The sequence below is a fragment of the Pseudomonas sp. LH1G9 genome (genome assembly GCF_002949975.1).
GTDB classification, from domain to species: domain Bacteria; phylum Pseudomonadota; class Gammaproteobacteria; order Pseudomonadales; family Pseudomonadaceae; genus Aquipseudomonas; species Aquipseudomonas veronii.
The window spans coordinates 3,984,127-4,442,722 of the sequence record NZ_CP026880.1 but is presented as its reverse complement, the minus strand read 5'-3'; the positions used below and the strand labels follow the sequence as shown (position 1 = coordinate 4,442,722).

Below are 458,596 nucleotides of genomic sequence, written 5' to 3'. Positions count from 1 at the left end.
TCGCTTACTCGGTCGGTCTGCTTGGGATTATCGTGATCAAAGTGCTGGCGCCGGGGTTCTACGCCCAGCAAAACATCCGCACGCCGGTGAAGATCGCGATCTTCACGCTGGTCGTCACGCAACTGCTCAACCTGGTGTTCATCGGCCCGCTGGCGCATGCCGGCCTGGCCCTGGCCATCAGCGCTGGTGCTTGTATCAATGCCGGCCTGCTGTTTTACCAGCTGCGCAAACAGCAGATGTTCCAGCCGCAGCCTGGCTGGGGCATGTTTGCCCTCAAGCTGCTGGTGGCGGTGGCGATGATGTCGGCGGTATTGCTGGGCCTGATGCACTTCATGCCGGCCTGGGATCAAGGCCATATGCTCGAGCGTTTCTTGCGCCTGGGCGTGCTGGTGGTGGCGGGCGTGGTGGTGTACTTCGGGATGTTGCTGCTGCAAGGTTTCCGCCTGCGGGATTTCAATCGCAAGGCGCTGGGTTAGCGAGTTTGCCGCGATAAAACCGGTGTTTTATCGATTCCATCCATTTTGCCCTGCGCTGTTGCCTGTGATCCGGGGCCGGGTGTGGTTATAATCGACCACTTTATGAGCAAGAAGCGCGTTATGCAGCTGGTTCGAGGTCTCCACAACCTGCGCCCCCAGCATCGGGGCTGCGTCGCCACTATTGGCAACTTTGACGGTGTACACCGTGGCCACCAGGCTATCCTGGCCCGGCTGCGCGAGCGCGCGGTCGAGTTGGGCGTGCCCAGCTGCGTGGTGATTTTTGAGCCACAGCCGCGGGAATTCTTTACCCCGGAAACGGCGCCAGCGCGCCTGGCCCGCTTGCGCGACAAGCTGCAACTGTTGGCCGAGGAGGGCGTGGACCGTGTGCTGTGCCTGGCCTTCAACCAGCGTTTGCGCAGCCTCAGCGCCGCCGAGTTCGTCGACCGTATCCTGGTGGATGGCTTGGGCGTACAGCACCTGGAGGTCGGCGACGACTTCCGTTTCGGCTGTGATCGGGTCGGCGATTTCGATTTTCTGCAGCACGCCGGCGTAACCCAGGGTTTTACCGTCGAAGCCGCGCAAACCGTCGAACTGGACGGCCTGCGCGTGAGCAGTACCCAGGTGCGTAATGCGCTGGCCGCTGCCGACTTCGCCTTGGCCGAGCGTTTGCTCGGTCGCCCGTTCCGCATTGCCGGGCGGGTATTGCACGGCCAGAAGCTGGCGCGCCAACTGGGCACGCCAACCGCCAACGTGCAGCTCAAGCGCCGTCGTGTGCCGCTGACCGGGGTTTACCTGGTGAGCGTCGACATCGACGGCCAATCGTGGCCGGGAGTCGCCAATATAGGCGTCAGGCCCACGGTTGCAGGTGATGGCAAGGCCCACCTGGAAGTTCACCTTTTGGATTTTGCCGGTGATCTGTATGACCGGCGTTTGACGGTGGTTTTCCACCAAAAGCTGCGTGAAGAGCAGCGTTTCGCCTCCCTCGAGGCGTTGAAAACGGCGATCAATGCGGATGTCGCCGCCGCCCGTGCCCTAGCCGCACCTAGCGCCCATCGCTAACCGAAGAGCCTTAAATGACCGACTATAAAGCCACGCTAAACCTTCCGGACACCGCCTTCCCAATGAAGGCCGGCCTGCCACAGCGCGAACCGCAGATCCTGCAGCGCTGGGACAGTATTGGCCTGTACGGAAAGTTGCGCGAAATTGGCAAGGATCGTCCGAAATTCGTCCTGCACGACGGCCCTCCTTATGCCAACGGCACGATTCACATCGGTCATGCGCTGAACAAGATTCTCAAGGACATGATCGTCCGCTCGAAGACCCTGTCGGGCTTCGACGCGCCGTATGTCCCGGGTTGGGATTGCCATGGCCTGCCGATCGAACACAAAGTCGAAGTGACCCACGGCAAGAACCTGGGCGCCGATAAAACCCGCGAACTGTGCCGTGCCTACGCCACCGAGCAGATCGAAGGGCAGAAGTCCGAGTTCATCCGCTTGGGTGTCCTGGGCGACTGGGCCAATCCCTACAAGACCATGGACTTCAAGAACGAGGCCGGTGAAATCCGCGCCTTGGCCGAAATCGTCAAGGGCGGTTTCGTGTTCAAGGGCCTCAAGCCCGTGAACTGGTGCTTCGACTGCGGTTCGGCCCTGGCTGAAGCGGAAGTCGAGTACGAAGACAAGAAGTCCTCGACCATCGACGTGGCCTTCCCGATTGCCGACGACGCCAAGCTGGCCGCGGCCTTTGGCCTGGCAAGCCTGGCCAAGCCAGCCGCCATCGTGATCTGGACCACCACCCCGTGGACCATCCCCGCCAACCAGGCGCTGAACGTCCACCCGGAATTCACCTACGCCCTGGTGGATGTCGGTGATCGCCTGCTGGTGCTGGCCGAAGAGATGGTCGAAGCCTGCCTGGCGCGTTACGCGCTGGAAGGTTCGGTGATCGCCACCACCACCGGTTCCGCGCTGGAACTGATCAACTTCCGTCACCCGTTCTACGACCGCCTGTCGCCGGTGTACCTGGCTGACTACGTTGAACTGGGCGCCGGCACCGGCATCGTTCACTCCGCGCCTGCTTACGGCGTAGACGACTTCGTGACCTGCAAGGCCTACGGCATGGTCAACGACGACATCTTGAACCCGGTGCAGAGCAACGGTGTTTATGCGCCGTCCCTGGAATTCTTCGGTGGCCAGTTCATCTTCAAGGCCAACCAGCCGATCATCGACAGGCTGTCGGAAGTCGGCGCGCTGCTGCACACCGAGACCATCAAGCACAGCTACATGCACTGCTGGCGCCACAAGACCCCGCTGATCTACCGCGCCACCGCGCAGTGGTTCATCGGCATGGATAAAGAACCGACCAGCGGCGAAACCCTGCGTAACCGCGCGATCAAAGCCATCGAAGACACCAAGTTCGTCCCGGCCTGGGGCCAGGCGCGCCTGCACTCGATGATCGCCAACCGTCCGGACTGGTGCATCTCCCGCCAGCGCAACTGGGGCGTGCCGATCCCGTTCTTCCTCAACAAGGAAAGCGGCGAGCTGCACCCGCGTACCGTCGAGCTGATGGAAGTCGTGGCCCAGCGCGTTGAGCAGGAAGGCATCGAAGCCTGGTTCAAGCTGGACGCCGCCGAGCTGTTGGGCGACGAAGCGCCGCTGTACGACAAGATCAGCGACACCCTCGACGTGTGGTTCGACTCCGGCACCACCCATTGGCACGTGCTGCGCGGTTCGCACCCGATGGGGCATGCGGCCGGCCCGCGCGCCGACCTGTACCTGGAAGGTTCGGACCAGCACCGCGGCTGGTTCCACTCGTCGCTTTTGACCGGTTGCGCCATCGACGACCACGCACCGTACCGCGAACTGCTGACCCACGGTTTCACCGTCGACGAAAACGGCCGCAAGATGTCCAAGTCCCTGGGCAACGTGATCGCGCCGCAAAAGGTCAACGACACCCTGGGCGCCGACATCATGCGTCTGTGGGTGGCCTCGACCGATTATTCGGGCGAGATGGCCGTGTCGGAGCAGATCCTGCAGCGTAGCGCCGATGCCTACCGCCGTATCCGCAATACCGCACGCTTCATGCTGTCGAACCTGACCGGTTTCAACCCGGCCACCGACATCCTGCCGGCCGAGGACATGCTCGCCCTGGACCGTTGGGCCGTGGACCGTACCCTGTTGCTGCAGCGCGAGTTGCAAGAGCACTACGGCGAATACCGCTTCTGGAACGTCTACTCGAAGATCCACAACTTCTGCGTGCAGGAGCTGGGCGGTTTCTACCTCGACATCATCAAGGACCGCCAGTACACCACCGGCGTCAACAGCAAGGCGCGCCGCTCGGCGCAGACCGCGCTGTACCACATCTCCGAAGCGCTGGTGCGCTGGATCGCACCGATCCTGGCCTTCACCGCCGACGAACTGTGGGAATACCTGCCGGGCGAGCGCAACGAATCGGTGATGCTCAACACTTGGTACGAAGGCCTGACCGAACTGCCGGCCGACTTCGAACTGGGCCGCGAGTACTGGGACGGCGTGATGGCGGTGAAAGTGGCCGTGAACAAGGAGCTGGAAGTGCAGCGCGCGGCCAAGGCCGTCGGTGGCAACCTGCAAGCCGAAGTCACTCTGTTTGCCGAGGAAGGCCTGAGCGCCGACCTGGCCAAGCTGAGCAACGAACTGCGCTTCGTGCTGATCACCTCCACCGCGAGCCTGGCGCCATTCGCCCAGGCCCCGGCGGACGCCGTGGCCACCGAAGTGCCTGGCCTGAAGCTCAAAGTCGTCAAGTCGGCCTTCCCCAAGTGCGCCCGTTGCTGGCACTGCCGTGAAGATGTCGGCGTGAACCCTGAGCATCCGGAAATCTGCGGTCGTTGCGTCGACAACATCAGCGGTGCCGGCGAGGTTCGTCACTATGCCTAACGCCAGTCGTTTCGGACGTCTTGGCTGGCTCGTATTGAGCGTGCTGGTCCTGGTCATCGACCAGGTCAGCAAGGCTCACTTCGAGGGCTCCCTGGAGATGTTCCAGCAGATCGTGGTGATCCCGGATTACTTCAGCTGGACGCTGGCCTATAACACCGGCGCGGCGTTCAGCTTCCTGGCCGATGGCGGCGGCTGGCAGCGCTGGTTGTTCGCCCTGATCGCCGTGGTGGTCAGTGCGGTGCTGGTGGTCTGGCTCAAGCGCCTGGGGCGCGATGACACCTGGCTGGCCATCGCCTTGGCGCTGGTGCTGGGTGGCGCGCTGGGCAACCTGTACGACCGCATCGCCCTGGGCCATGTGATCGACTTCATTCTGGTGCATTGGCAGAACCGCTGGTACTTCCCCGCGTTCAATTTTGCCGACAGCGCCATCACCGTCGGTGCAATCATGCTGGCACTCGATATGTTCAAAAGTAAGAAAACCGGAGAGACCGTTCATGACTGATCAGGTATTGGCTGAACAACGCATCGGCCAGAACACGGAAGTCACCTTGCATTTCGCATTGCGCCTGGAGAATGGCGACACGGTCGACAGCACGTTCGACAAATCCCCGGCGACCTTCAAGGTGGGCGATGGCAACCTGCTGCCGGGTTTTGAAGCGGCCTTGTTCGGCTTCAAGGCCGGCGACAAGCGCACCCTGCAGATCCTGCCGGAAAACGCCTTTGGCCAGCCCAACCCGCAAAACGTACAGATCATCCCGCGTTCGCAGTTCCAGGACATGGAGCTGTCGGAAGGCCTGCTGGTGATCTTCAACGATGCGGCGAATACCGAGCTGCCGGGTGTGGTCAAAGCCTTCGATGACGCGCAAGTGACCATCGACTTCAACCATCCGTTGGCCGGTAAAACCTTGACGTTTGACGTAGAAATCTTCGACGTTAAAGCGCTCTAACTGACAGAACCGGCTCCTGCGGGCGCTGGCTTGTGTGGGAGCTGGCTTGCCTGCGATGGCATCACCTCGGTGTACCTGATACACCGAGTCGACCGCATCGCAGGCAAGCCAGCTCCCACAAAGACACGAGGCACAGCATGCAAATCAAACTCGCCAACCCCCGTGGCTTCTGCGCCGGCGTGGACCGCGCGATCGAAATCGTCAACCGTGCCCTGGAAGTCTTCGGACCGCCGATTTATGTGCGCCATGAAGTCGTCCACAACAAATTCGTAGTCGAAGACTTGCGCGCTCGCGGCGCCATCTTTGTCGAAGAACTCGACCAGGTGCCGGACGACGTTATCGTTATCTTCAGCGCCCACGGCGTATCCCAGGCGGTGCGGACCGAAGCGGCAGGCCGCGGCCTGAAAGTGTTCGATGCTACCTGCCCATTGGTTACCAAGGTGCATATCGAAGTCGCGCGCTACAGCCGCGATGGCCGTGAATGCATCCTGATCGGCCACGCCGGCCACCCGGAAGTCGAAGGCACCATGGGCCAGTACGATGGCAGCAACGGTGGCGCGATCTACCTGGTGGAAGACGAAAAAGACGTTGCCAACCTGCAGGTACGCAACCCTGAGCGTTTGGCCTTCGTCACCCAGACCACGTTGTCGATGGACGACACCAGCCGAGTGATCGATGCCCTGCGCACACGCTTCCCGGCAATTGGCGGCCCACGCAAGGACGACATCTGCTACGCCACGCAAAACCGCCAGGACGCAGTCAAGCAACTGGCCGATGAATGTGATGTGGTGCTGGTTGTCGGCAGCCCTAACAGCTCCAACTCCAACCGCCTGCGTGAACTGGCTGAACGCATGGCCACGCCGGCGTACCTGATCGACGGCGCCGAGGACATGCAGCGCAGCTGGTTCGACGGCGTCGAGCGCATCGGTATCACTGCGGGCGCCTCGGCACCGGAAGTGCTGGTGCGCGGTGTGATCCAGCAGTTGCAGGCCTGGGGCGCTACCGGTGCCGATGAGTTGGCCGGTCGTGAGGAGAACATCACTTTCTCCATGCCCAAGGAGCTGCGGGTGCGTTCGCTGCTCTGAGTCCCAGGATGTTGAGCGAGCCCCGGCATAATGCCTGCTCGGTTTTATCCCGGCGCAGGCTGATGCGTCCGCTGGGGGCCAGCACCACTTGAAACAGGCTTTGTGCCTGATCCGTGGCGCATACATGCACGGTGCCGGCACGAAAGCCCCCGCCGGAAAAGACCGGCTCGCCCAGCCCGCTGAAGCGTACCTGGCTCCTGACCGGGCCATTGCCCACGATCGGTACGCGCCCATTGTCCTGGTGCTCCAGCAGTACGGGGTTATCGTCGTCCAGATGGCCGCGCCCGTTCAGGTCCACGATCACCCGCCAGCCCCGGCTCCAATCGTCGTCCAAGGCATGAATGACTACCGCCCGGTTGCGTGCGATGGCTTCGCTGCGCGCATAGCGCAGGCCGCCAACCAGAGACTGGGCCGCACTGTGTCGCTGCTGGGACTCCAGCAACCCCTTGAAACTGGGGACCGCCAGCTGCGCGAGGATGCCGCTCAGGATCAGCCCGAGCAGTAGTTCGATCAGGGTGAAGCCTCGTTGTGTCATGTGCGGTCCCTCCGTGGACGCGATGAATATTCAGGTGGCATGCCTAGGTATAGCGCTCCGGTCGTGGCGTTGAATGCTGGCCTTTATGTCCAAAGTATTTCCCTTTGTTCCGGGAGCGGCACAGGCCGAAAACCGCCGCTAGTCTTGGGCCGCACAGCAGGTTTTTCCTGCTTTTTCCGGCCTCTGACAGGGATGACGACGGTAATGCTTGCTTGCTCGACTGCTTTGTTTCGACCGGTGACTTCCCGCCACCAAACCGGCATGACCCTGATCGAGGTGGTGGTGGCGGTGCTGATTCTGGTGATCGGCCTGCTGGGCGCTGCGGTGGTCCAGCTCAATGCGCTCAAGTACACCGACAGTACGCGGATGACCAGCCAGGCCAGCTTCATCGCCTACGACATGCTGGACCGCATTCGCGCCAATGCTGGCGCCGACTATTCGTGGGTGCGAACCGAGCGCGCGCCACTGTTCACGTCGACGGGCAGCGTGCGCGACCTCGACCTGCACGATTTCGAGGCCAATATCATCGGTTTCGCCGGCGACAGCGGCAGTGGCTCGGTGCTCGTTCGTGCCGATGAGGTGACCGTGAGCATCAGTTGGGATGATGCCAGGGGGGCAAAAAAAGCCGGGGCGAGGGAAACGCTCACACTCACCAGCCGCATCGCCGATGAATCGCAGGTGTCGCAATGAATCGGCGGGTGCGGGGTTTCAGTGTGTTGGAGCTGCTGCTGGCGTTGACGCTCGGGTTGGTGCTGAGCCTTGGGTTCAGCCAAATCGCCATCAGCGCTCGAACCACCGATGCCAGCCAGCAGGCCGCCATGCTGCTGCAGGATGATGCGCGGTTTGCGCTCGGCAAGCTGATTCAGGACATTCGCCTGGCGGGCATGTTCGGTTGCCTGGCTACGGCATCGATCGAAGGTGCGCCGTTGGCTTTCGATCGACCAATCAGCTGGAGTGCCACGGGTGACGCAAGGTCGCTGACGCTGGTCAGCGCTGAGGTCGGCGAGGACGGCGGCACGCCGGATTGGACCGTATTGTCCGACTGCTCCGGCTCTGCCCACGCTTATGCCGGTACGCCACCACCCGCCGTGCCGGGGCAGATACGCTTTGCGATACGCCAGCTCACCTACACCTTCGAGGCTGGCCAGCTGAAAGTCAGTACCCCGTCAGCCCCGGCCAGGGCGGTGCTGGTGGACAACGTGCAGGCGTTCGAGATCAGTTTCGGCGTCGCAGCCAAGCCTGACTCGACGCCGGTGGTGGGTTATGACCCCGGCCCGGCCGACAATTCGCTGATACGCAGTGTACGCATCCGTTTGACGCTGCAAGACCCGGACGGGTTGGTGAAGGCGCAAACCTGGAGCGTGGTTGCAGCGCTGCGCAACCGGCTGGGGTAGGGCGACCATGGCAGGGTTTCGTATTGTTGAGCGACGGCAGGCGGGCATGGTGCTGCTGATCAGCCTGGTGTTCCTGTTGCTGTTATCGCTGATCGCGTTGTCTTCGATGCAGGGTGCGGTGTCCCAGCAGAAGGTCGTTGGCAGTGTCTGGCATCGCAACCAGTCGCTACAAAGTGCCGAAAGTGGCCTGAGGCTGGGGGAGGCGGCCGTGCGGCGGGCAGGCGCCGCGTGGCCTGTGTGCGCGTCGATCATCACCTGTGCGCCGCCGCGCGAGTCGTCTTCGGTGATAGCTCCCGGAACCGATCCCGTTTCGAGGGTGAACTGGGCCGCCATGGACGGCGGTCTTTACGCGGTTCAAGCACTCGGGCCTGTCGTGGGGCTGGCTCATTTGCCTGCGCAGATGCCGGCAATGCTCTATCGGGTTACGGCGGTGGGGCTCCGTGGCCAAACGCGCACGGTGCTGGAGGCCATGTATGCGCGGGTGGATGAGGGAGGGCGCTCGCGGTTTCAGCGAGTGATGTGGCGACAACTTTACTGAGGAGCGGCGCAATGGGCATGGATAGCCAGGGTTTTACGTTGATTGAATTACTGACTGCCGTGGCGATCGTCGCGGTGCTGGCCGGTGTCGTTTATCCGGCGTATGTCGGCCATGTGAACAAGGCCTATCGCGCGGAAATTGTCGTGCTGTTGACCGAGCAAGCTCAGTCTCTGGAGCGGTATTACACGAGCAATGGCAGTTTTATTGATGCAAGCGGCGTCAGCGTCGGCAATGATCGCTATAGAATCACGGCTGCGCTGAACCCTCAGGATTTCAGCCTGCTGGCCACACCAGGCGTCGACTCTGTCATGGCAGGCGACGCTTGCGGGGCATTCAGCCTGACCAGTAGCGGTGCGCGGACCAACCCCGGAGCGGCCCCAGGCATGTCACGCAAGACATGCTGGGGGCAGTGATGGGTGTACTCCATGAGTGGGCGCCGAGTGCGCTTTTCCCTTTTTATCGGCTGGATCAAATGATGGCTAAGCAACAGCGAGTGGTGGTGGTCGGTGGCGGAGTAATCGGCTTGTTGACGGCGTTCAACCTGGCGACCCAGGGCCTGGCAGTCGTACTGCTGGAACGCTCGGGGCTCGGGCAGGAGTCCTCGTGGGCAGGCGGCGGCATTGTCTCGCCACTGTACCCGTGGCGCTACAGCCCGGCAGTCACGGCTTTGGCTCATTGGTCCCAGGACTTTTATCCACAACTGGCCGAGCGCTTGTTTGCCGATACCGGCGTTGACCCGGAGGTCCACACCACCGGCCTCTACTGGCTGGACCTGGAGGATGAAGCCGACGCATTGGCCTGGGCCGCGCGCGAAGGACGACCATTGAGCAAGGTGGATGTGTCGGTCGCCCATGATGCGGTTCCGGTGTTGGGCGGTGGTTACTCCCAGGCGATCTACATGGCGAATGTGGCGAATGTGCGCAACCCGCGCCTGATCAAATCGCTCAAGGCGGCGCTGCTGGCGCTGCCAGGCGTGACGATTCATGAACAGTGCGAAGTTGACGGGTTTGTGTTGGACGGCGACAACGTCGTCGGCGTGAATACGCCTGCCGGGCCGGTGCTTGGTGATCAGGTCGTGCTTGCGGCGGGGGCCTGGAGTGGGCAGTTGCTGGACAAGCTGGGCCTGTCGCTGCCGGTTGAGCCGGTCAAAGGCCAGATGATTCTGTACAAATGCGCCTCGGACTTTCTGTCGAGCATGGTCCTGGCCAACGGGCGTTATGCGATCCCGCGGCGTGACGGGCACATTCTGATTGGCAGTACCCTGGAACATGAAGGGTTCGACAAGACGCCGACCGGATCGGCGCTGGAGAGCCTGAAGGCTTCGGCCGTGGAGTTGATTCCCGCCCTGGCGGATGCCGAGGTGGTGGGCCATTGGGCGGGCCTGCGGCCAGGCTCGCCGGAAGGTATTCCCTACATCGGTCCGGTCCCCGGTTTCAACGGGCTGTGGCTCAATTGCGGGCATTACCGCAACGGCCTCGTGCTGGCGCCGGCATCGTGCCAGTTATTCGCCGATTTGTTGCTGGGGCACACGCCGATCATCGACCCGGCGCCCTACGCGCCCGCAGGTCGGATCAACGTTGGATAGCTTTCGGCCCTTGCTCCAGATGCGCCTGGGTGCAATACCATTCTTGCCGTGAGCTTAGTGCTCGGTCCTGCGGCAGATGTACGCCGCAGTGAGCGCAGCGCACCATTGGCGTTGCGTCGGGTTCGCCGGAGCGTTGTTGTTTGACGGCCGGGTTTTTGAATTTGCGCCAGAACCATACCGCGGCAGCAATGACGGCAATCCAGAACAGTAGACGAACCATGATGGGCAGTTTCTCGACAAGGAATGCGCCAGTTTAGCCAAGGACGTGGCAGGCGCACAGCGCAATAATGCTTGCGCATAAAAAAGGGAGCCTCGAGGGCTCCCTTTTTACGTTGCGTCGGATGATCAGTCGAACACACCGAAGGTCATGTAGCTGAACCACGAGCGGTCTTGGTTGTTGCCCAGGGCTTGCGGCGCTTGTTCTTCGATCACATCGCCATTTTCATCATGGGGCTTGAGGTCCGCAGGGATGGCTTCCTTGGCGTCCTGGAACTGTTTCATCACGTCCTGGTTGGCGCGGGTTTCACCCGGCGGCAGCGGTGGACGCGACTCGATCAGGCCCAGGGTGTACTTGCTCAGCCACGAACGGTTGTCCGCTTCGGCAACCTGAGGCACGAACTGGCCGTCTTTCAGGCTTGGGTGATCCGGGTAGTTGAGCTTCAGGGTTTCCAGGCTGGTGGCCGCCAGGGCGTCCAGGTGCAGGCGCTGGTAGGCCTCGGTCATCACCGCCAGGCCGTCACCCACGGAAGGGGTTTCCTGGAAGTTTTCCACGACATAGCGACCACGGTTGGCGGCTGCCACGTAAGCCTGACGGGTCAGGTAGTAGTGGGCCACGTGGATTTCGTAGGAGGCCAGCAGGTTGCGCAGGTAGATCATGCGCTGCTTGGCGTCCGGCGCGTAGCGGCTGTTGGGATAGCGGCTGGTCAGCTGGGCGAACTCGTTGTAGGAGTCGCGGGCAGCGCCCGGGTCACGCTTGGTCATGTCCAGCGGCAGGAAGCGCGCCAGCAGGCCAACGTCCTGGTCGAACGAGGTCAGGCCCTTGAGGTAGTAGGCGTAGTCGACGTTCGGGTGTTGCGGGTGCAGGCGGATAAAACGCTCGGCGGCGGACTTGGCGGCTTCCGGCTCGGCGTTCTTGTAGTTGGCGTAGATCAGCTCGAGCTGGGCCTGGTCGGCGTAGCGCCCGAACGGATAGCGCGACTCCAGGGCCTTCAGCTTGGCTGTGGCACTGGTGTAGCTATTATTGTCCAAGTCTTTTTGAGCTTGTTGATACAGCTCGACTTCGCTCAGGTTTTCGTCGACGACTTCCTTTGTTGACGAGCAAGCAGCAGTCATGGCGAGGATGGCGATCAGCAGCAGGTGTTTCACTTGCATGGCGGCTTGCGTCCCTATGACGGCCGCTGTCTTGGGCGGGGCCGTCCTGTTATGATGAGCGCCCCGTTGAAAGCATCGGGGCAAAAGACGCCGTATTTAACCACAAGCGCGCAGCCGAAACCAAAGGCTGTGCCACGCCTAGTCTGAGCATGTCCGATAAAATTGAACTTCGCGCAGAGGTGCCGTCCGAATTGGGCGGCCAACGCCTCGATCAAGTCGCCGCACAATTATTCGCTGAGCACTCGCGCTCGCGCCTTTCCGCCTGGATCAAAGACGGCCGCCTGACTGTGGATGGAGCGGTTATCCGCCCGCGAGACATAGTCCATGGCGGTGCGATTCTTGAGCTGACTGCCGAGCAGGAAGCCCAGGGAGAATGGATCGCCCAGGACATCGAGCTGGACATCGTCTATGAAGACGACGACATCCTGGTCATCAACAAACCCGCAGGCCTGGTGGTTCACCCGGCGGCCGGGCACGCTGATGGCACCTTGCTCAATGCTCTGTTGCACCATGTGCCGGACATCATCAATGTCCCGCGCTGCGGCATCGTACACCGCCTGGACAAGGACACGACCGGCTTGATGGTGGTGGCCAAGACCATTCAGGCCCAGACGCAGCTGGTTACACAGTTGCAGAGCCGCAGCGTCAGCCGGATCTACGAGTGCATCGTGATCGGCGTCGTGGTGGCGGGTGGCAAGATCAATGCGCCTATCGGTCGTCACGGCCAGCAGCGCCAGCGTATGGCGGTGATGGAAGGCGGCAAGCAGGCCGTCAGCCACTACCGTGTGCTGGAGCGTTTCCGGTCCCACACCCATGTGCGGGTCAAGCTGGAAACCGGCCGTACCCACCAGATTCGCGTACACATGGCGCACATCAACTTCCCGTTGGTCGGAGATCCGGCCTACGGCGGTCGCTTCCGTATTCCGCCGGCGGCCAGTGCCACCATGGTTGAATCGCTGAAGTCCTTCCCGCGTCAGGCGCTGCATGCGCGGTTCCTGGAGCTGGATCATCCGACGAGCGGTAAGCGGATGAGCTGGGAATCGCCTCTGCCGGACGATCTGGTCTGGTTGCTGTCGCTGCTCAGGCAGGATCGCGAGGCATTTATCGGATGAGTGACTGGCTGATTCCTGACTGGCCCGCGCCGGCTCAGGTCAAGGCCTGCGTCACCACCCGTGCGGGCGGCGTCAGCCTGGCGCCGTTCGACAGCCTCAACCTGGGCGATCACGTCGAGGACAGCCCCGAGGCTGTGCTTGAAAATCGCCGTCGCCTCACCGAAGTCTTTCATGTCCGGCCGGCCTGGCTCCGCCAGGTCCACGGCGTGAACGTGGTCGAGGCCGACCCCGAGCGCATTGCCGAAGCCGACGGCAGTTGGACCAGCACGCCGGGCATCGCCTGCACCTCCATGACCGCCGATTGCCTGCCTGCGTTGTTCTGCAACCGCGCCGGCACACGCGTCGCCGCCGCTCACGCGGGTTGGCGTGGCTTGGCCGCGGGCGTGCTGGAGGCCACCGCCGAAAGCCTGCAAGCCGAGCCTGCCGACATATTGGTCTGGCTGGGCCCGGCCATTGGCCCGCAAGCCTTCGAAGTCGGCCCGGAAGTGCGGGAAGCGTTCGTGCAGCAACTGCCGGGCACCGCCCAGGCCTTTGTGCCCAGCCTCAACCCTGGCAAGTTCATGGCCGACATCTACCAACTGGCCCGTTTGCGCCTGGCTGCCCGCGGTATCACTGCCGTTTACGGTGGCGGGTTCTGCACCGTGAACGATCCGCGCTTCTTTTCTTTCCGCCGCAGTCCACGCACGGGTCGGTTCGCCTCCCTTATTTGGCTGGAGCGCTAGACTCTTCTGATCTACGTCAACTGTCCGACGCTTGAATCTCCCAGAATCGACCACATCTATAGGGCTATCTGGCAGGTTTCTTCATTCAGGATGTGTTTGTAGCTCCGGCCTGCTCAAAAGGAAGGTGACTAATGCGTATTGATCGTTTAACCAGTAAATTGCAATTGGCCTTATCCGACTCCCAATCCCTGGCGGTCGGCCTCGACCACCCGGCCATTGAGCCCGCGCACTTGATGCAGGCGCTCCTGGAACAGCAAGGTGGTTCTATCAAGCCCTTGCTGATGCAGGTGGGCTTCGACGTCAACAGCCTGCGCAAGGAGTTGAGCAAAGAGCTCGACCAACTGCCGAAAATCCAGAATCCTACGGGCGACGTGAATATGTCCCAGGACCTGGCGCGCCTGCTCAATCAAGCGGACCGCCTGGCTCAGCAGAAGGGCGACCAGTTCATCTCCAGCGAGCTGGTGCTGCTCGCCGCCATGGACGAAAACAGCAAGCTCGGCAAATTGTTGCTGGGCCAGGGCGTCAGCAAAAAAGCCCTGGAAAACGCCATCAACAACCTGCGTGGCGGCGAAGCGGTGAACGACCCCAACCACGAGGAGTCGCGCCAGGCCCTGGATAAATACACTGTCGACCTGACCAAGCGCGCCGAAGAAGGCAAGCTGGACCCGGTGATCGGCCGTGACGACGAGATTCGTCGCACCATCCAGGTCCTGCAGCGCCGTACCAAGAACAACCCGGTGCTGATCGGTGAGCCTGGCGTGGGTAAAACCGCGATTGCCGAGGGCCTGGCCCAGCGCATCATCAACGGTGAAGTGCCGGACGGCCTCAAGGGCAAGCGCCTGCTGTCCCTGGACATGGGGTCGCTGATCGCCGGCGCGAAATTCCGCGGCGAGTTCGAAGAGCGTCTCAAATCCCTGCTTAACGAGCTGTCGAAGCAGGAAGGGCAGATCATTCTGTTTATCGACGAGCTGCACACCATGGTCGGCGCCGGTAAAGGCGAAGGCTCGATGGACGCCGGCAACATGCTCAAGCCTGCCTTGGCGCGGGGCGAGTTGCACTGCGTGGGTGCCACCACGCTCAACGAATACCGCCAGTACATCGAGAAGGATGCGGCCCTTGAGCGGCGTTTCCAGAAAGTGCTGGTGGAAGAACCGAGCGAAGAAGACACCATCGCGATCCTGCGGGGCCTGAAAGAACGCTATGAGGTCCACCACAAGGTAGCGATCACTGACGGCGCGATCATTGCGGCGGCGAAATTGAGCCATCGCTATATCACCGACCGGCAGTTGCCCGACAAGGCCATCGACCTGATCGACGAAGCGGCCAGCCGTATCCGCATGGAGATCGACTCCAAGCCGGAAGTGCTCGACCGTCTGGATCGGCGCCTGATTCAACTGAAAGTCGAATCCCAGGCACTGAAAAAAGAAGAGGACGAAGCGGCGAAAAAACGCCTGGAAAAACTCCAGGAAGAAATCCTCCGCCTGGAACGCGAGTACTCGGACCTCGAGGAAATCTGGAACGCGGAAAAAGCTGAAGTACAGGGTTCGGCACAGATCCAGCAAAAGATCGAGCAGTCGCGCCAGGAGCTGGAAACCGCACGCCGTAAGGGCGACCTGAACCGCATGGCCGAGTTGCAGTACGGGGTGATCCCGGACCTGGAACGCAGCCTGCAGATGGTCGACCAGCATGGTCACAGCGAGAACCAATTGCTGCGCAGCAAGGTGACCGAGGAAGAAATTGCCGAAGTTGTCTCGAAGTGGACCGGTATCCCCGTGTCGAAAATGCTCGAAGGCGAACGCGACAAGCTGATGAAGATGGAAAGCCTGTTGCACCAGCGCGTCATCGGCCAGGAAGAGGCGGTGGTGGCGGTGTCCAACGCGGTACGGCGTTCCCGTGCCGGGTTGTCCGACCCGAATCGCCCAAGTGGCTCGTTCATGTTCCTCGGCCCGACCGGTGTGGGTAAGACCGAGTTGTGCAAGGCCTTGGCCGAGTTCCTCTTCGACACCGAAGAAGCCATGGTGCGGATCGATATGTCCGAGTTCATGGAGAAACATTCCGTGGCTCGCCTGATCGGGGCGCCACCGGGCTACGTAGGCTACGAGGAAGGCGGTTACCTGACCGAAGCGGTACGGCGCAAGCCCTACTCGGTGATCCTGCTGGATGAGGTCGAGAAGGCCCACCCGGACGTGTTCAACATCTTGCTGCAGGTGCTGGAAGATGGCCGGCTGACGGACAGCCACGGGCGTACTGTGGATTTCCGCAACACGGTGATCGTGATGACCTCCAACCTGGGGTCGGTGCAGATCCAGGAACTGGTGGGCGATCGTGAAGCCCAGCGCGCAGCTGTGATGGATGCGCTGACCACGCACTTCCGTCCGGAATTCATCAACCGGGTCGATGAAGTGGTGATCTTCGAGCCTTTGGCGCGGGATCAGATCGCGGGCATCACCGAGATCCAGTTGGGCCGCCTGCGCAGCCGTCTGGCTGAGCGCGAGCTGGCGCTGGAGCTGAGCCCCGAGGCGTTGGACAAGCTGATCGCGGTCGGTTACGACCCGGTGTATGGCGCACGGCCGTTGAAGCGTGCGATCCAGCGCTGGATCGAAAACCCGCTGGCCCAGTTGATTCTGTCGGGCAGCTTTATGCCGGGCACCAGCGTCAAGGCCACGGTGGAAAACGACGAAATCGTCTTCCACTGAGTCCAGTCAGTAGGGCTATAAAGTGAAGGCCTCGCATTGCGAGGCCTTTTTTTTCGATAGGGCGTTGAACTGTAAGGCAAAGGCTTGTAAAGTGCGCCCCGCAGCAACGTCAGCCCACGGGTTTCTTCTCCCCAAGAAGAAATCAGAAAGAAGCGCAAATCATTGTCTTAAAAGCAATTTAAAGGGTTGACAGGGGTTTTTAAGATTGTAGAATAGCGCGCCTCAGAGACGCGAACGTAGCGATACGGACGCATCGAAGAGAAGGTTACACCGCAGTAAAAGTTGTACATTTGAAATGTGTAGTTCCGTGATAGCTCAGTCGGTAGAGCAAATGACTGTTAATCATTGGGTCCCAGGTTCGAGTCCTGGTCACGGAGCCAATTTCAAAACCGGGGTATAGCGCAGTCCGGTAGCGCGCCTGCTTTGGGAGCAGGATGTCAGGAGTTCGAATCCCCTTACCCCGACCATTTTTGGGTCGTTAGCTCAGTTGGTAGAGCAGTTGGCTTTTAACCAATTGGTCGTAGGTTCGAATCCCACACGACCCACCATTTTTGAAACCAGTTAACGCTGGAATCAGATCTTAAGATCAGAGGCCAAAAGCCCTGATCGAAGAAGGCGGCTGAGAGGTCGCCTTTGTTTTACCGGGGTATAGCGCAGTCCGGTAGCGCGCCTGCTTTGGGAGCAGGATGTCAGGAGTTCGAATCCCCTTACCCCGACCATATTAAAAATCCTCGTATCGAAAGATACGGGGATTTTTTTTGCCTGAAATTATCCCAAATCCAACACAACACCAATGTGGGAGGGAGCAAGCCCCCTCCCACATTGATCGCGTGTTTAGTGAAGTTTGAGACGTGGCTCAGTTCCGCGCCCAATCCGGCTGCCCAGCATCAGCATCGCCGTGCGGAAGACGCCATACAGCGCCATCTGGTGCATGCGGTACAGCGACACATAGAACATCCGCGCCAACCAGCCTTCCAACATCACACTGCCTGTGAGGTTGCCCATCAGGTTACCCACCGCCGAGAAGCGCGACAGCGAGATCAGCGAGCCGTAGTCGGTGTACTTGTACGATGGCAGGTCCTTGCCTTCGATCCGCAGCTTCAACGATTTGGCCAGCAATGAAGCCTGCTGGTGCGCGGCCTGGGCGCGTGGCGGTACGTTGCGGTCGGTGCCGGGTTGTGGGCAGGCGGCGCAGTCACCGAAGGCGAAGATGTTTTCGTCGCGGGTGGTTTGCAGTGTCGGCAGCACCTGCAGTTGATTGATGCGGTTGGTTTCCAGGCCGTCGATGTCCTTGAGGAAGGCGGGCGCACGGATGCCGGCGGCCCACACTTTCAGGCTGGCCGGAATCACTTGGCCGCTGCTGGTGATCAGCGCGTCGGCCGTCACTTCGCTGACCGCCGAGTTGGTCAGCACCGTCACGCCGAGCTTCTCCAGGGTTTTATGCACCGGCCCGCCGATCCGCTCTGGCAGGGCAGGCAGGACCCGTGGGCCGGCTTCGATCAGGGTGATGTGCATGTTTTCCGGTTTGATCCGGTCCAGGCCGTAGGCTGCCAGTTCATGGGCGGCGTTATGCAGTTCGGCGGCCAGTTCAACCCCGGTGGCGCCAGCGCCGACGATGGCCACGCTGATCTTTTCCACCACGTCGGTTTGCCCGGCATGGGCGCGCAGGTAGTGGTTGAGCAACTGCTGATGGAAGCGCTCCGCCTGTTTGCGCGTGTCGAGGAACAGGCAGTGTTGCGCCGCGCCTTCGGTGCCGAAGTCGTTGGTGGTACTGCCGACCGCGATCACCAGGCTGTCGTAGCCCAGCACGCGCGCAGGCACCAGTTCGCGGCCTTCTTCGTCGAGGGTCGCGGCCAGTTGAATTTTCTTCTGTTCACGGTCGAGCCCGCTCATGCGCCCCAGCTGGAACTCGAAGTGGTTCCATTTGGCCTGGGCGACATAATTGAGTTCGTCTTCCGAAGAGTTCAGCGAGCCGGCGGCCACTTCGTGCAGCAGCGGTTTCCAGATATGGGTCAGGTTGGTGTCCACCAGCGTGATGCTGGCGGTGCCGCGCTTGCCCAGAGTCTTACCCAGGCGGGTAGCCAACTCCAGGCCGCCGGCGCCGCCGCCGACGATAATAATACGATGGGTCATGGGGGTATCTCGCAAGGCTAAAAGAAATCGGAGCGGTTACCCCCGCGAGCGCCAGGCAGCTCATAGCGTCAGGTAACTCAAAAGGCGGCTCAGCAGGCCGAGCCCGATCACCACCACCAGCACCACACCAAGGAGCAGCCACGGCCGGAAAGGCTTGCGCTCGACTCGGTTCTGGGAGAGTTGCAGGTACTCTTCGACATGCTGTTGGTCGTCGGGGTTCAGGCGGCTGGTCATATAAGGCCTCGTCAGGTAGACGTTGCAAAAGGGCGCCACGTTACAGTCAGGGGGTTGGCGGTATCGCCATAAGCGTAGCCTGTGCTCGCGTCACAGGCTGATGCCCACGTCGAACACGATGCTGCGCCCCAGATTGTTGCGCAAGAAATCCGGCGCGTCCGGGTGGGCGAACAGTACCCGGGCAAACGTCGGCCCCACCAGCGACAGCGAGCGCCAGCCCTGGCGCAAGTATTCGGTGGGCGGCGGGAAATGACTGTTGAGGTCCAGCACCTCGCGCTTGAGGCTGGCGAAGGCGACGATATCCAGCTCGCCCAGGTCCATCCCGCGTTCTTTGTAGTTGTGCGCTTTTTTGCGCAGGGTCGGCGCCAGGCGCAGCAGGAATTCATGGGCCGGAATCCGCCGCGGCTTGGCTTCGCGCCTGACCAGCTGGCTGAGGGAAAACGCACTGCGTCGACGCAGCAATTCGTCGCGCCATTCATCGTTCAGACGGCGTCCTTCGTCCAGCACGAAAAACACTTCGAAACTGGCGTCACGAAACAGCACGTCCGGCGGTTCTTGCCCGGCGGCATGAAACTCTTCGGCGCGGTACGGCACGTTCAAGCCTTGCAGCAGGCGCTGGCAGACCCAACGCTCACGCTCCCATTTACGGGCATTGGACAGGAACGCATTGGCTTGTTCGGCTGCCACGGTGAGCAGGCGCAAATAATCTGAGTCATCCATGCGTGCAGCTTAGCGCCCAAATGATGACCTCAGGAAGTCCCGACGCGAAAGCCCGGTGTAAACTGTCGACTCGGTTTTCTCTCAAGCATGAGGTGTGCAGTGAAGTTTTTCGCCGTGCTGTTGTTGAGCCTGTTGCCCGTGTGGGCCCAGGCGGTTGAAGTGGGTGAGCGCGTGGCGCCCTGGACTCTGCTGGATCAGTTCGATCAGGCCTACACTCTGGATGACCAGGCACAGGTCCTGTTGGTGGCCCGCAGCATGGATGCCGCCAAGCTAGTGAACGCCGCCCTGCAAGGCCAGCCCAAAGACTATCTCGAAGCGCGGCATGGGGTGTTTGTCGCGGATATCCAGCGCATGCCTCGGCTGGTCGCCAAGCTGTTCGCGGTGCCGGCCATGCAGTCCTACAACTACCGGGTCATGCTGGACCGGGACGCACGCATCGCTCCGCGTTATCCCGCGCCTGTGGATAAGGTGCTGTGGCTGCAATTGGATAATGGCAAGCTGACAGCGCGCCACGAGTACGGCTCTGCGGCTGAACTGCGCGAGGCCCTGGAGCAGGTGAAACCGTGATCAGTGCCGCGGTGCTGGCGCCGGGAACCCTCGGCATCGGCTGGCTGTTGTACGCGCCGGTGCTGTTGTGGGCGATCTTGCGTTCGCCGTGGGTCGAGCTGTTTGCTGACCGGCGGCGCCAGCATTTGCTGTTCGGTACGGTGTTCGCGTTATTCATGTTGTGGTTGGTGAGGCGCGATTTCGATACTGGTGTCTCCTACCACTTTATCGGCATGACGGCCGTGACCCTGCTGCTCGACTGGCCGCTGGCAATCGTCGGCGGTTTCGCCGCGCAGTTGGGCTTGCTGTTGCTGGGTCGCCAGGACCTGGCCGCCGTGGGCATCAACGGCCTGCTGCTGATCGTGCTGCCGGTGCTGGTCACTGAAACCTGCGCGGTGCTTGTCGAGCGGGCACAACCGCGTAACCCGTTCGTCTATATCTTCTGTTCCGGCTTTTTCGCCGCTGCATTGTCGGCCTTGCTCTGCCTGTTGGCCGGGCTGGGGTTGCTGTGGTTCGACGGGCGTTTCGCGATGCCGGAATGGCTGGAGGATTTTATCGGTTACCTGTGGCTGATCATCTTCCCCGAGGCCTTCATCAACGGCATGGTCATCAGCGCCCTGGTGGTGTTTTGCCCGGAATGGCTGGAGACATTCAACCGCACGCGCTACCTCTCGGCGCCCTGGAAAGACGACAATTCGCAGACTTGACTCAGATCAAATCGCGCCCAGCGTGGCGGGCCCATGCTTTGCGAAACTTTTCCTGAGCAAGATGGGAGCACGGATCATGAGTGTGTATGAATGGGCACGTCAGGAGTTGCGCAGAAGCCAGGACGCGGCACAAGAAATCGGCTTTGATCCAGGCTTGACCTTGCGCGCGATGCTCAGCGCGGTGGTGCAGCAGAGCAAGGGCGTGCGCAGTTTCGAAGACCTGGCCGACGAGTTGCAATACCTGGCAGAGAACCTCGACGACCAGCAGGAATATGCCTTTATGCGGCCTTAATGGCGCGGTGGCAGGTCTTCGGAAAACAGCTCGTCTTCGGCGTCCGGCGCCACGGGGATCTTATGTTCCTCAGCGGCCCAGGCACCCAGGTCGATGAGCTTGCAACGGTCCGAGCAGAACGGCCGGTTGAGGTTGGTCGCTTTCCATTCCACGGGTGCGCCGCAGGTTGGGCATTCGACGGTCAAGGGTTGGCTCATGATCGGCCTCCACGCAAAGTAAGGTAAAAGTGGTGCAGTCGTTCGACCTCGCTGTGCAACCAGGCGAGGTCGCGGTCATTGACCAGCACGTCATCGGCATGGCTCAGGCGGTCTTCGCGGCTGGACTGGGCCTTGAGTATCGCCTGCACCTGTTGTTCGCTGATGCCGTCGCGCTGCAGGGTACGCTGAATCTGCAGGGATTGCGGCACGTCGATCACCAGGATGCGTTGGGTCATGCTGTGCTGGCCGGATTCGATCAGCAGCGGCGACACCAGGATCGCGTAAGGCGAGCGCGCACGCGCCAGGTGGTTGCGAATCTCTTCGCCAATCAACGGGTGCAGCAAGGCTTCCAGCCAGCGGCGTTCTTGCGGCACTTCAAAGATTAACTTGCGCAATGCGGCGCGGTCCAACTGGCCGTCGGGCTGCAGCACGCCGGCACCGAAGTGTTCGACAATGCTGGCGAGCGCCGGCCGGCCGGGTTCGACCACCCAGCGCGCGGCGTGATCGGCGTCTACCAGGTCTACGCCGAGGTCGCTGAAGTGCTGGGCCGCGGCGCTCTTGCCGCTGCCGATGCCGCCCGTAAGGCCAAGAATCCAGGGTGTTGCAACAGGAGTGGTCATTTGAAACCGACAGACTGCAAATAGAAGTCGGTTATTTGACCACCCCAGAGCACGGCAATCCAGCCGGCAATTGCCAGATAGGGACCAAACGGCATCGGCGTGGCCGCCTGGATCTTGCTCCGACGCAGCAGGATCAGCCCGCCGCACACGCCCACCAGCGATGACATCAGCAGCGTCATCGGCAGGATTTGCCAGCCACCCCAGGCGCCGAGCAGCGCCAACAACTTGAAGTCGCCGTAGCCCATGCCGTCCTTGCCGGTGGCCAGCTTGAACAGCCAGAACACCGTCCACAGGCTCATGTAGCCGATCACCGCACCCCACAGTGCATCGGGCAGGGGCACCAGCAGCTCGACGCTGTTAAGCATCAGCCCCAGCCACAACAGCGGCAGGACCAGCACGTCGGGCAGCAGTTGGTGGTCGACGTCGATCAGGCTCATCGCCAACAAGCCCCAGCTCAACAGCATCACTGCGCCCGCTTGCCAGCCAAAGCCAAAATGCCAGGCCACCACGGCCGAGATCAACCCGCACGCCAGTTCGGTCAAGGGATAACGCGTACTGATCGCTTCGCGGCAATGGGCACAGCGGCCCCGGAGCATCAGGTAGCTGAGCAGCGGGATGTTTTCCCACGGCCGAATCGGCTGATTGCAGTGTGGGCAGCAGGAATTGGGCTGCATCAGGTTGTATCTCGGCCCGACGGGGTCGCCGGGCAAACCGAGCACTTCATGGGCCTGTGCGCGCCATTCCCGTTCAAGCATTTTCGGCAGGCGCCACACCAGCACGTTGAGGAAACTGCCCACGATCAAGCCCAGCACCATTGCCATGGCGACAAAGGCCCACGGCTGCTGGCTCAACAGCAGGCTCAAAATGCCGTACCGAGTTGGAAGACCGGCAGGTACAGGGCGATTACCAAAGCGCCGACAATCCCGCCGAGCACCACCATGATCAGCGGTTCCATCAGGCTGGTGAGCTGGTCGACCAGCGTGTCGACGTCCGACTCATAGTGGCTCGCGACTTTTTCCAGCATGTGCTCCAGGGTGCCGGATTCTTCACCAATCGCCGTCATCTGGATCGCCATGCCAGGGAACAGACCGCTGGTAGCCATGGCCCGATTCAACGGCATGCCTGTGGATACATCGTGACGCATATGTTCGATAGCCTGTTTGAATAGCTGGTTGCCGGCAGCGGCGGCCACTGAATCCAGGGCCTGCACCAACGGCACTCCGGCCGCGAACGTAGTTGAAAGCGTGCGTGCGTAGCGGGCGACCGCCGACTTTTTCAGCAGTGTGCCCGCCAGGGGCGCTTTCAACAAACCGGCATCCAGCCAATGACGAAAACCCGGCGATACGCGATAGGCCCGGCGCAACCCCAGACCTCCCGCGCCCAGGCTGAGCGCCAGCATCCACCAGGCTTGTTGCAGGAACTCGGACAAGGCAATCACGTACAGAGTAAAACCAGGCAACTCGCTGTCCACGCTGGCGAACAGGTTCTGGAATTGCGGCACCACATGGATCAGCAAGAGACTGCTGACAAGGCTGGCGACCACGATGACCGCGATGGGGTAGGTCATGGCCTTCTTGATCCGGGCCTTGAGCCGTTCGCTCTTTTCCAGGTGATCCGCCACCCGTTCCAGAAGGGTTTCCAGGGCACCGGCCTGCTCACCCGCCGCCACCAGGTTGCAGTACAGGTCATCGAAGTAGCGCGGCTGTTTGCGCAGGGCCGACGCCAGGGTATTTCCGGCGCCGATCTCCTGTTTCAGGCCTTTTACCAGCCTGTACATGTGGCGGTTGTCGAAGCCTTCGCTGATCACGTCGAAGGCTTGCAGCAAGGCAATGCCGGCCTTCAGCAGTGTCGCCAGTTGGCGAGTGAACAGGGCAATGTCCGCCGGTTTGATCGGCGCAGCGAGGCTTGGCAGGCCGGCGGATTGTTTGCGCACGCGGCCAGGGCAAATCCCTTGCTGGCGCAGTTGTGCCTTGACCCGCGCGAGGTCGTGGCTGACGGTTTGCCCGGACACCCTGCGTCCCTGGCGGTTGATGCCTTCCCAAGCGTATGTCGTGGCAGCGTTGGTCATGTCTCTGTTCCGCACACAGGTCGTCGAATCTTTATAGCGTAGCCAGGTGACGGATTCGGATTGCTCGGCGTTCAACGATAAAATGTCAGATTGTGCGTCTTGGACGCGATTGGCCGCTCGCGGGTGAGTACACTGGCGCGGCTGCACGATACGGGGCGCAGGACGCGCCTTGTCATGGGTTCTGTTCTGGAGAGGAATGTGATGCGTCAGAAAGGTTTTACTTTGATCGAGTTATTGATCGTCGTGGCAATCATCGGCATTTTGGCCACCATTGGCTTGCCCATGTACACCACGCATCAGGCCAAGGCCAAGTTCACGGCCGGGCTGGCTGAAATCACCGCGTTGAAAGCCGGCTACGAGGATGTATTCAACCAAGGCACAGTGCCAACCGTGGCATTGATCGGTGGCACTAGCCCGACCGCCAATTGCAAGATCGATGTGGCAGGGGATGTCGCCACCGGCGCCGGTTCCATCAGTTGCGAAATACTCGACGCCCCGGCACCGGTACTGGGCAAGACCATTACCCTGACGCGCAGCGCCACCGCCGGCTGGAAATGCGCCACGACGGCAGAGGCCAAGTACGCCGCCAAAGGGTGTGGCGCCGACGGAGCATGACTGCCAAACCCTGCGCACGGACGTAAAGGTGGCCGATGTCGTTATCCCCGCAGCAGCGCGACAAGACGTTCCTGGTGATTGCAGCGTGCTTGCTCGCGCTGGGTATCTGCGCACCGTTCAGCGGGCATGACTGGCAGCGCGCAATGCAGGTGGCCCTGGGCCTGGGCGCGGTGGTGTATGGGCTGACGGTCGTTCCCGTCGAGCGTCTGGTGGACCGGCCGACGGCCCTGGGCCTGGTGCTGATCGTTGGGCTGGGCCTGGTGTCATCGGCACTGGCCCATCAGCCGCTCTGGGCCTTCACCGAGGTCGCGCTGTTCATCAGTTGTGGGGCGATCGCCGTCGCGGTTGCCCTGCTGCGCCGACATGCAGGTGAGCCGTTGGACCGCGTGCTGATCCTGATGGTGGTGCTGTTGTGCCTGATCAAGTCAATCCAATATCTGTATGCCGGCGCGCTCGCCTTCGCCAGTGGCGCGCGGGTTCTTGATCCGGACGCGTTGCTGTCCGGGTTTTCCAACAAGCGCTTCTACGGTCAATTCCAGACCTTCACCCTGCCGTTGCTGGCGCTGCCCTTGCTGATGCCCAAGGTCTCCCGCTCCGTGCGCGGCGCGGTGTTTGCGTTGCTGTGTGTGTGGTGGTTGATCGCTATCAGCGGCGGCACCCGCGGCACCTGGCTCGGCATGGCGGTGGCCGGGGTGGCATTGGCGCTGCTCGGGCCGTGGGGGCGACGCTGGTTGGCCTGGCAATTGGCTGCGGTGTGCGGCGGTTTGTTGCTGTATACGGCGTTGTTCACGCTGTTGACGGGTGCGCTGGGTGTCGAGGTCGGCAGTGGCGTCAGCGATCGCCTCACCACTTCGCTGTCGGGGCGTGGCCCGATCTGGTGGCAGGCCTGGCACATGATCGTCGAGCGTCCGTGGCTGGGGTTCGGGCCGATGCATTTCGCGGATATCGCCAACCCGATCGCCGCGCACCCGCACCAGGCAATCCTGCAATGGGCCAGCGAGTGGGGCGTTCCCTCGGCCTTGTGCGTGGCTGCCTTGGCGTGGCGCGGTGGCTGGGCCACCCTCCGCGTGTTGCGGGCGCGGGCTTGTTCTACAGCGCGCGTGGACTTGCTGCGCGGGTGCCTGTTCGCGGCATTGCTGGGCGCGCTTACGCAAGCGATGGTCGACGGCGTCATCGTGATGCCCAACTCGCAGGTCTGGTTGGCGCTGGTGGTGGGCTGGTTGATGGCGCTGCACGTGTGGCGCGCCGCTCCTGGCGCGTCGCTGCCGTGGGCCTGGGCAGGGTGGCGGGTGGCGGCGGTGCTGTCCGTTGGCCTGCTGGTGTGGGTCGTGATGCGTGATGCCCCGCACATCGAGCAAGCCCAGCAAGACTATCTTGAAGGTGGCAACCAACACCTGCAGCCGCGCTTCTGGGCCCAAGGGGTGATTGCCCTGCGACGTCAGTGAGTTGCCGGACGCCCGATGCGGTGCTAGCTTTAGCCCACCGCCCGTGTAGCTCAGCCGGTAGAGCAGCGCACTCGTAACGCGAAGGTCGCAGGTTCGATTCCTGTCTCGGGCACCAAAGCAACACCGTTTTCAGATGATCCCAGAATGGTTCTGAAGGCCAGGCGAGTCGGCATTCGTGCCCGCTCTTTTGTATCTGCGCAACCTTGATGACCCAGATGCATCCCCATTCCTCGATCTAAGAGAACAACATGACCACGACTGAAATGACCCAGGAAGTTCGGCACCAAGCAGCCCTCGACAAATACCTCGGGGAATCGCCGCAGCTTAAAGAAGAGATCAAGGACCTGAGCGCTGACGATCAGCGCGACCAGATCCAGTGGGCATTTGAGGACGAGGCTGAGAGCCAGGGCCTCCAGCCATGGGAGCTGAGCCTCAAGTACACCTCGTCAGCGGACGAGTTCGAAGCCGCACGGCTGGCCTTGCACCAAGAGGCGGCTGAAGTGCTCGGTGTCGAATGGGAAGAGTATTGCGAGATGAATAACCTGGTGGTCTGAACCGCTGTTGCAGGAGCCGGCAACCCGGCTCCTGCAACGGGCTTCAGATACTGAGGCGCATCGACAGGTCCACCGCTTTCACATCCTTGGTCATCGCGCCGATGGAGATGTAGTCCACCCCGGTTTCAGCGATGGGCAGCAGGGTTTTTTCGTTGATCCCGCCGCTGGCTTCCAGCTTGGCTTTGCCGCCGTTCAGGCGCACGGCTTCACGCATGTCGTCCAGGCTCAGTTCGTCGAGCATGATGATATCGGCGCCCGCCGCCAATGCTTCGCGCAATTCGTCCAGGCTTTCCACTTCGACTTCCACCGGTTTGCCCGGGGCGATCTTGTGCGCGGCCGAAATCGCCTGGGCGATACCGCCACAGGCGGCGATATGGTTTTCCTTGATCAGGAACGCGTCATACAAACCGATGCGATGGTTGTGGCAACCGCCACAGGTCACGGCGTATTTCTGCGCCAGACGCAGGCCCGGCAGCGTCTTGCGCGTGTCGAGCAACTTGACCTGGGTGCTCGCGACGCTATCCGCCAGGTACTGGGCGCGTGTGGCCACGCCGGAGAGCATCTGCAGGAAATTCAGCGCGCTACGTTCGCCGCTGAGCAGCGAACGTGCCGGGCCTTCGAGGTGGAACAGTGCCTGGTTGGGGCTGACGCGTTCACCGTCGGCCACCAGCCAATGCACCGCGACCCGCGGGTCCAGTTGGCGGAACACCGCGTCCACCCAGGCCGTGCCAGCGATAACGGCCGCATCGCGGGTGATGATCGTGGCCTTGGCCAGCCGTTCGGCCGGGATCAATTGCGCGGTGATGTCGCCGCTGCCGATGTCTTCGCGCAGTGCACGGCGCACGTTGGCTTCGATTTCGGCGGTGAGGTCGGCAAGACGGAGATTCGGCATAACAGGCTCCACAAACAAAGTGCGCCGATTATAGGGGCTGTGCGCGTTTGAACCCAGTGGCGTGCTCATTTACAGCGTTATGACAGAGTTCGCTGGCGCAACGACCCCCATTTGCAAGATAATCTCGCGCCTTGCAATTGGCGTCATAGCTTTGACGTCCTGGTGGTAACCGGATATTCGCAGTGCCCCACTGGGCCTGCCCCGACTTTGCCCTACCCACACCGCCGTTTCAGGAGGCCTGGATGCACAACGACGGAAAGGTGGTGCCGATCAATAAGGCACAGACCACGCCATCGCCGCTCGCGCGCCTACCGGTGGTGTTGCTGCAGGTTCGCGACAAGGCTGCGCAGCAACTGCAGCAAGGTTTGCAGGAGCTGTTCGATAACGCCGACGACACCCTGTTCGAAATGGCCGACAAGGCCCTTAACAACGTCGACCACCATATTTTCTTTGAAGCCATGCGCGACCTGCGTCTCAAGCGCAAGAATTTCGAGCGCGTGTTCATGGGGCAACTGTTCGAGGCCTTCGCCAACCTGGGCGGGGCAGGGCGCGGTGAACGGCAGTTGGTGCCGGTGGTGTCCTACGACAAGGTGCCCGGCATCCTCAGGGAGGACCTGGAAAAAGCCCTGGCGCTGGAGGCAATGCTCGGGCGGGTGCAGCATCGCGACGGCCTCGCCCTGGGGCAACTGACCACTCGCCTGGGCGCCTTGCTCGGCAGGTCCATGGATGACTGCGAGAACCCCCTGGGGCCGGCGCTGCTGTGCGAGTTTTTCCTACGCGCGGGGCGCAGCCTGGGCGTGGAAATTCGCGTCAAGCTGGTCATGCTCAAGCTCTTTGAAAAGTACGTGCTCAGCGACGCCGACCACCTGTACGGTGAGGCCAATCAGTTGCTGGTCGCCACCGGCGTGCTGCCTGAACTCAAGGCGGTGCCGGCCCGTCGTTCCGGCGGGCGCGTACCGTGCAAGCACACGCGTGAAGCCCGGTTGCCAAGCGCCGACCAGCCAGTCGACGAAAATGGCGAGCACGCCTTTTCTACCTTGCGAGCGCTGCTGGGCGCCGTGCGCGGCAGTGTCACGCCGACCCTGGAAGCCAGCGCCGAGCCCCAGCCCATTGCCACTCGCGACCTGCTGCGGCTGTTGTCCCATTTGCAGCAATACGTGCCGGAGCCGGATGTCGAGGACGACTTCGACCTGCGCAACCAGTTGAAGCAACTGCTGACCCGAGTCAGCGTCAAGAGCGGCAAATCCCGGGTCGTGGAAGAGGCCGACGAAGACGTGATCAACCTGGTCGCGCTGTTGTTCGAGTTCATCCTCAATGACCACGCCGTCCCGGACGCCTTCAAAGCCTTGATCGCCCGGTTGCAGATCCCGATGCTCAAACTGGCGGTGCTGGACAAGAGCCTTTTCAGCCGCGCCGGCCATCCGGCGCGGCGGCTGCTCAACGAAATCGCCGGTGCCGCCATTGGTTGGAGCCCGGCTGAGGGCAACCCGCGTGACAGCCTGTACCTGCGCATCGAGCAGGTGGTGCAGCGGTTGCTGAATGATTTTGCCGAAGACCCGGCGATTTTTTCCGAACTGCTGTCGGAGTTCTGCGCGTTTACCGCTGACGAGCGCCGGCACAGTGCATTGCTCGAACAGCACACCCGCGATACCGAGGAAGCGCGCCTGCGTAACGAGGCGGCCCGACAGCGCGTGGCCGACGTGCTGAACCGGCGTTTGCTGGGCAAGGTCCTGCCGCGCTCGGTGGTGCAGTTTGTGCAACAGGCCTGGAGCCAGGTGCTGTTGCTGGCCAGCCTCAAGCACGGTGAGCAATCTGTGCAGTGGCAGGCGGGGCTGCGCACCCTGGACGAGTTGATCTGGAGCGTTAGCCTGCACGACGACACCGAGGCCGGGCGGCATCTGCTGGAGCAGTTGCCGGCGTTGCTCAAGGCCTTGCGCGACGGGGTGAGCGGCGCGGGGTTCGACCCTTTCAGCACCCGTGAGTTCTTTGTTCGGCTGCAGGCCCTGCATGTTCAGGCGTTCGAGGGCGGCGAGAGGTTGATCGAGGTGCAGGAGCCCTTCGTGTTCGACCCAGGCCTGCCCGATGCCGCGCAGGACCTGGCCGCGGATGATCCCGACCTGCTCAAGGTGCGCCAATTGCGCGTTGGCGTTTGGCTGGAGTTCCTGGAACCCGAGAAAACCGCTCTGCGCGGCAAACTGAACGCGATCATGGCACCGGCCGATCGCTATGTTTTCGTCAACCGCGCCGGGCTCAAGGTGCTCGAGCGCAGCGCCGGCCAACTGGCCCTGGCGTTCAAGCGTGGTGCGTTGCGTATCCTGGACGAAGCCCTGCTGTTCGAGCGTGCGCTGGCGACGGTGGCGGGTAACTTGCGTCAACTCAATCGCGGCAAGTGATCGCAACCATAGGGCTGAACGCGGCATACTGGTCAGACTTAGTCACGTTCAAGGAACCTGTATGCAGTTGGACCCCGCCAGCGGTTGGTGCCAGGGTGTTCGTCATTGCCCTTCGCCCAACTTCAACGAGCGCCCCGCAGGTGAAGTCTCGCTGTTGGTGGTGCATAACATCAGCCTGCCGCCGGCGCAGTTCGCCACCGGCAAGGTGCAGGAATTTTTCCAGAATCGCTTGGATGTCACGGAACATCCTTACTTTGCAGGGATTGCCGACCTACGCGTGTCAGCGCATTTTCTGATTGAACGCGACGGAGGGGTGACGCAGTTTGTGTCCTGCCTCGACCGCGCCTGGCATGCCGGGGTTTCCAGCTTCGAGGGGCGCGAAACGTGCAATGACTTTTCCCTGGGGATCGAGCTGGAAGGCACGGATGACCTGCCCTTTACCGATGCCCAATATGCGTCACTGATCGACCTGACACGTCAGTTGCTGGCGACTTACCCGGGCATCACCCGTCAGCGCATTTGTGGTCACAGCGATATCGCCCCGGGGCGCAAGACCGATCCCGGGCCCGCTTTTGATTGGATGCGCTTTCGCAGCGCCCTGCAGGATGGAGGACACGCACAATGAGTTTCCTGATGTTGGTGCTGGCGGTCTGGATCGAGAAATTCTCGGCCTTGCGCCAAAAGTTGCAGCGCGACGGCAGATGGCTGCGCGAACTGGCCAGATTGGAATCGAGCCCGCGCCTGGGCGAACAGCCCTGGTTGATTCTGGCGCTGCTGGTGTTGCTGCCGGTGGCCGTGCTGGCGTTGTTGCTGCTGGTGCTGGAACCGGTGGCCTACGGCCTGTTGGCGCTGCCGGTGCATTTGCTGGTGCTGATCTATAGCCTGGGGCGCGGTGACCTGCTGGCCGGGCTTGGCCCGTTCCGCGATGCCTGGCGGCGCGGCGACCTGCAGGCCGCCGAGCATGTGGCCGAGCGTGACCTGAAGGTCGCTGCCGACAGTGGCGAGCAGTTGCTGGAGGGTGTCCAGGGGTATCTCTTGTGGCAGGCCTATCAGAGCTTCTTTGCGGTGATCTTCTGGTATTTCCTGTTGGGCCCGGTCGCAGCCCTGGCCTATCGCCTGCTGGCGCTGGCCAGCGAACACAGTCAGAACCCTCTGGTGGCCGAGCGTGCCGCGCAACTGCGGCATGCCTTTGACTGGTTGCCGGTGCGCTTGCTGGCGGCGAGCTTCGCCTTGGTGGGCAACTTTGTCGCGGTCAGCCGAGTGATGCTCCACGAGCTGTTGAGCTGGGACATCAGTGCCGCGCAACTGATGGACAAAGTCGGCCTGGTGGCCGCCGAAATCCCGCCGCCGGTGGTGGGGGCCGACGGCATCAACAGCCTGGATCGCCTGTGGGAACTGCTGCTGCGCGCGGCGGTGCTGTGGTATGCCGGTTTCGCCATCTGGACCGTGTTGCCCTAGCGGTCACGCTCAATCCCTGTGGGAGCAAGCCTGCTCCCACAGCGCGTTAACTTTACGTTACAAAACTCCCTTACGATTTGAGCTATACAAGTAGAGCGCCAAATAGTGGCTATCTGCCGCCGCCCTGCGCCTCAAATAAAAATAATAGGAAGGGAGTTCACCTGTGAAGAGCTTGCTCTATCCCGCCGTCGCGCTGATGAACCGCCTGAGCTTCGGCATGAAGTTCAGTTTGATCAGCGTGTTGTTCCTGTTGCCGATGCTGGCGACCAACTATTTCCTGGTGCGCGATTCCTGGCGTGAATTCCAGGGCACCCGCATCGAACTGCAAAGCCTGGATTTGCTCGGCAGCAGCCTGGCCTTGCGCCGTGACCTGGAAACCCTCAACAACCAGGTGCAGATCAACGCGACCCTCGGCCAATCCGGCAAGGCGGGCGATCTGGAGGGCGCGATCAACACCCTGGAGCAGAGTGTGCTGGCGCGCCTGCAAGGCCTGAGCGCGATGGCCACCGACCCCGAGCAAGTCGCCGTATTCGACGCCAAGCGCGACGAGCTGGTTGGCGCCTTCAAGGCCCAGCAACAGGAGTCATCGCTACAGAGCAAAAGTGCGCTGATCGGCAAACTGCTGAACAAGGCGCAGATGCTCAGCCAGATCATCGCCAGCCAATCCGGCTTGAGCCGCGACCCCCAGAGTGATCTGCGCCAGCTCAGCGAACTGATCACCGGCGTCACGCCGCAAGTCACCCAGACGTTGGGCGAAGGGCGGGCAATGGGCGCGTACTCCCTCGGCCAGGGTTTTCTCAACTCCTCCTCCAGCACGCGCTTCGACGAGCTGTTGCAGCAGTTGGAAAAACTCCAGGCCGAATACGGCTTGAAGCTGCAGGACGCCCTGGGCTCCAGCAAAGCCGCCCACACAGCGCTCGACAGCCTGGCCAAGGCCAGCAACGCGAGCCTCAAGCAAGGCAGTGAACTGTTTGAAGAGCAGGTGGTGATGGCCGAAACCCTCGACGCACCGTGGCAGGGCTTCTACGACGACGTGAGTCAACTGATGGCCCAGACCTACCAACTCAATGAGGCCACCCTGGGTTTCCTCGGACAACAGTTGGAGCAACGGCTGACGCAAAACCGCACGCACATGGTCGTACTGGTGTCGGCCCTGGCGGCGGTGTTTTTGCTGATCTTTTATCTGTACGCCGGTTTCTATGCCTCGACGCGCACCACGTTGCGGCGCTTGGGGGCGATGATGGACAAGGTGGCGGCGGGCGATATGACCGTCACGTTTGTCGCCCGCAGCCGCGACGAGTTGGGCGACCTGGGCCAAGTGTTCAATGGCACCGTGGCCAAGATCCACGACCTGATTGAGCGCGTCGGGCACACCGTCAGCCAGGTTGAGTTGCAGGCCGGCCAGGTCGAGGCGGTCTCGGCCCGCAGTAACCAGGCGGTCTCCGGGCAGCGCAGCCAGATCGAACAGGTGGCGACGGCCATGAACCAGATGTCCTCCACCGCCCAGGAAGTGGCACGCAGCGCGGCGGCGGCGGTGAGCAGCGCCCATAGCGTCAACGATGAAACCGTCAGCGGCCGTGGCCTGGTGCAGTCCCAGCAAGGCAGCATTGCGCGGTTGGCATCGGAGATCGATGAGTCGGTCCGCGTGATCAATCAACTGGCCACCGACAGCCAATCCATCAGCAGCGTGCTGGAAGTGATCAAGAGCATCGCCGAGCAAACCAACCTGCTGGCGCTCAACGCCGCGATCGAAGCGGCCCGCGCCGGGGAGCAGGGCCGCGGCTTTGCGGTGGTGGCTGATGAAGTGCGGACCCTGGCCCGGCGCACCCAGCACTCCACTGAAGAGATCGAGCAGATGATCAGCCGATTGCACAGCGGTGTCGGCGCGGCGGTCAAGGCCATGGGCACCAGCCATGCCATGGCTGAAGGCACCGTGGGCCAGTCGGAAAAGGTCCAGCAGGCCCTGGAAAATATTCTCGGCGCCGTCGGCATGATCGTGGATCAGAACCAGCAGATTGCCGCCGCCGTCGAGCAGCAAACCGCGGTCGCCCACGACATCGACCGCAACATCGTCGAAATCAACCGCGCCGGAGAGCATGCGGCCGACGGTGCGTACCAGACCGAAGCGGCCAGCCGGCAGTTGTCGCAGCAGGTGATCGAGCTGAAGCAACTGATCGGCGCATTTCGGGTGTAGGGCCTGTTAGTAGGATTTGTCCTTTGTGGTTGTGGTGTTTGTCTTAATTTTGCGGCGTATCTTTTCTGGCGGCGTGAATAGGTGAAAATTTGTTTCACCTGGTCACAGTCCCAAAGAGGCACGGCGATGATTGCTGCATTCGGTATCAGAGGGCGCTGTGCCCGATGCGACATGACGTTTGAACTCAAGCCTTGGCAGTTGAACGCGATTGCCATCGACGAGCCGTTCGAGTGCGTGTATTGCCAGTCGGGCCTGCAGTTGCGGGGTCGCAAACAGCAGCGTCAATTTCGTGCGCTGGACCAGTGGGCGCTGGTTCGCCCGAGCATGATCATCCTGACCTGCGTGACCTTGCTGGTCGCACTGGTGGCGGAGTGGGTGGGGTTGCTCAGTGTGATCGAGCAGCTCAACCTTTCACTGGTGACGGTGCTGATCCACTGCCTGGTGTTGCGTTTTGCCCGCCATCGGCAACGCATGACCCTGGACCTGCAGGCCGTCAGCCCGCTACCAATTGAACAACTCGCACGCGTTGCGTGTGCTCGCCTGCGCCAGCGATAACGGGCTCAGGCCCATACGCTCGGCCAACGCGGCGCAGATCTCGGGCAGGTGTTCCGGGCTGTTGCGCTGGCCGGGGTGCATGGCGGGGGCCATGTCCGGTGCATCGGTTTCCAGTACCACGGCTTCCAGGGGCAGTTGCGCGAGTACTTTGTGCATGCGCAGCGCCTGTGGCCAGGTGGCCGCGCCGCCCAGGCCCAGTTTGAACCCCAGCTTGATGTACTCGCGCGCCTCTTCGCGGCTGCCGGCAAAGGCGTGGATGATGCCGCCCCGTGGCAGGCGGATGCGCTTGAGGGTGGCGATCACGGCGGCATGGCTGCGGCGCACATGCAGCAGGGCCGGCAGTTGGAAATCCACGGCCATCTTGAGTTGGGCTTCGAACAGGTGTTGCTGGCGTTCGCGATCGAGGTGTTCGAGGAAGTAATCCAGGCCGATCTCACCCACCGCGCACAATTGCCGATGGCCCCGCAGGCGGGTCAGCCAGTCGCCCAGGGCCGTCAGGTCGGCGGGGCGATGCTCGTCGAGGTACACCGGGTGCAGGCCGAAGGCTGCGAACAAACCTTCATCGTCTTGCACCAGATCCCACAGTCGTTGCCAATTTTGCTGATACACCCCCAACACCACCATGCGCTGTACGCCGAGTTGGCGGCTGTGCGCGAGGACTTGCCGGCGATCGCTGTCGAAGTCCGGGAAGTCCAGGTGGGTGTGGGTGTCGATCAGCTCCACGCTCAAACCTCGTGAATGCGCTGCTTGAAGGTGCGGCCGATGGCGTTTACGCCGGGTTGATACTGTTGTTCTTCAATTGCAGCCAGGGCCAGGCGCAGCGCGGTGTCGGCGATCAGTTGATGTTGCTGGGCCATGGCATTCACCGGCAGCGGCAGGAAATCCAGCAGTTGGGTATCACCGAAGGTGCCCAGGCGCAGCGGCCGCGTCTTGAGCGGGAAGTCATGCAGTGCGTCGAACACGCCTTGCAGCAGCACGTAGGACGTGGTCACCAGCGCGTCAGGCAAATGCCCCAGGCGCTGCAGTAATTGCTCCATCAGTTGCCGGCCGCAGTCGCGGCTGAACGCCTCGCCGTGTTCGACGATCACTTCACCGCCGAACCCCTGCAGCGCTTCACGGAAACCGGCGGCGCGCGCCTGGCTGATACTCAGCTCGGGCCGCGCGCCGATCAGCGCGATCTGCTTGGGCAACGGTTGCAGCAGGCTGCTGGTCAGTTGCTGGCAGGCCTGGCGGTCGTCGCTGACCACCGAGCAGAACTGCGCGGGGTCCATCTCCCGGTCGATGGCGATGACCGGCAAACCCTTGGCTTGCAGCTCGCGATAACTGTCGTCGCTGGCCGGCAAGCAGCTGGCAACGAACAGCGCGTCGCAACGTCGGGCGCGGAACAGTTGCAGCAACTGGCGCTCGCTGTCGGCGTCATCGTCGGAGCTGGCGATCAGCAATTGATAGCCTCGCGCGCGCGCGCCCTGTTCCAACAACTTGGCAATTCGTGCGTAACTGGGGTTTTCCAGGTCTGGCAGGATGAAACCCAAGGTGCGCGTATGCCGGCTGCGCAGTCCCGCAGCCTGGGGGTTGGGCGTGAAACCATGGGCTTGGACCACCGCACGCACGCGCTCGACGGTTGCGCTGCTGATGCGTTGTTGTTCGGCTTTGCCATTGATGACATAGCTGGCGGTGGTCACGGACACACCGGCGAGACGGGCGATATCACTGAGTTTCAAACCGGGATTTCCTTGTTTTCTGGAGCTTGCCCCGACATTTTGTCCAATCGTAACCGATTACTGCAGACGACCAATGTCTCAGCTCAAGTGCCGAGTGGGTCTTCAAGGATGCGCAATTAACGCGTAATCTGCCACGAATTCTAGATTAAACGTTTCAGCAGGCGTATTTTTGCGATGTTCGCTACTGAGTGGCTACTGCCAACCGACTGCTCAGTCAGTTTGTTCATGAACGACTTTAGACTGATTTATTCAAAACAATACCTAGTGCGCCCGACGCACTAACTAGGAGAACGGCATGCTTGAGCTCACCATAGAGCAGATTTCCATGGGCCAGACGGCTGTGGATAAATCTGCTGCCTTGCACCTGCTCGCTGACAAACTGGTGGCCGACGGCCTGGTCGCCGAGGGTTATCTCAGCGGCTTGCAAGCCCGTGAAGCCCAAGGTTCGACCTTTCTCGGTCAAGGCATCGCGATCCCTCACGGCACCCCCGAAACCCGCGATCAGGTATTTTCCACCGGCGTGCGCCTGCTGCAGTTCCCCGAAGGGGTGGACTGGGGCGATGGCCAGATCGTCTACCTGGCCATCGGCATTGCCGCCAAATCCGATGAACACCTGCGCCTGCTGCAATTGCTGACCCGCGCCCTCGGGGAAACCGACCTGGGCCAGGCACTGCGCCGCGCCGCTTCCGCCGAGGCCCTGCTGAAACTGTTGCAGGGCGCGCCGCAGGAACTGGCATTGGACGCGCAAATGATCGGGCTCGGTGTGTCCGCCGATGATTTTGAAGAGCTGGTGTGGCGTGGCGCCCGCCTGCTGCGCCAGGCCGATTGTGTGAGCAATGGCTTTGCCGCCGTGTTGCAGCAGGTCGATGCGCTGCCCCTGGGCGATGGCCTGTGGTGGCTGCACAGCGAGCAGACCGTCAAGCGCCCGGGGCTGGCGTTTGTCACTCCGGACAAACCCATGCGTTACCTCGGCCAGCCCCTCAATGGTCTGTTCTGCCTGGCCAGCCTCGGCGAGGCGCACCAGACCTTGCTCGAACGCCTGTGTGCGCTGTTGATTGAAGGGCGTGGCCAGGAACTGGGCCGCGCCACCAGCAGCCGTGCGGTGCTTGAAGTATTGGGCGGCGAGCTGCCACCCGACTGGCCCAGCGCACGCATCGCCCTGGCCAATGCCCATGGCCTGCACGCGCGGCCGGCGAAGATCCTCGCGCAACTGGCGAAAAGTTTTGACGGCGATATTCGTGTACGCATCGTCGATGGTGCGGTGGGCGCCGTGTCGGTGAAAAGCCTGAGCAAGCTGCTCAGCCTCGGCGCCCGGCGTGGCCAGGTGCTGGAGTTTGTCGCAGAGCCGACGATTGCCGACGATGCGCTGCCCGCCTTGCTGGCCGCGGTACAAGAAGGGCTTGGCGAAGAGGTCGAGCCGCTGCCTGTCGCGAGTGTGCAAGCCGCCGCCGTGGTGCTTGAACCGACGCTCAGCGCGCCCCTGGCTGGCAGCCAGATCCAGGCCATCGCCGCCGCACCGGGCATCGCCATCGGCCCGGCGCATATCCAGGTGCTGCAACCGTTCGACTATCCGTTGCGTGGCGAGTCCTCGGCCATCGAGCGCCAGCGCCTGCACGCCTCACTGGCCGATGTGCGCGGCGATATCCAGGGCCTGATCGAACGCAGCCAGGCCAAGGCGATCCGCGAGATTTTCATCACCCACCAGGAAATGCTCGACGACCCGGAACTGACCGACGACGTCGACACCCGCCTCAAGCAGGGTGAAAGCGCCGAAGCCGCCTGGATGAGCGTGATCGAAGCCGCCGCCAAGCAGCAGGAATCGTTGCAGGACGCCTTGCTCGCCGAGCGCGCCGCCGACCTGCGCGACATCGGTCGCCGTGTGCTGGCGCAGTTGTGCGGTGTCGAAACCGTCCAGGAACCGAACGAACCCTACATCCTGGTGATGGACGAAGTCGGCCCGTCGGATGTGGCGCGCCTCGACCCGGCCCGCGTCGCCGGCATTCTCACCGCCCGTGGCGGCGCCACCGCCCACAGCGCCATCGTCGCCCGCGCCCTGGGCATCCCCGCCTTGGTGGGCGCCGGCCCGGCCGTGTTGCTGCTGGCCGCCGGTACGCCGTTGCTGCTCGACGGTCAGCGCGGCCGCCTGCATGTCGACGCCGACGCCGCGACCCTGCAACGCGCCAGCGTCGAACGCGACACCCGTGAACAACGCCTGCAAGCCGCCTCGGCGCAGCGCCATCAGCCGGCCCTGACCCGGGATGGGCACGCCGTGGAAGTGTTCGCCAACATCGGCGAAAGCGCCGGCGTGGCGAGCGCGGTGGAGCAGGGCGCCGAAGGCATTGGCCTGCTGCGCACCGAACTGATTTTCATGGCCCACCCCCAAGCGCCGGACGAAGCCACCCAGGAAGCTGAATACCGCCGCGTGCTCGATGGCCTCGGCGGTCGCCCGTTGGTGGTCCGCACCCTGGATGTGGGCGGCGACAAACCGCTGCCGTATTGGCCGATCGCCGAGGAAGAAAACCCCTTCCTCGGCGTGCGCGGCATTCGCCTTACGCTGCAACGCCCGCAGATCATGGAAGCGCAATTGCGCGCACTGCTGCGCTCGGCGGATAACCGGCCGCTGCGCATCATGTTCCCCATGGTCGGCAGCGTCGATGAGTGGCGCGCTGCGCGGGACATGACCGAGCGCCTGCGCCTGGAAATCCCGGTGGCCGACCTGCAACTGGGGATCATGATCGAAGTGCCGTCCGCCGCGTTGCTCGCGCCGGTGCTGGCCAAGGAAGTCGACTTCTTCAGCGTCGGCACCAACGACCTGACCCAGTACACCCTGGCCATCGACCGTGGCCACCCGACGCTGTCGGCCCAGGCCGATGGCCTGCACCCCGCCGTGTTGCAACTGATCGACATCACCGTGCGCGCCGCCCATGCCCATGGCAAATGGGTTGGCGTGTGCGGTGAGCTGGCCGCCGACCCGCTGGCGGTGCCGGTGCTGATCGGTCTCGGCGTGGATGAGTTGAGCGTGTCGGCCCGCAGCATTCCCGAGGTGAAGGCGCGGGTGCGAGAATTCAGTCTGAGCGAGGCCCAGGGCCTGGCGCAACAAGCACTCGCGGTGGGTTCGCCCGCTGAAGTGCGAGCCCTTGTGGAGGCCGTGTAGATGGCAAGGATTTTGACCCTGACGCTGAACCCGGCGTTGGACCTCACGGTACGCCTGGCGCGCCTGGAACCCGGTGAAGTCAATCGCAGCGAGACGATGCTGACCCACGCGGCCGGCAAGGGCGTGAACGTCGCCCAGGTGCTGGCCGACCTCGGTCATCAGGTTACCGTCGGTGGTTTTCTCGGCGCGGACAACCCCCAGGCCTTTGACGCGCTGATCGCGCGCCGTGGGTTTGCCGATGCGTTCATCCGCGTGCCCGGCGAGACCCGCAGCAATATCAAGATCGCCGAACAGGATGGCCGCGTCACCGACATCAATGCGCCGGGGCCGCTGGTCAGCGAGCAGGCGCAGCAGGCGTTGCTCAACCAACTCACGCTGATCGCCCCGGGGCACGATGCGGTGGTGGTCGCCGGCAGCTTGCCGTGCGGTGTCAGCCCGCAGTGGTTCCAGGGCTTATTGGTGCTGCTGAAAGACCTCGGCTTGAAAGTCGCCCTGGACACCAGCGGCGCTGCCCTGCGCGCCGGGTTGCAGGCCGGCCCGTGGTTGATCAAGCCCAATACCGAAGAACTTGCCGAAGCGCTGGACTGCCCGACCGACTCCGTCGACCAACAGGCCCAGGCCGCCGCGCGTTTGCATGCCAGCGGCATCGAGCATGTGGTGATTTCCCACGGTGCCGACGGCGTCAACTGGTTCAGCCCCGGCACGGCGCTGCATGCCACGCCGCCGAAAGTCAGCGTCGCGAGTACGGTCGGCGCGGGCGATTCGCTGCTGGCCGGGATGCTCCACGGTTTGCTCGGTTTCGATCTGCCCGAGACCACCTTGCGCCGCGCCACGGCGATTGCCGCGATGGCCGTCACGCAGATCGGGTTTGGCATCAGCGATGATGCGCAATTGGCGCGTCTCGAAAGCGGCGTCCATGTGCGCCCGCTGACAGAACAATAAGAGGGTTTGTGATGAATTTAGCCATTGTTACCGCCTGCCCGAACGGCATGGTCACCAGTGTGCTGTGCGCCCGTTTGCTCGACGCCGCCGCGCAGCGCCAGGGCTGGAGCACCAGCGTCGAAGTGGTAGACGTGCAGCGCCCGGAACGCCAGTTGTCCCAGGCCACGCTCGATGCCGCCGAGTGGGTGTTGCTGGTCAGCAGCACGCCGCTGGATATGCAGCGGTTTGTCGGCAAGCGCGTGTATCAGAGCACCCCGGCCCAGGCCTTACAGGACGTCGAGGCGGTGTTGCGGCGCGGCGCCGAAGAGGCTCAGGTGTATGTCGCCAGCGAAGCCCCGGTGGCAACGAAACAGGCCCCGCGGATTGTCGCGATCACCGCCTGCCCGACCGGCGTGGCCCACACCTTCATGGCCGCCGAAGCATTGCAGCAGACCGCCAAGCGCCTGGGCTATGACTTGCAGGTGGAAACCCAGGGTTCGGTCGGCGCGCGCACGCCGTTGAGCCCGCAAGCGATTGCCGAGGCGGATGTGGTGCTGCTGGCGGCGGATATCGAAGTCGCCACCGAGCGCTTCGCCGGCAAGAAGATCTACCGCTGCGGCACCGGCATCGCCCTCAAACAAGCCGAAGCGACCCTCAACAAGGCCCTGGCCGAAGGCACCGTGGAAAGCGCGGCGAGCGGGGCGGTGGCCAAGTCGGAAAAAACCGGGGTCTACAAACACCTGCTGACCGGCGTGTCGTTCATGTTGCCGATGGTGGTGGCGGGCGGTCTGTTGATCGCCTTGTCGTTCGTGTTCGGCATCCATGCCTTTGAAGAAAAAGGCACCCTGGCGGCGGCGCTAAAAACCGTCGGCGACCAGGCCTTCATGCTCATGGTGCCGCTGCTCGCGGGCTATATCGCCTATTCGATTGCCGACCGCCCCGGCCTGGCCCCCGGCATGATCGGCGGCTTGCTGGCCGGGACGTTGGGCGCGGGCTTTATCGGCGGGATTATTGCCGGTTTCCTTGCCGGTTACTGCGTCAAGCTGATCACCGGCGCGGTGCGCCTGCCGCAAAGCCTGGAGCCGCTCAAGCCGATCCTGATCATCCCGTTGCTGGCGAGCCTGTTCACAGGCCTGGCGATGATCTATCTGGTAGGCCCGCCGGTGGCGCGGCTGCTCACCGGGCTGACCGACTTCCTCAGCACGATGGGCACCACCAATGCCGTGCTGCTCGGCATCCTGCTCGGCGGCATGATGTGCGTTGACCTGGGCGGGCCGATCAACAAGGCCGCGTATGCGTTCTCTGTCGGCTTGCTGGCGGCGTCCAGCGGTGCGCCGATGGCGGCGACCATGGCGGCCGGCATGGTGCCGCCGATCGGCATGGGCATCGCGACCTTCCTGGCCCGGCGCAAGTTTGCCCAGACCGAACGCGAGGCCGGCAAGGCCGCGATGATTCTGGGCCTGTGCTTTATCTCCGAAGGCGCGATCCCGTTTGCTGCCAAGGACCCGCTGCGGGTGATCCCGGCCAGCATCGCCGGCGGCGCGTTGACCGGCGCGCTGTCGATGTACTTCGGCTGCAAACTGGCGGCGCCCCATGGCGGCCTGTTTGTGCTGGTGATCCCGAATGCGATGAACCATGCGCTGCTGTACTTGCTGGCGATTGCCGCCGGTAGCGTGTTGACGGGGTTGGTGTACGCGCTGATCAAACGCCCGGAAGCGGTGGAACTGGCGGTCACACCCGCCCAAGCCTGACGCTGTGGAAAATGTGGGAGGGGGCTTGCCCCCGATGGCGATGTGTCAGTCACCCATGAATGGACTGACCCACCGCCATCGGGGGCAAGCCCCCTCCCACATTAGGATCTGCAAGGCTTTGAAGGCGGTGTCATATCGGCTTCATCCCCCTATGTTCTAGTTGCCCTTTTGATACTCAAGAGGGCATCTGCATGAGCCATTTCGATCTCGGCCGTCGCCGCGTGATGCAAGCCGTCGGCGCGGGCCTGTTGCTGCCGGGGCTGGCGCCGGCGGTGATTGCGTCGGTGAAGGACCGGCCGCAACTCACCGATGGCGTGCAGTCCGGCGACCTGCTCGGCGACCGTGCGATGATCTGGAGCCGCAGCGACCGCCCGGCGCGGATGGTGGTGGAATGGGACACCCGCAGTGTGTTCAGCAACCCACGTCGATTCGTCTCGCCGCTGGCCGACAACCGCAGCGACTTTACCGCCCGCGTCGAACTCACCGGCCTGCCCGCCGACCAGGCGATTTTCTACCGCGTGCAGTTCGAAGACGCCCAGACCGGCGTCGCCAGCGAGCCCTGGTTCGGCCACCTGCGCAGCGTGCCGCAACAGCGTCGCGATATTCGTTTTGTGTGGAGCGGCGATACCGTCGGCCAAGGCTTCGGCATCAACCCGGACATCGGCGGCATGCGGATCTACGAAGCCATGCGCCTGCGCCTGCCGGACTTTTTTATCCACAGCGGCGACACCATCTACGCCGACGGCCCGGTGCCGGCGCAACTGACCACCGAAGGCGGGCGCATCTGGCGCAACATCACCACCGAGGCCAAGAGCAAAGTCGCTGAAACCCTCGATGAGTATCGCGGCAATTACCGCTACAACCTGCTGGATGAAAACGTGCGGCGCTTTAACGCCGAAGTGCCGCAGATCTGGCAGTGGGACGACCACGAAGTGGTGAACAACTGGTCGCCGAGCAAGCAGCTCGATGAGCGTTACCAGACCAAGGATATCAACACCCTGGTCGGCCATGCGCGTCAGGCCTGGCTGGAATATTCACCCATGCGTCGGCAAAGCGCCGACGGCGGCGGGCGGATTTATCGCAAGCTCAGTTACGGCCCGCTGCTGGATGTGTTCGTGCTCGACATGCGCAGCTATCGCGGGCCCAACGATGACAACCTGGGCGGCGCCAAACCCTTCCTCGGCCGAGAGCAACTGGACTGGCTCAAGCGCGAACTCAAGGCGTCCCAGGCCCAATGGAAGGTGATCGCCGCCGACATGCCGATCGGCCTCGGCGTGCCCGACGGCGAAGTCAGCCCGGGCGTACCGCGCTGGGAAGCGATCGCCAACAACGACCCCGGCCCGGCGCAAGGGCGCGAGTTGGAAATCGCCGAGCTGCTCGGGTTTCTGCGCGCGCAGCAGGTGCGCAACCATGTGTGGTTGACGGCGGATGTGCATTACTGCGCGGCGCATCACTACCACCCGGATCGGGCGGCGTTCCAGGACTTCGAGCCGTTCTGGGAGTTTGTCGCGGGGCCGTTGAATGCGGGGAGCTTCGGGCCCAATCCGCTGGATAAAACCTTTGGTCCGCAGGTGGTGTTCGAGAAAGCACCGCCGGCGCAGAACACCTCGCCGTTTGCCGGGTTCCAGTTTTTCGGCGAAGTGCAGATCGATGGGCAGACGGCGGAGTTGACGGTGATGCTGCGTGATCTGGATGGGGTTTCAGTGTTCGAGCAAAAGCTGCAACCGGTCTGATTGAGGGTGCAGTCAAAAACTGATTGGAGTGCAGTCAAAAACTGACTTGGAATACAGTCAAAAACTGACTTGGAATACAGTCAAAAACTGACTTGGAATACAGTCAAAAACTGACTTGGAATACAGTCAAAAACTGACTTGGAATACAGTCAAAAACTGACTTGGAATACAGTCAAAAACTGACTTGGAATACAGTCAAAAACTGTGGGAGGGGGCTTGCCCCCGATAGCGGTGTGTCAGTAACCCATGAGTTGACTGATCCACCGCCATCGGGGGCAAGCCCCCTCCCACATAGGTTCTTCAGTGGTTAGAGGATCTCAGTAGACATCGCGGCGATAGCGGCCCTGTTCGATCAAGCGCTCCACCGCCTCACTGCCCAGTACCTCATGCAGCACCCGATCCACCCCCGCGGCCATCCCCTGCAAACTGCCGCACACATAAATCGCCGCGCCGTCCGCCAGCCATCGACGCAACACGTCCGCCGATTCGCGCAGGCGATCCTGCACGTAGATCTTTTCCTCCTGGTCGCGGGAAAACGCCAGGTCCAGCAGCGCCAGGTCACCGCTGGCCAGCCAGCCTTGCAGTTCGTCCTGGCACAGGTAGTCGTGGGCGATGGTGCGTTCGCCGAACAACAGCCAGTTGCGCTGCTGGCCGTCGGCAATGCGTGCCTTGAGCAAGCTGCGCAAACCGGCGAGGCCAGTGCCGTTGCCCAGCAGGATCAACGGCGCAGGCGCGTCCGGCAGGTGGAAACCACTGTTGCGGCGCAGGCGCAGGCTGATGCTCGAGCCGAGGGCCGCGTGTTCGGTCAGCCAGCCCGAGCCAAGGCCGAGTGTGCCGTCCGGATGACGTTCCTGGCGCACGATCAACTCCAGCACGCCGTCGCTGGGAATCGAGGCGATGGAGTATTCGCGCATGCCCAGGGGCGCCAGCGCGTTCACCAGCGCCTGGGCATGCAGGCCCACCAGATGGGCGCGGTTGTCCGGCAGTTGGCGGGTGGCCAGAGCCTGGTCGAGGGTGTGCGCCAGGCCGTCGATCAGTACGCTCTCGCTGCCGGCCAGGCCCAGGCCCCCGAGGAACTGCGCGATGGCTCGGCTGCCGTTGCGCGGCAGGATTTCCACCAGGTCGCCGGCCGTCCAGCGTTGCCCTGACGGCACGCTCAGCTCCAGCAGGTACACAGCCGAACCGACACTGCCAGGGTTGAGCAAGGTGCGTTGGTTCAAGCTGCAGTTTTCATACTGTGCGCTCGGCCACGCCGCTGTCGGTGCGTGCCCGGTGAGTTGCCCCAGCTGTTGTTGCCAGTGCTGCAGGGCATGGGTGTCGCCGCTGTCGACTTCCACGGGGGCGAACAACGGGGTGCCGCCCTGGTTGGTCAGCCAGAAGTGCAGGCGCCGCGCAAAGCCGCAGAAGTGCTGGTACTGGCGATCGCCGAGGGCCAGTACTGAGTAGTTCAAGCCCTTGAGGGACAGGTCCTGCCCGAGCACGCTGCGCTCGAAGCCACGGGCGCTGTCGGGGGCTTCGCCGTCGCCGAAGGTGCTGACCACGAACAGCGCATTTTCTGATTGGCGCAGTTGGTCCTGGCTGACGCTGCCCAGTGGCTGCACGTTCACTGGCAAGCCCGCGGCCTGCAGTTGCCCGGCGGTCTGCCAGGCCAGTTGTTCGGCAAAACCGCTCTGGCTGGCGAAGCCGATCAGCCAGGCCGGCGCATGGCTGTGATTGGCGCTGAGGCGCTCGCGGGCATCGCGTACCTGGCGTTTTTTACGGCGACGGTCGAGGTACAGCAGCCAGCCGGTGATGAAGAACAACGGCATGCACAGCGCGCTGATGGTGAGGATGATCCGCCCCACCAGGCCGAAGTAACTGCCGGTGTGCAGCGCGTAGAGGCTGGTCAGCAATTGAGCCTTGAGGCTCTTGCTGGCGTAGCGCTCGTGGGATTTCACCGCGCCGGTGGCCGGGTCCAGGTTGATCTGGTTCAGCGCGCGGTCGTGGGGCGAGTTTTTCAGCAGGTAAAACACCGTGGCCGGCTGCCCGGCGACTGCCGGCATGCGGATGTTGTAGGCACTCAAGTCGGGGCCGGCGCTGCTGTAGATGCTGCTCCAGATCGCCGCGTAGTTGGCTTCCGGCGTCGGACCCGCGGGCGGTGGGCCGCGTTTGCGCATCCGTTCGTTCTGCGGGGCGTCCGACAGCAGCTTGTTCAGGCCCTGGTTGTACCATTCGTAGGACCACGACAGGCCGGTCAGCGCCGCCAACAGATAGAACAACAGGCACCAGGTGCCGAACACCGAGTGCAAGTCCCAATTGAAGCTGCGACCTTTTTTGCGCCAGTCCAGGGTCAGCCACACGCGCCAGTTCGCCACCTGGCGCGGCCAGCGCAGGTACAGGCCGGACAGGCAGAAGAACAGCAGGATCAGCGTGCAGGCCCCGGTGATTTGCCGGCCGGTGTCGCCCATGGCCAGGAAGCGGTGCAGTTGCAGGAGAAACCCGAACACGTCCTGGCCGACGGCGTCGCCCATGTAGTCGCCGGTGTAGGGGTCGAAGTAACGCATCTGGCCGCGCCGTTCACCCGGCGGCGGGGTGAAGAACACGCGTGCGGCGGTGCCGCTGTCGGTTTCCACCCACAGCATCGACACGCGCTTGCCTTCGCTGGCTTCGAGCTTGCGCACCAGCTCGGCGGGCGGCAGTACCCCGGCGTCGCGTTTTGCCACGCTCAGCACGCTGGGGTTGAGCGCGCGCAGTATTTCATCCTGGAACGACACCGCCGCCCCGGTGATCCCCATCAAGGCCAGCACCAGCCCGGCAGTGATGCCGAAGAACCAGTGCAACTGGAACAGGGTTTTCTTCAACACGTCGGACCGCCTCGCTCATCTGGATATCTGTAGCACGGCGCGCATTATGCCGTGGGTTGTCGAGAAACTTTGTTGTTTAACACGCAAAAGCCCCACGCATCGATGCGTGGGGCTGTTGGCTGCGGGTTGACCGTTTAGAAGTGAAAGCTGGTGGTCAACAGTGCGGTGCGCCCGGCTGCCTGGTTGGCGAAGTGGGTCGAGAAGGCCTTGTCGTAGTAGGTTTTGTCGGTCAGGTTCTGCACGTTCAGTTGCAGATCGACGTTCTTGGTCAGCTTGTAGCTGGCCATGGCGTCGTAGCGCGTGTAGGACGGTACATACACGGTGTTGCCGGCATCGCCGTAGACCTCGTCGACATAGAACGCACCGCCGCCGATGGTCAGCTTCGACGTGATGTCGTAGGTGGTCCACAGGCTGAAGGTGTTCTTCGGCGTATTGGGCATTTGGTTGCCCTCGCTGGAGCCGGCGCTGAGCACCCCGTTGCGCCCGTTGCGTCCGGATTTGACCAGCTCGCTGTCGAGGTAGCTGTAGCCGGCGAACACTTGCCATTGATCCGTGAGTTTGCCGCTGGCCGAGAGTTCGAGGCCATCGACGCGGGATTCACCGGCGTTCTCGTAGGTCAGGGCATCCACCAGAATGCGCGTGTTCTTCTTCTCGGTGCGGAACACGGCAGCCGTCAGCGAAAGGCGGTCGTGGAACAGATCCCACTTGGTGCCCAGCTCGTAGTTGACGGTTTCTTCCGGTTGCAGGTCGCTGGTGGCGGCGCCGGCGGACAGTGGGTTGCCGTCGGAGCCTTCACCGACCAGACCACCGGCCGGCGTGGCCGAGGTGGCGTAGGACGCATAGATGCTGGCGTTCTCCACCGGCTTCCAGACCAGGCCGGCCTGCCAGTTGAAGAACTGGCTGTCGTCTTTGATCTTGGTGCGCCCGGCGGTGGCGTTGGTGTTGGCCTCGGTGTCGAAGGTGTCGTAGCGCAGGCCGACGTTCAGCAGCCATTTCGGGTCCAGTTCGATGGTGTCGAACACGTAGGCGCCGCGGCTGGTGGCTTTGGTGTTGGTGCCGTTGTAGTTGCGCGCGATGCTGCCGGTCCAGGCGTCGTCCGGGTTCGGGTTGCTCAGCGAGGTGCATTGGCCGCCCAGGCTGCCTTTGGCCACGGTGCAGACCGGGTTGGCGTTGGGGCTGATGGTGTAGCTGCTGACACGGGTTTCTTCGCCGGTGAACTCGAGTCCGGTGGAGTAGGTGTGCTTGAAACCCAGCGCGTGGAAGTTGCCGAACAGATCGGTCTGGTTGGTGGTGGTCTCGGTGGTCGACACGCGGCTGTTGGCGCGGCGCCACACAGTACCGAACTTGTTGACGTTGAGTTTGCTGTCGTCCGGTTGCGTGAGGATATAGTCCTGGCCGGTGTTGCCATGGCGCAGGGTGTTTTTCAGCGTCATGTTGTCGTTCAGGTCGTGTTCGACGGAGACCGTGCTGATATCGGCGCGGGTCTTGCGGAAGTCGCGACTCTTCAGGCCGTAGAAGTTATTGCTGTCGCCGCCGTCGTTGGGTTTGTCGTGTACGTGGGCGGTGGCGGTCGCGGAGCCGTAACCGTAGGGGATCCCCGAATCCGGCAGGTCGTCGCTTTCCATGTGGTAGTAGCTGACGTTGACGCGGGTCGGCGTGCCCAGGCCAAAGGTCAGCGACGGCGCCACGCCCCAACGGTCGTAATTCACCGCGTCGCGGCCGGCGACGTTTTGTTCGTGGCTCATCAGGTTCAGGCGGAACGCGGCGCTGTCGTCGAGGAATTGGCGGTTGACGTCGAGCACGTAGCGGCGGGTCTGGTCGGAGCCGTAGGTGAAGCCGCCGTTGGTGAAGTCGCGCGCCTGGGGCGTCTTGCTCACCAGGTTGAGGCTGCCGCCGGCCGAGCCACGCCCGCCGAACGAAGAGTTCGGGCCTTTGCTGACTTCGATCGATTCGATGTCGAAGATCTCACGGCTCTGGCCGCCGGTATCGCGCACGCCGTCCAGGTAGGTGTCGCCCTGGGCGTCAAAACCGCGGATGAACGGGCGGTCGCCCTGGGGGTTGCCGCCTTCACCGGCGCCGAAGGTAATGCCGGGCACGGTGCGCAAGGCATCCTGCAACGAGGTGGCGGCGGTGTCCTTGAGCACTTGCTGTGGCACCACGGTGACCGAGCGCGGCGTGTCCACCAGCGGCGCAGTGTACTTTTGCGAAGAGGCTTTTTCGACCTGATAGGAGGTGGCGTCCTGTGCTTCCCCGGTGATGCTGGTGGCGCCCAGGGAGATGCTGTTGCGCTGGCCTTTCTGTTCGGTGTCGTCGGCCGCTTGCGCCAGATGGGCGACAGAGCTGGCGCCGAGTGCAACGCCGATGGCCGAAGCCAGCAGGCGTGGTGAACTGGCAGGTGTTTTTATGCAAGTGCGCGACATGACGTGTCCTTTCCCCAAGGATGTGAGGCCGCGGAATATAGGCTGAACAAGACTTTGTATCAATTGCGACTTATTGCTATTCGTAGCTAATTTACATTCTTTACACTTTTTCCTTACGGTTTTTACGATCTCGTTCGTCTTCGGGTTTTACAGAGAGGATAAGAATCAATACCATTAACGTCTTTCCGCTCTCAGGTAGTGCTCATGTTGCTGCATATTCCCGGCCTGTTCTCTCGTGAGGAAGTGCAGCGCATTCGCCAAGCCCTGGAAACCGCCGACTGGGCCGACGGTAGAATCACCGCCGGGCACCAGTCCGCCAAGGCCAAGCACAACCTGCAATTGCCCGAAGGCCACCCGCTGGCCAAGGAAATCGGTACGGCGATGCTGGAGCGGTTGTGGCAAAACCCGCTGTTTATGTCGGCGGCGTTACCGCACAAAGTCTTCCCGCCGCTGCTCAACTGCTACACGGCCGGGGGCAGTTTCGACTTTCATATCGACAATGCCGTGCGCCAGCCCAAGGGCAGCCAGGAGCGGGTGCGTACCGATCTGTCGTCGACGCTGTTCTTCAGCGACCCGGAGGACTATGACGGCGGCGAACTGGAGATCCAGGACACCTTCGGCGTGCAACGGGTCAAGCTGCCCGCCGGCGATATGGTGCTGTACCCCGGCTCCAGCCTGCATAAAGTCAACGCCGTGACCCGTGGTGCGCGCTACGCCTCGTTTTTCTGGACCCAAAGCCTGGTGCGCGAAGACAGCCAGCGCACCCTGCTGTTCGAGATGGACGGTGCGATCCAGCAACTGACCGCGGCGGTCCCGGACCACCCGGCGTTGATCCAGCTCACCGGCACTTACCACAACCTGTTGCGTCGCTGGGTCGAGGTCTGAGCATGGGCTTTTTATTGCGCCGTGAAGAAGTGCTCAACGTCGAGCAGTTGCAGCGCATGCTCGACGACTCGCCAGTGCGCGCGGCCCAGGCGATCCTGATCGCGGCCAGGGAGGGCGTGGCGGATGCCCAGGCCTTGCTCGGGCAGATCCTGCTGGAAGGGCGCGGCATCGAGCGCGATGAAGCGCTGGCACTGCGCTGGTTCCAGATCGCGGCGCAGGGCGGGCACCTGATGGCGCGCAACATGCTGGGGCGTTGCCGCGAGCATGGCTGGGGCTGCGTCGCCGACGAAGCGGCGGCGGCGCGGGACTATCGGCTGGCGGCCGAAGCCGGGTTGGACTGGGGGCAATACAACTACGCCAACCTGCTGGCCACCGGTCGCGGTGTCGCCGAGGACCAGGCGCACGCGCTGAGGTGTTATCGCCAGGCGGCGGAGCAGGGCCACGCCAAGTCGATGAACCTGTTGGGGCGCTATCTGGAAGAGGGCCGGTTTTGCCCGAGGGATCCGGACGCTGCCGTGGCGTGGTATCGACGCTCAGCCGAAGCCGGGGATTTCCGTGGGCAGTTCAGTTACGCGGCGGTGCTGGCCGACAGCGGCCAGATCGAGGCGGCGCTGGTGTGGTTGCGCAAGGCCTTGGCCGGCGGCAATCTGAAGTTTTTGCGGGTGGCGCACAAGGCGCTGGCGCAGGCGAATGATCCGCGGATTCGGGCGATGGCCGATGCCTATGAGCAACATGCCATGACCTGTTTCTGAGCGATAAAAAAACCCATGACAGGTCATGGGTTTTTTGTTCGTCGCCGTCTTACACGTAATACGACTTCAACGGTGGAAAGCCATTGAACTCAACCGCGCTGTAGCTGGTGGTGTACGCACCGGTCGACAACCAGTACAACCGATCACCGATCGCCAGGTTCAACGGCAGGCCGTACTTGTAGTTTTCGTACATGATGTCGGCGCTGTCGCAGGTAGGACCGGCGATCACCACTTCTTCCATCTCGCCTTTCTTCTCGGTCCAGATCGGGAACTTGATGGCTTCGTCCATGGTTTCGATCAGGCCGGAGAACTTGCCCACGTCCGTGTACACCCAACGCTCGACGGCGGTGCGCGATTTACGTGCCACCAGCACCACTTCGCTGACCAGGATGCCGGCGTTGGCGATCAACGAACGGCCCGGTTCCAGGATGATTTCCGGCAGGTCGTCGCCGAAGTCTTCCTTGAGGAAGCGGATGATTTCTTCGGCATAGGTTTCCAGGCTGTTGGTGCGGGTGATGTAGTTGGCCGGGAAGCCGCCGCCCATGTTGATCAGCTTGAGGTGGATGCCGTCTTCTTCCTTCAGGCGCTCGAAGATCACTTTGACCTTGGCGATCGCCGCGTCCCACACGCTGATGTCGCGCTGTTGCGAGCCGACGTGGAACGAGAGGCCATACGGCACCAGGCCCAGGTCGCGGGCGAGGATCAGCAGGTCCATGGCCATGTCGGTCTGGCAGCCGAATTTGCGCGACAGAGGCCAGTCAGCCGTGGTCGAGCCTTCGGTGAGGATACGCACATAGATTTTCGAGCCCGGCGCGGCCTTGGCGATGTTGCGCAGGTCGGCTTCGGAGTCGGTGGAGAACAGGCGCACGCCCTTCTCGTAGAAGTAGCGGATGTCCTTGGATTTCTTGATGGTGTTGCCGTAGCTGATACGGTCGGGGCTGACGCCGCGGGCCATGACCTTGTCCAGCTCGTAGATCGAGGCGATGTCGAAGCTCGACCCCTTGTCTTTCAACAGGTCGATGATCTCGACGGCCGGGTTGGCCTTGACTGCGTAATAGATTTTGGCGAATTCGAAACCGGCGCGCAGGTCATCGTAGGCCTGGCTGATCATCGCGGTGTCGATCACCACGAACGGGGTTTCTTGCTTGTCGGCGAACGCCTTCATTTTGTCAAAAGTGGCGCGCGCGAAATAATCTTCGACGTTGATCGACATGCTGGGAACTCCTAAGGGCAAACTAAATTGATCAATGGGTGCAAATGAACGTCCTCCGTATCCCCACTTTGGTTCGCCTACTTCCCAAGGCATGTCGCCGAAAGCAAAAAGGCCATGGGATAAGCTTCCCTTGGCCTTGCTGTCTCGTCGTCAGTACTTGAGCCGGATGGATCGTTTCCAGCATGGACGTTCGGCGCGAACTTTAGGGCGTGAGGGGCTTGAGATCAACTAAAAATGTCGCGTTTTTGCACGCGTTCGTCGCGGGACCGGGTGCAGCTACTTATGTAACCGACCGGTGTGACGGATTGATGTTCCCCGCAGGCGGATAATCAGGGGGATTTCCCTGACACACCACGGACCAAATGTGGGAGGGGGCTTGCCCCCGATGGCAGTGTGTCAGTCATGAATATATTGACTGATACACCGCCATCGGGGGCAAGCCCCCTCCCACAGTTTTAAGCGTGTTGTATCAGGTCAGGCCAGGGCGGTTTCGGCAGGCGAAACGATACTGGTCTTGCCCCCGCGCGACTTGCCGGAGCTCAGGTACTCGGCAATCGATTCCTGGGTCACTTCGCCCAAAAACACCCGCTCGGCGTCCATCACCGGCAACCATGAACGGTTGAACTCGTACATGCGCGACAACAGGATGCGCAAGTGCTCGTCATACGCGGCCGTGGCGTTGAATTCGCGCAGGTATTGACCGCAAGTGCCGGTCTGACGGTGCAGGTCGCGACGGCGCACATAGCCCAGCGCCTTGTTGTCGGCGCAGGTGACCACCACATAGCGGCGGTCGAGTTCGTCCATCAGCTCCAGGGCATCGGCCACCGGGGTTTCCGGGCTGACCGACGGGGCGTTGTCTGCCGCGTCTTCGGCTTTTACCAGCAGCAGACGCTTGAGGGTGCTGTCCTGGCCGACGAAGTTGCTGACGAACTCATCCGCCGGGTGCGCCAGCAGGGTGTCCGGGTGGTCGATCTGCAGCAGTTTGCCGGCGCGGAAGATGGCGATCTTGTCACCCAGCTTGATGGCTTCGTCGATGTCGTGGCTGACCATGATCACGGTCTTGTTCAGCGCGCGCTGCATCTCGAAGAACTCGTTCTGGATCATCTCGCGGTTGATCGGGTCGACCGCGCCGAACGGCTCATCCATCAGCAGCAACGGTGCATCCGCGGCCAGCGCCCGGATCACGCCGATGCGCTGTTGCTGGCCACCGGACAGCTCACGCGGGTAGCGGTGCAGGTACTGCTTGGGCTCGAGCTTGATCATGCTCATCAACTCGCGGGCGCGGTCGTGGCATTTCTGCTTGTCCCAGCCCAGCAACTTGGGCACGACCACGATGTTTTCCTCGATGGTCATGTTCGGGAACAGGCCGATCTGCTGGATCACGTAGCCGATGTTGCGACGCAGGGTCACTTCGTCGAGGTCGGTGGTGTCTTCGCCGTTGATCAGGATCTTGCCCGAGGTGGGCTTGATCAGGCGGTTGATCATTTTCAGCGTGGTGCTCTTGCCGCAGCCCGAGGGGCCGAGGAATACGCAAATCTCGCCTTCGTTGACGGTCAGGCTTACGTCGTTCACGGCGGAGACAGTCTTGCCGTTGCTTTGGAAAGTCTTGGTCAGGTGTTGAAGTTCGATCATTTGAGCAGTCCTTTTGGAGTCAGCGAGCGTTGCAGCCATTGCAGAAGCAGGTCGGCGAAGATGGCCAGGAGACTGACCAGCACGGCGCCGACGATCAGCATCGACATGTCGCTGCGGCTGATGGAAGCCAGAATAAGTACACCCAGGCCGCCGGCGCCGATGGTGGCGGCGATGGTCATCACGCCGATGTTCATCACCACGGCGGTGCGTACACCGGCGAGGATCACCGGTACGGCGATGGGCAGTTCGACCATGCGCAGGCGCTGGCCGAAGGTCATGCCGATGCCTTTGGCGGCTTCGCGGATGCCCGGCTCCACGCCGGTCAGGGCCAGGTAGGTGTTACGCATGATCGGCAGCAGGGAGTAGAGGAACACGGCGGTGATCGCCGGCATTGGCCCCAGGCCCTGGCCGAATTTGGAGTAGAACGGCAGCAGCAGGCCAAACAGGGCGATGGACGGCACGGTCAGCAGCACGGTGGCGCTGGCTTGCAGCGGGCCGGCCAGGCTCGGGAAGCGGGTCATCAGCACGCCGAGGGGTACGCCGACGACAATCGCGAGGATCACGGCAATGCCGACCAGGGTGATGTGCTGCCAGGTCAGGTGCAGGACTTGGGCCCAATCAAGATGGGAAAAGGCGTTTAAAAATTCCATGTCTTCTCCTCTTAGTTGAGTGGATGCTGGCGCAGGAAGTCGGCGGCGACGGCGGATGGGCTTTCATGGTCGACGTCGACCCGCGCGTTCAGCTCGCGCATGGTTGTATCGTCAAACAGTGCGGCCAGTGGCTTCAGATCGGCGGCCAGTTGCGGATGAGCGTCCAGGTACACCTGACGCACCACCGGCGCGGCGGTGTAGTCCGGGAAGTAGTGCTTGTCGTCTTCGAGCAGCTTCAATTTGAAGGCATTCAGGCGACCGTCGGTGGTGTAGACCAGGCCGGCAAACACCTGGCCGTTACGCAACGCGGTGTAGACCAGCCCGGCGTCCATCTGCCGGGTGTTTTTGCGGGTCAGGTTCATGTCGTAGAGCTTGACCATGCCGCCCATGCCGTCGGAACGGTTGGCGAACTCGGTGTCCAGGGCCACCAGGCGCGTGGCCTTGGTTTTTTCCGCGAGGGCTTGGGTCAGATCGCTGATCGTGTTGATCTGCGGGAATTCCTGGGCCACGTTCTCAGGCAATGCCAGCGCGTAGGTGTTGCTGAATTTCGATGGCGAAAGCCAGACCAGGCCTTTTTTCGCGTCGAGTTCTTTCACCCGAGCGTAGGACTGTTCGCTGTCGAGCTTCTCGTCCACATGGTTGTAGGCCACCAGCGACACGCCGGTGTATTCCCAGATCAGGTCCAGTTGCCCGCTTTCCTGGGCACTGCGCGCCAGGTTGCTGCCCAGGCCGCCGGTCACGCGGGTGTCGTAACCCTTGGTGCGCAGGTACTGGGAAGTGATTTCGGCGAGCAGGGTCTGTTCAGTGAACACCCGTGCGCCGATGCGGATGACCGGTTTTTCAGCGGCTTGCGCAACCCCTGCAAACAGCAGGACGCAGCTCAATATCAATGTCAGTTTTTTCATGTGAATTCCTTTGCCGAGCCTTAAGACGCACGCACTCCGCGTTCCAGCCAGAGGCGGCTGCCCATGGTCACCAGACCGTCGAGCAGCAGGGCCAACAGCGCGGTACACGCGGCGCCGAGCAGCAATTGCGGCTGATTGTTCAGGGCGATGCCGGGGAAGATCAGGCTGCCCAGGCTGTTGGCGCCGATCAGGAACGCCAGCGGCGCGGTGCCGACGTTGATCGCCAGGGCCACGCGCACGCCGCCGATGATGATCGGCACGGCGTTCGGCAATTCGACGCGAAACAGCACCTGGCGCGGGGTCATGCCGATGCCGGTGGCGGCTTCTTTCAGCGAGCCCTGGACGTTTTTCAGACCTTCGTAGGTGTTGCGCACGATGGGCAGCAATGAAGCGAGGAACAGCGCGAAGATCGCCGGGCCGCTGCCGATGCCGAGGACGCCGAGGGCGATGGCCAGTACGGCCAGGGGAGGGACGGTGTTGCCGATGTTGAAGATCTGCATGAAGCGTTCGGCGCGCCCGACCATGTTCGGGCGGCTGAGCAGGATACCGGCGGGGAGGCCCACAATCAGGGCGGCCAGCATGGAGACTAGGACGAGAATCAGGTGAGCTTGCAGGTAAAACAACAAATCGTCGCGGTACAGTTCGATGGTGTTGATGCCGATCCAGTGGATCAGCAGGGCCAGGAGAGCGACGACAACCGCTCCTCCTATCAGCCCTTTGCCATAGCGAATAGCCACAGGCGGACTCCTTTTTTCTTCTGTCGGCGAACACATTCCTGCGTGGCATGCCACTGCTGGCTGCCGTTGAATGTGGTCGCGAAAAGCAGCTCGCCCATGCCGGCAAAAGCGGCATGAGGTCAAGCCATGAGCGCAGCCTCGTCAGGCTAACTTGCTGATTTTTCAGCCCCTGTTTCGAGTGCGGTTGCAGGGGAGTGGACGTCTCTACCTTTTAAAAGGTTCCATACTTGGCAGTATTTAGCCACCCCCAACCGGGTGAACGGTGGTCCGGCACCCTGGGTTTGCGCTATACTCGCCGCCCTTTTTTGACTCACCTGCCAGGCGATTTCCCATGACCCACCAGGCCGCCGAAGTCGCGAAACGCCGCACTTTCGCCATTATTTCCCACCCCGATGCCGGTAAAACCACCATCACCGAGAAGCTCTTGCTGATGGGCAAGGCGATCGCAGTGGCCGGCACGGTGAAATCCCGCAAATCCGACCGCCATGCCACCTCCGACTGGATGGAAATGGAAAAACAACGGGGTATTTCCATTACCACGTCGGTCATGCAGTTCCCGTATCGCGATCACATGATCAACCTGCTCGACACCCCGGGCCACGAAGACTTCTCCGAAGACACCTACCGCACCCTGACCGCGGTGGACTCGGCCTTGATGGTCCTCGACGGCGGTAAGGGCGTCGAGCCACGCACGATTGCGTTGATGGACGTCTGCCGCCTGCGCGACACGCCGATCGTCAGCTTTATCAACAAACTCGACCGCGACATCCGCGATCCGATCGAGCTGCTCGACGAAATCGAAGCGGTGCTGAAGATCAAGGCGGCGCCGATCACCTGGCCGATCGGTTGCTACCGCGACTTCAAGGGCGTGTACCACCTGGCCGACGACTACATCATTGTCTACACCGCCGGCCACGGTCACGAACGCACCGATGTGAAAATCATCGAGAAGCTCGACTCCGACGAAGCCCGCGCCCACTTGGGCGATGAGTACGACCGCTTCGTCGACCAGCTGGAACTGGTGCAGGGCGCCTGCCACGAGTTCAACCAGCAGGAATTCCTCGACGGCCAACTGACCCCGGTGTTCTTCGGTACCGCATTGGGCAACTTCGGTGTCGACCACGTGCTCGACGCCGTGGTGGACTGGGCCCCGCGCCCGCTGGCCCGGGTCGCCAACGAGCGTACCGTGGAGCCGGTGGAAGAGAAATTCTCGGGCTTCGTGTTCAAGATCCAGGCGAACATGGACCCCAAACACCGCGACCGTATCGCCTTTATGCGAATCTGCTCCGGCAGATACGAAAAAGGCATGAAAATGCGCCACGTTCGCACCGGCAAGGACGTGCGAATCGGCGATGCCCTGACGTTCTTCTCCTCCGAGCGTGAACAGCTCGAAGAAGCCTACGCCGGCGACATCATCGGCCTGCACAACCACGGCACCATCCAGATCGGCGACACCTTCACCGAAGGCGAAACGCTGGGCTTCACCGGCATCCCGCACTTCGCCCCGGAACTGTTCCGCCGCGTGCGTCTGCGCGACCCGCTGAAATCCAAGCAACTGCGCCAAGGCTTGCAGCAACTGGCGGAAGAGGGCGCGACCCAGGTGTTCTTCCCCGAGCGCAGCAACGACATCATCCTCGGCGCCGTCGGTGTGCTGCAGTTCGATGTGGTCGCCAGTCGCCTGAAAGAGGAATACAAGGTCGAATGCTCCTACGAGCCGATCACTGTGTACTCCGCGCGCTGGATCGAGTGCAGCGATAAGAAGAAGTTGGAAGAGTTCTCCAACAAAGCCGTGGAAAACCTCGCGGTCGACGGCGGCGGTCACCTGACCTACCTGGCGCCGACCCGGGTCAACCTGGCGCTGATGGAAGAGCGTTGGCCGGATGTGAAATTCCGTGCGACCCGCGAGCACCATTAAGCTCTGAGCGGTGAACAAGAGGGCGAAGCTGTCATGGCTTCGCCCTTTTTCATGGGCGCTGCAAAACCAAAGGTAGGAGGGGCGGTGCGACGGTTCGACTTGCTCTCCCACATTTTTTGATCTCCACCCGATGTGGGGATTGGCGAGAACCCGGCATCGGGACTAGCTTCAACGCTGGCGGCGCTAAACCGCGGTCGTGCGGGATTCACCTACTGACTGGAGGGGATCAACCATGAGTATTGTTCAACGAGTCGTGCTGTTACTGAAGGTGCTGGTGCTGTTGTCATTGGGAATGTCGACGGCCTGGGCACATAACCCGGTGCAGAGCGGGGCGGCGGTGTCTGCGCTGCAGAGTGGGCAGGCCAAGGGCCTGCAACTGGCCAAGTCTGAAGCGGAGCCCGGCGATGAGGACCAGGGCGGCAGCAAGGGCGATGACGACTCCACCACCGACGAGCCGGGCGATGACAACCCGGATGATGAAGGCGATAGCCAGACGTAGACCCGGCAAAAAAAGCCCCTCCCGCCAGGCTGATGCGCAACCTGACGGGAAGGGCTGTAGAACGCTGTGTCACCGCGCCCCCCACAGGGCAGCGCGACGCTCGTTTCAGGCGACGAACTGCTCCGCATAGTGGCAAGCCACCTGGCGGTTATCCAACGCCCGCAACTGCGGCTCCTCGCTGCTGCACCGCGCGGTCGCATACGGGCAGCGCTTGTGGAAAGCGCAGCCGGACGGCGGGTTCAGCGGGTTGGGCAGTTCGCCGACGATTTTGATCTTCGGCTTGTTCGGGTCCGGGTGGATGGTCGGTGTGGCCGACAGCAGCGCCTGGGTGTACGGGTGCAGGGGGCGCGCGTAGATGTCGCCCTTGGGGCCGACTTCCACCGGGCGCCCGAGGTACATCACCATCACGTCGTCGGCAACGTGTTGCACCACCGCGAGGTTGTGGGAAATGAACACGTAGGCGGTGTTGAATTCCTGCTGCAGGTCCATGAACAGGTTGAGCACCTGGGCCTGGATCGACACGTCCAGCGCCGAGGTCGGCTCATCCGCCACCAGCACTTTGGGTTGCAGCATCATCGCCCGGGCCAGGGCGATCCGTTGGCGCTGGCCGCCGGAGAACATATGCGGGTAGCGCTGATAGTGCTCAGGGCGCAGGCCCACCTGCTTCATCATCGCCTGGACCTTTTCGCGGCGTTCGGCGGCGGACAGGTGGGTGTTGATCAGCAGCGGTTCAGCCAGTTGATCGCCGACTTTCTGCCGCGGGTTCAACGAGGCATACGGGCTTTGGAACACCATCTGCACGTCTTTGCGCAATTGCTTGCGCTGCGCCTTGTCGGCGCCGGCGACTTCCTGGCCGGCGATTTTCAACGAGCCCGAGGATGGCTCTTCAATCAGCGTCAGCGCACGGGCCAGGGTGGATTTGCCGCAGCCCGACTCGCCCACCACGGCGAGGGTCTTGCCGGCTTCCAGTTCGAAGGACACGCCATTGAGGGCGCGCACGGTGGCGTGGCCCTTGAACAGGCCTCGGGACACTTCGTAGTGACGGGTCAGGTCGCGGGCGGTAAGAACGACGGCCATTACGCCACCTCCTGGTTCAAGGGGTAGAAGCAGCGCGCGAGGCTGTTCGATTTAGGGTCCAGGCCCGGGCGGGTCTGGCGGCAGCTGTCTTGCACGTAGGGGCAACGCGGCGACAACAGGCAGCCTTGCGGGCGGTCATAACGGCCGGGCACGATGCCGGGCAGCGTGGCCAGGCGCGCGGCACCGAGGCTGTGTTCCGGAATCGCCTTGAGCAGTGCTTCGCTGTAGGGATGCGCCGGAATGTCGAACAGTTGCGGCACCTGGCCGACTTCCACGGCTTGGCCGGCATACATCACACACACGCGCTGGGCGGTTTCCGCGACGACCGCGAGGTCGTGGGTGATCAGCACCAGGCCCATGTTCTGCTCTTTCTGCAGGGCCAGCAGCAGGTCCATGATCTGGGCCTGGATGGTCACGTCCAAGGCGGTGGTCGGTTCGTCGGCGATCAGCAGCTTCGGCTCGCCGGCAATCGCCATGGCGATGGCCACGCGTTGGCTCATACCGCCGGACAGTTGGTGCGGGTAGGCATCCATCCGGCTGGCGGCGCCGGGGATCTCGACTTTTTCCAGCAGTTCGATGGCACGCTTGCGTGCTTGCTTGCTGGACATCTTCAGGTGCAGGCGCAGCACTTCTTCGATCTGGAAACCCACGGTGTAACTGGGGTTCAGCGCGGTCATCGGGTCCTGGAACACCATCGCCAGGTCTTTGCCGACGATCTGCCGACGCTGGCGGTTGCTCAGCTTGAGCATGTCCTTGCCGTCGAAGTTCAGGGCGTCGGCGGTGACGATGCCGGGGTGTTCGATCAGGCCCATCAGCGCCATCATGGTCACGGATTTACCCGAGCCCGACTCGCCCACGATCGCCAGGACTTCGCCTTTGTCGACGCTGATGTCGAGGCCATCGACCACCGGCACGGCGGTCTTGTCGCCGAAGCGCACGTTGAGATTCTTGATTTCTAACAGTGACATGGGAATCTCCTCAGGCGGCGTTCTTGAGTTTCGGGTCCAGCGCGTCGCGCAGGCCGTCGCCCATCAGGTTGATTGCCAGCACGCTGAGCAAAATGGTCAGACCCGGCAGGCTCACGACCCACCAGGCGCGTTCGATGTAGTCACGGGCCGAAGCCAGCATGGTGCCCCACTCCGGCGTTGGCGGTTGCACGCCCAGGCCGAGGAAGCCCAGCGCGGCGGCATCGAGGATCGCCGAAGAGAAACTCAAGGTCGCCTGCACGATCAGCGGCGCCATGCAGTTGGGCAGCACGGTGATGAACATCAGGCGCGGCAGGCCGGCACCGGCGAGGCGGGCGGCGGTCACGTAGTCGCGGTTGAGTTCGCCCATCACCGCAGCGCGGGTCAGACGCACGTAGGACGGCAGCGAGACGATGGCGATGGCGATCACGGTGTTGATCAGGCCAGGGCCGAGGATCGCGACAATGGCGACGGCCAGCAGCAGTGATGGCAGGGCCAGCATGATGTCCATCAGGCGCATGATGGTTGGGCCGAGCAGGCGCGGGAAGAACCCGGCGAACAGCCCGAGCAGGATGCCCGGAATCAGCGACATCACCACCGACGACAAGCCGATCAGCAGCGACAGGCGCGAGCCTTGGATCAAGCGCGAGAGCAAGTCACGGCCGAGTTCGTCGGTGCCGAGCAGGAACTGGATCTGCCCGCCTTCCAGCCACGACGGCGGGGTCAGCAGGAAGTCGCGGTATTGCTCGCTGGGGTTATGCGGCGCCACCCACGGGGCGAACAGCGCGCAGAACACGATCAGCAACATGAACAGCAGGCCGGCAACCGCGCCTTTGTTCTTGGAGAAGGCTTGCCAGAATTCTTTGTACGGCGACGGGTACAGCAGGCTCTGATCGACTGCTGACACTGGAGTAGGTGTGGTCATGGTCATGATCTCAGCGCTGGTGACGGATGCGTGGGTTGGCGAAGCCGTAGAGGACATCCACCACGAAGTTCACCAGGATCACCAGGCAGGCGATCAGCAGGATGCCGTTTTGCACCACCGGGTAGTCCCGTGCGCCAATGGCTTCGATCAGCCATTTGCCGATGCCGGGCCACGAGAAGATGGTTTCGGTCAATACCGCACCGGCCAGCAGGGTGCCGACTTGCAGGCCGACCACGGTGAGCACCGGGATCAGCGCGTTCCGCAGGCCATGGATGAACACCACGCGCGCCGGCGACAGGCCTTTGGCCTTGGCGGTGCGGATGTAGTCTTCGCGCAACACTTCGAGCATCGACGAACGGGTCATCCGCGCAATCACCGCCAGCGGGATGGTGCCGAGCACGATGGCCGGCAGGATCAGGTGGTGCAGGGCGTCCCAGAACGCATCAGGCTCGTTGGCCAGCAGGGTGTCGATCAGCATGAAGCCGGTGCGTGGCTCGATGTCGTAGAGCAGGTCGATACGCCCGGAAACCGGGGTCCAGCCCAGGCTCACCGAGAAGAACATGATCAGGATCAGGCCCCACCAGAAGATCGGCATCGAATAGCCCGCGAGGGAGATGCCCATCACCCCGTGGTCGAACAGCGATCCTCGCTTCAAGGCCGCGATCACCCCCGCCAACAGCCCCAGGATACCGGCGAACAACAGGGCGGCCATGGACAGCTCCAGGGTCGCCGGGAAGAGCGCGGTGAACTCGGTCCACACGCTGGTGCGCGTGCGCAGGGATTCGCCAAGGTCGCCTTGGGCCAGCTTGCCGATGTAGTCCAGGTACTGCGCATACAACGGCTTGTTAAGGCCAAGGCGTTCCATTGCCTGTGCGTGCATCTCGGGGTCGACCCGGCGTTCGCCCATCATGACTTCTACGGGGTCGCCTGGAATCATGCGGATCAACGCAAACGTCAGCAACGTGATGCCGAAGAAGGTGGGGATCAATAACCCCAATCGGCGGGCAATAAAACTAAACATCTTGTGGTGTACCTCAATCAGCCGGTTAGGCAGGTCCGGCACCGTCAACGTCGACGGTGCCGAGCGTTTTTTCTTATTTACTTCACCTGGGTGGTGGCGAAGTTATTGGTCGTCAGTGGGCTTTGGGTATAACCCTCGACGTTTTTGCGCATGGCGGTGAACATTTTCGGATAAGCCATGGGGATCCACGGTTGATCCTTGTCAAAGACGTCCAGTGCTTGTTCATAGAGTGCAGCGCGCTGGGTGGGTTCAGCGATGGCGCGCGCCTTGTCGATCAGGTCCTGAAATTCTTTATTACACCAACGGGCGTAGTTTTCGCCGTTCTTGGCCGCATCGCAACTCAGGTTCGGGGTGAGGAAGTTGTCCGGGTCACCGTTATCGCCGGCCCAGCCTGCAGAGACCATGTCGTGCTCGCCCGCTTTGGCGCGTTTGAGCATCTCGCCCCACTCCATCACCTTGATGTTGACCTTCAGGCCGATCTGGGCCAGGTCCGCTTGCATGCGCTGGGCGCCGAGCATCGGGTTGGGGTTGGTCGGGCCGCCGCCGTTACGGGTGAACAGGGTGAACTCGGTGCCTTCCGGCACGCCGGCTTCCTTGAGCAGGGCGCGGGCCTTGTCGAGGTCGCGTGGCGGGTTTTTCAACGTGTTGTTGAAACCCAGCAACGTCGGCGGATACGGACCGGTGCCGACAACTGCGTTGCCTTTGCCGTACAGGGCCTCAGTGTAGCCGGCCTTGTCGAACGCGATGTTGATCGCGTGACGCACCCGCGCGTCGCTCATGTATTTGTGGGTGGTGTTCAAGGCAGTGTAGCTGGTGGTCATGGCCGCCAGTTCATCGACTTTCAGGTTCGGGTCTTTCTTGATGCTCGGGATGTCGTCGGGCTTCGGATACAGCGCGATCTGGCATTCGTTGGCCTTGAGCTTCTGCAGGCGCACGTTGTTGTCGGTGGTGATCGCCAGGATCAGCGGGTCGGCCGGCGGCTTGCCGCGGAAGTAGTCCGGGTTGGCCTTGAAACGCACCTGGGCGTCCTTGGCGTAGCGGGTGAAGATGAACGGGCCGGTGCCGACCGGCTTGGCGTTGAGGTCATCGGTCTTGCCGGACTTGAGCAACTGGTCGGCGTATTCGGCCGAGTGGATCGACGAAAACGCCATGGCCAGGTCGGCCAGGAACGGTGCTTCCGGACGGGTCAGGGTGAAGACCACGGTGTGATCGTCGGTCTTCTCGACGCTCTTGAGCAGTTCCTTGAAGCCCATGCTTTCGAAGTACGGGTAGCCCACGTTGGACTTGGTGTGCCACGGGTGTTTCGGGTCCAGCTGGCGCTGGAAGCTCCAAAGCACGTCGTCGGCGTTCAGGTTGCGCGTGGGTTTGAAATAGTCGGTGGTGTGGAACTTGATGTCGTCACGCAGGTGGAAGGTGTAGGTCAGGCCATCGGCGCTGATTTCCGGCAGGGCCTTGGCCAGCGCCGGGATCACTTCGGTGGTGCCGGGCTTGAAGTCCACCAGACGGTTGAACAGGGTTTCGGCGGCGGCGTCGGCGGTGACGGCCGTGGTGTACAGGACCGGATCGAAACCTTCCGGGCTGGCTTCGGTGCAGACCACCAGCGGTTTGGCCGAAATGCCGACCGCCACGCTCAACAGCGCAGCGGCAATGGCAGCTTGTAACGGGAGCATGTTCATTCGGAGCCCTCTGCAATCGATGGAACCAGACGAGCATAGAGGGCGGGCTCGTCCTGAGCCCGCCGTCTACCTGGCGCTGATTAAAGGATGTTGAACGGGATGATGGTGACCAAACGGAACTCTTTGATGCTGCCGTCGGACTGGAACTCACTGCCACGGTGCTCAACGTAGGTCGCACGAATGCCCGTGGCTTTGAGTGGGCCGCTCTGGATTGCGTAAGAGGCGCCTACACCGTATTCCTGGTGTTTTTCGCCGTCTTGGCTCTGGATGCCGTCATAGGCGAACTTGGCCCGACCACCGTTGCCGGTGTAGTGGGTGCCGTCGATGCCCCAGCCGCGCGCTGAGTAAGCGTTGAACTTCAGGCCTGGCACGCCGTATTCGGCCATGTTGATGGCGTAGGCGATCTGGAAGGACTTCTCGTTCGGGCCGTTGAAGTCCGAGGTCAGGGAGTTGGCCAGGTAGATGCCGTTGGTTTCGTGCAGGTAGTCGAAGTACTCGTTACCGTTCACTGCCTGGTACGCGAAGGTCAGACTGTGCGCCTGGTGGGTCAGGCCGAGCGACAGCGAGTAGGTGTCGTTGTCGATTTCGCCCATCAACTTTTTGCCTTCGTCGACGGTCTTGTAGTAGTTCAGGCCGGTGGTCAGGCCCAATACCGAGCTGTCGCCCAGTTCATGGGTCGCGCCGAAGTAGTACTGGTTCCAGAAGTCTTTGACGTTGGCGGCGAAGATGCTGGTTTTCAGGCTTTTCAGCGGCTGGTAGTTCAGGCCCAGGGTCGACACCTTGTCGGTTTCAGCGCCGTTGCCGTATTCACTGCGGAATTTCGACAGGCTCTGTTCGGTACGTGGCGAAACGCGGTCGAACACGCCGCCCTGGAACGACAGGTTGCTGAACTCTTCGCTGTTGAAACTCACCCCTTCGAAGCTCGAAGGCAGCGCACGGTTGCCGATGGTATCGACGATGCCGCTGCTGAAGTTCTGGCGACCGGCGGTCAGGGTGGTGTTGGAGACGCGGAACTGCACGTTGGCCAGGCCCAGTTTGCTCCACTGGTCGACTGCATCGCCGTTGGAGTCGGCCAGGGTACGGTTGGAGCCGCCCTTGATGTCACGCTTGCTGCGGTCCAGGACCAGTGCGTTGTAGACCGCCAATTCGGTCTTGACGCCCACGGTACCCTGGGTGAAACCCGAGCTGGCGTTGAGGATGGTGCCCTGTACCCAGTTGGTACGATTGCGGTCGGTGCGGGTTTCGCCGTGCTTCTTGTACTCGAAGGTGCCCCCACGGTACTTGCTTTCATGGGAGTACCAGTTACGCGTGGTGCCGCCCAGGCTGAAGTCCTCGATAAAACCCTTGGCTTCGCTTTGAGCGCTGGTGCCGGCCAGTGTGGTGGGAACGAAGTCCTGGCTCTGGGTTTCCGCGTAAGCGGTCGCCGTGATGCTGCTGATGGCCAGGGCCAGAAGCGCTTTGCTGCTCAGTTTCATGGGTGAAGCTCCTTTGGTTCTCTTTTTTTATGCCGGTCTTTTAGGCGAACCGGCTATTGGTGTGTAACTCGTTCAAGCATTTGCAAACGTTTGCTGTAGGAAATTTCCCAACAGAAGGCTGCAAGTTTGCCGGAGAGTGTTATCCACTCCCCGCAATCCGGTTATTTTCTTATGGGGTGATACTGACGCCCGAGAACACGTTGCGGCCGAAGGGGCTCACTTGGAAACCTTCGACTTTGGCGCTTAACGGCTGGTTGACCGTCGAGTGGGCGACTGGTGTGATCGGCACCTGCGCTTTGAGCAGTTGCTGTGCCTGTTTGTACAGAACAGTCCGTTGTTCGCGGTCGGTGACGACCTTGGCTTGCTTGATCAGCTTGTCGTATGCCGGGTCGCACCACATGGAGTAGTTGTTCCCGCCGATGGCGTCGCAGCTGTAGAGGGTGCCCAACCAGTTGTCCGGGTCGCCGTTGTCGCCGGTCCAGCCGATCAGGCTGATATCGTGCTCACCGTTCTTGGTGCGCTTGATGTACTCGCCCCACTCGTAGCTGACGATCTTGACCTTGAGGCCGATCTTGGCCCAGTCGTTCTGCAGCATCTCGGCCATCAGCTTGGCGTTGGGGTTGTACGGCCGTTGTACCGGCATCGCCCACAGGGTGATCTCGGTGCCTTCCTTCACGCCGGCGGCCTTGAGCAGTTCCTTGGCTTTTTCCGGGTTGTAGGCGGCGTCTTTAATGCTGTCGTCGTAAGACCACTGCGTCGGTGGCATGGCGTTGACCGCCAGTTGCCCCGCGCCCTGGTACACGGCGTTGAGGATGCTCTGCTTGTTCACCGCCATGTCCAGCGCCTGGCGCACTTCGAGCTGGTCGAACGGTTTGTGGCGCACGTTGTAGGCGATGTAGCCGAGGTTGAAACCTGGCTTGGTCAGCAGTTGCAGCTTGGGGTCGGCCTTGAGAGCGTCGACATCCGCCGGACGCGGATGCAGGGTGATCTGGCATTCGCCGGCCTTGAGCTTTTGCACCCGCACCGACGCGTCGGTGTTGATGGCGAAGATCAACTGGTCGAGCTTGACCCGGCTCGGGTCCCAGTACTGTTTGTTGCCGGCGTAACGGATCTGCGAGTCTTTCTGGTAGCGCTGGAAGACGAACGGGCCAGTGCCGATCGGCTTCTGGTTGATGTCGCTGGGCTTGCCCTGCTTGAGCAACTGTTCGGCGTATTCGGCCGACAGAATGGAGGCAAAGCTCATGGCGATATTTTGCACGAACGCCGCGTCTACCGTGTTCAGTGTCATCACCACGGTGTGCGGGTCGGTTTTCTCGACCTTGGCGATGTTCTTGTTCAGGCTCATCCCGTTGAAGTATGGAAACTCGGTGGGGTAGGCCTTGCGAAACGGATGGTCGGGGTCAAGCATGCGGTTGAAAGTGAACAACACGTCGTCGGCGTTGAAGTCTCGCGTGGGCTTGAACTCTTTATTGCTGTGGAATTTCACCCCTTCGCGCAGGTGGAAGGTGTAGGTCAGGCCATCTGGCGAAATATTCCACTTGGTTGCCAGCCCCGGTACGACGCTGGTCGCGCCCTTTTCAAACTCAACCAGGCGGTTGTACAGCGGCTCGGCCGCATCGTTGTCGGTGGCGGTGGTGTACTGCGCGGTGTCAAAGCCCGCCGGGCTGCCTTCAGAGCAAAACACCAGGCTCTTTTTTTCGGCGGCGTGGCCCATCGTGGCCACAGCCAGCAGGCTGGTACCAAAAATTGCGGATAGAACGGTGGTATGGCGCATGACGATCCCGATCCTTGTTTGTAGTTGTCATCAGCGAGCAATCCCCCCGGCATACGGCCAGGGGGACATCACTGATTCCACGCACAGCAAGTGCCCATCAGATTGGAGCCTCTGCTGTCCTACGACGTTAGGGGTCGAGGACTTCGCAGTAAATGCGCAAAATCTGACTGACCTTGTAGGCAACGGAGCCGCGAATCGAAGTTCATTGCCGTAGGACGGCAGCGAGCGCGAATGTGGTCTGTTTCCTACTGGCCTGGCGGATGCAATAACGGCGACGTTGTGAAACGTCGCCGCGATTGGTCCTTACTTGCCGCTGACGCTCACGCCGTAGAAGGAGTTCAGGCCAAACGGGCTGATCTTGAAGTCCTGTACGGTGTTGCGCATGGGTTGATACACCGTCGAGTGCGCGATAGGTGTCATCGGGACTGCATCTTTGAGGATATGTTGCGCCTGCTTATACAGCTCGGTGCGTTTGGCCACATCCGAAGTGGCCTTGGCTTCTTTCACGATGCCGTCGAATTTCTTGTCGCACCATTTGGAGAAGTTGTTACCGGCCAGCGAATCGCAGCCGAACAGTACGTTCAGCCAGTTGTCCGGGTCCCCATTGTCGCCGCTCCAGCCAATGATCATGGCCTGGTTCTCGCCGCCTTTGGAACGCTTGATGTACTCGCCCCATTCGTAGCTGACGATGTTGACCTTCAGGCCGATCTGTTTCCAGTCGTTCTGCAGCATCTCGGCCATCAGCTTGGCGTTCGGGTTGTACGGACGCTGGACCGGCATGGCCCACAGGGTGATCTCGGTGCCGTCCTTGATCCCGGCTTCCTTGAGCAGTTCCTTGGCTTTGGCCACGTCGTGCGGGGCATCTTTGATGGTGGTGTCGTAGGACCACTGGGTCGGCGGCATGGCGTTGACCGCCAATTGGCCCGCGCCCTGGTACACGGAGTCGATGATCTGCTGCTTGTTCACCGCCATGTCCAGCGCCTGGCGCACGCGCAGGTCGGACAGCGGGTTAGGCGCGGTCTGGCCCTTGAGCACCGGCATGACGTTGTAGGCGATGTAGCCCAGGTTGAAACCGGCCTGGTGCGGCAGTTTCAAGTCCTTGTCGTCGCCCAGTGCCTTGAGGTCGGCCGGACGGGGGAACAGGGTGATCTGGCATTCGTTTTTCTTGAGCTTCTGGATACGCACCGACGGGTCGGTGGTGATGGCGAAGATCAGGTTGTCGATCTTCACGTCTTCAGGTTTCCAGTAGTCCTTGTTGCCGGTGTAACGAATGTTCGAGTCTTTCTGGTAGCTCTTGAACACGAACGGGCCGGTGCCGACAGGTTTCTGGTTGATGTCCTGCGGCGTGCCGTTTTTCAGCAGTTGCGCGGCGTATTCGGCCGACTGGATCGACGCGAAGCTCATCGCCAGGTTCTGGATGAAGGCGGCGTCCACGGTGCCAAGGGTGAACTTGACGGTGTGGGCATCGACTTTCTCGATGTTCTTGATGTTGGTGTCCATCCCCATGTCCGTGAAGTACGGGAACTCGGTGGGGTAGGCCTTACGGAACGGATCGTCTTTGTTGATCATCCGGTTGAAGGTGAACAGTACGTCGTCGGCCGAGAACTCGCGAGTGGGCTTGAAGTACGGGGTGGTGTGGAACTTGACGCCTTCGCGCAGGTGGAAGGTGTACGTCAGGCCATCCGGGGACACGTCCCAGCTGGTGGCCAGGCCAGGAACGACGGCGGTGCCGCCACGTTCGAACTGGCTCAGACGGTTGAACATGGTTTCGGCCGAAGCATCGAAGTCTGTTCCGGTGGTGTACTGGCCTGGATCAAAACCGGCCGGGCTCCCTTCGGAGCAGAACACCAGGTTAGTCGCCGCTTGGGCGAAAGGCGCTGCGGCCATAAGGCCAGCGCTAACAAGTAACGGAATGACTGCGTGTTTAAGCATGTTGGCCTCATGATTTGTTGTCATTTTTGGTAGTGAGGGCGACCTCGTGAGTCGGCCTGCGGATACTTATGCAGGGGCCATACCCATTGCAAGATGCTGAACGGTTGCAAGGATGAAAGAGTGGTACGAACGTACAGGAATGTCGCAAATATGAAAGTTTCGACATAAATGCGTACATTTGGAGGGCTTTTTCGGTGCCGCACGAGCACCAAAAAGGCCCAACCGAGGCGTGTTATGCACTCGATTGGGGCGTTGCTGTTACTTATCGAGACTCACACCGTAGAACGGCGTCAGGCCAAAGGGGCTGATTTTGAAGTCCCGCACTTCCTTGCGAAGTGGCTGGAAAACCGTCGAGTTCGCAATAGGCGTTATAGGTACTTGTTCTTTAAGGATTTTTTGTGCCTGCTGATACCACTTGATACGCTGCTCGCGGTCGCTGCTGACCTTGGCCTGTTGCACCAGCTTGTCGTAGGCCGGGTTACACCATTTGGCGTAGTTGCTGCCCTTCACCGCGGCACAGCTGTAGAGCACGCCGAGCCAGTTATCCGGGTCGCCGTTGTCGCCGGTCCAGCCGTAAATCATCGCATCGTGCTCGCCATTCTTGGCGCGCTTGATGTATTCGCCCCACTCATAGCTGACGATGTTGGCCTTGATGCCGATGTTGGCCCAATCCTGTTGGATCATTTGTGCCGACATTCGCGCATTCGGATTGGACGCGCGTTGTACGGTCATCGCCCACAAGTTGATGGTCGTACCGGGTGCAACCCCTGCTTCTTTTAGTAGCGCCCGCGCTTTGGCCGGGTCGAACGGGGCATCCTTGATCGTCGGGTCATAAGACCACTGCGCCGGAGGCAAGGCGTTCTGCGCCAGTTGCCCGGCGCTCTGGTACACGGCCTTGATGATCGCCGGTTTATCGATGGCCATGTCCAGGGCCTGGCGCACCTTGAGTTGATCCAGCGGCGGATGCGTCACGTTGTAGGCCAGAAAACCCAGGTTGAACCCTGCTTGCTGCAACACGCGCAGGTTGGGGTCTTGTTTCATCACCTCGATGTCGGCAGGGCGCGGGTAACCGCTGACCTGGCATTCGCCGGCCTTGAGTTTCTGCAGGCGCGACGCGGCGTCTGGGGTGATCGCGAACACCAGGTTGTCGAGCTTCACATCCTCGGGTTTCCAATACTGTTTATTGGCGACGTAGCGAATCTGCGAGTCCTTTTGGTAACGCTTGAACACGAAAGGCCCGGTGCCCACCGGTTTTTGGTTGATGTCTGCGGCGTTGCCGGTCTTCAGCAGTTGCGCGGCGTACTCGGCCGATTGCACCGAGGCGAAACTCATCGCCAGGTTCTGTACGAACGAGGCATCGACGTTGTTCAGGCTGAAGCGCACGGTGTGCTCGTCCAGTTTGTCGACGCTTTTGATCGTGGTGTTCAAACCCATGTCGGTGAAATACGGCGACTCGGACGGGTAGGCCTTGCGAAACGGACTGTCGGCATCCAGCAGGCGGTTGAAGGTGAACAACACGTCATCGGCGTTGAAGTCGCGGGTGGGCGTGAAGAAATCGGTGGTGTGGAACTTGACGCCGTCACGCAGATGGAAGGTGTACGTCAGGCCGTCGTTGGAGACCTCCCAACGGGTCGCCAGGCCGGGTTCGACCTCGGTGCCGCCGCGCTTGAACTGGGTCAGGCGGTTGAACACGGTTTCGGCGGAGGCATCGAAATCGGTGCCGCTGGTGTACTGGCTGGGGTCGAAGCCGGCGGGGCTGGCTTCGGAGCAGTAGACCAGGGTGCTGGCCGCCTGGGCCATGGGCATAAAGGCCAGCAGGCCGGCAGCGAGGAGCAGCGGTTTGAAGATGGTTCTTTCCATGGAGACCCCTGAAGTGGCAGGCATATAAAGCTGCGCGCACGAAAAAACGGCGGTCACCGAGGTTACCGCCGTTACGTGTTATCAGAAAGTCGCCGGTGTTATTTCACCTCGACGATACTCGAGGCGGTCAGGGTGAAGGGGGCCTTTTTATTGATGGCGTAAGGATTTGCGTCTGGGTCCAGTTCGTTGGATTCAGCAATCTCGAAGGTGCGTTGTGCGCTGACCTCCATATTGGGAATTTCAGCCGCATCTTTATCCAGATCGAGTAATGTCATTTTCGCGTCAAATTGAACCTTGGCCGTATTTGTTTCTGGATCGTAGGTGATGATGTAATGGGTGTCCTTGCCTTTGAAGCCGACATGCTCTTGCAGTTGGTTCATTTTTAACTCGACCGATGTGGGAGCGACACTGCCCTGATGAGCCACTTCAGATATGCGCGAGCGTAAGAGCGGGTCGGGGATGGCCTCTTCGAACTGCTTGAGTCGCTGGCGCAGCGTTTCACCATCCGCGCTGCCTGAGGCATCCAGCTCCACGGTCGTATAACCGTCTGGTTGTTTTATCCTTACGCTGTAATGGTCGCGGTTCAAGTCCTTCAGGAAGTTTGGCGAGTAGGGCGTTGTACTGTACTCATTAGGCTGCGACTTTTCGCTGGAATAAACTTCGAAGTTGTCTTCGTCGACGGTCCAGGAAATATTGAGTTTACGTTTAAGTACGTCCCCTTCTTTATAATTGCTGACGGATTGTTGGTAGGTGGTGTCGTTGTTGTAGTTAAAGACTTCGTCAAACTTATCGGCACCACTTGTCTTGGGATCGCCCAACGCTTCGAATCCATCCGAAAGTTTTGGCGGTATCTTGGCAGCCTCTGTGGGAGGGGACGAAGGGGCGCGATTCCAAGGCCAGCCACCTTGGCCTCTGGCGGTGGACCACTGTCCGTCACCGTTGGCATATACGGTCAATACAGGCTTCCTGGTATTGGGGTCAATGATCTGGACATAGTTATCACTGAGTTTGAAATCACTTCTGATCTCATACACTTTTTGCAAACCCGTATCGTCGGCATAGCGGATGAACCAGCGTTTTTCGTCGGTGGCCTGATAAATGCCTTTGGTGTTGGGCACTGCGTTCTCAATGAGTTTCTCGCCATTGGGCAGCGCATATTTGCTGATGTCCCCCGACTGGCTGGGGCGCAACCGGTTGATTGGCGGAATTCCATTCTGAGCGTCGTCGCTCGGCGGTAATTGTGGGTGACCCGCATCGCCTTTGTTTTTCCAGACGCCCGCCTCATCAGGCTTGGCAATAATGCCGCTATTGGCCAGCTTGGACGGATCTTCTGGGTGCTGAACACGCAGTATGTAATGCGCCCCATCCCCGGCGTCCGGCGTATTGCTGGCGAAGTATTTTCTCCCGTTAAACTCCACCTCTTGCATACCCGGAAAGGAGGCTGACGGAGGCGGCGCTGGATTTACGTTTACTTCAGGCGCGCCTCCCATTGAAACGGGAGCTTGATTTGCGGTAGATGGAAGTTCGGGGGCCCGCACCAACTCAAAATCGCTTGTCGCTGCGTTGTATCGCCAGTTGTAATTCAGGCCGATAGCCGCGGTGCCGGTATTTTCGCCCAGCCCGGCTTCTATCCCGATCGGTGTAAGTTCATGTGCAAGTTGCAGGCTGGATATAACCGCCGCGGCATTGCCGCCAACGCGATCCTGCGCCGTCATGCCATAGATGCCGTCATGTATGCCGAAGGCAATAATACCTACGTTGCCCAGGACGGGAACGTAGCCGAAGGTATTGCCCCAAAAATCTTTCGCACCCTTCCAACCTTGTTGTGAGGAGCCAAATACTTGGGTTTGGTCACTCCATACCGCATTCTTGGCATTTAAGTCTTGGTAGCTGGTAGCAATGCTGTCATTGAGGTTGCCATATTTCAAATGATAGTCGCTACCTCGTGATCGCGTGTAATTAAATACCTCGCGAACTGGTATGGCTTGATCCTTGACGAGGTTTTGATAACCTGGGTAGTTGGCGTGATTACCCTCAATCAAGTTATCGAGTACTTCCCCCGCCTTGGGCCAATGTGCATCTATGCCGCCTTGTCTGTCGCGGGCATTGAAACTTTTTTGCAAGTTGTCACGATTGCTTTTAGCCCAGTTGGCGAAATCATCATCGCCTTTTATTTCGTGGGCGGCACCGTTCTTCAAGTCGACCATCACACCCTTGTTGGGTCTGTGCTCATAATTACCGTCGTAGGGCGTGTAAGGAATAAATGCATACCCCGCCATTGGGTAGCCGTAAATGTTGGGGACGATGACTTGTCCATTTTGCTCAAGCGTGCGCTTGATGGCGGTTTGAGCTTCGGGGCTTAACAGTTTAAAACTTTCACTGTCGTTGGACAGGCTCTGCAAGGTTCCCTTCAATACATAGGCGTCCGCTTTTCCGGAGCGTTTTGCCAGGGTGCCGGAAGCGTCCCGCATCGAGCTGGCTATTTCATTTTCCCAATGATCTTGGAGTGTCTGGCCGACGGATTCCAGATTATTGATTTTACCCCGGTCGCTTGACGCGATTTCCATTTCTTGGAAGTTGATCGGGCCGCCACGTTGGACTTTATCGTGCGCAAGAGAGCCCGCAGCAATTTCCCACGCAAAGTAAGTGCGCTTTTGAGTGTTGGTCAATGTCTCGGGTTTCCCCTTGCCTGTATAAGAGCTGAACGTCACCGTGAACTTTTCGTGCGGGTCGTAGCCGGCGGATAATAAACCACCACTAAAGTATCCTGCGGGTTCCATAAACTGGCGCGCGCGCTGGAATTTGATATTTCTTTCACCTTCGCTACCGTTTTCTATTTGGCCAATCTGCGTATTTACGCGATTGGCATAGCCGTCGATACGCTGTTCTCGTTGCGTAAGTGTGTAGTTCGCGTTGGGGGCGGAAACGGTGGTTGACCCATAAATGGTGGTCGTGCGGGCCTCAAGTTCCGGATCAGGGGAAGAGGTTGCAATCGGTTTTTGTTCAACCCCTGTCTTTTTTGACTCTGGCTCACTCTCCTCTCCCGACCATTTTTTTTGTGGAGCGGATGAGTCATTAATCGACCTGGCGTGACGACTTTGTACGGAGAGTGGGGGGATTAACGAGGGTGGCTGGAGGAACGGATTGATATTCATGATCGGCTCGATGTAGGCGTGAAGTTCATAAACACTGTTCGTTTTTCGAAACGCATATGCCCGAATTAAGCCCGGATTAATCGGCGGGCGGGAAATTAAGTCAGACGTGAAATTGACCTCTGTTATGGGCTGTTGCGTAACTTCTTAATCTAGGTTGGGAGAATGATGAAAATAGGTGGTTATATAAGACTGAACAGTTCCACGTCATTGCATGGGGCTCGTGCTAGACGTCTGTATTAAAGAAAGGCTTGCAGTATTCTGAAAAAATCCTACGTTAAAGTGATTCGAACCATCATCACGTCCCTTGCTTTGAGCCGGTTGGCTGCGGTTGTGTCTGCTTCAGGTCACGCCTGCCTCGGCTCCATTCCCATGGCTGATCGACCGTCCAAAAAAAACGGCGCAAGCCCTTCGGGGCCGCGCCGTTTTCGTGTGCTTCAAAAGGCTTATTGCAGGACTTCGATCACCCCATCGGCACTCATGCTTACCTGACTGGTACCGGCTTCCACTTCCGGCGTCGGCGCCGAATCCATCATGGCGGCTTTCATCATCATCCCGCCGCGTGCGTAAGGTTGTGGATAACCATTGGTGTTGAAGTTCAGGTTGACGATCTTATAACCCTTGCCGCCCAACGCATCGGTGGCCAGTTGGGCGCGAGCCTTGAATGCGCTGACCGCGTCCTTGAGCAGGGCGTCTTCGCTGGACCTGCGCGTGGTGTCAGCGATGGCGAATTCCATGTTTTGCATTTTCAGGGTGTTGAGCAACTCGCCGGTGAGCTTGGACAGCGCCGGGAAGTCTGCGCTCTCCAGGCGCAGTTCGGCGCGTTCACGCCAACCGGTGATCTTCTGGTTCTTATTGTCGTAGATCGGGTAGCTGTTGCGGCTGCCCTGACGCAGGGTCACGGCCTTGACTTCGCGGGCCTGGCCCAGGGCCTGGTTCATGGTGGTGGTGATGTCGGCGGCGAGCTTGGCGGGGTCGGCGTTCTGGGATTCGGTATAGAGCGTCACGATCATCTTGTCGCGGGCCACTTCCTGGCTGACTTCGGCGCGCAGGGCGATCTGGTTGTAATGCAACTCATCGGCGGCGACGGCCGGGAGGCTGGCCAGGGTGCTGGCGCTGAGGGTGAGAGCGGCTGCGTTGCGAATGAAACGGGACATGGAAGCTCCTTGGATTGTTCGTATCGGTATGACTGTAGACGGTGGTGCCGGGTTCTTCGGGTTTACACATTCACTACAAGTTGTCGCAGTGCCGACGAACGGTCATTCAGCGCGCCTGCGTCAAAGAGCCACACGCGCCGTGTCTGCCGGTCGGCTTCGTTTATACTCCTGCCGATCCGCCTGCAGCGCTCACCGGGAGAGCTCATGCTCGCCGCCGTAAAACTGACTTCCGCCACCCGCCAGAACCTCTGGCGCCTGACGTTCATTCGCACCTTGGTATTGGCCGCGCAGGCCGGTTCCGTCGGGCTTGCCTATTGGTTCGACCTGCTGCCGCTGCCGTGGCTGCAACTGAGCGTGACCCTGGGTTTTTCCACCGTGTTGTGTGCGTTTACCGCCATCCGGTTGCGCACCACCTGGCCGGTGACCGAGCTGGAATACGCCCTGCAGTTGGCCTGCGACCTGTTTATCCACAGTGTGTTGCTGTATTTCTCCGGTGGTTCCACCAATCCGTTCGTTTCGTATTACCTGGTGCCTTTGACCATAGCGGCCGTGACCTTGCCGTGGCGCTACTCGGTGATACTCTCCGGCATTGCCCTGACCCTGTACACCTTGCTGCTGGCGCAGTTCTACCCGCTGCAGACGTTCCCCATCGCCCGGGAAAACCTGCAGATCTACGGGATGTGGCTGAGCTTCGCGCTGTCCGCCGCAGTCATCACCTTTTTTGCTGCGCGCATGGCCGAAGAACTGCGCCGCCAGGAAGAACTGCGCGCCATCCGCCGCGAAGAAGGCCTGCGCGACCAGCAACTGCTGGCCGTCGCGACCCAGGCCGCCGGTGCGGCCCATGAGTTGGGCACGCCCCTGGCGACCATGAGCGTGCTGCTCAACGAAATGACCCAGGACCATCACGATCCGGCGCTGCAAGAAGACCTCGGCGTGCTGCGCGAACAGGTCAAGCAGTGCAAGCAAACCTTGCAGCAACTGGTGCGCGCCGCCGAAGCCAACCGCCGCCTGGCGGTGGAGATGCAGGACGTGACCCAGTGGCTCGACGAAGCCCTGAACCGCTGGCACCTGATGCGCCCCGAAGCCAGTTACCGTTTTCACCTGCTGGGGCAGGGCAGCGTGCCGCGCATGGCGCCGCCGCCGGACCTGACCCAGGCCCTGCTCAACCTGTTGAACAATGCCGCCGATGCCTGCCCCGAAGGCCTGGAAGTGCAGCTGGACTGGGACACGGAAAACCTCACCATCAGCATTCGTGACCACGGCGCAGGCGTGCCGCTGGCTATTGCCGAGCAGATCGGCAAACCTTTCTTTACCACCAAGGGCAAAGGCTTCGGCCTCGGCCTGTTTTTGAGCAAGGCCAGCGTGACCCGCGCGGGCGGCTCAGTGAAGCTCTATAGTCATGAGGAAGGCGGCACGCTCACCGAGCTGCGCCTGCCCCGTGTCGCACGAGGAGATATCGATGAGTGATGAGATCCAAGTCGAAGGCGAAGAACTGCCGCACCTGTTGCTGGTAGATGATGACGCTACCTTTACCCGCGTCATGGCGCGTGCCATGAGCCGTCGCGGTTTCCGCGTCAGCACCGCGGGCTCCGCGGAAGAGGGCCTGAGCATCGCCCAGGCCGACCTGCCGGACTACGCCGCGCTCGACCTGAAAATGGACGGCGACTCCGGCCTGGTGCTGCTGCCCAAGCTGCTCGAACTCGATCCGGAAATGCGCGTGGTGATCCTCACCGGTTATTCCAGCATTGCCACCGCTGTCGAAGCCATCAAGCGTGGCGCCTGCAACTATCTGTGCAAACCGGCGGACGCCGACGACGTGCTGGCCGCCTTGCTCTCCGAGCATGCCGACCTCGACACCCTGGTGCCGGAAAACCCGATGTCGGTGGACCGCCTGCAGTGGGAACACATCCAGCGCGTGCTGACCGAGCATGAAGGCAATATCTCGGCCACCGCCCGCGCGCTGGGCATGCACCGGCGTACCCTGCAACGCAAGCTGCAGAAGCGCCCGGTACGGCGCTGAACCCTAGGAACAGAACGCGGGATATCGTGCTGTGCTTGAGCCTCGAACACTTGAGTTTTCAGCATTTTATCCTGTGTTGCGGGTCGGTATGGAAGGCTGAGTATTTTTGGCCTGGCGACCTTCAATACATATCGCACACGTTTTCCATGTTCACTCGGTTGAGAAAGAGTGCTCATGGCTGTTTGGGCGGGAAATACACGGGTTTATATTCAACTGTAGAATCTTCATATTTTGGGGGCTCTCCCGGCGGAGCGCTATTGATGGTGGTCGGTTGGCCGTCGTTTTTATTTATTTTTGTAACGCTATAGTCATTATGGTCGGCTTGTAGTTTCGCTTCAGCTATGCGCTCAGCCTCTTGACGCGTAATTTTTGGATTTGACGCCATGATTTGAGTGACGTACTTGTCTCGATAGTTTTTCAGTGTGGTTGAGCCAAAATTTGTGAACACCCCTCCCTCAAAAGCCTTGACGGGCTTATTGATCTCTTTTTGAAATTTTGCAGCGAACGAGCTTCCACGCCCTTCGCCTGAATGACAAACTATAAGCCGTACAGAGTCATATGTTTCTGGATCTATACCTTTGCTTTTCAATAAGGCTATTAGTTTTTTTGGTGAGTAACCTTTTCCGTCGATCACAACTTTTGAGTCTTCGCCAAAGAACGTACCGGGCCGATATGGTTTAGAACCATGTGCAACAATGTTGAGTCGTCTTCCGGCTTTGTAAGTGTCCTCAAAGGTATGGACTTCATTGCCAACAATTTTCAGATTCTTCATCGGGCCGCCCATTTTGACTTCGACAGTCGGAGCGTCCCCTTCCGCTTCGATTTCAGCAGGCGGCTCATGTTCAGGGTTCAGTTCGTTCGGTTTGGGTTCCTCGCCAGGTTTGATTTCGCTAGCGGCGGCTTCCTCCCCCGATTTGCCAGTCTTCGCGATATGTGGGAGCACGGCGATCGCGGCGTTGAAAAAACCGAATATGATGCGTTGGTTGCCAGTCGGTTTGCCATGTACTTTGTCGTCAATGCCAATCCCTGCCTCGGTTATCCCGCTGGCCAGATAGAATGCATCCAATGTCAGTGCCACTTCAGGCATTACAAAAGCCAGCGGAGTCAGGAATAGTGCAGCTTTTGCAGCCTTTTCCAGGCCGGAAATAATATTATTCTTGATGACGTCCCTGTCACTGGTGATATCCACCGCGGCATCCGAATAAGAGCGATCTTTCTGGCGTGTCGTGATTTCATCGAAAGGCGAGTGACTGGGTTCTGCCTTAATGAAGTCTTGTGGGTCCCAGAAGCCGCTGAAAGCCCGATGATCATAGGAAAGTAATCCCCCCGGAGTTTCGCGTTTTTCAGGCCAGGTACCGAGCCCGGCCAGCGTCTCGTCTATGCCTGCTTGTGCATAGCCGTTAGGTTTGTCTTTGAGCGGGAAGTGCCCGGCCATCGCTTCGCGTTTGACGGGGTCCGCCATTTGCTCGGCGAACCATGCTTTCATTTCGGTCTGGCCGTTGAAGGTGTGAATGGGGGAAGAGTTTCCCGGTATGTGCAACAGCGTGAGCGGTGGGAGTTTTTTACCGTTGGCATCAAACCTGACCTTTTTGTCCGTGATGTACATAAGGTCGGTAGACTGAAAGTTCCCGACTTTCAGCATCCCAACTTCAATGTCGGGATCCTTTGGTGGATTCTTTTGTAAGTCTTCAAGCTTGATGTCCGGCCACGACGCCTGGTTGCCTGCTAACCCGGAAGCTCGCATGACCAGATCACGGCCTTCCTTACTGAGGCTTTGTTCTTGATGCTGGCTCATGGCGGCTTTGACAAGCGACGATTTGGCCAGCAATGGATACTTCTTCTCGTGGTTGCTCCAGAACTCATTCAGGAATTGATCGTAGGGCTTTTGATAGTCCGCCTTCCAGATCAGTTTTTTGAACTCATCGGGCGTGATTGCGCTCTGGTTTCCTCCGTTGTAAACCGGAGCAGGTTCTTCCGAGGACTCTATGTAAATACCTTGGTAGGTATGGGTGATGTCCGCCTTTTCAGTGTAAGGGTTGAAGCGACTGCCGAAGTTGAAGACGCCAGGGGTATGTGTCTCCAATTCGGGTTTAACGATGACCTCAGGGCCTCCGGCGTAGAAAGGTACTTGGTAACCTGCACCCGTTGGCGTGTCCTGTGCATTGGTAATGAGCGCCTCGGTCAATGAGATTCGCTTGATGATTTTCGCGGGGTAAGGTTTTTCCCCGGTGGTGTTGTAGTCATACGTAATCAGGTAGGTGTTGTCGGGATCTATATTCCATTTTTCTTTTTCGGCTGGGGTCGCTGCCTGTGCCGCCATCTCGGCAAATTTTTTTTTCAGAAAAATAGAGGCTTCTTCTTTAACTGTTTTGAAGGCGCCGGAAATCTCCTGTGTAACCGGGTCGACGTTGATGTTGGAATCAGAGTTGACGGGCTCAGGGGCTTTCTCACCCACCCCGATGCCTTTGTTTGGATCAGGATTTACATTGACTTCGACGTATCCGCCCTTTGAAGAATTGGTGTTTGGTACGACTTCCTGCACCACTTCTTGATTGTTAGGTGGGGAGGAATCTATTGAACGTCTATGGCGCGGATGTGCGCTTGCTTCTTGATTACCGTTGCGGTCGGAAGGTAATGCAGGCTCAGTTGGCAGGTGGAGGAGATTAATGGGAGGGAGAGCAATCTGCATAAGAGCGTCCAGTAATTCAATGTGGTATCAATAGTCACCTATGTGGTTTTGTGTCGCGGGAAGGTTCCTGTTTTGGGTGGGTGTTTTTACTCTATGAGGTAGGCCCTGACTCTTTCGATTGACTCTTCAAGCTGCAAAGCGTCCGGTATGGCGCTGAACGAAGTCTGAACAATCTGCTTCAAGCTGGACGGAACCCTGAACTGATCGTCTATGATCGGTTCAAACGCCTGTTACATTTTCTTACAGAGCCTGAACGATGAATCAGAACGCTGAGTATTCCGCGGTCAACGACGCGGTGCGTGGGCACTTTTTTCGCCGAACCTGGGCGATGATCACGCCCTATTGGCGCAGTGAAGAAAAGGGCACGGCGTGGTTGCTGTTGTTGGCGGTGATTGGTTTGTCGCTGTTCAGCGTCGCGATCTCCGTGTGGATCAACCACTGGTACAAGGATTTCTACAACGCCCTGGAACATAAGGACACGGCGGCCTTCTGGCAACTGATCGGCTATTTCGGCGGCATCGCTGCGGTGGCCATCCTCGGTGCGGTTTATCGCTTGTACCTGACCCAGATGCTGACCATCCGCTGGCGGGCCTGGTTGACCGAAAAACACTTCGCACGCTGGCTCAGCGACAAAAACTACTACCAGCTGGAGCAGGGCGGTTATACCGATAACCCGGACCAGCGGATCTCCGAAGACCTCAATAACTTCACCTCCAGCAGCTTGAGCCTCGGCCTGGGCCTGCTGCGCAATGTGGTCAGCCTGGTGTCGTTTTCGATCATCCTGTGGGGTGTGTCGGGCAGCATCGAAGTGTTCGGTATCACCATTCCCGGCTACATGTTCTGGTGTGCATTGCTCTATGCCGCCGTGGGCAGTTGGCTGACGCACCTGATCGGGCGTCGCTTGATCGGGCTGAACAATCAACAGCAACGCTTCGAGGCGGATTTGCGCTTCTCGATGGTCCGGGTCCGCGAGAACGCCGAGAGCATCGCCTTGTACAACGGCGAGCCCAACGAAAATCGCCGTTTGAGCCAACGCTTCGGCCGGGTCTGGCATAACTTCTGGGACATCATGAAAGTGTCCAAGCGCCTGACTTTCTTCACCGCCGGCTACAGCCAGATCGCAATCATCTTCCCGTTCATCGTCGCCGCGCCGCGCTACTTCGCCGGCAAGATCGAGCTGGGCGAGCTGATGCAAATCAACTCGGCGTTCGGCAACGTCCAGGAGAACTTCAGCTGGTTTATCGACGCGTACACGGAGCTGGCCAGCTGGCGCGCCACCAGTGATCGTCTGCTGAGTTTCCAGCAGGCCATGAGCGATAACGAGCAGCGCCCCGCAGCCATCGACGTGCGCCCGGAAGGCGAGCGCCTGGTGGTAGAGAAGCTCGGCATGGACCTGGCCGATGGCCGCCACTTGCTCGCCGGCGCCGACATGGTCGTCGAGCCGGGCCAGCGCCTGATGCTCAGCGGGCGTTCCGGCAGCGGTAAAAGTACGTTGCTGCGTGCCATGGGCCAGCTGTGGCCGGCGGGCCATGGCAGCATCCGCCTGCCAGCGGCGCGTTACCTGTTCCTGCCGCAGAAGCCGTATCTGCCGATTGGCACGTTGAAGGCCGCGTTGAGTTATCCACAGGACGACGGCGTGTACATGGACGAACGTTATGCACAGGTCCTGGAAACCTGCCGCTTGCCGCATCTGGTCGCGCGGCTGGACGAAGCCAACCACTGGCAGCGCATGCTCTCGCCCGGCGAGCAGCAGCGCCTGGCCTTTGCCCGTGCGTTGTTGTTCGCACCGCAGTGGCTGTACATGGACGAAGCGACATCGGCCATGGATGAAGAGGATGAGGCGACGTTGTACCAGGCGTTGATCGATGAGCTGCCGGGGCTGAGCATCGTCAGCGTCGGCCATCGCAGCAGCCTCAAGCGCTTCCATGGGCGGCATGTGCGGATCGAAAGCGGCCACCTGCAAGAACAACCCGTGTCCTGAGGGCCGGACTCGGTCAGTGTGGGAGGGCGCTTGCTCCCGATAGCAGTGTGTCAGTCAGCCCATATATCAACTGATCCGCCGCTATCGGGAGCAAGCTCCCTCCCACAATGGCATCCCCGCTGGTCTGGAGATTGAGGCTCAACAAAAAGCCCGGCTGATCATCGATCAGCCGGGCTTTTTTACAGCGCCTGAAAAGACTTACTTCTTCAAGCCGTAATGCTCATCCAGCATGCCAGGGGCGTTCGGCGTTTTTGGCGCGTAGTCCCGTGGCGGCTCCTGGTTTTCCCGTGGCGGGGTCAGGCGTTCCCGTGGAGTTTGCGGTGCATCGGAATGCAGCGCGGCCAGCAGGCGCTGACGGGTGATGTCGTCGAGCGCCAGGCGGTTGGCGCCGTCGGCGAGGTGATCCTGTACTTCCTGGTAGCTCTGGGTGAGCTTCTTGACCAGGGTCGCGGTGCTGTTGAAGTGGGTAACAACCTCGTTCTGATAACTGTCAAAACGTTCCTGAATGTCATCCAACTGACGCTGCGTGCGGTTAGGCGCGGCATTCGGCAGCAAGCGAGCAACCAGGAATCCAATGGCGACACCGGCAACCAGGGCAAGAGTCGGCAACAACCAAACTAAGAGCGAGTGTTCCACGAGTCCTTCCTCTATAAACGGCTTTGCTTTACGTTAACGGCTCGGACCTGCGCTGTATACCGCGATTAAGCTCGCAATGATGCCATGCACAGACTTTTAGCTAGACGAGTCGACCCTTTGATAGGTCACGGAGTTCATTCCTTGCTCATGCGTGAAACCCCTGTTTTGATCGATGGCCCGGTAGGCCAATTGGAAGCCCTGTACCTGGATCAGCCCGCGCCACGTGGCCTGGCGCTGATCTGCCACCCTAACCCGGTGCAGGGTGGGACCATGCTCAATAAAGTTGTTTCGACCCTGCAACGCACCGCCCGCGATGCCGGTTTGATCACCTTGCGATTCAATTACCGTGGCGTCGGTGCCAGCGCCGGCACCCATGACATGGCCAGCGGTGAAGTGGACGATGCCGAAGCGGCCGCCACCTGGTTGCGCAAGAAACACCCCGACCTGCCGATCACCTTGTTCGGTTTTTCGTTTGGTGGCTATGTCGCCGCCAGCCTCGGCGGTCGTCTGGAAGCCAAGGGCGAAAAGCTCGCGCACCTGTTCATGGTCGCCGCCGCGGTGATGCGCCTGGGCGATGCCGACCTGCTGCCGCAGAACTGCCCGCTGACCCTGATCCAGCCGGAAACCGACGAAGTGGTCGACCCGCAATGCGTCTACGACTGGTCCGCCGCCCTGAAACGCCCCCATGAGCTGCTGAAAGTGGCAGAATGCGGACACTTTTTTCATGGCAAGCTCACCGATCTCAAGGATCTGGTGCTGCCGCGCCTCTCGAATTGATAGCAGTCTGATAAGCGATTACCCATGACGACTCGTACCCGTATCCTCACCGGCATCACCACCACCGGCACGCCACACCTGGGCAACTACGCCGGTGCGATCCGCCCGGCGATCCTTGCCAGTCAGGACGCCAATGCCGACTCCTTCTACTTCCTGGCCGACTACCACGCCCTGATCAAATGCGATGACCCGCAGCGCATCCAGCGCTCGCGTATGGAAATCGCCGCGACCTGGCTGGCCGGTGGCCTGGATGTGAACCGGGTGACGTTCTATCGCCAGTCCGACATTCCCGAAATCCCCGAGCTGACCTGGCTGCTGACCTGCGTCGCCGCCAAAGGCCTGCTCAACCGCGCCCACGCCTACAAGGCGTCGGTGGACAAGAACGTGGAAAACGGCGAAGACCCGGATGCGGGCATCACCATGGGCCTGTACAGCTACCCGGTGCTGATGGCGGCGGACATTTTGATGTTCAACGCGCACAAGGTGCCGGTGGGCCGCGACCAGATCCAGCACGTGGAAATGGCCCGCGACATCGGTCAGCGCTTCAACCACCTGTTCGGCAACGGTAAAGAGTTCTTCACCCTGCCCGAGGCGGTGATCGAAGAAAGCGTCGCCACCTTGCCGGGCCTGGACGGTCGCAAGATGTCGAAGAGCTACGACAACACCATCCCGTTGTTCACCAGCGCCAAGGACATGAAAGACGCGATCTCGCGGATCGTCACCGACTCCCGCGCGCCCGGCGAAGCCAAGGACCCGGACAATTCGCACCTGTTCACCCTGTACCAGGCGTTTGCCAGCAAGGCCCAGGAACAGGAATTCCGCGCCGAGTTGCTGCAAGGCCTGGGCTGGGGCGAGGCGAAGAACCGTCTGTTCCAACTGCTGGACGGGCAACTGGGTGAAGCCCGTGAGCGTTACCACCAATTGATGTCGCGCCCGGCGGACATGGAAGACCTGCTGCTGATCGGCGCCAAAAAAGCCCGCGCCGTGGCCGCGCCGTTCCTCGCCGAGCTGCGCGAGGCCGTTGGCCTGCGTTCGTTCGTCAACCAGGCCGCGGCGCCGGTCAGCACCAAGAAAAAGGCCGCGAAAGCCGCGCGCTTCGTGAGTTTCCGCGAAGACGACGGCAGCTTCCGCTTCCGCCTGTTGGCGGCTGATGGCGAGCAACTGCTGTTGTCGCGCAACTTTGCCGACGGTAAAACAGCTGGTGCGGTGACCAAGCAATTGCAAAGCGGCGCCGCGCTGGACGTGCGCCCTGAAGCCCTGAGCTTCAGCGTATGGCTGGACGACGCTGCGGTTGCCGACAGCGCGCCATTCGCCGACACCGCGTCGCGCGATGCCGCCATCGAAGCCCTGCGCGTTGCGCTGACCCCCCTCGAGGATTAACCCGACCAAGGGTTGATTGCCATTATCCGGGGCCGTCGTTACAGTGACGGCCCGTTTTTGTTGCCTTGCTAACGAAATTATGACGCCCCTAGAACGATATCAAGCTGATCTGAAACGCCCTGAATTCTTCCATGACGCGGCCCAGGAAACGGCGGTGCGTCATTTGCAGCGTCTGTACGAAGACCTGGTCGCGGCTTCGCAGAGTAAGCCAGGGATGCTCGGCAAGCTGTTTGGCAAGAAAGACCGCACGCCGGTCAAGGGCCTGTACTTCTGGGGCGGCGTGGGTCGCGGCAAGACCTACCTGGTGGACACGTTCTTCGAAGCGCTGCCGTTCAAGGAAAAGGTCCGCACGCACTTCCACCGCTTCATGAAGCGCGTCCATGAAGAGATGAAAACCCTGCCGGGCGAGAAAAACCCGTTGACCATCATCGCCAAGCGGTTCTCCGCAGAGGCGCGGGTGATCTGCTTCGATGAGTTCTTCGTCTCCGACATCACCGACGCCATGATCCTTGGCACCCTGATGGAAGAGCTGTTCAAGAACGGCGTGACCCTGGTCGCTACCTCGAACATCGTGCCCGATGGCCTGTACAAGGACGGCCTGCAACGCGCGCGCTTCCTGCCGGCCATTGCGCTGATCAAGCAGAACACCGAGATCGTCAACGTCGACAGCGGCGTCGATTACCGCCTGCGGCACCTGGAGCAAGCGGAGTTGTTCCACTTCCCGCTCAACGACGCGGCGCAAGATAGCCTGCGCAAAAGCTTCCGCGCCCTCACGCCGGAATGCACCCATGCGGTGGAAAACGACAAGTTGATCATCGAAAACCGCCAAATCATCGCGCTGCGTACCTGCGATGACGTGGCCTGGTTCGACTTTCGCGAACTGTGCGACGGCCCGCGCAGCCAGAACGACTACATCGAACTGGGCAAGATCTTCCACGCCGTGATCCTCAGTGGCGTGGAGCAGATGAGCGTCAGCACCGACGACATCGCGCGCCGCTTTATCAACATGGTCGACGAGTTCTACGACCGCAACGTCAAGTTGATCATCTCGGCGGAAGTCGAGCTCAAGGACCTCTACACCGGCGGTCGCTTGAACTTCGAATTCCAGCGCACCCTGAGCCGCCTGCTGGAGATGCAGTCCCACGAGTTCCTGTCGCGGGCGCACAAACCCTAAGCACGACGCAGTAAAAAGTGTGGGAGGGGGCTTGCTCCCGATAGCGGTGTATCAGTGCCAGATGTACTGACTGATACACCGCTATCGGGAGCAAGCCCCCTCCCACATTTTGTCTCTGTACAGCCCTGATTACGCGGCTTGCTGGAATTGCTGGCGGTACTGGTTCGGTGACAGCTCGGTGTGCTGCCTGAACAGCCGCGCAAAGAAACTCGCATCGTCGTAGCCCACCTCATAACTGATGGTCTTGATGCTCTTGCGGCTGCCCGAGAGCAGCCCTTTCGCCGTCTCGATGCGCAAGCGTTGCAGGTAATGCAGCGGCTTGTCGCCGGTGGCGGTCTGGAAGCGGCGCATGAAGTTGCGGATGCTCATGCCGTGCTCCCGGGCCACGTCCTCGAAGCGGAACTTGTCGGCGAAATGCTCTTCGAGCCAGTGCTGGATCTGCAGGATGATCACATCCTGGTGCAGCTTCTGCCCGCCGAAACCGATCCGTCCCGGCGAATAGTTGCGCTGCACTTCGTAAAGAATATCGCGGGCCACGGCCTGGGCGATGTTGGCGCCGCAGAAGCGTTCGATCAGATAGATATAGAGGTCGCAGGCCGAGGTGGTGCCGCCGGCGCAGTACAGGTTGTCGGCGTCGGTCAGGTGCTTGTCCTGGTTGAGCTGGACCTTGGGGAAGCGCTCGCTGAAGGCAGTGAAGAAACGCCAGTAGGTGGTCGCCTCCTTGCCATCGAGCAGCCCGGCTTCGGCCAGCCAGAACACCCCGGTCGCTTCGCCGCAGAGCACCGCGCCGCGGGCGTGCTGTTCTCGCAGCCACGGCAGCACTTGCGGGTAACGCGTACTCAGGGCATCGAAGTCATCCCAGAAGGCCGGCAGCACGATGATGTCGGCGTCTTCCAGGCCGCCGTCCACCGGCATGATCACATCACTGAAGCTGCGCACCGATTGCCCGTCGGGGCTGACCAGGCGCGTTTCGAACGCGGGAGTCAGGCCCAGGCCTTGTTGTTTGCCGTAACGCAGGCTGGCGAGGTGGAAGAAATCCTTGGCTTGCATGAGGGTGGAAGCGAACACCCGATCAATGGCCAAAATGCTGACGCGCCGCAAGGGCGTGGAGATTTGGTTAGACATAATTTCATTTATTCTTATAGGGGAAAGTGGTCACCAGACGGCTGGATCGTCTTATTTTTTGTCGCATGTGTCCAGTGTCCTGTGACGCCTTCGCGGCATAGGCTCTGTGGTTCGTCTTTGTCCGACAATCCACGCAGGTGACCTCATGATCCCCAGAACGTTGTTCAGCCCGGAACACGAACTCTTCCGCCAGAGCGTGCGTACCTTCCTTGAAAAAGACGCTGCGCCGTTCCATGCGCAATGGGAGAAGCAGGGCTATATCGACCGTGCGCTGTGGAACAAGGCCGGCGAGGCGGGGATGTTGTGTTCCCATCTGCCGGAGGAGTACGGCGGCCTGGGCGCGGACTTTCTCTACAGCGCGGTGGTGATCGAAGAGATCAGCCGCCTGGGCCTGACCGGCATCGGCTTCTCCCTGCATTCGGACATTGTCGCGCCGTACATCCTGCATTACGGCAGTGAAGCGCTGAAGCACCAATACCTGCCCCAATTGATCTCCGGCGAGAAGGTCACGGCCATCGCCATGACCGAGCCGGGCGCCGGGTCCGACCTGCAAGGGGTCAAGACCACGGCGGTGCTGGACGGTGATGAGTATGTGATCAACGGCTCCAAGACCTTCATCACCAACGGTTTTCTCGCCGATCTGGTGATCGTGGTCGCCAAGACCGACCCCAAGGCCGGCGCCAAGGGCACCAGCCTGTTCCTGGTGGAGGCCGCTACGCCGGGCTTCGACAAGGGCAAGCGCCTGGAGAAGGTCGGCATGAAGGCCCAGGACACTTCGGAGCTGTTCTTCCAGGATGTCCGTGTGCCCAAGGAAAACCTGCTGGGCCAGGCGGGCATGGGCTTCGCCTACTTGATGCAGGAGCTGCCGCAGGAGCGCTTGACCGTGGCGATTGGCGCGCTGGCGTCAGCCGAAGCGGCGCTGCAATGGACCCTCGACTACACCCGTGAGCGCAAGGCCTTCGGCAAGGCGATTGCCGACTTCCAGAACACCCGCTTCAAATTGGCGGAGATGGCCACCGAGATCCAGATCGGCCGCGTGTTCGTCGATGAATGCCTGGCGTTGCACCTGGAGGGCAAGCTCGACGTGCCCACCGCCGCGATGGCCAAGTACTGGGCCACGGACCTGCAATGCAAGGTGCTCGACGAGTGTGTGCAATTGCACGGCGGCTACGGCTTCATGTGGGAATACCCGATCGCCCGCGCCTGGGCGGATGCGCGGGTGCAGCGGATTTATGCGGGGACCAATGAGATCATGAAGGAGATTATTGCGCGGGCGCTTTGATTTCGATGGTGTGGCTGAGGGCCTCATCGGGGGCAAGCCCCCTCCCACGTTTTACTGGGTTCACACGGCTAAGTGTGGGAGGGAGCTTGCCCCCGATAGCGGTCTAGAGATCAATCAAGGTGCTGGATTAGGATGATCCTTCTGAATCGCCTCAATCCCCTCCAGCACCTCTTTCGACAGTTTCAGGTCAGCGCTGGCAAGGTTGCTGTCCAGTTGCTCCAGGCTCGTCGCACCAATGATGTTGCTGGTCACGAACGGCTGTTGCGTGACGAACGCCAACGCCATCTGCGCCGGGTCCAGGCCGTGTTCGCGGGCCAGGGCCACATAGCGGCTGCACGCTGCTTCCGACTGCGGGTTGAAATAGCGGCTGAAGCGGCTGTATTCGGTCAGGCGGGCTTTTGCCGGGCGCGCACCGCCTTCGTATTTGCCGCTGAGCATGCCGAATGCCAGGGGCGAATAAGCCAGCAGACCGCACTGTTCGCGAATGGCGATTTCCGCCAGGCCCACTTCAAAGCTGCGGTTGAGCAGGTTGTAGGGGTTCTGGATCGACACCGCGCGGGTCCAGCCGCGGGCTTCGGCCAGGGCGAGGAACTTCATGGTGCCCCACGGCGTTTCGTTGGACAGACCGATGTGGCGGATCTTGCCGGCCTTCACCTGCGCGTCCAGCGCTTCGAGGGTTTCCTCCAGCGGCGTCAGGTCGTCTTCGTCCTTGTGCTTGTAGCCCAGTTGGCCGAAGAAGTTGGTGCTGCGCTCCGGCCAGTGCAACTGGTAGAGGTCGATCCAGTCGGTCTGCAGGCGCTTGAGGCTCGCATCCAGGGCTTCGACGATGTGCTGGCGGTTGTGGCGCAGGTGGCCGCCGCGGATATAGTCGATGGTGTTGCCGGGGCCGGCGATCTTGCTGGCGAGAATCCAGTCGGCGCGGTCGCCGCGGCTTTTGAAGTAATTCCCGATGTAGCGCTCGGTGGTGGCATAGGTGTCGGCCTTGGGCGGCACCGGGTACATTTCCGCCGTGTCGAGGAAGTTGATCCCCGCGGCCTTGGCCCGTTCGATCTGCGCGAAGGCCTCTGCCTCGCTGTTCTGCTCGCCCCAGGTCATGGTGCCCAAGGCTATCGCGCTTACGTGCAGATCGGTACGGCCCAGCTGTCGATAATCCATCGGGTGCTCCTTCGGGGAAAACAATCATAAAAGCAGGTTGAATTTTTTTTCGCAATCTGCATAATTGCCCACCTCTTTCTGCAGTGGAAGTGATGCGCCGCCTGCCGAAGAATCTTGCCGTTGAACGGACGCGCCGACCCGAGCCCCCGATAGCGTCTGTATCCGGCTGCCTTTGACTTGTCAAAGTACGCACTATTCAGTAAGATCCGCCGTCTAATTTACAGGGCGGCCCCTGAGGCTATTAAAGAATGACAACTTTTACTGCAAAACCGGAAACAGTTCAGCGCGACTGGTTTGTCGTCGACGCCGCTGGTCAGACTCTGGGTCGTCTGGCCACTGAAGTCGCCAGCCGTCTGCGTGGCAAGCACAAGCCTGAATACACCCCTCACGTTGACACCGGTGACTACATCGTGATCATCAACGCTGAGCAGGTACGTGTTACCGGCAACAAAGCGCAAGACAAAATGTACTACCGTCACTCCGGTTTCCCAGGCGGCATCAAGTCTTCCAATTTCGAAGGTCTGATCGCCAAGAAGCCTGAGGCCCCGATTGAAATCGCGGTTAAAGGCATGCTGCCGAAGGGCCCACTGGGTCGCGATATGTTTCGCAAGCTGAAAGTCTATGCGGGCGCTGCTCACCCTCATGCTGCTCAGCAGCCCCAAGAACTGAAGTTTTAACGGAATAGTTCATTATGTCGGCGACTCAAAATTACGGCACTGGCCGTCGCAAAACCGCAACCGCACGCGTTTTCCTGCGTCCGGGCACTGGTAACATCTCGATCAACAACCGCACTCTGGACAACTTCTTCGGCCGCGAAACTGCCCGCATGGTAGTTCGTCAGCCGCTGGAATTGACCGAGACTGTTGAAAAGTTCGACATCTACGTCACCGTTATCGGTGGCGGTGTAAGTGGTCAAGCTGGCGCAATCCGCCACGGTATCACTCGCGCTCTGATGCAGTACGACGAAACCCTGCGTGGCGCTCTGCGCAAAGCTGGCTTCGTGACTCGTGATGCTCGTGAAGTTGAACGTAAGAAAGTCGGTCTGCGTAAAGCGCGTAAGCGTCCGCAGTACTCGAAGCGTTAATTCGCTTTACGTTGCACAAAAACGCCCAGCCTCCTTACGGAGCTGGGCGTTTTTTATTGCCTGCTATTTATGCATAAATTTCGGCGTGACAACTTGCCACAGCCGTAGACCCCCTATACTACAAGGCTTGGAGCTGGAGCTCCGGGTAATTCCCTTGTCAGGGGTGGGGCTTTTCATTACCATTCGGCAAAATTTTTATAAGTTCAGATTTAATACTTAGTAGACGCCTGATTTAACAGGCCAAAAAGCTGATGGGAGAGGACTGAATGAGCAATGACGGCGTGAATGCAGGCCGGCGTCGCTTCTTGGTAGCAGCCACATCCGTGGTGGGTGCTGCAGGAGCGGTGGGGGCTGCGGTCCCGTTCGTGGGGTCATGGTTTCCCAGTGCCAAGGCGAAAGCCGCAGGTGCACCGGTGAAGGTGAATATCAGCAAGATCGAGCCAGGCCAGCAGATGATTGCTGAGTGGCGCGGTCAGCCGGTCTTCATTGTTCGTCGAACGGAGGAAATCCTGGGAAATCTGAAAAAGATCGAAGGCCAGTTGTCTGACCCCAAATCTGAGTTTTCCGACCAACCCGCCTACGCCAAAAACGAAGCACGTTCGATCAAGCCAGAGATTCTGCTGCTGGTCGGGCTGTGTACCCACCTGGGATGCTCACCTACTTTCCGCCCTGAAGTGGCGCCGGTCGACCTGGGCAAAGATTGGGTCGGCGGCTATTTCTGCCCCTGCCACGGTTCGCACTACGACCTGGCCGGACGCGTCTACAAGTCGCAACCTGCTCCACTGAACCTACCCGTGCCTCCGCATAACTACGAATCTAACGACATCATTGTCATTGGCCTCGACAAGGAGAACGCGTGATGAGTAAGTTCATGGATTGGGTGGATGCGCGCTTCCCCGCCACCAAAATGTGGGAAGACCATCTCAGCAAGTATTACGCGCCAAAAAACTTCAACTTCTTCTACTTCTTCGGCTCCCTGGCACTGCTGGTGCTGGTCAACCAGATCGTCACCGGCGTCTGGCTGACCATGAGCTACACCCCGTCGGCGGAGGAGGCATTCGCTTCCGTCGAATACATCATGCGTGACGTCGAGTACGGCTCGATCCTGCGCCTGTTGCACTCCACCGGCGCCTCGGCGTTCTTCATCGTGGTCTACCTGCATATGTTCCGTGGTTTGCTCTACGGTTCGTACCAGAAGCCTCGTGAGCTGGTGTGGGTGTTCGGCATGCTGATCTACCTGGCGCTGATGGCTGAAGCCTTCATGGGCTACCTGCTGCCGTGGGGCCAGATGTCGTACTGGGGCGCCCAGGTGATCATCTCGCTGTTCGGCGCGATCCCGGTGATCGGCAACGACCTGACGCAGTGGATCCGTGGTGACTACCTGATCTCGGGCATCACCCTGAACCGCTTCTTCGCCTTGCACGTAGTGGCCTTGCCGATCGTGATTCTCGGCCTGGTGGTGCTGCACATCCTGGCGCTGCACGAAGTGGGTTCCAACAACCCCGACGGTGTGGACATCAAGAAGCACAAGGACGAGAACGGCATCCCGCTGGATGGCATCCCGTTCCACCCGTACTACACCGTGAAAGACATTGTCGGTGTCGTCGTGTTCCTGTTCGTGTTCTGCTCGATCGTGTTCTTTTTCCCGGAGATGGGTGGTTATTTCCTGGAAAAACCTAACTTCGAACAGGCCAACGCCTTCAAGACACCTGTGCATATTGCCCCGGTCTGGTACTTCACGCCGTTCTACGCGATCTTGCGGGCGATCCCCGACAAGCTCATGGGCGTAATCGCCATGGGTGCGGCCATCGCGGTGCTGTTCGTGCTGCCTTGGCTCGACCGAAGCCCGGTCAAGTCCATGCGCTACAAGGGCTGGCTGAGCAAGATCTGGCTGTGGGTGTTCTGCATTGCGTTCGTGATCCTGGGTGTGCTGGGCGTCCTGGCGCCAACCCCTGAGCGCACGTTGCTGTCGCAGGTCTGCACCTTCCTGTACTTCGCCTACTTCATTCTGATGCCGTTCTATACCCGGCTAGAGAAGACCAAACCGGTTCCGGAAAGGGTGACTGGCTGATGAAAAAATTATTCGTTGCATTGATGCTTGCGGCGCTGCCGCTACTGTCCTTCGCTTCCGAGCAAGGCCCTGAGTTGGAAAAAGTCGCTATCGACGTGTCTGACAAAGCGGCCATGCAGGACGGCGCACGCACGTTCGCCAACTATTGCATGGGTTGCCACAGCGCCAAGTTCCAGCGTTACGAGCGTGTTGCCGATGACCTGGGCATCCCGCACGAGGTGATGCTCGACAAGCTGGTGTTCACCGGCGCCAAGATTGGCGACCACATGAATATCGGCATGCAGCCAGCGGACGCCAAGAACTGGTTCGGCGCTGCGCCGCCCGACCTGACTTTGGTGGCGCGGGTTCGCGGCACCGATTGGCTCTACGGCTACCTGAAATCCTTCTACGAAGACCCTGCGCGTCCATGGGGCGTGAACAACGTGGTGTTCCCGAACGTCGGTATGCCTAACGTTCTGGTCGGCCTGCAGGGTCGCCAAGTGATAGGATGCAAGCAGGTTCAGGTAGTCGAGGGCGGCAAGAAGCAATTTGACCCGTTGACCGGCACGCCGCTGACACATGAAGCGTGCGATCAACTGACCATCGTGCCCAAGTCCGGCGCGCTGAACGAAGAGCAGTTCGACGAGAAGGTCAAGAATCTCGTGACCTTCCTGGCCTACTCGGCCAACCCGGTCAAACTGCAGCACCAGCGCATTGGTACGTATGTCTTGCTGTACCTGGCTTTCTTCTTCGTATTCGCTTATCTGCTCAAGCGCGAATACTGGAAGGATGTGCATTGATCCAACCGTAAGCAATTGCTGTTAATCTTGCGCGCCCAGCGGCATCTCTAACCCGTAGCGACCTGGTCATCAGGTACTACTGAGATGCTCTCTGGGCGCGCTCGTTTTTGAGCTTTCGATAATTTCAACAAGCGAGGAGGACCGCCATGGGCGTGACCAATCGGTTGGCCTGTTACTCCGACCCCGCCGACCACTATTCCCACCGAGTACGCATCGTGCTCGCAGAGAAGGGTGTCAGCGCCGAGATCATCAGTGTGGAGGTGGGTCGTCACCCGCCGAAGCTGATCGAAGTGAACCCTTACGGCAGCTTGCCCACCCTGGTCGATCGTGACCTGGCGTTGTGGGAGTCAACCGTGGTGATGGAATATCTGGATGAGCGTTACCCGCATCCGCCTTTGCTGCCGGTGTACCCGGTGGCGCGTGCCAACAGCCGCCTGCTGATCCATCGGATTCAGCGCGACTGGTGCGGGCTGGTGGATTTGATTCTGGATTCGCGCAGCAAAGAGGCGGCCCGTGTCGTGGCGCGCAAGGAATTGCGCGAGAGCCTGACGGGCGTTTCGCCATTGTTCGCCGACAAGCCTTTTTTCCTCAGTGAGGAACAAAGCCTGGTGGATTGCTGCCTATTACCCATACTCTGGCGCTTGCCGATTATGGGCATTGAACTGCCGCGGCCGGCCAAGCCGCTGCTTGATTACATGGAGCGCCAGTTTGCGCGTGAGGCTTTCCAGGCGAGTCTGTCTGGTGTCGAACGCGATATGCGCTAAGGCTTAAGGAGCCGTTGATGAACTCCAGTCGACCCTACCTGGTTCGCGCGCTCTATGAGTGGATTGTGGACAACGATTGCACCCCGCACATGCTGGTCAATTCTGAGTTTCCTGCGGTTCAGGTTCCGCAGGGTTTTGCCAGCGACGGGCAGATTGTGCTGAACGTATCGCCCAGCGCAGTGCGCCACCTGCACATGGACAACGAGGCAGTCAGCTTCGAAGGGCGTTTCGGCGGTGTGCCGCATACGCTGTACGTGCCGATTGGCGCCATCCTCGGGATCTACGCCCGGGAAAATGGCCAAGGCATGGTGTTCGATCTGGAGTCGCCTTTCGAGGATGACGAAGCGATCGACGGGGAAGATGGCGATGATGTGCCGCCACCGGATACCGAGCCACCGCGTCCAAGCGGCCGGCCGAGTCTGAAAGTGGTGAAGTAAGCGGCTTTTGCCTTCGGGCGCGGCTGAAAAATGCCTCGGCGGTTGCCGGGGCATTTTTTTGCCTGGCCGTTGTAGATGAAAGTCATGCCTGGAGCGGTGATCGTACAACCGCCATGGGCTATGATGCCTGTTCAGTTCACCAAGAAAGATGACCCAACATGGAAAACACCAACACCGCCCCTCGTCTTCCCCGCAAGCGCCGCAGCCTTGCCCAGGAATTGGTCACGGTGTTGTCCGAGCAGATCCGCGACGGCCAACTCAAGCGTGGCGACAAACTGCCTACCGAATTGGCGATCATGGACGCCCATGGCGTCAGCCGCACGGTGGTGCGTGAAGCCATCTCGCGCTTGCAGGCGGCGGGGCAAGTGGAAACCCGCCACGGTATCGGCACTTTTGTCTTGGATACGCCAAGCCCCAGCGGTTTCCGCATTGACCCGGCCACCATCGTGACCCTGCGCGATGTGCTGGCGATCCTGGAACTGCGTATCAGCCTGGAAGTGGAATCCGCGGGCCTGGCCGCGCTGCGCCGCAGCGACGAACAACTGGCCGGCATGCGTGCCGCCCTCGACGCCTTGAATGAAAGCGCCGCCCATGCTGGCGATGCGGTGGCGTCGGACTTCCAGTTCCACCTGCAGATTGCCCTGTCCACCGGCAACCGCTACTTCACCGACATCATGACGCACCTGGGCACCAGCATCATTCCGCGTACCCGCCTGAACTCGGCACGCCTGGCCCAGGATGACCAGCAGCACTACATGAAACGCTTGAGCCGCGAGCACGAAGAAATCTACGAAGCGATCGCGCGCCAGGATTCGGATGCGGCGCGGGCGGCGATGCGCTTGCATTTGACCAACAGTCGCGAGCGGCTGCGCCATGCTCACGAAGAAGCAGAGGCGCAGCGGGGTTAAGGGTAGGTCACGACCTCAAGTGCCACATCAGTGATGGGCTCGTTAAGATCGAACGGGACGGTGAGGAATCGTTTAACTACCTCGTATTGGGTAGCGGCACCTTCAAATTCGAGAATATCTCCTTTGTAAATCACGCCATCAAAGGTGATCTGCTTTTTTTTGCCGTCCGGCATATTGAGCTCGTATTTCATGGTCTTCACACGCCAGTGTTGGAGGGTGGAGTGTTGCTTTATCTGCATGCGCAAACGGCCGTGAATACCGGTCCAGATACGTCCCCAGGGCAGGTCTGGTGCCTGCGACGAGAGCGATGCGGTGCGGATAAGCGCTGTGTCACTGCGAGACCGTTATCATCAACGGCTTAGAATAGAACCTTCCCGATTCGCTGTTTATCGCGTATCGCACCTGCACCGTTTGGTTGACGAATGTCTTCAAGTCATCGGCAGCGATATCGAGCTTGAGATTCGACTCCTTCACGTAATCTTCCTTGTTGGGGTCGTACTGTCCGGCGTTCTTTTCCTGCCCTTCGGCTTCCGGGGACTCGGGGTCCGGTCCTACGATGATAGATACTTGGGCGCTTGCGGAAACCTCATTGGGCTCGGGGATGGAAAACTCTATGCGTGCGCCGCTTGCCAGGCTCACTTGAACCGGGCAAGAAGCGTCGCCGACAAGGCTCGGGGCTTCGATGGTCATGATTGAGTGCTCCTTTGCACAGAAGCCAGAGAGCCTGGCTCCTATGCGGGGTTATCGCCCTCGTTGAAAATCGGCGTAACTGTTAGAAATCACAGTCACGACAAACGGTACGGCTCAAGCCGGCGTATTGGGTGTGTAGTCCTTCAGCAGCAAGTACGTACTCCACCCCCACCAATCAGCAGTCCAGTGTTTGTCGTTCAGGTCATTCACGTCCTTGCGTCGCAGCACCTTGTCGCCTTCCATCTTGAACAGCGGCGAAAAGTTATTCGCCGGGTTCTGTGCTGCATTCAGGTCCGGCACATACAGCGGCGCCTTGAAGGTGGCCGGGGAGGGCGCAACACCGCTGATAAACGCGTCGAAGACCTCATCGGCCGACGCCTGCACGGCGCGTTTGACCTGCGCCCGGTTGGCCGCGTCGCCGGCGTCGAAATAGCGTTTATCGCCGTAGGCATGCCATTCGTCACCGACTGCATTGCGCACCTTGAGCCCGAACTTGCTGTCTTCATCGTGCATGAAGCGGCTGATCAGCGAGCCCAGCTCCCCAGGCGTCACCACGGCGGCCAGCTGTTTGCGCGGCACGCGCAGGTGGCCGGCGGAAAACAGATCGGTCAAGAAGTGATCGGCAAAACTGTTCATCGCGTAGGCCAGCTCCAGCGCCTGGTCGGTGCCGCTTTGATGGGCGATGACGGCTTGTTGCAGCGCCGCCGTATGCCCGGCCAGGTAAGCCGACAATGCCCATTCGCCAAAGTGGTCGGCGTTGTCCGCCGCCAGCTTCAAGTAGCGGCCCAGGGGGAACAGTGCCGAGACCGCGCTGCCGCCGCCGGTGATGCGGTTCCACTCTTCAGACAACGTATCTCCGAGCACGGCGTAGGCGTCGTGGGCGGATTTGCCGTCCTTGATCGCCTGGTTGACCGCGTTGATCTCCTTTTGCATCACCGCCAGGATCTTGTGTGCTTCCTCCCGTGACGCCGGCAGTCCTGCCAGTGAGTTGAATGCGGCGTTAAAGCGTTGCACGTGTTCGGCAGGCGAGGCGCCATCACTGATGGGTTGGCCGGGGATGCCATAAAAGTCACCGCCCAGGGCGATCACTTGCCCGTAAGTCAGCGCCAGGCCGTTGGGCAGGTGCAGCTCGACGAGTCGGGCGGCAATCGCCGGGGCGTCTTTGGCGAAGCGCAACAGTGTGTCGTCGCCGATGGCAGTGTGTTCACCGCCTTCGAAACGCAGGGAGGGTAGGTTTTTTGCGGGTGCTGCGGGTGCTGCGAGTTCAAGACCGGACATGTTAGCTCCTTGCTATGTCGTAGGAATCTTCCTTTATTGCTGTATGTATATACAGCTGTTCGAGCATAGAGGAAAAAACTCCTACGTCAATGCGCTCTCTCTCAACAGGCGGTTCGATGAATTGCAGTTGACGAAATATTTTATAGTTGTACGATGACGTATGACATAAGCAAAACCAACAACAACCTTTCGCCAGAAAGTCTTTGCCCAGGGTGTTCGAATAATGAATCCACAAGAACTGAAGTCCATCCTCTCTCACGGTCTGCTGTCTTTTCCCGTGACCGATTTCAACGCCCAGGGTGATTTTCACCAGGCCGGCTATATCAAACGTCTGGAGTGGCTGGCTCCCTACGGCGCCACTGCGCTGTTCGCCGCCGGCGGCACCGGTGAGTTTTTCTCCCTCGCGGCCAGCGAATATTCTCAGGTTGTGAAGACCGCGGTGGATACCTGCGCCACCAGCGTGCCGATCCTCGCCGGTGTCGGCGGTTCGACCCGCCAGGCCATCGAATACGCTCAGGAAGCCGAGCGCCTCGGTGCCAAAGGCTTGCTGCTGCTCCCGCACTATTTGACCGAAGCCAGCCAGGACGGGGTTGCCGCCCACGTGGAAGCGGTGTGCAAGTCGGTCAAGATCGGCGTGGTGGTATACAACCGCAACGTCTGCCGCCTGACTGCGCCTTTGCTGGAGCGCCTGGCCGAACGTTGCCCGAACCTGATCGGCTACAAGGACGGCCTGGGTGACATTGAATTGATGGTGTCGATCCGCCGTCGTCTGGGCGACCGTTTCAGCTACCTGGGCGGCCTGCCGACTGCAGAGGTTTACGCCGCTGCCTACAAGGCCCTGGGCGTGCCGGTGTATTCCTCGGCGGTGTTCAACTTCATCCCGAAAACCGCGATGGATTTCTATCACGCCATCGCCCGCGACGATCACGCCACCGTCGGCAAGATCATTGATGACTTCTTCCTGCCGTACCTGGACATCCGTAACCGCAAGGCCGGCTACGCGGTGAGCATCGTCAAGGCGGGCGCCAAAATCGTCGGCTATGACGCCGGCCCGGTTCGCACGCCACTGACCGATCTGCTGCCGGAAGAATACGAAGCCCTGGCCGCGCTGATCGACCAGCAAGGCCCGCAATAACTTATCTATAAGGCCGCTGAGCAATCAGCGGCCTTTTGCGTCAGGAGAAGATTCGTGTCCCAAGCCAAACGTTTTGAAAACTACATCAACGGCCAATGGGTGGCTGGCGCTGATTATTGCGTCAACCTCAACCCGTCGGAGTTGTCCGATGTCATTGGCGAATATGCCAAGGCGGATGTCGTCCAGGTCAACGCTGCCATCGATGCCGCCCGCGCTGCGTTCCCGGCCTGGTCGACGTCCGGTATCCAGGCTCGCCACGACGCACTCGATAAAGTCGGCAGCGAAATCCTCGCCCGGCGCGAAGAGCTCGGCACGTTGCTGGCTCGGGAAGAGGGCAAGACCCTGCCTGAAGCCATTGGCGAAGTGACCCGCGCCGGTAATATCTTCAAGTTCTTCGCCGGCGAGTGCCTGCGCCTGTCCGGCGACTACGTGCCGTCGGTGCGACCGGGCGTCAATGTCGAAGTCACCCGCGAAGCCCTCGGCGTGGTCGGCCTGATCACCCCGTGGAACTTCCCGATTGCCATCCCCGCGTGGAAAATCGCTCCGGCCCTGGCCTACGGCAACTGCGTGGTGATCAAGCCGGCGGAGCTGGTGCCGGGCTGTGCCTGGGCCCTGGCAGAAATCATCTCCCGCGCCGGTTTCCCCGCCGGTGTGTTCAACCTGGTGATGGGCAGCGGGCGGGTAGTGGGCGATGTGTTGGTCAACAGCCCGAAAGTCGACGGCATCAGCTTCACCGGTTCGGTCGGCGTCGGGCGTCAGATCGCGGTCAGCTGTGTCTCGCGCCAGGCCAAGGTGCAGTTGGAAATGGGCGGCAAGAACCCGCAGATCGTTCTCGATGACGCCGACCTCAAGCAAGCCGTCGAGCTGTCGGTACAGAGCGCGTTCTATTCCACCGGCCAGCGTTGCACCGCCTCCAGCCGCTTGATCGTCACCGCCGGTATTCACGATCAGTTCGTCGCGGCCATGGCCGAGCGCATGAAGTCGATCAAGGTCGGCCACGCGTTGAAAAGCGGCACCGACATCGGCCCGGTCGTCTCCCAGGCCCAGTTGGACCAGGACTTGAAATACATCGACATCGGCCAGAGCGAAGGTGCGCGGCTGGTGAGCGGTGGCGGCCTGGTGACCTGCGACACCGAAGGCTACTACCTGGCGCCGACGCTGTTCGCCGACAGCGAGGCGACCATGCGGATCAGCCGCGAAGAGATCTTCGGCCCGGTGGCCAACGTGGTGCGCGTGGCGAACTACGAGGCGGCGCTGGCCATGGCCAACGACACCGAGTTCGGTTTGTCGGCGGGCATCGCCACCACCTCGCTGAAATACGCCAACCACTTCAAGCGCCACTCCCAGGCCGGGATGGTGATGGTCAACCTGCCGACTGCCGGCGTGGATTATCACGTTCCGTTCGGTGGCCGTAAAGGTTCATCCTACGGTTCGCGTGAGCAAGGTCGCTATGCGCAAGAGTTCTACACCGTGGTGAAAACCAGCTACATCGGTTCGTAACACTGTAGGAGCGAGCTTGCTCGCGAAAAATTTCAACGAATACGCAGACATTCAGGGGGCACGCGGTGCCTTTGAGTTTTTCGCGAGCAAGCTCGCTCCTACAGGGGCGGCGTCCAGCAACACATAAATATCACCCGCAAAAAAAATAATTAGTGGGAGTACTTCTACATGCAAGCGACCAAGCCGACCCATGTCCGCTATTTGATCCTGCTCATGCTGTTTCTGGTGACCACGATCAACTACGCCGACCGGGCCACCATCGCAATTGCGGGTTCCAGCCTGCAAAAAGACCTCGGCATCGACGCGGTCACCCTCGGTTACATCTTCTCTGCATTCGGTTGGGCCTACGTGGCCGGGCAAATCCCCGGCGGCTGGCTGCTCGATCGGTTCGGCTCGAAAAAAGTCTATGCCCTGAGCATCTTCACCTGGTCACTGTTCACCATATTGCAAGGCTATGTCGGTGAGTTCGGTGTCTCCACGGCAGTCGTGGCGCTGTTCATGCTGCGCTTTATGGTGGGCCTGGCCGAAGCGCCGTCCTTCCCGGGTAACGCGCGCATCGTGGCCGCCTGGTTCCCCACCGCCGAACGCGGCACGGCCTCGGCGATCTTCAACTCGGCGCAGTACTTCGCCACGGTGCTGTTCGCGCCGCTGATGGGCTGGATCGTCTACAGCTTCGGCTGGCAGCATGTGTTTATCGTGATGGGCGTGATCGGCGTCCTGTTCTCGCTGGTCTGGCTGAAAGTTATCCACAGCCCGCGCCAGCATCCGCTGATCAACGAAGCCGAGTTCAATCACATCGCGGCTAACGGTGCGATGGTCGATATGGACCAGGACAAGGGCAAGGGTAAGAAAACCGACGGTCCGAAGTGGGATTACATCCGCCAGTTGCTGACCAACCGCATGATGCTCGGCGTGTACCTGGGCCAGTACTGCATCAACGGCATCACCTACTTCTTCCTGACCTGGTTCCCGGTGTACCTGGTGCAGGACCGCGGCATGACCATTCTCAAGGCCGGGTTCATTGCCTCATTGCCGGCGATCTGCGGGTTTATCGGCGGTGTGTTGGGCGGGGTGATCTCCGACTACCTGCTGCGCAAAGGCCATTCCCTGACCTTCGCCCGCAAGGCGCCGATCATTGGCGGCCTGCTGATCTCCAGCAGCATCGTGGCCTGCAACTACGTGGATATCGAGTGGATGGTGGTGGGTTTCATGGCCTTGGCCTTCTTCGGCAAAGGCGTTGGCGCACTGGGTTGGGCGGTGGTGTCCGACACCTCGCCGAAACAGATCGCCGGGCTCAGTGGCGGCCTGTTCAACACCTTCGGTAACCTGGCGTCGATCACCACGCCGATTGTCATCGGTTACATCATCAGCACCACCGGTTCGTTCAAATGGGCCCTGGTGTTTGTCGGCGCGAACGCGCTGGTGGCCGTGTTCAGTTACCTGGTGATTGTCGGCCCGATCAAACGCGTGGTGCTCAAAGAGCCGCCAAGCCAAGGGCCTGAGTTGACCAACCTTACCCAAGCGCATTCCTGAAGGGGCCGTGTGATGCAGTTGATTGAACATGCCGACTCGCCGCGCTCGATTCGTTTGCACGAGCGCGACAACGTGGTGATCGTGGTCAATGACCAGGGTGTACCGGCCGGGACCGAGTTCCCGGACGGCCTGGTGACCGTGGATTTCATTCCGCAAAGCCACAAAGTGACCCTCGAAGATATCCCCGAAGGCGGTCGGATCATTCGCTACGGCCAAACCATCGGTTACGCCCTGGCGCCGATTCCACGCGGCAGTTGGGTGCAGGAAGATCAACTGCGCATGCCCACCGCGCCGCCGCTGGACAGCTTGCCGCTGTCCACCGAGGTGCCAGCGGCCCAGGCGCCGCTGGAAGGCTTTACCTTCGAGGGCTATCGCAATGCGGACGGCACCGTGGGCACGCGCAATATCCTCGGCATCACCACCACCGTGCAGTGCGTCACCGGTGTGCTGGACCATGCGGTCAAGCGCATCAAGGACGAGTTGCTGCCCAAGTACCCGCATGTCGATGACGTGGTGGCGCTGACCCACAGCTACGGCTGCGGGGTGGCGATCACCGCGACGGATGCGTATATCCCGATCCGCACCGTGCGCAACCTGGCGCGCAACCCGAACCTGGGTGGCGAAGCCCTGGTGATCAGCCTGGGCTGCGAGAAATTGCAGGCCGGGCAGGTGATGCACGACAACGACAGCTCCGTCGACCTGAGCGAGCCGTGGCTGTATCGCCTGCAGGATTCCAGCCACGGGTTTAACGAGATGATCGAGCAGATCATGGCCCTGGCCGAGGTGCGCCTGAAGAAGCTCGACCAGCGCCGCCGGGAAACCGTGCCGGCGTCCGAGCTGATCCTGGGCATGCAGTGCGGCGGCAGTGATGCGTTTTCCGGCATCACCGCCAACCCGGCGCTGGGGTTCGCTTCGGACTTGTTGCTGCGAGCGGGGGCGACGGTGATGTTTTCCGAAGTCACGGAGGTGCGTGATGCCATCTACCTGCTGACTTCTCGTGCGCAAACCAAGGAAATCGCCGAGGAACTGGTACGGGAAATGGACTGGTACGACCGTTATCTGGCCAAGGGCGAGGCGGATCGCAGCGCCAATACCACGCCGGGGAACAAGAAGGGCGGGTTGTCGAACATTGTCGAGAAGTCCCTGGGCTCCATCGTCAAGTCCGGCAGCAGCGCGATCAACGGCGTGCTCGGCCCGGGTGAACGCTTCAAGGGCAAAGGCTTGATCTTTTGCGCCACGCCGGCCAGCGACTTCGTGTGCGGCACCTTGCAACTGGCGGCGGGGATGAACTTGCATGTGTTCACCACCGGGCGCGGCACGCCTTACGGGCTGGCGATGGCGCCGGTGGTGAAGGTCTCGACCCGCACGGAGCTGGCGCAGCGCTGGCCGGACCTGATCGATATCGACGCCGGGCGCATCGCCACCGGGCGTGCGAGCATTGAGGAGTTGGGGTGGGAGTTGTTCCACTTCTACCTGGATGTAGCCAGCGGCAGGAAGCAAACGTGGGCGGAGCAGCACAAGCTGCATAACGACATTACGTTGTTCAACCCGGCGCCGATTACTTGAGACCGAGTCGCCGTTATCGGGGGCAAGTCGAGTCGTCGCACCGCCCCTCCCACACTGAGTCTGCGTCAGACACACAACGGCGACCCAATGTGGGAGGGGCGGTGCGACGACTCGACTTGCCCCCGATAGCGGTCTATCAGGCGCCATTGGGCCGTATGGCTTATCATTAGCCCCCTAACGACGCCCACCAAGGTTCTCCCCGGCATGCTGGTTATCTTCCTCACCACCCTCACCATCACCGCGCCGGTGTTTGCCATGTTGTTCCTCGGTGTGCTGCTCAAGCGCATCAACTGGATCAACGACAGCTTTATCCACACGGCATCGTCCCTGGTGTTCAACGTCACCATGCCGGCGCTGCTGTTTCTCGGCATCCTGCATGCCGACCTGCATTCGGCGCTCAAGCCGGGTTTGCTGATCTACTTCGCCGTCGCCACGCTGTTGAGCTTTGCCCTGGCCTGGGGCTGGGCGATTTTGCGCTGCAAGCGTGAAGACCGGGGCATCTACGCCCAGGGTGCGTTTCGCGGCAACAACGGGGTGATCGGCCTGGCGCTGGCGGCCAGTATGTACGGTGATTACGGCATCTCCCTCGGCGCGATCCTCGCGGCGCTGGTGATCCTGTTCTACAACACGCTGTCGACCATTGTGCTGGCGGTGTACAGCCCGGTGATCAAGTCCGACCCGTGGAGCATCTGCAAAAGTGTGCTGGCCAACCCGCTGATCGTCAGCGTGATTGCGGCCGCGCCGTTCGCCTATTTCCAGATCGGCTTGCCGGGCTGGCTGGAAAAATCCGCGCAGTACCTGGCCGACATGACGTTGCCGTTGGCGCTGATCTGCATCGGCGGCACCTTGTCGCTGGCGGCGTTGCGCAAGAGCGGCAACATGGCGCTGAGTGCGAGCTTGATGAAGATGGTCTGGCTGCCGGTGGTCGCCACCCTGGGGGCGTGGTTGCTCGGGTTTCGCGGGCCGGAACTGGGGATTCTGTTCCTGTACTTCGGCGCACCGACTGCAGCCGCGAGCTTCGTGATGGCCAGGGCGGCGCAGGGGAATCATGAGCTGGCGGCGGCGATTATCGTGATCACCACCTTGATGGCGGCGGTGACCACGAATATCGGGATTTTTGTGTTGCAGGCGGGCGGGTGGATCTGAGCTGTGCCGGTGATAGCTACCTGACCATCACTGCTTGTCCGCCTGATACGCCTCAATCACTTCCTGCGCCGCGCGAAACGCCTCGATCGCCGCCGGCACACCGGCATACACCGCGCAATGCAGCAGCGCTTCGCGGATCTCTTCGACGGTGCAGCCATTGTTCAGTGCGCCGCGTACATGGCCTTTGAGTTCCTGCGGGCACTTGAGCGCGGTGAGGGCGGCGAGGGTGATCAAGCTGCGCGTCTTCAGCGGCAAGCCTTCGCGGTTCCACACGCTGCCCCAGGCATGTTCGTTGACGAAGTCCTGCAGCGGCTGGGTGAATTCGGTGGCGTTGCCCAGGGCGCGGTCGACGAACGCATCGCCCATCACCTGACGACGCATTTCAACTCCGGGCTTTTTCTGATCGGTCATTGCGATTCCCTCTTGTGTTGGCGGCGCCAGGCTCGCAGCGTGCTGAACAACAGGAAAGCCACCAGCACTGGCAGGACGTAATACAGCATCAGTTGTTCAAGTTTGTTGGCCAGGCGCATGCCGGTGGTGAATGCCATCACATGCAGCCCATACGCCAGGTACAAGCCCAGCAGCACCAGGCCTTCGGCACGGGTCACGCGGTAGCCGGTATAAAACACCGGCAGGCACAACACCACCACGCCGAGCATCACCGGCAGGTCGAAATCCAGGGCATTGGGCGACACCGACAGCGGCGAGGGCGCGAGCAGCGCGGTCAGCCCCAGTACGCCCAGCAGGTTGAACAGGTTGCTGCCGATCACGTTACCCACGGCGATATCCCGCTGGCCGCGCAGGGCCGCGATCAGCGAGGTGGCCAGGCACGGCAGTGAAGTGCCGACGCCGATCAGCGTCAAGCCGATGATGCGTTCCGACAGGCCCAGGTCGCTCGCCACATCCACCGCCGCACCCAGCAACAAATGCCCGGCCAGCACCAGCACCAGCAAGCCGCCGAACATCAGCAATACGCTGCTCAACCAGGGCGCCTTGGCCACCGTGTCCAGCGTGCGCGGGCGCCGTGAGTGGCGGGTCTGGTAGTGCAGCACGCCGAGGTAGGCCAGCAGGGCCGCGAGCAGCAGCGAACCGTCGAGTGGTGTCAGTTCTTCATTGGCCGCCAGGGTAAACACCAGCAGGCCGGCGAGGATCATCACCGGGATATCCAGGCGCACCAGTTGCCGCGAGACCCGCAGCGGAATGATCAGCGCCGACAGGCCCAGGGTGACGAGGATGTTGAAAATGCTGCTGCCGATCACGCTGCCCACGGCAATGTCGGTATTGCCGGCGAGGGTGGCTTGCAGGCTGACCGTCATCTGCGGCGCACTGCTGCCGAAGGCGACGATCGTCAGGCCGATGATCAGCGGGCGGACCTTGAGGCTGGCAGCCAGGCGCACCGCGGCGCGCACCAGGATTTCGGCGCCAACGATCAGCAGCAGCAGGCCGCTGATCAATTCGATCAGGCTCCAGGGCGAGAGGGCGGTTAATCCGAAAATGGCCAGGGCTCCGTCGTCAATTGCTCAGGGCTTGCACACGAACCCGTGCGGTGCCGCTGCTCAGCATGCCCAGTTGCGCGGCGGCCTGGCGCGACAGATCGATCAGCCGCCCACGGGTGTGCGGGCCGCGATCGTTGATGCGTACCACCACGGATTTGTCGGTATTGAGATTGGTCACCTTGACCTGCGTGCCGAAAGGCAGGCGCCGATGGGCGGCGGTCAGGGCGTTCTGGTTGAAAGGTTCACCGCTGGCGGTTTTTTTGCCATGGTGCTTGGCGCCATAGTAAGACGCGGTGCCGGTTTCGTCGTAGCCGTTGGGGTCGATGAGGCTGCTGGCGCAACCGGCCAGTAGTGAGAACATGGCTAAAAGGCCAAGTAAGCGCTTCATTCAAGGTATCCCCTTATCAAATGTGGGAGGGGGCTTGCTCCCGATAGTGGTGTGTCAGTCATTGATGTCTTGACTGAATCACCGCTATCGGGAGCAAGCCCCCTCCCACAGGAGGTCCGAGTCGAGCATGAAATCTCACTCGGCCCTTTCATCGCGATCAGCCTTCGAGCTTGCTTTTCAGCAGTTCGTTCACCTGTTGCGGGTTGGCCTTGCCCTTGGAGGCTTTCATGGCCTGGCCGACAAAGAAGCCGAACATCTTGCCGCGCTTGGCTTCGTCTGCCGCGCGGTACTGTTCGACCTGCTCCGCGTTGGCCGCGAGCATTTCATCGAGCACCGCCGAGATGGCGCCGCTGTCGGTGACTTGCTTGAGGCCGCGCTTCTCGATGATCTCGTCGCTGCTGCCCTCACCGCTGGCCATGGCTTCGAACACGGTCTTGGCGATTTTGCCGGAGATGGTGTTGTCTTTGATGCGCAGCAGCATGCCGCCCAACTGCTCGGCCGAGACCGGTGCTTCGTCGATTTCCAGGCCCTGTTTGTTCAGCAGGCTGCCCAATTCCACCATCACCCAGTTGGCCGCCAGCTTGGCGTCCCCGGCGATGCTCACGACTTTTTCAAAGTAGTCGGCTTGCTCACGGCTCGACGCCAGGACGCTGGCGTCGTAGACCGACAGGCCGAACTGCGCCTGGAAGCGCTCGCGTTTCTGCGGCGGCAATTCCGGCAGGGTGGCGCGCACGTCATTGAGGAACGAGTCCTCGATGACCACCGGCAACAGGTCCGGATCGGGGAAGTAACGGTAGTCGTTGGCTTCCTCTTTGCTGCGCATGGCGCGGGTTTCGTCTTTGTTCGGGTCGTACAGGCGGGTTTGCTGGATCACCTTGCCGCCGTCTTCGATCAGTTCGATCTGGCGACGCACTTCGGTGTTGATCGCCTTCTCGATGAAACGGAACGAGTTGACGTTCTTGATCTCGCAGCGGGTGCCGTACTCGACCTGGCCCTTTGGCCGGACCGACACGTTGCAGTCGCAGCGCAGCGAGCCTTCGGCCATGTTGCCGTCGCAGATGCCCAGGTAGCGCACCAGCGCGTGGATCGTCTTGACGTAGGCCACGGCTTCCTTGGCGCTGCGCATGTCTGGCTCGGACACGATCTCCAGCAACGGCGTGCCGGCGCGGTTCAGGTCGATGCCGGTGGCACCGTTGAACTCTTCATGCAGGCTCTTGCCGGCGTCTTCTTCCAGGTGCGCGCGGGTTACGCCGACACGCTTGATGGTGCCGTCTTCCAGCGGGATATCCAGGTAGCCTTTGCCGACAATCGGCAACTCCATCTGGCTGATCTGATAGCCCTTGGGCAGGTCCGGGTAGAAGTAGTTCTTGCGCGCGAACACGCTGTGCTGGCCGATCTCGGCGTCAATCGCCAGGCCGAACATCACCGCCATGCGTACCGCTTCCTGGTTCAGCACCGGCAACACACCGGGCATGCCCAGGTCTACCAGGCTCGCCTGGGTGTTGGGTTCTGCGCCGAACGTGGTGGCGCTACCGGAGAAAATCTTCGATTGGGTGGCGAGCTGGGTATGAATCTCCAGCCCGATCACGACTTCCCATTGCATAGTGTTCTCCTCAGAAGCCGGTAGGGGTGCGAGTGTGCCAGTCGGTGTTCAACTGGTACTGGTGCGCCACATTGAGCAGGCGGCCTTCCTGGAAATACGGGGCAAGCAATTGCACGCCGACCGGCAGGCCATCGACGAAACCGGCGGGCATGGACAAGCCCGGCAAGCCCGCGAGGTTGGCGGTGATGGTGTACAGGTCTTCCAGGTACTCGGCGATCGGGTCGCCGGTCTTGGCGCCGATCTTCCAGGCCGGGTTCGGCGTGGTTGGGCCGAGGATCACGTCGACTTCTTCGAACGCCGCCATGAAGTCGTTCTTGATCAGGCGACGGATTTTTTGCGCCTTGAGGTAGTACGCGTCGTAGTAACCGGCCGACAGGGCGTAGGCACCAACCATGATCCGACGCTGCACTTCGGCACCGAAGCCTTCGCCACGGGAACGTTTGTACAGGTCGTTGAGGTCTTTCGGGTTTTCGCAGCGGTAACCGAAACGCACGCCGTCGAACCGCGACAGGTTGGAAGACGCTTCGGCCGGCGCGATCACGTAGTACGCCGGAATAGCGTGCTGGTTGTTCGGCAGGCTGATTGGCTTGATCACGGCGCCGAGCTTTTCTAGCTCCTTGACGCTGTTGTGGACCAGTTCGGCGATACGCGGGTCGAGGCCGGCGCTGAAATATTCGTTCGGTACGCCGATGCGCAGGCCTTTGAGCGAGGTATTGAGGCTGGCGCTGTAGTCCGGCACCGGCTCGTCGACGCTGGTGGAGTCCTGTGCGTCGAAGCCTGCCATACCTTGTAACAATATTGCGCAGTCTTCGGCAGTGCGTGCCAGGGTACCGCCCTGATCAAGGCTGGAGGCATAGGCGATCATGCCCCAGCGGGACACGCGACCGTAGGTCGGCTTCAGCCCGGTGAGGTTGGTGAACGCGGCGGGCTGGCGGATCGAGCCGCCGGTGTCGGTGGCCGTGGCCGCCGGCAGGAAGCGCGCGGCAACCGCCGCCGCCGAACCACCGGACGAGCCGCCTGGCACGCAGTCCAGGTCCCACGGGTTTTTCACCGCGCCGTAGTAGCTCGACTCGTTGGCCGAGCCCATGGCGAATTCGTCCATGTTGGTCTTGCCCAGGGTCACGGCCCCGGCGGCGGCCAGCTTGGACACCACGGTGGCGTCGTAGGGCGCCTTGAAGTTGTCGAGCATCTTCGAGCCGCAGCTGGTGCGAATGCCCTGGGTGCAGAACAAGTCCTTGTGGGCGATCGGTGCGCCCAGCAGCGCGCCGTTCTCACCGTTGGCGCGACGTGCGTCGGCGGCCTTGGCCTGGCTCAAGGCCAGCTCCTCGGTGATGCTGATGAAGCTGTTGACCTTGGGGTCGAGCTCGGCGATACGCGCCAGCAAGGTCTTGGTCAGCTCTTCGGAAGAAAACTTTTTGTCGGCGAGACCGCGGGCGATCTCGGCCAGAGTCATGTGATGCATGAAAGGCTCTTTCCCTTTAGTCGATGACTTTCGGAACCAGATACAGGCCGTTTTCGACCGCTGGCGCGATGGACTGGTAGGCCTCGCGATGATTGACTTCGGTCACGACGTCTGCACGCAGGCGCTGGGTGGCTTCCAGCGGGTGAGCCAGGGGCTCGATGCCGTCGGTATTCACGGCCTGCATTTGGTCAACCAGCCCGAGAATGCTGTTCAGGGCTGCGGTGGTCTGTGGAAGATCGGCATCATTCAGGCCAAGCGAGGCCAGATGTGCGATTTTTTCCACGTCGGAGCGTTCAAGCGCCATGGGATTCTCCAGTGGAAAACAGAACGGAGGGCGTCCGTGTGTTAGATTGTCGGAACACTACCGCATTTCTACGGTCATATGGCCGCGATTGTGGGGGTTGGTGCGTAGAAAGTCGGCCAATTTAGCACATTGGCGCCTTGCCCAAAATCCCTGTCGTTGTTAGAGTTTGCCGCACTTTTTTACCCACGCGTTGCCTAGGGTCCTTTCCCCATGTTCAAGAAACTGCGTGGCATGTTTTCCAGCGATCTTTCCATTGACCTGGGCACTGCCAACACCCTTATTTACGTGCGCGAGCGCGGTATCGTCCTGAATGAGCCATCGGTTGTGGCTATTCGGACCCATGGTAATCAGAAAAGTGTCGTTGCCGTCGGCACCGAGGCCAAGCGCATGCTCGGCCGAACACCAGGCAATATCGCGGCCATTCGTCCGATGAAAGACGGCGTGATCGCCGACTTCAGTGTCTGCGAGAAGATGTTGCAGTACTTCATCAACAAGGTTCACGAAAACAGTTTTCTGCAGCCCAGCCCTCGTGTGCTGATCTGCGTACCGTGCAAGTCCACCCAGGTGGAGCGTCGTGCCATCCGTGAATCGGCCCTTGGTGCCGGTGCCCGTGAAGTGTTCCTGATCGAAGAGCCGATGGCTGCTGCGATCGGTGCCGGCCTGCCGGTTGAAGAAGCGCGCGGTTCGATGGTGGTGGATATCGGTGGTGGTACCACTGAAATCGCCCTGATTTCCCTGAACGGTGTGGTGTATGCCGAATCCGTCCGTGTGGGCGGCGACCGCTTCGACGAAGCGATCATCACTTATGTGCGTCGCAACTACGGCAGCCTGATCGGCGAATCCACTGCCGAGCGTATCAAGCAGGAAATCGGCACCGCTTATCCGGGTGGCGAAGTGCGCGAAGTCGATGTGCGCGGTCGCAACCTGGCCGAAGGCGTGCCACGTGCCTTCACCCTGAACTCCAATGAAGTGCTCGAGGCTTTGCAAGAGTCCCTGGCCACCATCGTTCAGGCGGTGAAGAGCGCGCTGGAGCAATCGCCGCCGGAGCTGGCTTCCGATATCGCCGAGCGTGGCCTGGTACTGACCGGTGGTGGCGCCTTGCTGCGCGACCTCGATAAGTTGCTGGCCCAGGAAACCGGCCTGCCGGTGATCGTCGCCGAAGACCCGCTGACCTGCGTCGCCCGTGGCGGTGGCCGTGCACTGGAAATGATGGATAAACACACCATGGACCTGCTCTCCAGCGAATAAGTGATTGCTGGTAAGCCCATGTTTCGCCCGCAGGCAGCACTTTGCAGTGCTGCCTGTTGGCGTTTATCTTCTTCAATCTGCATCCAGGCCGGTTAGATGCCGTATGAATAGAGAGAACATTTGCCTGGGAGGAGCGGCCTATTAAACCGCTTTTCGCCAAAGGCCCCTCATTGGGCGTGCGCTTATTGGTGCTGGTCGTGCTTTCGGTCGCGCTGATGGTGGTCGATGCTCGCTTTGCACTGCTCAAGCCTGTGCGTAGCCAGATGTCGCTGGTGTTGATGCAGACTTACTGGATCACCGACCTGCCGCAACGTCTCTACCAGGGCGTGGCCAGCCAATTCGGCAGCCGCACCGAGCTGGTCGCCGAGAACGAAAAACTCAAGACTGAAAACCTGCTGCTGCAGGGGCGCATGCAAAAGCTGGCGGCCCTCACCGAGCAGAACGTTCGGCTGCGCGAGTTGCTCAACTCCTCCGCTCTGGTCAACGAGAAGGTCGAAGTCGCCGAGTTGATCGGCATGGACCCCAACCCCTTTACCCATCGCATCATCATCAACAAGGGTGAGCGCGACGGAGTGGTCCTCGGCCAGCCGGTACTCGATGCCCGTGGCCTGATGGGGCAGGTGGTCGAGTTGATGCCCTACACATCGCGGGTATTGCTGCTGACAGACACCACCCACAGCATTCCGGTGCAGGTCAACCGCAACGGCCTGCGCGCGATTGCCAGCGGTACGGGTAACCCGGAGCGGCTGGAACTGCGTCATGTGGCCGACACCGCGGATATCAAGGAAGGCGACCTGCTGGTCAGTTCCGGCCTGGGTCAGCGCTTCCCGGCGGGTTATCCGGTGGCGACGGTCAAGGAAGTGATCCACGACTCCGGCCAGCCTTTCGCGATTGTCCGCGCCGTGCCGACGGCCGCGCTGAACCGCAGCCGCTACCTGTTGCTGGTCTTCAGCGACAACCGCACCCCGGAAGAGCGCGCCAACGACGCCGCTCAGGCCCAGGAAGCGGAAGACAAACGCAACGGCACCGCGCCGATCATCCCGGCGACCGTACCCAAACCCGCGTCAGCCACACCGCCTGCAACAGCGCCGGCGGTGACTGCGCCCGTGGCCACGCCAGCCAAGCCGGCCGCTCACAGCGCTCGCCCGGTGAAACCGGCGGCGACCAAACCGCCGGCCGCCGCGCCTGCGCCCGCGACGCCCGCCGCCCGGGCAACCACGCGGCAGAGGGAGGAATAATGGCCGGTACTCATTCGCACAATGGCTGGATCGTCTGGCTGACCTTTGCTCTCGGCTTGCTGCTCAGTGTTTCGCCGCTGCCGCAGTTCATGGAAATCCTGCGTCCGCTCTGGCTGGCCCTGCTGCTGGCATTCTGGTCGCTGAACCTGCCGCACCAAGTGGGCATGGTCACGGCAATGTTTCTGGGCTTGGCGGAAGATGTGCTCTATGGCACCTTGCTGGGGCAGAACGCGTTGATCCTGACCTTGATCACCTTCCTGGTGCTTTCATTGCAGCAGCGCCTTCGCATGTTCCCGATGTGGCAACAGTGCCTGGTGATCCTGGTGATCTTCGGCCTGGCGCAGTTGGTGCAGCTGTGGCTCAGTGCCTTGACCGGCAACCGACAGCCGACCTTGGCACTGGTGTTGCCGGCCCTGGTCAGCGCGTTGCTGTGGCCGTGGGTCAGTTTCGGTCTGCGCGGGTTATGTCGTCGCTATAAAATCAATTGAATGGATTGCGAGGCTCTGCCTGGTTATCGAACCCCACAGGGAGAGTCTGCAATGAATTCGCTTTATCTGGCCTCGGGCTCCCCAAGGCGGCGTGAACTGCTGACCCAGATCGGTGTGCCGTTCACCGTGGTCAGCGCCGCGATTGATGAAACGCCTCTTACTAACGAATCTCCTGTTTCCTACGTCGAGCGTCTGGCGCGCGCCAAGGCCGCGGCGGGTTTCGCTGCACTCGGGGAAACCTCCGGGGCCTGTGTGCTGGGCGCCGACACGGCGGTGATCGTCGACGGCCAGATCCTTGGCAAACCGCTGGATCAGGCCGACGGCCTGGCCATGTTGCTGGCGCTGGCAGGGCGTGAACATGAAGTGCTGACGGCCGTTGCTCTCACGGACGGTCAGCGCTGTGACATCCGATGTGTAAGCAGTCGCGTACTTTTTCGTGGGATTTCTGTCGAGGAGGCTACAAGCTACTGGCACAGTGGCGAACCTCAGGACAAGGCCGGGGGTTATGCTATCCAGGGGCTGGGCTCGGTGTTCGTGGCCGGGCTCAATGGCAGTTATTCCGCCGTGGTCGGCTTGCCGGTGTGCGAAACCGCGCAGTTGCTTGGCCAATTCGGCATACCCTGTTGGCAAAACCTTACCGCGCGCTGAACGCCGTACACCAGCGCCCAGCCTTAAGCGATCGGCCACTATTGTGAAAACGCCTGAACGAGACCCAGCCATGAGTGAAGAGATTCTGATCAATATCACGCCGATGGAATCGCGCGTGGCGGTGGTAGAGAACGGTGTTCTGCAGGAAGTTCACGTCGAGCGCACCCAGAAGCGCGGGATCGTCGGCAACATCTATAAAGGCAAGGTCGTGCGCGTATTGCCCGGCATGCAGGCCGCCTTCGTCGATATCGGCCTGGACCGCGCCGCGTTTATCCATGCCTCGGAAATTTCCCTGCGTGAAGGCCCGGCGGTGGAAAGCATCAGCGCCCTGGTGCATGAAGGGCAGAGCCTGGTGGTGCAAGTCACCAAGGACCCCATTGGCTCCAAAGGTGCGCGGCTGACCACGCAACTGTCGATTCCTTCGCGCTACCTGGTGTACATGCCGCGCACTGCCCATGTCGGCATTTCCCTGAAGATTGAAGACGAAGCCGAGCGCGAGCGTCTGAAAAAAGTGGTCAGCGACTGCGTTGCCGCCGAGGGCATCAAGGAAGCGGGTGGGTTTATCCTGCGCACCGCCGCCGAAGGCGCCGGTGCCGATGAAATCCTCATGGATATCCGCTATCTGCGGCGCCTGTGGGACCAGATCGGCGCACAGATCAAGACCGTCGGCGCCCCCAGCGTGATCTATGAAGACCTGGGCCTGGCCCTGCGCACCTTGCGTGACCTGGTCAGCCCCAAGATCGAGAAAATTCGCATCGACTCGCGGGAAACCTTCCAGCGCACCACGCAATTTGTTGCCGAACTGATGCCGGAAATTGCTGACCGCCTGGAGCATTACCCTGGCGAGCGGCCGATCTTTGACCTGTATGGCGTCGAAGACGAAATCCAGAAAGCCCTCGAACGCAAAGTGCCGCTCAAGTCCGGTGGCTACCTGGTGGTGGACCCGGCCGAAGCCATGACCACCATCGACGTCAACACCGGTGCGTTCGTGGGGCACCGCAACCTTGAAGAGACCATCTTCAAGACCAACCTCGAAGCGGCCACTGCGATTGCCCGCCAATTGCGCCTGCGCAACCTGGGCGGGATCATCATCATCGACTTCATCGACATGGAAGATGAAGAACACCAGCGTCAGGTGCTGCGCACCCTCGAGAAGCAGCTGGAACGTGATCACGCCAAGACCAACATCATCGGCATCACCGAGCTGGGCCTGGTGCAGATGACCCGCAAGCGCACCCGCGAAAGTCTCGAGCAAGTGCTGTGCGAGCCGTGCAGCAGTTGCCAGGGGCGCGGTAAATTGAAGACCCCTGAAACGGTTTGCTACGAGATTTTCCGGGAAATCCTACGAGAGGCACGAGCCTACCAGGCTGAAGGTTATAGAGTGCTTGCCAACCAGAAAGTGGTCGACCGCTTGCTGGATGAAGAGTCCGGTAACGTGGCTGAACTGGAAGGTTTTATCGGGCGCACCATTCGTTTTCAGGTCGAAACCATGTACTCCCAGGAACAATACGACGTGGTGCTGCTCTGATTTTCATTCATTGGCTTTCCCTGAACCCGACAGACCTGGATCTGCGGTCCGACTACTGCCTGAGGGTCGCTTGACATGGAGCGTCTGACACGCTTTTTTGCCGCTTTGACCCGCTGGGGCCTGGGCCTGTGCGCCCTGCTGCTGGTATTGGCGGCGCTGTACGTGAGCCTGGGGCGTGAATTGACCCCGCTGGTCGCCGAATACCGCGCAGAAATCGAAGCCAAGGCCCAGGCCGCGGTGGATATGCCGCTGCAGATCGGTCGCCTTGAAGGCCGCTGGAGCGGTTTCGCCCCTGTGTTGCTGGCCCATGACGTGATGGTGGGCGAGGGCAGCAATGCCTTGCGCCTGGACCAGGTGCAGGTGGTGCCGGACATCTGGGCCAGCCTGATGGCGCGCGACGTGCGTATTGCCCACCTGGAAGTCAGCGGCCTGCAACTGAGCGCCAGGGAAGACAAGGATGGCCACTGGGCGCTGCAAGGCCTGCCGGTGCAGGACGACCAGCCGCTGGACCCGGAACAGTTGCTCAAGCGCATGCAGAGCGTCCAGCGCGTGTCGTTGCTGGATAGCCAGGTCACGTTGCAGCCGTTCGACCAGGCGCCGCTGACCTTCACGTATGTGGGCCTGAGCTTGCAAACGGGCGCGACCCGCCAACGCCTGGACGCCCGCCTGACCCTGCCGGATGGCCAACCCCTGGCCCTGAGCCTGCGCACGCAGATCCGCGCCAGTGCCTGGAAAGACGCTGAGGTCCAGGCCTACCTGAGCCTGCCCCAGAGCGATTGGGCCAAATGGGTCCCGGCCAGGTTGACCCAGCAGTGGAAACTCACGCAGTTCAAGGCTGGCGGTGAATTCTGGCTGACCTGGGCCAAAGGCACCGTGCAAAGCGCGGTGGTGCGCCTCAACTCGCCGCAAGTGAAGGGCAGCTACGCCGACCGCAAGCCGGTCCACATTGAAAACCTCGCCCTGACCGCCTACCTGCAACGCAGTGAGAGCGGCCTCAAGGTGCTGTTCGATTCGTTGGCGATGAACATCGGCGATAGCCGTTGGGAATCGCGTCTGCAATTGCAGCAACGCCTGGCCACCGACAAGGCGCAGGAAGTCTGGAACCTGCAGGCCGATCGCCTCGACCTGACCCCGATCACCCCGTTGCTCAATGCCTTGGCGCCGTTGCCGGAAGGCTTCGCCAAGACGATCGAACACCTCAAGGCCACCGGTCTGCTGCGCAATGTGCTGGTGGATTTTCGTCCGCAGGACACGACCGATCAGAAAGTCAGCTTTGCCGCCAACCTCGAGCGGGTGGGCTTCGACGCCTACTTCGGCGCTCCTGCCGCACGTAACGTTTCCGGCAGCATCAGCGGCGACCTGGGGCAGGGCGAGCTGCGCATGGACAGCAAGGACTTTTCCCTGCACCTCGACCCGATCTTCGCCAAGCCCTGGCAGTACATCCAGGCCAATGCGCGCCTGACCTGGAAGCTCGATCAGCAAGGTTTCACCCTGATCGCGCCGTATATCAAGGTGCTGGGCGAGGAAGGCAAGGTCGCCGCCGACTTCCTGATTCGCCTGCATTTCGACAATAGCCAGGAAGACTACATGGACCTGCGGGTCGGCATGGTCGATGGCGATGGACGTTTCACGCCTAAATACCTGCCGGCGGTGCTGAGCCCGGCGCTGGATGAATGGCTGCGTACCGCGATTCTCAAAGGCGCGGTCGATGAAGGCTTCTTTCAGTACCAAGGCTCGCTGAATCACGGTGCGTTGCCGGCTTCGCGCAATATCAGCCTGTTTTTCAAGGTGCATGACGCTGAGTTGGCGTTCCAGCCGGGTTGGCCCCATGTGAGCAAGGTCAACGGCGAAGTGTTTGTCGAGGAGAGCGGTGTCCGCATCCTGGCCAGCAAGGGCCAACTGCTCGATACCGGCGTCAAGGACATCTACGTCAATATCCCCCACGCGCCCGCGGGCAAGGACAGCCACTTACTGCTCACCGGTGAGTTTGCCGGCGGCCTGGGTGATGGCCTGAAAATCCTCCAGGAAGCGCCGATAGGCACCGCTTCGACCTTTGCCGGTTGGAAAGGCGAGGGCGATCTACAGGGCAAGCTGGACCTGGATATCCCGCTGGCCAAGGGCACCGAACCGAAGATCGTGGTGGATTTCCAGACCGACAAGGCGCGCCTGCAATTGGCTGAGCCGCCTCTGGACCTGAGCCAGCTCAAGGGGGATTTCCGCTTCGACAGCGCCAAGGGCCTGAGTGGGCAGAACATCACGGCGCAAGCCTTCGATCGGCCGATCACCGCGCAGATCTTCGCGGATGGCAAGCCGGGCAGTATCAGCACCCGCGTTACCGCCAAAGGCCAGGTCACGGTCAAGCGTCTGACGGACTGGTTGAAAATCAGCCAGCCGCTGCCGGTGTCCGGTGATATTCCGTACCAGTTGCAGCTCAATCTGGACGGTGCCGACAGCCAGTTGAGGGTCAGCTCCAACCTCAAAGGCGTGGCAGTGGACCTGCCGGCGCCGTTCGGCATGGCGGCCAGCCAGGGCCGTGACAGCGTGTTCCGCATGACCTTGCAGGGCGCCGAGCGCCGCTACTGGTTCGATTACGGCGACCTGGCGAACTTCACCTTTGCTGCGCCGCCGGATAAATTCAGCGACGGCCGCGGCGAGTTGTTTCTCGGCGATGGCGATGCGCTGCTGCCCGGTGGCAAGGGCCTGCGCATTCGCGGTGTGCTGTCGGAACTGGATATCGATCCGTGGAAGAAACTCATCGATCACTACGCGGGCAACGACCCGGGAGGCAGCGCGAAACAGCTGTTGAGCGGCGCCGACTTCAAGGTGGGCAAGTTGACTGGTTTTGGGCAGCAGTTCGACCAGGTCAACCTCCAGCTTGACCGTAAACCCTCGGCATGGGGCCTGCAGTTCGACAGCCAGCAGGCCAAGGGCACGGTCAACCTGTCGGACGCCAAGGGCGCACCCATCGCGGTCAACCTGCAGTACGTGAAACTGCCGGCGGTGGACCCGACGGTACAGGCGGATGAAAATGCGCCGGACCCATTGGCCGACATCGATCCCAAGGATATTCCAGCGCTGGACATCAGCATTGATCAACTGTTCCAGGGGCCGGACCTGATCGGCGCGTGGTCGCTGAAGATCCGACCGACCGCCAAGGGCCTGGCCTTCAACAACCTGGACCTGGGCCTCAAGGGCATGCTGCTCAAGGGCGCTGGTGGTTGGGAAGGCGCGCCGGGCGACAGCAGCAGTTGGTACAAAGGGCGCCTGGATGGCAAGAACATCGCCGATGTCCTCAAGGGCTGGGGCTTTGCGCCTACCGTGACCAGTGAAGATTTCCACCTGGACGTGGACGGTCGTTGGCCGGGCTCCCCCGCCTGGGTCGGGCCCAAGCGTTTTTCCGGCAGCCTGGATGCAACATTCCGCAAAGGCCAGTTCGTTGAAGTGGAAGGTGGCGCCCAGGCGCTGCGGGTGTTCGGCCTGCTTAACTTCAATTCCATCGGCCGTCGGTTGCGCCTGGACTTCTCCGACCTGCTCGGCAAAGGCTTGAGTTATGACCGGGTCAAAGGCTTGCTCGCGGCCAGCAACGGGGTGTTTGTGACCCGCGAGCCGATCACCCTGACGGGGCCGTCGAGCAACCTGGAGCTTAATGGCACCCTGGACTTGGTGGCTGATCGCGTGGATGCCAAGCTGCTGGTGACATTGCCGGTGACCAACAACCTGCCGATCGCCGCGCTGATTGTCGGCGCGCCGGCCATTGGTGGCGCGCTGTTCCTGATCGACAAGCTGATCGGCGACCGGGTTTCGCGGTTTGCCAGCGTGCAGTACAAAGTCGAAGGACCATGGAAAGACCCGAAAATCAGCTTCGACAAGCCATTTGAAAAACCAAACTGAGAGCCTGTGGAGTAGCATGGCTGCATGCCATTTATGGAGTGTCGGCCCATGTCCTTTGCGGTAATTCAAATGGTCAGCCAGAGCGATGTGCTGGCCAACCTGGCCCAGGCCCGGCGCCTGCTGGAGCAAGCGGCGGCAAAGGGTGCGCGGCTGGCGGTGCTGCCGGAAAACTTCGCCGCCATGGGCCGCCGCGATGTGGCTGACATCGGCCGCGCCGAGGCGTTGGGTGAAGGACCGATCCTGCCATGGTTGAAACAGACCGCCCGCGACCTCACCTTATGGATAGTGGCTGGCACTTTGCCGCTGCCGCCCAAGGATCAACCGAACGCCAAGGCCAACGCCTGCTCGTTGCTGATCGATGAGCATGGCGAGATCGTCGCCCGCTACGACAAGCTGCATTTGTTCGATGTCGACGTGGCGGACGCGCGCGGTCGCTATCGTGAATCCGATGACTATGCTTTCGGGAGCAACGTTGTGGTGGCGGATACGCCGGTCGGCCGCTTGGGCCTGACGGTGTGTTACGACCTGCGCTTCCCGGAGTTGTACGGCGAGTTGCGCGCGGCGGGGGCTGAACTGATTACCGCGCCCTCGGCCTTCACCGCGGTCACCGGTGCCGCCCATTGGGATGTGCTGATTCGCGCGCGGGCCATCGAGACCCAGTGTTATCTGCTGGCGGCCGCCCAGGGCGGGGTGCATCCGGGGCCACGGGAGACTTATGGCCACGCGGCGATTGTCGACCCCTGGGGGCGCGTACTGACGCAACAGGATCAAGGCGAAGCGGTGTTGCTGGCCGAACGCGACAGCAGTGAACAGGCGTCGATACGGGCGCGCATGCCGGTGGTCAACCACCGGCGCTTTTTCTCGCAGGGCGCGCAGCGGCCTGCTTCAGAACGATGAATTTAAGGCCAAACCTATGAGCGAGTTGTTGTCCTCAGTCAGCGAACACCTCCTGGCACCCGGTGGCGTGACCATCGAAAGCCTGCAAACCGTGCTGGGCGATCTGGCCGGGCCGGGCATCGACGCGGCCGACCTGTATTTCCAGGGGCAGATTTCCGAGTCGTGGGCTTTGGAAGACGGGATCGTCAAGGAAGGCAGTTTCAACCTCGACCAGGGTGTCGGCGTGCGCGCGCAATCCGGTGAGAAAACCGGTTTCGCCTACAGCAACGCGATTACCCTGGAAGCCTTGGGCCTGGCCGCCCGGGCTGCCCGTTCGATTTCCCGCGCCGGCCAGAACGGTACGGTGCAGGCATTCAGCACCCAGGATGTGGCCCAGTTGTACGCGCCGGATAACCCCCTGGAAGTGATCAGCCGCGCAGAAAAAGTCGATCTGCTCAAGCGTATCGATGCCGCGACCCGCGCCCTCGACCCGCGTATCCAGCAAGTCACGGTGAGCATGGCCGGGGTGTGGGAACGCATCCTGGTGGCGTCCACCGACGGCGGCCTGGCGGCGGATGTGCGGCCGCTGGTGCGTTTCAACGTCAGCGTGATCGTCGAACAGAACGGCCGCCGCGAGCGCGGTGGGCACGGCGGCGGCGGGCGTACCGACTACCGTTATTTCCTCGCCGAGGACCGCGCCATGGGCTATGCCCGTGAAGCGCTGCGCCAGGCGCTGGTCAACCTGGAAGCCATCCCCGCACCGGCCGGCACCTTGCCGGTGGTATTGGGCTCGGGCTGGTCTGGCGTACTGCTCCACGAAGCCGTGGGCCATGGCCTGGAAGGCGACTTCAACCGCAAGGGCAGTTCGGCCTACAGCGGGCGCATGGGCGAGATGGTCGCCTCCAAGCTGTGTACCATTGTCGATGACGGCACCCTGGCCGGTCGCCGTGGCTCGTTGAACATCGATGACGAAGGCACGCCGACCGAATGCACCACGCTGATCGAAAACGGCGTGCTCAAGGGTTACATGCAAGACAAGCTCAACGCCCGCCTGATGGGCGTGGCGCGTACCGGTAACGGCCGTCGCGAATCCTACGCGCACCTGCCGATGCCGCGGATGACCAACACTTACATGCTCGCTGGCGAAAGTGACCCGGCGGAAATCATCGCCTCGGTCAAACGCGGGATCTACTGCGCCAACCTCGGCGGCGGCCAGGTGGACATCACCAGCGGCAAGTTCGTGTTCTCCACCAGCGAGGCGTACCTGATCGAAGACGGCAAGATTACCGTGCCGGTCAAAGGCGCGACGTTGATTGGCAACGGGCCGGAAGCGATGAGCAAGGTGTCGATGGTCGGTAACGACCTGGCACTGGACAGCGGCGTGGGTACGTGCGGCAAGGATGGGCAGTCGGTGCCGGTGGGCGTGGGTCAGCCAACCTTGAAAATTGACGCGATCACCGTGGGTGGCACGGGGTCGTAAGAGCGGGAGCTTCGGGTGGCGAAGACCGCCACCCGGGGAAGAGGATCAACGCAGGCCGCGTTGAGTCTCGTCCAGCTCACGGATGTACTTGAAGATTTTACGGCTGGTGGCCGGCGCCTTGTTTTGCGCCAGTTCGTGCTGGGCCTGACGGATCAGGGAGCGCAGTTGCTGGCGGTCCGCGTCCGGGTAGTCCAGTACGAATTTCTCCAGCACCGCGTCATCGCCCGAGATCAGGCGGTCACGCCAACGTTCCAGGTTGTGGAAGCGTTCGTTGTACTGGCGAGTGGAGGCATCGAGTTGATCGAGCAGGGTCAGAATCGCGTCAGTGTCCTGATCGCGCATCAGCTTGCCGATAAACATGATGTGCCGTTTACGCGCGATATTCGCGGTGTGCTTGGGTGCATCCGCCAGAGCCCGGCGCATTTCGTCGGTCAGAGGCAGTTTTGCAATCAAGTCCGGCTTGAGCGTTGTAAGGCGCTCGCCGAGGTCAACCAGAGCATGCAGCTCGCGTTTGACCTGGGTTTTGCTTTTCTCCCCATCGAGGGAGTCGTCGTAAGAATCAACCATGGTGGCAGTCCGCAAAGAAACGCCGCCATGATAACCAGTCGGGGGCCGCTTGTCCGGCCCGGTCGCTCGATGGCCTTAACCGAAAGCAGAATTTGAGTGGAGAAAACCATGAGTGCAGCCCAAAGCGTCGGTCCGCAAGCGTTACCGGCACTGCAGGAACAAGTCGAGCAGATCCTTGCCGAGGCCAAGCGCCAGGGGGCCAGTGCCTGCGAGGTGGCTGTGTCCCTGGAGCAGGGGCTGTCGACGTCGGTACGTCAGCGGGAAGTCGAAACCGTCGAATTCAACCGCGACCAGGGGTTTGGCATCACCTTGTACGTCGGCCAGCGCAAAGGCTCGGCCAGCACCTCGGCGAGTGGGCCGGAAGCGATTCGCGAGACGGTGGCCGCCGCATTGGCGATTGCCAAGCACACGTCCGAGGATGAAAGCTCGGGCCTGGCCGACAAGGCGTTGATGGCCAAGGATCTGCAGGATTTCGACCTGTTCCATGCCTGGGACATCACCCCGGAACAAGCCATCGAACAAGCGCTGACCTGCGAAGCGGCGGCGTTCGATGCCGACCCTCGGATCAAGAATGCCGACGGCACCACCTTGAGCACCCACCAGGGCTGCCGCGTGTACGGCAACAGCCATGGTTTTATCGGCGGTTATGCGTCGACGCGTCACAGCCTGAGTTGCGTGATGATCGCCGAAGCCAACGGCCAGATGCAGCGCGATTACTGGTACGACGTGAACCGTCAGGGCGAGTTGCTGGCCGACCCGGTCAGCATTGGCCGGCGTGCCGCGCAACGTGCCGCGAGCCGCCTGGGCGCCCGCCCGGTGCCGACCTGTGAAGTGCCGGTGCTGTTTTCGGCGGAACTGGCCGGCGGTCTGTTCGGCAGTTTCCTGGGGGCGATTTCCGGCGGCAACCTGTACCGCAAATCGTCGTTCCTCGAAGGTGCGATTGGCCAGAAGCTGTTTCCGCAGTGGCTGACCATCGACGAGCGTCCACACCTGATGCGGGCCATGGGCAGTTCGTCGTTCGACGGCGATGGCCTGGCGACCTATGCCAAGCCGTTCGTCGAAAACGGTGAGTTGGTCTCCTACGTGCTGGGCACGTATGCCGGGCGCAAACTGGGCCTGCCGAGCACCGCGAACGCTGGTGGCGTGCATAACCTGTTCGTGACCCACGGCGAGGAAGACCAGGCGGCGCTGTTGCGACGCATGGGGCGTGGCCTGCTGGTGACTGAATTGATGGGCCAGGGCTTGAACATGGTCACCGGTGATTATTCCCGTGGCGCGGCGGGTTTCTGGGTAGAAAACGGTGAGATTCAGTTTGCTGTCCAGGAAGTGACCATCGCCGGCAATATGCGCGACATGTTCAAGCAGATCGTTGCCGTGGGTAACGACCTGGAGCTGCGCAGCAATATCCGTACAGGTTCGGTCCTGATCGAGCGGATGACGGTCGCCGGTAGTTAATCCTTCCGACGCTTCACCAAAAGGCGCGCCATCTGCAGGATGGCGCGCCTTTTTTTGTGGCTGCATTCCAGGTTGATTGGCTTGTCACTCTTGTGTTGATTATCAATATCATTTAATAATAAATATCATTATCGAATGAGTGCGGATCATGAATGCTGTCCTGCATGAGGACCCCTACCTGGAAAGCTGGCGTTGGATGAGTCGTCAGATTCGCTGCTGCCTCGATCCCAATGAACCGCGCCTGATCGAACATTACCTCAATGAAGGTCGATACCTCGCCTGTTGTACCGCGACTCATCCGTGGACGATCGCTGAAACGGCTTTCCGCCTGCTGATCGACACCGCCACGGACATTGCCTTGCCGTGGCATTGGCGATCCCAGTGCCTGGACCAGGCCTGGCGCCCGCTGCACGACCTGGAAACACTCTCCCATTGTGCCTGCCGCCTCAAGCGCTGGCAGGCCTTTGCCTGGCAATTGGCGACGTGCGAATTGCTGCCTTCGATTTCCGTTTCTGACTGGGTGCAAGGATCTTCCGATGAGTAATAACCGTATCGAACGCGACAGTATGGGTGAACTGCAAGTCCCTGCCGAGGCCTTGTACGGCGCGCAAACCCAGCGCGCGGTGAACAACTTTCCGATCAGCCACCAGCGCATGCCGGCGCCGTTCATTCGTGCGCTGATCCTGGCCAAAGTGGCAGCGGCCAAGGTCAACGTCGATCTCAAGCAGATCAGCGAAGGGCAGGGCAAGGCCATTGTCGATGCTGCCCTGGGCTTGCTGGACGGTGACTTCATGCCGCACTTTCCGGTGGATATCTTTCAGACCGGTTCCGGCACCAGTTCCAATATGAACGCCAACGAAGTGATCGCGACCCTGGCCAGCCGTTTGCTCGGTGAGGCGGTCAACCCCAACGATCACGTGAACTGCGGCCAAAGCAGCAACGACATCATCCCGACCACCATCCACGTCAGTGCGGCGTTGGTGCTGCATGAGCAAACGCTGCCTGCGTTGCTGCATCTGGTGCAGGTCATCGAACGGAAGGCCGAAGAGGTCCACCCCTTCATCAAGACCGGTCGCACGCACCTGATGGACGCCATGCCCGTGCGTATGAGCCAGGTGCTCAATGGCTGGGCGCAGCAGCTCAAGGCCAATATTGCGCACCTGCAGGACCTGTTGCCCAGCCTGCAAGCCCTGGCCCAGGGCGGCACGGCTGTCGGTACCGGGATCAACGCGCATCCGGAGTTTGCGCTGCGTTTCAGCCAGCAGCTGAGCAGCCTGACCGGTGTGCAATTCACCCCGGGCAAGAACCTCTTCGCGTTGATCGGCTCCCAGGACACCGCCGTCGCCGTCTCCGGCCAGTTGAAAGCGATCGCTGTGTCATTGATGAAAATCGCCAACGACTTGCGCTGGATGAATTCCGGGCCCCTGGCTGGCTTGGGCGAAATCGAACTGGAAGGGTTACAGCCCGGTTCTTCGATCATGCCGGGCAAGGTCAACCCAGTGATTCCGGAAGCGACCGCCATGGTCGCCGCACAAGTCATCGGCAATGACACGGTGATCACCATTGCCGGGCAATCCGGCAACTTCGAGCTGAATGTGATGCTGCCGATCATCGCCCAGAACCTGCTCGGCAGCCTCGAACTGCTGGCCAATTCCAGCCGCCTGCTGGCGGACAAGGCCATTGCCAGTTTCAAGGTCAACGAGGCCAAGCTCAAGGAAGCGTTGTCGCGCAATCCGATCCTGGTGACCGCACTCAACCCGATCATTGGTTACCAAAAGGCCGCTGAAATCGCCAAGCAAGCCTATCAGCAAGGTCGCCCGGTGATTGATGTCGCCCTCGAGCACACCGACTTGCCGCGCAGCCAACTGGAAGTCCTGCTAGACCCGGAAAAGCTCACCGCCGGCGGTGTGTAATCACCGACCCTGCTTTGGAGGCTGACCATGGAGCATTGGAAACGCACGATCGAACGGGCCAATCGCTGCTTTATGCAGGGCGAGTTGGTCGACGCTCGCGAAGCCTATTTACAAGCCCTGGCCCTGGCTCAAGTGTTGTTCGAGCGCTGGGCAAACGCCGACGAAGCAGTGGCGGCTTGCGTCATTTCCCATCACAACCTGGCGGACCTGCACCTGCGCCTGAACCAGCCGGAAGAAAGCGCGGAATACCTCTGTGCCATCCACCAACGGCTGTTACAGGCGCTGCAGGACCAGCGCCTCAGCCCGCAACTGCGCGACGCGGCGTTGCGCCAGAGCAGCAAGACCTACGTCGAACTGTTGAATTTCATCAGCGATCACGGCGAATACCCCCGTACCCATCGCTTGCTGGGCGGTACCGCGGCGCAACCGACCCCTCCTCAATACGGAGCACACTGATATGTCCTACACCTTGCCTGCCTTGCCTTACGCCTACGATGCCCTGGAACCGCATATCGATGCGCAAACCATGCAAATTCACTACACCAAGCACCACCAGACTTACATCAACAACCTCAATGCCGCCGTGGAGGGCACCGAGTTTGCGGGCTGGCCGGTAGAGAAGCTGGTGTCGAGCGTCCAGCAACTGCCCGAGCAACTGCGCACCGCGGTGATCAATCAGGGCGGTGGGCATGCCAACCACTCGTTGTTCTGGGCGGTGATGTCGCCCAAAGGCGGCGGCAAACCCGATGGCGCGCTGGGCCAGGCGATCAATGAGCAACTGGGCGGTTTCGACAGCTTCAAGGAGGCCTTCACCAAGGCCGCATTGACCCGCTTCGGCAGCGGCTGGGCCTGGTTGAGCGTGACCCCGCAGAAGACCCTGGTGGTGGAGAGCAGCGGCAATCAGGACAGCCCGCTGATGAGCGGCAACACACCGATCCTCGGCCTGGATGTGTGGGAGCACGCCTACTACCTGCTGTACCAGAACCGGCGTCCTGAATACATCAATGCCTTCTACAGTGTCATCAACTGGCCGGAAGTCGCCGCCCGCTACCAGGCCGCCCTGGCCTGATATCACGCCGTATAACACGACCTAAGGCCGACCATGGGTACTGAAACACTGGCGATCAGCAGCGTGCGAATGTTTCGTTACGCATTTGGCTCGCTGCTGCTATTGGCAGGTATTGCATTGCTGGTGACTCAAGGATTCGCCTGGCTGGACCTGGAGCCGCGCATCCTGCGGGCCCTGCAAGGTGGGGCGATCTGTGCGCTCGGCACCGCGTTGGGCGCCGTACCGGTGTTGGTTATCCGGCGCATGCCGGCGGCAGTGAGCGATACCTTGCTGGGCTTTGGTGCCGGCGTGATGCTCGCGGCCACGGCGTTTTCGTTGGTCGTGCCGGGTATTGCCGCCGCTGAAGGCCTGGGGTTCAGCCCTTGGGGCGCGAGTGGCTTGATCAGCATTGGCATCATGCTGGGAGCGTTCGGCTTGTACCTGGTCGATCGCAAGGTCTCCGGGGCCAGCCCGGAAATGCTGGTCGGTACGTCGGAGCATCCGGTGATCCCGCCACGCATCTGGCTGTTCGTGTTTGCCATCATCGCGCACAACATCCCGGAGGGTATGGCAGTTGGCGTGTCGGCGGGCGGCGGCATGCCGGATGCCGACAGCCTGGCCATGGGCATCGCTTTGCAGGATGTGCCCGAAGGCCTGGTGATTGCGTTGGTGCTGGCCGGGGCAGGGATGTCGCGGTTCAAGGCGTTCCTGATCGGTGCGGCTTCGGGCTTGGTCGAGCCGATATTCGCAGTGCTTTGTGCCTGGTTGGTGAGTCTGGCGCAGGTGCTGCTGCCGTTAGGCTTGGCGTTGGCTGCTGGCGCGATGCTGCTGGTGGTCACTCACGAGGTGATCCCCGAATCGCGGCGCAATGGCCATGAAAAGCTCGCCAGCCTGGGACTGTGCATCGGGTTTTGCTTGATGATGGTGATGGATACTGCATTGGGCTGAAGCTGTTGCGGCTTCAGCCTCTGTCTCGTCGGGTGGGTTTATTCACCCTCATCAAAGAAGTTATTGATCAGCTTGGTCAAGGCGTCCATCGCTTCCTGCTCTTGCTCGCCTTCGGTCTTCAAATGAATCTTGGTGCCCTTGCCGGCGGCGAGCATCATCATCGCCATGATGCTCTTGCCGTCGACCATGGTTTCCGGAGTGCGTCCAGCGCGAACCTGGCAGGGGAACTGCCCGGCAATGCCGACGAACTTGGCTGAGGCGCGGGCGTGCAGGCCCAGCTTGTTGATGATTTCAATTTCCAGAACGGGCATCGCGGGGGTGTTCCTTTCAGCTAAGGTCGCGGTGGCGAACCTGGACGTTCTTGAGGGTTTGTTGCAGCATCTGGCCCAGGCGTTCGGTCAGGTAGACGGAACGGTGGTGGCCGCCGGTGCAGCCGATGGCAATGGTGACATAGGCCCGGTTGCTGGCGGCAAAGCGCGGTAGCCATTTGAGCAGGTAGCTGGAGATGTCCTGGAACATCTCCTCGACATCCGGTTGCGCGGCCAGGTAGTCCGCCACCGGCTGATCCAGCCCCGACTGGTCCCGCAACTCCGGCTTCCAGTAAGGATTGGGCAGGCAGCGCACATCGAATACCAGATCGGCGTCCACCGGCATGCCGCGCTTGAAGCCAAACGACTCGACCAGAAAGGCCGTGCCGGGCTCGGGCTGGTTCAGCAGGCGGAGCTTGATGGCATCGCGCAGTTGGTACAGGTTGAGGCTGGTGGTGTTGATCTTGAGGTCGGCGAGGTCAATGATCGGCCCCAACAGCTTGGTCTCGTCCTCGATGGCTTCGGCCAGCGAACGATGCGGGCTGCTGAGGGGGTGGCGTCGACGGGTCTCGGAGAAGCGTTTGAGCAGGGTTTCTTCGTCTGCGTCCAGGTACAGCACATCACAGTGAATGTGCTTGGCGCGCACTTCCTCAAGCAGTGCCGGGAACCGCGAGAGGTGGCTGGGCAGGTTGCGGGCGTCGATCGACACGGCGACCAGTGGCTGTGCCAGTTCGGTGTGGATCAGCGCGCGCTCCGCCAACTCCGGCAGCAGGCCGGCGGGCAGGTTGTCGATGCAATAGAAGCCGTTGTCCTCAAGAACATTGAGGGCGGTGCTTTTACCTGAGCCGGAGCGGCCACTGACGATGATCAAACGCATGATTACTGCTCGTCTTGTTCAGCCAGGACAACCTGATACAACGCCTCATTGCTGCTGGCACTGCGCAGTTTGTCGCGTACTTCCTTGCGGTCAAGCATGCTGGCGATCTGCCGGAGCAGTTCCAGGTGTGCATCGGTGGCGGCTTGCGGGACCAGCAACACGAACAGCAGGTCGACCGGGGCACCGTCGATGGCGTCGAAATCGATGGGAGCGTCCAGGTGCAGCAGGGCGCTGACAGGTGTCTCGCAGCCTTTGAGGCGGCAGTGAGGAATGGCGATGCCGTTACCAAAACCGGTCGAGCCGAGTTTTTCACGGGCAATCAGAGCCTCGTAGACATCTTGCATCTCCAGCTCAGGCACTTGTTTGCTGATCAGGTTGGCAATCTGTTCGAGGGCTTTCTTCTTGCTGCCCCCCGGCGCGTTCACAAGGGAGCGGCCGGGAGTCAGGATGGTTTCAAGTCGGATCATGGGTGGGGAGTGTTAGCGGCCGGTGCCCTGTAGGAGGCTCTGCTGCTTTTCCTTATGCTTTTTGATTTGGCGATCCAGCTTGTCGGTCAGGTCGTCAATGGCGGCATACATATCAGAATGCTCAGCATTGGCGACGACTTCTCCGCCGGGTATACGCAAGGTGGCTTCGATTTTCTGCTTCAGCTTTTCGACAGTCATAATGACTTGCACGTTGGTGATCTTGTCGAAATGCCCCTCAATTCGTTTGAGTTTTTCGCCGATATAGGTGCGCAGCGCGTCGGTCACTTCCAGTTGGTGTCCACTGATATTGACTTGCATACAGCTTCTCCTTCGTTGCCAGTGCATAAAGCGGCAGGCAGAGATGCCTGCCACTGGAACGCTGTGGCCTGCCCGTCACATCAAACGCTTACGCTCGCTGGAAGGCGCGATCCCAAGGGACTCGCGGTACTTGGCGACGGTTCGACGGGCGACCTGAATGCCTTGTGCCTCCAGTAAACCAGCGATCTTGCTGTCACTCAACGGCTTTTTCTGATTTTCCGCGGCAACCAGTTTTTTGATGATTGCGCGGATCGCCGTGGACGAGCATTCGCCGCCTTCGGAGGTGCTGACATGGCTGGAGAAAAAGTATTTCAGCTCATATATACCCCGTGGGGTATGCATGAATTTTTGCGTCGTTACCCGGGAAATCGTCGATTCGTGCATGCCCACCGCTTCTGCGATGTCGTGCAGGACCAGCGGTTTCATCGCTTCGTCGCCGTACTCAAGGAAGCCGCGCTGGTGCTCGACGATTTGCGTGGCCACTTTCATCAGGGTTTCGTTGCGGCTTTGCAGACTCTTGATGAACCAGCGCGCTTCCTGCAGTTGGTTGCGCATGAAGGTGTTGTCGGCACTGGTGTCGGCGCGACGGACGAAACCGGCATATTGCGGGTTGACCCGCAGGCGCGGCACCGATTCCTGGTTCAGTTCCACCAGCCAGCGTTCGTTGTCTTTGCGCACGATCACATCGGGGACGACGTATTCGGCTTCGCTGGACTCGATCTGCGAGCCCGGACGCGGGTTGAGGCTCTGCACCAGCTCGATGATGTGGCGCAGGTCGTCTTCCTTGAGCTTCATGCGGCGCATCAGCTGGCTGTAGTCGCGGCTGCCCAGCAGGTCGATGTAGTCGGTGACCAGGCGTTGGGCTTCAACGAGCCAAGGGGTCTTGGCGGGCAGCTGGCGCAATTGCAGCAGCAGGCACTCGCTGAGGTTGCGCGCGCCAATGCCGGCGGGCTCGAACTGCTGGATGCGGTGCAGGACGGCTTCGATCTCGTCCAGTTCGATGTCCAGTTCCGGGTCGAAGGCTTCAAGAATCTCTTCGAGGGTCTCGTCCAGATAGCCCTGGTTGTTGATGCAGTCGATCAGGGTCACAGCGATCAGGCGATCGGTGTCGGACATCGGCGCCAGGTTCAATTGCCACAGCAAGTGGCTCTGCAGGCTCTCGCCGGCGGAGGTGCGGGTGGTGAAGTCCCACTCGTCGTCATCATTGCTGGGCAGGCTGCTGGCGCTGGTCTGGTAGACGTCTTCCCAGGCGGTGTCCACGGGAAGTTCGTTGGGAATGCGTTCGTTCCATTCGCCTTCCTCCAGGTTGTCCACCGTAGGGGCGGTTTCCTGGTAAGAGGGTTCCTGCACGTCGGAATTGGGTTTTTGCTCGATGTTGTCGGCCAGCGGGTCTGCATTATCGAAGTCGTCGCCTTCTTCCTGGCGTTCGAGCATCGGATTGGACTCCAGGGCTTCCTGGATTTCCTGTTGCAGGTCCAGTGTCGACAATTGGAGCAGGCGGATGGCCTGTTGCAGCTGCGGTGTCATCGTCAGCTGCTGGCCCATTCTCAGGACTAGCGATGGTTTCATGGCAGGGGCTTAACACCTTATTCGCCGGCGCAATGCGCCATCCACGACAGGGCGCGTGAGCGCCAAACATAAGCAAATTATATGCCTGATATTGGAGGCTTTGCCTAGAGCGCGGTAACAATAAAAATCCGGAGGTTTTCATTGACTCCCGCGCACCTTGGCGAACGGCCTGCCACCGCCTTTTTTTCCAGGCAGGCCTACAGGCGGAACTCGTGGCCCAGATACACTTCCTTGACCAGTTCGTTGGCCAGGATCGTGGCCGAATCGCCTTCGGCAATCAGTTGCCCATCGTTGACGATATACGCGGTTTCGCAGATATCGAGGGTCTCGCGGACGTTGTGGTCGGTGATCAGTACACCGATGCCCTTGGCCTTGAGGTGATGGATGATCTGCTTGATGTCGCCGACCGAGATCGGGTCGACACCGGCAAACGGTTCGTCCAGCAGGATGAACTTCGGTGCAGTGGCCAGGGCGCGGGCAATCTCCACGCGGCGGCGTTCACCGCCGGACAAACTCATGCCGAGGTTGTCGCGAATGTGGTTGATGTGGAATTCCTGCAGCAGGCTTTCCAGCTCCTTGCGGCGGCCGTCGCGGTCGAGTTCCTTGCGGGTCTCGAGGATCGCCATGATGTTATCGGCAACCGACAGTTTGCGGAAGATCGACGCTTCCTGGGGAAGATAGCCGATACCGGCGCGCGCACGGCCGTGCATCGGCTGGTGGCTGACGTCGAGGTCGTCGATCAGGATGCGACCTTGGTCCGCCTGGACCAGGCCGACGATCATATAGAAACAGGTGGTCTTGCCGGCACCGTTGGGGCCAAGCAGGCCGACGATCTGGCCGCTGTCGATCGACAAGCTGACGTCGCGCACGACCTGACGGCCTTTATAGGCCTTGGCCAGATGCTGGGCTTTCAGGGTTGCCATTACTCGGCCTTCTTCTTCGGCTGGATAACCATGTCGATACGTGGACGCGGTGCAGTCACCTTGGTGCCGTTGGCGCGACCGGCGTTGGCAACCTGCTTCACGGTGTCATAGGTGATTTTTTCACCTTCCGTGGAGTTGCCGTCGGGGCTGAGTACCTTGGCCTGGTCGATCAGCACGATGCGATTTTGCTGGGCGTGATACTGGATGGTTTTACCGTAGCCCTTCATCGGGGCGGTGTCGGTGGCAGACTGCTTCTGTTCGAAGTAGGCCAGGTTGCCCACCGAGGTCACGACGTCAATGTCGCCAGCAGGGGTGCGAGTCAGCGTCACCGTGTTGCCGGTGATCTTCATCGAACCCTGGGTAATGATCACACCGCCGGTGTAGGTTGCGACGCCTTGCTTGTCATCGAGCTGTGCATCGTCGGCCGAAATGTGGATCGGTTGCTGGCTATCGTTCGGCAGAGCCCAGGCGCTCACGCTTCCCAGTGCTGCGCCCAGACTGAGCAAAATAGGGAGGGTTTTAACGAGCCTCATACTGTCCTCTTACGTTCGATAGCAGGTGTATCCTGCTTTCTTTCAAATACGCTTTCATTCCCTTGCCAGTCGATACACCGCCAGCGCCGTCGATTCTAACGTCTTGCTCGGTCTGCGCATATTGCTTCTGTGGGAATACGGTCATGCGACTGCTGGTGATGATGGTGTCGCGGTTCTGTGCGTCGGTCCGTGCGACGCGCACCGAGTCGATCAGTTCCACTTCGGTGCCGTCCGGGTTGACTTCGCCACGCTTGCTGGTGACGTGCCAAGGGAATTCGGTGCCGCGATACAGATTCAAATCGGGGTTGGTCAGCAGGGTGACTTCGGACGCTTTCAGGTGCTCGACCTTGTCCGAGGTCATTTCATACTGCACCTTGCCATCGGGCAGGAACTGCACGCTGTAGGCATTGGTGGCGTAATAGTCGATAGCGCCTTGGTCAACCTGCGCCACAGGCTGGTCGAGAAAGCGCTCCGGGCTGATATTCCAGTAGCCAACCGCCAGGAATAGCGCGGCGATGACCCCGAATAGCAGGAAGTTGCGAATCTTTTTGCTCAGCATAAAACGCTCTATAGGTAGGCGGCGTGGGCCGCTTCAAGGCTGCCCTGGGCACGCAGGATCAACTCGCAGAACTCGCGGGCGGCGCCTTCGCCGCCACGGGCCGTGGTGATGCCGTGGGCATGCTCGCGAACAAATGCCGCCGCATTGGCGACAGCCATGCCCAGGCCCACCCGGCGGATCACCGGCAGGTCGGGCAGGTCGTCGCCCAGATAGGCAACCTGCTCATAGCTTAGGTTGAGTTGGCCAAGAAGCTCGTCCAGGACGACTAGTTTATCCTCCCTGCCCTGATACAGGTGAGGAATCCCCAGGTTTTGTGCGCGGCGTTCCACAACCGGGGTTTTCCGACCGCTGATAATCGCGGTTTGCACGCCCGCCGCCATGAGCATCTTGATGCCCTGGCCGTCGAGGGTGTTGAACGACTTGAATTCGCTGCCGTCCTCGAGGAAGTACAGGCGGCCATCGGTCAGCACGCCGTCAACGTCGAAAATCGCCAATTTGATGTGCTTGCCGCGTTGCAACAGGTCGCTGGTCATTTACATCACTCCCGCACGCAGCAAGTCGTGCATGTTCAGGGCGCCAATCGGGCGGTCATTGCCATCGACCACCACCAGCGCGCCGATCTTATGGTCTTCCATGATCTTCAGGGCTTCGGCCGCCAGCATTTCTGCGCGTGCGGTCTTGCCGTGGGGAGTCATCACCGCATCGATGGTGGCGGTGTGGATATCGATAGTGCGGTCCAGGGTGCGGCGCAGGTCACCGTCGGTGAATACGCCGGCCAGGCGCCCGTCGGCTTCCAGGATCACGGTCATGCCCAGGCCCTTGCGGGTCATCTCCATGAGTGCGTCCTTCAGCAGAGTGCCGCGCTGTACGTGGGGCAGTTCATCGCCGGAATGCATGACGTTTTCCACTTTCAGCAGCAGGCGTCGGCCCAGTGCGCCGCCCGGATGGGAAAACGCGAAGTCTTCCGCCGTAAACCCACGTGCTTCCAGCAGCGCCACGGCCAGGGCATCGCCCATGACCAGCGCGGCGGTGGTGGAGGAGGTTGGCGCCAGGTTCAGCGGGCAGGCCTCAGCGGTCACATGAACATTCAGGTTCACTTCGGCGGCCTTGGCCAGCGTCGACTCCGGGTTGCCGGTGATGCTGATCATCTGGATGCCCAGGCGCTTGATCAGCGGCAGCAAGGTCACGATTTCGTTGGTGGTGCCGGAGTTGGACAGTGCGAGGATGATGTCATCCTTGGTGATCATGCCCATGTCGCCGTGGCTGGCTTCGGCCGGGTGGACGAAAAACGCCGTGGTCCCGGTGCTTGCCAGGGTGGCGGCGATCTTGTTGCCGACATGACCGGACTTGCCCATGCCGACCACGACAACGCGGCCTTTGCTGGCCAGAATCATCTCGCAGGCGCGTACGAAATCCACGTCGATATGGGCCAGCAAGCCTTCTACGGCTTCAAGCTCGAGGCGGATGGTGCGTTGTGCGGATTGGATAAGATCGCTGGATTGGCTCATGTCTGAAATCGTATAGCCTGACGAAAAGTCGACGATTATAACGATAATGATCAATTCCCTCACGCAAGTTCGTCAGTCTTTAGTCGTCAGGCGCTTCAGATTCATTCCTCGGTAACATAGCCAGCAACGGTTTTTCCCTGTCTCCAATCTGAACAAGCGCTGTTCCGGCCTTGGGGGCGCTGTACCAGCAGTGATATAGTTCGCCGCCAGTTCGGTCCACCCAGCCCATGTGGCTAACTATATGTTGGGCAACCGTTGCAAACGTTTGTCACAAGCGTGGTGTCTGAGTGAGAGGCTGCATCCCAAGGAGTTTAGATGAGTGCCGATAACGCCTACGCGGTCGAGCTGAAGGGCCTTACCTTCAAGCGCGGGACGCGCAGCATCTTCAATAACGTCGATATTCGCATTCCCCGCGGCAAGGTCACCGGCATTATGGGGCCTTCCGGTTGCGGCAAGACCACCCTGTTGCGTCTGATGGGCATGCAATTGCGCCCCAGTGCCGGCGAAGTGTGGGTCAACGGCCAGAACCTGCCGACATTGTCGCGCAGCGATCTGTTCGATGCGCGCAAGCACATGGGGGTGCTGTTCCAAAGCGGTGCATTGTTCACCGACCTCGATGTGTTCGAGAACGTAGCGTTTCCGCTGCGGGTGCATACCCAGCTGTCCGACGAGATGATTCGTGACATTGTGTTGCTGAAGCTGCAGGCCGTGGGCCTTCGCGGCGCCATCGACCTGATGCCGGATGAGCTGTCCGGCGGCATGAAGCGTCGCGTCGCCCTGGCGCGTGCCATTGCCCTCGATCCGCAGATTCTCATGTATGACGAACCCTTCGTGGGCCAGGACCCGATCGCCATGGGCGTGTTGGTGCGCCTGATCCGCCTGCTCAACGATGCGTTGGGGATCACCAGTATCGTGGTCTCCCACGACCTGGCCGAAACCGCGAGCATCGCCGATTACCTCTATGTAGTCGGTGATGGCCAGGTACTGGGGCAGGGCACGCCGGAAGAACTGATGAACGCTGACAACCCGCGCATTCGCCAATTCATGACCGGCGATCCCGATGGGCCGGTGCCTTTTCATTTTCCGGCAGCGGACTACCGCTCAGATCTTCTGGGGAAGCGCTGATGCGCAAGACATCTCTTATCGAAAAGGTGCGCCTTTTCGGGCGTTCCGGCATCGACATCATCGAAGTGCTCGGACGTTCGACGATATTCCTGTTCCACGCCTTGCTCGGCCGTGGCGGCATTGGCGGCAGCTTCGGCCTGCTGATCAAGCAGCTGCACTCCGTTGGTGTGATGTCCCTGGTGATCATCGTGGTTTCCGGGGTTTTCATCGGCATGGTGCTGGCGTTGCAGGGCTTCAATATCCTCTCCAGCTACGGCTCGGAGCAGGCGGTGGGGCAGATGGTCGCCCTGACGCTGTTGCGTGAACTCGGCCCGGTCGTCACGGCCCTGTTGTTCGCCGGGCGCGCCGGTTCCGCGCTGACCGCCGAAATCGGCAACATGAAGTCCACCGAGCAGTTGTCCAGCCTCGAGATGATCGGCGTGGACCCGCTCAAGTACATTGTTGCCCCGCGCCTGTGGGCCGGCTTCATTTCCCTGCCGCTGCTGGCGATGATCTTCAGCGTGGTGGGTATCTGGGGCGGTTCGTGGGTGGCGGTGGACTGGCTGGGGGTCTATGAAGGCTCCTACTGGTCCAACATGCAAAACAGCGTGAACTTCAGCGGCGATGTGTTCAATGGCATCATTAAGAGCATTGTCTTCGCCTTTGTCGTGACCTGGATCGCCGTATTCCAAGGCTATGACTGTGAGCCCACTTCAGAAGGGATCAGTCGCGCCACCACCAAGACCGTTGTGTACGCCTCGCTGGCGGTACTGGGCCTTGACTTTATTTTGACCGCCTTGATGTTTGGAGATTTCTGATGCAAAACCGCACTGTGGAAATCGGTGTCGGCCTTTTCTTGCTGGCTGGCATCCTGGCTTTACTGTTGCTGGCCCTGCGAGTCAGCGGCCTTTCGGCCAGCCCCACCGCCGATACCTATAAACTTTACGCGTACTTCGACAATATCGCGGGTTTGACTGTCAGAGCTAAAGTGACCATGGCCGGTGTAACCATCGGCAAGGTCACGGCGATCGATCTGGACCGCGACAGCTTCACCGGGCGTGTGACGATGCAACTGGACAAGAAGGTCGATAATCTGCCGACTGACTCCACGGCATCGATCCTCACCGCAGGTTTGCTGGGCGAGAAATACATCGGTATCAGCGTAGGCGGGGAAACCGCTCTGCTCAAGGATGGTTCGACCATCCACGACACACAGTCGTCGCTGGTGCTTGAGGACCTGATCGGTAAATTCCTGCTCAATACGGTCAATAAAGACGCTAAATGAGGAATCTGTTCATGATCTCTACCTTGCGACGTGGTCTGCTGGTACTGCTTGCAGCACTGCCGTTGATGGCCAACGCGGCAGGTTCTGCGCACGAACTGGTGCAGGACACGACCAGCAAAATGCTGGCTGACCTGAAAGCCAATAAAGAACAGTACAAGCAAGACCCTACCAAGTTCTATGACTCGCTCAACACCATTGTCGGCCCGGTCGTGGATGCCGAAGGCATTTCGCGCAGCATCATGACGGTGAAGTATTCGCGCAAGGCGACGCCTGCGCAGATGCAGACATTCCAGGAAAACTTCAAGAAGGGCCTGTTTCAGTTCTACGGCAACGCCCTGCTCGAGTACAACAACCAGGGGATCACTGTCGACCCTGCCAAGGATGAGTCGGGCGATCGCACCAGCGTCGGCATGACCGTCAAGGGCAGCAACGGCGCCATCTATCCAGTGCAATACACTCTGGAGAAGGTCAGCGGTGAGTGGAAGCTGCGTAACGTGATCATCAACGGCATCAACATCGGCAAACTGTTCCGTGATCAGTTCGCCGACGCGATGCAGCGCAATGGCAACGACCTCGACAAGACCATCAATGGTTGGGCCGGTGAAGTGGCCAAGGCCAAGGAAGAGACCGATAAAGCCGCCGGGAAGCCCGCGCAATGACCGAGGCGGCTGTTCGTATCGGCGATGCCGGCCAGTTGTTCCTCAGCGGCGTGCTGGATTACCGCACCGGGCCCGACCTGCGCAAGCAGGGGCAGGCGCTGATCCAGGCGAGCACCGCACCGTCGCTGGTGCTCGATTGCTCGGCGGTGACCAAGTCCAGCAGCGTCGGCTTGTCGTTGCTGCTGTGCTTCATGCGCGACGCCGAGGCGGCCAAAAAGCCGGTGAGCATTCGTGCGTTGCCCGACGACATGCGTGAAATTGCCGACGTTTCCGGTCTGACCGAGCTGTTGGCGCATCCTTAATACACATATTCAAGAAAGCCCCCCGTCAGAGTCCTGCTATGCGGGGTTCGCAGGCGCGGGGCTTTTTTGTATGATGTGCGACCCGCGCGCACTGGGCGCCGATAGAGGTTGAGCATGCAGGCCCTAGAAGTTAAGAGCTTCCTTGAAGGAAAGCTGCCGGAAACGAACGTAGAAGTTGAAGGCGAAGGCTGCAACTTCCAGCTGAATGTGATTAGCGATGAACTGGCGGCATTGAGCCCGGTCAAGCGTCAACAGCAGGTCTATGCCCATTTGAACCCGTGGATCACCGATGGCAGCATCCATGCGGTCACTATGAAATTTTTCAGCCGCGCGGCCTGGGCCGAGCGCACCTGAGCCCCCAAGGCGTCGAGATTCTTATGGATAAATTGATTATTACCGGTGGTGCCCGCCTTGATGGCGAGATCCGCATTTCCGGTGCGAAAAACTCCGCCTTGCCGATCCTGGCAGCGACCTTGCTGTGCGATGGCCCTGTGACCGTGGCCAACCTGCCGCACCTGCACGACATCACCACCATGATCGAACTGTTCGGTCGCATGGGCATTGAGCCGGTGATCGACGAAAAACTGTCGGTTGAAATCGACCCGCGCACCATCAAGACCCTGATCGCCCCGTATGAGCTGGTGAAAACCATGCGTGCGTCGATCCTGGTGCTCGGCCCGATGGTTGCCCGTTTCGGCGAAGCCGAAGTGGCCTTGCCTGGCGGTTGCGCGATCGGTTCGCGTCCGGTCGACCTGCACATCCGTGGCCTTGAAGCCATGGGCGCCACCATCGACGTCGAAGGCGGCTACATCAAGGCCAAGGCGCCGGAAGGCGGCCTGCGTGGCGCCAACTTCTTCTTTGATACCGTTAGCGTGACCGGTACCGAGAACATCATGATGGCCGCTGCCCTGGCCAACGGCCGTAGCGTTTTGCAAAACGCCGCGCGCGAGCCGGAAGTGGTCGACCTGGCCAACTTCCTGATCGCCATGGGCGCCAATATCAGCGGCGCCGGCACCGACACCATCACCGTCGAAGGTGTAAAACGCCTGCATTCGGCCACCTACAAGGTGATGCCGGACCGCATCGAGACCGGGACCTACCTGGTTGCCGCCGCCGTCACCGGTGGCCGTGTCAAGGTCAAGGACACTGATCCGACCATCCTTGAGTCCGTGCTGGAAAAACTCAAGGAAGCCGGCGCTGAAATCACCACCGGTGAAGATTGGATCGAGCTGAACATGCACGGCAAGCGGCCAAAAGCCGTCAACGTGCGGACCGCTCCGTACCCGGCGTTCCCGACCGACATGCAAGCGCAGTTCATCTCCCTGAACGCGATTGCCGAAGGCACCGGCGCTGTGATCGAGACCATCTTCGAAAACCGCTTCATGCACGTGTACGAACTGCACCGCATGGGCGCCAAAATCCAGGTCGAAGGCAACACGGCCATCGTGACCGGCATCGACAAGCTCAAGGGCGCGCCCGTCATGGCCACCGACCTGCGGGCTTCGGCCAGCCTGGTGATCTCCGCGCTGTGCGCAGAGGGCGACACCCTGATCGACCGCATCTACCACATTGACCGTGGCTACGAGTGCATCGAAGAAAAACTGCAGATGCTCGGCGCGAAGATCCGCCGCGTACCGGGCTAGTCCCCGCTGCACGGGCGCAGGGATGCGCCCGCCCGGGGTGTGCAATTGCGTATTCCGGCTGAATGTGTTTCAAATCGAGGCTGTAATGGCCTCGATCTGTGTCTGGCGCCGTTTGCGACCAGACCGCAATAGCCTGATGAAGGACTGACGTTTCCCATGTTGACCATCGCACTGTCCAAGGGCCGCATCCTTGACGACACTTTGCCGCTTCTGGCTGAAGCGGGCATCGTGCCGACCGAGAATCCGGACAAGAGCCGCAAGCTGATCATCCCTACGACCCAGGACGACGTTCGCCTGCTGATCGTGCGGGCTACCGATGTGCCGACCTATGTTGAACACGGTGCCGCCGACCTGGGTGTCGCCGGTAAAGACGTATTGATGGAATACGGCGGCCAGGGCCTGTACGAGCCGTTGGACCTGCGTATTGCCCTGTGCAAGCTGATGACCGCCGGCCGTGTCGGTGATGTCGAGCCTAAAGGTCGCCTGCGGGTGGCCACCAAGTTCGTCAATATCGCCAAGCGTTACTACGCCGAGCAAGGCCGTCAGGTCGATATCATCAAGCTGTACGGCTCAATGGAGCTGGCGCCGCTGATTGGCCTGGCCGACAAGATCATTGACGTGGTCGACACCGGCAACACCCTGCGCGCCAACGGTCTGGAGCCCCAGGATTTCATTGCTGACATCAGCTCCCGGCTGATCGTCAACAAGGCATCAATGAAGATGCAGCACGCGCGTATCCAGGCGTTGATCGACACCCTGCGCAATGCAGTGGAGTCTCGACACCGCGGTTGACTCACCCGCGTAGCCAAACGGCTGCGCCCGTCTATCCGCTTCATAGCCAGAATTCTCAGGTGCCCAAGCGGAAACGACTGCTGGGAAGGTGCGCTGACGTTCAATAACGAATCGCGCCTTACCCCAAAAGGCAAGTTATGTTAGTAGAAGATTTTTTTTCAATACCTAGCGACGCGTAGCAGCCTGCCTTTTGAGGCAAGGCTCTACGCGTTGGTACTGTGGCCGCGCCATGCCGCGTTGCGGGACTTGGTAAGGAAACAAACCCTTACCGGCGTCCCGCGCCTTGCCTGGCACGGCCACAGCACCAACGCGATTCGTTATTGAACGTCAGCGCACCTTCGGGCGCCTGAGTTTTTGCCAATCCTATGAGGCCCTCGCTATGACCACGTCCACTGCAATTGCCCGACTCAACGCTGCCGACCCGGATTTCGCCCATCATCTGGATCATCTGCTGAGTTGGGAAAGCGTGTCCGACGACTCGGTCAACCAGCGGGTGCTCGATATCATCAAGGCCGTGCGCGAGCGCGGTGACGCCGCGCTGGTGGATTTCACCCGCCAGTTCGACGGCCTGGACGTCAAGTCCATGTCAGACCTGATCCTGCCGCGCGAACGCTTGGAGCTGGCCCTGACGCGCATCACCGCGCCGCAGCGCGAAGCCCTGGAACTCGCGGCGGCGCGGGTGCGCAGCTACCACGAAAAACAGAAACAGGATTCCTGGAGCTACACCGAGGCCGACGGCACCGTATTGGGCCAGAAGGTCACGCCGCTGGACCGCGCCGGCCTGTATGTGCCTGGCGGTAAAGCCTCGTACCCGTCGTCGGTATTGATGAACGCGATTCCCGCCAAGGTGGCCGGTGTGACCGAAGTGGTCATGGTGGTGCCGACCCCGCGCGGTGAGATCAACGAGCTGGTCCTCGCGGCCGCCTGCATCGCCGGGGTCGACCGCGTGTTCACCATCGGCGGCGCCCAGGCTGTCGCGGCGTTGGCCTACGGCACCGAAAGCGTGCCGATGGTCGACAAAGTGGTCGGCCCCGGCAACATCTATGTCGCCACCGCCAAGCGCCATGTATTTGGCCAGGTCGGTATCGACATGATCGCCGGTCCTTCGGAAATCCTCGTGGTGTGTGATGGCCAGACCGACCCGGACTGGATCGCCATGGACCTGTTTTCCCAGGCCGAGCACGACGAAGACGCCCAGGCGATTCTGGTCAGCCCAGATGCCGAGTTCCTCGACAAAGTCGCCGCCAGCATCAACAAGCTGCTGCCGACCATGGACCGCGCCGAGATCATCGAGAAGTCGATCAATGGCCGTGGTGCGCTGATCCTGGTGCGCGACATGGAGCAGGCCATCGAAGTGGCCAACCGCATCGCGCCGGAACACCTGGAATTGTCCGTGGCCGACCCACAGGCCTGGCTGCCGTCGATTCGTCACGCGGGCGCGATCTTCATGGGCCGTCACACCAGCGAAGCCCTGGGCGACTATTGCGCGGGCCCCAACCACGTGTTGCCGACCTCCGGCACCGCGCGCTTCTCGTCGCCGCTGGGGGTGTACGACTTCCAGAAGCGTTCGTCGATCATCTTCTGCTCGCCACAAGGTGCTTCCGAGTTGGGCAAGACCGCCTCGGTACTGGCCCGTGGCGAATCCTTGAGCGCCCACGCCCGGAGCGCCGAATACCGCATCCTTGAAGACAATAAGGGGAACTGAGACATGAGCAAATTCTGGAGCCCCTTCGTCAAGGAGCTGGTGCCTTACGTACCCGGTGAACAGCCCAAGTTGACCAAGCTGGTCAAGCTCAACACCAACGAAAACCCCTACGGCCCGTCGCCCAAGGCGCTGGCGGCCATGCAGGTCGAGTTGAGCGACAATCTGCGCCTGTACCCGGACCCCAACAGCGACCTGCTCAAGCAGGCCGTGGCCCGCTATTACGGGATCGACGCCGGCAAAGTGTTCCTCGGCAACGGTTCCGACGAAGTCCTGGCACACATCTTCCACGCGCTGTTCCAGCACGACTTGCCGCTGCTGTTCCCGGATATCAGCTACAGCTTTTATCCGGTGTACTGCGGCCTCTATGGCATCAAATTCGACGCGGTGCCGCTGGATGAGCAGTTCCAGATCCGCGCGGCGGACTACGCCAGGCCGAACGGCGGGATCATCTTCCCCAACCCGAACGCGCCGACCGGCTGCGTGCTGGCCCTGGACGCGGTGGAGCAGATCCTCAAGGCCAGCCCGGATTCGGTGGTGGTGGTGGATGAAGCCTACGTCGACTTCGGTGGCGAAACCGCCATCAGCCTGGTGGATCGCTACCCGAACCTGCTGGTCACCCAGACCTTGTCCAAATCGCGCTCACTGGCCGGTTTGCGCGTGGGCCTGGCCGTGGGCCACCCGGACCTGATCGAGGCGCTGGAGCGGGTCAAGAACAGCTTCAACTCCTATCCGCTCGATCGCCTGGCGATTGTCGGCGCAGCGGCGGCGTTCGACGACCGCGAGTACTTCGAGAAGACCTGCCGGTGGGTGATCGACAGCCGCAACAAGGTGGTCGCGCAATTGGAAGGCAAGGGCTTTGAAGTGTTGCCATCGGCTGCGAACTTCATCTTCGCCCGCCACCCACGGCACGACGCCGCCGGCCTGGCGGCCAAGTTGCGTGAGCAAGGCGTGATCGTGCGGCACTTCAAGCAGGCGCGGATTGATCAGTTCCTGCGGATCAGCATCGGTACGCCGGAGCAGAATCAGGCGCTGATCGATGGCCTAGGCGAGCTCTAAGTCACACTGAAGATCTAACAATGTGGGAGGGGGCTTGCCCCCGATAGCGGCAGATCAGTCGATTAGATGTCGACTGGCACTCCGTCATCGGGGGCAAGCCCCCTCCCACATTCAGTTTTGCAATGCTGGTTAGATCAACGGCTCATCCGGCTTCTTGTGCTTCCAGCCATCATTGCCTGGCAGCAGCAGGTTCAAGCCAATCGCTACCACCGCACACAGGGCGATGCCCTTCAGGCCGAAATCGTCCGGCCCGGTGCCGGTGCCGATCAGCACACCGCCAATCCCGAACACCAGCGTCACCGAGACAATCACCAGATTGCGTGCTTCGCCCAGGTCGATCTTGTGGCGGATCAGCGTGTTCATGCCCACGGCGGCGATCGAGCCGAACAGCAGGCACAGAATCCCGCCCATCACCGGCACTGGAATGCTCTGCAGCAGTGCGCCGAACTTGCCGATAAACGCCAGGCTGATGGCAAAGATTGCCGCCCAGGTCATGATCTTCGGGTTGTAGTTCTTGGTCAGCATCACTGCGCCGGTCACTTCGGCGTAGGTGGTGTTCGGCGGGCCGCCAAACAGGCCGGCGGCCGTGGTGGCAATCCCGTCACCCAGCAGGGTGCGGTGCAGGCCGGGCTTCTTCAGGTAGTCGCGACCGGTCACGCTGCCCACTGCAATCACACCGCCGATATGCTCGATCGCCGGGGCCAGGGCCACTGGGACGATAAACAGAATCGCCTGCCAGTTGAACTCCGGCGCGGTGAAGTGGGGCAGGGCGAACCACGGTGCGGCGGCAATTTTGGCCGTATCGACCACGCCGAAGTAGAACGCCATGGCAAAGCCCACCAGTACGCCAGAGATGATCGGCACCAGGCGGAAAATGCCCTTGCCGAACACGGCCACGATCAGGGTGGTCAGCAGCGCCGGCATCGAGATCAGCATCGCCGTCTGGTAATGGATCAGCTCGGCGCCATCGCCGGATTTACCCATCGCCATGTTGGCGGCAATCGGCGCCATGGCCAGGCCGATGGAAATGATCACCGGCCCGATCACCACCGGCGGCAGCAGCCGGTCGATGAAACCGGTGCCCTTGATCTTCACCGCCAACCCCATGAAGGTATAAACGAAACCGGCCGCCATCACCCCGCCCATGGTCGCCGCCAGGCCAAACTGGCCCTTGGCGAGAATGATCGGGGTGATAAAGGCAAAGCTCGACGCCAGAAACACCGGCACCTGCCGCCCGGTCACCAGTTGGAACAGCAACGTGCCCAGACCGGCGGTGAACAGGGCGACGTTTGGATCAAGACCTGTGATCAGCGGCATCAACACCAACGCGCCAAATGCCACAAAGAGCATTTGTGCGCCAGACAGGATCTGGCGCCAAAGCGGGTCGTTGAATTCATCCTGCATGCTCACGCGTCCTTCTGCTTGGTACCGAAGATCTTGTCACCGGCGTCGCCCAGGCCTGGGATGATGTAGCCGTTTTCATTCAGGCGCTCATCGATGGACGCGGTGTAGATCTGCACGTCCGGGTGGGCCTTCTCGACGGCGGCGATGCCTTCGGGCGCGGCGACCAGCACCATGGCGCGGATGTCCTTGCAACCGGCCCTCTTCAGCAGGTCGATGGTGGCAACCATGGAACTGCCGGTGGCGAGCATCGGGTCGATGATCATCGCCAGACGCTCGTTGATTTCCGGTACGAGTTTTTCCAGGTAGGTGTGGGCCTGCAACGTTTCTTCATTGCGAGCCACGCCCACGGCGCTGACCTTGGCGCCGGGGATCAGGCTGAGGACGCCTTCGAGCATGCCGATGCCGGCGCGCAGGATCGGCACCACGGTGATTTTCTTGCCGGCGATCTTCTCGACCTGGACGGGGCCGGCCCAACCGGGGATCTCGTAGCTTTCCAGGGGCAGGTCTTTGGTGGCTTCGTAGGTGAGCAACGCTCCGACTTCCTGAGCAAGCTCACGGAAGTTCTTCGTGCTAATGTCGGCGCGGCGCATAAGGCCGAGCTTGTGTCGGATCAGCGGATGGCGGATCTCGCGAGTGGGCATGGGAAAGGCTCCGGCGGCGGGCAAAAAAACCGGCCTAGATTAATCTATCCGAGGGTGTTGTCCTATAGACATCTAGCACGTTAGTCCATTAAGGCTTGAACGTTGCGCCTCACATGCGTACCTTTGCCCGCTTTTCTTGCCACAGCACCCCCTGGAGAGCGCCATGTCCGCTGATCTCGAGCATATCCGTCAAATCATGCGCGAGGCTGACTGCCTGTACACCGAAGCGCAAGTCGAAGAGGCGATCGCCAAGGTCGGCGCACAGATCACCCGCGAAATGGCCGACACCAACCCGGTGGTCTTCTGCGTGATGAACGGTGGTCTGATCTTCGCCGGCAAATTGCTGACCCATCTGCACTTCCCGCTGGAAGCGTCCTACCTGCACGCTACACGTTATCGCAACGAAACCAGCGGCGGCGACCTGTTCTGGAAAGCCAAGCCGGAAGTCTCGTTCATCGACCGCGACGTGCTGATCATCGACGACATCCTCGATGAAGGGCACACCCTGAGCGCGATCATCGACTTCTGCAAACACGCCGGCGCGCGCAAAGTCCATACCGCGGTGTTGATCGACAAAGACCACGACCGCAAGGCGCGCCCCGAAATGAAGGCCGATTTCGTCGGCCTGCCGTGCATCGACCGCTACATCTTCGGTTACGGCATGGACTACAAAGGTTACTGGCGCAACGCCAATGGGATTTACGCCGTTAAAGGGATGTAATGCATGGCCCGCTTTCTTGATCAGACGCTGTTTGCTGAATTGGCCGAGAAGGCGGCCGCTAGCCCCCGTGGCCGACACCACCACAACTTCCACGAGATGGAAGAGCCCTGCCATCGCCTGGCCGTGGGCTTGCAACCCAGCACCTACGTGCCGCCTCATCGGCATCTGAGTGCGGACAAGGCGGAAACCTTGCTGGTGCTCCAGGGGCGCCTGGGGGTGCTGTTGTTCAGCGACAGCGGTGAAGTGATCGCCAAGCGCGTGATGCAGGCGGGCGGCGAGTGTTCGGGCATCGATCTGCCGCCGGGGGTATTCCACGGTTTGGTGGTGCTGGCGCCTGACACGGTGATGTTCGAGTGCAAGGCCGGGCCGTACCGACCGGTGGGCGAGGGTGAATTGGCCGACTGGGCACCTCGCGAAGGCGATGCCGATGTGGCCGAGTATCAACGCTGGATGCTTGCCCAGTTCGATTGAGCTACAGTGCTGGGCCATCTTTCCCGGAGCGGCCCATGAGCCTGTTGATTCGCACCTGCGCCGCCCTGGCGCTGACCCTCAGCTTGCCGCTGGCCGCCGCCCCGGCGCCGATGCACAGCCAATTCCTGCCGCCCGACGACCTGGCCCTGCGCGCCGAAGCGCCTGATCAGCAGCAACTGTTGCAAGTCACCGAGTATGCGGTGGTGGTCGGTAATCAGCGCCAATCCACGCAGCAGCCGATCCCGGTGACGTCGCCGGTGATGATTCGCCTCAAGGGCAAGTCCTTGAACAAAGGCGCAAGCATCGCCCAGGTGATCGTCAATTTCGACGCCGAAAGCAAAAGCCTGAAAAAGCCGGTGTTCGATGACAAGACCAAGACCCTGACCTTGTCCTACCCCGCGACCCAATACCGCGTGATCGTCGACCTGCTGCGCAATGACACGGTGTATGTGCAGTTCCTCAGTTATGCCAACGGGCATATCTGGGCGGATCTGCATACCGGCGTGGTACGCACCAAGTAGCCAGCACCCTGACGAACCCAATGTGGGAGGGTGCTTGCTCCCGATGACGGTGTGTCAGTCGACAGCTAATTGACTGATCCAGCGCAATCGGGAGCAAGCCCTCTCCCACAGTGGTTCTCAGCGCTTTCGCCGCCCGCGCCTCGCAGGTAGACTTCAAACCCCATGTAAATGTCCGCAGGCTGGAGTCGGTAATGCGTAAAGATAAGAAACAGGTGATTGGTGACGAGATCGGCGACGATCAGATCAAGTTGTTCCTGGACTTCGAACCCGTCGACGCGACTTCACCCTCCCTGCACAAACTGATCAAGGCCTATCGTGGCCTGCGTATCGACGACTTCGAGCGCTTCCTGGGCTTCTTCAAGGCCGCCGGCCTGGACCTCGATGGCAAGGACGAGCATGGCCAGACCTTCGTCGATCTGATCAAGGACCAGCGCAACGCCGCCGAGTACATTGAATTGATCGATAACGCCCGCGGCTGATCGCAGGCGAAAAAAAGCCCCGCGGCTCACATCGAGAAGCGGGGCTTTTTTTATTTCGAGTGGCCTTAAGCGTAGCTTTGGGCTTCGTTGTTTTGCTTAACCAGTTCCAGGCTGATGTTGTTCTGCGCGTTGATCTTGCGGTACAGCTCGGCATCGGTCTCCAGGACCTTTTCACGGGCCGGGAAGATCTCGTGCAGTTTGGCTGCCCACTCGCCGGCAGCCTTGGTCGGGAAGCAGCGTTCGATCAGTTCGAGCATGATCGACACCGTCACCGAAGCGCCCGGGGACGCGCCCAGCAGCGCCGCCAGCGAGCCGTCTTTGGCCGCGACCAGCTCGGTGCCGAATTGCAGCACGCCGCCTTTTTTCGGGTCTTTCTTGATGATCTGCACCCGTTGGCCGGCCACTTCCAGGCGCCAGTCTTCGGCTTTGGCTTGCGGGTAGAAGCGGCGCAGGGATTCCAGGCGCTGTTCCATGGACTGCATCACTTCGCTGACCAGGTACTTGGTCAGGTCCATGTTGTCCCGGGCCACGGCCAGCATCGGGCCGATGTTGCCCGCGCGCACCGACAACGGCAGGTCAAGGAACGAGCCGTGCTTGAGGAACTTGGTGGTGAAACCGGCGTAAGGCCCGAACAGCAGGGACGTCTTGCCGTCGACCACGCGGGTGTCCAGGTGCGGCACGGACATCGGTGGCGAACCCACGGCGGCCTGGCTGTAGACCTTGGCCTGGTGGTGCTTGACCACTTCCGGGTTGTCGCAACGCAGCCACTGGCCACTGACCGGGAAACCGCCGAAACCTTTGCTTTCTTCGATGCCCGAGGCTTGCAGCAGCGGCAGGGCCGCGCCACCGGCGCCAAGGAACACGAACTTGGCGTTCACGTCGCGGCTGTTGCCGCTGTTGACGTCCTTGATGCTCACGGTCCAGCCCGCGCCATTGCGCTTGAGGCCGGTCACGCGTTTGCTGTACTTGACCTGGGCATCGGGCGCGCTGGTCAGGTGGTTCAGCAACTGGTTGGTCAGGGCGCCGAAGTTGACGTCGGTGCCGTTCTGCACACGGGTCGCGGCGATTTTCTCGTCGAGCGGGCGGCCTGGCATCATCAGCGGTATCCACTCGACCATCTCATTGCGGTCTTCGGTATAGCGCATATCCGAAAATGCATGATGCTGGCTGAGGGTTTCAAAGCGCTTCCTGAGGAAGGCTACGCCTTTGTCTCCCTGCACGAAGCTCAGGTGCGGCACCGGGGTGATAAAGGACTTGGACGAGCCAAAGGTGCCTTTTTTGGTCAGGTACGCCCAGAACTGCTTCGACACCTCGAACTGGGTGTTGATGTGGACAGCTTTCTTGATGTCGATGGAACCATCGGCGGCCTGGGGTGTGTAATTCAGCTCACACAGCCCGGCGTGGCCGGTACCGGCGTTGTTCCACGGGTTGGAACTCTCCGCGGCTCCCGAGTCCATCAGCTCAACGACTTCCAGCTTGAGGCCGGGGTCGAGCTCTTTGAGCAGTACGGCCAGGGTGGCACTCATGATGCCGGCCCCTACCAGTACTACGTCGACTGCTTCGTTATGCGCCATTTAACGCGTCTCCAAAATCTGCAGCACCAAATTGACGGCATGGCTGCCAGGAGTGACGGGGCGGTTCACGTGTTGCCCCAGGTTACCCATGGCCAGGATCGCCATGTCCGATTCGCAATTCTTTGCAAGTTCAGCGCACGCTTCCTGCCGGGCTAATCCGCCTATGAACGCATTCATGGGCTGCCGTGGCAATTCGACTTATGGTCAAAGCGTGCGATCCGTGCAATCAATCCGTAGCGGACAGGCTCAAGCCCCGGAGCACTCGGTCCTGTGTGATTGGGCTGTTCCAGACGCTGATGGTGCTTGTACAAACGCCAAACTATTCATTTGCTCGCCACACTCTTGTGAAGTTGTGAAAACCCGTTTTTTCACGCTCTTTTGAAGACGTGAACCTCAAAAAAGGGCTGCCCCAGCCTGGCACCTGGCCCGGAAAACCTTGCCGGCATGCGGCAAAACGGGCAAACAACTCAAGTGGCCGAGCGCAATGGCAGCTCTGGCAGATTCGGTAAAGGTGGGTGGTTTGCAAAGAAAACAGCAAGCGCGCCAGCTTCACACGATCTGTGTGGGCGGCTCTCTGTGGGCGATCTGGGGGGCTAATACCGAAGCATTAACGATGTTGCGAGGCCCGATCAGGAGACGTCCTTATAATCGGGGGGAGATTGTAGCGAAGAACGCCAAGGAAATGGGCGTGTTTTATGACTTTTATTAGGCGTTCGGTCAGGCGGCCAACGGCTGGTGATGCGGCGACTGCGTCGCGCGTGGGCTGATACGCGCGCTGGCGGGCAGCGGGCGGTGCATCCAGCTCAAGCGGATTTCTTCGATTTCCACCCAGCCATCACCGACCGGAGGCTGGCTGCACTCTTTGAAAGCCTGGCAGCGACCTTGCACATCGAGCAGGGCAAATTGGCGAAGGGCGGGCTTGCGGGTAAACAGCGACCAGAGAAAATGCATGAAGTCAGCCTCCTGAGATTGAGACCAAGCATGCCTGCCGGGGATGACGGGCCCATGTATCGGCTGTGACATATCGGTGACATCGAACCCCTACAATGCCTGCGGGTCTTAGGTTGTAACTGACGCTAGTTCCCGGCGAGGGCCGCCCGCTATACTGCCGGCCTGTCGGTACTCGATTTCTGGAGAGAAGAGCATGTTGCAACGCCTGTTGTTCGGTTTGATCACTGTGACCAGTTTGACCCTGGTTGGCTGCGCCAATAGCCCGCAACAACTCAGCCCGCAACCGAAGCTCACCACGCAGTTGGCTCCGGTGGGTCACGGTCAGCCGGTGTCGGTGCGTGTGGTGGATGGTCGTCCTTCGCCGACCCTGGGCTCCCGTGGTGGCCTGTATCCGGAGACCGCGCTGGTGTCGGTGAGCGGTGCCGATGTGCTCCCCAAACTGCAAGCCCAGGCTGAAGCAGCGGTGCGGTTGCTCGGCTTTACCCCGGCCAACTCGCCGGGCGCGCCGCAGTTGACCATCACCCTGGCCGAGCTGAAATACCAGTCGCCCAAAGACGGCCTGTACGTGACTGAGGCCACTATCGGCGCGACGTTCAGGTCCGACGTGAGCGCCGGCACTCGTCGCTACAGCGGCCGTTATGGTGCGTCCCTCAACCAGCGCTTCGGTATGTCGCCCAACCAGGAGACCAACACCAAGCTGGTCAGCGACGTCCTGAGCGACGCCCTGACCCGTCTGTTCAAGGACCCGAGCATCGGCCAGTTGCTCAGCTCGCAATAACGCTCAATAACAAGCCGGGCTCAGCGCTGAGCCCGGCTTTTTTGTGCCCGCCGTTTCATGCCGCGGTGTCGATACCGAAGTCGAGCAGGCTTATCCCGGTCAGCAGGTCCGTCTCCGGCAGGTCCGCATGCTGGTGCCCGCCAAGGGCGCAATACACCAGCCAGTGGCGGTCCTGGACGTTGAACGCGAGGCCGCCGATCAGCGCCTCTTGCTCATCGCTTGGGGCTATCAAATACAGTCGATCCTGGTTTTGCGCGTGCAACATGACAAGCTCCCGAGCGTTCGAAGGGCCACAGAGTGAACGGTTAAGGTGACGTTCAGGTGACGCCGTAAATTACTCGATACATTAGCCGTCAATGGGGGAAGGAGCTTTTAGGCGCAGGAGGCGACTACCGTTCAGGTTTGTATCTGAATGGATACCAAGGCACTGTTTCAACGAGGTGTGTGATGGCGCTGCCCGGACTGCTGATCAATGTTGTTGCTCTATCAGTGGCCTGCTCTGGCGCTGCACTGCTATTCATTACCCGTTTGAAGGAACAGCGCGCCATGGCCAGGCTCGCCGCGCAAAGCGAAGAGCGCGCCATCGACCAACCCATGCTGTTTCTGGATGTACGCACCGAACGGGCGCATCGCCTGGCTTATCGTGTTGGTTTCGCCTGCCTGGGGCTGGCGCTGCTGGTTTCATGGATCAGCACGCGTTTTTAGTTGCACCCTGAAACGACTGTGGGAGCGGGCTTGCTCGCGACAACGGAGTTACAGTCGGTACCGCTGTGACTGAACCACCGCATCGCAGGCAAGCCCGCTCCCACAGGTTTGGCTAGGTGTATTACAGCGGGATTCCCGCCTTGACCCGATATTGATTGCGCACTGGCGTTGCATATTGCACCACCAGGAACGGCCGGTGTTCGACCGGGCACTCGCTCAAGCGGCGCTCCCACTCTGCCTTGGCCTTGGCCAACTCGTCGGCCGGGAAGATATCCGCTGCCTTGGGTACCTGCAGTTGCGGGTCGGCGTCACTCCACTGGGCGTAGGCCAGGTAGTGAACCGGGAACAGGCGATAACCTCCGAGAATCTGCCGGTCCATTTCCACGGCGAGCAGCTTGGTGTCTTCGAAGCGCTCGGTGATCGGCGGCGCAAAGTTCACATGCACCCGGCCCTTGTAGCCGGTAATGCCCAGGGCAATGCTCACATCGTCTTCACCCGGTGCCTTGGTGTAGGTGCCGGTGGTGGCGCGGATGTACAGCTCGCGAGCCTTGGCCAAGTCGCATGGGTCGTATTCGTAGCTGATGGACACGGGCGTCAGGTTCAGCGACTGGATCACCTCGGCGAACGGCTCGTCCTTGCGGCTGACGTGGAACATCTTGAGGATCGCCGATTCGGTGCGGTCATCCCCATCCTTGGCGCGGCCTTCGGCCTGGGCGATCCAGATCGACTGGCAGTCGTGGCGGATCGAATGGTTGATGTAGGCCGACAGCAACTGGTAAGCCGCCATTTTTTCCTTTCGCCCGGTGATCGAGCGGTGCACGATGAAGCTCTTGTTCAGGCGCATCAGGTCGCTGACAAACGGCTTTTGCAACAGGTTGTCGCCGATGGCGATACGCGGTGTCGGCAGGCCGGCGTGGTACACGGCGTAGTTGACGAAGGCCGGGTCCATCACGATATCGCGATGGTTGGCCAAAAAGACGTAGGCGGTGCCCGATTTGAGCTGTTCCACGCCGGTATAGGTCACGCCGTCGGTCGCTCGATCAATGGTGTGGTCGACGTAATACTCGACTTTGTCCTGCAGCGTGGCCACGGTGGTGACGCCGGCGAATTCACGGCGCAGTTTGCGGGCGATCATGGGTTTGAGCAGCCAGCCCAGCGCGCCGGCAAAGCGCGGGAAGCGGAAGTGGGTCAGGATGTCCAGAAAGGCCTTGTCACTGAACAGCCGCTCCAGCACTGCCGGGACTTCGCTGTCGTTGTAAGGTCGGATGGTATCGAATTCGCCCATCATGCTCTCTTGTTAGAAACGGCTAGGGTAAGTAGAGGGAATACCAGGGTGCGGCCCGAGTAATGGGCTCGGCCGAAATATAACCCTGTAAATAGACCGGCGATTATACGCACAAGTCACTTGGGAGACTGCGATGCTGGAAACTGCGCTGTACGATTGTCCTTATTGTGGTGAAGTGGTGGAGACGACCGTGGATTTATCCGGCGGCGACCAGACCTATATAGAAGACTGTCAGGTATGTTGCCGACCGATCATTTTCAACCTGCAGGTCCATGGTGAAGAGTGGATGCTCGAAACTCGCAGCGAAAACGAATAACAGGTACGCCCATGCAGCGAATCTACGAACCGGAAAACCTGATGGAAGGCGAGCTGCTGCAGCAGATGCTCGCCAGCGAAGGGATCGAGGCGCATTTGGTGGGGCGCCACTTGCTCGGCGGTAGCGGCGAGTTGCCGATTTTCGGGCTGCTGGGGCTAGAGGTGGACAACGACCAGGCAGCCTGCGCGCGCGAGCTGATCACCGCGTATAACGGTGCGCAACCGTTGCCCGGCGATGAACCCGACAGCTTCCCCGACGTGTTGGTCTGTTAGGCTGTCGGTCGGTTTACCCAAGAGTCGTGTTGCCCCATGTGTGGACGTTATGCCCTGTTTCGCTGGAACCCCACGTTTGCTGCCTTGCCGGGCTTTCCGGCGGATCAGCAGGCCCAGTGGAATATTTCTCCCAATGATTCGGTGCTGATCCAGCGCGCCACCGACGGCCAGCGCACCCTGGCCCGCGCCCGCTGGGGCCTGACACCGCCGTGGCTGACGGACCTTTCCCGTACTCCGGCGCATGCCCGCGCCGAAACCCTGGCTGAGCAACCGATGTTCCGCGAAGCGTTTCGCCAGCGTCGCTGCCTGTTGCCGGCCAACGGGTTCTACGAATGGCGCGGCACCCAGCGCAAGCGGCCGTACTGGTTGACGCCAGGGGAAGGTTCGACGCTGTTTTTTGCGGCCATCTGGGAAGCGTATCCGGTGCAGGAGCACGTGTGGCTGAGCACCGCGGTGGTGACCCAGGCGGCGCAGAGTCAGCGGCGGCCGTTGATTCTGGATGCGGCGGGGCAGGACGCCTGGCTGAACCCCGAGACGCCGCTGCCGGTGTTGCAGGGGCTGTTGGCCAGCGAGCCGGTCGCCTTGCGTGAACGGGTGCTGGCCAACATGGTCAACGATCCCAAGCTGAATGGGCCGGAGTGCCTGACTCCGGCTTGAGCCAGAAAATCCGCCACCGTTGTGGGATGTATCCGAAATTTAGCGTCTGCACGTCTGATGTATCTGGCGTCGATACAAATCACCGCCTAGGATACGCGCCATGTTTTCAGGGCGTCTTTTCAGGGAGAGTGTGTTGATGAAGAAATCATTGGCCGTAAGTGTATTGGCGGCAGCAGTGCTGCTGGCCGGGTGTCAGTCCGTCAACACCACCAGCGGCGGTGCCGTTGGGGTGGAGCGCAAGCAGTACATGTTCAGCATGCTGTCGAGCCAGGAAGTCGACCAGATGTATGCGCAGTCCTACCAGCAGACCCTGGGTGAAGCCAGCGGCAAAGGCCTGGTGGACAAGACCAGCGCCAACGCCAAGCGCGTGCAGGCCATCGCCAACCGCCTGATCGCCCAGGCGCCGACCTTCCGTCCGGATGCGGCGCAGTGGAAGTGGGAAGTGAACCTGATCAAGAGCGATGAGATGAACGCCAACTGCGGGCCGGGCGGCAAGATCTTCGTGTACAGCGGGCTGATCGATAACCTCAAGCTCAGCGATGACGAGCTGGCGGCGGTGATGGGCCATGAAATCGCCCACGCCTTGCGTGAACATGGCCGTGAAGCCATGTCCAAGGCCTACGGCATCGAGATGGCCAAGCAGGGCGCCGGCGCGTTGCTTGGTCTCGGCCAGGACAGCATGGCGCTGGCCGATACCGTGGCCAACTACGGCATGACCTTGCCCAACAGCCGCAGCAATGAAAACGAAGCGGACCTGATCGGCCTGGAGCTGGCGGCCCGCGCCGGTTACAACCCGAACGCGGCCATCACGTTGTGGAACAAGATGGCCAAGGCTTCGGAAGGCGCGCCTCCGGAGTTCATGAGCACTCACCCGGCCTCCGACAGTCGGATCGCCTCGTTGCAGGCGGCGATTCCGAAGGTGATGCCGTTGTATCAGCAGGCCAAGAAGTCCTGATAATCCAAGCCTCATGAAGATCCCAATGTGGAAGGGGGCAAGCCCCTCCCACATTGGATTGGGTTTGCGGCTTGGATCTTTAGATCCAACCACTGCTTTGCATGGCCTTGTACACCGCCACGATCGCCAGGACAAAAAACGCCGTAGCCGCCAGTCGACGAATCAAGGTCAACGGCAATTTCTCCGCGGCAAAATTCCCCGCCAGAACCACCGGTACGTTGGCAATCAACATGCCCAGGGTGGTGCCGATAACCACCAGCCACAGCTCAGGGTATTGCGCCGCCAGCATTACCGTGGCGATCTGCGTCTTGTCGCCGATTTCGGCGAGGAAGAACGCAATCAGGGTGGTCAGGAACGGCCCGAACTTGCGCGTGGTGCTGGCTTCGTCATCGTCGAGTTTGTCCGGCACCAGGGTCCACAGCGCCGTGGCGCAGAAACTCGCGGCGAGAATCCAGTGCAGCACCGCATCCGAGAAGAAACTGCCGAACCAGGCACCTACGGCACCCGCAGCGGCATGGTTCGCCAGGGTCGCGGCGATGATGCCGGCGATGATCGGCCAGGGTTTGCGAAAGCGTGCGGCAAGGATGAGCGCGAGCAGTTGGGTCTTGTCGCCGATTTCGGCCAAGGCAACGATTGCGGTAGGGACGAGCAGTGAATCCAGCATCAGGTAGGTTTCCAGGGGCGGGTCGACACGGCTATGACACGTACAGCCTTCCCGCCCCGGGTAAGGTGTGCGTGTCATAGGTCTTGTCAAACCCCGGTCCGTCTGAGCGGACACCTGGGTCGCATACGCCATGGTCTGCTGACCAAGTATGTTGACGTATGCCGGACGAGCGTGGCGCTCGTGGGAGACTACTCCCCTAGGACGGAGCGGATTCTGCCTAGGCAAAATCCATTCGGCAAGTGTTCTTTTGCAAACGCCGATCAGCTGCGCTTGGCGCGATAGATGCGAAAACCATTGCCTTCGGCCTTGACCGCACACACGCCCAAGTGCTCTTCGATCAGCGGCTGGTACTTCAGGAAGCTGTTGGCAACCAGTCGGAGTTCGCCGCCTTTTGCCAGGTGTTTCGCGGCTTTTCGCAGCAAGTTCTCCGTGGCGAAGTAATCGGTGTGTACCCCGACATGGAACGGCGGGTTGCTCAGGATCGCGTTCAAGCCCATCGGCGCGGCATCGATGCCGTCTGCGGTCAGCACGTCGGCTTCCAGACCGTTGGCCGCCAGGGTCAGGCGGCTGCTGGCGGTGGCGAAGGCGTCCACATCCAGCATTGTCACCGTATTGTGCGGGTAGCGACGTTTGACTGCCGCGCCCAACACACCGGCGCCGCAACCGAAGTCCAGCAGGTGGCCGCTGGGCAGTTTGTCCAAATGCTCCAGCAACAACTCGGTGCCACGATCCAGGCGACCATGGCTGAACACGCCCGGCAGGCTCACCACTTTCAGCGGGCCTTCGGCCAGCGGCACTTCGAAAACCTGCGCCAGGCTCTCCAGCTCCACCGCTTGCGGCGCGTTGGCCACGGTGACCTGCCACAACTGGCAGTGCCGTGCGTTATCGAGTTTGCGCGGCTTGCCGAAGGGGATCATCTGTTTGGCGGCGCTTTCGATCCCGCCTTTTTTCTCCCCCACCAGAAACAGCTCGGCACCGGGCAGGCGCGCGGCCACGGCGTTGAGCAGATAGTCGGTGAGGTCCTTGGACTTGGGCAGGAAGATCACTGCCGCATCAAACGTGCGCTGCGGCACATTCACGCCGAACTGGCTGCGCTCGGGGAAACGTGCGTCGAGCGCAGCCTGGTCACCGGCATGCCAGCACCAGCCGTGGGCGTTGGGCAGGCGGCCGAGCAAATCGTCGGCAGGCAACCCCACCAGCAGCAGGTTGCCTTGAAAAAGTTCGGCCTGACGAAGCAGTACTTCACTGCGCGGATCCATGGTCTGCTCCTTGAAAAGGGGCGCAGTTTATCAACTGACGACGCGCAGCGGGGCGCCGCTGAAAAAGCCGCGGGCGTTTTCCGCCAGTTGGCCGACAATCCGCTGCCGCGCTTCGCGACTGCCCCAGGCGTTGTGGGGCGTGACGATCAAGCGCGGGATATCATCGGCCAGCAACGGGTTGCCATGCACCGGGGGTTCGACGCTCAGCACATCGGTCGCCGCGCCGCCCAGGTGGCCATTGCGCAAGGCGTCGGCCAGGGCCTGTTCGTTGATCAGGCCACCGCGCGCGGTGTTGACGATAAACGCGCCGGGCTTGAGCAACGCCAGCTCGCGGGCGCCGATCAAGTCGCGGGTGTGTTCGTTGAGCGGGCAGTGCAGCGTCAGCGCGTCGACCTGCGCGAGCAGTTCATCCAGCGGCATGCGGTCGGCGCGGGCAGGGCGCCCGGGAATGGCGCCGAGTATGACGCGCATACCGAAGGCCTCGGCCAGCCGTGCGACGGCGCTGCCCAGTTCGCCATGCCCGAGCAAACCGAGGGTTTTGCCCTCCAGCTCGACGATCGGGTGGTCCAGCAGGCAGAACTGCTTGGCGGCTTGCCATTTGCCCGCGCTGACATCCCGTTGATAGTCCTTCAGCCGCGTCGCCAGGTTGAGCAGCAGCATGATCGTATGCTGCGCCACCGACGGCGTGCCGTAGCCCTGACAGTTACTGACGGTGACACCATGGGCGCGGGCGGCTTCAAGGTCGACGTTATTGGTGCCGGTGGCCGACACCAGGATCAGTTTGAGTTCGGGGCAGGCGGCCAGGGTTTCGCTGTTGAGCGCAATCTTGTTGCTGATAGCGACCTGGGCGCCTTGCAGGCGTTCGACCACATTCTGCGGGGTGGTCTGCTCAAACAGCTGCAGCTCGCTGAAACAGTTGTGCAGCTCACTGAGATCGAGATCCCCCAGGTCGAGGGATGGGTGATCGAGGAAGACGGCGCGGCGATTGTTCGTCATCAACTGTACCTTTTGTGACAGGGTTCGAAGGCGTAATCTGCCGAGCCTATCAGATGAAATAATCCGTTACTTAATGGAGTGAGTATGTACGTCGCCGAGTTTTTGACCGTGGCCTTGATTCACCTGCTGGCAGTGGCCAGCCCCGGTCCGGATTTCGCGGTGGTGGTGCGCGAAAGTGTCACCCACGGCCGCCGCGCCGGGACCTGGACCGCATTGGGCGTGGGCTCGGCGATTTTCCTGCACGTGGGGTACTCGTTGCTCGGCATCGGCTTGATCGTGTCCCAGTCCATCGTGCTGTTCAACGCACTGAAATGGGCGGCGGCGGCCTACCTGCTGTACATCGGCTTCAAGGCCCTGCGCGCCCAGCCGGCCAAGCCAGCCGCCGAGGGCGAGCTGCACCGCGAAGTCGGCGAACGCACCCCACGCGGGGCGTTTACCGCAGGCTTTGTGACTAACGGTTTGAACCCCAAGGCCACGTTGTTCTTCCTGTCGCTGTTTACCGTGGTGATCAACCCGCACACACCGCTGGCGGTGCAGGCGGGTTATGGCGTGTACCTGGCGGTAGCGACGGCGGCGTGGTTCTGCCTGGTGGCGATGTTGTTCAGCCAGCAGCGGGTGCGTGCAGGGTTTGCGCGGATGGGGCATTGGTTCGATCGGACGATGGGGGCGGTGTTGATTGCCATCGGCGTAAAACTGGCGTTCACCAGCATGAAATGAGTCGAACTCTCTTACGACCGGCACCAAGATGGAATATGGTTTTGTCCTTGGCGGAACCAGCGGGTTCGAAAGCCAATTTTTGTATAGGCGGCATCACCATCTCCTGTTGGGGAAGTCGACTTCACGTACTGGATGGGCGCTCTCCGGTAAGGGGTCGGTAAGCCCCTCGACATCTGTCTTCTCCTCGAATATTTGACCGTTGTTACCGACCAGCCTATAGCTATACGAAGGCAGTCTTTTCCCCCATTCGTCCACAATGAGGTAGCGCCCAAACCCGGGCTTATCCGGTTCTGGGAGCCAGTCGGGTAACAGCTGCGGGCGGGGGTCCCGACAATCGGCATAACGCCAGCGTGAAAAACACTCGGGGGCGCGTCCTGTGCGCAGGCTTTGTAGTTTCCAGAAGTCTGGCGTCGATTGACCATCTGCCACGACATTGCCGTCGGGATAGGTGAAAGCGGTGTGGTTTCCCTCCTTTTTTTCCTTTGGCCCCGCCGAATAAACTATGAAATCGGAATGTATGACTGGTTCGAAATATACCTGCCGCGCCTGTAATGCTTGGTAACTGAGGTAAATGCTGCCCTCGCCGGCCAAGCCCACAGTTTTTTTGTAAGGCCCCAAAAACTCTTCATCGACCCAAGGGTAGTAATCCTTCTTGATCGTCAGATCGCCTTCAACCTTGATATCAGCTCCTCCCCGTGGCGAGTCGTTGTAGTCAAATATCACAACCACGCCGCCCCCTCCCCCTGAAGTCACATTCTCGCCAAAACGCGTCGGATCGGCATAAGCCACGCCAAAGGTCACATTCGCCAAATGCCAGCGGCATGCGCCACCGCCATCTTTCGGCAGTTCGACTTGGTAGAGATCACTCTGCCCCTGGCGCTCCAGTTCCTTGTAAACCGAGTGATGACCATCCCGTTCAGTGCGCTGGCCGCTGGCGCCGTAGTCGACACGCTTACAAATGGGCGAGCGGTACATCACCCACATGGTTTCGGTTTTTAGCTCCTTGGGCAGTTTCACGGTGACGGTTATTTTTTCGCTGTTGGCAGGCGGCGCCAGACTGTAATCCTGACGGCATCCACTGAGGCTAAAAAACATCGCGCACACAACAGTGAGCAGGCGGAGAAACCGGATTTTGTTCTTTCGCGTGTTGATCGGCTTAACCATTGGTCTTCTCGTAATAAGCTTTTGGGTCGGCAATGGCGTTAAAACGCTGCAGCGCCTCGGTGCCACCTGCTACTCGCTGGGTGATATGCAGGGCTTGGTCTACCAGGCGCTGTAAGTCGAGGAACACGCGATTGCGGGTCAGTTCGTCCTCGTGAATGCTCCCGTAGTAATCCTTTAGCTGTTGTTCGAACTTGCGCCGTTGGACCTGTCGCTCCAGCAACGGATCGCGCTCTGCATCAATCGATTCCAGCAATTGGTTATGGATATAGGGTTGGTATTGCGACATGAAGTGATCGCCAATACGCGGCATTCGACCCGTCGCCGGGTTGCTGTAGCGAGGGAAGAACCGGGCCCGGCTTTCGGCGTTCAGCGATGTGTTCAGGCACTGCGTGGCCTGCTCGACTTGCTGGTCACCGTCCTCGCTCAGACTGGGGACCAAATACAGCTTGGCTTTTTCCGGCAGTTCGTAGGCGATAGTGCTGCGATAGGGCGTGCCATCGGGTTTGCGGTAAGCGGGGTATGGTGTGATCTCCTGTTGCTGGTGTTGCTTGGCCCGGAAAAACATGGCGATCTCACCGTGATGGCTGAACGGGTCTTCATGTTTGAATACTGCGCTGGAGACGGCTTGACGTAGCGACCAACTAAACCCAGCGAGCAGGCCGACAGGGCCATAGGCGTCATATAGGTAATTGTCCAGCGCGGCCTCGGGGGGCACGCGAGGAATGGCGTCCATGTCATTGACATGGCGAAAGTGCCATAGGTAGCCCAAAAACTGTATGGCGTGGAGGGTGAAGGTGCGGGGCATGCCGTAGGTGTAGAGCAGAGGGTTATGGTTTTTCAGCGAGGCCGCGTGGATGAGGCCAAGCGCGCCGCCCAGGCTATGGCCGCAGATGAACAATTTTTTATCGCGAGCACCACCAAGAATCGTCTTGCCAAAATCAGTATCAAAAACTCTTCTCGCCACCTCAAAGGCATCGCGAAAGCCAAGGTGCACACTGCCCACAGCAGTAAGGTCAGGGCAAGGAACCTTAGGCTCGCAAACCGCAGCGATCTCCGGTTTCACAGGACGAAAGGTCGCATCGGTGATGAGGTCAGCAAGCCCTTCCATCTCAGTGCCGCGCCACGCCACCAACGCCTGGGATGCACTGATAGCGTAAAGCAGCTGGGTATGACCTTCCGGCACGTCTGCCTTAGCGGTATCCAAGGCTTTGATCGTCAAATAACGATCACTAAAAGGCACATCAACCACCACACATGGCCATGCCTGGCCGTTATCCCAAACCCGAGGTGTACGTGACAAATCCAGGCATTGCTGCTCGAAAAACTCGTTGACGGAACCCAGTTCGCGTTCATCCCGCGTGCTATACGCCAAAATACTCATCAACCCCAGGTTGTAGGCATTGACCAGGCTGTACCCAGACTGGTGATGCAACATCAGAGACCAGGCGCGAAATGGGCAGACTTCCAGCACATGACGACGGTCCAGTTCATCGCCACTGACGGTGAAGCCGTTGAACTTTCGTTCCGGGAAATGAAACGGCGGTAGCTTATTCGAATCATTCAAGGGGGGCTGGAATGTTGGTTGTTGGTCACATAATTGACCGATTCGCAGATAGTGGTAACAGCGCCCCGCAGCCAGCGCCTGCTTCTCAATCGGCGAAAAGCCTGAGCGTTGCGGGCCATACAGCGGTGTACGATCCCCGATAATCGGTCGAGGCGGCTCTGCGCGCTCAGCACGCAAACGACGCGTTTGCAGTTGATCGGCCAAAGGGTTGGCCTCCATCAACAACGTGATAGGCAGCGGATGCAAGCCCTCAACGCGAATCACCCCCTCGGCATCGCTGCGGCCAAGAAACTCCGGCACAACACGCTCACGAGTGGCCTCATTCACCGCACGGTAAGGCAGGTTCGCTAGGGGCTCGCCCTGCTCATCCAGCAATTGGAACTCTATCCAATGCTGTTTCTGTTTGCCGCCGATGAAATCCTTGTTCGGGTTGAGTGTGTCCGTGCGGTGCATGGGATCGTTGTGCATAGCGGTCCTTTAGCGATGGATGCGACGAAAGTCCAAAGCGTAAAGAGTTGCTATCCGTGGCGAATGTCGGAAGGTTCGCCTTTCAGCGAAGGGTGCTTCCTGATCTAATTTGCTCATGTCCCGAAGAGGATGTTGGCGCAAAGCTATCATTCGCAGCAGGCTGCAAATCATTCCTTTGGCTGATTTGGTCGGCACCTAACGTCTCTACAGTGCAGGTCTTCAAGCCGAGACCGTGCAGTCATAAAAAGGGATTCGTATGTTGCAGACCCGTGTTATCCCGCCCGCCGAAGGTGCGTACCAATATCCGCTGTTGATCAAACGCCTGCTCATGTCCGGGGCCCGTTATGAGAAGACCCGGGAAATCATCTACCGCGACAAGCTGCGCTACACCTATCCGACCCTGATCGAGCGGGTCGCGCGCCTGGCCAATGTGCTCACCGAAGCCGGGGTCAAGGCTGGTGATACCGTTGCCGTGATGGACTGGGACAGCCACCGTTACCTGGAATGCATGTTCGCCATCCCGATGATCGGCGCGGTGATTCATACCATCAACGTGCGCCTGTCGCCGGAACAGATTCTCTACACCATGAACCACGCCGAGGACCGCTTTGTGCTGGTCAACAGCGAGTTCGTGGGGCTCTACCAGGCGATTGCCGGGCAGCTCACCACCGTCGACAAAACCTTGTTGCTGACCGATGCGGCCGAGAAAACCGCTGAGCTGCCGAACCTGGTGGGGGAGTACGAAACCCTGCTGGCCGCCGCCAGCCCGAAATACGATTTCGAGGATTTCGACGAAAATTCCGTCGCCACCACCTTCTATACCACCGGCACCACCGGCAACCCCAAGGGTGTGTACTTCACCCATCGCCAATTGGTGCTGCACACCATCGGCGTGGCGACCATCATGGGCAGTGTCGACAGCGTGCGCTTGCTGGGCACCAACGACGTGTACATGCCGATCACGCCGATGTTCCACGTGCATGCCTGGGGCCTGCCGTATGTGGCCACCATGCTGGGCCTGAAACAGGTCTACCCTGGGCGTTACGATCCGGAATACCTGGTGGAGCTGTGGCACAAGGAAAAGGTCACCTTTTCCCACTGTGTGCCGACCATCCTGCAAATGGTGCTCAACGCCAAGGCCGCCCAGGGCGTGGACTTTGGCGGCTGGAAAATCGTCATCGGCGGCAGCGCCCTCAATCGCACGCTGTATGAAGCGGCCAAGGCGCGTGGGATTCAACTGACCGCCGCGTATGGCATGTCCGAGACCGGGCCGTTGGTGTCCTGCGCTCATCTCAACGATGAGCTGATGGCCGGCACCGAGGACGAGCGCACCACTTACCGCATCAAGGCCGGTGTGCCCGGGCCGTTGGTGGAAGCGGCGATCATCGACAGCGACGGGCATTTCCTGCCCGCCGATGGCGAGTCCCAGGGCGAACTGGTGCTACGCGCGCCGTGGCTGACCGAGGGTTACTACAACGAGCCGCAAAAGGGCGCCGAGCTGTGGGAAGGCGGCTGGATGCACACCGGCGACGTGGCGACCCTCGACGCGTTTGGGGTGATCGATATCCGCGACCGCATCAAGGACGTGATCAAGACCGGCGGCGAGTGGATCTCGTCCCTGGCTCTGGAAGACCTGGTCAGCCGCCACCCGGCGGTACGCGAAGTAGCGGTGGTGGGCATCGCCGATCCGCAGTGGGGCGAGCGCCCGTTTGCGTTGCTGGTGGTGCGTGATGGCCATGTGATAGGCGCCCGTGAACTCAAGGAGCACCTCAAGCCGTTCGTGGAGTTGGGCCACTTGAGCAAGTGGGCGATTCCAAACCAGATCGCCATTGTTACTGAAATTCCCAAGACCAGTGTCGGCAAGCTCGACAAAAAACGTATCCGCGTCGACATCATTGAGTGGCAGGCCAACAACAGTACGTTCCTCTCTACCCTTTGATACCTTTCGCCGTGCCCGTTCGGGCACGGCAATGCTCTATCTCGCGGCTTTACTTGTGATTTGCCGATTTTCAGCCATCCTTGCCGCGTCGGCCTTCGTCGACGTGGCAAAAGGGCTGTGGCAGACGGGTCGGTGATGCAAATCACACTTTAGAGGGATCAAGCGGTACCCCCTGCTGGCTATAGTCCCTCTCAGAGTTTTTCAAGGATGTTGCGCTTCGAGCCATGGGGGCTCGGTTGCCGGGCGGCATTGGAATCGTTGTATTCCGGCCGTTACATGCATCACCGAAAGAACTCACTGCCATAACAATAATGCACATGGAGTAGCGTCGATGACCTCAGTAAATCAGTTCTGGCGCCGGGCAAGATTGCCCCTGGCCGTCAGTCTCGCTTCTACGCTCGCCGGGCCGGCATTCGGCGTCAGTTTCAATATCGGTGAAATCGAAGGGAATTTTGACTCCTCTCTTTCCGTGGGGGCGAGTTGGTCGACAGCCAAGGCCAACCGCGATCTGATCGGTGTCAACAATGGCGGCAAGGGCTTGTCCCAGACCTCCGATGACGGCCATTTGAACTTCAAGCGCGGCGAGACGTTCTCGAAAATCTTCAAGGGCATCCATGACCTGGAACTGAAATACGGCGACACCGGTGTGTTTGTACGCGGCAAATATTGGTATGACTTTGAACTCAAGGACGAAAATCGTGAGTTCAAGGACATCAGTGACAAAGGCCGTCCTATGGGCGCCCGGTCTTCCGGCGGGGAAATTCTCGACGCCTTCATTTATCACAACTACTCGATTGCCGATGAGCCCGGTTCCGCGCGTTTCGGTAAGCAGGTTGTAAGTTGGGGCGAAAGTACCTTCATCGGCGGCGGCATCAACTCCATCAACCCGATTGACGTAGCGGCGTTCCGTCGCCCGGGTGCCGAGATCAAGGAAGGCCTGATTCCGGTCAACATGTTCTATGTGTCGCAGACACTGACCGAAAACCTGTCGGCGGAAGGCTTCTATCAGTTGGATTGGGAGAAGACCGTCACCGATAACTGCGGGACATTTTTCTCCCAGGCGGACGTCATTACAGGCGGCTGCAATGACAACCTGCGGTTGCTCAGCAAGCGCTCTGTGATAACCGCAGGCGGTGGTTTGCCGCTGATGAATCAGTTTGGCGTCAACATCAACGAAGAAGGTGTACTGGTCAAGCGCGGCTCTGATCGCGACGCGCGTGATGGCGGGCAGTTCGGTGTAGCCATGCACTACAACTTCGAGCCGCTGGACACGGAGTTCGGCGCTTATTTCATGAACTACCACAGCCGTGCGCCGATTTTCAGCGCCAAGGGCGCATCGGCTGCGACTTACGCCGCGGCTAACGCATTGACGTTCACGCCAGCCAGTAGTCTGCGTCCACTCATCGTGGCCGGTAACTCCAGCTACTTCGTCGAATATCCAGAAGACATTCGCTTGTACGGTTTGAGCTTCTCGACGACCTTGCCTACCGGCACAGCGTGGAGCGGCGAGATCAGCTACCGGCCGAACGCGCCGGTTCAGCTCAACACCACCGACATCTTGTACGCGGGCGTTACGCCGTTGATAGGCTTGAACGGTGCTTCCCCGCTCAAGGGCGCCGCCGGTCAGGATCTGAATGGCTACCGCCGCAAGGAAATCACCCAGCTCCAGACCACCTTTACGCACTTCTTTGATCAGGTCATGGGCGCCAGCCGGCTGACACTGGTGGGCGAAGTGGGGCTGACCCACGTCGGCGGCCTGGAAAGCAGCTCGAAAGCGCGCTACGGGCGTGATCCGGTATTTGGTCCTGGGGAAGGCCCACTGTGCGCGACGCTCAACGCGGGAACCATTGCCGGTGCGGGCGCAGGTACAGACCGCAGTAACCTGACGGCCAACTGCAACAATGACGGCTTTACCACCGCCAACTCCTGGGGCTATCGCGGCCGGGCAATCTGGGAATACCCGGATGTGTTCGCGGGTGTGAACCTCAAGCCCAACGTGGCCTGGTCCCATGACGTCAGCGGTTATTCGCCAGGCCCTGGCGGCAACTTCGAAGAAGGTCGCAAGGCTGTCAGTCTCGGCCTGGATGCTGAATACCAGAATACCTACACCGCGAGCTTGGCCTACACCAACTTCTTCGGCGGTAAGTATTCCACTGTGGACGACCGTGATTTCATCGCCCTCAGCGTCGGCGCCAACTTCTAAGCACACTGCATTTCAGGAAGAACCAGAACATGAAAATAACTAAAAGTCTGTTGCACGTCGGTGTGCTTGGGCTGTCGATCCTGGCGAGTAACGTCATGGCGGCGGTGTCGGCGGATGAGGCCGCCAAGCTGGGCACGACCCTGACCCCGATGGGCGCCGAAATGGCCGGTAACGCCGCTGGCACCATTCCTAAATGGTCGCCGTTGCCGACGAATGCCGGCGCCGTCGACGCCCGTGGTTTCCTGGCCAACCCTTATGCCAGCGAACAACCGCAATTCACCATCACCGCGCAAAACGTCGAGCAATACAAAGACAAGCTGGCGCCGGGGCAGTACGCGATGTTCAAGCGCTACCCGGACACCTTCAAGATGCCGGTCTACCCGACCCATCGCGGCGCCACCGTACCGGCCGAGGTGTTCGCCTCGATCAAGAAGAACGCCACCACCACCAACCTGGTGTCCGGCGGCAACGGCCTGGAAAACTTCGAAACCGCCGTGCCGTTCCCGATTCCGAAAAGTGGCGTTGAAGTCATCTGGAACCACATCACCCGCTATCGCGGCGGCAGCGTGACCCGCCTGGTGACCCAGGCCACGCCGCAGACCAACGGTTCGTTCAGCCTGGTGTATTTCAAAGACCAGTTCGTGTTCCGCGACAAAATGAAGGACTTCGACCCGAAAAACCCCGGCAACGTGCTGTTCTACTTCAAGCAGCAAGTGACCGCGCCGGCACGTCTGGCCGGTGGTGTGCTGCTGGTCCACGAAACCCTCGACCAGGTGAAGGAACCGCGCTCGGCGTGGGTCTACAACGCCGGCCAGCGCCGTGTACGTCGGGCGCCGCAAGTGTCTTATGACGGGCCGGGTACCGCCGCCGACGGCCTGCGTACCTCCGACAACCTCGACATGTACAACGGTGCGCCGGACCGCTACGACTGGAAACTGGAAGGCAAGAAAGAAATCTACATCGCCTCCAACAGCTACAAGATCGACGATCCGAAACTCAAGTATGTCGACATCATCAAGGCCGGCCACATCAACCAGGACCTCGCACGCTACGAGCTGCGCCGCGTGTGGCATGTGGTCGCGACCCTGAAGGAAGGCCAGCGCCACATCTACGCCAAGCGTGACTTCTTCATCGACGAAGACACCTGGCAAGCGGCCGTGATCGACCACTACGACGGTCGCGGCCAACTGTGGCGCGTCGCCGAAGCCCATGCCGAGAACTACTACGACAAACAAGTGCCGTGGTACGCCCTGGAAACCCTCTACGACCTGCAGTCCGGCCGCTACCTGGCCCTGGGCATGAAGAACGAAGAGAAACAGGCGTATGACTTCGGCTTCACCGCCACCACCAGCGACTTCACCCCAGCGGCCCTGCGCCAGGACGGTGTTCGCTAAGCTGCACGCGTAGCCAAATGTGGGAGGGGGCTTGCCCCCGATAGCGGTCTGACAGCCAAGAATTCTATTGGCTGCCCCAGCGCAATCGGGAGCAAGCCCCCTCTCACATTTCTTGTCGCAGTTCTTTTTCAGGCAAATGTTGCAAAGATCTACAAAACCGTCGCTTTTACCGCTAGTCTGCGGACATCTGCAATGCCGACAACAGCCTTCTACAAGAGCCCGGCGATGACTGATCTGTCCCGAATCCAGGGGCCTGCCAGCGCGGTGATTCCGACCCTGGAAGGTCGCTTCTACAGACCTCCGCTGCCTGACGGCTACGTGCTGCGACCGCGCCTGTGCGAACGGCTGAGCGCTGGCTTGGAAGGGCGATTGCTGCTGGTCTGCGCGCCGGCGGGGTTCGGCAAGAGTTCGCTGGCGGTTGAGTTCTGCCAGAGTCTGCCCGCCCATTGGCAAAGCCTTTGGCTGGGCCTGAGCCCACGGGATAACGACCCCGGGCGTTTCCTCGAGCGCCTGCTTGACGGCTTGCAGCAATACTTCCCGCAACTGGGTGCGCAATCCCTGGGCCTGCTGAAAATGCGTCAGCGTCATCAACCGTTTGCCTTCGAAGAATGGCTCGATGGCTTGCTCGATGAGCTGGCGCTGCAGTTGTCCACGCGTGCGCCTTTGTTGCTGGTGCTGGATGACTACCATTTGGCCCAGGGCCCGGTGCTTGACCGCTGCCTGCAGTTTTTCCTCAATCATTTGCCCGATGGCCTGCTGGTGCTGGTTACCAGTCGCCAGCGCCCCGACTGGCACCTGGCGCGCTTGCGCCTGTCTCGGCACCTGCTGGAGCTGCATGAGCAAGACCTGCGCCTGACCCACGCCGAATCCCTGGCGGTGTTGGATCGCCACAGCAGTTCGCTGCGCGGCGAGGCGCTGGATAACTTGATCCGCCGCAGTGAAGGCTGGGTCGCCGGTTTGCGTTTCTGGCTGTTGGCGGCCTCCGAAGCGGGGAATGAAGGCGCCTTGCCGCAAAGCCTGCACGGCGGCGAAGGCTTGATACGCGACTATTTGCTGGAAGAAGTGATTGATTGCTTGCCGGCGGAAGTCCAGGCGTTCCTCTATGAAACCGCCTCGCAGGAACGCTTTTGCAGTGAACTGTGCGACGCCATACGCGATGCCCACGACAGCGCGGAAATCCTGCGTTACTTGCAGGCTCACCAGGTATTTCTGGTGCCGCTGGACGAGCAGGGGCACTGGTTCCGTTATCACCATTTGTTTTCCGACCTGCTGCGCACCCGGCGCGCGAGCAGCGCCGTGCTGCCGCCCGCCAGCCTGCACCTGCGCGCCTGTCGCTGGTTCAACGCCCAGGGGCTGATCGATGAAGCGGTCGAGCAGGCGTTGCGCGCCGGTCATCTGGATGTGGCGGCGAACCTGGTGCAGAACCTCTCCGAGGAGCAACTGCTGGCCGAGCAGAACGTCGGCATGCTCCTACGCTGGAAAATGGATTTGCCCGACAGCCTGCTGATCAGCACGCCCCGGTTGATCGTGCTGTACAGCTGGGCCTTGGGCCTGGCCTGTCAGTTGGATGCGGCGGAAGAACTGTCGGGATACCTCAGTCGCTTCCTGCCGGCACCATCGGCCACTGCGCAGAAGTCGATGCTGGCGCAATGGCTGGCGCTGAGCGGGATCATCGCCCGGGGCCGAGGCGACCGCGAGCTGACCCAGCGCTATTGCAGCGAAGCCTTGGAAAGCCTGCCGCAGCGCCGTTATGGTCAGCGCCTGATGTGCCTGTCGACCCTCTCCAACCTGGCGATCGTCGATGCCGACCTGTGGCGCGCCCGTGGCTTGAACCGCGAATCCCTCGAATTGGCGCAGCGTGTCGGCAACCCCCTGTTCGAGGCCCTGGCCCATTACGACCGCGCGCGGGTCTTGCAGGCGCGGGGTGAAATCCTGCGCTCGCTGGATGAAGTGCGTCAGGGCCTGCAACGCTTGCACGACCTTTCGCCCCAACGGTTGTACGCCGTGCGCGCCCGATTAGCGCTTTACGAAGGCTACCTGCTGCTCGCGCGTTGTCAGCCCGAAGCCGGCCTGGTCCGCCTGCGCGCCGGCCTGGCTGAAGCCCGCGCCTGCCGGGATATCAGCGTGCTGATCGGGCATTGCGTGATTGCCAACTTCGAAGGTCGCCGCGGCGACTTCGCCAAAGCCTTCGCCGAACTGGCCGAGGCCGAACGCCTGATGCACATCTGGGATGTGCCGCCGATTTACTACCTGGCAATGATCACCCTGATCAAATGCGAACTCTGGTTGGCCCAGGGGCGTACCGACCTGGCCGACGCCTGGCTGACCCGCCTGGGGCAAACCTACAACGGCGCACACGCGGCGGCGGCCCCGGAGTTTCACCCGCACCTGCCGCAGCATATCGAGCTGCAGCAAGCCGCGTTGGACGCGATCCGGCATCAACCGGCGGCGGCCCTGCAGCGCCTCGAAGACCTGGCGCAACACGCTCATGGCAGCGGGCGCCAGATGATTGCCCTGATGGCGCTGACCCAGCGGGCGCAGTTGCTGCTGGAGAGCGGCCAGGAGGCCAAGGCGCGCGAGGTGTTGGTTCGCGCCCTGGAAGCCGGAGCCGGCGGCGCGCTGCAACCCTTCCAGCGCCTGCTTGAAGGGTATCCCGACTGGATGCGCGATCAACTCGGCCAAGACCCCCATGGTTTATTGAACCAGAGCCTGTTGGCGCTGCTGCCGGCCGTTGCTGCCAGCGAGCCGGCGCCCAACCATGAAACCCTGAGCGCCCGCGAGCTGGCGGTGCTGCAACTGATCGCCCAGGGCTGTTCGAACCAGGAGATCAGTAACCGACTCTTCATCTCCCTGCACACGGTCAAGACCCACGCCAGCCATATCAACAGCAAGCTCGGCGTGGAGCGGCGCACCCAGGCGGTCGCGCGGGCGCAGGAGCTGCGGTTGATTGGTTAAAGCCTGAGTCCGCTGGCGAGCTTGCTTGCGTTGAGGTGCGAAGCCGCTCGAGTCTGGTTTAATAGTGCAATCATTCTGGCGACAGTCGCCCGGAAACCCTATGCCGTTTGCACGAGAGGACCGTTCATGGACACCGCAAAGCCGACCCTTATCCGCGAAACCTTCCCCGTCGGCCCGTTGCAGTGCAACTGCAAAATATAGCTTTACTGTGAACCTCTCCCTACGGGCTTTCACGGCATGAGACCCATTGGTATAAGGGTTGTAAGCGCTTTCGTGATCATCGACGATCATCCGCAATCATCCTTAGTCACAACCTGAGTGTGACAAAAATGTGCCAGGGTGGTTGAGTTGATTACTGATGATGATTAAGCTGGGGGCAATCGTACTGGCAAGGTCCGAAAATGGCCCTGGTCTCTAGATGCCTAGCAGTTGGCGCTGCGAGGCATTGATGATGAGTCGCAGGGTGCCTTGGTCCAGTATCACGCAGGCGAAAAGCGGAAGTAGCCAGCGTGGAAGAAAGGATGCCTGAGGGCAATCGCCTGATGTCACCAGCCGCCGACTTTGATGGGGTCGGATTCCAAACGGTGAGGTGCTGAGGAGAGCGAGAAGAAGCTGAGGGCACAACCCTGCGCATGAATAGATCCCGCTTGATGTGCTGAGCCAGCAGCCTCAAACGGTCAATTATCAGCGCTGCCGCGGACCCATCCAATCCCGATCCGGCGTAACCGGATTGGGGGAGGATGTCATTGTGTCTCTCGCAAAGCTTCTTACCGTTGATGACTTGGCTCAAATCTTAGGCCGCACCGCCGGCACTATCAAAAACCAGCACTCGAAAAATCCTTCTCGATTACCACCTGTTTGCCGAATTCCCGGTGCAAAGCGACTTCTCTGGCGACAAGAGGATGTTGAGTGCTGGCTGCAACGGCATGTTGTTCAACTCGATACGATTGAGCTCGTAGACCCTATGGTTAAACGAAAACCTGGGCGTCCTCGCAAGTCAGAACAATTTGTTCGAAATTCTGTTGTAGGGGCTCGATATGCATGAGTCCCAATCGCAGGAAAAGGTAACTCAAAATAACATTTCAAAGATCCAAGTAATTCTGGACCGACGCCTTCGTGAGGCATGCGAGCGTGACAGCTTTAAAGCACAGTTGCAGGGCGAGCTTACGAGGGCGTGTGTTGAGGAAGTATGCATTCAAGAGCAGTTTCCTTTATTTCCTTCGCTAGCATCCGCAATGCCGACGCAATGGACTAGGACCGGATTATTTTCCAATATAAAGAAAGGAGAGCGCCGAATATTAAGAAGCGAGGTGCTTGAAGGTCGATCAGATTATCGAGTGCGAATGTCAGGAGAAGAACTCGATATGTATGATAATGATGTTTTTCTTCATGCGGTTCAATTGGCTCAAGGACTGTCAATAGGTGAGCCGGTGTATTTTGAGCGAGCTGCTTTTTTGCGGGCTATAGGTAGAGGCAGTGATCTATCTGCAGAGAGTTATTGTCGCCTGCATGAGTCAATTGAGCGATTGGCGAGCGCCACTATTTTTGTTGATGCTAATAGTAGTGGAGAGACATTTCGATTGATTGATAAGTTAAAATGGGGGCAGGAAAATAATTATTGGATAATAATTGATCCTATGGTTGTTTCACTCTTTGCAAATAGTTATCTTGCATTTATTGATATGGAGATCCGGTTGCGTCTTAAGAGTCCACTTGCCAAATATCTGCAAAACTATATTTCAGGGCATTCTATCGGGGTACACAAGGTCGCTTGGGAGTCGCTTCGTAGGTGGAGTGGTTCCCGTGGGCGTGCCCGAGACTTCAAGACCAGGGCTTTGCCGCCAGCTCTACACGAGTTGGAAGGAGTTGGAATTATCGAGCGCTGGGGTATCAAGGATGAAGTCGTAAGTTGGACAAGAATCGCCCACGCGAGAAGTAAACGGCGATCCTGAGATTTATCCACAGGTATCGGGGTATCTGCGCAGAGTGCTTCGGGGTATCTGCGCGCTCCTTCGGGGTATCTGCGCTCATCATCGGGGTATCTGCGCGGGGCGATATCTGGAAGGCCCGCAGAACGTGGGCTCTAGAAGCGTTCGAGCTGCCTAACATGCTTTTAACATGATTTTAACATCTAGCCTTGGATGCATTACGACTCAGGTAGAGGAATTCGACAGGGGAAATGTTCGTCGTGATGCTCTATGGGCTGGCTTGCCGTAGCGAAGCTCGCGATAGGAGGAGCCAACAGAATTTGGATAAAATCGTATGCTAAGCGTGCGGCCTGTCAGGTTGAGGCGCTGTGTGAGCCGACTAGGCCAGTGATCCTGGCCAATGAGTTGAAGTCCGTGGCTGCGATCTTTGAGCAAGGCAAGGGCCATTATTCAGCGTGAAGCAGGATGAACAAAAATGATCAATGGGCCTTTTGGACGCTTGTAGATCCTTGCATAATTAACTTGCGACTTAGTCGTGTACCCTAGGGTGGTTACAGGGATCCGAAAGGATCGCACCCCGTTACTGCGAAAGCAGTTCGCCCAGCGCGACGCAAGAACGACCTGTCCCGTCGAACGCATGCAATCGACGGCTGAGAATCCCTCCTAGAGAGGGATTCGCCGTTTCTGGCCCCCGATTTTCCTCTCATCACGTTTTGGGCCGGTTCCGGACTTCTTTCGGACACTGCCCTTCGGCTTTTTCTGGGAATCGACCGCGACCTTGAAATGCTGACCCCTTTTTTTGATTGGCATTCCTGGTGAGCCTTCACCCTCGACCCATAGGAGTGCTTATCGTCGGGGTATCTGCGCGCCTGCGAGAAGGCATGCCAAATCTTTGATCAAGCGCCTGAGGCGCTTGAGAGGCCCCGGAAGGGAAGGAGGTGAGTTCAAGCATCGACACGCATCCTGGAGGCTATGAAGTGGCAGGCGAAGGGCGAAGAGATCCCGCGCGATCTAGTGAATCCTCAGCGTCCAAGCGCTTGCTAGGTGGCATCAGAACGATATTGATAGGGAGCTGAGAAGTAGTAAGTGAATCGGATAAACTGGGTAGAGCCATCCTTTGACGGAGCGTAACGGTGGCACCTGGATCTGCAGCAGAGTCAGTCCGAGCACTGGTGCCAATGCGGCTGCGGTGATGACCGCATGATCCATCGGTGGCAGATCATGCAACAGCAAAATCGAACTGCCAACATTTGCGATAGCGGCGAGAAGAGCGGATAGGGACCAACTTACGATTTTAATCTCTAGCTTCCGTGCCTGAAGCGCGATTACCAGTGCAGTAGGTAACAACACTCCAGCTACGCCATAGCTCATTACCGGACGGAGCGCGATTGTGATCAACAGGGCTAGGATCCCGCATAAGATCAGTCCGGGAGTCCGATGATGCATCGCCTGAGCGATAACTAGCCCAAGTGCTATAACGAACAGAATGTTTAAATGCCCGTTATCGAAATATCTCGAATACGGCCATTGGCTCAGGATGGCGAATAGTAATATCCCACTCAGATATTTCAATCCGACTGGACAACTGATTGGCTGCCGGGCAACATTTGCCGCAATTGCGAGGCAGAATAAGGGGTATGCAAGTCGACCGATCATCCGCATCGAGGACAGATTTTCCTGGATTTCATTTGGTAGCACGAACCAGGTGTGATCGATGATCATCGTAAATAGTGCGATCCACTTAATCAGATCGAGCGAGCTGTCTCTTTCGAAAGTATTCATCGTTAGTCTGCAGCGGTTATTTGTTGTCGTTAATTATATATGGCTTTTGGTCTTGTGATATATATTTATCATGAAGAAGTTGGCGGTTTGTTACTTGTATGTGCGGTAGTGCTGGTACATAATTATGCCTAGAAAGTAAGTAGCAGTTAATCGCTGTGTACCAAACTACCCCCGAGCAGCGATAGGGGTAGGGAGGCAATAACTAAAATAGCCCGGTCGGGTGCTCGCTGTTATTCGTATATATCCGGTTGACTCTATCAACTGGCTCGGACGCACTTTCTCCATTCTACGACTAACAATTAGAGGCCTCGACATGCAAAAAGCTATTACCTCCGTGCTGGTTACCAGCATTCTCTTCTCTCTCACTGGCTGCGCTGGTACTGGGTTGCAGGATCAGGATGGTTCCCGCAACCAGACCCTGACCTGGGGCTCCATCGGCACTATCGCAGGAGCCGCAGCAGGGGCGCTGATCAACAAGGACAACCGTGGTAAAGGCGCACTTATTGGCGCTGGTATCGGTGGCTTGGCCGGCGCAGGTTACGGCGTGTTCGCCGACCGTCAAGAGGCTGAACTCCGCAAAGCGACTGCTGGCACTGGCATCGACGTACAGCGCCAAGGCGATGACATCAAGCTGGTGATGCCTGGTGCGATCACGTTCGCTAATGGCTCGACCGAACTGTCTCCTGCTGCCCAGTTTAACCTGGACAAACTGTCTGGTTCCTTCAAGCAGTACGGAGAAAACAGCATTGAGGTCACTGGCCACACCGATAGTGTCGGTAGCAACTCTAGCAACATCGAGCTGAGCCAGAGGCGCGCTATTAGCGTCGGTAAGCACCTGATGATCCAGGGCATTGATAAGAATCGCATTCAGGTGTTCGGTGCCGGTCCGTCGCAGCCGATCGCAAGCAACAGCTCGGAGCAGGGGAGGGCGCAGAATCGTCGTGTGGAGATCAAGCTGAAGGCGCCGCTGCAGCCCGTGGCTATGGAGCGGACGCAGTAACGAATCTACGTCTGGCTCCTTTGCCAGGTCTCGATACCGCCCCGCTGTTACAGCAGGACGAGATCCTGGCACATTAAATTGAGGAATCTGATTATGAAAAAGCTGAGCATCATCGTTGTCACCATGGTTTTGGCTGCACTTGTCGGCTGTGGCGAACCTAAGATGAATAAGGTCATGCCGGCAACCGCGACGGCTGATGCTGTGTACAGCGAAAAGACCTCTCGATACTTGGATAAAGCTGTAGGGCGACCGAAGGCAGAAAGTATTCAACTCACTTTCTGGAATGAGCGAGGCAATCGCGACACCGGATATATGTCACTGCTGATAAATGGCGTTCAGAAGGTGCGTCCGATAGACAATATCGGCGGTTACAGCCGCCAAACTGCTGGTACAGATGCTTTTAAATTTGTATATGAAAATGGCAAGTGGTCAGCGTATGTTTCGGAAAATGATATAGAGACGCATTCCAACCATCCCGAAGAATTTTTCGCGGGTGTTGCGCAAATACTTCGACATTATTGATTTACGTGCTTGTTCAGAAGCCCCTTCATTGGGGCTTTTTGCTGGAATATAGGTTGGCTCTATGATGGGTTTTCTTTGTGCTCTGAAAATCAAGCTAATAGCCATCCAATTTATTCTTATGTAATTGCAAAAGCATTTTCATGTTTGTGAACAATCAATTAGATGGCTGGGCTTTAGGGTCATAGAATTATGTGTGTGAACATGAAGAGGCTTTGGTTATGTCGTATGAGCAGCTAAAAAAGGTTCTCGCAATACTGCGAGAGATACAGGTTAAAGCATGTGAGTTGCCAGAATCATGCATGCATGACGGCTATATCATTTCAGCCCTTGCTGGAACTGTAGAGGAAATTCTTTCGAAGGAGGGCGGGAACTATGTTTAAAGAGGCAAGCGTAAAGATTCCAAGAGCTATCGGCGTTTTTCTAATTATTTATTTCGGCTTGGTCTTGCCGGCTCGTGAAATGCCGCAGCTTGATAGAAGCGAAAGCACGATGCAAATCAAGGCTCCAGAAACTCCAATTCCTCCTGTTTATATGGGGAGTAGTAATCATGAGTAAGATTAAAACGGTGTTTGGTTACCTGAGTGGTTACCGTCAGACTGTCAATGCTGGTCGTGAGCTTAAAAATGCCGCTACTCTTCCGATTTATTTTATTAAAAATATTTACCATTGGGTAAGTGAAATACGGATACAGGCGAAAGCTGGTCGCCATCTCGCAGAGCTTGATGATGAGCTTTTGTGGGATGACATTTGTTTGAAGAGTCAAGTTACGAATGAGTCACTTCGGCGGGCTTATAAGTCGCTTATTTTTGTCAATTTTGTATTGGTTTTTAGTGTGGCAGCTGTGCTTGCTTATTTTGTCGCAAGCTGGGGGCAGGGCAAAATGCTTCTGTTCGCTAATGGCGTTTTTCTGAATATGGTGCTGATGTTGCTTTTTCAGAATGCCTACCGCATTCATATGGCTTATACGCAAAGCGCACCACACCCGTTGCGATTTTTGCGAGAGATTTTTAAACGACCGTCGTTGTTGATAGGGCGAGTGCTGCCTAATGATTACTGTGTGCGGGTGAGGGCTATCGAATGAATAGTTTCTCCGCACTTGTACTGACATGGCTTTTCGGTCGTTGGATATTTGATGCGGCAGAACTCCCAGGAATAGGTGCTCAGGACGTAACACCACTGACGATATTTGCATCCGCTTTTTCAACAGTCGGCCTAGCCATGTTCGGCGCCCTCGCGGCCTGGGCTATATTTCTCGGAATTTTCCGACTCAAAAACAACGGGAATTTTTTCGGTGCAAAAGATGGAAACGAGGCTTTTTTCTACCCGCTGCGGGTGATCTTCGCCTTGACTCTAATTGCACCGGTTATTCCTGTCTCTAGTGCCGGCGGGATTCAGATCACTTTGACGCCAGGACACGCTCTTGTGGCCGGTGTCTCAAAATCTGCGGCCGAATTCGGCGACACGATGCAACACAATGCATTTGAACTGATGCATCGCCATAATCTGTTTAGTGATCCGAAATTCCGAGTTGAAGTCGACGCGAAAGTCGCTTTGGACATGCTAAACAGTTGGAAAATCTCAGCGGTCCAACTCGCTGGTCTGAAAATATTCCGAGATCCGAACGATCAATTAAATTCGCTATCGAGTCGTGACCTTGCGAATGAGGCTTTAAAAATAAAATGGAATCAGGTTTACGGCGGTAAGTATCCAGCTGCGGGCTCGACTGAAGCCGCTGCTGCAGGCGTGTATATCGCAAACGCGGGCCGATCTTTACAGATACCGTTAATTCCTCCGAGCGACGAATTGGCCCGTGCTGTCAGCATGGGTGTCCAACGATTGATCGATCCCGACGCGGTTACTGGTACGGTCGAGGGGGAGATGGAAACCGAGGGGTGGTTTTGCCAATCCGGTTGGTTGTCGTCAATGACATGCAGTGATGAGTATGAACAGGTCAAGAAAAACAATGCCGCCTCTATCGAGGTCGGTATAGCCTCGGCTCAGCGTCAGATCTGGATCGGTCTGGTCGAGCATGCCGTCCAGCAGGCGATTTTGGCTCGGGACGGGACTGTGGGGGCAGGGGACGCGAAGACGTTTTTTGAGGAAAGTATCACATGGGCTAGTCAGTCCGCAGACTGGTACAAAACCATGGTTGAGCAAACCATCAGCACCACGATTGCAACTGACCAGGCCGCTCGTAGTGAAGCGTATTTTGACGAAGTAAAGAACTGGGGTTGGATGCTCGGCGGCACTTTCGTGTTGCGCGCAGCGAGCGACTTCTCACGTGCTGCTAGCTACGCAGAGGGCGCGACCGCACAGATGATGCCAAAATCCACGCTTTCGGCGATGACTCCGGGCGACTCGCTCTCAAAACTGGTCGAAAGCGAAGCCCTGGCACAGATTCAACCTGGAAATGTTGGTGCTGAAAAGTCGCTGCTGGCTAGAGTTTTTTCGCTCGACATCCTCAAGTCCACGACCAGGCCCTCGAACCAGAATATCCACAACATTGCGTCCTGGGGACGCTCGCTCGTTGGCACTGGCATTGGATTTTTTGCGGGCGGGACGATCGCGAAATATATCCCCGGTCTTAACTCAATCACTGATGGGACGCTGCCAAAAGCAATCGGAGGAGTAATGATTGTCTCCGGCGGGTTGCTTGGCTACGTGATGCCTCTATTGTTTGCAATCTATGGACTGATGGGGGCAATCAGCTGGCTCGTAGCCGTTGCTACGACCTTTTTCGGAGTGACGCTCTGGTCGGCTGGTATGGCCGCACCGAAAGGCGAAGAGCACACCTCTCAATTGTCGGCCAAAGGGTGGAACGCCTTCATCTTCATCTTCCTCTATCCTGCTTTGGCCGTGGGTGGCCTGGCAGCAGCGATTGTGATTAGCGCTGTCGGCCTGGCAATGGTCCAAGCGATGGCTATGGGACTTTGGGGGATGTTTGATCCTGGTGTCGCCGATGTCGGCCGTCCGCTGGAAAGCCTCGGAGGGATTCTGATCGGCGGATTGCTGATGGTCGTAGTGATTATCCTGCTGTCCTGGAACGTAGTTGTCACCAGTGCTCAACTGATCACCTCATTTCCCCGTAGTGTGCTCAATATGATTTCGCTCAGCGAACCGGGCCTCAATCCTTACGAGAACTCGATGCAGGGGATTATGGGGGGGCTTTCTATAAGCACCCGGCAGATTCTGACGGGATCTATAAGCCGGGCGATCACCCCATTCCGACCGCCACAGCCCCCGCAGGGCGGCGGTATCTAATACCGCACTTTATATGTCGGCGAGTCTTCCGGTCTGGAAGCTCGCCGATCGTATATGCGCGTGGTGCTGATATTGGCATGCCCAGCCACTGCTGGACCTTCGCGATTCATGGGATGCCCGGCCCTGCAGGACGACCCACCGCGTGCTCGGCCGCGACCCATTCCCAGTATTCACGGATCGACTTGTCAACTTCAGATTCTGGCACCAGGTGCTGCCAGCGCTGTTTCGCGTCCTCCAGTTGGCAGACGTACAGTTGATCTTCAAGCCGTGCGCCGGCCGCGGCGAAGCGCCGACGCGCTGCCGACCAGAATGGACCGGATGCGCCGTACTGCTGAATCGGTACGATCGGTAGCTGGTGTTCTTGCCAGAGTCGCCAGAGTACCGCCAGGCCGATCCCGCGGCGCTGATGCTCCGACTCTATCTTGATCATGCCGATATACAGCCGATCGTGTAGCGGGTTGATGCTGAAATTGACGTATCCCACGTGCTGGCAATCGCGCTGGATCGCGGCGACGCCTGTCTGCCCGGGAAACACGAAGGTATCGCGCTCAGCAGCCCGGCACTCGGTTAACAGCTGGACCGGAGACGCTTGTGCATTGAGCCATTTGGCCTGGCGACGCTGGAAGAAATCGCGGATTGGCTCGAACGTTTCCATCAGGTCGTCGTACACATCAAACTCCTCGCCAGTTATCGCCATGAACTTCACGGCACCCAGTAACAGCTTCGTCTACGAGCAAATTGCGTCGTTTAGCAAAAATCCAACCCTTTTCAAAAGGGGGAAGCGGACCGTCGATCTCGAGCACAGCATTCACCTCCAGCGAAAGCAGAATCAACGTTTTGAAGGCGTTAGGGACCTGGACTTGGTCGAATGACGCCCAGCGCCGCTTCATCGCCTCTTCAGCCTTACCCGCACGGTCCCATTCAGTCGACTTGTGGTGAACCAGAGCGTTGCGTGCTTTGACGAGGCCTTTAAGTCCATTGATGGCCGGGCCGTCCTCTCGAAGTGATCGACCGCAAACGAGCCTGGGGATGATGAGCCACTTGCCTACCAAATCCAGCTTGTCGAGATACGATTTTGCAAGGTGTTCTCCGAGCTGGATGGTCGCAAACTCATACGCCGCTGCTTCAATGGCCATCGCAGAGAAAACAATGGTCTTTAGCCCGGACACCGTTTTTCTGGACTCTTGTTCGTCGTAGGCCGTGGCGTCGCTAGGCCATTGCGGACGAGGCACAGGATTAGCCTTCTCAAACAAAAATTGGCCAAAGGCCTCCTCGGCGATTTCCGCGTAGGTTTCCACCATGGAATCCACAATGACGTAGCCATCGCGGATTTCAAACGGTTCCTTGATGCTCATCCTGAAGATTCCAAAAAATTGGTGATAACACATTTTATCGTTAGTTTTAAGAGGTTGACCAATTCGATTCAGAGCTAGGTTTTATTTTAGAATCGCAGTTGATTCATAAAATGAATCAAAGTATGGTGCTTCTACTTAACCAAAGGAGATTCAAAAATGACAAGCATCCTCTCTCTGATCGAAAACTCCAAAAAAGCCAAAAAAGAGTCGATCGCTTCCACCGTCAGAATGCCCGAGTCGCTGCATACCTTCATCGAAACGCTGGCCAATGATTTAGAGCTGTCGAAGCAAGAGATCATGCTCAAATTGCTTGAACAGGGTGCCGAGGCTGCCCAAACGGCTTTAGACGACGTAGAAAAGGCCGAGTTAGCTCAGTTAGCCCTGGCGGAGGAAGCCGAGCCACAACCAGCCGCCGGCTTCCACATTTTGAACACCAACAAGGCCCATACCGATGATGACCATGAATGGATGTTGGCTCACAAAGCGGCTGCGGCGTTCTACTCGCCCTGGAAGCTGAACATCAACCGTATCAAGAAGGATGAGGTGGTGTTTCTGTACGAGAACGGCAAAGGCATCGTGGCTTATGGTCGAGGGACCGGTGAGGTGCAAATGCGCGAGCATGAGGGTGAAAAGGACGAGTGCCATTACCAGACACTGGAGGGGTTCACGATTCTTGAGCAACCTCTTTCGGCGGCTGCCATCAAGAAAGCACTGGATCGTAATGTGGTGTTTCTGAAGACCATGTCGGGCATGCCCGATGGGCAAAAAGTGCTCGACCTCATTGAGTCGAAGAAAGCGAAGTCTTGAAAAAAGTACCGTATAGCGACTAACCGCCTTTACGCTCACTGCTCCATAAACGGCCCGCTCTTGCGGGCTTTTTTACGCATGCCGGGCGACGCACCAAGGATGCAAACCTCGCCCAGGAAGGGTGTTTTTTTGGGGCCACAATGGGGTTTAGCCAATAACGAGGTAAACGCTATGAAAATTGTGGTTCGTGAAGACGGGAAAACATATGAGGTGCATGAGCGCATCAGAGAAATGGCGTACTACACACCCTGGGGTAGGGAAATACAGGTAGAGAAAATTGTTGAGTATCGAGAATGTAGCGTGGATCAGGCAGATGATCTGACCGAATTTGAAAGGGGAGACTCAAAAAATTGAGCCCGCATAAAACCATGGATCGTCCTGTTCTTAGGGGGCAGGGGACCACTCTGAGGCATGCCGAAAAATAATTTGGTTGTTGCTTGAAAGGAGCAAGTCGGTCGTTATGGTAACTGTCGTCATCAACCACCATGAGTACGACAGATGCAAAAGTTTGACCTCCGTTCCTGGTGCCTGGGTATCTTCCATGGCGTCCTGATCAAAGTGCTGGCCAGTATTATTCTGCTCTACTGGCCTGCTCCTGAAGCACCGGTCAGCCCGCCGTGTACTGCTCCAGCACTGATTGAGGTGACCGTCCAAATGGGCTGTATCTGATGGGGAACATTCCTGGGGCCAATAGGCCCACAGGAAAATCTATAGCCCGCCGCGTGTGGGCTTTGACAGCACTTGAATGCGAATTTCGCATCCGTGAAAACTGACAAGGAAATCGGTATGACTCAGCTGCACGAAGCTCCACAGGACATCGTTGACACTTTTCTGCCGACGATTTTTGAGAATGATGCGAAGGGTATTTTGGCTGATTTGTTGGCTCAACCTGGGCTCGCCATGCACTTCATGGCCTTCTCTAAAGCCGGAACACTGAAAGCCATTCAACACGTGGTCGGCATCCTTGAAGAGTGCTACCGCGCAGGTCACCTCAAGGTTGCAGTGAGTCATGAAAACGGTCGGCTATACGGTTATGCCATATTCTTCGTGCACCCGGATCCCTCCATCTCACGTTACTGCCACAAAATCTTCGTGTTCGAGCCCTACAGAGGACATGGCATTGGCACTCAGTTGCTGAATGGCGTCTTGGACTTTTCGCAAGGCACTTGCCTGCTTTGCAATCACGATTTGATTCCGTTCTATGAGCGTGCAGGTTTGGAATTCAAAGGCGACTTCACCCCCCCGACCGCTCAGCAAGGCTTTGCTCTTACGAGGGATATGTACGTTGCCCTCGCCATCATGGGAAGCCCCGGGGTTGAAGGCTCGTCGCCGGTTTTCATGTTGAACGATGACGACATTAAACAGCTTCTAGCTGTCTGAATTCCCGTAGCTACTAGCTCTTCTGCGTAGGGAAGTGCTGCAAGGATATAAGAAAAAGGAAGAAGAAAAGGCTGCGCCCTGGTGCGAATATCCTTATATTGAATCCACTAGCCGAGGGAAACGAGGGCGAAAGCCTCCACCCGCGGACATATGAAAGTGCTTCTCGAAAAACTCACCTGACGGTGGGTTTTTTCGTTTCTATCACCGAATTTAGAGCAATTGGGTAATTGCATGGACTTGCCCACCCATTTGCATCGACCTGACCAATCATTTGCATCGGATTTGACCATCACGCTGCGTGGCCATGACCGGCAGAGAACGGCCAGAAGCAGACGCTGAGTGAAGCCTAGACAATGCATTGGCGTGGTTATGGCGGGTAGAAGGGGGCGCAACAATGGGAGATGTAACGCAGATTCAAGTCCGATCACGGTGGACAGCCTGTGACTAGACGGGTTGCTAATGCGAGTGAACCCAGCTATCACTACCCAATTGTCAGACGTAGAACGGAAATGTGCCTTGACCCACACACCGCAAAATCCCTCTCCCAGTGACCGAATAGGTGGTGGTGGCGCTGCGACCAGCGCCGGGATACGTTTCGAACAACAGCTCGGGGCGCTCTTCTCATCATGGATTCTCGCAGGCGACAGGTTAGACGACAGCTTTCGCCTTGGGGCCGCTACTCCTGAATGGGTCCGTTTCGAAACAGAGGCACCCGTCGACGATCTGCTGATCAAGACCAGCGTCGGCGGCTACATCGCCGTTCAGGCTAAGACAACTGCAAATCTTAGTGACGACCCTAGCTCACCGTTGGGGAAGACAATCTCGCAGTTCGTTCGTCATTGGCTCGTCGCTCAGCAAGGTGATGGCACTATGGGGTGGAATCGCCCCCTCGATCCGGTCCGAGACCGATTGGTGCTGGCTGTAAGCCCTCAAGCCTCAGCCCAGATTAAAAACGATTTACCGGCCGCGCTACGCCTCGTTTCACAGCCAGGCGGAGGCGCACTCAACCAGGCACAGCAACGCGCTTATCAAGTGTTCTCAAGCTTGGTCGAGCGGGCTTGGGCGAGCGTCACCAAAAGTCCATTTAACGATGATCTGCTGCTGGAGTTAGCGAAACTTGTAGACATATTCACCTTTGACGGAGACCAAGGGTACGCGTTAGCGAGCGGCTCCCTTATCAAAGTCTTTGGACCAGACGTAGATGCCGCGGCAGCGTTCGCGTCCTTGTCCGATTTAAGCGGCCAGTTGATGAAGGAGCGTGGCGGCGGTGACCTGCCCGTCTGGCGACAACTACTCGCCAGCCGTGGTATCGCGCTCAACGCACCTCCCGAGTATCTCAGTGATATCCAGGCGCTTAAGCGACACTCTAAGCAAATCGCAGAAGCGCTCGCCAGCTATGAAAAGATCGACGTAGGCAACGGCGAATCATTGTCCGTGCGTCGCGACTGCCAAACCGCGATTGAGGCGGCAGTGCGTAGCGGTCCCCTGCTCATTATCGGTGAGCCCGGAGCTGGCAAGAGCGGTGTTCTGAATGCTCTTGCTCAGAAGTTGGACGAGGACGGTTTAGATGTTCTTCAACTTGCCGTTGATCGCTACTCAATTGAAAGCCTCGAAGGCTTATCCCGTGAAGTCGGATTAAAGCATCCGATCCTTGATGTCCTTGAAGCTTGGGACGGACCGGGGAAGGCCTATCTAATTGTGGATGCATTGGACGCAACGCGCGGCGGTCATGGCGAAAACATCTTTCGAACTCTTATCGAGCGAGTTCTTGAGCGGAAGGGGCGCTGGAACGTTGTGGCATCGATTCGTAATTTCGACCTGCGCATGGGTCAACAGCTACGTGCTCTTTTCAGAGGAACACCGCCGCAGACGTCGCTCGCAGATCCATCCTTCTCAAACGTTTCACATATTCAGGTGCCCTCGTGGTCAGAAGCGGAGTTTGAGCAACTCCTCCAACAGTCACCTGCCTTGGCTACGTGTCTTGCAAACTCGCCGCCGCGTCTGCGTGACTTGGCCATGGTGCCGTTCAATACCCGACTTCTGAGCGAATTGATCTCGGGTAACGCGGTAAAGAAACTACACGCAGTCGCTTCCCAAGCCGACTTATTACGCCTTTATTGGGAGCACCGTGTGGAAGGCCACGGTTCACCAGCAACGAGTAGCCTCAGCCGCGTGGTGCAATTCATGGTTAAGGCGCGGGCGCTTCGCGCACCAAAATCTGAGGTGGCATTTGACGCCCCGGCCATGATCGACACCCTCTGCAGAGAGGGTGTACTCGTGGTCGTTGATAATGAACGGTGGGTACAGTTCCGACATCATCTCCTCTTCGACTATGCAGCCGCGCGGCTCTACCTAGACCCAAGCGCTATAAGTAACAGGACTTATCGATTCAGTAAGATTGACGCGCTGGGACTGATGCTATCACCAGCACTTGGATTCGTACTTCGCGAAATTTGGGAGTCTGACCCTGACCACGGGCGTTTTTGGGGGGCACTGGGCAACCTCATCAACGAAAAAGATGCCGACCCAATCATCCGCAGCACTGCTGGCCGATTGGGTGCAGAGTTTCCAACTTCGGCCAATGATTGCCTTCAACTCGGGAATCTAGCCATCGCGGGTAACAAGGGGGCTCTAGAGACCCTGTCACATGTCACAGGTGCTTTGGCTGTGCGGCTGGAAGACGAAAAGGAGGTAGTTCTGGGGCCATGGGTTTGTCTCGCCGATCGATTGGCGACTGCGCCGAGCAACGTCGCAAATACTCTTCGCTTTCTGCTCCACAATCTTATTGGAAGAACCGAAGATGACGCGTTCAAACCAATGCTTGGCCAAGCCGCACGCGCACTATTGACGTACGGGCTTATCCAGCCCGAGCCGGGGTTCATTGTCAGGAGCGCCATTGATTTCGTCATTGCCACCTACGGAAGTGACATCGCTGCGTCTCGAGGCTTGATAGCCCAGTTGTTCGACCGCGATCGACTAGACCGTTTCGGGCATGCCGAGGTACCAACGGTCTGTTACAAGATTGCAGCAATCGGAGAAGTCGACCCAGAGTTCGTCGCTACAGTTGTCTACCGGACGGTATTTGATTACGAAGTGACGGACGATCACCAGACCAGGATCAACCATAGCCAAATCCTCAACCTTACCTCCAATGCCCGGCAGGATTACGGGATGGCACGATGGTCACTGGGCGAGTACCTGCCAAAATTTCTACAACTGCATCCAAGAGCTGCGATTACGGCTGTCGTCAATGCGATCGAAGGATACGTCGCACGTGAGCATGCAATCTCCGACGAAGCCCTAAACATAGAGATTCAGGCTGGAGGAAGATCAATCCATCTGCGAGAAGACCGCAGCTACGTGTGGGCGCATGATCCCGACAGCACTCACGACCGTGATGCAGAGCGCCTAGTGGCCAAGTTGCGCGAGCGCCTCAAAGCCGCAACCGAGCCTGAGGCTGTGGCTTTGATCGACATCCTAATCGATGAGGCTTCTTTAGCGATCTTCTGGTCTCGGATGTTCCTCTGCGCTGTCGAGCGCTCCGATGGTCTAGTAGACCTGCTCTGGCCCATAGCAGTGACAGAGCCCTTTCTCGTTCTCCCCGATACTCGAAAGGACGCAATTGATCTCGTTGCGAAAGGCTATGTTCGACGTTCAACGGAAGAACGGCAGGCATTCGAAGAGAGTGTGCTTCACTTCGAGTTTTCGCAGTTTACACATTACGACGAAGCTCGCCTGGCCTTCTTAGAGCGCCTTTTCGGTGCGCTCGGCAGGGAAAACTTGATCACTGGCGAAGCTCGCCGAATCTGCGACGCCTCTGCCCAAGGTCAGACCGCAACAAATGACAGGCTATTCACAATCCGTTCCGGCTGGAGCACTCCGGAGGACTTTTTCTGGATGCAAGGTCTAGACAAAGATGCGCCTGAGAACTCGCCTGTCATAAACGCGATCAAAGCCGCGGAGAGACTGCTTGGGCTTGAATCGAAGTCTGACGATGCCGCAGTGACCTCCCTTAAAGACTCGCTCGCAGCGCTCAAATCCATACAAACCCTACTAGATGACGATGTAGCACACGTCGGTCTTAAGCGGCATGCGGAGGGGATCATTGGTCAAGGCTGCGAAGCCATCGTATCGCGACAGTTGCTGGTATCGAAGGAGGTGCCTCCTACGCCTGAACAAGATGCAGAATTTACAGCACTGTTGGAAATAGCTGCCAGATCCGAAAGTCCTGAGCTTGAGGCTGACACGGAGACCGAGTTCGAAAAGTCTGCTGCTTGGGGGAGCCCCGCAGCGCGGGTTGAAGCAGCGCAAGCTTATTGGGATCTCTTTGCCCAACGAGCAGATCTCTACCCCCAACTGGGTGCGCAGGCGGAGGATCTGCTTTCGGATTCCCACCCAGCCGTCCGGCTGAGCGCATCGGTCCGTCTTGTCCGAATTTGGGACCTAGATCGTGATCGATTCTGGCATCTTCTGAATGGGCACCTTACGAACGAACCTAACCTAAGTGTCATCGAGCATCTTCTTGGTGGGGTCGTCTCTCGCTTGATACATTCAGATCAGCATCGAAGTCTAGAGTTGTTGTTGATGCTGTCACAGCGGGAGACATCGGGGTCAGATCGAGAACGGCGTCTGCATAAAGCTATCGCAGATAACCTCACAATTCTTTGGGTCACCTATAACTCGACAGGGGCAAAGGCTGTTATCGATCAATGGGTAGGGGAGCCGTGGAAGCACTCCGAAGCAACAAATACAATCTTAGCCACATTGCGCGACGCCATTGTTGCCGGGATCGCTGATACCCCCGACAAGTACGTCAGCATCCGCCAGCGCTCCCAAACGCTTGTCTCTGACATTGTAAATGCTGCAAATACCCGCCTCGCCAGGTATGTCATGGCTCCAGATTTGGACGGGACAGCAAGTGAAGAGGTTCGGGAGTGCGCGCGGCTGATCGACACGGCAGGTATGCAGATGTTTTTTGCGACTGACGAGAATAGCAATCGGTCGGCTGACAACGATTCAGATTTCCGCTCAGGTCTGCAGGTGTTCCTACAAGAAAACGCAGATCTCCTAAAGCGGATCGGCGAGTATGCTCAACCGCACACCACATATTATCTGCTTCAGCTCGTCGAGCGCTTAGTCGATGTAGACGCGGGTACTACCTTCGATTTAGCAATTAGCATTCTTCAATCGAGTACCCGATTAGGCTATCAAAACGATACTTTGGGCGTGGACCTACTTGTCAAACTCGTAGGTGTCTTCCTTGCTGACCACAAGGAAATCTTTGAGGACTCAGCCAGGCGCGCAGAGCTAATTGACTGCCTAGAAATCTTCATGGACGCCGGATGGCCGGCGGCACGGCGCTTGCTTTATCGCCTGCCGGAATTTATCCAGTGAATCGGGCTGCGTTACAAAACCTCTTTAAGCGGGGGCTCAGCGACCTCCTCATTACGTTAGAGCGGGAGCTAGCAAGACCGCAGCGAGACCCTTACGCAGAGCTCGACCCGAATCGCCGTCCCCACGAGCATGATACGCGTCTGCTATTCGTGGATGAGTTGCTTACACACCTTGGGTGGCGACTTGGCGCATTGGGCAATGTCCTTGAAGAGGCACGCCTACAAGCGAACACCACGAGATTCATGGACTATGTAGGTGTCGCCGACATCAGTGGGACACCACTCTTGCTGATAGAAGCCAAAGCTTGGGACAAACCTGCGATCTCGGCTCGAGGGGACGGTCAACACAATAGTGAGGCCGCACTACTTGTCGCAGCGATCCAACATATACGGGGAGGAAAGGCCGAGGATACTTCGCCGATCATTGGAGAGTGGGACAGCTATCTGCGGCAAGTCAGCGGTTATGTCCAAACACTCAAGGAGCGTTACAGCCACAACTTACCCAGAGCCGTCATCATCAGCGGCGAGTGGATGGTGGTGTTTAAGACGCCAGTTGAAACTTTCCTAGGCGCTGCTCGGCCAGACGATATCGCGACCTTCACACGCGCACAGCTTAAGGAGCGGGCGGAGGAAATCTTCGACCTTCTCCATCGTTCGACGTTGACCATAGACGCACCGGTGCCTTTGCGTCCGGCACAACTGAGGCGATACTTGGAGCTGGGCGAAGTCTCCGGCGCCTTTCAGGGTGTGCATGTCCACTATGAGCGAACCGGCAGTAAGCTGTTCACCCCCAGACCGCGTATCCTGATCTACCCAGCACTATTCGTTACCCGCAAAGATGGTGCTCTATTCACAGTGATCCACAACGAGACCCCGGTCGAACTCGACTATCGACGGAATAATGATGACGTCGAAACGCTTGCGCCGCACCTGGATGAAGTTCGCGCCCATGGTGCCGCGCTGGTTGCAGCATGCGCTATGGAACTTGGTGGCGAACTGACCCTAGCTGAGCTTTCAGCCTTTCCGGGCTTCCGTAGCGATCGTTTGTCGAAAGCGCCGGTGGATTCACTACCAGAAGCGGACGAATGGCTCGTTGCCACTGGTAGTGCGACGCACTTTCTCCTCGCAGAACCCCGAGTGCAAGAATGCCGATATCATAGCTGGGCCGAATGCGGAGCTGATGCCACGATGCATTCCGCAATCAGTGCTCGTACGGTCGATCCTCCAGCGTTTTTTGTTGATACTCAGCGCCACCACTGTGCACACCAAGTTGTTCAGGACCGTCGCGAAGCGCGGTGCCTCATCCAAGCTATCGACAGCCGGACCTGCTGCCAAGCATGTATATTTCTGGAGCGGTGCTGGACAGAGGAGGAGCGAGCGGCTTTGCCTTGTGGTCGATAGCAATATCTCAGCGCAATAGCTCGAAATTAGCCCTTGTGAATGGCAGCTATTGGCCGTTCTCTGCCGATCATGGTTACAAAGCGTGCTGGTCAAATCCGATGCAATCGGTGGTCAGAACGAATGCAAATGACTGGTCAGATCGAATGCAAGCGGATGGTCAAGCGGAGTGCAATTTCGCAGCAATCCTTCAAATCCTCCATTCCCCGTGACAATGTTCGCTGGTGTGCAGGGACATGTCCCGCCCCGGCGCTCACCGTTTCCCTTCTGGGCTCGGCCCGCGCAGCGGGCATAAAGATCCCGGCCGAGGCCGGGATCCTTTGAGGTGCGAGCCGGCCAGACTACCAATCCATGACCTGGATTTTGCCAGGCACGCCAGTCGGCGCCGTGCGCGGTTTCGTCGCCGGCGAAGGCCCCGGCGTTTCCAGCCGAATGACCGGATCCGGCGCTACAGGCACAGTCGGCACAGAGCGAGAAGCAGCGGGTTGCGTCGGGGACACGGGAGCCTTCAGCTCCAGTGCCTCATTAACGTAGCGTAGGTATTCAGCACCTGCCTGGACTTTCGCCCGTTCAGCCTGGTAGTGCTCATCGAGCTTCGGGCTTGTCCCGGTAGCGATCCAGCTTTCGCGATCGAGATCAATGAATGACTCGAATGCGACGGGATCAATTCCTTGGAGCGGCTTGTACGGTGCTGGATACCGGCGCAGCATTTCGGCAACGGCGGGATCCTTGTCTTTGTCTGCCAACAGCCGCTGGAAACGCTCCTGCAGCGCATCACGCTCAGTACTGACCTGAGTCTGCATGGCAATCATGCGCTTCTGTAGTCCGGCAACTTTTACCGTAGCGATGCGTTTTTCCTCGGCCAGGCGTTCCGCCTCGGCTTTCTCCGCAGCCGCTACGCGCGCAGCTTCTTCGCGGATCCCCTGGGTAACGTGGCCCGAGCCGGCTGCAACGGCGATGCAGAGCGCAGCGACGCCGATCGCTTTCAGGAAGCGTCCGGCCTTGTCGTTTGTGGGCTCGCCGGTGATAACAGCGCTGACCTGGAGCAGTTCGCCGTGCTGGGCGAGGAGATGAGCGGAAGAGTTTTTCATGCTGCCACCTCCTCAGCGGCGAGTACGTTTTCCGATTCGCTCGGGAATGCGAACATGGGATTGAGCCGGATCTGGGCGCGACGAATTGTCCCGCAGCGATTGACCGACGCGAGCGCTGTGAATTTATTCATCGTCAGCGACCGGATCTCATCCGCCGACACGAGCGGGATCTCGCCAATTTTTACGCTGCCAGCCGGCCGCTCCCGACGAATTGCGGCAGGCAGCTGCTGCCATGCCTGTTCAGCGCCCAGCTTCTTCGCTAACTCAGATACAGTGCTAATAGCTTGGCCGACATGACTATACGAGCGCCCCACTTTGATCATCTCGTCTGTTGTCTGCGCTTTGGCAGCCAAGGTTCCGGTGGAGTAACCGCCAGCATTGGCGCCGTAAAGGTTCGCGGTGGCCACCGGATCGGTTGTGTTCGCAGCGACTTCAGAAAACACCACGCGAGGTGCAGCCCCCAAGCGCTGGGAAACGTAGTCGAGGGTCATCTCAGAGCCGACTTGCATGCTCACCACAGAACGATATTGATCTAGGAGCATGATCGTGGCCTGTTCGTCCTGCAGTGCAACCTGCAGGCCATCGAGGCCCTGAGTCGAGTACAACGCGCACAGACCGAGCGAGCGGGCTTTAGGCAGGATCGCCAGCTCTTCATGCGAAACCAGATCCTGTGCCTCGTCGACGACCAGGAGCACAGGCTCCTGACCTTCGGTTTTCCAGTTGTCGCCACGGCGCTTGATCGCGCTATAGAAGCGACGCTTAGCCAGCGCCGAAATGGCAATGCCACTCTGGGTATCAGGTAGAGCCAGCCCAATCATTGCGCCGTAGAGGCAGTCCTCGATCTCGACACCCTCAACGCAGTCAGCCCACGCACCAAGCTCTTGATCATTGATGAGAGTACCGAGCCAGGTTTCCAAATTGAGTTCGATGGACGAACGGGTTTCGGTGGCTTTCTGCAGGTGGCGCACCATGAACGAGTTATAAGCACGATGCAGGTGTCCAGGGAGAAGATGCATGCAATCGCCTTCGATCAGTTCTTTTGCGCGATCACGGCTACTTGGCTCAAATGCGAGTTTGTAGATTGAGCTGAGATTCCATGGCCACTCGACCGGCTCCAAGGCATTCATGAGGGCAAGAACTTTCGCCGTGCTGCGCAGCAGCTCACGGGCGAATTGCTCCCACTCGCTGCCCGAAACGTCGCCCGCGTTACCTTTATCGGAGCTGAATAGCTGGAAAAGAGTATCGGCGACTTCATCCGGCTGGAGATTCTGGATGGCGTTGAAGTTCGACGATTCGGGGCTGATAACCTGGTAACCGGGCAGGCCGGCGAGCTCTTTCGGAAGTTGACCCTTGCCGTCCAGTACCAGCAGGCCGCCTGCTTTTGCCTCTTGCCATTGCCAGATCACTGGCCTAATCACCGCTGCCGTTTTACCGGTCCCGGTTTGGCCCAGCACAAGCATGTGCGTCGAAAGGTCCCCCACGGACAGGCCGAAAGGCATGCCCGCTTGGGCGGGGCTATACGGATCACGTCGTTCAGCAAATAGATCAGTTGCAGTGCCCAGGTTGATGAACGAAGACTTTTCGCTCATTGCTCGTTCGATCTGTTCATTCAATGCGCGATCGAAGTCCGCGAATTTGCTCTTACCTTCCTGCTCAATGAGTTTGGGATAGGCAGAGACCGCCAGGGCCTCGCGGGCCGCCGCAGCTCGGGTCTTAGCGATCGAGGACAGATCGAAGATCGCTAGGAACGACCAAGCTGCAGCGCCGCCGGCGGCGACCGGCGCGATGAACCAGCTCAGGGAATCGGAAGCGACGAATAGACCGGCCAGCAGAATGGCGATTCCGGCGACAGCCATTGGCATCGACTCATCAACCAGGGCTTTGCGCAAGTAGGACACCGATAGGTCATCGGGCACGATCTGGCCATCAACAGGATTGCCGTCGCGATCGTACGTCCATGATCGATACGAGCCTACCAGATCGGCAGGAGTCCGAGGCGGAGTTACGCGCAGCAACACGCGAGAGCCGAACCTTTTCACATCCTGGATTTCATCCTCAGTCAGCAGCGGGCCGGCAGGGACCATCAGGCGCCAAGCCGCAGGCGTCAGACCGAGTGAGCAACGGAAAACGTACCCCCCCCCCACAGCGATGCAGAGACCGGCAGTGATCGAACCCCATTGCCAGGCGAGGCTGGAACCGTTGCGACCCAAGAGGTAGGCCGTTGCGGATACCAGGAAGAACGCACCGACGCTCAGCGCGAAATTCCGGGCGCGTAGGCGCTTCTGGAGTCGAGCGCCCGCATGGAATGCAGCGCGGCCATAGAAGGCGCGGCGCGTAAGCGACGCACGATCCGATGGGAGGGCCTCGATCACATCATCGTGGAGGATCTGATTGGCCGGCCAACCGCGAGTATCCGCGCTCAGTTGTGGGCCAAGCGCTATGCGAATGGCCTGTGTACGGCGCTCTCGCCAGGCGCGTTTTGCTGCTTCAGGATCTGTGACCCAAAGAAGCAGATTTTCCATGTAATTACGGAATTGCGTTACCATACAATTTCTTCCTTTCGTGGGTTTTTCCTGCCGCGAAACCGGCTCACCTGAGTTGCCGCTCAGGTGAGCCACCCTTTCACTGCGCTTGCTTAGTTGCGTTCGCCGCCGCAGCAATTTGAGCGCTCTCGATTACCAGCGCCCGCGACGCATCAGCAATTTTTGCTCGGGTGTCCGCATTGCGGATCCGTTGCTCAAAATGACGCAATTGCGGCATCCGGCCAGTTGTTTCTGTCTGAATCAGGTCCGATTTCATCGCGTCTAGAAAACTGTTCAGGCTCGGATAAAGCTTGAGGCTGCTGACGTCAGGTGGAGTGCCAGTTGCCAAGGCCAGACGAAGAGCGCGATTCTCAGTTTCGAGTAGTGCGATTCTGAAATCAGCGGCGATTAGCCCAACGTGCATTGCCGCTTGTCCAGACTGCTTCAGGTCATACACACCGAGCATGTCTTGGTCACGAGACTGAAACTGAGGCTCGCTCAATCCAGGCAGGCAATCTTCAAGAGGGCAAGCGCCCACCTGGCCAGTAAACACTGCGACCAGTGCCGATGCTGCAATGAGGGTTCTGTTATCCATCACATTGATCTCCCGGCGTGTTCGCTCTGTTTTTCCTGGTTGACCTGCTGATCAGTCAGCTTTTTTTGCTCCTCCTGGACCACCTCCTGGGCATCTTTGCGCTGCTCAGCGTGGGATGCTGGAGCGTCGTCCCGCTGCTGATGTTGCTTATGCAACTCCTCCATGCGCGGATCCTTGGCCAGTGTGTCCAGCTCATGAAGGTCGCGCCCCTCAAGGCGCTTGAACTCTTCGCGCTCCTCGCGTCGGGCACGGATAAACGCCTCCGCGTCACTGCCAAGCAAGCTCACCTTCTTTTTTCGGGCACGAAAATCCCCGTCATCGCTATGGTTGCTCATGCGATTTTCTCCGTCAGTAGTGGTTGCGCGTTAGCGCTATTGGTGGTGGTTTTGGGTAGATTGCTTGAGATACTGCTCAGCCGCCGGCACAAGTGTGGTCAGAGATACAACGACACCGATAACCAGGCCGGCGCATAGGTCGAGCAATCGGGCCTTGCCGGCGCGATTGCTCGCGGCGGCAAAGTCGGCCGAGATCAAGCGAAGTGCGTTGTCTTTGTCCTGCTCGAAGTACTTCATTCGTTGGACCAGCACGGCGTTCTTCTCTCTCTCTGCTTCGAATTTGCCTTTCAGCTGATTCCGCTCGGCAAACAGATTTGCCGAGCTCTCACCTACATTGGCCATGGCAAGGTTAATCTTCATGCTCAACTCATCGATCGCGATCTGAGCCGCTTCGTCTTGCACATGGCGTTTGGCGTCAACGATCGAGTCAGCCAGTACCTGCGCGATCGACTCACGCAAGGCCGCCCTGAACTGCATGTCATCTGCCGACCGCAGCAGGCGGTCAGGCAAGGCCCCCAGTTGTTCGCTCAACAGGGAGGCGCTGGCAAGATAGCCAGCAACACCGTCCAGCTTATCGATGAGTTTCACAGACTCTTCCAGGATGCCTGGATAATCGCGATTGCCGCGCAGGAGAACGTGGAGTCGCGTCACTTCATCAACGAGCTCATCAATCGAGCGGATTGCGCCGCCGATGTCACTCATGGCGGCCACCCAACGAATAGAGCAGGTACGGCGCGATCAGCTGCTGTGAGGTAAACGATTTGCCGACCCCGCCCTTGGTCGAAACGACCATCATGCGCAGGCGATCGCGTTGACCGAGGATCTGATCGAGGCGCTTGAACACCACATTGATCATTTCACGCACGGTTTTCGAGCCGGTCACGGCACGCATCAGGCGGGTATTGAGCTTGGCGCGGTCGAGGTCACCAGCCTGCTCGGCCTCGATGATGATGCTGCGCAGGCGATCAGCGATCGCTTCGCGCTCTTCGGAGATCTCCCACTGAGTCAGACCGATGCGCCGACTACGGCCATAGCGTTCGATTCGAGGCATGACAAGGAGCTCGGTGCCGGTCTGCTCAGCCAAATCGAACACTTCGGCAAACGCTTCGCGCAGGGCGAGATCCGTGGTGTCCTGGGTGCGACTTGTGATGTCGTTGAGCAGGATGGCGATCGGGGTTTGCTTATCGAATTCGCGGATCAGCTTGATGGTTTTGAAGGCGTTATCAACATCCTGGCCTTCGTCGCGTACGGGAATCAGAGTCAGGTCGAAGTGCCGCAGTAACATCTGCTCACCGATGGCCATGATGGTCTTGCTCGCTGTCTCATTGCCACCGATGTCCAAAACGAAGCTGTCCAGCCCGCTGCCGTAGATCAGGTGTTCAATCGACGCGCCAGGGTCACTACCAACTGGGAGTTGCAGCGGGCGGATTCGCGATGCAGTGAGCCACGACGAATCGAGGTTAAGGTCGTCCATTTCCACCAGGTGAGCAACTGCTGCTGCTTTTGCCATTTTCTCTTCCTTCTTGCTCATGGGTTTTCCCGTTGATTTCTAGAGAAACTTTCGAGGGGTTGCCGCCCGCTCTAAGTCAAGATTTCCTGCAGTTGAACCGCTTTCTTCGTTAATGCTTGTTGTTTCTGCTGGTCGCTTATCGAAGGCTTCAGGGGTGTTCTTGCGGATGACTTCAGGGTGTAACTCACGCCCAAAATCAGGATCAGCTCCAGTCGTTCGTACGTTCGCCAGAAACTCTCGGTACTCGCGAGCCAGGAATTTCTGGATGAACTTGCGCAAGCTGTTGTAGCTAACAACGATTCCTGCCCTTTCCAGCATTTCCTGCTGTTGCGTGATCGGTGTTCCTAAGCGCGTTGCCTCGCGGAGGATTTCGATCCTCGGCAGCAAAGCTTTGGTGACGCTTCCCCTTACGTTCTTCTGGCCACTGCCAGATTCAGCGGCGGCCTTCATACGCTCCAGCTCGGCTTTCAATGCCGCCGTTTTGCGATCGGCCTCTTCCTGCTGCATCCGCATCCACTCCAGCTGGTCCTGCTCATCACGGGCGCGTTCGGCGTCTGTGCGTCGGTCAAACATGGCATTCACCTATGGTCGCTGCGTTTGTTTAAAACTGCTTGCTAACTCTACCAAAGGTTCGGCTTCTAGTTGGCGGTTTGTTGCAAACAAGATGCAAAGGTTGACCGCTTAGGGCTCATGTTAGTTGTAAACTAGTGCGAGTAAAGCAAAACTTGCTTAAAGTGATGCGAGATGCTTGTATATATACGGCTTTCGTTAACACATCTGCACCCTTCGGGTGCTTCGCGTCGGCCCAGAGCCCGCGCAGTACGCGAACTCCAAGCCGGAAAGACAACAAAGCAAAAGCAAGGTACGCCGTCATAGAACCGGCTACCTGAGAAGCGTTCTCAGAAGGGAAAAGGAAAATGGCGCGGAAGAAGGCAGGAGCAAAGACCTCGACCCAGTACCTGGATGAAGTTGCGGCAGTGCGTTTGGAACGCCTTTCGGCTCGCCTGGGCGTTGCTCAAGGCCGCGTGCTCGATGCCCTCATGTCCCTGCGCACAGACGAAGAAATCGCCGGCTTCATGGCGGCGCAGCGTTTCAGCGCCGAGCCTTCCCGACCTGTTCCCGTTCTCCTCGATGGCCCGGTTGTGGCTTCGATGGCAGGCGCAATCACCCAGTCCGTTTCTTCCCTTCTGGGCTCTGCTCTTCCTGATCTGCTGTTGCAGGTTCTTGCCAGCCAGGCTGAGCGCCGGCCTGAACTGCTCGCCGGCACCATCGAGCCGATGCTCAACCGGCTCGTGCCGATGGTTATGGATCGCATCATTGCCGAGCAGACAGGCATGGAGATCGAGCGATGAGCCACTACGGGATGAGCAACCAGAAGACCACGGCCGGCAACTTTGCAGCCAAAGCCAGCTACTTCGAGAAGAAACTGAAGGAACTCCAGGCCTTACGTGAAGAGCGCATTACTCTGGGCGCAGAGCGTGGCGTGACAGATGAAGTAATGGCTGCCGAACTGGCGAAAGTCGATGCCGAGATCGCAGCGATCGTCAGTCAGGTGGAGGGCGACCAGGGCACAGGGCGCGAGGACTACTACCACAAGTCCGGCAACGACACTTTGGCATCGGGTATTGCCGGCCCATTGGCCAACAAGCTGGGCCTCGGTGAGCATCCTCAGGACGGTGATTACCTAGCTCTTTTCCGTGGAATCAACCCGCGCACTGGTGAGGCGTTCCTCGATGAGAAACGCCACAACGCCATCGACAAGGCTATTCAGGAAGCTGAATCAAAGAAGGCAAACCCGTCCTCGAAAAAGCAGCTTGACGCCGGTGATCTGGAGCGACTGGAGAAGGAGGGCAAAGAAAAATCGGCAACGGATCCTGTCCTTGGCTTCAGCTCGTGCGTGTCCTTGCAGAAGTCCATCAGTATCTACTGGGCACAGGCCGACGACCAAACCCGTCGCGTGATCCAGGAATGCATGATGGAAGCCGTCAACGATGCGATTGAGCGCGAGCACCGTGCTGGTCGGATTCGCGGACGTGAAGGCGCTCAGGGCGCAGAGTCTGTAACCGGCGAATGCGTCACCCTGACATATGCTCATTGCACAGCACGTCGCGCCCCTGGGCAGGACTTCCCCGATCCCCAGTTGCACGTGCACCTGGAGCGGCCGAACTTCGTTCGCACCGTCGATGGCAAGTACCTGACCCTCGATGCGGGATGGCTATACAAGACCCAGAAGGAGTTCGGGGCCGTCTTTGACGTGTCCTTTTTTCAGCGTCTCCAGGCACACCTACCCGAGTTGGCATCGGCGATGGTCGTTGATTGGAGCGGTCACGGCCTGCGCCTCAATGAATCTTCAGTGTCGAAGGAACTTGTCGCCGAATTTTCTAAGCGCAGCGAGCAGATCCAGGCCGAGAGGAAGACTATGGCCACCTCTGGCCAAGCTGCAGCTCAGGCGATCGCTGTCAGAAGCCGCGATGCGAAGGACATTGAGCTAGGTCACAGCTTGGATGCCCATTGGCGCGAAGCGATTCCTACAATCAAGCTGAGAGCATCTACAGCTAAAGAGCTCCAGGCTCCGAGTCTCGCTGAACTGCAGCGCATGGTGTTTCGTGGATCCACCGTGATCGATGAGTTCGCGATCGACTCTGCAGCTGCGCACCTGACCATTGGCAAAGGTGGACTCGATGAAATCGAAGCAACCAAGTCGGAGATTTTCCAACAACTCGGACTCATCGAAATCCCCCAGCAGCCCGACGAACACGGTCGAATGCCGTCGAAGCGGTACACGACGAAAGAGCTAATCACCCTCGAGGCTGACTGCCTAAAAGCCGTTCATGCCGGCCTTGATGATCCGAGTTGGAACGTCGACCGGACCCTCGTAGACCTGGTGATCGATGGCTACGAGAAAGAAAAACAGTCGACCCAGAAACCGGGTGAAAAGCCCTTCCGGCTTAGTCTGGAGCAACGCCAAGCTGCTTACGATCTGACTGGGCCAGGCCAGTACACATACCTCAAGGGGGCCGCTGGCGTGGGCAAGTCGGCCACCATGGCGCCGACTTTCCGCGTATACGCCGAAGCGTTCAAGGCGCAGGGGCGCCGCGTCATTGGCGTTGCTCCTGCAAACAAGCAGGCGACGGAGTTGGCGAGGTCGACCGGCATCCAGGCTCAGACTGTCCATTCGTTGCTCATTAAGCACCAGGAGGGCTTGGCCGCTCAGCAGGCCGGCGAGCGCTTCAAAAAGCAGGACCTCATTGGACGTGGTGATATCGTCGTGTGTGATGAGGCCGGCATGCTGGACACATATCAGATGCATAACCTGGTAGTGGCTTGCCATCAGGCCGGCGCCCGCCTGATCTGCGTGGGTGACAGAAACCAGCATGACGCCGTAGAAACCGCCGCACTATTCGGCCTCCTGCATGACGCTGTTGGCGACCGCTGCGCGAAGATCGAAATGATCGCCCGTCAAATAGACCAGTTCAAACCGACTGCCCAGGCCCTCTATGAGGGCAAGGTGAACGATGCAATTCGGCATATGCAGAGCGACGACCAGCTCAGGGTTTTCGCGGACGGTGTGAACGAGGCTGACGAGCTGGTTGGCGATGTTTTCGGTGACATGGAAGCCGGCCTACCAGGAAAAGATGGCGTCGTTCGAGAGTTGGACTGGTCCCAGATCCTCGTTCTCGCCGACACCAATGAACAGGTTCGAGCGCTCAACGACAAAATCCGCGATGCCCGATTCGCCCGTAGTGAATTGAGTGTTGGGGGCAGCGTTAGCATCGAAACCGAAGTGCTGCCGGGCGAGCGTTTCACGATCCAGGTCGCGATTGGCGATCGCCTGCTGTTGCGCAAAACGGCCAAGGATGCCCAAAAAGAGCCCATCTATAACGGGGATCTCGGCACCGTACTGGGTATCGAGCCAATCGCCCGCGAAGTCGACGGCGAGCCGATCGAGGATATTCTGTTCACGATCGCCCGTGACGATGGGAAGACAGTCAAGATCAACTCCAGCGAGTACGAGTCGCTGCAGTACGGCTACACCATGACCGGACACAAGGCCCAGGGCATGACTGTCATGCAGTCCTACTACCTGCCGTCCTCCTACGCCTCTCTACAGGCATGGTATGTCGCCTATACCCGCGGAATCCACGGTTGCAAAACGTACCTGAGTGAAGCGAACTGGCTCCCATTCAAGAAGTCGGCGTCGCAATTCATCTACAAAGAAAACGCCCTCGATCTTATGCCTCAAGTGCGCGAAGCAATTCGCGCATCCGTGCACACCGGCCAGCCGTTCAAGCTAGCCCCTCAACAACTATCTGTCCTCGATCGCCTCCAGGGTGTTTCACCACTCTTCCAGTTCCCCGGCCAAGCGAAGGAGCAGCCTCAAGAAAAGCCCCGTCAGTCCGTCACGGTTCTGCCGCCCGCTCAAACCGAGATCGACCACGCCAAGGCCTTCGGCGCTGCCGTGGTCGACCTTCGCGCCAACGAACAGACATGGCCGCTCGACGCCCGCCGCGTTGCTGTTGTAGCTGCAGAAAACCCCGCTCCAGGTATTGAAGTTGAACCTTGGACAAACCCCGGCTCATCCGTGCCCCTGGAGCAACGCCGCGACCTTTGCGAAACGCTCCAGGGAATGAAGCCCGCCTTATTCACCACGAAGCTGAAACTGATCAAGCCTGAGCCTCAGGAGGCCCGCTATGTCCGAATTGATCCTGCCCGACCTGCCACCCTTGCCTGCCTCGGCCGGTACTCCCGCGTTGATGGACGACCTGTCGCCGCCGTCGATGGAGTTCCCCGACCCGAGTCCCGAGCCGGCGCCGCAGGCCAGCGAGTCGCCGGCAGCCTCGGCCAATTTGACCGCGCCACCGACGCCGGTGACGCCGCAAACGAAGAAGCCTTCTCCCGTACGCTCGGCAACATTAAACGCCCTGCAGGGCGAGCTTCCTCAGACGGTCTGCGTACGTTGTCCAAATGCGATCTGGCAGCAGGTCCCGGAAGGGGACGTGAGGGTCTATTGCCCGATCACACACTCGCTGATCGACAGCCTCTTGGTCGAGTGCGACGGCAGGTACCTGGTACTGATGTAGGGCGTGTCATGAAATTCGACAAAGCCGCCGACGCCCGCGAAGTCGCAGCGATGAAGCTTGATGTAAACCTGGTTGAGTACGCCGCTCATCTGGGTATGGAGTACGACAAACAGGCCTCTTACAAGGGGCATGCGGTCTTTCGCCACGGTGCGGGGAAATACGACATCTATCAGGCCGCTGATGACAACTGGATCTGGCACGACCGTCATGCGGGTAAGAGCGGTGACATTTTCAAGCTCTACCAGGAAGTCAGAGGTGGGAGCTTCGCCCAGGCCAAGGACGATGTTCGTGCATTTCAGGGTGGCGTGCTCCCATCGCTGGGTAATTCACCGGAAGACCAAGCTCGTACCGATCGGGCACGCGATGAAGCGCGTCAGCAGAAGGAGCGGGAACGCCAGGAGGCAATCGCCTCCAGCACGAAAGACCACTATCGGACTTTTGGCTTCATGGGCCGGCGCGATACCTATTTGAGCCAAGTGCGAAGAATCTCGTCCGAAGTGTTGGCCGAAACGCGCTGGCGTACGAGCCGGCATGGCTCCGCTGTGTTTCCTCACATTGATGCTAATGCCAAGTTTTGCGGGTATGAGTACCGCGGCGCTCAGGTGATCCATGGCGAACGACATGAGTTCAAGGGTTTTACGACAGAAACTGAAAAAGGTGTCTACCTCGCCAACCCGAAATGCGCGAACCCCACCGAAATCCGCTTCAGCGAGGGCGGCGTCGACACCTTGAGCACCTACCAGTTGGCTAGCCCAGAAGAGCGGCGGCGGATCCTGTTCATCGGCACCTCTGGCGAACCTGGTCCAAATACTGAGGCGGCAATCATCGCCTTGGCCGAGCGCTATAAAATTCAGTGTTTTTCGCTTGCATACGATCGCGACCAAGGCGGCGATAGCCTTACCGCGAAGCGTCACGCCCGACTTGCCGGCCAGTTCCCTTGCGCGCAGATCGAAGATGTTCGTAAGCGTATTGGTCTTCTGCCTGGAGAGGATCCCAACGAGGCCCTGAAGCGTATGACGCGTATCGAAGAGATGAGCGCCCAGCGTAAAGTGCAGAATTTTCAAACTGTTGCTCCGGTAGAGCCGACAATAAGGCCGGTTGCCCAGCCAGACACCCAGCCTTCGCATGGCGAGGATGAAGCAATTTATAGCCGCGGGAGATTGATCTAATGTTTCGGAATTCTGAAAAAATCCTCTTTCGTAATCGCCTTTTCGACGACGGCGCTCGCATCAATTATGCCGAGCATCTAGGGCAAGCGATGGCCATCGGCATCCAGATCCCTCTGTTGGAGTTACATCATGACTAAACGCTTGAGCTTCAGCTTAGACCTGAACGCAAATGACTTCGATGCTCTGCAAGCCGTATTGGCAAACCCTAGAGCAGTCGCGGCGGCGGTTGCACCAAATGACCCGTGGGAACGTGCGCGCATTGTCGATGTGTTAGTGGAAATGGCTGGGAGTGTTGCCGCTGTAATGGAGCCCGCCGTGGATAACGAATCGTCAGATTGAGTTGAGCCACAAAACTAGGGCTGACTCATGTCGCAGGTGAAGTATTTATGCACGGTGCATAACTAGCTCAAGTGAATGACAAACTGGGTCCTTGAGCCCCACAGAGCTATGCACGGTGCATAGCTCGCCAAGCCGGTCTGACTTTCGGGATGGCAATACTTGGACTTGATGGCTGAGAGTGCCTAGCACGAAGCAGATACCGGGGCTTGCGATCAGGTTCCGCGGGCAGCTAGTAGAACAGCGTCGCCAGCGGCCAGCGCCCGCCGTCCTCGATCTGGATCGTTCCTTGGGAGATGGGCCTTACTCCGCTTCCATTCTGGCCTTGATGGCCGAGCATTCCTGCGAAGCTTTCAGTTCATGAATCAAGCGTTCGTGTTCGGGCACCAGGTGCTACCAGCGTAGCTTCCCAGCGTCCATGGCGGGCTCGTCCCGAATCTCATCTCAGTCGCGACATCGACGGTGGCGAATCGCCGGCGAGCCAGCGTCCAGAGTCCATCGGCAAAGGTCCATTGATCGAGCGGCACAATTGGTGTCTGGTGTTTGAGCCACAGGTACCAGGGCACGCCTATGGCGCCGCCTTGACGCCGATGCCCAAGTGTTTGGAAATCAACGGTGGCAGATGCCCTTGAAATGCGGGCGAAAAATGGAGTTGCGACAGATTTAGCGTTGTTGTATTATTTTAGCAACGCTAGATTAAATTAACAACGCTAAATTGAGTGATGATATGAACAGGACGGAAAAGGCTATTTTTGAACTGCATTTTGCAGAACTTTATCACACGGGGATGACGCTGATTCCGGCTTGGAAGGTACTTCACATGTTCGCCAAAGATCAGGGGCGATTGACAAAAGCTTTTTTTCGAGACGAGATTTTTTCGCTATGGAGTGACTACATCAGCGAAATCGACAACATCCACATCACGGTCAATGTTGTGCGCGCTGATCACGGTGTCTTGAAGCCAGCTGCGTACCTGCTGACGCGCAACGATTTCCGCTACACCGTTACCGATGATGAGAGCGACGACTGAACCCGCAGACGATGGAAAATCCCGCCCAGGTACGACCAAGCCCCGCCGTTAAACGTGGGGCCGCGACCGTAGAAGAGGCGCGGTTTTCGGGTCCTCGAAACAGGTAGGCGCCATGTTCAGCGAACGTAAGCAATTGCTAGATACTCCCGACCTAGATGCAATGGATCGTATGCTTGATTCGGTGTTTGAAGCAGTCGCAAGTGGCGAGCTAGCTCCAGAAAAAGCTTCTAACGGTTTGAAAGAGGTGATCGGTCTCATCGACTGCGGGAACCTTGGCGGCGCGCAAGATTGGTTCGAAAAAGGCTTGTCGCACATGAAGGAAGCGAAGTAGGAAAAGTAATGAGGACTATTGATTCGGCAGAGCTGGAAAAGGTTGCAGAAGCTTGTCGGCAAGGGCTTCTGAGCCTTGCCTGTGTCAAGGGTTCAACCTTCAGCGGATTCCCTTCAGGCGCGTGTGGAGTCGCTGCCGATATCGTTGGCCGCATAGTGTGGGAAACGCTCCAGTGGGAGGGTCAATACGTTTGTGGTTGTCATCATCCTCAGCTGGAAAGTGAAGTGTCACACGCATGGTTTGAGGTTGGTGAATTCATCATCGACATCACCTACGACCAGTTTCACGGGACTGGGCTGACTGGCTGGATATTCGAGCGAGGCGCTGGATGGCATGCACAATTCCCATCACAGAAGAGACGTGATGGGTTTTGCTCACCTTCCCAGTGGCCTGCTTACCCCTATGACGGATACAAAGCGGCCCTGGAAGAAGCAAAAAGGGCAGGCCTGAGCAGAAAAACAGATTGTCCCGTATGAATGGAAACTTCGCAGCTGCCACGCCTTCCCCCCTTGATTGGGGGTTTGGCAGTAGGAGAGGCGCGGTTTCGCCTCATCGGTACAACTGGAGAAAACCTCGCCATGACTCGCATCTTGGAACAGATCGACGCTCAAGTAAGCACTACCCGCGACTTGGGCCGTGCTGCCTTGCCACCGCCCCTGGCCGCTGTGGTAGATGCACTGAAAGTTGGTAGTAGCCTGTTGCAAACCTGGGCATGATGAGCAGGTGGCTTGGGAAGAATATCTCGATACCCCCGCAAACCGAGCGGAGGCCTTCACGATCAGCGCGATGATTTACGGCGACTTATCCCATTCCGACTGTGATGCCTTGGATAAGCACATCCGTGAGCGCGTTGCAGCCCGCCGTGCGTTTTTGGAGAGCGAGTTCAGCGCGGCTAACAACAACCACAATTAACGGAATTGCCGCCCAGGTACAACTATGACCCAGCTTGATAGAAGAATCTTCAGTACCTTCAAGTCCAACCTTTCAGCAATCACCACGCTGATGGGTACGGGGCACCATACCCATGCAATAGCCTTAATTTATTCGGCGATCGACCAGATGTCTTGGCTGAACGCAGTAGGCGAACCTGGTGGCCCAGGCTTTAAGGATTGGGTGAACCGATTTCTGTTCAATGGCAACACCTTTGCCTTCAACGCTGAGGATCTGTGGGCGGCAAGATGCGGACTCCTGCATACCGGAGCAGCCGAGTCCAACCTCTACAGGGACGGTAGAGCGAAGCTGGTCTATTACGTTGTCGGCGAATCACAACCGGATGAAAGCATGCTCAATCCCGTACTGACGGCGCATGGTATTACTCGCAGCCAAGTAGTGATCGTCGACTACCACTGGCTCTCGACAGGGTTCGTTGATGCCTTGAACCGCTTTCACGAGTATCTACTGGCAGACGCAACCGCGCATGCTCGGGCTGCTCAAAAAGCAGCAATGCAGATGGTTTTCCAAGTCTCCAGCGATGTCTCCACGTGACCGAGGAAAGGAGAATGCGTATGTCGTTTGGAAGTGCCTGTCGCAACTCCTGCTTCTTAGCAGTTGTGTACTTCCTGTACCTAGGCTTCCAGCAGGGGTTTGATGTCTTTGGCTGGTACGGCGTCGGGTGGTCGCGCGGTGATTGGATTGTATTCGTGCTGCTGACTGGCTTGTTTCCGGTCGTACTGTTTAGCGAGTGGTGGCATCAACGTAAGTGTGCCCTGGCTAAAGCCGCTGAGGCGAAGGTGGGTAACAAGTGAACTGTTCAAGGAATTTGCCATGGACGAAATGCCGGACGATCAGTTGATGCCTATTTTGCTGGAGGCCATGATGCGATTGTTCAGTCGGGACGGTAGGTGGCCTATTACGTGGGTGATTGGCGATCCCTGGGGCGTTCACCACGGTATCGGCGAATGGTCGATTGGGCCCGATGAGACCGCAACGACCGAACAAATACGTGAGCTGATGGTGCGGTCTGGTGGGATTTTTGAATTGCAAGACTATTGAAGGAAATTCGCACCAGGGACACCCAAGCCCCGGCCTAACACCTGGGGTTAGCTCAGTAGGATAACCACAGGAAATTGGGCGCTGAAGTTGTCGGAAGGTGAAAACATGGAAGCAATGGATGAGGTTTATCAAATTCTTCGCGACGCGAAAATACTTGCCCGTCGCTATTACCACCTTACTGGCAAACCTCTGGGGGTCACGGGCGAGGTTGCTGAGTATGAGGCAGCCCGGATCCTTAATCTCAATCTGGAGCTTGCTAGGCAAGCCGGGTATGACGCGACTGAAACACGGGATGGGTTGACTGTCAGGATCCAAATCAAGGGTAGGTATTTCTCCAATCCTCGAATGCGTGGTGGTCGGGTTGGATCGATCGACTTAAAGCAGTCCTTCGATACTGTTCTCCTAGTGCTGCTCGATGCCGATTACAACGCCTTTCAGATTTATGAAGCAGCGAGGCCGGCGGTAGAGGCACTACTGACTAGGCCTGGATCAAAAGCTAGGAACGAGCGTGGATCAGTCGGGATCAGCCAATTCAAAGCAATCAGCTCGCTACGCTGGGCGAAGGCAGGATCATAGGAAAAGCGTCACCCACGGCCTGCGCACCAGACGCGGAACCTGCTACGTGGCCTGCCGCGAAGTGATGCGCGAAGTCGATGCAGCCAAGTTCGAACTGATGGTCGAGCAGACGGCAAATAGTTGAAGGAAAATCCAATGCCACACAGTAATGTTTACCTGTCGAAGGGAGGTGTTCGCACGGCAGTGAACGCTGATCTTCCATACATTCAGAAATGGCTCAAACATGAGGTACGCAATGGGTTTGGCTTCATCAACAACTGGAGGATGATCCAGGAAGCGTGCGACAAAAAACTGATGACTGTCTTTGTTGAGTCTGAGGGACCAGTCGGCTTTCTCATCTACGGTATTTCCCATGACACCATTTTGCAGACAAAGAGCGATTGTCAGCGGCGCGGGATTGGTCGAGCACTGGTGGAGGACGCCATTCGCAACGAAGAAGCTCAAGACAACGCAGTACTCGTTGTTCAGTGCGCGCCTCAAAGCTCAGTAGAGTTCTGGTCAAGAATGGGCTTTGAAGTGCATAGGGACACTGAAAATTTTAAACACCAGAAGTCAATCTACATGCAGCGCCTTTCGAAGAAGTTACATGCCCACGTGCGAGGCGATGAACTTGAGATAATCACTGTTCGCGTTTATCCCGAAAACGCCCTTTACTCGAAAGAGCCGGTAAGGCCAGATCGCGTGCATTACGTGATGGCAAAACTCGACGAAAAAACGCGCACGCTGGAATTAGCCCACCGCGTTTCCGTCGCTCACGAATCCATGCTGAAAGATCCGGTGGTTGAAGTCAGCTGGGGCGGCTTAGATATCGTCAAGGGCAAGGCCAAACACGAGCAAGCGGCAGCTGTCGGATTTAGGCGCACACCAAACTACTGCGGCTGGTATCTGGATAACATCACAATCCCTGAAAAGTTTTAGCCATCAATTTGTCGAAGTGGCCAGTTCACGCTGATACGTTAGGATTTCCAGCGACCTGATAGCATAGTGCCTTATTTGTAGAAGCACACAGCATGCACGGGCTGAATTTGAATAAGGGCAATTGGATGCGCAACGCGATCAAAGCAAACCTCGAAGCATGGGTTGAGAAGCTGGAATCACAACAAAACGTCGATGGGGATTATCTAGATCACGACTTTTTCCTGGACTACAAACTGCTGGGCGTAGCGACCTTTCTTAAGCAGATCGCCTTTGAAGAGGACGACATGGAGCTGCTGGCCATTGCTTCAAAAGCAGAAATGCTGGTCACGAGGAAAATTCAAGCTGACGAGGAGGCAGAGGAGGAGGGGGATCTGCTGCGGCAGCAGCAGTACGACGCGGACGAACGAATCAGGACAGCTTGCTATCACTACTTCTACACTGAACCTGCTTTCGCCGTGGACATGTCTAAATACGAGGCGCTGATCGAAGCGTCTGCTAAAAACTTCTCTGACCCCTACAAGCTGTCGAGCCTGCGCCGCTATGTCGAGCAGAGCCAAGTGCTAGCAAAGCTGTATGACAAAGTGAAAGCTCGCCTGCTTCGCGGTTGCGACGAGCAAGCGACGCCGACATTTGAAGACGTTGCGCGAGCATTCGACGCGGAGCTCCCGGTAATCTATCGCCGCGCCGATGCTCATGTCGAGCGGACGATTGCTCAATACGCGGCGGCACCTGCGCCAGCTAGCCTGGGCTGACGTCATCTCACCTGGGCTACTTGCATCGCTTCATTTCAACGCAGATCCGTTGCCGGGCTTGCAGGATCCCATGGGGAACATACGTTTCACGTCAACGTTTACTTCAGCGATAGTCTTTAGAACATGAGCGAAAAAATCGAAAAACACCTCGAAAGCATTCATCGTGAGCTGCGAGGGACAGAGCAGGACCTGTCTCGGGAACGTCAGAAGTCTTTGAAGTATTACGTTCGCGACATCCACCACCGCTTTGGGGAATGGCTGAGCGCCCAAGGGCATGAAAAAGCCAGGCAGCGATATGAGCTCAGTTGGGCCCTTGGCTTGATTGGCATTGTGGGTGTCTTGTTGGCAATCACTCGATCAGCTAGCAGCGATATGGACTGGGTACGCGAGCATACCTTGGCATTTCGCTTATGGGCTGTGGTCCTATGCACGATCTTCATTGGGGTGTCTTTGGAGCGCTCGGCGGTGGTGAGGTCGCTATGGAGCTTTGCCATTACCAAGTTTCTGGTTTCAATCATCCTCTCGGTTGTGGTTCTCTGCGCCCGTGGTAAAGCTGCGAGTTACCTCAATGGGGTTTTCCACGTTGATGCTTCCGCCTTACCCATTACCTTGGTTCTCACCACTGGTCTATTGGTACTCAAGTGGCTGGTGCCGTTCATACTCACCGTGGCCGTGGCGCTGTCATTGGTTCACGGCCTAATTGGTGCCGGCTGGATCAAAGGTAAGCTTGATGGCTCATCCGTTGATGAGCCTCCCCTTTACTCGCTACTGTCCTTCTTGGTGTCCGGTGTGATTCTCTATTTCGGATGGGGCTGGTCCAGTGATCAGATCGCTGATTCCCGCGTGCCGGAGAAAGTCTATCTGATGGCACATGCATTGGACTTTAATTACTCCCACGAGTGCGCCAACGTCGCGGCGAACCAACCGGTGGTTTTCCTCGGGAATTCCCAAGAGTCCGTGCTTGTCGCCCCTTATAGGCTGGCCGATTTCGACTTCGAGGAGTTCTTTGAGGCGTTCGTAACAGTACCGACTGACTTCGTGCGGCAACGGTGCGAATACAAACCATTGTCGGCGGTGGGGGATGGGGGTCAGGGTTGACTTGATTTGCTCAAAGCGGGACCAGTTTCCTGCTTTGTTACGCTAACGAATGGCTAGAACTTCCTACGTGGCGATTGTTTGCGACTATTGGGCTGGGTGAGTCACTCATGCGAAATTGCAGACCATTTAACCACCTGATTGAGCCGGTATTGACCACTCGCTTGCGCTGCACTTGACCAGGCTGTTGCATTCGATCAGACCACCGATTACATCGGATTTGACCCGCACGCTTAGTAACCGTTATCAGCTGAGAGTTGCGCATTGCTGCCGGTGGCGACAGGCAGAAATCGGCCGACTCTGTAGAAAAAGACGGTCATCCAAAACTGCCTAATCATTGACCGGTGGAAAGTGAAATCTGCGTCTGGAAACCTCAGCCGAAAAGTAAAGATTTCAAAGTCGGGCGCGTACTTTTCAGCTGCGAAAGCCGTGACCGACTTTTTCAACAGAATCGGCAGAAGCAGCCGTTTGAGGAAGGGGACTCAGATCCGGTTTGAAATGCGGCTTATTAATGGCAGTGCACAACGGAGCTAAGGGCGTACTGCTCCTGTTGCTATGGGTGGTAGATGCATCCCCTGCAATGACCGAGTCACTCGAAGCCGCTATAGTTACCTCCACCTCACTACTAGAAATTCATAATGAATCAGACTCAATACATAGCATCGAACTCCAGAGACCGAATATCTCCCGGATTGATTCGATTGCTTGAGCCAGGTGTTCTAGGTCACTACCAATGGTTCGAGGTTGTTGAAGTAGGCTGTTCTGACAGTAAGGGCTTTCTGAACGTTTTTACCATCTGTGTGGCAATCGAGGGAACACCTTCAGAGGAGCAAAAAAAAACCTTATTCCTAAATGGGAGTAATAGAACAGTCAATGGCATAGCCAACCGCGCTTTTGGGGTGGTCAGGAGATATATTTCATTAGAATCGTTGCTCCAGGCGGCAGGACGGTTCGACACCAATGGGGAATGGCGACCCCACGACGCTCCCTTATTGCATGGAAAACTGAAGGCGAGTGCACCTGCTTTTTATGCGGTGGATGGAAGCATTCCCGTCCCGCTGAATCGTGTATTAAAGAATAATTTTTGGAATGGCTCATATGTTGTTGAACTGGCTGATTCAACAAAAGATAGTTTGCGGTTTATTACCGATAGCCCGAGCTATGTCGAGGCGGTTGGTACTTGGGTAAAACAGTTTTCCAAAATTGATTTATCTATGATTCCAGACAGACTCGGAAATATAGTGATTCAATTGCCGGTAAATTCAATAGCAACAAATTTTTCCGGCTCGCAAGATAATATGATTGGTGTCACTGTTGCATGGCATCCAGATGTAGAGCCTCGTCGCATTAGTGGATCCATTCAACTCGTTTTTGATGAGGCGATCGTAGCTTATGGACAACAAGAATTGACCGAGGGAGATAACTCAATCGTTGCAGACATATCAAATAGACCATTCAGGGGGATAGTTTGGGATCTTGAAAAAAACATTATTTTAGCTGCACACCCTCCGACGACATTTATTGGTGGAGGTGGTATGCGCGGAACAGTGTCAAGTGTGGGTGACTCTTTTCGAGTTTTTCATGATGTTGGTAGTGATGGCTCTAAAATTCGCAGAGAAGTACCGCTAGTATCTGTTCAAAGAACTTGGTCTCATGGGGAAGCGTTAATCCGTCCAAATGGAGTGTGGACTGAGAGGCGAATTAGTGACACTGAAATTAGAAAGCTGGTAAGTTTGAAGTGTTTTGTACAGTACGGGGGTAAGGTTCGTGGTGAAACAGAGCATCAGAGATCTTTGGCAGATATAAGAGAACTGGTGAATATGCATGGTGAAGATGCCGTTTATCTCTGGGATCCCTACCTTTCAAGTGCAGATATTTTAACAACATTTTTTTATTGCAAACATGAGAAGTCTAAGTTGCGAGCAATAACCTCCACCAAGGTGTGTGGGAAGATCGACAAGCCGAAAGGTAAGGTGTGCGAGACCTCCAAGGATATAGCGCCAAGCTTATCAGAGGAGTCGAGCCAGGAACCGGATTCGTCAACACGAGAGCATTGGATAATAGAACAAGTAAAGTTACTATCTGAGTCCATTGAGGGAGAATCTCATATTGATCTTGAATTTAGAATTAGCTTTGGTCCGAAAGGTTGGCCCTTTCATGACCGTTTTCTCATATTTCCCAACGGAAGTGGTAATGGTCCCGAGGTATGGTCTTTAGGTGCATCCGTGAATCATCTTGGTTCCGTTCACGCAATAGTGCAGCAGGTAGCTCACCCTCAGCCTGTTGTAGATGCATTCGATACGTTATGGGCGCACTTGAATTCAAGCGAGCACTTGATATGGAAGTCGGTGTAATGGAAGAGCGTATTGGATTTCTGAAATATATTGGAGCAAGGGCATGTGATACTCCTGCCTTAGAGCCTAAGGTAATAGTCCAGTCGAGATATTTTCATGACCCTAATGACCTTGAGTTCTTACAATTTAATCTTGAGCAAGAGTTTCCTTTTCTTTTCAATTTTTCAACACTTTCACTAGAGGACGCTGAGAAGCTGTATGGCATCTTTCAGTGGTTAGTTGCTCAGCTTGTTAAGACACAAATCGATAGTTCTAGTGCATCTCTAATTCAGGTGATTACGGTGGCTGCTGCTCTTGATCTCGGCGATGGTCAACTTTGGAGAGAGCTTAAAAGTGCTGGCCCTCTCAGAAGTGATCGATTGGATCAATTGATGCAGCTGATAATGGCGTATAAAATTACAATAACGCGCCATCACCGCCATATGGAGCATATCGATACGGTTTTTCTTTCTGGCTGCATGCTTCACAATTGGGAGGGCGTTGATCAGTCACTTCGTTATGTTACCGATTATCTATATGATCCCCTGCTTTCATGTGCTGTTAGAATGCTGAGTGTTTTTTCGGAATCTTCGCTCGAGATTATTCTGAGTGAGTTGCAAGACGTTGTCGTATTAATAGCTGTGATTGAGGTTTTGAATCCTCTGCAAGCTGCTAAAACGCTTCAGGTCGCCGTTAATTCTAATTCTTGGCCTTTGAAATTTTGCGCATTGCGACTCTCGTTAAATTGGATAACTTCCGGTGTGAATGACGAATTCCAGGTTCTTTGGGAGCAACTCTTGCGCCAAAGTGCTGGCAATAGTCAAGAGTGGATCAAGTGGGTTGCAGTATTCAACAGTTATCCATCAAGATATCCAGAGCTACAGTGCGCTATGGGGGAAGCTCTGCTTAGTATGTCCGAAGCGGCGATCACCCAGTATTTTAATGCTATTCGCTTGTCAATCGCGAGCAGCAGAAAGGATTTAATATTCGCGTTTGAGAAGGTACAGAAGTGCAGCGACGAAGTTCAGCGTAACCTTATTTGGACGCTTGCGCATAAACGGTGGAGTGCATGGGATTTTGATAGCGATGACGCAGATAAACATGTCTTTTCGATGCAAACATCTGCGTTGGATTTTGCAGTTGCTATGTATTATCTAAATTGTTTAAGCGATGACGATCGAGGCTGTGTCGAGAGTAGGCTTCGATCCGAATTTCATAATGTTAGAAATTCATGGTACGAATCTATTACAGATTATATATCGGCATACAATCGGCATATTTCGCGCTATCAACCCTTCGGGCATGCAAAACACAATTTACATGAAGGTCACGAATGGCTTGAGGGGCGTCATTGGTACAATCCCGACTGGATTTCGAAGCATTTGTATTGGGAGATAAGAAACCGCTTGTAATACGAAAAGCACTCTGGGGTTTTTCTCAGGATTCGAGGTTATATGCTGGTCGTGAATCGATCCTCATTATTTAGAAGAGCCTGAAACTATCGCTATAGGGTGAGCGTTGCATTTACGAATGGTTATCCCTATTCTCATTACGGCTGTTAGGTAGGTGACGCATGGCGTAAAAAGATGGCAAGTTGCGTTTTTTTGTCTGGGTGAGCAGGCTCGCTTAACGAGGTTCCTGCTTGGCAGTGAGCGTCTCTAATGTCTGCTATTGGCCCGGTAACTGCAATTTTGGTGGGCTGGGTTGCGTTCGGCCATCGGTCAGGGGTTGATGCAGCGGCTCGGTGGTGAAAGCAACCCCTGTCTCGACAGCAGGTATGAAGCGTGGCTGGTGGTTGCATTTGACGATCAGCGAAAAAGCTCATTGGATCTGATTGCGCGTGCTTATCCTCAAGACGCTCTGATTCTTTTGCTCGCGTAGTGTAATTAGGGATCGTGAATGTCTGTGGTGCCGGGGGCAGTCCAGGAGCAATTCGAATGCGTCTTGAAAATTAGGTACAATTCAGTAATGTCTGGCCAGGCGTTGATGCTGATGCCCGTTAATACCAACGAATGAGGTTTTCGCGTCATACCCTGTTCGTGTCTCATGTTTTCCCAGTCAAAAAACGAAATTGAATCACCTTAGGTAGTTTATTCACATGCCAGAGGCGCCGCTCCATACAAATATGGGCTTTCAACTCTTTTCGTGGCACGTAACGCCTCCGAGCACCTACTTTATGAGGTATTAACACTACAATTTTGTTTGTTTGGTAGTCGCAACGTGCAGCCCGAGCAATTGCGGTGGCAACACCGAATTTTTGGATCAGGGGTAGCGCATATCTCGCACCTGATCCGATGCCGTCAATTTGATGAGTCACGTCGAGGTGATGTGGCTGAAATTTATAGACCCAAACTTTCCAGCATGCTTTCTGCGTTAGAATCAGTAGGCTCTGATGAGGCGTGTTAAACGCAACGTGTAAAACCATCTTCGCTTTAAGATCTCCCATAGTTCTTGAGGTCTCGAACAAGTAGTCCCGCCAACCATTGACCATGCTGACGTTGCCTGCACCAGCTACAGCAATCAAAGGTGATCCATTAAACAACGTTGGAGTAGGAGGAGTGAAGATTTTTGGGCCATCAGGAGATAAGTGTTTCCCTACAGTGTGGCGGGTATCACCAGCTAGGACCTTCGTATCCCAAACAATCGTTGTCAAACTATGATCTCCTTTGTGTATTATTGGCTAGCTACTGCCATCCCCCCCCCCGATTTCATTCGCAGCAATGTACTATGAAAGTCTTTGGACGAAGAATAACGCCATCGAATGTGGAAACTCCTACAATCGCGACTGTGCTAACGATGGTAATATCCTAAAGCGTCCGCCTGCAAAAAGTCCTGCCCGACTTACAGAAGCTAGCCAGGTTTCGCACTAAACTGTTAACGGCTAGCAGTCGCCATCGTGATGCAATTCTATTTGCTGCTTTTTTTTCGGCTTACTCGAATTTCACTCGGGTTTATCTCTTTTGGCTGCCGAGGTTTAAAACTCAATACAATCTCATTGTCGAGTGAGTTTAATTTATCTACCACTGCGATTTCTGCGGCGCGTTTTTTTTCCACCACTAGCCAAATCATCTTGTCAATCAGCGTCAGCAATGCAAATCCATTACCATTATTTAATATTACGCGGCTTGAGCCCGGTAATAATCCGTAAATTTTCTCGAGCGAGCCATCGTTAAAATGGAGGTCGACATTTGCGTAGCAGTCTTCATAGTGATTGACTGAGTGAGCAAGATGTTTATCGCGAAAGTCTTTCAGAAAATTATGAGCTTCGACGACCTCGTCTCCGAGTTCTTCCATATCTTCCGATTTGAGAGAGCTGCGCACCCCAGATGAAAAACACCGCATGTATCTGATTAACGCAGCGCTCAACAGTCCGTCGACAGCGACTCCCTGATTGGCATCGTCATTGCCTAAATCTTTGGCTATTAGACACAATTTCCGAGCCATCTCAAAATCTCTCGAGATTCCATGAAGGTCCTCAAACTCACTAGCAATGTTAGAGGGTACCTGTACTTTTTTTACTATAATAGACATGAAATACTTTCCTGCGGTTGCGTTATCGTTCGGAGAAGTAGCACATTGCCATTATATAAAAAATTTAGGCAACAGTAATTTTATCTTCGCTGAGGGCTGGTCTCGAAGCGCCTCAGCGGAGTAACCATTTCTTTCTGTCGAACGCAGGCGGCCGGCGATGAAATAGGCATTCACAATCGGCCATTGGCCGGATAGCGACAGTCTGGCCTCGACAGTCGCTGGGGAGGATCAGGCCTCAGTCTGCTCCGCCATTTCCAGGGCTAGCATTTTCTAACTCAGTTTTTTGGCTAGGTCCTCGACTCGCGGATGGTAGTAGCGCATCAGCATGCGGGTATCTTGGTGCCCCGTGATCTTGGTCAATTCGTGTAACGGGAAGACATCAGCCAGGCGTGAAGTCGCCTCGTGACGCAGATCGTGGAAGCGTAGGTCCATGAGGAAGGGGTCCTCGTTGATTCGTTTATCGATCTTGTCTTGGGGGAGCTTCTTTTCTTTGAAGTGCAATTTCAGCCCTTTGAGGTAAGCCTGGCGAGCGTCCTCGATAGCGTCAGCGAATGCCTTGGTGATGGTGTCAGGTCTGCTCTTGAAGTAGGTGTCCTCTCTATCGCGTTCGGGCAGGCTTTTAAGTACCTCTACTGCTTTGCTAGATAGCGGCACTCCTCGCGCAGATCCGTTTTTGGTCATCGGGAGTAGAGCGACCCGTTTCTCCAAATTTACATTGGTGCGCAGAAGGCTACAGATTTCCCCCCGGCGCATGGCTGTCTCCACCGCGAAAGTCACAATCTGGGGCAGCTCAGTTGATCGAGAGTAGCGTCGAATCATCTCTAGCTCGTCGATGTGTTCTTTTACGAGCTTTCCTGCTTCGAGAGTCCAGACGTCAGTGCTGAGGATACGGCGATCGCGCGCGTCGTCGACGCTAGGTTGGCGTATCAGTTCGACGGGATTGCTTAGCGACTCCATGCGCCATTCTTTGCGGGCAATGGTAAAGACGTGAGAGATCAAAGCTAGCTCTCGGCGCACAGTTGCCGGAGCTAGGCCTTCAGCGAGCCGACTATCACGGTAGCTGGCCAGATCGGCACCACGAATGCTTGCCAGCGATCTCAGGGCTAGCGGATGTCGCTGCATGGCCTGAATCCGAGAAAGTTCCGAGGCACTGCTCCTCTTCTTGCTAGTCACTTCGCTAGCATACGTCTCCAGAGCCGTAGAGAATGAGGTTGATTCGGCCTCATTTCGGCTGACAAACGCGCCCGCGTCCATCTCGCGCTCGATCATGGTCGCCCATGTCTTTGCTTCGGCCTGGGTATTGAATGTCTTGGTTTGCAGGGGCCATCCTTTTCGTCTGACCTGAACCTGCCACTGAGCCGGGCCACGCTTTCGAAGTGTCGCCATTTTTATTCTCGGTGTGACAAAATTGTGCCAATAATTATATAGGAACACCTATGGAAGCCGCAAAATATAAGCTTATACGCGAAACCTTCCCTGTAGGCCCGTTGCAGTGCAACTGCACCATCATCGGTGACCCCATCAGTAAAAAAGCCATCGTGGTCGACCCCGGCGGCAATCACGAGCTGATTCTGGCGCGGCTCGAGGCGCTGGGCCTCAAGGTGGTGAGCATCATTCACACCCACGCCCACCTGGATCACTTCCTGGCGTCCGGCCAGTTGAAGGAGAAGACCGGCGCGACCCTGCATTTGCACAAGGCCGACCAGTTCCTCTGGGATAACCTGGAGATGCAGTGCCAGACGTTTGGCGTGCCATATACGCCGGTGCCGTCGCCGGACCGTTGGCTGGCCGACGATGAAGAGCTGGCTTGCGGTTGCGGTGTCGCATTGCATACGCCGGGGCACACGCCGGGGTCGATGAGTTTCTGGTTTGCCGATGCCAAGCTGCTGATCGCCGGGGATACGTTGTTTCGCCGGGGCGTAGGCCGCACGGATTTGTGGGGCGGGGACCAAGCGGCGATTGTGCGCTCGATCAAGCAGCGCCTGTATACGCTGGATGAGGCGGCGACGGTGGTGACCGGTCACGGGCCGGAGACGCGACTCGGTGACGAGATGCGCGAGAACCCCTTTGTGCGCGCATGATTGCAGCTTGGGCGGTCAAGCCCTGTAGCAAAAAACTCAGCGTGTGTTCAGAGTGTGTCTGCTACGGTTTGTGCCGCGACGATAGTCCTGCGTTTTTTGTTACAGGTTAAGATACGTCCACGGAATTTTTACCGTTTGTCGCGTTCAAAACCCGGCAAAGATCCATTGTCCATATCCTCTGCACCCAGAGTGCAAAAGTAGGAGCTTCTCCATGTTCACTCCGCGTCGTCTGCTCGTTGTCGCTACTGCCGTAGCCATGTTATCTGGCTGTGCTTCACCCAATCCGTATGACGGTAGCAGCCAGGGACAGGCGAGTAATGAATCCGGTGGCATGAGCAAGACCGTCAAGTACGGCGGCCTCGGCGCTCTGGCCGGTGCGTTGGCCGGTGCAGCCATCGACCATAACAACCGTGGCAAGGGCGCACTGATCGGTGCCGTCGTCGCGGGTGCAGGCGCAGCGGGTTATGGCTACTACGCCGACCAGCAGGAAAAGAAACTGCGCGAAAGCATGGCCAATACCGGGGTTGAGGTTCAGCGCCAGGGCGATCAGATCAAGTTGATCATGCCGGGCAACATCACCTTCGCCACCAACTCGGACGCGATCGCCAGCAGCTTCTATACGCCGCTGAACAACCTGGCCAACTCGCTCAAGCAGTTCAGCCAGAACACCATCCAGATCGTGGGTTACACCGATAGCACCGGCAGCCGTCAGTTGAACATGGACCTGTCCCAGCGTCGTGCGCAGAGCGTGGCCAACTATCTGACCTCCCAAGGCGTCAGCGCTGCCAACCTGAGCGCTCGTGGTGCCGGTCCGGATAATCCGATCGCCAGCAATGCCGACGTCAACGGTCGCGCGCAGAACCGTCGTGTAGAAGTGAACCTGGGCCCAATCCCAGGCCAGCAGTATGGCCAGCCGGGCGCCCAGCAACAGGCGCCGCAGCAGAACAACCAGTTCCAGGGCAACCCGTACTCGCAATACCAGTAATCTGCAGCCAATAAAAAGGGCGCCGTGCAATCAATGCACGGCGCCCTTTTTTTGTGGCCTGTCGGTTACATCAATCGATGTACTCGAACACCTTCACGATCTTCTGTACGCCGGACACGCCCTGTACCAAGTTCGCCGCACGGGTCGCTTCTGCCTGGGTCAGCAGGCCCATCAGGTAAACGATGCCGTTGTCGGTGACGACTTTGATGCGCGAACCGGGAATGGCGTTGTCGGTCAGCATCTGCGCCTTGATCTTGGTGGTCAGCAGCGCATCGTTGCTGATGGCCAGCAGGGTGATCGGGTCCATTACCTGCAATTCGTTGTGGACCTTCTTGACCCGCTGCACGGCCGAGGCGGCTTGTTCGGCCTGGGCCTTGAGTTCGGCACGTGGCGTTTGGCCGGCGAGCAGTACCACGCCGTTGAAGCTGGTCACGACGATGCGCGACGCGCCATTGCCCAGGTCCGTAGCGGCCTTGGCGACGTTGACCTCGACCTTGGTTTCGATCAACGAGTCGTCAATCTTGCTGCCGAAGGTGCGGGTGCCCTTGTCGTCCTGGATGGGGGTGTCACGTGTCGCGGTGATTGCCGTGCTGCAGCCGCTGATGCCGAGGCACAGCGCAATCGCCAATAGGCTGAGGCGTTTAACGGTCATTCTTCACTCCCGAACAGTTGGCTGTCGATCAGATCGCACAGGCAGTGGATCGTCAGCAGGTGGACTTCCTGAATACGTGCGGTGACATTGGCCGGGACGCGAATCTCCACGTCCTCGGGCAGTAACAGCGAGGCCATGCCGCCGCCGTCGCGACCAGTCAATGCTACGACAATCATTTCGCGATCATGTGCGGCCTGGATCGCCTGAATAATATTCGCCGAGTTGCCGCTGGTGGAAATCGCCAGCAGCACGTCACCCGGTTGCCCCAGGGCGCGGATCTGTTTGGAGAAGATTTCGTTGTAGCTGTAGTCGTTGGCGATCGAGGTGATCGTCGACGAATCGGTGGTCAAGGCAATGGCCGGCAAGCTCGGACGCTCGCGCTCGAAGCGGTTGAGCAACTCGGACGAGAAATGCTGGGCATCGCCGGCCGAGCCGCCGTTGCCGCACGAAAGCATTTTGCCCTCGTTGAGCAAGGCATTGACCATGACCTGACTGGCTTGCTCGATGTGCGGTGCAAGTACGTCCATCGCCTGTTGCTTGGTGTCGATGCTGGCCTGGAAAAGCTGGCGAATTCGGGATTGCATGTCCATCTGTGTGACCTTAAGTAGCGCGGCTATTTGGCACAGGAATGTGCAGCCCGCAAAGCAAAGAGCAAAAGTGTGTGGTGAAGATGTCCGGCGAATCAGCTGTCGAAGGCATCTTTGAGCCAGTTCAAATCAGCTTTGCCAGACGGTGTGCTTTCAATGGCAACCACATCGAAACGGCAGGGGGAGTCAGCCCAGCGATGCTCCTTGAGCAGGAAAAACTGCGCGGCGAGTATCAGCTTCTGACGCTTGCGCCCGTCGATACTGGCGAGCGCGCCACCCCATTGTGCGTGTTTTCTGTAGCGGACTTCGACGAATACTACTGTATCGCCGTCAAGCATGACCAGATCAAGCTCGCCGCGTTTACACAACCAGTTCTGCGCCAGAAGGCGCAGACCCTGTTGTCGAAGGTACTCAAGCGCTTGAAGTTCGGCATCCTTGCCGCTTTGTGCGCTGGACCGTTCGGGCATCAGCGTGGGGTATCGGGCAGACGTTGGACTTCGCCGCCGACGAACTTCGCCCACGGCATCTGGCGGTCAACGCGCTGGTGGGCGCTGATGCCCAGGTTGCCCGAGAGGCCGTCAATGCGCGTATCCGGCAATGCCTTGAGTTGGCCCACGCGTGGCGCCAGGCGGTAGGCATCGACGCCCATCGCGTACAGGCGGCCAAGGCTGCCATTGGCTTGCGGCCATTGTGCAGCGACCTGGTTGCGCAGCGGGTCGGTAGTGTTGAGCAGCCAGGGGGTTTCGCAGAACATCACGTTGGTCATGTCCAGGTACTGGTTCTTGTCGCCGCTGGCGCTGAACACGTGAGACGTCGCATACACCGGCACGTCGCCGGCGTACTGGAAGTTCAGGGTCGGCTTGATCTGCTGGGCCAGTTGCGGGGTGACGGCCAGGAAGATGAACTCGATATCCTGGCGACGCGAAGGTTGTGCGGCGACGTCGGTGCCGACGGCGCTTTGCAGGCTCTTGGCACGGCCTTCACTTTTACGCAGTTGGAACAGATCGGCAATCTGCTGGGCGAGGGCGACCGGCTGGTCGACGTACTCGACGCCGACAACGGTGCCGCCGTTGGCTTCCCAGTCCTGGCGGAAGGCCTTGTAGACACGCTCACCCCATTCGCCACGGGGCACCATCGCAGCGGCGCGGTGCAGGCCGTCGGCACGGGCGCGGCGCGAGACTTCGCGAGCTTCGTCTTCAGCCGCCAGGCCGAACTGGAACAACTGCGCTGGGTTTTGATCGGTCTCGCTGTAGTTCAACGCCAGGGTGGTAATCGGCAATTGCGGGCGTGCGCTGAGCTGTTTGACCAGCGGCTTTTCCAGCGGCCCGACGACCAATTGCACGCCGGCAGCCTTGGCCTTGGCGTAGAAGTCGTCGAGGGAGGTCAGGCGCGAGCTGTCATAGAACTCGATGACCGGCGGCTTCTGCCCGGCTTGTTCAGCCTGGTAATGCGCGGCCATGAAGCCTTCGCGCAGGGCCTTGGCCACGTTGGCCAGTGGACCCTCCTGCGGCAGCAGCAGGGCGATCTTGTTCAGCGGCTGGCTCGCCAGTTCCTTGAGTTTGGTCAACGGCGTCGGCAGTTGCACGGCGGCCGGATGGCCGGGGTTCTGCGCACGCCAGGTGTCAATGGCGGCTTGCTGTTGCTCCAGCGTGCCGGCGCCCTTGACCGCCTGGGCCAGGGTGATCCAGCCGTCGAGCGTCGGGTTGCCGCTGGCTTGCAGTTGTTCGGCCGGCAGCGCGGCAATCAGCGCCCAGATGGCTTCATGGTTGCTCTTGGCGGCGTCGCCGGTCAGCAGTGGCGCCATGGTCACGCGCTCGCGAGCGGCGGCCAGGGTCTGGCCGTCGGCTTCATAGGCGCGTGCATGTACGGTGCCGGTGCGGACCTGCTGTTCGGCCGGCAGCTCCTTCAGGTTCTGCAGGCTGGGGTGGTTCAACGCCGCCAGCGCGGCCTTGGGCTGGTTGCGCGTCATGGCCAGTTCGGCGGCCAGGGTGTTGGCGAACACCTGCGCGGCGGGCTTGAGAGCATCCAGCGGCACCTGCGCAAGAATCTGCGACGAGCGGCCAGCGTTGTTCTGGTGGTAGGCCATGTCGGCCGCACTCAGGCGCAGTAACGCAGCTTTTTCGGGCGTGTTGGCGGTAGTCGCCTGTTCGAGCAGTTGCTCGATACTGGCATCCGGGGTCCGTGGCAGGTCGCCAAGGCGGGACGAGGGCGAGCTGGCACAGGCGCCCAGCAAGGCAGCGAGGCAGAGGGCGGAGAGCAGCCGCAGGCAAGGGATCATGTAAGTGTTCCTGATACCGATCAAATTAGCGTGGAATTGTACCCAAGCACTGGCCCAGGCGCGATGTTACTGGCGTGAAACCGTCAATTTAGGTGGTGTAAATGTTGCGTTTGGGTGGCTAGGGCCGACCGACGGCTGAAACGGCATCCATCTCGATGGCATATTTCCGCGGCGTCGACGCGCTACAATGTGGCTTTTGCCAACCATTGAGGTGTGCGTTTTGACTGCTCCAGGTCCTTTGAATTCCACAGCAGGCTCGCTTTTTGTCGTGGCGACGCCCATTGGCAACCTGGACGACATCAGCGCCCGGGCGCTTAAAGTGTTGCGCGACGTTAAATTGATCGCTGCGGAAGACACTCGGCACTCCCAGCGCTTGATGCAGCATTTCGGCATCAGTACGCCATTGGCGGCCTGCCACGAACATAACGAGCGCGAAGAAGGCAGCCGTTTTATCACGCGCCTGCTGGCCGGTGACGATGTGGCGCTGATTTCCGATGCCGGTACCCCGCTGATTTCCGATCCCGGTTACCACCTGGTCCGTCAGGCGCGTGCCGCGGGTATCAATGTTGTGCCGGTTCCGGGCGCATGCGCGTTGATTGCGGCGTTATCCGCCGCGGGGTTGCCATCGGATCGTTTCATCTTCGAGGGTTTCCTGCCGGCCAAGGCGGTGGGGCGTCGCGCACGTCTTCAGGCGCTTAAGGAAGAACCGCGCACGCTGATCTTCTATGAAGCCCCGCATCGTATCCTCGAATGCCTGCAGGACATGGAGCTGGTGTTCGGTGGCGAGCGCCTGGCGCTGCTGGCCCGCGAGTTGACCAAGACCTTCGAGACGCTCAAGGGGCTGCCGCTGGAAGAACTGCGCGCGTTTGTCGAAGGTGACAGCAATCAGCAGCGTGGCGAGTGCGTGGTGCTGGTGGCGGGTTGGACAGCGCCGGAAAATGAAGACGCCGTCGGTGGCGAAGCCATGCGCGTCTTGGATCTGCTGCTCAAGGAAATGCCCCTTAAGCGAGCGGCGGCGCTGGCGGCGGAAATCACCGGGGTGCGCAAAAATGTGTTGTATCAGGCCGCGCTGGATAAACAGAAAGCCGAATAGTTCCGGGGTTAAACCGGTATTCCGTCTGAACGTGATGGCATTGCTGCACTTTTAATACTTGTCCTAACTCCGTCGTGCCGTTAACCTGCGCGGCGGAGAGTCGATTGGACAGTCGCTGCCCTCTATGAAAATTAGGGGGGGGAGGAAAGTCCGGGCTCCATAGGGCGAAGTGCCAGGTAATGCCTGGGAGGCGTGAGCCTACGGAAAGTGCCACAGAAAATAACCGCCTAAGCACTTCGGTGCCGGTAAGGGTGAAAAGGTGCGGTAAGAGCGCACCGCACGTCTGGCAACAGTTCGTGGCTAGGTAAACCCCACTTGGAGCAAGACCAAATAGGGTCCCAAGGCGTGGCCCGCGCTGGGACCGGGTAGGTTGCTAAAGATGTCCAGTGATGGCCATCGTAGACGAATGACTGTTCAAGACAGAACCCGGCTTATAGATCGACTCTCCACCTTTTTTCCTTCTGTCCGAATCTCGTGCAGAAACCCGGTAGTAACGCAAGAATCCCTCCCTGCCAAATCATTGGCAGATGCATCTTGGTAATACCAAAAAAATCTTACTCTTAATAAATTACTTTAACTTTGAAGCATAGCTCTTTGAGCTATTTGTTCTTATTGAGCCAAAAATACCGCTGAACTCTGATTTCTCCTCCTCTTGCGCTCCTAAATCTCCGTTCTGTAAGGCTTTTCCTTGAATCCGCGCCTTGACGGTGTGGTGGGCGCATTCCTATAGTGTGCGCAAGTGGCGGAAAGTGGCACAAAGTGGGTTTTTTGAACGTAAAGCGCTAAAATTTGGAGAAACGCATCTGTGTTTCGCGGAGCTAACGCTATCAGTCTCGATGCAAAAGGCCGTCTCGCTATGCCGAGCCGGTATCGTGACGAGCTGATTTCGCGAAGTTCCGGGCAGTTAATCATCACGATCGATGCCGTTGACCCTTGTTTATGCGTTTACCCCCTCGATGAGTGGGAGTTGATTGAAACCAAACTGCGTGCCTTGCCTTCATTGCGTGAAGAAAACCGCCGTCTGCAGCGTTTGCTGATCGGTAATGCCGTCGACCTCGAACTCGATGGCAGTGGTCGTTTCCTGGTGCCCCCGCGTCTGCGCGAGTACGCCAAGCTCGACAAGCGCGCAATGCTGGTGGGCCAACTGAACAAGTTCCAATTGTGGGACGAAGATGCCTGGGATGCTGTTTCTGCAGCTGACCTGGCTGCTATTCAACAACCGGGCGCCATGCCTGATGAACTGCGTGATTTGATCTTGTGACTATTGATAGCGGCTTTAACCACATCACCGTACTGCTTGACGAAGCCGTTGAGGCTCTCGCCGTACGCGCGGATGGCTGCTATCTGGATGGTACCTTCGGCAGGGGCGGGCACAGCCGGTTGATACTCAGCCAGCTCGGGCCCGACGGTAAACTCCTCGGGTTCGACAAAGACCCCCAGGCGATTGCCACCGGGCAAGCGCTAGCGGCCGAAGACGGCCGCTTTGTCGTTGTACAACGCAGCTTTGCCGAGCTGGGTGCCGAAGTCGCCGAGCGCGGCATGGCAGGCAAGGTGGCCGGGGTTTTGCTCGACCTGGGCGTGTCCTCGCCGCAGCTCGATGACCCGGAGCGCGGTTTCAGTTTCATGAACGACGGCCCGCTGGATATGCGTATGGACCCCACCCGTGGTGTCAGTGCCGCCCAGTTCATCGCCACCGCGCCGGTGGAAGAAATCGCCCGTGTGTTCAAGGAATACGGTGAAGAACGCTTCGCCGGCCGCATGGCGCGCGCCGTGGTCGAGCGCCGCGAAATCCAGCCGTTCGAGCGCACCGCCGATCTGGCTGAAGTGCTGAAAGTCGCCAACCCTGCCTGGGAAAAGGGCAAGAACCCGGCGACCCGTGCGTTCCAGGGCCTGCGTATTCACGTCAACAATGAATTGGGCGATCTGGAAGCCGGCCTCGAAGCCGCGCTGGAAGCCTTGGAAGTGGGCGGGCGCCTGGTGGTGATCAGCTTCCACTCCCTGGAAGACCGCATCGTCAAACTGTTCATGCGTCGCCTGGTCAAGGGTGAATCCGACAACCTGCCACGCAACCTGCCGGTGCGTTTCGAAGCCTTCGTGCCGAAAATCAAAATCCATGGCAAGGCGCAGTTCGCTTCCGAAGCTGAACTCAAGGCCAACCCACGCTCCCGTAGCGCCGTCATGCGCGTCGCGGAGAAGTTGCGGTGAGCAGGCTCTTCGCCAAGCCCCTCCCGGGCGGCAGCTTCTTTATGTTGTTGCTGTTTATCGGCGTGCTGGTGTCCGCGATTGCGGTGTCCTACAGCGCCCATTACAACCGCCAACTGCTCAATACCCTGTACGGCGAATTGAGTGTGCGTGATAAAGCGCAGGCGGAGTGGGGCCGGTTGATCCTCGAGCAAAGCACCTGGACCGCCCACAGCCGCATCGAAATACTGGCCACCGAACAGCTGAAGATGCACATCCCTGGCGCGGCCGAAGTTCGAATGGTGGCGCCATGATGAAACTCGAAGGCGCACTTTACCCGTGGCGCTTCCGCCTGATGCTTGGCTTGCTGGCCTTGATGGTCGGCGCCATCACCTGGCGGATCATCGACCTGCAGGTGGTCGACCGCGACTTCCTGATCGGCCAGGGCGATGCCCGTAGCCTGCGACATATTCCGATTCCTGCACACCGCGGCCTGATCACCGACCGTAACGGCGAGCCCCTGGCCGTCAGTACGCCGGTGACCACGCTGTGGGCCAACGCCAAGGAATTGCAGGTGGCCAAGGACAGGTGGCCACAACTGGCTGCCGCGTTGGGTCAGGACCCGAAAGCCCTGGCCGAGCGCCTGGAAGCCCAGGCCAATAAAGAATTCATCTACCTGGTTCGCGGCCTCACCCCCGAACAGGGCCAGCAAGTGCTCGACCTCAAGGTCCCCGGTGTCTACGGCATCGAGGAATTCCGCCGTTTCTACCCGGCTGGTGAAACCACCGCGCACATGGTTGGCTTTACCGACATCGACGACCATGGTCGCGAAGGGGTTGAGCTGGCCTACGATGAATGGCTGGCCGGCGTGCCCGGCAAGCGACAGGTCATCAAGGATCGGCGCGGCAGACTGATCAAAGACGTCCAAGTCACCAAAAACGCCAAGGCCGGCAAGCCCTTGGCGTTGTCGATTGACCTGCGCCTGCAATACCTGGCCAACCGCGAGCTGCGTAACGCGATCATCGAGAACGGCGCGAAGGCCGGCAGCCTGGTGATCATGGACGTGAAGACCGGCGAGATCCTCGCCATGGTCAACCAGCCGACCTACAACCCGAACAACCGTCGCAACCTGCAACCGGCGATGATGCGCAACCGCGCGATGATCGACGTGTTCGAGCCGGGTTCGACCATGAAAGCCATCTCCATGAGTGCCGCCCTGGAAACCGGGCGCTGGAAGCCCAGCGACAAGGTCGAGGTCTACCCCGGCACCCTGCAGTTGGGCAAATACACCATTCGTGACGTGTCGCGTACCGAAGGCCCGGTGTTGGATCTGACAGGTATCCTGATCAACTCCAGTAACGTGGGCATGAGTAAGGTCGCCTTCGATATCGGCGGCGAAACCATCTACCACCTGGCGCAAAAGATCGGCCTGGGCCAACCCACCGGCCTGGACTTCCCGGGTGAGCGCGTGGGCAACCTGCCGAACTACCGCGACTGGAAAAAAGCCGAGACCGCCACGCTGTCCTACGGCTATGGCCTGTCGGTTACCGCGATCCAGCTGGCCCACGCTTTCTCTGTATTGGCCAATAACGGTCGGATGGTTCCTTTGAGCCTGATCCACGTCGACGAAGCGCCGAAAGCGACCCAGGTGATCCCGGAAAGCGTCGCCAAGACCATGCAAGGCATGCTGCAACAAGTGATCGAAGCACCGCGCGGCGTATTCCGCGCCCAGGTGCCGGCGTATCACGTGGCCGGCAAGTCGGGTACTGCGCGTAAGACCTCGGTCGGCACCAAAGGCTATGCCGAGAACTCCTATCGCTCGCTGTTCGCCGGTTTCGGCCCGATGAGCGACCCGCGCTACGCCATCGTCGTCGTGATCGATGAACCGAGTAAAGCGGGCTACTTCGGTGGCCTGGTGTCGGCGCCGGTGTTCAGCAAAGTGATGTCCGGCACCCTGCGCCTGATGAACATCACGCCGGACAACCTGCCGCCGACCCAACAAGCGAACGCCGGACCACCGGCCGCCGCGGTAAAAGCCAATGGAGGGCGCGGCTGATGTCTCTTAGCCTGAACAAGATTTTTGCCCATGCCGGTCGCGATCTGCTGATCCGCGAGCTGACACTGGACAGTCGTAATGTACGCGCCGGGGACCTGTTCCTGGCGGTGCCTGGCGGCAAATACGATGGCCGCGCGCACATCGCCGATGCCCTGCAACGCGGTGCCGCCGCCGTGGCGTATGAAGTGGACGGTGCCACCGTGCTGCCGATCACCGACGTGCCGTTGATTCCGGTCAAAGGCCTGGCCGCGCAACTGTCGGACATCGCCGGGCGTTTCTACGGCGATCCGAGCCGCCATCTGAACCTGATTGGCGTGACCGGCACCAACGGCAAGACCAGCGTGACCCAACTGGTCGCCCAGGCGCTTGACCTGTTGGGCCAGCACTGCGGCATCGTCGGCACCCTGGGCACCGGTTTCTATGGCGCGCTGCAAAGCGGCCTGCACACCACGCCGAACCCGATCGCCGTGCAAGCGACCCTGGCCGACCTGAAAAAGGCCGGTGCCAAGGCGGTTGCCATGGAAGTGTCGTCCCACGGTTTGCACCAGGGCCGCGTTGCTGCGCTGGCTTTCGATGTGGCGGTGATGACCAACCTGTCCCGCGATCACCTGGACTACCACGGCACCATGCAAGCCTACGCCGCCGAGAAGGCCAAGCTGTTTGCCTGGAACGACCTGAAGTGCCGCGTGGTGAACCTGGATGACGCGTTCGGCCGCGAGCTGGCTGCCCAAGACAGCGAAGCGCGCCTGATCAGCTACAGCCTGGAAGACTCCCGCGCCTATCTGTATTGCCGCGAAGCCCAATTCAATGACGAGGGCGTGCGCGCCACGTTGGTGACGCCGCAGGGCGAGCACCATTTGCGCAGCACCTTGCTGGGTCGTTTCAACCTGAGCAACGTCCTCGCGGCGATCGGTGCGCTACTCGGCCTGGATTACGCGCTCGATGAAATCCTGCGTGTGCTGCCGAAGCTGGAAGGCCCGGCCGGTCGCATGCAACGTCTGGGCGGCGGTTCGCAGCCGCTGGTGGTGGTCGATTACGCCCACACCCCGGACGCACTGGAAAAAGTCCTGCTGGCCCTGCGCCCACACGCCAAGGGCAAGTTGCTGTGCCTGTTCGGCTGTGGCGGTGATCGCGATCGCGGCAAGCGTCCATTGATGGCCGAGATTGTCGAGCGTCTGGCCGATGGCGTGCTCGTCACCGACGACAACCCGCGCAGCGAAGACCCGAGCCAGATTTTCGACGACATCCGCGTCGGCTTCAAAGACCCATCCAAAGCCAGTTTCATTGCCGGTCGCGGCGCGGCCATTGCCCAATTGATCGCCAGCGCCAGCGTCGACGATGTCGTGGTACTGGCTGGTAAAGGTCACGAGGACTACCAGGAAATCAACGGCGAACGCCACGCTTTCTCCGATCTGGTCGAGGCCGATCATGCCTTGACCGCCTGGGAGGTCGCCCATGCTTAAAGCGATGAAATTCAGCGAGCTGACCCAGGCCCTCTCGGCGCGCATGCTGTCGGGTGATTGCAGTTTCAATGGCGTCAGTATCGATAGCCGTGCGATCAATCCGGGCCAACTGTTTGTTGCCCTGGCCGGTCCGCGTTTCGACGGCCATGACTACCTGAATGAGGTCGCCGCCAAAGGCGCGGTCGGTGCCCTGGTGCAACGCGAAGTGGCGGACTCCACCCTGCCGCAATTGCTGGTGGCCGACACGCGCCTGGCCTTGGGCCAACTGGGTGCGCTGAACCGTGCGGCGTTCACCAAGCCGGTGGCCGCGATCACCGGCTCCAGCGGCAAGACCACGGTCAAGGAACTGCTCGCCGGTGTCCTGCGCACGCGCGGGCCGGTGCTGGCCACCCGTGGCAACCTGAACAACGATTTCGGCGCACCGCTGACCCTGCTCGAACTGGCCCCGGAACACACGGCGGCCGTGATCGAGCTGGGCGCTTCGCGTATTGGCGAAATTGCCTACACCGTGGCGCTGACCAAGCCTCACGTGGCAATTATCAACAACGCCGGGACCGCCCACGTCGGCGAGTTCGGCGGCCCGGAAAAAATCGTCGAAGCCAAGGGCGAAATCCTCGAAGGCCTCGATGCCTCGGGCATAGCTGTGTTGAATCTTGACGACAATGCCTTCGAGACCTGGCGTGTACGCGCCGCCGGTCGCAAGGTGCTGACGTTCGCCGTGCTGAATGCAGCGGCCGATTTCCACGCGTCGAACATCGCGGTCGACGCCCGTGGTTGCCCGTCCTTTACCTTGCATTCGCCGCAAGGTGAGCAGCATGTGCAGTTGAACCTGCTGGGCAACCATAACGTCGCCAACGCCTTGGCGGCCGCGGCTGCGGCTTACGCCCTGGGCGTGTCGCTGTTTGGCATCGCCACCGGCCTGGGCGCGGTGCAACCGGTCAAGGGCCGTACCGTCGCGCAATTGGCCAGCAATGGCATGCGCGTGATCGATGACACTTACAACGCCAACCAGTCCTCGGTCTGCGCCGCCATCGACCTGCTCAAGGGTTTCGACGGGCGCAAGGTGCTGGTGCTGGGTGATATCGCCGAACTGGGCGATTGGGCCGAACAGTCCCATCGGGAAGTCGGCGCTTACGCCAGCGGCAAAGTCGACGCGCTCTACGCCGTCGGCCCGAACATGGCTCATGCCGTCAATGCCTTCGGCCCCGGTGCGCGGCATTTCGCCACCCAGGCCGAGTTGATCCAGGCGCTGCGTGCGGGCGAACAAGACAAACACACAACCATTTTGATCAAGGGATCGCGCAGCGCGGTGATGGAAAACGTCGTCGTGGCCTTGTGTGGCTCAAGTACGGAGAAACATTAATGCTGCTGCTGCTGGCTGAGTATCTGCAACAGTTCCACAAAGGCTTCGCGGTCTTCCAGTACCTGACCCTGCGCGGGATTCTGGGCGTGCTGACTGCGCTGTCTCTGTCGCTGTTCCTGGGGCCGTGGATGATCCGCACCCTGCAGAGCCTGCAAATTGGTCAATCGGTTCGCAATGACGGCCCGCAGTCGCACCTGTCCAAATCCGGCACCCCGACCATGGGCGGCGCGCTGATTCTGTCGTCCATCGGCATCAGCACCTTGCTCTGGGCCGACCTGTACAACCGCTACGTCTGGGTGGTGCTGCTGGTGACCTTGTTGTTCGGCGCCATCGGCTGGGTCGATGACTATCGCAAAGTGATCGAGAAAAACTCCAAGGGGCTGCCAAGCCGCTGGAAGTATTTCTGGCAGTCGGTGTTCGGCCTGGCCGCCGCGATCTTCCTCTACATGACGGCTCCAAGCGCGGTCGAGACCACCTTGATCATCCCGATGCTCAAGGATGCGAGCATTCCGCTGGGCATCGGCTTCGTGGTGCTGACCTACTTCGTCATCGTCGGCTCCAGCAACGCGGTGAACCTGACCGACGGCCTCGACGGCCTGGCGATCATGCCGACGGTGATGGTGGGCGGCGCATTGGGCATCTTCTGCTACCTGTCGGGTAACGTGAAATTCGCTGAATACCTGCTGATCCCGTATGTGCCGGGCGCCGGTGAACTGATCGTGTTCTGCGGCGCGCTGATCGGTGCCGGGCTGGGCTTCCTGTGGTTCAACACCTATCCCGCGCAAGTGTTCATGGGCGATGTCGGCGCACTGGCGCTGGGCGCGGCCCTGGGCACCATCGCGGTGATCGTTCGCCAGGAAATCGTGCTGTTCATCATGGGCGGTGTGTTCGTGATGGAAACCCTGTCGGTGGTCATCCAGGTGGCTTCCTTCAAATTGACCGGGCGCCGCGTGTTCCGCATGGCGCCGATCCACCACCACTTTGAACTCAAGGGCTGGCCTGAGCCGCGTGTGATCGTCCGATTCTGGATCATCACCGTGATTCTCGTGCTGGTCGGTCTTGCCACCCTGAAACTGAGGTAGAAACGAGTGTCCCTGATCGCTTCAGACCACTTCCGCATCGTTGTCGGCCTCGGCAAGAGCGGCATGTCCCTGGTTCGCTTCCTGGCGAACCAGGGCACGTCGTTTGCCGTCGCCGATACGCGGGAAAATCCACCGGAGCTGGTCACGCTGCGCCGTGACTACCCGCACGTGGAAGTGCGTTGTGGCGAGTTGGATGTCGAGTTTCTGTGCCGTGCCGACGAGCTCTACGTGAGCCCCGGCCTGGCCCTGGCGACACCGGCCCTGCAAGCCGCGGCGGCGCGTGGCGTGAAGCTGTCCGGCGATATCGACCTGTTCGCGCGTAACGCGAAGGCGCCGATCGTCGCGATCAGCGGTTCCAACGCGAAAAGCACCGTGACCACCCTGGTCGGCGAGATGGCGGCTGCGGCCGGCAAGCGCGTGGCCGTGGGCGGCAACCTCGGCACCCCGGCGCTGGACCTGCTCAGCGACGACGTCGAGCTGTACGTGATGGAACTGTCGAGCTTCCAGCTGGAAACCACCCACGACCTGGGCGCTGAAGTGGCCACCGTATTGAACGTCAGCGAAGACCACATGGACCGCTACAGCGGCCTGCCGGCCTATCACCTGGCCAAGCACCGGATCTTCCGCGGCGCCAAACAAGTGGTGGTCAACCGCCAGGATGCCCTGAGCCGTCCGCTGATGGGCGAGGGCCTGCCGTGCTGGACCTTCGGCCTGGGCAAACCCGACTTCAAGGCCTTCGGTATCCGTGAAGAGAACGGCGAGAAATACCTGGCCTTCGAATTCCAGAACCTGATGCCGGTGCGCGAGCTGAAAATCCGTGGCGCCCACAACCAATCCAACGCCCTGGCGGCCTTGGCGCTGGGGCATGCCGTAGGCTTGCCGTTCGATGCCATGCTCGCGAGCCTGCGCACCTTCGGCGGCCTCGAGCATCGCTGCCAGTGGGTCCGCGACGTCGATGGCGTCAGCTATTACAACGACTCCAAGGCCACCAACGTCGGTGCGGCCCTGGCCGCCATCGAAGGCCTGGGTGCCGATATCGACGGCAAGCTGTTGCTGATCGCCGGTGGCGACGGCAAAGGCGCCGACTTCAAGGACCTCAAGGGGCCGGTGGCCGCCCATTGCCGCGCCGTGGTGCTGATGGGCCGCGATGCCGACTTGATCGCCGCCGCCCTCGGTGATGCGGTGCCGCAAGTGCGCGCCAGCTCGCTCGACGACGCGATTGCCCAGTGCAAAGCCCTGGCCCAGCCGGGTGATGCGGTGCTGCTGTCGCCGGCGTGCGCCAGTTTCGACATGTTCAAGAACTACGAAGAGCGCGGCCAGCTGTTCGCCCGCGCCGTGGAGGCCTTGGCATGAATCTCAACCTCCGTAACATCATCAAGCCGTACCCGTCGCCGATCATTACCGGGCGCGGCATCGACCTCGACTTCCCGATGCTCGCCGGTTGCCTGGCTTTGCTCGGCCTTGGGCTGGTGATGATCACGTCGGCGTCCTCCGAAGTGGCGGCCGTGCAGTCGGGCAACACCCTGTACATGATGATCCGTCACCTGGTGTACCTGGTGATCGGCCTCGGCGCGTGCATCGTCACCATGATGATCCCCATCGCCACCTGGCAGCGTCTGGGCTGGCTGATGCTGATCGGTGCGTTTGGCTTGCTGATCATGGTGATCCTGCCCGGCATCGGCCGCGAGGTGAACGGTTCGATGCGCTGGATCGGCTTCGGGGCATTCAACGTGCAGCCGTCGGAAATCGCCAAGGTGTTCGTGGTGATCTACCTCGCCGGCTACCTGGTGCGGCGTCAGAAAGAAGTGCGTGAAAGCTGGATGGGCTTCTTCAAGCCGTTCATCGTGCTGCTGCCCATGGCCGGCCTGTTGCTGATGGAACCCGACTTCGGGGCCACCGTAGTGATGATGGGCGCCGCTGCGGCGATGCTGTTCCTCGGGGGTGTCGGGCTGTTCCGCTTCACCTTGATGGTGGTGCTGGCGGTGGCTGCCGTGACCGTGCTGGTGCAGGCGCAACCTTATCGGATGGCCCGTCTGATCACCTTTACCGACCCGTGGTCCGACCAGTTCGGCTCCGGCTACCAGTTGACCCAGGCGCTGATCGCCTTCGGTCGCGGCGAGTGGCTGGGCGTGGGCCTGGGCAACAGCGTGCAGAAACAATTCTACCTGCCGGAAGCGCACACCGACTTCGTGTTCTCGGTGCTCGCCGAAGAGCTGGGCGTGGTCGGTTCGCTGTGTACCGTCGCGCTGTTCGTGTTCGTGTGTGTGCGCGGCATGTACATCGGCTTGTGGGCCGAGAAGGCCAAACAGTATTTCGCTGCGTATGTGGCGTATGGCTTGTCGTTCCTGTGGATCGGCCAGTTCCTGATCAATATCGGCGTGAACGTCGGCCTGCTGCCGACCAAGGGCCTGACCTTGCCGTTCCTCAGTTACGGCGGCAGTTCGTTGGTGATCTGCTGTGCCTGTCTTGGCTTGTTGCTGCGCATCGAGTGGGAGAGTCGAACCCACCTGGGCAGCGAAGAGATGGAGTTCAGCGAAAGCGACTTCGCCGAGGAGCCGACCCATGGGCGCTAACGTGCTGATCATGGCGGGCGGCACCGGGGGCCACGTGTTCCCGGCCCTGGCCTGTGCGCGCGAATTCCAGAGCCGTGGCTACAGCGTGCATTGGCTGGGAACGCCGCGTGGCATCGAAAACGAACTGGTGCCGAACGCCGGCTTGCCGTTGCATCTGATCAACGTTACCGGCCTGCGCGGCAAGGGCAAGCTGTCGCTGCTCAAGGCACCGTTCGTGTTGCTCAAGGCGGTGTGGCAGGCGCGCAAGGTCATCCGTGAATTGCAGCCTGTGTGTGTGCTCGGTTTCGGCGGTTATGTGACCGGCCCCGGCGGCGTCGCGGCGAGGCTCGCGGGCGTGCCGGTGATCGTGCATGAGCAGAACGCTGTCGCCGGCACCGCCAACCGCTTGCTGGTGCCGCTGGCGGCGCGGGTGTGCGAAGCGTTCCCGAATACCTTCGGCGCCTCGGACAAACGCCGCACCACCGGCAACCCGGTACGCACCGAGCTGTTTATGGACATTGCCCGGCAGCCCTTGGTCGGGCGCAAGGCGCACCTGCTGATCCTGGGCGGGAGCCTGGGCGCCGAGCCGCTGAACAAATTGCTGCCGCAAGCGCTGGCGCAGTTGCCGGTGGACGTGCGCCCGCAGGTCTTTCACCAGGCCGGCAAGAACCACGATGAAGTCACCGCCACGCGTTATCGCGAGGCCGGTGTCGAGGCTGATGTGCAGCCCTTCATCAAAGACATGGCCCAAGCCTATGGCTGGGCCGACCTGGTGGTCTGTCGCGCTGGTGCGCTGACCGTCAGTGAACTGGCCGCCGCCGGTCTGCCGTCCTTGCTGGTGCCTTTGCCCCATGCGATCGACGATCACCAGACCCGCAACGCCGAATATTTGGCCGGGGAGGGCGCTGCCTTCCTACTGCCGCAAAGAACGACTGGCGCCGCCGATTTGGCCGCACGCCTGACCGAGGTTTTGATGCAACCGGAACGACTCAACAGCATGGCGTGTACCGCACGCCGCCTGGCCAAACCTGACGCAACCCGCACCGTGGTCGATATCTGCCTGGAGGTGGCCCATGGTTGAGAATCAGAAAGCCATGCCGCAACCGGAAATGCGCCGCATCCGTCGTATCCACTTCGTCGGGATCGGCGGTGTGGGCATGTGTGGCATTGCCGAAGTGTTGCTGAACCTGGGCTACCAGGTGTCCGGCTCCGACTTGAAAGAGTCGCCGGTTACCGAGCGCCTGAAGTCCTTCGGCGCGAAAATCTTCATCGGCCACCGCGCCGAGAACGCCGTCGAGGCCGACGTGCTGGTGGTGTCCAGCGCCGTGAACACCTCAAACCCGGAAGTTGCCAGCGCCCTTGAGCGCCGCATTCCCGTGGTGCCCCGCGCCGAGATGCTGGCCGAGCTGATGCGCTACCGCCATGGCATTGCCGTCGCCGGTACCCACGGCAAGACCACCACCACCAGCCTGATCGCCTCGGTGTTCGCCGCTGGTGGCCTGGACCCGACCTTTGTGATCGGTGGCCGCCTGAATGCAGCTGGCACCAATGCGCAACTGGGCACCAGCCGCTACCTGATCGCCGAAGCCGACGAAAGCGATGCCAGCTTCCTGCACCTGCAACCGCTGGTGGCCGTGGTCACCAACATCGACGCCGACCACATGGCGACCTACGACGGCGACTTCAACAAGTTGAAGAAAACCTTCGTCGAGTTCCTGCATAACCTGCCGTTCTACGGTTTGGCGGTGGTGTGCCTGGATGACCCGGTGGTGCGCGAGATCCTGCCGCTGGTCAAGCGTCCGACCGTGACCTACGGCTTCAGCGAAGACGCCGACGTGCGCGCGATCAATGTGCGCCAGCAAGGCATGCAGACGTTCTTCACCGTGCTGCGCCCGGACCGCGAACCGCTGGACGTGTCGGTGAACATGCCGGGCAACCACAACGTGCTCAATTCCCTGGCGACCATCTGCATTGCCTCCGATGAAGGCGTCAGCGATGAAGCCATTGTCGAGGGCCTGTCGGGCTTTGCCGGCGTGGGCCGGCGCTTCCAGGTCTACGGGCAACTGCCGGTGGAAGGTGGCGAGGTGATGCTGGTGGACGACTACGGTCACCACCCGACCGAAGTCGCCGCCGTGATCAAGGCCGTGCGCGGTGGTTGGCCGGAGCGTCGCCTGGTGATGGTCTACCAGCCGCACCGCTACAGCCGCACCCGCGACCTGTATGACGATTTCGTCAATGTACTGGCCGATGCCAACGTGCTGCTGCTGATGGAAGTCTACCCGGCCGGTGAAGAACCGATCCCCGGGGCGGACAGCCGCAAACTGTGCAACAGCATCCGTCAGCGTGGCCAGTTGGACCCGATCTACATCGAGCGCGGTGTGGACCTGGCGCCGATCGTCAAGCCGCTGCTGCGCGCCGGCGACATCCTGCTGTGCCAGGGTGCCGGTGATATCGGCGGCCTTGCGCCTAAATTGCTGGCGAGCTCCTTGTTCGTAAAAAAAGCGCTCGCTGCTGAACAGGGGAAGTCGAAATGACCACGAACTACGCCTCCCTGTTCTCCACCATCGCCCCTGCCGACTTCGGCCGCGTGGCCGTGCTGTTCGGCGGTAAGAGCGCTGAGCGCGAAGTGTCGCTCAAGTCCGGCAACGCCGTGCTCGAAGCGCTGCAAAGCGCGGGCGTGAATGCGTTCGGGATCGACGTGGGCGACGACTTCCTCGCGCGCCTGCAGGCCGAGAAGATCGACCGCGCCTTCATCATCCTGCACGGCCGTGGCGGTGAAGACGGCAGCATGCAAGGCCTGCTGGAGTGCGCCGGGATTCCTTACACCGGCAGCGGCATCCTCGCCTCGGCGCTGGCCATGGACAAGTTGCGCACCAAGCAGGTGTGGCACAGCCTGGGAATTCCTACCCCGCGTCACAGTGTGCTGTGCAGCGAAGACGATTGTATTTCCGCAGCCAAGGAACTGGGCCTGCCTTTGATCGTCAAACCAGCCCATGAAGGCTCCAGTATCGGCATGGCTAAAGTGAACTCGGCCGCCGAATTGATCGACGCATGGAAAGCGGCAAGTACCTACGATTCGCAAGTGTTGGTGGAACAGTGGATCCAAGGTCCCGAGTACACCATCGCCACCCTGCGTGGGCAGGTATTGCCGCCCATCGCCTTGGGCACGCCCCACACCTTTTACGATTACGACGCCAAGTACCTGGCTTCCGATACCCAGTACCGGATCCCCTGCGGCCTTGACGCAAGCAAAGAACAGGAATTGATGGACCTCACGGCGAAAGCCTGTGAGGCGCTGGGTATCGCCGGTTGGGCGCGGGCAGACGTGATGCAGGACGACCAAGGGAATTTCTGGTTCCTGGAAGTCAACACCGCACCGGGCATGACCGACCACAGCCTGGTCCCTATGGCCGCGCGCGCAGCCGGCCTGGATTTCCAGCAGTTGGTGCTGGCGATCCTGGCGGCCAGCGTTGCCGGTGAAGAAAGGCAGCGAGGCTAAGACATGAAAGGCGCATCGCTTCGTCATCAGCCCCCACCCGCACCCGGCCGCAAGCCGGTGCCACGGGGTGCCAGCCGAATGGTGGCTAAAGAGCCGATGTCGGCGCGCCTGCCGAAAGCCAACTTTGGTTTCCTCAAGGCGCTGTTCTGGCCGGTGTTGCTGGTGGTGTTGGGCTTCGGCACTTACGAAGGCGCGCAGCGTCTATTGCCTTATGCCGACCGGCCGATCACCAAGATCAGCGTGCAGGGCGACTTGAGCTACATCAGCCAGCAAGCGGTGCAGCAGCGCATCGGCCCGTTCCTGGCGGCGAGCTTCTTCACCATCGACCTGGCCGGCATGCGCCGGGAGCTGGAGCAGATGCCGTGGATCGCCCACGCCGAAGTCCGCCGTGTATGGCCGGACCAGGTGACGATCCGCCTGGAAGAACAACTGCCCGTGGCCCGTTGGGGCGATGAGGCACTGTTGAACAACCAGGGCCAGGCGTTCACCCCGCGTGAGCTGGCCAATTACGAGCACCTGCCGCAGCTGTTCGGGCCGCAGCGGGCGCAGCAGCAAGTGATGCAGCAGTACCAGGCCTTGAGCCAGATGCTGCGGCCGCTGGGCTTCTCCATTGCACGCCTGGAATTGCGTGAACGGGGCAGCTGGTTTTTGACGACCGGGGCAGGCAGTTCCGGCCCGGGCATCGAGTTGTTGCTGGGACGCGACCGCTTGGTGGAAAAGATGCGCCGCTTTATTGCCATCTATGAAAAGACCTTGAAAGAACAGATTACGAACATTGCGAGCGTCGACCTGCGTTACGCCAACGGCCTTGCCGTCGGCTGGCGTGAACCGGCTGCGCCCACGGCAGCGCAACCCGCTGTCGCGAAGAATTAAGAAGAGGCAGGACCCATGGCAAACGTGCAAAGCGGCAAAATGATCGTCGGTCTCGATATCGGCACCTCCAAGGTGGTGGCGCTGGTGGGCGAGGTCGGGGAAGACGGCACGATCGAAATCGTCGGTATTGGCACGCATCCGTCACGGGGCCTGAAGAAGGGCGTGGTGGTGAACATCGAGTCCACCGTGCAATCGATCCAGCGCGCCATCGAAGAAGCGCAGCTGATGGCAGGTTGCCGGATTCACTCGGCGTTCGTCGGCGTGGCGGGCAATCACATCCGCAGCCTGAACTCCCACGGCATCGTGGCGATCCGCGACCGCGAAGTCAGCGCGGCCGACCTTGAGCGCGTACTCGACGCCGCCCAGGCCGTGGCGATCCCGGCGGACCAGCGCGTGCTGCACACCCTGCCGCAGGACTACGTGATCGACAACCAGGAAGGCGTGCGCGAGCCCCTGGGCATGTCAGGCGTGCGCCTGGAAGCCAAGGTCCACGTGGTGACCTGCGCGGTCAATGCCGCACAGAACATTGAAAAGTGCGTGCGTCGCTGCGGCCTGGAAATCGACGACATCATTCTCGAGCAACTGGCTTCGGCCTACTCGGTACTGACCGACGACGAAAAAGAACTGGGCGTGTGCCTGGTCGACATCGGCGGCGGCACCACCGACATCGCGATCTTCACCGAGGGTGCGATCCGTCACACCGCCGTGATCCCGATCGCCGGCGACCAGGTCACCAACGACATCGCCATGGCGTTGCGCACACCGACGCAGTACGCCGAAGAGATCAAGATCCGCTATGCCTGCGCCCTGGCCAAACTGGCCGGTGCCGGTGAAACCATCAAGGTGCCGAGCGTGGGCGACCGTCCACCGCGCGAGCTGTCGCGCCAGGCCCTGGCCGAAGTGGTCGAGCCGCGTTACGACGAGCTGTTCACCCTGATCCAGGCGGAACTGCGCCGCAGCGGCTACGAAGATTTGATCCCGGCCGGCATCGTGCTGACCGGTGGCACCTCGAAGATGGAAGGCGCGGTCGAACTGGCCGAAGAGATCTTCCACATGCCAGTTCGCCTGGGCGTGCCCCATGGCGTCAAAGGCCTGGGCGACGTGGTGCGCAACCCGATTTATTCCACCGGTGTGGGCTTGCTGTTGTACGGGCTGCAAAAGCAGACCGACGGCATTTCCCTGTCGGGGCCGAGCATCCGCGACAGCTACCGCGGCGACGACGAAGCGAAAGCACCGTTGTTCGAACGGTTGCAGGCTTGGGTCAAAGGCAATTTCTAACGATTTACCGCAACACCGTAAAAAAGCAGTAGGCGAAAAAACTAGAGAACACGAAAGGAGAGGGAAAATGTTCGAACTCGTAGACAACATCCCCGCCAGCCCGGTCATCAAAGTGATCGGTGTCGGCGGTGGCGGCGGCAACGCTGTCAACCATATGGTCAAGAGCAACATTGAAGGCGTTGAATTCATCTGCGCCAACACTGATGCCCAGGCGCTGAAGAGCATCGGCGCGCGGACCATCCTGCAATTGGGCACCGCCGTGACCAAGGGCCTCGGCGCTGGCGCCAACCCGGAAGTCGGCCGTCAAGCCGCGCTGGAAGACCGCGAGCGTATCGCCGAAGTGCTGCAAGGCACCAACATGGTGTTCATCACCACCGGCATGGGCGGCGGTACCGGTACCGGCGCAGCGCCGATCATCGCCGAAGTGGCCAAGGAAATGGGGATTCTGACGGTCGCGGTCGTGACCCGTCCGTTCCCGTTCGAAGGCCGCAAGCGCATGCAGATCGCCGACGAAGGTATCCGTCTGCTGTCTGAAAGCGTCGACTCGTTGATCACCATCCCCAACGAGAAGCTGCTGACCATCCTGGGCAAGGACGCGAGCCTGCTGTCCGCGTTCGCCAAGGCTGACGATGTACTGGCCGGTGCCGTTCGCGGTATCTCCGACATCATCAAGCGCCCGGGCATGATCAACGTCGACTTTGCCGACGTGCGTACCGTGATGAGCGAAATGGGCATGGCGATGATGGGCACTGGCTGCGCCAGCGGTCCGAACCGTGCGCGTGAAGCCACCGAAGCGGCCATCCGCAACCCGTTGCTCGAAGACGTGAACCTGCAAGGCGCACGCGGCATCCTGGTGAACATCACCGCCGGTCCTGACCTGTCCCTGGGTGAGTACTCCGACGTGGGTAGCATCATCGAAGCCTTCGCTTCCGAGCACGCGATGGTCAAAGTCGGCACCGTGATCGATCCGGACATGCGCGACGAACTGCATGTGACCGTGGTCGCGACCGGCCTGGGCGCAAAAATCGAGAAGCCTGTAAAGGTCATCGACAATACCGTTCATACCGGCCACAACAGCCACGCCAGCCAAGCGGCTGCCGCTCCAGCGCCTGCGCGTCAGGAACTGCCGTCGGTGAACTACCGTGATCTGGACCGTCCGACCGTGATGCGCAATCAGGCTCAGGCCGGTGCTGCAGCGTCCCGTAGCCCGAATCCGCAAGATGACCTGGACTACCTGGACATCCCGGCATTCCTGCGTCGTCAGGCCGATTAATGGAATGTATCAGGGCTATGAAGGTGATTGGTGTTCAGCAAAGGTCTGGTCTGCTATTATCGCCAGCCTTTGTTGATACCAGTTCGCAATTTGCGCTGAAGCGGTCCAAGCCATGATTAAACAACGCACCCTGAAGAATATTATTCGTGCCACAGGTGTAGGTCTGCACTCCGGGGAGAAGGTATACCTGACCCTCAAACCTGCACCTGTCGACACCGGCATCGTGTTTGTTCGTGCCGACCTGGACCCTGTGGTGCAGATTCCTGCTCGCGCGGAAAACGTCGGCGAAACCACGATGTCGACCACATTGGTCAACGGTGACGTCAAGGTGGACACGGTGGAGCACTTGCTCTCGGCCATGGCTGGCCTGGGCATCGATAACGCCTACGTCGAGCTCTCCGCGTCCGAAGTCCCCATCATGGATGGCAGCGCTGGTCCCTTCGTATTCTTGATTCAATCTGCCGGCCTGGAAGAACAGGACGCAGCCAAGAAGTTCATTCGCATTCTGCGGGAAGTGACAGTAGAAGACGGCGACAAGCGCGCCACCTTCGTCCCGTTCGAAGGCTTTAAAGTGAGCTTTGAGATCGATTTCGATCACCCGGTATTTCGCGACCGTACCCAAAGCGCAAGCGTGGATTTTTCCAGCACTTCGTTCGTAAAAGAAGTCAGCCGCGCCCGCACCTTTGGTTTCATGAGTGACATCGAGTACCTGCGCAAGCACAACCTCGCACTCGGCGGCAGCGTTGAAAACGCCATTGTGGTCGACGCGGATGGTGTACTGAACGAAGACGGCCTTCGCTATGAAGACGAATTCGTGAAGCACAAGATCCTCGATGCAATCGGTGACCTCTACCTGCTGGGCAATAGCCTGATAGGCGAGTTCAAAGGCTTCAAGTCGGGCCACGCCCTTAACAACCAGCTGCTGCGCAAGTTGATTGAGCAGACAGATGCTTGGGAAGTCGTGACCTTCGAAGATGCCAGCACCGCACCGATCTCTTACATGCGTCCCGTTGCGGCGGTGTAAGTAACAACTCTCTTTCTTTAGTTTTTAAGGGCTGCCTTCGGGTGGCCCTTTTTATTTCCCGTGGCGAGCGAGCCACAATGGCCTGTTTGCCTCAGTCATCGCGCCGTTGCCTCCACGATGCAATTGCGCCCACTGTGCTTGGCTTCATACAGCGCGCGGTCCGCACTGAGCTGCAAGTCCTCCAGGGACATGCGACTGCGCTTGTCCCACGTACTCAGGCCAATGCTCACGGTAATCGGCCGTTCATCCCCTTCCACCCGTGGCAAGTGCTCGACGCCGCGGCGGATATGCTCGGCGATTAGCCATGCGCCCCTGATATCGGTAGACGGCAATACCACAGCAAACTCTTCACCGCCATAACGTGCGGCCAGGTCGGCCGGGCGACGGATGTTGCCGCCGATCACCTGGGCGACGTTGCGCAACGCCTCATCGCCGCCGTGATGGCCATGACGGTCGTTGAATGCCTTGAAGTGGTCGACGTCAATCATCAACAGCGTCAGCGGTTCGGCGGAGCGCTGGGCGCGGTCCCATTCCAGGCGCAGGCGTTGGTCCAGAATGCGCCGGTTGGCCAGGCCGGTGAGCGCGTCGGTGGCTGCCAGTTCTGACAGCACCTTCTCCGCGCGAAAACGGCGGCGCAGTTCCCGGCGCAGCATCCAGGTCAGCCATAACAGGCCGATACACAGGATGCCGGTGGCGCCGCCGGTCAGCGTCGCCGCGCGCTTCCATGGCGCGAACACGTCCTCACTGGACAACGCCACGACCACAATCAGCGGCAGCTCGCCGACATTGGTGAAGGTATACAGGCGCTCCTTGTCGGTGATGGTCGAGATGGCCCGAAAGCTGCCGCTTCCTTCGCGCAACATGCGCTTGAAGTTGGGGCGATCACTCAGGTCCTTGTTGATCATGTCGCGCTCCAGCAGCGGTTGCTGGGCCAGGAGAATGCCGTGGCTGCTCAACAGGTTGACCGAGCTGCTATTGCCGATGGCGAGGCTGTTGAACAACTGATCGAAGTACGCCAGGCGCATGGTGGCCACCGCGACCCCGAGGAACTCGCCGTTGGCGCCGGTGACGCGGCGGCTGAACGCGATGCGCCAGACTTGCTCGCAATGGCACTGAATCATGAACGGCCGGCTGATGAACAGGTCGTTCTGGTTGGTGATTTTATGCACGAGGAAGTAGTCGCGATCAGCCAAATTACGCGAGGTCGGCTTGAGCGTCGAAGAGTCAGCAACGACGGCGCCATTGGCGTCCAGCAACAGCACTTGGTCTTTGAACGGCGCGGCCGTCGACAGCTCGAATTGCACCAGATGCCGGATATCCCCCGATACCTTGGACAAATCCGTGCGTTGCGTGGCGGCGATCAACCCTTGCAGCGCGAGGTCGTATAGCTCGACGTTACGCAGCACATCGGCGTTGATCAGTTGGGTGATGTTGGTGGTTGAGCGTTTCGCCGCCTGCAGGGTGCTGGCGTGTTCGCGGATCAACAGCACTGCGACGATAATCACAATCAATGCGACGGTGAAGCCGCTGCCCAGCATCAACAATAATTCTGCGCGTTCAGGTGGGGTACGAAAAGGGCGTGGACTCATCGGGCAGACTTCAACGGTGAAGATGCTGGCAGTTTAGTTCTACCCGATGAAAATTGAGTGTTTGGTTGAAAAGAAAGTGCGGCGGCTTAGAACACGTTGATCGGATAGTCGACGATCACCCGGTATTCATCCACATCCCGATCTACCGCCGAGTAGCCATTGCTGCCGCGGTTGGTCGCCCATTGCAGGCGCAGGGACAGATCCTTGGCCTTGCCGCCCTGCACCACGTATTTCACGTCGATGTCTCGTTCCCAGTGCTTGGCGTCCTGGCCGTCGGCGCTGTACCAGGCGCTGTAGCCCCGACTGGTGGGATCGACTTTGCTCAGGTCGGTCTTACCGCTGCTGTAGGACACGGCAGTGGTCAGGCCCGGCATGCCGAGGCCGATGAAGTCGTAGGCGTACTTGAGCTTCCACGACCGCTCGTTGGGGCCGTTGAAGTCCGAGTATTGCTGGGAGTTGTCCAGGAACACGCTGTCGCCCTGGGTGATGTAGTCGAACGGTGTGTTGCCGTTGACCCGCTGGTACGCGGCGGTGACGCTATGGCTGCCCACGGCTACGGTGAAATGCAGGCTGTAGGTGTTGTTGTCGATGTTACCCAGCAACGACTGGCCGCTGTCTTGGGTGTGGTAGTAGTGCAGGCCGGGGTTGAGGCTGACCAGGTCGTTCAGCGCGTAGGTGTAGTCCAGGTCGTAGTAGTACTGGTGCCACACATCCTTGAGTTCGGTGGCGTACAGGTTACTGGTCAGTCCCGGCACGCCACTGAACGACACGCCGGCCCAGTCCAGGTGCTGGTTGTCGGTGTGTTCCGGCAGTGTGCCGTAGCTGGTGCCGATGCGCTGGTGGCCGCTCTGGTTGTAGAGCTTGGTGAAGCTGGCCTGGCCGCCTTCGATCATCCAGCCGTCGAGGCTGTGGTTGGTCAGGCTTACGCCGCGAAAGGTCTGGGGCAGCATGCGGGTCATGCCGCCGGCGATCACCGGGTTGTTGAGGAACAGGTCGCCGGCTTTCAGTTCCGTGTCGAACGCACGCATCTTCAACGTGCCGCCTGCGGTGGAGAACGACCCCGGCGCCTTGCCGCTGCCTTGACTGTTGCCATACGGGAGGATGCTGGAGCCGTCGGTGCCGCCACCGCCGTCGAGCTTGAGGCCGAGCATGGCATGGGCATCCAGGCCGAAACCGACGGTGCCCTGGGTGTAGCCGGATTCGAAGATGCCGAGAAAGCCCTGCCCCCATTCTTTGTTGTCATCGGTGTGGATGTCGTGACGGTCGCGGTTCATGTAGTAGTTGCGGGCGTTGAGCTTGAGGCTTGCGCCTTCGACGAAACCGTCGGCGGGGGTGGTGTCTGCTGCGTGGGCGAGGGGAGCGATCGTTGCTGTAATCGCGAGGAATAACGGGGTGAACGTCAGCGAGTTCTTCACCGGTGGAGCTCCTTTGGTCAAACGGAAACGGCCAATGTCGTGGGGGTGTGCCTGGCCTTTTTTGCGGCAAAAAAAAAGCCGCTGAAGTCAGCGGCTTTAAGACAGATTCCCAGTGTAGAGCCCTGGAAAAAAGTCGAGGGAAGTTCGGGTAAGCGGGTCAGCTGTCTTTGCCGTCGCGCTCATCGATGCGTCAAATTAACGCAGGCGAGCGCTGCGATACAGAGTGTAACAAGATAATGACTGTTGCCCAAATCGCAACAGTCAGAGTTTTGGCCCAAGCCAATGTGGGAGGGGGCTTGCCCCCGATGGCGGTGTATCAGTCACTGAAGTACTGACTGATCCACCACTATCGGGGGCAAGCCCCCTCCCACATTGGTCTGAAGTGTTCTCAAGCGTTAGACGGGCAGGGTAATACCGAAGGTGTTGCCGCCGGCGTCACTGCGCACGAACACATCGCCGCCATGCATCAGCGCAATCGCCTTGACGATGGCCAGCCCCAGCCCATGGTTGGCGCCGCTGTTGCTGCGCGATGCGTCCACCCGATAGAAGCGTTCGAACAGCCGAGGCAGGTGCTCGCTGGCAATCGCGTCGCCGGGGTTGGTCACGGCGATCGCCACCTGATGCTCCCGCACGTCGATGTTCACCGCGATGACCTGCCCTGGCGCGGTGTGCTGCACGGCGTTGCTCAGCAGGTTGATCAGTGCGCGGCGCAGGTGGGCTCTTTCAATCTGCACCTGGGCGTCGCCGTGGACGTGCACCCGGACCTGGGCGTCTTCGAGGATGAAGTCCAGGTAGTCGAGGGTGGTCGCCACTTCGTCGGCCAGGGAGCTTTCGATCAGCTTGGTGGCCTTGCTGCCCTGGTCGGCGCTGGCGAGGAACAGCATGTCGTTGATGATCGAACGCAGGCGCTCCAGTTCTTCCAGGTTCGATTGCAGCACCTCGAAATAATGTTCGGCCGAGCGCCCGCGTGTCAGGGCCACCTGGGTCTGGCCGATCAGGTTGGTCAGGGGCGAGCGCAGTTCATGGGCGACGTCGGCATTGAACGATTCCAGGCGCGAGTAGGCCTGTTCGACGCGGTCCAGGGTGGCGTTGAACGAGTTGACGAACTGACGCAACTCCGGCGGCAGCGGCGACAGTTGCAGGCGCCCGGAGAGCTTCGGCGGTGCGAGTTTCTGCGCTTCGTCCGAGAGTTTGCTCAGCGGCTTGAGGCCGATGCGCGAGACCCAGAACCCCAGCAGCGCCGCCAGCACCACGCCGATAAACGCCAGGCTGATCAGCGCCACCAGCAAGTGGTGCTGGGTGGCGCGGAAGTTTTCGGTGTCGATGGCGATCATGAAGCGCAACGGCGGGCGCTGGTCCTGGGCGGGGAACTGGCTCACCAGCACCTTGAACGGTTCGGTGTGATCGGCCAGGCGCAAGTCGCGCTTGCCGGTCGGGCCGGTGGCGAAGGCGCGGATCTGCGCGTCCGGGTTGCCATATTCGTAGTTCGGGTCGCTGCTCACCACCCAGAAACGGATGCGCTTGTCTTCCTCGGCCAACAACTTGAGTTTGGCCTTGATCTTGGTCCAATGCTCCGGCGTGCCGAAGCGCTTCACCGACGACTCCAACACGCTGTAGCGCGCATCCAGTTCGGCCTCGGGTAACAGGCCCAGGCCACGGTCCACCTGCTGATAGAGCGCGCCGCCGATCAACAGGAAGATCAGCAGCGCCACCAGGGTGAACATGCCACTCAAGCGCAGCGCGATGGAGTTAGTTGACACCGCGGTTCTCCAGCACATAACCCATGCCACGGATGGTGTGCAGCAGCTTCTGTTCGAACGGCCCGTCGAGCTTGGCGCGCAGGCGTTTGATCGCGACTTCGACCACGTTGGCGTCGCTGTCGAAGTTGATGTCCCAGACCATCTCCGCGATGGCGGTCTTGGACAGGATCTCACCCTGGCGCCGCGCCAATACGCTGAGCAGCGAGAACTCCTTGGCGGTCAGGTCCAGGCGCACGCCGTTGCGGCTGGCCTTGCGGCTGATCAGGTCGATCCACAGGTCGGCGACCGTCACCTGCACCGGTTCGTGCCCGCCACTGCGGCGGGTCAGGGCTTGCAGGCGCGCCACCAGCTCCAGGAACGAAAACGGCTTGCCCAGGTAATCGTCGGCGCCTTCACGCAGACCGCGAATGCGGTCTTCCACGCGCTCGCGGGCGGTGAGCATGATCACCGGCGTTTGCTTGCGCGCGCGCAGGGCACGCAACACGCCGAAGCCGTCGAGACCGGGCAGCATCACGTCGAGCACGATCACCGCGTAATCGTTTTCCAGCGCCAGGTGCAAACCCTCGATGCCTTCACGCGCCACGTCGACGGTGTAGCCTTGCTCCGTCAGGCCGCGATGCAGGTAGTCCGCGGTTTTTTCTTCATCTTCAACGATCAGTACGCGCATGACCCCGCCTTAATGTGTGGTCGCCAACGCGGGCGTTGGTGTGGGCCGGTGGAAAAACCGCTCAAGGTACAAGTATATGATCGGCGTGGTGAACAGCGTCAGCGCCTGGCTCACCAGCAAGCCGCCGACCACCGCGATCCCCAGCGGTTGGCGCAACTCGGCACCGGGGCCTGCGCCGAGCATCAGCGGCACGGCGCCGAGCAGGGCGGCGAGGGTGGTCATGATGATCGGCCGGAACCGCGTGACGCAGGCTTCGTAGATCGCTTCCTCCGGCGGCAGGCCTCTGACCCGCTGGGCTTCGAGGGCGAAGTCGATCATCAGGATGCCGTTCTTCTTCACGATGCCGATCAGCAACACCAGGCCGATCAGGGCCATGATCGAAAAGTCCTGGCCCAGCAGCCACAGCATGATCAACGCGCCCAAGCCGGCCGAGGGCAGGGTGGAAATGATCGTCAGCGGGTGGACGAAACTTTCGTACAACACGCCGAGAATGATGTACACCGCCACCAGCGCCGCGAGGATCAGCCACGGCTGGCTGGCCAGTGAACTCTGGAACGCCTGGGCCGCGCCCTGGAAGTTGCCGAGGATGGTGGCCGGCATGCCGATTTCGTTCTTGGCCTGGTTGAGCATGATCACCGCATCCCCCAACGCCACGCCGGGCGCCAGGTTGAACGACAGGTTGGCCGCCGGGAACATGCCGTCATGGCTGATGGACAGCGGGCCCACGCTGGGCGGGTCGACCTTGGCCAGGGCCGACAACGGCACCATCTCGTTGGTCAGCGGCGAGCGCAAGTAGAAGTAATTGAGGCTTTCGGCTTTGCCGCGTTGCTGGGTGTCGAGTTCCAGTACTACTTGGTATTGGTTGATTTCGGTCTGGAACTCGTTGATCTGGCGCTGGCCGAACGCGTCATATAGCGCCTGGTCGACATCGGTGGCGGTCAGGCCGAAGCGCGCGGCGGCCTGGCGGTCGATGCTGATGTGGGTGATGCTGCCGCCCAGTTGCAGGTCGTTGGACAGGTCGCGAAACGCCGGGTTGGCGCGCAGTTTTTCGGTGAGGCGCTGGGTCCAGGTATTCAATGTCGCGCCGTCGTTGCTCTTGAGCACGTACTGGTACTGGGCGCGGCTGGGGCCGGAGCTGAGGTTGATGTCCTGGCCGGCGCGCAGGTACAGCACGATGCCCGGCACCTTCGCCAGTTTCGAGCGGATGCGGTCGATGAACTGGCTGGCGGACACGTCGCGATCGCCGCGGTCTTTCAAGGCGATCCAGAAACGGCCGTTGGCGATGGTCTGGTTGCTGCCGGTGACGCCCACCGAATGGGAAAACGTTGCCACCGCCGGGTCAGCCTTGATGATCTCGGCCAGGGCCTTGTGCTTGGCGACCATGTCCGGGAACGACACATCGGCCGCCGCTTCGCTGGTGCCAAGCACGAAGCCGGTGTCCTGCACCGGGAAAAAGCCCTTGGGGATGAACACGTAGCCGACCACCGCCAGCGCCAGCGTGACCACGAAGATCGCCAGCATGCTGCGTTGATGGACCAGGGCCCGGCGCAGGTTGCGCGCATAGCCGGCCAGCAGGCGTTCGCTGAAACCGGGCTTGGCCTGGGCCGGATGGGTCGGGGCGCGCATGAACAGCGCCGCCAGGGTCGGCGCCAGGGTCAGCGAAACCACCACCGAAATCAGGATGGTCGAGGTCGCCGTCAGCGCGAATTCCTTGAACAGGCGCCCGACCACGCCGCCCATGAACAGCAGTGGAATGAACGCCGCCACCAGCGAGAAGCTGATGGACACCACGGTAAAGCCAATCTCGCCGGCGCCCTTGATCGCCGCTTCGCGCTTGCCCAGCCCGGCTTCGAGATGGCGGTGAATGTTCTCCACCACCACGATCGCATCGTCCACCACAAAGCCCACGGCGATGACGATCGCCACCAGGGTCAGGTTGTTCAGGCTGAAGCCCATCAGGTACATCAAGGCGAAGCTGGCGATCAGCGACACCCCGAGCACGCTCGACACAATCAACGTCGCCGACAGCTGGCGCAGGAACAACGCCATCACCGCCACCACCAGCAGCACGGCGATCAGCAGGGTCACTTCCACTTCATGCAGGGAGGCGCGGATGGTCTTGGTGCGGTCGCTCAACACGCTGACCTGCACCGACGCCGGCAGCATGGCCTGCAGGCGCGGCAGTTGCGCTTGAATGCGGTCGACGGTCTCGACGATGTTCGCGCCGGGCTGGCGCGAGATCACCAGGTTGACCCCCGGGGTGTCGCCGGACCAGGCTTGTACGTAGGCGTTTTCCGAGCCGTTGATGACTTTAGCGATATCGCGCAGTTGAACCGGCGCGCCATTCTTGTAGGACACGATCAGTTGGGCGTAGTCCCCCGGTTGAAAAAGCTGGTCGTTGGTCGACAGCGTCGACACGCTGTTCTCCCCGTAGATCGCGCCTTTGGCCAGGTTCAGGCTCGACTGCTGGATCGCCACGCGGATGTCGGCCAGGGTCAGGCCGATGGCCGCGAGTTTGTCGGGCGAAGCCTGCACGCGAATCGCCGGACGTTGCTGGCCGGTGATGTTGATCTGGCCGACGCCGTCGATCTGGCTGATCTGCCGTGCCAGCAGGGTTTCCACGTAATCGCTCAGCTCGGTGCTGGGCATGCTGTCGGAACTGACGCTGAGGATCAGTACCGGGCTGTCTGCCGGGTTGACCTTCTTCCAGGTCGGCAGGGTCGGCATATCCCTGGGTAGCTTGCCGGACGCGGTGTTGATCGCCGCCTGGACTTCCTGGGCGGCGGTGTCGATGCTCTTGTTCAGGGTGAATTGCAGGGTCAAGAGGCTGGAGCCCAAGGCGCTGCTGGAGGTCATCTGGGTCATGCCGGGGATGGCGCTGAATTGCACCTCCAGCGGCGTGGCCACCGAAGAAGCCATGGTGTCCGGGCTGGCGCCGGGCAGTTGCGCGCTGACCTGGATCGTCGGAAATTCCGCTTCCGGCAGCGGGGCGATGGCCAGTTGCGGGAAGGCAATCAGCCCGAGCAACACCAGGGCGAAGGTGAGCAGCAGGGTCGCGACCGGGTGGTCGACGCACCACGCCGACGGCGAGCGGCTGGCGTTCATGGTTGCACCTTGGCGTCGACGGTCTGGATCACTTGCGGCGGTTCTTTGAGCACGTCGACCCGAGCGCCGGTCTTGAGCCGCGACTGGCCATCGCTGACCAGCACATCACCGGCCTGTACGCCTTTGATGAGCGTCACATCGCTGTTCTGATAGGTGATCTGCACCGGCACCAGCTCCACCTTGTCGCCGTTGACCCGGTACACAAAGTGCGCGTCCAGACCACGTTGCACCACGGTCGGCGGCACCACCAGGGCGTTTTTGTCGAGGCCGGTCTGGATCTTGATGGTCACCAGTTGCCCCGGCCACAGGCGCTGCGTGGCGTTGTTGAACTCGGCCTTGGCGCGCAGGGTGCCGGTGGTGGAACTGATCTGGTTGTCGATCAGGCTCAGGTGGCCTTCACCGAGCAGGTCGCCGGTCTGGCCGTCGGTGTCGGCGCCCAGGTAGGCGTCGACGCTGGCTGGGATAGGGGCCGCGATCAGGCTTTGTAGAGTGGGCAGCATCTGTTGCGGCAGGGAAAATTCGACGGCAATCGGGTCGATCTGCGTCACCGAGAACAGCCCCTGGGCATCGCTCGTGCGCAGGAAGTTGCCTTCATCCACCGTGCGAATCCCTACGCGACCGCTGACCGGTGAGCGAATCTGAGTGTAGGAAAGCTGCACCTTTGCCGCATCGATCGCGGCCTGATTGCCCTGGACGGTGGCATTGAGTTGGTTGACCAACGCCTGTTGCTGGTCATAGGTCTGCTTGGACACGCCGTCGTCGACACTCAATGCCTTGTAGCGCTTGAGGTTGATCAGCGCGACTTGCAACTGCGCCTGGTTTTCCGCCAACAGCGCCTTGGCCTGCTCGAGGCTGGCGCGGATCGAGCGGTCATCGATGGTCGCCAACAGGTCCCCGGCCTTGACCTGCTGGCCTTCCTTGACCAGCAATCGGGTGAGGATGCCGTCGACCTGCGGGCGGATCACCACGCTGTGCAACGACAGCACCGTCCCAATGCCGCTGACGAAACGCGGGATGTCCTGTTGCGCCACGCTCACCACCCGTACCGGGATCGCTGTCGGCGCCGCCAGTTTGGGTTTGGCCGGCCGCGTCAGGGCCCAGGCTGCAATCGCCAGCACCACGAGGACTCCGACGATCAGCGCGGTTTTTCGTTGAATTTGCATGGAAGTGAGGTGCCAGGGCAGAGGAACGGAAGAGTGAGGTGTCTTTATAGCCCGTCAACCCGGTCAGCAAGGTGACTGCTAACTGACAGCGCTGTCAGTAAACGCCGACCATTCGTACAGGCGGTGGTTAAAGATCCTGAGGGCGCAGGTATACTGCGCGCCAGTGTGGCCCGCAAGCTGGCCCCGCATCAATTTTTGCCTGCTCCGGAGCTTCCATGACTTCCCCGACACATCCCCCTGTTGAAGCGGCCGACCTCGTCGATCCGGCCAGCGCTGAAAGCGTTGAAAAAACCGAGATCCCGGCGTTCAAGTTTCCGTTCAAGCCGGGTGAACTGGCCGGGGCCAAGAATGCCGCCCAGCCGTGGTACAAGAACGGCGCCAAGAACGGGCATACCAAGTCCCCAGGCATGGCGCCGCCGGGCACTCGTCGTTCGATGGGTAAACGCTGAGAATAATAAGTCGCACGCTGTGTCGACTATTGCCTACAACGTCTGCTGAAATTTCTGATTGTAGGGCCACGACCGTTTCTTGAAAGCTTGCACAGCCTCCGTGCCGCCCCGGCGTTTTCCGTCGGTGCGGGAGGGTGAGGTTGGACTTTCCGGAAAAGGATGTTTCCTGTGGCTCTGATACACATTTGTGCCGTGCTCGCGTTATTGCTGGCGGCCGATAGCGTTGCCGCCGGTGAGTCGCCACGGCGCGAAATCCGTTTCGCCGTCGCTGCGCAATTCGCGCCTTTCCAGAGCCGCAATCCGCAAGGCCAGTTGGTCGGCCTGAACATCGACCTGGGTAATGCCCTGTGCGTGCAGTTGAATGTGCGTTGCACCTGGGTCGACCAGGTGCTGGTGGAAAACTTCCCGGCCCTGGAGGCCCGGCAGTTCGACGCAATCATGGGCATGGCGCCCACGTCGACGCGTCGGCGCTGGGTCAACTTCACCGATGAGCTGTATCCGTTCACCACGCGCCTGGTCGCCCGCAGAACATCCGGCCTGCTGCCGACCGTGCGGTCGCTCAAGGGCAAGCGTGTCGGGGTGTTGCTGGGCAGTAATCGCGAAGCCTTCGCCCGAGCGCAGTGGGCGCCCAAGGGCGTTATCGTCAAGAGCTTCTGGCTCAATGACGAACTGGCTCGCAGCCTGGTGGCGGGGGATATCGATGCGACCCTGCAAGGCACCGTGGAAATCCGTGAGGCGCTGCTCGATACCGTCGATGGCCAGGACTTTGACTTCCTCGGCCCCGCGATTTCGGCCGAACTCCTGGGCAGCGGCGTGGCGATCGCGGTGCGCAAGCCCGATACCGCCTTGCGCAATGCCCTCAACTGCGCCCTTGAACAACTGATGCAAAGCGGCGAATACCAGCGGATCATTCAGCCCTACCGCCTGGATGCCGTTTCCGTCGCGCCCAACGACTAGGCGGCGCGCAGCGGGATAAACGCATAGTTGGCCGGCACCTCGGTGGCAAGCTGTGCCCCCGCGTCCAGCAACTGTTCGGCGATGTCCATCGCGGACACATGAAACACCCACTCATTCGCCACGCCGGGCTGGCTCTCCGCCAGCTCGATCGCCTGGGTAAAGGCATCCATCTGCGGCAGGTACGCCGTAAAGCCATCGCCCTTGAGCGCCGTGGTGCGAATCCCCAACAGGGCACACACCGCCTCTTTGGTCTGCACATCGTCGCGGTCGGCCTGGCGCGAGCGGCGGATCAGTTCAGCCAGTTCCGCGTCCATCAACTCGCCGCCGGCAATCAATACCGGGCCCTGTTCCCACGACTCCGGCGGGCATTCCTTGGCGGCAGGGTTCAACGGGATGTGCGGGTTGATCTCCATCGGATAGATGCGGCAGACCAACGGTCGGCGTTCATAGATGCGGCACAGGTTGTCTTCGTCAAGATTCCGGCAGCGTCCGGGGTTGTAGGCGGCAAAAGTGATGGCCACGAATGCCTGGGTCGTGCCGCTGGGCACCATCGCCGAACGGCGTTCGGCATGTTCGCGTTGTTGCAGTGGCAGGCCCAGGCCGTTGCCGAGAAAACCTTCCACCAGAACGATCACGCTGCCGCCGTCAGCCGCCCACTGGCGGGCTTCTGCGAGGGTCAGGGGGACATGGTGGTCGGTGCAGCATTTGCCACAACCGACGCAGGAAAAATGAGTGTTCATGGCAGATCTGTCACCAGGCTAGGTCAGAGGGCTCGCGCGAACGGTGACGGGTTTTCACCTCTTTTCAACGTTCGGGAGCACTGAAAGCAAGTTGTGCGCCAGTGCCCGTCAGTCTTCGCTGACCACATCGCGCAGCACGAACACCATGCCCGCGCTTTCATAGAGTTTCCGGGCGCGTCGGTTGCTTTCCAGGACCTTGAGGTCCACGTAGGGTTCGCCGCGCTGCTTGAACACCTGGAAGGCGTGCAGCAACAAGGCGCGGCCCAGCCCCTGGCCCTGGGCGCAGGGGTGTACAGACAGGTTCTTGATGAAGGCGCTGGTCCAGCACTGGGCCACGCCGAGGATGCCCTCGGCATTGCTCGCCACCAGGCACAGCGTGGGGTCGAACTCGGCATCGGTCACGAACTGCCGCTGCCAGGTTTGCAGGTCGGCGACGTGGCCGCCGCCTTGCGCCTGAGTCATGCGCAACACCGCGTGAATCGCCGGGGCCCATGCGTCGCGGTAGTGATCCAACTGCGTACCGGCCGGCCACTGCGGCGCGGGCAGGTCGAGGGTGAGGTCGCGGCGTAGCAGTTGGAAATACTCGGCCACCGCTTACAGGCCCTTTTGCGCCACGGTCTGGGCGGCCACCACCAGGCATTTGGTCAGTTCGGGCGAGGAGAATTTGGTCAGCACCGCGTCGGCCCCGGCCACGCGCGCTTTTTCGCTGTTCATCGCGCTGTCCAGGGAGGTGTGCAACAGCACGTAAAGGTCCTGGAAGTCCGGGGTTTCGCGCAGGGTGCGGGTGAGGGCGTAACCGTCCATTTCGGACATTTCGATGTCCGACACCACCACATTGATCTGCTCGACGGTGCCCTGCAGTTCCAGCAGCACGTCGATGGCTTCCTTGGCGCTGCGCGCGGTGTGGCAGGTCAGACCGAGGTTGCGCAGGGTGTGTACTGATTGTTGCAGGGCGACCTGGCTGTCATCCACCACCAGGATTCGCGCGTTGCCCAACACTTCGGCCTCTTCCATGGTCAAGTCGGTCGGCGCCATTTCAATCGGTGCCGGGGCGATGCCGTGGATGACTTTTTCGATGTCCAGCACCTGCACCAGCCCGCCTTCCACCTGGGTGACCCCGGTGATAAACGAGCGATTGCCGCCGGCGCCGAAGGGCGGCGGACGGATATCGGTGGTCAGGCAATGCACGATCTTGCTCACCGCCTGCACATGCAGGCCCTGCTTGGAGCGGCTGACATCGGTGACGATCAGGCAGCCGCCGTCCGGGTCTTCCAACGGCATTTCGCCGAGGGCGCGGCTCAGGTCGATCACCGACAGTGAGGTGCCGCGCAGCATGGCGATACCTTTGACGTGCGGATGGGACTCCGGCAGCTTGGTCAGCGGCGGGCACGGGATGATTTCGCTGACTTTCAGCAGGTTAATGGCCATCAACTTGCCGCTGCGCAAGGTAAAGAGCAGAAGCGAGAGTGAGTCTGCGCGGGCTTTAGACGTGGACATAAAAACCTTCTGTGGATCAGGGTTGATCATCTATGGAGGGTTATCGACTTCATCGGCCCAGGCTTTAGGGGAATGGGCCGATGAAGTTGACTTATCTCAGCCCTTCCATACCTGCGGGTTGACCAGATCCTGCGGGCGGTGGCCGAGCAGGGCGCTGCGCAGGTTGTCGAGGGCGCGGTTGGCCATGGCTGTGCGGGTTTCATGGGTCGCCGAGCCGATGTGCGGCAGGGTCACCGCATTGCTCAGTTGGAACAGTGGCGACTCGGCCAGCGGTTCCTTTTCATACACGTCCAGCCCCGCCCCGCGAATACGCTGGGTTTGCAGGGCTTCGATCAGCGCCGGTTCGTCGACCACCGGCCCGCGGGAAATATTGATCAGGATCGCGCTGGATTTCATCAGTCCCAGCTCGCGATGACTGATCAGGTGCCGGGTTTTTTCGCTCAACGGCACCACCAGGCAGACGAAGTCCGCTTCGGCGAGTAACTGATCCAGGCTGCAGAACTGTGCGCCCAGTTCCTGTTCCAGGGCGAGCTTGCGGCTGTTGCCGCTGTACACAATCGGCATATTGAAGCCCAGGCGCCCGCGCCGGGCCACGGCGGCGCCGATATTGCCCATGCCGACGATGCCCAGTGTCTTGCCATGCACGTCGCAGCCGAACAACGACGCGCCCACGCTGGCTTTCCACTCGCCGGCCTTGGTCCAAGCGTCCAGCTCGGCCACCCGGCGTGCGCTGCTCATCAGCAGGGCGAAGGCGAGGTCGGCGGTGCTTTCGGTGAGGACGTCGGGGGTGTTGGTGAGCATGATCCCGCGTTCGTTGAGGTAGGCCACGTCATAGTTGTCATAGCCCACCGAGATGCTGGACACCACTTCCAGCCGGCTCGCGCCTTCGAGTTGCGCGCGGCCCAGCTTGCGCCCCACGCCGATCAAGCCGTGGGCATGGGGCAGGGCTTCATTGAACTGTGCATTGATGTCGCCCAGCTTGGGGTTGGGGGCGATCACCTCGAAATCCTGTTGCAGGCGTTCGATCATTTCCGGGGTGATACGGCTGAAGGCGAGGACAGTCTTTTTCATTGCAGGCGGGCTCATCGACTACGGAAGAATGCCAAGCAAGCTAACATTCCTGCCGGCAATTGTCAGGACACCGTTGAACCTCTGTGGGAGGGGGCTTGCCCCCGATAGCAGTGTGTCAGCCAGTACATGCATGACTTCACTACCGCTATCGGGGGCAAGCCCCCTCCCACATTTTTGACCGAGTCCAGCTTCCAGGCTCAGGTTGGTTATAAGGCCGCTCCTAAGAGCAAGAGCCAAATGAGTTCTATCTGATCCATGGAGATCCAAATGTGGGGGGGCTTGCCCCCTCCTACATTTTTGACCGAGTCCAGCTTCCAGGATCAGGTTGGTTATAAGGCCGCTCCCAAGAGCAAGAGCCAAATGAGTTCTATCTGATCCATGGAGATCCAAATGTGGGAGGGGGCTTGCCCCCGATAGCAGTGTGTCAGCCAATACATGCATGACTTCATTACCGCTATCGGGAGCAAGCCCCCTCCCACATTGGATCATCGTCTGGCAGAAATCAGTTCGCCATCCGCACGCCGCCCAGGCTGCCGCTCAACTCATACGCGACCAATTCCGCCTGGTGCGCCGCGAGAATTTCCGGCAGCGAACCGCGCAGGTATTCCACCCAGGTCTTGATCTTCGCATCCAGGTACTGGCGCGATGGGTAAATGGCGTAGAGGTTCAGTTCCTGTGAGCGATAGTTGGGCATCACCCGCACCAGCGTGCCGTTGCGCAGGCCTTCGATGGCGGCGTACACCGGCAACAGGCCGACGCCCATGCCGCTGGTGATGGCGGTTTTCATCGCATCGGCCGAGTTCACCAGGAACGGCGATGTGTTGATCGCGACACTTTCCTGGCCGTCAGGGCCGTTGAAGCTCCATTTATCCAGCAGGACCACCGGGCTGACCAGGCGCAGGCAAGCGTGGTTGAGCAGATCGTGGGGCCGTTGCGCGCAGCCTTTGGCCTTGACGTAGTCCGGCGAGGCGCAGGCGATGCTGTAGGTGATGCCCAGGCGCTGGGACACGAAGCCCGAGTCCGGCAGTTCGCTGGCCAGCACGATGGACACGTCGTAGCCTTCATCGAGCAAGTCCGGCACGCGGTTGGCCAGGGTCAGGTCGAAGGTCACGTCCGGGTGAGTGCGGCGGTAGCGGGCAATGGCGTCGATGACGAAATGCTGGCCGATACCGGTCATGGTATGCACTTTCAACTGGCCGGCGGGGCGCGCGTGGGCGTCGCTGGCTTCGGCCTCGGCTTCTTCGACGTAGGCCAGGATTTGCTCGCAGCGTAATAAATAGCGTTTACCCGCCTCCGTGAGTGCAATGCGGCGGGTGGTGCGGTTGAGCAAGCGAGTTTGCAGATGGGCCTCCAGGTTGGAGACCGCGCGCGAAATGTTGGCGGTGGTTGTGTCCAGCTGTGCGGCGGCGGCGGTGAAGCTGCCGGCTTCGGCCACAGAACTGAAGGCGCGCATGTTTTGCAAAGTGTCCATGGGGTGTTCTCAAGGGAGATGACAAATTGTGACAGAAAGTTACGCCGACCAGTGATCCCTACGAAGGGATTATCGCCTGAACGGTAATAAAGATTCACAGGAATACCAGCTTATCGTCATTCCCCTCGCGTCCTAGAATTACACCACCTACCCTGCATCACCCACCTCAGGAATTCGCAGCAGTGCCGCGTCGCATCAGCAGAGAGCTGAAGACTCTCAGTGTTTGGGCCTTATCGTTAGCAATCAGCGGCTGCATCGGAACCGGAGGAATCGCCCCCCAAGACCAGGCCCTCAGCGCCAATACCCTGGCCACCGATGAGGCGATCCAGAGCGCCGCCCGGGACGCCCGCTGGCCCACCGCGCAATGGTGGCAGGCCTATGGCGATCCCCAGCTCAACCGCTGGGTCGAACTCGCGACCCACGACAGCCCGAGCCTGGCCATGGCTGCCGCGCGTGTGCGTGAAGCGCGGGCCATGGCCGGGATTGTCGAGTCGGCCGAGTCGCTGCAGATCAACAGCGACACCACCCTCAAGCGCCACAACTGGCCGAACGACCAGTTCTACGGCCCGGGTGCATTGAGCGGTTCCAACACCTGGGACAACAATACGTCCCTGGGCTTCAGCTATGCCCTCGACCTGTGGGGCCGCGAAAGCAACGCCACCGAGCGTGCCGTCGACCTGGCGCACATGAGCGTGGCCGAAGCACGCCAGGCCCAGCTCGAACTGCAGAACAACGTAGTGCGCGTCTATATCCAGCTGTCGTTGCATTACGCCAACCGCGACATCGTCGCGGCCACGCTGGCCCAGCAACAGCAGATTCTCGATCTGGCGAATAAACGCCTGAACGCGGGCATTGGCACGCATTTCGATGTGAGCCAGGCCGAAACCCCGTTGCCCGAGACCCATCGCCAACTCGATGCCCTGGACGAAGAGATCGCCCTGAGCCGCAACCAGTTGGCGGCGTTGGCGGGTAAAGGCCCGGGCGAGGGCGCGCGACTGCAACGTCCGACCTTGTCCCTCGGCGCGCCGCTGAAATTGCCGTCCAGCCTGCCCGCGCAATTGCTCGGCCAGCGCCCGGACGTGGTCGCCAGCCGTTGGCAGGTGGCAGCGCAGGCGCGTGGCATCGATGTCGCGCACGCCGGTTTCTACCCCAACGTCGATCTGGTCGGCAGCCTCGGCTACATGGCCACCGGCGGCGGCATGCTGGGTTTTCTGGCCGGCAAGAAATTCAACTACAACGTCGGTCCGGCCATCACCCTGCCGATCTTCGACGGCGGCCGCCTGCGTTCGCAGTTGGGTGAAGCCAGCGCCGGCTATGACATCGCCGTGGCGCATTACAACCAGACCCTGGTCAACGCGCTCAAGGGCATCAGCGACCAGTTGATCCGCCGCGAATCCATGGACAAGCAAAAGGGCTTCGCCGCAGAGTCGGTGGCCTCGGCGCAGAAAACCTACGACATCGCGATGATCGCCTACCAGCGCGGCCTTACCGATTACCTCAATGTGCTGAACGCCCAGACCCTGTTGTTCCGCCAGCAGCAAGTCGAGCAGCAGGTGCAGGCCGCGCGTCTGACGGCCCACGCCGATCTGGTGACCGCCCTGGGCGGCGGGCTGGGCGCCGGCAACGATGTTCCGCAAGACACCAAGACTGTCCCGAGCAAGACCCCGGCGGCGCTCGCCGTGTTCGATCACTGAGTAGGATTTGATGACTCCCTTGCCTGCACCGCTGCGCTGGCTGTATTCCCTTGAGTGGCGCCGTGGCTTTTTCGACTGGGCACGCAGTGACGGCGTGACCTGGGTGTACATCTTCAAGGTGCTGATCGCTGCGTTCGCCACGCTGTGGCTGGCCATGCGTCTGGAACTGCCGCAACCGCGCACCGCGATGATCACTGTGTTTATCGTGATGCAACCCCAGAGCGGCCAGGTGTTCGCCAAGAGCTTCTATCGCTTCCTCGGCACCTTGGCCGGGTCGGCGGTGATGGTGTTCCTGATCGCCTTGTTTGCGCAGAACACCGAGCTGTTCCTCGGCTCGCTGGCGATCTGGGTGGGGATCTGCACCGCTGGCGCCACGCGCAACCGCAACTTTCGCGCCTATGGCTTCGTGCTCGCCGGCTACACCGCTGCGATGGTCGGCCTGCCGTCCCTGGCCCACCCGGACGGGGCGTTCATGGCGGCCGTGTGGCGGGTGCTGGAAATTTCCCTGGGGATTCTGGTCTCCACGCTGGTCAGTGCGGCGATTCTGCCGCAGACCTCCAGTGCGGCCATGCGCAACGCGCTGTACCAGCGGTTTGGCGTATTTGCGCTGTTCGTCACCGACGGCCTGCGTGGGCGCAGCCAGCGCGAGAGCTTCGAAAGCACCAACGTGCGCTTTATCGCCGAAGCCGTGGGCCTGGAAGGTCTGCGCAGCATCACCGTGTTCGAAGACCCGCACATGCGTCGGCGCAACGGCCGGCTCAGTCGCCTCAACAGCGAATTCATGAGCATCACCACGCGCTTCAACGCCTTGCACCAGTTGCTCGAACGCCTGCGTGCCGATGCCGCGGACCACGTTGTCGCCGAAATCAAACCGGGCTTGCAGGACTTGGCCGAGGTACTCGACGGGTTTTCCGGCCGCGCCCTCACCAGCCCCGACGCGGCGCGGCTGGTCAACCAGTTGAGCGTCTACAAGGACGGCTTGCCCGCCAAAGTCCGCAGCCTGCGAGCGATCTTCCAGCAAGGCAACCCGAGCGAAGACGAGCAGTTGGACTTTCATACCGCCTACGAGCTGCTCTACCGCTTCGTCGACGACCTGCACAACTACGCACAGACCCACGCCTCCCTGGCCGATCACAGCCATGCGCGGGAACAGTGGGACGAAACCTTCATCCCCAAAACCAACTGGCTGGCCTGCGTGGCCTCGGGGGTGCGGGCGTCGTTCATCCTGATCGTGCTCGGCAGCTACTGGGTGGCGACCGCCTGGCCGAGCGGCGCGACCATGACCATGATCGCCGCCGCCACCGTCGGCCTGTCCGCCGCCACGCCGAACCCCAAACGCATGGCGTTCCAGATGGCGTGCGGCACCCTGATCGGGGCGCTGGTGGGCTTCGTCGAAATGTTCTTCGTGTTTCCCTGGATCGACGGCTTCCCGCTGCTGTGCGTGATGCTCGCGCCGGTGATCATCCTCGGCGCCTTCCTCGCTTCACGCCCGCAATACGCCGGGGTCGGCGTGGGCCTGCTGATCTTTTTCAGCACCGGTTCGGTGCCGGACAACCTCACGGTCTACAACCCCTACAACTTTATCAACGACTACATCGCGATGATCATCGGCATGCTGGTGTGCGCGGCGGCGGGGGCGATCATCCTGCCGCCCAACAGCCGCTGGCTGTGGCGCCGCCTGGAACAGGACCTGCGCGAGCAAGTGGTGTACGCGATCAGCGGCAAGCTCAAGGGCCTTGCGTCGAGTTTCGAAAGCCGCACCCGCGACCTGCTGCACCAGGCCTACGGCCTCGCTGTCGGCCAGCCGCAAGTACAACGCAACCTGTTGCGCTGGATGTTCGTGGTGCTTGAAGTCGGCCATGCGATCATCGAGTTGCGCAAGGAACAGGCGATCCTGCCGATCCACCCGGCCTACGCCGAATCCCAGCCCTGGCGCCAGGCGATCCGCGTGATGGGCCGCTCACTGGTGCGCCTGTTCCTGCAACCCAGCGCCAGCAACCTGGAGCGCGGGCTGATTGCCGTCGACCATGCGATCAGCCGCGTGCAGGCGACCGACGAACCCTTCGCGCCGCACTTCGATACCTCGGCCCTGCGTCGGGTGAAAAGCTACCTGCACTTCATCCGCACTTCGCTGCTGGACCCGCAATCGCCGCTGGCGGCCTACAAGCCCCAAGGCGCGCTTATGTTGAAAGGAGCTGGGCATGCCTCGTGAAATCGCGTTCCACGGCATTTACATGCCGACCGTGACCCTGATGTTTTTGATCGCGGCGGGGTTGGCCTGGGCGCTGGACCGCTTCCTGGGGGGGTTCGATCTGTACCGTTTTTTCTGGCACCCGGCGTTGCTGCGCCTGAGCCTGTTCGTTTGCCTGTTCGGCGCCCTGGCGCTGACCGTCTACCGTTGAGAATGCCCCGATGAAAAAGTTTTTCAGCCTGCTCGCGACCTTGCTGGTTCTGGCTCTGGCGATCTGGATTGGCCGCACGCTGTGGGTGCATTACATGGAAACCCCCTGGACCCGCGATGGCCGCGTGCGTGCCGACATCATCAATGTCGCCGCCGACGTCACCGGCGAAGTGGTCAACGTGCCGGTGCGTGACAACCAGTTGGTGAAAAAGGGCGACCTGCTGATGCAGATCGACCCCGAACACTACCGCCTCGCCGTCAAACAGGCGCAAGCCCTTGTTGCATCGCGCAAAGCTACCTGGGAAATGCGCAAGGACAACGCCCACCGCCGCGCCGACCTCGACGCGCTGGTGATCTCCAGGGAAAACCGCGACGACGCCGGCAACGTCGCCGACTCGGCCCTCGCCGACTACCAGCACGCCCAGGCACAACTGGAAGCCGCCGAACTGAACTTGAAACGCACGCAAGTGGTGGCGGCCGTCGACGGCTACGTCACCAACCTCAACGTGCATCGCGGTGACTACGCGCGCATCGGCGAAGCCAAGATGGCCGTGGTCGATATGAACTCGTTCTGGGTCTATGGCTTCTTCGAAGAAACCAAACTGCCCCACGTCAAGGTCGGCGATAAGGCCGATATGCAGTTGATGAGCGGCGAAACCCTCAAGGGCCATGTGGAAAGCATTTCCCGCGGCATCTACGACCGCGACAACCCCGAGAGCCGCGAGCTGATCGCCGACGTGAACCCGACCTTTAACTGGGTGCGCTTGGCCCAGCGCGTGCCGGTGCGGATTCATATCGATGAAGTGCCCGAAGGCGTGTTGTTGGCGGCGGGGATTACCTGCACGGTGATTGTCGACTCTATCCAGCACTGAACCTCTGTCGGGGCGGGTCGTGACGATTAGCTACGGCCCAAACCGCACCAGCATGCGCTGCCCCACGCGCAGAGACGGCGGCGCCGGCTGATCGAACGCCAATATGCATTCAACGGTACGCATATTGGCCCTGACCAGGGCGTCGTCTTCCAGGGTGCTGTTGCCCAATACCGCACTGATCCGCACCACATGGGCGGTCAGTGCCACTGAACCATCGGCGCTGTCATCGGTGACTTCGGCCTTCATCCCGGGGCGCACCGCACCGGTGAATGACTCGTTGAGCTCAGCCCTTACGATACGCGCCTGGTTCGGCAACAAAACGAAAGCCGGCCCGGACTGTGCAGACACTGCGGCACCGGGTTGAATCAGGCGCCGAACCACCTCGGCGTCGACCGGCGCACGCAGGCTGTGTTGCGCCAGTTCGTAGCGTGCCGCCGTCAGCTTTCTCGCGGCGACTTCGGCGTCTGTCTGAGTCTTTTCAATCTCGTCGCGCAAGCGCTCGGCGGCCTCGTGGGCCCCATCGGCACTCTGGCTGTCGCCGGCGCCTGCCTTGGCGGCGGCGGTCAGGCGGCTGGCCTGCTGCTCGGCGAACTTGAGCTGCCTTGCCAACTGTTTGGCTTGGATCTGCACCTGGCGTTGCTCGGTCAGTGCGGCGGCGACGGCCAGTTGTGCCAGTTCACTGTCCAGGGTGGCGAGCAGTTGGCCTTTCTTGACCTGCTCGCCTTCCGTCACCTTGATCTCGGCGACCACGCCGTTGCGACTCGCGCCGAGCTTGAGCAAACCGCCTTCCACATCGATACGGCCGCGCGCGACGGCCAGGTAGGTTGGCGCCGTTGACGTCGGCGTGGAAGGCGCATCTTCACGGGAGCAGGCGCTCAGCAATACAAGTGCGGTACTCAGAAGCAGCCAAGAGCGAAGCGGGCGTGCGTTCATACAGAGTGTTCCTGGGTTCCGACCATAGCGGCCGGTTGGAAGGGAAGGGATTGATCGTTCAAAATGCGGCCGTCTTCTATGGTCAGCACGCGGTCGCAATTACTGATCAGGCGCGGATCGTGGCTGACGCACAGCACCGTGGTGCCACGCGTGCGGGCGATGCGGTGCAAAATATCGATCACGATCTGGCCGTTGGCCGCATCGAGGGCGCTGGTCGGTTCGTCGGCGAACAACAACTCGGGGGCCTTTGCCACGGCGCGTGCAATGGCTACGCGCTGCTTTTCGCCGCCGGACAATTCGGCCGGGCGCAGTTGCATGCGCGAGCCCAGCCCGACGTCCTCCAGCGCCTCAATGGCGCGCGCTCGGACTTCCGTGCTCGGCAGCCCCAGGTAGCTCAAGGGCAGCTCGACCTGTTGCTGCGCAGTCAACGCCGGAAACAGGTTGAACCCCTGGAATACGAAGCCGGTGTGGCGCAGGCGAAAATTCTCCAGGGCCCGCGTGTCGAGGCTTGAAAGGTTGTGCCCCAGGGCCGATGCGCTGCCGCGGTCGGGCTGCTGCAGGCCGCTGAGGATCGCCAGTAGCGTGCTTTTGCCACAGCCGGACGGGCCTGAGATCAGGGTCAGTTCGCCGGGCCGTATCGCCAGGGTAATGTCATGCAGCACTGGGGTTACGACCCGCCCCGAGGTGAACGATTTACTGATACTGCTGGCTTGCAGCGTGAAGGGTGTGGCGGATGTCAGGAGACTCATGGCAGTGCTATCTCAGAAGGCTGGCCGGGTCGGCGTGGCGTAAGGTGCGGATGGCCGCCAGGCCCGACACGAGTGCCAGGAGCATGCTCAGGCACAGGCAGGCGAGGGCCGCGACGGGCGAAAGCTGCACCGGCACGTTGTAGTGCGCCGCCAGGGCGAAGAACAGGCCGGCGAGCACCGAACTGCCCAGCAGCCCCAGTGCCCCGACCCAGAAAGCCTGCTCCATGACCACTTTGCGCAGGGCATTCACGCCGACGCCAAGGGCGTTCAAGGTGGCGTACTCGCGGATGGAACCGACGACGGCGGCGACCAGCGTCTGGCTGGTGATGACCGCGCCCACCAGGAACACAATCGCGGCCAGAAACAGCACGCCGGCACCGGCGCCGGTGTCGAACATCCAATACATCTGCGAGCGCTGGGCGAACTGTTGTGCGGTCCATACCGAATAGTTGCCGAACGCAGGGCCGTTGCTCAGGCGCGCGGCAACCGCACCGGCCTGAGCGGGATCGCGCACTTTGGCCACCAGGTAGGTGATGCGGTCTGCCGCGGTGGTGGTGTCGAGCTGCCGGGCGGTGGCCAGCGACGCCAGCACATTGACCCCGCCCAGCGCGCGCAGGCCGCTGGTGACGCCCACCACGCGCACACGTTGCCCGTTGATGGTCGCGGCGTCCCCCAGGTTCACGCCCAGGGTGCTCAGATCGGCGCGGTCGACGATCACCGCACCGGGCTCGGCGAGGCGGGCGCGCAGTGCCGTCGGCAGGGCGCGCGCAAACATCAGGCCGTCTGGCCCGACGTCGATGCCGCTGACAAACACCGACACGCCACCGGTATCTCGCGCACCGCGCCAATCGGCGTCGACCCAGCGAAACGACTCGACACGCAGGACATCGGCGTCCATGCGCAGGCGCATTTCCACGCCGGCATCGATCGGTCTTCCGAGGTTGACGCTTTGCGTGCCGGGGTAACCGACCCAGAGGTCCGCCGTAGAGCCGGTGATATAGACGCTGGCACTGCCGAAAATACCCAGCACCAGCGCGGCCTGGAGCAACTGCAGCAGCCCCGCGAAGCCTACGGCGATCATCGCGGGCAGGAAGCGCCGCCATTCGTGGATCAGTGTCAGACGGGCAAGCGCCACCATCAGTCAGCATCCTTCACTGTCGGGTTCGGTAACGGTGCGCCGCCCAGGGCTTTATAAAGCGCGATGTAGGCGATGTCCCGTTCGGTGCTGGCGCTGTCGGCCTGTCGCATGGCTTGCAGTGCCTGCACGCGGGCGCTCGTCAGCTCCAGTGGGCTCATGAGCCCCAGGCGCTCGCGTTGCTGCAAGGCCTCCAGGCGCGTCTGCGTCGCCTTATGGGCCTGGCGCGAGGCGTGCTCGCGCAGGCGCGTTTGTTCGAGGTCGCCCAGGGCGATTTCGGCTTCGGCAACGCCTTGCAACACGGCCTGGCGATAAGTCAGAACCGCTGCCTGCAACAGGTGGTCTTTCGCGCGTGCGGTGGCGATACGTTGGCCCCAGTCGAACAACGGGATGCTGATCCCCGGCCCGGCCGAGAAAATGCTGTTGCCGCTGGGCGTGCGCTTGCGGTTGCTGGCAATGTTCAGCGACCACTGCAACGAAGCGCCCAGGCTGAGATGCGGGTAGATATCGGCGCGGCTCATCCCCAACTCCCCGGCGGCCACAAGAACCTCGGCCTCGGCGTTGGCAATTTCCGGGCGTGTGCGCAGCAGGTCCGCCGGCACGTTGTTGAGTTGCCACTGGCCGAGCGTGGGCTGCGGTCCGGGCTGCAGCCAGCGCGGGTCGGGCTCTGGCCGACCCGACAACAGCGCCAACTGCTGGGCATGGCGGTGGATCCGTTGTTGCGGCCCGCTCAGCTGCATCTCGGCCCGCGCCAGTTCCGCCTCGGCGCCCGCCACGTCAGCGTGCGGCGCCAGGGCAAGTTGCTCGCGCACACGCAGCAGCGCCAGTTTTTCCTGCTGAGCGTCACGAATGGCCGTCAGCGCGCGTTCGGCGTGTTGCGCCGAACGCAGCTCAACCCAATGCCGGGTGACTTCGGCGACCAGCGACACCTGGACGCTGCGCAAGTCGGCGGCCACCAGCGCCTGGTTGCCCTCGGCGATGCGATCCGTGCTCTGCCTGGCGCCGAACAGTGGCAGTTCCCACTGTGCATCGAAGCCGATCAGGAAGTACGAACTGCTGGTGTCGGGGCTTATCGCGTCGTGGGTCTTGATCCCGAGCGAGGGCAGATAGGGCGCTTGCGAATGCTGGCTCAGCACACGCGCAGCCCGCAGGCGCTCGACTGCGGCGGCGACGTCGAGGTTGTTGTGCAATGCCTGATCCACCAGGGTATCGAGTTCAGGATCATTGAAGGCGTGCCACCACCGATTGAGGTCGGGCTTGGCCGGCGCCAGTGGGGACGGTGCATTGCGCCATGCCTCTGGCGCGGGCGGTTTCAACGCGGGCAGAGGTGCGACCGAACAGCCTGTCACCGCAGTTAACCCCAGTGACAGTGTGAGCAGCGTCCGACAGGCGCGCGATTTGTTTAAAGGCTTGATAGGGGTCACCCAAGAGGTACCGGAACGGCTGTGTCAAATCGACGCGAACAGCGATCAACGACAAGCGAGGTATGAGGTCTGAGCGTGTTGAGTCAGAAGTCAGCGCGTCACTCTAGCGAGAGTGTCCGTTCAGTTCTGTAGCGAAATTGTATTGCCGCCAATGAGCGGGGGACTCAGGGCGATGGGCTGTGCGCGCAAGCGGGGGGAGGCTTGCGCGCATACTGGCGGGGTGTTGCCTGGCGGTTCAGGCCTGGCAGTACGTCTCGTGCAAATGGCGCCACAGCAGTGCGCCGCTGGCCTGTTTCTCGAAGACCACCGTGGCGCGGCGATCGGTCTGGGTGCCGCTGTCGTCGATCTGATGTTCGCGGTAACTGACGACGGCGCCGCGGGCATGCCGGTCAATGCCGCTCAGTTCGCTCAAGGTGATCTTCAACCCTGGCCGCTGGCCGCCCAGGCGGGTGAACAGGTAATTGACCCCCGCGGCGTTCATGCGTGTGCCGGTGGAGGGCGCAATCATGCTGAACTCCGGCGAGAAGCGCGCGAGCAGCCTTTGCAGCGTGCCTTCAGGCGCCACCCCGGCGAACCACTGTTCGATCTCGACGTGGGTCTGGATCACTTCCTCGAAAAAGTCGCTGTAGTCGATCATTTACAAACTCCTATTCAAACCAAAGCGTCGCTTCAATACGTTTTCCAACAACCCTTTGGGCAGTAACGCCGCCATCAACGGCAGTGCCCGACTGCCATTGCCCGCGCGCAATAAGCGGGGCGGTGTCGGTTGTTGCACGGCGTTCAGGACCTGGCTGGCAAATCGGCTGGCCGGTGTCGGGTTGTCCTGGGAGGCCCGGGAGCGTGCGCGGATGCCTTCGCGCAACGGCCACCACGGCGATTGTTCGTTGATCAACAGCTCCGCCTGGGCCCCGGCGTTTTTCGCAAAGCGGGTATCGATTGCGCCCGGTTGCACTTCCATCACCCGCACGCCAAACGGCGCCAGTTCCATGCGCAGGGCATCGCTCAAGGCATGCACGGCGGCTTTGGAGGCGCAGTAGGCGCCAGCGAATGGCGTCACCAGCACCCCGGAAACGCTGCCGATATTCACCACCAGGCCTTTGCCGCGACGCAGCGCGGGGAAGAACGCCTGGGTCACGCCGACGATGGAAAACACGTTGGTTTCGAACTGACACTGCAGCGCCTCGGTGCCGCCGTCGAGCAACGGGCCCATGGCGCCGTAGCCGGCGTTGTTGACCAGCACATCCAGCTCGCCCCACTGCTCGGCCAGGTGCTGCAAGGCGGCGCTGTCGTTGACGTCCAGTTGCACCGCATTGAAGCCGGCGGCGGACAAGCGGGCGACGTCTTCCGGTTGGCGGGCGCTGGCCCACACGTCGAAGCCGGCGGATTTGAAGGCCTCGGCCAAGGCGCGCCCGATGCCGCTGGAGCAACCGGTGATGAGTACGTTGGGCATGGATCGGTCCTTTGTCAGTCCGAGAAGCTGCCTTGCAAATGCTCGGCGCGAAATTCCAGGGTTTGCGGGCGGTAGCCAGGGCGCAACGGCGGGGTGGGCAGGCAGTCGTCCCAGGTGGCGCCGGCCTGCAACTCGCCGGGGCCGCGATAGCGTGGGGCAGCATAGACGTTGTCGGCCAGGTTGACCGTATCGCCCGGCGCATAGGCAGCGACGCGCCAGCGCAGTTCGGTCAGCGGTACGTCGTTGCCGTTGTTCAGGGTCAGCTTCAGTGGGCGGTCGGCCGGGCAGTCCTGCGGGGCGTAGACAATGCGCAGCTCCAGGCGCGCCAGTTGCGACGCTTCACGATTGTCCAGCCACACCACCCACACGGCCACCAGCCCCAGGCCCACAGCGGCGGCCAGCGATACGGGCAGGGCTTTGGCCGGGTAGCGCAGCAACAGGACCAGCCAGGTGATGATCAGGAGAACGCCGAAGAACATGGAGACCACCTCGAATAGGGAACGAGCATCCTAACTTAAGCGTAGGTGGGATTGGCTACCTTGAGTGCTGCGGTGGCCGGGAGGGCCTCATCGGGGGCAAGCCCCCTCCCACCTTTGATCTGTGAATACATTCAAATGTGGGAGGGGGCTTGCCCCCGATGAGGCCCTCACAACCAGCACAAATCCCAAACAAAAAGCCCCCTCCCACCTTTGATCTGTGAATACATTCAAATGTGGGAGGGGGCTTGCCCCCGATGAGGCCCTCACAACCAGCGCAAATCCCAAACAAAAAGCCCCCACCCACCTTTGATCTGTGAATACATTCAAATGTGGGAGGGGGCTTGCCCCCGATGAGGCCCTCACAACCAGCACAAATCCCAAACAAAAAGCCCCCACCCACCTTTGATCTGTGAATACATTCAAATGTGGGAGGGGGCTTGCCCCCGATGAGGCCCTCACAACCAGCACAAATCCCAAACAAAAAGCCCCCTCCCACCTTTGATCTGTGAATACATTCAAATGTGGGAGGGGGCTTGCCCCCGATGAGGCCCTCACAACCAGCGCAAATCCCAAACAAAAAGCCCCCACCCAAACCACTGCGGATAGGGGACGCAATGGCTTGGGCGAGGGCTTCTTGCAGGACTGTATTACTGCGCGATCGTTTTCACCGACACGCCACGTTCCACCGGCGTCGAGCGACCATAGATATCCTCAAACCGCTCGATATCGTCTTCGCCCAAATAGCTGCCCGATTGCACTTCGATGATCTCCAGCGGGATCTTGCCCGGGTTGCGCAGGCGGTGTACCGAGGCGATCGGGATGTAGGTGGACTGGTTCTCGCAGAGCAGGAACACGTTCTCGTCACAGGTGACTTCGGCGGTGCCGCTGACCACGATCCAGTGTTCGGCGCGGTGGTGGTGCATCTGCAGCGACAGGCACGCGCCCGGCTTGACCGAGATGTGCTTGACCTGGAAGCGCCCGCCCATGTCGACCGAGTCGTAGGAGCCCCACGGACGGTAGACTTCGCAGTGGTTCTGAGTTTCGCTGCGCCCTTGTTCGTTGAGGGTGGCGACCATCTGCTTGACGCCCTGGACCTTGTCCTTGTGGGCAATCATCATCGCGTCCTTGGTTTCCACCACCACGATGTTTTCCAGGCCGATCACCGACACCAGCTTGCCGTTGCCGTGGATCATGCAGTTCTTGCTGTCCTGGATCACCACGTCGCCTTTGGTGACGTTGCCGTTGACGTCTTTATCGTTGACCGCCCACAGCGACGCCCAGCAACCCACGTCGCTCCAACCCGCGCTCAGCGGCACCACGCAGGCGCGCTGGGTTTTTTCCATCACCGCGTAGTCGATGGAATTGTCCGGGCAGCAGGCGAAGGTGGCTTCGTCGAAGGTCACGGTGTCGGCGGTCTGCTCGCTGCGTTCGAGGGTCAGCACGCAGGTGTCGTAGATGTCCGGGTCGTGCTTTTTCAGCTCTTCGAGGAAGCGGCTGGCGCGGAACAGGAACATGCCGCTGTTCCAGAAGTAGCCGCCGCTTTTGACGAACTCGACGGCGCGTTTTTCATCGGGTTTTTCCACGAACTGTTGTACGCGGCTCACGCCTTCGGGCAGCAGCGAATCGTTGGCGGACTTGATGTAGCCATAACCGGTTTCCGGACGGGTCGCCGGCACGCCGAACAGCACCATCTCGCCACGCTCGGCGGCCACGGTGGCCAGGGCCAGGGCGCGTTGCAGGGCTTTCTGGTCGTCGATCACGTGGTCGGCCGGCAGCACCAGCATCAGCTCATCGCGGCCTTCGTTGACCAGCATCATCGCGGTCAGCGCCACGGCTGGCGCGGTGTTGCGGCCGAAGGGTTCCATCAGGATGCGCTGGGCTTCCAGCTTGCGCACGCTCAGTTGCTCGTTGACGATGAACCGATGGTCTTTGTTGCAGACCACGATTGGGGTGTCCATGCCATCGAATACCAGGCGCTCCAGGGTTTGCTGGAACAGCGTGTGCTCGCCGGTCAGGGCCAGGAACTGTTTAGGAAACTGTTTGCGCGAAAGCGGCCAAAGACGTGAGCCGCTACCACCGGAAAGGATTACTGGGATCATGCTGTTTCTCCTTGAATCGATTTGGGTCAGAGCTACGAAGGTTTGTCGTTCCACTCTTGTTTTTGTCTCGGTCCGAACTGACGCCTCTGCCCTCTGTAGGCGCGAGCTTGCTCGCGAAGAACTTCCAGACACCGCGTACATCCAGAATGCCCGCGTCATCAGTGGCGATTTTCGCGAGCAAGCTCGCTCCTACAGTGGGTTGCTGTCAGTCCGAGAAATGTTTAGCGGGTCGACACGGGGCGTTTCACCCACACTGGCGACAGGCTTGAACCGGAGCCGGTGACATACAGCACCGCCGCCTCACCACGCTCCAGGGCTACCGGTTTCACGTCGCCGACTTTCTTGTCGCCGTCGTACAGCGCCAGGCTGACCTTCACCGGGTTGATTTCACGCTCGCCACGGCCTTTGGCGGCGACGGCCTTGACCACGTCGGTCTTGCCGTCGGCGGTTTTCAGGGTCAGGGCCTTGTCGCTGAGGTTCTGCACGCGCACCAGGGATTTCTGTTTGTTCTTGAACGGCGGTTCTTCGATCAACTGCGGCTGGCCGCTGCTGTTGTTGACCAGGGTGTAGTAGTGGTCGGCGGCGAGCTTGACCGACACGGTCTGGCTGCCCACCTTGGCGCTGTAGTCGCCGCCGGGCATGAAGCTGAAGTCGCTGCTGGCCAACGGGGCCACTTCGCTCAGGTTGGTGGCGCCGACGGTGGCGCTGACTTCCTGATTGGAGGCGTTATAGACACGCACGAAGCTCGAGCCTTTCGGGGCGACAGGGCCGTACAAGGCGGCGTCACCGCCGGCGAAGGCGGACATCGATACAACGCTCATGCCGGCAACCAGGGCCAGGGTCTTGGCGAGACGACGCGGAGTAGTAGTGAAAGTCATGTGAGTTACCTCTCTTTCAGTTTTGCGCCCGTTCGGGCGTCTCGGATTTTGGGTGTTTAGCTGGAGTGTTCAGTGCCATGTTCTGTTGGCGCGCACCGGCTTGTTTGAGTTGCGCGACCCACTGCGGGTCGGCATCGCCGATTTCGTTGTTGACAGGCAGATAGCGTTCCGGGAACTCCCAGATCAGCACCTGGGGCGGGCGGTTCTTGAAGTCATCGCTTTTGAGGTAGCTGAGCATCGGCAGGATCGGGCCATGGCCGTCTTCGGCGTAGCTGATCACGTCGCTGCCCAGGGCTTGCTTGAGCGCCCCGACGAAGTTCCAGTTGGGGTTGGCGCTGTAGCTGGTGCCGACCAGTGCCACCGGGGTTTCGCTGTCGCTGAACAGCGCGTCGTCGCCTTTGGTTTCGGCCAGATGCGTAACGCGTTTTTCCAGCGGCTCCTTGGGCGGCATCAGGTTTTCGAACAGCGGGTCGAGCGGCAGGAACAGGCGCAGGTCGCCCTTGTGCGGTGCGGTTTTCTCGGCCTCGGTGACAAAACGCTGCGGTTCGCCGCTCAGTGGGGCCTTGTCGGCGATCGCCTTGGCCAGTTGCTTGGCGGCGATTTCGGCACCGTCCGGGGTCCAGTGGGTGTCGGTGCGCAGGAACACTTGCTGGCCGCCGAGCTTGGCCTGTTGCAGCGGGCCAAGCAGGTCGGGGGCGAGGATCTTGTCGGCGGCGACACGGGCGTGGAAGGCCTGGTACAGGTTGGCGTGGATGCTCGCCGGTTTCACGTCACCCAGGTGTTCCGGGTACAGGCGCACCTTGGCCGGCACGATGGCGAGCACCAGTTGAATGCCTTGGGCCTTGAGCTGCTGGCGCACGCCTTCGACCAGGGCGTAGTTGCCCTCCAGGTTCTGCTCTTCGTTGACGGCGGGGTTGAACTCCTCGTCGCTGTACAGCCAGTGATCGCGGCCCAGCACCACGCCGGGGCGGCCTTCATTGAACAGCTTGTAGTCCAGCGCGGCCCAGAGGTTGGTGCCCAGGCGCTTGATCGGGAACTGTTCGTCGTAGTGGGTCTCGACGGCTTTGGTCCAGCGGCCGTTGAGCACGGTGGCGTCGGCATTGGTGCTGAAGCCGAAGAAACCGCGCAACGACCAGGCGCCCAGGGCGAGCAGCACCACCAGGAACAGGCCGATATAGAGGACGCGCAATGATCGGGTCATGGTCGGCTCCCTCAGAATTGGAAGTAAAGGAACGGCGAGAAACTCTGCGCCGACAGTTTCAGAATCGACGCCACGAACAGCAGCAGCACCGCCGCGCGCATGGCGTAGCGTGGCCAGTCAGCGGTCCAGTAGGCCGGTTGCACGGCGGCGTCTTTGCCCACGGTGAAACCAGGTTGGTGGATGCTGCCCGGGTCGTCGCCCGGCACGGCCTTGATCAGGCTCGGGTCGGCCGCCTTGGTTTTCTCGCCAGGGCGGTTGCTGTAGAAGTCGCGCAGGCCAAAGAACGCCAGCGTTGCGTAGGCCACCACCAGGGTCGCCACTTGCAGGCCGGTGAGGCTGGCGCGGTTGAGTTCCGACAGCGACCATTCGCCAAAGCTGAACATCGCGCCGTACATGCGCCCGGCGACGTGCAGGTTTTCAGAACGGAAGATCACCCAGCCCATCACCACCAGCAGGAACGTCAAGGCCCAGCGGATCGGGTTGAAGCTGCGCGGCGAGGTGTTCAGGCCGATGGCTTTTTCGATCGCCAGCCACATGCCGTGCCAGGCGCCCCACACGATGTAGGTGATGTTCGCGCCGTGCCACAGGCCACCGAGCAGCATGGTCAGGAACAGGTTGCGGTAGGTGATCAGCGTGCCTTTACGGTTGCCGCCCAGGGTGATGTAGAGGTAGTCGCGCAGCCAGGTCGACAGGCTGATGTGCCAGCGCCGCCAGAACTCGGTGATCGACTGGCTGATGTACGGCTGCTTGAAGTTTTCCATGAAGCGGAAACCCATCATCAAGCCCAGGCCGATGGCCATGTCGCTGTAGCCGGAGAAGTCGAAGTACAACTGCGCGGTGTACGCCAGCGCACCGAGCCAGGCATCACCGGTGGTGGGGTTTTGCAGGGCGAAGCAATGGTCGGCCACCACCGCCAGGGTGTCGGCGATGAAGACCTTCTTGATGAACCCCTGCATGAACCGCGTACAGCCTTCGGAGAACTTGTCGAGGGTGTGGGTGCGGTTGTTGAACTGGTCGGCCAGGTCGCGAAAGCGCAGGACGGGGCCGGCGATCAGGTGCGGGAAGATCGCCACGAACGCGGCAAAGTCGATGAGGTTGCGCGTGGCCGGAGTGTCGCCGCGATACACGTCGATGATGTAGCTGATGGACTCGAAGATGTAGAACGAGATCCCGATCGGCAACAGTACGTGGGTCAGGATGAACGGCTCCAGGCCCGCCGACTTCATCATCACGTTGATGCTGTCGACGCCGAAGTTGGCGTACTTGAAGTAGCCGAGGATGCACAGGTCGACCGCCACGCCCAGCAGCAGCCAGCGTTGCGCCGGCTTGGTACGCACGCCGGCGGCACCGACCTTGAGGCCGATCCAGTAATTCCACAGCGTGACGGCGGCGAACAGCGCCAGGAAGTCCACTCGCCACCAGGCGTAGAACACGTAGCTGGCCAGTAGCAGCAGCAGGTTGCGATAGCGTTGCCCGCTCAAGTAGTACAAGCCGAGAAAGATCGGCAAGAACAGAAACAGGAACACATTGGACGAGAAAACCATCCCGATCTCTCCATGTTTAACCAACAGTCAAGGGCCGCAGCCCCCCCAAACCCCCCCACGAATTCGGGGGCGGCTGTATTGCTCAAATGTGGGAGGGGGCTTGCCCCCGATGGCGGTGTAACAGTCGCCATCTGTGTTGAATGACACACTGCTATCGGGGGCAAGCCCCCTCCCACATTTCTAACCGCGTTTCGTCAGCTGCCTTTGTTGCCTTTTTCGTGCGTCGGGTCGTAGACCTTGGTCAGGTCGCCCCCGAGGCGGAAGGTCTTGAACGGCTGCATCCCATGTTTGCGCTCGAGCACCTCCGGCGCGCAGGTGTAGAGGGTGCAGAAGGGTTCAAGCCAGGCGAATTTCATGTCTTCCTTGAGGTCCTTCATGTCCTGCTCTTTGCCGTTCTTCTGCTCGAAGATCTGCGGGTCCTTGACCCCGGCCAGCACCTTGTCGCCCAGGCGTTTGAGCGCGCCGTTGTTTTCCTGGCGCAGGTCCACGCCGTTGACCAGGGCAAAACTGGCGATCATCGACAGCGGCGGCAGGGCGTAGTTGTGGTACGACAGCGCGCGCTGCTGGCGCTTCAGTTCGTTGGGCAGGAAGCCCTGGTCGTCGACCTGGTTGGCGCCGACTTTGTATTCCTTCACCGCCCAGTCAAACAGGTCGCGACGGTTGGTGGCGATGGACGTCGCCATCACCGACCAGGCGGCCCAGTAGGAGTGGTTGTTGGTTTTTTCCAGCGGCAGGTTGTCCCAGTCGCTCACCACCTGATCGGCCAGCCGGTTGAACCAGGCTTCGATCAGTTGCGATTCCTGCTGATGGTTGGCCAGCGGGTGCGAGTCGGAGAACTTCAGGCGCACATAGGCCGAGGCCATGCTGCCCAGCGCCCATTTGCGCATGGATTTTCCGGTGTGGTTGAAGTCCTTGGACATCAACGCATCCGCCTTGGCCCAACTGGTCAGCCAGTTGAGTGTGCATTCCAACTGTTCCGGGCGACCGTCGCGCATGAACTGCATCACGCGCTTGCTGGTGTCTTTTTCCAGCTTGGTGATGTCGGCGGTGCTGTCGCGAAAGGCTTTTTCCGACTGCACGTTCAGCGTGGAACGGGCCTTGTCCGAGCCTTCGTACTTGCTGCGAAACTGCAGCGAGCCGGTGTACGGCGCCGGCATGGCGTCGCAGCCGTCCTTGAAGTCGCCGGTCTTGAACGCTTCCACCGGGGCGAAATAACCCTGGGGCGGACGCAGTGGCGCGGCGGCATTCACAGAACCGGCGAAGATCGCCAGGCCCAGCAATGTGGGGATCAATAACTTCTGCATAGGTAACCTCATTGCCCGAGTGAGGCAGTCTTCTGACCGCCGCTTGGGAATACGTTGCGTGTGCAAATTTTCGCTTCGACTTTCTGCGCGGCAGCACCCGCTTCGGGGCCCTGCACTTCCACGGCCAGCAAGTTCTGCGAGGCCCAGTCTTCGTCGGTGCGCAGTTCAAAGGCGAAACGCCCGTCTGTATCGGATGTTTCGGGTTTTTCGATCTTGATGTCCTCGTGGCGCCCGTTCATGTACCAGAGGGTGGCTTGCAAGGTTTTCACCGACGGGTCGGCGAAGCGGATGTCGACCTGATGGTTGGCGTTGCGCAGGTCTTTGTTCGAACTGTTGACCAGCAATTCGTTCTTGCCGGGTTTCAGGGTGGCGCTGGCGCTCATCTGCGCGGTCTTGCCTTCGCAGCCGTTGTCCAGCAGCGCCATCATCTGGCGGTAGATGGTTTCCTGGTCGAGGCGGTACAACGGCGAGAATTCCCAGATCAGGATTTTCGGCGGCGTCTTCTGGAACTCGTCGCTGCCCAGGTACTGGATCATCGAGCCTTCCAGGCCGCCGCCGGGGAAGGCGACGTTGAGGATGTCGGCGCCGATTTCCTGTTCGAGGAAGCCGGCGAAGTTGTAGTTCTTGCCGCTGTGGCTGGTGCCGACCAGGGTGATCTGCGGGTTGCCCGAATCGCCGAACAGGTCGCCGTCGCCGGCTTCGCCCTTGGGCTCGGTGGTGAACTGGTCCATGTACTGGATCGCGTAGCTGGTGCCGCACAGTTGCCCGGCCATGTTGTGCAGGGTGCCGGTCTTGCCCATGCGCCCGGAGCGCTTGGTTTCGAATTCGCGCTTGGGAATCTCGGCGAACTCGGGCATCGCGCGCACTTTGGCGCCGACGATTTTCGCGGTGCGCTGGGCGCCGTAAGGGGTCCAGTGCTGGTCGCCGCGGAAGTAGAAATCGTGGGCCGGTAACTCATCGGGCAACTGCTCGTTGGTCAACGGCGACAGGTCCGGCACCACGTAGCCCATCTTGGCGAAACGGCCGAGCATGCTCTTATAGTTGCCCAGGGCCTTGTCGAAATCGAACGCGGCTTTCTCTTCAGGGTTGAGCTTGTTGCGGTTCACCAGGCCACGGGTCGGCTGGTAGACCACCACCAGTTCCACGCCCTTGGCCTTGAACGCATCGTGCAGCTGTTGCATGCGTTTGTAGCCGGCGGGGCTGGTGTCGAATTCGGTGCGCAGGTCTTCCTGGGTACGGAACAGCCAGTCGCCCTGGGCTTGCACCAGGGTGGTGAAGTTCTGCTGGTAGCGCGTGGTGTAGTTCTTCGCGTCGTGGGCCGCCGGGCACAGGCTGCAGCACGGTTCGGCGCTGAAGGTCGGCGCCTTGATCTCGTCGGCGCGCACGCCCTGGCTGGCCGCGAGCAGGCCGAGGGTCAGACCCGAGAGGCTCAACAGTTTGATCATGTGTGGGTGCATAAGGGTCATCCTCAGTCCTGCATTTCGGTCTGGCGTTCGACAGGGTCGATCAGCACGGCTTTCTGCTGGCGTACCAGCAGGTCGAGAATTTCTTCCTGGCGATCGCCCAGCACGCCGGAGAAGCTGATGCCGCTGGATTTGGTCGGCGCCAGCATCGACACGCGGTACAGCTCGATACTCAACGGCGAGTCGATCGACAGCGGCCCGCTGCCGTTACCGGCCAGTTCGCCGCCGACCACGATCAGCGAGACCTTGGTGTCGAACGGGTCGAGGGCGATGTCGCGGTCGGTGTCGGTCAGGTCCTTGATGTGGCCGTAGACGCCGGTCAGCCCGTTGGCCATCGAGGTGTTTTCGTACAGCTTGATGTTGACGCTGTTGCGTATGCGGATGCCGTGGCGACGGTTGGCGATCACCTTGTTGCCCCACAACAGGTTGTCGCCGCTCTCATAGAGCGTGATGCCGTCGGTGTGGTTGCGGTAGATCTCGTTGTCGGCGATCAGGTTGTTCACACTGTTACGGTCGATCACTAGGCCCGAAAGCTTGTTGTCGTAGCTGCGGTTGTTGAAGATGAAGCTGTCGTTCACTTCCCGGGAAATGATGATGCCGTGCTTCTTCTTGGTGCCGTAGACGGTGTTGTCCGCGATGATCAGGCCGTGGGAACGGTCGTGGGGGTCGATGCCGTAGACGATGTTGTCTTTGTAGGTGTTGCCCTTGATCACGAAGCCTTCGGTCTCGTAGCAGTAGAAGCCGTACCACATGTCCGAGAACTCGGAGTCGATGATCCAGCCGGTCGGTTCAGGGCGCTTGAGCACCTTGGCCATGTTCGGCGTGTACTGGGAAATACTCACCCCATACGACTTACTGTTGGCATAGCCGAAACTGGCCATTTTGGTGTTGGCGATGTAGGTCTCGGTGCCGCCCCAGGCCAGCAGGAACGGGCGGAATTCCTGGGGCGACTGGAAGGTCGCCGGGCCGTTGGCCTTTTCTTTCCAGCCGGTGATCTTGGTATCTCGCACGAACAGCTGACCGTCGTTGATCAGGAACGCACCGGCCTCCTGGGACAGGCGCAGTTCTTTGGTGTGCTTGTCGATATCGAGGATGCCCTTGCGCCCGACCACGATCGGCAACTTGGCGAGGAACACGCCCGGCGAGGTTTCGCTGAGGTACTGCTTGGGCACTTTGCCCAGCAGGTCCTTGAGGTTCATGTAGCCGTCGTCGATAAAGATCGCCTGGGGAATGCCGTGCTGGCGCACCACCCACTCGGCCATCTTGTTGTCGCCGCCGATGAAGTCCTTCAGCGCGTCTTCCTGCATCATGCGGCGGATACTGATTTTGCCCGGCTTGGTTCTGACGATTTTCTTTTCCATCGCCGCGGCGGTGTAGCCCGACAGGTTCGGCAGGGCCGGCTTGGGCATTTCCAGCGGCGCGGTCGGCGGGCTGGAAATGGTGTAGGTCTTGGCCTGTTGCAGTTCTTTGGCGATGGTCGGCGCCTTGACCGGCTGCGCGGTATCGGCGAAGGCTGTGGCATTGGCCATCAGCATCGCGGTCACCAGCAAGCATCTGCCTGTGAAGGGGTGAGCAATCATTGCGCGGGCTCCCATCAGAACTTCCAGATCACGTCGACAAAGGCGCGATGCATGTACGAGTCGACCTGGCTGCCATAAGCGTCGCCCGGTTTGAACACGCCGGCACGAAAGCGCACCAGGGCCGACGGTTCGTCGATCGACTGGCTGAGCGCGGCCGGCAGCAGGCCTTTCTTGAAGTACTTGGTGACGACCAGGTCCATCTCCTGGCCCAGGTCTTTCTTGCCGTCTTCAAGGGGCAGGGAGGTGCTGGACAGGATCGCGCCGGTCACGTCGTCGGTGTTGTTCTGCACGGCGTCGATGCCGTTGCTGCCCACCGGCTTGTTGCCGTCGACGCGCCAGAACTTGTGGTACACCAGGCTGGCGTCGTAGTCCTCGCGCAGTTGCCAGGAGCCGAACAGGCTCATGGACTGCATGTTGTTCATCTCGCCGCGGAACGCTTCGCCGAAGCGATGCAGGCGGGACTGGGTGCCGGTGAAGTTCGAACGGTTGCTTTGCAGGCCGTTCTGTTCGTACTCGGCGCTGGCGCGGGCATAGGCCGCACCCACTTGCCACTGCGGGTCGAGGCGCAGGCGGATACCCAGATCGGTGGCCCAGCCGCTCACGTCTTCGCTGCGCTTGGCGTTGCTCGGGCGGGTGCCGTCGGCGTTCAACGCGTTGACGGTGTCGCGGTCGCCCTGCATGCCGGTGACGCTGGCCCAGTAGTTGACGGTGTTGGTGTTGCGCCAGTTGTAGGCGTCGCTGTTGGCCTCGATGCCGAGCCAGGTCAGGTCGCCGTTCTCGCGCTTGTCCGAGGGGTCGATGGGCATGCCCGGTTCGGAATAGTCGAGCTTGCCGTCGTCATGGGTGTGGTGCCCGCGCAGGCCGATCCACTGGCCCGGCGTCCACTGGTAGGCGGCGTCGGCGTAGAAGTGCTGGCGGTCTTTTTCGTCGGGCGACAGTTCCTTGAGGTCGGTGCGGTATTCGCTGAAGCGTTCGGCGGCGCCGACGTTGGCCTTGAGCAGGGTGGTGTCGAAGGTCCAGTTCAGCGCTTCGATGTTGGTGTCGCGCCATTGGCCGTCGTCATTGCGCAGGCGCTGGCGGCCGAACTTGAGGAGCTCGCCGGGGTAGGGCGTGAAGCCGCTGTAGCCGACCCAGAACTCGCGCAGCGCCAGGTAGTTTTTCTTCGCTGTGCGGTCGCTGTTGCTCGACTGCTCGGTGGTGTCATCCGAGGACTGCTGCAGGGTGTCGGTCTCGATGATGTCGCTCGAGGTAACGGCCTGGCCCATGGCGTAGGCGCTCCAGTTGCCGCTTTCGCCGTAGACCCACGGGCGCAGGTCGAGGCCGATGCCGTTGACGTCGCCACCCTTTTGGGTGCCGAGGTCGCGGTCGTCTTCGGACTGGCCGGTGACTTTGACTTCCAGGCCGAAGTTCTTCGCTTCGGTCAGCGCGGCCAGGGTCGGGCACGACCACAGCAGGGCGAAGGTCAGGCCGATACCGGCCTGCACGAATGGATTGAGCTTCATAGGGATTCCTCGCCGTCTTCTTCTTGCAGGGCGTGCAGTTGCAGCGTGCTCTGGGCCAGGGTGCCGCGCGCGGCCAGTTCCTGTTGCACCAGGCGTTGGCCTTCGGCGCGTTGTTCCGGCGTCAGCGGGGCTTCGAGCTGCGTGGCCAGGTCGTTGGCCTCTGGCGTGTCCTGGGCTTTAGCCAATTGGCTGAAGACATAGGCGTTCAATGGGTCGGGCTTGGTGCCCTTGCCTTGGGAAAACAATTGCGCGATGGCGAAGTCGGCGCTGTTCTGGCCGTTGCGCGCAGCAGTCAGCAGGTGGTCCAGGGCTTTTTGCGAGTAGACCTTGCCCAGGTAGCCACGGCGGTAGATCTGGCCGAGGTAGTAATCGGCGGCCACTTCGCGGCCCACGGCTTTTTGGAAATGCGCTTCGGCGGCCTTGGCGTCCGCCGGCACCCACTTGCCATCGTAGTAGAGCTTGCCCAGCAACAGCTCGGCGCGCGGCTGGTCGGCGGCGCGGCCGTTGTCCAGGTACTTCATCATCTGGTCGACGTCGCCCAGTTCCGGGAAGTCGTAGAGCAATTGCGCCAGGCTGACCCAGGATGCGGGGTAGCCGGGGGCGATTTTTTCCAGCAGCGCCTGGGCGGTTTTCTCGTCGGTCTTGCCCAGCGTTGCGTCGCCCAATACGCGGGCCACGCTGTCGATGCGCTGTGCGGTGACGGTGCCGCGGCTGTAGCCGGCTTCCATTTGCTTGAGCAGTTCGGCCTGTTTTTCTGGCTCGGCTTTTTTCTGGTAGACCGTGGCCAGTTCGACGTAGCAGATGTCGGTGGTGTTCAGCGCGGCCTTGCAGATGCGCTCGACATCATCCAGATGCTGGTCGTAGGTGTCCTGGGTGCGATACAGCAGCACCTGGGCCAGACCGGCTTCCGGGTAACCGGCGGCCTGCCATTTGTTGATCTGCTGCTGGGCGTTCACGTTGGGGAAGCTGTGCGGGTATTGCAGGTACAGCATCGCCAGCGGGATCAGGGTGTTGCCTTCGCCATTGGCAAAGGCTTTTTTCAGCAGGCCTTCGGCTTCATGGTGTTCGGCTTCGGTGGCGCCGGGCTTGGCCACCAGCAGGCGCCCCAGGCGGGCCTGGGCGCGCGGCGAAATATCCGCAGCGGCGCGGTAAGTGGCCTCGGCCTGTTTGATCTGCGCCGGGTCGCGTGTGCCGACCTGGATATCGGCCAGGCCCACCTGGGCCTCGCTGTAACCCAGGGTCGCCAGTTGCTGGTAATTCTGCTGCGCGGTGAGCGTGTCGCCCCGCTTGAGAGCTTCGTTGGCCAGGCGCTGGTCGGGCAGGCCGGCGCAACCGGCGAGGCTGACCGCAAGTGCCAGCAACGCGACAGGACCCTTGTGGGAGCGGGCTTGCTCGCGATGCAGGCCGTGCGGTCCGTCAGGCAAACCGCACTGATCCCATCGCGAGCAAGCCCGCTCCCACAGGGATTGCGGTGTTTTCAGGAGAGTCGTCACAGGCATGTCCTCGCTTACAGTCCGGCAGCCATGGCTTTATCGATCAGCCAGTTCAGCGATGGGCCACGGTCGCTGGTGACTTCCACCGGGCGGCCGGCGTAGGCGCTGTCCAGCGGTGCGTCCGGCTTGATCTGCACGCGGATGTCGGAGGACAGGTCGGCGCTGTTCAGGCTGGTGCTGCTGACGATGGTGCCGGTGCGGGTCTGTTCTTCGTCGGCGACCTGGAAGTTCACCGGGGTACCTGGGCGAACGTCAGCGAACTGGCGGTAGGAGAAGCGTGCTTCCACGTTGGCCAGGCTGCCGCGTGGCACCAGTTGGAAGATCACGTCGCCTTTGCTTGCGTATTGACCGTCGGCCACCATTTGCTGGGCCACGATGCAGTCGCAAGGCGAGGTCAGGGTGCCGGTCATTTGCTTGCCGAACAGTTCTTCGACCTTGGCCGGTTGCAGTTGGTCTTCGTCCAGGTGGCCCTTGAGCACGTCGAGCATGCTGGTGCTGAAGGTCGCGAGCGGCGCGCCTTTGGCCGCCACCGCGTCGCCTTTGAGCAGGCTTTGCACGGTGCCGTCGCGGGGCATGGTCACGTTCATGCCGGGCACGCTGACCAGGCCGGCCTGGGCGTGGCTGACGAAGTACATGCCGTACAGCGATTTGAAGACGAAACCGAATGCCGCCAGGCCCACCAGGAAGATCGCCAGGCTGAACGTCACGGCGCGCAGGCGGCCGAAGACGCTCATGTTGCTGCCGCCGTCCTTGACCTTGCGCGCCTTGGTGAAGTTGTCGCGTTGCAGGGTGGCGAGTACGTCGCCCATGGTCACGATATCGCCCGACAGGTGCGACGTGATCAGGTGACGCAGCGTGGAAATATCCTGCGCGTCGAGGTTCTGGAACTGGCAACCGGTGCGCCCGCTCTGGCGGTCGTAGGAGCGAATCTGCAGCTCCACATCCATCGCCAGGCCGAGGTTGTCGATGACAAATTGCAGGCGACCCTTGTGCACTTCGCCAACGATCAGCGGCTGGGTGGCGGTGAACGCCAGGCCGCCGGCGGACAGGTCGATGACCCGCGCTTCGGTCGGCGTGCGGTCAGTGTTGAAAAAGCGCAACTTGGCCGGGATTTTGACCCGGGCGTGCTGGCGTTGGGCTTCGGATTCGTGGACAACGTTGGCGTTTACTTGGCTGTTCATCAGGGCAATTTCCTAGAGTTAATTCAGGCTTGGCAGGGTCAGACCATCATCAGCAACACGGCGACGAAAATGCTGCCGGCGGAGAAGGTCATGGTCCGAGACGACCAGGTGTTGAACCAACGTTGAAAGCTGGCCAAATCGCGGGTCAGTTTGGTGTCCTGGCGGGTCCAGGACTGTTGATCAAGGCGGAAGAACACGTAGATCTTCACCAGCGCGCCCATGATCTGGTTGTAATAGAGAATCACCGGGTACGCCGGGCCGATCCTGTGCCCGGAGCACGACAGCAGCACGGTCAGGATCAGGCGGGTGATGCCGATCCACAGCAGGTACGCGAGGATGAACGCGCCGCCGTACTTGAAGGTGGCGATGATCGCCACGGTCAGGCCGAGCAGCGAGGTCCACATCGACACGCGCTGGTCGAACAGCACTACGCTGGTGAACAGGCCGAGACGACGTACACCCAGGCCCAGGGCGCGGGAGTTCTGGCGCAGGTTGTTGCCGTACCAGCGGAACATCAGCTTGCGGCTGGCTTTGATAAAGCTCTTTTCCGGCGGGTGCTCCACGGTGTTGATCGCGGCATCCGGCACGTAGAAGGTGTCGTAGCCCAGGCGCATCAGGCTGAACCAGCTGGACTTATCGTCGCCGGTCAAAAACTTGAAGCGGCCCAGGCGCCAGTGTTGCAGCGAGTCGCTTTCCACATCGGCGATAAAGCCCGGGTCGGTGACCACGCTGGCGCGGAACACCGACATGCGCCCGGTCATGGTCAACACGCGCTTGGACAGGGCCATCGAGCACATGTTGATGTGGCGCTGGGCGAAGCGCAGTTTGTGCCATTCGCTCATGATGTAGCCGCCGCGCACTTCGCAGAACTCGTTGGTGGTCAGGCCGCCGACATTGCCGAACAGCTGGAACCACGGCACGGTTTTGCGCACGACGCCTTCGGCGAGCACGGTGTCGCCATCGATCACTGCAACCACGGCGCGGTCATCCGGCAAGTGGCGGGAGATGGCGCGGAAACCGAAGGCCAGGCCGTCGCGCTTGCCGGTGCCGGCGATACGCACGAAGTCGAGCTTCACATGGCCCGGCGGGTTCATGCGTTCCCACAGGCTTTTCACCAGCAGTTCATCGGACATTTCCACCAGCGAGCAGACCACGGTGGTGGGGAAGCCGCATTCGATCGCTTCGCGGATCACCGAGCTGTAGACCTGCGCGGTGGTCAGCGCATCGATCCGGAAACTGGTGACCATCAGGAACACATGGGACGGGTCCGCGGCCTTGCCCAACTTGCGCACTTTGCGCCGCAGGTGGGGGTAGACCACGTACAGGAACAGCATGCCGCGAAAGAAATGCGTCGCACCCATCGAGTAGCGCCAGATACCGACGGCGCCAATCAGGAAAATAAAATTCTTCGACTCGGAGTCGAACGTACTCGCCGGCAACAGCAGGGCGAGTCCCATCAGCAGGCTCAAGAAGAACAGCCAGCCGGCGGATTGGAGCAGTACGTGTTTTAACTTGGACATAGGCGTCATCCGCAGGTGAAGGAGGTTTCGAGCTGCAAGCGCTGGGGATCAGGACGCCGGCAGCCCGAAACTTGCGGTTGCTGTTACCAGCAAATACCTTCGGTACGGCCGCTCACACTGGTGGCCTTGGACATGAAGCCCACCAGGTCGACCACTTGCTTGCCGTGCGGTGCGTTATGGGCCAAGGCCCGGAACTTCTCGTCACGGTTGCCGAGGATGATCACGTCGCAGTTGTTGATCACATCGTCGAAGTCCGAGTTGAGCAGGGACGACACGTGCGGGATCTTGCCTTCGATGTAGTCCTTGTTCGCGCCGTGGACACGGGCGTACTCGACGTTGCTGTCGTAGATGCTCAGGTCGTAACCCTTGCCGATCAGCATTTCCGCCAGCTCCACCAGGGGGCTTTCGCGCAGGTCATCGGTGCCGGCCTTGAAGCTCAGGCCCAGCAGGGCGACTTTGCGTTTGTCGTGGCCGGCGACGATGTCGAAGGCGTTCTGCACCTGGGATTCGTTGCTGCGCATCAGCGAGTTGAGCAGCGGCGCTTCCACGTCCAGCGAGCCGGCGCGGTAGGTCAGGGCACGCACGTCTTTGGGCAGGCACGAGCCGCCGAACGCGAAGCCCGGGCGCATGTAGTACTGGGACAGGTTGAGGGTCTTGTCCTGGCAGACCACTTCCATCACTTCGCGCCCGTCGACGCCGACGGCCTTGGCGATGTTGCCGATCTCGTTGGCGAAGGTCACCTTGGTGGCGTGCCACACGTTGCAGGTGTACTTGATCATTTCGGCAACGGCGATGTCCTTGCGGATGATCGGCGCGTCGAGTTCTTCGTACAGCGATTGCAGGACATCACCGGAGGCTTTGTCGAATTCTCCGATGACGGTCATCGGCGGCAGGTCGTAGTCGGCGATGGCGGTGGATTCACGCAGGAACTCCGGGTTGACCGCAACGCCGAAGTCGACACCGGCTTTCTTGCCGGAGCAGTCTTCGAGGATCGGGATCACCACATTGGCCACGGTGCCCGGCAATACGGTGCTGCGCACGACGATGGTGTGGCGGGTGGTCTTGTCACGCAGGACAAAGCCGATCTCGCGGCATACCGATTCGATGTAGTTGAGTTCCAGGTCGCCGTTTTTCTTGCTCGGCGTACCGACGCAAATCATCGACAGGTCGGTAGCGCGGATGGCTTCGGCGAAGTCGGTCGTACCGCGCAGTCGTCCGGTCTCGATACCCTGGCTCAGCAGCTCGCCCAGGCCCGGTTCAACGATCGGCGATTTGCCTGCGTTGATCAGGTCGATTTTTTCCTTGGAGATGTCTACGCCGACCACTTCATGGCCGCGGGCAGACAGGCAACCGGCACAGACTGCGCCAACGTAACCCAAACCAAATATGCTGATACGCATCGCATTTACCTCTGTATTAAATCGTGCCATTAAATGGCCGGAGTTCATGTTTGCAAGCGTCACTGATGCCGCGAAAGTTAGGCGAATAGACGCCGACTTGCCGCGTGCAGGCATGTTGAATAACGAGTGACTAATGATTGCACTCAAGTTGTGCGCAACTTGGCCTTGTTATTGGTGCTTGCCCTGAAATGCAGCCGGCCTTCCTGGGAGAAGGGCCTGGCGCCAGTGCAACAGGGCCTTGATAAAAGGCTGCAAGCCTATAGTTATCAATGCCTTGGGTTATGTCACTGACCCATTGGGGTAAGCACGGCCTTGGCCTTATAGTGTGTGGCAATCGATCCTTATCGCCGCTCTTAACTAATCGGTTGGTAATATGAGCCCAGAGTCAAAGTTTAATGTGACAACTTTGCTACTTCCGTTGGTCGCCATGTAAGTCATCTCTTACAGAAACAGAGAATTCCGTTACCGGTGGTATGAGCGGTGCTTTAGGGCTAAGTTCCTGGCCGCTCATCCTGTTTCCGGAAATTTCTTGAAATATCAGCAAAGATGGCACTGGTACTATATTGATAGCACTTGCTATTTGGGCCAGTAGTTACGGGGAGTTGGCGCGCGGGAATAGTTTTGTGCCACTAGTGATTTAAAAAAGTGGTGCCACTACGAAAAAAAATGACGAATGTCGAGTGAAATAATTGTTAGAGATGCGTCAGGATATTTTTTGACGCCAAACAATTGACGATTTCCGCTGTGAAATGCAGACAAAAATGTGGGAGGGGGCTTGCCCCCGATGGCGGTGTGTCAGTCTATCCATGTATGACTGATCCCCCCCATCGGGGGCAAGCCCCCTCCCACATTTGATCTTTAGCGTCTATGAGGGCGGAGCAGGGCCTTATTCCGGTGCGTGATCGCGCAGGAACACCAGGTTGTCCGGCTTGGACTGCTCGGCATTGAAGCGATAACCCTGCACATCGAACTGCTTGAGCTGGGCCGGGTCGTTGATGCGCTCTTCGATCACGAAGCGGCTCATCATGCCCCGGGCCTTTTTCGCGTAGAAGCTGATGATCTTGTACTGGCCGTTTTTCAGGTCCTTGAACTCGGTATTGACGATCCGCGCATTCAGCGCCGTGCGCTTGACCGCCGAGAAGTACTCGTTGGACGCCAGGTTGAGCAGCACGTCATCGCCTTGTTCGGCCAGGGCTTGGTTGAGCCACTCGCTGATCCGGGTGCCCCAGAAGGCGTACAGGTCCTTGCCACGGGCGTTGGCCAGTTTGGTGCCCATCTCCAGGCGATACGGCATCATCAGGTCCAGAGGGCGCAGCAGGCCGTACAGGCCCGAGAGCATGCGCAGGTGGTCCTGGGCGTAGCTGAAGTCGGCGTCGCTGAAGGTGTCGGCGTTGAGGCCGGTGTACACGTCGCCCTTGAACGCCAGCAACGCCTGCTTGGCGTTGGCTGCTGTGAACGCCGGGGTCCAGCTGCCGAAGCGCGCGGCGTTGAGGCCGCCGATCTTGTCGGACACATGCATCAATTCGCTGATCTGCGCCGGGCTCAGGTGGCGCAGTTGCTCGATCAACTCCTGGGAATGGTCCAGGTACTGCGGCTGGGTAAAGCGCTGGGTCGCAGGCCTGGACTCGAAGTCGAGGGTCTTGGCGGGGGAAATCACCATCAGCATGAAGTTGGCTCCTGTAATCGTGCTTGTAACGTGGGCGGGATTCTAGGGGGTTGGGCACTTTGACTCCACCTATGATGGCGATAGGCGCGATCCGTTATGATGGCCGGTGATTCTGGAGAGGGAGACCCTGTGTGCGAATAGCGCTTTTATTGTCGGCGTGCCTGTTTTGCCTGAACGCCCACGCGGCGCCGGTGGACGTGGCCAGCCTGGATCGCGGCGTCTGGCCGGAAAAACTCAGCAGCCCTGCGCTGTTCGACGTGGCCTCGCGCGCCGAAATATTGATGTTCGCCCGCAGCCTGATCGGCAGCGAAGCCCTGGATGAAGCGGCGCTCAAACAGCGCCTGGGCCTGAAGATCATCAACCTGGCGGCCATCGACGATCTGCGTCGCCAGCTCTGGCGGCGCCTTCTGGAGAATTACACCGCTGCCCAGGAAAGTTGCGAGGAGGACGCGTCGTTCTGCTACCTGGTGGAAAACATGGACGACCTGCGCGAGCAGGCCGGCAAGTTCGAGGTCAGTGACAACTCCTTCTATATAGGCTGGGCCGGCCCGAGCCACAATTTCCACGAGCGTTACCTGGACGAGCTGCTGCGCAAAGCCGCGCTGTTCCCGCAGATCAGCAGCGAAATCGCACGTTTCGGTGACCATGAGCGCAATGGCGACGAATTCAACGACCGCCTGTTCCTGCTGACCTTCGACGGCGGCCCGGCACCGGTCAGCGGCAATACCGACTGGCTCACCGATTACCTGCGCAAGCAGAAGATGAACGCCACGTTCTTCGCCCTCGGCAGCAGCCTGCAAAACCGTGTGGAGCGCAGTTCCGTCGCGGATGTGCAGGCGCTGTATCAGGGGCAGTGCGTAGGCACTCAAGGTTGGCAGTACCGTTCCCACAGCCATTGGGTCGACTGGCAAAGTTCGATCATCCGCAGCGCCGCGCTGGCGCAGAACCTGATGCCGGAAAACTCCGTGCCGCTGTTCCGTCCACCCTACGGCCAGCGCCGCGCGGACAGCCAGGGTTTCTTCCAGTCCCAGGGTTTGCAGGTGGCGTTGTGGGATATCGACTCCCAGGACGAGCCAGGCAAGCTCAAGGCCGATGAGTCGGCGCAGCGGGTGCTGACATTGATGTTGTTGTGGCGCAAAGGGGTGATTGTGTTTCACGACACCCAGGACAAGGCGCGGGTCGCATTGCCGATGGTATTGCAGGCAACGGCGCAAAGCGGGCTGGGTTGGCAGGACTGCCGGGAGGCGTTTCGCTGAAGAGGCTGAAGTGCCCGCTCCCGTTGGGGATGCGGCATTTTCGGGGTGATTTTGTACGATATTTCTATGCGGGCCGACTTCCGACTTTAACGGGGTAGCTGGCACTCGGCTAGTGCTATTCGTCATCCTGAAAAATAAACTTCAAAAAAACGTCAAAGTGCTTTTTCCTGTCATGGGTTTTGCGGTATTACGAAGTCAGATCGCCGAAACCTGCAACACAGGTGGCGTCTTCCAAGACTCCTCATGTGGGCACTGCACTTGACGTCACGCAAGGTGCAGTCGGTGGTCGAATCGAGGCGCAGCACTGTTGTGGTATTGCGTCGACTGGCTCCCACAAAGGTGACCGAGTATGGATGATCATGGACGTAACCCTTCTTCCGACCAGCCAATCCTTTATGTGCTTGATACCAACGTACTGATCCACGATCCGAACGCTCTGCTTAACTTCGAAGAACACCACGTCGCCATCCCGATGATCGTGTTGGAGGAACTCGACAAACTCAAAAGCGGGCATCACAGCGTGGCCGCCGAATGTCGCCAGGCCATCCGCCTGATCGACAAAACCCTGGGTGAAGCGTCACCCGAGGACGTCGAAGTCGGCGTGCCGATCCAGCGCGGCAAAAGCGGGCCCAAGGGTTTGTTGTCGATTCTGATGAGCAAGCGCAGCGAGCCCAACAGCCTGCTGCCGGAAAACCTCAACGACAACAAAATCATCAACCAATTGATCGACCTGCACGCTCGTGACAAGGACATGCGCGTGGTGCTGGTGACCAAAGACATCAATATGCGCCTCAAGGCACGAGCGTGTGGGATCGCTGCCGAGGACTACAGTACCGACCAATTGGTCGACGACGTGTCGATGCTGTCCCGTGGTTATCACACCATGACCGGCTCGTTCTGGGACCGCGTCAGCAAGGTCGAAACCCGTCAGGACCACGGTCGCACCTGGCACCAGGTGCAACTGATCGACAACCTGCCGGCGGTACACGTCAACGAGTTCATCATCGACGAACAGGGCTTCGTGGGCTGGATCAAAGAGATCCAGGTCGACAGGCTGCTGATCCTCGACCTGCATCAGGAACCCCTGTTGCACCAGGAAGCCTGGGGCCTGAAACCGCGTGATATCTACCAGAGCCTGGCGCTGTATGCGCTGCTCGACCCGGACATCCACCTGGTCAACCTGACCGGTGCCGCCGGCTCGGGCAAAACCATCCTGGCCCTGGCGGCCGCCATCGAACAGACCATGGTGACCAAACGCTATCGCCGCATCATCGCCACCCGCAGCGTGCAGGGCCTGGACCAGGAAATCGGTTTCCTGCCCGGCACCGAAGCGGAAAAAATGGAGCCGTGGCTGGGGGCGATCACCGACAACCTCGAAGCCTTGCACATGGATGACGAAAACACCCATGGCAGCGTCGACTACATCCTCAGCAAAGTGCCGTTGCAGTTCAAATCCCTCAATTACATCCGAGGTCGCAGCTTCCAGCAGAGCCTGATTTTGATCGATGAGTGCCAGAACCTCACGCCGCACCAGATGAAAACCATCATCACCCGTGCCGGCGCCGGTTCCAAAGTGGTGTGCCTGGGCAACCTGGCGCAGATCGACACCCCTTACCTGTCCGCGACCAGCTCCGGGCTGACTTACCTGACGGAACGCTTCAAAGACTTCCCGAACGGCGTGCATATCGCGCTGCAGGGAGTTCCACGTTCGATCCTGGCCGAATACGCCGAATCTCACTTGTAAACGCGCTCCATGTAGGAGCGAGCTTGCTCGCGAAGAGTGTCTACGATAACGCGGGGTCTCTGGAGCCCCGCGTTGTTCTTTGGTTTTTCGCGAGCAAGCTCGCTCCTACAGGGTTTACAATCGACGCTCCTGATCAGGAGTATCCCTGTGCTGACTCATCTCGATTCCCAAGGTCGCGCCCATATGGTCGACGTCACCGACAAGTCCGTGACGTTCCGAGAGGCGGTGGCTGAAGCGCGGGTGCGTATGCTGCCCGAGACACTGAAAATGATTGTCGATGGTGCCCATCCCAAGGGCGATGTGTTTGCCGTGGCCCGTATCGCCGGGATCCAGGCGGCGAAAAAAACCAGTGATTTGATCCCCTTGTGCCATCCGCTGATGTTGACCGGCGTCAAGGTCGAACTGAACGCGGAGGGCATAGACTCCGTACACATCGTGGCGCGCTGCAAACTCTCGGGCCAGACCGGCGTAGAGATGGAAGCGCTGACGGCCGCCAGTGTCGCTGCGTTGACCATCTACGACATGTGCAAGGCCGTGGACCGTGGCATGACCATTGAAAACATCCGCCTGCTGGAAAAGCTCGGCGGGAAAAGCGGGCATTTCAAGGCGGACCAGGCATGAGCATCAACGTACTGTTTTTTGCCCGCTACAGCGAAACGATCGGCCTGGATTCCCTGGAGATGGAAGGCGACTTCGCCACCGTCGACGCGGTGCGCCAGGCATTGGTTGGCGATGCGGGCTTTGACGTGCTCAACGAGACCAGCTTGATGTGCGCGCGCAATCAGGAAATGTGCAGCGTCGACGAGCCGCTCGAAGCCGGTGATGAAGTCGCCTTCTTCCCACCCGTGACCGGAGGCTGAGTATGGCCATCCGTGTGCAGCCCACGCCGTTTGACCCCGGCGCCGAAGTCAACGCGATGCACGCTGCCAATGTCGGCGTCGGCGCGGTGGTGAGTTTTGTCGGCTATGTCCGCGACTTCAATGACGGCCACGACGTGGCGGGGATGTTCCTGGAGCATTACCCCGGCATGACCGAAAAGGCCCTGGCCAAGATCGCCGTGGAAGCCGAACAACGCTGGCCGCTGCTCAAGCTGGAAGTGCTGCACCGCATCGGCGCGCTGGAACCGGGCGAGCCCATCGTCTTCGTCGCCGCCGCTAGCGCGCATCGTCAGGCTGCGTTTGATGCCTGCGCGTTTGTGATGGACTACCTGAAGACCCGTGCGCCGTTCTGGAAGAAAGAAAGCACCAGCGAAGGTGCGCGTTGGGTGGACGGGCGCGACAGCGACCACGCCGCAGCGGATCGCTGGAAGTAGCCAGCCGAACACATCCCTCAAAATCAGCTGAAATCAAATGTGGGAGGGGGCTTGCCCCCGATAGCAGTGGGTCAGTTGGCAAATTCTGCGACTGACACTCCGCTATCGGGGGCAAGCCCCCTCCCACATGTTTGACCGCATTTGAGCTTACGGGCGTTTGCGTTCTACAGCCCGGAGCAAGTGCGTCGGCGGTGTCTCGCAGCTGATCTTGCGGCCCAGCAGCGTCTCGATCGACGGCAACTGATACGAGTCATCCTCCCCGGCAAAGCTGATCGACACACCCGCTGCCCCGGCACGGCCGGTGCGGCCAATACGGTGTACGTAGTCGTCGGGCATTTCGGGCAGGGTGAAGTTGATCACATGGCTGATGCCGTCGATGTGAATCCCGCGCCCGGCCACGTCGGTGGCCACCAGCACGCGGATCTTGCCTTCGCGAAAGCCTTCCAGGGTCTTGATGCGCTTGTGCTGCGGCACGTCGCCCGACAGTTGCGCGGCGTTGACGCCATCGCGCACCAGGCGCTCTTCGATACGGCGCACTTCGTCCTTGCGGTTGGCAAATACCATCACGCGCTCCCAACCGTTGTCGTTGATCAGGTTGTAGAGCAGCTTGTACTTGTCGGCACCGGCCACGGCGTAGATGTGTTGCTCGACGTTTTCGCTGGCGACGTTCAGCGCCTCGATCTCGACGATGGACGGCTCGGTGGTCCACTGCTTGGCGAGGTTCATCACGTCTTCGGTGAAGGTCGCGGAGAACAGCAGGGTCTGGCGCTCGTTTTTCGGCGGGGTCTGGCGAATGATCTGGCGTACTTGCGGGATAAAGCCCATGTCGAGCATGCGGTCGGCTTCGTCCAGCACCATCACTTCGACCATGTCCAGGTGTACGTCGCCGCGCTGGTTGAAGTCGAGCAGGCGGCCCGGAGTGGCGACCAGGATGTCGCAGTGGCGCGCTTCGAGGTGCTTGAGCTGCTTGTCGAAGTCCATGCCACCGACAAACGTCATGACGTTGAGGCCGGTGTACTTGGTCAGGTCGGCGGCGTCCTTGGCGATCTGCACCACCAGCTCGCGGGTCGGGGCGATGATCAGCGCGCGCGGCTCACCCATGTAGCGTTCTTTCGGCGGCGGCGTTTGCAGCAGTTGGGTGATGATCGAGATCAGGAACGCGGCGGTCTTGCCGGTGCCGGTCTGGGCGCGGCCGATGGCGTCTTTGCCGGCCAGGGTGAAGCCCAGCACCTGCGCCTGGATCGGTGTGCAGTACGGGAAGCCCAGGTCCTGGATGGCGTGCATCAGTTCCGGTGCGAGCTTGAAATCGTGGAAGCGGGTTTTGCCTTCCTGGGGTTCGACGACGAAATCTTCGAGTTTCCACGGTGTGACGGGCGGTTTGGGCGCGCGTTCACGGCGTGCGGCTTTTGGCGCAGGCGCGGCTGCCGCAGCGGCTTCGGCCGGTTTTGGCGGTTCGGTTGGCGTCACCTCGAGCGGTTTCGGCGCGGTCACAGGCGCGGCCAGGCCAGGCTGTTTACCGTCGTGGCGGCTGCCGGGTGTCGGGACGGGAGCACTGGGAACTGGCGCGAGCGGCTCAGCCTCGCTTTTGCCGAACATCTTCTTGAGTGCTTTGAGCACGGTGATCTCATTAATTGGTTAAGGAATATACGCCGGCCAGTGTAATGCAAGAATCGGGCGCGGCGTAGTGCGTCTGTCATGTGGCTAAATAAACGGCGGCGTTCAGCGCAGTCGTTCGGCCAACCACGTACCGATATCGCTGATCTCTTCAGGTAACACTTCGTGACCCATTGGGTATTCCTGCCATGTCACGGTGACACCACGGGTCTTCAAGTGCTCGTAAGCGCTGCGTCCCATTGCGTTCTGCACCACCTCGTCGTACTGGCCATGCAGGCAAAGGACCGGAATGCGCTGCTGACTGGCGGATAATTCCAGCTCGTCGTCGAAGGTCGGCGCATAAGTGGAGAGGGCAATCACGCCACCCAAGGCGCCTTGCCATTTATGGAAAGCGGTGTGGTACACCACGGCGCCACCCTGGGAGAAACCCGCCAGGAAAATCCGCGAGGCGTCTATTCCGCTGCTTTTTTGTTCCTTGATCAAATCCGTGACCATTTTGGCCGACTCTTTCAGCTCTTCCAGGCTGATGGACCGCGCCGGGCTCATCGCCCTGATGTCGTACCAACTGGGCATCTCATAGCCGCCGTTGATGGTCACCGGGCGGGTCGGTGCTTGAGGCAGGACGAAGCGGGTGGTCAGCAGGTTTTCCTGCAGCGCTTGGGCCACCGGTTGGAAGTCGTAGCGATCGGCACCCAGGCCATGCAGCCAGATTACGCAGGCGTCTGCAGGCTTGGTGGGCTGAAGAATCAAGGGGTTGCTCATGTCTGCTCCATTAATGTGCGTGCGCTCCGATTGAGTGCGACGGAACGGTGCGCAATAGTTTGATCTGTTACGAGAATGTCGCAAGGTTGAATCTTTTGCCATTGACCTTGGGCTGAATCGACTCAGCAGCCACTCTGGTACGCGCTTTGCTATGTGTAGGTCGATGTCAGATCTTTCCTGGGACGGTAACACTATCAGTGACTGCCGTTTGTGGGATAGCAACTGGAATTACTGCGACTGCCTCATGCTGCTTGACCCTAATAAAAGCCAACACGGGTCGATATCGCCTCATAAGGGTGCGCTGAGGTTCTAGCTCCGACACAACAAGAGCAACTGGAGGTTTGAATGAAGGTATTGAAATCCACCCTGGCCATCGTTTCCGCGGCCGCTGTATTGGGTGTCAGTGGTTTCGCCCAAGCCGGCGCCACCCTGGACGCCGTGCAGAAGAAAGGCTTTGTGCAATGTGGCGTGAGTGACGGCTTGCCGGGTTTCTCGGTACCGGATGCCAGCGGCAAGATCCTCGGGATCGACGCTGACTTCTGCCGCGCGGTAGCCGCTGCCGTGTTCGGCGACGCGACCAAGGTCAAATTCAGCCAGTTGAACGCCAAGGAGCGTTTCACCGCGCTTCAATCCGGCGAAGTCGACATTCTGTCCCGTAACACCACCATGACCAGCTCCCGCGATGCGGGCATGGGCCTGAAATTCCCGGGCTTCATCACTTACTACGACGGCATCGGCTTTCTGGTAAACAACAAGCTGGGCGTTAAAAGTGCCAAGGAACTGGACGGTGCAACCATCTGCATCCAGGCCGGTACCACCACCGAGCTGAACGTTTCCGACTACTTCCGTGGCAACGGTCTGAAATACACCCCGATCACCTTCGACACCTCCGACGAAAGCGCCAAGTCGCTGGAATCCGGGCGTTGCGACGTGCTGACCTCCGACAAGTCCCAACTGTTCGCCCAGCGCAGCAAGTTGGCCTCGCCGAAAGACTACGTGGTTCTGCCGGAAACCATTTCCAAGGAACCGCTGGGCCCGGTCGTGCGTAATGGCGACGACGAGTGGCTGGCCATCGTGCGCTGGGTTGGCTACGCCATGCTCAACGCGGAAGAAGCCGGTATCACTTCCAAAAACGTCGAAGCTGAAGCCAAGTCCACCAAGAACCCGGACGTTGCGCGTCTGCTCGGTGCCGACGGCGAATACGGCAAGGACCTGAAAGTGAAGAAAGACTGGGTCGTACAGATCGTCAAGCAGGTCGGCAACTACGGTGAAGTGTTCGAGAAAAACCTCGGCAAGAACACGCCACTGGAAATCGACCGTGGCCTGAACGCGCTGTGGAACAACGGCGGCATTCAATACGCACCCCCTGTGCGCTGATCGCTGATGGTTCTATCACCCGGTGGGCCAACCGCCGGGTGATGTTCTGTTCCATTCTTTCCGGGGCACTTCATGCAAAATAAAATCGGCGCACCCAAGCAGAAGCTCAGCTTCAGCGACCCCAAAGTGCGTGCGTGGCTCTTCCAGATCATCACGATTGTGGCGGTGGTCTCGCTGGGCTGGTACCTCTTCAACAATACCCAGACCAACCTTCAGCACCGAGGCATTACCTCGGGTTTCGACTTTCTTGAGCGCAGTGCCGGCTTCGGCATCGCGCAGCACCTGATCGACTACACCGAATCGGACAGCTATGCCCGGGTGTTTGTGATCGGGCTGCTCAATACCTTGCTGGTGACCGTGATCGGCGTGGTCCTGGCGACCCTGCTCGGGTTCATCATCGGCGTGGCCCGCTTGTCGCCCAACTGGATGATCAACAAGCTGGCGACGGTGTACGTGGAAGTGTTCCGCAACATCCCGCCGTTGCTGCAAATCCTGTTCTGGTACTTCGCGGTGTTCCTGACCATGCCGGGGCCGCGCAACAGCCATAACTTCGGCGACACGTTCTTCGTCAGCAGCCGTGGTCTGAACATGCCGGCCGCGCTGGCCGCCGACGGGTTCTGGCCGTTCGTGACCAGCGTGGTCGTGGCCATCGTGGCGATCGTGCTGATGACCCGCTGGGCCAACAAGCGCTTTGAAGCGACCGGCGTACCGTTCCACAAATTCTGGGTGGGTCTGGCGCTGTTCATCGTGATTCCGGCGTTGTGCGCCTTGATCTTCGGCATGCCGTTGCACTGGGAAATGCCCAAGCTGCAAGGCTTCAACTTCGTCGGCGGCTGGGTGCTGATTCCTGAACTGTTGGCGCTGACCCTGGCGCTGACCGTGTACACCGCGGCGTTTATCGCCGAGATCGTGCGCTCGGGCATCAAGTCCGTCAGCCACGGCCAGACCGAAGCCGCACGCTCCCTGGGCCTGCGCCCCGGGCCGACGCTGCGCAAGGTCATCATCCCGCAAGCCCTGCGGGTGATCATTCCGCCGCTGACCAGCCAATACCTGAACCTGGCGAAAAACTCGTCGTTGGCCGCCGGTATCGGTTACCCGGAAATGGTTTCGCTGTTTGCCGGCACGGTGCTCAACCAGACCGGCCAGGCCATCGAAGTCATTGCCATCACCATGAGCGTGTACCTGGCGATCAGCATCAGCATTTCCCTGCTGATGAACTGGTACAACAAGCGCATTGCGCTGATCGAGCGGTGAGGAAACGAGCATGAGTTCGCATACGTTCAAACCTGATATGCCACCGCCGAGCAAAGTCTTCGGGCCGATGGCATGGATGCGCGCCAACCTGTTTTCCAGCTGGCTCAACACCCTGCTGACCTTGTTGGCGTTTTACCTGATCTACCTAGTCGTGCCGCCGATCCTGCACTGGGCCATTCTCGACGCCAACTGGGTCGGCACCACTCGCGCCGACTGCACCAAAGAAGGCGCCTGCTGGGTGTTTATCCAACAGCGCTTCGGGCAGTTCATGTACGGCTACTACCCCGGCGACCTGCGCTGGCGCGTAGACCTGACCGTGTGGTTGGCCATCGTGGGCGTAGCGCCGTTGTTCATCTCGCGTTTTCCACGCAAGGCGATCTACGGCCTGGGCTTTCTGGTGTTGTACCCGATCATTGCCTTCTTCCTGTTGCGCGGCGGCATTTTCGGCCTGACCAGCGTGGCCACCAGCCAATGGGGCGGCCTGATGCTGACCCTGGTCATCGCCACCGTCGGCATCGCCGGTGCCTTGCCGCTGGGGATTGTGCTGGCGCTGGGGCGGCGTTCGAACATGCCGGCGATTCGTGTGGTCTGCGTGACCTTCATCGAGTTCTGGCGCGGCGTGCCGTTGATCACGGTGCTGTTCATGTCCTCGGTGATGCTGCCGTTGTTCCTGCCCGAAGGCATGGGCATCGACAAGCTGCTGCGGGCGTTGATCGGCGTGATCCTGTTCCAGTCGGCCTACGTCGCGGAAGTGGTGCGCGGTGGCTTGCAGGCGATTCCCAAAGGTCAGTACGAAGCGGCCGCGGCGATGGGCCTGGGTTACTGGCGCAGCATGGGCCTGGTGATTCTGCCGCAAGCCCTGAAGATGGTGATCCCCGGCATCGTCAACACGTTTATCGCGCTGTTCAAGGACACCAGCCTGGTGATCATCATCGGTTTGTTCGACCTGCTCAACAGCGTCAAGCAAGCCGCCGCCGACCCGAAATGGTTGGGCATGGCCACTGAAGGCTACGTGTTCGCCGCCCTGGTGTTCTGGATTTTCTGTTTTGGTATGTCGCGCTATTCCATTCATTTGGAACATAAGCTCGACACAGGCCACAAGCGTTAGGAGTTGTTGTTATGAGCGAAGCGATCAAACAGCCTGTGAGCCCTGAAGGCATTATCCAGATGCAGGGCGTGAACAAGTGGTACGGCCAGTTCCACGTATTGAAAGACATCAACCTCAACGTCAAGCAGGGCGAGCGTATCGTGCTGTGCGGCCCGTCGGGTTCGGGCAAGTCCACCACCATCCGCTGCCTCAACCGCCTGGAAGAACACCAGCAGGGCCGCATCGTGGTCGATGGCGTGGAGCTGACCAACGACCTCAAGCAGATCGAAGCGATCCGCCGCGAAGTCGGCATGGTGTTCCAGCACTTCAACCTGTTCCCGCACCTGACCATCCTGCAGAACTGCACGCTGGCACCGATGTGGGTGCGCAAGATGCCCAAGCGCAAGGCCGAAGAAATCGCCATGCACTACCTGGAGCGCGTGCGTATCCCGGAGCAGGCCCACAAGTTTCCGGGGCAACTCTCCGGCGGCCAGCAACAGCGCGTGGCGATTGCCCGGGCGCTGTGCATGAAACCGAAAATCATGCTGTTCGACGAACCGACCTCGGCCCTCGACCCGGAAATGGTCAAGGAAGTGCTCGACACCATGATCGGCCTGGCCGAAGACGGCATGACCATGCTGTGCGTGACCCACGAAATGGGCTTCGCCCGCACCGTGGCCAACCGCGTGATCTTCATGGACAAGGGCGAGATCGTGGAACAGGCGGCGCCGAATGACTTCTTCGACAACCCGCAGAATGACCGGACCAAGTTGTTCTTGAGCCAGATTCTGCATTGATCGATGGTTGATGCTTGAAGCGATAAACCCGGCACCAGGCCGGGTTTATTTTTGGTTCTTCACGGAATCCCGGGAAACACAGAAACAAGAACGCCGATTTGATGGATGATGTTCGTGCGAGCAAACACATCTAAAAAACCGGCGTTCTTATGCGCAATATTAATACTTTCCTTCCTTTTTGGGAGGGCTTTTCTGTCGTTGCGATCAAACCTGACGGCGATGCCCTTCAAATCGATCTGATCCCCCAGGCCACGCGATTTCCCACCTGTGGTGGCTGCCAAAAGCTCTGTTCAACAACTCATGAGTACTGCGATCGAGTCGTGCGTGACTTGCCGATTCTCGGTCGTGCAGTCCGCCTCAACGTGCAGCTCAGGCGTGTTAGTTGCCGTGATTGTGGCAAGCGCATGGAGGTCGTCAGTTGGCTGGATCGCTATGCCCGCATGACGCGCCGGCTGGCAGAGGCCGTTATTCAAGCCTGCGAACGCCTTCCTACACTGCATGTTGCGCAAATGTTCGGGCTGCACTGGGACACCGTTCGGTTGCTGGAGCGGCGCGCTCTGCAAGCGGCGTTGAGTGCCTTACCCAAGGCCCAACCACGGCGCTTGATAATGGACGAGTTCGCGTTATTCAAAGGTCATCGCTACGCCAGCGTGGTGTTGGACGCTGATACTCGGCGAGTGCTTTGGATCGGCGAAGGCCGTAGCCGAGCGGCAGTCAGACCGTTTTTCGAAGAGCTGGGGCCAGAAGGGTGCGCCCGAATTGAAGCGGTAGCGATGGACATGAACACGGCTTATGACCTGGAGGTTCGCCAACACTGCCCAAAAGCACGGGTGATTTATGACCTTTTCCATGTGGTCGCCAAATATGGCCGAGAAGTGATTGATCGTGTTCGCGTTGACGAGGCGAACCGATTGCGCCATGACAAGCCCGCTCGAAAGATCATAAAGCAAGCGCGATGGTTGCTATTGCGTAACCCGGAGAACCTGAAAAAGCCGGAACAGCAGGTTCATTTACAGGATCTGCTGGCCGCTAACCAATCGTTAATGACGGTCTACTTGATGAAGGCCGAGCTCAAAATGCTCTGGGCGCCGAGCGATGCCTGGGACTGGAGATCAGCCTGGAAGCAGTGGCTGCGTCATGCTCAAGAAAGCGAAATACCCGCACTGATCCAGTTCGCAAAGCGACTAAAAGGCTACTGGCGGGGCATCGTGAGCCGGGTACGCTGGCCAATGCACACCGGTCAGTTGGAAGGAATAAACAATCGAATAAAGGTCATCAAACGAATGGCGTACGGTTACCGGGACAGCGAATTCTTTTTCATGAAGATCAAGAGCGTCTTTCCCGGCAATCCGTGAAGAACCTTATTTTTGCCTGCTGTTTTTACGCGGACGCTTGAGTTGCAAGCTGCGCATCTTTTGCGATCAGCAGATGGTTCAGGTCTTCGCCGGCATTGAGTGCCTCTATTTCGGCCAATAGATGCGGATGTTTATCCAGTAGACGCATCAATGTGAGCAGTGGCGCGGGCGGAAAGATCTCAGCCCTTTCGTAGCGGGAAAATGCGTTATGGCCGCGGCCGGTCAATAGCCTCACCGCGTCTTTCTGCGTCAGATGCAATTTGCGGCGAATTCGTTTCATTTCGGCGGCGATGATTGTCCTGGCATCCATTAACAACTTATCGCTGGCATCGGAATAACGCTCTGCGCTATCGGTGTCCGAATCGAATTCGACCTCGTGACAGGCCTGGCATTCCCAGCCTGCAATATCAGGGATATCCCGGATCATGCCGCGTGTGTTGATCGTGAAGCTGCGACCTTCGAAATGCTGCATTGCGTCATGGGTTCCGCAGCTCATGCATTGTTGGGTTTTCATAAGGTTTTCTCCTTGAAGGAGATTACGGGAGGACCACCGCCTGGGCGGTAAGTCACTTTGATGTAAATCTCCGTAGCGTAAATCTTGATCAGATAGACGTCCTGCCACACACGGTGGTCTGAATAGGTCGTCATTGACTTGTACAACATTCGATTCTCAAGGGCGCAGACCGCGAGTCGCATCTGGCCGATGTTCAACTCAAGTTGTCGAGCCCCCTCCCGCGCGCTTGCGGTGAATGCTCTGCTACCCAACCTGATGACATCCGCCTTTATCACCGCCAAATCGTAATGAGGTGTGTACTTTTCCATAAGACACCTAAGGCTGAAATTACCCTTTAAGGGTAATTTTAACAATCGAAAATACTGCTCCGTTTCCCTGCCTGAAAACCCTAGTGCGTTGCCTTTGTAGGCAAGTCCGAATAGGCTGTAGGTAAATTCATCCTATGATTGGACGAAAGCGCAAACCTCATGACAGACATCTCCCCGCTGATCAAACGCTCCCTGGTCGACCAAGCCCTCGAGCAGCTGCGCCAGCGCATCACCCAAGGCACGTGGGCCATCGGTGAGCGCCTGCCCACCGAGCCTGAGCTGGCGGCGGAACTGGGCATCAGCCGCAATACCGTGCGCGAGGCCATGCGGGTGCTGGCATTCTCTGGATTGATCGAGGTCCGCCAGGGCGACGGCAGTTACCTGCGTTCGATGACGGACCCGCTGGGCGCCATGCGCGCGTTATCCCATTGCAGCCTGGAACAGGCGCAGGAGACGCGGCAGATTCTGGAAGTGGAGGCCATCGGTCTGGCCGTCCTGCGTCGCACCGAGCAAGACCTGCACCGGTTGCGCGAGGCGCTTGATGCCAGCGCCGCGCTGTATCACGGTGAGCTGGAGGCCTACATCAGCGCCGATCTGGTATTCCACCAACGGCTGGTGGACGCGGCGCACAACCCGGCGTTGAGCGAGTTGTACCGGTATTTTTCCAGCATCATCGGCGCGCAACTGCGCCAGACCCTGAACATCTCGCCGCGTCGCCAGGCGGTGTTCGACCTGCACACCGCCTTGCTTGATGCCGTAGCGCAGCAAGACCCGGAGCGCGCCAAATCCCTTTGCCGGCAGTTGATCAATGAACCCTGACGCCCCACGCACGCCTGAGTTGGAAGAATTGCTGATCGACGCCGAGGCCGACGACGATGCAGTCCAGCACAGCCCCCCGCCGACGAGCCGGCCATGGTTGTTGCTGCTGGGTCTGGTGCTGGTGGCGCTGAACCTGCGCCCGGCGCTGTCGAGCCTGTCGCCGCTGCTCAGTGAGGTCTCGGCCAGCCTGGGCTTGTCGGCGGCCAGGGCCGGTCTGCTGACCACCTTGCCGGTGCTGTGCCTGGGCCTGTTCGCGCCGCTGGCGCCGCTCCTTGCGCGGCGCTTCGGTGCCGAGCGGGTGGTGCTGGGGATCTTGTTGACGCTGGCCGGCGGTATTCTGCTGCGCAGTGCGTTCGGTGAGGTCGGGTTGTTTGTTGGCAGCCTGATCGCCGGGGCCAGCATCGGCATCATCGGCGTGTTGTTGCCCGGTATCGTCAAGCGCGACTTCGCCAGGCAGGCGGGCGCGATGACTGGGGTCTACACCATGGCGCTGTGCCTGGGCGCGGCGTTGGCGGCGGGGGCCTCGGTGCCTTTGAGCGACTCCTTCGGCAACCGTTGGAGCATCGGGTTGGGCTTCTGGATGGTACCGGCGTTGCTGGCCGCGCTGTGCTGGTTGCCGCAAGTCGGGCAGAAGCACGGCGCGCATCGCGTCGCCTACCGGGTGAAGGGTTTGCTGCGCGATCCGCTGGCCTGGCAAGTGACCTTGTACATGGGCCTGCAATCGTCCCTGGCCTACATCGTGTTCGGTTGGGTGCCGTCGATCCTCATCGACCGCGGCCTGAGCGCCATCGATGCCGGGCTGGCGCTGTCCGGTTCGATCATCGTGCAACTGCTCAGCGCCCTCACCGCGCCTTGGCTGGCCACGCGCGGCAAGGACCAGCGCCTGGCCATCGTGGTGGTGATGCTGCTGACCCTCGGCGGGCTGATGGGCTGCCTGTACGCGCCCCTCGACGGGCTGTGGGGCTGGGCGATTCTGCTGGGCCTGGGGCAGGGCGGTACGTTCAGCCTGGCGCTGACCTTGATCGTGCTGCGCTCGCGGGATGCCCACGTGGCCGCCAACCTGTCGAGCATGGCCCAGGGCTTCGGTTACACCCTGGCGTCCCTGGGCCCGCTCGCGGTGGGCCTGATTCACGACTGGACCGGCGGCTGGGCCGCCACCGGCTGGGTCTTCGCGGTGATCGGCCTGGGCGCCATCGTCGCCGGCCTCGGTGCGGGGCGCGCACGGTATGTCGAGGTCCGCAGCGAGAAAGTCTAGAGGTACTCCACCTCCAGCGTCGCCGAACCGTCCATGAGGATGTCGGTACTCAGGTCCAGGTTCTGTTTGGCGTTGATCACCGTCTCCAGGCTCAGCGTGCTGGTCAGGTTCTGGATCGCCATGGGGCCGGCGGTGCTGCCCGCGGTGTCGGTGAAGCCCAGCAGGCTCTTGGCGCCGATGTTGATCGGGTTGCGGTTGGCCGCGCGCCAGGCCACGCCGCCGGTGGTGGACTCGGTGCCGTAGACCTCGGCCACGCCACCCACCACGGTCTGCTGCGGATCGAACGTCAGCGAGTACACGCCGATCTTGTTCGCGCTGTTGTCCAGGCCCAACCCGTAATAAATCTCGCTGTTGACGTGGGCCGAGCCGTCGCGGTTGTCGTGCATGCGCAAGGCATAACGCACCGGGCCGTTGCAGATCACCGTCAGGTTCAGGGACTTGACCGGCAGCCGCGTGCCGGTCGTGAGGTTGAGGTCTTGCTGGGCGATCTTGCCGAAATCCACCACGCCGTTGGCCGACAGGCTTGGTGCGCAGGACATCGGGATGATCCGGCCGTTGACGTTCAGGTCGACGGGGGCGGCGGCCTGTGCCGGTTGGCTGAACAACAGGGGCACGAGGATCAGGTAGCGAGCAATCATGGGAGGCTCCGAGGGGCTTAGAAGTAGGTGATTTCCAGGGTCGCCGAACCGTCTAGCCGCACTTCGCTGCGCAGGTCCAGGCTGTCGAGCGGCGCGATGAAGGCTTTCAGGCTGAGTAATGCGCTGAGGTTTTGCAGGGCATTCGGGCCTTCGGTGCTGCCGGCCGTGGCGGTAAACCCAAGGAGGCTGCGCGCGCCCAAGGGGATCGCGCTGGCGCTGGCGCTGCTCCAGGCGGCGCCGCCTGTGGTCGAGTCGGTGCGATACAGCTGGGGCAGGTTGTCGGCGCTGGCCTGGGCGGGGTCGGCCAGCAGGTAATAACGGCCGACTTTCTGCCCGCGTGCATCCAGGCCCAGGCCGTAGGCGGTTTCATCGATGCCGCCGGTGGCTGAGCCGGCGCGGTTGTCGTGCATGACCAGGGCAAACGGAGTCGGGCCGTCACAGCTGACCGTGAGGCTCAGCGCGCGGGCGGGCAGGGCGGTGTCTTTGTCGCGGTGCAAGTCGCTGACCGACAACTTGCCGAAGTCCACCGTGCCGTTGTTGGCCAGGGTAGGCGTGCAGGCCGTCGGTGCGAAGCGCGCTTGCAGCTGCAATTCCCGTGAACGCCCGGAGGTGGGCGCGTCCACCTGCGCCGAGGCTTCCCAGGTTTCGGCATCGCGCACGCGGATCGCTTCGTCTCGCGCCCACGCACTCACCTGCAGTTGCGCGGCAAAACTGCGCCCGGTGGCGGGCTGGCCGTCGTGCAGCGGGACGATGCCGTGGTCGGCGCGCCAGGCCAGGCTCGTGCCGATTTGCGCGGGCGCCTGGCCTGGGCCGGCGAGCAAGCCGAGTTGCACCGCGTGGCCATCGAGCACCGCGTCATGCACTTGCACGCGGTAACTGCCGCCGTCGCCCAAGCGCAAGCGCTCGGTGCCGGCAGCCAGGGCGCGGTAGAACAGGCTCATGTCACCCGGTTGCGGGCAGTTCAAGGTCAAGGACAGGCGCCGTTCGCCGAGCAGGTGTTCCGCTGCCGGTGCTGACGCGACGGCGCGGTTCATCAGGCCAAAATCCAGGCGCGATTCGCTCAGGTCCAGGCGGCAGTCGTCCTCGGCCAGGGCCGTGCCGGCGAACAGCAGCAGGGCTGCCAGGCTGTGTTGAAGCTTCATATTGGGGTCCTCAAGGTCGCTGGCAGCGGGCCGGTGCGGTTTCGAAATACACGTGGGGGTCGGCCTTGGCCGGCAGTTCAAAGCGCAAGTGGCAGCGCGGCTGGTCAGGGGCCTTGATCCATAGCGGGCGGGTGTCGAGCACGTCGGGCAAGAACACTTGGTTGCCTTCCTGGACCAGGGTGATGAACTCGCCGTCCTCCGTGGTCACGGTCGAGCCGCGTGGCATCGGGGTGTCCAGGGTCAGCAGCGCACGCCGGGTGAGCGACACGCCGAACTCGATGCGGTCCACCGCGCCGCGGCCTGCCGATACCACCGCAAGCCCGTTGTGGATGTCGGCATTGCGCGGCAGCGAACGGGTGTGGACTTCCAGCGGGCTGCGCCCATAGGCGCTGAGCTGAGGCGCCACGGCCTGGCCTTGCCAGTCGGTCCACACCGGGCCGCTGGGGGTGTTGACCTTGATCCCGGGCATGTCGCCCACCGCCAGCACGGCAAAGGTGTCGCGCACCGGGTAGGGTGAGAACGTCAACCCGTCGGCGTGCAGCACCATCCCGCCGCGTGCGCCGCCCTGGTAGCTAGAGCGTTCGGCGTCAGCGCGCGTGTAGTTGAAATCCAGCTGGCTGTAGAACGGCAGGGCCGACACGCCCAGGGACGATTCGACTTCGCGGTCGCGGGTGTCATGTTCGACGCCGACGCGATACGCCAAGTGGTCGTTGATCTGCTCGTTGAGCCCCATCCCGGTGCGGTGCTCGCCGCCGGAATTGCGCACCCAGGCGCGGCCACGGCGGCTTTCGCCGAGGGGCAGGCTGACCGTCAGGTACAGGCTGTCGTCGTTGTAACGACGCCCGCCCATGTGCCATTCGGCGGTGGTGGAAATCGACATACCGGCGACCTGCGTACCCCAGGAGGCGAGGGCGCGGCTGCTGCTGTCGCCCTGGAACGAGGACGAACGGGAAACCCCCGCGCTGAAGGCGCCCAGCCACGGGTGCGACCATGAGCTGGTGGCGCTCTGCTGGTCGCGGTAACGCGCGCGTTGCTGCTCGCGGGTGTCGGCGATGTAGGTCGATTCGGTGAGGTCGCGGTAGCCCTGGGTGCGCCAGGAATTGGCTGCCGTGAAGGCCCAGCGCTCACTGAGTTTGTGCGACCACGACAGGTCGGTTTGCACCCCGCGTTCCTGGGTGCGCCGCGAGGCTTCGGAGGCGACCACGGCCACTTGCACCTGACTGTCCGGCAGCGGCAACAGGCCCAGGCTCAGGCCCGCCGAGCGATAATCCGCGGCCGCCAACAGCCCGCTGCCGAAGCTGAGCTGCGGATGCGGCGCGGCGCTCCAGCCGGCGCTCAGCACCCAGGGTTCGGCGCCCGGGCCGTCGCCGATATTGCGCACCCGCCCGGCCGCCACCGAGTAGCCGGGCGCGGGCAGCCCCAGGCCGAGCATGGCGGCGGGCACGGTAAAGCGCCGTTCCTCGCCGGTGCTTTCCTTGACGGTGACTTCGACGTCGGAGCGCCCGTTGAGGCGCGGTACATTGCTCAAGCTGAACGGGCCGGCGGGCACCACTGTGGAGTGAATCAACGCGCCGTTCTGGCGCACTTCCACCTGCGCCGGGCCGTTGGCGATGCCGTTGATGGTCGCGCCCTGGTTCTGATCCTGCAGGGCCTGTTCGGTGAGCACCTGCACGCCGGTGATTGGCGCACCCGCGAGCACCGGGTTGTAGAGGTTGATCTGCCCGGCCTGCAACACCGCCTGGTGGCTGGCGAAGGTGCGCTGGGCGTAGGCGTCCAGATGGGTGGTGCTTGAGCGGCTGTCCTGCCAGGTCTGTACCTGGCGGCTGCGCACGATCCAGTCGCCGGCATTGAAGCCGACCTCGGTATTGGCCGAGCCAAAGCGGCTGGAATCATCGCGGTAGTGGTTGTACAGGCCGGTCACGTCGTAGTTGAGCAGCGCCGCGAAACCGCCGGTCTGATAGCCGGAAATGTCCTGTGTGACCGGGCGCAGCGCCTGGGTGGGCACCACCAGGTTCAGGCTCAGGTTGGCTGGGTCGTGCTCGACCACGGTCTGTGGGTATTGCTCGAGAAAGGCATAACAACTGCTTTCTTCTGCCGGGCCCGAAGACGGCGTCACCAACTGCGCGGCGTCCAGCAGCGGCGGGTCGAAGCACGTGGCGCCGTGCTGATCCACGCTGACATCGACGCGCCCGCGCCGCTGGCCGTTGACCGTCAGGTTGAGCGCATGGCGCCCCTGGGTAAAACGCGGGGTCCGCATCAGCAGGCTGGCGAGTTCGGGATCGATGCCACGCTGGAGCAGGGTCTGTGGATCAAACGAACCTGTCGACGACTGCTCTGCCCATGCCAGGTTCGTCAGCAACCCCTGACTGAGCGTCAGCACCAGTAATGCCAGGCGCGGTGAAACGCCGGGCACGGCTTTGCCGTCACGGTAATGGATGACTGTGTTCACACAAATGCACTCGGATGATGGAAGTCCCCGGCGTGATTCCCTATCGCGTCAGGTCTTCCCGGTGGCCTTCAGTGGGTGGCCACTTCGTGATAGTGGCGCCGTCGTGTCCCTGGGCGCCGTTGCATCACAGGCTTATGGGCGCGTCGTGGGGCGCGACCGCAAAGCCATACACCGTGGCCGGTTGCAGGCGCACGCTGGTGGCGCCGGCGCCGGCGCCGCTGGCGGTGACGGTCAGCGTTTCACCGGGCAGCACATAGGTGCGCGGCAGCATCGCCGAAGCATTGCCGGGCAGCAGTTGCAGCTCCTGGGCCAGGCGCACCACATACGGGGACGGGTTGTGGACGCTGAGCTGGTCGGCTTTCAAGGTCCATTGCAGGCCCAGCCACGGCGTGCGATTCGGCGCCAGCCCCTTGGGATGAATGATCACCGGCAGGTTCTGCCGCACGGTCACGCCCACTTGCGCGCGCCCGAGCTGGGCCGGGTCGCGCTGGGCGGGCATGCCCTCGAAAATCACCCGTTTGAGGCGCTGGGTTTGCAGCGGCGCCTGGGTTTGCAGGATGAAGCGCACCAACTGGCTCTTGGACGCCTCGACGCGGGTCAGGGGTGGAGTCACGAACAGCAGCGTGTCGCTGTCCTCGGGGATGTTTTCGAGGGTGACGTGCAGCAAGGCCATTTTGGTGTCGGTGTTGGTGACCGAGACCGTGGCCTCGCCATCGGCCTCGTTGACGATCACCACCGAGGTGTCCGGGACCATGCCGTCGGCACGCGCGACGGTTGCACCGAGGACGGCCAGTGCCACGCAGCAGAGACGCGGCAGCCAGCGCCAAACGGAAAAAAACGAGTTCATAACAGGGCTCTTCTATACAGGGCGCTTCAAATGGGCCGACATGCGCGCGGTGGGTGACCGGGGCGCCGACGGCACGGTGTCAGAGGTAACGCAGGTCCAGCGTGATCGAGCCATCGAGGGGCACCTCTTCGTGGAGCGTCAAGGTGTTGGCCGGGCTGATCGAGGTGTCGACCCGCAGGGACGCCACCAATTGCCGGATCGGCGCGGGCAGCGTATCGCCGGCCCGGGCAAAGCCCATCAACAGACGCGGGTACATGTTAGGTTCGGGTTTCCAGCTAGCCCCCTGGTCGGATGAGGTCAGGGTTTGCATCGGCTGCGAATCGCCTACCGGGCCGCGCAACGACAGGCTGACCGACCCGAGGCGTTCGTCAGGGGCATGGGGGTTCATGCCCAGCCCATAAAAATAATCCGGCGCCAGCGATGACTCGCGCTTGTTGTCGATGCCCACCAGGGCGAACAACACCAGGCCTTCGCAACTGATGCTCAAGCCCATCTGCTGGTTCGGCAGCACGGTGAACTCACTCGGATGCAACGTCGTCGCCAGGATCTTGTCGTGGTCGACAAGGCCGTTGTCCGACAGCGATACGCTGCACGCGCTGGGGGTGATTCGCCCGTTGACGTCCAACTCCACGCTCGAGAGCGCGAAGGCCAAGGGCGCCGCCGCCAACAGAAGGGTGAGGGCCGGCAAGCGAGTAAGCAGGTTCATGGCTTGAGTTACCTGGTGTTGAACGGGTGGTACGGGCATCGGGCAAGGCGGTGGCGTTACAGGTAGAGGACTTCGACCGTGACCGAACCGTCGATCACCGTGTCTTCGGTAATCGTCAGGCCCTGGGCCGGCAGGATGAATGGCTTGACCGAGAGCGCCACCTGCGTGTTCTGGGCCGGCACAGGCACCCGCGCCGCGCCGATCTCTTGGATCGAGATCCATTGATTGGTTTGCCAGCCCATGTCTGGCCGCATAGAGTTCCAGGTGGTGCCGTTGTCCGACGACCGGATCATCCCGACGGGCGTGTTATCGGCGACGCCCTGGTCGAGGAACATGAGGTAGCCGCCAATACGCTGACCGGCACTGGTCTTACCGATGCCATATTCGATGATGCTGTTTGCCGAGTCGGTGCGGTTGTCGGTGGCCGTCAGGGCAAACAGGGTCGAGGCTTCGCAGTCGATGCCCATTTGCAGGGTGACCGGGGTGAGTTGGGTCCGGGTGTCCAGGTTAAGGTCCTTGACCGAGACCCGGCCGACGTCGATGGTCTCGGCCGACAGGCTCGGCATGCACGCCGAGGGCACAATCAGGCCCTTGACGGTCAGGTCAACGGTGGAGGCGGCGAGCACCGGGAAAGCGCAGCCGATCAGTACGCCGGTAACGCTGGTACGCAGTAGCTTTTTCATGACGGGTGAAGCTCCAGGGATGGATAGGAATACAGGGGGGCCAGGGGTTTACGCTGTTACAGGTACCTCATCTCAAGGGTCGTGTGCCCGTCGACGAGGACTTCGTCGGTGAGGGTCAGGCCATCGGCGCGGGCAATTCGGGTGTAGAGCACAATGTCTGCGTCGAAGATCGTCACGGCCATTGGCTGAGTGGGGTTGTCCATTGCGGCAACCGCGAGCAGGTTGAGGTGGCCCAACTGCGTACCGGGGGTCCACGTGGTGCCGCCATCCAGCGACACGATGGTTCGCACGGCCATGGTGTCCGCCATGGGGTTGCTCAAACTCAGCGAAACGCTGCCCAGTTTCTCGTCGTTGGGGGTCGTGCCCAGGCCGTGGTGGTTGGGGATCACCGATGTGCCGTGGCGGTTGTCGATGGTGGTCATGGCGAAGAGCGTCGAGCCTTCGCACCGCACGTTCAGGTGCAGGGTGTTGCGCGGCAGCAACGTGTCTCGGTCTTGGTTGAGGTCGCGCACGGTCACCTTTCCGTGGTCGATGGTGCCGCCCTCAGCCAAGCCCGGCGTGCAGGCTTTGGGCGTAATTACGCCGCTCACGCTCAGCTCGGCCTGGCTGCTGGCTAAAGCGCTGGGCACGTTCGCCAGCAGCAGACTCGCCAACAATGCGGGGAAATATTTATCCATGAAATGAACAACCTCTCTGGGCAATGCCCTGCGTGGATGATGAGTTACAGGTACTTGACCTCGATCGTGGCGGAGCCGTCGATCAGCACTTCGTTGCTCAAGTCCAGGCTGTTGGCGGCGGCGATCTGGGTGTCGATCACCAGCTCGCTGATCACGTTCTTGATCGGGATCGGCTTGGGATCCTGACCGTTCGACCTGTCGCCAAACGCCGCCATGTACGGGTTTTGCCAAACCACATCGTCAATGGCTTGCCAGCTCACGCCATCCAATGACTCGATGGGCTCGACGGCGACGTTGTCGGCCACCGGATTTCTCAGAGAGAGCCAGAACGTGCCGATTTTCTGCAGGTTGTTGATCAGGCCCAGGCCGTAGCCGAAGCCGTAGATTGACGACCCTGCGCGGTTGTCGGTGGTGCGCAACGCAAACAGGGTTGCGGCCTCGCAGTCCACATTGAGTTGCAGCCTGGCGGTGGGCAGGCTGGTCGGGCTGTCGAGGTTGAGGTCTTTTACCGAGACCTTACCGTGATCCACCACACCACTGGCGGACAACGTCGGTGTACAGGCGCTTGGGGTAATCACGCCTTTGACGGTCAATTCCACGGTACTGGCGGCGAAGGTCATGCCGCTGCCGACAAGGGCGATGACGGCGGTGAATGCGGCTAAGGGCTTTTTCATGTGATCGAGCTTCCGATGCAAAGCTGATTGCCGAGGGGCAAGGGGGGACCCGTCGGTAACTAGGTGGCGACCGCCTGGAGTGGCCGGTCGCGTCCCGCTCTGGGGATGCCGGGCAATCTATCGGGGGGAGGGCGTCGGGCAAATACAACAAATACGACAATGGGCGGATGTCGCACACGCCCAATCGACTTGTCGGAACTCGTTTTTTTGTGTGTAGGAAATATAAGGGTTTCGTAGTTGTTGTATCGCGCAGGCGGCCTAATTCAAATAGCGTTCCGGCCGATACATCTTCACAGCACATTCGAACAGCCAGGCGTGTTGCGTGCCGTACCCGGTACCTATGTCGGCGGATGTTCTGTCGGCCATTGAGGTTGCCGATCCCCGCGCCGTGCGCTTATTGAATTTGAGGTAGTCATGTCATCAGGCCCTATCCCAGGCGACCGAGCAGGGGATGACCTGGCCGCACAGCCGGCGTCAACCCGGCATTGGCGTGAGCTCAAGGTGTTGTTGGTAGACGATCATCCCGCGTATTGCCTGCTGATGGGCGCGATGCTGGAGCGGCTGGGGCTGGCATTTGCAGTGTGCGCGCACGGCCAGGCTGCCCTGGCGATTCTGGACGTCAGCCGCGCCGACCTGATTTTCAGCGACTGCCAAATGCCGGTGATGGATGGCTATGCCATGACCCGCGAGCTGCGCCGCCGCGAACTGCGCGACGGCGCGGAGCGCGTGCCGGTCATCGCGTTCACCGGCAAGCTGGGCGCGCGCGAAATCCAGCAGTGCCAGGCTGCGGGCGTGGATGCCTGGCTGGCCAAACCGGTGACCTTTCAACAACTGCGCCAAGTCCTCGGCGACTGGCTGCCCGGCCCGCGTATCAGCGAGACCGCACAGCCGGTCACGGCGGTGGAGGGGCGCTGGCCGAGTCGCGGCCGGCTGGGGCAACTGTTCGGCTGCAGCGAGGCGCTGCCCGGCATCCTGGCAAGCCTGGTGTATGAGGCCGAGCTCGATCTGCATGCGCTGGCCCAGGCCACCGACGGCCTGCAAGCGCAGGCCACGGTCGAGCATTTGCACCGCTTGATCGGCAGCGTGGCGTTCTTCGGCGCCACACCGTTGGAAATGCGCGGTCATCAGTTGATCGAGGCGATCAACCGCGACGGCGTGGCCATGCACCTTCAACGCTTGCTCGCCTTGCGCAGCGACTTGATGGGGTATCTGAAATATTTGTCGCTGTTAGGAAAAGGATGACAGCTAAGACCGATGGCTTCTGTAGGTCTTCAGAGTGGGCAATTTCCTTTTTTTCTGTGGGGTAAAATTCTGCTCCCAGGGATTGCTGGGCTATCTGCCATTACGGCGTTTGGGGGCGGTTGTTGCCGATCCGATCCGGGAGTATTTTGCGCGGATTCAAGTTGCCATCATGGTGGTGCTCATGCTTCGCGTAATTATTGCTGACGATCATCCCATCGTGCGTATCGGGCAGAAAGTGGTGATAGAAGCCAATGGCCGGTGCAAAGTTGTCGCCGAGGCCGACGGCCCGGATCAGTTGCTGGCGCTGGTGGACAGCACCCCGTGCGATATCCTGGTGACGGACTTCGCCATGCCGGGTAACCAGCAAGCCGACGGCTATGGCTTGCTCGGCCTGATGCGGCGCCGGCACCCGGACTTGCCGGTGATTCTGGTGACCATGTTTGCCAATGTCGCCACGTTGCGCGAATCGTTTGCCCAGGGCGCGCGGGCGATCCTGGCCAAAAGCGCGTCGGCCCGCGAACTGCCCCTGGCGATTGCCGCCGTCAGTGAAGGGCGCACCTTCGTCAGCGAGTGTCTGCGCGCGCAACTGGCGGAGGCCGGGACGGGCAATCAGCAAGCCGTGCCGCAGTTGTCCGGCAAAGAGCGCGAAGTGGTGCGGATGCTCGCCAGCGGCATGACCGTCAGCCAGATCGCGGCGCGGGTCAACCGCAGCATCTCGACCATCAGCAAGCAGAAAAGCACCGCGATGACCCGGCTGTGCATCTCCACCGATGTGGATTTGTTCGCTTATGCGCGTGCGGCGGGCATGGTGCCGTAGAAAGTTGCAGTTTCATGACGGTGCTAGAGTGAGTCAGGCAGTGGCTGAGTATCGTATTACTTGTATTAAGTTTGAATGAGTTATCCCTTAACTTGTGATGGTTGTCCTGGCATTGTTTGGTCGGGGCATACACTTCATTCTAATAGTTTTGTCTTGCTGACGAGTTAAAGTAAGCGCGTCTGTGCGCTTGCCTGGCTCATCAAGTAATGACCGAAAGTGAGCCTATTATGCAACCGTCCCGTGTACTTGTTGCCGCCGCGTTTTTGCTGGCCGGTGTTTCTAATGTAATGGCCGCATCCAGTGTGGATATCAGCGTGGTCGGTACTATCATTCCGTCGGCCTGTACGCCAACTTTATCTGATGCCGGTACGGTGGATTATGGGAAGATCTCGATCAACGATTTTCCTAGACTGGGGGAGATGGTACTGCCAGCGGCGACGATAAACTTGGAGGTTACTTGTGACGCGCCGACTTTGATGGCAGTCAGGAGTCTGGACAATCGAGCCGGAACTGCGGCTGTTCAATCACCTTCACATGACCCGCTCACCGTGTATGGTTTGGGCTTGGCAAGTGGTGGGCAAAAGATCGGCAGGTACGAACTTAAGATGAACGATGTGACAGCCGACGAACAACCGAGAGCCGTGATTGAGTCCATCGATAAAGAGACGTGGTTTGCTGCCGATAACGCAATGTGGCAACCACGTTGGCTGCGCACCGTGAGTAACGGTAATATAATTCCCGTGGCAGTGACGACCCTTAAGACAGACCTGATGTTGAGTACAGTCCTCGCGCCCAAAGACTCTCTGCCGGGTGAGGAAGAAATCCAGATAGACGGCAGCGCCACTTTGGACGTTATCTACCTTTAACCCCGCCAGGTATCACTTATTCTCGTGATGAATAACCATGGCTTTCCCGTGTTACGAGGATTATCGTTCAGCACCCCTGACCATCGTGCGAATGTTGCCCATGAGTGATGCCCACAACGTCCTGATCACCGAGTTCTATACGGCCTTCCAACATCTGGATGCCGAAGCCATGGCCGCCTGCTACACCGACGACGTGGTGTTCAGCGACCCGGCGTTCGGCGAGCTGCGCGGGCGCGATGCCGGGGATATGTGGCGCATGCTCACCACGCGGGCCAAGGACTTTTCCCTGACCTTCGACCACGTGCGCAGTGATGACAGTACTGGCAGCGCCCATTGGGTGGCAACGTACCTGTTCAGCGCGACCGGCAACACGGTGGTCAACGACATTGGCGCGCGCTTCGTGTTTCGCGACGGCAAGATCTGCGAACACCACGACCACTTCGACCTGTGGCGCTGGTCGCGCCAGGCCCTGGGCCTCAAGGGGTTGCTGCTGGGCTGGTCGCCCGCGCTGAAAAACGCCGTGCGCGCCCAGGCGCTCAAAGGCCTGAGGGCATTCCAGGCCAGTCGTTGATAAGATTGGCGCTCCTCTGGTTTGCCGAATCGACCCGTGACTGATCTTCCTGAACCCAAGCCCTGGTTCGTGTACCTGGTGCGTGCCGCCAACGGCTCGCTGTATTGCGGCATCAGCAATGATCCGCTGCGCCGGTTTGCCTCCCATCAAAGCGGCAAGGGCGCGCGGTTTTTCCTCTCCAGCCCCGCCGTCGCGCTGGTGTACACCGAGCAGTGTGCGAGCAAGGGCGAGGCGCTGCGCCAGGAACGCTTGATCAAGAAATTGAAGAAGAGCGCCAAGGAATGCCTGGCGGCGAGTGGCTCATTGACCTGATTGATGGGAGCCTATTTCACCCACGCGTGATTTTGCAGGCTAAGCTGAATGCTCATTTAATTGAGCGGAGCCTGGCATGTCTGAGTTGATCCTGCACCACTACCCGCAATCCCCTTTCGCGGAAAAAGCCCGCCTGCTCCTGGGCTTCAAGGGCTTGTCCTGGCGCTCGGTGCTGATCTCGCCGGTGATGCCCAAGCCTGACCTGATCGCCCTCACCGGCGGCTATCGCAAGACTCCGGTGCTGCAGATCGGCGCCGACATCTACTGTGACACAGCACTGATCGCGCACCGCCTGGAACAGGAAAAAGCCGGGCCGGCGCTGTTTCCCCAAGGCCTGGAACTGGTCGCCCAGGGGTTCGCCGCCTGGGCCGATTCGGTGGTGTTCGCCCATGCCGTGGCCTTGGTATTCCAGCCCGAATCCCTGGCGGCCAAGTTCGCCAAAGTGCCGTCCGAAATGCTCAAAGTGCTGGTGGCCGATCGTGCCAAGCTGTTCAGCGGCGGCACCGCAGCCCGTCTGCATCTGGAGCAGGCCAAGCATCAATGGCCGGCGATCATCAGCCGCATCGACCAGCAATTGCAGCACCAAGAGGGAGATTTTCTGTTCGGTGAGCCTTCGATTGCCGACTTTGCCCTGGCCCATCCGCTGTGGTTCCTCAAAGGCTCGGTGGTGACCGCGCCGTTGGTTGACGCACATCCCGCCGTTGCCACCTGGCTCGACCGGGTGCTGAGCTTTGGCCATGGCACCGCCACCGAGATGAGCACCGAGCAAGCCCTTGACGTAGCGCGTCACGCCACCCCGGCGGCGTTGCCCGCTGAAGTGTTCGAGGACTTGAATGGCTTCACGGCCGGCCAGCAGGTGAGCATTGCGGCCACCGACTACGGCACCGACCCGGTGCTCGGTGAGTTGTTGTTTGCCGGCCGCGAAGAACTGATCCTGCGCCGTACCGACGAACGCGGCGGCACCGTGCATGTTCACTTCCCGCGCCTGGGTTTTTGCATTCAGGCGCAATAAAACCGGATTATTTTCAACCGGAGGTGAGGTAAACCCGACGCCCATCCGTGTAGTGCTTGAAACTGCGATCTATTCGCATTAACAGCGTTTTCTACACGGGTGCTCACAAGCATGAAATCGACGGCGGGCGGTTGGGTTAAACAGTGGCTGGGAGCCTCGGTCTTGACGGTATCGGGGCTGGCACTGCTGCCCCTGAGTGTGGCGCAGGCGCAGGAACAACAAAGTGCCCAGTTCAACTTTGCCCTGGCGGCCAAGCCACTGCCCCAGGCGCTCAGTGATTTCAGCCGGGTCACCGGGCTCAGTGTGATCTATACCGACGAAGCCCCCTACGGCCTCAATGCCCCGGCCGTCAGCGGCCCGATGAGCGCGACCCAGGCCCTGCAACGCCTGTTGGGCGGCTCCGGTTTTACCTTCCGCCAGATCGACGCCCGCACCCTGGCCTTGGAGCCGGTGCCCAGCGACGGCGCGCTGAACCTGGGCGCCACCACTATCAGCGCGGTCGCCGAACCCGCCGACAGCACCAGCTACCAGCCGCCACCCACCAGCTCGGTCATGCGTTCCCGTAGCCTGCTGCTGGAGACCCCGCAAACCGTCAACGTAGTGCCCGCCCAAGTGCTGCGTGATCAACAACCGCGCAACCTGGATGACGCCCTGGCCAATATCAGCGGCATCACCCAGGCCAACACCCTCGGCAGCACCCAGGATGCGGTGATGCTGCGCGGCTTTGGCGACAACCGTAACGGTTCGATCATGCAGGACGGCATGCCCGTGGTGCAGGGCCGGGCGCTGAACGCTACGGCTGAACGGGTTGAAGTGCTCAAGGGCCCGTCGTCGCTGCTGTATGGCATCCAGGACCCAGGCGGCGTGGTCAATATCGTCAGCAAAAAGCCGCAGTTGCTGCAGTCCACCTCCTTGACTGTCCGTGGCTCCACCTTCGGCAACGGCAAGAACGGCAGCGGCGGCAACCTCGACACCACGGGGCCCATCGGCGACAGCGGGCTGGCGTATCGCCTGATCGTCGACCACGAGGACGAAGATTACTGGCGCAACTACGGCACTCACCGCGAGAGCCTGATCGCGTCATCCCTGGCCTGGTATGGCGACACCACTCAGGTGGTGTTCGCTTACGAACACCGCGAGTTTCTCTCGCCGTTCGACCGCGGTACCGCCATCGACCCCAAGACCAATCACCCGTTGGACATCCCCGCCACCCGGCGCCTGGATGAGCCGTTCAACAACATGGAAGGCCGCTCCGACCTGTATCGCTTGGAGGCCGATCACGACCTGAACGACGACTGGAAGGCGCACGTCGGCTACAGCTGGAACCGCGAAACCTATGACGCCAGCCAGGTGCGTATCGCCTCGGTCAACAGCAACGGCACCTTGACCCGCAGCATGGACGGCACGCGTGGCGCACTGACCACCGACCGCTTCGCCACGGCCAGCCTGGAAGGCAAGGTCAAGCTTGGCGGCATGCAGCATGACCTGGTGTTCGGCCTCGACGATGAGTACCGCAAGATCTATCGCGCCGAACTGATCCGCCAGGCGCAGCGCAGTGCCTTCAGCTACGTCAATCCGGTGTATGGCAACGATGTGCAAGGCACCACGGTGAGCGCCAAGGACAGCGCGCAGACCGACTTGCTGCGCAGTGACTCACTGTTCTTCCAGGATGCGATTCACCTGACCGACCAGTGGATTCTGGTGGGCGGCGCGCGCTATCAGATGTACGACCAATACGCCGGCAAAGGCGTGCCGTTCAAGGCCAATACCGACGGCAATGGCCAGAAATGGGTGCCGCGTGCCGGCCTGGTGTACCGCTACACCGACGAACTGTCGTTTTACGGCAGCTACACCGAGTCGTTCAAACCCAACTCGACCATTGCCGCGCTGAACGATGGCAGCGTGCTTCAGGGCGACCTGCAGCCGGAAGAGTCCAAGGCCTGGGAGTTGGGAACCAAGCTCGACATGCCGGGGCGCATCACCGCCAGTGCGGCATTGTTCGATATCACCAAGCGCAATGTGTTGGTGTCCGAGACCGTCAGTGGGGAAACGGTCTACAGCGTGGCGGGCGAAGTGCGCTCCCGTGGCCTGGAGCTGGACGCCAGCGGCCAGCTCAGCGAGCGCTGGAGCCTGATCGGCAGCTATGCCTACACCGATGCCGAAGTCACCAAAGACCCGGCGCTGCAAGGCAAGCGCCTGCAGAACGTCGCCAAACACACCGGTTCGTTGTCGGCGGTGTACGACGTCGGCAGCCTGCTTGGCGGGGATGATCTGCGCGTCGGTGCCGGTGCGCGTTACGTCGGCCAGCGCGAAGGCGATGCCAAGAACAGCTTCAATCTGCCGGGGTATACCGTGGCCGATCTGTTTGCCAGCTACGACACTAAAATCGAAGGGCAGAAGGTCAAGTTCCAGCTCAACGTGAAGAACCTGTTCGATCGCACCTACTACACCTCGGCGGCCAGCCGGGTGTTTGTGTCGATGGGTGATGCGCGGCAGGTGTCGGTGTCCAGCACGCTGGAGTTCTGAGCCGGCGGCGAGGGCAGTGGTCGAGCCTGTCAGGGGCGCTTCGCCCCCCAGCGCGAGCACGCTCTCTCGCCACAAACGGCATGAGCTGTTAGCGTTGCCGCCACTGACGACTTTGCGGAAAACGGTACTGATGCGGTTTGCACGAGGGTTACACACCAGCGCGATGCTGGTCGGCTTGAGCGTTTTATTGGGGGGCTGCGCCAGCGTTGCGCCGACCGCCGGCCCTTCAACCCTGGACCGCCTGTTGGCCGACCCGGCCCTCAATGGCGCCACGGTTTCACTCGTGGTGCGCGACGCCCGCAGCGGCAACACGCTCTATCAACACAACCCGCGCACGCGGCTGGTGCCGGCCTCCAACCTCAAGCTGCTGACCACCGCGGCGGCGATGGACGTGCTGGGCCCGCAGTATCGGTTTTCCACCCAACTGCTGAGCAACGGCACGCAGCAAGGCGAGCGCCTGAACGGCAACCTGTACCTGCGCGGCCTGGGCGACCCGACCACGCAGTTCGCCGATTACCAGGCACTCGCCGCGCAACTGGCGAGCCAGGGCGTGCGTCAGGTACAGGGCGACCTGGTGTTCGACGACAGCTGGTTCGATGCGCAGCGCCTCGGCGTGGATTGGGCTCAGGACGATGAAAGCACCTACTACGGCGCGCAGATTTCGGCGCTGACCGTGTCACCCAATTCTGATTTTGATGCGGGCACCTTGATGGTCACCGCCACGGCGCCCATGAGCCCCGGCCAGCCGGTCAGTGTGGCGATCAGCCCGGCCACCGATTATGTGCAACTGAGCAACCGCGCGGTGAGCGGCCCCGGCAACAGCTATGGGATCACGCGCCAGCACGGCACCAACCTGCTGCAACTCACGGGCGCGCTGGCGCCGGGCAAGCACAGCCGGCAATGGGTGAGTGTGTGGGAACCGACGCAACTGGTGGCCAATCTGTTTGAACAGGCGCTGGCGCAGCAGGGCATCCAGGTGCTGGGCCGTCGAGTGATCGGAGGCAGCAGTCCGGCGACGGCGCGGCTGCTGGCGGAGCATCAATCGGCACCGTTGCAGGAACTGATCACGCCGCTGCTCAAGCTCTCGAACAACAGCATGTCCGAAGCCTTGCTCAAGGCCATGGGCCGTCAGACCGCGAACGTCGGAACCGCGCAGGCGGGCGTGGCGGCGGTGGCGGCGTTCATGCGGCGCCAGGGGTTGGACCCGGCGAGCCTGAATCAGGTGGACGGTTCGGGGTTGTCGCGGCGCAATCTGGTGTCGGCGCAGACGCTCACCGACTTGCTGCTGGCGACGTCCAGGCAACCCTGGTTCGACGCGTGGTACAACGCCTTGCCGATTGCCGGCAACCCCGCGCGCATGAGCGGCGGCAGCCTGCGTTATCGCCTGCGCGGCACGCCGGCGCAAGACAACCTGCATGCCAAGACCGGCTCCATGGGCGGCGTGTCGTCATTGAGCGGTTACCTCACCGACGCCCACGGGCGGCGCCTGGTGTTTTCGATGATCAGCAACAACTACCTGAGCGACGCCGCACCGGTCCGCGCTCTGGAGAACCGCCTGGCGGTCGCCCTGACGCAATGGCGCGACTGACTCAGGGCTGGTAGCCCATCCGCCAACTCACCGCCCGGGTCGCCGCCAGCAGGCGCTGCGCCGCCGGGCCGTCTTCATCGGCATGGAACAGCGAGGTGGGGCCGACCACGGTCATCACCGCCGCCACCTGGCCGACCGCGTTGAACACCGGCGCCGACAACGCATCCACACCCGGCATCAGCAGGCCATGCACAAAGTGCAAGCCACGCGCGCGGATCTGTTCGCAGGCGCTGGCGTAGGCCTGGTCGTCCGCCAGAGCGTGGGCGATGCCCGCCTGGATCTCGCGCTCGCGCAATTCGATGGTTTCCCGCGCTGGCAAAAAGGCGCTGAACACCAGCCCGGTGGATGAACTGAGCAGCGGCAACACCGAGCCCAACTGCGTCACCACGGTGACCGCGCGCACCGCCGGTTCGATCTGCACCACGGTCGCGCCCTGGTTGCCCCACACCGCCAGGAAGCAGGTTTCATTCAATTCGTCACGCAGCTCGGCCAGGGGCAGGGCGCCGACTTTGAGCACGTCCATGCTGCCCAGTGCGGCGAGGCCCACGCGCAATGCTTCGCGACCCAGGCCGTAATGGTTGGTGGCGCTGTTCTGCTCGGCGAAGCCCGACGCAATCAGGGCCTGGAGATAGCGGTGAACCTTGCTCGCCGGCATCTGCACATGCTCGGCCAGGCGCGACAGCGAGGTGGAGGGCGACAGTTCGGCCAGGGCCTTGAGGATGTCGGTGCCCACTTCGGCCGAGCGGACTTTCTGTTTACCGGTGTCGCGGGGCTTTTCCATGGGGCAACGGGAATCCGAGAGATGAGTGGGCGTCTTTATAGCTTGACGGTCGACAGTGATCAAATTACGTTATGCGTAACTGGATTACGATAAAAACAACTTCCGTCAGAGGATGATCCATGAACCTCGAATACCTCTCGGGCTTCGGCAATGAATTCGCCAGCGAAGCCCTGCCCGGCGCGCTGCCGGTCGGCCAGAACTCCCCGCAAAAAGCGCCTTACGGCCTGTACACCGAACTCTTCTCCGGCACGGCCTTCACCATGGTGCGCAGTGAAGCGCGCCGTACCTGGTTGTATCGCATCCAGCCGTCGGCCCATCATCCGGCGTTCGTCAAACTGGAACGGCAACTGGCTGGTGGGCCGCTGGGCGCGGTGACGCCGAATCGGCTGCGTTGGGACCCGTTGGCGATACCGAGCGAGCCGACCGACTTCATCGATGGCCTGGTCGCCATGGCGGCCAATGCCGGGGCGGAGCAACCGTCGGGCATCAGTATTTACCATTACGGCGCCAACCGTTCGATGCAGCGCGTGTTCTTCAACGCCGATGGTGAGCTGTTGATCGTGCCCGAGCAGGGCCGCTTGCGTATCGCCAGCGAACTCGGGGTGTTGGAGGTCGAGCCGTTGGAAATTGTCGTGCTGCCACGCGGTCTGAAATTCCGCGTCGAACTGCTGGATGCGCAGGCGCGCGGTTATGTCGCCGAAAACCACGGCGCCCCGCTGCGCCTGCCGGACCTCGGCCCGATCGGCAGCAACGGCCTGGCCAACCCGCGTGATTTTCTGACCCCGGTTGCCCACTACGAAGACCGCCAGCAGCCGACGACCCTGGTGCAGAAATTCCTCGGCGAACTGTGGGCCTGCGAACTCGACCATTCGCCCCTCGACGTCGTGGCCTGGCATGGCAACAACGTGCCGTACAAATACGACCTGCGTCGGTTCAATACGATCGGCACGGTGAGTTTCGATCATCCCGACCCGTCGATCTTCACCGTATTGACCTCGCCCACCAGCGTGCATGGCCTGGCCAACCTCGATTTCGTGATCTTCCCGCCGCGCTGGATGGTGGCCGAGAACACCTTCCGGCCGCCGTGGTTCCACCGCAACCTGATGAACGAATACATGGGCCTGATCCAGGGCGCCTACGACGCCAAGGCCGAAGGCTTCCTGCCCGGCGGCGCGTCGTTGCACAGCTGCATGAGCGCCCACGGCCCGGATGGCGAGACCTGCACCAAGGCGATCAATGTCGAGCTGGCCCCGCACAAGATCGATGACACCATGGCGTTCATGTTCGAGACCAGCCAAGTGCTGCGCCCGACGCGCTTCGCCCTGGACTGCCCGCAACTACAATCTGCTTATGATGCGTGCTGGGCCTCGCTGCCCGTCACCTTCGACCCGAACCGGAGATAACCCATGACGCAATCAACGCTCGCCCGCAGTTGGGTCACCAGCGCCAACGGTCATCGCGATTTTCCCCTGCAAAACCTGCCGCTGGGGGTGTTCAGCATCAACGGCTCGGCGCCGCGCAGTGGCGTGGCGATCGGCGACTGCATTCTCGACCTGCTGGCCGCCCGCGATGCGTTTGACGGTGAAGCGCTGCGCGCCGTCGACGCCACTGCCGGCGGGCAGTTGAACGCCTTCTTCGAGCTCGGCCGTGGCCCGCGCGTGGCCTTGCGCGAGCGCCTGTTGGCATTGCTCGGGGAGGGCAGCCCGCTGCAAGCACGCGAGGCCGAAGTGCTGCACCGCGCCGCCGATTGCCAGATGCACCTGCCCGCCAAGATCAATGACTACACCGACTTCTATGTCGGCATCGAACACGCGCAGAACGTCGGCAAACTGTTCCGCCCCGACAACCCGCTGCTGCCCAACTACAAGTACGTGCCGATCGGTTATCACGGCCGTGCATCGACCATTCGCCCGTCCGGCACCGAGGTGCGCCGCCCCAAAGGCCAGACCCTGCCGGCCGGCCAGACCGAGCCGAGCTTCGGCCCCTGCGCGCGGCTGGACTACGAGTTGGAGCTGGGCATCTGGATCGGCCAGGGCAATGCCATGGGCGACTCGATTGCCATTGGCGAGGCGGCCGAGCACATTGCCGGTTTCTGCCTGCTCAACGACTGGTCGGCGCGGGATATCCAGGCCTGGGAGTACCAGCCGCTGGGGCCGTTCCTGTCGAAGAGTTTTATCACCAGCATCTCGCCGTGGGTGCTGACGGCCGAAGCGCTGGCGCCGTTCCGCCAGGCACAACCGGCTCGTCCCGAAGGCGATCCGCAGCCGCTGCCGTACCTGCTGGATCAACGCGATCAGGCGGCGGGCGCGTTCAATATCGAGCTGGAGGTGCTGCTGACCACGGCGTCGATGCGTGAACAGAACCTGCCGGCCCAGCGCCTGACCCTGAGCAACACCCAGTACATGTACTGGACCGTGGCGCAAATGGTTGCGCACCACAGCGTCAATGGCTGCCAGTTGCAGGCCGGCGATCTGTTCGGTTCGGGCACCTTGTCCGGGCCGCAGCCGGGGCAGTTCGGCAGCCTGCTGGAGATCACCGAGGGCGGCAAGAAGCCGATTGAACTGGCGTCGGGCGAGGTGCGTAAATTCCTCGAAGACGGTGATGAAATCATCCTGCGCGGCCGTTGCAGCCGTGACGGTTTTGCCTCCATCGGCTTCGGCGAATGCCGTGGCACGGTGGTCGCGGCGCGCTGAGGGGCAGGGCGATGGAGCTTTACACTTACTATCGGTCTACCGCGTCGTACCGGGTACGGATCGCGCTGGCGCTCAAGGGCCTGGACTTCACCGCCGTGCCGGTCAACCTTGTGGCGCCGGCGGGCGGCGCCCATCGCCAGCCGGAGTACCTGGCGATCAACCCACAAGGTCGCGTCCCGGCGCTGCGCACCGATGACGGCGAACTGTTGATCCAGTCGTCGGCGATCGTCGAATACCTGGAGGAATGTTATCCACAGGTGCCGCTGCTGTCCCAGGACCTGGCAGCCCGCGCCCATGCGCGCGCGGTGGCGTCGATCATCGCCTGTGACATTCACCCGCTGCACAACTCCAGCACCCAGAACCTGCTGCGCCAGTGGGGCCACGATGAAACCCAGGTGCTGGCCTGGATCGGTCATTGGATCAGCCAGGGCTTGGACGCGGTCGAGCAGTTGATTGGCGATCACGGGTTTTGCTTTGGCGAGCAGCCGGGGCTGGCGGATGCGTTTCTGATTCCGCAGCTGTATGCCGCCGAGCGCTTCAAGGTGGCGTTGGCGGGGTATCCGCGTATCGGGCGGGTGGCGGCTTTGGCGGCGCAGCATCCGGCGTTTATCCAGGCGCACCCTGCCAACCAGCCTGATACACCCTAGACGCGCTCGTTGTGTTCAGTGAATCACTGAGTTGGGCGGCAAGTGGCCCAGCCGCTGGGTCAGGCGCAGGCGCTGGATCGGGTCTTCGCTGAGCAGCAGCGCGTGCTCCAGGTCGAAACGCTCGGCGCTTGGGCAGTCCAGGCGTTGATACAGGCTGGCCCGCGCCAGGTAATCGGCGGCGCTGGCATGGCCCAGTTCCAGCACGCGCTCGGCGTCGACCAGGGCGGCCAGCGGGTCGTCATTGGAGAGGTACAACTGGCGCAGGTTGCGCGACAGTCGTTGCAGGATCGAGCGTGGGCTGGCGGTGCGCAGGTGGTCGGCCTGCAGCTTGAGGTCAGGGCCGTATTGGCGTTGCAACAGTTCGCGGCAATCGTTGGGGTACAGGCGTCGGCCGCCGCAAGGGTCGAGCAGGTGATCGGCGCCGGGTACCCGCAGCAGGAAGTGGCCGGGGAAGTTGACGCCGACCATCGGGATATTCAGGCGTTGCGCCAGTTCCATCGCGATCAGCCCCATGGCCAGGGGTTGTCCGCGCTTGCGCTGCAACACCTTGTCCAGCAGCGCGGCGGCGGGGCGCAGCGGGGTGAAGTCATCCTGGGCGAACCCCAGGTCATTCAGGCGTCGCAGCAACGGCTGGCCGAGCTCATCCGCCGGCAACAGGGGCATGCCCAGGCTGGCCTGCTGTTGCAGCACGTTGAGCTCCTGCAGGATCAACAGCGGTTGCACCGTTGGGTCATGCTCGGCCGCAATCCACAGCGCAGCTTCAAACAGCGCAGGGGGCGAACGTTCCAGGCAGGCGAAAAAGGCGTGACGGGGGTTCATTGCATTCTCCGGCGGATGCTCCCGTTTTAGCCTTGCTGAGAATTTTCGTCCAGTAGCTTGAGAGATATCCTACTTGCTTATGTCGCAGGCCCCGCAAAACCGGGTGGCTTATTCCCGCGCACTTCGGCAGTTTTCTGCCGCAGGCCTATACTTGGCGACACCAGAAGTGATTCGGGAGCTTGACGATGTTTGCTCTCATGCACAGCACCCGCCTTGAATCGCTGCACCTCAGCATCGACCCGACGACCGGGTTGAAGGCGATCATAGCCATCCACAACAGCCGCCTGGGGCCTGCCCTGGGTGGTTGCCGTTACCTCGCATATCCCGACGACGAAAGCGCGGTGGCCGACGCCGCACGCCTGGCCCAAGGCATGAGCTACAAGGCCGCCCTGGCGGGTTTGCCGGTGGGCGGTGGTTGCGCCGTGATCCTGCGCCCCGCCCATGTGGAAAGCCGCGCAGCCCTGTTTGAAGCCTTCGGGCGATGTGTCGAGCAACTTGATGGCCGCTATATCACCGCCATCGACAGCGGCACCTCGGTGGCCGACATGGATTGCATTGCCCAGCAAACCCGCTTCGTCACCAGCACCACCGCCGCCGGCGACCCTGCGCCCCATGCCGCCATGGGCGTATTCGCCGGCATCCGCACCACCGCGATGGCGCGCCTGGGCAGCGACAATCTCGAAGGCTTGCGCGTGGCGATCCAGGGCCTGGGCAACGTCGGTTACGCCCTCGCCGAACAACTGCATGCCGCCGGCGCCGAACTGCTGGTCAGCGACATCGACCAAGGCAAAGTGCAACTGGCCATGGAGCAACTCGGCGCACACCCGATCGCCAATGACGCCTTGCTCAGCACCCCCTGCGACATCCTCGCGCCCTGCGGCCTCGGCGCCGTGTTCAATCGCAACAGCGTCGGCCAACTGCGTTGCGCCGCCGTGGCCGGTTCCGCCAGTGCGCAACTGACCAACCTGCAAGTCGCCGACCAGTTGGAAGGGCGCGGCATCCTCTACGCTCCGGACTATGTGATCAACTCCGGTGGCCTGATCTACGTCGCCCTCAAGCACAGCGGCGCCGAACTGCCGACCATCACCGCGCACCTGTCGAATATCGGCACGCGCCTGACCGAAATTTTCGCCCACGCCCAGGCCGAAAAGCGCTCCCCTGCACGGGTCGCCGATGAACTGGCCGAGCGCCTGCTTTACCGCTAGCCCACGCATTAAAAAGGCCCTGAATCATCGATTCAGGGCCTGTTCAATTCGGGCTTTATTCCGCCGGCGGGTTCAGCAACTCGGACAGCGCGTCCGGTTGGCTCCTGAACGCCTTGGCAAAGACATCGCGGTTTTTCGCCATGTAGATCCCGGCCTCTTCAACCTGCTGCTCGCTCAACGACGGCACAGCTTTTTGCAACACTTCTGCGAGCAACTCAGCGAGTTCAAGCATCTTGTCATGACGGTCAGCTTCGGCTTTATCCATGAACAAACGCTCCAGATCTCGGCTGCTGCGGTATACCACTTCGACGGCCATTCACCACCTCACATGCCTTCACGATAGTTGTCTTTTGCGACTACTGTATTTATATACAGCTAAAAGGGTAAGCCAAACCGTGGGGTTTGGGTAGCAGTTTTTTAATGTAGCCTGGAAATACAGGTTTGGAGTGTCCCATGTCACCCTGCCATCATCTTATCTCTGCCTCTGGCCTTTTTTCTGCATGCAGAACAACCGTCACGTCCAAGCCGCATTATCCGGTCGAGCCGACCTAAGGAAGCATCATCGTGAAAATCAACTGGGCCGAAAAGCTGCGTCAGAATGTCCACGGGCTGGCCGAGTCGCTGGGCAATCTGTTTGTCGAGTCGTTCCATTACCTGGCGTTGTTCGCCATCGGTGCGGTGACCGCCTGGGCGGCGGTGATGGAATTTCTGGGGATGTTGGAGAACGGGCACATCAAGATCGATGACATCTTGCTGTTGTTCATCTACCTGGAATTGGGCGCCATGGTCGGGATTTACTTCAAGACCAACCACATGCCGGTGCGCTTCCTGATCTACGTGGCGATCACCGCGCTGACGCGTCTGCTGATCTCCAACGTGTCCCACCACAACCCGCCGGACATCGGCATCATCTACCTGTGCGGCGGGATTCTGTTGTTGGCGTTCTCGATTCTGGTGGTGCGCTACGCGTCGTCGGCGTTTCCCTCGGTGAAGGTGCAAGGCCCGCACCGCAAGGGCGAGAGCCCTGAAACAGAGAAAGGCGAGCTTTAAAGCCTGACGCTCAAGGGCAGGGCGCGGGTGGGCGGTCGCTGCAACAGCTTGTGACTGTCCCCGTCCGTCATCACCGCCAGGATCTCCATGGCGCTGTGGCCCTGCTCGATGGCAATGCCGAACTGAATGCTTTGCACCAGGCGCTTGAGCCGTTGCGGGTCGTTGCGTTGTGCGGCGCTGATCATGCGCTTGACCACCACGCCCTGCTCATTCGAGAGGGTTAGCATGATGCTGCCATCCAGGCGCTGGATGCTCAGGTTGACCCGGTATTGTGGGGTGAAGGTGTCGGTGATGATCTGAAAAGGATTGTCCATGGTGCGTTACCGCCTGATAAGAACATGCAGTCATTGACGACCGAGGTCTGGATTAGTTCGCGTTGCCTGACCACCGGCCACTCCGTCGCTGAGGGTTCACAACATCCGTTTGCCTCATCAGTTGTACAGCAAGGGCCGTGCCGTACAGCGACCTGTCTGACGCTGGAATCACCTGTAGGAGGGGGCTTGCCCGCGATTGCGGTGGATCAACTGATGAATCCTCGGCTGAGAGACGGCTATCGCGGGCGAGCCGGTTCCCACATGGGTTGGCGTCGTGCTTTGTTTCAGGGCAATAGCGAGAAAGCGGTGCATGATTGGTCGGCGGCGCAAGCAGGCGCGCGCGGGGCAACGATGAAGATTGCGGGGCATAGGAAGATGTAACTAACTCCCCACCCTACCAGCGTTTTTGCTTGTAGTCAGGGTTAATTTGTAATGTGGGATTTATCTTTGCAAAGGGGTTGAATTGTTTCTCTGACTGCTCAATTGTGTAATCAAGAGGTCATGGTTTCACCACCCCGGTGTTGCAGTTTGTGACCTCTCGCGAGCTAGCTGAAATAAGGGAAGAACTATGCAAATCCAAGTCAATAGCGATAACCATATTGAAAGCAGCATCCGACTGGAGGAGTGGGTACGTAATACCATTGAAAGCACGCTCGAACGTTATGACGAAGACCTGACCCGCGTTGAGGTCTACCTGCGGGATGAGAACGGCGACAAGCCCGGTCCCCACGATTTAAGCTGCCGCCTGGAAGCACGGCCAAAGGGCCATCAACCGCTTTCGGTGCTGCATAAAGCCGATACGCTAGAACTGGCGATCGACGGTGCCGCGACCAAGCTGGACCATGCGTTGGAACACTTGTTCGGCAAACTGCAAGGCAAGCCACGCGCTGCCGCGAAAAATGTGCCGGCCAACAAAGTGAATGATGACGCGCTTGAAGAGGAATTCCTGGAAAACGAAAACGCTGCAATTAACAGCTGACAGTTTTTTCATTCCCCACTGAGAACGGGCCTGCAGATGCAGGCCCGTTTTTGTTTACCTGCTGCGTCGGAAAAAATACCCGCTCAACCACGCCAACCCACACGCCCCTACGCCCGCAAACAACATCGCCCAACCTGCGCCGTGGCGCAGCGCCGCTTGGGCATCCGCGCGCGCCAGCCCCATCGAGCTCAGCACTTCCAGCTTGCCCGCTGCAATGTGCTGACTGATCGCGGGCCAATCCAGTGCGCTGGTTTCGGGCAGCACTTCGGCCAGTTGATGGCTGATCCCCAGCAAGAGCACCAAACCCATCAGCGCAATATTCAGCGCCAGGGTGATCAGCCGCGCACTGAGGTCGATACCCGAGGCCATGCCGGCGCGATCCGCCGAGACCGAGCCGGTGGTGGTGTTGGTGGTCGGTGAGTTGGTCAGCGCCAAGCCCACGCCGGCCATCGCGCAACTGAACAGCACCAGCACGATGTTTGGATGCGCGGCGCCATTGGCGGCGGCCATGGCCATAAAGCCCGTGCCCATCACCCCCAGGCCCAGCGGGATGATGCGTGCGGCGCCGTAGCGCAGGGCCAGGCGTTCGGCCAGCGGCGGTACCAGCAAGGTGGGCAGGGTATAGGCGAGCAGGGCGCTGCCGGTGGTCAGGGTGTCGTAGCCCAGGCCCGCCTGGAAGTACAACGGCAGGTAGATCATGAACGGCCAGAAGCTGAAGTTCATGCCGATCGACCCCATCAACGCGCCGTTGAAGCGTTGGATGCGAAACACCGAAAAATCGAACATCGGATGGGCGCTGCGCCGCTCAATCAAGCTGAACAGCAGCAGCGCGACCAGCGACAGGCCGGCCCAGCCCAGCATGGCCGGTGCGCCAAAGCCATTCTCGGTGCCTTGGGTGATGAAATAAACCAACGCAAACACCGACAGCGTCAAGGTGAGCATGCCGGCGATATCGAGGCGATGGCTGGCCGGGTCGCGCGACTCCTGCACGCTGACATGCAGCAGCACCAGAGTCAGCAAGGTCAGCGGCACATGTACGAGAAACACCCAGCGCCAGTCCGCCACCGCCAGGATCAACGCCCCGACCATCGGCCCGAAGCCCAGGCCCAGGCCCGCGATCACGCCCCACACCGCAAAAGCCCGCGCCCGCGCCGCCGGTTCACGGAACTGGTGCGACAAAATCGCGAACTGGCAGATCATCATCGCCCCGGCGCCCACGCCCTGGACGAAACGCGCCGTGATCAGCAGGGACGCGCCTTCAGCCAGCCCGCAGGCCAGCGAGGCCAAGCCAAACAGCCACAGGCACAGCACCAGCATGCGTCGCCGGCCAAAGCGGTCGGCCAGCGTGCCGGCAGCCATCAGTACGCTGGTGCAGGCCAGGGTGTAGGCGTTCATGATCCATTGGGCATCCTGGAAACCCGTGCCCAATTGTTGTTCCAGCGTGGGCAGGATCACCGGCACGCTGGAGATTTCCAGGCCGAACATCAGCGCCACCAGGCACACGGCGGTGAGGGCGAGCGCGTTTCTGGCGGAGCCTGATGGGCTGACAGCCGATACAGCGACGGTGGGAGGCATGGAATCTTCCTTTCGAGAGGTGGAGCGTGTCATTCTCGCGGGAAGTGGATTCTTTATTCGTGACAAGTTTTCCTTCAATCAGGGAATAAAGGGCGACAATTACAGCATGGCCACCCCACGTTTTGATGGCGTTGAACTCTTTCTGCAGATCGTCGAGAGCGGCAACCTGACCGAAGCCGCCGAACGGCTGAACCTCACCCGTTCGGCCGTGGGCAAAGGCTTGGCGCGCCTCGAGGCGCGCCTGGGCACGTGCCTGTTGCAGCGTTCCACCCGCCGCCAGCGGTTGACTGAGGACGGGCAGGCTTATTACGAGCATTGCCTGCGCGCGCTGGCCGAGCTGGAAGCGGCCGAATCCGTGCTCGAAAGCGGTCGGCAGCAGCCTCGCGGGCGCTTGAGGGCGAGCCTGCCGCTAGCTTTCGGGCATCACTACGCGGCGCCGGTGTTGTGGGGCTTGCTGGACCGTTTTGCGCAGTTGGAGATTGATATTTCGTTTTCTGACCGGCTGATCGACGTGGCCCAGGAAGGCTTCGACCTGGCGGTGCGAATCGGCGCGTTACCCGACACCGACCGCTTGAGCGCCCGGCGCCTGGGCGAACAGGCCATCGGCCTGGCGGCGGCGCCGGCGTATTTGCGCCGCGTCGGTCGAATCGAGTGTCTCGAGGATTTGGCCGGGCACCGCGGTATTGCCTACCGCTGCAATGCGCCGCGCCTGGAGTGGGAACTCAATGATGCCCAAGGCCGCCCGCACCGCGCGCGGGTCGCCTCGCCGCTGATGATGGACGACCTCCAGGCCGTGGCCGATGCCGCCATCGCTGGCGTGGGCCTGGCCTGGTTGCCGAGCTGGCTGATCGCGCACTATGTGCTGCGCGGGCAGTTGGAAGCGGTACTGCCGAGCTACCGTGAGCAACCCGCGCCGATTCATGTGATCTGGCCCACCGCGGCGCACATGCCGGCCAAGACGCGCTGCGCCATCGACGCCCTGGTCGCGGGCACCCCGAGTTGCCTGGCGGGCAGCTAGATCTCACGCCTTCGAGCAGGTGATTCATCCGTTCTCTTTTGCTTATGAGAATATTTATCATTAATATTGCGCTCTGATGAACCTGGCGCTCCCCGCATGAAAAGCAAAACCTCGCTTCCCGCCGCTTACCGCCTCGCTGTCACGTCACGCGCATTGGCCGCTGTGGTCGGCGGCTATCTGATGGCGTCTCTGGCCGCCGTCTGCCTGGCGCTGTGGCTGCCCACGTCCCGCGCCGACGCAGTGATCACCGGGATGATGAGTTCGTTTGTGTTCTACCTGTTGGCGGTGCTGTGGTGCTTTGCCTGCCGCACGGCATGGCGTGCCTGGTGTGGCGTGATGCTGCCGAGCGCGTTGTTCGCGACCCTGGCAGGTGTGGGTGTATGGATGGCACGCACATGAAAGAAGGATTCCGCCAGGCCATGGCCTGGTTGCACACTTGGGCCGGACTGATCTTTGGCTGGCTGCTGTTTGCGATTTTCCTGACGGGCACCTTGTCGTATTTCAAGGATGAAATCAGCCATTGGACCCAGCCCGAAGTGCAGGCCAGGCCGTTGGACGATGGGCGCAGCCTTGCGGTGGCCCAAGCCTACCTGCAGCAGCAGGCGCCCACCGCCGCGCGCTGGATTATCACCTTGCCGAACAGCCGCGACCCTGGCCTGTCGGTGATGTGGCAAGACAAGGTCGACCCGGGCAAACGCGGCAACTTCATCCAGAAAGTCCTCGACCCGGTCAGCGGCCAAGCCGTGCAAGCCCGCGAAAGCATGGGCGGCGAGTTCTTCTATCGCTTCCACTTCCAGCTGCAAATGCCGTACCCCTGGGGCCGCTGGTTATCCACCTTCGCCGCGATGGTGATGTTGGTCGCGTTGATCACCGGCATCATCACCCACAAAAAAATCTTCAAGGACTTCTTCACCTTCCGCCCCCGCAAGGGCCAGCGCTCCTGGCTCGACGGGCATAACGCCGTGGGCGTGCTGGTGCTGCCGTTTCATTTGATGATCACCTACAGCAGCCTGGTGATCTTCATGAGCATGGTCATGCCGGCCCCGATCGTGGCCTCTTACGGCAACGACAGCCGGGCCTTCTTCAACGAGGTGTTCCCCGCCACCGACAACGCCCCGGCGCTGGGCCAGCCCGGCACATTGTTGCCGTTGCTGCCGATGTACGAACAGGCGCGGGCGCAGTGGGCGGGCGGGCATGTCGGGCGCTTGGTGGTGAATAATCCGAGTGATGCGAATGCCTCGGTCAATGTGGTCCGCGCCGGCGCCGACCGCGTGGTGCATGATTTCGGCAGCACCGTGTCGTTCAACGGCAGTACCGGCGAGCGGCTGCGGGTCAGCGCCGAGCAATCGCTGCCGGCGGCGATCGGTGGCAGTTTCTATGGCCTGCACATGGGCCGTTTCGCCGGCCCGGTGTTGCGCTGGCTGTACTTTATCTGTGGGCTGGCGGGCACCGCGATGATCGGCACCGGCCTGGTGATCTGGCTCGGCAAGCGCCAGCTCAAGCACGCCAAAACCGGCGGCATGCCGTTTGAGCTGCGCCTGGTCGAAGTGCTCAATATTGCCAGCATGTCCGGGTTGTTGATCGCCATCGCGGCGTTCTTCTGGGCCAACCGTTTGTTGCCGGTGAGCTTCGCCCAGCGCGCCGACTGGGAAGTGCAAATGTTCTTTATCGCGTGGGGCCTGAGCCTGTTGCACGCCATGCTGCGCCGAGGGCGCCAGGCCTGGGTCGAGCAACTGAGCGTTGGTGCGCTGTTGTTTGGCGCGATCCCTGCGCTCAACGCGCTGACCACCTCGCACCACTTGGGCGTGTCACTGGCGACGGGCGACTGGGCCATGGCCGGCTTCGACCTGACGTGCCTGGGCAGCGGGGTATTCCTCGCCTGGGCCGCCTGGAAGATGCACCACCGCACGGCGCCCCAGCCCAGGGCCGAACGGGCGCGCGCGCTCACTCTCAAACCGGAGGCGCATTGAATGCTGCTTGCATGGCTGATGTGCTACGTCGGGTTTACCGCACTGTGCCTGTCCACCGACCGTCACCATGGCGAACTGCTGCGCAGCAAGCCGTCGCCGCGCCGCCGCCTGGGGTTGCGCGCGGTCGGTGGAGGGTGGTTGACGCTATCGATCTGGCCAGCGGTGGCTGCCTCGGGGTGGGCCCAAGGCCTGGTGGAGTGGTGCGCGGTGTTGATGCTCAGCGCGCTGCTACTGGTGCTGCTGTTGCCGTATTGGCCGAGGTTGGCCTTGAGCCTGGCGGGCGTCGGCCTGCTGGCCGGTCCCGTCGCAGCCTTTGCCACCCTGTGAGCTGCGCATGATGATCAGTACGCCACCGGAACCCCAGGACAGCCCGCACGCGGACGCGGCGGGTGGGCGCGCGCATTTCCTGCAGGTGTTTTTGTCCCAGCGTTCGCAGATGGAAGCGCTGGTCAGCCGGCGCGTGGGCTGTCGTGCCACTGCAGCCGACCTAGTGCAGGACTTGTTCCTGCGCTTCTGGCGCCGGCCGCTGGTGCAGGTCGAAGAGCTCAGCACGTACCTGCTGCGCTGCGCCGGCAATATCGCCATCGACCACCTGCGCAGCGAAGGCGCGCGGGTGCGCAGCAACGAAGGCTGGTTGCCCGAGCAGCAGGACAATCAAGGCTCCGAACCCCAGGCTGCACTGGAGGCCGGCAACGACCTGCGCCACGTCGAGGCGGCCTTGCGCAGCTTGCCCGAGCGCACCCGCCAGATCTTCCTGCTCAACCGCATCCATGGCCGCAAATACGCGCAAATCGCCAAGGCCATGGGGCTGTCCCAAAGTGCCGTGGAAAAACATATGATGCGTGCCCTCGAAGCCTGCAAAGCCAGCCTTCGCGAGCCATTGCCTCCACGCACGCCAGGGAAAGCACCGTGAACGTCACTCCCACGCCCGACCAGCAACAGGCCGCACTGGCCTGGCTGAGCCTGTTGCACGACCAGCCCAGCAGCGGCGACCAGGCCACCTTCAGCCTTTGGCTGCGGGCTGATCCGGCACACGTCGAGGCCTATTCCCAGGCCCAGGTGCTATGGGAGTTGAGCGAAGTGCCGGCGCGTAAACTGGCGGACGAAGACGCGTTGGCCTTACAGGGCTACCTGAATGCGATGCACACCTCGCAGCGCTCACGGGCAATGCGCGGGGTGGGTGCCCTGGCCATAGCCGCGTGCCTGGTGTTGATGGTGTGCATGGGCGGCGGCTGGCAACCGTCGCGCTGGGTCGATGACCTGGGGGCGGACTACGTGACGGCGCCGGGCGAGGTGAAAACCGTGACCCTGGCCGATCAATCCCGCGTCACCCTGGATGCCGACAGCGCCATCGCCGTGGATTTCAGCCAGGGTGAGCGGCATGTCCAACTGCGGCGCGGCGCGGGCTTTTTCAGTGTGACTCACACCGGCGCGGCATTTGTGGTGGGCGCGGGCAGTGGTGAAACACGGGTGCTGGGCACGCAGTTCGAAGTGCGCCTGCAACCGGCGGGCGCGCAGGTGACGGTGTTGTCGGGGCGGGTCGGCGTCACGCCGGCCAAGCAGGGTGCGCAGCAAATTCTTACGGCGGGCCAGCAAATGAGCTACGCCGAGGGCGTGGCCGAGCCCCTGCACGCGGTCGACAGCGAATCACGCCTGGCCTGGCGCGACGGCTGGCTCAACTACTACAAGGCACCGCTGGCCGAGGTGATCGAGGATCTGCAGCGTTACTACCCTGGGCGCATCCTGCTGCTCAACGACGAAGTGGGCTCCCGGCGTGTCAGCGGCAGCTTCCCGAGCAACGATCCGCAAGCCGTGCTGAATGGCTTGCAAGCGGTGCTGGGGTTCGAGCAGCACACGCTGTTGGGGCGGCTGATCGTGGTGCGTTAGGTACACGTCGGACCGCGCTTTTCCGGTATTCCCCCACCCCTTTCCAGCCAGACATCTGCAAACCAGTGCCTGGCGGCCTTTCACTGAACCTTCATTCCAATCGCCAAAACCTGTCACCAAACGGTTACACGCGGTGTGGATCATCCCCTGGTTCCTGAGCAAGTGGTCAGGAAGATAAGCGTCGCCTGTCATCCCGGTTCCGACGCAACTGCCCTCATATAACAGAACAATGCAGGTAAAGGATCTACACGTGAACTACAACAATCTTTATGCCCTGCTTTTAGCATCGGGCTTGGGCGGCTTTGCGCCGCTGATTCTGGCGGACGACGCCCAGGATGTCGGTTTGGTGAATATCACCGGCAAACAAAACCTCGGCAATGGCCACATGATTCGAGAGGAAAGCGCCAAGGCGCGGTCGACGGTAACCAAGGAGGCCATGGACGAAATGTCGCCGACGGCCAACGCCATCGACAAGCTCAAGTACACGCCGGGGATCAACGTTTCCAGCGATGACGCGAGCGGTACCAGCGGCACCAATTTCACCATGCGCGGTATGAACTCCGATCAAGTCGGGGTTTCCGTCGACGGCGTGCCGATCAACGACTCGGGTAGCTATGGCGTCTATTCCAACCAGATGGGGGACTCGGAAAACCTCGCCGAAGTGTTTGCGACTCAGGGCTCTTCGGAAGCCGACGGCCCGCACATTGGTTCCAGTGGCGGCAACATCGGCATGATCACCCTGCGGCCGACCAAAGAGTCGGGGGCCTTCATCAAACAGACCATCGGCGCCAATGACTTGCGTAAGACCTTTGCGCGGGTCAATACCGGCGAGCTGGGCGGTTTCAAGAGTTGGGTGTCGGCCTCCCACCTGGAGGGCGACAAGTGGCGTGGCAAAGGCACCTTACGCAGTGACAAAGTCGAGTGGAGCGGCTTGTTCGAAGATGACAGCGGCAACTCGACCCTTGCCACGCTGAAGTACAACAATCAGGAAAACTACAACTACAACAGCTTGAGCAAGGCGCAGTTCGAGCAAGAGGGGCGGCGTAAAGATTACCCCGAGACGCCAATTTACAAGTCGGGGCTGTTGTCAGCATCCTACAAACTCAACCGCAACCCATTCGAAAGCGTCAATGCGACGCTCACCCAGCGCTGGCGTCTGCGTGATGACCTATTGCTGACGGTCACACCTTATTACTACTGGTCCAACGGAGGCAGTTTCAGCGGCCAGACCGCTTCGAACCTGGGACCCCGCTCGGATAAGGGCGGCAACTACGACCTGAGCAATCTCAAATCGGCTAACTACTACCGCCCCTCATGGACCGAGACCTGGCGCCCCGGCGTTACCGCGAAATTGAAATGGGACATCAACGAACAACATAGCCTGGACTACGGTTACTGGTATGAACGTGCTCGCCAGCGCCAGACTCAGCCATTTATCGGGATCAATAGCGAGGGCGCACCCGATGATGTGTGGGGTGACTACAACGACGGTGGCCAAGTCGTCGACAAGAACGGTAAAACCGTCCAAGGCCGTCACTACTACACCGTCACCCCAGCGCAGAAACTATGGGTTCAGGACAACTGGCAAGCCACACCGGACTTGAGTTTTGTCGGTGGTCTGGCCTATCAGTACGTCGAGCGTGACGGCAACAACCTGGGCAGCCTGTACGACAAACCGGAGAAAAGGAACGCGCGCTACCATCAGTTCTTGCCCAACTTCAGCGCCAAATACCAGGTCGATGACAGCAACCAGGCGTTCTACAACGTCACACGTAATATGCGTACACCGCCTAACTATGTGCTGTACAACAAAGGTGACTCCCTGAGTCTCAAGCCTGAATTGAGCTGGAACCAGGAACTGGGCTGGCGCTACACCGAAGATGCCATGGCGTTGAGCGCAACGCTGTTCTACATCACCTTCAAAGACCGCCAGCTGTCGACCACCGACCTGAACGGTGACTTCGTGATGGCCAACGTCGGCAGCGTCAATAACAAGGGGCTGGAGTTGGAGTGGAGTGGTTTGTTGCCGCACAATTTCAACTACTACGCCTCCTACACCTACACCCAGTCTGAACAGCAAGACGACTTTGTCAGCAAGAACGCATTGCTGCCGACTTCGGGCAAGCAACTGGCGAACGTGCCGAAAAACATGTTCAACCTGGTGTTCGGATATGACGACTCACGTTTCTACGGCAACATCGCCGGTAAATACGTGGGCAGTTTCTATGGCGATTTGACCAACAACGAAAAAATCGACGGGCGCACGGTATTTGACCTCAACGCAGGTATTTATTTGCCGGTGGACAAGAAGGTCATCAAGTCGGCGGCCCTGCGCTTTTCGATGCTCAACGTGTTCGACAAGGAGTACCTGAGTTCGGTACGCACAGTCTCGTTCAACTCGGCACCGGTCAACGGTCTGGGGGCGAGCACGGCGTACTACAACGTCGGTGAGGAGCGTACGGCGATGGTGTCGTTGGAGGCGAATTTCTAAGCGGACTCTCGCGTCGATGCGGGCGGGCTTGCTCGCCTGCAGTTGATCGATAGGTTACTTCAGCGCCGCCATGATCTTCTCGGGGCTGTAATCGCGAATCAACGTGCCATTCACGTCCACGAACGGAATCCCGCCGCCGCCCAACGCTTCATAGGCCTTGCGCGCCTGGGCGTCTTTTTCGATATCGAGCGCCTGGTACGGAATGCCTTTCTGGTCGAGGAAGCGGCGGATCTGTTTGCAGTAGCCACACCACTCGGTGGAGTAGAGCACCACGCGCGCCGAAGCCCGCGTTTGCTCCGGGACCACCTGGGACGGGTTGAACAGCCGTTCGACCTTGCCCCAGTTCTGGATCGCCACCACCACCAGCAACACCAGCAGGACTTTTTTGAGGACCCCGCCGAGCATCAGTTGCGGCGCTTGAGCTGGTCGGTCAGTTGGGTCGGCAGGCCCTTGATGATCAAGGTGCCGGCGGCTTCGTCGTACTCGATCTTGTCGCCCAGCAGGTGCGCTTCAAAGCTGATCGACAGCCCTTCGGCGCGCCCGGTGAAGCGGCGGAACTGGTTGAGGGTGCGTTTGTCGGCCGGGATCTCCGGCGACAGCCCATAGTCCTTGTTGCGGATGTGGTCATAAAACGCCTTAGGCCGATCTTCATCGATCAGCCCCGACAATTCTTCCAGGCCCATCGGCTCGCCGAGCTTGGCCTGGCTGCTGGCGTAGTCCACCAGGGTCTTGGTCTTTTCGCGGGCGGTTTCGTCCGGCAGGTCCTCGCTTTCAACGAAGTCGCTGAACGCCTTGAGCAGGGTGCGCGTTTCGCCCGGGCCGTCGACGCCTTCCTGGCAGCCGATGAAGTCGCGGAAGTACTCCGAGACTTTCTTGCCGTTCTTGCCCTTGATGAACGAGATGTACTGCTTGGACTGCTTGTTGTTCTGCCACTCGGACACGTTGATCCGCGCCGCCAGGTGCAACTGGCCCAGGTCCAGGTGGCGCGATGGCGTCACGTCCAGTTCGTCGGTGACCGCCACGCCTTCGCTGTGGTGCAGCAGGGCGATGACCAGGTAGTCGGTCATGCCTTGCTGGTAGTGGGCAAACAGCACGTGGCCGCCGGTGGACAGGTTGGACTCTTCCATCAGCTTCTGCAGGTGTTCGACGGCGGTGCGGCTGAACGTGGTGAAATCCTGGCCACCGTCGAAATACTCCTTCAACCAGCCGCTGAACGGGTGCGCGCCCGACTCGGCATGGAAGAAACCCCAGGCCTTGCCTTGTTTGGCGTTGTAGCTCTCGTTGAGGTCGGCAAGCATGTTCTCGATCGCGGCCGACTCGGCAAGTTCGGAGTCGCGGGCGTGGAGAACTGCGGGTGTGCCGTCGGGTTTTTTGTCGATCAAGTGGACGATGCAATGACGGATCGGCATAGGCTTCTCGGCTGGTTGATAGGGGAGCGGTTGGCCTCCCCGAAAAGTCGCCCAGTGTACCGCACCCATTGGCCAAGACGTGCTTTGAAGGTGTTTTGGAAGGCCTCCGACGGGCCATATGCCTTTTTTTCACGGTTTAGAGCGATAAAGCTGACCAAATGGGTAGGTAGAAGCGGATATTTCCCCGTCTCTGTGCTAGTTTTGCCCGGTCTTACGCCCAAGACTCGGCGTTAAGCGTGCATTCAGTATTTGTCAGGTCGAACCAATCCTCGTTTCAAGCATCTATAACCCCGATCTCCGAGGTTATAGCCGGGGATGCCAGGCCTTGACGGTCGGGCTCGACGGCTGACACTGCACTCTGCAATCCATATGAATTTGATAGGGAAGGAACACCACAATGGCTATTACTAAAGACCAACTGATCGCTGACCTGGCTGAAGCAGTAGACGCACCGAAAACCACCGTGCGCGCTCTGCTGGACCAACTGAGCCAAGTTGTTGCTGATCAGCTGGAAAACGGCGGCGAAATCACTCTGCCAGGCGTTGGCAAACTGAAAGTGACCGAGCGTCCTGCCCGTACTGGCCGTAACCCTTCGACTGGCGCTGCCATCGAAATCGCTGCCAAGAAAGTTATCAAGCTGGTTGTGGCCAAAGGCCTGACCGACGCTGTTAACAAGTAAGACGCAGCAAAAAAAAACCGTGCGCCGGAGCGATCCGGGCACGGTTTTTTGTTGCCCGGGATTTAGGCTCAGTCTTTGCGCGCCCAGCGCTGGCGCCATACCTGCTGCTCGGACGGGGTCTGGAAGGTCCAGGCGACAAAGCGGCTCTGTTTCTGGCCCTGGGACATTTCCACCACCTGGCTTTGCAGCACGCCGGCTTTTCTCAGCGCGGTCTCGATCGCGGGCAGGTTCGAGGCTTTCGACACCAGGGTGCTGAACCACAACACCTTGTGGGCAAAGTGCGCGCTCTCGGCGATCAATTGCGTCACGAAGCGCGCTTCACCGCCTTCACACCACAGTTCGGCCGATTGGCCGCCGAAGTTCAGCACCGGCAACTTGCGTTTTGGGTCAGCCTTGCCCAGGGCGCGCCATTTGCGTTCGCTGCCTTTGGTGGCCTCGTCCATGGACGCGTGGAACGGCGGGTTGCACATGGTCAGGTCAAAGCGCTCGCCCGGTTCCAGCAGGCCCAGCAGGATCTGTTTGGGGTTGCTTTGCTGGCGTAGCTGGATCGCCTTGTTCAGGCCGTTGGACTGCACGATGGCCTTGGCGGCGGCGACGGCAGTAGGGTCGACTTCCGAACCGAGGAAGTGCCAGCGGTATTCGCTGTAGCCGATCAGCGGGTAGACGCAGTTGGCGCCCATGCCGATGTCCAGCACCTTGACCGGCGCGCCGCGGGGAATTTCGCCGTCATTGACGCTGGCCAGCAGGTCGGCGAGGAAGTGGACGTAGTCGGCACGCCCCGGCACCGGCGGGCACAGGTAATCCGCCGGGATGTCCCAATGCTGCACGCCATAGAAGGACTTCAACAGCGCCCGGTTGAATACGCGCACGGCGTCCGGGCTGGCGAAGTCGATGCTTTCCTTGCCGTAGGGGTTGATGATCACGAATTGCGCCAGTTCCGGCGTGGTCTTGATCAGCGCCGGGAAGTCGTAACGGCCCTGGTGGCGGTTGCGCGGGTGCAGGCTGGCCTCTTTGCGCGGCACGACGGGTTTGGCCGTGGTGGCGGTCTTGGGCTTCTTGCGCGGAGGTTTCGGTGTGCTGGGGGCGGTCATGATGATTCTGGTGTTGGCTCAAAGTGGTGGGCATTGTCACACATCCTGAGGTCAACTCGATCAAATGTGGAAGGGAGCAAGCCCCCTCCCACATTGATCGGGTTTGCAAAGGAAAAAAAAGAGACCCGCAGGTCTCTTTTTTCACACGGCTAGCCCTTACAGGCTGGAAATCCGCGCATGTTGCTCCGCCAGCTTGCCCAGGGCCTGTTCGGCCTCGGCCAGTTTGGCGCGTTCTTTGTCGATTACTTCAGCCGGTGCCTTGTCGACGAATGCCGCGTTGGACAGCTTGCCGCCGACCCGCTGCACTTCGCCTTGCAGGCGTGCAATTTCCTTGTCGAGACGGGCCAGTTCTGCGCCTTTGTCGATCAGGCCGGCCATCGGCACCAGCACTTCCATGTCGCCGACCAGTGCGGTCGCCGACAGTGGCGCTTCGGCGTCATCCGCCAATACGGTGATCGATTCGAGCTTGGCCAGCTTCTTGAGCAGCGCATCGTTCTCGCTGAGACGACGCTGGTCTTCGGCGCTGGCGTTCTTCACGAACACCGCTAGTGGCTTGCCCGGGCCGATGTTCATCTCGGCGCGGATGTTGCGCGTGCCGAGCATCAGGGTCTTGAGCCATTCGATATCGCTTTCGGCAGCCTCATCGATGCGGGCTTCGTTGGCCACTGGCCAAGGTTGCAGCATGATGGTCTTGCCTTGGATACCGGCCAGCGGCGCGAGGCGCTGCCAGATTTCTTCGGTGATGAACGGCATGAATGGGTGCGCCAGGCGCAGTGCCACTTCGAGGACGCGCACCAGGGTGCGACGGGTGCCGCGCTGACGTTCGATCGGCGCGTTCTCGTCCCACAGCACCGGCTTGGACAGTTCCAGGTACCAGTCGCAATACTGGTTCCAGATGAACTCGTACAAGGCCTGTGCAGCCAGGTCGAAACGGAACTGGTCGAGTTGGCGGGTCACTTCGGCTTCGGTACGCTGCAGTTGCGAGATGATCCAGCGGTCGGCCAGGCTCAGTTCGACTTCTTCGCCGTTCTGCCCGCAGTCTTCGCCTTTATCCAGGACGTAGCGCGCCGCGTTCCAGATCTTGTTGCAGAAGTTGCGATAGCCTTCGACGCGGCCCATGTCGAACTTGATGTCGCGACCGGTGGACGCCAGCGAGCAGAAGGTGAAGCGCAGGGCGTCGGTGCCGTAGCTGGCGATGCCGTCGGCGAACTCGTCGCGGGTCTGCTTCTCGATCTTCTTCGCCAGTTTCGGCTGCATCAGGCCCGAGGTGCGTTTCTGCACCAGGGTTTCCAGGTCGATGCCGTCGATGATGTCCAGCGGGTCCAGAACGTTGCCCTTGGACTTGGACATCTTCTGGCCCTGGCCATCACGCACCAGGCCATGGACGTACACGGTCTTGAACGGTACTTGCGGCGTGCCGTCTTCGTTCTTCACCAGGTGCATGGTCAGCATGATCATCCGGGCAACCCAGAAGAAAATGATGTCGAAGCCGGTGACCAGCACGTCGGTGGAGTGGAATGTCTTCAGGAACTCGGTCTGCTGCGGCCAACCCAGGGTAGAGAAGGTCCACAGGCCCGAGCTGAACCAGGTGTCCAGTACGTCATTGTCCTGCTGCAGCGCTACGTCCGGGCCGAGGTTGTGCTTGGCGCGCACTTCGGCTTCGTCGCGGCCGACATAGACCTTGCCCGACTCGTCGTACCAGGCCGGAATGCGGTGGCCCCACCACAGCTGACGGCTGATGCACCAGTCCTGGATGTCGCGCATCCACGAGAAGTACATGTTTTCATACTGTTTAGGCACGAACTGGATGCGGCCATCTTCCACGGCTGCAATCGCAGGCTCGGCCAGCGGCTTGGTAGACACGTACCACTGGTCGGTCAGCCACGGTTCGATGATGGTGCCGGAGCGGTCGCCCTTCGGCACTTTCAGGTTGTGGTCGTCGACGCTGACCAGCAGGCCGGCGGCGTCGAAGGCGGCAACGATCTGCTTGCGTGCTTCGAAACGGTCGAGGCCGACGTATTCGGCCGGGATCTTGCCGTCGATGCTCTCGTTCAGCGTGCCGTCCAGATTGAAGACCTGGCAGGCCGGCAACACGGCGGCATTCTTGTCGAAGATGTTCAGCAGCGGCAGGTTGTGGCGCTTGCCGACTTCGTAGTCGTTGAAATCGTGGGCCGGGGTGATTTTCACGCAGCCGGTGCCGAATTCGGGGTCGCAGTAGTCGTCGGCGATGATCGGGATGCGGCGGCCGACAAGCGGCAGCTCGACGAACTTGCCGATCAGGGCCTGGTAGCGCTCATCGTTCGGGTTCACGGCCACGGCGGCATCGCCGAGCATGGTTTCCGGACGGGTGGTGGCGACGATCAGGTAGTCGTGGCCTTCAGCGGTCTTGGCGCCGTCAGCCAGCGGGTACTTGAGGTTCCACAGGAAGCCTTTCTCGTCGTGGTTTTCCACTTCGAGGTCGGAAATCGCCGTGTGCAGCTTGGTGTCCCAATTGACCAGGCGCTTGCCGCGGTAGATCAGGCCGTCTTCATGCAGGCGCACGAAGGCTTCTTTCACGGCTTCCGACAGGCCGTCGTCCATGGTGAAGCGCTCGCGGCTCCAGTCGACGGACGAACCCAGGCGACGGATCTGACGGCTGATGTTGCCGCCGGACTGATCCTTCCATTCCCAGACTTTCTCCAGGAATTTCTCGCGGCCCAGGTCGTGACGGCTCTGGCCGGTGGCTTCGAGTTGGCGCTCCACCAGCATCTGCGTGGCGATACCGGCGTGGTCGGTGCCCGGTTGCCACAGGGTGTTGCGGCCCTGCATGCGGCGGAAACGGATCAACGCATCCATGATCGCATTGTTGAAGCCATGGCCCATGTGCAGGCTGCCAGTGACGTTCGGTGGCGGAATCATAATGGTGTAGGAATCGCCCGCGCCTTGCGGAGCGAAATAATTCTCGGACTCCCAGGTCTGGTACCAGGAAGTTTCAATAGCGTGCGGCTGGTAGGTCTTATCCATGCGCGGCGGGACCCTAGTTGGCATTAATTCAGGAAAGCCGGCAAGTATAACGGGGGATAGGGGCGAGGGGTAGGAGCGAGCTTGCTCGCGAAAACCTGAAGGGCCGCGCGTTCATTCAGGATGTCCGCGCCATCATTGACGATTTTCGCGAGCAAGCTCGCTCCTACAGGGGCGCTAATTCTGGTATTGGCTGAGCAACCGTTCCATCCGCGCATCCATCCGGCGCTTGATCTCGGTTTCGATATGCGGGGCGAAGTCGTCGATCACGTCTTGCATGATCAGTTGCGCGGCGGCGCGCAGTTCGTTGTCCAGGTGCAGCAGCAAGGCATCCGGGGTTTTTTCGGCAGGCGCGGCAGCGGGTGCCGCTTCGACAACCGGTGGGGCCGGCGCAGGTTGCGGTTCGAGCGGTTCAACCGGCTTGGCGCCGACCATGTCGAACAACAAGGGGATCTGCACGTCGCCATTGACGGTTTCTGTCAATAACGGCGGTTGAAGGTTGTCATCACCCAGCAACTGACGGATCGACTCCAGGTCGTCCAACAGGTGGCCGTCTTTTTTTATCGTGTTCGGGGTGTCCATCATGCACTCAAAGTCGTTGTAGCCGGTGATCCTGCAAAGGATAGCCCTGTTCGCGATAGAAACGGAAACTCTCCCGCGCGGCCTGACGAATAGCCGGATCTTCCACCACCACTTCCGCCACACGGGCGAACGCCTTGGCAAAGGCCGGGACTTTCAGGTCGAGGTTGACCAGCAGGTCATGGTGATCGCCGCAGCTGTCGCCCACGCCCAGGACCACCTGGCCGTCGGGTTCAGCTTCTGCGGGGCCGTGGGGCACGAAACTTTCGCCCTTGAAGCGCCACAGGCGTGCGTCGAGCTCGTCGCGTTGGGCGGCATCGCTGCAATGCAGGTAGATGCGGTGGCCCATGCGCCAGGCTTTTTCGGTGAGTTTGCAGGCAAAGTCCAGGCGCGCGAGCGGATCGGCGCTGGGCAGTATATAGAAGTCAACTTGGGTCATTGCGGTTCCTGGAGCCCGAGGCGGCGGTAACGCCGCCCCGGAGTCACGGTTTTCAGGCCTTGGCGCGATCCAGCAGGTACTGGGTCAGCAGAGGCACCGGACGGCCGGTAGCGCCCTTGTCCTTGCCGCCGCTGGTCCAGGCGGTGCCGGCGATGTCCAGGTGCGCCCAGTTGAAGTTCTTGGCGAACCGCGACAGGAAGCAGGCTGCAGTGATGGTGCCGGCTTTCGGGCCGCCGATGTTGGCGATGTCGGCGAATGGGCTGTCCAGCTGTTCCTGGTACTCATCGAACAGCGGCAGTTGCCAGGCGCGGTCGTCGGCGGCCTTGCCGGCGCTGAGCAGTTGCTCGATCAACTCGTCGTTGTTGCCCAGCAGGCCCGAAGTGTGGGAGCCGAGGGCGACGATGCAGGCACCGGTCAGGGTGGCGATGTCGATCACCGCCTGTGGCTTGAAGCGTTCGGCGTAGGTCAGCGCATCGCACAGCACCAGGCGGCCTTCGGCGTCGGTGTTGAGGATTTCGACGGTCTGGCCGCTCAGGGTGGTGACGATATCGCCCGGACGGGCCGCGCCGCCGCTCGGCATGTTCTCGGCGCAGGCCAGGATGCACACCAGATTGATCGGCAGCTTGAGCTCCAGCACCGCGCGCAGGGTGCCGAACACGCTGGCGGCGCCGCCCATGTCGTACTTCATCTCATCCATGCCCAGGCCCGGCTTGAGGCTGATGCCGCCGGTGTCGAAGGTGATGCCTTTACCGACCAGGGCGTAAGGCTTCTCGGCCTTCTTGCCGCCGTTGTATTGCATCACGATCAGGCGTGGCGGCTGGTCGCTGCCCTGGCCGACCGCATAGAACGAGCCCATGCCCAGTTCCTTGATCTTCTTCTCATCCAGCACTTCGACTTTCAGGCTTTTGAATTCCTTGCCCAGCGCCTTGGCCTGCTCGCCCAGGTAGGTCGGGTGGCAGATGTTCGGCGGCAGGTTGCCGAGGTCGCGGGTGAACGACATGCCGGCGGCGATGGCCTGGGCGTGGCTCACGGCGCGTTCGACTTCGGCCTGGGCGGCCTTGATGGTCAGCAGGGTGACTTTCTTCAAAGCACGCGGTTCGGCTTTCTGGCTCTTGAACTGGTCGAAGATGTAGCCGCCGTCGAGCAGGCTTTCGGCCAGCAGGCGGGTCTTGCCGTAGCTGTCACGGCCCTTGACCACGATTTCATCGAGTGCCAGCGTCGCGTCGCTGCCGCCCAGGCCCTTGAGGGTGGTGAGAATGCCGCTGATGATCTTGCGGAACGGGCGGTCGCCGAGTTCGGCGTCCTTGCCCACGCCCACCAGCAATACGCGCTCGGCCTTCAGGTTCGGCAGGCTTTGCAGCAGCAGGCTCTGGCCGACCTTGCCGGCCAGGTCGCCGCGCTTGAGGACCGCGCTGATGGCGCCGCCGCTCAGTTCGTCGAGTTGTTTGGCCGCAACGCCGAGCTTGCGGCCTTCGCCGACAGCGACCACGAGGGTGGCGGTTTTCAACGTTTCGGGGCTAACGCTTTTTACAACCAATTCCATGTTCGGGTCCCTTATAAAGGTCTGTGAGCCTGGAGTCTGTGTGCTCCGGCTTTTAAAGCCTGGCAGCCGTGTAAACCGCCAGCGACAAAGGCCGCAGTTTGAACCTCGGCGGCGGAGCCTGACAACCCTTGCCGCAGGCTTTGTGTACGCGCATGAGTAAGCTCCGTGACAGGCGCGGTCAATCACAGGATAATGCGCAATCTTTTTAGCCGGCCTGTTTAAACGGGCCGACTCGTTATGCTTGCTTGTTTGGCCGCCTTAGCCTGACAACCCTGGAGTGTCTGGTTTGATTGTCTTCCGTTATCTGTCCCGCGAAGTCCTGTTGACCCTGAGTGCCGTGAGCGCGGTATTGCTGGTCATCATCATGAGTGGTCGTTTCGTCAAATACCTGGCCCAGGCTGCTTCCGGTGCTCTGGACCCCGGCTCACTGTTCCTGATCATGGGCTTTCGTCTGCCGGGCTTTTTGCAACTGATCCTGCCGTTGGGCCTGTTCCTCGGGATTCTGCTGGCCTATGGCCGGCTGTACCTTGAAAGCGAAATGACCGTGCTCTCGGCCACCGGCATGAGCCAGCAACGCCTGCTGGGCATGACCATGATCCCGGCCGCCGGCGTGGCGCTGATCGTCGCCTGGCTGAGCCTGAGCCTGGCCCCCCAGGGCGCCATGCAGTTCGAACTGGTGCTGAACAAACAGGACGCCATGACCGAGTTCGACACCCTCGAACCGGGCCGCTTCCAGGCACTCAGTGACGGTACACGGGTGACCTACACCGAAACCCTCACTGACGACCGCGCCAACCTCGGCGGGGTGTTCATCTCCGAGAAACGCCTGGGGCAGGACAAGAAAGACCGTGGCATCTCCGTCCTGGTCGCCGATTCCGGGCGCCAGGAAGTGCGCCCCGACGGCAGCCGATATCTGATCCTGGAAAACGGCTATCGCTATGACGGCAGCCCCGGCCAGGCCGATTACCGCGCCATCAAGTACGACACCTATGGCGTGATGCTCGCCCGCCCGGACATCAGCAACGAGGTCACCGACCGCGATGCGATCCCGACCCAGGCGCTGTTGGGCAGCACGGAGTTGCGCTCCATCGCCGAGCTGCAATGGCGTATTTCCCTGCCGTTGCTGGTGTTCATCGTGACCCTGATGGCCGTGCCGTTGTCCCGCGTCAACCCGCGCCAGGGCCGCTTCCTCAAGCTGCTGCCGGCGATCCTGCTGTACATGGCCTACCTGACCATCCTGATCTCCGCCCGTGGCTCCCTGGAAAAGGGCAAGCTGTCACCGACGCTGGGCCTGTGGTGGGTACACGGGGTCTTCCTGATGATCGGCCTCGGGCTGCTCTACTGGGAACCTATCCGTCTGAAAATGAAGAGCCGTCGTGGCCAGAAGGAGTTGGCTCGTGGCTAAGCTCGATCGCTACATTGGTAGCAGCGTACTGATCGCCATCCTGGCGGTGTTGGGCATCATTCTCGGGTTGGCGTCGTTGTTCGCCTTTATCGATGAAGTGGGTAACGTCACCGACACGTATACCGTGTGGGACGTGCTGAGCTACGTGGCATTGACCGCGCCGCGTCGTCTCTACGACATGATGCCGATGGCTGCGCTGATCGGCTGCCTGATCGGCCTCGGCAGCCTGGCCAGCAACAGCGAGCTGACGATCATGCGTGCGGCCGGGGTTTCCATCGGCCGTATCGTCTGGGCCGTCATGAAACCGATGCTGTTGCTGATGGCGTGCAGCGTGCTGATCGGCGAGTACGTGGCGCCACCGTCCGAAGCCACTGCCCAGGCCAATCGTGCCCTGGCCCAGGGTTCGGGCGATGCGCAAAGCGCCAGGCACGGCCTGTGGCACCGTCAGGGTGATGAATTCATCCACATCAACGCCGTGCAGCCCGACGGCCTGCTGATTGGTGTGACGCGCTACACGTTCGACAAAGAACGCCACATGTTGTCCTCCAGTTTCGCCAAGCGCGCCCAATACAGCGCCGAGCAATGGCAACTGACCGACGTCACCACCACCTACTTCCGCAATGTCGGCCAGGGCACCAAGGCCAGCACCGAAGTGATCAATGTGCCGACCGAGCAATGGGACATCGCCCTGAAGCCGGAACTGCTCAATACGGTAGTGATGATCCCGGAAAGCCTGCCGATCTCCGGGCTGTGGAGCTATATCCACTACCTCAAGGACCAGGGACTGAGCAACGGTCGCTACTGGCTGGCGTTCTGGGTCAAGGTGCTGCAGCCGGTGGTCACCGCCGCGCTGGTGCTGATGGCGATCTCGTTTATCTTCGGCCCGTTGCGCTCCGTGACCCTCGGTCAGCGGGTCTTTACCGGCGTGCTGGTGGGCTTTGCCTTCCGTATTGCCCAGGATTTGCTTGGCCCGTCGAGCCTGGTGTTCGGCTTCTCGCCGCTGTTTGCGGTGCTGGTGCCGACCGCGATCTGCGCCCTGGCCGGGTTCTGGCTGCTGCGCCGCGCCGGGTGAGCCTGCGCTTATGAGCAAAAAATGCCCCGTTCGAGAGATCGGGGCATTTTTGTTCTGGTCAGCAAAGATGACGTCCTGCCCGAGCATCAGGTACAATTCCCGGCTATTTTTCAGCGGGCAGTCTGCCTGCAGCCTTTTTGAGTGTTGATCCGTGAGTGATTTGAGTCATATCCGCAATTTCTCCATCATCGCCCACATTGACCATGGCAAGTCGACGCTGGCCGATCGATTCATCCAGATGTGCGGCGGCCTTGCCGAGCGTGAAATGGAAGCCCAGGTACTGGACTCCATGGACCTCGAGCGCGAGCGCGGGATCACCATCAAGGCCCACAGCGTGACTCTGTACTACACCGCCAAAGACGGTATCAAGTACCAGCTGAACTTCATCGACACCCCCGGCCACGTCGACTTCACCTATGAAGTCAGCCGTTCCCTGGCGGCCTGCGAAGGCGCGCTGCTGGTGGTGGACGCGGGGCAGGGCGTCGAAGCCCAGTCCGTGGCCAACTGCTACACCGCCATCGAGCAAGGCCTGGAAGTCATGCCGGTGCTGAACAAGATCGACCTGCCGCAGGCCGATCCGGACCGCGTGAAGGAAGAAATCGAAAAAATCATCGGCATTGACGCCACCGACGCCGTCGAGTGCAGCGCCAAGACCGGCCTGGGCGTCGACGAAGTGCTCGAGCGCCTGGTCAAGACCATCCCCGCGCCTACCGGCAACATCGAAGATCCGCTGCAGGCGTTGATCATCGACTCCTGGTTCGACAACTACCTGGGGGTTGTCTCCCTGGTGCGCGTGCGCCATGGCCGTGTGAAGAAAGGCGACAAGATTCTGGTCAAATCCACCGGCAAGATCCACCTGGTGGACAGCGTCGGTGTGTTCAACCCGAAACATACCGCCACCGTTGATCTGAAAGCCGGTGAAGTCGGCTTCATCATCGCCGGCATCAAGGACATCCACGGCGCGCCGGTGGGTGACACCCTGACCTTGAGCAGCACCCCTGACGTCGACGTGCTGCCGGGCTTCAAACGCATCCAGCCGCAGGTCTACGCCGGCCTGTTCCCGGTCAGCTCCGACGACTTCGAAGACTTCCGCGAAGCCCTGCAGAAGCTGACCCTCAACGACTCGTCGTTGCAGTACACCCCGGAAAGCTCCGACGCCCTGGGCTTCGGCTTCCGTTGCGGCTTCCTCGGCATGCTGCACATGGAGATCATCCAGGAGCGCCTTGAGCGCGAATACGACCTGGACCTGATCACCACCGCGCCAACCGTTATTTTTGAGCTGTTGCTGAAAAACGGTGAAACGATTTACGTCGACAACCCGTCCAAGCTCCCGGACCTGTCTTCCATCGAAGACATGCGTGAGCCGATCGTGCGCGCCAATATTCTTGTGCCGCAGGAGCACCTGGGCAACGTCATTACCCTGTGTATCGAGAAGCGCGGCATCCAGCACGACATGCTGTTCCTCGGAACCCAGGTACAAGTGACCTACGATTTGCCGATGAACGAAGTGGTCCTGGACTTCTTCGACCGTCTCAAATCCACCAGTCGCGGCTATGCTTCGCTGGATTACCATTTCGATCGTTACCAATCGGCTAATCTGGTGAAACTGGATGTGTTGATCAACGGCGACAAGGTCGATGCCCTGGCACTGATCGTGCACAAGGACAACGCGCACTACAAAGGTCGACAGTTGACCGAGAAGATGAAAGAACTGATTCCGCGCCAGATGTTCGACGTCGCGATCCAGGCCGCCATCGGCGGGCAGATCATTGCGCGGACTTCCGTCAAGGCACTCAGAAAGAACGTACTGGCCAAATGCTACGGTGGCGACGTCAGCCGTAAGCGCAAGCTGCTTGAGAAGCAAAAGGCCGGTAAAAAACGCATGAAGCAAGTGGGCAACGTGGAAATTCCACAAGAAGCCTTCCTTGCGGTGCTCAGGTTGGATAGTTAGGTCCTATGTCGCTAAATTTCCCGCTGTTGCTGGTCATCGCCGTTGCCGTTTGCGGACTCCTGGCGTTGCTCGATCTGGTGTTCTTCGCCCCGCGTCGGCGGGCGGCTATCGCGTCCTATCAGGGCAGCGTCAGCCAGCCCGATGTCGTGGTGATCGAGAAGCTGAACAAAGAGCCTTTGCTGGTTGAATACGGCAAATCGTTCTTTCCGGTGCTGTTCATCGTGCTGGTACTGCGTTCGTTCCTGGTGGAGCCGTTCCAGATTCCGTCGGGGTCGATGAAACCGACCCTGGACGTGGGCGACTTCATCCTGGTGAACAAGTTTTCCTACGGGATCCGCTTGCCGGTGATCGACAAGAAAGTCATCGAGATCGGTGACCCGCAGCGCGGCGATGTGATGGTGTTCCGCTACCCGAGCGATCCGAACGTCAACTACATCAAGCGTGTGGTCGGCCTGCCGGGTGACGTGATTCGCTACACCAGCGACAAGCGCCTGTTCATCAACGGTGAGTCGGTGGCCGAGAAGCTGCTGGGCACCGAGCCGAACACCCTGGGCAGCGCCGAGCTGTATCAGGAAAAACTCGGTGCGGTGGAGCACGAAATCCGCAAGGAAATGAGCCGCTACCGCGCAATGCCCGATGGCGAATGGAAAGTGCCGGCCGGGCACTATTTCATGATGGGCGACAACCGCGACAACTCCAACGACAGCCGCTATTGGGATGACCCCACCATTCCCAAGGAACTGCTGGGCATGGTTCCCGACCAGAATATCGTCGGCAAGGCCTTCGCGGTCTGGATGAGCTGGCCGGAACCCAAGCTCAGCCACCTGCCGAACTTCTCGCGGGTCGGGCTGATCAAGTAATACAGACGGCGCTGTGATCACAGCGCCGAATGCTTTTCTGGGGCTGGGACAATTTCCGGCCTCATGCAGCACCAATCAGGATTTGAATTTGAACACTGCGTCAATCGTCGATGGCCGCCGGTGCCACCAAACAGATATGGGTAAACCGTGAGCGTTTCTCTAAGCCGTCTCGAGCACCTGCTCGGCTACACCTTCAAGGACCAGGAACTGATGGTCCTTGCCCTCACACACCGCAGTTTTGCTGGGCGTAACAACGAACGCCTGGAATTCCTCGGTGACGCCATCCTCAATTTCGTTGCCGGTGAAGCGCTCTTCGAACGCTTCCCGCAAGCCCGTGAAGGTCAGTTGTCGCGCTTGCGTGCGCGGCTGGTGAAGGGCGAGACCCTGGCCGTGCTGGCCCGTGGTTTTGGCCTGGGCGAGTACCTGCGCCTGGGCTCCGGTGAGTTGAAAAGCGGCGGTTTCCGTCGCGAGTCGATCCTGGCCGACGCCCTTGAAGCGCTGATCGGCGCCATCTATCTGGATGCGGGCATGGAAGCGGCCAAGGCGCGCGTCACCGCCTGGCTGACGTCCGAGATCGAAACCCTGACCCTGGTCGACACCAACAAAGATCCCAAGACCCGCCTGCAGGAATTCCTGCAGTCCCGCGGGTGCGAACTGCCACGCTACGAAGTGGTGGATATCCAGGGTGAGCCCCATTGCCGCGTCTTTTTCGTGGAATGTGAAATCACCTTATTGAATGAAAAAAGCCGAGGTCAGGGTGTGAGCCGTCGTATTGCCGAACAGGTAGCGGCCGCTGCAGCACTGATTGCCCTGGGCGTGGAGAATGGCCATGACTGATTCAACCGCAACACGCTGTGGCTATGTCGCCATCGTCGGCCGTCCCAACGTGGGCAAGTCCACGCTGCTCAACCACATCCTCGGCCAGAAGCTTGCGATCACCTCACGCAAGCCGCAGACCACCCGCCACAACATGCTGGGCATCAAGACCGAAGGCGCCGTACAAGCGGTCTACGTCGACACCCCGGGCATGCACAAAGGCGGCGAGAAAGCCCTGAACCGCTACATGAACAAGACCGCCTCGGCCGCGTTGAAAGACGTCGACGTGGTGATCTTCGTGGTCGACCGCACCAAGTGGACCGACGAAGACCAGATGGTTCTCGAACGTGTGCAATATGTCACCGGCCCGTTGATCGTCGCGCTGAACAAGACCGACCGCATCGAAGACAAAGCCGAGCTGATGCCGCACCTGAGCTGGCTGCAGGAACAACTGCCGAATGCCCAGATCATGCCGATCTCGGCCCAGCACGGGCACAACCTCGAAGCCCTGGAGCGCGTGATCGCCGGCTACCTGCCGGAGAACGAGCACTTCTTCCCGGAAGACCAGATCACCGACCGCAGCAGCCGTTTCCTCGCCGCCGAACTGGTACGCGAGAAAATCATGCGCCAGATGGGCGCCGAGCTGCCGTACCAGATCACCGTCGAAATCGAAGAGTTCAAGCAGCAGGGCAAAACCCTGCATATCCATGCGCTGATCCTCGTCGAACGTGACGGCCAGAAGAAAATCATCATTGGCGACAAGGGCGAGCGCATCAAGCGCATCGGCACCGAAGCGCGCAAGGACATGGAATTGCTGTTCGATTCCAAGATCATGCTGAACCTGTGGGTGAAGGTGAAGGGTGGCTGGTCCGATGATGAGCGCGCATTGCGCTCCCTGGGTTACGGCGACCTGTAAGAACACCGCAGGGCAAAAAATGTGGGAGGGGGCTTGCCCCCGATAGCAGAGTGTCAGTCACTAAATATTTTGACTGAGCCACCGCCATCGGGGGCAAGCCCCCTCCCACATTAGGTTTGTGTCGTTTTCACTAGTGCATTCCAGCAACGAGAACCCATGTCCTCAACCCCGCCTCCCAGCCAGCCCGCTTACGTGCTGCACAGCCGCGCCTACCGCGAGACCAGCGCCTTGGTGGACTTCCTCACGCCCCAAGGTCGCCTGCGTGCGGTGTTGCGCAGTGCGCGGGGCAAGGCGGGCACTTTGGCGCGGCCATTCGTGGCGCTGGACGTGGAGTTTCGTGGCAAGGGCGAGCTGAAAAACGTCGGCCGCCTGGAAAGCGTCGGCAACTCTGCCTGGCTCAATGGCGAAGCGCTGTTCAGTGGCCTCTATCTCAATGAATTGCTGATCCGCCTGCTGCCGGCCGAAGACCCGCACCCGGCGGTCTTCGATCACTATGCCGCGACGCTGCTGGCCCTGGCCGAAGGCCGCCCGCTGGAGCCGCTGTTGCGCGCGTTCGAATGGCGCCTGCTCGACGACCTCGGCTATGGCTTCGAACTGAGTAACGACCTGCATGGCGAACCCATTGCCGCCGACGGCATGTATCGTCTGCAGGTCGACGCCGGCCTGGAGCGTGTGTACCTGCTGCAACCCGGCCTGTTCCAGGGCACCGAGCTGCTGGCCATGAGCGAGGCCGACTGGAGCGCCCCCGGCGCCTTGTCCGCCGCCAAGCGCCTGATGCGCCAGGCCCTGGCCGTGCATCTGGGCGGGCGGCCGCTGGTCAGTCGCGAGTTGTTTCGAAAGCCCTGACAACCCCGTGTATGCTGTGCAGCGTTTCTTTCCCCTTTTCAGGAGCGCTTCCGTGACCACCAGCAATCGCATTCTTCTCGGCGTCAATATCGACCACGTCGCCACGCTGCGCCAGGCCCGGGGCACCCGTTACCCAGACCCGGTCAAAGCCGCGCTGGATGCCGAAGAAGCGGGCGCCGACGGCATCACCGTACACCTGCGCGAAGACCGCCGTCACATCCAGGAGCGCGACGTGCTGCTGCTCAAGGACGTGCTGCAAACCCGCATGAACTTCGAAATGGGCGTCACCGAAGAAATGATGGCGTTCGCCGAGCGCATCCGTCCGGCGCATATCTGCCTGGTGCCGGAGACCCGTCAGGAGCTGACCACCGAAGGCGGCCTCGACGTGGCCGGCCAGGAAGCGCGGATCAAGGCTGCGGTGGAGCGTCTGTCGCAGATCGGCAGCGAAGTCTCGCTGTTCATCGACGCCGACGAGCGCCAGATCGAAGCCGCGCACCGGGTCGGCGCGCCGGCCATCGAATTGCACACCGGGCGTTATGCCGATGCGACCACGCCGAGCGAAGTCGCCGCCGAGTTGCAGCGCATTATCGACGGCGTGGCCCAAGGTCTGCGTGAAGGCCTGATCGTCAACGCCGGCCATGGCCTGCATTACCACAACGTCGAAGCCGTGGCGGCGATCAAGGGCATCAACGAGCTGAACATCGGCCACGCGCTGGTGGCGCATGCGCTGTTCGTCGGTTTCAAAGGTGCGGTCGCCGAGATGAAGGCCCTGATCCTGGCCGCTGCCAAACACTAAAAGCAATGAAGATCCAATGTGGGAGGGGCTTGCCCCCGATAGCGATGTGTCAGTCAACTCATCTACAGCTGACCCACCGCAATCGGGAGCAAGTCGAATCGTCGCACCGCCCCTCCCACATCAGTCCTCGGTGTTTTTGGCATGCGGCAATGCGAAGTCTTACTGTTTAGCCGTCGCAGGTGTATCGTATCTGCCCTTTGCAGGCCCCCGGCCGGCAGCAGATACGTGAGGTTGTTGTGTCCCGATCCTTTTCCCGTCGACAAATCCTGGGTGGTCTTGCCGGCCTGGCCGTAGTGGGCGTCGGTGCCGGTGGCGGCTACCGCTACTGGCTGGGGAAAGTCGCCGAGGCCGAGGCGGGACATGACTACGAACTGATCGCCGCGCCCCTCGATGTGGAACTGGTGCCGGGGCACAAGACCCAAGCCTGGGCGTTCGGCCCGTCGGCCCCCGGCACCGAGCTGCGCGTGCGCCAGGGCGAATGGCTGCGGGTGCGTTTCATCAACCACCTGCCGGTCGCCACCACCATCCATTGGCATGGCATCCGCCTGCCGCTGGAAATGGACGGCGTGCCCTACGTCTCGCAATTGCCGGTGTTGCCCGGCGAATACTTCGACTACAAGTTCCGCGTGCCCGACGCCGGCAGTTACTGGTATCACCCCCATGTGAACAGCAGCGAAGAACTCGGCCGTGGCCTGGTCGGCCCGCTGATCGTGGAAGAGCGCGAACCCACCGGTTTCAAGCACGAACGTACCCTCAGCCTGAAAAGCTGGCACGTCGACGAAGAGGGCGCCTTTGTCGCCTTCAGCGTGCCCCGTGAAGCGGCGCGTGGCGGTACGGCCGGGCGCCTGTCGACCATCAATGGCGTGGCCCAGGCGGTGATCGATTTGCCGGCCGGGCAGATCACCCGCGTGCGGTTGCTCAACCTCGACAACACGCTGACCTATCGCCTCAATATTCCCGACGCCGACGCGCAGATCTATGCGCTGGACGGCAACCCCATCGAGCCGCGCCCCTTGGGCAAGGAATACTGGCTCGGCCCGGGCATGCGCCTCTGCCTAGCGATCAAGGCACCGCCGGCGGGCGAAGAATTGTCGATCCGCAACGGCCCGGTGCGCCTGGGCACGTTCCGTTCGGTGGCCAACGCCGACGCGCCGAGCGCATGGCCGCCGGCGCTGCCCGCCAATCCGATCAGCGAGCCGGACCTGGCCAACGCCGAGAAACTCAACTTCAATTTCGAATGGGTCGGTTCGGTGTCGGTCAACGTCGACAACGGCAAACCGCCGAGCCTGTGGCAGATCAACGGCCAGGCCTGGGACATCACCGACAAGGCCTGCGCCGACCGCCCGATTGCCAGGCTGGAGAAGGGCAAAAGCTACATTTTCGAACTGAAAAACATGACCCAATACCAGCACCCGATCCACCTGCACGGCATGAGCTTCAAGGTGATCGCTTCGAACCGCCACACGGTGATTCCGTACTTCACCGACACCTACCTGCTGGGCAAGAACGAACGTGCCCGCGTCGCGCTGGTGGCGGATAACCCGGGCGTGTGGATGTTCCACTGCCATGTGATCGACCACATGGAAACCGGCCTGATGGCCGCCATCGAGGTAGCGTGATGCGCCAGTTTCGCCCCACGGCGATCATCGACCGCAGCCGCGACCAGGACTTCATGCGCGAAGCCCTGGCCCTGGCGGCACAGGGCGCGGCGTTGGGCGAAGTGCCGGTGGGCGCGGTGCTGGTGCAGGACGGTGTGATCATCGGCCGTGGCTTCAATTGCCCGATCAGCGGCAACGACCCCAGCGCCCACGCCGAAATGGTCGCCATCCGCGCCGCCGCCCAGGCGCTGAGCAACTATCGCCTGCCCGGCAGCACGCTGTATGTGACGCTGGAACCGTGCAGCATGTGCGCCGGCCTGATCGTGCATTCGCGCATTGCGCGGGTGGTCTACGGCGCACTGGAGCCGAAGGCGGGGATTGTGCAAAGCCAGGGGCAGTTTTTTACCCAGGGCTTTCTCAACCATCGGGTGCTGTTTGAAGGCGGGGTACTGGCCGAGGAATGCGGGGCGGTGTTGAGCGAGTTCTTCAAGGCCCGCCGGGCCAAACCAGCCCTCTAAAGAACACTGATGAACAAATGTGGGAGGGGGCTTGCCCCCGATAGCAGTGTGTCAGTCAGCTTATCTATAGCTGACCCACCGCCATCGGGGGCAAGCCCCCTCCCACATTCTAGATCTCCATTTTTTCATGGGGATCGGGGTTACTTTTTGGCGATGATCACCGCCCGCATCGGCGCCGGCAGCCCTTCAATCGTCTTGCTATGGTCTTCCGGGTCGAGGAAGTCACTCAGCGACTGATACTTCATCCACTCAGTCCCGCGCTGTTCTTCAACCGTGGTCACACTCACATCCACACAGCGCACCTCACTGAACCCGGCCCGGCGCAGCCACAGCATCAACGCCGGCACCGATGGCAGGAACCACACGTTGCGCATCTGCGCGTAGCGGTCTTCCGGCACCAGCACCTGTTGCTGATCGCCTTCGATCACCAGCGTTTCCAGCACCAGTTCACCGCCTTTGACCAGGCAGTCTTTCAGCGCCAGCAAATGCTCGATCGGTGAGCGACGGTGGTAGAACACGCCCATGGAAAACACAGTGTCGAAGCCTTCCAGGTTCGCCGGCAAGTCCTCGAACGGGAACGGCAGGTGCCAGGCGTTCGGCGCCGACAGGTAACGTTGCACCGCCTGGAACTGGCAGAAGAACAGCCAGTTCGGGTCCACGCCGATCACACTGTCGGCACCGGCGCCGAGCATGCGCCACATGTAATACCCATTGCCGCAGCCTACATCGAGAATGCGCTTGCCCTTCAGGTCCAGGTGCGGCGCGACCCGCGACCACTTCCAGTCCGAACGCCATTCGGTGTCCACATGCACGCCGAACAAGTGGAACGGGCCCTTGCGCCACGGGCACAGGCCCATCAATGCGCTGTGCATCTGCGCGCGCGTGGCGTCGTCGCAATCGCTGTCGAGGGTCAGGCCATTGAGCAAATCAACTTCGCTGGGCTGGATCTTCGGCAATGCATCCAGCGCGCTCTGCCAGCGCTCCAGGTCGCCATGCCCCTTTTCCATCTTGCTATCGAGTTGCGCTTGCAGGCCCTGGGCCCACACGGCCAGGGGAGTGCCGACCAGATGGCGGGCGAGGGGGGACAGATCAATCATGGCAAGGCAATCAACGAGGCAAAGTTAAGACACTGGAACCACGGCACGACTTTCGAGAACCCGGCTGCCAGCAGGCGTTCGCGGTGTTCTTCGAGGCTGTCGGGCTTCATGACGTTTTCGATGGCGCTGCGCTTCTGGGCGATTTCCAGCTCGCTGTAGCCGTTGGCGCGTTTGAACGCGATGTGCAGGTCGGTGAGCAGCGCGTGTTCTTCAAGGTCATTGAAGCGCAGCTTTTCCGAGAGGATCAGCGCACCGCCGGGCAACAACGCCTGGCGGATGCGCCCGAGCAACGCCAGGCGCTGATCGGGGGCGATGAATTGCAGGGTGAAGTTCAGCGCCACCACCGAGGCCGGCTGGAACTGCAGCGCGAGGATATCGCCCTCGATCACCTGGACCGGCAGCAACTCCTGGAACATCGAGTCCTGGCCATTGAGGTACTCGCGGCAGCGCTCGACCATCGCCGTCGAGTTATCCACCGCGATGACGTGGCAGCCGTCGGTACGCACGTGGCGGCGCAACGCCTGGGTGACCGCGCCGAGGGAGGACCCCAGGTCGTACAGCACACTGTTGGGCTGGGCGAACTGCGCGGCGAGCACGCCGAGGTTTTCGACGATGGTCGGATAACCGGGCACCGAGCGCTTGATCATGTCCGGGAACACCCGCACCACGTCTTCGTTAAAGGCGAAGTCCGGCACCTGGGGCAGGGGCTGGGCGAATAGGCGATCGGGTTCTTTGCTCACGGTTGTTCCGGCGACGAGGGGGGAAAGGCGGGCATTTTAGCCAAGTTGCTCCTTGGATGCGCGGGTTGTCTGATGGAACGCCGAGGCGGTGATGCCCCACTGGCCGAGCCAGTAAGTGGCGATCAGCAGATACGGCGCCGCGTCGAAGCTCAGCACAAAGCGATTGATACCGATCAGCGTGTCGGAAACCACAAACGATACGGCCCCCGCCGCCGCCAGTAGCGCCGAACGCTTGGGCACCGCGCTGCCCAGTCGCGCCAGCGCCCGCCAGAGCATCGCGCTGATCACCAAGGCGTAGACCACCACTGGCATCAGCAAGTCGCCAAGGCCATGGGCGATCAGGATGCTCAGCAGCATCGCGCCGACGCCCAGCGCCAGCACCAACGGCAGCCACGCCAAGCGTCGGCAGTCGCTGAAATAGGCTTTGAGGTACGCCAGGTGCGCGCACAGAAACGCGCCCAGGCCAAAGATAAACAAGTCGCCCGGCCACGCCAGCAACACATCGCCGACCAGGGAGAAAATCAGCCCCAGGCTGATCCAGCGTCGATAGTCGCTCGGCGGCGCGTCATGCAGCCAGCCCAGCAGCGCCAGCACCGGCAACGGTTTGACCAGCAGGCACAGTAACGCCGCGTGGACGGTCAGGCCGTAGATAAAGGTGCCGGCGCCCATCAACGCAAGAATCAGCCATGGCATATCAGTTCACCGTGATGGCGCAGTCGAAGGTCTCGGCCGGTTCGGCTTCCGGTTCCCAGGGTTGCTGGGAGGTCAGGCGCAAACGGCCCTGGCCGGCCGCAAAGGCCTGGAAGCGCCAGGTGGACTGGCCGCCGCCGCCGATCACGCCGGATTCCGTGCTGCTGTAGACCTCGGGCCCCAGGGCGCGCAGCACGCCGCCGGCGGAATCCTGGATGGCCCAGCGGTAGCCGGTGGTGGGGTTACTTGGCAGGGTCAGGATCAGGTTTTGTCCGTTTTTGAGCTGGAGCGGGCAGGCGCTCTGTTTTTCCACGCTGACGTTTTGCTGCGGGGCACTGGCGCACGCAGCCAGCAGGGCAAGGCTCAAGGGGAGAAGCAGGCGGGCAGCGGTCATGAAGACTCCGTTGATGTGCGACGAAGGACGAGCATAACCGAAGATGCGACAGGGTGTGACAAGAGGGCGGCAACGGACGCCATCGCGCGCAAGCCCGCTCCCACATCTTGGCCGCCTTCCAAAGGATGTACTCGGTCAAGTGTGGGAGCGGGCTTGCGCGCGATGACGCCCGCCCAAGCGCTAAAGGACGATCAGAACAGCACCTTGGCCACGTCCGCAAAGCGCTTGGCGAAGTGGACGGTCATTCCTTCCTTCAGATACTCCGGCAATTCCTCAAAGCTGCCGCGATTCGGCTCCGGCAAGATCAGCTCGTGAATCTTCTGGCGCCGCGCCGCGATCACCTTCTCACGCACCCCGCCAATCGGCAGGACATGCCCGGTCAGCGTCAGCTCGCCGGTCATGGCCACGCCTTTCTTCGGTGGCTGGTTGCGCGCCAGCGACAACAGCGCACTGGCCATGGTCACGCCAGCGCTGGGGCCGTCCTTCGGTGTGGCGCCTTCGGGGACGTGCAGGTGGACGAAGGCTTCATCGAAGAACTTCGGATCACCGCCAAACGATTTCAGGTTGGAGCTGACGTAGCTGTAGGCGATTTCAGCGGATTCTTTCATCACCTCACCCAACTGCCCGGTGAGCTTGAAGCCGCGGTTGAGCGTGTGGATGCGGGTCGCCTCGATCGGCAGGGTCGCGCCGCCCATGCTGGTCCAGGCCAGGCCGGTGATCACGCCGACGCCGGACAGCACTTGTTCGTTGCGGAACACCGGGATGCCCAGGGAGCTTTCCAGGTCCTTGGTGCCGATCTTGATCACCGCCTCCGGCTCATCCAGCAGCTTGACCACCGCCTTGCGTACCAGCTTGCCCAGTTGTTTCTCCAACTGGCGCACCCCGGCTTCGCGGGCGTAGCCGTCGATCAATGCGCGCAGGGCGCCGTCGCTGATGGTCAGGCTGTTTTTCGACACGCCGGCTTTTTCCAACTGCTTAGGCCACAGGTGGCGCTTGGCGATGGCGACTTTCTCTTCGGTGATATAGCCCGACAGGCGAATCACTTCCATGCGGTCCAGCAGGGGGCCGGGGATCGAGTCGAGGGTGTTGGCGGTACACACGAACAGCACTTTCGACAGGTCCAGGCGCAGGTCCAGGTAGTGGTCGAGGAATTCGACGTTCTGTTCCGGGTCGAGGGTTTCCAGCAGCGCCGAAGCCGGGTCGCCCTGGAAGCTCTGGCCCATCTTGTCGATCTCGTCGAGCATGATCACCGGGTTCATCACTTCCACATCTTTGAGCGCCTGCACCAGCTTGCCGGGCAGGGCGCCGATGTAGGTGCGGCGATGACCCTTGATCTCGGCCTCGTCGCGCATGCCGCCGACGCTGAAGCGATAGAACGGCCGCCCGAGGGATTCGGCAATCGATTTACCCACGCTGGTCTTGCCCACGCCCGGCGGGCCGACCAGCAGCACGATGGAACCGGCGACTTCGCCTTTATAGGCGCCCACCGCGAGGAATTCGAGGATACGACTCTTGATGTCGTCCAGCCCGGCATGGTGTTTGTCCAGGACCTTGCGCGCATGTTTCAGGTCGAGCTTGTCCTTGCCGTACACGCCCCACGGCACCGAGGTTGCCCAGTCCAGGTAGTTGCGCGTCACCGCGTATTCCGGCGAACCGGTTTCGAGGATCGACAGTTTGTTCAGTTCTTCATCAATGCGTTTCTGCGCCTGGGCTGGCAGCACTTTGCCTTCCAGGCGCTGTTCGAACTGTTCGACGTCGGCGCTGCGGTCGTCCTTGGTCAGGCCCAACTCCTGCTGGATGACCTTGAGCTGTTCCTTGAGGAAGAATTCGCGCTGGTGCTCGCCGATCTTGCGGTTCACCTCGGCGGAGAGTTCTTTTTGCAGGCGCGCGACTTCGACTTCCTTGCGCAGCATCGGCAGGACTTTTTCCATGCGTTTGAGCATGGGCACGCAGTCCAGCACTTCCTGCAACTCATTGCCGGTGGCGGAGGTGAGGGCGGCGGCGAAGTCGGTCAGCGGCGACGGGTCGTTGGGGCTGAAGCGGTTGAGGTAGTTCTTCAACTCTTCGCTGTACAGCGGGTTGAGCGGCAGCAGTTCCTTGATCGCATTGATCAGCGCCATGCCGTAGGCCTTGACCTCATCGGTCGGCTCGGTCGGCTGGTGCGGGTATTCGACTTCCACCAGGTACGGTGGGCGATGGTGCTTGAGCCAGGTGCGAATCCGCACGCGGGTCAGGCCCTGGGCGACGAATTGCAGTTTGCCGTTTTCGCGGCTGGCGTGGTGGACCTTGACCAGGGTGCCGTACAGCGGCAGCGCGGAGGTGTCGAAATGCCGCGGGTCTTCGGGCGGCGTGTCCATGAAGAACAGGGCCAGGGAGTGATGGTCGGATTTGCTCACCAACTCCAGGGTTTCGGCCCACGGCTCTTCATTGACGATCACCGGCAATACTTGCGCCGGGAAGAACGGTCGATTGTGAATCGGGATGATGTAGACCTTGTCCGGCAGGTTCTGCCCAGGCAGGGCCAGGCCGGTATTGGACGAGTGAACCTCGGCGTTTTCAGGGTCGGCGTATTCGTTGGCGTCGTAATCGGGGGTATCTTGCTGGTCGCTCATGGGGCACCTGCATCAGGAAGTATGCAAGTTAGATGGGGCGGGCCAGCGGCGGTTTCAATGGCGGGGGCTAGATAGCAACATATTGCATGAAATTACTGCAGAGACCCGGTCAAGGTGGGAGGGGGCTTGCTCCCACAAGGTTAACCGCATGCCGTCAGCTGATTTTGTGCAGGTAGGCGGGCAGGGGCTGTTCCGGCAACACCGACAACACCTTCAACCGCTGCAACATCCGCTGCCGCGCCCGTTGCAGGTGCTCGCGCAGGTTCAACGCCGCCGCATCGAACGCGCCGTGCAGCAACAATTCAAGGATCAAGCGGTGTTCGGCGAGCATCGCCGGGTCGGCGCCGATCCCCAGCAAGCGATAGAAAATCCGACTGATGATCATCGGGCTCTGGCCCTGGCGGATCAGCGCGGCGATCTTGCGGTTCTGCAGGCCGGCCAGGCAGCGTTGGTGCAAGTCTTCTTCGATCTGCTCGATGGCTTCCAGGCTGCATTGCGGGCTGTCCTGGGCGTCGAGCACGCGTTGCAACATGGCTTCGAGCAGCGCGCGGTCAAGGTTCGGCGCGCTCTGGCGCAGCGCTTCAGGCTCCAGGCAGGCGCGCAGTTCGTAGTCTTCGGTGACTTCCCGCGCCGTCAACGGCCCGGCCAGCCATTGGGAATAGGGTTCTTTTTCCACCAGGCCACGGTCGCGCAGGCGCATCAGCGCTTCACGCACCACCGCGCGGCTGACGCCAAAGTGGTCGGCGGCGGCTTGCTCATCCAGGCGATAATGGCCAAAGGCTATGCAGGTGGACAGCGCCGCGCCGATTTCCTCGACGATCCGCTCGCCCAACGGCCGTGTATCCACCAACTCGTCCTCGTCGTTCAGGCCCAGGTGCGCAGCGCTCAGCGGCAGGCGCAGCGGTTCCATGGCCACGCCCTCGGGGTTGATCAGGTAACCGCGCCCGTTGAAACGGCAGATCAACCCTTCGGCATGCAGCAGGTCCAGCGCCTTGCGCACCGGCACGCGGCTGGTGCCGAACAATTCGGCCAGCGGCGCTTCGAGCAGGACCAAGCCGTGGCGGGCGGTGCCGTTGACGATCGCGTCACGCAAAAGCTGGTGAATCATCGCGTAACGGGAGGCCGAGGCGGACACTGCTTTCATCGTGTTCTCTGAGGTAAAGAGGTCTGGTGTATGTAGGACGAAGCCGGGGATTCTCTCATAGATGCGCCTGTCACTCCGCGCCACATCGGTGGCACTTTTTTGGGGCCTTGAATCTAGGACTGTTACTTTTCTGCACTAAAATGTACTTATTAATAAAAGATACATTATTGGTTTGGGCGTGCGTTGCAGAGTCCGCGCCAGGTTTTTTTGCTTCCTACAAAACCATCTAGCCCGGCGCTCTGGTCGATAAAGCGCAATCGCCGGAAAGACCATCGACACAGACTGGCACGAAAGCTGCCTTTATTAAATGTACATTTTATTAATATGTACGTTTTATGAGGGTCAACCTGATGTCAGACGCCACTTCAATGGCCGAGGATTTCGCCAGCGGTCGCAGCGACCCGGTGCAAGCCCTCGAACAGGCGCTCGACCACGCGAGCCGCGCGGCCGCGGTGTTTATCACCCTGACCACCGACCGCGCCCGCCGCGAAGCCGAAGCCGCCGCCGCCCGGTGGCGCGCCAGCCAGCCCTTGAGTGTGTTCGACGGCGTGCCCCTGGCCTGGAAAGACCTATTCGACGTGGCCGGCAGCATCACCACCGCTGGCGCCGCCTACCGCCGCGACGCGCCCGCCGCCTTGCTCGATGCGCCGAGCGTGGGCCTGTTGTGCCGCGCCGGGATGGTCAGCGTGGGCAAGACCAACCTCAGCGAGCTGGCCTATTCCGGCCTTGGCCTGAACCCGCATTTCGGCACGCCGCACAACCCCCATGGGCGCGACCAGCCGCGGATTCCCGGCGGTTCGTCGTCCGGTTCGGCGGTGGCCGTCGCCGCTGGCATCGTGCCCATCGCCATGGGCACCGACACCGCTGGTTCGATCCGCATCCCCGCCGCCTTCAACGGCCTGGTCGGTTACCGCAGCAGCAGTCGGCGCTACAGCCGCGACGGTGTGTTCCCGCTGGCCCGCACCCTCGACAGCCTCGGCCCGCTGACCCGCAGCGTGCGCGATGCGCTGGCCATCGACGACCTGCTCAACGGCCGCCGGCAAACCCACCGCGCCCGCAGCCTCAAGGGCCTGCGCCTGGTGCTTGAGCAACGCCTGCTGGATGACGTGCAACCGGCGGTGCGCAACAACCTGCTGCGCGCCGTCGAGCAACTCAACGCCGCCGGTGCGCTGATCGACGTGCGCCCGTGCGCCACTTTCCAGGCCACCCTGCAACTGATCCAGCAGCAAGGCTGGCTCGGCGCGTTCGAAGCCTTCGCCCTGCACGAAGCGCTGCTCGACAGCCCCGACGCCACCCGGCTCGACCCGCGTGTCCGGCGCCGCCTCGAAGCGGCGCGGTCGCTGCCGGCCAGCCGCCTGCTCCAACTGATCGACGCGCGTCGCCGCCTGCAACAGCAACTGGTCGACGAACTCGACGGCGCCCTGTTGATCACCCCGACCGTTGCCCATGTCGCCCCGGCGCTGGCAGCGCTGGAAGTCGACGACGAACGCTTTGCAAGCACCAACCTCGCCACCCTGCGCCTGACCATGCCCGGCAGTTTGCTCGACATGCCCGGCGTCACCTTGCCCAGCGGCTGCGACGCCCTGGGCTTGCCCACCGGGCTGCTGCTCAGCGCCCCGACGGGGGAAGACGCACGCCTGTTGCGGGCGGCGCTGTCCGTCGAATTCCAACTGACTATCTAAGGAGACACCCCCATGGCTAAAGACATCCTCTGTGCATTCGGCGTCGACGTTGACGCCGTTGCCGGCTGGCTCGGTTCCTACGGCGGCGAAGACTCGCCCGACGACATTTCCCGCGGCCTGTTCGCCGGTGAAATCGGCACGCCGCGCCTGCTCAAACTGTTCGAGCGCTACGGTCTGCGCACCACCTGGTTCATCCCCGGCCACTCGATGGAAACCTTTCCCGCGCAGATGAAGGCGGTGGCCGACGCCGGTCACGAAATCGGCGTACACGGCTACAGCCACGAAAACCCGATCGCGATGACCGCCGAGCAAGAAGCAATCGTGCTCGACAAGTCCATCGAACTGATCACCCAAGTGACGGGCAAACGCCCGACCGGCTACGTCGCACCGTGGTGGGAATTCAGCAAGGTCACCAACGAGCTGCTGCTGAAAAAAGGCATCAAGTACGACCACAGCCTGATGCACAACGACTTCCACCCCTACTACGTGCGCAAGGGCGACAGCTGGACCAAGATCGACTACAGCCAGCACCCCGACACCTGGATGAAACCCCTGGTGCGCGGCGAAGAAACCGACCTGGTGGAGATCCCGGCCAACTGGTACCTCGACGACCTGCCGCCGATGATGTTCATCAAAAAGGCGCCCAACAGCCACGGCTTCGTCAACCCGCGTCACCTCGAAGAAATGTGGCGCGACCAGTTCGACTGGGTCTACCGCGAACACGAACACGCGGTGTTCACCATGACCATCCACCCCGACGTGTCCGGCCGCCCGCAAGTGCTGCTGATGCTCGAACGCTTGATCGAACACATCCAGAGCCATGCCGGCGTGCGCTTCGTCACCTTCGATGAAATCGCCGATGACTTTATCCGTCGGCAACCGCGTACCTGATCCCCACCCCTTGTAGGAGCGAGCTTGCTCGCGAAAAACCGGAGAACGCCGCGTGCATCCAGGATGCCCGCGTCATCGTTGATGATTTTCGCGAGCAAGCTCGCTCCTACAAGATGGGTTCAAACCGCGTAGCTGATCCCCCACCTTTGAGGCGCGATTCATGTCCATCTACAACAAGCTTGACCTGACTGGCTGGAAACCCCGGCAACTGACGTCCCAGGAAGTGCGCTTCGCCACCTGGATCGCGTTTTTCGCCTGGGTGTTTGCGGTGTACGACTTCATCCTGTTCGGCACGTTGCTGCCGGAGATCGGCCGGCACTTCGGCTGGGGCGAGGTGGAGCAAGCTGAAATCGCAACCTGGGTGGCGGTGGGCACAGCGGTGGTGGCATTTGCCATTGGCCCCGTCGTCGACAAGTTGGGGCGACGCAAAGGGATCATCTTCACCGTGGCCGGTTCCGCAGTGTGCTCGGCGCTGACCGCGATCGGTGGGGCGTGGGGCAAGTCGCCGCTGATTCTGATCCGTTCGTTGGGCGGTCTGGGCTATGCCGAGGAAACCGTCAACGCCACGTATTTGAGCGAGCTGTATGGCGCCTCGGAAGACCCCCGACTGACCAAGCGTCGCGGGTTTATCTACAGCCTGGTGCAGGGCGGCTGGCCGGTCGGTGCATTGATTGCCGCCGGTTTGACCGCGCTGTTGCTGCCGATCATCGGCTGGCAGGGGTGCTTCATTTTTGCTGCGATCCCGGCCATCGTGATTGCGATCATGGCGCGCAAGCTCAAGGAGAGCCCGCAGTTCCAAATCCACCAGCGCATCAGCGAGCTGCGTAAAAGCGGCGCGGTGAGTGAAGCGCAAAACGTTGCCGTGACCTATGGCGTGGACTACGACGAGCACAGCAAAGCCGGCCTCAAAGCCGCCTTCCGAGGCCCGGCCCGCCGCGCCACCCTGGTGATCGGCGCCGCGCTGTTGCTCAACTGGGCGGCGATCCAGGTGTTCAGCGTGCTTGGCACGTCGGTGATCGTCAGCGTTCACCACATCTCGTTCGAGAACTCACTGATCATCCTCGTGCTGTCGAACCTGGTGGGTTACTGCGGTTACCTCAGCCACGGCTGGATGGGCGACAAGATCGGCCGTCGCAATGTCATCGGCCTGGGCTGGATGCTCGGCGGGCTGTCGTTCGCCGGGATGCTGTTCGGCCCGAGCAACATGGCGATGGTGGTCGGGCTGTACAGCCTGGGCCTGTTCTTCCTGATCGGGCCGTATTCGGCGGCGTTGTTTTTTATCAGCGAAAGTTTCCCCACCAGCATCCGCGCCACCGGCGGCGCGATCATCCATGCCATGGGCCCGATCGGTGCGGTGGTCGCGGGGTTCGGCGCGACGCAAGTGTTGTCCGCCGGCAGCGACTGGCAGACCGCCGCCCTGTGGTTCGGCGCCGTGCCGTGCTTTTTGTCCGGCGTGCTGATGTTCGCCGCACGCCATGTGCGCCCGGAAACCGTGCAGTAAGGAGTGTTCGATGAACCGTAAAGTTGCCTTGATTACCGGTGCCGCCAGCGGCATTGGCCAAGCCCTCGCCGTGGCCTATGCGCGTTGCGGCGTGGCCGTGGTGGGCGGGTATTACCCGGCCGATCCCCATGACCCGCGCACCACCGTGTCCTTGGTGGAGCAAGCGGGCGGCGAGTGCCTGATGCTGCCGCTGGACGTCGGCGACAGCGCCTCGGTGGACGCCTTGGCGGCCCAGGCCGTGCAGCATTTTGGCCGCCTCGATTACGCGGTGGCCAATGCCGGTCTGCTGCGTCGGGCGCCGCTGCTGGAAATGACCGATCAGGTGTGGGACGAAATGCTCAATGTCGACCTGACCGGGGTGATGCGTACCTTCCGCGCAGCGACCCGGCATATGCCCGCAGGCGGTGCGCTGGTGGCGATTTCGTCGATTGCCGGCGGCGTATATGGCTGGCAGGAACACAGCCATTACGCGGCGGCCAAGGCCGGTGTGCCGGGGTTGTGCCGCTCGCTGGCGGTGGAGCTGGCGCCGTTGGGGATTCGCTGCAATGCGGTGATCCCGGGCTTGATCGAGACGCCGCAATCGCTGGATGCGCAGAACTCCCTCGGGCCGCAAGGCCTGGCCAAGGCGGCGCGGGCGATTCCGCTGGGCCGGGTGGGCAGGGCGGATGAAGTGGCGTCGCTGGTGCAGTTTTTGACCAGTGACGCGTCGAGCTATTTGACCGGGCAAAGCATCGTCATCGACGGTGGCCTGACCGTGCGCTGGCCCGACTGACCCCACCTGGGTACTGTGTTTTTTCAGGAGTTTGTGTATGCCCCAACTGACTAACCGCCGCGCCGTGATCACCGGCGCCGGCAGCGGCATCGGTGCCGCCATCGCCCGTGCCTATGCCGCTGAAGGCGCGCGCCTGCTGCTGGCCGACCGCAATGCCGTCAGCCTCGCCGAAACCGCCGTCACCTGCCGCAACCTCGGCGCGCAAGTGTTCGAGTGCCTGGCCGATGTCGGCACCGTCGAAGGCGCCCAGGCCAGTGTCGACCGTTGCGTCGAACATTTCGGCGGCATCGATATCCTGGTCAACAACGCCGGCATGCTCACCCAGGCGCGTTGCGTCGACCTTACGATCGAAATGTGGAACGACATGCTGCGCGTCGACCTCACCAGCGTCTTCGTCGCCAGCCAGCGCGCCTTGCCGCACATGCTGGCGCAGGGCTGGGGACGGATCATCAACGTCGCCTCGCAACTGGGGATCAAGGGCGGCGCCGAGCTGACCCACTACGCTGCGGCCAAGGCCGGGGTGATTGGCTTCACCAAATCCCTGGCGCTGGAAGTCGCCAAGGACAACGTGCTGGTCAACGCCATCGCGCCGGGGCCCATCGAAACGCCGCTGGTGGGCGGCATCAGCGACACCTGGAAGCGCGCCAAGGCCGCCGAACTGCCCCTGGGCCGCTTCGGCCTGGCCGACGAAGTGGCGCCGACCGCTGTGCTGCTGGCCAGCGAGCCGGGCGGCAACCTGTTCGTCGGCCAGACCCTGGGCCCGAACTCCGGCGATGTCATGCCATGAGCGGGGTATAGCCATGTGCGGACTCTGCGGGCTGCTCGGCGAAGACCTGCACTGGAGCGACCCCTTGGGCGACGAGTTGCCCCGGCGCCGCGAACGCCTGCGCCGGATCGCCGCGATCAACCAGGTGCTGGCGGTGTTCCGGCTCAAGGTCGAAGACTTCCAGGGCGCGTCGTACCTGCTGCTCGGCGCGACCGGAAAGCAGGCGTTGGCCAGTGGCCTGGATCAACTCTGGCAAGCGGCCGAAACCATGCTCGGGCGCCAGCTGGATCCCCTCGACCCGCAACTACTCGATCACTTGGAATGCCCCCTGTAGGAGCGAGCTTGCTCGCGAAAAGCCCGAGAGCGCCGCGTGCATCCAGGATGCCCGCGTCATCGTTGACGATTTTCGCGAGCAAGCTCGCTCCTACAGGGGGCGGAGGTAACATATGAGTATTGCCCTCAACGTCATCACCGGCTTCCTCGGCAGTGGCAAGACCAGCTTGCTCACGCGCCTGCTGCAGGGCGAGAGCCTTGGCGACACGGCGCTGCTGATCAATGAGTTCGGCGACGTCGGCATCGACCACCTGCTGGTGGAAGAGGTGGCGCCGGACACGGTGCTGCTGCCCGGCGGCTGCGTGTGCTGCTCGATTCGCGGCGAACTCAAAGACGCATTGCTCAGCCTGCGGCGCCGATCCTCGCGACCTTCAACAACGACGTGCAACTGCGCGGGCGTGTTCATATCGGCCTGGATCAACTCTGGCAAGCGGCCGAAACCATGCTCGGGCGCCAGCTGGACCCCCTCGACCCGCAACTACTCGATCACTTGGAATGCCCCTTGTAGGAGCGAGCTTGCTCGCGAAAAGCCCGAGAACGCCGCGTGCATCCAGGATGCCCGCGTCATCGTTGACGATTTTCGCGAGCAAGCTCGCTCCTACAGGGGGCGGAGGTAACATATGAGTATTGCCCTCAACGTCATCACCGGCTTCCTCGGCAGCGGCAAGACCAGCTTGCTCACGCGCCTGCTGCAGGGCGAGAGCCTTGGCGACACGGCGCTGCTGATCAATGAGTTCGGCGACGTCGGCATCGACCACCTGCTGGTGGAAGAGGTCGCGCCGGACACGGTGCTACTGCCCGGCGGCTGCGTGTGCTGCTCGATTCGCGGCGAACTCAAAGACGCATTGCTCAGCCTGTTGCAACGCCGCGAGCGCGGCGAGATCCCGGCCTTCAAGCGGGTGATCCTGGAAACCACCGGCCTGGCCGACCCGGCGCCGATCCTCGCGACCTTCAACAACGACGTGCAACTGCGCGGGCGTGTTCATATCGGCCTGGTCATCACCCTGGTCGACGCGAGCCACGCGGCCCTGCAGGAATGCCTGCACCCGGAATGGCTGGCCCAGGTGGCGGCGGCGGATCGCTTGCTGCTGAGCAAGACCGACCTTGTGGACGACTGCGCGCCGCTGCGCCTGCACCTGCAGGCGCTGAACGCGGGCACGCCGATCCTTGATAGCCGCGACATCCACAGCGGCGATCAACTGCTGCTCGGCGCAGGTCTGCGCAGCGCCGAACCGGCCGCCGAAGTCAGGCGCTGGCAACTGCACCGGACCACCACCGCCCGCCACGGCGCCGCGCAAGTCTGCTGCCTGAGCTTCGACCGGCCGCTGGATTGGGTCGGTTTCGGAGTGTGGTTGTCGATGCTGTTAAGATGCCATGGCGAACGAATCCTTCGCGTCAAAGGACTGCTCAACGTGAACGCAAGCTCGGCCCCCATCGTCATTCATGGTGTGCAGCACTGCCTGCATGCGCCGGTCCACCTGCCAGCGTGGCCGGGCAGCGACCGCCAATCGCGCCTGGTGTTTATCCTGCGCGGCCTCGACCCGGTGCTGCTGCGCCGCTCGTTTGAGGCGTTTTCACGGCGGTTCGCGGCATGATCACTTTAAGAGTCCTCGGTACGTCGGTGACCTTGCTCGAATGCTTGCGCGTGCGGGCCGAACAGGAACTGGGCATTCGCCTGGTGTACCAGGTGCATGACGTCGAACAGGCCCAGCGCATCGCCGTGATGCAGCCCGACAGCTACGACCTGTACGACCAGTGGTTCCACAACGTCGACTTCGTGTGGCCCGCCCGCGCGATCCAACCCATCGACACGCGGCGCATCGCCTTGTGGCACGAGATCAACGACCTGCCCAAGCGCGGTCGCCTGTCGCCCAGCGACCGCCTGGGCAGTGGCAGCGTGCCCAGCGAGCGGTTGTTTGTGCAGCACGATGGCAGCCTCGGCAGCACGGTCACCGAACGCATCAGCATGTTGCCGCTGACCCACAACGCCGACAGCTTCGCTTACCGCCCCGAGCGCCTGCCCGAGGCGTTCAGCCGCAGCAATGAAAGCTGGGGCTGGCTGCTCGACCCGCTGTTGCGCGCGCGTACCGCGTTGCAAAGTGACGCGGCCATCGGCGCCCTCGATGCCGCGTTGGCGGTGCAGGGCGCCGGGCTGGCGAGGTTCAGGGACATCGGCAACATGAGCATCGAAGAGATCGACGTGCTCGCCGATATCCTGGTGCGCAAGCAGAAGGAAGGGCACTTCGCGGCGTTCTGGTCCGACGATGAAGAAGCCGCGCAATTGATGCTCAGCCCGAACATCGATATCCAGAGCCTGTGGTCGCCGACCCTGATGCGCCTGCATCGCGCCGGGGTGAAGTACCGCCTGGCGGTGCCGCGTGAAGGCTATCGCGCCTGGTTCGGCGGCCTGTCGTTGTCGCGCCATGCCCAGGGCCCGGTGCTCGACGCGGCTTATGCGTACCTCAATTGGTGGTTGTCCGGCTGGCCGGGCGCGGTGATGGCACGCCAGGGTTACTACATCGGCAACCCGGCACGCAGCCGCGATCACTTGACCAGCGCCGAATGGGACTACTGGTACGCCGGCAAGCCCGCGCGCGAAGAGTTACCGGGCAGCGACGGCCTGCCGCTGATCGATATCGGCGAAGTGCGCGACGGCGGCTCCTATGAGCAGCGCATGGGGCATATCGCGGTGTGGAATTCGGTGATGGATGAACACAACTACCTGGTGCGGCGCTGGGGGGATTTCATGCGCGCGCGAGGCTGATGCCAACCAAAAAAGGCGGCTACCTGTGAGGGTAGCCGCCTTTGTTTTGCTGCAGGTTTTGCTTAATCCGGCAGTTTGAACGCCATCACATAGTCACCCTGCTTGGTGCCCAGGGAGCCGTGACCGCCGGCCACGACCAGCACGTATTGCTTGCCGTCCTTGCCGGTGTAGGTCATCGGTGTGGTTTGCGCACCGGCTGGCAGGCGACCTTCCCACAGTTGCTTGCCGTTTTTCACGTCATAGGCACGCAGGTACTGGTCGAGGGTGCCGCTGAGGAAGGACACGCCACCGGCTGTGGTGAAAGTGCCGCCCAGGCTAGGCACGCCCATGGTCAGCGGGACCGGAACCGGCGAGCTGTCGCGCACGGTGCCGTTCTTGTGCATCCAGATGGTTTTGTGGGTGGTCAGGTCGACCGCCGCCACATAACCCCACGCCGGCGCCTGGCACGGCAGGCCCATCGGCGACAGCATCGCTTCGAGGATCACGCCGTAGGGCGCGCCTTTGTTCGGCTGCACGCCTTGGGTTTCGCTGATGCGCGGGCCTTGCTTGGCAATGTCGGCGGCCGGGATCAGTTTCGATTTGAACGCCATGTAGCTCGGGTTCACGAACGCGATCTGGCGCACCGGGTCGACGGAAATGCCACCCCAGTCGAACACGCCGAAGTTACCCGGATAAACGATGGAACCTTGCAGCGAAGGCGGGGTGAACGCACCGTCGTAGCGCATGGATTTGAAATCGATGCGGCACAGCATCTGGTCGAACGGGGTCACGCCCCACATGTCGCGCTCTTTGAGCGGCGGTGGCATGAAGTTCAGATCAGACTTCGGTTGCGTCGGCGCGGTGTGATCGCCCGCGACTGCGCCTTGCGGCACGGCCACTTCGTGGATCGGCACCACCGGTTGGCCGGTGGCGCGGTCCAGCACGTAGATGCTGCCTTGTTTGGTCGACGCCATCACCGCTTGTTTCACGCCGGCTTCGGTCTTGATGTCGATCAGCGAAGGCTGGCCGCCCACGTCCATGTCCCACAGGTCATGGTGGGTGAACTGGAAGGTCCACTTCACGTGGCCGCTGTCGATGTCCAGGGCGGTCAGGCCGGCGCTGTATTTTTCCGAGTCTTCGGTACGGTCGCCGCCGTATTGGTCGGGCATCTGGTTGCCCATCGGCAGGTAGAGCATGCCGAGTTTTTCATCCACAGAGAACATGGACCACATGTTCGGCGAGTTGCGGGTGTAGGTCTTGCCTTCGGCCAACGGGGTGGTGTCGTCCGGGTTGCCGCTGTCCCAGTTCCACACCAGCTTGCCGGTGTGGACGTCGAACGCGCGGATCACGCCGCTGGGCTCGTCGGTGGAGACGTTATCGGTGACGTGACCGCCGATCACCACCAGGTTTTTGGTCACCGCCGGTGGCGAAGTGGAGTAGTAACCGCCTGGGGCGAAGCTGCCGATATTGGCACGCAGGTCGACCTGGCCTTTGTCGCCGAAGTCTTCGCACATCTTGCCGGTGTCGGCGTTCAGGGCGATCAGGCGGGTGTCGGCGGTCGGCACGAAGATGCGTTTCGGGCAGGCGTTCGGCGCGGCAGCCGGGCTGGCGCTGCCGGTCGGGCTCTGTTCGGAGGCGTAGGCGGCGTCATCGTGATACGACACGCCACGGCAGGTCATGTGCGCCCAACCCTTGAAGTTTGCGGCACCTTCGGTGCTGATCTTCGGGTCGAAACGCCAGATTTCCTTGCCGGTATCCGGGTCCAGGGCAATCACCTGGCTGTGCGGGGTACACACGTAGAGCATGCCGTTGACTTTCAGCGGGGTGTTTTCCGCGGTGGTCTCGCCCGGGTCGTTCGGGCCTGGGATGTCGCCGGTGCGGTAGGTCCACGCTGGAACCAGTTTGTGGGCGTTTTCCGGGGTGATCTGCGCCAGGGGCGAGTAGCGATCGCCGTAGGCCGAACGGCCGTAGGAATTCCAGTCGCCATCGGCCTGGGTCGGCGCGGCGCTGGCCATGCCCGGTACTGCGTCGCGGTCCAGTTGGCCTTTGATTTCACCCGGGTGGGTGAATTGGCTGGCCACGGCGGCAGCGCCGGCCAGGACCACGGCCACGCTCAGCGCGCCGGTGCCCAGCGGTGCCGATTGGCCACGCAGCAACGGACGGCGAAACCATGGGAGCAGCATGACGATGCCCAGGGCGAACAGCAGTGCCAGGCGCGGTACCAACTGCCACCAGTCCAGGCCGACTTCCCACAGTGCCCACACGGTGCTGGCGAAGAGTACCAGTGCGTATAGGCCCAGCGCGGCGCGGCGGGTGGCCAGCAGCAGAAGGCCGGTCAGGGTGATGCCGATGCCGGCCAGCAGGTAGTACAGCGACCCGCCGAGCAGGCTCAGCTTGATACCGCCGGCCAGTAAGGCCAGGCCCATGATCAGCAGCAAGACGCCTAGCAGCCTGGGCAGTAGGCGGCTTGGGCTTGAGGCACCATCAGTGCTCATAGTGTGTTTCTCCGTGACGTTGGAATTATGTGTCCCCGTGTGTCTTCACTGTAGATGACGATTTGGCACGGGCTTGGTTCAGCGTGAGTCGGTTTTTCCTGGGGATAGCGGGGGGGGTATCCACAGGGGGGTGATTTATTTTTAGGCGCGGTCGGGTGTGAGACAGCGCTGTCTTTGTGGCGAGGGGTGTTCGGTAGGTTGGGGTTGACCGAGAGTGAATCGTTTCAGGTTATTGCCGCCAAGGATAATGCGGTGGGGCGTTGAGAGAAAGTGAAAATCGCAAGATGCATTATTTCGGATTTGGTAACAGTGACAGAATGTCGCTGTTAAACGGGGTGGCGTGGCGGCTTTGTAGGTAGCCTGGGGAGTGGGGTGTATATCCGTTTCTTTGGTAACGGCGGCTATGGGTTCCGCCCTTACGGCGGGTCACTTTGGAAAAGCCCCAAAGTAACCAAAGGGCTCTTGCCCCACCACTCGGCACCTCGCTAGTGCTCGGTGTGCCCTCACTCCGGCTTGAATCCGTGGGCCGCCGTCATGGGCCATCCCTGGCCCAGGACGGCTAACCCGGCGTCCTGCCGGGTTACCCACGGATTCAAGCCTGCGTTCGGCCAGCGTGGTTTAACGGGGCGCCTCAGATCAAGATCAAGAGCCTCGCTTCGCATTGTGGAGTGCTTTGGATCAAAAGCGGATCAAGAGCCTCGCTTCGCATTGTGGGGTGCTTTGGATCAAAAGCAGGTCAAGAGCCTCGCTTCGCATTGTGGGGTGCTTTGGATCAAAAGCGGATCAAGAGCCTCACTTTGCATCGTTGGGCGGTTCTTTTTGGGGCGTTAGAAGGTGGTGCGCAGGCCCACTTGTACGCTTCTGCCTGCTGCCGGGGCGATGTCGCGCAGGATCGAGCTGGCATAGCGCACGGTTTGGTTGGTCAGGTTTTCGCCATTGACGAATGCCAGCCACTGGCTGCCGCCGACGTTGAAGCGATAGCCGGCGCTGGCGCCCAGTGTGGTGTAGCCGTCGGTGCCGCTTTCGTTGGAGGGCACACGGCCTTGTCCGGCGGCGTGTTCGATGTCGATGCGCGCTTGCCAGCGGTCCAGTTCCCACAGCAAGCCGCTGTTCAGGCGCAGCGGTGCGATGCGCGGCAGGGCTTCGCCGGTGTCGAGGTTGGTGGCGCGGGTGTAGTCGCCCGACAGTTCCAGTGCGAACTTGCCGTAGGCGCCTTCGCCGAGCTTCCAGTGATCCTGGGCTTCAAAGCCGGCGAAACGGGCGCGCACTCCCGAGTATTCGTATTCGGGGATGCCGCCGGCGTCTTCTTCACCTTCGTCGTTCAATGTGCGACCTGTGCCCAGCAGGCCGATGTAGTTGGAGAAACGGCTGTAGAACACGCCGAAGCTGCCCTTGTGCGTGCCGTTGTCAAAGCGCAGTGCGAGGTCGCTGGATACGGCTTTTTCTTTCTTCAGGTTGGCGTTGCCCAACTCGTAGGTGCCGGTGGCGACGTGAGCGCCGTTGGCGTACAGCTCGTAGAAGGTCGGCGCGCGTTCGGTGTAGCCCAGGGTTGCGGCCAGCGACCAGATCGGCGTGAGGGTGTACACCGCGCCGGACGACAGGCTGCCGGCGGTGAAGTCGTTGGTCTTGTCGGCATTGGCGAAGCGCGCGTTGCCTTTGCTGTCCGGGTCGACGCTGGTGTGCTCCAGGCGCCCGCCGAGGCTGAGTTTCAGGCGCTCGGTGGCCTGCATTTCTTCGAGGATGAACAGCGCGCCGGCGTTGGTGTCGGTCTGCGGTACGAAGGCTTCTTCGCCGAGGGCCGAGAACTCGTTGCGGGTCACTTGTGCGCCGACCACGCCGTCGAACGGGCCGAGCGGCTGGTGGCGCGCTTCAACCCGGGCTTCATAGCCTTTGTTCTTGAAGATTGTGCCGGTTTCGCCGCCTTCGATTTCGCGGTGCTCGTAGTCGGTGTAGCCGGCGTCGAGTTTCACCGAGGTGAACGGGCCTTGCAGGTTGCGTACCTCGGAGGCAAACGCGTAGTGGTCCTGCTTCATGCGGATCCGCACAGCCTGTTCGGCGGGTGAGCCGTAGTTGCTGTCGTAGGTGCTGTAGGACAGCCCGGCATAACCGTCGTCCCAGGTGTAGGAACCGCCCAGCGCACCGCCGTCCTGGCGCCCGTCGCTGTTGCCCAGGCGGCCGTTTTTGCCGGGGCCGTCTTCGGCTTCCGGGGCGTGGCGGCTGCGGGCTTGGCCCGGGATTTTGAGGTCGTTGAATTCCCGCGCATTCGCGTCCAGGTGCAGGGCGAAGGTGCCGTTGCCGGCTTCGAGTTTGCCCGCGCTGCTGCGCGTGGTGTCGGCGCCGCCGTAGCGTAATTCGCCGGCGCCGTGGATGCCTTCGATGGCTTCGGTGGGGATGCGATTGTCGAAGGTGTTGACCACCCCGCCGATGGCGCTGCCGCCGTACAACAGGGCCGCCGGGCCGCGCACGATTTCGATGCGGTCGACGTTGACCGGGTCCAGCGGCACGGCGTGGTCGTAGGACAGCGACGACGCATCCAGCGCGCCCACGCCGTTGCGCAGCAGGCGAATGCGGTCGCCATCCTGGCCGCGGATGATCGGTCGGCTGGCGCCCGGGCCGAAGTAGGACGACGACACGCCCGGTTGCTTGTTCAGGGTTTCGCCGAGGCTGCCTTTTTGCTGCAGGGTCAGCTCATCGCCTTCCAGCACGGTGGTCGGCGAAGCCAGTTGCGCGCTGCCCAGGGGGTTGGCGGTGATGACTTGGGGTTGCAGTTCCAGCGCATGGGCTTCGGAGCAGATCAGCAGGGCGGCGGCGAGGGGCGACAAGCGCCAGGCAGAGGAGAGGGACATCGGACATTCCTTGGCAAACGACAAAAAGAGAAGGCGGCAAACGGTAACGAACAGCTTACGGTTGATAACTATCGTTACAATATAACATCTCTTTTTGCCGTGAAAAGGGCAACTTTTCCCCAGGGGCTATATTCAATGCGGTGCTTCCACCTGTTCGCCCCGTCGGCTAAGGTGCGCGGCTGTATTTCCTCTTTTTGCAAAAGGCCTGGCATGACCGCGACAAGCAACGACCCGCTTCACGGCGTGACTCTGCAACACGTCCTCACCACCCTGGTGGAACACTACGAATGGAGCGGTCTGGCCGAGCGCATCGATGTCCGCTGTTTCAAGAGCGACCCGAGTATCAAGTCGAGCCTGACGTTCCTGCGCAAAACCCCGTGGGCGCGGGAGAAAGTCGAAGGGCTGTACGTGAAACTGATGCGTACCAAACGCCCGTTGGACTGAGCCCATGAAACGCTGTGTGACGGCGGCGGCCCTGGCCGGTTGGGTGGGGTTGGCGATTCAGCAATACCTGATTTTCTATTCGCGCTGGTCGACGGGCGCCAGCCTGTTGGGCGGGCTGGTCAACTTCTTCAGCTTCTTCACCGTGTTGACCAACACCCTGGTGGTGGTGGTGCTGAGCTACGCCGTGGTTGATCGTGATTCAGCGGCGAAGCGGTTTTTCCTGGCGCCCAGGGTCAGCAGCGCGATTGTCGCCAGCATCGTGCTGGTGAGCCTGGCCTATAACCTGTTGCTGCGGCACCTGTGGCAGCCCGAAGGGTTCCAGTTCATCGCCGACGAATTGCTGCACGACGTGATGCCGCTGCTGTTTGTCGTCTACTGGTGGCGCTGTGTGCCCAAGGGCACGTTGCAGTGCAAACACATTGGCCTGTGGGTGTTGTACCCGTTGGTGTACTTCGCCTATGTGCTGCTGCGCGGGGATTTGCTCGGGCAATACCAGTACCCGTTTTTCGACGTCGGCACCCTCGGTTATCCACAGGTGTTCGTGAATGCCGGGGGGATCCTGGCGGGGTTCGTGCTGATTGCTCTGGCGGTGGTGGGGTTGGATAAAAGCATCAAACCCCACGGATGACTCACTCTTCCTCACTGCCCTCGGCGCGCCAGTAGCCGACGGCCTTGAGGAACGCTTCATCGACCTTGTGCGTATCCAGCAGCACCCGGCGCACCTGGCGCGACAGCTTGGTTTCCATCGCGACGAAGGTGTACAGCGCACCGCTCGGCAGCGTCAGTGCGCGCACGGTGTCGAGCAGGTCGGCCTGGCCGCGCACCACCCAAATCACTTCTACCTCGGCCGCGCTTTGCAGTGCTTGCCGTTCCGCCGCATCGGCGATTTCGATCACCGCCAGCACCGTGCGCCCGGCCGGCAGTTCTTCGAGGCGGCGGGCGATGGCGGGCAGGGCGGTTTCGTCGCCGATCAGCAGGTAGCTGTCGAAGATGTCCGGCACGATCATCGAGCCCCGTGGGCCGCCGATGTACAGGTGCTGGCCGACTTGAGCCTGCTCGGCCCAGGTGGAGGCGGGGCCGTCGCCGTGCAGCACGAAGTCGATGTCCAACTCACCGAGGTTCAGGTCGAAACGCCGTGGCGTGTAGTCGCGCATGGCCGGCTGCGGGCCATCGCCCTTGATGCTGAAGGTCGGGCTTTGCAGCGCGGCTTGCTCGGCGGCGTTCTGCGGGAACATCAGCTTGATGTGATCGTCACTGCCCAGGCTGACAAACCCCGCCAGTTCGGGGCCGCCGAGGGTGATGCGGCGCATGCGCGGGGTGATATCGACCACCCGCAGCACGTCGAGGCGACGGCGTTTGATCTCGTGGCTGACGCGATGGATGACGGGCGTATTCATTGATTTTCCCCCTGGACAGCGTGAACGGCCGGGCCGTCGACGATGGCTTGTGCGGTGCTGTTGAGCAGCGTGGCGACCCGCGCGATTTCTTCGGCGCTCCAGCGTCCGTGGTGCAGTTGCAAGGCATGACGCAGGTTATGCACCGCCTCGTGGATTTCGGGCGGGCGATCATGGCCGCGCAGCGAGCGTTTGCTCACGTCGATACGCATTCGCACGCCTTCCAGTGCAATCGCCTGCTCACTTAAAGAAAGACGACCGGCGTCGGTGATGGTGTAGCGCTTTTTTCCGCCTTCGGCATCGCCGCTGATCAATTCGCTTTCTTCAAGGAAGGTCAGGGTCGGGTAGATCACACCGGGGCTGGGGCTGTAGGCGCCGTCGAACAGGCCTTCGATCTGGCGGATCAGGTCGTAGCCGTGGCACGGCTGCTCGGCGATCAGCGCCAGCAACAGCAACTTCAGGTCGCCGGGGGCGAACACGCGTGGGCCGCGACCGCCGCGTTCACGGCCGGGGCGTTTTTCGAAGCCGTCGCGGCCGTCGCCGTGGGAATGGGGATGATGCTCTCTCATTTTGGGTCTCTCCGTTTTGGTTAAGATATAACTTAAGATATATCTTTAGACTGTTCAAGATCAGTCGACCAACGGTCGCGGCCTACTTAACTACCACCGTCCCGCGTGATGCGCCCAGCATGCTGATGGCTCTTCCCATGTGCATGGAGCCAGTGCGATGAGCACATTGATTTCTCCCCCCTACTCGCCAACCTCCTTGGAAATACGCGGTTATCTGCATCAGATCGGTCACCAGTTGCTCGAAACCGACACCCCGTTACTGTCCAAGCGGCCGCTCCCCGTCGAGTTACAACAGCTTGAAAAACTCAACCAGACGCTCACGGCGCACGCGCGCGCTCACTTCGACCGCTGTCGTGCGCTGTATGCCGATGTGGCGCAGGCCGACCTGCACAGTGACGAGGGCAAGCAACGGCTGGCGACGCTCAAGCGCGACCTCACGGCGCACTTGCAGAAACTGGACGAAACCGGGGTGTTGGGCGGCCAAAGCCTGCGCACGTTCATGGCCAACGACGCCGGCCTGGTCGCGTTGGAACTCGAAGCCAGGCTCAACATCCAGGACTCTCTGCTGCATCGTGAAGAGGCCCGTCTGGTGCAGAACCTGGGGCTCGGGCCGAGCTTTCGACCGGGCATCTATGCGCTGACGTTCAGCTATCGAGCCCAGACGATCGAGTTCGCCGGGGCCTTTGTGTTGACCGAAAAAAACACCCCCGTGGTCGCGCAGCTGACCCCGGCCGACGATGCCGGCTACGTCGTGCTGTTCACGCCGGCCCGCGGCTTCGAGTCGTTCAGCTCGCTGGCCGAGATGAACCGCCGACTGCGCGAGACGATGGCGGTCGGCAGTTGGCGCAAGGAGTTCATGCGCCTGCTGCCGCGCCGGTACTGGGGGCTGTCCGTCATGGGCGTCTGGCCGCTGCAGTTGGTCCCCATCAACAGCGAACCGCTGTGCGAACACACCTACGACGCCAGGCTGGCCAAACGCGCGCTGGATATCGATTGGGCCTTGAGCCTGGACGCCAACCCCGACCATAGCGCCCGGCAGCTGCTTGCCGAGTTGGACGACGCGATTCGCGCGGCCTTGCCCGACCTCAGCCCGCGCCTGGAATTGCGCGCCCAGCGCCTGCTCGACCGTTGCCTGGAGCACAGCGCCCCGGCCTGGTATCGCAACGCGCCGAGCCACCAGCGCGAGGCCCTGGCGCGGCAGCTGAGCGAGTACGACGAGGCCCGCCAAGCCCTGCTGAACCTGTTCGGCCATGCCGCCTCGCCGCAGGCCCTGGCGCGCTATCATTTGCTCGAACAACTGGCCGCTGACCTGGAAATCACCGACCTGGACCCCGACCGCCTGCAAGTCCGCACGCGCCGCAGTGTGGCCAGGGTCGGCGCCTACGAGCAGAAACACAACCTGACCGCGCTGGCGCTGCGCGGCCTGCACACCGGCGACGAACTGCCCGGCTCGGCGTTTTTGCTCAATACCACCCTCACGTATGCCGACGCGCCACTGCCCGAGCGCTATCAAGACCTGACCCCGGCCTATCTGGTCAGCCTGCTCGACAGCCTCAAACCGCGTGCGGAGTTTGAGGCCGTGCGCCGCGAGTACTACGCCAAGCCGCAGATCCATGCCGCCATCGAACAGATGCTCGACCGCCGCATCAATGCCCTGGCCTACACGGCCACGCTGCAAAACCACATCACCGAGGCCGACTATCAACGCGTTACCCGCCTGCGTCGCGGCACCGACGCGCAACTGCACGCGAGCAGCGTTGCGCTCAATGGCTGTGTGCTCAAGGACTTCTGGCTGCTGCGCGAGCGCGACGAGCAGGGCGCGATCCAGCGCTTGCTGCTGTGTACCCCCGAAGCGCCGCAGGCCCAGCAGTTTCATGGGTTCGACACGGAAACCGGCTGCCAGGCGCATATCCTCGGCTGGTGCGCGGACGAAACCATGCGCGCTTATCTGCTGGGGCAAGTCGCCCTCAAGTCTCGTGTGGGTCTGGAAACGTTCATGGCTGGCCTGGGCTTCATTCCGGCGCGCCAGGAATATCGCCACGTCACCTTCAGCCAGGCGGCCGACCACGCCGATTGCCTCAAGGCCCTGCGCGCCCAACTGCTGCAGGTGCAGACCGACGATTACCACTGGGGCACCCCGACGTGGTACCGGGCCGCCACCGAGGCCCAGCGTCGACAACTGACTCAACTGGCGGAAAACGCTGAAGGCGCGGCGAACACCTATGCGCAAAACCCGTTATCCGACGCCCGCTTCATCAGCTTCGAGCGCTTCCTGCATGCCCAGGCCAAGACGCAGCTCAACGCCCTGCTGGGGCGCCAGCGGCAAAACGATGTCGACCCCGATACGGTGTGGGTGCATTACCCCAAAGACTTCCCGGCGTTGACGCGCCCCGCGTCGGTGTCCTACACCCGCCTGTATCGCGATGGTTATGAGGATTCGCTGGGGTTTCTCGATGCCAGGTTCGACACCGTCGCCACCTTCATGGGCCCGGCCGGAGTTGACCTGAGCAAGCTCACGCCGCGCAACGTCGCGCTTTCGGTGCGCGGCGTATGGATCGGCCAGCGCTACGCCGATGAAGTCCAGGCCACACTGCAAAACCCAGCCAGCCCCGGTTATGCCCTGCGCCGCGACGCAACGCTGGCGATCAACCAGTTGCAGTTGCACAGCGCGGCGCTCGAATCGCGCCTCAAAGGCCATATCGCCCAGGTCGATCTGGATTGGTTTGAACGCGCCTTCAAGAGCCTGGACGACACCTCGGTCGAGACGCGCAGCACCTACAACGTGCATCGCCTGATGATCGACGGCGACTGGGTGATCGACACCTTGCTGTTCAGCCACGGCGCGAACCCGGTGTTGCTCTATACGCCGCAGGCACCGGACGGCGTGTTCTTGCGCGAAGCCCGGCTGTTCAACTACCTGCTGAAAAAAGTCGACGGCATGCTCGATTACTTCAGCGCCCGCGTCGGTGTGCAGTCCCGGGTGCGCGTGCGGCGTTTTCTGCAAACCGCCCAGGCCGGCCTGCCCGCAGACCTCAACAGCACCGACCTGAGCCTGGCGCGCTACGACGCGATCGAGCGCGTGCCGCCCGTGCTCGACCTGCGTCACCTGCTGCACGACATGAAGCTGCAACGCAAGATCGATGACGTCGCCGCCACCACGGTCAATCGCAGCGACATGATCATGGGCCTGGTCTGGAGTTGCCTCGAACCGCTGATCGCCATTGCGACCGCGCCGTTCCCGGTGTTGAGCCTGAGCCTGGGCCTGCTGCTGGCGCTCAAGGACGGCATGCTGGCCCTGCACGCCTACAACCAGGGCGACACCGATGCGGCGCTGCAACACTTCGTCGGCTACCTGAGCAACAGCCTCGGCGCAGTGTTCACCGACCTGCGCCCGGCACTCAAGTCCATCGGCCCGCTGCTCCGGCCGATGCGCCACCTCATGCGCCCAGCAGCGCCGCGCCAGGCCATGGCGTTGATCCAGCAACTGCAGCCGCCGAGCCCCGCGCTCGCCGGTATGCAGGCGGTGTGGTTCGAGGGCCGGCCGTTGTGGGCGGGCAAAACCCCCGATGCCCTGGGCCGCTATCTGCTGTTTCACCAGGACCCGGTGAGCGGCAAACTCGTGTCGACCGCCCGCCTGGTCAACCAGAACGCCGAGGGCCGCTGGGTGCGCTCGGGCCTCACCGGCGGGGCGCCGAAACGCCCCGCGCCAAGCCCCCACGCGTTGCAGCGCTATGAAGTTCCGCCGGAGCTGGCCAAGGACTACGAAAGCGTTCTGAGCGTGGAGTTTCGCAACACCTCCAGCGTCGATGAGTTGTTGGGCGAGGGCACCCGCGACAGCCTGCTGACCTATGAAATGGCCCCGCTCCAGGCCCCTTACCTGCACGCCTACCTGCAGTTGCGCGGCGATGCCGACACGTTCTTCGCCCAGCTCAATCCCATCGTCCCCAGGGCCGATGTACTGGCCTTCGAAGCCAGCGCGAGCCATCGGCACATCCTGGAAAGCGCCTTCAAGGAAAACCCCGGCTTGGTGGTGGGCGCCGTGCCTGGCTCGCTCGCCGCCAAACAGCTGCTGATCGACAATATGCACACCCTCTACGAGCAGGGCGTGCGGCGCCTGTACATCGAGTACCTGCCGGCGGACCTGTTCCGGGGCAAACTGGACAAGTTCAACGCCGGCGGCAGCTACTGGCACATCAGCGAGTACCTGAAAAAAGTCGAGACAGCCCTGGGGATCGCCAACGACTCGCCGCACTCCTATCGCGCCCTGATCCTTGCGGCGCGCCAGCAAAACATCGCCGTCTGTGGGCTGGACGCGTCCACCGGCTACGAGGTGGACAAAGCCTTCAACCTGAAAAACGGTGCGCTGGTCAGCCCTCGGCCCAACGCCCAGCGAAACTTCTACTCCCACACGCTGATCGAGGCCGACATCGGCGCAAAACCCGGCGAAGGGTGGGTCGCTCTGGTCGACAGCCGCCGTCTCAACACGCACACCCAGACCCCGGGCCTGGCCGACCTGCAAAAGACCCTGAGTGTGCGCGTCGAAGACGTCGCCCCCGGCCAACCGGTGGGCATCTGGAACGATACGCCCGGCGCGATCGTCGACGACCCGGCGGCCAAAGCCGACTTCAAGCTGACCCTGCAAACCGCCTACACGGCGCCCCCGGCATTCGTCACCGCGCCTGGCCGCGCAAGCGCGTACAGCGAGTTCGACATCGACTCGCGGTTCGTCCCCGAGCTGCATGAAATGGGCAAAGGCGCGCATGCGTTCGACACCCGTTATGGGTCGCTCAACCCGAAAATCGCCGCTGCCGAAAGCGCCTTCCGCAAGACCCGCGAGCGCCTGAACACAGCGGCGCAGGCGTTCTTCAAAACCCCTGAACTGCCCCCCAGGCCGACGTTGCCGGACCTGCCGGCGAACACCACGCCCGCCGACTTTATCGCGCAAAGCTACCAACACGCTCGGGGGCTGATTGTCTGTGAGAGCCACGTCGAGCAATCGAGCAAGGCGCTGCTGATCGATCAGATGAAGGCGCTCAAGCAGCAAGGCGTCAAAACCCTGTACATGGAGCACCTGTTCACCGACCTGCACCAGGCCGACCTGGATACCTTCCAGCGCAGGGGCGTATTGCCTCCAGCGCTCAAAGACCGCCTGTGGACCCTCGACCGGGGCCACATGCCCGAGTACCGCGGGCCGCACACCTACACCAGCGTCGTGGAAGTGGCGGGCAAACACGGCCTGCGCATCCGCGCATTGGATTGCGTATCGAGCTACCACACCAAGGGCATGAGCGCGCCGCAGACGTCGCGCATTGCGATGTTCAACTTCTTTGCCGGCGAGGTCATCCGTCAAGACCAGGCGGCCCAGGGCGCACACAAGTGGGTGGCGCACATGGGCAATGCCCATGTGCATTCGGTCGAAGGGATTGCGGGGGTGGCCCAGACGCAAGGGGCGATCAGCCTGCGGCTCTCAGATGTACCGGCGGGCACGGCCAGCGAGCTGCGCTCAGGGCTGCAATGGACCGTCGCCTACGGATCGTCGTTGTACCCCAACCGGCTGACGGCGATCCGCAGCGACTTCACCCTGGCTGTCGGCGTCCCTGGCATGCGTCCTCCTCGCGCCTATGTTCCCGCCGATCGTTCACGCTTGACGCGACCGGGGCAGTTCATGGTCGAGCAGCTTTCACCCCATGAAGTGAATCTGGTGCATCACTCGCGCAGCGGCGAGATCCTTTCCACGCCGGTGCAGATCGACGATCAAGGCCGCTTCTTCATCGAGCGCTGGGCAGAACTGAAGGACGAGCGGTTCAGCGCGTTCGAACGGTTGCTCTCGGCCCTCGATCAGGTGGTGAAACTCACCCACGTCCAGTAAGCCTGACCCCCCTGCCGGCGCGGGCAGGGGGGTGGAAAAGTCCAGATCCTACGTCAATAACAGCGTCGTCAATCTAGGCGGTGGCCGCTGAAAGCGTAGAGTGATGCCCTCGTGTAGTTCCAATACTACAGATATGAAGTTGTGCGTTAAGTGCCTCTTGATAACTGTACTGCTTTTATTGAATTATCTGTGTGTCATTAACGTCTTACAGTCGTTTTTTTAAAAATCGTATTTATTGCATTTCTTCCTCCAGCGTAATGGCCTATTGGCCTGCATGTTTCTCGGAGCTTGCCTGCTTACTTTTAAAGCGCATTGGTCGAATATTTCCCGGCGTTGAATGTTCAGCCAAACAATGAACATTGCGCCGCGCTGTTAGTTGGAAGTGAGTCTTGACTTGCTTTTTAGTTAACCGCCTTCCTTTAAATGACTACTAGGTATTCAAGCATGATCAAGAAGTTTGCTGTTCTGCTCCCGCTGGCTGTTGCGGTATTGGGTTCTTCGGCTGCCATGGCCGCCAACGATGCAAGCACCACGATCAACATCAAGGCCGACATCCCTACCAAGCAGTTCCACGCCCAGCCCCTGGACCCCAACTTCGGTCGCGACGAAATCATGACCTACAACACCGTGACCGGCGAACTGAGCACGCTGTCCTCGATGTTCACCCTGAAAAACACCGGTGGCTCGATCGACGCCTACCTGCAGGACGGCCCGGCGGCGCTCACCAACGGCACGGACTCGATCCCGCTGACCATCACCCTGGGCACCGTGGCCCTGACCGGTAGCCCGCAAGAAGTGGCCGCCGACGCAGAGTCCAACCCCGGCCTGCAAAAGCTGATGACCATCAAGGCCGCCAAACCGGCGGACACCCAGACCGGTCTCTACACCAGCGTCGCCACCGTGATCTTCGACAACGTGCCGCGCACCGCTTTCTAAGCACCCGGCACGCGATAAGGCCGCGCCTTATCGATCACACCCACCGCCCGCAGGTTGTGTTCGCCTGCGGTCGGTTTCCAGATGGTTTGCAGTTCGCCATAGAGTATTAAGTTCATGTTTCCGATGAAACCCATCGCGGCGGCGCTGGCCCTGCTTGCCTGTTCGGCTGCCTGGGCGACGGCTGATAACAGTTATACGCCACGCAGTTTACTGGCTCAGGCGAAAGGTTTGCCGAGCGAATTCGAAGAGCATTTTTTTGATGTGCCCCTGGCCGTGCGTATCGAACGCGACGAAGTCTTTCTGGGCGAGGCGATGGTGATACTTTCGCGCGATGACCGCCTCACGCTGCTGGACTTTACCGATATCAGCGACAGCCCGATACAACCCGCTGAACGCGATACCTGGAGCGACTACCTGCAACAAGGCGCGGCCCTGGGAAGTTGCACGCAAACCTGCCCGGAGAAGATGTTGGCGGTGCATTACAACCTGGAAAACTCGCTGGTCTCGATCCTCACGGAGAACGCCGAGCACGACACCGATCATCAACGTTATTACCACCAGCCCCAGGACGGCAGCACGGGCTTGATTGTCAGCAACCAGTTGAACCTCAACGGCGGCCAAGCGCAGGAACTCGGCGGACGTTTCGGGGTTGAAGCCAGCAGCAGCCTGGGGAACTGGAGCCATGCGCTCAACCTGCAACTGGCACGCCTCGGCGGGCCGGACACCCAGCTTTATCACGCACTGTATTCGCTGTACGCCCAGCGCGAATTCGAAGGCCAGTTCCTGCGCCTGGGCTATTTCACGCCCACCTCCGAGGGGCTCAATCGCCAGCCGCGTGCGTTCGGCGCCGCGCCGGATATCGCCGTGGGTGCGATGCTCGGCAGTTCCGACAGCCTGGCCATCAACAACCCCAAGCCCAGCGTGTACCCGATCTACGTCACCTCCAACCGCCAGGGCTCGGTGGAGATTTACCGCAACGGTCTGCTGATCAACACCCAGGCGGTGGCCGCCGGTTTGCAGAGCATCGACACGCGGCCGTTGCCCGGTGGCATTTATGAAGTGGAAGTGCGCCTGGTCGAGGACGGCCAGGTCACCGCCACCACCCAGGAGTTGGTGTACAAGCCCAACAACTGGCGCAACCATGACGAGCGCTGGCGCTACAACGTGTTCGCCGGCCGCGAAAGCACCTTGTTCAACAACTGGGAGCAACGCGACAAAGGCGATATGACCGCCGGCGCTTCGCTCAATTACCTGCTGCACCCGCGTGTGATCGTCGGCTTGTCCGGGCGCCAGGTGCAGGAGCGCATGCAATACGGCGCTTCCATCGACTGGACGCTGGCGACCCAGGCGAGCCTGTACGCCAACGTCTACCAGACCCAGGACCACGGCACCGGCATGGACGTGCAAGGCCTCTACAGTTATGGCGCCGGCAGCGTGATCGCCAGCCACAACCGCAGTTGGCTGGACACCCGCAACACCTACGACACGCTGCCCGACGGCACGCGGCTGCGCACCCGGCAAACCTTCGTCGGCCAGACCAGTACCTCGTCGCTGTCGATCAACCACCGCCTGATCAACCAGCATTCGCTCAATGCACGCCTGTCCCACAGCCAGGGCAACGTCGAGGGCGTCGGCCTGGACCTGGGTTGGAGCAAGCACGACCGGTTGTTCGGCAGCGATGCCAATTGGCGCCTGTCGCTGTTCGACCGCCCCGCCAGCCGCAGCACCGGCGACCGGCGCAACCGTGGCGTCGACCTGACCCTCAACCTGGCCCTCGGTGGGCCGGGCGAGCAGTGGTCGGGCAGCATCGGCTCGCGCACCTCGCGCGACGGCAAACGTGACAACAATGGCTCGCTGACCTACCGCAAAGACCTCAGCGGCCATGTGCTGCAGAACGTCTCGGCCACCGTGCTGACCGACACCTACGGCGTCGGCCTGTCCGGCATGACCAGCTTCCACGGCGACATGCTCGCAGGCGATGCGTTTGCCCAGCGCTCCTCCTTCAACGGCAACCTCACCGGCGGCCTCAACCTGCACAGCACCTTCGCCGTCGGCGGCCAGAAGATGGCCCTGACCAGCCAGTACCACGGCGACGGCGCGGGCATGATCGTCGATGTGGAAACCGACCTCGACGACATCACCCTGCGCGCCGACGACCTCAGCGGTGGCAGCACCGCGCTGCGGCCGGGGCGCAACTTCGTGCCGCTCACCGCCTACCGGACCGGCTCGGTGGCGTTCGACTTCGACGGCAACCACCCGCCGGCGGCGAACATCCAGCCGCCGCGCAGCGCCTACCACATCAACAAGGGCGGGGTGGACTACCGCAAGATCCGCGTGATGAAAACCGTCACCGTGCTCGGTCGCCTGCTCGACCCGCAGGGCCGCCCGCTCAAGGGCCATCACGTGATCAACCATGCCAGCCGTGGCGTCAGCGAGGTCGATGGGTTCTTCTCGATGGAAATGAACGCCGGCTCGCCCACCCTGGAAGTGCGCCGGGGCAACCAGTTGCTCTGTCAGTTCCGCCTCGACCCGAGCAAGGCCCGCAGTGAAAACGATGTGCTGATGATCGGCGACCTGCGTTGCACGCCGGATACCTTGGCCGATGGCGCATTCGAGCGGCCGACGTCGGGGTGATTCGCACAGGGTGTAAGCCATGAACATCGATACGGATAGGCCTGTTCGGGCGCGGGTATTTGCGCTTCGCAAGTCGAGTGGGTTGGCTTCAGGCCAACCGTTAATGAGGTGTAAAGCAATGAAAGTATTAGCCGCAATCCTGGGCGTGTGGATGGTTTCCCTGGGGGTCCAGGCGGGCCCGAATATCAACGTCGGCGTGGTCTATGACTACCTGGACGGGAGCAAGAGCAGCTACCTCAAACGCATCTTCAACGGCGGCACCAGCACCGCGTTCGTCAAGGTCGAGATCCTCGAAATCGTCTACGACGCCAGCGGCGTGCCCCAGGAAATTCCCGTGCAATCCCAGGCCGACGCCAGCGCCCGCGATGGCCTGATGGCCAGCCCCGCGCGCCTGATCGTGCCGGCCAACGGCATGCAGGGCACGCGCTTGCTGTACATGGGCGAGCGCGCCAGCGAGCGTTACTTCCGGGTGCGCTACATCCCGGTGGTGCCGGAAAAAGAGGACGCGTTTGCCTTGTCCGAAGAAGAGCGTGAGGAATATCAAAAGACCCTGCAGGCCGGCGTCAGCGTGCTGGCCGGCTATGGCACGGTGTTTTTCGTGCGCCCCAAGGACACCCGCTACGACACCCGCATCAACGATGGTGCCACTCGCTATGAACTGCGCAACAACGGCAACAGCGTGATCGTGGTCGACGAGTTCAAGAACTGTGTGGCCGGCAAGCCGACCGATTGCCATCCGACCACCAAGAACCACGTGCTGCCGGGGCGTGCCTTTACCTTCGATAAACAAATCGGGCGCCACTACACCTTCAAGCTGGTGGAAGGCGACACGCAGAAGAATCAAGAGGTGAAAGGATGAGCCGCTGGGCCGTGTTGGCGCTGTTGAGCGCGCTCAGCTTCAGCGCCCTGGCCGCCCGCGAGGAGGCGGTGTTCCAGGTGTCGGTCAAAGTCCCCACCAGTGACTTCTATGTATTGCCGCTCAACCCCGGCTTTCTGGAGCGTGAGCAAACCCTGAGCTGGAACCCGGTGACTGAAACCCTGAGTGCGCTGCGCGAGCCTTTCGATGTGAAAAACGTGTTGGGCGCGGTGGACGCTTACCTCGCCTATGAACCGGTGCTGTTCAACGGCCGCGACAACATTGCGCTCACCGTCACCTTCAATCAGCAGGTGCTGGGGCTCGACGCCATGCGCGTGGTGCCGGAAGCCGAGGCCCGTGTCGGCAAACGGGTGCTGCTGGAAATTGCCGCACAGAAGCCTGAGGACGGTTACCTCCCCGGCCAGTACTTCGGCAACGTGCAGATCATTTTCGATGCGTTGCGCCCATGAACCGGGGGCCACGCTTGAGTTTTTTCAGAACGAGTGAACCCATGCAAATCAAAAACAAGGTGTTGGGGCTGTGGTTGGCCGGGCTGCTGGTGGGGCTGCCCGCCGACGTAACGGCGGCCACCGTGGACATCCTGGCCTCGTTCCGGCCGGACCCCAGCCAGCCGGCGCGCAACGTGTTCAAAAACCACACGCCGCCGGGTAACAGCTATTGCACCTGGGCGCCGCAGTACTGCAACGAGACGCGCTACAGCATCGGTCTTCCGATCGATTTTCGGATGAGCGCGCCGATCGTGCCGGGCGGGGACGATCGCAATCATCTGTTGTTTCATGCGCCGACCGAACGCAGAAACATCACCGTCGTGCATGACGAAACGGGAGAGGCCGAAACCCTTCAGTTCCGGATCAGTGGCATTGGCATGGTGTTCCGGTGGCTGCGGCAGGACCCCACTGTGCGTTGGGAACACGATTATCCACCGCCACCGTGTCAATCCAGCGGGGTGAGTGTCGGCAACCAATGGCTTTTCGCGTTCACCTGGTTTTTGCCGGAAGGTGTCAGGGGGTGTGCGCAAAGAGCCGCCAGCCATATCCCCGCCGAGACATTTTGGTTCGATGGCCTCGGTTTCACCTACGAATTGGTCACGCCCGATCCCCTGGGGATGAGGGCCGGGACCTACCGCGGGCAGGTGACGTACAGCGTCGGGCCGCACAAGGACTTCGACCTGGGCAACGTGATGTTACCCAACGATGAGCAGATCACCCTCAATTTCATTCTTTCGGTCGATCACATCCTCAAGGTCGAGATCCCGCCGGGCGGTGAGCGCGTCGAGTTGCTGCCCCAGGGTGGCTGGCAAGGCTGGTTGAGCCAGGGGCGCAAACCGACGCGGCTGTTCAGGGACCAGACCTTCAACTTCTATTCCACCGCGCGCTTCAGGATCGGCATGGAATGCCAGTACGTCGAGGCGGCAGACAACACCTGCCGGATCCGTGACGCCAGGTCGGGGCGCTCGGTGCCGTTGCAGGTCGGCGTGACCATGCCCCACGGCATCGTCGACCCCGAGGGCCAGCCGGTCCAGCGCCGTCCGCTGCGGCTGGACGGCAGCGGCACGCACCTGTTGCTGTCGACGATGTTCGTCGACCGCAAGCCTGGCACCCTGCATTTCGAAGTGGCGCGCGACGATGTGGAGACGATGTTGCAGCCCGGTGAGTCCGGCACCTATGAAGGGAACGTCACAGTGATCTGGGATTCGGAGGTGTAACCCGCGGGGGTTGCAGGCGCGGGCATGCGCGCCTGCAGTAACCTCATGTGTCGGACAACGGCGCCCGGTTACGCTGTTGAGCGGCGTTTTTCAGGGCTGTGCGGGTCAGGCCGCGCATCCAGTCTTTCTCCTTGTAGCCCAGGTCGTTGAGCAGGCGGTTGTAGAGCGCGTCGCTGATCGGCGTGTCGCTGAACACGAGGTTTTCGGCCGTGTCCAGTTCGTCCGCCAGGGCCTTGAGCTGCTCGGCGAGCTGGGCTTTTTGCTGCGGCTCCCGTTCTTCGCGCCATTGCGCCTGCAGGGTTTGCAGGTCGTCCAGGCGGTAGAACTTTTGCGTGTACTCGGTGAGATTCTGTTGATAGCGGTTGTCGTAGGTTTCCTGCAGGAAGGTCTCCCAATACGGCTCGAGCAGCATCTGGTTGACCAGGCCGTCGTCCTGGCCCATTTCCCTTACCGTTGTGTACGCCTGCTGGATGCGGTCCGGGCTGACATTGGCGGTGTCGCGGTAGAGCATGTGGTCCGACAGCCAGGGCAAATCCAGCCTGTTGGCCAGGGCGGTCTGGTAGGCCAGGTGGATATCCACTTCGTCCACCTCGCCGGCCTCGCCGTCCACCAGCTCGGAGCGCAGGCGCTGGCCTTCGCCACCGGCGTCGATGGGCCGCAGGCGCCGGGCGACGTCCGCCTGGGCCACCAGATTCAGGTGCTTGAGGCGCGCCGCGCCCTTGGCCAGGGTCACCAGTCGGCCTTCGAGTTCAGCCAGTGACGCGGAAAAGCGCCGGGCTTCGCTGGCCATGACCTCGATCCCCATCTCATTGAAAATCTGCGCGCCGCCGTCGCCGCACAAACCGGGGAAGCTCGACAGCTTGAACAAGCGCTCGCGCAGGGCGCTGTCGGCGTGGGTGGCGTTGATCAAGCGCCACACCCGTTGCGTCAGCTCCGCTTGGTTGCGGGCGTAGCGCTGCTGGTCCTGGGGGTTCTCGAAAAACTCGGGCGGCTCAAGCAGCTTGATGACTTCGAAAAAGCCCTGGGAGCCGTGTTCGTCTTCGACGGCGTCCCACAGCTGCTCGCGGACAAGCCGGGTGTTGGCGTCGACGCCTTCCAGCCAGGGATCGCTGCTGCCCTGGGGCTCGTAGGTGCGATAGGGGGCCAGCCCGGCCTCGTTGCGGTAGCGTTCGTACAGAGTGCGCTGATCGTCGTTCAGCGTGTTGCGGTCCAGGCGGGTGCGCGCCACGGTGCGCGCAGCCGTGGGTTCCGGCGTCAGGGTGGGCAGGGCGCGGATCGGGTTGCCGCTCAGGTTCAGGTCGAACGCATCGTTCCTGGGGTGGGCAAACAGGCCACGGGGCCATTGGCCGATCTGTGTGTGGCTGAGGTCGAGGCGGCGCAGGTTGGGCATGCGCGTGATGTCCGGCGCGAGGCTGAGCGGGTTGTGGCTGAGGATCAGGACTTGCAGGCGGCGCAGGTTGCGCAGGCGCGTCACGTCTTCGGGGAACAGGGCCAGGCGGTTGCTCGCGAGGTTGAGGTTGCGCAGCAAACGCATCGCGCCAAGCTCGACCGGCAGGCTGGTCAGGTGGTTGTCGCTCAGGTCCAGGGAGTGCAGCGCCGGGAAGTGCTTGAGCAAGCCGCAATGGGTTTGCCCGACGCTGCTCTGGCTCAGGTCCAGGAACGTCACATGTTCAAAGTTGACGGTCAGCGCGGGCAGCGATTCGGGTAACGGCATGCCGTTCAGGTCCACGCGCGCGCCGTGTTGGGTGCGGCCCCAATCGTCGGTGTATTCGGCGTAGCGGTCGGCCCAGGTCTGTTCGAGGAGCAGCGCCAGGCGTTTGCGGCTGGCCAGTTGTTGACGCTCCTGGACGCTGCCTTTGGGGTGATGGGTGGGCGATTGTTTCCAGGTCTGCAATTGGCTGTGCAGGGTTTGTTTCTCCAGGGTCAGGTCGTTCAGGGTGGTGCCCAGTTGGTCGGTGGGGATCGCCTCGATAAAGCGGCTCAGCCGTTGCTCGCTGAGGCTCGGAAACAGGCGTTGCAAGACCTCCCTGGCAAACGTCGCCGGGTGATCGGCAGGGGCGGCGCGGCAGCGGCTGAGCAGCGGGCCGCCGAGCAACTGTTGGGTGTGCCGCTCCATCACCCGGTGAGTCGCCGGCTCAGCGAGGAGCGTGCGGCGCTCGGCCAAGGGTTCCAGGGCGGTCATCAGCCAGTGCCGCAGGTCTGCGCCTTCGCCGGGGCGGTAACCCAGCCCGCTGTGCGACGCGGCGGGCAGGCTCGACAACACGGCTTCGTACAGATTGGCCGGGCTGTGCAACGGTTGGCCGGCGCCGTCATAGACCGCATAACCGAGGCTGTTGTGGACCAACACCCGGCGAGTGGTGGCAGTGTCCGGGCCGGCCTGGCTGCGCAGGGGGCCGGTGACGGAGCCGTTGCGGATTTCAAGGTGCAGGTCGCTGAGCACGTCGGCGTGCAATTGCAGGGTCTTGAGTACCAGGGTTTCCGTGGCCGGGCTGGGCGACGCCGGTGGATAGAAGCCTTCGTAGGCGCGTGCCGCCTCGGCGGCCACGTGCAGCTCGTCGGCCAGGTTGCGCAGGCGCAACGGCCCGCGCCGGTGCGCGGCCAGGGCCTGGCGTTCGGCGGGGCGGGCGGTGTCGAGCAGGCGGCGGGCCAGGCTCAGGTCGAGGTCGGGATGGTCGTGGCGCAGGCTGATAATGCTGGGGTCGTCGCTCTCTTCACGGGCGCGGTAGACCGCCGGGGCGATGTCGCGGCTCTGGCTCAATACGTAGTCGGCCAGTTGCTCGCGCAACGCGTGTACCCGCTGCGACTTCGGCACCTCGGCGCCCAGCAGGCGGGTGATTGCCGCTTCATCGAGAAAGCCCAGCACCCGTTCCGGCAAGTGCCCGGACAGCACTTCCCCGAGGCTGATGCGCAAGGTGTCGGCGGCGCTGGCTTGCGCAGTGCCATAGCGGTGCGAGCTGCCGCTCAGGTCGGGCTTGAGGAACACTTGCAGTGCTTTGTTCGGGGGCCAACCGTCGAGTTCGGTGACCATCTGCTCGAACCAGTCCGAACTCGGGTCGGCGCTCAAAGCCTGCCCAGAGCGGATTTTTTCGCTGGCCACCTGGATGTAGTCGGCCGCTTCGAGCCGTTTGAGGCCGGCATCGAGCAACGGCGGCAGTGTTTCGTTGTACTCGTACATGCGGCGTAGGGCGCCGTCTTCGGTGGCGCTGGCGACCCTTAGCTGTTCCAGCTGCGTGTCACTGAACGGTTGCACCCGATGCCCGAGACGTCGCAGCAACTGCGCACGCTCCCAGGTGCGCGGGCGTTCGCCCTCGTGGGTCGCCGCGCCGTCGCCGTTCAATTGCAGGCGCGGGCGGTAGGCGTTCGGGCGTTCGGGGTGGACCACGCGGTGCGCGTCGCCGAGCGGGTCGTATTGCACCTCCAAGTGATGGTCGCCCAGGGCCAGCAGGGTTTTGCCGTCATGCTGATGCAGGCCCGCGGGCGACGGTATCGAATCGGCGGGGATCGGGGTTTTCCGGGCGAACGCGCTGATGTCCGGGTTCCACAAGCGCCGGCTGCCGTCGGCCCGCTGCACCGGGACCAGGCCTTCGATGAAGGGCGAGAGCTTGAGCCGCGCCAGCTGACCGATGTGGCCGCCCGCGGCAAACAGGGCGAACTGGATCACGCTGTCGGCCACCCCCGCCACATGTTCCCAGGCTTCGGTGCGCCGGCCTTCGCTCCAGTCGACGACGCCTTCGCACACCTCGTCCATGATCTGGTAGGCGCTGTAGACCAGCATCAGTTCGCCGAGCACCGGTACGAAGGGCGTCAGCACCAGCAACGCGGCATTGAGGAGGTCGGCGAACATCTGCTCCAGGTTGTCCCACCAGGCCCAGCGGGCGTGGCGTTCGACGTCGGTGCTGGACACGGCGATAGTCCGCGCATCGTTGACGATTTTGTTCAGTTGCACGCGATACAGGTAGCTCCACAGGGTGTCCGCGTGGGGTATCGGCGGGCGTTGGCGATAATCGTCCTGCCAGCGTTGCACGCTGAAGTGCAGGTTGGGGTCGCTGATCGGCGTGTCTTTCCAGCTCGGCCCGCTGTCGGTGCGGGCTTTTTGGTGCCATTGGATGTGGCTGAGGCGCGCATTGAGCCCGGCAAAAAAAGCCCCGCGCTCGGCATGGGGCACGAACTGGCTGAAGAACACCTGGTAGCGCGCCTTGTCGCGCAACTGACGGGTCAGTTCGGCCATGAACGCCTGGGGCGACGGGTATGCCTTGAGCGGGTGTTCGGGGTCTTCGGCGACATAAGCGATCACCCGAGGGCCTGGCGCGGCGATAAACAGCACGATGCCCACCAGCGCGACGTTCATCACGCTGAGGGTGTAGGCCTGGAGCGGGCTCGGCCGGTCGTTCAGCAGGTCAAGCATCAAACCGTGCGTCTCGGGCTCGAGGTCGCCCTTGGCCAGGGCCAGGTGGGCGGCGCTGTTCAGCGCGGCTTTGTGGCGTGCGACCACCTCGTCGTGAACCGTGCGGGCCAGCGGCGGGTTATTGAAGCCGAGCGCCTGACTGAGCTTGAGTTGATACTGCGCGCCGAGATCCAGCTGGCGGCAAATGTCTTTGAACCTCTGCGCCGTGAGGCGGGCGCCGCTGGTGCGGTGGGTGATCGACAGCACATCGCGCTGGCCGCGTGCATCGCTCGGGCCGAGGAAGGCGAAGTCGAGAAAGTCGTCGCTGGCGGCGAAGTTGCCCAGCGCCGCATCGAGCAATGACACGGTCTTGCTGGTCTGTGCGCCGCTGATGTTGATCTTCCACCAGGCCAGGCTGGCTTCGACATAGAGGCGCAGGTAGGTGTTGCGCACATCCACCGCGCCATAGTCGCGCAGGGCGTGTTTGAGCAGCGGTTCGGCGAAGGCGTACACGTCGTTCAACGCGGCGAACCGTTGGTCCAGGCGGTTTTGTCGCTGCCAGTGCTCGGCAATCGCGGCCTTGAGCGGGGCCGGTGCGGTCAGGCTGTTGAGGCGCGCGGTTTTCAATGCGCCGAGGCGTGCGGGCGTGGCCTGGGTGAGCCAGGCCGGCAGGGCGTCGCGGATGTGCGCGTAGTGGGCGCCGTTGAAGGCGCTGTCGAGTGACGGTAGAGCGGGCATGGATCAAGTCCTGTAAAGGGTGATCCATGAGTGTGTGTGGCGGCGTCGCGCCGCGGTGGCAGATAGGTAGTGCAGCCGGGCGTCAGGGTTGGCGGGCCAGGCACAGCGTCGGGTCGCCCGGTTGCAGCAGCGGGTTGAGCATCGGCGCCATGCCCTTGAGCACCTGCACCGGCAAGGCCGAGGTGAAGGTGAAGTGCTGCGCCGACGCCCCCGGCACAAACGCGGTGAGGGTGCCGAAGTGATGCGCGCCGATGTAGAACACGAAGGTCGCCGTGCGGTTGATCGATTTCGAACTGAGCATGCGCCCGCCGGGCCCCATGGCCTCGATGCGGTTATCGCCGGTGCCGGTTTTGCCGCCCATCGCCAGCGCCGTGCCGTCCGCCAGTTTGAAGCTGCCGGCCACTCGCTTGGCGGTGCCGGCGTCGACCACTTGCGACAGCGCGCCGCGCAACGCCGTGGCGACTTCGCTGGGCAGCACCCGTTTGCCGCGGTTCGGGTCGTTGACCACGCGGGTTTCATAGGGCGTGCCGCTGGCGAATTGCAGGCTGTCGATACGCAGCACCGGCAAGCGCACGCCGTCGTTGAGGATGATGCCCATCAGTTCCGCAAGGGCGGCGGGGCGGTCGCCGGAACTGCCGATGGCGGTGGCCAGCGACGGCACCAGATGGTCGAACGGGTAGCCCACGGCCTGCCAGCGCTGGTGGATATCGAGGAACGCTTCGATCTCCAGCATGGTGCGGATCCGGCTGTCACGCGCACTCTGGTGACGGCTCTTGAACAGCCAGCTGTAGACCTCCTGGCGTTCGAATTCACTGGCTTTGACGATTTCGTCGAAGCTCGCCTCAGGGTGGTTGAGCAGGTAGCCCAGCAGCCATAGGTCCAGCGGATGCACCTTGGCGATATAGCCCTGGTCCGGCAGGTCGTAGGCGCCGGGGCCGTAACTCTGGTAGAGCCGTTCGATGCGCTCGTCGCTGAGCGTGTCGGGGGTTTTGAGGTTTTTCAGGTGCGAGCGCACGAAGGTGTTGAAACTCGCCTGGCTGGCCTGGGGCAGCAAATAACGGTGGACGGCGGCCAGGCGGATCGCGGTGGGGTGCAGGCTGTCCATGAAGGTGTCGAGCCGGGCCTGGGTGTCTTTGTGGCGGTATTTTTTCCAGAACTTGAGCAGGAACGCGGTGCCTTCGTGGTCGGCGAACTTGGCCAGGTATTCCTGGCGGCGCGGGTCGTTGTCGTCCTTGAGCAGCCGTGCGCTGTTGTCTTCGCCCGAATAGGTGGTGTAGCGCACCAGGTCGCGCATCAGGCGAATGAACGGCAGATTGATCGACTCGCGCAGGGCATCGCGCAAGGTCGGGTTGCGGCCGTTGTCTTCGTTGCGAAAGTTATGGAAGCGGTGCAGGCCGCCGCCGGTGAAAAACGCCTCGCCGGGGCTGGCCGAGTAGGTGCGGTCGAGGGCGGCGTCGAGCATTTTCGCCAGGTCGCGGTCGCTGTGCTGGATCAGGTAATTCAGCGCCCAGCGCGAGAGCACATCCTGCTCGGGCAGCTCGACGCTTTTCAGCTCGGCGGGCGTGCGCGCCTGGTAGCGTGCATGCAGCTCGGTGACGATCTGCAGGTAGGTGGTCAGCACCCGCAGCTTGGCGGTGGAGCCCAGTTCGAGTTTGCTGCCTTCGTTGATATCGAACGGCTGGTCGGTGTTGTCGGTCTGCACCCGCACGCGTGCGCCGTCGGGCGTCAGTTCGTAGAGGGTGAAGCTGTAGCGCACCTGCGGTGTGCTTTGCGGCGTCAGCAGGCGCGGGCCGAGCAGGCCCATCTGCGCGGCGAACGTCGGGTCGGCCAGGTGCTTGAGGTAGTCGGTGGCCTGGGTTTGCAGCGCGTAATGCAAGGTGCTGGTGGCCGACAGGTCGAGGCGGTCGAGGTCATACAGCGAGCGGTTGAGCAGGCTGGCGAGACGGCTGCGGGCGACGTTGATGGCTTTGTTGGTTTCTACCGGCTGGAGGGTCGGTTGCTGCTGCCAGTCGCGGTAGGTCACGTGGCTGGCGAGGGCGGCGGCGGACAAGGTGGCGGGGATCACCTGGTTCTGCGCGAGCAGGCGGATATGGCTGTCGGTCAATTGCGCCAGCTCTTCGCGACCTTTGGTCAGGTAGTGCGAGGGCCGGCGTTGGGCAATCATCAGCGACAGCACCTGGCGCAGGGCCAGGCCGCGTCTGGCCAGGCTCGCCGGGTCTTGTGCGCTGTCGCTCAGCGCCTGGTTGACCTGATTGAAGTCGGCGCCGTACCACACCCGCAGGCCTTCGGCCAGGCCATGCACTTCGCCGTGGCCCGGCACGGCGGACAACGGCACGCTGTTGAGATAGTCGCGCACGATATTGCGCCGACTGCCCGAGGTGTCCGGCCCGGCCTGGTAGGCCCGGACGCTGGCGGACATCATCTGGCGGATTTTCTCGCCGCCGGACAAGGTCAAACCGTCGGGCGAATGGCGATATTTCTCGAGCTGTGTGGCCAGGGTGCTGCCGCCGGCGGTCTGCCCCGGCAGATGCAGGAGTTTGGCCACTTGCGACCAGGCCGCCTTGGCAAAGCGCGGCCAGTCCACCGCCGGGTTGGCCAGCGGTTGCGTGGGGTCCAGCAGGTCGCGGTCCTCAATGAACAGCAGGCTCTGCACCACCAACGGCGGAACCTCGGCAAAGCTGGCGTAGAGCTGTTGCGGGTAGGTGAAGGCATACAGCGGCGCGGCGCGGCAATCGGTGATGCTCAGGCCGGCCTGGACTTTTTCCGCGTAGGGCACGAACAGCCCGTGCTCGGCATAGCCCAGCAAGGCCGGGGAGAAGCGTGTCTGGGCCTGGATCAGGTAATTGCGCTTGAGCAGGCGCGGTAGGAATTCATTCAGCGCGCTGTAGCCCAGGCGCCGGTCGAACGGGCCGTCGCCGGGGTACACGATGGCATCGCTGGCGCCGGGCTCCAGGCGATAACTGAGGGTGGCGGCCAACGGGCTCAGGTAGCGGGCCTGCAGGCGTGAGGTGTGCATTTCCACACTGGCGGCCCAGCCCAATGCCAGCAGCGCGAGCAACAGCACCAGCCACACCAGGCGCCACCACCCGGATCGCCGGCGGGCGCTGTGTGGCAATGGCAGTTGATCCGGGCTGTCGGTTGGCAGCGCAGCCTGTTTCGAATCGGTTTGCCATAAAGCGCCCATAGTCGATTCATCCATTTACGCAGATTGATCGGACTTGGGTGAAGCTTAGTCGTTGGTGACGGAATGTGTCGGCTCACGGCTGCGGGCGTTTCACGCCGTTGCGCAGCAGTGCCAGCCAGTTGCGGTCGTTGGCCTGGCCCCAGCGGTAGGTGCCGCGATCGTTGAAAAACACCGAAATGTCTTCCAGGTACCACATGTGCATTTTGACGTTGAGTTGACGCACATAGTCGCTTGCCGGGCAGACGATGGCTGCCCAGGGGTCGCATATCCACAGGCCGACCCAGCCCGCTTCGCTGAAGTCCAGGGTCGAGCCCAGCGTCGCCGGCGGGTTCCCCACCACCACAAACGCGTGGGCGGGCGGGCTGGTGCCCCAGACGCGCGCGGCGCCGCCGTTGAACCTGATCAGTTCGCTCGCCACGTGGGCCATCTGGTCGCAATTGCCTGCGCCGGTCTTGAGGATCACTTCGGTGTAGTTAGGCTGGCCCGCCCGGCTGTACTGCCACATCACCAGCGGTTCGGCGATGGCCAGCCGTTCCAGCTCGTCGACCCCCGTGCCCACGATGTTGGCCGAGCCGATCCCGGTGCTTTTGACCAGCGCCACGGTGCTGGCCTGGGCCTTGCTGGCCAGGTACTGATTGAGGGTCTGGCCAGGCTGGGCGAGGTAGGGCGGCCAGGTGTCGAGTTTCAAGGGTGTGACGGCCACGCTCATGCCCAGGCGCTGCCCCTGATCGCTGGCGTTGAGCAACAACTCGCGCTGCTTGATAACCCGCAGGCCGCGTGACTGCTCGAGCAGGCGCTTGAGTTTGGCCGCACCGAAGCCGCGCCTGGCCAGTTGTTGGCTCAGTACCTCCAGGGTGGGCAGTGTGACCAACGGGCGGTTATGCACAAACCCGGCGGCGCTCAAGTAGTCGAGCTTGCGCTGGCTGAATGCGCGGATCAGCTGTTCGGGTTCACCGCCGAGGTTGAAGTCCAGGCGGTTGAACAGCATCGCCGGAGCGGGGGCGATGGCGATGCCTTCGTAAAAGACCCCGGCGTCGGCCTCCACGATAATCCGCGTGCCTCCCGCCGGGGTCAGTTCGATCGCCATGGCGCGCAGGGTTCGGCTGTCATCGGTGCCCACTGTCAGCCCGGTCAGCTCGACCACGCGCGTGTCGCGGTTGAGTTGATTGTCCAACTGATTGTTGGGCAGGCCGAATTGCGCTTCGTTGGCGATGAGCCGACCGGTGAGCTGGGGCTTGTAGGTCAGCGGCGCGGTCCTGGCCACTGGCGTCAGTTCAAAGCTGGTGCCTTGGGGCATCGCTTCGTACAGCCGGCGGTTGTGGACCAGCTTGCGCGGGTCGGGGCCGACGGCGGGGGCGGGGATCAGGCGCAGGTGCTCGATGGCCTGGGCGCGGCGTTGCTGGATCGAGGCGTTGAACGCGGTGAGTTTTTTGGTGAAGCAGATCAGTGGGATCGGGCTGCGTTTGCTGCGCGCCGCACCGCACAGGCTGTCGAAGCCTTCGGCGGCCTTGAAGTAGGCGGGCGAGGCCAGGTCGTCCAGGTGGGTCGGCGCCTGGTGCTCCAGGCGGAACAGGTTGTCGCCGTCGAGCAGGTCGGTGGCGTCGCGACGCGCAATCAGCAGCGGCTGGGTGGCGAACAGCCGTTCGCTGACCAGCACCTGCTGCCCGCGGGCGTTCTGCATCGGCGCCACGCCAAGGGCGCTGTCCAGGCGAAAGGTGTGGCTCGGCGGCCCATAGGGTTTGCCGGTGAACGGGTGGCACGGGTACCAGTGGTTTTTGTGCAGCAGCGCATTGATCCGCAGCAGGTCGCTGCCGCGCAGCAGCGTGCCGCTGCCGAGGTTGGCGCCGGCGAGCAGCCGGGGGTAGTCGAGCAGGAACCGGTCGGCGGTGCGACGTTGAACCTGTTCGATGGCCGTGTGGAGGATTTTCCGCGCACCGCCGCTCAGCCGGATCACCCCGCTGCGAGCCAGCCTGAACAGGCCCGGAAGGCCGTCCAGCGGGTTCAGCGCGGTGTTGAGGAAGGCGCCGCTCAAGCGGGCCAATTGCAGCAGTTTGATCGGCAACGGCGCGGTTTTTTTCAACACCGCCAGGGAGGCCGTGAGAAAGCGTTGGGTGGGGAACAGCAGCGCCAACAGGTCGATAAAGCAGACGTAGCCGCCGTCGATGACACGGCGGGTGTCGCCGGAAGCGAGGTCCTCGGCGCAGGACCAGAACGGCACGAGGGCTTTGAGGCGTGTCCACAACCGATCCCAGCGTTGTTGCATCTGCTCGCGCTGCGTGGTCCCCCGGGCTTGCAGGTGCAAGGCGTCGACTTCGAGGAAGAAGTGCTCGCGCACGATGGCTTGGGCAATGGCGCGGTTGAGCGTCGAACCATAGGTCAGCGCCGCCGCCGTCGGCGGCTGGGCGGCGGGCGGGCTGAATGACCACAGCGTCTGCACAATGACCTTGGCGCGCACCCCCGGCCGTGGCGGGCGCCCGTTGGCATAGGCGTCCCAGTCCAGCGGCAGTTCATCGCCCATCAGCAGTTGGGTGACCGGGCGGGTGGCGTGGGGAGTGCCGGTGGCCACCGACATCAGCGTGCCGCCCTCGTGGAATGCCAGCGGTGCGCCGCGGCGTTTGTCGACGCGGTTCAACAGCGGGAACAGCTCGTATTCCTGCACCGCGCTGGGCGATGTACCGCGCAGGATCACGCCCATTCGGGCGCTGCGCGCCAACGCTTCCTCCGGGCTCAGCAGGGCGAGGTCTTTGCCGGGTTCTTTTTTCAGCACCAACAGCTGCAAGTCGGCCTGTTGCAGGTGGTGTCGGTCGGCCAGCGGCAGTTGCGCCAGCAGGTCTTCGATCAGGCTGCTGTAGGCCTGTTTCAGGCGTTCGATGTAGGCCGCGAACGCGCTGTCGAAGCGTTGATGGATGTTGCCCAGGCGCCCGAACGATGGGCGCAGTTGTGCCAGGTCCAGTTGGGGCTCGATGGACTGCCAGCGGCTGTCGCCCAGTTGGCCATCCATGTGCAACTCCACCAGGCTGTGCAGGCTGTAGTTCCGGCGCTCGTGGTGGTGCATCGGGAAGCGCAGGCTGCCGCCGGCGAGCGGCGGGACGGGGCGCCACAGGCAGGCTTTGTCCAGCAGCGTCTGGTTGGGGAATAGGTTTTTCAGGTCGGCCAGGGCAATGCTGCGGCGGGTCGGCGGCGCGTCGGCAAAGGTGATCAGGGCTGCCTTTAAGGCGTGCAGGCGTTGGCTGAGGCGCAGCTTCAGCGCGTCGATTTCATGCGCGAGGTAGGCGGTGTTGTCGCGTTCGGGCAGTTCGCCCACGGTGATGGCCCAGTCGAGCAGGGTGCGGGTGGCGAGGTATTCGCGCCACTGTTGTTGCTGGCCGGTCGTGGCGGGCATGGATGCCAGGGCGAGCATGTCGTGGTAGCTCAACTGGCGCGGTGAGCCGGGCGCCATGGCCTGCGCGATCAAGACCCCTTGCTTGAAACTCATCCAGGCGATCGAGCTGCGAAAGCGCATCGTCGCGGGCAGCCCGCGCACCAGAAACTCCGGCGCGGCGCCGGCCAGCAACAGGTGGGCGGCGAGGGGCGCAGCGCGGGTGGAGACCTTGCAGGTTCGCACCAAATGCAGTTCCAAGTCTTGGCGCACTTCGCCGTGGGGCTTGCCCGCGTGGGCGCTCAGCTCGAAACCGGCGATGGGAGCGCCTGCTTCGCCGGCTCCAGGGTCGAGGTCGAGGATCAGGGCGCTCAACACCAACAGGTCGAGGCTGGTCTGGCTGGCGGCTTCGTCCGGGTGCTGGCCGTACCAGTGCAGTGCCGTCACCAGTTGTTGGCCCAACTGCCGCGCCGGTCCGCGCCGCAGCAGTTGTTTGAGCAAGTGGTCGGCCTGGGCGCGGATCGCGTCAGCACTCAGGTCGCCCAGCAGTGTGCCGCACAAGCGGTCAAGCAGGCGTGGGTGGCCTTCGGGCAGGCCGTGATTGGCGGTGGCGAGAACGCTGTGGCGCTGTTCGCTGAGCAGTCGCACCGGCGAGTGGGGCGTGGCGCTCAACAGCCCATGATAGTCGTCGAACTCGGGGCGGCGGGGCAGGTTCATCTCCAGGGTTTGCAGGGTGTCCTGGGCTTCGTCGACGCTGGTCGGTGGGGCAAGATCATGCTGTTGCAGCAGTTGCTGGAGGGTGAAGGGGCCGCAGATGGCGTGCGGGACAACGGCGGGATGGTGCGGCGCGCCGGAGTCCGGTGCGGGGTGCAACGTCACGCTGGCCGTGTCGATCACGTGGTCGTTGGGCGGGGCTTGGATCAGGCCTTTCAAGCACTCGGCCATGACGTCGCGGTCATGGTCCTGGGCCAGCCACTGCTGGTGCTGCATCAGGGCGAGATCGGCGTTGGCCAGGTCGCTGACCGGCAGCGTGGTCAACGCCGTCGACTGGCGCAGCGTGTCGATCAGCACGCGGGCTTCGGCGGGTGTGTCGGGCACCGGCAGATCATGGCAATTGAGCAGTTGGGCGAGGCTGAACTGGCCGCTCTGGTGGACAAAACTCCCCAACTGCTCGGCGACTTCGACCAGTTGTTCAAGCTGGCCGTCCAGGGGCAGCGCCAGCAGTTGTTCGATGCCGATATCCACCAGCCCGCCCCAGGCTTTTTTGCCGCTGAGCCGGCGTGTGGCGGGATCGAACATATACGTGCCGGGTTGCAGGCCGTCGACCGCTTCCAGCGCCAGGAACGACGGGTTGCGGGTGATGGCGTCGAGTAACGCGGCGCCGGTTTGCTGGGCGGTGGCCCAGAACGAACCGGAGTCGAGTTTGAAATAGCTCCTGTAGCAGGAAAACAGGCTGAAATCGTCGTCGTCGAGCAGGGCTTGCAGTTGGTCGGCGATCTGTTGCCGGTCTTGATTCAACCGCTTCAACCCGTCATCCAGCCCCGCCTTGGGCTCGGCGAAACTGTTCGATTGATCGAGCGCCTGGGAGATCACCCTGCGCTCGCCGCGATGCTCGGGGTAGGGATAGGCATAGAAATTCAGCACCGATTGCGCCGGCAGTTCGAGCGGCACGTCCAGGCCGGCCAGGTCCACCGGCAGGCGCGTGGCCCAGGCCCGCAGGTGTGGGCGGCTGAGTGCGCGGCGGTACACCTGCAGCCAGCAGCCCAGGGTGGAGTGCTCGGGCACGATCACTGTGGTGGAGTCGCCGTTTGTCAGGTGATTGAACAACGCGCTGATCAATTGGCCATCGGCGGCCAGGCGTCGTGCCCGGCCTTGCTGGAGTACGTCGAGGGTGGTCGGCATGGGGAGATCCTTTCGCTGGGATTGCCGTCCTGGCAATCGAAGCACCCCATGGTGAAGGGGCGGCCCGGCGGCGGGTATGGCGATGCTTCCCGTTCGGCCGTGGCCGGCTTCCGCGTTGTCCGCCCGATGGGCTGAAAGTATTGAAGCAGAGCCTTCGGCTGGGTATATACGGCCTAGGTAGGGGCATGACGCTGCACCAAAGCTGTGCAATACTCGGCGCGCGTCAAACGGAGAAAATCCTTACGCTATCCAGGTAATGCCCCTCCACAAAAGCCGCTTTTACCGCGAGTTCTCGCTGAATCTTGCCGTTTATTAAGTGAAAAACCCTGGGTTGAGCTTTTTATACTGCACCCCCGCTGAACTGGCCCTGGCCAGACGGGTTGGCCCATGAGGCGAACCCGGTGTGAGGCGTCCTGGCGGACCTGCTGTGACGTCGAGTACTCGGTGGCTTAATCCAATAACAAGACGAGGTTGTACCCCTATGCCAGTTGGCAACCACCTGCCTCATGGCGAGACCGCTCAGGGCGGCCCGCTGAAACGTGAACTGGGCGAACGGCATATTCGCCTGATGGCCCTCGGCGCCTGCATCGGTGTCGGCCTGTTCCTTGGCTCGGCCAAGGCCATTGAAATGGCCGGCCCGGCGATCATGCTCTCTTACATCATTGGCGGCCTGGCGATCCTGGTGATCATGCGCGCGCTTGGCGAAATGGCGGTCCACAACCCCGTCGCCGGCTCGTTCAGTCGCTATGCCCAGGATTACCTCGGCCCGTTGGCGGGCTTTCTCACCGGTTGGAACTACTGGTTCCTGTGGCTGGTGACCTGCGTTGCGGAAATCACCGCCGTGGCCGTGTACATGGGCGTCTGGTTCCCCGATGTGCCGCGCTGGATCTGGGCCCTGGCGGCCTTGATCAGCATGGGCACGATCAACCTGATCGCGGTCAAGGCGTTCGGTGAGTTCGAGTTCTGGTTCGCCCTGATCAAGATCGTCACCATCATCGCCATGGTGATCGGTGGCGTCGGCATCATCGCGTTCGGTTTCGGCAATGACGGCGTGGCGCTGGGGATTTCCAACCTGTGGGCCCACGGCGGCTTCATGCCCAATGGTGTGCAGGGTGTGTTGATGTCCCTGCAAATGGTGATGTTCGCCTACCTGGGCGTGGAAATGATCGGCCTCACCGCCGGTGAAGCGAAGAACCCGCAGAAGACCATCCCGAATGCCATCGGCTCGGTGTTCTGGCGCATTCTGTTGTTCTACGTCGGCGCGTTGTTCGTGATTCTGTCGATCTACCCGTGGAATGAAATCGGCACCCAGGGCAGTCCGTTCGTGATGACCTTCGAGCGTCTGGGCATCAAGACCGCCGCTGGCATCATCAACTTCGTGGTGATCACCGCTGCCTTGTCGTCCTGCAACGGCGGCATCTTCAGCACCGGGCGCATGCTCTACAGCCTGGCGCAGAACGGCCAGGCCCCGGCGACCTTCGGCACCACCTCGCGCAACGGCGTACCGCGCAATGCGTTGCTGCTGTCGATCGCTGCGTTGCTGCTGGGCGTGCTGCTCAACTACCTGGTGCCGGAGAAAGTCTTCGTCTGGGTCACCTCGATTGCCACCTTCGGCGCGATCTGGACCTGGGTGATGATCCTGTTGGCGCAGCTCAAGTTCCGTAAGAGCCTGAGCCCGGCGGAACAGGCGGGCCTCAAGTACCGCATGTGGCTGTACCCGATCAGTTCCTACCTGGCCCTGGCGTTCCTGGTGCTGGTGGTGGGCCTGATGGCGTACTTCCCGGACACCCGCGTCGCGCTGTATGTCGGCCCGGTATTCCTGGTGCTGCTGACGGTGCTGTTCTACACGTTCAAATTGCAACCGACCCAGGTTGCCCAAGGCGTCGCGCGCTCGGCGTAACGCTTGCTCAAGGCGGCCTGTGGCGCACAGGCCGCCTTGATGCGCTCAATCGCGCGGTAACGCGTGAAGGGCGGCGTCCGTCAACTGGCCGATGAGGCGGTTGCGCTCGGCGGTCTGCGTGTCGATCAGCGCTTGCAGGCGGTCGAGGTGTTCATCGGAGTGTTTGTCCGGCAGCTCCTTTTGCAAGAGCCCGATCTTGTAGCGGGTCACTTCCTTGATCGTTAAGAAGGGCGCGGGAAAGCGTCGTTCCAGGTAGTCGAGCCAGAAGTCGCAGGTTTTGTATGCGTTCGCCAGCCCAGGGGAATCCTTCAACCCGCGCAGCATTTGACGCGCCTGTCGGACATCGTTGTCGACCACGCCGTACCCCTCCACTGAATACAACATTTGGTCCGCCTGGACCGGCAGGTTGAATTCCTCGCGCAACATCACCCGATAGAACAGGGTGATTTCGGCGGGGTCCGGCGAACGCCCTTGCGCGGTCAAGCGGCTGATGTGATCGTCGGCGAACTGGTCGAGCTGCTCCAGGTAATACACTTGTTTGGCCAGGCCGAGCAGTTCGCGGTCGATGCGGTTTTCGTCGTATCGAGCGAGGGTCTGATGCACTCGGTGCATGAGCTCCATGTTGTTGAACAGCAGTATGGCGCCGTCGCCACAGGTGCCCGCCGCATGGGTGTTGAGGAACACTTTTTCGCGCAGCTCGGTGGAGTTGCTCAGGCCATCGAGCAGGTTCCAGACCCGGAATGTCAGTTTTTTACGTGCATTTCCAGCGATGGTGTACTCCAGAGACTTGGTCAAGTCCGCCAACACTCTGAAGACATCATCGGGACGGGCGCCTTCATGGCTTGACAGACCGTTCCACAGTTCTCTGGCGCTGTCGTGTTTAAAGGGTTTCAGGTGGACCAGCCAAGGCAAAATGCCGCGTTCGGCGGGCGGCGTGTGGGCGATGCCGGGGAGGGAGCCCCCTACGGCCATGCCAATGTCGACGTGGTATTGCCTAACGCGCTGCAAGGTTTGGGGCGACAGCGGATTGTCATGCAGGAACGTCGAACGATTTCGGATGATGGCTCTGGGGTGGGTAAACACGCGCTCGGGAATGCTGGAGATCTGGTTTTCCTGTAGGTAGAGGGTGTTCAGATTCGCGTGATCTGCGGCGCCGATCGGCCATTGTTGGGTATGGGTTGCTCTTAAATCCAAGGTCGAGAGTTGGCTCATTCGCGTGACGTCGAGCGTGATCCCCAGGGGGTTGTAACCCAGGTTGAGGTTTTCCAGATTGACCATGGCGGCGAGGCGTGCGGCGGACTCCTCGGTTAAAACCAGCGCATTGCCTTCCAGGTTCAGGCGGGTGAGTTGCGTCATCTGGGTGATGGCGCTCGGTAGCTCGCTCAACTGGCAGTCGATTTGCAGGGCCCGTAAGCCTGGGAAGAGCGCGAGGAATGCATGGCCCGAGGCGGGGAAGCTGTCCCCGGCGATACTCAGGTGCTCGATGTGCTCGAAGCCCCTGAACCCGTTGATAAAGGCCGCCGTGGGCAGATCGATGGTGTCCAGTTGCAATGTCAATGACTCCGCATGAAACAACCCATCGATGTAGACCTGTGGCGGCTCATCCCGTCGCCAGGCCCTGCGCAGTGTGTTGGCGATATGGCGACGACGGCCCAGATGGAGGCCCAGTGGGTCGGTTTCGTCGTTGTCGGTGTCACGGGGGGTGTCGCTCCAGCGGGTCAGTTCAATGTCCAGGAAGCTGTATTCGGCCTGGCGTCGGTCAAGCTCGATCAGGGCGGCCGGCTCATCCAGGTTGAGCCAGCGGATGAAGGTGCGGGCGGTGTCATTGTCGAACCGGGGGTAGAGTTCCTGGACCCTGCTCACCAGGTCCGGCGCGCGATTACCGCCGAATGGCCACAGCCAGTTCCAGGCGGGGTACACCAGAAATGAGCGATCCAGGCCCATCGGCGGTTGCAGCCAGGGTTGCAGGTGCGGCAGGTCCAGCAGGCTTTTTATCGCCACGCGCTGGGACAGCGCCAGCTTGGCGATCTGCTCCTGGAGTGGCGCGAGGTCGTCTTCATGTGTGATTCCCAGCGTGCTCCGTTCGGTATCGGTCAACGTCTGGATGATGGCCGACAGCAGGTTGCTGCCGCTGCCGACGGGCGCGGCGAGAGGCGCTCCTTGTGAGTCGTAGGCGTGGTAGACCTGGTGTTGCTTGACCAGCACTTTTCGGCGCGTCCCGGCCGGGTTGCCGGCGGCTTCGATGCTGGAGCCGCTGAAGTGTCGGTCGCGGACTTCGATGCGCAGGTCGCTGGGCCAGCCGGGCACGGTGTTGAGCAGGTGCAGGATGATCCGGTCGCTGTCCGGGTTGATCAGGTTGTCCAGGTACAAGCCCTCGAAGGCGCGGTTCAGACGCACCTCGTGGGCGGTCAGTCGGGCTGTTTCGCCGAGGCGCAGGCTCACCTTGCCGTGCTCGTGCAGTTGCTTGAGTTCGCGGGGCGTTGCGTGGCCGAGGATGCTGTCGACGGTGTTGTTGGGTAAGTCGGCATGTGCGGCCTTGAAGCGTTCGCGCGCGACGTTGGGGCTGCGGTGCTCGCTCTCTTGGTAGAGCGAATTGAACAGATGGTTGGTTTCTTTCTCGGCGAACTCGACGATTTTTTTCACCAGTTTGAACAAGCGCTCTTCAGCGGAGCTGGGCAATTCGCCCAACAAGGCATTGATCAGCGTGTCGTAGCCGGTGAGTTGGTTCAGCAGGCGGGCGTCCCTGTAGTCCTGCTCGGTCACGAGGATTGTTTCAGCGTTCGGGCCCGCACTGGCCGGGTATTGATAGCGCACCTCGTTCCCGGGGCCGACGATCTGCAGTCTGTGGTTGTCCGGCCATCCCGGCAACGCGGAGATCACCAGCAATTGCAGGGCCGGCTCGGCTTCCTGGGTGTTGGGGTTCACCCGCAGTGCGTTGATGAAGTGTTGAATCTGTTGCTCGATCTTGAAGCGTTTGCAGGTGTCGGCCAACAACGGCGGCACCGGGCGGGTGGCACGGTGTACCTGGCGCAGCACGTGGTCCGGGGTGTCGGTCAGGGCGAGGATTTGACTGGCCCGTTCCTGCGTAAACGCGTAGTCCTCGTGCCCCAGGCGGTGGAATAGCTGGTGGGTGTCCCAGGTCATCGGGTTCTCGCTGGCCAGGCGCCAGGTGCCCTGGCCGTTGTGCTCCAGGAGCGGGGTGTCGACACCGATTTTTTTCGGGTGCTTGAGCCGCCATTTGAACAGCGTTTTATCGAAGACGATGCGGAACAGGCTGCCGAACAGCGGCAGGTATTCGTTGCCCTCGATCATGAAGATCCCGTCGGTCCTGGGTTTGAGGCCAGGTGACAGCATTAGGTTGTGTTGGTAGGGCACCAGCGAGCCATTGACCAGGCTGACGTGACCTTGGGGGTTGCGTCGGGCGCTCATGTTGTCCCCCAGGGTTTTGCGCAGGCCCTTGGCGTCGGTGACACTGCTCATGCCCAGTTGTTGACGTTCGTGGGGGTGGAGCACCGAGGCGATGGCCAGGTAGAAGCTGTCTTGGGCGGGTGAGACGGGGATTTCACTGTCGTTGCGGATGTCATAGGCCTGGTAGCGACCGCCGGGGTGCAAGCGCAGGTTGACGGTGAGGTCGTCCGCACCGCTGGGCACGAAGGTCTCGCCCTGGCTGACATCCGTGACCACGAAGGGACGCTTGAGGGTGTCGCGGATCAGTGCGCCGGCAAATTCCCGGGCCCAGAGGTCAGTGTCGGCATTGAAGTCGCGGGGGTTGTACAAGCTATCGATCACCGCGTCGATGCGCAACGCGGTACGTTGGCGATCGAGTGTTTCAACGAACGCTACCGGCAGGGTGCCACCGCTCAGAAACGCCTCTTGCTGGCGTGCTGTCAGCGGGTGCTCGGCGAGTAATCGCGCAAGGTTGGCGGCGGTCAGGGGCGGATTCAGGTCGCGCAGTTTTTTCAACAGGGGCGTGACGGTAATCAAGGCCGGTGACACCTTGACCGGCAGAAACCGTCTTGCCGCCGGTGCGGCGGCGAGTTCCGCTTTTTCGTAGCCCCAGTAATCGAACAGCGCCGAAAACAGCGCGTGGCGCTCGAGGCTTGCCAATGCGCCAACCTGTTCGCGTACGCTGCTGACGCGCGCGTCCTCGGAGGCGTTGGGTTGGTCCTCTTTACCCAGGACCGAGTCGCGTGGTTGCTGGCGGATGATCAGTTGAAGCAGGTGCTCGTTGCCCTCGGGGCCGCTGCCCGCGTCGTTGAGGTCTGTGTAGCTGCCATCCTCGCGGCGCTTGAGGTTGATGGCATGGGGGCGCGGGGGTGGTTGCTCGGTTTTGCCGTAGGTCTCGATCCGCGTGCCTTGTGCATCGTGGATATGCAGCAGGGTGTCGGTCGGCCAGCCGTTGAGTTGGGTCAGCAGGCAGAAGACCGTGCTGTCGGCATGCGCCGGCAGTTGGCCGGGTTGGGGGAACCGCTCGATGATTTGCTGGATGACCTGATCGACCTGCAGTCGCCGGGCGCCTTCGATCAGGTTCAACGGTGCCGGCTGGGCGCGCCACACGCGATCCAGCGTATCGCGAGTGGTGGCGGTGCTGCGTAGCATGTGTTCAAGGTCGGCCGACGGGATCGTCGACGCCCCGTTGGGCAGCATGCGTTGCAGCAACTCCGGGTTGGACAGGAGATGGGCATTGTGCAGATCGAAGGTCCAGGCCTGGAGCTCTGGAGCGAATATGATCGCTGGGGTGTAGCCGTCTTTACCGCGTGTGAGTACATAGCGTTTGTGCGCGTCGTCGAATTTGACTTCGATCAGCACGTCCAGCTCGCCCTGGCGCAGTTTGGCGTAGAGGTGACCCTCGACCGTGTAAATGCCCAGTGCGTTGGGGGTGATACCGTTGACCAGGCGCTGGTTGTCGTGGGCATACGGTTGGGCGTCGGCTTTCCAGAGCCCATGGCTGCCGTCGGCGCGCGTGATTTTGTACGGGTTGCCGAGTTTTTCCAGGTACGCGTGCATGCGTTGGCGATGGGCCCTCCCGGCGGTTGAGATCAGCTTGCCGCTGACGGCCAGGTCGGTGACATCGGCCAGCGCCGAGGCAAATCCGCTGGCTTCGCCCTTGGCCAGCTCATTCACGCCCTGGGCGGCGCTGTAGGTCAGGCTGCCCATGACCGCGAGTTGCATGACCCGGTTCATGCCGGTGACGCCGCCGGGCAATGGCGTAAGCAGCATCTGCAGCACTTCACCGGCAATCGCCGCCGCCGCATCTTTGAGGGCTTGCCAGTCTTTTTCCGAGCGGGTTTGCGCCAGTGTGTCGAGGTCTGACTGAAAGCGCTGGATCTGGCGATAGGCACACGCCTGCACCAGGGTGATTGCGCGCCCGGATTTGATGTCGGTGTTGAAGCGGATGTTGTCCAGGGTCTTTGTTGAGAAGGCCAGGTGAAAACCGTCGTACACATAAGCGCCTAACCAACTGAACCCCTTCAGATGCGGCGCTTTGTTGATCAGTGATCTGAACACCGACAGCCCGATCAAGGGCAATTGCCGGGAGAACCAGCCCAGGTCTTTTTTCGCGTGGCTGTCAGTGAGTTGTGTGCGAAACGCGTACTCGGCGGCCTGGGTATCGTCGTGGTATTGCAACGCCCCGCCGGGACGGAAAGGGAAGTAGGACAACACGCCCAGGCTGGCCACGCGAATCAGCATTAAGGGCACGGGGATGCAACTGTCCCAGGGGACGAAGGGCACCGAGATCAGGGGGGTGATACCGGAGCTCAGGTTCAGCGTGTCGAACGGCAATTGCGCACCAGTGCCTTCGATGGCGGCGTTGAGTCGCGTGTAGATCTCCAGGGTGACGCCGGTAGTGGCACGGTTGCGGTAGGCTTCGATTACGTCGAACAGCAGGCTGGCCTTGGCCGACGCCTCGAACAATGGGCGCAACGGCCCGCCCGGCGCCATGGCGGTACGGGCTTTGTCGCGCAGTTGAGCGCCCAAGTCCAGCGTGCGGGCGGCTTCGATGAAGGCCAGTGCGCCCAGGCTTCTGTCGTTGTCCGGTCCCACGATATAGCTGGCTTCCACCAGGCTGAAACCCGAGTCCCCGTGAATGGAGTGGGTGAAACCGTAGTTGAGGCAGGCCGCTTCCCACAGCGACATGTGCTTGAGATGCTCAATGTAATGGAAGTCGTAATGGGCCCGACGATAGCGCGCGGCGGGCAAGGGCACGGTATTGAGCGGAAGGAGCGGCTGCGGCGGGTCCCAGGGGAAGCCCTGCTCCCGTTTCTCTTTGTAGCGGGTGAACAGGGTGTATTGCTCGGGATCGCGCCCGCCGATTTTTTCCCGCAGTTGCGCAAGGCCTTGAGTCTTGAAGTCGCGGGTCAGTGCTTGCTGGGCGTGTTCCAGAGCGGTCAAGGCGCTCAATGCTTCGCGTTGCAACCTGACGTAGCGGGCTTTTTCCTGTGGGTTCAAGCTGCTCATGGCTTGAATCACGTTGTTCTGAATCTGCTCAAGGGCTTGTTGCCGTGACCAGGAACTGCTGGACTGCAAGTTGCCTGATAACCCGTTGAGTCGTTGATAAGTTGACATCAGCCATACCCTTTCACGATAAGTGGAAGGGCATGGAAGCACCGTCGCGAAAACGGCCGGGGCTATCTATTTAATGATGATGTGGGCAGCGAGCGACGCGCTTGCAACCTGCTGTCCAGGCGTTTGTTGAATTCCAGCCAGGTCGCCAGAGCGCCCATCAACACCACGCCTGCCAACGCGCTGAATAGCTGCATGGCCAACGCGTCGCCGGCCAGGGCGTTGAGCATGTCCGCCAGCGGTGCGAGCAGCACGCCGAGACAGAACACCTCCAGGGAATAGCGGCCCATGCGGCAAGTCTGTTGCGCCAGCCAATGGCGGGTCCAGCCGGCATGGGGCAAGAGCTTGGCGGTGACATAAGCCAGCGCCAGGAAATGCACCAGGCGCACCGGCGACAGGTCGGTCTTGCTGATGGGGTACAGCCGTTCGCTGAGCCACGCGGGCATCAGCGCGTCATGCACCTCGGGCCAGCGCCAGGCCAGCGTGATGATCGCGGCCAGCAGCGAGTAGCCCGCCGCCGCCACAAACAGCGGCTGACGCAGCAGCGCGCGGCGCTCTGCTACGCGTGGTTGGCGGGCATGAATCGCCGCCGCGCCGCCGAGCACAAACAGCAACTGCCAGGTGACGGGGTTGAAGTACCACACGCCATCGGCAATCGCCCGCAGGTTCCAGCCCATCCACGGCGCCAGCAGGTACACGCTCAACGACACGCCCACCACCGCCCAGGTCTGGCGCAGCAGCAACGGCAGCACCAGCGGCAGCCCGCCGAGCAGCACGATGTACAGCGGCAGCGGGTCCATCAGGTTGGGCTTGAAGCGCAACAGCAATTCATCGGTGAGCGCCTGCTGCGGGTGGGTGACGAAGTGCGTCAGGCCCATCTCTTCGACCAGGTCGCGGGTTTCCACATGGCTGTTGGCGAAGAACACGATGCCCATCAGCATCGCCAGCAAAAAGATATGCACCACATACAGCACCCAGGCGCGCCGCAGGATTTTCAGCGAGGCGATCCAATAGCCGTCGCGTTGCAGGACTTTGCCGTAGGCCAATACGGCGGCGTAACCGGCGAGGAACACAAACACCTCCGCCGCATCGCTGAAACCGATGTTGCGCAGGGTGATCTGGCCGAGGGGGTTGTGGGGGACGTGATCCCAGAAAATGAAGATCAACGCCAGGCCCCGAAAAAAATCGATGCGCGGGTCGCGTCCGTTCAGCATGGCAGCGGGCTCTTGTACGAAAGGTTTAGTAATGACTGGCGCGCGCGGCTGTTGTCTTACGCCGCACGTCGAGCGGGCGCAGGTTGGCGGTATTTGTAAGCGATTGCAAAGGCTGGGTATTACTGAATGTCTCAATGGCGGCACGGGGGCAACATGGGCCATCGCCAGAAAAATCTGGCGATGGCCGCGAAGTCCCGCAACGGCATGTGAACCTGCTGGTTTCAATAGTGCCGTCGGTGGTCCGCTTCAGCGCGGTAAAGGCTGGGTCAGAATGCGTCCATCAGCAGCACCCTGCAGGGCTTGGCTTGGTGCTCATTGATCTGCGGCACCAGCCGGGTGAAGTGTTCGGTCTGGCAATGGGTATCGAGTGCCGCCTGATCGGGCCATTGCTCGACAAAGATAAAGTGCCCTGGGTCTTTCTGATCGACAAACAGATCGTAGGCGATGCACAGCGGTTCCTGGCGGGTTTTTTCCACCAGTTCGGCGTACCACGGGCGCACCGTGTCCAGGTGTTCGGGCTTGATGAAATCTTCCGCGATGACTTTCAACATATCATGGCTCCCTTACGCCGCAACGACTTCCTGCGGCTCAAAACTATCCGCCCGCGCCATCTGCCACATGCGCGAATAAAACTCGCCGTTCACTTCCCCGGTCAGCAATTCCCCTGGCTTGAGGAACACATGCAGCTGAGAGAACAGCTTGATTTCGGTCGCCGACATGCGTCGCACCAAATGCTTGGCCGACAGTTGCGACGGGTGCTCCAGGCCCGCTGCCGCGAGCATTTCGGCCAGAGCCTTGAGGGTGTTGCTGTGGAAGTTGAACACGCGCTGGGCCTTGTCCGGCACGACCAGGGCGCGTTGGCGCAGTGGGTCCTGGGTGGCGACGCCGGTCGGGCATTTGTTGGTGTGACAGCTTTGCGACTGGATGCAGCCGATGGCGAACATGAAGCCGCGCGCCGAGTTGGCCCAGTCGGCGCCGATGGCCAGCACGCTGGCGATGTCGAAGGCGCTGACGATCTTGCCGCTGGCGCCGAGTTTGATCTTGTCGCGCAGGTTCAAGCCCACCAGGGTGTTGTGGACGAACAGCAGGCCGTCGCGCAGCGGCACGCCGATGTGGTCGGTGAACTCCACGGGCGCGGCGCCAGTGCCGCCCTCCTTGCCGTCGACCACGATAAAGTCGGGGAGGATGCCGGTTTCGAGCATGGCCTTGGCGATGCCCATGAATTCCCACGGATGACCGAGGCAGAACTTGAAGCCCACCGGCTTGCCGCCGGACAACTCACGCAATTGGGCGATGAAGTGCATCAATTCGATAGGCGTGGAAAACGCGCTGTGGCGCGACGGCGAGACGCAATCTTCGCCCATCAGGATGCCGCGTGTCTCGGCGATTTCCTGGGTGACCTTGTGCTTGGGCAGAATCCCGCCGTGGCCAGGCTTGGCGCCTTGGCTCATCTTGATTTCAATCATGCGTACTTGCGGGTTCTGGGCCTGCACCGCGAAGCGTTCCGGGTCGAAATGGCCGTCGCGGGTGCGGCAGCCGAAGTAGCCGCTGCCCAGTTCCCAGGTCAGGTCGCCGCCGTTTTCGCGGTGGTAGGGGCTGATGCTGCCTTCGCCGGTGTCGTGGGCGAAGTTACCCAGCTTGGCGCCCTGGTTGAGCGCGCGGATCGCGTTGGCGCTCAGAGAGCCGAAGCTCATGGCCGAGATATTGAATACCGAGGCCGAGTACGGCCGCTTGCATTGCGGGCCGCCGACCATCACGCGAAACGAGCTCGGGTCAGTCAACGGCGCGGGGCGCATGGAGTGGCTGATGAACTCGAAGCCCGACTGGTACACGTCGATCAGGGTGCCGAAGGGTTTGTCGGCGGTTTGGTTCTTGGCGCGCGAGTAGACCAATGAGCGTTGCGCCCGGGAAAAGGGCAGGGCGTCGCTGTCGGACTCCAGCAGGTACTGGCGGATCTCCGGGCGAATGCCCTCGACCAGGTAACGGATATTGCCCAGGATCGGGTAGTTGCGGCGTATCGCGTGGGGGCTTTGCAGCAGGTCGAAGAGGCCGAGCAGGCTGAGGGCGCCGGTGACCAGGGTAATGGGCCATAACCATTCATGTTCGACAAAGGGCAGGCTGGCGAGGGTGAACATCACGCATACGGCAAACACCGCGTAGCGGCTTAGCAAGGACAGGCTCATACGGTTACCTTGGGATCGGACTCTTCTGGTCGGTGCGGCATTCTGCGCCAGTAAGGAAACCCTGAACAACCTGTAGGTGCATTCGCTTGGGTCGCATAGACACGGCGGACTGGCCCGATATAGACAGTTGGCGTGAGGCGTTCCGGCCTTACCTCTAAGGCCGTTCCAGTGTCTGGAGCGGCTTTTTTTGACGGCTGCACTGACCGCTCGTCGCCCTCCCTCAGCGCATATTCAACTGTCGGTTGAATATATCGACAACCCATGTAGAACTGGTCATTAACGAGTAACGTTAAGCATTAAGCGATGATCAGAAGCTTTAAATGCGCCGAAACCCCAAAACTGTTTGAAACCGGTCGAACCCGACGTTGCTCCGCTGTCGTTTCCGTGGTGGAACGACAGCTGAGCATGCTGGATGCGGCGGTTGAACTCGCTGATTTGCGCTCACCGCCCGGGAATAGGCTGGAACCGCTGGGCCTGACCGCAGCCGCTCTCGCAAGGGCGCTGCATGTTTCCGCCCCTACGGTGAATGACATTGTATTGCGTTGATCCAACCGTTGCGTGATGCTTTTTCGAACGGGCCTACACCGCTGTTTGGCGAATGGGCAGCACTACCCGGAACGTGGTGCCTTTGCCCAGTTCGCTACTGACGGAGATTTCGCCATGGTGTTTCTTGACGATGCCGTAGGAGAGTGACAGCCCCAACCCCGTGCCTTCGCCCACCGGCTTGGTGGTGAAGAACGGATCGAAGATTTTCAGCTGGGCGTCCGGGGCAATCCCGCAGCCGTTGTCCGCGATTTCCAGCCAGATGTTCTCGCCGTCCACGCCGTCGCTGATGGTTATGGTGCCGCGCTCCGGCCCGATGGCTTGCGCTGCGTTGATCACCAGGTTCATCACCACTTGGTTGAGCTGCGAGGCCAGGCATTCGATTTCCGGCAAGGGCGCATAGTGCTTGATGACGTCGGCTTTGTACTTGAGCTCGCTGGCGACGATGTTCAGGGTCGAATCGATGCCTTGTTGCAGGTTGGCCCACTGCCAGGTCTGGTCGGTGTCCACTCGGGAAAAGTCTTTCAAGTCCTTGACGATCTGCGCCACACGGCCAATGCCCTCCTTGGATTCGTGAATCAGCGTCGGAATATCTTCCCTGAGAAAGTCCAGGTCCAGGCGTTGGCGCAGGGCTTGGAGCTGATCGTCGCCGATCGCGGCTTCGGCCTGGCGGTAGGCATCGAGCATCTGCTGCAGCTGTTTGAAATAGCCTTCGAGGGTGCCGAGGTTGGAGGAGATGAACCCTACCGGGTTGTTGATCTCGTGCGCCACGCCCGCGGCGAGTTGCCCCAGGGACGCCAGTTTTTCCGATTGCACCAACTGGCTTTCGAGCTGTTTGCGTTCGTCGATCTCCAGTTGCAGGGCCTGGCTGGTCTGGGTCAGCGCTTGGGTACGCTGTTCCACCAACAGCTCCAGCTGGCTGGTTTGCAAGGATGCGCGGCGGGCCATGTCCCATTTGGCGGTCAGGGTGTTGGCCATTTGCTGGACTTCGATATTGTCGAACGGCTTTTTCAGGATCAGCAGCCGGTCATGGGCACGCAGGCGAAACAGCAGCTCTTCCCAGGAATAATCCGAGTACGCCGTACACACCACCACCTGCAGGTTCGGGTCGACCTTCCACAGTTCTTCGATGGTTTGCGCGCCGTCCCAGCCCTGGGGCATACGCATGTCGACGAAGGCCAGGGCGTAGGGCAGTTGCGCCGCCATGGCCGCCTCGAGCAGTTGTAAACCTTCCTGCCCACCGTAGGCGGAGTCCAGCTCGAACAGCGGGCTTTGCGGCTGTTTGTCGCTGGTGCCGAACAGCGCGGCTTCCATCGCGTCCAGGGCCTGGTTCTGTTCCAGGGGCGGCTTGAGGATCTTGCGGAAATCTTCGTGAATCGAGGGCGTGTCGTCGATCAGCAGAATGCGCCGGTTCGGTGGTTGGTTCATGCGGGGCCTGCAGCATCGTTGAGGGGGATTTGCAAGGTGAACAGCGCGCCTTTGCCCGGACCATCGCTATAGCCGGTAAGCCGGCCATTCATTTCAATCGCCGCCAGGGCGCAGCTGTGCAGACCGAAGCCATGGCCTTCCTTGCGAGTGGTGAAGCCGTGGGTGAAGATCCGCGTCATGTTTTCGGCGGGGATGCCTTCACCTTCGTCTTTGACGCTGATTTGCAGGATGTTGTCCTCTATCGTCTGGATCGACAACGTAATCTGTCGAGGCCGGTCGGTCAGGTTGGACATGGCGTACTTGGCGTTGCTGATCAGGTTGACCATGATCAGCAGCAGCCGGTGTTTGTCGGCCATGATCTGCGGTACGTCGGCGTATTCCTTGACCACCGTCACATGATGGCGATTCAGCGCGCCGGAATTCATGCGCAGCGCGTCGTCCATCAGGGCGCTGACCTGCAAGGGCTCCAGCACGCTGGAAACGCCGGCGTAGGATTGCTGGGTGGAGACGATGTCCTTGATGTGGTCGACGCTTTTGCTCAATTGCGCCAGCTCGTCGGTCAGGCCCTGTTGCTCGACGGCAATGGCTTCCACCAATTGGTTGAGGTAGCCCGGCAGCAGTTTGCCTTTTTCGTCTTCGCGCAGGTAAGTGCCCAGGTCATCGGGGTGTTCGTTGATCAACTGCATGGCCTTGCCCAACCCCAGTGCTTTGCTGGTGCGCAGCTTACGGGCGACCAGGTCGGCGGAGATGTTCACGCTGTTGAGCACGTTGCCCACATTGTGCAGCACATTGGTTGCGATTTCCGCCATGCCGGCCTGGCGGGCGCTGTCGAGCAGTTCGCTTTGCGCATCCCTGAGCTGGCGCGTGCGTTTTTCCACGCGCTGTTCCAGGCTGGCATTGGCGGTGTGCAGGGCGCGGTTGACGCGGTTGATCACGGTGAAACTGCGCAACAGCCTGATGGCCAGGTACAGCAGCAATGCCACCAGCAGGGTGGAGAACACCAGCAAGTAGTTGTGATACTTCTGGTCGATCAGGTCGGCGGCCTGCTGATCCTGGTTGAGGTGGGTGGTCAGTTCGTCCAGGCGTTCGGCCACGGGAACCGCGGCGATGCGTTCCAACAAGGTGTTGACCAGCGGCTGTTCGCGCAGGATCAGCGCGACGTGGTTGCTGAGAATCTCCACCGGCAGGTGGAAGTCGGCCGGCAAGCGTTCTTTGTTCACCGCCAGCAGGTTCAGGCCCAACAGAATCTCGGCCGCGCGGTCGGCACTGGCGACCTGGGCGAACTCCATGCTGCTGAGCAACAGGTCATAGGTGTCGGTGGCCACGCTTTGCAGTGGCAGCCGCTGTTCGTCGTCGAGTCGTGTGAACGCGGCCTGGATATCGTTTTCAGCGGTCGGCAGGAACGCCAGGGAGTTGCGCAGTACGGCGTTATGGGACTTGAACTGGTCGACCAGCCGCGCTTTGTCCTGGATCGCCGCCTGACCGGCCTCCAGGCTGGCTTGCCAGCCGGGCAGGTCGTTGGGCGCGTGATACGACTCGTGCTGGCGCAGTTCCTCCCAGATTCTTGTGATCTGCGTCAGCGGCGTCACCAGGGGGTCGTAATTGTGGGTCAGGGCGATTCTGGCCTTGAGCACCTCACTGTCCCACTGCGCGTTGAGCTGCTGCATCTGGCGGATCAGGTCGCGGGATTCGGTGTAATGGCTGGTCTGGTCAGTACTTGATTTGATGTACAGGAACACCAGTATCGATGCCAGCAGCAGGGTCGCGGTGCCCAGTAGTAGTTGGATGACGTAGTGGCGGGAGAGTCTCATGACCGTCTGCTCATAAAGGTTTGCCCGCCCATTGGCCGGTCAGGGTCTTGAGAAACTTGATGATCTGGTCCTTGTCTTCCGCCGAGGGCACGCGCCCCAGTTGGAATCTGAACATCACGTCCACGGCTTCTTCGAGGGTCTTGGCCGAGGCGTTGTGAAAATACGGCGCGGTGACGGCGACGTTGCGCAGGCTGGGCACCTTGAACACGTTACGGTCTTCTTCGTCGTGGGTCACCAGATAGCGGCCCAGGTCGGTCTCGGCGGGCGGGCGGCCCTTGAAATAATCATCCATCACGCCGAACTTCTGGAACATGTTGCCGCCGATATTCATGCCTTGATGGCAGGCGATGCAGCCATATTCCTTGAAGCGTTGGTAGCCGTATTTTTCTTCGATCGTGAGGATCTCGGTATTGCCCAGCAGGTATTGGTCGAAGCGGGAGTTGGGCGTGAGCAATGTGCGTTCATACGTCGCCAGGGCATTTTGCACGTTGGCCGCCGTCACGCCGTCGGGGTACACCTGACTGAAGGCGGCCTGGTACTGCGGCATGGCGGTGAGGTTGTCGACCACTGTTTTCCAGTCGCTGCCCATTTCCACCGGGCTGATGACCACTTGTTCGATCTGGGCCTCTAGGGTATCCACCCGACCGTCCCAGAACTGCTTGAAATTCAGGCTGGCGTTGAACACCGTGGGTGTGTTGAGTTTGACCGGCTTGCCATCAAAGCCCAAGGAAAACGGCTTATCGTCGCCCCCGCCCGTTGCCAGTTGGTGGCAACTGGCACAGGACAGGCTGTCATTGACTGACAGGCGTTTCTCGTTGAACAACTGGCGCCCCAGCTCAACTGTTGCCACATCCAGCAGCGGCACCGGCGGCAGTGGTTTGAGCGGCTCATCCAGTGGCGCGGCCGCCGCGGGCAGGGCGGCGCCAACCCCGAGGGCGACGGCAAGACCGAGTGCCCAGGGTGACGGGCGAGGAGAGCGGGTGAGGGGACGGATCAAGCGTTCGTTCCTTGGATAGACAGTCACTGGGGGGGCATCAGGCTGCGTTGCCCGGCTTGCATCAATTGGGCGAATTCAGCGGCCGCCACGGCTTTGCTGAACAGGAAACCCTGGCCCTCCTCACAACGGTGGGCTCTGAGGAACTCCAATTGCTCAAGGGTTTCGACGCCTTCGGCAATGATGTTCAAGTCCAGGCTCTTGCCCAGGCTGATGATGGCACTGATCAGTTGTGCATCCTGGCTGTTTTCGCCCAGGCCGCGCACGAAGGATTGATCGATCTTCAACACATCGATGGGAAACCGGCGCAAGTAACTGAGGCTGGAATAGCCGGTGCCGAAATCGTCGATCGACAGCCGCACGCCCAAGGCTTTGATGTCTTGCAGGGTGACGAGCGTGTCCTCGACGTTTTGCATCAGTACGCTCTCGGTGATCTCCAGTTCAAGCAAACTGGGCGTCAGGCCGGTGCGTTGCAGAATGGCCGCCAGGTTGGCGACAAAATTGCGCTGGCGAAAATCAATCGCCGAAATATTCACCGAGATACACAGTGCAGGCAGGCCGGCGGCGCGCCAGGCTTGTGCTTGCTCGCAGGCTTGGCGCAACACCCATTGGCTCAAGGGCACGATCAGGCCGCTGTCTTCGGCCACGGGAATGAAGGCTGACGGGTAGATCCAGCCGTGATCGGGCTGGTGCCAGCGAATCAGGGCTTCGGCGCCGACGATCCGCCCGCTGCTCAAATCCAGTTTCGGTTGGTAGTGCAATATGAACTCATCGCGCTGCAAGCCCTGCCGGATCGCGCTTTCCAGGCTCTGCTGGGCCTGGGCGCGCAGGTTCATCTCGTTGACGAAGAAACTGAAGTCGTTGGGGCCATGGGCTTTGCTGGTGTGCATGGCGGTTTCGGCGTTCTTGATCAGCTCCACCGCGCTGAAACTGTCGTTGGGGTAGATGCTGATGCCCAGGCTTGCGGTGACACTCAAGTCATGCCCGGCCACATAGTGTGTCGTGCTGATGGCGCCGAGCAGTTTTTCGGCAATGTACTGGGTTTGCTGGGGATGCTTGATGTCGTTGAGGATCAGCACGAACTGGTCGGAGCCGTAGCGAAACACCGAATCCGACGCGCGCACCGTGGCCACCAGGCTTTGGCTGACCTGCTTGAGCATTTCATCGCCGACCGGATAGCCCAGGGCATTGTTGATGCGCTTGAAGCGGTCCAGGCCGATAAACATCACGGCCAACTGGGTGTCATGGCGCCTGCAAACGGCAATGGCCTGCGTCAGCCGGTCGCCCAGCAGGGTGCTGTTGGGCAGTTCGGTCAGGGCGTCGTATTGCAGCAGGTGTGAGACCTTCAGCAGTTCCTGCACGCGTTCTTCGACCGTGCGCTCCAACCCCATCAGTTTGAGCGCGGCATCCTGGGCCAACTGCCATTTCCAGGTCAGCGCGCTGGCCATCTGACGGATTTCCAGGTTGTCGAACGGTTTTTTCAGGATCAGCAACTGGTCGCTGTATTGGATGCGCGCTTCGATGGCTTCGAAGGAATAGTCCGAGTAGGCCGTACACAGGGCGATCTGCAGGTTCGGGTCGACGTTCCACAGTTGTTCGATGGTTTCCAGGCCGTCCCAGCCCGGCGGCATACGCATATCGATGAACACCAGGGCGTAGGGCGCGTTGTCGGCCAGGGCCTGGTTGACCAGGGCGAGGGCTTCCTGGCCCTGATAGGCGGAGTCCAGCACAAAAGTCTGGCGCACGGTGGGGGCGGTGCCGAACAGGGTTTCTTCGATGCTGTCCAGGGACTGGCCGCCTGTGGTATCGGCGCACAGGATCTTGCGGAAATCCTCGTGGATGGAGGCCGCGTCATCGACGATCAGCACCCGTCGATTGGCCCTTCCTGAGCACGGATTCATGGCTGACACCGGGACGCAGGCAACTGAAGATTCTTACGCATCGGGCTTCCTTACCTTGAATGCTTCAATAAACGGGGAACAGTCATGGCTTCATGCTACTAGCATAGTCGGGTCCCTTGAATAAGTACGCCAGTTGGCGTCAAATCACCCTCAGTTACCCCAGCCTGCATCTAGCGCTCATTGCTTATGCAAGTACAGTGATCGATCACGCCGGGGCGCAATGAAGCAACCGAGTACCATCGCCAGGAGGTGTCGCCATGGATGAACAAACTGCTACGACGTCCCCTTACAGACCTACTATTTTGCTGGTCGACGATGAAGAATCGATCCTCAACAGCCTGCGCCGCCTGCTGCGGGGCCAGCCTTATGATGTGCTGCTGGCCAGCAGTGGTGCCCAGGCCCTGGAAATCATGGCTGCCGAGCCCGTCGACCTGCTCATGACCGACGCGCGCATGCCCGCGATGGACGGGGCGATGCTGCTGGCCGAGACCCACCGCCTGTACCCGGCCACCACGCGCATCCTGCTGACTGGCTATGCCGACATGACCATGATGATCAAGGCGATCAACGAAGGTCAGATCCACCGCTATATCAGCAAGCCCTGGAACGACGAGGAAATGCTCCTGACGTTGCGCCAGTCTCTGGAACACCAGCATTCCGAACGCGAGCGCGTGCGTCTTGAGCAGTTGACCCGCGATCAGAACGAGCAGTTGAAGGCCCTCAACGCCACCCTGGAAAAGCGCGTCGAAGCGCGCACCAGCGAGCTGCAGCAAACCGCCGACATGCTCGACCTGGCCTACGACGAGCTCAAGCGCAGCTATGTGACCGGCACCGAAGTGTTTTCGCTGCTGGCCAACCTGCGCCTGCCCAAGCAGAAGCAGACCAACCGCCAGTTGATCGAGCTGATCCGCGTGTACTGCAAAGCCCAGGCGCTGGACGAAGCCAGCGCCCGTGACCTGACCATGGCCGCCGCGCTCTACAACATCGGCAAATTGAGCTGGAGCGACGGCATGATGGCCGTCCCGTCGGAACTGCTGCACAGCAACGACCGCGAACGCTATCGCGCATACCCGGCGCAGAGCGAGTCGTTGCTGATGACGCTCGAGCCGATGAAGGACGCCGCACGGCTGATCCGCCATCACCAGGAGCGGTGGGACGGCACCGGGTTTCCCGATCACCTCAAGGGTGAAACGATTCCCGTAGGCGCGCGCTTGCTCAAACTGGCGGTGGACTTCATCGAACTGCAGAAGGGCCTGATCCTGGAACGGCAGATGAACAGCGATGAAGCACTGCTGTACATCCGCAAGTACGCGGGGCGGCTCTATGATCCGGACATGGTCGAAGACTTCGTCCTGGCCTGCGCCGCGTTCCTCAACGACGTGACCCTGGGCGACCCGAGTGTCAAAGTGCTGAGCACCCGCGAACTGGCCGACGGCATGATCCTGGCGCGCAACCTCAACGCCGATAACGGCATGTTGCTGCTCAATGCCGGCAAAGTGCTCAACTTGCCGCTGGTGGACAAGCTGATCGCGTTTGAAGCCATGGAGGGCGCCAAGTACAGCGTGTTTATCCGCGAACCGGAAGAGCCCCATCTTTTGAGCTGAGGCGATTCATGGGATCATTGTGTCTTTGCATTCAAGGTGATTTTGTCCATGCCAACCACTATCCGTATCGCCGCCGCGCTCCTGATCGGCGGCGACGGCCAGACGTTGCTGGTGCGCAAGCGCGGCACCCAGGCATTCATGCAACCGGGCGGCAAGATCGATGCCGGCGAACAACCGGTCGAAGCGCTGGCCCGTGAGCTGCACGAAGAGCTGAACTTGCGCATCGAGCCGAGCCAGGCGGTCTACCTCGGCCGTTTCTCGGCCCCGGCCGCCAACGAGCCAGGTTTTACGGTGCAAGCCGAACTGTTCCAGGTACGGATCGACGTGCCGGTGACCCCGGCCGCCGAGATCGAAGAAGTGCGCTGGATCGACCCGGCCGGAGACGGCGGCCTGCACCTGGCGCCCTTGACGCGTGAGCTGATCCTGCCGTTTTATCGCAAATCGCTGACCACCACCGCCTGATTGGCGGGTTCCAAGGACTGAGCCGTGCCCCTCAACGCACGGCGCTGACCCCATCCAGTGTGGAAAACGACGTGTCCTTGGCCGTCAGCAGGAAGTCGCGCATGTACGGCGCGTCCAGCATGTCTGCACGAATCCCCGCATACAGCGTCGCAAACAGGCCTTTCTCACCCAGGCGCTTGGCCTTGACGTAACCGCGCGAGCTGTATTCATGCAGCGCCCAATGCGGCATGCCGCAAACGCCACGACCGCTGGCGACCAGTTGCATCATCATCACCGTCAGCTCCGAGGTGCGTACCTGGGCCGGTTCGACATCGGCGGGTTCGAGGAAACGGGTGAAAATATCCAGGCGGTCGCGTTCCACCGGGTAGGTGATCAGGGTTTCGCTGAGCAGGTCTTGCGGCACGATGTACGACTTGTTCGCCAGGGGGTGCTGGTTGGCCACGGCCAGCATGGCTTCGTAGGTGAACAGCGGCACATACGTGATGCCCGGCAGCTCCAGCGGGTCGGAAGTGACCACCAGATCCAGGTCGCCACGGGCCAGGGCCGGCAGCGGGGCGAAGGCGAAACCGGACGCCAGGTCCAGCTCGACCTCGGGCCAGGCATCGCGGAACTGGTCGATGGTCGGCATCAGCCACTGGAAGCAGCTGTGGCATTCGATAGCCATGTGCAGGCGCCCGGCGGTGCCACCGGCCAGGCGCGCGATGTCACGCTCGGCGCCGCGCAGCAGGGGCAGGGTGGCGTCTGCCAGTTGCAGCAGGCGCAGGCCGGCGCTGGTGAAACGCACCGGTTTGGTCTTGCGCACGAACAACGGCATGCCCAATCGCTCTTCCAGTTCTTTGAACTGGTGGGACAGGGCGGATTGGGTCAAGTGCAGGCGTTCGGCGGCTTCGACCAGGCTGTCGGCCTCGCGCAAGGCGTGCAGGGTTTTCAGGTGGCGGATTTCCAGCACCGTGGTCTCCATGAGCAATATTGATGAGCAATTCGAATAGGGTGAGTTTGTCTCATGTTGCGCGGGCTGTCGACCTGCCGGCCGGCGCACGAGGTTCATATCCCGCCATACATTGCGAAACGGCGCTGGCCCGGAGCCCCGGCGGGCCCCGCGTGTGTGGACATAGTCAATTACGCATTTCTTGTTTCACCGTAGGGATGAGTGGGTATTTTTGCCGCGACATTCGTCCCGAAGGGCGCTCCATGCGTCGTTGGGACGACACCGTACTGCCCCGCCAAGGATGTGCCCCATGACCGCTAGCACCGCTGCAATGCCCTTCATCCCTCGTCTGTACCCCGCTGTACCACCGGCCAATCCAACCCCTTCGCCCTCTGCACCCGCGCCCACCTCCCTGAGCCGTGCCGGCGCCATCGCCGAGGTGCAACCCCGGCCCCGCGCCAGCCACCTCGCCGCCCACGTCGTCAGCAGCCAGTTCGCGACGCGGCCCGACGTGCGCTCGGTTGTCAGGGACATGCTCGGCGAGGCGATCAACAGCCTGTATCCCACGCTGGAATTCGACGTAGCGCGGACCTCGGTGGCAGAACCGATCGCGGAAAACCCGGTTCAATACCGCTTGACCCCGCTGCTGGATGTCGCGCTCAACCACCTGGCCAGCGGGGCCGATATCGATTTCGCCGACAAGTATTCATGGCCGCAGAAACTGGTCAAACAAGGAACCGGCACCACCCTCAGAGTCCCCGACGCTTCAGGCAACCGGCGCGAAGACATCGACATGTCGGCCATTGAGCTGGCGATCCGCAGCCTTCGGCCCAGCCTCAAAGACGCGTTTGCGCGAGCCTTGACCCGTTACTGGGGACAAAATGCTGGCGGGGCGGACAACCGCTGGTTGTGGCTCAGCGGCATGCTCAGCGACAACCTGCGCAGTGCGGCGCTGAAACAGCCCGGCCTTACCGATGCGCAACGCGCCACCCTTGACCAGGTGGTCACCTGGCCCGAGCGTGCGCAACGCGTGAGTGCCAACGGCGACGATGCGGCGCGGGTCTTCGTGCTCGACACCAGCGTCCGCTACGGTGGCGGTGCCTCCACCCAGCTCAGCCCGGATCTTTTGCTCACCCGTCAGATCGGCGCCAGCACCCAGGTTCTGCATGCCGCGGCCAACGGCCAGATCACCCCTTACGACTCGCTGGAAGCCTTCGGCAAGGCCTGGGGCGAGACGCTGGAAAACGACTTCGTCTTCGACCACTTGACCTGGAAACGCCAGGAGCCGGACGCGAATATCTTCGATGCGCAAGCGGGCATCATTCTGAACAACCAGTTGCAGGCGATAGACAGCATCGAACTCCCGCCAGCCGGCAGCCTTCAGGCTCTGGAGCAGCGCTTCAGCGTGCTCAGCGATCCGAGCCCGTGGTTTGTCGGCGCCTATGCCGCAGATTCCGCGGAACTGGCACGGCTGCAGGAAAAACTGCCGCAGTGGATGCGCAACGCCGACCCGGCCGATCGCCTTGCCTACCATCGCCACGCCCTCGAACTGGCCAGCGATGTCCAACGCAACCAGGGGCGTAACTTTTTTTCGGACATTCCCGATATTCGCACCTATACCCAGCAACAGCTGCAAGCGCAGTTGCAGAACACCGGGCTGCTCGCGGACCACCTCGACGTCACCTTCAAAGTACCGGTCGGCACGTTGGGCAGCGGCTACATCGAGCGCGTCACGATGAGCCTGACCGACATGGCCTTGCGCAATCTGGCCGGGCTGCCCAAGGGCGAAATCGAAGTGCGCCACTTCGGTCAACCGATCAGCGACCCGGCAATGCCGCAGCGCTTGAAAGACATCGTCAGCCAGGTGGACATCGGCAAACACTATCCTGCGTTGCTGCAAACCCACCTGCTGGGTGACAGCGATGAGTCACGTCGGCGCAGCGCCTTGTTCGCCCAACAAGTCCCGCGCCAACTGGCGATGCAGGCGCTGGAGCTCAAGCTCAAGGGCGAAGCGGGCATCACCACGCACGGTTACCGGTATGTGGAGGCGCTGCTGACGCCCGGCGCTGGAGCGAAACAGGTCGACGGGCAAGACATCGTCATGCGGCCCCTGGCGTTTATCCGCAAGTCCGGCGCGACACCCGATGTAGTCCAGAACATGTTCGTCATCGAGCCAGCGAATGCGGCTGTCGGCCCGCACCTTCTCTACCGGCCGATGTTGTCCCCGGTATTGCAGGAATTTGCCACGCGCCAAGCGCTGCTGGAGGCGGTGCAACAGCCCGGCCCCTTGCAGCAAAGCGTGCTGGCCTGGTTGCCCGACGACAGGACGCGCGCGGTGTACGGCAACGGCGGCTTCAAGATTCCCAACATTGCCCGCTACAGCGTCTTCAACGAGTTCGACGCGCCCGCCCAACCGGCACCGACGACACTCGCCGTGGACGGCTATGACGCCGCCAGCACATTACGCCAGGACCTGGAGCAAGGGCGCCTGATGCAGCACCTGTACCAGAGCAACACCCACAGCCTGGTGAACCTGGCCCAGGGGCAATCGGTATCGGACGCGCAGAGCCGCTGGGCTTCCTTCAAGGAACTGGGCGGGTTGTTGTTCAACACCCTGTTACCCGTGTTGCGTGGGCCTGGGGCGATGGCGGGGTGGTTGTTGCAGTTGGCCGGTAGCGAGGACGATATCCGCACACTGTCCAACCCCGCCGCCCAGGGCGACAGCACGGCCAGCGTGGTGGACCTGTTGCTCAATATGGGCATGGTCTTGACCCATTCCGCGCCCGCCGACGCCGCGCAGCCGCCGCTGACGCTCGACGCTCTCAAAGCCATCGCGCCAAACGATGGCCCGCTGCGCCGCGCCCCGGGCCAGACGCCGGGCGCCCATCGCGCGAGCATCCGCCAAGGCAGTGTGGAGCCTTCTGCCGGCGCCATCGGCGGTCATGCGAGCATGCTGGATTTTGCGTTCTCCAGCCCGCGCCGCCTGAGCCCCGGCCAGCTCGCGCAGATCGAGTCATTCCGGGTAGCCGCGCCGGTCGATGTCGGTGCGGCGATTGCCGAGGGGCCAAAACAGGGCCTGTACCTGAGCCAGGGCGGGCTGTACGCCAACATCGACAAGCAGTGGTTCCGGGTGGCCAACGACCTCGACGGGGTGTTCATCATCGACGCGAACAACCGCGCGCGTACCGGCCCGCCGATCAGGCGTGACGCACAGGGGCGCTGGAGTTTCGACAGTCGCCCCCGGCTGCGCGGTGGCATGCCGCGCAAGAACGGCGTCGCCGAGCGGGTCAAACAAAACAGGCAGGCACAACAGGCGCGAGGGGAAGCGTTCAGTCAGGCCGTCGAGGCCGCACTTGTATTGGATGGACCGAGGGCAGACGCGCGTAATCAAGTGATTGCGAGCATTACCGACTACTACAACGGCCGTAAAAAACTGCGCACGCTGTGGGGGTTGTCTACCACCGGGGAGCATCAACAGCGCTTTATCGCGCCTTACCTGGCGCAGTTGGAACTCACGAAGCACCTCAGGCAGACCATCGACCAGCAACTCGTGCAACTCAAGCAACGCACTGAGGTACACAGTGCGGCGGCTCAGACCGCCATTGACCATCTGGTGCCGAAAAAACTCGGCGCAGTGGATGATCTTTCCGAAGAAAAACAGGCGCGCTCCAATCTCTATGAGACGGTGCTCGACAACTACCGTGAAATCGAACAGTTCTACACCACGCTGGCCGAAGACAGCAATCAACACGTCCCCAGCGGACGCTCGATGGCGGAGGTGGTGAGCGAGGCAAGGACCGGCTCCAAAAGCACGTATATCGAGCTGATGGACAACTTCGCCAGGGTTTACCGCGACTTGGAAAGCGTGCGGGAAGCCGCCCTGGCCTCCGCCGCTGTGCTGGAAAAATGGACGGACGATTCGTCGTTCGGCAAAACCAAGGCCGCGCACTTCCTCAAGCAGCAAGACCGACAGCCACCTGCGATTACGGCCCTGCGCATGAAGCTGACCAGCCTGACCAACCTCAAAGAACTGAGCCTCGATCGCTATGCGCGAACGAGCGACCCAGTGGAGTCGTTTTACCTGCAGCGCTTGAGTTCAACCAACCTGATCCCCGTCTACAACGCTCACCTGGACCTGCGGCAGTACACCGGTTACAGCTTGAGCGAACGCAAGGCGACGCTGGAAACCGTCATCGGCACCTACCAGCGCGTGCTCAGCGACAGCCTGGCGATACAGGACACGAATCCCGGCCTTCAGCGAGCCGAGTATCAGCAGCTGTTTGCCGAACGCCTGCGCGATGTGATCAACGATGCCCAAACCGACCTGGCCGAAGTGATGCGCGAGGAACAAGCGCTGGTGCCTGCCGCCGTCGTGCGTATCGATCAACGGCAAAAACCGGCGGGCCAGCGCACGTTCAAGACCCGCGACAAGGAAACCCTGATCGGCACCGCGCGCCCCCAGGCGGCAGGCTCCGGCGCGATCATCGATGTGCTGGACCCGCAATCCGGCCGGTCGGTCGCCAGTTACAGCGAACACGCGAGCGAGGGCGAGTGGGTGAAGATCGTTCCCGCGCAACCCGCACGGCCCGCGTCATCGCCCAAGTCGCTGTCAACGCTCAAGTCCGACGCCAGGAAACTGCTCGAAGAAAGCGCCGGCATTGAACGCACGATCGCGTTCCAGAAACGCAAACTCAACGACCCGCAACGCCGGGAGGGCATCAACCCGCTGGACTGGAACGACATGCTGCAAGCCCAGGCCGAGCGGCTTCAGGCGACCGCCTTGCTGGCCGAAACCCGTCACGGCAGCAATCCCGAAACCGAACAATGGGTCAAACAGTGGCGCACGGCGGCGGACGAACTGCTTGCCAAGGCCCGCCAACATTGCGCCGATGGCTACAAGGTCCTACCCCCCAAACCGGAAAACATCGACTACCTGTGGAAGCACGGGTTCGTCGACATCAACCTGGTCCAGCGAGACATCGCGACCAAAAGCGGCGATGTCTTCACCGAGTACGCCGTGCGTGAAAAAGGCAAGGTCGACGTCTTGTGGTATGCCCATTTCCACTACCCGGCCAAAGGTTCGCCGCGCAATCTCTACACGGCGGCGCACCTGAAGATCCCGTCGCAGCGCACCAAGACCCAGAAAGACCTGGTGGCCGAGGCGGGCAATAACCGCGTGGTGGAACAGATCGTCAGGGCGCGGATCGGCCCGCCGCTGGATGAAAAACTGTTTTTGACGCTGTGACCGAAGCGCTCCGCTGACAGCCGCAGGCCGGCGCGGTTATTGGGCAACCCATAGCGGCCGGATATGCGGCAATGCAGCGGACTGCCTGCCGATGTCCGAGAACGGCAGCGACGGGTCGTCGGCATGGGTCAAATAACGATGCTCCGGCAGTTTCAGGTGGGCCTTTTCGAACTCGTCGAAGATCGCCGTGCGGCGGTTGTAATGAAAGTGCGCGTACCACAACGAGCGCGGCGGGGTGGCGGTCAGGTCCCAGACTTCATATTCCTGCATGAAGTCGCGATGCCCGTTGGCACGCCTCGCCAGTTCGCTCATCGACGCGGTGCGACGCACCTCGACCACGTGATGCCTGACCAGGTCATCGAGCATGCCGTCGGTGGGTTTGCGACTGGCCAACGATTGTCGGGTGCGCAAGGCGCGGCCGGCGGCAGTCAGTTCGCTGGCGGTCGTGCGCAATGGCTGGAGGCTCGGCTCCTCGGGGTCAAGGCGCGCGATGCGGTTTGCGCGCAAGGTGAGTTCGGCGGCTTCGCTGACCAGCATGTGTTCAAGGTCCACCGGCAACATGCCCTGGCGAGCATAGGCGTCGACTTTGGCCTGGTACGCCGGCACGGCGCGCAGGCGGTTCTGGGCTTCGCTCACCATCACCGACTTCACGTTCGCCTCCGCCGGGAACTCCACGTGCGGCGCCGGTTGGCGCTGGGCCCGACCGTCCGGGCGTTGCTCCCAGGTCTCGGTGTGGCCGCTGAGGTTGTCGATGGTGTAGCGCGTGGTGTTGGTGCGAGGGTCGGTGCTTTTTATGCCGATCAGCAGCCGGTTGTCTTCGCTTTCAAACACCGTCCCTTGGGGGGCATCGGGCTGCGGGCGCCGCAGGCGAGGTGTTGTGCCGATACGGTGGCGGGCCAGTTGAATCATGCGCTCGAGGTTGTTCAGCAAGGCGTCCAGGTTATCCAGGTCAAAATGTTGCGGGTAGCCTGCGCTCAAGGTTTTAACGCTGAGGCTGAACCGCGCGTAGGCATCGATACATTCATTGAGGATCCGTGTGCGCTGGCTGACGGTGGTGGGCGTCTTGGTCAATGCGAAATGCGTGTTCAGGGCCAGGTGAGCGTCGAGATAGACGCGATTGACCTCACTTTGCAAATACAACCAGGAAGGATCGCTGACGTGATCGTAGCGGTTGAACGTATCGATGCTGTGGACGGTGCGCAGGTGCGTGCGAAACCCTTCATCGTAGAGCTCGTTCCAGCGCGCCGCGTCATCGCGAGCCTCGCCCACCAGCGTGCGCGTATTTTGCAGGTCCGCGTCGATCTGTTGCGCGGTCCTGCGCGTGCTTCTGCCTTGGAGGCGCAGATCGGCCTCCAGCGCTGCCAGGTTGATCTGGCTGCTCCATTCGTTCATGACCAGGAAGATGCGGTCGATCCGGTCGAGTTCCTGCACGATTTTCTGGCTGAGACCTTTGCGGGTTTGCAGAAACTGCAGAATGGCGGCGGGGCGTGCGGGCGGCACCTGGATATCAGCGAATTGCCCGGTCAATTCCTGCAGCGCGGCCGCGGCGACTTTCAGGCGTTCCACGGCTCTGCTGGTGACAATCAAGGCGGCGCGGCTTTGCAAGCCTTTGAGGGCCAGGTGCTCTCTGTTGGGGGTGGAGGCGATCACGTCCTGAATGGCGTTGGCCTGCTGAATCGCCAGCTCGATGTCCTGGGTGTAGGCCTGATCAAGGGTTGGCTGCAATGTCTTGCGGGTGGCGAAGTCGCTTTGGTTGGACAGGTGTTGCAGGTTGCTGGTCGCGGCCAGTTGAGCGTCGAGCCGGCTGCTCAGCGTATTGAGCGCATTGCTGAGCGCCAGTTGGCGGCGCAGGACATGATCGGTCCACCAGATCGGCAGCCGTTGTCGAATCGCCATCGGCCAGAGCGGCTCGAGGGTGTCCGCCAGGTGCCCGAGCACGCCGCCGCCGCCCGCCAGGCCCGCCGGTTGCGCGGTGCCGTAGACGCCGAAGTGGGTGTCCCATTGGCCGGCGTCATCCAGCGCAATCGGTTGTTTGTAGGTTTTCAGCGCGTTGCCGCTCAAGCGCCAATGGCCGTTCTGCAGTTCGACCTGATAGACGTTGCCCTGCCGCACGATGAAGTGGCCGTCGGCATGGCGGTAGATGTTGCGGTAAATACCGTGGCTCGCCGGGGTCAGATGGGCCAGGGCGATCTCCTTGTCGTACTCATACCCGCTGAAGCGCTCGGCGATGCGGCGCGCCTTGCGGCTCATGGGCGGTTGCAGGTAGCGGCCGCCCTTGAAGGCATTGCGCAACTGGCGCCCAAGCGTGCGCGTGCGCGCTGCGTTGGGCGTGATCAGCACCCCGCCGGCCACATCCACGCCGGCGTCGATCATTGATTGCAGGACTTGGGTGATGTCGTGCATGCCTTGGGCATGATCGCCGCGTCGAAATGCATCTACCGCGTCATTGGCGCTGACCCAGCCGTCGTAAAGGCCGATCACCGTACCCACCACGGGGACCACGCCGAGCGCCATCTTGATATAGCTGAAGGTCTGCACGCCTTTGATGGCATAGCGTTCCAGGTACAGGTCGCTGTTGGAACGGGAACTGGCGCGGTGGGCCTCCTTGACGCGGCCCATTTGCGCGTTGAGCAAATGGCCGGCCAGCGATGTGGTGACGGGCCAGGGGCGGCCGACGCCGATCAGCGCGTCGAAATGCCGGAGCAGCGCTTGATTGATCCGGCTGACGTGGTTGGCCACGTTGCCCAGCAAGGCGCGGCCGGCCAGGTAATTGACCATTGTGCTGCTCAGGCACAGGCGGTACAGCGCCAGCCGCGCGGCTTCAAGGTTGGCGTAGCTGCGCAGGTAGTGGCCGTCCGGGCTCTCGGGCAGATAGAGCAGGGTGAGCCCGGAGTTTTTCTGACGGATGAAGGTGACGCCGGACAACGTGCTTGAACCGTCCTGGGTGTCTGGCCCGCCGACACTGAGGTGGGCGGGGAGCAACTCAATGTCATTGCCATCGGCGCGCCAGGCTTCGGCCGTGCTGGCATTCACGGCGATGTTGAAGGTGTTCAGTTCGGTGGCCGTGATGTGCTTTTGCAGGAACGCCAGGCGCCCCTGGAGCGTAAGCATCAGGCGCTGAGGTTCGAGCAGGCATTCGAGGCGATAGTCACGGCTGAAGTCCGTTTCGCGATCCGAGCCTTGGTAAGCCTCGACGATCAGGTCTTCATACGCTTGGGCCAGGTCCAGTTCCGGCACCAGCTTGCGCAGGTAGTTGGCGCTGAGCCCGGCGGTGAGTGCCTGGCCTTCCGTGGCGTCCTGGCTGCTGACCTCGACCTTCATGAACGTCAAGCGCTCGGCGATCGGCGTATCGATGTTGCTCAGCGCCAGCTCATCCAGGCTCATTTTGACCCGGGTGGCGCTGGGGACCTGCACCGTCTTGGTCGGAGTGCCGGGCGCGCCGGGGGCTCCGACGAAATGCTGTTGATGCGTGACCGATTCGGGAACGTCGAGCTGAACGCTGAACGCTTGTTTGAGCGAGAAGTCCCGGGACAGCCTTGCGTGCAGGCGTTTTGTGCAAAAACTGCTGATCAGCGGCAGCTTCAGGTTCAATACTTCATCGGCGCGTTGCAACGCCACGATGTAGCGCTCCAGCAGGGCCTTGAGTTCGGCCCTGTCGGCCGCTGAAACCTGGCCGAGCCAGACCGGCAGTTGCGCCGCCAGTGCGCCGCTCTGCTGCTGCTCCAGAAGCTGCGCATAGGCCAGTTCGCGCGCGGTGTTGGTCGATACGCCCAGTTCCTGGATCGCTTGCACGCGCATGGGTTGCAGCTCCCGGGCTTGGCGCTCGGTGTCGTCCGGGGCGCGGCGAAGCATCGCTTCGATCTGGGCGACCCAGTCGTCGAGTTGCACGGTGAGGCTGTACTCGAACGGGGTCTGATTGAGCAGGGCCAGTTCCAGCGACGACGCGTCCGAGGGCGTTACGCCGAGCCACTGTTCAAGCGCCTGGCGCGAAGCGAAGTGCTGCAGCCCGCCCTGGCTGCCCGGCCAGTACAACAACAGGTCCTGAGGCGTTGACGCATCGAGCAGCGCCGCTTCCAGGGTGATCAGCAGCGCGCCGTCCAGTTCTTTGCGCTGGGTGTTGATTGCGTCGTTGCTGCGCTCGCGGATCGACAGCGTCAAGGTCGCCACCGACACTTTGAGTTCGGGGTCTGGCGCGTTGAGCGGGTCAAGCGCGGCCAGGAGCATGGCGTACCCGGCCGGGCTGATCTGGTTGAGTTGGCGCTGCAGGCTGGCTTCGGCAAGCAGCCCGTTCAGCCGTGCCTGGAGCAAGCGGTGATAGTCGGGGTTGGCCTGTTGGGACAGCTCCAATAGCTGGTTCTGGGGTTGATTCCACAGCGCGCTGGCCGCTTCGTGGGCTTGCTGTTGCGCCTCGTGCAAGCGGTTGAGTTGGCTGCGCAACGTGGCCTGTTGCTCATCGCTCGGCGGCGGCAATATGGCAGGCGCCTGCACCGTACCGAAGAGCGGCTGTTGTTGCCGCGACAGCGCGTGGCGGCGCTGCGCCAGGGGCAGGTCAGCGGTCAGTCCGGCGAAGACTATGGGCGCGCTGTCGAGGGGCGCGTCGTCCTCGGCGGGAGCGAGCGCGGATGCCGGCGGCAAGGCGAAAACCCCCTGGCTGCGCTGTTGCCGGTCCACCTGATCGGCTGCTTCCAGCGCTCTGTGTCCATGTTCGGCGAGGTCGCGGCCGTGGGGGTATTTCAAGCTGGCCTGCTTTTCTTTGAGGCGATGTTCCAACAGGTGCGTCACGCCGGCTTGCAAGGGCTCGTCGACCTCGCGGTAGTCGATCAGGTTGTCTCGCGTGATGGCCGTCACGCCGGGGAACAGCGTGGGGTGATCGAGCAACCACTGCTCCATGCCGACGCGGCTGTTGAACAGGTTCAGCGCCGGTTCTTCAGAGGGCAGGTACAACAGCTGGAGGACGACCTCGGCATCCAGGGTAATGACCAGCGCACCGGGTATCTCGGCATCGGCCAACCCGGTGCGTTTGAGCAGCAGTTGCTCGGCGTAGATCTTCTGACCGTCGAGCTGCAACGCGCCGCTTGGCGGGTCGAGGACCGTGAGCAACGGTTTCAATTGATCGGCCGTGATCGCCCCCGAGGCGCAGGCCAACTGCGCGGCGGCTTGGAGATGGCTGCTGTACTGCGCAACCGCGTGATCGCGACGCGAGACCGCAGTGCCAGGCGCGCGCGTGAACCACCAGTAGCGGACCCACGCGGTTCGCAGGGCCTGTTCCACGTTGAGCTGGGTAAAGGGTTTAACCAGCTCGAACGGCTGCGCTGCGTACTGGGTTTTGCCTTCCGGCAGGCCGATCACCCGGCAATGCTGGTAAAGCGCGGCGTAGGCGGGAAATTGATGAACGAAGGCACTGGCCTGGGTCAGTGTGATGGAGCGCGCCGGTCTTTCATCGGACGCGGCAAAGTGCAACTGCACGCTGTCGCCGTCCAGGTCCAGTTGCTCGTTGATGAACGCGTTGAGCGAGGCGTGGACACTGGGCGCATCGGTGCTGAGCCGGAGCATCTGTTCGCGGCTGGCGTGCCAGCGGGCCGTGGCTTCCAGCAGCAGGCTTTCGTTCACGGGGCGAACCTGCGCGTGGGAAAACGGCGGGAAATCGCGCACGGCAAGGGGGGAGAGCGGGTTGGATGTATCGGTCATGTGACGGCACTCGAAAAATAGGGGCAGAACGGTGCTTTACCGGTCGGAGCCCTATTTAAAGGTGGAGAACGAGGCGCGCAGGGATAGATAGTTAGTGAGCCGACCGTTGAGCGACATTCATTAAACTGTCACGCAACTGTGGCAGCGCGCTTGAACAAACTTCATCAGACTCGCGCTCTACTGGGGTTCTGTGTTTCGGTGTTTTTCATGCGCGTGTTGCTGTTACTGGCCGCTCTACTGTTCGGCCTGCCGTCTTTTGCGGCGTCTCGATGTGATGTCAATGTCCCGACCCAAACGGTCGATCTGGCTCAGGTGAGCATCGCCTACCAAAGCATCGGCCGTGCGTCCGATCCGGCCTTGTTGCTGGTGATGGGCCTGGGCGGGCAACTGATCCACTGGCCTGACGAGGTTGTCGTCGCCCTGTGCCAGCAAGGTTTCCGGGTGATCCGCTACGACAATCGCGATGTCGGCCTGTCCACCTGGCGCCAGGCTCCGGCCAGCGCCAACCTGACGTTTGAAGTGTTGCGCTACAAGCTCGGCCTGCCCGTGGCGGCGCCATACACGCTGACCGACATGGCCGATGACGCCCTGGGTTTGATGGATGCGTTGCAGGTCCAGCAATTCCATGTCCTCGGGGCGAGCATGGGTGGCATGATTGCCCAGCACCTGGCCGCGATGGCGCCGCAGCGGGTGGAAAGCCTGACGCTGATCATGACCAGCTCCGGCGCCGAAGGCCTGCCGGCGCCGAATGCGGCGCTGGTGCAATTGTTGTCGCGGCGCAGCGCACCCAATCGCGCAGTGGCCCTGGAGCAACAGGCCGATTTGCTGGCCGCGCTGGGCAGCCCGTATGTCAAGGATGACCGCCAGGTGTTGCTGCATCAGGCGGCGCTGTCCTACGACCGTGCGTTCAACCCCGAGGGTGTGAAACGCCAGATCATGGCGATCCTCGCCGAACCGAGCCGCGTGCCGTTGCTCAACCAATTGCGCGTGCCGACCCTGGTGGTGCATGGCACCGCCGACCCGTTGTTGCCGGTAATGCACGGCGTACACCTGGCCGCGCATATCCAGGGGAGCCAGTTGAAGCTGATCCCGGGCCTGGCCCATCGTTTCCAGGAAGCGTTCAAGGCGCCGTTGCTGGCGGCGGTGTTGCCGTACCTGCAAGCCCATCGCGAAGACGCCGTCCATTGGGCGCAGATCGAGCCGCCGGTCTCGGCGAAGGTGTTGTGACATTGGTGTATCGTGCAGCTTTTGCGGCGCATTAATGCCAGCGAGGTTGCCTACCATGAGTACTGCCCTGAAAATCGATTTCGTCAGCGATGTGTCCTGCCCCTGGTGCGTCATCGGCCTGCGCGGCCTGACCGAAGCCCTCGACCAACTCGGCAGCGAGGTGCAGGCCGAGATCCACTTCCAGCCGTTCGAACTGAACCCTGGCATGCCCGCCGAGGGCCAGAACATCGTCGAGCACATCACCGAGAAATACGGCTCCAGCGCCGAAGAGTCCCAGGCCACCCGTGCGCGCATCCGCGACATGGGCGCCGAGTTGGGCTTTGCGTTCCGCACCGATGGCCAGAGCCGCATCTACAACACCTTCGATGCTCATCGCCTGCTGCATTGGGCCGGGTTGGAAGGCTTGCAGTACAACCTCAAGGAAGCGCTGTTCAAAGCCTATTTCAGCGATGGCCAGGACCCGTCCGATCACGCGACGCTGGTGCGTATCGCCGAGAGCGTCGGCCTGGACCCACAACGCGCCGCGGCGATTCTCGCCAGCGATGAATACGTCGCCGAGGTGCGCGAGCAGGAACAACTGTGGGTGTCCCGTGGCGTGACGTCGGTGCCGACCATCGTGTTCAACGGGCAGTACGCGGTCAGCGGTGGCCAGCCGGTCGAAACGTTTGTCGGGGCGATTCGCCAGATCATCCGCGAATCCCGATCCTGACGCTGGTCCCATGTGGGAGGGGCTCATTGTCCTCAAGAGAGTCCCTGGCCCGTCCCTTGCATTGACCCCCTAAAGCCCATCCGCAATCCGGTTGGGCGCTGCCATTGGGGGTGAAACATTACCTTGAATATTCTTGACCTCGACCACAGCCTTACGGGCCAGGCGCCGATTGCCCGGCGTTTGGCCAGTGGTCATGCCACCCGTCTCGACTTGCTGGACCTGGGCCCGAAACTGCGTCTGTGGTCCACCGAAAAAACCTGGAAGCGCTTCACCGAACGCCTGGCGGCACGGCCCCGGCCCACGGACGCGCGGCCGGAAATCCTGTTTGTCGGCTCCGGCGACTATCACCACCTGACGCCGGCATTTCTGGCCGACCTGAAAGAACCCATCAGCCTGATCCACTTCGACAACCACCCCGACTGGGTCCGCTTTGCGCCCAAGCGCCACTGCGGGTCGTGGGTCAACCGCGCGCTGAAGATGCCGGCGATCAAGCGCATCGTCACCCTCGGCCCGTGCAGCGATGACCTGCATAACCCGCAGCTGCGCGGCGGCAACCTCGGCGCCCTCACGCGCGGGCAATTGCAGCTGTTCCCATGGCAGCACCCGCCGTCGAAAGTCTGGGGGCGGGTCGGCGATGGCGCCGGCCACCAGCAGCAGGAAAACTACCTGTACTGGCGCAACCTGGCGGAGCTGGACTGGGCCGCATTCCTTGAGCAAATGATCAGCAGCCTGCCCACCGAAGCCATCTGGATCACCATCGACAAAGACGTGCTGGCCAGCGAAGACGCGGCCACCAACTGGGACCAGGGCGGCATGCGCCTGAGCCATCTGCTCCAGGCCCTGCGGGCCCTGGCGGCGCGCAAACGGATCATCGGCATCGACGTGTGCGGCGAGTTCGCCAAGCCCGTGTTCAGTAACGCCTTCAAGCGTTGGGAGGCCAAGTCCGACCAGCCGCCGGCCGAGCGCTGGAGCGCCGAGGACCTGCAGCGCAATGCCGCGACCAACGAAGCCCTGATCAACCTGTTTGAGGAGCTGTTCCCGTGACTTTGACCGTGGTGTTGCTGGTGGCTTTTTCCATCGTGCTCGATGTGGTCGGCCAGTTGTTTTTCAAGATGGGCCTGGACCGTTTGCCGGAGTTGGAGGGCGGCTTTCGCCTGAACGCGTTCTGGGGCCAGGTGTTCAATGCGCCGTTGTTGTGGGCGGGGCTCGGGGCCTACGCCATCGAGTTTTTCGTCTGGCTTGAAGCCTTGTCCCGCGCGCCGTTGAGCCTGTTGTTTCCGGCGGCGGCGCTGGCTTATTGCGGGGTGGTGCTGGCGGGCAAGCTGGTGCTGGGGGAAACCGTCAGCCGCCGGCGCTGGATGGGCACGCTGGTGATTACTTTCGGCGTGATGTTAGTCGCGATTGCAGGGGGTCAGGCATGAGTACGCAAAATATCGATCAGGGCTGGTTGCACGAACGCCTTGGCACCGTGGTGCTGTGGGCGTTGCTGATTTGCACCGAGAGCGCCGGGCAGCTGTTTACCAAGGTCGCCGGGGACCAACTGGGGCAGATGGATTTCAACTGGCAGTGGTTGTCCGAAGTGGCGCGCAACCCGGGAATTCTGGCGGCGATCGCCAGTTACATCGGCGCGTTTTTCGTGTGGATGCTGATCCTGCGGCGCAGCAGCCTGTCGCTGGCGTTTCCGCTGAGTTCGCTGGTGTTTGTGGTGGTGTTGCTCGGTTCGTGGCTGGGGCTGGGGGAACATATCAGCCTGCTGCACTGGGTGGGCGTCGCGGTGATTATCGGCGGGATCGCGTTGCTCGCCGAAGGCGAGGAAAACTGAAAGTATCGCGATGAAATACTGGCTCCATGTGGGAGGGGGCTTGCCCCCGATAGCGGTAGATCAGTCCCGTATGTATTGGCTGACCCTGCGCTATCGGGGGCAAGCCCCCTCCCACATTTTTATCGATGTGCATCAGTCGAACTTGTAGCTGATCGCCGTCTGCACCTGGCTCTGGTTCACTTCGCCGGCCTGCTTGACGATGCTGCTGTTCGCCGCCGAACCCACCAGGCGGACCCAGCTGGCACTGGTCAACAGCGACCATTTCGTCGCCAGGGGAAACTCGAAGCTCTGGGTGAACGTCACGTTCTGGAAGCCGCCGCTGGCGTTGTAGGGGCGGAAACCCGAGGCGGCGGCTTCGCTATCGCTCACGCCGAAAAACGTGTTGGTCTGGCGTCGGTCGGCAAAATGCGCCATCAGGTCGCTGCTGCCGATGATCCCGCCGACCAGCGGATAGCCCAGCTCGCCGCCGACCTTGCCGAGCACGCCGCCCTGACCCTGGGCGCCGCCCACGGCGCGACCCAGTTGGGCGTAGACGCGCCAGAAGTCGGCCGGCGCGTATTCCACGAACCCACCGACTTCGGCCATGCTCGACACTTCGCGCAACCCCGACAACGCGCCGTTGGACGTGCGGCGCGACAGGTAGTTGATGTACGGGCCGGCGCTGAAACCGTTGGTTTTCAAGGCGCTCCAGGACAGGCCGTCATCGGTGCTCAGGCTCACGTCGCCCCAGTCCAGGTCGAGGTATGGAACGGCCGCGGTTTCATAGCGGGTGCCGGTGGGTTCCTTGGGCTGGTAGCTGATACCCGCGCCTGCTTCACCGGTGATGCCTTCGGCCTGCGCGGCTTGTGAAACGCTCCACAGCCCCAGTAACCCGGCGAATACAGCGGAGGTGATCCTGAACATGGTCACTGTTCCTTGATTGAATATGCGCGCATGAACGCGCAAAGCGCAGCCTTGGCGCAAGCACTCATCTTGTTTGTAGCAAGCTACAAAAATTGTAGCTCCTTCGACACAAAACCGTCTGATATCCGCGCAAACCCCCAGCACCATTGGGTGCTGGCCAGTTGGCACAGTCCCTGCTCTACACCTTCTGCAAGCGCACAGAGCGCGCTCCTCCTCAAGGTAAACGCAGATGATCCACTGGCATATCGTGTGTGACTTCGACGGGACCATTACCCCCACCGATGTCATCGACAACGTCCTCCAACGCTTCGCCGGCCCCGAGTGGGAAACCATCGAGCAGGAATGGTTGGATGGGCATATCGGTTCACGCGAATGCCTGAGCCGCCAACTCGCGCTGATCAAGGCCACCCCAAGTGAGCTGCTGGCGTATTTCGACAGCGTCGAGATCGACCCGGACTTCCCCGATTTCGTCGATCACGTCATTGGCCTGGGGGCCTCCATCGAAGTGGTCAGCGACGGCATCGAGCAAGGCATCGCGCGGATTCTGTCGCGCAACTACGTGAGCTTGCTGCCGATCCTCGCCAACCGCCTGCGCCAGGTCGACCAGAACAGCTGGCGCATCGACTTCCCGTATGCCAGCGATGCCTGCCGTGCCGCTTCCGGCAACTGCAAGTGCAAATCCACCCCGCGCAACAAGCGCGTGCTGGTGATCGGTGACGGCAAGTCCGACATGTGCGTGGCCTCCACCGCCGACTTCGTTTTCGCCAAGGGCAGCCTTGCCCGGTACTGCGAGGCCAACAACATTCCCCATGCGCGCTTCGACACCTTCGCCGAAGTGAGCGCATTGCTGGCCAAGCTGCCACAGGGCATCGCCGCCAACGCCACGACCTTTGCCCCTACTGACCTCTCTATTGAAAATCAGGAACTCTTCCACCATGTCTGATATCCGCATCGCGAGCGCCGAAGACCAGATTCTTCTGGATAAAGAAGCCAAATACTGCTCTTACGGCGACACCGTTCACTACATCGAGCCACCGCGCATTTTCAGCCGTTGCGAAGGTTCCTACGTGTGGGACACCGAAGATCAGGCCTACCTCGACCTGCAAATGTGGTACTCGGCGGTCAACTTCGGCTATGCCAACCCGCGCTTGAACAATGCGCTGAAACAGCAGATCGACACCCTGCCGCAAATCGCCAGCCAGTACCTGCACAAAGGCAAGATCGAGCTGTCGGAAATGATCGCGGTCGACGCCAAGAAGAAGTTCGGCCTCGACGGTCGCGTCCACTTCAACGTCGGCGGTTCGCAGTCCATCGAAGACTCCCTGAAAGTGGTGCGTAACGCTACCAACGGCAAGAGCCTGATGTTCGCCTTCGAAGGCGGCTACCACGGCCGCACCCTCGGCGCGTCGTCGATCACCTCCAGCTACCGCTACCGTCGTCGCTACGGCCACTTCGGCGAGCGTGCGCAGTTCATCCCGTTCCCGTACCACTTCCGCGGCCCTAAAGGCATGACCAAGGAAGAATACGGCAGCCACTGCGTGCAGCAATTCGCCCGCCTGTTCGAGACCGAATACAACGGCGTGTGGGACCCGAAAGTCGGCCAGAGTGAATACGCCGCGTTCTACGTCGAGCCGATCCAGGGCACCGGCGGCTACGTGATCCCGCCGATGAACTTCTACCGCGAGCTCAAGCAGGTGCTGGACCAGCACGGCATCCTGATGGTGTCCGACGAAATCCAGATGGGCTTCTACCGCACCGGCAAGTTGTGGTCGATCGAACACTTCGACGTACAACCCGACGTGATCGTGTTCGGCAAGGCGCTGACCAACGGCCTCAACCCGCTGGGCGGCATCTGGGCCCGTGAAGAACTGATCAACCCGAAGATCTTCCCGCCAGGTTCGACCCACTCCACCTTCGCTTCCAACCCGTTGGGCACGGCGGTAGGCCTGGAAATGTTCAAGATGACCAACGAAGTCGATTACGGCGCGATGGTCATGGCCAAGGGCAAGTTCTTCCTGGAAGGCTTGCAGGACTTGCAGAAACGCTTCCCGATCATCGGCGACGTCGACGGCCTGGGCCTGGCCCTGCGCTGCGAAATCTGCGGCCCGGATGGTTTCACGCCGGACAAGGCGACCCTGGACTACATGGTCGAAGAAGGCATGAAAGGCGACATGGTGGTGGACGGACGCAAACTCGGCCTGATCCTCGACGTGGGCGGCTACTACAAGAACGTGATCACCCTGGCACCGTCCCTGGAAATCAGCTACCCGGAAATCGAACTGGGCCTGAAGCTGCTCGAGCAACTGCTGGTGCGAGCGACTAAACGGTGAGCAACGTCGGGATCGACCTCGGTGAGGGTGATGCCGGCTTCGTTCTCGGTGAAGGGCCGGTCGGCATCCTGTTGATCCACGGCCTGACAGGCACGCCGACGGAACTGCGCCAGGTCGCCAAGGGCCTGGCCAAGGTGGGTAATTGCACGGTGTACGTGCCCACCCTGGCCGGGCACTGCGGCGACAACAGCGACCTGCAGGCCACCGGCTGGCTGGACTGGTACGAAGGGTTGCGTCGAACCTTCGCCCAGGTTCGCCAGCGCCATGAACAGGTGTTTGTCGGCGGTCTGTCGATGGGTGCGGTGATGTCGATGTACCTGGCCTCGGAGCATCCGGGCCAGGTCGCCGGGCTGCTGATGTATTCGACCACCTTGAAGTACGACGGCTGGAGCATCAACAAGCTGGCGTTCCTTACGCCGTTGCTGATGAAAATTCCGTTCGGCGTGCATATCTGTCGCTTCGAAGAGAAGCCGCCCTACGGCATCAAGAACGAACGCCTGCGGGCGATCGTCGAGCGGCAGATGAAGGAAGGGGAGAGCAGCGAGGCTGGCCTGCTGACCATGGAGGGCATCACGGTGCGCGAGTTGCACCGGATGAACGCCGTGGTCAAGAAGCGCATGCCTCAGGTCAAGGTGCCGGCCCTGGTGCTGCATTCGATCGAGGATGACATCACCAGCCGCTGGAACGCCGATTACGTGGAACGTCACCTCGGCGGGCCGGTGACCAAGATCCTGCTGGACAACTGCTACCACATGATCACCGTCGACCTGCAATACCGCCGGGTGATCGAGTTGAGTGCGGAGTTTGTCGAGCTGCACACCGCTTCCGTGGACGCCGGTGCGTTGTGGCGAGGGCGCTTGCCCGCGTCAGGCAGCGAAGCGAGCCTGGAACCTGCCACCTCGTTCTAGTTGTAAGGACCGCGTGTCATTGAGGGGGCTGCTGCGCAGTCCAGCGGGAGTACGCTCCCTCGCTACAAAGGATTCGATGTGATAACCACCCAAGCCTTCCCGACCATCCGGGCCATCCGGCGCAGTGCCTGGAACGACTGTTTTCCCGGCGCGCTGGAGGACTGGGACTACTACGTTGCCGTGGAAAACGCCGCGATCGACGATTTTCAATGGCGCTACCTGGCGGTATTTGAAGACGGCGCGCTGGTGGCCGTGGCGGCCGCGTTCATCACCCATTACCGCCTCGATACCACGGTGTCGGGCGTCGGTAAGCGCTTGACCTCGCGGCTGGAGCGGCTGTGGCCGGGTGTTTTGCAAGTGGGGCTGTACGCCATCGGTTCGCCGGTGGCCGAGCGTTGTGACGCTGGGTTTGCCAGTGGCGTGCCTGAGGTTCGGCGCGCGCTGTTACTCAAGCACCTGCTGCTGGCGGCGCGCCAGGACGCCGATGAGTTCGGCATCGGCCTGGTGGCGGTCAAGGATGCCCCGACGCAGGACCCGCACTGGGCCGACAGTTGCCGCGCGGCTGGCTTTCAAAGCATGCCGAGCTTGCCCACGGGCTTATTGCCGCTGCCTTACGGCTCGGTGGACGCTTACCTGGGCTCGCTGGGCAAATCCACGCGCAAGGACTTGCGGCGCAAACTGCGCGCGCCAGGCCCAAGGGTGGAGTGGCGGCGCAACATCGACGATGTGCTGCCCGAGGTCATGCGCCTGTACGAAGCCACGCTGACCCGTGCCGAGCTGCAGTTCGAACGCTTGCCCGCCAGTTATTTCACCGGCGTGCTCGAACGCCTTGAACAACGCGCGGTCTGTGTTCTTTACTGGGTCGACGAGCACTTGGTGGCGTTCAACCTGATGCTGGTGGACGAGCATCGGCTGGTCGACAAGTTCTTCGGGCACGACGTGGAGTTTACCCGTGACTACAACCTCTACTTCCGTAGTTGGTTGACCAATGTCGACTACTGTATCCAACACAATATTGCGTTGTATGAGTGTGGCCAGGCCGGATATGCCAGTAAGCTGCGGCTGGGGTGCGAGTTCCAGGGCAACAGCCTGTTCTTCCGCCACCGTAACCGGCTGGTCAACGGCCTGCTCAGACTCGTGAAAATGTTTCTTCGACCGGATCGTTCCGACCCTGCCATGGCTGCTGCGATAAGCGAAACCTGATGATCACCAAGACCCGCCAGAAAGCCCGCCCCTTTGCCATTTCGCGCTGGAGCGTCCAGCGCAAGTTGGTGCTGGCGTTCTGGCTGGTCAGTGTGATTCCGACCATGATCGCGGCCGAGCTGGCCGCCACCACGCTGTCGCAGATTTTCGACAGCAACGTGCGGATCTGGCTGCAGGAATCGACCAAGATCGTCAAGGACGAGATCGGCGACATCCTGCATGACAACGCGCGCATGGCGAAATTGTTCCTGCGCTACGCCAGCCCGCCCTCCAGCCGGGAGGCGGCCAAGCACGACAGGCTCGCCGCCGATATCGCCGAAGCCACGGACATCGACGTGGTGGCCCTGATTCGCAGCAGTGACCACCGGGTGGTGTTCAGCACCGCGCCCAATGACATCGTCAAGCAGATCAACCTGACCAGCAACGCCGCATTGCAGACCGTGCAAGTGGCGGGGGTGAATACCGGCATCGTGGTCTCGACTTTCGAGACCAGCCAGGACGGCGTTGACTACGTGCTGCTGGTGGCCACCTACCTGGACAGCAGTTTCCTCACCAGCGTAGCCGACGTACATTCCCTCGACCTGCGCCTGTACCTGGCCAACCCCGGCGGTTTCTCGGAAATTTTCTCGACCCAGCGCTTCATGGATCACCCCTCGCACATCCCGAAAGGCGTCGAAGCCGAGATGCGCAGCAGCAAGCAACCCAGCGAACAGTTCACCAACAAATACAGCGGTTTGTACTGGCCGATCTTCAACGATGCCGGCGAGCTGCAAGGCGTGATCTTCAGCGGCCTGCTGCGCCATACCAGCCTGGTCGGGCTGGTGAACCAGAGCAACCTGTTCGTGCTGATTTTCCTGCTCAGCTCGGCACTGTCCCTGGCGGCGGGGCTGCTGGTGTCGCGGCGCTTGACCCAACCGTTGCGCGATCTGTCCCAGGGCGTGAGCGCCGTGATCTCGGGCAATTATGCCCACCGTGTGGTGGTCAGCGGCGGCGATGAGCTGGCGCAATTGAGCAGCACCTTCAACCATATGACCGAACGGCTGGGGGAGTTGCATCACCTCGAAGCCCAACTGCGTCGGCGCGACCGCCTGCATGCCCTGGGCGAAGTCGCCATGGGCCTGGCCCACGAAATCCGTAACCCGCTGGGGATCATCAAGACCGCCACGCAACTGCTGCACCGTCGCACCGACTTGCCGGAAGCCGACAAGCGCCACCTGGAATATGTGATCAGCGAAGTCAGCCGGATCAACGACCTGATCACCGAGTTTCTCGATTTCGCCAAACCCAACGCGCCGCTGCGCGTATTGCAACCGGCGCGCGCGCTGGTGGAGGAGATCCTCGGCTTCTGCAGCCCGGAACTGGCCAGCCACAAAATCGACGCCCACATCGACGACCAGGCGCCCGGCGCGACCATCTATGCCGACGCCAAGCAGCTCAAACAGGCCTGCCTCAACCTGATTCTCAACGCTATCGATGCAATGCCCGAAGGTGGCCGCCTGACCCTGGGCATTCGTTCGATGGGCGACAACACGGTCATCAGCGTCGCCGACACCGGCCAGGGTATCCCGGCGGATATGATCGAGCGCATCTTCACCCCGTTCGTCACCACCAAGGCTTCCGGCACCGGCCTGGGCCTGGCCAAAGTCTATTCGATCATGGAAAGTCACGACGGCAGCATCGAATGCATCAGCGAGAATGATGCCGGCGCTACGTTCAGCCTGTACATTCCGGCAACCGGCGAAGACGACGAGGACACTCATGACGCATAACATATTGGTGGTCGACGACGAGCCCAAGCTCTGTGACCTGTTGTCGTCGGCCCTCAGCCAGAATGGCATCCAGGTGTTCACGGCGGGTAACGGCCTGCACGCGCTCAAAGTGCTGGAGCAGGAAGACATCGACCTGGTGATCAGCGACTGGCGCATGCCGGGCATGGACGGTCCGGCGCTGCTGGCCGAGATCAAGGCGCGCTATTCCCAGGTGCCGGTGATCGTGATGACCGCCTACAGCACGGTGAAAAACGCCGTACAGTCGATGCGCAACGGTGCGTATGACTACATTGCCAAGCCGTTCGATATCGACGAGCTGGACATCACCGTGGCCAAGGCCCTGCAGTTTCGCGACATCATGCGCGACAACGCCCGCATGCGCGCCGAGCTGGACGAGCAGGCGCAGTTCGACAGCCTGGTGGGCGACAGCCCGGCGTTTCGCAAGGTGTTGCAGGCAGTGGATTCGGTGCGCGACAGCAGCGCAACGATCCTGCTGACCGGCGAAAGCGGCACCGGCAAGGAAATGGTCGCCCGCGCCATCCACAAGCACGGCAGCCGGGCCGACAAACCGTTCGTCGCGGTCAATTGCGCGGCGATTCCCGAAGGGCTGCTGGAAAGCGAAATGTTCGGCCATCGCAAGGGCGCCTTCACCGGTGCCGTGGCCGACCGGGTCGGGCGTTTTATGCAGGCCGACAAGGGCACGCTGTTTCTCGACGAAGTGGGCGACATGCCGCTGGCGCTGCAGGCCAAGATTCTGCGCGCCTTGCAGGAGCGGGTGATCGAGCCGGTGGGCGACCCCCGCGAGCGCAAGGTGGACGTGCGCGTGATCGCCGCCACCAACAAGAACCTGTTGGAGGCGGTGGCCAACAAGGAGTTTCGCGAGGACTTGTATTACCGCCTCAACGTGTTCCCGATCCCGCTGCCGCCCTTGCGCGAGCGCGTGGAAGACATCGCGCCCCTGGCCCGGCACTTCGCCCAGACCTTGAGCGTCACCGCGGGTAAACGCATCACCGGTTTCAGCCCTGAGGCCTTGCAGGCCATGACGGCGTATCACTGGCCGGGCAATATCCGCGAGCTGCAGAACTGCGTGGAACGCGCGACTATCGTGGCGTCATCGCCGGTGATTGAAGATATCGACTTGCCGGGTTATCTGTTCGCGTCCAAGCCCCGCGAGGGCGGCGTGACGGCGATCCTCAGCGACGGACCGGGCATTCCCCAGGACCTGGATGCGGCGCTGGCGGAGGTGGAGAAAGCCTACATCCAGGCGGCATTGCACGAGAGCAATGGCGTACAGGCGGCGGCAGCGGCGAAGATCGGGATTTCCGAGCGCAGCTTCTGGTATCGCCTGAAGAAGCTGGGGATTCAGGTCGACAAAATAGTCCGCTGAGTTGCCTGGCACAGCACTGTTCTAAATGTGGGAGGGGGCTTGCCCCCGATAGCAGTGGGTCAGACAGCCTATGTGTCTCTGATCCACCGCCATCGGGGGCAAGCCCCCTCCCACGTTTGGATTGTGGTGTGTCAGGTCTGCAGGCGTACCCAGACGCTGACCAGAACAGTCGCTGCCATCAACCACGCTAGCGCTGCTACGGCTAAAGAGGCTTCCAGGCGCAGGCGGTCGACCAGCACGTAGAGCGTCGCCAGGTACACAAAGTACGGAATGATCGACCACATCCCGAACAGGATGGTGGTCTTCAAATCGTCCACCGAACGGCCTTTGCCGACGATGTAATGGGCGATCAGCGCAAAGGTCGGGAACAGCGGCACCAACCCGGCGATGTAGTAATTCCGGGTCTTGGCCAACGCGGCCAGTATCAGCACCACCGCCGCGCCCAGGGCGGCCTTCAATATCAGATCCACGCGCGGTTCCTCAGTGGCTCAAACCGTATTTCTTGACCTTGTCGAACAGGGTGGTCTTGGCCATTCCCAGTTCCTGGCTGGCCTGGGTCAGGTTGCCGCCGCTGCGTTGCAGGGCGTCGTTGAGCAGGTTGCGTTCGAAGGCTTCCACCGCTTCGGTGAAGGCCAGGCCCTGGCTGCCGCTGCTGGCGCCGCTTTTCTTGAAGGCGGGCAGGCCCAGAGCGAAGCGCTCGGCGACGTTGCGCAGTTCACGCACGTTGCCCGGCCAGTCGTGGCTCATCAGGTTGGACAGGGTCTGGTTGTCGAGGTCCGGCACGCTGCGGTCGAAGCGCAGGGATGATTGCTGCAGGAAGTGTTCGAACAGTTGCAGGATGTCTTCGCGGCGTTCGCGCAAAGGCGGCAGTTCCAGGGTCACGACGTTGAGGCGGTAGTACAGGTCGCTACGGAACTGGCTGGCGCGGCTCAATTCGTCGAGGTCGGACTTGGTGGCGGCGATCACCCGGCAATCCACCGCCACGCTCTGGTTCGAACCCAGGCGTTCGAGGGTGCGTTCCTGCAACACGCGCAGCAGCTTGATCTGCAGGTTGATCGGCATGCTTTCCACTTCATCGAGAAACAGCGTGCCTTCGTGGGCGTGCTCGATCTTGCCGATCCGACGTTTGCCGGCGCCGGTAAAGGCGTTGGCTTCGTGGCCGAAAATCTCGCTTTCGAACAGGTTCTCCGGCAGGCCGCCGCAGTTCAGCGCGACGAACGGGTGAGCGTGGCGTCGGCTGAAATCATGCAGGCACCGCGCGACCAGTTCCTTGCCGGTGCCGGTCTCGCCTTCAATCAGCACGTTGGCCGAGGTATCCGCGACGTTGGCGATCAATTCGCGCAGGTTCTGCATTGCCGGCGAGCGGCCGATGATGCGTCCTTCCAGGGAGTCGCGCTCGGCCAACTGGCGGCGCAGGGCCCAGACTTCCCGCGCCAGCCCGCGCTGTTCCAGGGCGCGGCGCGCGACGTCGACCAGGCGTTCGGGAGAGAAGGGTTTTTCCATGAAGTCATAGGCGCCGTTGCGCATGGCGCCGACCGCCATGGAAATATCGCCGTGCCCGGTAATCAATACCACCGGCAGGCTTTTATCCAGAGCCTTGAGGCGGGTGAGCAGTTCCAGGCCGTCGATACCCGGCAGGCGGATATCGCTGATGACGATGCCGGCAAAGTTCTCGCCGATGCGCTTGAGCGCCTCTTCGGCACTGCCCACGCCGACGCTGGGGATGTCTTCCAGTGCCAGGGCTTGCTGGCAGCCGAGCAGCACGTGGGGGTCGTCTTCGACGATCAGGACGGTGAGGTCAGGGTTTTTTTCTACGTTCATGACGACTCGGCTGTTTGAGCGCCCACCAGCGGCAGGCTCAGGACAAAGGCAGTACCACCACCGACGGGATGCTCCACGGCGAGGTTGCCGCCGGTGGCCGCGGCCAGGCTGGCGGACAACGTAAGGCCAAGGCCCAGGCCTTGCTCGCCGGGTTTGGTGGTGAAGAACGGTTCGAACAGATGCTTGCGCGCCTCGGGGTCGATGCCATGGCCGTTGTCGCGCACCTGCAGGCGGTATTTGCCGTCGGCTTCGTGGCCTTCCAGCCACAGTTCCGGCGCCGGTTGTGCTTGCATGGCATCGAGGGCGTTGCCGATCAGGTTGACCAGGATCTGCTCCAGGCGCGTCTGGTCGATCTGCAATTGGGCCGGGGCAAAGTCGCGGTGCAGCGTCAGCGGCAGGCTGTCGAGGCGTGCGCCGAGCACTTGGAACGCGGCATCCACGGCCTTGCCCAGGTTGGCTTCGCCCTGGTCGTCGCCGCGCCGCGCGAAGGAGCGCAGGCTGGCGGTGATGCGGCCCATGCGGTCGATCAATTCGTTGATGGTCTTGAGGTTGGCGCTGGCGGTATCCAGCGCGCCGCGTTCGAGGAAGCGCACGGTATTGCCGGACAAGGTGCGCAACGCGGCGAGGGGTTGGTTCAATTCGTGGGCGATGCTGGTGGACATCTGGCCGATGGCCGCCAGTTTGCCCGCCTGCACCAGCTCATCCTGGGCGCGGCGCAGGGTTTCCTCGGCCTGGCGGCGCTCGCGAATCTGCCCCTTGAGGCGCTCGTTGCTCGCGCGCAGGTCGGCGGTGCGTTCGGCAATCCGGCGTTCCAGCTGGCTGTTGGCTTCCTGCAAGGCTTCCCGGGCGGCGAGGCGGGTGGCGATGACTTTGCGTCGTTCGTTCCAGGCAATCAGCAGGAGCGCCACCAGGCCAAAGGCGACGGCCACCAGGATGCCCTGGTTGATCGCTGCACGGCGCAGGTCGTTGAGCGGGGTGAGCAGGGTGAAATTCCACGGCGTGTCGCTCAGCGGCCGGGTCTGGGCCAGGTAGCTGACTTCGTGCTCATCGGCCACCACTTCACTGTTGGCCGGAAAGGTCAGTTTTTCTGTGCCTTCGTTGAGGCGCTCGCGGGCCAGGGGCTCCAGCTCGTTCAGCGTCGCCCAGTAATATTGCAGGCTGTGCGCCAGGCGGTCCTTGGTCTCATCGCTCAGGGGGCGCACGGCCTTGAGGCGGCGGGCCGGGTCGCTGGAGAGGATGATGATGCCGTTCTCGTCGCTGACAAACGCTTCGAGACGCGCGCGTTTCCAGCGTTCCTCCAGGGCTTCGAGGCGGACCTTGACCACAGCGACGCCAATGATCTTGCCGTGCTCTTCCAGGCCGTGGGCCAGGTAGTAGCCGGGTTCGCCATTGGTGCTGCCGATGCCATAGAAACGCCCGGGCTGGCCGCGCACGGCGTTCTGGAAATAGGCGCGGAAGGACAGGTCTTCACCCTGGTAGCTGTCGGCATCGCGCCAGTTGCTGGTAGCCAGTACGCGGCCGGTGGTGTCCATCACATAGATGGCCCGACTGCGGCTGCGCCGGTTCAGACCTTCGAGGTAGTCGTTGACGGTCTTGCGGGTGTCCTGGTTCGGCTCGGCCAGCAGCGTGGACACGCTGGATTCGAGTTCCAGGAGGCTGGGCAGGTACGTGTATTTGCTCAGTTCGCTTTCGACGGTGCGGGCATGCAGCTCCAGCTGGCGTTCGCCGGTATCGCTGAGGGTGCGGATGCCATAGTACTCACTGATCCAGAAGCCGATATAACCCAGGCCGATCATCAGGGCGATGATCAACGGCGGCAGGAACAGTTGGCGGATCAGACGAGGCTTCACGGCAAGTGATGGCGGCGCGGCGCGATAGAGGTTGGGGTCGCATTTCATCACAGATGCCTTGGGTCAGCTACCGCTCACCCCTTCCTGTAGGAGCGAGCTTGCTCGCGAAAAAACCAAGGGCACCGCGTTCATCCAGGATGTGCGCTTCATCGTTGCCGTTTTTCGCGAGCAAGCTCGCTCCTACAGGAGGAGCAAGCTGTGGCTTTTTTAGTGCTGCAGGATTTTCTCGAGGAAGTGCTGCGCGCGTTCGGAGCGGGCGCTGATGTCGCCGAAGAACTCTTCTTTCGGGCAGTCTTCGATGATCTTGCCGGCGTCCATGAAGATCACGCGGTCGGCCACTTTGCGGGCGAAGCCCATTTCGTGGGTCACGCACATCATGGTCATGCCTTCCTGGGCCAGTTGCACCATCACGTCCAGCACTTCGTTGACCATTTCCGGGTCGAGGGCCGAGGTCGGTTCGTCGAACAGCATGACGATCGGGTCCATGGCGAGGGCGCGGGCAATCGCCACACGTTGCTGCTGGCCACCGGAAAGCTGGCCAGGGTGCTTGTGGGCGTGCGCCGACAGGCCGACGCGATCAAGCAGTTGCAGGCCCTTCTTGGTGGCTTCTTCCTTGCTGCGGCCGAGCACCTTGATCTGCGCGATGGTCAGGTTTTCGGTGATGGTCAGGTGCGGGAACAGCTCGAAGTGCTGGAACACCATGCCGACGCGCGAGCGCAGTTTCGGCAGGTTGGTCTTCGGGTCGGCGATGGACGTGCCGTCGACGATCACGTCGCCTTTCTGGAACGGTTCCAGCGCGTTGACGCACTTGATCAGGGTGGATTTACCCGAGCCGGACGGCCCGCACACCACGATCACTTCGCCTTTTTTAACCTCGGTGCTGCAATCGGTCAGCACCTGGAAGTCGCCATACCACTTGTTGACGTTTTTGATAGAGATCATACGGCAAACCTTTTTTGCAGACGCTTGACCAGCAGCGAGGCGGAAAAGCTGATGATGAAGTAGACGACACCGGCGAAGATCAGGAACTCATTGGAGCGGCCGATGATGTCGCCGTTGGAGCGGGCGGAGTTGAGGAAATCCACCAGGCCCACGGTGTAGACCAGCGAGGTGTCCTGGAACAGGATGATGCTCTGTTGCAGCAGCAACGGGGTCATCTTGCGGAACGCCTGGGGCAGGATGATCAGGCGCATGGTCTGACCGTAAGTCATGCCCATGGCCTGCGCGGCCGCCATCTGGCCCTTGGGGATCGATTGCACGCCGGCCCGCACGATTTCACAGAAGTACGCGGCCTCGAACATCATGAAGGCCACGACGCAGGAGGCGAATGCACCGATCGGCGTGTCTTCGCCGGTGATCCAGCGCAGCACGAAGGGCACCGCCAGGTAGAACCAGGTGATGACCAGCAGCAACGGGATCGAGCGGAAATAGTTCACGTAGGCGCCGGCCAGGCGTGACAGCAACTTGCTGGACGACAGGCGCATCAACGCCAGGATCGTGCCGAGGACAATACCGCCGACCACGCCCATGACCATCAACTGCAAGGTCATGACCATGCCGTTCCACAGGCCGGGGATGGCGGGGATGATGCCGCTGAAATCGAATTCCATTATTTACCCCCCACGGAGATCAGGCCGGGCACTGCGACTTTCTTCTCGACCAGGCGCATCAGCAACATCAGGCTCATGTTCAGGGTGAAGTAGATCAGCGTGGCCAGGGTGAAGGCTTCAAACAGGTTGGCCGAGAATTCGGCGGTCTGCTTGGTTTGCGCCAGCAATTCCATCAGGCCGATCAAGGACGCCACGGAGGAGTTCTTGAACACGTTGAGGAATTCCGAGGTGAGCGGCGGAATGATGATCCGGTAAGCCTGCGGCAGCAGCACGTTCCAGTAGATCTGCGGCAGCTTGAAACCCATGGCGCGGGCGGCGGCTTCCTGGCCACGCGGCAGCGCCTGGATGCCGGTGCGTACCTGCTCGCAGACACGGGCGGCGGTGAACAGGCCCAGGCACACCACAACGCTCAGGTAGGCCGAGGTGGTCGGGTTCAGGTCTTGCTTGTACCAGTCCTGCAGGTTTTGCGGCAGCAGGTCGGGTATCAGGAAGTACCAGATGAACAGCTGCACCAGCAGCGGCACGTTGCGGAACAGTTCCACGTAGCAGGTGGCGATGCCCGATACGATACGGTTTGGCACGGTACGCATGACCCCCAGCATGGAGCCCAGCAGCAAGGCGATGATCCATGCCACGACGGCGATGGCAATGGTCCAGCCCAGGCCGGCGATGTACCAGTCGAGATAAGTCTCGCTGCCAACGCCAGTGGACTTGAAGAACACGCCCCAGTCCCAGTTGTAATTCATTAGGGTCTCCCCTCGAGATCGATCGATGTACAAGCACCCGCTTGGGGAAAATCCGTTCCCGCCTGACGGTGAACGCCAGGCACACACGATCGGCTCGAAAACCGCCCGGTCGAGTGTTCCAAAATATAGCCAGCAGGTAGTAACAGACGCCTGAGGGAGGAGTGGCTCCCTCAGGAGATAAGGTTAGCCAGAAATCAGATTTTTACGTCAGGCGCAGGCTTATCGCTCGGATTGGCGATCAGTTCCTTGACCTTGTCGCTCATCGGGAAGTTCAGGTTCAGGCCTTTTGGTGGGATCGGGCTTTCGAACCACTTGCTATAAATCTTGTTGATTTCACCGGATTTGTAGAGCGCGACGATGGCGTCATCCACGGCTTTCTTGAACGCAGGATCTTCTTTGCGAACCATGCAGGCGTAGGCTTCGAAGGACTGCGGAGTACCAGTGATAACCCAGTCATTCGGCTTCTTGGCCTTGGCTTCTTCACCGGCCAGCAGGGCGTCGTCCATCATGAAGGCAACGGCGCGGCCGCTTTCCAGCATCTGGAAGGACTCGCCGTGGTCTTTGGCGGAGATGACGTTCATGCCCATCTGCTTGTCGGCGTTCATCGCCTTGATGATGCGCTCGGACGTGGTGCCGGCGGTGGTCACGACGTTTTTGCCTTTGAGGTCGGCGAAGTCGCTATAGGACGGCTTGCCATCCTTGTCTTTCTTGACCAGCAGGCGGGTGCCGATTTCGAAGATATTGGTGGTGAACGCCACTTGCTGGGCGCGCTCGGCGTTGTTGGTGGTGGAACCGCACTCGATGTCCACGGTGCCGTTCTGCACCAACGGGATACGGGTCTGGGAAGTGACCAGGTTGTACTTGGCCTGCAGTTGGGGCTTGTTCAGGTCTTTTTTCAGGGCTTCGACGATAGCCAGCTGAATGTCGTGGGAGTAGCCCACCGGTTTACCCGAACCATCCGCGATGTAGGAAAACGGAATGGAGCTGTCGCGGTGCCCAAGGGTGATGGTGCCCGAGTCGTTGATTTTTTTCAGCGTGCCGGTGAGTTCGGCGGCGAAAACTGGAGTGCTGATCAGAGCGGCAGCGATAGCTGCGCCCAAAATATGGGGAACGATGCGCATCAATACTTCCTCGACATTTGTTTTTTTTATGAAGCCGGTTAAGCGGCTCTCTTATACAGCGAATGCCCGTGACGGCTCCTGAGGCATCTCAGGCAATCGTCCTGAAGTGTAGAGCATGAGTCGTGCCAGTCCACGAGTAAAAGGTTAACTATATGATTTATATAGAAATTAACTTTTTATGAGCGAGGATTTATAACGGCCAGGTCCGGCAAACCGAATCGCGCAGGGGAATGGTGTTCGGAAAACCGAATGGCTGAACCGATATGAAAAAGCCCCTGGGCCTTGCGGCGCAGGGGCTTTTGTACGAGCAGTCTGTCAGGCCGCCTGGATCTTGCTGCGGTTATGCTCAACCTTGGACAGATAACGCCGCACATTGGCCTGTTCTTCCGGGGTGGTGAACAGGCCAAGCTTGGTGCGGCGCCACAGCACGTCCTCGGGTTGGGTCGCCCATTCTTCGGCGCACAGGTAGTCGACTTCGCGGGTATACAGGCCGCCACCGAGGTGGTCGCCGAGGTCGGCCAGCGATTGCACGCCTTCGAGCAGGCGCCAGGTGCGGCTGCCGTAGGTGGTGGACCAGCGCCGCGCGATCTCGCTTGGCACCCAGTCGAACTGGGTACGGATGGCCGCAGCGAGGGCTTCCGGCGTGCTCATGTCTTCGCCGCCCGGCAGGCTGGCGGTGGCGGTCCAGCTTGGGCGCATCTGTGTGAAATAGGGCGCCAGGTGAGCCATCGCCGACTCGGCGAGTTTGCGGTAGGTGGTCAGTTTGCCGCCGAACACCGACAGGATCGGCGCCTCACCAGCGCCGCCGGAGAGCGACAGGGTGTAGTCGCGGGTGATGGCCGACGGGTTGTCCGACTCATCGTTGCACAGCGGGCGCACGCCAGAGTAGGTGTGGACGATGTCGTCGCGGCTCAGTTGCTTCTTGAAGTGAGCGTTGACCACCTTGAGCATGTAGTCGGTTTCACCTTCGGTGATCGCCACTTTCGCCGGATCGCCGGTGTATTCGCGGTCGGTGGTGCCGATGATAGTCAGGTGGTCCAGGTATGGAATCGTGAACACGATGCGCTGGTCTTCGTTCTGCAGGATGTGCGCGTGGGCGCCTTCGTACAGTTTCGGCACGATCAGGTGGCTGCCCTGGATCAGGCGGATGCCGTAGGGCGAATCCAGCTTCAAGTCTTCCTTGATGAATTTGGCGACCCACGGCCCGGCGGCATTCACCAGCGCCTTGGCGCGGATCGAGAACAGGCTGCCGTCGGTGCGTTCCATGTTCATTTCCCACAGGCCCTTGCTGCGGTACGCGCTGACGCAACGGGTTTGGGTGTGGATGTGGGCGCCTTTTTCACGCGCGGCCATGGCGTTGAGCACCACCAGGCGGGCGTCATCGACCCAGCAGTCGGAATATTCGAAGCCTTTGGTGATTTCGCTTTTCAGCGGGCTGTCGGGGCCGAACTTGAGGCTTTTCGAACCGGCGAGCTTTTCGCGCTTGCCCAGGTGGTCATACAGGAACAGGCCGGCGCGGATCATCCACGCCGGACGCAGGTGCGGGCGGTGCGGCAACACAAAGCGCATCTGCTTGACGATGTGCGGGGCCTTGGCCAGCAGGACTTCGCGTTCGGCCAGGGCTTCGCGCACCAGGCGGAATTCGTAATGTTCGAGGTAACGCAGGCCGCCGTGGATCAGCTTGCTGCTGGCGGAGGACGTGTGGCTGGCCAGGTCGTCCTTTTCGCAAAGGAATACCGACAACCCGCGCCCGGCTGCGTCTGCTGCAATGCCGACGCCATTGATCCCGCCACCGATTACGGCAACGTCATAGACTTCGGCAAGCGGTGGAGCAGGCAAGGTGGAAGGGTTCATCGGCTGGCCTCGCGATCTTTTCGTATTGGAAATCGAACATTAATGTTCATTTCCGAAAATGGTAGCTGATAAACGCGCCCACAGCCACCCGACTTCGATTGAAAAAACTCATCGAAGGGCGAGAAAAGGAAAATTTGTGAACATGTGCCTGGGGAAGGCTCAAGGAAATGGGGGCTGGATCAATCGCTATCGGGGGCAAGCCCCTCCCACATTTGAATGGGTTCACACATCAAAGTGTGGGAGGGGGCTTGCCCCCGATAGCATCAGTGCAGGCGCTAGACGACTTCCAGCCGAACCTTATGCTGGTTCAACAACTGCACCAGCGCCGGCACCGGCTGCTGGTCGGTCACCAGGCAGTCCACCAGGCTGATCGGGCCCAGGCGAATCATGGCATTGCGCCCGAATTTGCTCGAGTCGGCCGCCAGGATCACCTTGCGCGCATTGGCGATGATCGCCTGGGAAACCCGCACTTCCTGGTAGTCGAAGTCGAGCAGGCTGCCGTCTTCATCGATACCGCTGATGCCGACCAGGGCGAAATCGACCTTGAACTGGTTGATAAAGTCGACGCTGGCCTGGCCCACCACGCCGCCGTCACGTCGCACACTCCCGCCAGTCAGCAGCACGTCGAAGTCGTCCTTGGCGCTGAGCATGGTGGCGACGTTGAGGTTGTTGGTGATGATTTTCAGGTGATTGTGGTTGAGCAACGCACGGGCGATGGATTCGGTGGTGGTGCCGATGTTGATGAACAGCGAGGCATGGTCGGGGATTTGTGCGGCGATCGCTTCGCCGATGCGCTGTTTCTCGTCGCGCATCTGGTCGGCCCGCATGGCGTATGCGGTGTTTTCGACGCTGGAATCATAGGCTGCGCCGCCGTGGTAGCGGCGCAACAGGTTGGCGTCCGCCAGCTGGTTGATATCGCGGCGGATGGTTTGCGGGGTGACAACGAACAACTGCGCCATTTCCTCGATACTGACGTAGCCGCGTTCGCGGACCAGTTCGAGGATTTGTTGCTGGCGGGGAGGCAGATTCATTGGGCGTCCTTTGGGCTGCCATACAAAAGTGGCCCATGATGACGCAGGAATCTGCTCCCTGCCAGTTACAACCCTAAGTGGTTCCGGCGAAGGGCTTATTCAGCGCCTTCGTGCGGTTCCCAATCACGGGTGCGGCTCACCGCTTTTTGCCAGCCGGCGTAGAGTTTCTCCTTGGCCGCTTCTTCGAGCTGGGGTTCGAATTCGCGCTCGATCACCGCTTTGCCGCGCAATTCCTCCAGGCTGCCCCAGAAGCCGCAGGCCAGGCCCGCCAGGTAGGCGGCGCCGAGTGCTGTGGTTTCGCGCATTTGCGGGCGTTCGACCTGGGTGCCGAGGATATCGGCCTGGAACTGCATCAGGAAGTTGTTGGCCACCGCGCCGCCGTCCACGCGCAGGGATTTAAGGCGTTCGCCGGAGTCCTGCTGCATCGCGTCCAATACGTCGCGGGTCTGGTAGGCAATCGACTCCAGAGCTGCGCGAATAATGTGATCCACGCGCACGCCACGGGTCAGGCCGAACAACGCGCCACGGGCATACGGGTCCCAATACGGCGCGCCCAGGCCGGTGAACGCGGGCACCAGGTACACGCCGTTGCTGTCCTTGACCTTGCCGGCGAAGTATTCGGTGTCGTGGGCGTCGTTGATGATTTTCAGCTCGTCGCGCAGCCACTGTACGGTGGAGCCACCGTTGAACACGGCGCCTTCCAGGGCG

The 458,596-nt window shown here is 61.0% G+C and carries 394 protein-coding genes, 5 tRNA genes, 1 other RNA gene, 6 pseudogenes and 1 riboswitch (2 of these 407 running past the window's edge); of the genes and pseudogenes, 233 read left to right on the top strand and 173 right to left on the bottom strand.

The genetic code is table 11. From position 1 onward, the window contains the following. From murJ to ispH, 6 genes are all read left to right on the top strand, one after another. A protein-coding gene (gene murJ, locus C5F70_RS20560) for a murein biosynthesis integral membrane protein MurJ (protein ID WP_017845492.1) crosses the window boundary here: on the top strand, positions 1-476 show its final stretch. The gene continues 1,063 nt to the left of window position 1, outside the view; only the last 476 of its 1,539 coding nucleotides appear in the window; its start codon lies beyond the left edge, outside the window; it ends in the stop codon at positions 474-476. 120 nt (positions 477-596) lie between these two features. After that, positions 597-1,535, top strand: coding sequence for a bifunctional riboflavin kinase/FAD synthetase (ribF, locus tag C5F70_RS20555; RefSeq protein WP_017845491.1), 939 nt, complete (start codon positions 597-599; stop codon positions 1,533-1,535). Positions 1,536-1,549: 14 nt separating this feature from the next. Beyond that, a complete protein-coding gene (gene ileS / locus C5F70_RS20550) occupies positions 1,550-4,381 on the top strand; it encodes an isoleucine--tRNA ligase (protein ID WP_104903964.1) in 2,832 nt (943 codons plus the stop codon). After that, positions 4,374-4,883, top strand: a complete 510-nt coding sequence (gene lspA, locus C5F70_RS20545; RefSeq protein WP_017845489.1) for a signal peptidase II — start codon at positions 4,374-4,376, stop codon at positions 4,881-4,883. The genes ileS and lspA overlap by 8 nt, the downstream gene beginning before the upstream one ends. Positions 4,884-4,890: 7 nt before the next feature. After that, positions 4,891-5,328, top strand: coding sequence for an FKBP-type peptidyl-prolyl cis-trans isomerase (fkpB, locus tag C5F70_RS20540; RefSeq protein ID WP_169850802.1), 438 nt, complete (start codon positions 4,891-4,893; stop codon positions 5,326-5,328). Between the two features lie 137 nt (positions 5,329-5,465). Next, entirely contained in the window at positions 5,466-6,413 is a 948-nt protein-coding gene (gene ispH / locus C5F70_RS20535) for a 4-hydroxy-3-methylbut-2-enyl diphosphate reductase (RefSeq protein WP_017845487.1), read from the top strand. On the opposite strand, the gene C5F70_RS20530 is transcribed toward ispH, so the two are convergent. Next, positions 6,367-6,948 (bottom strand): GspH/FimT family protein, encoded by a 582-nt coding sequence (locus C5F70_RS20530; RefSeq protein WP_104903963.1) that lies wholly within the window; start codon positions 6,946-6,948, stop codon positions 6,367-6,369. The two genes, ispH and C5F70_RS20530, sit on opposite strands and share 47 nt — an antisense overlap. Positions 6,949-7,152: 204 nt before the next feature. On the opposite strand from C5F70_RS20530, the gene pilV reads away from it, so the two are divergent. The 5 genes from pilV to thiO all read left to right on the top strand — a co-directional run bounded on the left by pilV (position 7,153) and on the right by thiO (position 10,465). Further along, the gene (gene pilV / locus C5F70_RS20525) at positions 7,153-7,638 is read left to right on the top strand and encodes a type IV pilus modification protein PilV (RefSeq protein WP_032804232.1); all 486 of its coding nucleotides are present in this window, start codon (positions 7,153-7,155) and stop codon (positions 7,636-7,638) included. Then, complete coding sequence (locus tag C5F70_RS20520; protein WP_104903962.1) at positions 7,635-8,342, top strand: PilW family protein; 708 nt, start codon at positions 7,635-7,637, stop codon at positions 8,340-8,342. Before pilV ends, C5F70_RS20520 begins: the two co-directional genes overlap by 4 nt. 46 nt (positions 8,343-8,388) lie before the next feature. Next, entirely contained in the window at positions 8,389-8,880 is a 492-nt protein-coding gene (locus tag C5F70_RS20515) for a PilX N-terminal domain-containing pilus assembly protein (RefSeq protein ID WP_256588301.1), read from the top strand. A gap of 11 nt (positions 8,881-8,891) precedes the next feature. Continuing rightward, on the top strand, positions 8,892-9,293 hold the full coding sequence (locus C5F70_RS20510; protein WP_017845482.1) for a type IV pilin protein: 402 nt from the start codon (positions 8,892-8,894) through the stop codon (positions 9,291-9,293). A 62-nt stretch (positions 9,294-9,355) separates the two neighbouring features. Further along, a complete protein-coding gene (gene thiO, locus C5F70_RS20505) occupies positions 9,356-10,465 on the top strand; it encodes a glycine oxidase ThiO (protein ID WP_017845481.1) in 1,110 nt (369 codons plus the stop codon). Here the strand turns inward: thiO and C5F70_RS20500 are convergent. Then, a complete protein-coding gene (locus C5F70_RS20500) occupies positions 10,452-10,685 on the bottom strand; it encodes a PP0621 family protein (protein WP_026139830.1) in 234 nt (77 codons plus the stop codon). The two genes, thiO and C5F70_RS20500, sit on opposite strands and share 14 nt — an antisense overlap. Before the next feature lie 125 nt (positions 10,686-10,810). Next, a complete protein-coding gene (locus tag C5F70_RS20495) occupies positions 10,811-11,836 on the bottom strand; it encodes an outer membrane protein assembly factor BamD (RefSeq protein ID WP_017845480.1) in 1,026 nt (341 codons plus the stop codon). A gap of 149 nt (positions 11,837-11,985) precedes the next feature. Here C5F70_RS20495 and rluD point away from each other — a divergent pair, with 149 nt between their 5' ends. From rluD to C5F70_RS20460, 7 genes are all read left to right on the top strand, one after another. Further along, positions 11,986-12,948, top strand: coding sequence for a 23S rRNA pseudouridine(1911/1915/1917) synthase RluD (gene rluD / locus C5F70_RS20490; protein WP_046488081.1), 963 nt, complete (start codon positions 11,986-11,988; stop codon positions 12,946-12,948). Then, entirely contained in the window at positions 12,945-13,670 is a 726-nt protein-coding gene (pgeF, locus tag C5F70_RS20485) for a peptidoglycan editing factor PgeF (protein WP_104903961.1), read from the top strand. Before rluD ends, pgeF begins: the two co-directional genes overlap by 4 nt. A 131-nt stretch (positions 13,671-13,801) precedes the next feature. Further along, positions 13,802-16,366 carry an ATP-dependent chaperone ClpB gene (gene clpB / locus C5F70_RS20480; RefSeq protein WP_017845477.1) on the top strand — a complete coding sequence of 855 codons (2,565 nt, stop codon included), beginning with the start codon at positions 13,802-13,804 and terminating at the stop codon, positions 16,364-16,366. Between the two features lie 304 nt (positions 16,367-16,670). After that, positions 16,671-16,746 (top strand) — tRNA-Asn (locus C5F70_RS20475). 10 nt (positions 16,747-16,756) lie between these two features. Continuing rightward, positions 16,757-16,833: transfer RNA gene (locus C5F70_RS20470), tRNA-Pro, on the top strand. Between the two features lie 5 nt (positions 16,834-16,838). After that, positions 16,839-16,914 (top strand) — tRNA-Lys (locus tag C5F70_RS20465). A 94-nt stretch (positions 16,915-17,008) separates the two neighbouring features. Beyond that, positions 17,009-17,085, top strand: a tRNA-Pro gene (locus tag C5F70_RS20460). A 115-nt stretch (positions 17,086-17,200) separates the two neighbouring features. On the opposite strand, the gene C5F70_RS20455 is transcribed toward C5F70_RS20460, so the two are convergent. The 3 genes from C5F70_RS20455 to C5F70_RS20445 form a co-directional block, all read right to left on the bottom strand. Beyond that, positions 17,201-18,499 carry an NAD(P)/FAD-dependent oxidoreductase gene (locus C5F70_RS20455; protein WP_017845476.1) on the bottom strand — a complete coding sequence of 433 codons (1,299 nt, stop codon included), beginning with the start codon at positions 18,497-18,499 and terminating at the stop codon, positions 17,201-17,203. 60 nt (positions 18,500-18,559) lie between these two features. Next, complete coding sequence (locus C5F70_RS20450) at positions 18,560-18,733, bottom strand: DUF3094 family protein (protein WP_016976295.1); 174 nt, start codon at positions 18,731-18,733, stop codon at positions 18,560-18,562. Positions 18,734-18,823: 90 nt separating this feature from the next. Further along, positions 18,824-19,453, bottom strand: coding sequence for a DUF1780 domain-containing protein (locus C5F70_RS20445; RefSeq protein WP_017845475.1), 630 nt, complete (start codon positions 19,451-19,453; stop codon positions 18,824-18,826). A gap of 99 nt (positions 19,454-19,552) precedes the next feature. Here C5F70_RS20445 and C5F70_RS20440 point away from each other — a divergent pair, with 99 nt between their 5' ends. From C5F70_RS20440 to C5F70_RS20430, 3 genes are all read left to right on the top strand, one after another. After that, entirely contained in the window at positions 19,553-20,020 is a 468-nt protein-coding gene (locus C5F70_RS20440; RefSeq protein ID WP_104903960.1) for an FAD/FMN-containing dehydrogenase, read from the top strand. Next, on the top strand, positions 20,017-20,706 hold the full coding sequence (locus C5F70_RS20435; protein ID WP_017845473.1) for an energy-coupling factor ABC transporter permease: 690 nt from the start codon (positions 20,017-20,019) through the stop codon (positions 20,704-20,706). Before C5F70_RS20440 ends, C5F70_RS20435 begins: the two co-directional genes overlap by 4 nt. 76 nt (positions 20,707-20,782) lie before the next feature. After that, positions 20,783-20,998, top strand: a complete 216-nt coding sequence (locus tag C5F70_RS20430; protein ID WP_003171680.1) for a hypothetical protein — start codon at positions 20,783-20,785, stop codon at positions 20,996-20,998. Here the strand turns inward: C5F70_RS20430 and yacG are convergent. Genes yacG through C5F70_RS20410 form a run of 4 tightly spaced genes read right to left on the bottom strand, consistent with a single transcriptional unit; the run spans position 20,995 to position 23,883 of the window. After that, the gene (gene yacG / locus C5F70_RS20425; RefSeq protein ID WP_017845472.1) at positions 20,995-21,195 is read right to left on the bottom strand and encodes a DNA gyrase inhibitor YacG; all 201 of its coding nucleotides are present in this window, start codon (positions 21,193-21,195) and stop codon (positions 20,995-20,997) included. The genes C5F70_RS20430 and yacG overlap by 4 nt on opposite strands. Then, entirely contained in the window at positions 21,192-21,815 is a 624-nt protein-coding gene (coaE, locus tag C5F70_RS20420) for a dephospho-CoA kinase (RefSeq protein WP_017845471.1), read from the bottom strand. Before coaE ends, yacG begins: the two co-directional genes overlap by 4 nt. Then, positions 21,812-22,678, bottom strand: coding sequence for an A24 family peptidase (locus tag C5F70_RS20415; protein ID WP_017845470.1), 867 nt, complete (start codon positions 22,676-22,678; stop codon positions 21,812-21,814). Before C5F70_RS20415 ends, coaE begins: the two co-directional genes overlap by 4 nt. Further along, a complete protein-coding gene (locus C5F70_RS20410; protein ID WP_017845469.1) occupies positions 22,675-23,883 on the bottom strand; it encodes a type II secretion system F family protein in 1,209 nt (402 codons plus the stop codon). Before C5F70_RS20410 ends, C5F70_RS20415 begins: the two co-directional genes overlap by 4 nt. 201 nt (positions 23,884-24,084) lie before the next feature. Between C5F70_RS20410 and C5F70_RS20405 the strand changes: the two genes are divergently transcribed. The 4 genes from C5F70_RS20405 to C5F70_RS20390 all read left to right on the top strand — a co-directional run bounded on the left by C5F70_RS20405 (position 24,085) and on the right by C5F70_RS20390 (position 26,497). Beyond that, positions 24,085-24,498, top strand: coding sequence for a pilin (locus C5F70_RS20405; RefSeq protein ID WP_017845468.1), 414 nt, complete (start codon positions 24,085-24,087; stop codon positions 24,496-24,498). Between the two features lie 35 nt (positions 24,499-24,533). Further along, a complete protein-coding gene (locus tag C5F70_RS20400; RefSeq protein WP_104903959.1) occupies positions 24,534-25,943 on the top strand; it encodes an O-antigen ligase in 1,410 nt (469 codons plus the stop codon). Between the two features lie 39 nt (positions 25,944-25,982). After that, positions 25,983-26,058, top strand: a tRNA-Thr gene (locus tag C5F70_RS20395). Between the two features lie 133 nt (positions 26,059-26,191). Next, entirely contained in the window at positions 26,192-26,497 is a 306-nt protein-coding gene (locus C5F70_RS20390) for a DUF6388 family protein (RefSeq protein WP_017845466.1), read from the top strand. Positions 26,498-26,540: 43 nt separating this feature from the next. Here the strand turns inward: C5F70_RS20390 and nadC are convergent, their stop codons facing one another. Next, positions 26,541-27,389: a carboxylating nicotinate-nucleotide diphosphorylase gene (gene nadC / locus C5F70_RS20385; protein WP_046384727.1), complete on the bottom strand. Its 849-nt coding sequence runs from the start codon at positions 27,387-27,389 to the stop codon at positions 26,541-26,543. A 242-nt stretch (positions 27,390-27,631) separates the two neighbouring features. Here nadC and C5F70_RS20380 point away from each other — a divergent pair, with 242 nt between their 5' ends. The 6 genes and pseudogenes from C5F70_RS20380 to C5F70_RS20360 all read left to right on the top strand — a co-directional run bounded on the left by C5F70_RS20380 (position 27,632) and on the right by C5F70_RS20360 (position 33,989). Then, positions 27,632-29,782 carry a DUF1631 domain-containing protein gene (locus C5F70_RS20380; protein WP_104903958.1) on the top strand — a complete coding sequence of 717 codons (2,151 nt, stop codon included), beginning with the start codon at positions 27,632-27,634 and terminating at the stop codon, positions 29,780-29,782. 61 nt (positions 29,783-29,843) lie between these two features. Next, positions 29,844-30,407, top strand: a complete 564-nt coding sequence (ampD, locus tag C5F70_RS20375) for a 1,6-anhydro-N-acetylmuramyl-L-alanine amidase AmpD (RefSeq protein WP_017845463.1) — start codon at positions 29,844-29,846, stop codon at positions 30,405-30,407. After that, entirely contained in the window at positions 30,404-31,240 is an 837-nt protein-coding gene (gene ampE / locus C5F70_RS20370) for a regulatory signaling modulator protein AmpE (protein ID WP_104903957.1), read from the top strand. The genes ampD and ampE overlap by 4 nt, the downstream gene beginning before the upstream one ends. Positions 31,241-31,436: 196 nt before the next feature. Then, positions 31,437-32,528 (top strand): annotated as a pseudogene (locus tag C5F70_RS31595) (methyl-accepting chemotaxis protein); the annotation flags it as partial. Beyond that, complete coding sequence (locus tag C5F70_RS31590; protein ID WP_371920076.1) at positions 32,505-33,434, top strand: methyl-accepting chemotaxis protein; 930 nt, start codon at positions 32,505-32,507, stop codon at positions 33,432-33,434. The pseudogene C5F70_RS31595 and the gene C5F70_RS31590, both read left to right, overlap by 24 nt. Positions 33,435-33,560: 126 nt before the next feature. Beyond that, a complete protein-coding gene (locus tag C5F70_RS20360) occupies positions 33,561-33,989 on the top strand; it encodes a hypothetical protein (protein WP_046488108.1) in 429 nt (142 codons plus the stop codon). On the opposite strand, the gene C5F70_RS20355 is transcribed toward C5F70_RS20360, so the two are convergent. Then, complete coding sequence (locus tag C5F70_RS20355) at positions 33,936-34,712, bottom strand: TatD family hydrolase (RefSeq protein WP_017845459.1); 777 nt, start codon at positions 34,710-34,712, stop codon at positions 33,936-33,938. The two genes, C5F70_RS20360 and C5F70_RS20355, sit on opposite strands and share 54 nt — an antisense overlap. Before the next feature lie 2 nt (positions 34,713-34,714). Then, complete coding sequence (cra, locus tag C5F70_RS20350; protein WP_017845458.1) at positions 34,715-35,710, bottom strand: catabolite repressor/activator; 996 nt, start codon at positions 35,708-35,710, stop codon at positions 34,715-34,717. 295 nt (positions 35,711-36,005) lie between these two features. Between cra and ptsP the strand changes: the two genes are divergently transcribed. The 4 genes from ptsP to C5F70_RS20330 all read left to right on the top strand — a co-directional run bounded on the left by ptsP (position 36,006) and on the right by C5F70_RS20330 (position 43,269). After that, complete coding sequence (ptsP, locus tag C5F70_RS20345) at positions 36,006-38,864, top strand: phosphoenolpyruvate--protein phosphotransferase (protein WP_017845457.1); 2,859 nt, start codon at positions 36,006-36,008, stop codon at positions 38,862-38,864. Then, a complete protein-coding gene (gene pfkB / locus C5F70_RS20340; RefSeq protein ID WP_046384720.1) occupies positions 38,865-39,806 on the top strand; it encodes a 1-phosphofructokinase in 942 nt (313 codons plus the stop codon). Between the two features lie 11 nt (positions 39,807-39,817). After that, positions 39,818-41,536 carry a PTS fructose-like transporter subunit IIB gene (locus C5F70_RS20335; protein WP_104903956.1) on the top strand — a complete coding sequence of 573 codons (1,719 nt, stop codon included), beginning with the start codon at positions 39,818-39,820 and terminating at the stop codon, positions 41,534-41,536. A gap of 191 nt (positions 41,537-41,727) precedes the next feature. Continuing rightward, positions 41,728-43,269 carry an alkaline phosphatase gene (locus tag C5F70_RS20330; RefSeq protein WP_102617151.1) on the top strand — a complete coding sequence of 514 codons (1,542 nt, stop codon included), beginning with the start codon at positions 41,728-41,730 and terminating at the stop codon, positions 43,267-43,269. A 317-nt stretch (positions 43,270-43,586) separates the two neighbouring features. Here the strand turns inward: C5F70_RS20330 and C5F70_RS20325 are convergent, their stop codons facing one another. Further along, a complete protein-coding gene (locus tag C5F70_RS20325; protein ID WP_104903955.1) occupies positions 43,587-46,112 on the bottom strand; it encodes a sulfite reductase flavoprotein subunit alpha in 2,526 nt (841 codons plus the stop codon). Positions 46,113-46,246: 134 nt separating this feature from the next. Further along, positions 46,247-48,532: a TonB-dependent siderophore receptor gene (locus C5F70_RS20320; protein WP_017845452.1), complete on the bottom strand. Its 2,286-nt coding sequence runs from the start codon at positions 48,530-48,532 to the stop codon at positions 46,247-46,249. Positions 48,533-48,736: 204 nt separating this feature from the next. Between C5F70_RS20320 and C5F70_RS20315 the strand changes: the two genes are divergently transcribed. Together C5F70_RS20315 and C5F70_RS20310 are read left to right on the top strand one after the other, a co-directional pair. Beyond that, positions 48,737-49,417, top strand: a complete 681-nt coding sequence (locus C5F70_RS20315) for a Fe2+-dependent dioxygenase (protein WP_017845451.1) — start codon at positions 48,737-48,739, stop codon at positions 49,415-49,417. A gap of 2 nt (positions 49,418-49,419) precedes the next feature. Then, positions 49,420-50,169 carry a tetratricopeptide repeat protein gene (locus C5F70_RS20310; RefSeq protein ID WP_104903954.1) on the top strand — a complete coding sequence of 250 codons (750 nt, stop codon included), beginning with the start codon at positions 49,420-49,422 and terminating at the stop codon, positions 50,167-50,169. 49 nt (positions 50,170-50,218) lie between these two features. On the opposite strand, the gene C5F70_RS20305 is transcribed toward C5F70_RS20310, so the two are convergent. The 5 genes from C5F70_RS20305 to C5F70_RS20285 form a co-directional block, all read right to left on the bottom strand. Further along, positions 50,219-51,382, bottom strand: coding sequence for a type III PLP-dependent enzyme (locus C5F70_RS20305; RefSeq protein ID WP_017845449.1), 1,164 nt, complete (start codon positions 51,380-51,382; stop codon positions 50,219-50,221). A 474-nt stretch (positions 51,383-51,856) separates the two neighbouring features. Then, entirely contained in the window at positions 51,857-53,014 is a 1,158-nt protein-coding gene (locus tag C5F70_RS20300; RefSeq protein WP_017845448.1) for a betaine/proline/choline family ABC transporter ATP-binding protein, read from the bottom strand. After that, positions 53,011-53,664, bottom strand: coding sequence for an ABC transporter permease (locus C5F70_RS20295; RefSeq protein WP_017845447.1), 654 nt, complete (start codon positions 53,662-53,664; stop codon positions 53,011-53,013). The genes C5F70_RS20300 and C5F70_RS20295 overlap by 4 nt, the downstream gene beginning before the upstream one ends. Positions 53,665-53,675: 11 nt before the next feature. Beyond that, positions 53,676-54,569, bottom strand: a complete 894-nt coding sequence (locus tag C5F70_RS20290; RefSeq protein WP_017845446.1) for a glycine betaine ABC transporter substrate-binding protein — start codon at positions 54,567-54,569, stop codon at positions 53,676-53,678. 20 nt (positions 54,570-54,589) lie between these two features. Next, positions 54,590-55,342 (bottom strand): ABC transporter permease, encoded by a 753-nt coding sequence (locus C5F70_RS20285; RefSeq protein ID WP_226926039.1) that lies wholly within the window; start codon positions 55,340-55,342, stop codon positions 54,590-54,592. 295 nt (positions 55,343-55,637) lie between these two features. Between C5F70_RS20285 and C5F70_RS20280 the strand changes: the two genes are divergently transcribed. Continuing rightward, a complete protein-coding gene (locus C5F70_RS20280) occupies positions 55,638-57,221 on the top strand; it encodes a peptide chain release factor 3 (RefSeq protein ID WP_017845444.1) in 1,584 nt (527 codons plus the stop codon). 232 nt (positions 57,222-57,453) lie between these two features. Continuing rightward, positions 57,454-57,720, top strand: a complete 267-nt coding sequence (locus C5F70_RS20275) for a hypothetical protein (protein ID WP_046488130.1) — start codon at positions 57,454-57,456, stop codon at positions 57,718-57,720. A gap of 105 nt (positions 57,721-57,825) precedes the next feature. Here the strand turns inward: C5F70_RS20275 and C5F70_RS20270 are convergent, their stop codons facing one another. The 11 genes from C5F70_RS20270 to C5F70_RS20220 all read right to left on the bottom strand — a co-directional run bounded on the left by C5F70_RS20270 (position 57,826) and on the right by C5F70_RS20220 (position 74,734). Further along, positions 57,826-58,797: a peptide ABC transporter ATP-binding protein gene (locus tag C5F70_RS20270; protein WP_017845442.1), complete on the bottom strand. Its 972-nt coding sequence runs from the start codon at positions 58,795-58,797 to the stop codon at positions 57,826-57,828. After that, positions 58,797-59,765, bottom strand: a complete 969-nt coding sequence (locus tag C5F70_RS20265) for an ABC transporter ATP-binding protein (protein ID WP_102617145.1) — start codon at positions 59,763-59,765, stop codon at positions 58,797-58,799. The genes C5F70_RS20270 and C5F70_RS20265 overlap by 1 nt, the downstream gene beginning before the upstream one ends. Before the next feature lie 10 nt (positions 59,766-59,775). Further along, on the bottom strand, positions 59,776-60,687 hold the full coding sequence (locus C5F70_RS20260; protein WP_026139829.1) for an ABC transporter permease subunit: 912 nt from the start codon (positions 60,685-60,687) through the stop codon (positions 59,776-59,778). Positions 60,688-60,697: 10 nt separating this feature from the next. Then, complete coding sequence (locus tag C5F70_RS20255; protein ID WP_017845439.1) at positions 60,698-61,708, bottom strand: ABC transporter permease subunit; 1,011 nt, start codon at positions 61,706-61,708, stop codon at positions 60,698-60,700. Positions 61,709-61,785: 77 nt separating this feature from the next. Continuing rightward, positions 61,786-63,384: an ABC transporter substrate-binding protein gene (locus C5F70_RS20250; protein WP_017845438.1), complete on the bottom strand. Its 1,599-nt coding sequence runs from the start codon at positions 63,382-63,384 to the stop codon at positions 61,786-61,788. A gap of 80 nt (positions 63,385-63,464) precedes the next feature. Then, positions 63,465-64,859, bottom strand: a complete 1,395-nt coding sequence (locus C5F70_RS20245; RefSeq protein ID WP_046488141.1) for an OprD family outer membrane porin — start codon at positions 64,857-64,859, stop codon at positions 63,465-63,467. Between the two features lie 169 nt (positions 64,860-65,028). Beyond that, the gene (locus C5F70_RS20240) at positions 65,029-66,573 is read right to left on the bottom strand and encodes an ABC transporter substrate-binding protein (RefSeq protein ID WP_371918420.1); all 1,545 of its coding nucleotides are present in this window, start codon (positions 66,571-66,573) and stop codon (positions 65,029-65,031) included. Positions 66,574-66,936: 363 nt separating this feature from the next. Then, positions 66,937-68,565 carry an ABC transporter substrate-binding protein gene (locus C5F70_RS20235; RefSeq protein WP_026139828.1) on the bottom strand — a complete coding sequence of 543 codons (1,629 nt, stop codon included), beginning with the start codon at positions 68,563-68,565 and terminating at the stop codon, positions 66,937-66,939. Between the two features lie 258 nt (positions 68,566-68,823). Beyond that, a complete protein-coding gene (locus C5F70_RS20230; RefSeq protein ID WP_046384705.1) occupies positions 68,824-70,425 on the bottom strand; it encodes an ABC transporter substrate-binding protein in 1,602 nt (533 codons plus the stop codon). A 98-nt stretch (positions 70,426-70,523) separates the two neighbouring features. Next, positions 70,524-73,205: a hypothetical protein gene (locus C5F70_RS20225; protein ID WP_104903953.1), complete on the bottom strand. Its 2,682-nt coding sequence runs from the start codon at positions 73,203-73,205 to the stop codon at positions 70,524-70,526. Between the two features lie 818 nt (positions 73,206-74,023). After that, the gene (locus tag C5F70_RS20220) at positions 74,024-74,734 is read right to left on the bottom strand and encodes an SIMPL domain-containing protein (protein ID WP_017845432.1); all 711 of its coding nucleotides are present in this window, start codon (positions 74,732-74,734) and stop codon (positions 74,024-74,026) included. Between the two features lie 204 nt (positions 74,735-74,938). On the opposite strand from C5F70_RS20220, the gene C5F70_RS20215 reads away from it, so the two are divergent. Together C5F70_RS20215 and C5F70_RS20210 are read left to right on the top strand one after the other, a co-directional pair. Next, positions 74,939-76,201, top strand: a complete 1,263-nt coding sequence (locus tag C5F70_RS20215; protein ID WP_017845431.1) for an ATP-binding protein — start codon at positions 74,939-74,941, stop codon at positions 76,199-76,201. Continuing rightward, positions 76,194-76,754, top strand: coding sequence for a response regulator transcription factor (locus tag C5F70_RS20210; RefSeq protein WP_004372278.1), 561 nt, complete (start codon positions 76,194-76,196; stop codon positions 76,752-76,754). Before C5F70_RS20215 ends, C5F70_RS20210 begins: the two co-directional genes overlap by 8 nt. A 172-nt stretch (positions 76,755-76,926) precedes the next feature. On the opposite strand, the gene C5F70_RS20205 is transcribed toward C5F70_RS20210, so the two are convergent. Continuing rightward, positions 76,927-79,443: a dermonecrotic toxin domain-containing protein gene (locus C5F70_RS20205; RefSeq protein WP_256588299.1), complete on the bottom strand. Its 2,517-nt coding sequence runs from the start codon at positions 79,441-79,443 to the stop codon at positions 76,927-76,929. A gap of 256 nt (positions 79,444-79,699) precedes the next feature. On the opposite strand from C5F70_RS20205, the gene C5F70_RS20200 reads away from it, so the two are divergent. Continuing rightward, positions 79,700-81,424, top strand: a complete 1,725-nt coding sequence (locus tag C5F70_RS20200) for an ABC transporter ATP-binding protein/permease (RefSeq protein ID WP_104903952.1) — start codon at positions 79,700-79,702, stop codon at positions 81,422-81,424. 198 nt (positions 81,425-81,622) lie between these two features. Here the strand turns inward: C5F70_RS20200 and C5F70_RS20195 are convergent, their stop codons facing one another. Next, complete coding sequence (locus C5F70_RS20195) at positions 81,623-82,060, bottom strand: YhcB family protein (protein WP_003171734.1); 438 nt, start codon at positions 82,058-82,060, stop codon at positions 81,623-81,625. A gap of 147 nt (positions 82,061-82,207) precedes the next feature. Between C5F70_RS20195 and C5F70_RS20190 the strand changes: the two genes are divergently transcribed. The 3 genes from C5F70_RS20190 (at position 82,208) to zapE (ending at position 85,391) form a co-directional block, all read left to right on the top strand. After that, a complete protein-coding gene (locus C5F70_RS20190) occupies positions 82,208-82,837 on the top strand; it encodes an alpha/beta hydrolase (RefSeq protein WP_104903951.1) in 630 nt (209 codons plus the stop codon). Between the two features lie 24 nt (positions 82,838-82,861). Further along, positions 82,862-84,217, top strand: a complete 1,356-nt coding sequence (locus tag C5F70_RS20185) for a tryptophan--tRNA ligase (protein ID WP_104903950.1) — start codon at positions 82,862-82,864, stop codon at positions 84,215-84,217. 79 nt (positions 84,218-84,296) lie between these two features. Next, on the top strand, positions 84,297-85,391 hold the full coding sequence (zapE, locus tag C5F70_RS20180) for a cell division protein ZapE (RefSeq protein ID WP_026139826.1): 1,095 nt from the start codon (positions 84,297-84,299) through the stop codon (positions 85,389-85,391). Positions 85,392-85,520: 129 nt separating this feature from the next. Here zapE and C5F70_RS20175 read toward each other — a convergent pair whose 3' ends face one another. Next, entirely contained in the window at positions 85,521-86,441 is a 921-nt protein-coding gene (locus C5F70_RS20175) for a GlxA family transcriptional regulator (RefSeq protein ID WP_169850558.1), read from the bottom strand. Positions 86,442-86,661: 220 nt separating this feature from the next. Here C5F70_RS20175 and C5F70_RS20170 point away from each other — a divergent pair, with 220 nt between their 5' ends. Beyond that, positions 86,662-87,798: an acyl-CoA dehydrogenase family protein gene (locus C5F70_RS20170; RefSeq protein ID WP_104903949.1), complete on the top strand. Its 1,137-nt coding sequence runs from the start codon at positions 86,662-86,664 to the stop codon at positions 87,796-87,798. A gap of 114 nt (positions 87,799-87,912) precedes the next feature. Here the strand turns inward: C5F70_RS20170 and C5F70_RS20165 are convergent, their stop codons facing one another. Continuing rightward, a complete protein-coding gene (locus tag C5F70_RS20165) occupies positions 87,913-88,953 on the bottom strand; it encodes an NADP(H)-dependent aldo-keto reductase (RefSeq protein WP_102617140.1) in 1,041 nt (346 codons plus the stop codon). A 248-nt stretch (positions 88,954-89,201) separates the two neighbouring features. Here C5F70_RS20165 and rplM point away from each other — a divergent pair, with 248 nt between their 5' ends. The 8 genes from rplM to C5F70_RS20125 all read left to right on the top strand — a co-directional run bounded on the left by rplM (position 89,202) and on the right by C5F70_RS20125 (position 94,996). Then, entirely contained in the window at positions 89,202-89,630 is a 429-nt protein-coding gene (gene rplM / locus C5F70_RS20160) for a 50S ribosomal protein L13 (protein WP_010568039.1), read from the top strand. Between the two features lie 14 nt (positions 89,631-89,644). After that, positions 89,645-90,037, top strand: coding sequence for a 30S ribosomal protein S9 (gene rpsI / locus C5F70_RS20155; protein WP_003171743.1), 393 nt, complete (start codon positions 89,645-89,647; stop codon positions 90,035-90,037). 266 nt (positions 90,038-90,303) lie between these two features. Then, positions 90,304-90,897 carry a ubiquinol-cytochrome c reductase iron-sulfur subunit gene (gene petA, locus C5F70_RS20150; protein ID WP_026139825.1) on the top strand — a complete coding sequence of 198 codons (594 nt, stop codon included), beginning with the start codon at positions 90,304-90,306 and terminating at the stop codon, positions 90,895-90,897. Further along, positions 90,897-92,108 (top strand): cytochrome bc complex cytochrome b subunit, encoded by a 1,212-nt coding sequence (locus C5F70_RS20145; protein WP_017845421.1) that lies wholly within the window; start codon positions 90,897-90,899, stop codon positions 92,106-92,108. Before petA ends, C5F70_RS20145 begins: the two co-directional genes overlap by 1 nt. Further along, on the top strand, positions 92,108-92,887 hold the full coding sequence (locus C5F70_RS20140) for a cytochrome c1 (protein ID WP_046384697.1): 780 nt from the start codon (positions 92,108-92,110) through the stop codon (positions 92,885-92,887). The genes C5F70_RS20145 and C5F70_RS20140 overlap by 1 nt, the downstream gene beginning before the upstream one ends. Before the next feature lie 146 nt (positions 92,888-93,033). Further along, on the top strand, positions 93,034-93,651 hold the full coding sequence (locus tag C5F70_RS20135; protein WP_010568030.1) for a glutathione S-transferase N-terminal domain-containing protein: 618 nt from the start codon (positions 93,034-93,036) through the stop codon (positions 93,649-93,651). Positions 93,652-93,668: 17 nt separating this feature from the next. Then, positions 93,669-94,088, top strand: coding sequence for a ClpXP protease specificity-enhancing factor (locus C5F70_RS20130; RefSeq protein ID WP_017845419.1), 420 nt, complete (start codon positions 93,669-93,671; stop codon positions 94,086-94,088). A gap of 158 nt (positions 94,089-94,246) precedes the next feature. Next, positions 94,247-94,996 carry a FadR/GntR family transcriptional regulator gene (locus C5F70_RS20125; protein WP_104903948.1) on the top strand — a complete coding sequence of 250 codons (750 nt, stop codon included), beginning with the start codon at positions 94,247-94,249 and terminating at the stop codon, positions 94,994-94,996. Here C5F70_RS20125 and C5F70_RS20120 read toward each other — a convergent pair. The 3 genes from C5F70_RS20120 to C5F70_RS20110 form a co-directional block, all read right to left on the bottom strand. Beyond that, entirely contained in the window at positions 94,993-95,187 is a 195-nt protein-coding gene (locus C5F70_RS20120) for a hypothetical protein (RefSeq protein WP_032804233.1), read from the bottom strand. The genes C5F70_RS20125 and C5F70_RS20120 overlap by 4 nt on opposite strands. 139 nt (positions 95,188-95,326) lie before the next feature. After that, on the bottom strand, positions 95,327-95,686 hold the full coding sequence (locus tag C5F70_RS20115; RefSeq protein ID WP_017845416.1) for a hypothetical protein: 360 nt from the start codon (positions 95,684-95,686) through the stop codon (positions 95,327-95,329). 114 nt (positions 95,687-95,800) lie between these two features. Next, positions 95,801-96,964: a phospholipase gene (locus C5F70_RS20110; protein ID WP_104903947.1), complete on the bottom strand. Its 1,164-nt coding sequence runs from the start codon at positions 96,962-96,964 to the stop codon at positions 95,801-95,803. A 223-nt stretch (positions 96,965-97,187) separates the two neighbouring features. Here C5F70_RS20110 and kdgD point away from each other — a divergent pair, with 223 nt between their 5' ends. The 5 genes from kdgD (at position 97,188) to C5F70_RS20085 (ending at position 103,844) form a co-directional block, all read left to right on the top strand. Further along, positions 97,188-98,099, top strand: a complete 912-nt coding sequence (gene kdgD / locus C5F70_RS20105) for a 5-dehydro-4-deoxyglucarate dehydratase (protein ID WP_046484710.1) — start codon at positions 97,188-97,190, stop codon at positions 98,097-98,099. A gap of 54 nt (positions 98,100-98,153) precedes the next feature. Continuing rightward, positions 98,154-99,599 (top strand): aldehyde dehydrogenase family protein, encoded by a 1,446-nt coding sequence (locus tag C5F70_RS20100; RefSeq protein WP_104903946.1) that lies wholly within the window; start codon positions 98,154-98,156, stop codon positions 99,597-99,599. A gap of 168 nt (positions 99,600-99,767) precedes the next feature. Next, positions 99,768-101,132: an MFS transporter gene (locus C5F70_RS20095; RefSeq protein WP_046384693.1), complete on the top strand. Its 1,365-nt coding sequence runs from the start codon at positions 99,768-99,770 to the stop codon at positions 101,130-101,132. A gap of 12 nt (positions 101,133-101,144) precedes the next feature. Next, positions 101,145-102,698 carry a galactarate dehydratase gene (gene garD, locus C5F70_RS20090; protein WP_104903945.1) on the top strand — a complete coding sequence of 518 codons (1,554 nt, stop codon included), beginning with the start codon at positions 101,145-101,147 and terminating at the stop codon, positions 102,696-102,698. A 204-nt stretch (positions 102,699-102,902) separates the two neighbouring features. After that, a complete protein-coding gene (locus C5F70_RS20085; RefSeq protein ID WP_104903944.1) occupies positions 102,903-103,844 on the top strand; it encodes an AEC family transporter in 942 nt (313 codons plus the stop codon). A 27-nt stretch (positions 103,845-103,871) separates the two neighbouring features. Here C5F70_RS20085 and C5F70_RS20080 read toward each other — a convergent pair whose 3' ends face one another. From C5F70_RS20080 to gatC, 6 genes are all read right to left on the bottom strand, one after another. Next, a complete protein-coding gene (locus tag C5F70_RS20080; RefSeq protein ID WP_017845409.1) occupies positions 103,872-104,255 on the bottom strand; it encodes a carboxymuconolactone decarboxylase family protein in 384 nt (127 codons plus the stop codon). Further along, a complete protein-coding gene (locus C5F70_RS20075; protein ID WP_104903943.1) occupies positions 104,252-105,298 on the bottom strand; it encodes a calcium/sodium antiporter in 1,047 nt (348 codons plus the stop codon). Before C5F70_RS20075 ends, C5F70_RS20080 begins: the two co-directional genes overlap by 4 nt. 58 nt (positions 105,299-105,356) lie before the next feature. Then, complete coding sequence (locus C5F70_RS20070) at positions 105,357-105,728, bottom strand: septal ring lytic transglycosylase RlpA family protein (RefSeq protein WP_104903942.1); 372 nt, start codon at positions 105,726-105,728, stop codon at positions 105,357-105,359. Between the two features lie 157 nt (positions 105,729-105,885). Continuing rightward, the gene (gatB, locus tag C5F70_RS20065; protein ID WP_017845406.1) at positions 105,886-107,331 is read right to left on the bottom strand and encodes an Asp-tRNA(Asn)/Glu-tRNA(Gln) amidotransferase subunit GatB; all 1,446 of its coding nucleotides are present in this window, start codon (positions 107,329-107,331) and stop codon (positions 105,886-105,888) included. A 10-nt stretch (positions 107,332-107,341) separates the two neighbouring features. Further along, positions 107,342-108,793, bottom strand: a complete 1,452-nt coding sequence (gatA, locus tag C5F70_RS20060) for an Asp-tRNA(Asn)/Glu-tRNA(Gln) amidotransferase subunit GatA (protein WP_104903941.1) — start codon at positions 108,791-108,793, stop codon at positions 107,342-107,344. 16 nt (positions 108,794-108,809) lie between these two features. Continuing rightward, complete coding sequence (gene gatC, locus C5F70_RS20055) at positions 108,810-109,097, bottom strand: Asp-tRNA(Asn)/Glu-tRNA(Gln) amidotransferase subunit GatC (protein WP_017845404.1); 288 nt, start codon at positions 109,095-109,097, stop codon at positions 108,810-108,812. Positions 109,098-109,307: 210 nt separating this feature from the next. On the opposite strand from gatC, the gene mreB reads away from it, so the two are divergent. From mreB to tldD, 8 genes are all read left to right on the top strand, one after another. After that, on the top strand, positions 109,308-110,345 hold the full coding sequence (mreB, locus tag C5F70_RS20050) for a rod shape-determining protein MreB (RefSeq protein WP_002555108.1): 1,038 nt from the start codon (positions 109,308-109,310) through the stop codon (positions 110,343-110,345). A 170-nt stretch (positions 110,346-110,515) separates the two neighbouring features. Beyond that, entirely contained in the window at positions 110,516-111,583 is a 1,068-nt protein-coding gene (gene mreC, locus C5F70_RS20045; RefSeq protein ID WP_046484655.1) for a rod shape-determining protein MreC, read from the top strand. After that, positions 111,583-112,071, top strand: a complete 489-nt coding sequence (gene mreD / locus C5F70_RS20040; RefSeq protein ID WP_026139904.1) for a rod shape-determining protein MreD — start codon at positions 111,583-111,585, stop codon at positions 112,069-112,071. Before mreC ends, mreD begins: the two co-directional genes overlap by 1 nt. A 51-nt stretch (positions 112,072-112,122) precedes the next feature. Continuing rightward, on the top strand, positions 112,123-112,719 hold the full coding sequence (locus C5F70_RS20035) for a nucleoside triphosphate pyrophosphatase (protein WP_104903940.1): 597 nt from the start codon (positions 112,123-112,125) through the stop codon (positions 112,717-112,719). 70 nt (positions 112,720-112,789) lie between these two features. Next, positions 112,790-114,247, top strand: coding sequence for a ribonuclease G (gene rng / locus C5F70_RS20030; RefSeq protein ID WP_010567681.1), 1,458 nt, complete (start codon positions 112,790-112,792; stop codon positions 114,245-114,247). A 75-nt stretch (positions 114,248-114,322) separates the two neighbouring features. Further along, on the top strand, positions 114,323-118,138 hold the full coding sequence (locus C5F70_RS20025) for a YhdP family protein (protein ID WP_104903939.1): 3,816 nt from the start codon (positions 114,323-114,325) through the stop codon (positions 118,136-118,138). 48 nt (positions 118,139-118,186) lie between these two features. Next, positions 118,187-119,035: a carbon-nitrogen hydrolase family protein gene (locus tag C5F70_RS20020; protein WP_046484651.1), complete on the top strand. Its 849-nt coding sequence runs from the start codon at positions 118,187-118,189 to the stop codon at positions 119,033-119,035. 16 nt (positions 119,036-119,051) lie between these two features. Then, positions 119,052-120,494, top strand: coding sequence for a metalloprotease TldD (gene tldD / locus C5F70_RS20015; RefSeq protein ID WP_046384681.1), 1,443 nt, complete (start codon positions 119,052-119,054; stop codon positions 120,492-120,494). Between the two features lie 45 nt (positions 120,495-120,539). On the opposite strand, the gene yjgA is transcribed toward tldD, so the two are convergent. After that, entirely contained in the window at positions 120,540-121,061 is a 522-nt protein-coding gene (gene yjgA / locus C5F70_RS20010; protein ID WP_010567685.1) for a ribosome biogenesis factor YjgA, read from the bottom strand. Between the two features lie 108 nt (positions 121,062-121,169). Here yjgA and pmbA point away from each other — a divergent pair, with 108 nt between their 5' ends. The 6 genes from pmbA (at position 121,170) to C5F70_RS19980 (ending at position 126,425) form a co-directional block, all read left to right on the top strand. Beyond that, a complete protein-coding gene (pmbA, locus tag C5F70_RS20005) occupies positions 121,170-122,516 on the top strand; it encodes a metalloprotease PmbA (RefSeq protein ID WP_017845992.1) in 1,347 nt (448 codons plus the stop codon). Between the two features lie 148 nt (positions 122,517-122,664). Then, positions 122,665-123,060: a FagA protein gene (locus C5F70_RS20000; protein ID WP_104903938.1), complete on the top strand. Its 396-nt coding sequence runs from the start codon at positions 122,665-122,667 to the stop codon at positions 123,058-123,060. After that, complete coding sequence (locus tag C5F70_RS19995) at positions 123,053-124,429, top strand: lyase family protein (RefSeq protein ID WP_017845990.1); 1,377 nt, start codon at positions 123,053-123,055, stop codon at positions 124,427-124,429. The genes C5F70_RS20000 and C5F70_RS19995 overlap by 8 nt, the downstream gene beginning before the upstream one ends. A gap of 27 nt (positions 124,430-124,456) precedes the next feature. After that, on the top strand, positions 124,457-124,885 hold the full coding sequence (locus tag C5F70_RS19990; protein ID WP_017845989.1) for a hypothetical protein: 429 nt from the start codon (positions 124,457-124,459) through the stop codon (positions 124,883-124,885). Between the two features lies 1 nt (position 124,886). Then, entirely contained in the window at positions 124,887-125,498 is a 612-nt protein-coding gene (locus C5F70_RS19985) for a superoxide dismutase (protein WP_017845988.1), read from the top strand. A gap of 33 nt (positions 125,499-125,531) precedes the next feature. Then, on the top strand, positions 125,532-126,425 hold the full coding sequence (locus tag C5F70_RS19980) for a ZIP family metal transporter (protein WP_104903937.1): 894 nt from the start codon (positions 125,532-125,534) through the stop codon (positions 126,423-126,425). Between the two features lie 38 nt (positions 126,426-126,463). Here C5F70_RS19980 and C5F70_RS19975 read toward each other — a convergent pair whose 3' ends face one another. The 10 genes from C5F70_RS19975 to C5F70_RS19930 all read right to left on the bottom strand — a co-directional run bounded on the left by C5F70_RS19975 (position 126,464) and on the right by C5F70_RS19930 (position 133,487). After that, positions 126,464-126,736: an HPr family phosphocarrier protein gene (locus C5F70_RS19975; protein ID WP_017845986.1), complete on the bottom strand. Its 273-nt coding sequence runs from the start codon at positions 126,734-126,736 to the stop codon at positions 126,464-126,466. 16 nt (positions 126,737-126,752) lie between these two features. Beyond that, entirely contained in the window at positions 126,753-127,610 is an 858-nt protein-coding gene (gene rapZ, locus C5F70_RS19970) for an RNase adapter RapZ (protein WP_017845985.1), read from the bottom strand. Between the two features lie 2 nt (positions 127,611-127,612). Beyond that, positions 127,613-128,077 (bottom strand): PTS IIA-like nitrogen regulatory protein PtsN, encoded by a 465-nt coding sequence (gene ptsN / locus C5F70_RS19965; protein WP_026139903.1) that lies wholly within the window; start codon positions 128,075-128,077, stop codon positions 127,613-127,615. Between the two features lie 12 nt (positions 128,078-128,089). Continuing rightward, complete coding sequence (gene hpf, locus C5F70_RS19960) at positions 128,090-128,395, bottom strand: ribosome hibernation-promoting factor, HPF/YfiA family (protein WP_017845983.1); 306 nt, start codon at positions 128,393-128,395, stop codon at positions 128,090-128,092. A 75-nt stretch (positions 128,396-128,470) separates the two neighbouring features. Then, positions 128,471-129,964 carry an RNA polymerase factor sigma-54 gene (locus C5F70_RS19955; protein ID WP_026139902.1) on the bottom strand — a complete coding sequence of 498 codons (1,494 nt, stop codon included), beginning with the start codon at positions 129,962-129,964 and terminating at the stop codon, positions 128,471-128,473. A gap of 197 nt (positions 129,965-130,161) precedes the next feature. Further along, entirely contained in the window at positions 130,162-130,887 is a 726-nt protein-coding gene (gene lptB / locus C5F70_RS19950) for an LPS export ABC transporter ATP-binding protein (RefSeq protein WP_017845981.1), read from the bottom strand. Further along, a complete protein-coding gene (lptA, locus tag C5F70_RS19945; protein ID WP_026139901.1) occupies positions 130,887-131,420 on the bottom strand; it encodes a lipopolysaccharide transport periplasmic protein LptA in 534 nt (177 codons plus the stop codon). The genes lptB and lptA overlap by 1 nt, the downstream gene beginning before the upstream one ends. Next, on the bottom strand, positions 131,407-131,979 hold the full coding sequence (gene lptC / locus C5F70_RS19940) for an LPS export ABC transporter periplasmic protein LptC (RefSeq protein ID WP_048723956.1): 573 nt from the start codon (positions 131,977-131,979) through the stop codon (positions 131,407-131,409). The genes lptA and lptC overlap by 14 nt, the downstream gene beginning before the upstream one ends. Positions 131,980-131,987: 8 nt before the next feature. After that, positions 131,988-132,512: an HAD family hydrolase gene (locus C5F70_RS19935; protein ID WP_017845978.1), complete on the bottom strand. Its 525-nt coding sequence runs from the start codon at positions 132,510-132,512 to the stop codon at positions 131,988-131,990. Next, positions 132,513-133,487, bottom strand: a complete 975-nt coding sequence (locus C5F70_RS19930; protein WP_017845977.1) for a KpsF/GutQ family sugar-phosphate isomerase — start codon at positions 133,485-133,487, stop codon at positions 132,513-132,515. A 315-nt stretch (positions 133,488-133,802) separates the two neighbouring features. Here C5F70_RS19930 and C5F70_RS19925 point away from each other — a divergent pair, with 315 nt between their 5' ends. The 10 genes from C5F70_RS19925 (at position 133,803) to hisC (ending at position 142,033) form a co-directional block, all read left to right on the top strand. After that, complete coding sequence (locus tag C5F70_RS19925) at positions 133,803-134,612, top strand: ATP-binding cassette domain-containing protein (protein ID WP_003171811.1); 810 nt, start codon at positions 133,803-133,805, stop codon at positions 134,610-134,612. Then, positions 134,612-135,409: a lipid asymmetry maintenance ABC transporter permease subunit MlaE gene (gene mlaE / locus C5F70_RS19920; RefSeq protein ID WP_017845976.1), complete on the top strand. Its 798-nt coding sequence runs from the start codon at positions 134,612-134,614 to the stop codon at positions 135,407-135,409. The genes C5F70_RS19925 and mlaE overlap by 1 nt, the downstream gene beginning before the upstream one ends. Beyond that, a complete protein-coding gene (gene mlaD, locus C5F70_RS19915) occupies positions 135,409-135,876 on the top strand; it encodes an outer membrane lipid asymmetry maintenance protein MlaD (RefSeq protein WP_017845975.1) in 468 nt (155 codons plus the stop codon). Before mlaE ends, mlaD begins: the two co-directional genes overlap by 1 nt. A gap of 11 nt (positions 135,877-135,887) precedes the next feature. Next, the gene (locus C5F70_RS19910; RefSeq protein ID WP_046484638.1) at positions 135,888-136,535 is read left to right on the top strand and encodes a phospholipid-binding protein MlaC; all 648 of its coding nucleotides are present in this window, start codon (positions 135,888-135,890) and stop codon (positions 136,533-136,535) included. After that, positions 136,532-136,837 carry a lipid asymmetry maintenance protein MlaB gene (locus C5F70_RS19905; protein ID WP_102617130.1) on the top strand — a complete coding sequence of 102 codons (306 nt, stop codon included), beginning with the start codon at positions 136,532-136,534 and terminating at the stop codon, positions 136,835-136,837. The genes C5F70_RS19910 and C5F70_RS19905 overlap by 4 nt, the downstream gene beginning before the upstream one ends. A gap of 114 nt (positions 136,838-136,951) precedes the next feature. Further along, a complete protein-coding gene (locus tag C5F70_RS19900) occupies positions 136,952-137,191 on the top strand; it encodes a BolA family protein (protein WP_017845972.1) in 240 nt (79 codons plus the stop codon). Between the two features lie 23 nt (positions 137,192-137,214). Then, complete coding sequence (gene murA / locus C5F70_RS19895) at positions 137,215-138,480, top strand: UDP-N-acetylglucosamine 1-carboxyvinyltransferase (RefSeq protein ID WP_017845971.1); 1,266 nt, start codon at positions 137,215-137,217, stop codon at positions 138,478-138,480. Positions 138,481-138,636: 156 nt separating this feature from the next. Beyond that, positions 138,637-139,272, top strand: a complete 636-nt coding sequence (hisG, locus tag C5F70_RS19890; protein WP_017845970.1) for an ATP phosphoribosyltransferase — start codon at positions 138,637-138,639, stop codon at positions 139,270-139,272. Between the two features lie 379 nt (positions 139,273-139,651). Next, positions 139,652-140,977 carry a histidinol dehydrogenase gene (hisD, locus tag C5F70_RS19885; RefSeq protein ID WP_017845969.1) on the top strand — a complete coding sequence of 442 codons (1,326 nt, stop codon included), beginning with the start codon at positions 139,652-139,654 and terminating at the stop codon, positions 140,975-140,977. Positions 140,978-140,980: 3 nt separating this feature from the next. Continuing rightward, entirely contained in the window at positions 140,981-142,033 is a 1,053-nt protein-coding gene (hisC, locus tag C5F70_RS19880; protein WP_046384673.1) for a histidinol-phosphate transaminase, read from the top strand. Positions 142,034-142,162: 129 nt separating this feature from the next. On the opposite strand, the gene C5F70_RS19875 is transcribed toward hisC, so the two are convergent. Both C5F70_RS19875 and upp read right to left on the bottom strand, forming a co-directional pair. After that, entirely contained in the window at positions 142,163-143,437 is a 1,275-nt protein-coding gene (locus C5F70_RS19875) for a uracil-xanthine permease family protein (RefSeq protein WP_017845967.1), read from the bottom strand. Between the two features lie 2 nt (positions 143,438-143,439). Then, positions 143,440-144,078, bottom strand: a complete 639-nt coding sequence (upp, locus tag C5F70_RS19870) for a uracil phosphoribosyltransferase (protein ID WP_017845966.1) — start codon at positions 144,076-144,078, stop codon at positions 143,440-143,442. A gap of 163 nt (positions 144,079-144,241) precedes the next feature. On the opposite strand from upp, the gene C5F70_RS19865 reads away from it, so the two are divergent. From C5F70_RS19865 to C5F70_RS19850, 4 genes are all read left to right on the top strand, one after another. Continuing rightward, positions 144,242-144,799 (top strand): hypoxanthine-guanine phosphoribosyltransferase, encoded by a 558-nt coding sequence (locus C5F70_RS19865; protein WP_017845965.1) that lies wholly within the window; start codon positions 144,242-144,244, stop codon positions 144,797-144,799. 3 nt (positions 144,800-144,802) lie between these two features. Continuing rightward, positions 144,803-145,270: a WbuC family cupin fold metalloprotein gene (locus tag C5F70_RS19860; protein WP_017845964.1), complete on the top strand. Its 468-nt coding sequence runs from the start codon at positions 144,803-144,805 to the stop codon at positions 145,268-145,270. 35 nt (positions 145,271-145,305) lie between these two features. After that, entirely contained in the window at positions 145,306-145,791 is a 486-nt protein-coding gene (locus C5F70_RS19855) for a hypothetical protein (protein ID WP_017845963.1), read from the top strand. 191 nt (positions 145,792-145,982) lie between these two features. Next, a complete protein-coding gene (locus C5F70_RS19850) occupies positions 145,983-146,270 on the top strand; it encodes a PA4642 family protein (RefSeq protein WP_017845962.1) in 288 nt (95 codons plus the stop codon). Between the two features lie 65 nt (positions 146,271-146,335). Here the strand turns inward: C5F70_RS19850 and mqo are convergent, their stop codons facing one another. Further along, entirely contained in the window at positions 146,336-147,844 is a 1,509-nt protein-coding gene (gene mqo / locus C5F70_RS19845; RefSeq protein ID WP_104903936.1) for a malate dehydrogenase (quinone), read from the bottom strand. A 484-nt stretch (positions 147,845-148,328) separates the two neighbouring features. Here mqo and C5F70_RS30640 point away from each other — a divergent pair, with 484 nt between their 5' ends. Beyond that, positions 148,329-148,553 (top strand): hypothetical protein, encoded by a 225-nt coding sequence (locus C5F70_RS30640; RefSeq protein WP_158683873.1) that lies wholly within the window; start codon positions 148,329-148,331, stop codon positions 148,551-148,553. An 8-nt stretch (positions 148,554-148,561) separates the two neighbouring features. Here the strand turns inward: C5F70_RS30640 and C5F70_RS19840 are convergent, their stop codons facing one another. Then, positions 148,562-148,795, bottom strand: coding sequence for a hypothetical protein (locus C5F70_RS19840; protein WP_017845960.1), 234 nt, complete (start codon positions 148,793-148,795; stop codon positions 148,562-148,564). 193 nt (positions 148,796-148,988) lie between these two features. Here C5F70_RS19840 and C5F70_RS19835 point away from each other — a divergent pair, with 193 nt between their 5' ends. Next, a complete protein-coding gene (locus tag C5F70_RS19835; RefSeq protein ID WP_017845959.1) occupies positions 148,989-149,573 on the top strand; it encodes a YajG family lipoprotein in 585 nt (194 codons plus the stop codon). Between the two features lie 55 nt (positions 149,574-149,628). Here C5F70_RS19835 and C5F70_RS19830 read toward each other — a convergent pair whose 3' ends face one another. Continuing rightward, a complete protein-coding gene (locus C5F70_RS19830) occupies positions 149,629-149,838 on the bottom strand; it encodes a hypothetical protein (RefSeq protein WP_017845958.1) in 210 nt (69 codons plus the stop codon). A 182-nt stretch (positions 149,839-150,020) separates the two neighbouring features. Between C5F70_RS19830 and C5F70_RS19825 the strand changes: the two genes are divergently transcribed. Beyond that, positions 150,021-150,278 carry a hypothetical protein gene (locus C5F70_RS19825; RefSeq protein ID WP_102617129.1) on the top strand — a complete coding sequence of 86 codons (258 nt, stop codon included), beginning with the start codon at positions 150,021-150,023 and terminating at the stop codon, positions 150,276-150,278. Between the two features lie 121 nt (positions 150,279-150,399). On the opposite strand, the gene C5F70_RS19820 is transcribed toward C5F70_RS19825, so the two are convergent. Continuing rightward, positions 150,400-151,563: a 1-acyl-sn-glycerol-3-phosphate acyltransferase gene (locus C5F70_RS19820; protein WP_169850554.1), complete on the bottom strand. Its 1,164-nt coding sequence runs from the start codon at positions 151,561-151,563 to the stop codon at positions 150,400-150,402. A 133-nt stretch (positions 151,564-151,696) separates the two neighbouring features. On the opposite strand from C5F70_RS19820, the gene C5F70_RS19815 reads away from it, so the two are divergent. The 4 genes from C5F70_RS19815 to C5F70_RS19800 all read left to right on the top strand — a co-directional run bounded on the left by C5F70_RS19815 (position 151,697) and on the right by C5F70_RS19800 (position 153,763). Next, positions 151,697-151,879, top strand: coding sequence for a CPXCG motif-containing cysteine-rich protein (locus tag C5F70_RS19815; RefSeq protein ID WP_017845955.1), 183 nt, complete (start codon positions 151,697-151,699; stop codon positions 151,877-151,879). 11 nt (positions 151,880-151,890) lie between these two features. Beyond that, complete coding sequence (locus tag C5F70_RS19810; protein ID WP_017845954.1) at positions 151,891-152,151, top strand: putative signal transducing protein; 261 nt, start codon at positions 151,891-151,893, stop codon at positions 152,149-152,151. A gap of 36 nt (positions 152,152-152,187) precedes the next feature. Further along, complete coding sequence (locus tag C5F70_RS19805) at positions 152,188-152,808, top strand: SOS response-associated peptidase (RefSeq protein WP_104903935.1); 621 nt, start codon at positions 152,188-152,190, stop codon at positions 152,806-152,808. A 136-nt stretch (positions 152,809-152,944) separates the two neighbouring features. Continuing rightward, on the top strand, positions 152,945-153,763 hold the full coding sequence (locus tag C5F70_RS19800) for a M48 family metallopeptidase (RefSeq protein WP_017845952.1): 819 nt from the start codon (positions 152,945-152,947) through the stop codon (positions 153,761-153,763). A 79-nt stretch (positions 153,764-153,842) separates the two neighbouring features. Here C5F70_RS19800 and C5F70_RS19795 read toward each other — a convergent pair whose 3' ends face one another. The 3 genes from C5F70_RS19795 to C5F70_RS19785 form a co-directional block, all read right to left on the bottom strand. Beyond that, positions 153,843-154,427, bottom strand: coding sequence for a TMEM165/GDT1 family protein (locus C5F70_RS19795; RefSeq protein WP_017845951.1), 585 nt, complete (start codon positions 154,425-154,427; stop codon positions 153,843-153,845). 89 nt (positions 154,428-154,516) lie between these two features. Further along, a riboswitch (yybP-ykoY riboswitch) is annotated at positions 154,517-154,636 on the bottom strand. Between the two features lie 51 nt (positions 154,637-154,687). After that, positions 154,688-155,686: a class I SAM-dependent methyltransferase gene (locus tag C5F70_RS19790; RefSeq protein ID WP_046484632.1), complete on the bottom strand. Its 999-nt coding sequence runs from the start codon at positions 155,684-155,686 to the stop codon at positions 154,688-154,690. A gap of 30 nt (positions 155,687-155,716) precedes the next feature. Continuing rightward, positions 155,717-156,682: a 2-hydroxyacid dehydrogenase gene (locus C5F70_RS19785; protein ID WP_017845949.1), complete on the bottom strand. Its 966-nt coding sequence runs from the start codon at positions 156,680-156,682 to the stop codon at positions 155,717-155,719. Positions 156,683-156,766: 84 nt separating this feature from the next. Between C5F70_RS19785 and C5F70_RS19780 the strand changes: the two genes are divergently transcribed. Continuing rightward, on the top strand, positions 156,767-157,399 hold the full coding sequence (locus C5F70_RS19780; protein ID WP_017845948.1) for a LysE family translocator: 633 nt from the start codon (positions 156,767-156,769) through the stop codon (positions 157,397-157,399). 93 nt (positions 157,400-157,492) lie between these two features. On the opposite strand, the gene C5F70_RS19775 is transcribed toward C5F70_RS19780, so the two are convergent. Both C5F70_RS19775 and C5F70_RS19770 read right to left on the bottom strand, forming a co-directional pair. Continuing rightward, positions 157,493-158,563, bottom strand: coding sequence for a hypothetical protein (locus tag C5F70_RS19775; RefSeq protein WP_046384663.1), 1,071 nt, complete (start codon positions 158,561-158,563; stop codon positions 157,493-157,495). Continuing rightward, positions 158,556-160,595: a lipase family protein gene (locus tag C5F70_RS19770; RefSeq protein ID WP_104903934.1), complete on the bottom strand. Its 2,040-nt coding sequence runs from the start codon at positions 160,593-160,595 to the stop codon at positions 158,556-158,558. Before C5F70_RS19770 ends, C5F70_RS19775 begins: the two co-directional genes overlap by 8 nt. 256 nt (positions 160,596-160,851) lie before the next feature. On the opposite strand from C5F70_RS19770, the gene C5F70_RS19765 reads away from it, so the two are divergent. The 6 genes and pseudogenes from C5F70_RS19765 to trfA all read left to right on the top strand — a co-directional run bounded on the left by C5F70_RS19765 (position 160,852) and on the right by trfA (position 171,038). Then, entirely contained in the window at positions 160,852-162,534 is a 1,683-nt protein-coding gene (locus C5F70_RS19765) for a fatty acid--CoA ligase (protein WP_104903933.1), read from the top strand. Positions 162,535-162,865: 331 nt separating this feature from the next. Further along, a complete protein-coding gene (locus tag C5F70_RS19760) occupies positions 162,866-164,737 on the top strand; it encodes a DUF1302 domain-containing protein (protein ID WP_017845944.1) in 1,872 nt (623 codons plus the stop codon). Between the two features lie 29 nt (positions 164,738-164,766). Continuing rightward, on the top strand, positions 164,767-166,131 hold the full coding sequence (locus C5F70_RS19755) for a DUF1329 domain-containing protein (protein WP_017845943.1): 1,365 nt from the start codon (positions 164,767-164,769) through the stop codon (positions 166,129-166,131). Between the two features lie 225 nt (positions 166,132-166,356). Then, on the top strand, positions 166,357-169,086 hold the full coding sequence (locus tag C5F70_RS19750) for a LuxR C-terminal-related transcriptional regulator (RefSeq protein WP_104903932.1): 2,730 nt from the start codon (positions 166,357-166,359) through the stop codon (positions 169,084-169,086). A gap of 126 nt (positions 169,087-169,212) precedes the next feature. After that, a pseudogene (locus tag C5F70_RS31190) lies at positions 169,213-169,284 on the top strand (MBL fold metallo-hydrolase); the annotation flags it as partial. An 839-nt stretch (positions 169,285-170,123) separates the two neighbouring features. Continuing rightward, positions 170,124-171,038 (top strand): plasmid replication initiator TrfA, encoded by a 915-nt coding sequence (gene trfA / locus C5F70_RS19740; protein WP_104903931.1) that lies wholly within the window; start codon positions 170,124-170,126, stop codon positions 171,036-171,038. A 1,026-nt stretch (positions 171,039-172,064) separates the two neighbouring features. On the opposite strand, the gene C5F70_RS19730 is transcribed toward trfA, so the two are convergent. Further along, entirely contained in the window at positions 172,065-172,796 is a 732-nt protein-coding gene (locus C5F70_RS19730; RefSeq protein WP_104903929.1) for a TraX family protein, read from the bottom strand. A gap of 313 nt (positions 172,797-173,109) precedes the next feature. Here C5F70_RS19730 and C5F70_RS19725 point away from each other — a divergent pair, with 313 nt between their 5' ends. The 5 genes from C5F70_RS19725 to C5F70_RS19705 all read left to right on the top strand — a co-directional run bounded on the left by C5F70_RS19725 (position 173,110) and on the right by C5F70_RS19705 (position 177,579). Next, positions 173,110-173,796: an OmpA family protein gene (locus C5F70_RS19725; protein ID WP_104903928.1), complete on the top strand. Its 687-nt coding sequence runs from the start codon at positions 173,110-173,112 to the stop codon at positions 173,794-173,796. 93 nt (positions 173,797-173,889) lie between these two features. Next, entirely contained in the window at positions 173,890-174,318 is a 429-nt protein-coding gene (locus C5F70_RS19720) for a hypothetical protein (RefSeq protein WP_104903927.1), read from the top strand. Positions 174,319-174,690: 372 nt separating this feature from the next. After that, on the top strand, positions 174,691-174,873 hold the full coding sequence (locus tag C5F70_RS19715; protein ID WP_104903926.1) for a hypothetical protein: 183 nt from the start codon (positions 174,691-174,693) through the stop codon (positions 174,871-174,873). Next, positions 174,866-175,399 carry a hypothetical protein gene (locus tag C5F70_RS19710; RefSeq protein ID WP_104903925.1) on the top strand — a complete coding sequence of 178 codons (534 nt, stop codon included), beginning with the start codon at positions 174,866-174,868 and terminating at the stop codon, positions 175,397-175,399. Before C5F70_RS19715 ends, C5F70_RS19710 begins: the two co-directional genes overlap by 8 nt. After that, positions 175,396-177,579 carry a hypothetical protein gene (locus C5F70_RS19705; RefSeq protein ID WP_104903924.1) on the top strand — a complete coding sequence of 728 codons (2,184 nt, stop codon included), beginning with the start codon at positions 175,396-175,398 and terminating at the stop codon, positions 177,577-177,579. The genes C5F70_RS19710 and C5F70_RS19705 overlap by 4 nt, the downstream gene beginning before the upstream one ends. Here the strand turns inward: C5F70_RS19705 and C5F70_RS31185 are convergent. From C5F70_RS31185 to C5F70_RS19690, 3 genes and pseudogenes are all read right to left on the bottom strand, one after another. Beyond that, positions 177,576-177,685 (bottom strand): annotated as a pseudogene (locus tag C5F70_RS31185) (integrase); the annotation flags it as partial. The gene C5F70_RS19705 and the pseudogene C5F70_RS31185 overlap by 4 nt on opposite strands. After that, entirely contained in the window at positions 177,686-178,249 is a 564-nt protein-coding gene (locus C5F70_RS19695) for a GNAT family N-acetyltransferase (protein WP_256588298.1), read from the bottom strand. It lies immediately after the preceding pseudogene. A 1-nt stretch (position 178,250) separates the two neighbouring features. Further along, positions 178,251-178,934 (bottom strand): hypothetical protein, encoded by a 684-nt coding sequence (locus tag C5F70_RS19690; protein WP_104903923.1) that lies wholly within the window; start codon positions 178,932-178,934, stop codon positions 178,251-178,253. A gap of 156 nt (positions 178,935-179,090) precedes the next feature. Here C5F70_RS19690 and C5F70_RS19685 point away from each other — a divergent pair, with 156 nt between their 5' ends. The 6 genes from C5F70_RS19685 to C5F70_RS19665 all read left to right on the top strand — a co-directional run bounded on the left by C5F70_RS19685 (position 179,091) and on the right by C5F70_RS19665 (position 187,915). Further along, a complete protein-coding gene (locus tag C5F70_RS19685) occupies positions 179,091-179,741 on the top strand; it encodes a hypothetical protein (protein ID WP_104903922.1) in 651 nt (216 codons plus the stop codon). 171 nt (positions 179,742-179,912) lie between these two features. After that, positions 179,913-180,095, top strand: coding sequence for a hypothetical protein (locus tag C5F70_RS19680; RefSeq protein WP_104903921.1), 183 nt, complete (start codon positions 179,913-179,915; stop codon positions 180,093-180,095). Positions 180,096-180,239: 144 nt separating this feature from the next. Continuing rightward, positions 180,240-180,410, top strand: a complete 171-nt coding sequence (locus tag C5F70_RS30635) for a hypothetical protein (RefSeq protein ID WP_158683872.1) — start codon at positions 180,240-180,242, stop codon at positions 180,408-180,410. A gap of 117 nt (positions 180,411-180,527) precedes the next feature. Beyond that, complete coding sequence (locus C5F70_RS19675; RefSeq protein ID WP_104903920.1) at positions 180,528-181,121, top strand: GNAT family N-acetyltransferase; 594 nt, start codon at positions 180,528-180,530, stop codon at positions 181,119-181,121. Positions 181,122-181,637: 516 nt separating this feature from the next. Next, positions 181,638-186,515: an ATP-binding protein gene (locus C5F70_RS19670; protein ID WP_104903919.1), complete on the top strand. Its 4,878-nt coding sequence runs from the start codon at positions 181,638-181,640 to the stop codon at positions 186,513-186,515. 242 nt (positions 186,516-186,757) lie between these two features. Further along, positions 186,758-187,915: a hypothetical protein gene (locus C5F70_RS19665; RefSeq protein ID WP_158683871.1), complete on the top strand. Its 1,158-nt coding sequence runs from the start codon at positions 186,758-186,760 to the stop codon at positions 187,913-187,915. Between the two features lie 338 nt (positions 187,916-188,253). Here the strand turns inward: C5F70_RS19665 and C5F70_RS19660 are convergent, their stop codons facing one another. The 7 genes from C5F70_RS19660 to C5F70_RS19630 form a co-directional block, all read right to left on the bottom strand. Continuing rightward, on the bottom strand, positions 188,254-189,003 hold the full coding sequence (locus C5F70_RS19660) for a hypothetical protein (protein WP_104903917.1): 750 nt from the start codon (positions 189,001-189,003) through the stop codon (positions 188,254-188,256). Further along, a complete protein-coding gene (locus C5F70_RS30855; protein ID WP_177410563.1) occupies positions 189,000-191,549 on the bottom strand; it encodes a type IV secretory system conjugative DNA transfer family protein in 2,550 nt (849 codons plus the stop codon). Before C5F70_RS30855 ends, C5F70_RS19660 begins: the two co-directional genes overlap by 4 nt. 76 nt (positions 191,550-191,625) lie before the next feature. Further along, positions 191,626-192,120: a hypothetical protein gene (locus C5F70_RS19650; protein WP_104903916.1), complete on the bottom strand. Its 495-nt coding sequence runs from the start codon at positions 192,118-192,120 to the stop codon at positions 191,626-191,628. Further along, positions 192,120-192,455, bottom strand: coding sequence for a hypothetical protein (locus tag C5F70_RS19645; RefSeq protein WP_104903915.1), 336 nt, complete (start codon positions 192,453-192,455; stop codon positions 192,120-192,122). Before C5F70_RS19645 ends, C5F70_RS19650 begins: the two co-directional genes overlap by 1 nt. A 36-nt stretch (positions 192,456-192,491) precedes the next feature. Next, a complete protein-coding gene (locus C5F70_RS19640) occupies positions 192,492-193,157 on the bottom strand; it encodes a hypothetical protein (protein WP_104903914.1) in 666 nt (221 codons plus the stop codon). Continuing rightward, positions 193,150-193,986, bottom strand: a complete 837-nt coding sequence (locus tag C5F70_RS19635) for a hypothetical protein (RefSeq protein WP_101155997.1) — start codon at positions 193,984-193,986, stop codon at positions 193,150-193,152. Before C5F70_RS19635 ends, C5F70_RS19640 begins: the two co-directional genes overlap by 8 nt. Positions 193,987-194,004: 18 nt before the next feature. After that, positions 194,005-194,538: a hypothetical protein gene (locus tag C5F70_RS19630; RefSeq protein WP_104903913.1), complete on the bottom strand. Its 534-nt coding sequence runs from the start codon at positions 194,536-194,538 to the stop codon at positions 194,005-194,007. A 344-nt stretch (positions 194,539-194,882) separates the two neighbouring features. Here C5F70_RS19630 and C5F70_RS19625 point away from each other — a divergent pair, with 344 nt between their 5' ends. The 17 genes from C5F70_RS19625 to C5F70_RS19555 all read left to right on the top strand — a co-directional run bounded on the left by C5F70_RS19625 (position 194,883) and on the right by C5F70_RS19555 (position 210,990). Beyond that, positions 194,883-195,317 (top strand): hypothetical protein, encoded by a 435-nt coding sequence (locus C5F70_RS19625; RefSeq protein ID WP_104903912.1) that lies wholly within the window; start codon positions 194,883-194,885, stop codon positions 195,315-195,317. Then, positions 195,314-200,215, top strand: coding sequence for a MobF family relaxase (gene mobF / locus C5F70_RS19620; RefSeq protein ID WP_104903911.1), 4,902 nt, complete (start codon positions 195,314-195,316; stop codon positions 200,213-200,215). Before C5F70_RS19625 ends, mobF begins: the two co-directional genes overlap by 4 nt. A 129-nt stretch (positions 200,216-200,344) precedes the next feature. Continuing rightward, complete coding sequence (locus C5F70_RS19615) at positions 200,345-200,554, top strand: hypothetical protein (protein WP_104903910.1); 210 nt, start codon at positions 200,345-200,347, stop codon at positions 200,552-200,554. A 724-nt stretch (positions 200,555-201,278) separates the two neighbouring features. Next, positions 201,279-201,581, top strand: a complete 303-nt coding sequence (locus C5F70_RS19610) for a hypothetical protein (RefSeq protein WP_104903909.1) — start codon at positions 201,279-201,281, stop codon at positions 201,579-201,581. Between the two features lie 112 nt (positions 201,582-201,693). Then, the gene (locus C5F70_RS19605; protein ID WP_028617988.1) at positions 201,694-201,912 is read left to right on the top strand and encodes a hypothetical protein; all 219 of its coding nucleotides are present in this window, start codon (positions 201,694-201,696) and stop codon (positions 201,910-201,912) included. Positions 201,913-201,920: 8 nt separating this feature from the next. Further along, a complete protein-coding gene (locus tag C5F70_RS19600) occupies positions 201,921-202,388 on the top strand; it encodes a hypothetical protein (protein WP_104903908.1) in 468 nt (155 codons plus the stop codon). Between the two features lie 102 nt (positions 202,389-202,490). Then, the gene (locus C5F70_RS30630) at positions 202,491-202,628 is read left to right on the top strand and encodes a hypothetical protein (protein WP_158683870.1); all 138 of its coding nucleotides are present in this window, start codon (positions 202,491-202,493) and stop codon (positions 202,626-202,628) included. A gap of 7 nt (positions 202,629-202,635) precedes the next feature. Next, a complete protein-coding gene (locus C5F70_RS19595; RefSeq protein WP_104903907.1) occupies positions 202,636-202,824 on the top strand; it encodes a hypothetical protein in 189 nt (62 codons plus the stop codon). Positions 202,825-202,848: 24 nt separating this feature from the next. Then, entirely contained in the window at positions 202,849-203,397 is a 549-nt protein-coding gene (locus C5F70_RS19590; RefSeq protein WP_104903906.1) for a hypothetical protein, read from the top strand. Between the two features lie 20 nt (positions 203,398-203,417). Then, positions 203,418-203,657: a hypothetical protein gene (locus tag C5F70_RS19585; RefSeq protein WP_104903905.1), complete on the top strand. Its 240-nt coding sequence runs from the start codon at positions 203,418-203,420 to the stop codon at positions 203,655-203,657. Between the two features lie 19 nt (positions 203,658-203,676). Beyond that, positions 203,677-203,904, top strand: a complete 228-nt coding sequence (locus C5F70_RS19580) for a hypothetical protein (protein ID WP_104903904.1) — start codon at positions 203,677-203,679, stop codon at positions 203,902-203,904. 105 nt (positions 203,905-204,009) lie between these two features. Continuing rightward, on the top strand, positions 204,010-204,480 hold the full coding sequence (locus C5F70_RS19575) for a hypothetical protein (RefSeq protein ID WP_104903903.1): 471 nt from the start codon (positions 204,010-204,012) through the stop codon (positions 204,478-204,480). Positions 204,481-204,615: 135 nt separating this feature from the next. Continuing rightward, positions 204,616-205,398, top strand: coding sequence for an N-acetyltransferase (locus tag C5F70_RS19570; protein ID WP_104903902.1), 783 nt, complete (start codon positions 204,616-204,618; stop codon positions 205,396-205,398). Between the two features lie 92 nt (positions 205,399-205,490). After that, positions 205,491-206,150: a hypothetical protein gene (locus C5F70_RS19565; RefSeq protein ID WP_104903901.1), complete on the top strand. Its 660-nt coding sequence runs from the start codon at positions 205,491-205,493 to the stop codon at positions 206,148-206,150. Positions 206,151-206,273: 123 nt separating this feature from the next. Continuing rightward, a complete protein-coding gene (locus C5F70_RS19560; RefSeq protein ID WP_104903900.1) occupies positions 206,274-207,248 on the top strand; it encodes a hypothetical protein in 975 nt (324 codons plus the stop codon). Positions 207,249-207,883: 635 nt separating this feature from the next. Next, entirely contained in the window at positions 207,884-209,599 is a 1,716-nt protein-coding gene (locus tag C5F70_RS30625) for a VPA1262 family N-terminal domain-containing protein (RefSeq protein WP_158683869.1), read from the top strand. Continuing rightward, positions 209,599-210,990: a hypothetical protein gene (locus C5F70_RS19555; RefSeq protein ID WP_104903899.1), complete on the top strand. Its 1,392-nt coding sequence runs from the start codon at positions 209,599-209,601 to the stop codon at positions 210,988-210,990. Before C5F70_RS30625 ends, C5F70_RS19555 begins: the two co-directional genes overlap by 1 nt. A 632-nt stretch (positions 210,991-211,622) precedes the next feature. Here C5F70_RS19555 and C5F70_RS30620 read toward each other — a convergent pair. The 3 genes from C5F70_RS30620 to C5F70_RS19545 all read right to left on the bottom strand — a co-directional run bounded on the left by C5F70_RS30620 (position 211,623) and on the right by C5F70_RS19545 (position 214,495). After that, on the bottom strand, positions 211,623-212,231 hold the full coding sequence (locus tag C5F70_RS30620) for a hypothetical protein (RefSeq protein WP_158683868.1): 609 nt from the start codon (positions 212,229-212,231) through the stop codon (positions 211,623-211,625). Between the two features lie 254 nt (positions 212,232-212,485). Continuing rightward, positions 212,486-213,109 (bottom strand): hypothetical protein, encoded by a 624-nt coding sequence (locus C5F70_RS19550; RefSeq protein ID WP_104903898.1) that lies wholly within the window; start codon positions 213,107-213,109, stop codon positions 212,486-212,488. Positions 213,110-213,379: 270 nt separating this feature from the next. Beyond that, on the bottom strand, positions 213,380-214,495 hold the full coding sequence (locus C5F70_RS19545; protein ID WP_104903897.1) for a site-specific integrase: 1,116 nt from the start codon (positions 214,493-214,495) through the stop codon (positions 213,380-213,382). A 50-nt stretch (positions 214,496-214,545) separates the two neighbouring features. On the opposite strand from C5F70_RS19545, the gene C5F70_RS19540 reads away from it, so the two are divergent. Both C5F70_RS19540 and C5F70_RS19535 read left to right on the top strand, forming a co-directional pair. Beyond that, positions 214,546-215,190, top strand: coding sequence for an MBL fold metallo-hydrolase (locus tag C5F70_RS19540; RefSeq protein ID WP_104903896.1), 645 nt, complete (start codon positions 214,546-214,548; stop codon positions 215,188-215,190). A 211-nt stretch (positions 215,191-215,401) separates the two neighbouring features. Next, positions 215,402-216,175, top strand: coding sequence for an OmpA family lipoprotein (locus C5F70_RS19535; RefSeq protein WP_026139898.1), 774 nt, complete (start codon positions 215,402-215,404; stop codon positions 216,173-216,175). Positions 216,176-216,245: 70 nt separating this feature from the next. Here the strand turns inward: C5F70_RS19535 and C5F70_RS19530 are convergent, their stop codons facing one another. The 4 genes from C5F70_RS19530 to C5F70_RS19515 all read right to left on the bottom strand — a co-directional run bounded on the left by C5F70_RS19530 (position 216,246) and on the right by C5F70_RS19515 (position 219,692). Further along, positions 216,246-216,827 (bottom strand): BON domain-containing protein, encoded by a 582-nt coding sequence (locus C5F70_RS19530; protein WP_017845939.1) that lies wholly within the window; start codon positions 216,825-216,827, stop codon positions 216,246-216,248. Beyond that, positions 216,824-217,417 carry a phosphoheptose isomerase gene (locus tag C5F70_RS19525; RefSeq protein ID WP_003171862.1) on the bottom strand — a complete coding sequence of 198 codons (594 nt, stop codon included), beginning with the start codon at positions 217,415-217,417 and terminating at the stop codon, positions 216,824-216,826. Before C5F70_RS19525 ends, C5F70_RS19530 begins: the two co-directional genes overlap by 4 nt. Before the next feature lie 92 nt (positions 217,418-217,509). Next, positions 217,510-217,881 carry a YraN family protein gene (locus tag C5F70_RS19520; protein ID WP_017845938.1) on the bottom strand — a complete coding sequence of 124 codons (372 nt, stop codon included), beginning with the start codon at positions 217,879-217,881 and terminating at the stop codon, positions 217,510-217,512. After that, a complete protein-coding gene (locus C5F70_RS19515) occupies positions 217,881-219,692 on the bottom strand; it encodes a penicillin-binding protein activator (protein WP_046484605.1) in 1,812 nt (603 codons plus the stop codon). Before C5F70_RS19515 ends, C5F70_RS19520 begins: the two co-directional genes overlap by 1 nt. A 187-nt stretch (positions 219,693-219,879) precedes the next feature. Between C5F70_RS19515 and rsmI the strand changes: the two genes are divergently transcribed. The 18 genes from rsmI (at position 219,880) to lpxC (ending at position 239,429) form a co-directional block, all read left to right on the top strand. Then, a complete protein-coding gene (gene rsmI / locus C5F70_RS19510) occupies positions 219,880-220,785 on the top strand; it encodes a 16S rRNA (cytidine(1402)-2'-O)-methyltransferase (protein WP_162231502.1) in 906 nt (301 codons plus the stop codon). A gap of 96 nt (positions 220,786-220,881) precedes the next feature. Beyond that, an RNA gene (gene rnpB, locus C5F70_RS19505) (RNase P RNA component class A) lies at positions 220,882-221,235 on the top strand. 355 nt (positions 221,236-221,590) lie between these two features. Further along, entirely contained in the window at positions 221,591-222,046 is a 456-nt protein-coding gene (gene mraZ, locus C5F70_RS19500) for a division/cell wall cluster transcriptional repressor MraZ (protein ID WP_003171868.1), read from the top strand. Next, complete coding sequence (rsmH, locus tag C5F70_RS19495) at positions 222,043-222,990, top strand: 16S rRNA (cytosine(1402)-N(4))-methyltransferase RsmH (RefSeq protein WP_010213048.1); 948 nt, start codon at positions 222,043-222,045, stop codon at positions 222,988-222,990. Before mraZ ends, rsmH begins: the two co-directional genes overlap by 4 nt. Next, on the top strand, positions 222,987-223,280 hold the full coding sequence (gene ftsL, locus C5F70_RS19490; protein WP_017845934.1) for a cell division protein FtsL: 294 nt from the start codon (positions 222,987-222,989) through the stop codon (positions 223,278-223,280). The genes rsmH and ftsL overlap by 4 nt, the downstream gene beginning before the upstream one ends. Continuing rightward, positions 223,280-225,022, top strand: coding sequence for a penicillin-binding protein 2 (locus tag C5F70_RS19485; protein ID WP_017845933.1), 1,743 nt, complete (start codon positions 223,280-223,282; stop codon positions 225,020-225,022). Before ftsL ends, C5F70_RS19485 begins: the two co-directional genes overlap by 1 nt. Then, positions 225,022-226,485, top strand: coding sequence for a UDP-N-acetylmuramoyl-L-alanyl-D-glutamate--2,6-diaminopimelate ligase (locus C5F70_RS19480; RefSeq protein ID WP_017845932.1), 1,464 nt, complete (start codon positions 225,022-225,024; stop codon positions 226,483-226,485). Before C5F70_RS19485 ends, C5F70_RS19480 begins: the two co-directional genes overlap by 1 nt. After that, positions 226,478-227,848: a UDP-N-acetylmuramoyl-tripeptide--D-alanyl-D-alanine ligase gene (murF, locus tag C5F70_RS19475; protein ID WP_104903895.1), complete on the top strand. Its 1,371-nt coding sequence runs from the start codon at positions 226,478-226,480 to the stop codon at positions 227,846-227,848. The genes C5F70_RS19480 and murF overlap by 8 nt, the downstream gene beginning before the upstream one ends. Then, complete coding sequence (gene mraY, locus C5F70_RS19470; RefSeq protein WP_017845930.1) at positions 227,848-228,930, top strand: phospho-N-acetylmuramoyl-pentapeptide-transferase; 1,083 nt, start codon at positions 227,848-227,850, stop codon at positions 228,928-228,930. The genes murF and mraY overlap by 1 nt, the downstream gene beginning before the upstream one ends. 6 nt (positions 228,931-228,936) lie before the next feature. Further along, positions 228,937-230,283, top strand: a complete 1,347-nt coding sequence (gene murD / locus C5F70_RS19465) for a UDP-N-acetylmuramoyl-L-alanine--D-glutamate ligase (RefSeq protein WP_104903894.1) — start codon at positions 228,937-228,939, stop codon at positions 230,281-230,283. Then, the gene (gene ftsW, locus C5F70_RS19460; protein WP_017845928.1) at positions 230,280-231,503 is read left to right on the top strand and encodes a putative lipid II flippase FtsW; all 1,224 of its coding nucleotides are present in this window, start codon (positions 230,280-230,282) and stop codon (positions 231,501-231,503) included. The genes murD and ftsW overlap by 4 nt, the downstream gene beginning before the upstream one ends. Further along, positions 231,493-232,563: an undecaprenyldiphospho-muramoylpentapeptide beta-N-acetylglucosaminyltransferase gene (murG, locus tag C5F70_RS19455; RefSeq protein ID WP_102617122.1), complete on the top strand. Its 1,071-nt coding sequence runs from the start codon at positions 231,493-231,495 to the stop codon at positions 232,561-232,563. Before ftsW ends, murG begins: the two co-directional genes overlap by 11 nt. Next, positions 232,556-234,016 carry a UDP-N-acetylmuramate--L-alanine ligase gene (gene murC, locus C5F70_RS19450; RefSeq protein ID WP_046484593.1) on the top strand — a complete coding sequence of 487 codons (1,461 nt, stop codon included), beginning with the start codon at positions 232,556-232,558 and terminating at the stop codon, positions 234,014-234,016. Before murG ends, murC begins: the two co-directional genes overlap by 8 nt. Further along, complete coding sequence (locus tag C5F70_RS19445; protein ID WP_017845925.1) at positions 234,013-234,981, top strand: D-alanine--D-alanine ligase; 969 nt, start codon at positions 234,013-234,015, stop codon at positions 234,979-234,981. The genes murC and C5F70_RS19445 overlap by 4 nt, the downstream gene beginning before the upstream one ends. A gap of 3 nt (positions 234,982-234,984) precedes the next feature. Continuing rightward, a complete protein-coding gene (locus C5F70_RS19440) occupies positions 234,985-235,854 on the top strand; it encodes a cell division protein FtsQ/DivIB (RefSeq protein WP_026139894.1) in 870 nt (289 codons plus the stop codon). A gap of 15 nt (positions 235,855-235,869) precedes the next feature. Continuing rightward, complete coding sequence (gene ftsA / locus C5F70_RS19435; protein WP_017845923.1) at positions 235,870-237,132, top strand: cell division protein FtsA; 1,263 nt, start codon at positions 235,870-235,872, stop codon at positions 237,130-237,132. 67 nt (positions 237,133-237,199) lie between these two features. Next, positions 237,200-238,405 carry a cell division protein FtsZ gene (gene ftsZ / locus C5F70_RS19430; protein ID WP_017845922.1) on the top strand — a complete coding sequence of 402 codons (1,206 nt, stop codon included), beginning with the start codon at positions 237,200-237,202 and terminating at the stop codon, positions 238,403-238,405. Between the two features lie 112 nt (positions 238,406-238,517). Beyond that, positions 238,518-239,429: a UDP-3-O-acyl-N-acetylglucosamine deacetylase gene (gene lpxC / locus C5F70_RS19425; RefSeq protein WP_003171886.1), complete on the top strand. Its 912-nt coding sequence runs from the start codon at positions 238,518-238,520 to the stop codon at positions 239,427-239,429. Positions 239,430-239,524: 95 nt separating this feature from the next. Here lpxC and C5F70_RS19420 read toward each other — a convergent pair whose 3' ends face one another. From C5F70_RS19420 to C5F70_RS19395, 6 genes are all read right to left on the bottom strand, one after another. Further along, on the bottom strand, positions 239,525-241,018 hold the full coding sequence (locus C5F70_RS19420; protein WP_046484587.1) for a sensor domain-containing diguanylate cyclase: 1,494 nt from the start codon (positions 241,016-241,018) through the stop codon (positions 239,525-239,527). Positions 241,019-241,104: 86 nt separating this feature from the next. Continuing rightward, positions 241,105-242,433, bottom strand: coding sequence for an OprD family porin (locus tag C5F70_RS19415; protein WP_104903893.1), 1,329 nt, complete (start codon positions 242,431-242,433; stop codon positions 241,105-241,107). A gap of 395 nt (positions 242,434-242,828) precedes the next feature. Next, positions 242,829-244,193 carry a heavy metal sensor histidine kinase gene (locus C5F70_RS19410; RefSeq protein WP_104903892.1) on the bottom strand — a complete coding sequence of 455 codons (1,365 nt, stop codon included), beginning with the start codon at positions 244,191-244,193 and terminating at the stop codon, positions 242,829-242,831. After that, positions 244,183-244,860: a heavy metal response regulator transcription factor gene (locus C5F70_RS19405; protein ID WP_104903891.1), complete on the bottom strand. Its 678-nt coding sequence runs from the start codon at positions 244,858-244,860 to the stop codon at positions 244,183-244,185. Before C5F70_RS19405 ends, C5F70_RS19410 begins: the two co-directional genes overlap by 11 nt. Positions 244,861-244,869: 9 nt before the next feature. After that, positions 244,870-247,965, bottom strand: coding sequence for a multidrug efflux RND transporter permease subunit (locus tag C5F70_RS19400; RefSeq protein ID WP_079442882.1), 3,096 nt, complete (start codon positions 247,963-247,965; stop codon positions 244,870-244,872). After that, complete coding sequence (locus tag C5F70_RS19395; RefSeq protein ID WP_104903890.1) at positions 247,962-249,128, bottom strand: efflux RND transporter periplasmic adaptor subunit; 1,167 nt, start codon at positions 249,126-249,128, stop codon at positions 247,962-247,964. The genes C5F70_RS19400 and C5F70_RS19395 overlap by 4 nt, the downstream gene beginning before the upstream one ends. Before the next feature lie 215 nt (positions 249,129-249,343). On the opposite strand from C5F70_RS19395, the gene C5F70_RS19390 reads away from it, so the two are divergent. Together C5F70_RS19390 and C5F70_RS19385 are read left to right on the top strand one after the other, a co-directional pair. Beyond that, complete coding sequence (locus C5F70_RS19390) at positions 249,344-249,577, top strand: hypothetical protein (protein ID WP_017845915.1); 234 nt, start codon at positions 249,344-249,346, stop codon at positions 249,575-249,577. 168 nt (positions 249,578-249,745) lie between these two features. Continuing rightward, positions 249,746-250,534 carry a transporter substrate-binding domain-containing protein gene (locus tag C5F70_RS19385; RefSeq protein WP_046484581.1) on the top strand — a complete coding sequence of 263 codons (789 nt, stop codon included), beginning with the start codon at positions 249,746-249,748 and terminating at the stop codon, positions 250,532-250,534. On the opposite strand, the gene C5F70_RS19380 is transcribed toward C5F70_RS19385, so the two are convergent. The 5 genes from C5F70_RS19380 to C5F70_RS19360 form a co-directional block, all read right to left on the bottom strand. After that, positions 250,531-251,274 (bottom strand): YkgJ family cysteine cluster protein, encoded by a 744-nt coding sequence (locus tag C5F70_RS19380; protein WP_104903889.1) that lies wholly within the window; start codon positions 251,272-251,274, stop codon positions 250,531-250,533. The genes C5F70_RS19385 and C5F70_RS19380 overlap by 4 nt on opposite strands. Before the next feature lie 108 nt (positions 251,275-251,382). Then, positions 251,383-251,865: an N-acetyltransferase gene (locus tag C5F70_RS19375; RefSeq protein WP_104903888.1), complete on the bottom strand. Its 483-nt coding sequence runs from the start codon at positions 251,863-251,865 to the stop codon at positions 251,383-251,385. 3 nt (positions 251,866-251,868) lie between these two features. Next, positions 251,869-252,771 carry a chemotaxis protein gene (locus C5F70_RS19370; protein WP_017845911.1) on the bottom strand — a complete coding sequence of 301 codons (903 nt, stop codon included), beginning with the start codon at positions 252,769-252,771 and terminating at the stop codon, positions 251,869-251,871. 96 nt (positions 252,772-252,867) lie between these two features. After that, a complete protein-coding gene (locus C5F70_RS19365; protein ID WP_104903887.1) occupies positions 252,868-253,842 on the bottom strand; it encodes a D-glycerate dehydrogenase in 975 nt (324 codons plus the stop codon). A 502-nt stretch (positions 253,843-254,344) separates the two neighbouring features. Continuing rightward, positions 254,345-255,313: a LysR family transcriptional regulator gene (locus C5F70_RS19360; RefSeq protein WP_017845908.1), complete on the bottom strand. Its 969-nt coding sequence runs from the start codon at positions 255,311-255,313 to the stop codon at positions 254,345-254,347. Positions 255,314-255,495: 182 nt separating this feature from the next. Here C5F70_RS19360 and C5F70_RS19355 point away from each other — a divergent pair, with 182 nt between their 5' ends. Genes C5F70_RS19355 through C5F70_RS19340 form a run of 4 tightly spaced genes read left to right on the top strand, consistent with a single transcriptional unit; the run spans position 255,496 to position 260,280 of the window. Continuing rightward, positions 255,496-257,007: an efflux transporter outer membrane subunit gene (locus C5F70_RS19355; RefSeq protein WP_046484572.1), complete on the top strand. Its 1,512-nt coding sequence runs from the start codon at positions 255,496-255,498 to the stop codon at positions 257,005-257,007. A gap of 10 nt (positions 257,008-257,017) precedes the next feature. Next, entirely contained in the window at positions 257,018-259,219 is a 2,202-nt protein-coding gene (locus C5F70_RS19350) for an FUSC family protein (protein WP_104903886.1), read from the top strand. Continuing rightward, complete coding sequence (locus C5F70_RS19345) at positions 259,209-259,409, top strand: DUF1656 domain-containing protein (protein ID WP_017845905.1); 201 nt, start codon at positions 259,209-259,211, stop codon at positions 259,407-259,409. Before C5F70_RS19350 ends, C5F70_RS19345 begins: the two co-directional genes overlap by 11 nt. Positions 259,410-259,419: 10 nt before the next feature. Continuing rightward, entirely contained in the window at positions 259,420-260,280 is an 861-nt protein-coding gene (locus C5F70_RS19340; RefSeq protein WP_046484565.1) for an HlyD family secretion protein, read from the top strand. A gap of 30 nt (positions 260,281-260,310) precedes the next feature. Here C5F70_RS19340 and C5F70_RS19335 read toward each other — a convergent pair whose 3' ends face one another. From C5F70_RS19335 to yaaA, 20 genes are all read right to left on the bottom strand, one after another. Then, positions 260,311-261,213, bottom strand: a complete 903-nt coding sequence (locus tag C5F70_RS19335) for an HlyD family secretion protein (protein WP_104903885.1) — start codon at positions 261,211-261,213, stop codon at positions 260,311-260,313. Further along, positions 261,210-261,962 (bottom strand): ABC transporter ATP-binding protein, encoded by a 753-nt coding sequence (locus C5F70_RS19330; RefSeq protein WP_079442887.1) that lies wholly within the window; start codon positions 261,960-261,962, stop codon positions 261,210-261,212. The genes C5F70_RS19335 and C5F70_RS19330 overlap by 4 nt, the downstream gene beginning before the upstream one ends. Positions 261,963-261,969: 7 nt before the next feature. Then, positions 261,970-263,100: an ABC transporter permease gene (locus C5F70_RS19325; RefSeq protein ID WP_017845901.1), complete on the bottom strand. Its 1,131-nt coding sequence runs from the start codon at positions 263,098-263,100 to the stop codon at positions 261,970-261,972. Further along, complete coding sequence (locus C5F70_RS19320) at positions 263,100-264,446, bottom strand: efflux transporter outer membrane subunit (protein ID WP_256588297.1); 1,347 nt, start codon at positions 264,444-264,446, stop codon at positions 263,100-263,102. Before C5F70_RS19320 ends, C5F70_RS19325 begins: the two co-directional genes overlap by 1 nt. 310 nt (positions 264,447-264,756) lie before the next feature. Then, on the bottom strand, positions 264,757-265,158 hold the full coding sequence (locus tag C5F70_RS19315; protein ID WP_017845899.1) for a hypothetical protein: 402 nt from the start codon (positions 265,156-265,158) through the stop codon (positions 264,757-264,759). Next, on the bottom strand, positions 265,159-265,971 hold the full coding sequence (locus C5F70_RS19310; protein WP_017845898.1) for an SDR family oxidoreductase: 813 nt from the start codon (positions 265,969-265,971) through the stop codon (positions 265,159-265,161). It abuts the gene before it with no gap. Positions 265,972-265,985: 14 nt separating this feature from the next. After that, the gene (locus C5F70_RS19305) at positions 265,986-266,450 is read right to left on the bottom strand and encodes a multidrug transporter (protein ID WP_104903883.1); all 465 of its coding nucleotides are present in this window, start codon (positions 266,448-266,450) and stop codon (positions 265,986-265,988) included. A gap of 647 nt (positions 266,451-267,097) precedes the next feature. After that, entirely contained in the window at positions 267,098-268,549 is a 1,452-nt protein-coding gene (locus tag C5F70_RS19300; protein ID WP_046384632.1) for a mannose-1-phosphate guanylyltransferase/mannose-6-phosphate isomerase, read from the bottom strand. A gap of 221 nt (positions 268,550-268,770) precedes the next feature. After that, complete coding sequence (locus tag C5F70_RS19290; protein ID WP_104903881.1) at positions 268,771-269,427, bottom strand: alginate O-acetyltransferase AlgF; 657 nt, start codon at positions 269,425-269,427, stop codon at positions 268,771-268,773. A gap of 16 nt (positions 269,428-269,443) precedes the next feature. Then, complete coding sequence (locus C5F70_RS19285; protein ID WP_104903880.1) at positions 269,444-270,628, bottom strand: alginate O-acetyltransferase; 1,185 nt, start codon at positions 270,626-270,628, stop codon at positions 269,444-269,446. Between the two features lie 11 nt (positions 270,629-270,639). Continuing rightward, positions 270,640-272,172, bottom strand: coding sequence for an MBOAT family protein (locus tag C5F70_RS19280; RefSeq protein ID WP_046488667.1), 1,533 nt, complete (start codon positions 272,170-272,172; stop codon positions 270,640-270,642). 194 nt (positions 272,173-272,366) lie between these two features. Then, positions 272,367-273,476: a mannuronate-specific alginate lyase gene (locus C5F70_RS19275; protein WP_104903879.1), complete on the bottom strand. Its 1,110-nt coding sequence runs from the start codon at positions 273,474-273,476 to the stop codon at positions 272,367-272,369. 8 nt (positions 273,477-273,484) lie between these two features. After that, a complete protein-coding gene (locus tag C5F70_RS19270; protein WP_046385355.1) occupies positions 273,485-274,933 on the bottom strand; it encodes an alginate O-acetyltransferase in 1,449 nt (482 codons plus the stop codon). 11 nt (positions 274,934-274,944) lie between these two features. Further along, complete coding sequence (gene algG / locus C5F70_RS19265; protein WP_104903878.1) at positions 274,945-276,534, bottom strand: mannuronan 5-epimerase AlgG; 1,590 nt, start codon at positions 276,532-276,534, stop codon at positions 274,945-274,947. Continuing rightward, entirely contained in the window at positions 276,534-278,021 is a 1,488-nt protein-coding gene (locus C5F70_RS19260; RefSeq protein WP_046488660.1) for an alginate export family protein, read from the bottom strand. The genes algG and C5F70_RS19260 overlap by 1 nt, the downstream gene beginning before the upstream one ends. Then, complete coding sequence (gene algK / locus C5F70_RS19255) at positions 278,018-279,520, bottom strand: alginate biosynthesis TPR repeat lipoprotein AlgK (RefSeq protein WP_169885212.1); 1,503 nt, start codon at positions 279,518-279,520, stop codon at positions 278,018-278,020. The genes C5F70_RS19260 and algK overlap by 4 nt, the downstream gene beginning before the upstream one ends. 8 nt (positions 279,521-279,528) lie before the next feature. Further along, a complete protein-coding gene (locus C5F70_RS19250; protein ID WP_017848639.1) occupies positions 279,529-280,695 on the bottom strand; it encodes an alginate biosynthesis protein Alg44 in 1,167 nt (388 codons plus the stop codon). Positions 280,696-280,733: 38 nt separating this feature from the next. Next, positions 280,734-282,215 carry a mannuronan synthase gene (alg8, locus tag C5F70_RS19240; protein ID WP_017848640.1) on the bottom strand — a complete coding sequence of 494 codons (1,482 nt, stop codon included), beginning with the start codon at positions 282,213-282,215 and terminating at the stop codon, positions 280,734-280,736. An 83-nt stretch (positions 282,216-282,298) separates the two neighbouring features. Continuing rightward, positions 282,299-283,615 carry a nucleotide sugar dehydrogenase gene (locus C5F70_RS19235; protein WP_046384626.1) on the bottom strand — a complete coding sequence of 439 codons (1,317 nt, stop codon included), beginning with the start codon at positions 283,613-283,615 and terminating at the stop codon, positions 282,299-282,301. Between the two features lie 886 nt (positions 283,616-284,501). Beyond that, positions 284,502-285,281, bottom strand: coding sequence for a peroxide stress protein YaaA (gene yaaA, locus C5F70_RS19230; protein WP_017848642.1), 780 nt, complete (start codon positions 285,279-285,281; stop codon positions 284,502-284,504). A 131-nt stretch (positions 285,282-285,412) separates the two neighbouring features. Between yaaA and C5F70_RS19225 the strand changes: the two genes are divergently transcribed. The 5 genes from C5F70_RS19225 to moaE all read left to right on the top strand — a co-directional run bounded on the left by C5F70_RS19225 (position 285,413) and on the right by moaE (position 289,593). After that, the gene (locus tag C5F70_RS19225; protein ID WP_104903877.1) at positions 285,413-286,537 is read left to right on the top strand and encodes a polysaccharide deacetylase family protein; all 1,125 of its coding nucleotides are present in this window, start codon (positions 285,413-285,415) and stop codon (positions 286,535-286,537) included. A gap of 349 nt (positions 286,538-286,886) precedes the next feature. Beyond that, on the top strand, positions 286,887-288,281 hold the full coding sequence (locus tag C5F70_RS19220; protein WP_017848644.1) for a PhoH family protein: 1,395 nt from the start codon (positions 286,887-286,889) through the stop codon (positions 288,279-288,281). A 147-nt stretch (positions 288,282-288,428) separates the two neighbouring features. Then, the gene (moaC, locus tag C5F70_RS19210) at positions 288,429-288,902 is read left to right on the top strand and encodes a cyclic pyranopterin monophosphate synthase MoaC (protein ID WP_017848645.1); all 474 of its coding nucleotides are present in this window, start codon (positions 288,429-288,431) and stop codon (positions 288,900-288,902) included. After that, the gene (moaD, locus tag C5F70_RS19205; protein WP_017848646.1) at positions 288,899-289,141 is read left to right on the top strand and encodes a molybdopterin converting factor subunit 1; all 243 of its coding nucleotides are present in this window, start codon (positions 288,899-288,901) and stop codon (positions 289,139-289,141) included. The genes moaC and moaD overlap by 4 nt, the downstream gene beginning before the upstream one ends. A gap of 2 nt (positions 289,142-289,143) precedes the next feature. Then, positions 289,144-289,593, top strand: coding sequence for a molybdopterin synthase catalytic subunit MoaE (gene moaE / locus C5F70_RS19200; protein WP_104903875.1), 450 nt, complete (start codon positions 289,144-289,146; stop codon positions 289,591-289,593). Positions 289,594-289,740: 147 nt separating this feature from the next. Here moaE and rhlB read toward each other — a convergent pair whose 3' ends face one another. Beyond that, complete coding sequence (gene rhlB, locus C5F70_RS19195; protein ID WP_102618729.1) at positions 289,741-291,216, bottom strand: ATP-dependent RNA helicase RhlB; 1,476 nt, start codon at positions 291,214-291,216, stop codon at positions 289,741-289,743. Positions 291,217-291,312: 96 nt separating this feature from the next. Further along, on the bottom strand, positions 291,313-291,969 hold the full coding sequence (locus C5F70_RS19190) for an alpha/beta hydrolase (RefSeq protein WP_017848649.1): 657 nt from the start codon (positions 291,967-291,969) through the stop codon (positions 291,313-291,315). A gap of 345 nt (positions 291,970-292,314) precedes the next feature. Between C5F70_RS19190 and C5F70_RS19185 the strand changes: the two genes are divergently transcribed. The 5 genes from C5F70_RS19185 to C5F70_RS19165 all read left to right on the top strand — a co-directional run bounded on the left by C5F70_RS19185 (position 292,315) and on the right by C5F70_RS19165 (position 297,839). Then, positions 292,315-293,346 (top strand): amino acid ABC transporter substrate-binding protein, encoded by a 1,032-nt coding sequence (locus C5F70_RS19185; RefSeq protein ID WP_017848650.1) that lies wholly within the window; start codon positions 292,315-292,317, stop codon positions 293,344-293,346. A gap of 72 nt (positions 293,347-293,418) precedes the next feature. Next, on the top strand, positions 293,419-294,600 hold the full coding sequence (locus C5F70_RS19180; RefSeq protein WP_046488647.1) for an amino acid ABC transporter permease: 1,182 nt from the start codon (positions 293,419-293,421) through the stop codon (positions 294,598-294,600). A 10-nt stretch (positions 294,601-294,610) separates the two neighbouring features. Continuing rightward, positions 294,611-295,708: an amino acid ABC transporter permease gene (locus C5F70_RS19175; protein ID WP_017848652.1), complete on the top strand. Its 1,098-nt coding sequence runs from the start codon at positions 294,611-294,613 to the stop codon at positions 295,706-295,708. A gap of 11 nt (positions 295,709-295,719) precedes the next feature. Next, positions 295,720-296,484 carry an amino acid ABC transporter ATP-binding protein gene (locus C5F70_RS19170; protein ID WP_003171943.1) on the top strand — a complete coding sequence of 255 codons (765 nt, stop codon included), beginning with the start codon at positions 295,720-295,722 and terminating at the stop codon, positions 296,482-296,484. A gap of 149 nt (positions 296,485-296,633) precedes the next feature. After that, positions 296,634-297,839 (top strand): ISL3 family transposase, encoded by a 1,206-nt coding sequence (locus C5F70_RS19165; protein ID WP_026139890.1) that lies wholly within the window; start codon positions 296,634-296,636, stop codon positions 297,837-297,839. Between the two features lie 25 nt (positions 297,840-297,864). Here the strand turns inward: C5F70_RS19165 and C5F70_RS19160 are convergent, their stop codons facing one another. Together C5F70_RS19160 and C5F70_RS19155 are read right to left on the bottom strand one after the other, a co-directional pair. Further along, on the bottom strand, positions 297,865-298,353 hold the full coding sequence (locus tag C5F70_RS19160) for a type II toxin-antitoxin system MqsA family antitoxin (protein ID WP_017848653.1): 489 nt from the start codon (positions 298,351-298,353) through the stop codon (positions 297,865-297,867). Then, a complete protein-coding gene (locus C5F70_RS19155) occupies positions 298,350-298,661 on the bottom strand; it encodes a type II toxin-antitoxin system MqsR family toxin (protein WP_046488644.1) in 312 nt (103 codons plus the stop codon). The genes C5F70_RS19160 and C5F70_RS19155 overlap by 4 nt, the downstream gene beginning before the upstream one ends. 159 nt (positions 298,662-298,820) lie before the next feature. Between C5F70_RS19155 and C5F70_RS19150 the strand changes: the two genes are divergently transcribed. Continuing rightward, on the top strand, positions 298,821-299,480 hold the full coding sequence (locus tag C5F70_RS19150) for a FadR/GntR family transcriptional regulator (protein WP_017848655.1): 660 nt from the start codon (positions 298,821-298,823) through the stop codon (positions 299,478-299,480). Then, a complete protein-coding gene (locus tag C5F70_RS19145) occupies positions 299,470-300,735 on the top strand; it encodes a CynX/NimT family MFS transporter (RefSeq protein WP_104903874.1) in 1,266 nt (421 codons plus the stop codon). Before C5F70_RS19150 ends, C5F70_RS19145 begins: the two co-directional genes overlap by 11 nt. On the opposite strand, the gene C5F70_RS19140 is transcribed toward C5F70_RS19145, so the two are convergent. From C5F70_RS19140 to C5F70_RS19105, 8 genes are all read right to left on the bottom strand, one after another. Further along, on the bottom strand, positions 300,732-301,373 hold the full coding sequence (locus C5F70_RS19140; protein ID WP_104903873.1) for a DUF1120 domain-containing protein: 642 nt from the start codon (positions 301,371-301,373) through the stop codon (positions 300,732-300,734). The two genes, C5F70_RS19145 and C5F70_RS19140, sit on opposite strands and share 4 nt — an antisense overlap. A gap of 17 nt (positions 301,374-301,390) precedes the next feature. Beyond that, entirely contained in the window at positions 301,391-302,515 is a 1,125-nt protein-coding gene (locus tag C5F70_RS19135; RefSeq protein WP_104903872.1) for a DUF1120 domain-containing protein, read from the bottom strand. Between the two features lie 10 nt (positions 302,516-302,525). Further along, positions 302,526-304,964 (bottom strand): fimbria/pilus outer membrane usher protein, encoded by a 2,439-nt coding sequence (locus C5F70_RS19130; protein WP_104903871.1) that lies wholly within the window; start codon positions 304,962-304,964, stop codon positions 302,526-302,528. A gap of 124 nt (positions 304,965-305,088) precedes the next feature. Continuing rightward, positions 305,089-305,811 carry a fimbria/pilus chaperone family protein gene (locus tag C5F70_RS19125; protein WP_017848660.1) on the bottom strand — a complete coding sequence of 241 codons (723 nt, stop codon included), beginning with the start codon at positions 305,809-305,811 and terminating at the stop codon, positions 305,089-305,091. Positions 305,812-305,890: 79 nt separating this feature from the next. After that, positions 305,891-306,517 (bottom strand): DUF1120 domain-containing protein, encoded by a 627-nt coding sequence (locus tag C5F70_RS19120; RefSeq protein WP_017848661.1) that lies wholly within the window; start codon positions 306,515-306,517, stop codon positions 305,891-305,893. Positions 306,518-306,573: 56 nt separating this feature from the next. After that, the gene (locus tag C5F70_RS19115) at positions 306,574-307,200 is read right to left on the bottom strand and encodes a DUF1120 domain-containing protein (protein WP_046488637.1); all 627 of its coding nucleotides are present in this window, start codon (positions 307,198-307,200) and stop codon (positions 306,574-306,576) included. A gap of 56 nt (positions 307,201-307,256) precedes the next feature. Next, positions 307,257-307,877 (bottom strand): DUF1120 domain-containing protein, encoded by a 621-nt coding sequence (locus C5F70_RS19110; RefSeq protein ID WP_104903870.1) that lies wholly within the window; start codon positions 307,875-307,877, stop codon positions 307,257-307,259. A gap of 44 nt (positions 307,878-307,921) precedes the next feature. Beyond that, the gene (locus C5F70_RS19105) at positions 307,922-308,551 is read right to left on the bottom strand and encodes a DUF1120 domain-containing protein (protein ID WP_017848664.1); all 630 of its coding nucleotides are present in this window, start codon (positions 308,549-308,551) and stop codon (positions 307,922-307,924) included. 414 nt (positions 308,552-308,965) lie between these two features. Here C5F70_RS19105 and C5F70_RS19100 point away from each other — a divergent pair, with 414 nt between their 5' ends. The 8 genes from C5F70_RS19100 (at position 308,966) to dacB (ending at position 317,485) form a co-directional block, all read left to right on the top strand. After that, complete coding sequence (locus C5F70_RS19100) at positions 308,966-309,793, top strand: response regulator (protein WP_082107800.1); 828 nt, start codon at positions 308,966-308,968, stop codon at positions 309,791-309,793. A 181-nt stretch (positions 309,794-309,974) separates the two neighbouring features. Continuing rightward, entirely contained in the window at positions 309,975-310,610 is a 636-nt protein-coding gene (locus C5F70_RS19095; protein ID WP_026140231.1) for a response regulator transcription factor, read from the top strand. A 227-nt stretch (positions 310,611-310,837) separates the two neighbouring features. Further along, positions 310,838-311,476 carry a DUF1120 domain-containing protein gene (locus C5F70_RS19090; RefSeq protein WP_226926121.1) on the top strand — a complete coding sequence of 213 codons (639 nt, stop codon included), beginning with the start codon at positions 310,838-310,840 and terminating at the stop codon, positions 311,474-311,476. A 100-nt stretch (positions 311,477-311,576) separates the two neighbouring features. Further along, positions 311,577-312,047 carry a nuclear transport factor 2 family protein gene (locus C5F70_RS19085; RefSeq protein WP_046385353.1) on the top strand — a complete coding sequence of 157 codons (471 nt, stop codon included), beginning with the start codon at positions 311,577-311,579 and terminating at the stop codon, positions 312,045-312,047. Positions 312,048-312,083: 36 nt separating this feature from the next. Then, entirely contained in the window at positions 312,084-312,359 is a 276-nt protein-coding gene (locus C5F70_RS19080; RefSeq protein ID WP_026140234.1) for a GIY-YIG nuclease family protein, read from the top strand. Positions 312,360-312,435: 76 nt separating this feature from the next. Continuing rightward, complete coding sequence (locus C5F70_RS19075) at positions 312,436-313,371, top strand: glutathione S-transferase family protein (protein WP_046488628.1); 936 nt, start codon at positions 312,436-312,438, stop codon at positions 313,369-313,371. 111 nt (positions 313,372-313,482) lie between these two features. After that, positions 313,483-315,897, top strand: coding sequence for a TonB-dependent receptor (locus C5F70_RS19070; RefSeq protein WP_104903868.1), 2,415 nt, complete (start codon positions 313,483-313,485; stop codon positions 315,895-315,897). A gap of 130 nt (positions 315,898-316,027) precedes the next feature. Beyond that, the gene (dacB, locus tag C5F70_RS19065; protein WP_104903867.1) at positions 316,028-317,485 is read left to right on the top strand and encodes a D-alanyl-D-alanine carboxypeptidase/D-alanyl-D-alanine-endopeptidase; all 1,458 of its coding nucleotides are present in this window, start codon (positions 316,028-316,030) and stop codon (positions 317,483-317,485) included. A 1-nt stretch (position 317,486) separates the two neighbouring features. On the opposite strand, the gene C5F70_RS19060 is transcribed toward dacB, so the two are convergent. Then, positions 317,487-318,266 carry an IclR family transcriptional regulator gene (locus C5F70_RS19060; RefSeq protein ID WP_046384607.1) on the bottom strand — a complete coding sequence of 260 codons (780 nt, stop codon included), beginning with the start codon at positions 318,264-318,266 and terminating at the stop codon, positions 317,487-317,489. Between the two features lie 119 nt (positions 318,267-318,385). Here C5F70_RS19060 and hmgA point away from each other — a divergent pair, with 119 nt between their 5' ends. Genes hmgA through maiA form a run of 3 tightly spaced genes read left to right on the top strand, consistent with a single transcriptional unit; the run spans position 318,386 to position 321,606 of the window. Continuing rightward, positions 318,386-319,669 (top strand): homogentisate 1,2-dioxygenase, encoded by a 1,284-nt coding sequence (hmgA, locus tag C5F70_RS19055; protein WP_046488623.1) that lies wholly within the window; start codon positions 318,386-318,388, stop codon positions 319,667-319,669. Between the two features lie 3 nt (positions 319,670-319,672). After that, positions 319,673-320,959 (top strand): fumarylacetoacetase, encoded by a 1,287-nt coding sequence (gene fahA / locus C5F70_RS19050; protein ID WP_104903866.1) that lies wholly within the window; start codon positions 319,673-319,675, stop codon positions 320,957-320,959. Between the two features lie 11 nt (positions 320,960-320,970). After that, positions 320,971-321,606, top strand: coding sequence for a maleylacetoacetate isomerase (maiA, locus tag C5F70_RS19045; protein WP_046384605.1), 636 nt, complete (start codon positions 320,971-320,973; stop codon positions 321,604-321,606). 15 nt (positions 321,607-321,621) lie between these two features. On the opposite strand, the gene C5F70_RS19040 is transcribed toward maiA, so the two are convergent. Continuing rightward, the gene (locus C5F70_RS19040; RefSeq protein WP_104903865.1) at positions 321,622-322,425 is read right to left on the bottom strand and encodes a SirB1 family protein; all 804 of its coding nucleotides are present in this window, start codon (positions 322,423-322,425) and stop codon (positions 321,622-321,624) included. 185 nt (positions 322,426-322,610) lie between these two features. On the opposite strand from C5F70_RS19040, the gene C5F70_RS19035 reads away from it, so the two are divergent. Beyond that, complete coding sequence (locus C5F70_RS19035) at positions 322,611-323,630, top strand: Glu/Leu/Phe/Val dehydrogenase dimerization domain-containing protein (protein WP_017848678.1); 1,020 nt, start codon at positions 322,611-322,613, stop codon at positions 323,628-323,630. Positions 323,631-323,685: 55 nt separating this feature from the next. Here the strand turns inward: C5F70_RS19035 and C5F70_RS19030 are convergent, their stop codons facing one another. After that, on the bottom strand, positions 323,686-323,946 hold the full coding sequence (locus C5F70_RS19030) for a YebG family protein (RefSeq protein ID WP_017848679.1): 261 nt from the start codon (positions 323,944-323,946) through the stop codon (positions 323,686-323,688). Between the two features lie 248 nt (positions 323,947-324,194). Here C5F70_RS19030 and C5F70_RS19025 point away from each other — a divergent pair, with 248 nt between their 5' ends. Then, complete coding sequence (locus C5F70_RS19025) at positions 324,195-324,680, top strand: phosphate-starvation-inducible protein PsiE (RefSeq protein WP_046488615.1); 486 nt, start codon at positions 324,195-324,197, stop codon at positions 324,678-324,680. Here the strand turns inward: C5F70_RS19025 and C5F70_RS19020 are convergent. After that, a complete protein-coding gene (locus C5F70_RS19020; RefSeq protein ID WP_017844523.1) occupies positions 324,677-324,994 on the bottom strand; it encodes a DUF3509 domain-containing protein in 318 nt (105 codons plus the stop codon). The two genes, C5F70_RS19025 and C5F70_RS19020, sit on opposite strands and share 4 nt — an antisense overlap. Positions 324,995-325,562: 568 nt before the next feature. Between C5F70_RS19020 and C5F70_RS19010 the strand changes: the two genes are divergently transcribed. Continuing rightward, positions 325,563-325,973: an HPF/RaiA family ribosome-associated protein gene (locus tag C5F70_RS19010; protein WP_017844524.1), complete on the top strand. Its 411-nt coding sequence runs from the start codon at positions 325,563-325,565 to the stop codon at positions 325,971-325,973. Positions 325,974-326,027: 54 nt separating this feature from the next. Here the strand turns inward: C5F70_RS19010 and C5F70_RS19005 are convergent, their stop codons facing one another. Next, on the bottom strand, positions 326,028-327,548 hold the full coding sequence (locus C5F70_RS19005) for an MFS transporter (protein ID WP_104903863.1): 1,521 nt from the start codon (positions 327,546-327,548) through the stop codon (positions 326,028-326,030). 106 nt (positions 327,549-327,654) lie between these two features. Between C5F70_RS19005 and C5F70_RS19000 the strand changes: the two genes are divergently transcribed. From C5F70_RS19000 to C5F70_RS18970, 7 genes are all read left to right on the top strand, one after another. Beyond that, a complete protein-coding gene (locus tag C5F70_RS19000; protein ID WP_104903862.1) occupies positions 327,655-328,566 on the top strand; it encodes a LysR family transcriptional regulator in 912 nt (303 codons plus the stop codon). A gap of 96 nt (positions 328,567-328,662) precedes the next feature. Next, on the top strand, positions 328,663-328,965 hold the full coding sequence (locus C5F70_RS18995) for a DUF3649 domain-containing protein (protein ID WP_046384598.1): 303 nt from the start codon (positions 328,663-328,665) through the stop codon (positions 328,963-328,965). Then, a complete protein-coding gene (locus C5F70_RS18990) occupies positions 328,962-330,536 on the top strand; it encodes a PepSY domain-containing protein (protein WP_046488612.1) in 1,575 nt (524 codons plus the stop codon). The genes C5F70_RS18995 and C5F70_RS18990 overlap by 4 nt, the downstream gene beginning before the upstream one ends. Then, positions 330,537-330,863, top strand: a complete 327-nt coding sequence (locus tag C5F70_RS18985) for a DUF3325 domain-containing protein (RefSeq protein WP_104903861.1) — start codon at positions 330,537-330,539, stop codon at positions 330,861-330,863. 7 nt (positions 330,864-330,870) lie between these two features. Then, positions 330,871-331,449 (top strand): RNA polymerase sigma factor, encoded by a 579-nt coding sequence (locus C5F70_RS18980; protein ID WP_079442912.1) that lies wholly within the window; start codon positions 330,871-330,873, stop codon positions 331,447-331,449. Continuing rightward, complete coding sequence (locus tag C5F70_RS18975) at positions 331,446-332,423, top strand: FecR family protein (RefSeq protein ID WP_104903860.1); 978 nt, start codon at positions 331,446-331,448, stop codon at positions 332,421-332,423. The genes C5F70_RS18980 and C5F70_RS18975 overlap by 4 nt, the downstream gene beginning before the upstream one ends. Positions 332,424-332,673: 250 nt before the next feature. After that, a complete protein-coding gene (locus C5F70_RS18970) occupies positions 332,674-334,914 on the top strand; it encodes a TonB-dependent receptor (protein ID WP_102617536.1) in 2,241 nt (746 codons plus the stop codon). A 54-nt stretch (positions 334,915-334,968) separates the two neighbouring features. Here the strand turns inward: C5F70_RS18970 and C5F70_RS18965 are convergent, their stop codons facing one another. Both C5F70_RS18965 and yejK read right to left on the bottom strand, forming a co-directional pair. Further along, positions 334,969-335,319, bottom strand: a complete 351-nt coding sequence (locus C5F70_RS18965; protein ID WP_017844532.1) for a glutaredoxin family protein — start codon at positions 335,317-335,319, stop codon at positions 334,969-334,971. After that, the gene (gene yejK / locus C5F70_RS18960) at positions 335,319-336,323 is read right to left on the bottom strand and encodes a nucleoid-associated protein YejK (protein ID WP_104903859.1); all 1,005 of its coding nucleotides are present in this window, start codon (positions 336,321-336,323) and stop codon (positions 335,319-335,321) included. Before yejK ends, C5F70_RS18965 begins: the two co-directional genes overlap by 1 nt. A 397-nt stretch (positions 336,324-336,720) precedes the next feature. On the opposite strand from yejK, the gene C5F70_RS18955 reads away from it, so the two are divergent. Then, positions 336,721-337,002: an HU family DNA-binding protein gene (locus C5F70_RS18955; RefSeq protein WP_003188840.1), complete on the top strand. Its 282-nt coding sequence runs from the start codon at positions 336,721-336,723 to the stop codon at positions 337,000-337,002. 68 nt (positions 337,003-337,070) lie between these two features. Here the strand turns inward: C5F70_RS18955 and rlmF are convergent, their stop codons facing one another. The 5 genes from rlmF to C5F70_RS18925 all read right to left on the bottom strand — a co-directional run bounded on the left by rlmF (position 337,071) and on the right by C5F70_RS18925 (position 343,654). After that, positions 337,071-338,093 carry a 23S rRNA (adenine(1618)-N(6))-methyltransferase RlmF gene (gene rlmF, locus C5F70_RS18950; RefSeq protein WP_079442914.1) on the bottom strand — a complete coding sequence of 341 codons (1,023 nt, stop codon included), beginning with the start codon at positions 338,091-338,093 and terminating at the stop codon, positions 337,071-337,073. 156 nt (positions 338,094-338,249) lie between these two features. Continuing rightward, a complete protein-coding gene (locus C5F70_RS18945) occupies positions 338,250-341,096 on the bottom strand; it encodes a valine--tRNA ligase (protein ID WP_104903858.1) in 2,847 nt (948 codons plus the stop codon). A 174-nt stretch (positions 341,097-341,270) separates the two neighbouring features. Beyond that, a complete protein-coding gene (locus tag C5F70_RS18935; protein WP_017844537.1) occupies positions 341,271-341,675 on the bottom strand; it encodes a hypothetical protein in 405 nt (134 codons plus the stop codon). 7 nt (positions 341,676-341,682) lie between these two features. Then, positions 341,683-342,111: a DNA polymerase III subunit chi gene (locus C5F70_RS18930; protein WP_017844538.1), complete on the bottom strand. Its 429-nt coding sequence runs from the start codon at positions 342,109-342,111 to the stop codon at positions 341,683-341,685. A gap of 52 nt (positions 342,112-342,163) precedes the next feature. Next, positions 342,164-343,654 (bottom strand): leucyl aminopeptidase, encoded by a 1,491-nt coding sequence (locus tag C5F70_RS18925; RefSeq protein WP_017844539.1) that lies wholly within the window; start codon positions 343,652-343,654, stop codon positions 342,164-342,166. Between the two features lie 286 nt (positions 343,655-343,940). On the opposite strand from C5F70_RS18925, the gene lptF reads away from it, so the two are divergent. From lptF to tadA, 10 genes are all read left to right on the top strand, one after another. Beyond that, complete coding sequence (lptF, locus tag C5F70_RS18920; protein WP_017844540.1) at positions 343,941-345,059, top strand: LPS export ABC transporter permease LptF; 1,119 nt, start codon at positions 343,941-343,943, stop codon at positions 345,057-345,059. After that, complete coding sequence (gene lptG / locus C5F70_RS18915; protein WP_017844541.1) at positions 345,052-346,131, top strand: LPS export ABC transporter permease LptG; 1,080 nt, start codon at positions 345,052-345,054, stop codon at positions 346,129-346,131. The genes lptF and lptG overlap by 8 nt, the downstream gene beginning before the upstream one ends. 151 nt (positions 346,132-346,282) lie before the next feature. Next, complete coding sequence (lepA, locus tag C5F70_RS18910) at positions 346,283-348,082, top strand: translation elongation factor 4 (protein ID WP_017844542.1); 1,800 nt, start codon at positions 346,283-346,285, stop codon at positions 348,080-348,082. Positions 348,083-348,087: 5 nt separating this feature from the next. Beyond that, positions 348,088-348,942: a signal peptidase I gene (gene lepB / locus C5F70_RS18905; protein WP_102617532.1), complete on the top strand. Its 855-nt coding sequence runs from the start codon at positions 348,088-348,090 to the stop codon at positions 348,940-348,942. A 147-nt stretch (positions 348,943-349,089) separates the two neighbouring features. Then, positions 349,090-349,779 carry a ribonuclease III gene (gene rnc, locus C5F70_RS18900; protein ID WP_026139742.1) on the top strand — a complete coding sequence of 230 codons (690 nt, stop codon included), beginning with the start codon at positions 349,090-349,092 and terminating at the stop codon, positions 349,777-349,779. After that, on the top strand, positions 349,772-350,674 hold the full coding sequence (gene era / locus C5F70_RS18895; RefSeq protein ID WP_003210432.1) for a GTPase Era: 903 nt from the start codon (positions 349,772-349,774) through the stop codon (positions 350,672-350,674). Before rnc ends, era begins: the two co-directional genes overlap by 8 nt. 156 nt (positions 350,675-350,830) lie before the next feature. After that, positions 350,831-351,520 (top strand): DNA repair protein RecO, encoded by a 690-nt coding sequence (gene recO, locus C5F70_RS18890; RefSeq protein ID WP_017844545.1) that lies wholly within the window; start codon positions 350,831-350,833, stop codon positions 351,518-351,520. Between the two features lie 52 nt (positions 351,521-351,572). Next, positions 351,573-352,316 (top strand): pyridoxine 5'-phosphate synthase, encoded by a 744-nt coding sequence (gene pdxJ, locus C5F70_RS18885; RefSeq protein WP_017844546.1) that lies wholly within the window; start codon positions 351,573-351,575, stop codon positions 352,314-352,316. Positions 352,317-352,552: 236 nt separating this feature from the next. Continuing rightward, positions 352,553-353,935, top strand: a complete 1,383-nt coding sequence (locus C5F70_RS18880) for a multicopper oxidase family protein (protein ID WP_102617542.1) — start codon at positions 352,553-352,555, stop codon at positions 353,933-353,935. Beyond that, positions 353,935-354,432 carry a tRNA adenosine(34) deaminase TadA gene (gene tadA / locus C5F70_RS18875; protein WP_046488595.1) on the top strand — a complete coding sequence of 166 codons (498 nt, stop codon included), beginning with the start codon at positions 353,935-353,937 and terminating at the stop codon, positions 354,430-354,432. Before C5F70_RS18880 ends, tadA begins: the two co-directional genes overlap by 1 nt. A gap of 140 nt (positions 354,433-354,572) precedes the next feature. On the opposite strand, the gene cmoB is transcribed toward tadA, so the two are convergent. From cmoB to C5F70_RS18845, 6 genes are all read right to left on the bottom strand, one after another. Beyond that, positions 354,573-355,529 carry a tRNA 5-methoxyuridine(34)/uridine 5-oxyacetic acid(34) synthase CmoB gene (gene cmoB, locus C5F70_RS18870; protein ID WP_046488593.1) on the bottom strand — a complete coding sequence of 319 codons (957 nt, stop codon included), beginning with the start codon at positions 355,527-355,529 and terminating at the stop codon, positions 354,573-354,575. Continuing rightward, positions 355,526-356,269: a carboxy-S-adenosyl-L-methionine synthase CmoA gene (gene cmoA, locus C5F70_RS18865; protein ID WP_017844550.1), complete on the bottom strand. Its 744-nt coding sequence runs from the start codon at positions 356,267-356,269 to the stop codon at positions 355,526-355,528. The genes cmoB and cmoA overlap by 4 nt, the downstream gene beginning before the upstream one ends. A gap of 36 nt (positions 356,270-356,305) precedes the next feature. Continuing rightward, positions 356,306-356,962 (bottom strand): lysoplasmalogenase, encoded by a 657-nt coding sequence (locus tag C5F70_RS18860; RefSeq protein ID WP_017844551.1) that lies wholly within the window; start codon positions 356,960-356,962, stop codon positions 356,306-356,308. Position 356,963: 1 nt separating this feature from the next. After that, positions 356,964-357,353 carry a protease inhibitor I42 family protein gene (locus C5F70_RS18855; protein ID WP_017844552.1) on the bottom strand — a complete coding sequence of 130 codons (390 nt, stop codon included), beginning with the start codon at positions 357,351-357,353 and terminating at the stop codon, positions 356,964-356,966. Positions 357,354-357,544: 191 nt separating this feature from the next. Further along, on the bottom strand, positions 357,545-359,965 hold the full coding sequence (gene lon / locus C5F70_RS18850) for an endopeptidase La (protein ID WP_079442920.1): 2,421 nt from the start codon (positions 359,963-359,965) through the stop codon (positions 357,545-357,547). 154 nt (positions 359,966-360,119) lie between these two features. After that, positions 360,120-361,109 carry a GntR family transcriptional regulator gene (locus C5F70_RS18845; protein WP_104903856.1) on the bottom strand — a complete coding sequence of 330 codons (990 nt, stop codon included), beginning with the start codon at positions 361,107-361,109 and terminating at the stop codon, positions 360,120-360,122. A gap of 350 nt (positions 361,110-361,459) precedes the next feature. Between C5F70_RS18845 and C5F70_RS18840 the strand changes: the two genes are divergently transcribed. From C5F70_RS18840 to C5F70_RS18800, 9 genes and pseudogenes are all read left to right on the top strand, one after another. Further along, positions 361,460-362,791, top strand: coding sequence for an amidase (locus C5F70_RS18840; RefSeq protein WP_104903855.1), 1,332 nt, complete (start codon positions 361,460-361,462; stop codon positions 362,789-362,791). A 12-nt stretch (positions 362,792-362,803) separates the two neighbouring features. Then, complete coding sequence (locus C5F70_RS18835) at positions 362,804-363,682, top strand: polysaccharide deacetylase (RefSeq protein WP_104903854.1); 879 nt, start codon at positions 362,804-362,806, stop codon at positions 363,680-363,682. Between the two features lie 160 nt (positions 363,683-363,842). Next, the gene (locus C5F70_RS18830) at positions 363,843-365,183 is read left to right on the top strand and encodes an MFS transporter (protein WP_017844557.1); all 1,341 of its coding nucleotides are present in this window, start codon (positions 363,843-363,845) and stop codon (positions 365,181-365,183) included. A gap of 10 nt (positions 365,184-365,193) precedes the next feature. Then, positions 365,194-365,955, top strand: coding sequence for an SDR family NAD(P)-dependent oxidoreductase (locus tag C5F70_RS18825; RefSeq protein ID WP_017844558.1), 762 nt, complete (start codon positions 365,194-365,196; stop codon positions 365,953-365,955). Positions 365,956-365,992: 37 nt separating this feature from the next. Beyond that, the gene (locus C5F70_RS18820) at positions 365,993-366,742 is read left to right on the top strand and encodes an SDR family NAD(P)-dependent oxidoreductase (protein WP_017844559.1); all 750 of its coding nucleotides are present in this window, start codon (positions 365,993-365,995) and stop codon (positions 366,740-366,742) included. A gap of 13 nt (positions 366,743-366,755) precedes the next feature. Continuing rightward, complete coding sequence (locus tag C5F70_RS18815; RefSeq protein ID WP_017844560.1) at positions 366,756-367,055, top strand: hypothetical protein; 300 nt, start codon at positions 366,756-366,758, stop codon at positions 367,053-367,055. Positions 367,056-367,167: 112 nt separating this feature from the next. Continuing rightward, positions 367,168-367,520, top strand: a pseudogene (locus tag C5F70_RS31180) (GTP-binding protein); the annotation flags it as partial. A 154-nt stretch (positions 367,521-367,674) separates the two neighbouring features. Beyond that, entirely contained in the window at positions 367,675-368,649 is a 975-nt protein-coding gene (locus tag C5F70_RS18805; protein ID WP_104903852.1) for a GTP-binding protein, read from the top strand. After that, on the top strand, positions 368,646-369,818 hold the full coding sequence (locus C5F70_RS18800) for a PotD/PotF family extracellular solute-binding protein (RefSeq protein WP_026139746.1): 1,173 nt from the start codon (positions 368,646-368,648) through the stop codon (positions 369,816-369,818). The genes C5F70_RS18805 and C5F70_RS18800 overlap by 4 nt, the downstream gene beginning before the upstream one ends. A gap of 62 nt (positions 369,819-369,880) precedes the next feature. Here C5F70_RS18800 and C5F70_RS18795 read toward each other — a convergent pair whose 3' ends face one another. Together C5F70_RS18795 and C5F70_RS18785 are read right to left on the bottom strand one after the other, a co-directional pair. Further along, the gene (locus tag C5F70_RS18795) at positions 369,881-372,292 is read right to left on the bottom strand and encodes a glucose/quinate/shikimate family membrane-bound PQQ-dependent dehydrogenase (RefSeq protein ID WP_046488581.1); all 2,412 of its coding nucleotides are present in this window, start codon (positions 372,290-372,292) and stop codon (positions 369,881-369,883) included. Positions 372,293-373,119: 827 nt separating this feature from the next. Next, on the bottom strand, positions 373,120-375,138 hold the full coding sequence (locus C5F70_RS18785) for a TonB-dependent receptor (protein WP_046384575.1): 2,019 nt from the start codon (positions 375,136-375,138) through the stop codon (positions 373,120-373,122). Positions 375,139-375,348: 210 nt separating this feature from the next. On the opposite strand from C5F70_RS18785, the gene C5F70_RS18780 reads away from it, so the two are divergent. Next, positions 375,349-375,582 (top strand): VF530 family DNA-binding protein, encoded by a 234-nt coding sequence (locus C5F70_RS18780; RefSeq protein WP_010212838.1) that lies wholly within the window; start codon positions 375,349-375,351, stop codon positions 375,580-375,582. A 4-nt stretch (positions 375,583-375,586) separates the two neighbouring features. Beyond that, positions 375,587-376,210, top strand: a complete 624-nt coding sequence (locus C5F70_RS18775; RefSeq protein WP_017844565.1) for a Pr6Pr family membrane protein — start codon at positions 375,587-375,589, stop codon at positions 376,208-376,210. A 1-nt stretch (position 376,211) separates the two neighbouring features. Here the strand turns inward: C5F70_RS18775 and C5F70_RS18770 are convergent, their stop codons facing one another. Both C5F70_RS18770 and C5F70_RS18765 read right to left on the bottom strand, forming a co-directional pair. Next, positions 376,212-376,979 (bottom strand): siderophore-interacting protein, encoded by a 768-nt coding sequence (locus C5F70_RS18770; RefSeq protein WP_046485831.1) that lies wholly within the window; start codon positions 376,977-376,979, stop codon positions 376,212-376,214. Continuing rightward, positions 376,976-377,545: a PadR family transcriptional regulator gene (locus tag C5F70_RS18765; protein WP_104903851.1), complete on the bottom strand. Its 570-nt coding sequence runs from the start codon at positions 377,543-377,545 to the stop codon at positions 376,976-376,978. Before C5F70_RS18765 ends, C5F70_RS18770 begins: the two co-directional genes overlap by 4 nt. 157 nt (positions 377,546-377,702) lie before the next feature. Between C5F70_RS18765 and C5F70_RS18760 the strand changes: the two genes are divergently transcribed. From C5F70_RS18760 to C5F70_RS18735, 6 genes are all read left to right on the top strand, one after another. Beyond that, complete coding sequence (locus C5F70_RS18760) at positions 377,703-383,414, top strand: membrane-targeted effector domain-containing toxin (RefSeq protein WP_104903850.1); 5,712 nt, start codon at positions 377,703-377,705, stop codon at positions 383,412-383,414. Positions 383,415-383,858: 444 nt separating this feature from the next. After that, on the top strand, positions 383,859-384,350 hold the full coding sequence (locus tag C5F70_RS18755; protein WP_017844569.1) for a CS1 type fimbrial major subunit: 492 nt from the start codon (positions 383,859-383,861) through the stop codon (positions 384,348-384,350). Between the two features lie 114 nt (positions 384,351-384,464). Then, positions 384,465-386,984: a TcfC E-set like domain-containing protein gene (locus C5F70_RS18750; protein WP_017844571.1), complete on the top strand. Its 2,520-nt coding sequence runs from the start codon at positions 384,465-384,467 to the stop codon at positions 386,982-386,984. 118 nt (positions 386,985-387,102) lie between these two features. Further along, positions 387,103-387,843 (top strand): pilus assembly protein, encoded by a 741-nt coding sequence (locus tag C5F70_RS18745; protein WP_104903849.1) that lies wholly within the window; start codon positions 387,103-387,105, stop codon positions 387,841-387,843. After that, positions 387,840-388,310: a CS1 type fimbrial major subunit gene (locus tag C5F70_RS18740; RefSeq protein ID WP_017844573.1), complete on the top strand. Its 471-nt coding sequence runs from the start codon at positions 387,840-387,842 to the stop codon at positions 388,308-388,310. The genes C5F70_RS18745 and C5F70_RS18740 overlap by 4 nt, the downstream gene beginning before the upstream one ends. A 41-nt stretch (positions 388,311-388,351) precedes the next feature. Beyond that, the gene (locus C5F70_RS18735) at positions 388,352-389,566 is read left to right on the top strand and encodes a hypothetical protein (RefSeq protein WP_017844574.1); all 1,215 of its coding nucleotides are present in this window, start codon (positions 388,352-388,354) and stop codon (positions 389,564-389,566) included. 43 nt (positions 389,567-389,609) lie between these two features. On the opposite strand, the gene C5F70_RS18730 is transcribed toward C5F70_RS18735, so the two are convergent. The 3 genes from C5F70_RS18730 to C5F70_RS18720 form a co-directional block, all read right to left on the bottom strand. Further along, on the bottom strand, positions 389,610-394,688 hold the full coding sequence (locus tag C5F70_RS18730) for an NEL-type E3 ubiquitin ligase domain-containing protein (protein ID WP_104903848.1): 5,079 nt from the start codon (positions 394,686-394,688) through the stop codon (positions 389,610-389,612). An 82-nt stretch (positions 394,689-394,770) separates the two neighbouring features. Next, a complete protein-coding gene (locus C5F70_RS18725) occupies positions 394,771-397,872 on the bottom strand; it encodes a transglycosylase domain-containing protein (RefSeq protein ID WP_104903847.1) in 3,102 nt (1,033 codons plus the stop codon). A 73-nt stretch (positions 397,873-397,945) separates the two neighbouring features. Beyond that, positions 397,946-403,132: a hypothetical protein gene (locus C5F70_RS18720; RefSeq protein WP_104903846.1), complete on the bottom strand. Its 5,187-nt coding sequence runs from the start codon at positions 403,130-403,132 to the stop codon at positions 397,946-397,948. A 481-nt stretch (positions 403,133-403,613) separates the two neighbouring features. Here C5F70_RS18720 and C5F70_RS18715 point away from each other — a divergent pair, with 481 nt between their 5' ends. Next, positions 403,614-405,032 carry an amino acid permease gene (locus tag C5F70_RS18715; RefSeq protein ID WP_046485818.1) on the top strand — a complete coding sequence of 473 codons (1,419 nt, stop codon included), beginning with the start codon at positions 403,614-403,616 and terminating at the stop codon, positions 405,030-405,032. Positions 405,033-405,077: 45 nt separating this feature from the next. Here C5F70_RS18715 and C5F70_RS18710 read toward each other — a convergent pair whose 3' ends face one another. The 4 genes from C5F70_RS18710 to C5F70_RS18695 form a co-directional block, all read right to left on the bottom strand. Further along, a complete protein-coding gene (locus tag C5F70_RS18710; protein WP_256588296.1) occupies positions 405,078-411,599 on the bottom strand; it encodes an NEL-type E3 ubiquitin ligase domain-containing protein in 6,522 nt (2,173 codons plus the stop codon). 62 nt (positions 411,600-411,661) lie between these two features. After that, complete coding sequence (locus tag C5F70_RS18705) at positions 411,662-412,810, bottom strand: OpgC family protein (RefSeq protein WP_102617523.1); 1,149 nt, start codon at positions 412,808-412,810, stop codon at positions 411,662-411,664. Positions 412,811-413,076: 266 nt separating this feature from the next. Beyond that, complete coding sequence (locus C5F70_RS18700; RefSeq protein ID WP_017844581.1) at positions 413,077-413,361, bottom strand: putative quinol monooxygenase; 285 nt, start codon at positions 413,359-413,361, stop codon at positions 413,077-413,079. A gap of 12 nt (positions 413,362-413,373) precedes the next feature. After that, entirely contained in the window at positions 413,374-414,993 is a 1,620-nt protein-coding gene (locus C5F70_RS18695) for an FMN-binding glutamate synthase family protein (protein ID WP_017844582.1), read from the bottom strand. A 303-nt stretch (positions 414,994-415,296) separates the two neighbouring features. On the opposite strand from C5F70_RS18695, the pseudogene C5F70_RS30880 reads away from it, so the two are divergent. Together C5F70_RS30880 and C5F70_RS31175 are read left to right on the top strand one after the other, a co-directional pair. Beyond that, positions 415,297-415,464 (top strand): annotated as a pseudogene (locus tag C5F70_RS30880) (type II toxin-antitoxin system RelE/ParE family toxin); the annotation flags it as partial. Further along, a pseudogene (locus tag C5F70_RS31175) lies at positions 415,453-415,536 on the top strand (addiction module antidote protein, HigA family); the annotation flags it as partial. The pseudogenes C5F70_RS30880 and C5F70_RS31175, both read left to right, overlap by 12 nt. Positions 415,537-415,572: 36 nt before the next feature. Here the strand turns inward: C5F70_RS31175 and C5F70_RS18685 are convergent. The 4 genes from C5F70_RS18685 to C5F70_RS18670 are packed head-to-tail and all read right to left on the bottom strand — an operon-like array spanning position 415,573 to position 421,670. Continuing rightward, positions 415,573-416,964, bottom strand: coding sequence for an ATP-binding protein (locus C5F70_RS18685; RefSeq protein ID WP_046485811.1), 1,392 nt, complete (start codon positions 416,962-416,964; stop codon positions 415,573-415,575). Continuing rightward, positions 416,961-418,775 carry a DAHL domain-containing protein gene (locus C5F70_RS18680; RefSeq protein ID WP_104903844.1) on the bottom strand — a complete coding sequence of 605 codons (1,815 nt, stop codon included), beginning with the start codon at positions 418,773-418,775 and terminating at the stop codon, positions 416,961-416,963. Before C5F70_RS18680 ends, C5F70_RS18685 begins: the two co-directional genes overlap by 4 nt. A gap of 10 nt (positions 418,776-418,785) precedes the next feature. Next, positions 418,786-419,772, bottom strand: coding sequence for a cytochrome-c peroxidase (locus C5F70_RS18675; RefSeq protein WP_046485807.1), 987 nt, complete (start codon positions 419,770-419,772; stop codon positions 418,786-418,788). A 23-nt stretch (positions 419,773-419,795) separates the two neighbouring features. After that, positions 419,796-421,670 carry a bifunctional diguanylate cyclase/phosphodiesterase gene (locus tag C5F70_RS18670; protein ID WP_026139750.1) on the bottom strand — a complete coding sequence of 625 codons (1,875 nt, stop codon included), beginning with the start codon at positions 421,668-421,670 and terminating at the stop codon, positions 419,796-419,798. Positions 421,671-421,927: 257 nt separating this feature from the next. Here C5F70_RS18670 and C5F70_RS18665 point away from each other — a divergent pair, with 257 nt between their 5' ends. Together C5F70_RS18665 and C5F70_RS18660 are read left to right on the top strand one after the other, a co-directional pair. Beyond that, the gene (locus tag C5F70_RS18665; protein WP_046384557.1) at positions 421,928-423,274 is read left to right on the top strand and encodes an HD domain-containing phosphohydrolase; all 1,347 of its coding nucleotides are present in this window, start codon (positions 421,928-421,930) and stop codon (positions 423,272-423,274) included. 48 nt (positions 423,275-423,322) lie between these two features. Next, the gene (locus C5F70_RS18660) at positions 423,323-423,736 is read left to right on the top strand and encodes an NUDIX domain-containing protein (RefSeq protein ID WP_017844589.1); all 414 of its coding nucleotides are present in this window, start codon (positions 423,323-423,325) and stop codon (positions 423,734-423,736) included. Positions 423,737-423,767: 31 nt separating this feature from the next. Here the strand turns inward: C5F70_RS18660 and metR are convergent, their stop codons facing one another. Then, on the bottom strand, positions 423,768-424,685 hold the full coding sequence (metR, locus tag C5F70_RS18655; protein WP_017844590.1) for a transcriptional regulator MetR: 918 nt from the start codon (positions 424,683-424,685) through the stop codon (positions 423,768-423,770). A 289-nt stretch (positions 424,686-424,974) separates the two neighbouring features. On the opposite strand from metR, the gene C5F70_RS18650 reads away from it, so the two are divergent. Beyond that, positions 424,975-429,909: a dermonecrotic toxin domain-containing protein gene (locus tag C5F70_RS18650; RefSeq protein WP_256588295.1), complete on the top strand. Its 4,935-nt coding sequence runs from the start codon at positions 424,975-424,977 to the stop codon at positions 429,907-429,909. Positions 429,910-429,945: 36 nt separating this feature from the next. Here C5F70_RS18650 and C5F70_RS18645 read toward each other — a convergent pair whose 3' ends face one another. Continuing rightward, positions 429,946-435,597 carry a dermonecrotic toxin domain-containing protein gene (locus tag C5F70_RS18645; RefSeq protein ID WP_104903842.1) on the bottom strand — a complete coding sequence of 1,884 codons (5,652 nt, stop codon included), beginning with the start codon at positions 435,595-435,597 and terminating at the stop codon, positions 429,946-429,948. Between the two features lie 207 nt (positions 435,598-435,804). On the opposite strand from C5F70_RS18645, the gene C5F70_RS18640 reads away from it, so the two are divergent. From C5F70_RS18640 to C5F70_RS18620, 5 genes are all read left to right on the top strand, one after another. Continuing rightward, entirely contained in the window at positions 435,805-436,824 is a 1,020-nt protein-coding gene (locus C5F70_RS18640; protein ID WP_046485800.1) for an alpha/beta fold hydrolase, read from the top strand. A 55-nt stretch (positions 436,825-436,879) separates the two neighbouring features. Continuing rightward, complete coding sequence (locus tag C5F70_RS18635; RefSeq protein WP_046384553.1) at positions 436,880-437,533, top strand: DsbA family oxidoreductase; 654 nt, start codon at positions 436,880-436,882, stop codon at positions 437,531-437,533. Positions 437,534-437,656: 123 nt separating this feature from the next. Continuing rightward, positions 437,657-438,577 carry an arginase gene (locus C5F70_RS18630; RefSeq protein WP_017844595.1) on the top strand — a complete coding sequence of 307 codons (921 nt, stop codon included), beginning with the start codon at positions 437,657-437,659 and terminating at the stop codon, positions 438,575-438,577. Then, complete coding sequence (locus C5F70_RS18625) at positions 438,574-438,954, top strand: transporter (RefSeq protein ID WP_017844596.1); 381 nt, start codon at positions 438,574-438,576, stop codon at positions 438,952-438,954. Before C5F70_RS18630 ends, C5F70_RS18625 begins: the two co-directional genes overlap by 4 nt. Continuing rightward, on the top strand, positions 438,951-439,355 hold the full coding sequence (locus C5F70_RS18620; RefSeq protein ID WP_104903841.1) for an EamA family transporter: 405 nt from the start codon (positions 438,951-438,953) through the stop codon (positions 439,353-439,355). Before C5F70_RS18625 ends, C5F70_RS18620 begins: the two co-directional genes overlap by 4 nt. A 132-nt stretch (positions 439,356-439,487) precedes the next feature. Here the strand turns inward: C5F70_RS18620 and C5F70_RS18615 are convergent, their stop codons facing one another. Then, positions 439,488-440,258 carry a MipA/OmpV family protein gene (locus tag C5F70_RS18615; RefSeq protein ID WP_104903840.1) on the bottom strand — a complete coding sequence of 257 codons (771 nt, stop codon included), beginning with the start codon at positions 440,256-440,258 and terminating at the stop codon, positions 439,488-439,490. 229 nt (positions 440,259-440,487) lie between these two features. On the opposite strand from C5F70_RS18615, the gene C5F70_RS18610 reads away from it, so the two are divergent. From C5F70_RS18610 to C5F70_RS18585, 6 genes are all read left to right on the top strand, one after another. After that, positions 440,488-441,201 carry an MtnX-like HAD-IB family phosphatase gene (locus C5F70_RS18610; RefSeq protein WP_017844599.1) on the top strand — a complete coding sequence of 238 codons (714 nt, stop codon included), beginning with the start codon at positions 440,488-440,490 and terminating at the stop codon, positions 441,199-441,201. After that, positions 441,194-442,588 carry an aspartate aminotransferase family protein gene (locus C5F70_RS18605; RefSeq protein WP_017844600.1) on the top strand — a complete coding sequence of 465 codons (1,395 nt, stop codon included), beginning with the start codon at positions 441,194-441,196 and terminating at the stop codon, positions 442,586-442,588. The genes C5F70_RS18610 and C5F70_RS18605 overlap by 8 nt, the downstream gene beginning before the upstream one ends. Beyond that, positions 442,585-443,496: a carboxylesterase gene (locus C5F70_RS18600; RefSeq protein ID WP_046485794.1), complete on the top strand. Its 912-nt coding sequence runs from the start codon at positions 442,585-442,587 to the stop codon at positions 443,494-443,496. The genes C5F70_RS18605 and C5F70_RS18600 overlap by 4 nt, the downstream gene beginning before the upstream one ends. A gap of 78 nt (positions 443,497-443,574) precedes the next feature. Then, positions 443,575-444,699: a GNAT family N-acetyltransferase gene (locus tag C5F70_RS18595; RefSeq protein WP_017844602.1), complete on the top strand. Its 1,125-nt coding sequence runs from the start codon at positions 443,575-443,577 to the stop codon at positions 444,697-444,699. Beyond that, positions 444,699-446,468, top strand: coding sequence for a HAMP domain-containing sensor histidine kinase (locus C5F70_RS18590; RefSeq protein ID WP_046485792.1), 1,770 nt, complete (start codon positions 444,699-444,701; stop codon positions 446,466-446,468). The genes C5F70_RS18595 and C5F70_RS18590 overlap by 1 nt, the downstream gene beginning before the upstream one ends. Beyond that, entirely contained in the window at positions 446,458-447,855 is a 1,398-nt protein-coding gene (locus C5F70_RS18585) for a sigma-54 dependent transcriptional regulator (protein ID WP_104903839.1), read from the top strand. Before C5F70_RS18590 ends, C5F70_RS18585 begins: the two co-directional genes overlap by 11 nt. Before the next feature lie 131 nt (positions 447,856-447,986). Here the strand turns inward: C5F70_RS18585 and C5F70_RS18580 are convergent, their stop codons facing one another. From C5F70_RS18580 to glpK, 10 genes are all read right to left on the bottom strand, one after another. After that, on the bottom strand, positions 447,987-448,316 hold the full coding sequence (locus C5F70_RS18580) for a GlpM family protein (RefSeq protein ID WP_162231505.1): 330 nt from the start codon (positions 448,314-448,316) through the stop codon (positions 447,987-447,989). Between the two features lie 19 nt (positions 448,317-448,335). Then, complete coding sequence (locus tag C5F70_RS18575; protein ID WP_231590051.1) at positions 448,336-449,616, bottom strand: sigma-54 dependent transcriptional regulator; 1,281 nt, start codon at positions 449,614-449,616, stop codon at positions 448,336-448,338. Between the two features lie 56 nt (positions 449,617-449,672). Next, a complete protein-coding gene (locus tag C5F70_RS18570) occupies positions 449,673-451,574 on the bottom strand; it encodes an ATP-binding protein (protein WP_017844607.1) in 1,902 nt (633 codons plus the stop codon). 159 nt (positions 451,575-451,733) lie between these two features. Further along, complete coding sequence (locus C5F70_RS18565) at positions 451,734-452,468, bottom strand: amino acid ABC transporter ATP-binding protein (protein ID WP_017844608.1); 735 nt, start codon at positions 452,466-452,468, stop codon at positions 451,734-451,736. Then, complete coding sequence (locus tag C5F70_RS18560; RefSeq protein ID WP_017844609.1) at positions 452,465-453,136, bottom strand: ABC transporter permease subunit; 672 nt, start codon at positions 453,134-453,136, stop codon at positions 452,465-452,467. Before C5F70_RS18560 ends, C5F70_RS18565 begins: the two co-directional genes overlap by 4 nt. Further along, on the bottom strand, positions 453,136-453,882 hold the full coding sequence (locus C5F70_RS18555) for an amino acid ABC transporter permease (protein ID WP_017844610.1): 747 nt from the start codon (positions 453,880-453,882) through the stop codon (positions 453,136-453,138). The genes C5F70_RS18560 and C5F70_RS18555 overlap by 1 nt, the downstream gene beginning before the upstream one ends. Positions 453,883-454,076: 194 nt before the next feature. After that, a complete protein-coding gene (locus C5F70_RS18550; RefSeq protein ID WP_017844611.1) occupies positions 454,077-455,003 on the bottom strand; it encodes a glutamate/aspartate ABC transporter substrate-binding protein in 927 nt (308 codons plus the stop codon). A gap of 315 nt (positions 455,004-455,318) precedes the next feature. Then, positions 455,319-456,857 (bottom strand): glycerol-3-phosphate dehydrogenase, encoded by a 1,539-nt coding sequence (glpD, locus tag C5F70_RS18545; RefSeq protein WP_046384546.1) that lies wholly within the window; start codon positions 456,855-456,857, stop codon positions 455,319-455,321. A 275-nt stretch (positions 456,858-457,132) separates the two neighbouring features. Then, positions 457,133-457,888 (bottom strand): DeoR/GlpR family transcriptional regulator, encoded by a 756-nt coding sequence (locus tag C5F70_RS18540; RefSeq protein WP_017844613.1) that lies wholly within the window; start codon positions 457,886-457,888, stop codon positions 457,133-457,135. A 95-nt stretch (positions 457,889-457,983) separates the two neighbouring features. Then, positions 457,984-458,596, bottom strand: the 3' end of a protein-coding gene (gene glpK / locus C5F70_RS18535; protein ID WP_017844614.1) for a glycerol kinase GlpK. It continues 893 nt past the right edge of the window; the window shows 613 of its 1,506 coding nt (coding positions 894-1,506); its start codon lies beyond the right edge, outside the window — the gene reads right to left on this strand; it ends in the stop codon at positions 457,984-457,986.

What these genes read in the sequence shown, in the direction of transcription:
- ribF (WP_017845491.1), top strand. Translation starts at nt 597, where the DNA reads ATGCAGCTGGTTCGAGGTCTCCACAACCTGCGCCCCCAGCATCGGGGC.
- ileS (WP_104903964.1), top strand. Translation starts at nt 1,550, where the DNA reads ATGACCGACTATAAAGCCACGCTAAACCTTCCGGACACCGCCTTCCCA.
- lspA (WP_017845489.1), top strand. Translation starts at nt 4,374, where the DNA reads ATGCCTAACGCCAGTCGTTTCGGACGTCTTGGCTGGCTCGTATTGAGC.
- ispH (WP_017845487.1), top strand. Translation starts at nt 5,466, where the DNA reads ATGCAAATCAAACTCGCCAACCCCCGTGGCTTCTGCGCCGGCGTGGAC.
- C5F70_RS20530 (WP_104903963.1), bottom strand. Translation starts at nt 6,948, where the DNA reads ATGACACAACGAGGCTTCACCCTGATCGAACTACTGCTCGGGCTGATC.
- pilV (WP_032804232.1), top strand. Translation starts at nt 7,153, where the DNA reads ATGCTTGCTTGCTCGACTGCTTTGTTTCGACCGGTGACTTCCCGCCAC.
- C5F70_RS20520 (WP_104903962.1), top strand. Translation starts at nt 7,635, where the DNA reads ATGAATCGGCGGGTGCGGGGTTTCAGTGTGTTGGAGCTGCTGCTGGCG.
- C5F70_RS20515 (WP_256588301.1), top strand. Translation starts at nt 8,389, where the DNA reads ATGGTGCTGCTGATCAGCCTGGTGTTCCTGTTGCTGTTATCGCTGATC.
- C5F70_RS20510 (WP_017845482.1), top strand. Translation starts at nt 8,892, where the DNA reads ATGGGCATGGATAGCCAGGGTTTTACGTTGATTGAATTACTGACTGCC.
- thiO (WP_017845481.1), top strand. Translation starts at nt 9,356, where the DNA reads ATGGCTAAGCAACAGCGAGTGGTGGTGGTCGGTGGCGGAGTAATCGGC.
- C5F70_RS20500 (WP_026139830.1), bottom strand. Translation starts at nt 10,685, where the DNA reads ATGGTTCGTCTACTGTTCTGGATTGCCGTCATTGCTGCCGCGGTATGG.
- C5F70_RS20495 (WP_017845480.1), bottom strand. Translation starts at nt 11,836, where the DNA reads ATGCAAGTGAAACACCTGCTGCTGATCGCCATCCTCGCCATGACTGCT.
- rluD (WP_046488081.1), top strand. Translation starts at nt 11,986, where the DNA reads ATGTCCGATAAAATTGAACTTCGCGCAGAGGTGCCGTCCGAATTGGGC.
- pgeF (WP_104903961.1), top strand. Translation starts at nt 12,945, where the DNA reads ATGAGTGACTGGCTGATTCCTGACTGGCCCGCGCCGGCTCAGGTCAAG.
- clpB (WP_017845477.1), top strand. Translation starts at nt 13,802, where the DNA reads ATGCGTATTGATCGTTTAACCAGTAAATTGCAATTGGCCTTATCCGAC.
- C5F70_RS20455 (WP_017845476.1), bottom strand. Translation starts at nt 18,499, where the DNA reads ATGACCCATCGTATTATTATCGTCGGCGGCGGCGCCGGCGGCCTGGAG.
- C5F70_RS20450 (WP_016976295.1), bottom strand. Translation starts at nt 18,733, where the DNA reads ATGACCAGCCGCCTGAACCCCGACGACCAACAGCATGTCGAAGAGTAC.
- C5F70_RS20445 (WP_017845475.1), bottom strand. Translation starts at nt 19,453, where the DNA reads ATGGATGACTCAGATTATTTGCGCCTGCTCACCGTGGCAGCCGAACAA.
- C5F70_RS20430 (WP_003171680.1), top strand. Translation starts at nt 20,783, where the DNA reads ATGAGTGTGTATGAATGGGCACGTCAGGAGTTGCGCAGAAGCCAGGAC.
- yacG (WP_017845472.1), bottom strand. Translation starts at nt 21,195, where the DNA reads ATGAGCCAACCCTTGACCGTCGAATGCCCAACCTGCGGCGCACCCGTG.
- coaE (WP_017845471.1), bottom strand. Translation starts at nt 21,815, where the DNA reads ATGACCACTCCTGTTGCAACACCCTGGATTCTTGGCCTTACGGGCGGC.
- C5F70_RS20410 (WP_017845469.1), bottom strand. Translation starts at nt 23,883, where the DNA reads ATGACCAACGCTGCCACGACATACGCTTGGGAAGGCATCAACCGCCAG.
- C5F70_RS20405 (WP_017845468.1), top strand. Translation starts at nt 24,085, where the DNA reads ATGCGTCAGAAAGGTTTTACTTTGATCGAGTTATTGATCGTCGTGGCA.
- C5F70_RS20400 (WP_104903959.1), top strand. Translation starts at nt 24,534, where the DNA reads ATGTCGTTATCCCCGCAGCAGCGCGACAAGACGTTCCTGGTGATTGCA.
- C5F70_RS20390 (WP_017845466.1), top strand. Translation starts at nt 26,192, where the DNA reads ATGACCACGACTGAAATGACCCAGGAAGTTCGGCACCAAGCAGCCCTC.
- nadC (WP_046384727.1), bottom strand. Translation starts at nt 27,389, where the DNA reads ATGCCGAATCTCCGTCTTGCCGACCTCACCGCCGAAATCGAAGCCAAC.
- C5F70_RS20380 (WP_104903958.1), top strand. Translation starts at nt 27,632, where the DNA reads ATGCACAACGACGGAAAGGTGGTGCCGATCAATAAGGCACAGACCACG.
- ampD (WP_017845463.1), top strand. Translation starts at nt 29,844, where the DNA reads ATGCAGTTGGACCCCGCCAGCGGTTGGTGCCAGGGTGTTCGTCATTGC.
- ampE (WP_104903957.1), top strand. Translation starts at nt 30,404, where the DNA reads ATGAGTTTCCTGATGTTGGTGCTGGCGGTCTGGATCGAGAAATTCTCG.
- C5F70_RS31590 (WP_371920076.1), top strand. Translation starts at nt 32,505, where the DNA reads ATGACCGTCACGTTTGTCGCCCGCAGCCGCGACGAGTTGGGCGACCTG.
- C5F70_RS20360 (WP_046488108.1), top strand. Translation starts at nt 33,561, where the DNA reads ATGATTGCTGCATTCGGTATCAGAGGGCGCTGTGCCCGATGCGACATG.
- ptsP (WP_017845457.1), top strand. Translation starts at nt 36,006, where the DNA reads ATGCTTGAGCTCACCATAGAGCAGATTTCCATGGGCCAGACGGCTGTG.
- pfkB (WP_046384720.1), top strand. Translation starts at nt 38,865, where the DNA reads ATGGCAAGGATTTTGACCCTGACGCTGAACCCGGCGTTGGACCTCACG.
- C5F70_RS20335 (WP_104903956.1), top strand. Translation starts at nt 39,818, where the DNA reads ATGAATTTAGCCATTGTTACCGCCTGCCCGAACGGCATGGTCACCAGT.
- C5F70_RS20330 (WP_102617151.1), top strand. Translation starts at nt 41,728, where the DNA reads ATGAGCCATTTCGATCTCGGCCGTCGCCGCGTGATGCAAGCCGTCGGC.
- C5F70_RS20320 (WP_017845452.1), bottom strand. Translation starts at nt 48,532, where the DNA reads ATGTCGCGCACTTGCATAAAAACACCTGCCAGTTCACCACGCCTGCTG.
- C5F70_RS20315 (WP_017845451.1), top strand. Translation starts at nt 48,737, where the DNA reads ATGTTGCTGCATATTCCCGGCCTGTTCTCTCGTGAGGAAGTGCAGCGC.
- C5F70_RS20310 (WP_104903954.1), top strand. Translation starts at nt 49,420, where the DNA reads ATGGGCTTTTTATTGCGCCGTGAAGAAGTGCTCAACGTCGAGCAGTTG.
- C5F70_RS20305 (WP_017845449.1), bottom strand. Translation starts at nt 51,382, where the DNA reads ATGTCGATCAACGTCGAAGATTATTTCGCGCGCGCCACTTTTGACAAA.
- C5F70_RS20300 (WP_017845448.1), bottom strand. Translation starts at nt 53,014, where the DNA reads ATGATCGAACTTCAACACCTGACCAAGACTTTCCAAAGCAACGGCAAG.
- C5F70_RS20295 (WP_017845447.1), bottom strand. Translation starts at nt 53,664, where the DNA reads ATGGAATTTTTAAACGCCTTTTCCCATCTTGATTGGGCCCAAGTCCTG.
- C5F70_RS20290 (WP_017845446.1), bottom strand. Translation starts at nt 54,569, where the DNA reads ATGAAAAAACTGACATTGATATTGAGCTGCGTCCTGCTGTTTGCAGGG.
- C5F70_RS20285 (WP_226926039.1), bottom strand. Translation starts at nt 55,342, where the DNA reads ATGTGTTCGCCGACAGAAGAAAAAAGGAGTCCGCCTGTGGCTATTCGC.
- C5F70_RS20280 (WP_017845444.1), top strand. Translation starts at nt 55,638, where the DNA reads ATGACCCACCAGGCCGCCGAAGTCGCGAAACGCCGCACTTTCGCCATT.
- C5F70_RS20275 (WP_046488130.1), top strand. Translation starts at nt 57,454, where the DNA reads ATGAGTATTGTTCAACGAGTCGTGCTGTTACTGAAGGTGCTGGTGCTG.
- C5F70_RS20270 (WP_017845442.1), bottom strand. Translation starts at nt 58,797, where the DNA reads ATGGCCGTCGTTCTTACCGCCCGCGACCTGACCCGTCACTACGAAGTG.
- C5F70_RS20265 (WP_102617145.1), bottom strand. Translation starts at nt 59,765, where the DNA reads ATGTCACTGTTAGAAATCAAGAATCTCAACGTGCGCTTCGGCGACAAG.
- C5F70_RS20260 (WP_026139829.1), bottom strand. Translation starts at nt 60,687, where the DNA reads ATGACCACACCTACTCCAGTGTCAGCAGTCGATCAGAGCCTGCTGTAC.
- C5F70_RS20255 (WP_017845439.1), bottom strand. Translation starts at nt 61,708, where the DNA reads ATGTTTAGTTTTATTGCCCGCCGATTGGGGTTATTGATCCCCACCTTC.
- C5F70_RS20250 (WP_017845438.1), bottom strand. Translation starts at nt 63,384, where the DNA reads ATGAACATGCTCCCGTTACAAGCTGCCATTGCCGCTGCGCTGTTGAGC.
- C5F70_RS20245 (WP_046488141.1), bottom strand. Translation starts at nt 64,859, where the DNA reads ATGAAACTGAGCAGCAAAGCGCTTCTGGCCCTGGCCATCAGCAGCATC.
- C5F70_RS20240 (WP_371918420.1), bottom strand. Translation starts at nt 66,573, where the DNA reads ATGGGCCACGCCGCCGAAAAAAAGAGCCTGGTGTTTTGCTCTGAAGGC.
- C5F70_RS20235 (WP_026139828.1), bottom strand. Translation starts at nt 68,565, where the DNA reads ATGCTTAAACACGCAGTCATTCCGTTACTTGTTAGCGCTGGCCTTATG.
- C5F70_RS20230 (WP_046384705.1), bottom strand. Translation starts at nt 70,425, where the DNA reads ATGGAAAGAACCATCTTCAAACCGCTGCTCCTCGCTGCCGGCCTGCTG.
- C5F70_RS20225 (WP_104903953.1), bottom strand. Translation starts at nt 73,205, where the DNA reads ATGGAACCCGCAGGATACTTTAGTGGTGGTTTATTATCCGCCGGCTAC.
- C5F70_RS20220 (WP_017845432.1), bottom strand. Translation starts at nt 74,734, where the DNA reads ATGTCCCGTTTCATTCGCAACGCAGCCGCTCTCACCCTCAGCGCCAGC.
- C5F70_RS20215 (WP_017845431.1), top strand. Translation starts at nt 74,939, where the DNA reads ATGCTCGCCGCCGTAAAACTGACTTCCGCCACCCGCCAGAACCTCTGG.
- C5F70_RS20210 (WP_004372278.1), top strand. Translation starts at nt 76,194, where the DNA reads ATGAGTGATGAGATCCAAGTCGAAGGCGAAGAACTGCCGCACCTGTTG.
- C5F70_RS20205 (WP_256588299.1), bottom strand. Translation starts at nt 79,443, where the DNA reads ATGCAGATTGCTCTCCCTCCCATTAATCTCCTCCACCTGCCAACTGAG.
- C5F70_RS20200 (WP_104903952.1), top strand. Translation starts at nt 79,700, where the DNA reads ATGAATCAGAACGCTGAGTATTCCGCGGTCAACGACGCGGTGCGTGGG.
- C5F70_RS20190 (WP_104903951.1), top strand. Translation starts at nt 82,208, where the DNA reads ATGCGTGAAACCCCTGTTTTGATCGATGGCCCGGTAGGCCAATTGGAA.
- C5F70_RS20185 (WP_104903950.1), top strand. Translation starts at nt 82,862, where the DNA reads ATGACGACTCGTACCCGTATCCTCACCGGCATCACCACCACCGGCACG.
- zapE (WP_026139826.1), top strand. Translation starts at nt 84,297, where the DNA reads ATGACGCCCCTAGAACGATATCAAGCTGATCTGAAACGCCCTGAATTC.
- C5F70_RS20175 (WP_169850558.1), bottom strand. Translation starts at nt 86,441, where the DNA reads ATGCAAGCCAAGGATTTCTTCCACCTCGCCAGCCTGCGTTACGGCAAA.
- C5F70_RS20170 (WP_104903949.1), top strand. Translation starts at nt 86,662, where the DNA reads ATGATCCCCAGAACGTTGTTCAGCCCGGAACACGAACTCTTCCGCCAG.
- C5F70_RS20165 (WP_102617140.1), bottom strand. Translation starts at nt 88,953, where the DNA reads ATGGATTATCGACAGCTGGGCCGTACCGATCTGCACGTAAGCGCGATA.
- rplM (WP_010568039.1), top strand. Translation starts at nt 89,202, where the DNA reads ATGACAACTTTTACTGCAAAACCGGAAACAGTTCAGCGCGACTGGTTT.
- rpsI (WP_003171743.1), top strand. Translation starts at nt 89,645, where the DNA reads ATGTCGGCGACTCAAAATTACGGCACTGGCCGTCGCAAAACCGCAACC.
- petA (WP_026139825.1), top strand. Translation starts at nt 90,304, where the DNA reads ATGAGCAATGACGGCGTGAATGCAGGCCGGCGTCGCTTCTTGGTAGCA.
- C5F70_RS20145 (WP_017845421.1), top strand. Translation starts at nt 90,897, where the DNA reads ATGAGTAAGTTCATGGATTGGGTGGATGCGCGCTTCCCCGCCACCAAA.
- C5F70_RS20140 (WP_046384697.1), top strand. Translation starts at nt 92,108, where the DNA reads ATGAAAAAATTATTCGTTGCATTGATGCTTGCGGCGCTGCCGCTACTG.
- C5F70_RS20135 (WP_010568030.1), top strand. Translation starts at nt 93,034, where the DNA reads ATGGGCGTGACCAATCGGTTGGCCTGTTACTCCGACCCCGCCGACCAC.
- C5F70_RS20130 (WP_017845419.1), top strand. Translation starts at nt 93,669, where the DNA reads ATGAACTCCAGTCGACCCTACCTGGTTCGCGCGCTCTATGAGTGGATT.
- C5F70_RS20125 (WP_104903948.1), top strand. Translation starts at nt 94,247, where the DNA reads ATGGAAAACACCAACACCGCCCCTCGTCTTCCCCGCAAGCGCCGCAGC.
- C5F70_RS20120 (WP_032804233.1), bottom strand. Translation starts at nt 95,187, where the DNA reads ATGAAATACGAGCTCAATATGCCGGACGGCAAAAAAAAGCAGATCACC.
- C5F70_RS20115 (WP_017845416.1), bottom strand. Translation starts at nt 95,686, where the DNA reads ATGACCATCGAAGCCCCGAGCCTTGTCGGCGACGCTTCTTGCCCGGTT.
- C5F70_RS20110 (WP_104903947.1), bottom strand. Translation starts at nt 96,964, where the DNA reads ATGTCCGGTCTTGAACTCGCAGCACCCGCAGCACCCGCAAAAAACCTA.
- kdgD (WP_046484710.1), top strand. Translation starts at nt 97,188, where the DNA reads ATGAATCCACAAGAACTGAAGTCCATCCTCTCTCACGGTCTGCTGTCT.
- C5F70_RS20095 (WP_046384693.1), top strand. Translation starts at nt 99,768, where the DNA reads ATGCAAGCGACCAAGCCGACCCATGTCCGCTATTTGATCCTGCTCATG.
- garD (WP_104903945.1), top strand. Translation starts at nt 101,145, where the DNA reads ATGCAGTTGATTGAACATGCCGACTCGCCGCGCTCGATTCGTTTGCAC.
- C5F70_RS20085 (WP_104903944.1), top strand. Translation starts at nt 102,903, where the DNA reads ATGCTGGTTATCTTCCTCACCACCCTCACCATCACCGCGCCGGTGTTT.
- C5F70_RS20080 (WP_017845409.1), bottom strand. Translation starts at nt 104,255, where the DNA reads ATGACCGATCAGAAAAAGCCCGGAGTTGAAATGCGTCGTCAGGTGATG.
- C5F70_RS20070 (WP_104903942.1), bottom strand. Translation starts at nt 105,728, where the DNA reads ATGAAGCGCTTACTTGGCCTTTTAGCCATGTTCTCACTACTGGCCGGT.
- gatB (WP_017845406.1), bottom strand. Translation starts at nt 107,331, where the DNA reads ATGCAATGGGAAGTCGTGATCGGGCTGGAGATTCATACCCAGCTCGCC.
- gatA (WP_104903941.1), bottom strand. Translation starts at nt 108,793, where the DNA reads ATGCATCACATGACTCTGGCCGAGATCGCCCGCGGTCTCGCCGACAAA.
- gatC (WP_017845404.1), bottom strand. Translation starts at nt 109,097, where the DNA reads ATGGCGCTTGAACGCTCCGACGTGGAAAAAATCGCACATCTGGCCTCG.
- mreB (WP_002555108.1), top strand. Translation starts at nt 109,308, where the DNA reads ATGTTCAAGAAACTGCGTGGCATGTTTTCCAGCGATCTTTCCATTGAC.
- mreD (WP_026139904.1), top strand. Translation starts at nt 111,583, where the DNA reads ATGGCCGGTACTCATTCGCACAATGGCTGGATCGTCTGGCTGACCTTT.
- C5F70_RS20035 (WP_104903940.1), top strand. Translation starts at nt 112,123, where the DNA reads ATGAATTCGCTTTATCTGGCCTCGGGCTCCCCAAGGCGGCGTGAACTG.
- rng (WP_010567681.1), top strand. Translation starts at nt 112,790, where the DNA reads ATGAGTGAAGAGATTCTGATCAATATCACGCCGATGGAATCGCGCGTG.
- C5F70_RS20025 (WP_104903939.1), top strand. Translation starts at nt 114,323, where the DNA reads ATGGAGCGTCTGACACGCTTTTTTGCCGCTTTGACCCGCTGGGGCCTG.
- C5F70_RS20020 (WP_046484651.1), top strand. Translation starts at nt 118,187, where the DNA reads ATGTCCTTTGCGGTAATTCAAATGGTCAGCCAGAGCGATGTGCTGGCC.
- tldD (WP_046384681.1), top strand. Translation starts at nt 119,052, where the DNA reads ATGAGCGAGTTGTTGTCCTCAGTCAGCGAACACCTCCTGGCACCCGGT.
- yjgA (WP_010567685.1), bottom strand. Translation starts at nt 121,061, where the DNA reads ATGGTTGATTCTTACGACGACTCCCTCGATGGGGAGAAAAGCAAAACC.
- pmbA (WP_017845992.1), top strand. Translation starts at nt 121,170, where the DNA reads ATGAGTGCAGCCCAAAGCGTCGGTCCGCAAGCGTTACCGGCACTGCAG.
- C5F70_RS20000 (WP_104903938.1), top strand. Translation starts at nt 122,665, where the DNA reads ATGAATGCTGTCCTGCATGAGGACCCCTACCTGGAAAGCTGGCGTTGG.
- C5F70_RS19995 (WP_017845990.1), top strand. Translation starts at nt 123,053, where the DNA reads ATGAGTAATAACCGTATCGAACGCGACAGTATGGGTGAACTGCAAGTC.
- C5F70_RS19990 (WP_017845989.1), top strand. Translation starts at nt 124,457, where the DNA reads ATGGAGCATTGGAAACGCACGATCGAACGGGCCAATCGCTGCTTTATG.
- C5F70_RS19985 (WP_017845988.1), top strand. Translation starts at nt 124,887, where the DNA reads ATGTCCTACACCTTGCCTGCCTTGCCTTACGCCTACGATGCCCTGGAA.
- C5F70_RS19980 (WP_104903937.1), top strand. Translation starts at nt 125,532, where the DNA reads ATGGGTACTGAAACACTGGCGATCAGCAGCGTGCGAATGTTTCGTTAC.
- C5F70_RS19975 (WP_017845986.1), bottom strand. Translation starts at nt 126,736, where the DNA reads ATGCCCGTTCTGGAAATTGAAATCATCAACAAGCTGGGCCTGCACGCC.
- rapZ (WP_017845985.1), bottom strand. Translation starts at nt 127,610, where the DNA reads ATGCGTTTGATCATCGTCAGTGGCCGCTCCGGCTCAGGTAAAAGCACC.
- ptsN (WP_026139903.1), bottom strand. Translation starts at nt 128,077, where the DNA reads ATGATCCGACTTGAAACCATCCTGACTCCCGGCCGCTCCCTTGTGAAC.
- hpf (WP_017845983.1), bottom strand. Translation starts at nt 128,395, where the DNA reads ATGCAAGTCAATATCAGTGGACACCAACTGGAAGTGACCGACGCGCTG.
- C5F70_RS19955 (WP_026139902.1), bottom strand. Translation starts at nt 129,964, where the DNA reads ATGAAACCATCGCTAGTCCTGAGAATGGGCCAGCAGCTGACGATGACA.
- lptB (WP_017845981.1), bottom strand. Translation starts at nt 130,887, where the DNA reads ATGGCAACCCTGAAAGCCCAGCATCTGGCCAAGGCCTATAAAGGCCGT.
- lptA (WP_026139901.1), bottom strand. Translation starts at nt 131,420, where the DNA reads ATGAGGCTCGTTAAAACCCTCCCTATTTTGCTCAGTCTGGGCGCAGCA.
- lptC (WP_048723956.1), bottom strand. Translation starts at nt 131,979, where the DNA reads ATGCTGAGCAAAAAGATTCGCAACTTCCTGCTATTCGGGGTCATCGCC.
- C5F70_RS19935 (WP_017845978.1), bottom strand. Translation starts at nt 132,512, where the DNA reads ATGACCAGCGACCTGTTGCAACGCGGCAAGCACATCAAATTGGCGATT.
- C5F70_RS19930 (WP_017845977.1), bottom strand. Translation starts at nt 133,487, where the DNA reads ATGAGCCAATCCAGCGATCTTATCCAATCCGCACAACGCACCATCCGC.
- C5F70_RS19925 (WP_003171811.1), top strand. Translation starts at nt 133,803, where the DNA reads ATGAGTGCCGATAACGCCTACGCGGTCGAGCTGAAGGGCCTTACCTTC.
- mlaE (WP_017845976.1), top strand. Translation starts at nt 134,612, where the DNA reads ATGCGCAAGACATCTCTTATCGAAAAGGTGCGCCTTTTCGGGCGTTCC.
- mlaD (WP_017845975.1), top strand. Translation starts at nt 135,409, where the DNA reads ATGCAAAACCGCACTGTGGAAATCGGTGTCGGCCTTTTCTTGCTGGCT.
- C5F70_RS19910 (WP_046484638.1), top strand. Translation starts at nt 135,888, where the DNA reads ATGATCTCTACCTTGCGACGTGGTCTGCTGGTACTGCTTGCAGCACTG.
- C5F70_RS19905 (WP_102617130.1), top strand. Translation starts at nt 136,532, where the DNA reads ATGACCGAGGCGGCTGTTCGTATCGGCGATGCCGGCCAGTTGTTCCTC.
- C5F70_RS19900 (WP_017845972.1), top strand. Translation starts at nt 136,952, where the DNA reads ATGCAGGCCCTAGAAGTTAAGAGCTTCCTTGAAGGAAAGCTGCCGGAA.
- murA (WP_017845971.1), top strand. Translation starts at nt 137,215, where the DNA reads ATGGATAAATTGATTATTACCGGTGGTGCCCGCCTTGATGGCGAGATC.
- hisG (WP_017845970.1), top strand. Translation starts at nt 138,637, where the DNA reads ATGTTGACCATCGCACTGTCCAAGGGCCGCATCCTTGACGACACTTTG.
- hisD (WP_017845969.1), top strand. Translation starts at nt 139,652, where the DNA reads ATGACCACGTCCACTGCAATTGCCCGACTCAACGCTGCCGACCCGGAT.
- hisC (WP_046384673.1), top strand. Translation starts at nt 140,981, where the DNA reads ATGAGCAAATTCTGGAGCCCCTTCGTCAAGGAGCTGGTGCCTTACGTA.
- C5F70_RS19875 (WP_017845967.1), bottom strand. Translation starts at nt 143,437, where the DNA reads ATGCAGGATGAATTCAACGACCCGCTTTGGCGCCAGATCCTGTCTGGC.
- upp (WP_017845966.1), bottom strand. Translation starts at nt 144,078, where the DNA reads ATGCCCACTCGCGAGATCCGCCATCCGCTGATCCGACACAAGCTCGGC.
- C5F70_RS19865 (WP_017845965.1), top strand. Translation starts at nt 144,242, where the DNA reads ATGTCCGCTGATCTCGAGCATATCCGTCAAATCATGCGCGAGGCTGAC.
- C5F70_RS19860 (WP_017845964.1), top strand. Translation starts at nt 144,803, where the DNA reads ATGGCCCGCTTTCTTGATCAGACGCTGTTTGCTGAATTGGCCGAGAAG.
- C5F70_RS19855 (WP_017845963.1), top strand. Translation starts at nt 145,306, where the DNA reads ATGAGCCTGTTGATTCGCACCTGCGCCGCCCTGGCGCTGACCCTCAGC.
- C5F70_RS19850 (WP_017845962.1), top strand. Translation starts at nt 145,983, where the DNA reads ATGCGTAAAGATAAGAAACAGGTGATTGGTGACGAGATCGGCGACGAT.
- mqo (WP_104903936.1), bottom strand. Translation starts at nt 147,844, where the DNA reads ATGGCGCATAACGAAGCAGTCGACGTAGTACTGGTAGGGGCCGGCATC.
- C5F70_RS30640 (WP_158683873.1), top strand. Translation starts at nt 148,329, where the DNA reads ATGGCAGCTCTGGCAGATTCGGTAAAGGTGGGTGGTTTGCAAAGAAAA.
- C5F70_RS19840 (WP_017845960.1), bottom strand. Translation starts at nt 148,795, where the DNA reads ATGCATTTTCTCTGGTCGCTGTTTACCCGCAAGCCCGCCCTTCGCCAA.
- C5F70_RS19835 (WP_017845959.1), top strand. Translation starts at nt 148,989, where the DNA reads ATGTTGCAACGCCTGTTGTTCGGTTTGATCACTGTGACCAGTTTGACC.
- C5F70_RS19830 (WP_017845958.1), bottom strand. Translation starts at nt 149,838, where the DNA reads ATGTTGCACGCGCAAAACCAGGATCGACTGTATTTGATAGCCCCAAGC.
- C5F70_RS19825 (WP_102617129.1), top strand. Translation starts at nt 150,021, where the DNA reads ATGGCGCTGCCCGGACTGCTGATCAATGTTGTTGCTCTATCAGTGGCC.
- C5F70_RS19820 (WP_169850554.1), bottom strand. Translation starts at nt 151,563, where the DNA reads ATGGGCGAATTCGATACCATCCGACCTTACAACGACAGCGAAGTCCCG.
- C5F70_RS19815 (WP_017845955.1), top strand. Translation starts at nt 151,697, where the DNA reads ATGCTGGAAACTGCGCTGTACGATTGTCCTTATTGTGGTGAAGTGGTG.
- C5F70_RS19810 (WP_017845954.1), top strand. Translation starts at nt 151,891, where the DNA reads ATGCAGCGAATCTACGAACCGGAAAACCTGATGGAAGGCGAGCTGCTG.
- C5F70_RS19805 (WP_104903935.1), top strand. Translation starts at nt 152,188, where the DNA reads ATGTGTGGACGTTATGCCCTGTTTCGCTGGAACCCCACGTTTGCTGCC.
- C5F70_RS19800 (WP_017845952.1), top strand. Translation starts at nt 152,945, where the DNA reads ATGAAGAAATCATTGGCCGTAAGTGTATTGGCGGCAGCAGTGCTGCTG.
- C5F70_RS19795 (WP_017845951.1), bottom strand. Translation starts at nt 154,427, where the DNA reads ATGCTGGATTCACTGCTCGTCCCTACCGCAATCGTTGCCTTGGCCGAA.
- C5F70_RS19790 (WP_046484632.1), bottom strand. Translation starts at nt 155,686, where the DNA reads ATGGATCCGCGCAGTGAAGTACTGCTTCGTCAGGCCGAACTTTTTCAA.
- C5F70_RS19785 (WP_017845949.1), bottom strand. Translation starts at nt 156,682, where the DNA reads ATGACGAACAATCGCCGCGCCGTCTTCCTCGATCACCCATCCCTCGAC.
- C5F70_RS19780 (WP_017845948.1), top strand. Translation starts at nt 156,767, where the DNA reads ATGTACGTCGCCGAGTTTTTGACCGTGGCCTTGATTCACCTGCTGGCA.
- C5F70_RS19775 (WP_046384663.1), bottom strand. Translation starts at nt 158,563, where the DNA reads ATGGTTAAGCCGATCAACACGCGAAAGAACAAAATCCGGTTTCTCCGC.
- C5F70_RS19770 (WP_104903934.1), bottom strand. Translation starts at nt 160,595, where the DNA reads ATGCACAACGATCCCATGCACCGCACGGACACACTCAACCCGAACAAG.
- C5F70_RS19765 (WP_104903933.1), top strand. Translation starts at nt 160,852, where the DNA reads ATGTTGCAGACCCGTGTTATCCCGCCCGCCGAAGGTGCGTACCAATAT.
- C5F70_RS19760 (WP_017845944.1), top strand. Translation starts at nt 162,866, where the DNA reads ATGACCTCAGTAAATCAGTTCTGGCGCCGGGCAAGATTGCCCCTGGCC.
- C5F70_RS19755 (WP_017845943.1), top strand. Translation starts at nt 164,767, where the DNA reads ATGAAAATAACTAAAAGTCTGTTGCACGTCGGTGTGCTTGGGCTGTCG.
- C5F70_RS19750 (WP_104903932.1), top strand. Translation starts at nt 166,357, where the DNA reads ATGACTGATCTGTCCCGAATCCAGGGGCCTGCCAGCGCGGTGATTCCG.
- trfA (WP_104903931.1), top strand. Translation starts at nt 170,124, where the DNA reads ATGCATGAGTCCCAATCGCAGGAAAAGGTAACTCAAAATAACATTTCA.
- C5F70_RS19730 (WP_104903929.1), bottom strand. Translation starts at nt 172,796, where the DNA reads ATGAATACTTTCGAAAGAGACAGCTCGCTCGATCTGATTAAGTGGATC.
- C5F70_RS19725 (WP_104903928.1), top strand. Translation starts at nt 173,110, where the DNA reads ATGCAAAAAGCTATTACCTCCGTGCTGGTTACCAGCATTCTCTTCTCT.
- C5F70_RS19720 (WP_104903927.1), top strand. Translation starts at nt 173,890, where the DNA reads ATGAAAAAGCTGAGCATCATCGTTGTCACCATGGTTTTGGCTGCACTT.
- C5F70_RS19715 (WP_104903926.1), top strand. Translation starts at nt 174,691, where the DNA reads ATGTTTAAAGAGGCAAGCGTAAAGATTCCAAGAGCTATCGGCGTTTTT.
- C5F70_RS19710 (WP_104903925.1), top strand. Translation starts at nt 174,866, where the DNA reads ATGAGTAAGATTAAAACGGTGTTTGGTTACCTGAGTGGTTACCGTCAG.
- C5F70_RS19705 (WP_104903924.1), top strand. Translation starts at nt 175,396, where the DNA reads ATGAATAGTTTCTCCGCACTTGTACTGACATGGCTTTTCGGTCGTTGG.
- C5F70_RS19690 (WP_104903923.1), bottom strand. Translation starts at nt 178,934, where the DNA reads ATGAGCATCAAGGAACCGTTTGAAATCCGCGATGGCTACGTCATTGTG.
- C5F70_RS19685 (WP_104903922.1), top strand. Translation starts at nt 179,091, where the DNA reads ATGACAAGCATCCTCTCTCTGATCGAAAACTCCAAAAAAGCCAAAAAA.
- C5F70_RS19680 (WP_104903921.1), top strand. Translation starts at nt 179,913, where the DNA reads ATGAAAATTGTGGTTCGTGAAGACGGGAAAACATATGAGGTGCATGAG.
- C5F70_RS30635 (WP_158683872.1), top strand. Translation starts at nt 180,240, where the DNA reads ATGCAAAAGTTTGACCTCCGTTCCTGGTGCCTGGGTATCTTCCATGGC.
- C5F70_RS19675 (WP_104903920.1), top strand. Translation starts at nt 180,528, where the DNA reads ATGACTCAGCTGCACGAAGCTCCACAGGACATCGTTGACACTTTTCTG.
- C5F70_RS19665 (WP_158683871.1), top strand. Translation starts at nt 186,758, where the DNA reads ATGGACTATGTAGGTGTCGCCGACATCAGTGGGACACCACTCTTGCTG.
- C5F70_RS19660 (WP_104903917.1), bottom strand. Translation starts at nt 189,003, where the DNA reads ATGAAAAACTCTTCCGCTCATCTCCTCGCCCAGCACGGCGAACTGCTC.
- C5F70_RS30855 (WP_177410563.1), bottom strand. Translation starts at nt 191,549, where the DNA reads ATGGTAACGCAATTCCGTAATTACATGGAAAATCTGCTTCTTTGGGTC.
- C5F70_RS19650 (WP_104903916.1), bottom strand. Translation starts at nt 192,120, where the DNA reads ATGGATAACAGAACCCTCATTGCAGCATCGGCACTGGTCGCAGTGTTT.
- C5F70_RS19645 (WP_104903915.1), bottom strand. Translation starts at nt 192,455, where the DNA reads ATGAGCAACCATAGCGATGACGGGGATTTTCGTGCCCGAAAAAAGAAG.
- C5F70_RS19640 (WP_104903914.1), bottom strand. Translation starts at nt 193,157, where the DNA reads ATGAGTGACATCGGCGGCGCAATCCGCTCGATTGATGAGCTCGTTGAT.
- C5F70_RS19635 (WP_101155997.1), bottom strand. Translation starts at nt 193,986, where the DNA reads ATGAGCAAGAAGGAAGAGAAAATGGCAAAAGCAGCAGCAGTTGCTCAC.
- C5F70_RS19630 (WP_104903913.1), bottom strand. Translation starts at nt 194,538, where the DNA reads ATGTTTGACCGACGCACAGACGCCGAACGCGCCCGTGATGAGCAGGAC.
- C5F70_RS19625 (WP_104903912.1), top strand. Translation starts at nt 194,883, where the DNA reads ATGGCGCGGAAGAAGGCAGGAGCAAAGACCTCGACCCAGTACCTGGAT.
- mobF (WP_104903911.1), top strand. Translation starts at nt 195,314, where the DNA reads ATGAGCCACTACGGGATGAGCAACCAGAAGACCACGGCCGGCAACTTT.
- C5F70_RS19615 (WP_104903910.1), top strand. Translation starts at nt 200,345, where the DNA reads ATGACTAAACGCTTGAGCTTCAGCTTAGACCTGAACGCAAATGACTTC.
- C5F70_RS19610 (WP_104903909.1), top strand. Translation starts at nt 201,279, where the DNA reads ATGAACAGGACGGAAAAGGCTATTTTTGAACTGCATTTTGCAGAACTT.
- C5F70_RS19605 (WP_028617988.1), top strand. Translation starts at nt 201,694, where the DNA reads ATGTTCAGCGAACGTAAGCAATTGCTAGATACTCCCGACCTAGATGCA.
- C5F70_RS19600 (WP_104903908.1), top strand. Translation starts at nt 201,921, where the DNA reads ATGAGGACTATTGATTCGGCAGAGCTGGAAAAGGTTGCAGAAGCTTGT.
- C5F70_RS30630 (WP_158683870.1), top strand. Translation starts at nt 202,491, where the DNA reads ATGACTCGCATCTTGGAACAGATCGACGCTCAAGTAAGCACTACCCGC.
- C5F70_RS19590 (WP_104903906.1), top strand. Translation starts at nt 202,849, where the DNA reads ATGACCCAGCTTGATAGAAGAATCTTCAGTACCTTCAAGTCCAACCTT.
- C5F70_RS19585 (WP_104903905.1), top strand. Translation starts at nt 203,418, where the DNA reads ATGTCGTTTGGAAGTGCCTGTCGCAACTCCTGCTTCTTAGCAGTTGTG.
- C5F70_RS19580 (WP_104903904.1), top strand. Translation starts at nt 203,677, where the DNA reads ATGGACGAAATGCCGGACGATCAGTTGATGCCTATTTTGCTGGAGGCC.
- C5F70_RS19575 (WP_104903903.1), top strand. Translation starts at nt 204,010, where the DNA reads ATGGAAGCAATGGATGAGGTTTATCAAATTCTTCGCGACGCGAAAATA.
- C5F70_RS19570 (WP_104903902.1), top strand. Translation starts at nt 204,616, where the DNA reads ATGCCACACAGTAATGTTTACCTGTCGAAGGGAGGTGTTCGCACGGCA.
- C5F70_RS19565 (WP_104903901.1), top strand. Translation starts at nt 205,491, where the DNA reads ATGCACGGGCTGAATTTGAATAAGGGCAATTGGATGCGCAACGCGATC.
- C5F70_RS19560 (WP_104903900.1), top strand. Translation starts at nt 206,274, where the DNA reads ATGAGCGAAAAAATCGAAAAACACCTCGAAAGCATTCATCGTGAGCTG.
- C5F70_RS30625 (WP_158683869.1), top strand. Translation starts at nt 207,884, where the DNA reads ATGAATCAGACTCAATACATAGCATCGAACTCCAGAGACCGAATATCT.
- C5F70_RS19555 (WP_104903899.1), top strand. Translation starts at nt 209,599, where the DNA reads ATGGAAGAGCGTATTGGATTTCTGAAATATATTGGAGCAAGGGCATGT.
- C5F70_RS19550 (WP_104903898.1), bottom strand. Translation starts at nt 213,109, where the DNA reads ATGTCTATTATAGTAAAAAAAGTACAGGTACCCTCTAACATTGCTAGT.
- C5F70_RS19545 (WP_104903897.1), bottom strand. Translation starts at nt 214,495, where the DNA reads ATGGCGACACTTCGAAAGCGTGGCCCGGCTCAGTGGCAGGTTCAGGTC.
- C5F70_RS19540 (WP_104903896.1), top strand. Translation starts at nt 214,546, where the DNA reads ATGGAAGCCGCAAAATATAAGCTTATACGCGAAACCTTCCCTGTAGGC.
- C5F70_RS19535 (WP_026139898.1), top strand. Translation starts at nt 215,402, where the DNA reads ATGTTCACTCCGCGTCGTCTGCTCGTTGTCGCTACTGCCGTAGCCATG.
- C5F70_RS19530 (WP_017845939.1), bottom strand. Translation starts at nt 216,827, where the DNA reads ATGACCGTTAAACGCCTCAGCCTATTGGCGATTGCGCTGTGCCTCGGC.
- C5F70_RS19525 (WP_003171862.1), bottom strand. Translation starts at nt 217,417, where the DNA reads ATGGACATGCAATCCCGAATTCGCCAGCTTTTCCAGGCCAGCATCGAC.
- C5F70_RS19520 (WP_017845938.1), bottom strand. Translation starts at nt 217,881, where the DNA reads ATGCCCGAACGGTCCAGCGCACAAAGCGGCAAGGATGCCGAACTTCAA.
- C5F70_RS19515 (WP_046484605.1), bottom strand. Translation starts at nt 219,692, where the DNA reads ATGATCCCTTGCCTGCGGCTGCTCTCCGCCCTCTGCCTCGCTGCCTTG.
- rsmI (WP_162231502.1), top strand. Translation starts at nt 219,880, where the DNA reads ATGTGGCTTTTGCCAACCATTGAGGTGTGCGTTTTGACTGCTCCAGGT.
- C5F70_RS19485 (WP_017845933.1), top strand. Translation starts at nt 223,280, where the DNA reads ATGAAACTCGAAGGCGCACTTTACCCGTGGCGCTTCCGCCTGATGCTT.
- C5F70_RS19480 (WP_017845932.1), top strand. Translation starts at nt 225,022, where the DNA reads ATGTCTCTTAGCCTGAACAAGATTTTTGCCCATGCCGGTCGCGATCTG.
- murF (WP_104903895.1), top strand. Translation starts at nt 226,478, where the DNA reads ATGCTTAAAGCGATGAAATTCAGCGAGCTGACCCAGGCCCTCTCGGCG.
- mraY (WP_017845930.1), top strand. Translation starts at nt 227,848, where the DNA reads ATGCTGCTGCTGCTGGCTGAGTATCTGCAACAGTTCCACAAAGGCTTC.
- ftsW (WP_017845928.1), top strand. Translation starts at nt 230,280, where the DNA reads ATGAATCTCAACCTCCGTAACATCATCAAGCCGTACCCGTCGCCGATC.
- murG (WP_102617122.1), top strand. Translation starts at nt 231,493, where the DNA reads ATGGGCGCTAACGTGCTGATCATGGCGGGCGGCACCGGGGGCCACGTG.
- murC (WP_046484593.1), top strand. Translation starts at nt 232,556, where the DNA reads ATGGTTGAGAATCAGAAAGCCATGCCGCAACCGGAAATGCGCCGCATC.
- C5F70_RS19445 (WP_017845925.1), top strand. Translation starts at nt 234,013, where the DNA reads ATGACCACGAACTACGCCTCCCTGTTCTCCACCATCGCCCCTGCCGAC.
- C5F70_RS19440 (WP_026139894.1), top strand. Translation starts at nt 234,985, where the DNA reads ATGAAAGGCGCATCGCTTCGTCATCAGCCCCCACCCGCACCCGGCCGC.
- ftsA (WP_017845923.1), top strand. Translation starts at nt 235,870, where the DNA reads ATGGCAAACGTGCAAAGCGGCAAAATGATCGTCGGTCTCGATATCGGC.
- ftsZ (WP_017845922.1), top strand. Translation starts at nt 237,200, where the DNA reads ATGTTCGAACTCGTAGACAACATCCCCGCCAGCCCGGTCATCAAAGTG.
- lpxC (WP_003171886.1), top strand. Translation starts at nt 238,518, where the DNA reads ATGATTAAACAACGCACCCTGAAGAATATTATTCGTGCCACAGGTGTA.
- C5F70_RS19420 (WP_046484587.1), bottom strand. Translation starts at nt 241,018, where the DNA reads ATGAGTCCACGCCCTTTTCGTACCCCACCTGAACGCGCAGAATTATTG.
- C5F70_RS19405 (WP_104903891.1), bottom strand. Translation starts at nt 244,860, where the DNA reads ATGCGCGTACTGATCGTTGAAGATGAAGAAAAAACCGCGGACTACCTG.
- C5F70_RS19400 (WP_079442882.1), bottom strand. Translation starts at nt 247,965, where the DNA reads ATGAACGCCAGCCGCTCGCCGTCGGCGTGGTGCGTCGACCACCCGGTC.
- C5F70_RS19395 (WP_104903890.1), bottom strand. Translation starts at nt 249,128, where the DNA reads ATGCAAATTCAACGAAAAACCGCGCTGATCGTCGGAGTCCTCGTGGTG.
- C5F70_RS19390 (WP_017845915.1), top strand. Translation starts at nt 249,344, where the DNA reads ATGACTTCCCCGACACATCCCCCTGTTGAAGCGGCCGACCTCGTCGAT.
- C5F70_RS19380 (WP_104903889.1), bottom strand. Translation starts at nt 251,274, where the DNA reads ATGAACACTCATTTTTCCTGCGTCGGTTGTGGCAAATGCTGCACCGAC.
- C5F70_RS19370 (WP_017845911.1), bottom strand. Translation starts at nt 252,771, where the DNA reads ATGTCCACGTCTAAAGCCCGCGCAGACTCACTCTCGCTTCTGCTCTTT.
- C5F70_RS19365 (WP_104903887.1), bottom strand. Translation starts at nt 253,842, where the DNA reads ATGAAAAAGACTGTCCTCGCCTTCAGCCGTATCACCCCGGAAATGATC.
- C5F70_RS19360 (WP_017845908.1), bottom strand. Translation starts at nt 255,313, where the DNA reads ATGGACACTTTGCAAAACATGCGCGCCTTCAGTTCTGTGGCCGAAGCC.
- C5F70_RS19350 (WP_104903886.1), top strand. Translation starts at nt 257,018, where the DNA reads ATGACTCCCTTGCCTGCACCGCTGCGCTGGCTGTATTCCCTTGAGTGG.
- C5F70_RS19345 (WP_017845905.1), top strand. Translation starts at nt 259,209, where the DNA reads ATGCCTCGTGAAATCGCGTTCCACGGCATTTACATGCCGACCGTGACC.
- C5F70_RS19340 (WP_046484565.1), top strand. Translation starts at nt 259,420, where the DNA reads ATGAAAAAGTTTTTCAGCCTGCTCGCGACCTTGCTGGTTCTGGCTCTG.
- C5F70_RS19335 (WP_104903885.1), bottom strand. Translation starts at nt 261,213, where the DNA reads ATGAACGCACGCCCGCTTCGCTCTTGGCTGCTTCTGAGTACCGCACTT.
- C5F70_RS19330 (WP_079442887.1), bottom strand. Translation starts at nt 261,962, where the DNA reads ATGAGTCTCCTGACATCCGCCACACCCTTCACGCTGCAAGCCAGCAGT.
- C5F70_RS19325 (WP_017845901.1), bottom strand. Translation starts at nt 263,100, where the DNA reads ATGGTGGCGCTTGCCCGTCTGACACTGATCCACGAATGGCGGCGCTTC.
- C5F70_RS19315 (WP_017845899.1), bottom strand. Translation starts at nt 265,158, where the DNA reads ATGATCGACTACAGCGACTTTTTCGAGGAAGTGATCCAGACCCACGTC.
- C5F70_RS19310 (WP_017845898.1), bottom strand. Translation starts at nt 265,971, where the DNA reads ATGCCCAACGTACTCATCACCGGTTGCTCCAGCGGCATCGGGCGCGCC.
- C5F70_RS19305 (WP_104903883.1), bottom strand. Translation starts at nt 266,450, where the DNA reads ATGTTCTTCGGCGTTCTCCTGATCATCACCTGGCTGGTCCTGTTGCTG.
- C5F70_RS19300 (WP_046384632.1), bottom strand. Translation starts at nt 268,549, where the DNA reads ATGATCCCAGTAATCCTTTCCGGTGGTAGCGGCTCACGTCTTTGGCCG.
- C5F70_RS19290 (WP_104903881.1), bottom strand. Translation starts at nt 269,427, where the DNA reads ATGACTTTCACTACTACTCCGCGTCGTCTCGCCAAGACCCTGGCCCTG.
- C5F70_RS19285 (WP_104903880.1), bottom strand. Translation starts at nt 270,628, where the DNA reads ATGACCCGATCATTGCGCGTCCTCTATATCGGCCTGTTCCTGGTGGTG.
- C5F70_RS19280 (WP_046488667.1), bottom strand. Translation starts at nt 272,172, where the DNA reads ATGGTTTTCTCGTCCAATGTGTTCCTGTTTCTGTTCTTGCCGATCTTT.
- C5F70_RS19275 (WP_104903879.1), bottom strand. Translation starts at nt 273,476, where the DNA reads ATGCAGAAGTTATTGATCCCCACATTGCTGGGCCTGGCGATCTTCGCC.
- C5F70_RS19270 (WP_046385355.1), bottom strand. Translation starts at nt 274,933, where the DNA reads ATGCACCCACACATGATCAAACTGTTGAGCCTCTCGGGTCTGACCCTC.
- algG (WP_104903878.1), bottom strand. Translation starts at nt 276,534, where the DNA reads ATGGGAGCCCGCGCAATGATTGCTCACCCCTTCACAGGCAGATGCTTG.
- C5F70_RS19260 (WP_046488660.1), bottom strand. Translation starts at nt 278,021, where the DNA reads ATGAAGCTCAATCCATTCGTGCAGGCCGGTATCGGCCTGACCTTCGCC.
- algK (WP_169885212.1), bottom strand. Translation starts at nt 279,520, where the DNA reads ATGCCTGTGACGACTCTCCTGAAAACACCGCAATCCCTGTGGGAGCGG.
- C5F70_RS19250 (WP_017848639.1), bottom strand. Translation starts at nt 280,695, where the DNA reads ATGAACAGCCAAGTAAACGCCAACGTTGTCCACGAATCCGAAGCCCAA.
- alg8 (WP_017848640.1), bottom strand. Translation starts at nt 282,215, where the DNA reads ATGTCCAAGTTAAAACACGTACTGCTCCAATCCGCCGGCTGGCTGTTC.
- C5F70_RS19235 (WP_046384626.1), bottom strand. Translation starts at nt 283,615, where the DNA reads ATGCGTATCAGCATATTTGGTTTGGGTTACGTTGGCGCAGTCTGTGCC.
- yaaA (WP_017848642.1), bottom strand. Translation starts at nt 285,281, where the DNA reads ATGCTGATGGTGATTTCCCCCGCCAAGACCCTCGACTTCGAGTCCAGG.
- C5F70_RS19220 (WP_017848644.1), top strand. Translation starts at nt 286,887, where the DNA reads ATGGATGATCATGGACGTAACCCTTCTTCCGACCAGCCAATCCTTTAT.
- moaD (WP_017848646.1), top strand. Translation starts at nt 288,899, where the DNA reads ATGAGCATCAACGTACTGTTTTTTGCCCGCTACAGCGAAACGATCGGC.
- moaE (WP_104903875.1), top strand. Translation starts at nt 289,144, where the DNA reads ATGGCCATCCGTGTGCAGCCCACGCCGTTTGACCCCGGCGCCGAAGTC.
- C5F70_RS19190 (WP_017848649.1), bottom strand. Translation starts at nt 291,969, where the DNA reads ATGAGCAACCCCTTGATTCTTCAGCCCACCAAGCCTGCAGACGCCTGC.
- C5F70_RS19185 (WP_017848650.1), top strand. Translation starts at nt 292,315, where the DNA reads ATGAAGGTATTGAAATCCACCCTGGCCATCGTTTCCGCGGCCGCTGTA.
- C5F70_RS19180 (WP_046488647.1), top strand. Translation starts at nt 293,419, where the DNA reads ATGCAAAATAAAATCGGCGCACCCAAGCAGAAGCTCAGCTTCAGCGAC.
- C5F70_RS19175 (WP_017848652.1), top strand. Translation starts at nt 294,611, where the DNA reads ATGAGTTCGCATACGTTCAAACCTGATATGCCACCGCCGAGCAAAGTC.
- C5F70_RS19170 (WP_003171943.1), top strand. Translation starts at nt 295,720, where the DNA reads ATGAGCGAAGCGATCAAACAGCCTGTGAGCCCTGAAGGCATTATCCAG.
- C5F70_RS19165 (WP_026139890.1), top strand. Translation starts at nt 296,634, where the DNA reads ATGCGCAATATTAATACTTTCCTTCCTTTTTGGGAGGGCTTTTCTGTC.
- C5F70_RS19160 (WP_017848653.1), bottom strand. Translation starts at nt 298,353, where the DNA reads ATGAAAACCCAACAATGCATGAGCTGCGGAACCCATGACGCAATGCAG.
- C5F70_RS19155 (WP_046488644.1), bottom strand. Translation starts at nt 298,661, where the DNA reads ATGGAAAAGTACACACCTCATTACGATTTGGCGGTGATAAAGGCGGAT.
- C5F70_RS19150 (WP_017848655.1), top strand. Translation starts at nt 298,821, where the DNA reads ATGACAGACATCTCCCCGCTGATCAAACGCTCCCTGGTCGACCAAGCC.
- C5F70_RS19145 (WP_104903874.1), top strand. Translation starts at nt 299,470, where the DNA reads ATGAACCCTGACGCCCCACGCACGCCTGAGTTGGAAGAATTGCTGATC.
- C5F70_RS19140 (WP_104903873.1), bottom strand. Translation starts at nt 301,373, where the DNA reads ATGATTGCTCGCTACCTGATCCTCGTGCCCCTGTTGTTCAGCCAACCG.
- C5F70_RS19135 (WP_104903872.1), bottom strand. Translation starts at nt 302,515, where the DNA reads ATGAAGCTTCAACACAGCCTGGCAGCCCTGCTGCTGTTCGCCGGCACG.
- C5F70_RS19125 (WP_017848660.1), bottom strand. Translation starts at nt 305,811, where the DNA reads ATGAACTCGTTTTTTTCCGTTTGGCGCTGGCTGCCGCGTCTCTGCTGC.
- C5F70_RS19120 (WP_017848661.1), bottom strand. Translation starts at nt 306,517, where the DNA reads ATGAACCTGCTTACTCGCTTGCCGGCCCTCACCCTTCTGTTGGCGGCG.
- C5F70_RS19115 (WP_046488637.1), bottom strand. Translation starts at nt 307,200, where the DNA reads ATGAAAAAGCTACTGCGTACCAGCGTTACCGGCGTACTGATCGGCTGC.
- C5F70_RS19110 (WP_104903870.1), bottom strand. Translation starts at nt 307,877, where the DNA reads ATGGATAAATATTTCCCCGCATTGTTGGCGAGTCTGCTGCTGGCGAAC.
- C5F70_RS19105 (WP_017848664.1), bottom strand. Translation starts at nt 308,551, where the DNA reads ATGAAAAAGCCCTTAGCCGCATTCACCGCCGTCATCGCCCTTGTCGGC.
- C5F70_RS19100 (WP_082107800.1), top strand. Translation starts at nt 308,966, where the DNA reads ATGTCATCAGGCCCTATCCCAGGCGACCGAGCAGGGGATGACCTGGCC.
- C5F70_RS19095 (WP_026140231.1), top strand. Translation starts at nt 309,975, where the DNA reads ATGCTTCGCGTAATTATTGCTGACGATCATCCCATCGTGCGTATCGGG.
- C5F70_RS19090 (WP_226926121.1), top strand. Translation starts at nt 310,838, where the DNA reads ATGCAACCGTCCCGTGTACTTGTTGCCGCCGCGTTTTTGCTGGCCGGT.
- C5F70_RS19085 (WP_046385353.1), top strand. Translation starts at nt 311,577, where the DNA reads ATGAGTGATGCCCACAACGTCCTGATCACCGAGTTCTATACGGCCTTC.
- C5F70_RS19075 (WP_046488628.1), top strand. Translation starts at nt 312,436, where the DNA reads ATGTCTGAGTTGATCCTGCACCACTACCCGCAATCCCCTTTCGCGGAA.
- C5F70_RS19070 (WP_104903868.1), top strand. Translation starts at nt 313,483, where the DNA reads ATGAAATCGACGGCGGGCGGTTGGGTTAAACAGTGGCTGGGAGCCTCG.
- dacB (WP_104903867.1), top strand. Translation starts at nt 316,028, where the DNA reads ATGCGGTTTGCACGAGGGTTACACACCAGCGCGATGCTGGTCGGCTTG.
- C5F70_RS19060 (WP_046384607.1), bottom strand. Translation starts at nt 318,266, where the DNA reads ATGGAAAAGCCCCGCGACACCGGTAAACAGAAAGTCCGCTCGGCCGAA.
- hmgA (WP_046488623.1), top strand. Translation starts at nt 318,386, where the DNA reads ATGAACCTCGAATACCTCTCGGGCTTCGGCAATGAATTCGCCAGCGAA.
- fahA (WP_104903866.1), top strand. Translation starts at nt 319,673, where the DNA reads ATGACGCAATCAACGCTCGCCCGCAGTTGGGTCACCAGCGCCAACGGT.
- maiA (WP_046384605.1), top strand. Translation starts at nt 320,971, where the DNA reads ATGGAGCTTTACACTTACTATCGGTCTACCGCGTCGTACCGGGTACGG.
- C5F70_RS19040 (WP_104903865.1), bottom strand. Translation starts at nt 322,425, where the DNA reads ATGAACCCCCGTCACGCCTTTTTCGCCTGCCTGGAACGTTCGCCCCCT.
- C5F70_RS19035 (WP_017848678.1), top strand. Translation starts at nt 322,611, where the DNA reads ATGTTTGCTCTCATGCACAGCACCCGCCTTGAATCGCTGCACCTCAGC.
- C5F70_RS19030 (WP_017848679.1), bottom strand. Translation starts at nt 323,946, where the DNA reads ATGGCCGTCGAAGTGGTATACCGCAGCAGCCGAGATCTGGAGCGTTTG.
- C5F70_RS19020 (WP_017844523.1), bottom strand. Translation starts at nt 324,994, where the DNA reads ATGGACAATCCTTTTCAGATCATCACCGACACCTTCACCCCACAATAC.
- C5F70_RS19010 (WP_017844524.1), top strand. Translation starts at nt 325,563, where the DNA reads ATGCAAATCCAAGTCAATAGCGATAACCATATTGAAAGCAGCATCCGA.
- C5F70_RS19005 (WP_104903863.1), bottom strand. Translation starts at nt 327,548, where the DNA reads ATGCCTCCCACCGTCGCTGTATCGGCTGTCAGCCCATCAGGCTCCGCC.
- C5F70_RS19000 (WP_104903862.1), top strand. Translation starts at nt 327,655, where the DNA reads ATGGCCACCCCACGTTTTGATGGCGTTGAACTCTTTCTGCAGATCGTC.
- C5F70_RS18995 (WP_046384598.1), top strand. Translation starts at nt 328,663, where the DNA reads ATGAAAAGCAAAACCTCGCTTCCCGCCGCTTACCGCCTCGCTGTCACG.
- C5F70_RS18990 (WP_046488612.1), top strand. Translation starts at nt 328,962, where the DNA reads ATGAAAGAAGGATTCCGCCAGGCCATGGCCTGGTTGCACACTTGGGCC.
- C5F70_RS18985 (WP_104903861.1), top strand. Translation starts at nt 330,537, where the DNA reads ATGCTGCTTGCATGGCTGATGTGCTACGTCGGGTTTACCGCACTGTGC.
- C5F70_RS18980 (WP_079442912.1), top strand. Translation starts at nt 330,871, where the DNA reads ATGATGATCAGTACGCCACCGGAACCCCAGGACAGCCCGCACGCGGAC.
- C5F70_RS18965 (WP_017844532.1), bottom strand. Translation starts at nt 335,319, where the DNA reads ATGCTCGGCGGGGTCCTCAAAAAAGTCCTGCTGGTGTTGCTGGTGGTG.
- yejK (WP_104903859.1), bottom strand. Translation starts at nt 336,323, where the DNA reads ATGCCGATCCGTCATTGCATCGTCCACTTGATCGACAAAAAACCCGAC.
- C5F70_RS18955 (WP_003188840.1), top strand. Translation starts at nt 336,721, where the DNA reads ATGGCTATTACTAAAGACCAACTGATCGCTGACCTGGCTGAAGCAGTA.
- rlmF (WP_079442914.1), bottom strand. Translation starts at nt 338,093, where the DNA reads ATGACCGCCCCCAGCACACCGAAACCTCCGCGCAAGAAGCCCAAGACC.
- C5F70_RS18945 (WP_104903858.1), bottom strand. Translation starts at nt 341,096, where the DNA reads ATGGATAAGACCTACCAGCCGCACGCTATTGAAACTTCCTGGTACCAG.
- C5F70_RS18935 (WP_017844537.1), bottom strand. Translation starts at nt 341,675, where the DNA reads ATGGACACCCCGAACACGATAAAAAAAGACGGCCACCTGTTGGACGAC.
- C5F70_RS18930 (WP_017844538.1), bottom strand. Translation starts at nt 342,111, where the DNA reads ATGACCCAAGTTGACTTCTATATACTGCCCAGCGCCGATCCGCTCGCG.
- C5F70_RS18925 (WP_017844539.1), bottom strand. Translation starts at nt 343,654, where the DNA reads ATGGAATTGGTTGTAAAAAGCGTTAGCCCCGAAACGTTGAAAACCGCC.
- lepB (WP_102617532.1), top strand. Translation starts at nt 348,088, where the DNA reads ATGTCGCTAAATTTCCCGCTGTTGCTGGTCATCGCCGTTGCCGTTTGC.
- era (WP_003210432.1), top strand. Translation starts at nt 349,772, where the DNA reads ATGACTGATTCAACCGCAACACGCTGTGGCTATGTCGCCATCGTCGGC.
- recO (WP_017844545.1), top strand. Translation starts at nt 350,831, where the DNA reads ATGTCCTCAACCCCGCCTCCCAGCCAGCCCGCTTACGTGCTGCACAGC.
- tadA (WP_046488595.1), top strand. Translation starts at nt 353,935, where the DNA reads ATGCGCCAGTTTCGCCCCACGGCGATCATCGACCGCAGCCGCGACCAG.
- cmoB (WP_046488593.1), bottom strand. Translation starts at nt 355,529, where the DNA reads ATGATTGATCTGTCCCCCCTCGCCCGCCATCTGGTCGGCACTCCCCTG.
- C5F70_RS18860 (WP_017844551.1), bottom strand. Translation starts at nt 356,962, where the DNA reads ATGCCATGGCTGATTCTTGCGTTGATGGGCGCCGGCACCTTTATCTAC.
- C5F70_RS18855 (WP_017844552.1), bottom strand. Translation starts at nt 357,353, where the DNA reads ATGACCGCTGCCCGCCTGCTTCTCCCCTTGAGCCTTGCCCTGCTGGCT.
- lon (WP_079442920.1), bottom strand. Translation starts at nt 359,965, where the DNA reads ATGAGCGACCAGCAAGATACCCCCGATTACGACGCCAACGAATACGCC.
- C5F70_RS18845 (WP_104903856.1), bottom strand. Translation starts at nt 361,109, where the DNA reads ATGAAAGCAGTGTCCGCCTCGGCCTCCCGTTACGCGATGATTCACCAG.
- C5F70_RS18840 (WP_104903855.1), top strand. Translation starts at nt 361,460, where the DNA reads ATGTCAGACGCCACTTCAATGGCCGAGGATTTCGCCAGCGGTCGCAGC.
- C5F70_RS18835 (WP_104903854.1), top strand. Translation starts at nt 362,804, where the DNA reads ATGGCTAAAGACATCCTCTGTGCATTCGGCGTCGACGTTGACGCCGTT.
- C5F70_RS18830 (WP_017844557.1), top strand. Translation starts at nt 363,843, where the DNA reads ATGTCCATCTACAACAAGCTTGACCTGACTGGCTGGAAACCCCGGCAA.
- C5F70_RS18825 (WP_017844558.1), top strand. Translation starts at nt 365,194, where the DNA reads ATGAACCGTAAAGTTGCCTTGATTACCGGTGCCGCCAGCGGCATTGGC.
- C5F70_RS18820 (WP_017844559.1), top strand. Translation starts at nt 365,993, where the DNA reads ATGCCCCAACTGACTAACCGCCGCGCCGTGATCACCGGCGCCGGCAGC.
- C5F70_RS18815 (WP_017844560.1), top strand. Translation starts at nt 366,756, where the DNA reads ATGTGCGGACTCTGCGGGCTGCTCGGCGAAGACCTGCACTGGAGCGAC.
- C5F70_RS18805 (WP_104903852.1), top strand. Translation starts at nt 367,675, where the DNA reads ATGAGTATTGCCCTCAACGTCATCACCGGCTTCCTCGGCAGCGGCAAG.
- C5F70_RS18800 (WP_026139746.1), top strand. Translation starts at nt 368,646, where the DNA reads ATGATCACTTTAAGAGTCCTCGGTACGTCGGTGACCTTGCTCGAATGC.
- C5F70_RS18795 (WP_046488581.1), bottom strand. Translation starts at nt 372,292, where the DNA reads ATGAGCACTGATGGTGCCTCAAGCCCAAGCCGCCTACTGCCCAGGCTG.
- C5F70_RS18785 (WP_046384575.1), bottom strand. Translation starts at nt 375,138, where the DNA reads ATGTCCCTCTCCTCTGCCTGGCGCTTGTCGCCCCTCGCCGCCGCCCTG.
- C5F70_RS18780 (WP_010212838.1), top strand. Translation starts at nt 375,349, where the DNA reads ATGACCGCGACAAGCAACGACCCGCTTCACGGCGTGACTCTGCAACAC.
- C5F70_RS18775 (WP_017844565.1), top strand. Translation starts at nt 375,587, where the DNA reads ATGAAACGCTGTGTGACGGCGGCGGCCCTGGCCGGTTGGGTGGGGTTG.
- C5F70_RS18770 (WP_046485831.1), bottom strand. Translation starts at nt 376,979, where the DNA reads ATGAATACGCCCGTCATCCATCGCGTCAGCCACGAGATCAAACGCCGT.
- C5F70_RS18765 (WP_104903851.1), bottom strand. Translation starts at nt 377,545, where the DNA reads ATGAGAGAGCATCATCCCCATTCCCACGGCGACGGCCGCGACGGCTTC.
- C5F70_RS18760 (WP_104903850.1), top strand. Translation starts at nt 377,703, where the DNA reads ATGAGCACATTGATTTCTCCCCCCTACTCGCCAACCTCCTTGGAAATA.
- C5F70_RS18755 (WP_017844569.1), top strand. Translation starts at nt 383,859, where the DNA reads ATGATCAAGAAGTTTGCTGTTCTGCTCCCGCTGGCTGTTGCGGTATTG.
- C5F70_RS18750 (WP_017844571.1), top strand. Translation starts at nt 384,465, where the DNA reads ATGTTTCCGATGAAACCCATCGCGGCGGCGCTGGCCCTGCTTGCCTGT.
- C5F70_RS18745 (WP_104903849.1), top strand. Translation starts at nt 387,103, where the DNA reads ATGAAAGTATTAGCCGCAATCCTGGGCGTGTGGATGGTTTCCCTGGGG.
- C5F70_RS18740 (WP_017844573.1), top strand. Translation starts at nt 387,840, where the DNA reads ATGAGCCGCTGGGCCGTGTTGGCGCTGTTGAGCGCGCTCAGCTTCAGC.
- C5F70_RS18735 (WP_017844574.1), top strand. Translation starts at nt 388,352, where the DNA reads ATGCAAATCAAAAACAAGGTGTTGGGGCTGTGGTTGGCCGGGCTGCTG.
- C5F70_RS18730 (WP_104903848.1), bottom strand. Translation starts at nt 394,688, where the DNA reads ATGCCCGCTCTACCGTCACTCGACAGCGCCTTCAACGGCGCCCACTAC.
- C5F70_RS18725 (WP_104903847.1), bottom strand. Translation starts at nt 397,872, where the DNA reads ATGGGCGCTTTATGGCAAACCGATTCGAAACAGGCTGCGCTGCCAACC.
- C5F70_RS18720 (WP_104903846.1), bottom strand. Translation starts at nt 403,132, where the DNA reads ATGCCGACCACCCTCGACGTACTCCAGCAAGGCCGGGCACGACGCCTG.
- C5F70_RS18715 (WP_046485818.1), top strand. Translation starts at nt 403,614, where the DNA reads ATGCCAGTTGGCAACCACCTGCCTCATGGCGAGACCGCTCAGGGCGGC.
- C5F70_RS18710 (WP_256588296.1), bottom strand. Translation starts at nt 411,599, where the DNA reads ATGTCAACTTATCAACGACTCAACGGGTTATCAGGCAACTTGCAGTCC.
- C5F70_RS18705 (WP_102617523.1), bottom strand. Translation starts at nt 412,810, where the DNA reads ATGCTGAACGGACGCGACCCGCGCATCGATTTTTTTCGGGGCCTGGCG.
- C5F70_RS18700 (WP_017844581.1), bottom strand. Translation starts at nt 413,361, where the DNA reads ATGTTGAAAGTCATCGCGGAAGATTTCATCAAGCCCGAACACCTGGAC.
- C5F70_RS18695 (WP_017844582.1), bottom strand. Translation starts at nt 414,993, where the DNA reads ATGAGCCTGTCCTTGCTAAGCCGCTACGCGGTGTTTGCCGTATGCGTG.
- C5F70_RS18685 (WP_046485811.1), bottom strand. Translation starts at nt 416,964, where the DNA reads ATGAACCAACCACCGAACCGGCGCATTCTGCTGATCGACGACACGCCC.
- C5F70_RS18680 (WP_104903844.1), bottom strand. Translation starts at nt 418,775, where the DNA reads ATGAGACTCTCCCGCCACTACGTCATCCAACTACTACTGGGCACCGCG.
- C5F70_RS18670 (WP_026139750.1), bottom strand. Translation starts at nt 421,670, where the DNA reads ATGAATCCGTGCTCAGGAAGGGCCAATCGACGGGTGCTGATCGTCGAT.
- C5F70_RS18665 (WP_046384557.1), top strand. Translation starts at nt 421,928, where the DNA reads ATGGATGAACAAACTGCTACGACGTCCCCTTACAGACCTACTATTTTG.
- C5F70_RS18660 (WP_017844589.1), top strand. Translation starts at nt 423,323, where the DNA reads ATGCCAACCACTATCCGTATCGCCGCCGCGCTCCTGATCGGCGGCGAC.
- C5F70_RS18650 (WP_256588295.1), top strand. Translation starts at nt 424,975, where the DNA reads ATGACCGCTAGCACCGCTGCAATGCCCTTCATCCCTCGTCTGTACCCC.
- C5F70_RS18645 (WP_104903842.1), bottom strand. Translation starts at nt 435,597, where the DNA reads ATGACCGATACATCCAACCCGCTCTCCCCCCTTGCCGTGCGCGATTTC.
- C5F70_RS18640 (WP_046485800.1), top strand. Translation starts at nt 435,805, where the DNA reads ATGCGCGTGTTGCTGTTACTGGCCGCTCTACTGTTCGGCCTGCCGTCT.
- C5F70_RS18635 (WP_046384553.1), top strand. Translation starts at nt 436,880, where the DNA reads ATGAGTACTGCCCTGAAAATCGATTTCGTCAGCGATGTGTCCTGCCCC.
- C5F70_RS18620 (WP_104903841.1), top strand. Translation starts at nt 438,951, where the DNA reads ATGAGTACGCAAAATATCGATCAGGGCTGGTTGCACGAACGCCTTGGC.
- C5F70_RS18615 (WP_104903840.1), bottom strand. Translation starts at nt 440,258, where the DNA reads ATGTTCAGGATCACCTCCGCTGTATTCGCCGGGTTACTGGGGCTGTGG.
- C5F70_RS18610 (WP_017844599.1), top strand. Translation starts at nt 440,488, where the DNA reads ATGATCCACTGGCATATCGTGTGTGACTTCGACGGGACCATTACCCCC.
- C5F70_RS18605 (WP_017844600.1), top strand. Translation starts at nt 441,194, where the DNA reads ATGTCTGATATCCGCATCGCGAGCGCCGAAGACCAGATTCTTCTGGAT.
- C5F70_RS18590 (WP_046485792.1), top strand. Translation starts at nt 444,699, where the DNA reads ATGATCACCAAGACCCGCCAGAAAGCCCGCCCCTTTGCCATTTCGCGC.
- C5F70_RS18585 (WP_104903839.1), top strand. Translation starts at nt 446,458, where the DNA reads ATGACGCATAACATATTGGTGGTCGACGACGAGCCCAAGCTCTGTGAC.
- C5F70_RS18570 (WP_017844607.1), bottom strand. Translation starts at nt 451,574, where the DNA reads ATGAAATGCGACCCCAACCTCTATCGCGCCGCGCCGCCATCACTTGCC.
- C5F70_RS18565 (WP_017844608.1), bottom strand. Translation starts at nt 452,468, where the DNA reads ATGATCTCTATCAAAAACGTCAACAAGTGGTATGGCGACTTCCAGGTG.
- C5F70_RS18560 (WP_017844609.1), bottom strand. Translation starts at nt 453,136, where the DNA reads ATGGAATTCGATTTCAGCGGCATCATCCCCGCCATCCCCGGCCTGTGG.
- C5F70_RS18555 (WP_017844610.1), bottom strand. Translation starts at nt 453,882, where the DNA reads ATGAATTACAACTGGGACTGGGGCGTGTTCTTCAAGTCCACTGGCGTT.
- C5F70_RS18550 (WP_017844611.1), bottom strand. Translation starts at nt 455,003, where the DNA reads ATGCGCATCGTTCCCCATATTTTGGGCGCAGCTATCGCTGCCGCTCTG.
- glpD (WP_046384546.1), bottom strand. Translation starts at nt 456,857, where the DNA reads ATGAACCCTTCCACCTTGCCTGCTCCACCGCTTGCCGAAGTCTATGAC.
- C5F70_RS18540 (WP_017844613.1), bottom strand. Translation starts at nt 457,888, where the DNA reads ATGAATCTGCCTCCCCGCCAGCAACAAATCCTCGAACTGGTCCGCGAA.